At 65.1% G+C, this 455,817-nt stretch carries 418 protein-coding genes, 11 tRNA genes, 1 other RNA gene and 7 pseudogenes (2 of these 437 only partly in view); 299 read left to right on the forward strand and 138 right to left on the reverse strand.

The features are described from left to right. From folD to fixL, 3 genes are all read right to left on the reverse strand, one after another. A protein-coding gene (gene folD, locus LGM71_RS17965; RefSeq protein ID WP_124903509.1) for a bifunctional methylenetetrahydrofolate dehydrogenase/methenyltetrahydrofolate cyclohydrolase FolD crosses the window boundary here: on the reverse strand, positions 1-120 show its beginning. The gene continues 738 nt to the left of window position 1, outside the view; only the first 120 of its 858 coding nucleotides appear in the window; its start codon is at positions 118-120; its stop codon lies beyond the left edge, outside the window. Between the two features lie 243 nt (positions 121-363). After that, on the reverse strand, positions 364-1,002 hold the full coding sequence (fixJ, locus tag LGM71_RS17970; RefSeq protein WP_226115679.1) for an oxygen response regulator transcription factor FixJ: 639 nt from the start codon (positions 1,000-1,002) through the stop codon (positions 364-366). Then, on the reverse strand, positions 999-3,515 hold the full coding sequence (gene fixL / locus LGM71_RS17975; RefSeq protein WP_124903507.1) for an oxygen sensor histidine kinase FixL: 2,517 nt from the start codon (positions 3,513-3,515) through the stop codon (positions 999-1,001). The genes fixJ and fixL overlap by 4 nt, the downstream gene beginning before the upstream one ends. Positions 3,516-3,788: 273 nt before the next feature. On the opposite strand from fixL, the gene aceE reads away from it, so the two are divergent. The 3 genes from aceE (at position 3,789) to lpdA (ending at position 10,244) form a co-directional block, all read left to right on the forward strand. After that, a complete protein-coding gene (gene aceE, locus LGM71_RS17980) occupies positions 3,789-6,485 on the forward strand; it encodes a pyruvate dehydrogenase (acetyl-transferring), homodimeric type (protein WP_151051006.1) in 2,697 nt (898 codons plus the stop codon). A gap of 70 nt (positions 6,486-6,555) precedes the next feature. Further along, entirely contained in the window at positions 6,556-8,202 is a 1,647-nt protein-coding gene (gene aceF / locus LGM71_RS17985) for a dihydrolipoyllysine-residue acetyltransferase (RefSeq protein ID WP_124622312.1), read from the forward strand. A 272-nt stretch (positions 8,203-8,474) separates the two neighbouring features. After that, positions 8,475-10,244, forward strand: coding sequence for a dihydrolipoyl dehydrogenase (gene lpdA, locus LGM71_RS17990; protein ID WP_226115680.1), 1,770 nt, complete (start codon positions 8,475-8,477; stop codon positions 10,242-10,244). A gap of 206 nt (positions 10,245-10,450) precedes the next feature. On the opposite strand, the gene LGM71_RS17995 is transcribed toward lpdA, so the two are convergent. Further along, positions 10,451-11,017 (reverse strand): phasin family protein, encoded by a 567-nt coding sequence (locus tag LGM71_RS17995; RefSeq protein ID WP_226115681.1) that lies wholly within the window; start codon positions 11,015-11,017, stop codon positions 10,451-10,453. A 655-nt stretch (positions 11,018-11,672) separates the two neighbouring features. Here LGM71_RS17995 and pbpG point away from each other — a divergent pair. After that, positions 11,673-12,821: a D-alanyl-D-alanine endopeptidase gene (pbpG, locus tag LGM71_RS18000; RefSeq protein WP_226115682.1), complete on the forward strand. Its 1,149-nt coding sequence runs from the start codon at positions 11,673-11,675 to the stop codon at positions 12,819-12,821. Between the two features lie 101 nt (positions 12,822-12,922). Here the strand turns inward: pbpG and LGM71_RS18005 are convergent, their stop codons facing one another. Beyond that, positions 12,923-13,732: an IclR family transcriptional regulator gene (locus LGM71_RS18005; protein WP_059608410.1), complete on the reverse strand. Its 810-nt coding sequence runs from the start codon at positions 13,730-13,732 to the stop codon at positions 12,923-12,925. A 182-nt stretch (positions 13,733-13,914) separates the two neighbouring features. Here LGM71_RS18005 and LGM71_RS18010 point away from each other — a divergent pair, with 182 nt between their 5' ends. The 12 genes from LGM71_RS18010 (at position 13,915) to iscX (ending at position 23,056) form a co-directional block, all read left to right on the forward strand. Next, positions 13,915-14,637 carry a (Fe-S)-binding protein gene (locus tag LGM71_RS18010; RefSeq protein WP_059535864.1) on the forward strand — a complete coding sequence of 241 codons (723 nt, stop codon included), beginning with the start codon at positions 13,915-13,917 and terminating at the stop codon, positions 14,635-14,637. A 34-nt stretch (positions 14,638-14,671) separates the two neighbouring features. Continuing rightward, complete coding sequence (locus LGM71_RS18015; RefSeq protein ID WP_124622318.1) at positions 14,672-16,084, forward strand: lactate utilization protein B; 1,413 nt, start codon at positions 14,672-14,674, stop codon at positions 16,082-16,084. A gap of 127 nt (positions 16,085-16,211) precedes the next feature. Continuing rightward, a complete protein-coding gene (locus tag LGM71_RS18020) occupies positions 16,212-16,439 on the forward strand; it encodes a hypothetical protein (RefSeq protein ID WP_059608408.1) in 228 nt (75 codons plus the stop codon). A gap of 101 nt (positions 16,440-16,540) precedes the next feature. Continuing rightward, the gene (locus LGM71_RS18025) at positions 16,541-17,023 is read left to right on the forward strand and encodes a low molecular weight protein-tyrosine-phosphatase (protein WP_226115683.1); all 483 of its coding nucleotides are present in this window, start codon (positions 16,541-16,543) and stop codon (positions 17,021-17,023) included. A 117-nt stretch (positions 17,024-17,140) separates the two neighbouring features. Then, positions 17,141-17,680 (forward strand): Fe-S cluster assembly transcriptional regulator IscR, encoded by a 540-nt coding sequence (iscR, locus tag LGM71_RS18030; RefSeq protein WP_009691731.1) that lies wholly within the window; start codon positions 17,141-17,143, stop codon positions 17,678-17,680. Between the two features lie 63 nt (positions 17,681-17,743). Beyond that, the gene (locus LGM71_RS18035; protein ID WP_124622322.1) at positions 17,744-18,967 is read left to right on the forward strand and encodes an IscS subfamily cysteine desulfurase; all 1,224 of its coding nucleotides are present in this window, start codon (positions 17,744-17,746) and stop codon (positions 18,965-18,967) included. A 68-nt stretch (positions 18,968-19,035) separates the two neighbouring features. After that, positions 19,036-19,443, forward strand: coding sequence for a Fe-S cluster assembly scaffold IscU (gene iscU / locus LGM71_RS18040; RefSeq protein ID WP_009691729.1), 408 nt, complete (start codon positions 19,036-19,038; stop codon positions 19,441-19,443). A gap of 64 nt (positions 19,444-19,507) precedes the next feature. Next, positions 19,508-19,831 carry an iron-sulfur cluster assembly protein IscA gene (gene iscA / locus LGM71_RS18045; protein WP_011885413.1) on the forward strand — a complete coding sequence of 108 codons (324 nt, stop codon included), beginning with the start codon at positions 19,508-19,510 and terminating at the stop codon, positions 19,829-19,831. 94 nt (positions 19,832-19,925) lie between these two features. Continuing rightward, on the forward strand, positions 19,926-20,453 hold the full coding sequence (gene hscB, locus LGM71_RS18050; RefSeq protein ID WP_034176899.1) for a Fe-S protein assembly co-chaperone HscB: 528 nt from the start codon (positions 19,926-19,928) through the stop codon (positions 20,451-20,453). A 54-nt stretch (positions 20,454-20,507) separates the two neighbouring features. Beyond that, positions 20,508-22,376 (forward strand): Fe-S protein assembly chaperone HscA, encoded by a 1,869-nt coding sequence (gene hscA / locus LGM71_RS18055; RefSeq protein ID WP_226115684.1) that lies wholly within the window; start codon positions 20,508-20,510, stop codon positions 22,374-22,376. Positions 22,377-22,460: 84 nt separating this feature from the next. Continuing rightward, positions 22,461-22,802 (forward strand): ISC system 2Fe-2S type ferredoxin, encoded by a 342-nt coding sequence (fdx, locus tag LGM71_RS18060; RefSeq protein ID WP_226115685.1) that lies wholly within the window; start codon positions 22,461-22,463, stop codon positions 22,800-22,802. Positions 22,803-22,846: 44 nt separating this feature from the next. Next, positions 22,847-23,056 (forward strand): Fe-S cluster assembly protein IscX, encoded by a 210-nt coding sequence (gene iscX, locus LGM71_RS18065; RefSeq protein ID WP_059608404.1) that lies wholly within the window; start codon positions 22,847-22,849, stop codon positions 23,054-23,056. A 128-nt stretch (positions 23,057-23,184) separates the two neighbouring features. Here the strand turns inward: iscX and LGM71_RS18070 are convergent, their stop codons facing one another. From LGM71_RS18070 to LGM71_RS18090, 5 genes are all read right to left on the reverse strand, one after another. Next, positions 23,185-23,928 (reverse strand): glycine zipper 2TM domain-containing protein, encoded by a 744-nt coding sequence (locus LGM71_RS18070; RefSeq protein WP_124622326.1) that lies wholly within the window; start codon positions 23,926-23,928, stop codon positions 23,185-23,187. Between the two features lie 344 nt (positions 23,929-24,272). Beyond that, a complete protein-coding gene (gene lysS, locus LGM71_RS18075; RefSeq protein ID WP_124622328.1) occupies positions 24,273-25,799 on the reverse strand; it encodes a lysine--tRNA ligase in 1,527 nt (508 codons plus the stop codon). Positions 25,800-25,874: 75 nt separating this feature from the next. After that, positions 25,875-26,979, reverse strand: a protein-coding gene (prfB, locus tag LGM71_RS18080; protein ID WP_105787638.1) for a peptide chain release factor 2 whose coding sequence is annotated in 2 segments (ribosomal slippage) — positions 25,875-26,897 and positions 26,899-26,979 — 1,104 coding nt in all. Because the reading frame shifts where the segments join, the coding sequence is not laid out codon by codon here. Positions 26,980-27,142: 163 nt separating this feature from the next. Beyond that, positions 27,143-28,840 carry a single-stranded-DNA-specific exonuclease RecJ gene (gene recJ, locus LGM71_RS18085; RefSeq protein WP_059608402.1) on the reverse strand — a complete coding sequence of 566 codons (1,698 nt, stop codon included), beginning with the start codon at positions 28,838-28,840 and terminating at the stop codon, positions 27,143-27,145. A 10-nt stretch (positions 28,841-28,850) separates the two neighbouring features. Beyond that, a complete protein-coding gene (locus tag LGM71_RS18090) occupies positions 28,851-29,927 on the reverse strand; it encodes a regulator (RefSeq protein WP_174920027.1) in 1,077 nt (358 codons plus the stop codon). Positions 29,928-30,079: 152 nt separating this feature from the next. On the opposite strand from LGM71_RS18090, the gene LGM71_RS18095 reads away from it, so the two are divergent. The 9 genes from LGM71_RS18095 (at position 30,080) to ftsB (ending at position 40,997) form a co-directional block, all read left to right on the forward strand. Beyond that, a complete protein-coding gene (locus tag LGM71_RS18095) occupies positions 30,080-31,333 on the forward strand; it encodes a lipoprotein-releasing ABC transporter permease subunit (protein WP_059608400.1) in 1,254 nt (417 codons plus the stop codon). A gap of 55 nt (positions 31,334-31,388) precedes the next feature. Beyond that, the gene (gene lolD / locus LGM71_RS18100) at positions 31,389-32,084 is read left to right on the forward strand and encodes a lipoprotein-releasing ABC transporter ATP-binding protein LolD (RefSeq protein ID WP_059608399.1); all 696 of its coding nucleotides are present in this window, start codon (positions 31,389-31,391) and stop codon (positions 32,082-32,084) included. Between the two features lie 64 nt (positions 32,085-32,148). Next, positions 32,149-32,937, forward strand: coding sequence for a TatD family hydrolase (locus tag LGM71_RS18105; RefSeq protein WP_059608398.1), 789 nt, complete (start codon positions 32,149-32,151; stop codon positions 32,935-32,937). A 54-nt stretch (positions 32,938-32,991) separates the two neighbouring features. Further along, a complete protein-coding gene (locus LGM71_RS18110) occupies positions 32,992-35,484 on the forward strand; it encodes a DNA internalization-related competence protein ComEC/Rec2 (RefSeq protein WP_226115687.1) in 2,493 nt (830 codons plus the stop codon). Between the two features lie 85 nt (positions 35,485-35,569). Then, the gene (locus LGM71_RS18115) at positions 35,570-36,415 is read left to right on the forward strand and encodes an alpha/beta fold hydrolase (protein WP_124622334.1); all 846 of its coding nucleotides are present in this window, start codon (positions 35,570-35,572) and stop codon (positions 36,413-36,415) included. A 174-nt stretch (positions 36,416-36,589) separates the two neighbouring features. Beyond that, positions 36,590-38,248 carry a CTP synthase gene (locus LGM71_RS18120; protein ID WP_059464180.1) on the forward strand — a complete coding sequence of 553 codons (1,659 nt, stop codon included), beginning with the start codon at positions 36,590-36,592 and terminating at the stop codon, positions 38,246-38,248. Next, complete coding sequence (kdsA, locus tag LGM71_RS18125; protein WP_044848177.1) at positions 38,245-39,099, forward strand: 3-deoxy-8-phosphooctulonate synthase; 855 nt, start codon at positions 38,245-38,247, stop codon at positions 39,097-39,099. The genes LGM71_RS18120 and kdsA overlap by 4 nt, the downstream gene beginning before the upstream one ends. Positions 39,100-39,205: 106 nt before the next feature. After that, complete coding sequence (eno, locus tag LGM71_RS18130; protein WP_011885396.1) at positions 39,206-40,489, forward strand: phosphopyruvate hydratase; 1,284 nt, start codon at positions 39,206-39,208, stop codon at positions 40,487-40,489. 82 nt (positions 40,490-40,571) lie between these two features. Beyond that, positions 40,572-40,997, forward strand: a complete 426-nt coding sequence (gene ftsB / locus LGM71_RS18135) for a cell division protein FtsB (RefSeq protein ID WP_059608395.1) — start codon at positions 40,572-40,574, stop codon at positions 40,995-40,997. Between the two features lie 95 nt (positions 40,998-41,092). Here the strand turns inward: ftsB and LGM71_RS18140 are convergent, their stop codons facing one another. The 3 genes from LGM71_RS18140 to LGM71_RS18150 all read right to left on the reverse strand — a co-directional run bounded on the left by LGM71_RS18140 (position 41,093) and on the right by LGM71_RS18150 (position 43,092). Further along, positions 41,093-41,452 carry a hypothetical protein gene (locus tag LGM71_RS18140; RefSeq protein WP_059817823.1) on the reverse strand — a complete coding sequence of 120 codons (360 nt, stop codon included), beginning with the start codon at positions 41,450-41,452 and terminating at the stop codon, positions 41,093-41,095. A gap of 139 nt (positions 41,453-41,591) precedes the next feature. After that, positions 41,592-42,542 carry an Hsp33 family molecular chaperone HslO gene (gene hslO, locus LGM71_RS18145; protein WP_059535822.1) on the reverse strand — a complete coding sequence of 317 codons (951 nt, stop codon included), beginning with the start codon at positions 42,540-42,542 and terminating at the stop codon, positions 41,592-41,594. Between the two features lie 25 nt (positions 42,543-42,567). Further along, complete coding sequence (locus tag LGM71_RS18150) at positions 42,568-43,092, reverse strand: gamma carbonic anhydrase family protein (RefSeq protein ID WP_059608392.1); 525 nt, start codon at positions 43,090-43,092, stop codon at positions 42,568-42,570. A gap of 130 nt (positions 43,093-43,222) precedes the next feature. Here LGM71_RS18150 and LGM71_RS18155 point away from each other — a divergent pair, with 130 nt between their 5' ends. From LGM71_RS18155 to LGM71_RS18200, 10 genes are all read left to right on the forward strand, one after another. Then, positions 43,223-44,080 carry a ferritin-like domain-containing protein gene (locus LGM71_RS18155; RefSeq protein ID WP_226115689.1) on the forward strand — a complete coding sequence of 286 codons (858 nt, stop codon included), beginning with the start codon at positions 43,223-43,225 and terminating at the stop codon, positions 44,078-44,080. Between the two features lie 200 nt (positions 44,081-44,280). Next, a complete protein-coding gene (locus LGM71_RS18160) occupies positions 44,281-45,171 on the forward strand; it encodes an alpha/beta fold hydrolase (protein WP_174920030.1) in 891 nt (296 codons plus the stop codon). 80 nt (positions 45,172-45,251) lie between these two features. Further along, the gene (locus tag LGM71_RS18165; RefSeq protein ID WP_059608389.1) at positions 45,252-46,082 is read left to right on the forward strand and encodes a 3',5'-nucleoside bisphosphate phosphatase; all 831 of its coding nucleotides are present in this window, start codon (positions 45,252-45,254) and stop codon (positions 46,080-46,082) included. A 72-nt stretch (positions 46,083-46,154) separates the two neighbouring features. Then, positions 46,155-46,787 (forward strand): L-threonylcarbamoyladenylate synthase, encoded by a 633-nt coding sequence (locus LGM71_RS18170; RefSeq protein WP_059535812.1) that lies wholly within the window; start codon positions 46,155-46,157, stop codon positions 46,785-46,787. Between the two features lie 45 nt (positions 46,788-46,832). Continuing rightward, on the forward strand, positions 46,833-47,495 hold the full coding sequence (locus LGM71_RS18175; protein ID WP_059608387.1) for a site-2 protease family protein: 663 nt from the start codon (positions 46,833-46,835) through the stop codon (positions 47,493-47,495). 8 nt (positions 47,496-47,503) lie between these two features. Then, the gene (locus tag LGM71_RS18180) at positions 47,504-48,706 is read left to right on the forward strand and encodes a tryptophan--tRNA ligase (protein ID WP_044847993.1); all 1,203 of its coding nucleotides are present in this window, start codon (positions 47,504-47,506) and stop codon (positions 48,704-48,706) included. A gap of 9 nt (positions 48,707-48,715) precedes the next feature. Continuing rightward, entirely contained in the window at positions 48,716-49,318 is a 603-nt protein-coding gene (locus tag LGM71_RS18185; protein ID WP_059608386.1) for a class I SAM-dependent methyltransferase, read from the forward strand. Positions 49,319-49,365: 47 nt separating this feature from the next. Next, complete coding sequence (gene dapA, locus LGM71_RS18190) at positions 49,366-50,268, forward strand: 4-hydroxy-tetrahydrodipicolinate synthase (protein WP_226115691.1); 903 nt, start codon at positions 49,366-49,368, stop codon at positions 50,266-50,268. A 111-nt stretch (positions 50,269-50,379) separates the two neighbouring features. Beyond that, a complete protein-coding gene (bamC, locus tag LGM71_RS18195) occupies positions 50,380-51,525 on the forward strand; it encodes an outer membrane protein assembly factor BamC (protein ID WP_151051602.1) in 1,146 nt (381 codons plus the stop codon). Positions 51,526-51,529: 4 nt separating this feature from the next. Beyond that, a complete protein-coding gene (locus LGM71_RS18200; RefSeq protein WP_059608383.1) occupies positions 51,530-52,306 on the forward strand; it encodes an MBL fold metallo-hydrolase in 777 nt (258 codons plus the stop codon). Between the two features lie 319 nt (positions 52,307-52,625). Here LGM71_RS18200 and LGM71_RS33420 read toward each other — a convergent pair whose 3' ends face one another. Next, complete coding sequence (locus LGM71_RS33420; protein ID WP_011657350.1) at positions 52,626-52,871, reverse strand: hypothetical protein; 246 nt, start codon at positions 52,869-52,871, stop codon at positions 52,626-52,628. Positions 52,872-52,925: 54 nt separating this feature from the next. Beyond that, positions 52,926-54,146, reverse strand: coding sequence for a cupin domain-containing protein (locus LGM71_RS18205; RefSeq protein WP_226115693.1), 1,221 nt, complete (start codon positions 54,144-54,146; stop codon positions 52,926-52,928). A 32-nt stretch (positions 54,147-54,178) separates the two neighbouring features. On the opposite strand from LGM71_RS18205, the gene LGM71_RS18210 reads away from it, so the two are divergent. Then, complete coding sequence (locus LGM71_RS18210) at positions 54,179-54,727, forward strand: FKBP-type peptidyl-prolyl cis-trans isomerase (protein WP_124903469.1); 549 nt, start codon at positions 54,179-54,181, stop codon at positions 54,725-54,727. On the opposite strand, the gene LGM71_RS18215 is transcribed toward LGM71_RS18210, so the two are convergent. The 3 genes from LGM71_RS18215 to LGM71_RS18225 all read right to left on the reverse strand — a co-directional run bounded on the left by LGM71_RS18215 (position 54,707) and on the right by LGM71_RS18225 (position 59,770). Beyond that, positions 54,707-55,978, reverse strand: coding sequence for a hypothetical protein (locus LGM71_RS18215; protein WP_226115701.1), 1,272 nt, complete (start codon positions 55,976-55,978; stop codon positions 54,707-54,709). The genes LGM71_RS18210 and LGM71_RS18215 overlap by 21 nt on opposite strands. Then, positions 55,959-58,616, reverse strand: a complete 2,658-nt coding sequence (gene mutS, locus LGM71_RS18220) for a DNA mismatch repair protein MutS (RefSeq protein ID WP_226115711.1) — start codon at positions 58,614-58,616, stop codon at positions 55,959-55,961. Before mutS ends, LGM71_RS18215 begins: the two co-directional genes overlap by 20 nt. A 236-nt stretch (positions 58,617-58,852) precedes the next feature. After that, entirely contained in the window at positions 58,853-59,770 is a 918-nt protein-coding gene (locus tag LGM71_RS18225) for a LysR family transcriptional regulator (protein WP_212152220.1), read from the reverse strand. 141 nt (positions 59,771-59,911) lie between these two features. Between LGM71_RS18225 and LGM71_RS18230 the strand changes: the two genes are divergently transcribed. Continuing rightward, a complete protein-coding gene (locus tag LGM71_RS18230; RefSeq protein ID WP_226115713.1) occupies positions 59,912-60,676 on the forward strand; it encodes an SDR family NAD(P)-dependent oxidoreductase in 765 nt (254 codons plus the stop codon). A 613-nt stretch (positions 60,677-61,289) separates the two neighbouring features. Continuing rightward, positions 61,290-62,180 (forward strand): transporter substrate-binding domain-containing protein, encoded by an 891-nt coding sequence (locus tag LGM71_RS18235; RefSeq protein WP_226115715.1) that lies wholly within the window; start codon positions 61,290-61,292, stop codon positions 62,178-62,180. A gap of 116 nt (positions 62,181-62,296) precedes the next feature. Here LGM71_RS18235 and LGM71_RS18240 read toward each other — a convergent pair whose 3' ends face one another. The 3 genes from LGM71_RS18240 to LGM71_RS18250 all read right to left on the reverse strand — a co-directional run bounded on the left by LGM71_RS18240 (position 62,297) and on the right by LGM71_RS18250 (position 65,976). Further along, positions 62,297-63,202: a helix-turn-helix transcriptional regulator gene (locus tag LGM71_RS18240; protein ID WP_226115716.1), complete on the reverse strand. Its 906-nt coding sequence runs from the start codon at positions 63,200-63,202 to the stop codon at positions 62,297-62,299. Positions 63,203-63,439: 237 nt separating this feature from the next. Further along, positions 63,440-65,062, reverse strand: coding sequence for an NAD(P)/FAD-dependent oxidoreductase (locus LGM71_RS18245; RefSeq protein WP_151050924.1), 1,623 nt, complete (start codon positions 65,060-65,062; stop codon positions 63,440-63,442). A gap of 110 nt (positions 65,063-65,172) precedes the next feature. Beyond that, positions 65,173-65,976 (reverse strand): inositol monophosphatase family protein, encoded by an 804-nt coding sequence (locus tag LGM71_RS18250; protein WP_059607917.1) that lies wholly within the window; start codon positions 65,974-65,976, stop codon positions 65,173-65,175. 279 nt (positions 65,977-66,255) lie between these two features. Between LGM71_RS18250 and LGM71_RS18255 the strand changes: the two genes are divergently transcribed. Beyond that, positions 66,256-67,080 (forward strand): RNA methyltransferase, encoded by an 825-nt coding sequence (locus tag LGM71_RS18255; protein WP_151050922.1) that lies wholly within the window; start codon positions 66,256-66,258, stop codon positions 67,078-67,080. Between the two features lie 311 nt (positions 67,081-67,391). Continuing rightward, positions 67,392-68,165 carry a serine O-acetyltransferase gene (gene cysE, locus LGM71_RS18260; protein WP_226115718.1) on the forward strand — a complete coding sequence of 258 codons (774 nt, stop codon included), beginning with the start codon at positions 67,392-67,394 and terminating at the stop codon, positions 68,163-68,165. A gap of 39 nt (positions 68,166-68,204) precedes the next feature. On the opposite strand, the gene LGM71_RS18265 is transcribed toward cysE, so the two are convergent. The 4 genes from LGM71_RS18265 to LGM71_RS18280 form a co-directional block, all read right to left on the reverse strand. Beyond that, on the reverse strand, positions 68,205-69,005 hold the full coding sequence (locus LGM71_RS18265) for a UDP-2,3-diacylglucosamine diphosphatase (RefSeq protein WP_059607914.1): 801 nt from the start codon (positions 69,003-69,005) through the stop codon (positions 68,205-68,207). A gap of 27 nt (positions 69,006-69,032) precedes the next feature. Next, positions 69,033-69,524: a peptidylprolyl isomerase gene (locus tag LGM71_RS18270; protein WP_006483987.1), complete on the reverse strand. Its 492-nt coding sequence runs from the start codon at positions 69,522-69,524 to the stop codon at positions 69,033-69,035. Positions 69,525-69,613: 89 nt separating this feature from the next. Further along, on the reverse strand, positions 69,614-70,189 hold the full coding sequence (locus LGM71_RS18275) for a peptidylprolyl isomerase (protein ID WP_012364186.1): 576 nt from the start codon (positions 70,187-70,189) through the stop codon (positions 69,614-69,616). 39 nt (positions 70,190-70,228) lie between these two features. Further along, complete coding sequence (locus tag LGM71_RS18280; protein ID WP_170296462.1) at positions 70,229-70,951, reverse strand: tetratricopeptide repeat protein; 723 nt, start codon at positions 70,949-70,951, stop codon at positions 70,229-70,231. Positions 70,952-71,185: 234 nt separating this feature from the next. Here LGM71_RS18280 and cysS point away from each other — a divergent pair, with 234 nt between their 5' ends. The 4 genes from cysS to tilS all read left to right on the forward strand — a co-directional run bounded on the left by cysS (position 71,186) and on the right by tilS (position 76,017). Beyond that, positions 71,186-72,583 carry a cysteine--tRNA ligase gene (gene cysS / locus LGM71_RS18285; RefSeq protein WP_226115719.1) on the forward strand — a complete coding sequence of 466 codons (1,398 nt, stop codon included), beginning with the start codon at positions 71,186-71,188 and terminating at the stop codon, positions 72,581-72,583. 43 nt (positions 72,584-72,626) lie between these two features. Further along, on the forward strand, positions 72,627-73,496 hold the full coding sequence (locus tag LGM71_RS18290) for a DNA-3-methyladenine glycosylase family protein (protein WP_059607911.1): 870 nt from the start codon (positions 72,627-72,629) through the stop codon (positions 73,494-73,496). A gap of 99 nt (positions 73,497-73,595) precedes the next feature. Continuing rightward, positions 73,596-74,567, forward strand: coding sequence for an acetyl-CoA carboxylase carboxyltransferase subunit alpha (locus tag LGM71_RS18295; RefSeq protein ID WP_059607910.1), 972 nt, complete (start codon positions 73,596-73,598; stop codon positions 74,565-74,567). 43 nt (positions 74,568-74,610) lie between these two features. After that, positions 74,611-76,017 (forward strand): tRNA lysidine(34) synthetase TilS, encoded by a 1,407-nt coding sequence (gene tilS / locus LGM71_RS18300; protein WP_174920036.1) that lies wholly within the window; start codon positions 74,611-74,613, stop codon positions 76,015-76,017. A 122-nt stretch (positions 76,018-76,139) separates the two neighbouring features. Here the strand turns inward: tilS and LGM71_RS33425 are convergent. Further along, positions 76,140-76,377: pseudogene (locus tag LGM71_RS33425) on the reverse strand (hypothetical protein); the annotation flags it as partial. Between LGM71_RS33425 and LGM71_RS18305 the strand changes: the two are divergent. The 11 genes and pseudogenes from LGM71_RS18305 (at position 76,360) to LGM71_RS18355 (ending at position 88,935) form a co-directional block, all read left to right on the forward strand. Beyond that, positions 76,360-77,613, forward strand: coding sequence for an aspartate kinase (locus LGM71_RS18305; RefSeq protein ID WP_040144529.1), 1,254 nt, complete (start codon positions 76,360-76,362; stop codon positions 77,611-77,613). The pseudogene LGM71_RS33425 and the gene LGM71_RS18305 sit on opposite strands and share 18 nt — an antisense overlap. A 110-nt stretch (positions 77,614-77,723) precedes the next feature. Beyond that, positions 77,724-77,817: transfer RNA gene (locus tag LGM71_RS18310), tRNA-Ser, on the forward strand. 259 nt (positions 77,818-78,076) lie between these two features. Beyond that, positions 78,077-78,760 (forward strand): annotated as a pseudogene (istA, locus tag LGM71_RS18315) (IS21 family transposase); the annotation flags it as partial. A gap of 209 nt (positions 78,761-78,969) precedes the next feature. Then, positions 78,970-79,530, forward strand: a pseudogene (locus tag LGM71_RS18320) (ATP-binding protein); the annotation flags it as partial. A 454-nt stretch (positions 79,531-79,984) separates the two neighbouring features. Further along, complete coding sequence (locus LGM71_RS18325; RefSeq protein WP_226115720.1) at positions 79,985-82,516, forward strand: type VI secretion system Vgr family protein; 2,532 nt, start codon at positions 79,985-79,987, stop codon at positions 82,514-82,516. A gap of 5 nt (positions 82,517-82,521) precedes the next feature. Further along, the gene (locus LGM71_RS18330; RefSeq protein ID WP_226115721.1) at positions 82,522-83,496 is read left to right on the forward strand and encodes a DUF4123 domain-containing protein; all 975 of its coding nucleotides are present in this window, start codon (positions 82,522-82,524) and stop codon (positions 83,494-83,496) included. A 43-nt stretch (positions 83,497-83,539) separates the two neighbouring features. After that, a complete protein-coding gene (locus LGM71_RS18335; RefSeq protein ID WP_226115726.1) occupies positions 83,540-86,440 on the forward strand; it encodes a T6SS effector BTH_I2691 family protein in 2,901 nt (966 codons plus the stop codon). Continuing rightward, positions 86,437-87,168 carry a putative type VI secretion system effector gene (locus LGM71_RS18340; protein WP_226115728.1) on the forward strand — a complete coding sequence of 244 codons (732 nt, stop codon included), beginning with the start codon at positions 86,437-86,439 and terminating at the stop codon, positions 87,166-87,168. Before LGM71_RS18335 ends, LGM71_RS18340 begins: the two co-directional genes overlap by 4 nt. Before the next feature lie 20 nt (positions 87,169-87,188). Next, on the forward strand, positions 87,189-87,920 hold the full coding sequence (locus LGM71_RS18345) for a putative type VI secretion system effector (protein ID WP_226115730.1): 732 nt from the start codon (positions 87,189-87,191) through the stop codon (positions 87,918-87,920). Positions 87,921-87,940: 20 nt separating this feature from the next. After that, positions 87,941-88,672, forward strand: coding sequence for a putative type VI secretion system effector (locus LGM71_RS18350; RefSeq protein ID WP_226115741.1), 732 nt, complete (start codon positions 87,941-87,943; stop codon positions 88,670-88,672). Between the two features lie 11 nt (positions 88,673-88,683). Continuing rightward, complete coding sequence (locus LGM71_RS18355; RefSeq protein WP_038789787.1) at positions 88,684-88,935, forward strand: PAAR domain-containing protein; 252 nt, start codon at positions 88,684-88,686, stop codon at positions 88,933-88,935. Between the two features lie 51 nt (positions 88,936-88,986). Here the strand turns inward: LGM71_RS18355 and tssF are convergent, their stop codons facing one another. After that, positions 88,987-90,798, reverse strand: a complete 1,812-nt coding sequence (gene tssF / locus LGM71_RS18360; RefSeq protein ID WP_226115743.1) for a type VI secretion system baseplate subunit TssF — start codon at positions 90,796-90,798, stop codon at positions 88,987-88,989. Between the two features lie 1,215 nt (positions 90,799-92,013). Here tssF and LGM71_RS18365 point away from each other — a divergent pair. The 6 genes from LGM71_RS18365 to cyoD all read left to right on the forward strand — a co-directional run bounded on the left by LGM71_RS18365 (position 92,014) and on the right by cyoD (position 99,453). Further along, on the forward strand, positions 92,014-93,387 hold the full coding sequence (locus LGM71_RS18365; RefSeq protein WP_226115745.1) for a hypothetical protein: 1,374 nt from the start codon (positions 92,014-92,016) through the stop codon (positions 93,385-93,387). 449 nt (positions 93,388-93,836) lie between these two features. Beyond that, positions 93,837-95,363: an NADH-quinone oxidoreductase subunit M gene (locus LGM71_RS18370; protein ID WP_124622381.1), complete on the forward strand. Its 1,527-nt coding sequence runs from the start codon at positions 93,837-93,839 to the stop codon at positions 95,361-95,363. 251 nt (positions 95,364-95,614) lie between these two features. Next, complete coding sequence (cyoA, locus tag LGM71_RS18375) at positions 95,615-96,502, forward strand: ubiquinol oxidase subunit II (RefSeq protein WP_226115747.1); 888 nt, start codon at positions 95,615-95,617, stop codon at positions 96,500-96,502. Positions 96,503-96,505: 3 nt separating this feature from the next. Then, a complete protein-coding gene (gene cyoB, locus LGM71_RS18380; RefSeq protein ID WP_174909849.1) occupies positions 96,506-98,512 on the forward strand; it encodes a cytochrome o ubiquinol oxidase subunit I in 2,007 nt (668 codons plus the stop codon). Next, positions 98,512-99,120 (forward strand): cytochrome o ubiquinol oxidase subunit III, encoded by a 609-nt coding sequence (cyoC, locus tag LGM71_RS18385; protein WP_059599484.1) that lies wholly within the window; start codon positions 98,512-98,514, stop codon positions 99,118-99,120. Before cyoB ends, cyoC begins: the two co-directional genes overlap by 1 nt. Then, a complete protein-coding gene (cyoD, locus tag LGM71_RS18390; protein WP_006759069.1) occupies positions 99,121-99,453 on the forward strand; it encodes a cytochrome o ubiquinol oxidase subunit IV in 333 nt (110 codons plus the stop codon). It begins immediately after the preceding gene. A 104-nt stretch (positions 99,454-99,557) separates the two neighbouring features. On the opposite strand, the gene LGM71_RS18395 is transcribed toward cyoD, so the two are convergent. Next, complete coding sequence (locus LGM71_RS18395; RefSeq protein ID WP_151050168.1) at positions 99,558-99,761, reverse strand: hypothetical protein; 204 nt, start codon at positions 99,759-99,761, stop codon at positions 99,558-99,560. 250 nt (positions 99,762-100,011) lie between these two features. On the opposite strand from LGM71_RS18395, the gene LGM71_RS18400 reads away from it, so the two are divergent. From LGM71_RS18400 to LGM71_RS18425, 6 genes are all read left to right on the forward strand, one after another. Next, a complete protein-coding gene (locus LGM71_RS18400; RefSeq protein ID WP_059599493.1) occupies positions 100,012-100,374 on the forward strand; it encodes a hypothetical protein in 363 nt (120 codons plus the stop codon). A gap of 181 nt (positions 100,375-100,555) precedes the next feature. Then, entirely contained in the window at positions 100,556-102,439 is a 1,884-nt protein-coding gene (locus LGM71_RS18405; RefSeq protein WP_226115748.1) for an extracellular solute-binding protein, read from the forward strand. Positions 102,440-102,491: 52 nt separating this feature from the next. Next, on the forward strand, positions 102,492-103,535 hold the full coding sequence (locus LGM71_RS18410) for a microcin C ABC transporter permease YejB (RefSeq protein WP_059599481.1): 1,044 nt from the start codon (positions 102,492-102,494) through the stop codon (positions 103,533-103,535). A gap of 75 nt (positions 103,536-103,610) precedes the next feature. After that, entirely contained in the window at positions 103,611-104,708 is a 1,098-nt protein-coding gene (locus LGM71_RS18415) for an ABC transporter permease (protein WP_124903431.1), read from the forward strand. Further along, a complete protein-coding gene (locus LGM71_RS18420) occupies positions 104,705-106,327 on the forward strand; it encodes an ABC transporter ATP-binding protein (protein ID WP_151050171.1) in 1,623 nt (540 codons plus the stop codon). Before LGM71_RS18415 ends, LGM71_RS18420 begins: the two co-directional genes overlap by 4 nt. 128 nt (positions 106,328-106,455) lie before the next feature. Then, the gene (locus tag LGM71_RS18425; RefSeq protein WP_124622394.1) at positions 106,456-107,130 is read left to right on the forward strand and encodes a C40 family peptidase; all 675 of its coding nucleotides are present in this window, start codon (positions 106,456-106,458) and stop codon (positions 107,128-107,130) included. 146 nt (positions 107,131-107,276) lie between these two features. On the opposite strand, the gene LGM71_RS18430 is transcribed toward LGM71_RS18425, so the two are convergent. After that, positions 107,277-108,203, reverse strand: coding sequence for a patatin-like phospholipase family protein (locus LGM71_RS18430; protein WP_059679314.1), 927 nt, complete (start codon positions 108,201-108,203; stop codon positions 107,277-107,279). A gap of 280 nt (positions 108,204-108,483) precedes the next feature. Between LGM71_RS18430 and gltX the strand changes: the two genes are divergently transcribed. The 9 genes from gltX (at position 108,484) to LGM71_RS18475 (ending at position 111,841) form a co-directional block, all read left to right on the forward strand. After that, entirely contained in the window at positions 108,484-109,893 is a 1,410-nt protein-coding gene (gene gltX / locus LGM71_RS18435) for a glutamate--tRNA ligase (RefSeq protein WP_226115750.1), read from the forward strand. 127 nt (positions 109,894-110,020) lie between these two features. Beyond that, a tRNA-Ala gene (locus tag LGM71_RS18440) sits at positions 110,021-110,096 on the forward strand. Positions 110,097-110,236: 140 nt separating this feature from the next. Next, positions 110,237-110,312, forward strand: a tRNA-Glu gene (locus LGM71_RS18445). 82 nt (positions 110,313-110,394) lie between these two features. Next, a tRNA-Asp gene (locus LGM71_RS18450) sits at positions 110,395-110,471 on the forward strand. Between the two features lie 63 nt (positions 110,472-110,534). Then, positions 110,535-110,610, forward strand: a tRNA-Glu gene (locus LGM71_RS18455). An 82-nt stretch (positions 110,611-110,692) separates the two neighbouring features. After that, positions 110,693-110,769 (forward strand) — tRNA-Asp (locus LGM71_RS18460). Positions 110,770-110,834: 65 nt separating this feature from the next. Further along, a tRNA-Glu gene (locus LGM71_RS18465) sits at positions 110,835-110,910 on the forward strand. Positions 110,911-110,983: 73 nt separating this feature from the next. Further along, positions 110,984-111,060: transfer RNA gene (locus LGM71_RS18470), tRNA-Asp, on the forward strand. 316 nt (positions 111,061-111,376) lie between these two features. After that, entirely contained in the window at positions 111,377-111,841 is a 465-nt protein-coding gene (locus LGM71_RS18475; protein WP_124622689.1) for a GNAT family N-acetyltransferase, read from the forward strand. Between the two features lie 39 nt (positions 111,842-111,880). Here LGM71_RS18475 and LGM71_RS18480 read toward each other — a convergent pair whose 3' ends face one another. After that, complete coding sequence (locus LGM71_RS18480) at positions 111,881-112,759, reverse strand: AraC family transcriptional regulator (RefSeq protein WP_124622398.1); 879 nt, start codon at positions 112,757-112,759, stop codon at positions 111,881-111,883. Between the two features lie 308 nt (positions 112,760-113,067). On the opposite strand from LGM71_RS18480, the gene LGM71_RS18485 reads away from it, so the two are divergent. After that, complete coding sequence (locus LGM71_RS18485; RefSeq protein WP_059529250.1) at positions 113,068-113,481, forward strand: gamma-glutamylcyclotransferase; 414 nt, start codon at positions 113,068-113,070, stop codon at positions 113,479-113,481. 128 nt (positions 113,482-113,609) lie between these two features. Here the strand turns inward: LGM71_RS18485 and aceB are convergent, their stop codons facing one another. After that, a complete protein-coding gene (gene aceB / locus LGM71_RS18490) occupies positions 113,610-115,202 on the reverse strand; it encodes a malate synthase A (protein ID WP_124902294.1) in 1,593 nt (530 codons plus the stop codon). 67 nt (positions 115,203-115,269) lie between these two features. After that, positions 115,270-116,031, reverse strand: coding sequence for a haloacid dehalogenase type II (locus LGM71_RS18495; protein WP_151052178.1), 762 nt, complete (start codon positions 116,029-116,031; stop codon positions 115,270-115,272). Positions 116,032-116,184: 153 nt separating this feature from the next. Between LGM71_RS18495 and LGM71_RS18500 the strand changes: the two genes are divergently transcribed. Both LGM71_RS18500 and LGM71_RS18505 read left to right on the forward strand, forming a co-directional pair. After that, on the forward strand, positions 116,185-117,090 hold the full coding sequence (locus tag LGM71_RS18500) for a LysR family transcriptional regulator (RefSeq protein WP_226115753.1): 906 nt from the start codon (positions 116,185-116,187) through the stop codon (positions 117,088-117,090). Positions 117,091-117,249: 159 nt separating this feature from the next. Then, the gene (locus LGM71_RS18505; protein ID WP_057929788.1) at positions 117,250-117,684 is read left to right on the forward strand and encodes a universal stress protein; all 435 of its coding nucleotides are present in this window, start codon (positions 117,250-117,252) and stop codon (positions 117,682-117,684) included. 224 nt (positions 117,685-117,908) lie between these two features. Here LGM71_RS18505 and aceA read toward each other — a convergent pair whose 3' ends face one another. From aceA to LGM71_RS18520, 3 genes are all read right to left on the reverse strand, one after another. After that, a complete protein-coding gene (aceA, locus tag LGM71_RS18510; protein ID WP_059599902.1) occupies positions 117,909-119,216 on the reverse strand; it encodes an isocitrate lyase in 1,308 nt (435 codons plus the stop codon). 379 nt (positions 119,217-119,595) lie between these two features. Beyond that, positions 119,596-121,137, reverse strand: coding sequence for a DEAD/DEAH box helicase (locus tag LGM71_RS18515; RefSeq protein ID WP_059599903.1), 1,542 nt, complete (start codon positions 121,135-121,137; stop codon positions 119,596-119,598). A gap of 359 nt (positions 121,138-121,496) precedes the next feature. Continuing rightward, positions 121,497-121,766: an acyl-CoA-binding protein gene (locus LGM71_RS18520; protein ID WP_059529263.1), complete on the reverse strand. Its 270-nt coding sequence runs from the start codon at positions 121,764-121,766 to the stop codon at positions 121,497-121,499. Positions 121,767-121,913: 147 nt separating this feature from the next. Here LGM71_RS18520 and tsaB point away from each other — a divergent pair, with 147 nt between their 5' ends. From tsaB to LGM71_RS18540, 4 genes are read left to right on the forward strand one after another with little or no spacing between them, the layout of a single operon-like run. Then, positions 121,914-122,681, forward strand: coding sequence for a tRNA (adenosine(37)-N6)-threonylcarbamoyltransferase complex dimerization subunit type 1 TsaB (gene tsaB, locus LGM71_RS18525; protein ID WP_124622412.1), 768 nt, complete (start codon positions 121,914-121,916; stop codon positions 122,679-122,681). After that, complete coding sequence (gene rimI, locus LGM71_RS18530) at positions 122,678-123,178, forward strand: ribosomal protein S18-alanine N-acetyltransferase (protein ID WP_226115755.1); 501 nt, start codon at positions 122,678-122,680, stop codon at positions 123,176-123,178. The genes tsaB and rimI overlap by 4 nt, the downstream gene beginning before the upstream one ends. Then, positions 123,165-124,211: a uracil-DNA glycosylase gene (locus LGM71_RS18535; RefSeq protein WP_226115757.1), complete on the forward strand. Its 1,047-nt coding sequence runs from the start codon at positions 123,165-123,167 to the stop codon at positions 124,209-124,211. The genes rimI and LGM71_RS18535 overlap by 14 nt, the downstream gene beginning before the upstream one ends. Continuing rightward, on the forward strand, positions 124,208-125,167 hold the full coding sequence (locus LGM71_RS18540; RefSeq protein WP_226115759.1) for a DUF1853 family protein: 960 nt from the start codon (positions 124,208-124,210) through the stop codon (positions 125,165-125,167). The genes LGM71_RS18535 and LGM71_RS18540 overlap by 4 nt, the downstream gene beginning before the upstream one ends. Before the next feature lie 18 nt (positions 125,168-125,185). On the opposite strand, the gene thiD is transcribed toward LGM71_RS18540, so the two are convergent. Together thiD and lplT are read right to left on the reverse strand one after the other, a co-directional pair. Continuing rightward, complete coding sequence (thiD, locus tag LGM71_RS18545; protein ID WP_226115761.1) at positions 125,186-125,995, reverse strand: bifunctional hydroxymethylpyrimidine kinase/phosphomethylpyrimidine kinase; 810 nt, start codon at positions 125,993-125,995, stop codon at positions 125,186-125,188. Between the two features lie 58 nt (positions 125,996-126,053). Then, positions 126,054-127,361 (reverse strand): lysophospholipid transporter LplT, encoded by a 1,308-nt coding sequence (lplT, locus tag LGM71_RS18550; protein WP_226115763.1) that lies wholly within the window; start codon positions 127,359-127,361, stop codon positions 126,054-126,056. Positions 127,362-127,579: 218 nt separating this feature from the next. Here lplT and alr point away from each other — a divergent pair, with 218 nt between their 5' ends. From alr to LGM71_RS18565, 3 genes are all read left to right on the forward strand, one after another. Next, positions 127,580-128,650: an alanine racemase gene (gene alr, locus LGM71_RS18555; RefSeq protein ID WP_124622420.1), complete on the forward strand. Its 1,071-nt coding sequence runs from the start codon at positions 127,580-127,582 to the stop codon at positions 128,648-128,650. Positions 128,651-128,661: 11 nt separating this feature from the next. Continuing rightward, positions 128,662-130,038, forward strand: a complete 1,377-nt coding sequence (gene radA / locus LGM71_RS18560) for a DNA repair protein RadA (protein ID WP_044847946.1) — start codon at positions 128,662-128,664, stop codon at positions 130,036-130,038. A gap of 149 nt (positions 130,039-130,187) precedes the next feature. Continuing rightward, complete coding sequence (locus LGM71_RS18565; protein ID WP_059599911.1) at positions 130,188-130,454, forward strand: DUF2866 domain-containing protein; 267 nt, start codon at positions 130,188-130,190, stop codon at positions 130,452-130,454. Positions 130,455-130,645: 191 nt separating this feature from the next. On the opposite strand, the gene LGM71_RS18570 is transcribed toward LGM71_RS18565, so the two are convergent. Then, positions 130,646-132,577, reverse strand: coding sequence for an ATP-binding cassette domain-containing protein (locus LGM71_RS18570; RefSeq protein ID WP_226115771.1), 1,932 nt, complete (start codon positions 132,575-132,577; stop codon positions 130,646-130,648). A gap of 136 nt (positions 132,578-132,713) precedes the next feature. Here LGM71_RS18570 and LGM71_RS18575 point away from each other — a divergent pair, with 136 nt between their 5' ends. Continuing rightward, the gene (locus LGM71_RS18575; RefSeq protein WP_124622425.1) at positions 132,714-133,193 is read left to right on the forward strand and encodes a glutathione peroxidase; all 480 of its coding nucleotides are present in this window, start codon (positions 132,714-132,716) and stop codon (positions 133,191-133,193) included. Positions 133,194-133,313: 120 nt separating this feature from the next. Here the strand turns inward: LGM71_RS18575 and cls are convergent, their stop codons facing one another. The 6 genes from cls to dapC form a co-directional block, all read right to left on the reverse strand. Further along, complete coding sequence (cls, locus tag LGM71_RS18580; protein WP_124622427.1) at positions 133,314-134,753, reverse strand: cardiolipin synthase; 1,440 nt, start codon at positions 134,751-134,753, stop codon at positions 133,314-133,316. 113 nt (positions 134,754-134,866) lie between these two features. After that, positions 134,867-135,775, reverse strand: coding sequence for a 50S ribosomal protein L3 N(5)-glutamine methyltransferase (prmB, locus tag LGM71_RS18585; RefSeq protein ID WP_226115773.1), 909 nt, complete (start codon positions 135,773-135,775; stop codon positions 134,867-134,869). A gap of 11 nt (positions 135,776-135,786) precedes the next feature. After that, on the reverse strand, positions 135,787-136,926 hold the full coding sequence (dapE, locus tag LGM71_RS18590) for a succinyl-diaminopimelate desuccinylase (protein ID WP_226115775.1): 1,140 nt from the start codon (positions 136,924-136,926) through the stop codon (positions 135,787-135,789). 88 nt (positions 136,927-137,014) lie between these two features. After that, a complete protein-coding gene (locus LGM71_RS18595) occupies positions 137,015-137,383 on the reverse strand; it encodes an ArsC family reductase (RefSeq protein WP_044847939.1) in 369 nt (122 codons plus the stop codon). Continuing rightward, the gene (dapD, locus tag LGM71_RS18600) at positions 137,383-138,210 is read right to left on the reverse strand and encodes a 2,3,4,5-tetrahydropyridine-2,6-dicarboxylate N-succinyltransferase (RefSeq protein ID WP_006478479.1); all 828 of its coding nucleotides are present in this window, start codon (positions 138,208-138,210) and stop codon (positions 137,383-137,385) included. The genes LGM71_RS18595 and dapD overlap by 1 nt, the downstream gene beginning before the upstream one ends. A 44-nt stretch (positions 138,211-138,254) precedes the next feature. Further along, positions 138,255-139,487 (reverse strand): succinyldiaminopimelate transaminase, encoded by a 1,233-nt coding sequence (dapC, locus tag LGM71_RS18605; RefSeq protein ID WP_059681944.1) that lies wholly within the window; start codon positions 139,485-139,487, stop codon positions 138,255-138,257. A 157-nt stretch (positions 139,488-139,644) separates the two neighbouring features. Between dapC and LGM71_RS18610 the strand changes: the two genes are divergently transcribed. From LGM71_RS18610 to def, 5 genes are all read left to right on the forward strand, one after another. After that, complete coding sequence (locus LGM71_RS18610) at positions 139,645-140,586, forward strand: DMT family transporter (protein WP_174909814.1); 942 nt, start codon at positions 139,645-139,647, stop codon at positions 140,584-140,586. Between the two features lie 139 nt (positions 140,587-140,725). Further along, complete coding sequence (gene smc / locus LGM71_RS18615; protein ID WP_226115777.1) at positions 140,726-144,238, forward strand: chromosome segregation protein SMC; 3,513 nt, start codon at positions 140,726-140,728, stop codon at positions 144,236-144,238. 85 nt (positions 144,239-144,323) lie between these two features. After that, positions 144,324-145,619 carry a cell division protein ZipA C-terminal FtsZ-binding domain-containing protein gene (locus LGM71_RS18620; protein ID WP_059599920.1) on the forward strand — a complete coding sequence of 432 codons (1,296 nt, stop codon included), beginning with the start codon at positions 144,324-144,326 and terminating at the stop codon, positions 145,617-145,619. A 171-nt stretch (positions 145,620-145,790) separates the two neighbouring features. Beyond that, positions 145,791-147,866 (forward strand): NAD-dependent DNA ligase LigA, encoded by a 2,076-nt coding sequence (gene ligA / locus LGM71_RS18625; protein ID WP_226115779.1) that lies wholly within the window; start codon positions 145,791-145,793, stop codon positions 147,864-147,866. Then, on the forward strand, positions 147,863-148,396 hold the full coding sequence (gene def / locus LGM71_RS18630; RefSeq protein WP_059511077.1) for a peptide deformylase: 534 nt from the start codon (positions 147,863-147,865) through the stop codon (positions 148,394-148,396). The genes ligA and def overlap by 4 nt, the downstream gene beginning before the upstream one ends. 95 nt (positions 148,397-148,491) lie before the next feature. Here the strand turns inward: def and LGM71_RS18635 are convergent, their stop codons facing one another. From LGM71_RS18635 to map, 3 genes are read right to left on the reverse strand one after another with little or no spacing between them, the layout of a single operon-like run. Continuing rightward, the gene (locus tag LGM71_RS18635; RefSeq protein WP_226115780.1) at positions 148,492-150,507 is read right to left on the reverse strand and encodes a pseudouridine synthase; all 2,016 of its coding nucleotides are present in this window, start codon (positions 150,505-150,507) and stop codon (positions 148,492-148,494) included. Between the two features lie 16 nt (positions 150,508-150,523). After that, positions 150,524-153,100: a [protein-PII] uridylyltransferase gene (locus LGM71_RS18640; protein WP_226115782.1), complete on the reverse strand. Its 2,577-nt coding sequence runs from the start codon at positions 153,098-153,100 to the stop codon at positions 150,524-150,526. Positions 153,101-153,159: 59 nt separating this feature from the next. After that, the gene (map, locus tag LGM71_RS18645) at positions 153,160-153,975 is read right to left on the reverse strand and encodes a type I methionyl aminopeptidase (RefSeq protein ID WP_124622445.1); all 816 of its coding nucleotides are present in this window, start codon (positions 153,973-153,975) and stop codon (positions 153,160-153,162) included. A 390-nt stretch (positions 153,976-154,365) separates the two neighbouring features. On the opposite strand from map, the gene rpsB reads away from it, so the two are divergent. From rpsB to LGM71_RS18725, 16 genes are all read left to right on the forward strand, one after another. Further along, on the forward strand, positions 154,366-155,106 hold the full coding sequence (rpsB, locus tag LGM71_RS18650) for a 30S ribosomal protein S2 (RefSeq protein WP_006483818.1): 741 nt from the start codon (positions 154,366-154,368) through the stop codon (positions 155,104-155,106). A 162-nt stretch (positions 155,107-155,268) separates the two neighbouring features. Next, entirely contained in the window at positions 155,269-156,150 is an 882-nt protein-coding gene (gene tsf / locus LGM71_RS18655; protein ID WP_034188848.1) for a translation elongation factor Ts, read from the forward strand. Positions 156,151-156,305: 155 nt separating this feature from the next. Then, positions 156,306-157,019 carry a UMP kinase gene (pyrH, locus tag LGM71_RS18660; RefSeq protein WP_011885142.1) on the forward strand — a complete coding sequence of 238 codons (714 nt, stop codon included), beginning with the start codon at positions 156,306-156,308 and terminating at the stop codon, positions 157,017-157,019. Between the two features lie 102 nt (positions 157,020-157,121). Further along, complete coding sequence (frr, locus tag LGM71_RS18665) at positions 157,122-157,682, forward strand: ribosome recycling factor (protein ID WP_006752152.1); 561 nt, start codon at positions 157,122-157,124, stop codon at positions 157,680-157,682. 48 nt (positions 157,683-157,730) lie between these two features. Beyond that, positions 157,731-158,513, forward strand: coding sequence for a polyprenyl diphosphate synthase (gene uppS, locus LGM71_RS18670; RefSeq protein ID WP_006758563.1), 783 nt, complete (start codon positions 157,731-157,733; stop codon positions 158,511-158,513). Next, positions 158,507-159,328 carry a phosphatidate cytidylyltransferase gene (locus LGM71_RS18675; protein WP_226115784.1) on the forward strand — a complete coding sequence of 274 codons (822 nt, stop codon included), beginning with the start codon at positions 158,507-158,509 and terminating at the stop codon, positions 159,326-159,328. The genes uppS and LGM71_RS18675 overlap by 7 nt, the downstream gene beginning before the upstream one ends. Positions 159,329-159,343: 15 nt before the next feature. Continuing rightward, complete coding sequence (locus tag LGM71_RS18680; RefSeq protein WP_059599926.1) at positions 159,344-160,540, forward strand: 1-deoxy-D-xylulose-5-phosphate reductoisomerase; 1,197 nt, start codon at positions 159,344-159,346, stop codon at positions 160,538-160,540. Positions 160,541-160,551: 11 nt separating this feature from the next. Continuing rightward, positions 160,552-161,925, forward strand: a complete 1,374-nt coding sequence (gene rseP, locus LGM71_RS18685) for an RIP metalloprotease RseP (protein WP_226115788.1) — start codon at positions 160,552-160,554, stop codon at positions 161,923-161,925. A gap of 64 nt (positions 161,926-161,989) precedes the next feature. Further along, positions 161,990-164,296 carry an outer membrane protein assembly factor BamA gene (bamA, locus tag LGM71_RS18690; protein WP_059599928.1) on the forward strand — a complete coding sequence of 769 codons (2,307 nt, stop codon included), beginning with the start codon at positions 161,990-161,992 and terminating at the stop codon, positions 164,294-164,296. A 64-nt stretch (positions 164,297-164,360) separates the two neighbouring features. Continuing rightward, the gene (locus tag LGM71_RS18695; protein WP_174920243.1) at positions 164,361-164,858 is read left to right on the forward strand and encodes an OmpH family outer membrane protein; all 498 of its coding nucleotides are present in this window, start codon (positions 164,361-164,363) and stop codon (positions 164,856-164,858) included. Between the two features lie 16 nt (positions 164,859-164,874). Beyond that, positions 164,875-165,954 (forward strand): UDP-3-O-(3-hydroxymyristoyl)glucosamine N-acyltransferase, encoded by a 1,080-nt coding sequence (lpxD, locus tag LGM71_RS18700; protein ID WP_059679984.1) that lies wholly within the window; start codon positions 164,875-164,877, stop codon positions 165,952-165,954. A gap of 130 nt (positions 165,955-166,084) precedes the next feature. Continuing rightward, complete coding sequence (gene fabZ / locus LGM71_RS18705; RefSeq protein WP_006495559.1) at positions 166,085-166,552, forward strand: 3-hydroxyacyl-ACP dehydratase FabZ; 468 nt, start codon at positions 166,085-166,087, stop codon at positions 166,550-166,552. A 67-nt stretch (positions 166,553-166,619) separates the two neighbouring features. Further along, positions 166,620-167,408, forward strand: coding sequence for an acyl-ACP--UDP-N-acetylglucosamine O-acyltransferase (gene lpxA / locus LGM71_RS18710; protein ID WP_124622457.1), 789 nt, complete (start codon positions 166,620-166,622; stop codon positions 167,406-167,408). Positions 167,409-167,411: 3 nt separating this feature from the next. Further along, the gene (gene lpxB, locus LGM71_RS18715) at positions 167,412-168,581 is read left to right on the forward strand and encodes a lipid-A-disaccharide synthase (protein ID WP_226115789.1); all 1,170 of its coding nucleotides are present in this window, start codon (positions 167,412-167,414) and stop codon (positions 168,579-168,581) included. Continuing rightward, positions 168,578-169,222, forward strand: a complete 645-nt coding sequence (gene rnhB, locus LGM71_RS18720; RefSeq protein ID WP_059599932.1) for a ribonuclease HII — start codon at positions 168,578-168,580, stop codon at positions 169,220-169,222. The genes lpxB and rnhB overlap by 4 nt, the downstream gene beginning before the upstream one ends. Next, a complete protein-coding gene (locus LGM71_RS18725) occupies positions 169,219-170,001 on the forward strand; it encodes a TrmH family RNA methyltransferase (protein ID WP_226115790.1) in 783 nt (260 codons plus the stop codon). The genes rnhB and LGM71_RS18725 overlap by 4 nt, the downstream gene beginning before the upstream one ends. A gap of 97 nt (positions 170,002-170,098) precedes the next feature. Here LGM71_RS18725 and LGM71_RS18730 read toward each other — a convergent pair whose 3' ends face one another. Next, a complete protein-coding gene (locus tag LGM71_RS18730; protein WP_059450011.1) occupies positions 170,099-170,914 on the reverse strand; it encodes a pyruvate, water dikinase regulatory protein in 816 nt (271 codons plus the stop codon). A 376-nt stretch (positions 170,915-171,290) separates the two neighbouring features. Here LGM71_RS18730 and ppsA point away from each other — a divergent pair, with 376 nt between their 5' ends. From ppsA to LGM71_RS18745, 3 genes are all read left to right on the forward strand, one after another. Continuing rightward, positions 171,291-173,690, forward strand: coding sequence for a phosphoenolpyruvate synthase (ppsA, locus tag LGM71_RS18735; RefSeq protein ID WP_124902311.1), 2,400 nt, complete (start codon positions 171,291-171,293; stop codon positions 173,688-173,690). Positions 173,691-173,896: 206 nt separating this feature from the next. Further along, complete coding sequence (locus LGM71_RS18740) at positions 173,897-174,331, forward strand: NfeD family protein (protein WP_226115792.1); 435 nt, start codon at positions 173,897-173,899, stop codon at positions 174,329-174,331. A gap of 33 nt (positions 174,332-174,364) precedes the next feature. Further along, positions 174,365-175,300 carry an SPFH domain-containing protein gene (locus LGM71_RS18745; RefSeq protein WP_059679990.1) on the forward strand — a complete coding sequence of 312 codons (936 nt, stop codon included), beginning with the start codon at positions 174,365-174,367 and terminating at the stop codon, positions 175,298-175,300. Positions 175,301-175,536: 236 nt separating this feature from the next. Here LGM71_RS18745 and smpB read toward each other — a convergent pair whose 3' ends face one another. Continuing rightward, the gene (gene smpB / locus LGM71_RS18750) at positions 175,537-175,983 is read right to left on the reverse strand and encodes an SsrA-binding protein SmpB (RefSeq protein ID WP_059464267.1); all 447 of its coding nucleotides are present in this window, start codon (positions 175,981-175,983) and stop codon (positions 175,537-175,539) included. Positions 175,984-176,080: 97 nt separating this feature from the next. On the opposite strand from smpB, the gene LGM71_RS18755 reads away from it, so the two are divergent. Together LGM71_RS18755 and LGM71_RS18760 are read left to right on the forward strand one after the other, a co-directional pair. Further along, complete coding sequence (locus LGM71_RS18755) at positions 176,081-176,518, forward strand: type II toxin-antitoxin system RatA family toxin (RefSeq protein WP_059529356.1); 438 nt, start codon at positions 176,081-176,083, stop codon at positions 176,516-176,518. Between the two features lie 4 nt (positions 176,519-176,522). Then, complete coding sequence (locus tag LGM71_RS18760; protein WP_226115794.1) at positions 176,523-176,846, forward strand: RnfH family protein; 324 nt, start codon at positions 176,523-176,525, stop codon at positions 176,844-176,846. A 64-nt stretch (positions 176,847-176,910) separates the two neighbouring features. On the opposite strand, the gene LGM71_RS18765 is transcribed toward LGM71_RS18760, so the two are convergent. The 3 genes from LGM71_RS18765 to LGM71_RS18775 all read right to left on the reverse strand — a co-directional run bounded on the left by LGM71_RS18765 (position 176,911) and on the right by LGM71_RS18775 (position 180,010). Further along, positions 176,911-177,894: a DMT family transporter gene (locus LGM71_RS18765; protein ID WP_124622466.1), complete on the reverse strand. Its 984-nt coding sequence runs from the start codon at positions 177,892-177,894 to the stop codon at positions 176,911-176,913. Positions 177,895-178,075: 181 nt separating this feature from the next. Further along, positions 178,076-178,759 carry a glutaminyl-peptide cyclotransferase gene (locus LGM71_RS18770; RefSeq protein WP_124902314.1) on the reverse strand — a complete coding sequence of 228 codons (684 nt, stop codon included), beginning with the start codon at positions 178,757-178,759 and terminating at the stop codon, positions 178,076-178,078. Between the two features lie 30 nt (positions 178,760-178,789). Continuing rightward, on the reverse strand, positions 178,790-180,010 hold the full coding sequence (locus LGM71_RS18775) for a helix-turn-helix domain-containing protein (protein ID WP_226115796.1): 1,221 nt from the start codon (positions 180,008-180,010) through the stop codon (positions 178,790-178,792). A 113-nt stretch (positions 180,011-180,123) separates the two neighbouring features. Between LGM71_RS18775 and LGM71_RS18780 the strand changes: the two genes are divergently transcribed. The 14 genes from LGM71_RS18780 (at position 180,124) to LGM71_RS18845 (ending at position 198,718) form a co-directional block, all read left to right on the forward strand. Then, positions 180,124-180,888, forward strand: coding sequence for a DUF899 domain-containing protein (locus LGM71_RS18780; protein WP_124622471.1), 765 nt, complete (start codon positions 180,124-180,126; stop codon positions 180,886-180,888). A gap of 30 nt (positions 180,889-180,918) precedes the next feature. Beyond that, positions 180,919-181,746: a DUF2182 domain-containing protein gene (locus LGM71_RS18785; protein WP_226115798.1), complete on the forward strand. Its 828-nt coding sequence runs from the start codon at positions 180,919-180,921 to the stop codon at positions 181,744-181,746. A 276-nt stretch (positions 181,747-182,022) separates the two neighbouring features. Continuing rightward, positions 182,023-183,483 carry an IMP dehydrogenase gene (guaB, locus tag LGM71_RS18790; RefSeq protein ID WP_011885118.1) on the forward strand — a complete coding sequence of 487 codons (1,461 nt, stop codon included), beginning with the start codon at positions 182,023-182,025 and terminating at the stop codon, positions 183,481-183,483. Positions 183,484-183,489: 6 nt separating this feature from the next. Further along, positions 183,490-184,089, forward strand: a complete 600-nt coding sequence (locus LGM71_RS18795) for a hypothetical protein (protein WP_059599943.1) — start codon at positions 183,490-183,492, stop codon at positions 184,087-184,089. A 107-nt stretch (positions 184,090-184,196) separates the two neighbouring features. Next, positions 184,197-185,816, forward strand: coding sequence for a glutamine-hydrolyzing GMP synthase (guaA, locus tag LGM71_RS18800; RefSeq protein ID WP_226115800.1), 1,620 nt, complete (start codon positions 184,197-184,199; stop codon positions 185,814-185,816). A 326-nt stretch (positions 185,817-186,142) separates the two neighbouring features. Next, positions 186,143-187,405 carry a tyrosine-type recombinase/integrase gene (locus LGM71_RS18805; RefSeq protein ID WP_226115802.1) on the forward strand — a complete coding sequence of 421 codons (1,263 nt, stop codon included), beginning with the start codon at positions 186,143-186,145 and terminating at the stop codon, positions 187,403-187,405. A 201-nt stretch (positions 187,406-187,606) separates the two neighbouring features. After that, a complete protein-coding gene (locus tag LGM71_RS18810; RefSeq protein ID WP_226115804.1) occupies positions 187,607-188,647 on the forward strand; it encodes an HNH endonuclease in 1,041 nt (346 codons plus the stop codon). Between the two features lie 222 nt (positions 188,648-188,869). Beyond that, a complete protein-coding gene (locus tag LGM71_RS18815) occupies positions 188,870-189,358 on the forward strand; it encodes a very short patch repair endonuclease (RefSeq protein ID WP_226115806.1) in 489 nt (162 codons plus the stop codon). A 14-nt stretch (positions 189,359-189,372) separates the two neighbouring features. After that, entirely contained in the window at positions 189,373-190,641 is a 1,269-nt protein-coding gene (locus tag LGM71_RS18820; RefSeq protein WP_226115808.1) for a DNA cytosine methyltransferase, read from the forward strand. Between the two features lie 203 nt (positions 190,642-190,844). Continuing rightward, a complete protein-coding gene (locus LGM71_RS18825; protein ID WP_226115810.1) occupies positions 190,845-191,936 on the forward strand; it encodes a DUF262 domain-containing protein in 1,092 nt (363 codons plus the stop codon). After that, a complete protein-coding gene (locus tag LGM71_RS18830) occupies positions 191,937-192,563 on the forward strand; it encodes an MAE_28990/MAE_18760 family HEPN-like nuclease (RefSeq protein WP_226115812.1) in 627 nt (208 codons plus the stop codon). It begins immediately after the preceding gene. A gap of 110 nt (positions 192,564-192,673) precedes the next feature. Next, positions 192,674-193,861 carry an RNA polymerase sigma factor RpoD/SigA gene (locus LGM71_RS18835; protein WP_226115814.1) on the forward strand — a complete coding sequence of 396 codons (1,188 nt, stop codon included), beginning with the start codon at positions 192,674-192,676 and terminating at the stop codon, positions 193,859-193,861. A 76-nt stretch (positions 193,862-193,937) separates the two neighbouring features. Beyond that, positions 193,938-196,985 carry a helicase-related protein gene (locus LGM71_RS18840; protein WP_226115816.1) on the forward strand — a complete coding sequence of 1,016 codons (3,048 nt, stop codon included), beginning with the start codon at positions 193,938-193,940 and terminating at the stop codon, positions 196,983-196,985. Between the two features lie 17 nt (positions 196,986-197,002). Further along, complete coding sequence (locus LGM71_RS18845; RefSeq protein ID WP_175718012.1) at positions 197,003-198,718, forward strand: hypothetical protein; 1,716 nt, start codon at positions 197,003-197,005, stop codon at positions 198,716-198,718. Positions 198,719-198,724: 6 nt separating this feature from the next. On the opposite strand, the gene LGM71_RS18850 is transcribed toward LGM71_RS18845, so the two are convergent. Further along, positions 198,725-200,326 (reverse strand): nuclease-related domain-containing DEAD/DEAH box helicase, encoded by a 1,602-nt coding sequence (locus tag LGM71_RS18850; protein ID WP_226115818.1) that lies wholly within the window; start codon positions 200,324-200,326, stop codon positions 198,725-198,727. A gap of 760 nt (positions 200,327-201,086) precedes the next feature. Between LGM71_RS18850 and LGM71_RS18855 the strand changes: the two genes are divergently transcribed. The 7 genes from LGM71_RS18855 (at position 201,087) to LGM71_RS18885 (ending at position 210,507) form a co-directional block, all read left to right on the forward strand. Next, complete coding sequence (locus LGM71_RS18855) at positions 201,087-201,845, forward strand: restriction endonuclease (RefSeq protein WP_175718014.1); 759 nt, start codon at positions 201,087-201,089, stop codon at positions 201,843-201,845. Between the two features lie 110 nt (positions 201,846-201,955). After that, positions 201,956-203,344 (forward strand): hypothetical protein, encoded by a 1,389-nt coding sequence (locus tag LGM71_RS18860; RefSeq protein ID WP_226115820.1) that lies wholly within the window; start codon positions 201,956-201,958, stop codon positions 203,342-203,344. Beyond that, on the forward strand, positions 203,344-205,254 hold the full coding sequence (locus tag LGM71_RS18865) for a tyrosyl-DNA phosphodiesterase 1 (RefSeq protein ID WP_226115822.1): 1,911 nt from the start codon (positions 203,344-203,346) through the stop codon (positions 205,252-205,254). Before LGM71_RS18860 ends, LGM71_RS18865 begins: the two co-directional genes overlap by 1 nt. Then, a complete protein-coding gene (locus LGM71_RS18870) occupies positions 205,251-207,359 on the forward strand; it encodes a DEAD/DEAH box helicase family protein (protein ID WP_226115824.1) in 2,109 nt (702 codons plus the stop codon). Before LGM71_RS18865 ends, LGM71_RS18870 begins: the two co-directional genes overlap by 4 nt. Positions 207,360-208,034: 675 nt before the next feature. Next, positions 208,035-209,276, forward strand: coding sequence for a hypothetical protein (locus LGM71_RS18875; protein ID WP_226115826.1), 1,242 nt, complete (start codon positions 208,035-208,037; stop codon positions 209,274-209,276). Between the two features lie 212 nt (positions 209,277-209,488). Further along, a complete protein-coding gene (locus tag LGM71_RS18880) occupies positions 209,489-209,977 on the forward strand; it encodes a hypothetical protein (RefSeq protein ID WP_226115828.1) in 489 nt (162 codons plus the stop codon). After that, positions 209,974-210,507 (forward strand): hypothetical protein, encoded by a 534-nt coding sequence (locus LGM71_RS18885; RefSeq protein ID WP_226115830.1) that lies wholly within the window; start codon positions 209,974-209,976, stop codon positions 210,505-210,507. The genes LGM71_RS18880 and LGM71_RS18885 overlap by 4 nt, the downstream gene beginning before the upstream one ends. Before the next feature lie 656 nt (positions 210,508-211,163). On the opposite strand, the gene LGM71_RS18890 is transcribed toward LGM71_RS18885, so the two are convergent. The 6 genes and pseudogenes from LGM71_RS18890 to LGM71_RS18915 form a co-directional block, all read right to left on the reverse strand. Next, positions 211,164-211,523 (reverse strand): gamma-butyrobetaine hydroxylase-like domain-containing protein, encoded by a 360-nt coding sequence (locus LGM71_RS18890; protein WP_226115841.1) that lies wholly within the window; start codon positions 211,521-211,523, stop codon positions 211,164-211,166. Continuing rightward, positions 211,520-212,515: a HEAT repeat domain-containing protein gene (locus LGM71_RS18895; RefSeq protein ID WP_226115843.1), complete on the reverse strand. Its 996-nt coding sequence runs from the start codon at positions 212,513-212,515 to the stop codon at positions 211,520-211,522. Before LGM71_RS18895 ends, LGM71_RS18890 begins: the two co-directional genes overlap by 4 nt. Before the next feature lie 35 nt (positions 212,516-212,550). Then, positions 212,551-212,709, reverse strand: a pseudogene (locus tag LGM71_RS18900) (ABC transporter ATP-binding protein); the annotation flags it as partial. 10 nt (positions 212,710-212,719) lie between these two features. Beyond that, entirely contained in the window at positions 212,720-212,965 is a 246-nt protein-coding gene (locus LGM71_RS18905) for a ferredoxin family protein (protein ID WP_006755644.1), read from the reverse strand. A gap of 17 nt (positions 212,966-212,982) precedes the next feature. After that, positions 212,983-214,722, reverse strand: a complete 1,740-nt coding sequence (locus LGM71_RS18910; protein ID WP_226115845.1) for a fumarate reductase/succinate dehydrogenase flavoprotein subunit — start codon at positions 214,720-214,722, stop codon at positions 212,983-212,985. Further along, on the reverse strand, positions 214,719-215,489 hold the full coding sequence (locus LGM71_RS18915; protein ID WP_226115846.1) for a GntR family transcriptional regulator: 771 nt from the start codon (positions 215,487-215,489) through the stop codon (positions 214,719-214,721). Before LGM71_RS18915 ends, LGM71_RS18910 begins: the two co-directional genes overlap by 4 nt. 306 nt (positions 215,490-215,795) lie before the next feature. Between LGM71_RS18915 and LGM71_RS18920 the strand changes: the two genes are divergently transcribed. The 12 genes from LGM71_RS18920 (at position 215,796) to LGM71_RS18975 (ending at position 226,615) form a co-directional block, all read left to right on the forward strand. After that, positions 215,796-217,013, forward strand: coding sequence for an MFS transporter (locus LGM71_RS18920; RefSeq protein ID WP_226115847.1), 1,218 nt, complete (start codon positions 215,796-215,798; stop codon positions 217,011-217,013). A 286-nt stretch (positions 217,014-217,299) separates the two neighbouring features. Further along, on the forward strand, positions 217,300-217,701 hold the full coding sequence (locus LGM71_RS18925; RefSeq protein WP_044843744.1) for a DnaJ family domain-containing protein: 402 nt from the start codon (positions 217,300-217,302) through the stop codon (positions 217,699-217,701). Continuing rightward, positions 217,698-218,279 (forward strand): tRNA adenosine(34) deaminase TadA, encoded by a 582-nt coding sequence (tadA, locus tag LGM71_RS18930; protein WP_059599948.1) that lies wholly within the window; start codon positions 217,698-217,700, stop codon positions 218,277-218,279. The genes LGM71_RS18925 and tadA overlap by 4 nt, the downstream gene beginning before the upstream one ends. A gap of 112 nt (positions 218,280-218,391) precedes the next feature. Continuing rightward, a complete protein-coding gene (gene ldcA, locus LGM71_RS18935) occupies positions 218,392-219,330 on the forward strand; it encodes a muramoyltetrapeptide carboxypeptidase (RefSeq protein ID WP_174908720.1) in 939 nt (312 codons plus the stop codon). 307 nt (positions 219,331-219,637) lie between these two features. Continuing rightward, a complete protein-coding gene (locus tag LGM71_RS18940) occupies positions 219,638-220,342 on the forward strand; it encodes a GntR family transcriptional regulator (protein WP_151051674.1) in 705 nt (234 codons plus the stop codon). Positions 220,343-220,491: 149 nt separating this feature from the next. Continuing rightward, positions 220,492-221,976, forward strand: coding sequence for an NCS1 family nucleobase:cation symporter-1 (locus LGM71_RS18945; RefSeq protein ID WP_151051676.1), 1,485 nt, complete (start codon positions 220,492-220,494; stop codon positions 221,974-221,976). A 10-nt stretch (positions 221,977-221,986) separates the two neighbouring features. Continuing rightward, positions 221,987-222,823 (forward strand): aspartate/glutamate racemase family protein, encoded by an 837-nt coding sequence (locus LGM71_RS18950; protein ID WP_124622492.1) that lies wholly within the window; start codon positions 221,987-221,989, stop codon positions 222,821-222,823. A 150-nt stretch (positions 222,824-222,973) separates the two neighbouring features. Further along, entirely contained in the window at positions 222,974-223,927 is a 954-nt protein-coding gene (gene puuE, locus LGM71_RS18955) for an allantoinase PuuE (RefSeq protein ID WP_059599953.1), read from the forward strand. Continuing rightward, positions 223,924-224,445: a 2-oxo-4-hydroxy-4-carboxy-5-ureidoimidazoline decarboxylase gene (gene uraD, locus LGM71_RS18960; RefSeq protein WP_059599954.1), complete on the forward strand. Its 522-nt coding sequence runs from the start codon at positions 223,924-223,926 to the stop codon at positions 224,443-224,445. Before puuE ends, uraD begins: the two co-directional genes overlap by 4 nt. Before the next feature lie 61 nt (positions 224,446-224,506). Beyond that, positions 224,507-225,520 carry an allantoicase gene (gene alc, locus LGM71_RS18965; RefSeq protein WP_059599955.1) on the forward strand — a complete coding sequence of 338 codons (1,014 nt, stop codon included), beginning with the start codon at positions 224,507-224,509 and terminating at the stop codon, positions 225,518-225,520. Continuing rightward, positions 225,517-226,029, forward strand: a complete 513-nt coding sequence (locus tag LGM71_RS18970) for an ureidoglycolate lyase (RefSeq protein ID WP_059599956.1) — start codon at positions 225,517-225,519, stop codon at positions 226,027-226,029. The genes alc and LGM71_RS18970 overlap by 4 nt, the downstream gene beginning before the upstream one ends. A 175-nt stretch (positions 226,030-226,204) precedes the next feature. Then, a complete protein-coding gene (locus tag LGM71_RS18975; protein ID WP_226115848.1) occupies positions 226,205-226,615 on the forward strand; it encodes an ACT domain-containing protein in 411 nt (136 codons plus the stop codon). A 97-nt stretch (positions 226,616-226,712) separates the two neighbouring features. On the opposite strand, the gene LGM71_RS18980 is transcribed toward LGM71_RS18975, so the two are convergent. Beyond that, complete coding sequence (locus tag LGM71_RS18980) at positions 226,713-227,906, reverse strand: urate hydroxylase PuuD (protein WP_059599958.1); 1,194 nt, start codon at positions 227,904-227,906, stop codon at positions 226,713-226,715. Between the two features lie 67 nt (positions 227,907-227,973). Then, entirely contained in the window at positions 227,974-228,327 is a 354-nt protein-coding gene (uraH, locus tag LGM71_RS18985; RefSeq protein ID WP_011657188.1) for a hydroxyisourate hydrolase, read from the reverse strand. Positions 228,328-228,838: 511 nt separating this feature from the next. Here uraH and LGM71_RS18990 point away from each other — a divergent pair. Next, entirely contained in the window at positions 228,839-230,251 is a 1,413-nt protein-coding gene (locus tag LGM71_RS18990; protein WP_124622500.1) for an 8-oxoguanine deaminase, read from the forward strand. A gap of 118 nt (positions 230,252-230,369) precedes the next feature. Here LGM71_RS18990 and LGM71_RS18995 read toward each other — a convergent pair whose 3' ends face one another. Together LGM71_RS18995 and LGM71_RS19000 are read right to left on the reverse strand one after the other, a co-directional pair. Then, positions 230,370-231,299 carry a LysR substrate-binding domain-containing protein gene (locus tag LGM71_RS18995; RefSeq protein WP_059599960.1) on the reverse strand — a complete coding sequence of 310 codons (930 nt, stop codon included), beginning with the start codon at positions 231,297-231,299 and terminating at the stop codon, positions 230,370-230,372. Between the two features lie 221 nt (positions 231,300-231,520). Further along, positions 231,521-231,730 carry a dodecin gene (locus LGM71_RS19000; protein ID WP_006755984.1) on the reverse strand — a complete coding sequence of 70 codons (210 nt, stop codon included), beginning with the start codon at positions 231,728-231,730 and terminating at the stop codon, positions 231,521-231,523. 134 nt (positions 231,731-231,864) lie between these two features. Here LGM71_RS19000 and LGM71_RS19005 point away from each other — a divergent pair, with 134 nt between their 5' ends. After that, positions 231,865-232,758, forward strand: a complete 894-nt coding sequence (locus LGM71_RS19005; protein ID WP_059599961.1) for an NAD(P)-dependent oxidoreductase — start codon at positions 231,865-231,867, stop codon at positions 232,756-232,758. Between the two features lie 77 nt (positions 232,759-232,835). Here LGM71_RS19005 and LGM71_RS19010 read toward each other — a convergent pair whose 3' ends face one another. The 4 genes from LGM71_RS19010 to LGM71_RS19025 all read right to left on the reverse strand — a co-directional run bounded on the left by LGM71_RS19010 (position 232,836) and on the right by LGM71_RS19025 (position 236,229). After that, positions 232,836-233,282 (reverse strand): hypothetical protein, encoded by a 447-nt coding sequence (locus tag LGM71_RS19010; RefSeq protein WP_027784713.1) that lies wholly within the window; start codon positions 233,280-233,282, stop codon positions 232,836-232,838. 331 nt (positions 233,283-233,613) lie between these two features. Continuing rightward, on the reverse strand, positions 233,614-234,045 hold the full coding sequence (mscL, locus tag LGM71_RS19015; RefSeq protein WP_059599962.1) for a large conductance mechanosensitive channel protein MscL: 432 nt from the start codon (positions 234,043-234,045) through the stop codon (positions 233,614-233,616). A 249-nt stretch (positions 234,046-234,294) separates the two neighbouring features. Beyond that, complete coding sequence (locus tag LGM71_RS19020) at positions 234,295-235,470, reverse strand: tetratricopeptide repeat protein (protein ID WP_226115849.1); 1,176 nt, start codon at positions 235,468-235,470, stop codon at positions 234,295-234,297. Between the two features lie 78 nt (positions 235,471-235,548). Beyond that, positions 235,549-236,229 carry a PspA/IM30 family protein gene (locus LGM71_RS19025; RefSeq protein WP_044843730.1) on the reverse strand — a complete coding sequence of 227 codons (681 nt, stop codon included), beginning with the start codon at positions 236,227-236,229 and terminating at the stop codon, positions 235,549-235,551. Positions 236,230-236,666: 437 nt separating this feature from the next. Between LGM71_RS19025 and LGM71_RS19030 the strand changes: the two genes are divergently transcribed. Beyond that, positions 236,667-239,186, forward strand: coding sequence for a penicillin-binding protein 1A (locus tag LGM71_RS19030; RefSeq protein ID WP_226115850.1), 2,520 nt, complete (start codon positions 236,667-236,669; stop codon positions 239,184-239,186). A gap of 87 nt (positions 239,187-239,273) precedes the next feature. Here the strand turns inward: LGM71_RS19030 and LGM71_RS19035 are convergent, their stop codons facing one another. The 4 genes from LGM71_RS19035 to mfd form a co-directional block, all read right to left on the reverse strand. Beyond that, the gene (locus LGM71_RS19035; RefSeq protein ID WP_226115851.1) at positions 239,274-239,744 is read right to left on the reverse strand and encodes a DUF3574 domain-containing protein; all 471 of its coding nucleotides are present in this window, start codon (positions 239,742-239,744) and stop codon (positions 239,274-239,276) included. Positions 239,745-239,877: 133 nt separating this feature from the next. Next, on the reverse strand, positions 239,878-240,897 hold the full coding sequence (locus LGM71_RS19040) for a threonine/serine dehydratase (RefSeq protein WP_124622506.1): 1,020 nt from the start codon (positions 240,895-240,897) through the stop codon (positions 239,878-239,880). Positions 240,898-240,956: 59 nt separating this feature from the next. Then, complete coding sequence (gene argE / locus LGM71_RS19045) at positions 240,957-242,177, reverse strand: acetylornithine deacetylase (RefSeq protein WP_226115853.1); 1,221 nt, start codon at positions 242,175-242,177, stop codon at positions 240,957-240,959. 96 nt (positions 242,178-242,273) lie between these two features. Beyond that, positions 242,274-245,744, reverse strand: a complete 3,471-nt coding sequence (gene mfd / locus LGM71_RS19050; RefSeq protein WP_124622510.1) for a transcription-repair coupling factor — start codon at positions 245,742-245,744, stop codon at positions 242,274-242,276. Between the two features lie 108 nt (positions 245,745-245,852). Between mfd and ispD the strand changes: the two genes are divergently transcribed. Continuing rightward, on the forward strand, positions 245,853-246,563 hold the full coding sequence (ispD, locus tag LGM71_RS19055) for a 2-C-methyl-D-erythritol 4-phosphate cytidylyltransferase (RefSeq protein ID WP_059599969.1): 711 nt from the start codon (positions 245,853-245,855) through the stop codon (positions 246,561-246,563). A gap of 28 nt (positions 246,564-246,591) precedes the next feature. Further along, positions 246,592-247,077, forward strand: a complete 486-nt coding sequence (gene ispF / locus LGM71_RS19060) for a 2-C-methyl-D-erythritol 2,4-cyclodiphosphate synthase (RefSeq protein WP_226115856.1) — start codon at positions 246,592-246,594, stop codon at positions 247,075-247,077. Between the two features lie 143 nt (positions 247,078-247,220). On the opposite strand, the gene LGM71_RS19065 is transcribed toward ispF, so the two are convergent. The 4 genes from LGM71_RS19065 to ompR all read right to left on the reverse strand — a co-directional run bounded on the left by LGM71_RS19065 (position 247,221) and on the right by ompR (position 250,699). Beyond that, on the reverse strand, positions 247,221-247,748 hold the full coding sequence (locus LGM71_RS19065; RefSeq protein ID WP_044843722.1) for a carboxymuconolactone decarboxylase family protein: 528 nt from the start codon (positions 247,746-247,748) through the stop codon (positions 247,221-247,223). 76 nt (positions 247,749-247,824) lie between these two features. After that, entirely contained in the window at positions 247,825-248,373 is a 549-nt protein-coding gene (locus LGM71_RS19070) for a peroxiredoxin (protein ID WP_226115858.1), read from the reverse strand. Between the two features lie 189 nt (positions 248,374-248,562). Next, complete coding sequence (locus LGM71_RS19075) at positions 248,563-249,924, reverse strand: ATP-binding protein (protein ID WP_124622512.1); 1,362 nt, start codon at positions 249,922-249,924, stop codon at positions 248,563-248,565. A gap of 40 nt (positions 249,925-249,964) precedes the next feature. After that, a complete protein-coding gene (gene ompR / locus LGM71_RS19080) occupies positions 249,965-250,699 on the reverse strand; it encodes a two-component system response regulator OmpR (protein ID WP_004192636.1) in 735 nt (244 codons plus the stop codon). A gap of 258 nt (positions 250,700-250,957) precedes the next feature. Between ompR and LGM71_RS19085 the strand changes: the two genes are divergently transcribed. The 3 genes from LGM71_RS19085 (at position 250,958) to LGM71_RS19095 (ending at position 254,132) form a co-directional block, all read left to right on the forward strand. After that, positions 250,958-251,236: a hypothetical protein gene (locus tag LGM71_RS19085; RefSeq protein ID WP_059599972.1), complete on the forward strand. Its 279-nt coding sequence runs from the start codon at positions 250,958-250,960 to the stop codon at positions 251,234-251,236. Between the two features lie 120 nt (positions 251,237-251,356). Then, entirely contained in the window at positions 251,357-252,841 is a 1,485-nt protein-coding gene (locus tag LGM71_RS19090; protein WP_226115860.1) for a DUF1800 domain-containing protein, read from the forward strand. Between the two features lie 67 nt (positions 252,842-252,908). Then, positions 252,909-254,132, forward strand: a complete 1,224-nt coding sequence (locus LGM71_RS19095; protein ID WP_124622521.1) for a DUF1501 domain-containing protein — start codon at positions 252,909-252,911, stop codon at positions 254,130-254,132. Positions 254,133-254,156: 24 nt separating this feature from the next. On the opposite strand, the gene hpnD is transcribed toward LGM71_RS19095, so the two are convergent. Further along, entirely contained in the window at positions 254,157-254,990 is an 834-nt protein-coding gene (hpnD, locus tag LGM71_RS19100) for a presqualene diphosphate synthase HpnD (protein ID WP_151048941.1), read from the reverse strand. Between the two features lie 245 nt (positions 254,991-255,235). Between hpnD and LGM71_RS19105 the strand changes: the two genes are divergently transcribed. From LGM71_RS19105 to LGM71_RS19125, 5 genes are all read left to right on the forward strand, one after another. Next, positions 255,236-255,322, forward strand: a tRNA-Leu gene (locus LGM71_RS19105). Between the two features lie 172 nt (positions 255,323-255,494). Next, positions 255,495-256,673 carry a tyrosine-type recombinase/integrase gene (locus tag LGM71_RS19110; protein ID WP_226115868.1) on the forward strand — a complete coding sequence of 393 codons (1,179 nt, stop codon included), beginning with the start codon at positions 255,495-255,497 and terminating at the stop codon, positions 256,671-256,673. Between the two features lie 266 nt (positions 256,674-256,939). Then, positions 256,940-257,155 carry a hypothetical protein gene (locus tag LGM71_RS19115; RefSeq protein ID WP_226115870.1) on the forward strand — a complete coding sequence of 72 codons (216 nt, stop codon included), beginning with the start codon at positions 256,940-256,942 and terminating at the stop codon, positions 257,153-257,155. After that, complete coding sequence (locus LGM71_RS19120) at positions 257,152-257,541, forward strand: hypothetical protein (protein ID WP_226115872.1); 390 nt, start codon at positions 257,152-257,154, stop codon at positions 257,539-257,541. The genes LGM71_RS19115 and LGM71_RS19120 overlap by 4 nt, the downstream gene beginning before the upstream one ends. An 86-nt stretch (positions 257,542-257,627) precedes the next feature. Further along, on the forward strand, positions 257,628-257,873 hold the full coding sequence (locus LGM71_RS19125; protein WP_226115874.1) for a hypothetical protein: 246 nt from the start codon (positions 257,628-257,630) through the stop codon (positions 257,871-257,873). Positions 257,874-258,006: 133 nt separating this feature from the next. On the opposite strand, the gene LGM71_RS19130 is transcribed toward LGM71_RS19125, so the two are convergent. Further along, positions 258,007-258,474 carry a hypothetical protein gene (locus LGM71_RS19130; protein WP_226115876.1) on the reverse strand — a complete coding sequence of 156 codons (468 nt, stop codon included), beginning with the start codon at positions 258,472-258,474 and terminating at the stop codon, positions 258,007-258,009. A gap of 76 nt (positions 258,475-258,550) precedes the next feature. Here LGM71_RS19130 and LGM71_RS19135 point away from each other — a divergent pair, with 76 nt between their 5' ends. Then, positions 258,551-259,225 (forward strand): SOS response-associated peptidase family protein, encoded by a 675-nt coding sequence (locus LGM71_RS19135; RefSeq protein ID WP_226115878.1) that lies wholly within the window; start codon positions 258,551-258,553, stop codon positions 259,223-259,225. A 54-nt stretch (positions 259,226-259,279) separates the two neighbouring features. Then, complete coding sequence (locus tag LGM71_RS19140; RefSeq protein ID WP_226115880.1) at positions 259,280-260,020, forward strand: DUF4145 domain-containing protein; 741 nt, start codon at positions 259,280-259,282, stop codon at positions 260,018-260,020. A gap of 55 nt (positions 260,021-260,075) precedes the next feature. Here LGM71_RS19140 and LGM71_RS19145 read toward each other — a convergent pair whose 3' ends face one another. Together LGM71_RS19145 and LGM71_RS33310 are read right to left on the reverse strand one after the other, a co-directional pair. After that, positions 260,076-260,300: a hypothetical protein gene (locus LGM71_RS19145; RefSeq protein ID WP_226115882.1), complete on the reverse strand. Its 225-nt coding sequence runs from the start codon at positions 260,298-260,300 to the stop codon at positions 260,076-260,078. Further along, complete coding sequence (locus LGM71_RS33310) at positions 260,287-261,213, reverse strand: HNH endonuclease signature motif containing protein (RefSeq protein ID WP_226115884.1); 927 nt, start codon at positions 261,211-261,213, stop codon at positions 260,287-260,289. Before LGM71_RS33310 ends, LGM71_RS19145 begins: the two co-directional genes overlap by 14 nt. Before the next feature lie 386 nt (positions 261,214-261,599). Between LGM71_RS33310 and LGM71_RS19155 the strand changes: the two genes are divergently transcribed. From LGM71_RS19155 to LGM71_RS19340, 38 genes are all read left to right on the forward strand, one after another. Further along, positions 261,600-261,971: a hypothetical protein gene (locus tag LGM71_RS19155; RefSeq protein ID WP_226115885.1), complete on the forward strand. Its 372-nt coding sequence runs from the start codon at positions 261,600-261,602 to the stop codon at positions 261,969-261,971. Further along, positions 261,964-262,251: a hypothetical protein gene (locus LGM71_RS19160; protein WP_226115886.1), complete on the forward strand. Its 288-nt coding sequence runs from the start codon at positions 261,964-261,966 to the stop codon at positions 262,249-262,251. Before LGM71_RS19155 ends, LGM71_RS19160 begins: the two co-directional genes overlap by 8 nt. After that, positions 262,244-262,456 (forward strand): hypothetical protein, encoded by a 213-nt coding sequence (locus LGM71_RS19165; protein WP_226115887.1) that lies wholly within the window; start codon positions 262,244-262,246, stop codon positions 262,454-262,456. Before LGM71_RS19160 ends, LGM71_RS19165 begins: the two co-directional genes overlap by 8 nt. Next, positions 262,449-262,730, forward strand: a complete 282-nt coding sequence (locus LGM71_RS19170) for a hypothetical protein (protein WP_226115888.1) — start codon at positions 262,449-262,451, stop codon at positions 262,728-262,730. Before LGM71_RS19165 ends, LGM71_RS19170 begins: the two co-directional genes overlap by 8 nt. 92 nt (positions 262,731-262,822) lie before the next feature. After that, a complete protein-coding gene (locus LGM71_RS19175; protein ID WP_226115889.1) occupies positions 262,823-263,887 on the forward strand; it encodes a hypothetical protein in 1,065 nt (354 codons plus the stop codon). A gap of 169 nt (positions 263,888-264,056) precedes the next feature. Then, complete coding sequence (locus LGM71_RS19180) at positions 264,057-264,320, forward strand: transcriptional regulator (protein WP_226115891.1); 264 nt, start codon at positions 264,057-264,059, stop codon at positions 264,318-264,320. A 384-nt stretch (positions 264,321-264,704) separates the two neighbouring features. Continuing rightward, positions 264,705-265,028, forward strand: a complete 324-nt coding sequence (locus LGM71_RS19185; RefSeq protein ID WP_226115893.1) for a hypothetical protein — start codon at positions 264,705-264,707, stop codon at positions 265,026-265,028. Next, positions 265,025-265,849 (forward strand): helix-turn-helix domain-containing protein, encoded by an 825-nt coding sequence (locus LGM71_RS19190; RefSeq protein ID WP_226115895.1) that lies wholly within the window; start codon positions 265,025-265,027, stop codon positions 265,847-265,849. The genes LGM71_RS19185 and LGM71_RS19190 overlap by 4 nt, the downstream gene beginning before the upstream one ends. Next, positions 265,738-267,633, forward strand: coding sequence for a toprim domain-containing protein (locus tag LGM71_RS19195; RefSeq protein ID WP_226115897.1), 1,896 nt, complete (start codon positions 265,738-265,740; stop codon positions 267,631-267,633). The genes LGM71_RS19190 and LGM71_RS19195 overlap by 112 nt, the downstream gene beginning before the upstream one ends. Before the next feature lie 24 nt (positions 267,634-267,657). After that, on the forward strand, positions 267,658-267,981 hold the full coding sequence (locus tag LGM71_RS19200) for a hypothetical protein (protein WP_060010967.1): 324 nt from the start codon (positions 267,658-267,660) through the stop codon (positions 267,979-267,981). 5 nt (positions 267,982-267,986) lie between these two features. Then, on the forward strand, positions 267,987-268,340 hold the full coding sequence (locus tag LGM71_RS19205; protein WP_226115899.1) for a hypothetical protein: 354 nt from the start codon (positions 267,987-267,989) through the stop codon (positions 268,338-268,340). After that, positions 268,337-268,690 (forward strand): hypothetical protein, encoded by a 354-nt coding sequence (locus LGM71_RS19210; protein ID WP_226115901.1) that lies wholly within the window; start codon positions 268,337-268,339, stop codon positions 268,688-268,690. Before LGM71_RS19205 ends, LGM71_RS19210 begins: the two co-directional genes overlap by 4 nt. A 387-nt stretch (positions 268,691-269,077) precedes the next feature. Then, entirely contained in the window at positions 269,078-269,377 is a 300-nt protein-coding gene (locus LGM71_RS19215; RefSeq protein WP_226115910.1) for a hypothetical protein, read from the forward strand. Between the two features lie 748 nt (positions 269,378-270,125). Further along, positions 270,126-270,548: a hypothetical protein gene (locus LGM71_RS19220; RefSeq protein WP_226115912.1), complete on the forward strand. Its 423-nt coding sequence runs from the start codon at positions 270,126-270,128 to the stop codon at positions 270,546-270,548. Continuing rightward, positions 270,545-272,548: a hypothetical protein gene (locus LGM71_RS19225; protein WP_226115914.1), complete on the forward strand. Its 2,004-nt coding sequence runs from the start codon at positions 270,545-270,547 to the stop codon at positions 272,546-272,548. The genes LGM71_RS19220 and LGM71_RS19225 overlap by 4 nt, the downstream gene beginning before the upstream one ends. A 2-nt stretch (positions 272,549-272,550) precedes the next feature. After that, positions 272,551-272,712: a hypothetical protein gene (locus LGM71_RS19230; protein WP_158683424.1), complete on the forward strand. Its 162-nt coding sequence runs from the start codon at positions 272,551-272,553 to the stop codon at positions 272,710-272,712. 2 nt (positions 272,713-272,714) lie between these two features. Continuing rightward, a complete protein-coding gene (locus LGM71_RS19235) occupies positions 272,715-272,891 on the forward strand; it encodes a hypothetical protein (protein WP_226115916.1) in 177 nt (58 codons plus the stop codon). A gap of 7 nt (positions 272,892-272,898) precedes the next feature. Next, the gene (locus LGM71_RS19240) at positions 272,899-275,088 is read left to right on the forward strand and encodes a hypothetical protein (protein WP_226115917.1); all 2,190 of its coding nucleotides are present in this window, start codon (positions 272,899-272,901) and stop codon (positions 275,086-275,088) included. Then, the gene (locus LGM71_RS19245) at positions 275,085-275,429 is read left to right on the forward strand and encodes a hypothetical protein (RefSeq protein WP_226115918.1); all 345 of its coding nucleotides are present in this window, start codon (positions 275,085-275,087) and stop codon (positions 275,427-275,429) included. Before LGM71_RS19240 ends, LGM71_RS19245 begins: the two co-directional genes overlap by 4 nt. Beyond that, positions 275,422-275,670: a hypothetical protein gene (locus LGM71_RS19250; RefSeq protein WP_226115919.1), complete on the forward strand. Its 249-nt coding sequence runs from the start codon at positions 275,422-275,424 to the stop codon at positions 275,668-275,670. Before LGM71_RS19245 ends, LGM71_RS19250 begins: the two co-directional genes overlap by 8 nt. 8 nt (positions 275,671-275,678) lie before the next feature. After that, positions 275,679-276,776 (forward strand): hypothetical protein, encoded by a 1,098-nt coding sequence (locus tag LGM71_RS19255; RefSeq protein ID WP_226115920.1) that lies wholly within the window; start codon positions 275,679-275,681, stop codon positions 276,774-276,776. Continuing rightward, positions 276,777-277,022, forward strand: a complete 246-nt coding sequence (locus LGM71_RS19260) for a hypothetical protein (protein ID WP_226115922.1) — start codon at positions 276,777-276,779, stop codon at positions 277,020-277,022. Positions 277,023-277,073: 51 nt separating this feature from the next. Further along, positions 277,074-277,592 (forward strand): hypothetical protein, encoded by a 519-nt coding sequence (locus tag LGM71_RS19265; RefSeq protein ID WP_226115924.1) that lies wholly within the window; start codon positions 277,074-277,076, stop codon positions 277,590-277,592. An 8-nt stretch (positions 277,593-277,600) separates the two neighbouring features. Further along, positions 277,601-278,365, forward strand: a complete 765-nt coding sequence (locus LGM71_RS19270) for a hypothetical protein (RefSeq protein ID WP_226115926.1) — start codon at positions 277,601-277,603, stop codon at positions 278,363-278,365. Between the two features lie 16 nt (positions 278,366-278,381). Continuing rightward, positions 278,382-279,797 (forward strand): N4-gp56 family major capsid protein, encoded by a 1,416-nt coding sequence (locus LGM71_RS19275; RefSeq protein WP_226115928.1) that lies wholly within the window; start codon positions 278,382-278,384, stop codon positions 279,795-279,797. Positions 279,798-279,807: 10 nt separating this feature from the next. Further along, the gene (locus LGM71_RS19280) at positions 279,808-280,323 is read left to right on the forward strand and encodes a hypothetical protein (protein ID WP_226115930.1); all 516 of its coding nucleotides are present in this window, start codon (positions 279,808-279,810) and stop codon (positions 280,321-280,323) included. 24 nt (positions 280,324-280,347) lie between these two features. Further along, entirely contained in the window at positions 280,348-280,773 is a 426-nt protein-coding gene (locus LGM71_RS19285) for a hypothetical protein (protein WP_226115932.1), read from the forward strand. Position 280,774: 1 nt separating this feature from the next. After that, positions 280,775-281,479: a hypothetical protein gene (locus LGM71_RS19290; RefSeq protein ID WP_226115934.1), complete on the forward strand. Its 705-nt coding sequence runs from the start codon at positions 280,775-280,777 to the stop codon at positions 281,477-281,479. A gap of 4 nt (positions 281,480-281,483) precedes the next feature. Continuing rightward, positions 281,484-283,103, forward strand: coding sequence for a hypothetical protein (locus LGM71_RS19295; RefSeq protein ID WP_226115936.1), 1,620 nt, complete (start codon positions 281,484-281,486; stop codon positions 283,101-283,103). Positions 283,104-283,106: 3 nt separating this feature from the next. After that, on the forward strand, positions 283,107-283,739 hold the full coding sequence (locus tag LGM71_RS19300) for a tail fiber domain-containing protein (protein WP_226115939.1): 633 nt from the start codon (positions 283,107-283,109) through the stop codon (positions 283,737-283,739). After that, positions 283,736-284,206 carry a hypothetical protein gene (locus LGM71_RS19305; protein WP_226115946.1) on the forward strand — a complete coding sequence of 157 codons (471 nt, stop codon included), beginning with the start codon at positions 283,736-283,738 and terminating at the stop codon, positions 284,204-284,206. Before LGM71_RS19300 ends, LGM71_RS19305 begins: the two co-directional genes overlap by 4 nt. Positions 284,207-284,254: 48 nt before the next feature. Further along, complete coding sequence (locus LGM71_RS19310) at positions 284,255-284,443, forward strand: hypothetical protein (RefSeq protein ID WP_226115947.1); 189 nt, start codon at positions 284,255-284,257, stop codon at positions 284,441-284,443. Between the two features lie 9 nt (positions 284,444-284,452). Continuing rightward, positions 284,453-284,671 (forward strand): hypothetical protein, encoded by a 219-nt coding sequence (locus LGM71_RS19315; RefSeq protein WP_226115949.1) that lies wholly within the window; start codon positions 284,453-284,455, stop codon positions 284,669-284,671. After that, positions 284,668-285,150 (forward strand): glycoside hydrolase family 108 protein, encoded by a 483-nt coding sequence (locus tag LGM71_RS19320; RefSeq protein WP_226115951.1) that lies wholly within the window; start codon positions 284,668-284,670, stop codon positions 285,148-285,150. The genes LGM71_RS19315 and LGM71_RS19320 overlap by 4 nt, the downstream gene beginning before the upstream one ends. Next, positions 285,150-285,548: a 3TM-type holin gene (locus LGM71_RS19325; protein WP_226115953.1), complete on the forward strand. Its 399-nt coding sequence runs from the start codon at positions 285,150-285,152 to the stop codon at positions 285,546-285,548. The genes LGM71_RS19320 and LGM71_RS19325 overlap by 1 nt, the downstream gene beginning before the upstream one ends. Then, positions 285,545-286,108, forward strand: a complete 564-nt coding sequence (locus LGM71_RS19330; RefSeq protein WP_226115955.1) for an aspartyl/asparaginyl beta-hydroxylase domain-containing protein — start codon at positions 285,545-285,547, stop codon at positions 286,106-286,108. Before LGM71_RS19325 ends, LGM71_RS19330 begins: the two co-directional genes overlap by 4 nt. Then, positions 286,105-286,392, forward strand: a complete 288-nt coding sequence (locus tag LGM71_RS19335) for a cupin domain-containing protein (protein ID WP_226115956.1) — start codon at positions 286,105-286,107, stop codon at positions 286,390-286,392. Before LGM71_RS19330 ends, LGM71_RS19335 begins: the two co-directional genes overlap by 4 nt. A 30-nt stretch (positions 286,393-286,422) precedes the next feature. Beyond that, positions 286,423-287,430 (forward strand): hypothetical protein, encoded by a 1,008-nt coding sequence (locus LGM71_RS19340; protein ID WP_226115957.1) that lies wholly within the window; start codon positions 286,423-286,425, stop codon positions 287,428-287,430. On the opposite strand, the gene LGM71_RS19345 is transcribed toward LGM71_RS19340, so the two are convergent. Further along, positions 287,391-287,570 carry a hypothetical protein gene (locus tag LGM71_RS19345; RefSeq protein ID WP_226115958.1) on the reverse strand — a complete coding sequence of 60 codons (180 nt, stop codon included), beginning with the start codon at positions 287,568-287,570 and terminating at the stop codon, positions 287,391-287,393. The two genes, LGM71_RS19340 and LGM71_RS19345, sit on opposite strands and share 40 nt — an antisense overlap. Positions 287,571-287,843: 273 nt before the next feature. Between LGM71_RS19345 and LGM71_RS19350 the strand changes: the two genes are divergently transcribed. Genes LGM71_RS19350 through LGM71_RS19370 form a run of 5 tightly spaced genes read left to right on the forward strand, consistent with a single transcriptional unit; the run spans position 287,844 to position 292,544 of the window. Next, entirely contained in the window at positions 287,844-288,950 is a 1,107-nt protein-coding gene (locus LGM71_RS19350) for a hypothetical protein (RefSeq protein ID WP_226115959.1), read from the forward strand. Further along, positions 288,950-290,506 carry a hypothetical protein gene (locus LGM71_RS19355; RefSeq protein WP_226115960.1) on the forward strand — a complete coding sequence of 519 codons (1,557 nt, stop codon included), beginning with the start codon at positions 288,950-288,952 and terminating at the stop codon, positions 290,504-290,506. The genes LGM71_RS19350 and LGM71_RS19355 overlap by 1 nt, the downstream gene beginning before the upstream one ends. After that, on the forward strand, positions 290,503-291,846 hold the full coding sequence (locus tag LGM71_RS19360; RefSeq protein ID WP_226115961.1) for a hypothetical protein: 1,344 nt from the start codon (positions 290,503-290,505) through the stop codon (positions 291,844-291,846). The genes LGM71_RS19355 and LGM71_RS19360 overlap by 4 nt, the downstream gene beginning before the upstream one ends. A 9-nt stretch (positions 291,847-291,855) precedes the next feature. Beyond that, the gene (locus LGM71_RS19365) at positions 291,856-292,014 is read left to right on the forward strand and encodes a hypothetical protein (RefSeq protein WP_154817447.1); all 159 of its coding nucleotides are present in this window, start codon (positions 291,856-291,858) and stop codon (positions 292,012-292,014) included. An 8-nt stretch (positions 292,015-292,022) separates the two neighbouring features. Further along, positions 292,023-292,544: a hypothetical protein gene (locus tag LGM71_RS19370; protein ID WP_222153056.1), complete on the forward strand. Its 522-nt coding sequence runs from the start codon at positions 292,023-292,025 to the stop codon at positions 292,542-292,544. Here the strand turns inward: LGM71_RS19370 and LGM71_RS19375 are convergent. Then, positions 292,480-293,292, reverse strand: a complete 813-nt coding sequence (locus LGM71_RS19375) for a hypothetical protein (protein ID WP_226115962.1) — start codon at positions 293,290-293,292, stop codon at positions 292,480-292,482. The two genes, LGM71_RS19370 and LGM71_RS19375, sit on opposite strands and share 65 nt — an antisense overlap. A gap of 576 nt (positions 293,293-293,868) precedes the next feature. Between LGM71_RS19375 and LGM71_RS19380 the strand changes: the two genes are divergently transcribed. Beyond that, positions 293,869-294,159 carry a hypothetical protein gene (locus LGM71_RS19380; protein ID WP_174908890.1) on the forward strand — a complete coding sequence of 97 codons (291 nt, stop codon included), beginning with the start codon at positions 293,869-293,871 and terminating at the stop codon, positions 294,157-294,159. Positions 294,160-294,273: 114 nt separating this feature from the next. On the opposite strand, the gene LGM71_RS19385 is transcribed toward LGM71_RS19380, so the two are convergent. The 4 genes from LGM71_RS19385 to LGM71_RS19400 form a co-directional block, all read right to left on the reverse strand. Then, a complete protein-coding gene (locus LGM71_RS19385; RefSeq protein ID WP_124622527.1) occupies positions 294,274-294,504 on the reverse strand; it encodes a hypothetical protein in 231 nt (76 codons plus the stop codon). Between the two features lie 97 nt (positions 294,505-294,601). After that, positions 294,602-295,711, reverse strand: coding sequence for a class II histone deacetylase (locus tag LGM71_RS19390; RefSeq protein ID WP_226115964.1), 1,110 nt, complete (start codon positions 295,709-295,711; stop codon positions 294,602-294,604). Between the two features lie 16 nt (positions 295,712-295,727). Next, the gene (locus LGM71_RS19395) at positions 295,728-296,936 is read right to left on the reverse strand and encodes an MFS transporter (protein WP_226115966.1); all 1,209 of its coding nucleotides are present in this window, start codon (positions 296,934-296,936) and stop codon (positions 295,728-295,730) included. Positions 296,937-296,958: 22 nt separating this feature from the next. Next, entirely contained in the window at positions 296,959-298,002 is a 1,044-nt protein-coding gene (locus LGM71_RS19400) for a porin (RefSeq protein ID WP_226115968.1), read from the reverse strand. 302 nt (positions 298,003-298,304) lie between these two features. Between LGM71_RS19400 and LGM71_RS19405 the strand changes: the two genes are divergently transcribed. Beyond that, complete coding sequence (locus LGM71_RS19405) at positions 298,305-299,450, forward strand: helix-turn-helix transcriptional regulator (RefSeq protein WP_226115970.1); 1,146 nt, start codon at positions 298,305-298,307, stop codon at positions 299,448-299,450. Positions 299,451-299,551: 101 nt separating this feature from the next. Continuing rightward, positions 299,552-300,550, forward strand: a complete 999-nt coding sequence (locus LGM71_RS19410; protein ID WP_226115972.1) for a 2-dehydropantoate 2-reductase — start codon at positions 299,552-299,554, stop codon at positions 300,548-300,550. Positions 300,551-300,807: 257 nt separating this feature from the next. On the opposite strand, the gene LGM71_RS19415 is transcribed toward LGM71_RS19410, so the two are convergent. Then, the gene (locus LGM71_RS19415; protein ID WP_174908762.1) at positions 300,808-301,257 is read right to left on the reverse strand and encodes a MarR family winged helix-turn-helix transcriptional regulator; all 450 of its coding nucleotides are present in this window, start codon (positions 301,255-301,257) and stop codon (positions 300,808-300,810) included. 62 nt (positions 301,258-301,319) lie between these two features. Then, positions 301,320-302,465: a glycerate kinase gene (locus LGM71_RS19420; protein WP_226115974.1), complete on the reverse strand. Its 1,146-nt coding sequence runs from the start codon at positions 302,463-302,465 to the stop codon at positions 301,320-301,322. A 387-nt stretch (positions 302,466-302,852) separates the two neighbouring features. Here LGM71_RS19420 and tig point away from each other — a divergent pair, with 387 nt between their 5' ends. The 7 genes from tig (at position 302,853) to LGM71_RS19455 (ending at position 311,507) form a co-directional block, all read left to right on the forward strand. Further along, positions 302,853-304,199, forward strand: a complete 1,347-nt coding sequence (gene tig / locus LGM71_RS19425) for a trigger factor (RefSeq protein ID WP_124622543.1) — start codon at positions 302,853-302,855, stop codon at positions 304,197-304,199. 140 nt (positions 304,200-304,339) lie between these two features. Further along, positions 304,340-304,993, forward strand: a complete 654-nt coding sequence (gene clpP / locus LGM71_RS19430; RefSeq protein WP_006496351.1) for an ATP-dependent Clp endopeptidase proteolytic subunit ClpP — start codon at positions 304,340-304,342, stop codon at positions 304,991-304,993. A 164-nt stretch (positions 304,994-305,157) separates the two neighbouring features. Beyond that, complete coding sequence (clpX, locus tag LGM71_RS19435) at positions 305,158-306,429, forward strand: ATP-dependent Clp protease ATP-binding subunit ClpX (RefSeq protein ID WP_006754177.1); 1,272 nt, start codon at positions 305,158-305,160, stop codon at positions 306,427-306,429. Positions 306,430-306,626: 197 nt separating this feature from the next. Then, entirely contained in the window at positions 306,627-309,050 is a 2,424-nt protein-coding gene (gene lon / locus LGM71_RS19440) for an endopeptidase La (protein WP_059604136.1), read from the forward strand. Between the two features lie 209 nt (positions 309,051-309,259). Beyond that, positions 309,260-309,335 (forward strand) — tRNA-Val (locus tag LGM71_RS19445). A 23-nt stretch (positions 309,336-309,358) separates the two neighbouring features. Continuing rightward, positions 309,359-309,435: transfer RNA gene (locus tag LGM71_RS19450), tRNA-Asp, on the forward strand. A 137-nt stretch (positions 309,436-309,572) separates the two neighbouring features. Then, complete coding sequence (locus LGM71_RS19455; protein WP_226115976.1) at positions 309,573-311,507, forward strand: SurA N-terminal domain-containing protein; 1,935 nt, start codon at positions 309,573-309,575, stop codon at positions 311,505-311,507. 112 nt (positions 311,508-311,619) lie between these two features. Here the strand turns inward: LGM71_RS19455 and LGM71_RS19460 are convergent, their stop codons facing one another. Further along, positions 311,620-312,294: an arylesterase gene (locus LGM71_RS19460; protein ID WP_226115978.1), complete on the reverse strand. Its 675-nt coding sequence runs from the start codon at positions 312,292-312,294 to the stop codon at positions 311,620-311,622. Here LGM71_RS19460 and LGM71_RS19465 point away from each other — a divergent pair. Next, a complete protein-coding gene (locus LGM71_RS19465) occupies positions 312,293-312,994 on the forward strand; it encodes an ABC transporter ATP-binding protein (protein ID WP_226115980.1) in 702 nt (233 codons plus the stop codon). The two genes, LGM71_RS19460 and LGM71_RS19465, sit on opposite strands and share 2 nt — an antisense overlap. A 75-nt stretch (positions 312,995-313,069) precedes the next feature. On the opposite strand, the gene pgi is transcribed toward LGM71_RS19465, so the two are convergent. The 3 genes from pgi to LGM71_RS19480 form a co-directional block, all read right to left on the reverse strand. Next, complete coding sequence (gene pgi, locus LGM71_RS19470; protein ID WP_226115982.1) at positions 313,070-314,692, reverse strand: glucose-6-phosphate isomerase; 1,623 nt, start codon at positions 314,690-314,692, stop codon at positions 313,070-313,072. 111 nt (positions 314,693-314,803) lie between these two features. Then, the gene (locus LGM71_RS19475) at positions 314,804-316,348 is read right to left on the reverse strand and encodes an NAD(P)H-hydrate dehydratase (protein ID WP_226115984.1); all 1,545 of its coding nucleotides are present in this window, start codon (positions 316,346-316,348) and stop codon (positions 314,804-314,806) included. A gap of 51 nt (positions 316,349-316,399) precedes the next feature. Continuing rightward, entirely contained in the window at positions 316,400-317,701 is a 1,302-nt protein-coding gene (locus LGM71_RS19480; protein ID WP_226115986.1) for an FAD-dependent oxidoreductase, read from the reverse strand. Between the two features lie 330 nt (positions 317,702-318,031). Between LGM71_RS19480 and purL the strand changes: the two genes are divergently transcribed. Both purL and LGM71_RS19490 read left to right on the forward strand, forming a co-directional pair. Continuing rightward, complete coding sequence (purL, locus tag LGM71_RS19485; RefSeq protein ID WP_226115989.1) at positions 318,032-322,096, forward strand: phosphoribosylformylglycinamidine synthase; 4,065 nt, start codon at positions 318,032-318,034, stop codon at positions 322,094-322,096. Then, positions 322,096-322,638 carry a GNAT family N-acetyltransferase gene (locus LGM71_RS19490; protein ID WP_226115991.1) on the forward strand — a complete coding sequence of 181 codons (543 nt, stop codon included), beginning with the start codon at positions 322,096-322,098 and terminating at the stop codon, positions 322,636-322,638. Before purL ends, LGM71_RS19490 begins: the two co-directional genes overlap by 1 nt. 165 nt (positions 322,639-322,803) lie before the next feature. On the opposite strand, the gene LGM71_RS19495 is transcribed toward LGM71_RS19490, so the two are convergent. The 5 genes from LGM71_RS19495 to LGM71_RS19515 all read right to left on the reverse strand — a co-directional run bounded on the left by LGM71_RS19495 (position 322,804) and on the right by LGM71_RS19515 (position 326,608). Beyond that, complete coding sequence (locus tag LGM71_RS19495) at positions 322,804-323,586, reverse strand: peptidylprolyl isomerase (RefSeq protein ID WP_226115993.1); 783 nt, start codon at positions 323,584-323,586, stop codon at positions 322,804-322,806. Between the two features lie 18 nt (positions 323,587-323,604). After that, positions 323,605-323,913 (reverse strand): BolA family protein, encoded by a 309-nt coding sequence (locus tag LGM71_RS19500; protein ID WP_226115995.1) that lies wholly within the window; start codon positions 323,911-323,913, stop codon positions 323,605-323,607. A gap of 1 nt (position 323,914) precedes the next feature. Next, on the reverse strand, positions 323,915-324,445 hold the full coding sequence (locus tag LGM71_RS19505; protein ID WP_059604168.1) for a septation protein A: 531 nt from the start codon (positions 324,443-324,445) through the stop codon (positions 323,915-323,917). Positions 324,446-324,569: 124 nt separating this feature from the next. Next, complete coding sequence (gene msrB, locus LGM71_RS19510; RefSeq protein ID WP_059529717.1) at positions 324,570-325,001, reverse strand: peptide-methionine (R)-S-oxide reductase MsrB; 432 nt, start codon at positions 324,999-325,001, stop codon at positions 324,570-324,572. Positions 325,002-325,039: 38 nt separating this feature from the next. Continuing rightward, positions 325,040-326,608 (reverse strand): protein adenylyltransferase SelO, encoded by a 1,569-nt coding sequence (locus LGM71_RS19515; protein WP_226115997.1) that lies wholly within the window; start codon positions 326,606-326,608, stop codon positions 325,040-325,042. Between the two features lie 154 nt (positions 326,609-326,762). Here LGM71_RS19515 and LGM71_RS19520 point away from each other — a divergent pair, with 154 nt between their 5' ends. From LGM71_RS19520 to LGM71_RS19540, 5 genes are all read left to right on the forward strand, one after another. Continuing rightward, the gene (locus tag LGM71_RS19520; RefSeq protein WP_226115999.1) at positions 326,763-328,406 is read left to right on the forward strand and encodes a 3-(methylthio)propionyl-CoA ligase; all 1,644 of its coding nucleotides are present in this window, start codon (positions 326,763-326,765) and stop codon (positions 328,404-328,406) included. Between the two features lie 181 nt (positions 328,407-328,587). Further along, positions 328,588-330,672: a 3-hydroxyacyl-CoA dehydrogenase NAD-binding domain-containing protein gene (locus LGM71_RS19525; protein ID WP_226116001.1), complete on the forward strand. Its 2,085-nt coding sequence runs from the start codon at positions 328,588-328,590 to the stop codon at positions 330,670-330,672. A 43-nt stretch (positions 330,673-330,715) separates the two neighbouring features. Next, positions 330,716-331,348, forward strand: a complete 633-nt coding sequence (gene pncA, locus LGM71_RS19530; RefSeq protein ID WP_226116003.1) for a bifunctional nicotinamidase/pyrazinamidase — start codon at positions 330,716-330,718, stop codon at positions 331,346-331,348. Between the two features lie 49 nt (positions 331,349-331,397). Beyond that, a complete protein-coding gene (locus LGM71_RS19535; protein WP_226116005.1) occupies positions 331,398-332,576 on the forward strand; it encodes an acetyl-CoA C-acyltransferase in 1,179 nt (392 codons plus the stop codon). A gap of 297 nt (positions 332,577-332,873) precedes the next feature. After that, the gene (locus LGM71_RS19540) at positions 332,874-334,274 is read left to right on the forward strand and encodes a GGDEF domain-containing protein (protein WP_151049551.1); all 1,401 of its coding nucleotides are present in this window, start codon (positions 332,874-332,876) and stop codon (positions 334,272-334,274) included. A gap of 145 nt (positions 334,275-334,419) precedes the next feature. Here the strand turns inward: LGM71_RS19540 and LGM71_RS19545 are convergent, their stop codons facing one another. Both LGM71_RS19545 and LGM71_RS19550 read right to left on the reverse strand, forming a co-directional pair. Beyond that, a complete protein-coding gene (locus LGM71_RS19545) occupies positions 334,420-336,561 on the reverse strand; it encodes a hypothetical protein (protein WP_226116105.1) in 2,142 nt (713 codons plus the stop codon). Positions 336,562-337,178: 617 nt separating this feature from the next. Continuing rightward, positions 337,179-337,356, reverse strand: a pseudogene (locus tag LGM71_RS19550) (LysR family transcriptional regulator); the annotation flags it as partial. Between the two features lie 330 nt (positions 337,357-337,686). Here LGM71_RS19550 and LGM71_RS19555 point away from each other — a divergent pair. From LGM71_RS19555 to LGM71_RS19575, 5 genes and pseudogenes are all read left to right on the forward strand, one after another. Continuing rightward, positions 337,687-338,640 (forward strand): LysR family transcriptional regulator, encoded by a 954-nt coding sequence (locus LGM71_RS19555; protein ID WP_151049549.1) that lies wholly within the window; start codon positions 337,687-337,689, stop codon positions 338,638-338,640. Positions 338,641-338,703: 63 nt separating this feature from the next. Continuing rightward, on the forward strand, positions 338,704-340,113 hold the full coding sequence (tcuA, locus tag LGM71_RS19560; protein ID WP_226116007.1) for an FAD-dependent tricarballylate dehydrogenase TcuA: 1,410 nt from the start codon (positions 338,704-338,706) through the stop codon (positions 340,111-340,113). Beyond that, positions 340,100-341,308 (forward strand): tricarballylate utilization 4Fe-4S protein TcuB, encoded by a 1,209-nt coding sequence (gene tcuB / locus LGM71_RS19565; RefSeq protein WP_226116010.1) that lies wholly within the window; start codon positions 340,100-340,102, stop codon positions 341,306-341,308. The genes tcuA and tcuB overlap by 14 nt, the downstream gene beginning before the upstream one ends. Before the next feature lie 55 nt (positions 341,309-341,363). Beyond that, positions 341,364-342,683: an MFS transporter gene (locus LGM71_RS19570; protein ID WP_226116013.1), complete on the forward strand. Its 1,320-nt coding sequence runs from the start codon at positions 341,364-341,366 to the stop codon at positions 342,681-342,683. 390 nt (positions 342,684-343,073) lie between these two features. Continuing rightward, positions 343,074-343,412 (forward strand): annotated as a pseudogene (locus LGM71_RS19575) (DNA adenine methylase); the annotation flags it as partial. Positions 343,413-343,512: 100 nt separating this feature from the next. On the opposite strand, the gene LGM71_RS19580 reads toward LGM71_RS19575, so the two are convergent. The 5 genes from LGM71_RS19580 to LGM71_RS19600 all read right to left on the reverse strand — a co-directional run bounded on the left by LGM71_RS19580 (position 343,513) and on the right by LGM71_RS19600 (position 348,738). Continuing rightward, positions 343,513-344,016, reverse strand: coding sequence for a hypothetical protein (locus tag LGM71_RS19580; RefSeq protein WP_151049541.1), 504 nt, complete (start codon positions 344,014-344,016; stop codon positions 343,513-343,515). Next, entirely contained in the window at positions 344,013-344,720 is a 708-nt protein-coding gene (locus LGM71_RS19585; protein ID WP_226116021.1) for a hypothetical protein, read from the reverse strand. Before LGM71_RS19585 ends, LGM71_RS19580 begins: the two co-directional genes overlap by 4 nt. Beyond that, entirely contained in the window at positions 344,717-347,416 is a 2,700-nt protein-coding gene (locus tag LGM71_RS19590; protein ID WP_226116023.1) for a type VI secretion system Vgr family protein, read from the reverse strand. Before LGM71_RS19590 ends, LGM71_RS19585 begins: the two co-directional genes overlap by 4 nt. A 323-nt stretch (positions 347,417-347,739) precedes the next feature. Then, a complete protein-coding gene (locus LGM71_RS19595) occupies positions 347,740-348,099 on the reverse strand; it encodes a tyrosine-type recombinase/integrase (protein ID WP_319000391.1) in 360 nt (119 codons plus the stop codon). A gap of 57 nt (positions 348,100-348,156) precedes the next feature. Further along, positions 348,157-348,738, reverse strand: a complete 582-nt coding sequence (locus LGM71_RS19600; RefSeq protein ID WP_226116025.1) for a tyrosine-type recombinase/integrase — start codon at positions 348,736-348,738, stop codon at positions 348,157-348,159. Positions 348,739-348,823: 85 nt separating this feature from the next. On the opposite strand from LGM71_RS19600, the gene LGM71_RS19605 reads away from it, so the two are divergent. From LGM71_RS19605 to LGM71_RS19625, 5 genes and pseudogenes are all read left to right on the forward strand, one after another. Then, on the forward strand, positions 348,824-349,141 hold the full coding sequence (locus LGM71_RS19605) for a Dabb family protein (protein ID WP_059604189.1): 318 nt from the start codon (positions 348,824-348,826) through the stop codon (positions 349,139-349,141). Beyond that, positions 349,138-349,617: a PaaI family thioesterase gene (locus tag LGM71_RS19610; protein WP_226116026.1), complete on the forward strand. Its 480-nt coding sequence runs from the start codon at positions 349,138-349,140 to the stop codon at positions 349,615-349,617. The genes LGM71_RS19605 and LGM71_RS19610 overlap by 4 nt, the downstream gene beginning before the upstream one ends. Positions 349,618-349,812: 195 nt before the next feature. Then, positions 349,813-350,028 (forward strand): annotated as a pseudogene (locus tag LGM71_RS19615) (NADP-dependent oxidoreductase); the annotation flags it as partial. 61 nt (positions 350,029-350,089) lie between these two features. After that, positions 350,090-351,049, forward strand: a complete 960-nt coding sequence (locus LGM71_RS19620; RefSeq protein WP_226116035.1) for an alpha/beta hydrolase — start codon at positions 350,090-350,092, stop codon at positions 351,047-351,049. A 34-nt stretch (positions 351,050-351,083) separates the two neighbouring features. Beyond that, positions 351,084-351,524 carry a GNAT family N-acetyltransferase gene (locus tag LGM71_RS19625; protein ID WP_059604434.1) on the forward strand — a complete coding sequence of 147 codons (441 nt, stop codon included), beginning with the start codon at positions 351,084-351,086 and terminating at the stop codon, positions 351,522-351,524. A 17-nt stretch (positions 351,525-351,541) separates the two neighbouring features. Here the strand turns inward: LGM71_RS19625 and LGM71_RS19630 are convergent, their stop codons facing one another. Together LGM71_RS19630 and LGM71_RS19635 are read right to left on the reverse strand one after the other, a co-directional pair. Continuing rightward, on the reverse strand, positions 351,542-352,387 hold the full coding sequence (locus LGM71_RS19630; protein ID WP_059604199.1) for an NRDE family protein: 846 nt from the start codon (positions 352,385-352,387) through the stop codon (positions 351,542-351,544). Positions 352,388-352,463: 76 nt separating this feature from the next. Further along, on the reverse strand, positions 352,464-353,498 hold the full coding sequence (locus LGM71_RS19635) for a YgfZ/GcvT domain-containing protein (protein ID WP_124903612.1): 1,035 nt from the start codon (positions 353,496-353,498) through the stop codon (positions 352,464-352,466). A gap of 77 nt (positions 353,499-353,575) precedes the next feature. On the opposite strand from LGM71_RS19635, the gene mltG reads away from it, so the two are divergent. From mltG to LGM71_RS19680, 9 genes are all read left to right on the forward strand, one after another. Then, entirely contained in the window at positions 353,576-354,595 is a 1,020-nt protein-coding gene (gene mltG, locus LGM71_RS19640) for an endolytic transglycosylase MltG (protein ID WP_124622580.1), read from the forward strand. Then, a complete protein-coding gene (gene tmk, locus LGM71_RS19645; RefSeq protein WP_226116037.1) occupies positions 354,595-355,215 on the forward strand; it encodes a dTMP kinase in 621 nt (206 codons plus the stop codon). The genes mltG and tmk overlap by 1 nt, the downstream gene beginning before the upstream one ends. An 18-nt stretch (positions 355,216-355,233) precedes the next feature. Beyond that, positions 355,234-356,262 (forward strand): DNA polymerase III subunit delta', encoded by a 1,029-nt coding sequence (locus tag LGM71_RS19650; RefSeq protein ID WP_226116039.1) that lies wholly within the window; start codon positions 355,234-355,236, stop codon positions 356,260-356,262. A gap of 79 nt (positions 356,263-356,341) precedes the next feature. Next, positions 356,342-357,121: a TatD family hydrolase gene (locus LGM71_RS19655; protein ID WP_059538079.1), complete on the forward strand. Its 780-nt coding sequence runs from the start codon at positions 356,342-356,344 to the stop codon at positions 357,119-357,121. Positions 357,122-357,164: 43 nt separating this feature from the next. Next, positions 357,165-357,875, forward strand: a complete 711-nt coding sequence (locus tag LGM71_RS19660) for an ankyrin repeat domain-containing protein (RefSeq protein ID WP_059604214.1) — start codon at positions 357,165-357,167, stop codon at positions 357,873-357,875. A gap of 119 nt (positions 357,876-357,994) precedes the next feature. Next, complete coding sequence (locus LGM71_RS19665; protein WP_006755340.1) at positions 357,995-358,351, forward strand: Rap1a/Tai family immunity protein; 357 nt, start codon at positions 357,995-357,997, stop codon at positions 358,349-358,351. A 97-nt stretch (positions 358,352-358,448) separates the two neighbouring features. Next, on the forward strand, positions 358,449-359,621 hold the full coding sequence (locus LGM71_RS19670) for a mechanosensitive ion channel family protein (protein WP_226116041.1): 1,173 nt from the start codon (positions 358,449-358,451) through the stop codon (positions 359,619-359,621). Between the two features lie 33 nt (positions 359,622-359,654). Beyond that, positions 359,655-360,830, forward strand: coding sequence for an AAA family ATPase (locus tag LGM71_RS19675; protein ID WP_226116043.1), 1,176 nt, complete (start codon positions 359,655-359,657; stop codon positions 360,828-360,830). Positions 360,831-361,131: 301 nt separating this feature from the next. Further along, positions 361,132-362,196 carry a glycosyltransferase family 4 protein gene (locus tag LGM71_RS19680; RefSeq protein ID WP_059604220.1) on the forward strand — a complete coding sequence of 355 codons (1,065 nt, stop codon included), beginning with the start codon at positions 361,132-361,134 and terminating at the stop codon, positions 362,194-362,196. A gap of 99 nt (positions 362,197-362,295) precedes the next feature. Here LGM71_RS19680 and LGM71_RS19685 read toward each other — a convergent pair whose 3' ends face one another. The 3 genes from LGM71_RS19685 to LGM71_RS19695 all read right to left on the reverse strand — a co-directional run bounded on the left by LGM71_RS19685 (position 362,296) and on the right by LGM71_RS19695 (position 364,183). Then, complete coding sequence (locus LGM71_RS19685; protein ID WP_059680074.1) at positions 362,296-362,883, reverse strand: YSC84-related protein; 588 nt, start codon at positions 362,881-362,883, stop codon at positions 362,296-362,298. Positions 362,884-363,112: 229 nt separating this feature from the next. Further along, positions 363,113-363,574 (reverse strand): hypothetical protein, encoded by a 462-nt coding sequence (locus LGM71_RS19690; protein WP_059464355.1) that lies wholly within the window; start codon positions 363,572-363,574, stop codon positions 363,113-363,115. A gap of 318 nt (positions 363,575-363,892) precedes the next feature. Next, positions 363,893-364,183, reverse strand: a complete 291-nt coding sequence (locus LGM71_RS19695) for a PsiF family protein (RefSeq protein WP_226116045.1) — start codon at positions 364,181-364,183, stop codon at positions 363,893-363,895. 272 nt (positions 364,184-364,455) lie between these two features. Between LGM71_RS19695 and LGM71_RS19700 the strand changes: the two genes are divergently transcribed. After that, the gene (locus LGM71_RS19700) at positions 364,456-365,478 is read left to right on the forward strand and encodes an asparaginase (RefSeq protein ID WP_226116047.1); all 1,023 of its coding nucleotides are present in this window, start codon (positions 364,456-364,458) and stop codon (positions 365,476-365,478) included. An 83-nt stretch (positions 365,479-365,561) separates the two neighbouring features. On the opposite strand, the gene lysM is transcribed toward LGM71_RS19700, so the two are convergent. The 4 genes from lysM to gcl all read right to left on the reverse strand — a co-directional run bounded on the left by lysM (position 365,562) and on the right by gcl (position 370,064). Then, complete coding sequence (gene lysM, locus LGM71_RS19705; RefSeq protein WP_021162125.1) at positions 365,562-366,032, reverse strand: peptidoglycan-binding protein LysM; 471 nt, start codon at positions 366,030-366,032, stop codon at positions 365,562-365,564. Positions 366,033-366,488: 456 nt separating this feature from the next. Then, positions 366,489-367,415: a 2-hydroxy-3-oxopropionate reductase gene (locus tag LGM71_RS19710; RefSeq protein WP_319000392.1), complete on the reverse strand. Its 927-nt coding sequence runs from the start codon at positions 367,413-367,415 to the stop codon at positions 366,489-366,491. A gap of 19 nt (positions 367,416-367,434) precedes the next feature. Then, entirely contained in the window at positions 367,435-368,244 is an 810-nt protein-coding gene (hyi, locus tag LGM71_RS19715) for a hydroxypyruvate isomerase (RefSeq protein ID WP_011657073.1), read from the reverse strand. Positions 368,245-368,288: 44 nt separating this feature from the next. Continuing rightward, positions 368,289-370,064, reverse strand: coding sequence for a glyoxylate carboligase (gene gcl / locus LGM71_RS19720; protein ID WP_226116049.1), 1,776 nt, complete (start codon positions 370,062-370,064; stop codon positions 368,289-368,291). Positions 370,065-370,236: 172 nt separating this feature from the next. Between gcl and LGM71_RS19725 the strand changes: the two genes are divergently transcribed. The 10 genes from LGM71_RS19725 (at position 370,237) to LGM71_RS19770 (ending at position 377,876) form a co-directional block, all read left to right on the forward strand. Beyond that, positions 370,237-371,148, forward strand: a complete 912-nt coding sequence (locus LGM71_RS19725; protein WP_059604243.1) for a LysR family transcriptional regulator — start codon at positions 370,237-370,239, stop codon at positions 371,146-371,148. 162 nt (positions 371,149-371,310) lie between these two features. Next, positions 371,311-371,958: an RNA polymerase sigma factor gene (locus LGM71_RS19730; RefSeq protein ID WP_226116051.1), complete on the forward strand. Its 648-nt coding sequence runs from the start codon at positions 371,311-371,313 to the stop codon at positions 371,956-371,958. Next, positions 371,948-372,847: a zf-HC2 domain-containing protein gene (locus tag LGM71_RS19735; RefSeq protein ID WP_226116053.1), complete on the forward strand. Its 900-nt coding sequence runs from the start codon at positions 371,948-371,950 to the stop codon at positions 372,845-372,847. Before LGM71_RS19730 ends, LGM71_RS19735 begins: the two co-directional genes overlap by 11 nt. Positions 372,848-373,089: 242 nt before the next feature. Further along, positions 373,090-373,464 carry a 30S ribosomal protein S6 gene (gene rpsF, locus LGM71_RS19740; protein ID WP_006755436.1) on the forward strand — a complete coding sequence of 125 codons (375 nt, stop codon included), beginning with the start codon at positions 373,090-373,092 and terminating at the stop codon, positions 373,462-373,464. A gap of 40 nt (positions 373,465-373,504) precedes the next feature. After that, complete coding sequence (gene priB / locus LGM71_RS19745) at positions 373,505-373,804, forward strand: primosomal replication protein N (RefSeq protein WP_006486250.1); 300 nt, start codon at positions 373,505-373,507, stop codon at positions 373,802-373,804. A 4-nt stretch (positions 373,805-373,808) separates the two neighbouring features. Continuing rightward, positions 373,809-374,084 carry a 30S ribosomal protein S18 gene (rpsR, locus tag LGM71_RS19750; RefSeq protein ID WP_004193360.1) on the forward strand — a complete coding sequence of 92 codons (276 nt, stop codon included), beginning with the start codon at positions 373,809-373,811 and terminating at the stop codon, positions 374,082-374,084. 27 nt (positions 374,085-374,111) lie between these two features. Further along, positions 374,112-374,564, forward strand: coding sequence for a 50S ribosomal protein L9 (gene rplI / locus LGM71_RS19755; RefSeq protein ID WP_059604251.1), 453 nt, complete (start codon positions 374,112-374,114; stop codon positions 374,562-374,564). A gap of 135 nt (positions 374,565-374,699) precedes the next feature. Continuing rightward, positions 374,700-376,082 (forward strand): replicative DNA helicase, encoded by a 1,383-nt coding sequence (locus tag LGM71_RS19760; RefSeq protein WP_006486249.1) that lies wholly within the window; start codon positions 374,700-374,702, stop codon positions 376,080-376,082. Between the two features lie 146 nt (positions 376,083-376,228). After that, positions 376,229-376,855 (forward strand): DUF47 domain-containing protein, encoded by a 627-nt coding sequence (locus LGM71_RS19765; protein WP_044847234.1) that lies wholly within the window; start codon positions 376,229-376,231, stop codon positions 376,853-376,855. A gap of 10 nt (positions 376,856-376,865) precedes the next feature. Continuing rightward, positions 376,866-377,876: an inorganic phosphate transporter gene (locus LGM71_RS19770; RefSeq protein WP_059604254.1), complete on the forward strand. Its 1,011-nt coding sequence runs from the start codon at positions 376,866-376,868 to the stop codon at positions 377,874-377,876. A gap of 115 nt (positions 377,877-377,991) precedes the next feature. Here LGM71_RS19770 and LGM71_RS19775 read toward each other — a convergent pair whose 3' ends face one another. The 10 genes from LGM71_RS19775 to LGM71_RS19820 form a co-directional block, all read right to left on the reverse strand. After that, positions 377,992-379,050, reverse strand: coding sequence for a C40 family peptidase (locus tag LGM71_RS19775; RefSeq protein WP_226116055.1), 1,059 nt, complete (start codon positions 379,048-379,050; stop codon positions 377,992-377,994). Positions 379,051-379,286: 236 nt separating this feature from the next. Continuing rightward, entirely contained in the window at positions 379,287-381,095 is a 1,809-nt protein-coding gene (locus LGM71_RS19780; RefSeq protein WP_059604261.1) for a PhoH family protein, read from the reverse strand. A gap of 332 nt (positions 381,096-381,427) precedes the next feature. Continuing rightward, positions 381,428-381,889: a peroxiredoxin gene (locus tag LGM71_RS19785; RefSeq protein WP_059604264.1), complete on the reverse strand. Its 462-nt coding sequence runs from the start codon at positions 381,887-381,889 to the stop codon at positions 381,428-381,430. A 108-nt stretch (positions 381,890-381,997) separates the two neighbouring features. Then, positions 381,998-382,894 carry a polysaccharide deacetylase family protein gene (locus LGM71_RS19790; RefSeq protein ID WP_059529808.1) on the reverse strand — a complete coding sequence of 299 codons (897 nt, stop codon included), beginning with the start codon at positions 382,892-382,894 and terminating at the stop codon, positions 381,998-382,000. 12 nt (positions 382,895-382,906) lie between these two features. Then, a complete protein-coding gene (locus LGM71_RS19795) occupies positions 382,907-383,962 on the reverse strand; it encodes a bifunctional UDP-4-keto-pentose/UDP-xylose synthase (RefSeq protein ID WP_059604266.1) in 1,056 nt (351 codons plus the stop codon). Then, a complete protein-coding gene (locus LGM71_RS19800; RefSeq protein WP_226116063.1) occupies positions 383,959-384,906 on the reverse strand; it encodes a formyltransferase in 948 nt (315 codons plus the stop codon). Before LGM71_RS19800 ends, LGM71_RS19795 begins: the two co-directional genes overlap by 4 nt. Next, positions 384,903-385,925, reverse strand: a complete 1,023-nt coding sequence (locus tag LGM71_RS19805; RefSeq protein ID WP_059604272.1) for a glycosyltransferase — start codon at positions 385,923-385,925, stop codon at positions 384,903-384,905. Before LGM71_RS19805 ends, LGM71_RS19800 begins: the two co-directional genes overlap by 4 nt. Before the next feature lie 6 nt (positions 385,926-385,931). Next, positions 385,932-387,083: a DegT/DnrJ/EryC1/StrS family aminotransferase gene (locus LGM71_RS19810; RefSeq protein ID WP_226116065.1), complete on the reverse strand. Its 1,152-nt coding sequence runs from the start codon at positions 387,081-387,083 to the stop codon at positions 385,932-385,934. Between the two features lie 136 nt (positions 387,084-387,219). Next, positions 387,220-387,591 (reverse strand): EamA family transporter, encoded by a 372-nt coding sequence (locus LGM71_RS19815; RefSeq protein ID WP_014896865.1) that lies wholly within the window; start codon positions 387,589-387,591, stop codon positions 387,220-387,222. Between the two features lie 13 nt (positions 387,592-387,604). After that, positions 387,605-389,281 (reverse strand): glycosyltransferase family 39 protein, encoded by a 1,677-nt coding sequence (locus LGM71_RS19820; RefSeq protein WP_226116067.1) that lies wholly within the window; start codon positions 389,279-389,281, stop codon positions 387,605-387,607. Here LGM71_RS19820 and LGM71_RS19825 point away from each other — a divergent pair. Then, positions 389,280-389,420: a hypothetical protein gene (locus LGM71_RS19825; RefSeq protein WP_174908827.1), complete on the forward strand. Its 141-nt coding sequence runs from the start codon at positions 389,280-389,282 to the stop codon at positions 389,418-389,420. The genes LGM71_RS19820 and LGM71_RS19825 overlap by 2 nt on opposite strands. On the opposite strand, the gene LGM71_RS19830 is transcribed toward LGM71_RS19825, so the two are convergent. Then, positions 389,417-389,791: an Mth938-like domain-containing protein gene (locus LGM71_RS19830; RefSeq protein WP_059604281.1), complete on the reverse strand. Its 375-nt coding sequence runs from the start codon at positions 389,789-389,791 to the stop codon at positions 389,417-389,419. The two genes, LGM71_RS19825 and LGM71_RS19830, sit on opposite strands and share 4 nt — an antisense overlap. 316 nt (positions 389,792-390,107) lie before the next feature. Here LGM71_RS19830 and LGM71_RS19835 point away from each other — a divergent pair, with 316 nt between their 5' ends. The 6 genes from LGM71_RS19835 (at position 390,108) to LGM71_RS19860 (ending at position 396,471) form a co-directional block, all read left to right on the forward strand. Beyond that, positions 390,108-391,346, forward strand: coding sequence for a pyridoxal phosphate-dependent aminotransferase (locus LGM71_RS19835; protein WP_059604283.1), 1,239 nt, complete (start codon positions 390,108-390,110; stop codon positions 391,344-391,346). Positions 391,347-391,398: 52 nt separating this feature from the next. Further along, on the forward strand, positions 391,399-392,727 hold the full coding sequence (locus tag LGM71_RS19840; RefSeq protein WP_124622609.1) for a homoserine dehydrogenase: 1,329 nt from the start codon (positions 391,399-391,401) through the stop codon (positions 392,725-392,727). 14 nt (positions 392,728-392,741) lie between these two features. After that, the gene (gene thrC / locus LGM71_RS19845) at positions 392,742-394,193 is read left to right on the forward strand and encodes a threonine synthase (protein ID WP_174908829.1); all 1,452 of its coding nucleotides are present in this window, start codon (positions 392,742-392,744) and stop codon (positions 394,191-394,193) included. 266 nt (positions 394,194-394,459) lie between these two features. After that, positions 394,460-395,707: a gephyrin-like molybdotransferase Glp gene (gene glp / locus LGM71_RS19850; RefSeq protein ID WP_059680094.1), complete on the forward strand. Its 1,248-nt coding sequence runs from the start codon at positions 394,460-394,462 to the stop codon at positions 395,705-395,707. Positions 395,708-395,726: 19 nt separating this feature from the next. After that, on the forward strand, positions 395,727-395,984 hold the full coding sequence (gene moaD / locus LGM71_RS19855) for a molybdopterin converting factor subunit 1 (RefSeq protein ID WP_006758354.1): 258 nt from the start codon (positions 395,727-395,729) through the stop codon (positions 395,982-395,984). A gap of 10 nt (positions 395,985-395,994) precedes the next feature. Continuing rightward, on the forward strand, positions 395,995-396,471 hold the full coding sequence (locus LGM71_RS19860) for a molybdenum cofactor biosynthesis protein MoaE (RefSeq protein WP_059604296.1): 477 nt from the start codon (positions 395,995-395,997) through the stop codon (positions 396,469-396,471). Positions 396,472-396,540: 69 nt separating this feature from the next. Here the strand turns inward: LGM71_RS19860 and LGM71_RS19865 are convergent, their stop codons facing one another. Next, positions 396,541-397,101 (reverse strand): group III truncated hemoglobin, encoded by a 561-nt coding sequence (locus LGM71_RS19865; RefSeq protein ID WP_059604299.1) that lies wholly within the window; start codon positions 397,099-397,101, stop codon positions 396,541-396,543. 265 nt (positions 397,102-397,366) lie between these two features. On the opposite strand from LGM71_RS19865, the gene LGM71_RS19870 reads away from it, so the two are divergent. Both LGM71_RS19870 and clpB read left to right on the forward strand, forming a co-directional pair. After that, the gene (locus LGM71_RS19870) at positions 397,367-397,885 is read left to right on the forward strand and encodes an Rrf2 family transcriptional regulator (protein WP_226116069.1); all 519 of its coding nucleotides are present in this window, start codon (positions 397,367-397,369) and stop codon (positions 397,883-397,885) included. Positions 397,886-398,041: 156 nt separating this feature from the next. Then, entirely contained in the window at positions 398,042-400,639 is a 2,598-nt protein-coding gene (gene clpB / locus LGM71_RS19875; RefSeq protein WP_124622616.1) for an ATP-dependent chaperone ClpB, read from the forward strand. Positions 400,640-400,767: 128 nt separating this feature from the next. Here clpB and LGM71_RS19880 read toward each other — a convergent pair whose 3' ends face one another. Next, complete coding sequence (locus tag LGM71_RS19880) at positions 400,768-401,199, reverse strand: YidB family protein (RefSeq protein ID WP_059604306.1); 432 nt, start codon at positions 401,197-401,199, stop codon at positions 400,768-400,770. An 88-nt stretch (positions 401,200-401,287) separates the two neighbouring features. Continuing rightward, complete coding sequence (locus tag LGM71_RS19885) at positions 401,288-401,884, reverse strand: ComEA family DNA-binding protein (RefSeq protein ID WP_226116071.1); 597 nt, start codon at positions 401,882-401,884, stop codon at positions 401,288-401,290. A 286-nt stretch (positions 401,885-402,170) separates the two neighbouring features. Between LGM71_RS19885 and LGM71_RS19890 the strand changes: the two genes are divergently transcribed. Together LGM71_RS19890 and LGM71_RS19895 are read left to right on the forward strand one after the other, a co-directional pair. Continuing rightward, positions 402,171-402,632, forward strand: a complete 462-nt coding sequence (locus tag LGM71_RS19890; protein WP_059604310.1) for a MerR family transcriptional regulator — start codon at positions 402,171-402,173, stop codon at positions 402,630-402,632. Beyond that, positions 402,616-403,050 (forward strand): carboxymuconolactone decarboxylase family protein, encoded by a 435-nt coding sequence (locus LGM71_RS19895; RefSeq protein ID WP_124622620.1) that lies wholly within the window; start codon positions 402,616-402,618, stop codon positions 403,048-403,050. Before LGM71_RS19890 ends, LGM71_RS19895 begins: the two co-directional genes overlap by 17 nt. A 19-nt stretch (positions 403,051-403,069) precedes the next feature. On the opposite strand, the gene LGM71_RS19900 is transcribed toward LGM71_RS19895, so the two are convergent. After that, positions 403,070-404,989 carry a sigma-54-dependent Fis family transcriptional regulator gene (locus LGM71_RS19900; protein ID WP_226116073.1) on the reverse strand — a complete coding sequence of 640 codons (1,920 nt, stop codon included), beginning with the start codon at positions 404,987-404,989 and terminating at the stop codon, positions 403,070-403,072. 522 nt (positions 404,990-405,511) lie between these two features. On the opposite strand from LGM71_RS19900, the gene LGM71_RS19905 reads away from it, so the two are divergent. From LGM71_RS19905 to lipA, 5 genes are all read left to right on the forward strand, one after another. Then, positions 405,512-406,570 (forward strand): ATP-NAD kinase family protein, encoded by a 1,059-nt coding sequence (locus tag LGM71_RS19905; protein WP_226116075.1) that lies wholly within the window; start codon positions 405,512-405,514, stop codon positions 406,568-406,570. Between the two features lie 100 nt (positions 406,571-406,670). Then, on the forward strand, positions 406,671-407,654 hold the full coding sequence (locus LGM71_RS19910; RefSeq protein ID WP_059604323.1) for a thiamine pyrophosphate-dependent dehydrogenase E1 component subunit alpha: 984 nt from the start codon (positions 406,671-406,673) through the stop codon (positions 407,652-407,654). A 68-nt stretch (positions 407,655-407,722) separates the two neighbouring features. Further along, positions 407,723-408,727 (forward strand): alpha-ketoacid dehydrogenase subunit beta, encoded by a 1,005-nt coding sequence (locus LGM71_RS19915; protein WP_059680104.1) that lies wholly within the window; start codon positions 407,723-407,725, stop codon positions 408,725-408,727. 4 nt (positions 408,728-408,731) lie between these two features. Next, positions 408,732-409,847 (forward strand): acetoin dehydrogenase dihydrolipoyllysine-residue acetyltransferase subunit, encoded by a 1,116-nt coding sequence (locus tag LGM71_RS19920; RefSeq protein WP_226116077.1) that lies wholly within the window; start codon positions 408,732-408,734, stop codon positions 409,845-409,847. Between the two features lie 2 nt (positions 409,848-409,849). Next, positions 409,850-410,815, forward strand: coding sequence for a lipoyl synthase (lipA, locus tag LGM71_RS19925; protein ID WP_059604332.1), 966 nt, complete (start codon positions 409,850-409,852; stop codon positions 410,813-410,815). Between the two features lie 15 nt (positions 410,816-410,830). Here the strand turns inward: lipA and LGM71_RS19930 are convergent, their stop codons facing one another. From LGM71_RS19930 to trxA, 8 genes are all read right to left on the reverse strand, one after another. Next, positions 410,831-412,195 carry an MATE family efflux transporter gene (locus LGM71_RS19930; protein WP_226116079.1) on the reverse strand — a complete coding sequence of 455 codons (1,365 nt, stop codon included), beginning with the start codon at positions 412,193-412,195 and terminating at the stop codon, positions 410,831-410,833. Positions 412,196-412,197: 2 nt separating this feature from the next. Next, positions 412,198-413,955, reverse strand: a complete 1,758-nt coding sequence (locus LGM71_RS19935; protein WP_124903569.1) for an ArnT family glycosyltransferase — start codon at positions 413,953-413,955, stop codon at positions 412,198-412,200. A gap of 226 nt (positions 413,956-414,181) precedes the next feature. Continuing rightward, entirely contained in the window at positions 414,182-414,445 is a 264-nt protein-coding gene (locus tag LGM71_RS19940; protein WP_040144297.1) for a type B 50S ribosomal protein L31, read from the reverse strand. Positions 414,446-414,605: 160 nt separating this feature from the next. Then, positions 414,606-415,436 (reverse strand): zinc-dependent peptidase, encoded by an 831-nt coding sequence (locus tag LGM71_RS19945; RefSeq protein WP_226116081.1) that lies wholly within the window; start codon positions 415,434-415,436, stop codon positions 414,606-414,608. Positions 415,437-415,474: 38 nt separating this feature from the next. Beyond that, on the reverse strand, positions 415,475-417,031 hold the full coding sequence (locus tag LGM71_RS19950; protein WP_059604348.1) for an MFS transporter: 1,557 nt from the start codon (positions 417,029-417,031) through the stop codon (positions 415,475-415,477). After that, positions 417,028-417,528, reverse strand: coding sequence for a MerR family transcriptional regulator (locus LGM71_RS19955; RefSeq protein ID WP_226116083.1), 501 nt, complete (start codon positions 417,526-417,528; stop codon positions 417,028-417,030). The genes LGM71_RS19950 and LGM71_RS19955 overlap by 4 nt, the downstream gene beginning before the upstream one ends. Positions 417,529-417,660: 132 nt before the next feature. Then, complete coding sequence (rho, locus tag LGM71_RS19960; RefSeq protein WP_006478662.1) at positions 417,661-418,923, reverse strand: transcription termination factor Rho; 1,263 nt, start codon at positions 418,921-418,923, stop codon at positions 417,661-417,663. Between the two features lie 194 nt (positions 418,924-419,117). Further along, positions 419,118-419,444 (reverse strand): thioredoxin TrxA, encoded by a 327-nt coding sequence (gene trxA, locus LGM71_RS19965; protein ID WP_006402348.1) that lies wholly within the window; start codon positions 419,442-419,444, stop codon positions 419,118-419,120. A 413-nt stretch (positions 419,445-419,857) separates the two neighbouring features. Here trxA and ffs point away from each other — a divergent pair. The 10 genes from ffs to LGM71_RS20015 all read left to right on the forward strand — a co-directional run bounded on the left by ffs (position 419,858) and on the right by LGM71_RS20015 (position 429,416). After that, an RNA gene (gene ffs, locus LGM71_RS19970) (signal recognition particle sRNA small type) lies at positions 419,858-419,956 on the forward strand. Between the two features lie 127 nt (positions 419,957-420,083). Next, positions 420,084-422,420 (forward strand): DNA polymerase III subunit gamma/tau, encoded by a 2,337-nt coding sequence (dnaX, locus tag LGM71_RS19975; RefSeq protein WP_226116085.1) that lies wholly within the window; start codon positions 420,084-420,086, stop codon positions 422,418-422,420. Between the two features lie 94 nt (positions 422,421-422,514). Continuing rightward, positions 422,515-422,841 (forward strand): YbaB/EbfC family nucleoid-associated protein, encoded by a 327-nt coding sequence (locus tag LGM71_RS19980; RefSeq protein ID WP_006755698.1) that lies wholly within the window; start codon positions 422,515-422,517, stop codon positions 422,839-422,841. 49 nt (positions 422,842-422,890) lie between these two features. Beyond that, positions 422,891-423,487: a recombination mediator RecR gene (gene recR / locus LGM71_RS19985; protein ID WP_014896897.1), complete on the forward strand. Its 597-nt coding sequence runs from the start codon at positions 422,891-422,893 to the stop codon at positions 423,485-423,487. Between the two features lie 48 nt (positions 423,488-423,535). Beyond that, positions 423,536-424,741, forward strand: coding sequence for a CaiB/BaiF CoA transferase family protein (locus tag LGM71_RS19990; protein WP_226116087.1), 1,206 nt, complete (start codon positions 423,536-423,538; stop codon positions 424,739-424,741). A 223-nt stretch (positions 424,742-424,964) separates the two neighbouring features. After that, the gene (gene surE / locus LGM71_RS19995; RefSeq protein WP_059604358.1) at positions 424,965-425,726 is read left to right on the forward strand and encodes a 5'/3'-nucleotidase SurE; all 762 of its coding nucleotides are present in this window, start codon (positions 424,965-424,967) and stop codon (positions 425,724-425,726) included. Further along, the gene (locus LGM71_RS20000) at positions 425,723-426,652 is read left to right on the forward strand and encodes a protein-L-isoaspartate(D-aspartate) O-methyltransferase (protein WP_174908866.1); all 930 of its coding nucleotides are present in this window, start codon (positions 425,723-425,725) and stop codon (positions 426,650-426,652) included. The genes surE and LGM71_RS20000 overlap by 4 nt, the downstream gene beginning before the upstream one ends. A 5-nt stretch (positions 426,653-426,657) precedes the next feature. Continuing rightward, positions 426,658-427,539, forward strand: coding sequence for a peptidoglycan DD-metalloendopeptidase family protein (locus tag LGM71_RS20005; protein WP_174908868.1), 882 nt, complete (start codon positions 426,658-426,660; stop codon positions 427,537-427,539). Positions 427,540-427,550: 11 nt separating this feature from the next. Continuing rightward, entirely contained in the window at positions 427,551-428,636 is a 1,086-nt protein-coding gene (gene rpoS, locus LGM71_RS20010; protein WP_059604367.1) for an RNA polymerase sigma factor RpoS, read from the forward strand. A gap of 3 nt (positions 428,637-428,639) precedes the next feature. Then, positions 428,640-429,416 carry a 3'-5' exonuclease gene (locus LGM71_RS20015; RefSeq protein ID WP_059604370.1) on the forward strand — a complete coding sequence of 259 codons (777 nt, stop codon included), beginning with the start codon at positions 428,640-428,642 and terminating at the stop codon, positions 429,414-429,416. A 27-nt stretch (positions 429,417-429,443) separates the two neighbouring features. Here LGM71_RS20015 and LGM71_RS20020 read toward each other — a convergent pair whose 3' ends face one another. Then, positions 429,444-430,298 (reverse strand): endonuclease/exonuclease/phosphatase family protein, encoded by an 855-nt coding sequence (locus tag LGM71_RS20020; protein ID WP_226116091.1) that lies wholly within the window; start codon positions 430,296-430,298, stop codon positions 429,444-429,446. Positions 430,299-430,496: 198 nt separating this feature from the next. Here LGM71_RS20020 and rlmD point away from each other — a divergent pair, with 198 nt between their 5' ends. After that, positions 430,497-431,894 (forward strand): 23S rRNA (uracil(1939)-C(5))-methyltransferase RlmD, encoded by a 1,398-nt coding sequence (gene rlmD / locus LGM71_RS20025; protein WP_124622649.1) that lies wholly within the window; start codon positions 430,497-430,499, stop codon positions 431,892-431,894. Between the two features lie 66 nt (positions 431,895-431,960). Here the strand turns inward: rlmD and LGM71_RS20030 are convergent, their stop codons facing one another. Then, positions 431,961-432,659 (reverse strand): Bax inhibitor-1/YccA family protein, encoded by a 699-nt coding sequence (locus LGM71_RS20030; RefSeq protein WP_006761414.1) that lies wholly within the window; start codon positions 432,657-432,659, stop codon positions 431,961-431,963. 250 nt (positions 432,660-432,909) lie between these two features. Here LGM71_RS20030 and ndk point away from each other — a divergent pair, with 250 nt between their 5' ends. The 17 genes from ndk (at position 432,910) to LGM71_RS20115 (ending at position 451,600) form a co-directional block, all read left to right on the forward strand. Further along, positions 432,910-433,335: a nucleoside-diphosphate kinase gene (ndk, locus tag LGM71_RS20035; RefSeq protein ID WP_006478674.1), complete on the forward strand. Its 426-nt coding sequence runs from the start codon at positions 432,910-432,912 to the stop codon at positions 433,333-433,335. A gap of 55 nt (positions 433,336-433,390) precedes the next feature. After that, positions 433,391-434,530: a 23S rRNA (adenine(2503)-C(2))-methyltransferase RlmN gene (rlmN, locus tag LGM71_RS20040; protein WP_014896906.1), complete on the forward strand. Its 1,140-nt coding sequence runs from the start codon at positions 433,391-433,393 to the stop codon at positions 434,528-434,530. A 136-nt stretch (positions 434,531-434,666) separates the two neighbouring features. Next, complete coding sequence (locus LGM71_RS20045) at positions 434,667-435,692, forward strand: helix-turn-helix domain-containing protein (RefSeq protein ID WP_226116092.1); 1,026 nt, start codon at positions 434,667-434,669, stop codon at positions 435,690-435,692. Positions 435,693-435,798: 106 nt separating this feature from the next. Further along, positions 435,799-437,103, forward strand: coding sequence for a flavodoxin-dependent (E)-4-hydroxy-3-methylbut-2-enyl-diphosphate synthase (gene ispG, locus LGM71_RS20050; RefSeq protein WP_059604437.1), 1,305 nt, complete (start codon positions 435,799-435,801; stop codon positions 437,101-437,103). Positions 437,104-437,124: 21 nt separating this feature from the next. Beyond that, a complete protein-coding gene (gene hisS / locus LGM71_RS20055) occupies positions 437,125-438,465 on the forward strand; it encodes a histidine--tRNA ligase (RefSeq protein WP_044848982.1) in 1,341 nt (446 codons plus the stop codon). A gap of 55 nt (positions 438,466-438,520) precedes the next feature. After that, a complete protein-coding gene (locus tag LGM71_RS20060; RefSeq protein WP_124622651.1) occupies positions 438,521-439,150 on the forward strand; it encodes a tetratricopeptide repeat protein in 630 nt (209 codons plus the stop codon). Positions 439,151-439,190: 40 nt separating this feature from the next. Then, a complete protein-coding gene (gene bamB / locus LGM71_RS20065) occupies positions 439,191-440,336 on the forward strand; it encodes an outer membrane protein assembly factor BamB (protein WP_059604387.1) in 1,146 nt (381 codons plus the stop codon). A gap of 246 nt (positions 440,337-440,582) precedes the next feature. Beyond that, positions 440,583-441,920 carry a ribosome biogenesis GTPase Der gene (der, locus tag LGM71_RS20070; protein ID WP_014896912.1) on the forward strand — a complete coding sequence of 446 codons (1,338 nt, stop codon included), beginning with the start codon at positions 440,583-440,585 and terminating at the stop codon, positions 441,918-441,920. Positions 441,921-442,061: 141 nt separating this feature from the next. Then, positions 442,062-442,301, forward strand: coding sequence for an RNA chaperone Hfq (gene hfq, locus LGM71_RS20075; RefSeq protein ID WP_006399927.1), 240 nt, complete (start codon positions 442,062-442,064; stop codon positions 442,299-442,301). 72 nt (positions 442,302-442,373) lie between these two features. Further along, positions 442,374-443,549, forward strand: coding sequence for a GTPase HflX (hflX, locus tag LGM71_RS20080; protein ID WP_226116106.1), 1,176 nt, complete (start codon positions 442,374-442,376; stop codon positions 443,547-443,549). A 47-nt stretch (positions 443,550-443,596) separates the two neighbouring features. Beyond that, positions 443,597-444,955 carry an FtsH protease activity modulator HflK gene (gene hflK / locus LGM71_RS20085; RefSeq protein WP_226116093.1) on the forward strand — a complete coding sequence of 453 codons (1,359 nt, stop codon included), beginning with the start codon at positions 443,597-443,599 and terminating at the stop codon, positions 444,953-444,955. A 15-nt stretch (positions 444,956-444,970) separates the two neighbouring features. Next, on the forward strand, positions 444,971-445,870 hold the full coding sequence (gene hflC / locus LGM71_RS20090; protein ID WP_059604397.1) for a protease modulator HflC: 900 nt from the start codon (positions 444,971-444,973) through the stop codon (positions 445,868-445,870). A gap of 36 nt (positions 445,871-445,906) precedes the next feature. Then, positions 445,907-446,098 (forward strand): DUF2065 domain-containing protein, encoded by a 192-nt coding sequence (locus tag LGM71_RS20095; RefSeq protein WP_009687995.1) that lies wholly within the window; start codon positions 445,907-445,909, stop codon positions 446,096-446,098. A gap of 101 nt (positions 446,099-446,199) precedes the next feature. Beyond that, positions 446,200-447,348: an ATP phosphoribosyltransferase regulatory subunit gene (locus LGM71_RS20100; protein WP_059604400.1), complete on the forward strand. Its 1,149-nt coding sequence runs from the start codon at positions 446,200-446,202 to the stop codon at positions 447,346-447,348. 113 nt (positions 447,349-447,461) lie between these two features. Continuing rightward, on the forward strand, positions 447,462-448,808 hold the full coding sequence (locus tag LGM71_RS20105; protein ID WP_124903547.1) for an adenylosuccinate synthase: 1,347 nt from the start codon (positions 447,462-447,464) through the stop codon (positions 448,806-448,808). A gap of 8 nt (positions 448,809-448,816) precedes the next feature. Continuing rightward, complete coding sequence (locus LGM71_RS20110; protein WP_059604405.1) at positions 448,817-449,413, forward strand: phosphoribosyltransferase; 597 nt, start codon at positions 448,817-448,819, stop codon at positions 449,411-449,413. A 273-nt stretch (positions 449,414-449,686) separates the two neighbouring features. Beyond that, positions 449,687-451,600, forward strand: a complete 1,914-nt coding sequence (locus LGM71_RS20115; protein WP_226116094.1) for a potassium transporter Kup — start codon at positions 449,687-449,689, stop codon at positions 451,598-451,600. Between the two features lie 111 nt (positions 451,601-451,711). On the opposite strand, the gene LGM71_RS20120 is transcribed toward LGM71_RS20115, so the two are convergent. Further along, a complete protein-coding gene (locus LGM71_RS20120; protein WP_226116096.1) occupies positions 451,712-454,036 on the reverse strand; it encodes a Tex family protein in 2,325 nt (774 codons plus the stop codon). Between the two features lie 160 nt (positions 454,037-454,196). Here LGM71_RS20120 and LGM71_RS20125 point away from each other — a divergent pair, with 160 nt between their 5' ends. The 3 genes from LGM71_RS20125 to LGM71_RS20135 form a co-directional block, all read left to right on the forward strand. Then, on the forward strand, positions 454,197-454,946 hold the full coding sequence (locus tag LGM71_RS20125; RefSeq protein ID WP_124622667.1) for a hypothetical protein: 750 nt from the start codon (positions 454,197-454,199) through the stop codon (positions 454,944-454,946). 77 nt (positions 454,947-455,023) lie between these two features. Further along, positions 455,024-455,239 (forward strand): YdcH family protein, encoded by a 216-nt coding sequence (locus tag LGM71_RS20130; RefSeq protein ID WP_006755091.1) that lies wholly within the window; start codon positions 455,024-455,026, stop codon positions 455,237-455,239. Positions 455,240-455,294: 55 nt separating this feature from the next. Continuing rightward, positions 455,295-455,817 carry the beginning of an ATP-dependent DNA helicase gene (locus LGM71_RS20135; protein WP_226116098.1) on the forward strand. 1,721 nt of this gene lie beyond the right edge of the window, so 523 of the gene's 2,244 nt are visible here — the first part of the coding sequence; the start codon lies at positions 455,295-455,297; the stop codon falls past the right edge of the window.

A 455,817-nucleotide genomic window follows, 5' to 3' on the forward strand; every position in this document is an offset into this window, starting at 1 on the left:
GACGAGGATCACCGCGAGACCAGGCTGGTGGCCGCGTGCGGTCAGGGCGGCGGCGCGTTCGGCGGCCTGTGCGCGCAAGGTCTTCGAAAGGGCGTTGCCGTCGATGAGGAGGGCTGTCATGGTGGTGGTTTTGCCGGGAAGTTGGAATGCGGGCGTGCGGCGCACGAAACGCCGCAGCAAAGCACGCAATTATACCGGTCGCCTGCCGTCGTCCGACAGCGAATACAAGGAAAGCGTCATGGCGGCAGTGCCGGCGCCCCGGGAGGCGGCGCCGGGCACGTGCCGTGCGAGCGGGCCGCATCGCGCGGCGCAGTCGTGCGGTGGTGCGGCCGGCGGGGCAGGTGCCCCGCGGCCGCGCAACGTTCAGGCCTGCTTCTTCGACAGGGCGAGGCGCAGCAGGTCGGCGACCGTGTTGACGTTGAGCTTTTCCATGATGTTCGCGCGGTGAGCTTCGACCGTCTTGATGCTGATCCCGAGATCGTCGGCGATCTGCTTGTTCAGCCGGCCGGCGATGATCCGCTCGAGCATCTGCTGCTCGCGCGCGGTCAGCTTCGACAGACGCTCGCTCGCGGCGCGCTGTTCCTGGACGCTCTTGCTTTCGCTTCGGGCCTTGTCGAGCATCCGCTCGACGAGCTTGCGCAGCTCGGCCTCGTCGAACGGTTTCTCGATAAAGTCCATCGCACCCTTTTTCATCGTCGACACCGCCATCGGCACGTCGCCGTGGCCCGTGACGAAGATGATCGGCAGCGCGGCGTTGTCCGCGATCAGGCGCTCCTGCAGCTCGAGGCCGCTCATGCCCGACATCCGCACGTCGAGGATCAGGCAGGCGATCTGGCCGGCCTGCTGCGCCGGCTGATAGGCATCGAGGAATTGCTCCGCGCTCGAGAAGCATTGCACGCGATAGCCGTTCGCCTCCAGCAGCCAGCGCAGCGAGTCCCGTACGGCTTCGTCGTCGTCGACGACGAAGACAGTTTCCTGAGTGGTGGTGACAGGGCTATTCATAGTTCTCCCGTAACGGTATGTGATGCCGATGCCTCGCGCCCCCCTTGGCCGAGATCAGCGGGTTCCCCAATGGGCAGGCTGCAGTGGAACGTCGCGCCGGAAATGCGGCCATCCGGCTCGACGTTGTTGACCACCCACAGACGCCCCCGATGCGATTCGATGATCGAACGGCAGATGTTCAGCCCCATGCCCATGCCATCGGACTTGGTGCTGTAAAACGGTTCGAACAGGCGCTCGGCGGTCGCTTCGTCGACGCCCGGGCCCTGGTCGATCACGCGGATGTCGACGAAACCCGCGTCGATGTCGGCGACCACGCGGATCACGCCGTCCGCCGACGCCGGCTTCACGTCGGCCATCGCCTCGGCCGCGTTCTTCAGCAGGTTCATCAGCACCTGTTCGATCAGCACGGGGTCGACATAAATAATAGGCATTCTTGCGAGGATTTCCGTGACGATCCGGATCCTGCGCTTCCTGGCCTCGATTTCGGCCAGCCCGACGGCGTCGGCGACGATGTCCGCGACGCGCGCCGGCTGGCGCTTCGGCTCGCTGCGCTTCACGAATTCGCGGATCCGCTTGACGATCATCCCCGCGCGCAGCGCCTGCTGCGCGGTCTTTTCCAGCGCGGGCTGCAGCGTCTCGGGCGTGCCGCGGCCGCTCTTGACGAGCGCGAGCGTGCCCGAGCAGTAGTTGTTGATCGCGGCGAGCGGCTGATTCAATTCGTGAGCAATCGACGACGCCATTTCACCCATCGTCATCAATCGGCTCGTGAACTGCAGCTTCTCTTCCTGCTGGTGCGCGAGTTCCTGCGCCTTCTTGCGGGTCGTGATGTCGGTCGCGATCTGCATCTGCGCGAGGTGGCCGTCCACCCACTGGATGTACTGGCGGCGCACCTCGAACCACTTCTGGATGCTCTCGACGTACACCTCCTGCGCATCGGCGGTGCTGCTCGTCAGCGCGGCGGCCGGCAGGCCCGCGAACGCGTCGACCATGTCGATCGAGTCGGATGACGCCTGCGCGCGGTCGAAGCCGCCGCCGGACAGCTCGAGGTGGCCGTCCGGACGGATGCCGAACAGGTGGCGGTAGTAGCGGTTCGCGAACAGCAGCTCGGCTTCGTCGGCGGCGAGCACCGACACGGCGGCGTCGAGGCTTTCGAGCACCGTCGTGAAGCGCTCGTGCGCGGCCGCGAGTTCCTCGCGTGCGCGCTTCGGCTCGGTGATGTCGGTCATCGACGACATCCAGCCGGTCTGGCGGCCCGAGCTGTCGATCAGCGGCGACACGTAGAGGCGCGCATGGAACAGCGTGCCGTTCTTGCGCCGCACGCGCAACTCGAAGCCCGAGCTCGGTGCCTTGCCACGCAGGGTCATGTCGAGCTGGCGCTGCATTTCCGGGTAGGCGTCGCGCGGCCAGTACGGGAACGGCGCGACCTTGCCGACGAGGTCGGTTTCGTCCCAGCCCGTCATCCGGCAGAACGCGGGGTTCACGTGCGTGATGCGGCCGTGCATGTCGAGCACGCGCATGCCGATCAGCACCGAGTTTTCCATCGCGCGGCGGAAGAACGCTTCCGCGTACAGCGCCTGCTGCGCCTCGAAGCGCTGGCGCGTGTGCTTCCACAGACTCCAGAGGCTCCACAGCACGAAGCACGACAACCCCGCGACGAGCCACACGAGCGTATTGTTGGTCAGGTTCGTGAGCTGCGGGAATGCGTACACGCGAACGGTGAGCCCCTGGCCGGGCGGATCGAGCGGCAGGTCGTAGTGGGAATCGCGCGGCAGGCGCGGGCGCGTCGACGTGGACGACAGCTCGCGGTTGTTCGAGTCGGTGATCGAGATCTTGTACTTCGACGACAGCTCCTGCGGGATGTCGTGCTTCAGGATCCCTTCGACCGAGAACACCGCGGCGATCGAGCCGAGATATTCGCGGTCGCCGCGCATCACGGGCGTCTGCAGCGTGATGAAGCCGTTGCCGAAGTCGTCGTAGATCAGCGGCGAATAGGCCTGGCGGCGCGTGCTGCGCGCTTCGTCGTACGCGCCGCGCACGGCGTCCTGCATCTGGGCGTCGCCGGGCTTCGCGAGCCGCTGGCCGAGCAGCGGCGGGTGCACGGTCGGCCAGCGCTGCACGCCGGGCGCGGTGTACCAGTTCAGGTAGAGGATTTCCGGATGCGTCTGCATCACGTCCGCGACGGCCATCTGGAATGCATTCTGGTCGAGGCGGCCGGACGCGAGATCGCGCGACAGCGCCTGCAACTGCTCCTGCGCGCCCGTCATCGACAGACGGATCTGCTGCTGCGCCCACGCGACGTTACGGAACAGGGTGTCTTCCTGCTGCTGCTGTTCGCGGCGATTGAGGCTCCATAGAATCAGGCTCATCACCACGAGGAACACGAGGATCGACAGCAGCGGCGTCAGCAAATAGGAGTTGGACCACCACGGTCCGTGGTGCCAGCGGGACGGCTGCGACTCCGCCGGCGGGCCCGACGGTCGCGCCGAGCGTGCGAAAAGCCGATCGGTCAACATGGCAGGATTGTAGCGCAGCGCAATACATGGAAAACCCATACCGGATATGTTGAACGGAAACGGATTTGTCCTTGCGACGCGTGCCGGAGAGGCCCGAAGCGAGGGTGCAGCGCAGCAATATTCCGCATTACGAGAAAAGATCTCATAATTCGAAAATTTTGTTGCGCGTGGTCGTACACGCTCATTACAATCCGTCGGAGCTTGCCCGCAGCCGGCCGCGTCGCGGCGTCTGCACAAGAGCGATCCTCACATTCCAGGACCCAGGAGACGAGAATGTCCGCTGTACCGAACGAAGTGATGAAATATGTCGCCGCCGATCGTGACGACGACCCGCAAGAAACCGTTGAATGGCTCGAGTCGCTCGACGGCGTGATCTCCTCCGTGGGCACTGGCCGCGCGCACTACCTGATCGAAAAGCAGATCGAATTCGCCCGCATGCACGGCGAACACCTCCCGTTCTCTGCCAACACCCCGTACATCAACACGATCCCGGTCGAAGCCCAGGCGAAGATTCCTGGCGACCAGGATATCGAGCACCGCATCCGTTCGTACACGCGCTGGAATGCGCTGGCGATGGTGCTGCGCGCAGGCAAGGATACGAACGTCGGCGGCCACATCGCATCATTCGCGTCGGCCGCGACGCTCTATGACGTCGGCTACAACCACTTCTGGCACGCGGCGTCCGACCAGCACGGCGGCGATCTCGTGTTCGTTCAGGGTCACTCGTCGCCGGGCGTGTATTCGCGCGCGTTCCTGCTCGGCCGCCTGAAGGAAGAGCAGCTCGACAACTTCCGCCAGGAAGTCGACGGCAACGGCATTTCGTCGTACCCGCACCCGTGGCTGATGCCGGACTTCTGGCAGTTCCCGACCGTGTCGATGGGTCTCGGCCCGATCATGGCGATCTACCAGGCGCGCTTCATGAAGTACCTGGAATCGCGCGGCATCGCGAAGACCGCCGGCCGCAAGGTCTGGGCGTTCCTCGGCGACGGCGAGACGGACGAGCCGGAATCGCTCGGCGCGATCGGCATGGCGAGCCGCGAGAAGCTCGACAACCTCGTGTTCGTGATCAACTGCAACCTGCAGCGTCTCGATGGCCCGGTGCGCGGCAACGGCAAGATCATCCAGGAACTGGAATCGGAATTCCGCGGCGCCGGCTGGAACGTGATCAAGGTCATCTGGGGCAGCCGCTGGGATGCGCTGTTCGCACGCGACAAGACGGGCGCGCTGATGCGCCGCATGATGGAATGCGTCGACGGTGAATACCAGACGTACAAGTCGGAGTCGGGCGCGTACGTTCGCGAGCACTTCTTCAACTCGCCCGAGCTGAAGGCGCTGGTCGCCGACTGGTCGGACGACGACATCTGGGCGCTGAACCGCGGCGGCCACGATCCGCACAAGATCTACGCGGCGTTCCACGAAGCCAGCAACACGAAGGGCGCGCCGACCGTCATCCTCGCGAAGACCATCAAGGGCTACGGGATGGGCGAGTCGGGCCAGGCGATGAACATCACGCACCAGCAGAAGAAGCTGCCGGTCGAGCAACTGAAGAAGTTCCGTGACCAGTTCCGCCTGCCGATCACCGACGAGCAGATCGCCGACGTGCCGTACCTGAAGTTCGAGGAAGGCTCGAAGGAACTCGAATACATGCGCCAGAAGCGCATGGACCTCGGCGGCTACCTGCCGCACCGCCGCGAGAAGGCGACGTCGCTGCCGGTGCCGGCGCTCGACGCATTCGAGCCGCTGCTGAAGGGCACGGGCGAAGGCCGCGAGATTTCGACGACGATGGCGTTCGTGCGGATCCTGAACATCCTGCTGAAGGACAAGGCGCTGGGCAAGCGCGTCGTGCCGATCGTCCCGGACGAATCGCGTACGTTCGGCATGGAAGGCCTGTTCCGCCAGATCGGTATCTGGAACCAGGAAGGCCAGAAGTACGTGCCGGAAGATTCCGACCAGCTGATGTTCTACAAGGAATCGGAAACCGGCCAGATCCTGCAGGAAGGCATCAACGAAGCGGGCGGCATGTGCGACTGGATCGCGGCGGCGACGTCGTATTCGACGCACGGCGAGATCATGGTGCCGTTCTACATCTTCTATTCGATGTTCGGCTTCCAGCGGATCGGCGACCTGGCATGGGCGGCGGGCGACATGCGCTCGCGCGGCTTCCTGCTCGGCGGCACCGCGGGCCGCACGACGCTGAACGGCGAAGGCCTGCAGCACGAAGACGGTCACTCGCTCCTGTGGGCGGCATCGGTGCCGAACTGCGTGAGCTACGACCCGACGTTCGGCTACGAACTCGCGGTGATCATCCAGGACGGTCTGCGCCGCATGGTGCAGGACCAGGAAGACGTGTACTACTACATCACGGTGATGAACGAGAACTACGAGCACCCGGCGATTCCGCAGGGCGAGCACGTGGCGGCAGACATCATCAAGGGCATGTACGCGTTCAAGAAGGCCGACGCCGACCAGAAGGCGCCGCGCGTGCAACTGCTCGGCGCAGGCACGATCTTCAACGAAGTGATCGCTGCTGCCGACCTGCTGAAGAACGACTGGGGCGTCGCGGCCGACCTGTGGAGCGTGCCGAGCTTCACCGAACTCGCGCGTGAAGGCCACGAAGTCGAGCGCTGGAATCTGCTCCATCCGACCGAGGAACGTCGCCTGTCGCACGTGCAGAAGTGCCTGAAGGACACGCAGGGTCCGGTCATCGCATCGACCGACTACGTGCGCGCGCTGGTCGACCAGATCCGCGGCCAGGTCGATCGCCGCTTCGTCGTGCTGGGCACGGACGGTTTCGGTCGTTCGGACACCCGCGAGAAGCTGCGTCACTTCTTCGAAGTCGACCGTCACTGGGTCACCGTCGCCGCGCTGAACGCACTGGCCGACGAAGGCACGATCGAGCGCAAGGTGGTCGCGGATGCGATTGCCAAGTACAACCTCGATCCGTCGAAGCCCAACCCGATGACCGTTTAACGCACACGCGCCGTGTGATGCCGCGCGCCGCTTCCGGGAGGGGCGCGCGCGGCCATGGAGACACAAAAAGATGAGTCAAGCGATCGAAGTGAAGGTGCCGGATATCGGCGATTACAAGGACGTGCCCGTCATCGAGGTGCTCGTGAAGGTGGGCGACACGGTCGAGCCCGAGCAGTCGCTCGTCACGCTCGAATCGGACAAGGCGACGATGGACGTCCCGAGCCCGGCAGCCGGCACGGTCAAGGAAGTGAAGATCAAGGTGGGCGATTCCGTGTCGGAAGGCTCGTTGATCATCCTGCTCGAAGGCGGCGCCGCGGCGCAGGTGAACGGCGCGGCCGCGCCGGCAGCAGCTCCCGCACCGGCGGCAGCGCCGGCACCGGCTGCAGCAGCGTCGGCTGCCGCACCCGCCGCTGCGGGTGGCACGCTCGAGGTGAAGGTACCCGACATCGGCGACTACAAGGACGTCCCGGTGATCGAGATCGGCGTGAAGGTCGGCGACACGGTCGAGAAGGAGCAGTCGCTCGTCACGCTCGAATCGGACAAGGCGACGATGGACGTGCCGAGCCCGGCCGCCGGCGTCGTGAAGGAAATCAAGGTCAAGGTGGGCGATTCGGTGTCGGAAGGCACGCTGATCGTGCTGCTCGACGCCGCCGGCGCAGCGCCTGCCGCCGCGCCGCAAGCGAGCGCACCGGCACCGGCCGCTGCCGCGCCGGCTCCCGCCGCCGCACCGGCACCCGCGAAGGCTGCGCCGGCTCCGGCTGCTGCCGCGCCGGCCGCCGCACCGTCGGGCGAGTATCGCGCGAGCCACGCATCGCCGTCCGTGCGCAAGTTCGCGCGCGAACTCGGCGTCGAAGTCGCACGCGTGCAGGGTAGCGGTCCGAAGGGCCGTATCACGAAGGACGACATCACGGGCTTCGTGAAGGGCGTGATGACGGGCCAGCGCGCAGCGCCGGGCGCAGCAGCCGCGCCGGCAGGCGGCGGCGAGCTGAACCTGCTGCCGTGGCCGAAGGTCGACTTCTCGAAGTTCGGCCCGTTCGAGGCGAAGCCGCTGTCGCGCATCAAGAAGATCTCGGGCGCGAACCTGCATCGCAACTGGGTGATGATCCCGCACGTCACGAACAACGACGAAGCGGACATCACCGAGCTCGAAGCGCTGCGCGTGCAACTGAACAAGGAGCACGAGAAGGCCGGTGTGAAATTCACGATGCTCGCATTCGTGATCAAGGCGGTCGTCGCCGCGCTGAAGAAGTTCCCGACCTTCAACGCCAGCCTCGACGGCGACAACCTGGTGTTCAAGCAGTACTACCACATCGGTTTCGCCGCGGACACGCCGAACGGTCTCGTCGTGCCGGTGATCCGCGACGCGGACAAAAAGGGCCTCGTCGACATCGCGAAGGAAATGGCCGAGCTGTCGAAGGCCGCGCGCGACGGCAAGCTCAAGCCGGACCAGATGCAGGGCGGCTGCTTCTCGATCTCGTCGCTCGGCGGGATCGGCGGCACCAACTTCACGCCGATCATCAACGCGCCGGAAGTCGCGATCCTCGGGTTGTCGCGCGGCCAGATGAAGCCGGTGTGGGACGGCAAGCAGTTCGTGCCGCGTCTGACGCTGCCGCTGTCGCTGTCTTATGACCATCGTGTCATCGATGGCGCGGAAGCCGCGCGGTTCAATGCGTATCTCGGTGCGTTGCTTGCCGATTTCCGTCGCATCATTCTTTGATGAGCGGGGAGTTTGCTCGCGGGGGCGTGGTTTTTTGTCGGTTATCCATGCCTCGTCGTTGAACTGGCTTTCTTGACGGTCTGCTAGCGTCGCCCCTGCGCGGGGCGGCGGTCACTTTTCTTTGTCTTCCAAAGAAAAGTAACCAAAAGAAAGGCGCGTCCTTGGGCGGACGGCAAAGGTGGTCCTGCCCATGTGCGCGTTCTCTTGCCAGGCCGTAGTTCTTCCGCGAGCAGCTCCCTCTCTGTCTGCAGCTAATCAAGAAGGGGACAGTAATGAGTCTCATCGAAGTCAAGGTTCCGGATATCGGCGATTTCAGCGGCGTCGATGTCATCGAAGTCAACGTGAAGCCGGGCGACGTGATCGAAAAAGAGCAAACGCTCATCACGCTCGAATCGGACAAAGCCTCCATGGAAGTGCCCAGCGACGTCGCCGGCACGGTCAAGGAAGTCAAGGTCAAGGCCGGCGAGAAAGTCTCGCAAGGCACGGTCATCGCCATCGTCGAAGCAGCGGCCGGCGCCGCCGCACCCGCGAAAGCAGCCGAACCCGCGAAGGCCGCAGCACCGGCCCCGGCCGCTGCACCCGCCGCCGCTCCTGCACCCGCGCCGCAAGCCGGCAGCTACGCAGGTGCCGCCGACATCGAGTGCGACATGCTCGTGCTCGGCGCCGGCCCCGGCGGCTACTCGGCCGCGTTCCGCTCAGCCGACCTCGGCATGAAGACGGTGCTGGTCGAACGCTACTCGACGCTCGGCGGCGTGTGCCTGAACGTCGGTTGCATCCCGTCGAAGGCGCTGCTGCACACGGCACTCGTCATCGACGAAGCCGCGGCGCTGGCGTCGCACGGCATCACGTTCGGCAAGCCGGAGGTCGATCTCGACAAGCTTCGCGACTTCAAGGGCGGCGTCGTCAAGAAGCTGACGACGGGCCTCGCCGGCATGGCGAAGGCGCGCAAGGTCGAAGTCGTCACGGGCGTCGGCGCATTCGTCGATCCGTATCACATGGAAGTGCAGGGCGAAAACGGCAAGAAGGTCGTCAAGTTCAAGCAGGCGATCATCGCCGCGGGCTCGCAAGCCGTGAAGCTGCCGTTCATGCCGGAAGACCCGCGTGTCGTCGATTCGACGGGCGCGCTCGAACTGCGCCAGCTGCCCAAGCGCATGCTCGTGATCGGCGGCGGCATCATCGGCCTCGAAATGGCAACGGTGTACGCGACGCTCGGCGCCGAGATCGATGTGGTCGAAATGATGGACGGCCTGATGATGGGCGCGGACCGCGATCTCGTGAAGGTCTGGGAAAAGTACAACGCGAAGCGCTTCGGCAACGTGATGCTGAAGACCAAGACTGTCGGCGCGGAAGCGAAGGAAGACGGCATCTACGTCAAGTTCGAGGGCGAGAAGGCGCCGGCGGAAGCGCAGCGCTACGACCTCGTGCTCGTCGCGGTGGGCCGCAGCCCGAACGGCAAGAAGATCGGTGCCGACAAGGCCGGCGTCGCGGTCACCGACCGCGGCTTCATCGAAGTCGACAAGCAGATGCGCACGAACGTCCCGCACATCTTCGCGATCGGCGACGTCGTCGGTCAGCCGATGCTCGCGCACAAGGCCGTGCATGAAGGCCACGTCGCAGCGGAAGCCGCGCACGGCGAGAAGGCGTACTTCGATGCGCTGCAAATCCCGTCGGTGGCGTACACGGATCCGGAAGTGGCCTGGGCCGGCAAGACGGAAGACCAGTGCAAGGCCGAAGGCATCAAGTACGGCAAGGCCGTGTTCCCGTGGGCCGCATCGGGTCGCGCGATCGCGAACGGCCGCGACGAAGGCTTCACGAAGCTGATCTTCGACGAGGAAACCCATCGCGTGATCGGCGGCGGCATCGTCGGCCTGAACGCGGGCGACCTGATCAGCGAAGTGTGCCTCGCCGTCGAGATGGGCGCGGACGCGGAAGACATCGGCAAGACGATCCATCCGCACCCGACGCTCGGCGAATCGGTCGGCATGGCCGCCGAGCTGTACGAAGGCGTCTGCACGGACCTGCCGCCGCAACGCAAGAAGTAACGCGACCGGCATGGCCGGCCTTGTGTCGGCCTCGCGCCGGCCACGAAAAACGCCGCCGCCCGGGATATCCGGACGGCGGCGTTTTCTTTTGTCCGCAACCGACGGCAATGCACGACCGCAACGGCGACGACCGGATGCCCCGATGTTCCGACGCCGGAAACGAAAAAAGCCGCGCAGTGCGCGGCTTTTTCAGGAGCAGGGGACGCTTACGCGGCCGGCTTGCTCGAACGGCGCGATGCAGCAGCGCTCGCAGCCTTCGTCGCGACAGCGGCAGCCGCGTTGAAGTTCGTTTCGGCGATCTCGACGGCTTGCTTGGCAGCCTTCTGGACCGTTTCGTACGTCGTGTTCGCTGCGTTCAGTGCCGACTTCAGTGCGGCGACAGCCGTTTCCGAACCGGCCGGGGCGTTCTTCGCGACGTTGTCGACGAGTGCCTGGACCTTCTTGTTCTGCTCGTCGAATTGCGCTTCGGCAACCTTCGCGAACTCGGCTTGCGTCGACGAGGCGATTTCATACAGGTGACGGCCGTACGAGAGCACCTTTTCCGCGACCGGCTGCGACAGGCTCGCTTGCAGCGCGATCAGTTCCTGCGCGTCCTTCACCGACAGCAGGCGCTGCGCGTTTTCCTGGCTTTCCGCCAGCGACGACTTCACGACCTGCAGGTTGAGTTCGATCAGCTTTTCGACGCCTTCGAACGCCTTGGTCGTCAGACCGAACAGGCTTTCGAGGTTGGCTTTCTGTGCGGCGGCGATTTGCTCGGGGGTCAGCAAGGACATGTCAAGCTCCTGAAAAGCGATCGCGTCGATCGCAGGGGGTAAGGGGCACTACGCTGGGGAACCTCGGAGCCGCGTGCTTTGTGCAACGCAGCAATGAGTCGTATTTTAGGGCAGAGAAAACGCTTGTCAAGTATTTTTTGTGCGTTGCACAATCGCGACAAATTATCGATAAAACAACGAGTTATCATGACGATTCGGAATCGGTTTCAGGCGTGTTCCCACATGGTGCGCACCTGGCTGGGGAAGGCGCGGCGCACAATGATCATGCACAGGTAAACCTGACAGGCATGTGGAACGTTATGCTTCTGCTCCTGTCGAAAAGCGCGCCGTTTCAATGCGCGTGCCGTGGCGATGTGCCGCCGCCGCGGTCGACACCGGTGCCGCTGGCACACCGAGCGCCGGGTACGTACTTTCCCCGCTTTATTTCGTCGCCAAAGTGACGTTATCTCAATTAACCGCGTGGTAATCGGGAGACGGGTGCTGTCGGGCAGCGCATCTCATCAATTTTTTCGATGGGAGCGGGAGGGTTGATCGACTCGTCGTTGGTCAACTCTTACATTCCGGTTTAACGACGATCGGTAAGTGCCTAATATTGCTCTTTTTTTCAGCTTTAACTACACTTGCGGAAACTCCCGCCCGCTTTGTCCAGACCCCAATGAAAGCCGAATCGTTTTCACCGCGCAGATTGTTGCAGAGCATGACGCTCGGCACGGCTGTGTCGGTCGCCGTCGCCTTGCTGGCGACCGCTGCGTCCGTCGCACCCGCTGACGCCTTTGCCGCCACTGCGAAGACCCACCAGGCCGCCAAGAAAGCCGCTTCCACTTCCTCGGCGAAGAAGAAGACGGTGAAGGCCGCCTCCGCGAAATCCGCCAACGTCGCGGCCGATGCGCCGAAGGCCACGCGCAAGCGCGCGACGCTCGCGTCGAACGTACACGGCCACCGTGGTGCGGTGCGCAAGGTCGCGTTCCAGCCGCGTCGCCCGACGGTCGGCCAGGCATTCGGCCTGCACGACACGCCGGACGCGCTCGCGCTGCGCTCGAGCGTCGCGTACGTCGTCGACCAGAACACCGGCGAGCCGCTGTTCGACAAGAATTCGCACGCCGTCGTGCCGATCGCGTGGATCTCGAAGCTGATGACGGCGATGGTCGTGCTCGACTCGAAGTCGCCGATGACCGACCAGATCGAAGTCACCGACGAAGACCGCGACTACGAGAAAGGCACGGGCTCGCGCCTGTCGGTCGGCTCGGTCCTGTCGCGCGAGGACATGCTGCACATCGCGCTGATGGCGTCGGAAAACCGTGCCGCTGCCGCGCTGTCGCGCTACTACCCGGGCGGCCGTCCGGCGTTCATCGCCGCGATGAACGCGAAGGCGAAGTCGCTCGGCATGAACGACACGCACTTCGAGAATTCGACGGGCCTGTCGAGCTCGAACGTGTCGAGCGCGCGCGACCTCGTGAAGATGGTCAATGCGGCGTACCAGTACCCGATGATTCGCCAGTTCTCGACCGATCGCACGTACGAAGTCAATACGGGCAAGCGCAACCTGATCTACAACAGCACGAACGCGCTGATCCGCGGCAACGGCTCGTGGGACATCGGCCTGCAGAAGACGGGCTTCATCAACGAGGCCGGCGAATGTCTCGTGATGCAGGCGACTATCCACGGCCGGCCGATGGTGATGGTGTTGCTGGATTCGTTCGGCAAGTACTCGCGCTTCGCCGACGCGGCGCGCCTGCGCAACTGGCTCGACGCCGGCGGCGGCGAGCGCCTGACGGCGGCCAACACGGCGAACGGCGGTACCTGATCGCGCCAAGGCGGTTTGCCGCCGTGCCGTCGCCGCAAACAAAAAGCCCCGCAATCGCGGGGCTTTTTTTCGTCCGGCCGCCGTGCGGCGGGCGGTGCGGGTCATGCGTGCCGTTGCAGCCCTTCGGCGTCCTTCGTGGGCTCCGGCCGGTAGCCGAGCGATTCCGAAATGGTGAGGGCGGTGCGGCTCAACTGGCCGAGCCACGCGTCCTGCAGGCGATCGGCCGGTGCCGACAGCGACAGGCCCGCGACGAGCTTGCCCGAGTCGTCGTAGATGCCGGCCGCGATACAGCGCACGCCCAGCTCCAGTTCCTCGTTGTCGCGCGCGCACGATTGCTGGCGCACGAGCGTCAGTTCGCGCTCGAGCTTCGCGATGTCGGTAATGCTGTTCTGCGTATGGCCGGACAGCCCGGTGCGCGTCGCGTAGGCGCGCACGCGCGACGTTTCGTCGACCGCGAGAAACAGCTTGCCGACCGATGTCAGGTGCAGCGGCGCGCGGCCGCCGATCGCGCGGACGACCTGCATCCCCGAGCGCTCCGAATACGCGCGCTCGATATAGACGATTTCGTCGCCCTGGCGTACCGACAGGTTCACGGTCTGGCCGGTCAGGCGGTGCAGTTCGCGCATCGGCATCAGCGCGGCGTCGCGTACCGACAGGCGCGCCTTCACGAGGTTGCCGAGCTCGAGCAGCCTCATGCCGAGCCGGTAGGTGCCGGGGTCGGAGCGGTCGACCAGGCGGCAGGTCACCATGTCGTTGAGGATACGGTGCGCGGTCGACGGATGAAGTTCGGTGCGCTGCGCAAGCTCCTTCAGGCTGACGGGGTCGCTGTGCGCGGCGAGCGCGTCCAGCAGCCGCATCATACGTTCGATCACCTGGATCGACGTTTTGGAATCCGGGGTGGGTTGGCTCATGTCGGGGGGGAATCGGTTGACGCATCAAGCGGTGTTGCGTCGATTGTATCTCGTATCGTGAAAAAAGCGAACGCCGTTCGAGGAAGTCCTCGTTTCCGGCCGTGCGCGCTTGCATACGCGCCGGCGTTGGTCTCGCCGGCCAAACGGCGGATAATGAGAGCCGTTTTCTCGAAGGAGCGCATATGCGAGTCGGTTTGTTCGTGACCTGCCTGGTCGACCTGATGCGTCCGGAAATCGGTTTTTCCGCGCTGAAACTGATTCGCGAAGCCGGCTACGAGGTATTCGTGCCGCCCGCGCAAACCTGCTGTGGCCAGCCGGCCTACAACTCGGGCGATCGCGCGCTCGCACGCGATCTCGCCGAAAAGACGCTGCGCGAGTTCGAGCAGTTCGACTACGTCGTCGCGCCGTCGGGCTCGTGCGGCGGCATGATCCGCACGCACTACGGCGACCTGTTCCGCGACGACCCCGAACTGATGGGGCGCTATGCGCGATTTCAGCAGAAAGTCTATGAACTGACCGATTTCCTCGCGAACGTCGCGAAGGTGACACTCGCGCCCGGCGAATTCACGGGGCCGGTCACCTATCACGACTCGTGCTCGGGCCTGCGCGAGCTCGGCGTGAAGGCGCAGCCGCGCGCGCTGCTCGCGCAGCGCGGCGTGGCCGTCACCGAGATGAAGGATTGCGAGCACTGCTGCGGCTTCGGCGGCACGTTCGCGGTCAAGTACGGCGACATTTCGGCGGCCATCGCGGACGAGAAATGCGCGAATGTCCGCGCATCCGGCGCGGGCGCCGTCGTGCTCGGCGATCTCGGCTGCATGCTGAACATCGAAGGGCGGTTGCGCCGCACGGGCGACCGCGACACGCGCGTGCTGCACGTCGCGCAGGTGCTGGCGGGCGACGTCTGACGCCCGGTTCCGCTCACTTTTCCCCGATACCGCGATGCAAGTCCAATCGATGCATTTCAAGGCCCGTGCCGGCCAGAAGCTGGCCGACCAGCGCCTGCAGCAGAACCTGAAGAAGCTGTCGACGAAGTTCGTGTCCGCACGCGCCGACGCGATGACCGAGATCGACTTCCAGGCGACGCGCGCCGCGCTGAAGGCGCGCCGCAACCGTGCACTGGAGAATCTCGACGTGTGGCTCGAGGCGTTCGAACGCGAGGCGACGCGGCGCGGCACGACGGTGCTGTTCGCGGAAACAACCGCCGACGCCGCGCGGCTCGTCGCCGACATCGCGCGACGCCACGACGTGAAGAAGGTCATCAAGACGAAGTCGATGGTGTCCGAGGAAATGCGCCTGAACGCGGTGCTCGCCGAGATGGGTGTGCAGTCGATCGAGACGGACCTGGGCGAATACATCCTGCAGATCAACGACAACGAGCCGCCGAGCCACATCATCGCGCCCGTCGTGCACAAGGACAAGGACGAGATCGCGGACCTGTTCGCGCGCACGCACCACCGCGAGCGGCTGACCGAGATCCCCGACATGACGCGCGAGGCGCGTGAGGTGCTGCGCCCGCATTTCCTGTCGGCCGACATGGGGGTGACGGGCGGCAACTTCGTGATCGCCGAGACGGGGTCGGTCGCGGTCGTCACGAACGAAGGCAACGAAGGGATGTGCACGGTGATGCCGCGCGTGCATGTCGCGGTGACGGGCATCGAGAAGGTGCTGCCGACGCTCGAGGATCTCGCGACCGCGATGCGTCTGCTGCCGCGCTCGGCGACCGGGCAGAAGACCTCGAACTACTTCTCGCTGCTCACCGGGCCGCGCGGCCCCGGCGATGAGGACGGCCCGGAGCACAACTACGTGGTGCTCGTCGACGGCGGTCGGACGGGACTGATCGGCGGCGAATTCCAGGAGATGCTGCGTTGCATTCGCTGCGGCGCATGCATGAACCACTGCCCGGTATATCAGAAGGTCGGCGGGCACGCGTACGGATGGGTCTATCCGGGCCCGATGGGCTCGGTGCTGACACCGAGCTACGTGGGGATCGACCGAGCGCTCGACTTGCCGCAGGCCGCGACCCTGTGCGGCGAATGCGACAGCGTGTGCCCGGCCGGGATCCCGTTGTCGCACTTGCTGCGTACGCTGCGCGAGAAACAGGTCGAGCGGCATCTGCGGCCGTGGCGCGAGCGCGCCGCGCTCGCCGCGTGGGGCTTCGTCGCGCGCCGGCCGATGCTGTATGCGCTGACGACCAAGCTCGCGGTGCGCATCCTCGAGCGGCTGGGCGGCAATGGCGGCACGCTGCGGCGCCTGCCAATGATGGGCGGCTGGATGGACACGCGCGACATGCCGACGCCGACCGGGCGCACGTTCCGCGAGCTGTACGCGGCATCCCAAAGCCACCTCGGCTGACCACTGTTCATCGAGCGACAACAGTGCGTTCGCTATTCATGTATTTATCTCGATAGGTGCGGTCTATAGAATCCTGCCTGTAGTCCCCGGAATCGGGTTTCGGGGCATGAGGTCAAGGAGCCGCATCATGAGAAAGACAATATCGATGTACTGGCCGCTGGCAATCGTCGTCCCGCTCGCCGCGGTCGCTTATTTGCACGCGATGGCCGACGCACCGTCGCGTGGCCCGATCGCCGTTCATCAGGCATCGGCCGAACTCGCGCGCGCGGTGTCGTTCGGGCTGGTCGGCGACGCGGCGAAGCCGTTGCCGGCCGTATCCGGCGACGTCGCGCTCGCCGCACCCAAGGCGCTGTAAGTCACGCCGCCGTCGCTTTGCGCGGCGGCGCGATTCCGGGCGCCTTTGTATAATGGCGCGTTCTTCTTCCACGCGGTTCACCGCGGCTTTTCGAGAGTGCGATGTCCCGCGTTGCGATCTGTTTCGTCTGTCTCGGCAACATCTGCCGTTCGCCCACGGCGGAAGGCGTGATGCGCCACCAGGTCGACGCGGCCGGGCTGGCCGACCGGATCGCGATCGATTCGGCCGGGACGGGCGACTGGCACGTCGGCGAGCCGCCCGACACGCGCGCGCAGGCGGCGGCGCGCACGCGCGGCTACGACCTGTCGGCGCTGCGGGCGCGGCAAGTGAGCGCGGTGGATTTCGAGCGGTTCGATCTGCTGCTGGCGATGGACGAGGCCAATTTCGCGGAATTGCGGCGGCGCTGCCCGCCCGAGCATCGCGACAAGGTGCGCCTCCTGATGGAATTCGCGCCGGGCGCGACCGAGATCGAAGTGGCGGATCCTTATTTCGGCGGCGCGCAGGGCTTCGAACAGGTGCTCGACCAGGTCGAGCGCGCGTGCGCGGGCCTGCTCGATACCCTCCGCAGCGGCGCCTCGCACTGATCGCGGCGGGGTATTCAGCGATCTGCGAATACCCTGTCGAAGACATGGATACTTGACTAAAATCGTCAAATATTTATACTTGACCAAAACCGTCAAGATTGCAGTCCCCTAGACACCATGAGACTCACCACCAAAGGCCGTTTCGCCGTCACGGCGATGATTGACTTGGCACTGCGCCAGGAGCAGGGCCCGGTGACGCTTGCAGGCATCAGCCAGCGCCAGCGGATTTCGCTCTCGTATCTCGAACAGCTGTTCGGCAAGCTGCGCAGGCATGAAATCGTCGAATCCGTGCGCGGCCCGGGCGGCGGCTACAACCTCGCGCGCCGCGCGCAGGACGTCACCGTCGCCGACATCATCATCGCGGTCGATGAACCGCTCGACGCCACGCAGTGCGGCGGCAAAGGCACGTGCGACGGCTCGAAGCAGCCCGACGGCCATTGCATGACGCACGAGCTGTGGTCGACCCTGAACCAGAAAATGGTCGAATACCTCGATTCGGTATCGCTGCAGGATCTCGTCGATCAGCAGCGCGCACGCGAAGGCGCACCCGCGGTGCTGCGCGACCGGCGCACGCCGGAGCCCGTCGCGGCACCGGCCGAACCGGTGCGCACGATGCCGCTCGGTCCCAATTCGGTGTTCAACATCGCGAGTTCGTGAGCGCGAACGCGCCGCACACCCCATAACGCACATAGTCCCTGCACAGAATTCCCGGAGCGACAGATGACCCAAGAGACTCTCCACCTGCCCATCTACATGGATTACAGCGCGACGACGCCGGTCGACCCGCGCGTGGTCGACAAGATGGTGCCGTACCTGCGCGAGCAGTTCGGCAACCCGGCGTCGCGCAGCCACGCATACGGCTGGGACGCGGAACGCGCGGTCGAGGAAGCGCGCGAGCAGGTGGCTGCGCTCGTGAACGCGGATCCGCGCGAGATCATCTGGACGTCCGGCGCGACGGAATCGGACAACCTCGCCATCAAGGGTGCCGCGAACTTCTACAAGGGCAAGGGCAAGCACATCATCACGGTGAAGACCGAGCACAAGGCCGTGCTCGATACCTGCCGCGAGCTCGAGCGCGACGGCTTCGAAGTCACCTATCTCGACGTGAAGGAAGACGGCCTGATCGACCTCGACGTGTTCAAGGCCGCGCTGCGCCCGGACACGATCCTCGTGTCGGTCATGCACGTGAACAACGAGATCGGCGTGATCCAGGACATCGAGACGATCGGTGAAATCTGCCGCGAGAAGGGCATCGTGTTCCACGTCGACGCCGCACAGTCGACCGGCAAGGTCGAGATCGACCTCGCGAAGCTGAAGGTCGACCTGATGTCGTTCTCGGCGCACAAGACCTACGGCCCGAAGGGCATCGGCGCGCTGTACGTGCGCCGCAAGCCGCGGGTGCGCATCGAAGCGCAGATGCACGGCGGCGGCCACGAGCGCGGGATGCGTTCGGGCACGCTGGCGACGCACCAGATCGTCGGCATGGGTGAAGCGTTCCGCATCGCGCGTGAAGAAATGGCGACCGAGAACGAGCGCATCCGCATGCTGCGCGACAAGCTGCTGCGCGGCCTGTCGCAGATCGAGGAAACGTACGTGAACGGCGACATGGAGCACCGTGTTCCGCACAACCTGAACATCAGTTTCAACTTCGTCGAAGGCGAGTCACTGATCATGGCGATCAAGGACGTCGCGGTGTCGTCGGGCTCGGCGTGCACGTCGGCGTCGCTGGAGCCGTCGTACGTGCTGCGTGCACTCGGCCGCAACGACGAACTCGCGCACAGCTCGATCCGTTTCACGGTCGGCCGCTTCACGACGGAGCAGGAAGTCGACTTCGTGATCGCACTGCTGAACAGCAAGATCGCGAAGCTGCGCGAGCTGTCGCCGCTCTGGGAAATGCACCAGGAAGGCATCGATCTGTCGACGATCGAATGGGCTGCACACTGAACACCGCATTGAATACATTCGCGGGCGGATTTGCGCACGCAGACGTAACGAGTCAAGGAGTCTGAGTCATGTCATACAGCAACAAGGTTCTGGATCACTACGAAAACCCGCGTAACGTCGGTTCGTTCGCGAAAGACGACGACGCGGTCGGCACGGGCATGGTCGGCGCGCCGGCCTGCGGCGACGTGATGAAGCTGCAGATCCGCGTCGGCGCGGACGGCGTGATCGAAGACGCGAAGTTCAAGACGTACGGCTGCGGTTCGGCGATCGCGTCGAGCTCGCTCGTGACCGAATGGGTGAAGGGCAAGACCCTCGACGAGGCGCTGTCGATCAAGAACACGCAGATCGCCGAAGAGCTGGCCCTGCCGCCGGTGAAGATTCACTGCTCGATTCTCGCGGAAGACGCGATCAAGGCAGCCGTGGCCGACTACAAGAAGCGCCACGACACGAAGGAAGGCGATCAGGCAGCGGCCTGAGCGCCATCGAGCGGCTTGTGAAGGAACGCGGCGGGCCCGGGCGGCGCGCCGCGGCAAGGACATCATGGCAATTACACTGACCGAAAAAGCAGCACAGCACGTCCAGAAATACCTCGTCCGTCGCGGCAAGGGTGTGGGCCTGCGGCTTGGCGTTCGCACGACCGGGTGCTCGGGGCTCGCGTACAAGCTCGAGTATGTCGACGAGCTGGCCCCCGAGGATCAGGTGTTCGAGAGCCATGGCGTGAAGGTCGTCGTCGACCCGAAAAGCCTCGCGTACATCGACGGCACCGAGCTCGACTTTGCACGCGAAGGCCTGAACGAAGGGTTCAAGTTCAACAACCCGAACGTGAAGGACGAGTGCGGTTGCGGCGAATCGTTCCGCGTGTGACGCGGGTATCCGCGCGATGCGGGCAAGAGGCGGCACGAGCCGCCTTTTTAATGTGCGGCGTTTGCCGCGCGACGAACCGGAATTGAACGCGACGATGGTTTCGCTGAAAGACAGCCACTTCGATCTGTTTCACCTGCCGGCGCAATTCGCGCTCGACGAGGCTGCGCTCGACAGCGCGTATCGCACCGTGCAGACGCAGGTCCACCCGGACCGCTTCGCGGCGGCCGGCGACGCGCAAAAGCGCATCGCGATGCAATGGGCGACCCGTGCGAACGAAGCCTACCGCACGCTGCGCGATCCGCTGAAACGCGCGACCTATCTGCTGTCGCTGCGCGGCGTCGACATCGGTGCCGAAAACAACACCGCGATGGAGCCCGCGTTCCTGATGCAGCAGATGGAGTGGCGCGAAGGCATCGAGGATGCCGCTGCCGCCCGCAACGTCGATGCGCTCGATGCGCTGCTCGCCGAATTGCGCGACGAAAAGCGCGTGCGCCTCGAGCGCCTCGGCACGCTGCTCGACAGCGCAGCCGACCAGGCCGCCGCCGAAGCCGTGCGCCAGCTGATGTTCATCGAACGGGTCGCGTCGGAAGTGGGCGCGCAGATCGAGCGCCTCGAAACTTAACCGCGTGCCTCGCGGCACGCGCAGCAAACGGGCCGAGCGCCCGAACGAACCAAGATGGCTTTACTGCAAATTTCCGAACCGGGCATGGCGCCGGCGCCGCACCAGCGGCGACTCGCTGTCGGGATCGATCTCGGCACGACGAACTCGCTCGTCGCGGCCGTGCGCAACAGCGTGCCCGAAGTGCTGCCGGACGAGGCGGGCCGCGTGCTGCTGCCGTCGGTGGTCCGTTATCTGGAGAAGGGCGGCCGCCGCATCGGTCACGAAGCGAAGGAGCAGGCCGCGACCGATCCGCGCAACACGATCGTGTCGGTCAAGCGCTTCATGGGCCGCGGCAAGGCCGAGGTCGAAGGCGCGGCGAACGCGCCTTACGAATTCGTCGATGCACCGGGCATGGTGCAGATCCGCACGATCGACGGCGTGAAGAGCCCGGTCGAAGTGTCGGCCGAGATTCTCGCGACGCTGCGTTACCGCGCGGAAGACACGCTCGGCGACGAACTGGTCGGCGCGGTGATCACGGTGCCCGCATACTTCGATGACGCGCAGCGCCAGGCGACGAAGGACGCCGCGCGTCTCGCGGGCATCAACGTCCTGCGCCTGCTGAACGAACCGACCGCGGCCGCGATCGCCTATGGTCTCGACAACGCGGCCGAAGGCCTCTACGCGGTGTACGACCTCGGCGGCGGCACGTTCGACCTGTCGATCCTGAAGCTGACCAAGGGCGTGTTCGAAGTGCTGGCCGCGGGCGGCGATTCCGCGCTCGGCGGCGACGATTTCGACCACGCGCTGTTCGTCCACGTGCTCGCGCATGCCGGCATCGATGCGAAGGCGCTTGCGCCCGAGGACGTGCGCCTGCTGCTCGATCGCGTGCGCGTGCTGAAGGAAGCGCTGTCGTCCGCGCCGCAGGCGTCGCTAGACGTGACGCTGTCGAACGGTGCCCGGCTCGAGCAGACGATCTCGCACGACACGTTCGCCGCCCTCGTCGAGCCGCTCGTGCAGCGTACGCTGACGCCGACCCGCAAGGCATTGCGCGACGCGCAGGTAACGCCGGCCGACATCAAGGGTGTCGTGCTGGTCGGCGGCGCGACGCGCATGCCGGTGATCCGCGAGGCGGTCGCGAAGCATTTCGGCCAGCCGCCGCTCGTCAATCTCGATCCCGACCAGGTCGTCGCGCTCGGCGCGGCGATCCAGGCCGACCTGCTCGCCGGCAATCGCGGCAGCGGCGACGACTGGCTGCTGCTCGACGTGATCCCGCTGTCGCTCGGCGTCGAGACGATGGGCGGTCTCGTCGAGAAGATCATTCCGCGCAATTCGACGATTCCGATCGCGCGTGCGCAGGAATTCACGACCTTCAAGGATGGCCAGACCGCGATGGCGATCCACGTCGTGCAAGGCGAGCGCGAGCTCGTCGCCGACTGCCGGTCGCTCGCGCGCTTCGAGCTGCGCGGCATCCCGCCGATGACGGCCGGCGCGGCGCGCATCCGTGTGACCTATCAGGTCGATGCGGACGGGTTGCTGTCGGTGTTCGCGCGCGAGCAACATTCGGGCGTCGAGGCGTCGGTCGTCGTGAAGCCGTCGTACGGCCTCGCCGACGACGACATCGCGAAGATGCTCGAAGACAGCTTCAAGACCGCCGAGATCGACATGCGCGCGCGCGCGCTGCGCGAAGCGCAGGTCGAGGCCGAGCGGATGATCGAGGCGACGCAGGCGGCGCTGGCGACCGACGGCGAATTGCTCGATGACGCCGAACGCACGCAGGTCGACGCGCTCGTCGCGGCGCTGCGCACGATCGCGCAGGGCGACGACACGGACGCGATCGAAACCGCGACCAAGACGCTGGCCGACGGCACCGACGAATTCGCGGCGCGCCGGATGGACAAGAGCATCAAGCGCGCACTGTCGGGCCGACGGCTCGACGAGATCTGAACGAAATGCACGCGGGCCGGCGACGGCCCGCGCGATATTGAACCGTGCGGCGCCAGCCGCCGCACCCTGACTGACGGAACGGACATGCCTCAACTGGTGGTGCTGCCTCACGTCGAACTGTGCCCGGACGGCGCAGTAATCGACGCGACGCCCGGCAAGAGTATTTGCGACAACCTGCTCGACAACGGGATCGAGATCGAGCATGCATGCGAGAAGTCGTGCGCATGCATGACCTGCCACGTGGTGATCCGCGAGGGCTTCAACGATCTCGATCCGTCCGACGAGGACGAAGACGACCTGCTCGACAAGGCATGGGGCCTCGAGCCGACGTCGCGCCTGTCGTGCCAGGCAATCGTGAAGGAAGATTCGGACCTGGTGGTCGAGATCCCGAAGTACTCGATCAACCACGCTAAGGAAAATCACTGACGGACCGGCGGGCCGGACTCGCCGCGTACACGGGAGAGCAAGTCATGAAATGGACCGATTCGCGCGAAATTGCCATCGCGCTGGCAGACAAGCATCCGGACGTCGATCCGCAGAAGATCAATTTCGTCGACCTGCGCCAATGGGTCATCGATCTGGATGGCTTCACCGACGACCCGGCGCACTCGGGCGAGAAGATCCTCGAAGCGATCCAGGCCCACTGGATCGATGAATCCGACTTCGACGACGAAGACTGAGGTTCGCGCTGGCGCTCCGCGCCATGTGGCTCCGGCAAGGCTCCCGCAAAAAGAAAAGGCTCGTGATGCTTCACGAGCCTTTTTCATTTCCGGCACGGTGCAAGGGCTGTCCGGCGATGCGTCAGGCGTCAAGCGCCGACCAGCGTCCCGTTCTCGATCCGCACGCGCTGACCCTGGCCGAACGGCGGCGGGTTGTGGTACGTGAACGTGCGCGTCGCGCCGCTTTCCATCTGGACCTGTACCTGGTAGTCGGTTTCCGCGCGCACCTGCTTCTCGACCTGGTTGCCGGCGAGACCGCCGCCGAGCGCGCCGATGATCGTCATCGCGGTGCGGCCGTTGCCGTGACCGAACTGGTTGCCGAGCAGGCCGCCGGCCGCTGCGCCGCCGACCGCACCGATCCCCGAACTCTGACCCGGCGTACGCGTCTGCGTGATCGCGACGACCGTGCCGCAGGTCTGGCAATAGGCCGGCTGCGCGGGCGCGGACGGCTGCTGCGCGTATTGCGGCGGTTGCGGCGCCGGCGTATGGCGGCGGTGCGTGGCTGCCGGGCGCGGCGCGGGCTTCGGTTCGACCTGGGCTGCCGCTGCCTTCTCGGCAGCCGCCTTCTGCTGCGCGGCCTGTTCGGCTGCCTGCTGTTGCGCCTGCGCGGCGAGCGCGGCGCTGGCTGCAGCGGCCGTATCGACGGCCGGCTGCGACGCGATCAGCGCGGCCTGGGTCTGGCCGTTCTGCGCGTTATTGCTGTTGGCCTTCGGGAAGATGCCCGTGATCGCTGCGGTGGCCGCGAGGCTCGCGACGATCACGGCGCCTGCCGCGGTCGCGATAAGCGGGTGGAGGCGTTGCTTTTGCGGGGTGGTTTGATTCTGGTTGTCCATTTTGTTCTCCGGTGTCGACCCGGCGTCGCACATTGGCGCTGGCCGGATCCCACGCTCGGGAGCGAGCAGACTTGGCGTTCCGGCGCCGCGTTCTGGTCCCGTGGTCATGCGTGGTGACGCAACAGGAGTGTCGTCCACGGGCGAGGGTCGCACCGTATCAAGGTGTAACGAATTGCAGCGGGAAGCAGGCGGGCGTTATCGGGAAAACCCGGAGAGGGCCGTCGCGACGAGGGGATAAAACGGGGGAGGATCGAAAGCCGGCGAACGCCGGCGAGCGGGATTTACGCGTGGTTACAAAGCTGACGCGTGCGCCGCGGGGCGCGGCGCACGCGGGGGCTCGGCCGTCAGTCTTCGCGGCGCAGGTGCGGGAACAGCAGCACGTCGCGAATCGTCGGGCTGTCGGTCAGCAGCATCACGAGACGGTCGATGCCAATCCCGCAACCACCCGTCGGCGGCATTCCGTGTTCGAGCGCGCGGATGTAGTCGGCGTCGAAGAACATCGCTTCCTCGTCGCCTGCATCCTTCTGCTCGACCTGCTTCTTGAAGCGCGCGGCCTGATCTTCCGGATCGTTCAGCTCCGAGAAGCCGTTCGCGATCTCGCGGCCGGTCATGAACAGTTCGAAACGCTCGGTAATGCCCGGCACCGTATCCGATGCGCGTGCGAGCGGCGACACCTCGACCGGGTAGTCGATGATGTAGGTCGGCTCCCACAGCTGCGATTCGGCGGTTTCCTCGAACAGCGCGAGCTGCAGCGCGCCGATGCCGGCATTCAGGAAGGCCGGCTGCGACACGTCTACGCCGAGGCGCTTCAGTTCGGAGCGCAGGAACGCGTCGTCCGACAGCTGGCCGTCGGTGTACTGCGGCGCGTACTTCTGGATCGCCTGCGTGATCGTCAGGCGGTGGAACGGCTTCGCGAGGTCGAGCTCGCGCCCCTGGTACTGGATCGTCGCGGTGCCGAGCGCATCGATCGCCGCCTGGCGGATCAGCTGCTCGGTGAAGTCCATCAGCCAGCGGTAGTCGGTGTACGCGGCGTAGAACTCCATCATCGTGAATTCCGGGTTGTGGCGCGGCGACACGCCTTCATTCCGGAAGTTGCGGTTGATCTCGAACACGCGCTCGAAGCCGCCGACGATCAGGCGCTTCAGGTACAGCTCCGGCGCGATACGCAGGAACATCTGCATGTCGAGCGCGTTGTGGTGCGTGACGAACGGCTTCGCCGCGGCACCGCCCGGGATCGGGTGCAGCATCGGCGTTTCGACTTCCATGAAGTCGGCGTTGTCCATGAACTTGCGGATCGACGCAATGGTCTTGGTGCGCGCGCGGAACGTGTCGCGCGTTTCCGGCGTGACGATCAGGTCGACGTAGCGCTGGCGGTAGCGCATTTCCTGGTCGGCGAGGCCGTGGAACTTGTCCGGCAGCGGACGCAGCGCCTTCGACAGCAGGCGCAGCTCCTTGCACTGGACCGACAGCTCGCCCTTGTTGGTGCGGAACAGCACGCCGCGTGCGGCGACGATGTCGCCGAGGTCCCACTTCTTGAATGCGTCGTAGGTTTCCGTGCCGACGTCGTTCGGCGTCACGAAGAACTGGATCTGGCCCGAACCGTCCTGCACCGTCGCGAAGCTCGCCTTGCCCATCACGCGCTTGAGCATCATGCGGCCGGCGACCGACACCTCGACCGGGTTCGCCTCGAGCGCGGCCTTGTCCGAGTCGGCGAATTTCGCCTGGAGATCGGCGGCGTGATGCGTCGGTCGAAAATCGTTCGGATAGGCGACGCCTTGCTCGCGCAATGCGCGCAGCTTCTCGCGGCGCTCGGCGATGATCTGGTTTTCGTCCGCCGCGACGGCGGGCTGCGTTTGGGTCGGTTCGGTCATGATGGTCGGAATTCGGAGTGGGTGCGGCAACGCAACGGGAAGGGCGGCGCGACCGGAGAGGCCGCGCCGCGGCGCTTACACGCCCTGTTTGAGGCTCGCGCTGATGAAGTCGTCGAGATCGCCGTCGAGCACGGCTCGCGTGTTGCTCATTTCGACGTTCGTACGGAGGTCCTTCACGCGGCTCTGGTCGAGCACGTACGAGCGGATCTGGTGGCCCCAGCCCACATCGGTCTTGCTCGATTCGAGCTTGTCCTGCTCGGCCTGGCGCTTGCGCATTTCGGCTTCGTACAGGCGCGACTTCAGCATGGCCATCGCTTCGGCACGGTTGCGGTGCTGCGAGCGGTCGTTCTGGCACTGCACGACGATGCCGGTCGGCATGTGCGTGATCCGCACGGCCGAGTCGGTCTTGTTGATGTGCTGGCCGCCGGCGCCCGAGGCGCGGTACGTATCGATGCGCAGGTCGGCCGGGTTGACTTCGACTTCGATCGAGTCGTCGATTTCCGGATACACGAACACCGACGAGAACGACGTGTGGCGGCCGCCCGACGAGTCGAACGGCGACTTGCGCACGAGGCGGTGAATGCCCGTTTCGGTGCGCAGGAAGCCGTATGCGTATTCGCCCGTGACCTTGACCGTCGCGTTCTTGATGCCGGCGACGTCGCCGTCGGATTCTTCGAGCACTTCGGCCTTGAAGCCCTTGCGCTCGCAGTAGCGCAGGTACTGGCGCAGCAGCATCGAAGCCCAGTCGCACGCCTCGGTGCCGCCGGCGCCGGCCTGGATGTCGATGAAGCAGTTGTTCGGGTCGGCCGGGTTCGAGAACATCCGGCGGAATTCGATGTCGCCGACGCGCGCTTCGAGCTTCTTCGCGTCGTCTTCGGATGCGATGAGGGTGTCTTCGTCGCCTTCCTCGCGTGCCAGCTCGAACAGGTCGAGCGCATCGCGCAGGTCGCTATCGAGTGCCGTCAGCGTCGTGACGACGCCTTCGAGCAGCTTCTTCTCGCGGCCGAGTGCCTGGGCGTTCTTCGAATCGTTCCAGACGTTCGGGTCTTCGAGTTCCTTGTTGACTTCGGTCAGACGCGCAGATTTGGCGTCGTAGTCAAAGATACCCCCGAAGCTCGCCCGCGCGCGTGCGCAGGTCGAGCAGGGAGCTTTCGATCGCGTTGAGACGTTCCGCTTCCATGATCGTTCGCTATTCTTGCTTCGTAAAAAAGCGGAATTATAGCCGATCGGCGGGGTTTCCCGGTGACGCGGAACGTGCTTGCATGTGCGCCGCAGCCGCGCGTTCGGCGCGGCGCGCATGCGGCCCGCGAGTGCCGCGGGCCGGTTGGCCGGGCGGGCGGCGTTCAGCCGGCCGCATGTTCGACGATCAGCTGGACGCGCGTCACGCCGTTCCAGGTGTCGGCCACGAGGCGGTACGCGATCAGCGCGCTCGCCGGCAGCGGCTCGGTGTGATTGAACCAGATCGCGTTGAAGCGCTGGCGGCCGCGCGCCAACTGCAGCTTCAGGTGCTTTTCCTTCACGAGCGACTGCGACACGACGTCGAATTCCCCGGAGAAAAGCGGGGCCGGAAAACCCTGGCCCCAGACGGCTTCGTCGAGCAGCCCGACGAACTGCGGCGTGAAATACGCTTCCTCGAGTTCGCCGTCGGTCTCGATCACGCGCGCCAGCGCGTCGTCGGACAACCACTCGCGCGCGACGGCCTCGAACGCGGCCGCGAAGCGCGGCACGTTGCCGGTGTCGAGCGTGAGGCCGGCCGCCATCGCGTGGCCGCCGAACGCGACGATCAGGTCGGGTTCGCGCTTTGACACCAGGTCGAGTGCATCGCGCAGGTGGAAGCCGGGAATCGAGCGGCCCGAACCTTTGACCCGCGTGCCGGCTTCGTCCGCATGCGCGAACGTGAACGACGGGCGATGGAACTTCTCCTTGAGCCGCCCGGCGACGATGCCGATCACGCCCTGGTGCCATTCGGGGTTGAACAGCGTGATCGTGCATGCGTCGGCCGGATCGACGTCGGCGAGATCGGCGAGCGCCTGCTGCTGCATGCCGGCCTCGATCTCGCGGCGCTCGCGGTTCATCGTGTCGAGCTGTTGCGCGAGGTCCCATGCGCGGCCGATGTCGTCGGTGATCAGGCACTCGATGCCGAGCGACATGTCCGAGAGCCGCCCGGCGGCGTTCAGGCGCGGGCCGAGGCCGAAGCCGAGGTCGAAGCCCGATGCGGTGCGCGCCTCGCGGCCGGCCGCGCGGAACAGCGCGGCGATGCCCGGCTGCATGCGGCCGTTGCGGATGCGCTGCAGCCCCTGCGCGACGAGCACGCGGTTGTTGCCGTCGAGCCGCACCACGTCGGCGACGGTGCCGAGCGCGACGAGGTCGAGCAGTCCGTCGAGGCGGGGTTCGGCCTCCTTGCTCGCGAACGCGCCGCGGCGGCGCAGCTCGGCGCGCAGCGCGAGCAGCACGTAGAACATCACGCCGACGCCGGCGATGTGCTTGCTCGGGAACGCGCAGCCGGGCTGGTTCGGGTTGACGATCGCGCGCGCGGCGGGCAGCGCGTCGCCGGGCAGATGGTGGTCGGTGACGAGCACATCGATGCCGCGCGCGTTCGCGGCTTCGACACCCGCGACGCTCGCGATCCCGTTGTCGACGGTGATCAGCAGGTCGGGCTTGCGCGCGGCCGCCAGTTCGACGATTTCGGGCGTGAGCCCGTAGCCGTATTCGAAGCGGTTCGGCACCAGGTAGTCGATCTGCGCGCCGAACATCCGCAGGCCGCGCACCGCGACTGCGCAGGCGGTTGCGCCGTCACAGTCGTAGTCGGCGACGACCAGCAGGCGCCGCTTGTCGGCGATCGCGTCGGCGAGCAGCGCCGCGGCGTCCGCGCAGCCTTTCAGTTCGGTGGGCGGGACGAGGCGCGCGAGGGCCGTCTCGATGTCGGTCGGGGACTGCACGCCGCGCGACGCATACAGGCGCGCGAGGACGGGATGCAGGCCGTGGCGCGCGAGCGCTTCGGCGTCGGCGGGCGCGACGGGGCGGGTAACGATCCGGGTCATACAGGTCGGGTTATTCGAACAGGGATGCCAGCGCGCGGCGGCGCCAGAACTTGCGCAGGTCGCCGCGCGTCGCGTGCAGCGTCACGGAGCTGGTGTCGCCGCACAGCGTGAAATCGACGCCGGCCAGCTCGCCGTTCTGCAGCGCGGCGAGGGACGGCGCGAACCAGTCGCGCTCGAGCGCGGCGAGCGCATCGTGCCAGCGTGGCCAGTCCTGCTCGATGTACGGGGCGGACAGCGTGGGCAGCTCGACGAGCGACGCGCCGGCGGCGGCGGGCAGTGCGTCGAATGCGGCCGGCACGGCGCCGGCTTCGGTTTGCGCCGCGCGCGCGAGGCCGAGCGCCGCGGGCGACGCGGACAGCACGCGCGCGAACGGCTTGCCGACCGGCTTCAGCGTGCCTTGCGCATGGAACCAGATCGAATTGACGGCGGGCAACCCGCGCGCTTCGCGCGCTTCGTTCACCGGATGCTGGAACCATGCCATCTGCACTTCGTTCTGCAGCTTCATCCACATCCGCGAGCGTTCGCCGGTGTGCGCTTCGTGCGGCAGCCAGATCTCGATGTTGCGGCCGCTCGCGCGCAGCGGCGCTGCGCCGGCGAGGCGGGCGAACTGCTCGCTGGACAGGTACCAGCGCGCTGGCTGCGGCGCCTCCAGTCGCACGCCGAGCTCCTCGATCAGCGGGCGCGCGACTGCCAGCAAGGCGGCTGCGTCGCCGTCGTCGAGCGCGAGGCTCGCCGGGTCGACGAGCACGAGGTGATCGTGCGCGATTTCGACATGGACGGGCTCGACGCACGCCCAGGCCTGGGTACCCGGGTCGCCGCCGTCCGCCAGCAGCATGTAGGGTGCGAGCGGCGCCTCGTCGGCGGCGTTGCCCTGGGTCGCGCCGAACTGGCGGGCCAGCCAGCGCTCGTGCGGCAGCGTGCGCTGGAAGTCCTCGCCTGCCACGCGCTCGACGAGGTTGGCGCGGGCGAGCAACTTTTCGAGCGCGGGGCTGTCCAGCGTGTGCAGGGACGAGGCCGCATCGGCCGCCGACGGCAGCGCGAACGGAACGAGAAAATGGAGGCGTCGGTCGTGCATGATGGTGCGCATTGTATGGCAAACTGCGCGCGTGATCGGGCCGGCGGACGGCCCGATTGCGTCCGGCGACCGTTTTTTCGGCCGTGCCCGGGCGGCCGGCCGCCGCCGGACGGCGCTCCGGCCACGGGCCGCCATCCCCGCCGTAACCAGCAGAAAGGATTCGCTTGAAACTTCCGTACGAATGGCAGATCGGCTGGCGCTACACGCGCGCCGGCAAACGCACGACCGGCAACGGCTTCATTTCCTTCATCGCACTGGTGTCGATGCTCGGGATCGCGCTTGGCGTCGCGGCGCTGATCGTCGTGCTGTCCGTGATGAACGGCTTCCAGAAGGAAGTGCGCGACCGCATGCTGTCGGTGCTCGCGCACGTCGAGGTGTTCTCGCCGACCGGCTCGATGCCCGACTGGCAACTGACCGCGCAGGAAGCGCGGCGCAATACTTCGGTGGTCGGCGCGGCGCCGTACGTCGACGCGCAGGCGCTGCTCACGCGCCAGGACGCGGTGAGCGGCGTGATGCTGCGCGGCGTCGAGCCGTCGCTCGAACCGCAGGTGTCGGACATCGGCAAGGACATGAAGGCAGGCCAGCTCGCCGCGCTCGTGCCCGGCCAGTTCGGCATCGTGCTCGGCGACGCGCTCGCCGGCAACCTCGGCGTGACGGTCGGCGACAAGGTCACGCTCGTCGCGCCCGAAGGGACGATCACGCCGGCCGGGATGATGCCGCGACTCAAGCAGTTCACGGTGGTCGGCGTGTTCGAGTCGGGCCACTACGAATACGACAGCACGCTCGCGATGATCAACATCCGCGACGCGGAGGCACTGTTCCGGATGTCCGCGCCGACCGGCGTGCGGCTGCGGCTCACCGACATGCAGAAGGCGCCGCAGGTCGCGGTCGAGCTGTCGCATACGCTGTCGGGCAGCCTGTACATTCGCGACTGGACCCAGCAGAACAAGACATGGTTCTCGGCCGTGCAGATCGAGAAGCGAATGATGTTCATCATCCTCACGCTGATCATCGCGGTGGCCGCATTCAACCTCGTGTCGTCGCTGGTGATGACGGTGACCAACAAGCAGGCCGACATCGCGATCCTGCGCACGCTCGGCGCGCAGCCCGGCTCGATCATGAAGATCTTCGTCGTGCAGGGCGTGACGATCGGCTTCGTCGGCACCGCGTCGGGCGTCGCGCTCGGCTGCCTGATCGCGTGGAGCATTCCGTGGCTGATCCCGATGATCGAGCATCTGTTCGGCGTGCAGTTCCTGCCGCCGTCGGTGTACTTCATCAGCGAGCTGCCGTCGGAGCTCGTCGCGGGCGACGTCATCAAGATCGGCCTGATCGCGTTCGTGCTGTCGGCGGTTGCCACGCTCTATCCGAGCTGGCGCGGCGCAAAGGTGAAGCCGGCGGAGGCGCTGCGCTATGAATGATCGCGCGACCGCATTGGCGGATTCACGACAACCCATCAGACAGGATTCGGCAGGTATGCAGGAATACGTGCTTCAGGCGCGCGGGATCACAAAGGCGTTCGTGCAGGGCGGCTTCAACGTGCAGGTGCTCAACAACGCCGAATTGACGGTGCGGCGCGGCGAGAAGCTCGCGATCGTCGGCGCGTCGGGCTCCGGCAAGAGCACGCTGCTGCACGTGCTGGGCGGCCTCGACGAACCGAGCGCGGGCGAAGTGTCGCTGCTCGGCAAGCCGTTTACGCAACTCGCCGAGCGCGAACGCAACGAGCTGCGCAATCGCGCGCTCGGCTTCGTCTACCAGTTCCATCACCTGCTGCCGGAATTCACCGCGCTCGACAACGTCGCGATGCCGCTGCGCATCCGCCGGATGACGACCGAGGACGCACGCGCGCAGGCACAGGCGATGCTCGAACGCGTCGGTCTCGGCCCGCGTGCGAAGCACCGGCCGGGCGAGCTGTCGGGCGGCGAGCGGCAACGCGTGGCGATCGCGCGCGCGCTGGTGACGAAGCCCGCGTGCGTACTCGCCGACGAGCCGACCGGCAACCTCGACGGCACGACCGCCGACACGGTGTTCAACCTGATGCTCGAACTGTCCGAGACGCTCGAAACGAGCTTCGTGATCGTCACGCACGATCCCGAGCTCGCGGCGCGCTGCGACCGCATCATGCGCCTGCGCGACGGCGTGCTGCACGAGGAGCCGGCGCTGCCGGTGTGAACGAACGCCCCGCCGTGCCGCCGGGCGAGTCCCGGCACGGCGGCGAGGGCGCAGGAAAGCCGCCATGTGGATCGATACGCATTGCCATCTCGATGCTGCCGAGTTCGACACCGACCGCGACGTCGTCGTGCATGCGGCGCGCGCGGCCGGCGTGTCGCGCATCGTGATCCCAAGCGTCGGGCGCGACAATTTCACGACCGTGCGCGAACTGGCCCAGCGCACGCCGGGTGCGGTCTATGCGCTCGGCATCCATCCGATGTATACGCCGCACGCGCGCGACGAGGATCTCGACCGCCTGCGCATGGAGATCGAGGCGAGCCTCGATGATCCGCGCTTCGTCGCGATCGGCGAGATCGGTCTCGACTACTTCGTGCCGGGGCTCGACGAGGACCGCCAGCAATTCTTCTATCAGGGGCAGCTCAAGCTCGCGCGCGAATTCGACCTGCCGGTGCTGTGCCACGTGCGCAAGTCGCAGGACCGCGTGCTCGCCGGGCTGCGCCGCTTCGGCGTGCGGCGCGGCATCGCACATGCGTTCAACGGCAGTTTCCAGCAGGCCGACGCGTATCTCGCACAGGGGCTGCATCTCGGTTTCGGCGGCAACGTGACGTTCGGACGGGCGTTGCAGATCCGGCGGCTCGCCGCGCAGTTGCCGCTCGACGCGATCGTCGTCGAGACGGATGCGCCCGACATCGCGCCCGAGTGGGCGTACAAGTCCCGCAACGCGCCCGACCAGGTGCCGCGCATCGGCGGCGTGCTCGCCGAACTGCGCGGGATCGACGCGCACGCGCTGTCCCTATCCACAACGGCTAACGCGCTCGCCGCGCTGCCGCGCCTCGCACTTTCGTCCGCATAATCGTTGCTGGAGGGTGCCGCATCGACGGCGGCGCCAGGTCGACGAGGAGGTGCGATGCGCGTGTGGTGGATCGCGTTTGCGCTCGGCGTCGTCGTGCTGCAGCGGCAGGCGGCGTTGCCGGGCATGGGCGGCTGGGTAGGCGGCGCGGTCGTGCTTGCCGGTTGCGGTGCGCTGCTCGCATGGTGTGCACGGCGCCGTCGAACCCGCTCGATCGTCGCGCTCCGGTGGATGCTGTGCGCCTGCGCCGCCTGCGCGATCGGATTCGGCTATGCGGCCGCACGCGCCGAATGGCGGCTGCGTGACGGCCTGCCTGTCGAGCGGGAAGGGCGCGACATCGTCGTCACGGGCGTGATCAGCGGGTTGCCGGTGATCGACGACACCGGCGCGCGACTGCTGTTGGCCGTCGAATCGAACGATGCGGGGCTGGCCCGTTTCCCTCCGCTGATCCGGTTGTCGTGGCGCACGTACGGCGCGCCCGCCGCACGCAACGCGATGCCCGATTTGCGCGCCGCGCAGCGCTGGCGCCTCGTCGTGCGCCTGAAACGCCCGCATGCCGAGGCGAATCCCGGCGTGCGCGACAGCGAGGCGGCGTGGCTCGCCGCGGGCATTCGCGCGATCGGCTATGTGGTCGCGACCGAGCGGGCGGAACTGCTCGACGCACGTGCATCGGGGTGGCGCGCGTCGATCGATCGGCTGCGCGACGCGCTGCGCAACGGTATCGGTGACGCGCTCGGCAGCGACGCGCGCCATCGCGGCATCGTGACCGCGCTCGCGGTCGGCGATCAATCCGGCATCGGCGACGACGCGTGGCGCGTGCTGCGCAATACGGGCACGAGTCATCTGGTCGCGATTTCGGGCCTGCACGTCGGACTCGTCGGCGCGATCGCGGGCGGGATCGTATCGTGGGTCTGGCGACGTCTGCGCTGGCGTGGACATGCCGCGGCGCTCGTGATGCCGGCGCCCTATGCGGCTTCGATGGCGGCGCTGACGGCCGCCGCCGGCTATGCGGCGCTTGCCGGCTTCAACGTGCCGGCGCAGCGCGCGTGGTGGATGATCGCGGCCGGTGCGGCTGCCTGTCTTGCCGGACGCAGCGTGCCGACGTCCGCCGTGTTGTGCGCGGCGCTCGGCGGCGTGCTGCTTGTCGATCCGTGGGCGGTGGTGTCGGCCGGGTTCTGGCTGTCTTTTGGCGCGGTCGCCGTAATCCTGATGTCCGTGGCGGGCTGGGGCGCGGTGCGCGAATTCGACGGCGGTGACGACCGTGGGACGGACGGTACTGCCCCGCTCGACCGCCGCCGCAGGCTGCGCGCTTGGTGCAAGCGTGCCGGGCACCGTGTCGCACAGGCGACGCGCGTGCAGTACGCGGTGACGATCGGTCTTGCGCCGCTGACGGCCGCGTGGTTCGCTCAGATCTCGGTATCCGGCCCGTTCGGCAATGCGTTTGCGATCCCGTGGGTCAGCGCCGTCGTGACGCCGATCGTGCTCGCCGGGATCGGGTTGCCCGCGCCGCTGGACGCGTATGCGTTCCGGCTCGCGCATGCGGCGCTCGAACCGATGATGGCGCTGCTCCGGCACCTCGCCGACTGGCCGGCTGGCGTGTTCTGGCTGCGCATGCCCGACTGGTCGGTTCTGGCGCTTGCGTGCGTGGGTGTCGCATGGGTCTTGATGCCGCGCGGCTGGCCGCTGCGCTGGGCGGCGCCGATGACATGGCTGCCGCTGGTCGCGCCGGCACCCGATGCGCCGCCGCCTGGCGGCTTCCGGCTGACCGTGCTCGATGTCGGGCAGGGCGCGTCGGTGCTGGTGGAGACCGCGCGCAGGACCTTGCTGTTCGATGCGGGGCCGGGGGCGGAGTCGACCCATGCCGGTGCGCGGATCGTCGCGCCGGCATTGCGTGCCCGCGGAATCCGTACCGTCGATTCGCTCGTCCTGAGTCATGCGGACGCCGATCACGCGGGCGGCGCGGCGGCCGTCTATGCGGCCGCCGAGGTCCGCCAGCTGCTCGCCGGCATTGCGCCGCAGCACCGGCTGTGGCGTGACGCGCGGGCGGCCGGCGTGGCCGATCGGCTGCCGTGCGCGGCCGGGCAGCGGTGGACCTGGGACGGCGTCGTATTCACGATGTTGTGGCCGCCGGGTGGTGCCGGCGCTGGTTCCTCGAACGCACAATCATGCGTGCTGCGCATCGACGCGGGCGACACGTCGGCGCTGCTGACGGGCGACATCGAGGCACGCGCCGAGCGCCGGCTGGTGGACGATGCGCGCGACGCGCTGGCCGCGCAGATCCTCGTTGTGCCGCACCACGGCAGCCGCACGTCGTCGGTCGAGCCTTTCCTCGATTCGGTCGGGCCGCGCGTCGCGGTATTTCCTGTAGGCTATCGCAATCGATTCGGACATCCGCACCGGACGGTCCTTGCGCGCTACGAAATGCGCGGGATTCCGCTGCCGCGCACCGATCGCGACGGGGCCGTGAGGTTCGACGTCGCCCCGACGGGCGGCGGTTTCGCGTTTGAGCGTCATCGCGATGCGCAGCGGCGGTACTGGATGGACCGGTGAGCGGCGCGATGGCGCGGGTCAAGAATGAGGAGGCCGGAGGAAGTGCTGAAGCACTGACTCCCGCCGGCAAAGGAGACATCGGCGTTTGAAGGACATCCTCCATTTCTCGCATGCGAACGGTTTTCCGGCATCGACGTACCGGACGATCTTCGCCGAGCTGGCAGACGACTACGAGCTGCGCTACATCGAGCGCATCGGTCACGACCGCCGTTACCCGGTAACGCGCGACTGGCCGCATCTCGTCGAGCAACTGCTCGACGACATTGGCAGCCGCTACGAGCGCCCGGTCTGGCTCGTCGGCCATTCGCTCGGCGGCTACCTGTCGCTGATGGCTGCGCTGAAGAAGCCGCACTGGGTGCGCGGCGTGGTGATGATCGATTCGCCGATCATCGCGGGATGGCGCGCCGGCGCATTGCGCGCGAGCCAGTGGGCGGGGCTCGACGAGCGGCTGTCGCCGGCGGCCGCGACGCGCAATCGGCGTACGCGCTGGGTGAGCCGCGACGAAGCCTGGCGGCATTTTCACGAGAAACCCGCGTTCGCGCGCTGGGACGAGCGGATGCTGTCCGACTACATCGACTACGGCATTCCGCAGGCAGGCGCCGACGGCGAACGCGTGCTCGCGTTCGACCGGCAGGTCGAATACCTGATCTACCGGACGCTGCCGCATACGCTCGGCCCGCGGCTCGCGCACGGCGCGCCGGTGCCGCTAGGCTTTCTCGCCGGCACGCGCTCGCGCGAAGTGCGGCAGGTCGGGCTCGATGCGACGCGTCGTGCGGCGCGCGGGCGCATCGAATGGCTCGAGGGCAGCCACCTGTTCCCGATGGAGCGGCCGATCGAGACGGCCCGCGCATTGCAGCGGATGCTGAGTTCGCTGAAGATGGCGGAGGGTGGCGTGCCGCGCGACAGTGCGGCGCTCGCGAAAAGCGCCTGACGCATCGGTCCGGTGCACCGCGCCGGCGTGCGCGGTTGCACCGACCGGCCGGCCGGTTCGCCCCGGCGCGCACGGTTGGCGCGGCACAGCGCGAAAGGGCAGGATCATCGCGTCAATTGCTGAGAGAAGGGCGGGCTTTACGGTATAATCCGTTTTTCCCGCGAGCATTCAGCGATGACCAAATATGTTTTCGTCACCGGCGGCGTAGTTTCTTCCCTCGGCAAGGGTATTGCCGCCGCCTCCCTCGCCGCGATCCTCGAATCGCGCGGTCTGAAAGTCACCCTCCTCAAACTCGATCCCTACATCAACGTCGACCCCGGCACGATGAGCCCGTTCCAGCACGGCGAAGTGTTCGTGACGGAAGACGGAGCGGAGACCGACCTCGACCTCGGCCACTATGAGCGCTTCATCAGCACGAAGATGCGCAAGGCCAACAACTTCACGACCGGCCAGATCTACGAATCGGTGATCCGCAAGGAACGCCGCGGCGACTATCTCGGCAAGACCGTGCAGGTGATTCCGCACATCACGAACGAAATCCAGGCGTTCATCGAGCGCGGGGCGGCATCTGCCACCTGCGGCGAGCCGGACGTCGCGATCGTCGAGATCGGCGGCACGGTCGGCGACATCGAGTCGCTGCCGTTCCTCGAGGCCGCGCGCCAGATGAGCCTGCGCCTCGGCCGCAACAGCGCGTGCTTCGTGCACCTGACGCTCGTGCCGTACGTCGCGACGGCCGGCGAGCTGAAGACGAAGCCGACCCAGCACAGCGTGCAGAAGCTGCGCGAGATCGGCATCCTGCCGCACGTGCTGCTGTGCCGTGCGGATCGCCGCATCCCCGACGACGAATCGAAGAAGATCTCGATGTTCTCGAACGTGCCGGAAGACGCCGTGATCTCGGTGTGGGACGCCGACAGCATCTACAAGATTCCGCAGATGCTGCACGACCAGGGCCTCGACCGGATCATCTGCGAAGAGCTGAAGCTGTCGCCGAAGGACGCCGACCTGAGCATGTGGTCGGCGCTCGTCGAGAAGCTGGAAAACCCGAAGCACGAAGTCACGATCGGCATGGTCGGCAAGTATGTCGACCTGACCGAGTCGTACAAGTCGCTGATCGAGGCGCTGCGCCACGCATCGCTGCACACGTCGACCAAGGTCAACATCGAGTACATCGACTCGGAAGAGATCGAGACGAACGGTGTCGATAGCCTGAAGCATCTCGACGCCGTGCTGGTGCCGGGCGGTTTCGGCCGTCGTGGCACGGAAGGCAAGATCGCGGCGATCCGCTACGCGCGCGAGTCGAAGGTGCCGTACCTCGGCATCTGCCTCGGCATGCAGCTTGCGGTGATCGAATTCGCACGCGACGTCGTCGGCCTGAAGCAGGCGAACAGCACGGAATTCGATCCGGATACGCCGGAACGCGTGGTCGCGCTGATTACCGAGTGGTACGACCGCGAAGGCAAGGTCGAGACGCGCACCGAGGAATCCGATCTCGGCGGCACGATGCGCCTTGGCTCGCAACGTTGCCCGATCAAGCCCGGCACGATGGCCGAAGAGATCTATGGCAAGGACGTGAACGAGCGTCACCGCCACCGTTATGAAGTCAATAACCGCTTCGTGCCCCAGCTCGAAGCCGGCGGCCTTATCATCAGCGCCCGTACCCCGAGCGAGGATCTGCCGGAAATGATGGAGCTGCCGCGTTCGATGCACCCGTGGTTCGTCGGCGTCCAGTTCCACCCGGAATTCACGTCCACGCCGCGTGACGGTCATCCCCTGTTCAAGTCGTTCGTCGAAGCCGCGCTCGCCAACAAGCAAGCGCGTGGAGTGCAAGCATGAAGCTGTGCGATTTCGAGGTCGGTCTCGACCAGCCTTTCTTCCTGATCGCGGGTACCTGCGTCGTCGAATCGGAGCAAATGACGATCGACACGGCGGGCCGCCTGAAGGAGATCTGCGAGAAGCTGAACGTTCCGTTCATCTACAAGTCGTCCTACGACAAGGCGAATCGCAGCTCGGGCAAGTCGTTTCGCGGCCTCGGAATGGACGAGGGGCTGCGGATCCTCGGCGAGGTGAAGCGTCAGCTCGGCCTGCCGGTGCTGACCGACGTGCATTCGATCGAAGAGATCGAGCAGGTCGCGTCGGTCGTCGACGTGCTGCAAACGCCCGCGTTCCTGTGCCGCCAGACCGACTTCATCCACGCGTGCGCGCGCTCGGGCAAGCCCGTCAACATCAAGAAGGGTCAGTTCCTCGCGCCGCACGACATGAAGAACGTGATCGACAAGGCGCGCGACGCGGCGCGTGAAGCAGGTCTGTCGGAAGACCGCTTCATGGCGTGCGAGCGTGGCGTCTCGTTCGGCTACAACAACCTTGTGTCCGACATGCGTTCGCTCGCGATCATGCGCGAGACGAACGCGCCGGTCGTGTTCGACGCGACCCACTCGGTGCAGCTGCCGGGCGGGCAGGGCACGAGCTCGGGCGGCCAGCGCGAATTCGTGCCGGTGCTCGCCCGTGCGGCGGTCGCGACGGGCGTCGCGGGTCTCTTCATGGAGACGCACCCGAATCCGGCCGAGGCGAAGTCGGACGGCCCGAACGCGGTGCCGCTGAACCGGATGGGTGCGCTGCTGGAGACGCTCGTCACGCTCGATCAGGCGGTGAAGCGCAATCCGTTCCTGGAAAACGATTTCAATTAAAGATCGAATGAACCTTGCGACGGCTTCGCGCGTCAGTAGCGAAAGCGGTTCAGGCGCGCGCGCCGTCGCAGTTTGAAGAATCCATCGTCATTCTCAGAGGAAACCCATGAGTGCAATCGTAGATATCATCGGCCGCGAGATTCTGGATTCGCGCGGCAACCCCACCGTCGAATGCGACGTGCTGCTCGAATCGGGCACGATGGGCCGCGCGGCGGTGCCGTCGGGCGCGTCCACCGGCTCGCGTGAAGCGATCGAACTGCGCGACGGCGAAGCCGGCCGCTACAACGGCAAGGGCGTGCTGAAGGCAGTCGAGCATATCAACACCGAAATCTCCGAAGCCATCATGGGCCTCGACGCGTCGGAACAGGCGTTCCTCGACAAGACGCTGCTCGAGCTGGACGGCACCGACAACAAGTCGCGCCTCGGCGCGAACGCGATGCTGGCCGTGTCGATGGCCGTCGCGAAGGCAGCCGCTGAAGAAGCCGGCCTGCCGCTGTACCGCTACTTCGGCGGCTCGGGCGCGATGCAGCTGCCCGTCCCGATGATGAACATCGTCAACGGCGGCGCGCACGCGAACAACAGCCTCGACATCCAGGAATTCATGATCGTCCCGGTGAGCCAGCCGACGTTCCGTGAAGCCCTGCGTTGCGGCGCGGAAGTGTTCCACGCACTGAAGAAGATCCTGAGCGACCGCGGCATGAGCACGGCAGTCGGCGACGAAGGCGGCTTCGCGCCGAACTTCGGCAGCAACGACGAGTGCCTGTCGACGATCCTGCAGGCGATCGAGAAGGCAGGCTACCGTGCGGGCGAAGACGTGCTGCTCGCGCTCGACTGCGCGGCATCCGAGTTCTACCACGACGGCAAGTACCAGCTCGCGGGCGAAGGCCTGCAACTGTCGTCGGCCGAATTCACCGACTACCTCGCGACGCTCGCCGACAAGTTCCCGATCGTGTCGATCGAGGACGGCATGCACGAAGGCGACTGGGACGGCTGGAAGCTGTTGACCGAGCGCCTCGGCAAGAAGGTGCAGCTCGTCGGTGACGACCTGTTCGTCACGAACACGCGCATCCTGAAGGAAGGCATCGAGAAGGGTATCGCGAACTCGATCCTCATCAAGATCAACCAGATCGGTACGCTGACCGAAACGTTCGCGGCAATCGAAATGGCGAAGCGCGCGGGCTACACGGCCGTGATCTCGCACCGCTCGGGCGAAACGGAAGATTCGACGATCGCGGACATCGCGGTCGGCTTGAACGCCGGTCAGATCAAGACGGGTTCGCTGTCGCGCAGCGACCGCATCTCGAAGTACAACCAGCTGCTGCGCATCGAGGAAGACCTCGGCGATATCGCGAGCTACCCGGGCAAATCGGCTTTCTATAACCTGCGCTAACGCGCTACTATCGGGTTCGTCATCTCGACGCCGCTCTGTGCATGTCGCGCGGAGCGGCGCTTCTTATATCTGCGTCTTCTACATGCGGCTTGTCACTGTCGTCCTGATTGCCTTGCTGGCGCTCATTCAGTACCCCCTATGGTGGGGACACGGCGGCTGGTTGCGGGTGCATGAATTGCGCCAGCAACTCGGCGATCAACTGCAGAAGAACGCGGACGAGAAGCTGCGCAATGAACGGATCGCGGGCGAAGTGCAGGATCTGCAGGGCGGTACCGCGGCCATCGAGGAGCGCGCGCGCTACGAGATGGGCATGGTGAAGGACGGCGAAGTATTCGTGCAGTTCGTGTCGCCGAACGCGCCGGCGGCGCCGCTGAACAACACGCCTTCGAGCATGTCGACGCGCGGCACCGTTTCCGCCGCGCCCGTGCGTGTCGTGCCGAACCCGCAGTCGATCGCGAAGCCGTCGCGGCATCATGGCGGCGAGAAGGGCAAGGCCGCGCATCACTGAGCGCGGGAGTCCGAACCATTGAAAAAGCGCGGGAAATGCCGCGCTTTTTTATTTCCTGCCAGTCGTCAATCGAATTGGTCGACGCGCGTCACGCATCACCACCACCAGCCCGGGTAACCGTAGCCATATCCGATGCCGGTGCCCCACCGGTTTCCCCAGCCGCCGCCGTAATAGCCGCCGTAGACGGTCACGGGGGGCGGCGAGTAATACGCCCACGCGCGCGCGGCGGCCTCCGCCGCCATCGCGTCGTTCTGCTCGCGCAGCACTTGCCGGTCGATCTCGTCGTAGCGTTTGCGCTCCGCACTCGACAGTGCGGGCGGCTGGCCGCCCGAAGCGCCCGGTTCGGGCAGGCGGCTCAGGATCGTCGACGAAGGCGGCTGCACCGCGCAGCCGGCGAGGGCCAGTGTGCCGGCTGCGACACTGGTCAGGACGAGGGTGCGGAACGGGCGATTCATGTGTTTCTCCAGCAGCGCGCCGACAGCGGAAAGCGGTTTGTGCCGAAGGCGGACCTCCGGCGCCTGGGCCGTTGCGTGCGACGCTCGTGCGTCATTATGCACCCGCGCCGCTCATGGCCGGCACGGGCGCGCCGCTCGCTCAGTGACGCTGATCGGTCGCGGGCGTGATGCCGGTCGCGAGTTCCGGCGCGGCGAACAGCTGCGCGACGTCGACGGGATCGAACTCGTAGCGCTGGTTGCAGAACTCGCAGTGGATCTCGACGTGACCGCGCTCGACGATCACGCTGTCGACTTCGTCGCGCCCGAGCATGCGCAGCATCGCGCCGACCTTCTCGCGCGAGCACGAGCACTGGAAGCGCGTACCGGCCGGGTCGAAGTGCTGCACGTTTTCCTGCCAGAAGAGCCGACGGAACACGACTTCCGGTTCGACCTCGAGCAATTCCTTCGCGGACAGCGTGCCGCCGAGCGTGCAGACGCGCTCCCACGTGTCGGCGTCGGTCTCGGCGTTGCGCGGCACGATGCCGCCGTCGCCCGGCAGCTTCTGCAGCAGCATGCCGACCGCGCGGTCGCGATCGGCCGCGAGCCACAGCCGCGTGTCGAGCTGCTCCGAGTGATGCATGTAATGCTCGAGCACTTGCGATACCGATTCGAGCGGACCGTCGACGCCGTTCAGCGGCACGATGCCCTGGTACGGCTGCTGGCCCGGCAGCTTCTCGGCCGGGTCGAGCGTGATCACGCATCGGCCGTGGCCGCTCGCGTTGACGAGCGACGCGAAGTGCGTGTCGTCGCCGATCGTCTGCGCGACGTCGCCGGCGAACTTGGCCGTGGCGCGCATCGACAGGTCCGAGCCGCACTGGACGACCAGCATCTGGACCGGCCCGTCGCCGAAGATCTGCATGATCAGGGTGCCGTGAAATTTCAGGTTCGCGGACAGCAGCGCACACGCAGCCATCATCTCGCCGAGCACCGTGCGCACCGGGGCAGGGTAGTCACGGCGGGAAAGCACCTCTTGCCACGTGTTGCGCAGCGACACGATCTCGCCGCGCACGGGTGCCGAATTGAACATGAATTTCTGTAACTGGTCGCTCACTCTTCTTCCTTGAAATCCGCGCGAATCAGCCGATCCGCACGAGTTGCTCCTTGAAATGCGCGCGTCGTTCGACGTACGTCTTCGCATTTGCGCGCAGCCGCGCGATGTCGTCTGCCGACAGCTCGCGCACGACTTTCGCCGGGGCGCCGAGAATCAGCGAGTTGTCCGGGAACGTCTTGCCTTCTGTCACGACCGCGCCGGCACCAACCAGACAGTTGCGGCCGATGACCGCTCCATTCAAGACCACCGCCTGAATCCCGATCAGCGAACCTTCCCCGATCGTGCATCCGTGCAGCATCGCCTGGTGCCCGATCGTCACGTTTTCGGCAATCGTCAGAGGAAACCCGGGGTCCGTATGCAGGACCGCGCCTTCCTGGACGTTGCTGCCGGCACCGACCGAGATCGTCTCGTTGTCGCCGCGAATCGTCGCACCGAACCATACGCTCGCGTTTTCCTCGAGCACGACCTTGCCGATGATGGCCGCCGTATCGGCGACGAATACGCTTTCGTGGATCGTCGGGGCCGTCTCGCCCAGTTTGTAGATCGTCACGGAGTCTCCTGGTCTCTTCGATGATGGGCGCCGGTAGAATGGCGCGTCTGGCGTGCCGGGTGCATTGCGTGACGGCACAAACGTACATTGTAAACCGTCGCGTGCATGCGCACTGGCGGTGCCCGGTTTGATGAACATGGAGCCTTCTTCTTTCATGGCTGCGCCACACTGCGTGCGTCGCGCCGCGCTGGACGCCCTGCGGATGTCCGAGCCGGCCGCGAAGGCCGCTCGGGTCCGCGCGCTGCATGACGCGCTGCTGGCCCGGCAGGCCACGATCGCACCGACGCTCGATCTGGACGAACCGACCGACCTGCCCGGCCGTCCGGCGCGCCCGCCGCTCGTCGAGCCGCGCGAGCTCGAGCGCCGCAGCATGCGCTCGCCCGCGGGGCGCGCGGTGCTGCTGCACGCCCTCGCGCATATCGAATTCAACGCGATCAACCTCGCGCTCGACGCCGTGTGGCGCTTCGCCGGGATGCCCGACGCATTCTATGCGGACTGGCTGAAGGTCGCGGCCGAGGAGGCTCATCACTTCACGCTGTTGTCCAGGCGGCTCGCCGAGTTCGGGCATGCGTACGGGGATTTTCCCGCGCACAACGGGCTGTGGGAGATGTGCGAGCGGACCAAGGCCGATCCGCTCGCGCGGATGGCGCTCGTACCGCGCACGCTCGAGGCGCGCGGACTCGACGCGTCGCCGCCGATCCGGGCGCGGCTCGTGCAGGCGGGCGACGATGCGTCCGCGGCGATTCTCGACGTGATCCTGCGCGACGAGATCGGCCACGTCGCGATCGGCAATCGCTGGTTCCGGTACCTGTGCGACGAGGCCGGCCGCGATCCGGTGCCGGCCTATCGCGAGCTCGCCGAGCAGTACCATGCGCCGCGGCTGCGCGGCCCGTTCAATTTCGACGCGCGCCGCACCGCGGGATTCGAGCAGGCGGAGCTGGACGAGCTCGCCGCGCAGGACGCGGCGGACGGCAACGCGGCCGGTTAGCACGTCCGGGCGCCGCCGGCTCCCGGCGGGCGGGCGAAGGCTGTCGCTGCGTCGGCCTCGCGGATCCTTCGGCGGCCTGTCCGCGGCGTCCGACAGGCCGATTCCGCACGCCGTCGCTAGAGAGCTGCCTCGACTGCCAGGCGCCGGAATGGAGGCGTCATCGCTATAATCGAACGATCATTCTTTTTTTGGCGGCTGCAATGAGTGCCTCGAGTTCTGTTTCCGATTTCGTCACGGTGCGCGGCGTCAAGCTGCATGTGCGGCGCTGGGGCCGACCCGATGCGCCGACGCTGTTCATGCTGCATGGCTGGATGGACGTCGCGGCATCGTTCCAGTTCGTCGTCGACGCGCTCGCGGGCGACTGGCAGGTGATCGCGCCGGATGCACGCGGCTTCGGCCTGTCCGACTGGCCGGTCGCGAGACAGGGCGGCGGTCATTACTGGTTCCACGAGTACCTGGGCGACCTCGATGCGCTCGTCGATCACTATGCACCCACCGGCGAAGTCAATCTGGTCGGGCACAGCATGGGGGCGAACGTCGTGTGCCTGTACGCGGGCGCGCGCCCGGAGCGCGTGCGGCGCGTGGTCGACCTCGAAGGGTTCGGGCTCGCCCCCGCGCGGGCCGAGCAGGCGCCGCGCCGGCTGCGCGGCTGGCTCGACGAGCTGCGCGAGCCGCCGGTGTTGCGCCCGTATGCGTCGCTCGACGACGTGGCGGCCCGGCTGATCAAGACCAATCCGCGGCTCGATCCGCACCGCGCCGCGTTCCTCGCCGCGCACTGGTCGAAGCGTGGCGATGACGGCCTCTACCACCTGTTGGCGGACCCCGCGCACAAGATGGCGGGCCCGCAGCTGTACCGGCTCGACGAGGTGATGGCCGTCTGGAAGCAGGTGCGCGCGAAGGTGCTGCACGTCGAGGCCGTCAATTCGCCGACGCTCGCGTATCTCGCCGGCGACATCCCGCTGCCGGAGTTCAAGGCGCGCTTCGGCGCGTTCCCCGACTGGCGCGAAAAGCTCGTCGAGGATGCCGGCCACATGGTTCATCACGACCAGCCGGAGCAGATCGCGGCGCTGATCGAGGCGTTCTGCGCGTAGGCTGGCGGCGGCGCGGGAGGCAGGCGGGCGGCGCAATTGACGCATTGCAGTAGAATGAAGCTTCACCTGCCATATCGACAATGAACGCTGATCTCCACTGCCATTCGAATGTTTCCGACGGGTTGCTGTCGCCTGCCGACGTCGCGCGCCGCGCCCATGCCGGCGGCGTGACCCTGTGGGCGCTGACCGACCACGACGAGATCGGCGGCCAGGCGGCGGCACGCAGCGAGGCGGAGGCGCTGGGGATGCGCTACCTGAGCGGCGTCGAGATTTCGGTCACGTGGGCGTCGCGCACCGTGCACATCGTCGGGCTGAACATCGATCCGTCGAACCCGACGCTCGTCGACGGCCTCTACCGCACGCGCCACGGCCGCGCCGCGCGTGCGCGGGCGATTGCAGCGCAGCTCGAGACGCTCGGCATTCCCGGCGCGTACGAAGGCGCGCTGAAGTACGTATCGAATCCCGACCTGATCTCGCGCACCCACTTCGCGCGCTTCCTGGTCGAGAACGGCCATGCCGAATCGACCTCCGATGTGTTCGACCGCCTGCTCGGCGACGGCAAGCCCGGGTTCGTCCCGCACCGCTGGGCGACGTTGTCCGACGCCGTTGCATGGATTCGCGCGGCGGGCGGCGAGGCCGTGGTCGCGCACCCGGGCCGCTACCGCTACACGCCGGTCGAATTCGATGCGTTCTTCGGTGAATTCATCGATCTCGGCGGCCGCGCGATCGAGGTCATTACGGGCAGCCACACGCCCGACCAGTACCGCGAATACGCAGACGTGGCGCGCCGCTTCGGCTTCGAGGTGTCGCGCGGCTCGGATTTCCATGCGCCGGGCGAGGGTCGCATCGAGCTCGGCAGCCTGCCGCCTTTGCCGCCCGACCTGAAACCGCTCTGGGAGCGCTGGCTCTGACGTACCGCGGCCGCTTGCCGCTGGCGCTGCCGCCGAGGCGCGCATCCGACTTCTCCCTCTTTACGTGTCCCCATGTCCCAGTTCTTCAGGATTCATCCGGATAATCCGCAGCCGCGCCTGATCAAGCAGGCCGCGGACATCGTCAGCAAGGGCGGCGTGATCGCGATGCCGACCGATTCGAGCTACGCGCTCGCGTGCCACCTCGATGACAAGGATGCGGTCGAGCGCGTGCGCCGCATCCGCGGCCTCGACGAGAAGCAGCACCTGTCGCTGCTCGTGCGCGACCTGTCGGAACTGGCCAACTTCGCGATGGTGGACAATCGTCAGTACCGGCAGATCAAGTCGGTGACGCCGGGCCCGTACGTGTTCATCCTGCAGGCGACGAAGGAAGTGCCGCGTCGTCTGTCGCACCCGTCGCGCAAGACGATCGGGCTGCGCGTGCCCGATCACGCGATCACGCTCGCGCTGCTCGAATCGCTCGGACAGCCGCTGCTTGGCACGACGCTGATCCTGCCGCCGGACGACGAGCCGCTCAACGATCCCGACGACATCCGCGCGCGGCTCGAGAAGCAGGTCGATCTCGTGATCGACGGTGGTGCGTGTCCGCGCGAACCGTCGACGGTGATCGACCTGACGGGCGACGAGCCGCAGCTCGTGCGTGCCGGGCGCGGTGCGCTCGAACCGTTCGGGCTTTCGGCCGCGTAAGCGCCATTCATTTTTGCGCGAGTGCGCTTGTTACAATAACGCGATATGGACGCTTCCCTGATACAGACCATCGCCGTCTACGCGCTGCCCGTGATCTTCGCGATCACGTTGCACGAGGCTGCGCACGGCTATGCCGCGCGCCTGCTCGGCGACAACACCGCCTACATGATGGGGCGCGTGTCGTTCAACCCGATGCGCCACATCGATCCGCTCGGCACGATCGCGATCCCGCTCGCGATGTATTTCCTGACGGGCGGCGCGTTCCTGTTTGGCTATGCGAAGCCGGTGCCGGTATCGTTCGGCAACCTGCGCGATCCGCGTTGGGGCAGCCTGTGGGTGTCGCTGGCGGGCCCGGCCTGCAACTTCGTGCAGGCACTGATCTGGGGCGTGCTGACCATCGTGCTGCCCGCTGCCGGCATCGACGAGCCGTTCTTCACGCGGATGGCCTACGCAGGCGTCAGCGCGAACCTGGTGCTCGGCGTGCTGAACCTGTTTCCGCTGCCGCCGCTCGACGGCGGCCGCATCCTGGCGGCGCTGCTGCCGCCGAAGCAATCGATCGCGCTGTCGCGAATCGAGCCGTACGGTTTCATCATCGTCCTCGTGCTGGTCTCGACGGGCGTGCTGACGAACTTCTGGCTGCGGCCGCTCGTGAATGCCGCGGCCGGCGTGCTGAGCGCCATCCTGTCTCCCTTCGCCTCGCTTTTCTAACGACAATCATGTTCCCAGATCGTATTTTCTCCGGCATGCGACCCACCGGGTCGCTGCACCTCGGCCACTACCACGGCGTGCTGAAAAACTGGGTGAAGCTGCAGTCCGAGTACCCGTGCTTCTTCTGCGTGGTTGATTGGCATGCGCTGACGACGCACTACGAAACACCCGAGGTCATCGAGAAGAACGTGTGGGACGTGCTGATCGACTGGCTCGCGTCGGGTATCGATCCGGCGCAGGCGACGCTGTTCATCCAGAGCAAGGTGCCCGAACATGCGGAACTCGCGTTGCTGCTCGGCATGAGCACGCCGCTCGGCTGGCTCGAGCGCGTGCCGACCTACAAGGAGCAGATGGAGAAGCTGAAGGACAAGGACCTGTCGACTTACGGCTTCCTCGGCTACCCGGTGCTGATGGCGGCCGACATCCTGCTGTATCGCGGCTCGCTCGTGCCGGTCGGCGAGGACCAGGTGCCGCACGTCGAGATGACGCGCGAGATCGCACGCCGCTTCAACTACTTGTACGGCCGCGAGCCGGGCTTCGAGGAGAAGGCGCTCGAAGCCGCGAAGAAGCTCGGCGGCAAGCGCGCGAAGCTTTATCACGAGCTGCGCAACGCGTACCAGCAGGAAGGCGACGACGAGGCGCTCGAACAGGCGCGCGCGATGCTGCAGGAATCGCAGAGCCTGTCGATGAGCGACCGCGAGCGCCTGTTCGGCTATCTCGAAGGCGCGCGCAAGATCATCCTGGTCGAGCCGCAGGCGCTTTTGACCGAAGCGTCGCGGATGCCGGGCCTCGACGGCCAGAAGATGTCGAAGTCGTACGGCAATACGATCGGCCTGCGCGAGGATGCGGAGACGATCACGAAGAAGGTCCGCACGATGCCGACCGATCCGGCACGCGTGCGCCGCACCGATCCGGGCGATCCGGACAAGTGCCCGGTGTGGCAGCTGCATCAGGTCTATACGGACGAAGCGACGCACCAGTGGGTGCAGAGCGGCTGCCGCTCGGCGGGCATCGGCTGCCTCGACTGCAAGCAGCCGGTGGTCGAAGGGATCCTGCGCGAGCAGCAGCCGATGCTCGAGCGCGCACAGAAGTACATGGACGATCCGTCGCTGCTGCGCGCGATCGTCGCGGACGGCTGCGACAAGGCGCGCAAGCACGCGGTCGAGACGATGCGCGACGTGCGCGAGGCGATGGGCCTGTCGTACACCTGACCTGACGGCATGCGCGAACCTGTCATTGCCGCCGCGGGCGGCCACGTGGCCCAGACCGAACCGTCGCGCTGGGTCGCCCGCTGGTCGCGGCTCGTCCCGGCGAGCGGCACGGTGCTCGACGTCGCCGCGGGCGGTGGTCGCCATGCACGCTGGTTTGCGTCGCACGGGCATCCAGTCGTCGCGCTCGACCGCGATGCGGCCGCGCTGGCCGCTTTGCGCGCGATTCCCGGTGTCGATGTGCGCGACGCCGATCTCGAGGGCGCGCCCTGGCCGCTGCCGGCCGGTGCGTCGTTCGCGGCGGTGATCGTCACCCATTATCTGCATCGCCCGCTCTGGCCCCGACTGCTCGATGCGGTGGCGCCGGGCGGCGTGCTGATCTACGAAACCTTCGCGCAAGGAAACGAAACGGTCGGCAAGCCGTCCAATCCTGCGTTCCTGCTCGCCCCGGGCGAGTTGCTGGACGCGGTGCGTGGCCGCCTGCGGGTGGTTGCGTACGAGGACGGATTCGTCGCCGCGCCGCGCGAGGCGTTCGTGCAGCGCATCTGCGCGGTACGCGAGGGCGCGACCCCGACAGCGGGGGCGGGAATTCCACGTTACGAACTGCCCGGCTAATCCGCTACAATCTCAACGTTTACCGGTACAACAATCAATCGCGTTTCATGGCTAACGGCACCCAAGACGGCATTCACATCCGCGGCAGCATCCCCGCGATCGTCACCCCGATGCTCGAAGACGGCAGTCTTGACCTGCCGGCGTTTCGCAAACTGATCGACTGGCACATCGCGGAAGGCACCGACGCACTCGTCGTGGTCGGCACGAGCGGCGAGTCGGCAACGCTCAACGTTGAAGAGCACATCCTGATGATCCGCACGGCGGTCGAGCATGCGGCGAAGCGCATCCCGATCATCGCGGGCGCGGGCGGCAACTCGACCGCCGAAGCGATCGAACTGACGAAGCATGCGAAGGCCGTCGGCGCCGACGCGACGCTGCAGGTCGTGCCGTACTACAACAAGCCGACGCAGGAAGGGATGTACCGGCACTTCAAGATGATCGCCGAGGCGGTCGACCTGCCGGTGATTCTGTACAACGTGCCCGGCCGTACGGTCGCGGACATGGCGCACGAGACGACGCTGCGCCTCGCTCAGGTGCCGGGCATCATCGGTGTGAAGGACGCGACCGGCAACATCGATCGCGCCGCGCACCTGATCAAGGCCGCGCCGAAGCATTTCGCGATCTACAGCGGCGACGATCCGACCGCGATCGCGCTGATGCTGCTCGGCGGCCACGGCAACATCTCGGTGACGGCGAACGTCGCGCCGCGCGCGATGAGCGACCTGTGCCGCGCGGCGCTGGCCGGCGACGTCGCAACGGCGCGCGAGCTGCACATGAAGCTGCTGTCGCTGCACAAGAACCTGTTTGTCGAGGCGAACCCGATTCCGGTGAAGTGGGCACTGCAGGCGATGGGCAAGATGCAGGGCGGCATCCGCCTGCCGCTCACGCCGCTCGACGAGCGCTGTCACGACGTCGTGCGTTCGGCCCTCGTCGAGGCCGGCGTCCTCTGATGCTCAGGCGGCCGCGTCCTGCGGCCGCCGGCTCGACCCCTCATCAACCCGCACCGGCCGGCTCCGTCCGGCGCCGCTCCTGACGAGCGTTCTAGCAAGACGAAGGATTTCATGAAACGTTTCGCCTTTTCCTCTCGCGCCATCCAGGTTTCGGTGGTGGCGCTGGCGCTGGGCGCGCTCGCCGGCTGCGATACGCTGAACGATTATCTGGCTCCTGACCGGGTCAACTACAAGAACACGGGTTCGGCGCCGCCGCTCGCGGTGCCGAGCGACCTGAAGCCGGTGCCGACGACCCAGCAGTTCGTCGCGCCGCCGAGCAACGCTGGTCTCGGCACGCTGCCGCCGCGGGCGACGACGGCCGCCGGCAACGCGACCGACGGTGTCCCGAGCGCGCAGGATCCGCTCGGCATGCATATCGAGCGCGACGGCGACCGCCGCTGGCTCGTCGTGGACGGGCGCACGCCCGAGCAGCTGTGGCCGATCCTGAAGGAATTCTGGCAGGAGAACGGCTTCTCGCTGAAGACTGACGCACCGTCGACCGGCATCATGGCCACCGACTGGGCCGAGAACCGCGCGAACATTCCCGATGACTGGTTCCGCCGCACGATCGGCAAGGTCATCGACTTCGCGTACTCGTCGGGCACGCGCGACCGTTTCCGCACGCTCGTGAACCGTACGCCGGACGGCAACACCGACATCTCGATCACGCACAGCGCGATGGAAGAAATGATGGTCGGCCCGCAGGGCGGCACGTCGTCGCGCTGGGAAGAGCGTCCGCGCAATCCGGTGCTCGAGGCTGTGTTCCTGACGAAGCTGATGCAGAAGTTCGGCCTGAGCGACGCGCAGGCGAAGCAACTGCTGACCGATGCGCGTCCCGCGACGGCGCCGGCGCAGGTGAGCGATACGAGCAGCGGTGCCGCGACGCTGCAACTGGCGGAATCGTTCGACCGTGCGTGGCTGCGCGTCGGTCTCGCGCTCGACCGCACCAACTTCGCGGTCGACAATCGCGACCGCGAGAAGGGCCTGTACACGGTCCGTTACGCGAACACGATGGAAGAGCTCAAGCGCGACGGGCTGTTCGGCAAGCTGTTCTACGGCGGCCCGTCGGCGGCGAAGCCGGGCAAGGAATACCTGGTCAACGTGCGCGCGCAGGGCAGCGGCGGCACGCAGGTCGCGGTGGTCGACGCGACCGGCAAGGTCGACAACTCGTCGGACGCGCAGCGGATCATTTCGCTGCTGCACGCCCAGTTGAACTGATCGCGTGCGCTTCGCCAGCCTCGGTAGCGGCAGCGAAGGCAACGCGCTGGTCGTCGAGGTCGCGAGCGGCACGACGACCACCCGCGTGCTGCTCGACTGCGGTTTTTCAGCGAAGGAGGTCGAGCGCCGCCTCGGCCGCCTGAATCTCGGCATCGACGATCTCGATGCGATCCTCATCACCCACGAACACAGTGACCACGTCGGCAGCGCGCTGACGCTCGCGCGGCGCGGGTCGCTGCCGCTCTACATGAGCTGGGGCACGGCACGCGCGGTGGGCGCGGACGAAGCCGATGTCGATCTCCACGTGTTGTGGGGCGACGAGACAGCCGCGATTCGCGATCTGGCCGTGATGCCATATACGGTGCCCCATGACGCGCGGGAACCGCTCCAGTTCGTCTTCATGGACGGTTGCCGCCGGCTCGGCGTGCTGACCGACGTCGGGATGGCCACGCCGCATATCACGGCCGTTCTGAGCGGTTGTGACGCGCTGGTGCTCGAATCCAACCACGATACCGAGATGCTCGCCGGGAGCCGCTATCCGCAGTCGCTGAAGGCGCGGATCGGTGGCAATCACGGCCACCTGAGCAACGCCGCCGCCGCGGGCATCCTCGCATCGCTCGAACGCAGCCGCCTCCAGCACCTCGTCGCGGCGCACCTGAGCCAGCAGAACAACCGGCCCGAGCTGGCCCGCCAGGCATTGGCCGGCGTGCTGGGAACGGACGGGGAGGAAGTGGTCGTGGCCACGCAGGACGCGGGCTTCGACTGGCTGACGCTCGGCTGAGCAGGCGCAGGATCGGACGCCCGGGACGGCTCTTGGCCGGTCCTGCCGCCGGATACGATGCGCGCAACCGACAGACGTAAAAAAACCGGCCCGAAGGGCCGGTTTTTTTTCAGCTGATGCTGAGGCTTACTGGCTTGCGCCCGAAGCCGGAGCAGCCGTCGCTGCCGAAGCAGCCGACGCCACAGCAGCAGCTGCGTCGCTCGCAGCAGCCGTAGCCGACGAAGCAGCAGCAGCTGCGTCGCTCGCAGCACCAGCAACTGCCGAAGCAGCCGACGAAGCAGCAGCCGATGCGTCGCTAGCAGCCGACGAAGCAGCTTGATCAGCGCTCTTGTTGCAAGCAGCCAGTGCAACAGCAGCCAACAGGGAAGCTACGAGGAGGGATTTCTTCATGATCACGTCCTTTTATGGTTAAAGGTAAGCAACAGCGCGAAACAATACCGGTAATGTGCTCCAACACCGACCTGGGCCGCTGGTGGAGACGCACTTCTAGAGCGTGAATCTTCCCTACGGCTTGGGCGGAAATTATATGCACTTTCCTATCGACCGTCGACAAATGCGGGGTCAATACGTTGTCTTTCCCATACAGAATTTGATCTGCACGGGCATACGGGGCGGCTCACTAAATCCGGTTTCCGACCCGTATCCAGCCCGCACAATACCACTCGTGCAGCAAGGCTGTCATTGAGGGAACCCGGGATAGTGTTACAAACCGTTTCGCCTCCATGTGGCGCAGATTGGCCAGTTCGGGCAGCCATTCGCCGGCGTGCTCGAGCGGTTCTTCCTCGCCATTAATGAAGTACGAGCGCGCGTTATACATCAATGCGGCCCGTCTGTCGAGATACACGCCCCGGCGCGACGCCTGCGCGACGAACGCGGCCTCGGACAGCGGGCGCGCCGGCGGCTCGAATACGACGTTCGATTTGGGTTCGCTCAGGTAGCAACCGAGGAATTCGGCGACGTCACGCTTGCGCCAGCGGATCGCATCGACGATCTCGGCGACGCGCTCGACCATCGCCGGCGGCAGTTGCGCCGGGGTGTCGACCGCCGGCTGCTTCGGGTCGCGGTAAAGCGCGTCGCCACGCTCGTCGCGCAGGCCGCCGCGCTCCGCGAGGTAATACAGGAATTGCGCGCCCAGCTCCCCGGCGGACGGCGCCCGAAAGCCGATCGAGCAGGTCATGCATTCGCCTTCGGCCACGCCGTCGTGCGCGATGTGCGGCGGCAGGTACAGCATGTCGCCCGGCTCCAGCACCCACTCGTCGCTCGGCTCAAAATGCTCGAGGATCTTCAACGGGACGTCCGGCTGCAGCGACAGGTCCTTCTGCGCACCGATGCGCCAACGGCGCCGGCCCTCGACCTGTAGCAGGAATACGTCGTACGAGTCGAAGTGCGGGCCGACGCCGCCTCCGTCGGTCGCGTACGAAATCATCAGGTCGTCGAGGCGTGCGTCCGGGATGAAGCGGAAGCGGTCGAGCAGCGCGCGTGCCGCGTCCACGTGCAGGTCGAGCCCCTGCACGAGCAAGGACCAGGACTTTCGCGAAACGGCAGGCAGCGCGCCCGGCTCGAAGGGACCGTGGGCCAGTTGCCACTTGTTACGAAAATGGGTGATCAGTCGCGATTCGGCGTCATAGTCGGCTGCCAGCTCGAACAGTGCGTCGCGCGTCACCGGCGGCTTCACGCCGGGGATCGCCTGGCGGATCAGCAGCGGCTTCTTCTGCCAGTAGCGGCGCATGAATTGCGCCGGCGAGAGGCCGCCGAGCAGCGGTGTGGGAAGATCGGAAGGCGGCGCGCCGAGCGGGGCGGCAGCGGCGTCCCGCGGTTCGGCTTGAGACCGGTTGCGCATCGTATAATGAGACTTGTATTTGGGAGAATTGGATGAAAATCGCAAAAAACACCGTCGTGTCGGTCGCTTACAAGCTGTCGGATGCGCAAGGCAATCTGATCGAGGAAAGCGACGAGCCGATGGTTTATCTGCACGGCGGCTATGATGGCACGTTCCCCAAGATCGAGGAACAGCTCGACGGCCAGGAGCCCGGTTACCAGGCGCAGGTTCAGCTCGAGCCGCAGGACGCGTTCGGCGACTACGATCCCGAACTCGTGAAGATCGAGCCGCGCGATCGTTTTCCCGAGCCGATCGAAGTGGGCATGCAGTTCGAAGGCACGCCGGAAGACGGCGACGAGGAAGTGGATTCGCTGATCTACACGGTCACGGACATCGCCGAGGACAAGGTCGTGCTCGACGGCAACCACCCGCTTGCGGGCATGGCGCTGCGTTTCGCACTGACGGTCAAGGACGTTCGCGAAGCGACCGAAGACGAGATCGAGCATGAGCACGCGCATGGCGCGGAAGGCCTCGAAATCGTCGACGAGGACGAAGACGAGGACGAGGAAGGCGACGCACCGTCAGGGCGTACCCTGCACTGAGCTGGCAGGCAGGCTGGGCGCCGGCCCTGAAGCAGGGCGCGGCGCGGGCCACGAAGCGCCGTCCGGTGTCGTGCCGTCGCCTTGAAGCGGCGGCGCGACCGACGACGAGTCGGGCAATGCCGGCAATGCCGGGATCTCCGGCATCTGCGGCAGCGGGATGTTATCGCGCGGCACGACCGGCAGCGCGGGCGGGGTCGGCAGATTCTTCGGGACGTCCTGCACGCTCACGTTGAAGATCGTCTGCCGTGCCGGTGACACGTTGACCTTCACCCACTGATTCGCCGGATGACGCGGTCCGATCGCGACACGCGTCACATTTCCCACCAGCACGCCGTCGTCCGCATGCAGCGGGCGATCGATCAGGAAGCCGTTCGCAAGCGGCTCGCTGCTCGCGTGCACCACCAGGATCGGGCCGCGGAATACCGCCGCCGCCTTCACCAGTGTTCGTTTCAGTTCACGAAAACCGTCGCGGACGCGCGGCCGGTTGAAACGCAACCACGCAAAGCGTTCGGCACGCTCATAGCGATCGAACTGCGGATCGCCTTCGAAAATCACCACGATCGCGCGCGCTTCGTGCCGCTTCGCATATTCGGCCGCGTGGTCGATCCAGAAGCCGTTCGCGATGATGCGGTCCTCGAATTCGCCGTTCCGCCCGCCGGCCGTCAGATAGTGGTTGTTCGGTGCCGGTGCGTTCAGCGCGACGTAGACGACATCGTCATGCAGCCAGCGCGCGTTTTCGCGATAGGGCCGGAACCGGGCGACCTCACTTTCGCGCGTGATCTGCAGCGCGCCGGGGTCGGGCAGCGCCGCGTCGGCCAGCAGCGTCTGACGCAGGAAGTCCAGACGTTCGACCGGGTCGTAGTTGCCGCCGGCCGCCGTGTTGCACGTTACCCAGTCGTCGTGGCCGGGAAGGAACACGAGTGGCACGCGAGATGCGTCGAGGATCGCGCCGCGCTGCGTATACAGCGAGTCGCGGCACGCTTCCTTTGCGCCCTTGATGTTGCCCGCATAGACGACGAAGGCCAGATTGCGCTCGCGCGCGATCGATTCGAACAGCCGTTGCGCGGCTGGCTCGTCGGCCGGCGTATCGATGACGCCCGACACGACCGCGAACGAGTAGGGGGCGGCGGCACGTTTGGGCGGCGCGGCCAGCGCGCCGGCCTGCGCCAGCGCGAGCACCGCCGCGGCCAGCGCAGCGCTGGCCCGGGCCGGCCAGCCCGACGGGGTGCGCTTATGCGTGCCCGTCGGCATCGTGCGAGCGGACGAGCGTGCGCAGTTCGTACAGCAGGTCGAGCGCGTCGCGCGGCTTGAGGTCGTCGGGATCGATGTCGCGCAGCCTTTCGAGTGCCGGATGCGGGATGTTGGACGGTGGAGGCGCATCCGCGCATTCGAGTTCGTCGGTCACGGCGGGCGGCGCGCTGAACAGGTCGAGCTGCGGCGTATGCTGCGTGGCCGACTGTTGTTCGAGATACGCGAGATGCTTGCGCGCGGCGCGGATCACCGGTGCCGGCACGCCCGCGAGTTGTGCAACCTGCAGCCCGTAGCTCTGGTTCGCCGGGCCTTCGTTGACCGCGTGCAGGAACACGATGCCGTGACCGTGCTCTACGGCCGACAGGTGGACGTTGGCCGCTTGGGGGAATTCGGCGGGCAGTTGCGTCAACTCGAAGTAATGCGTCGCGAACAGCGTGTAGCAGCCGTTTTGCGCCAGCAGATGACGCGCGATGGCCCATGCGAGCGCGAGGCCGTCGAACGTCGACGTGCCGCGGCCGATTTCGTCCATCAGCACGAGGCTCTGCGGTGTCGCGTCGTTCAGGATCGCAGCCGCTTCGGTCATCTCGACCATGAAGGTCGAGCGGCCGCCGGCAAGGTCGTCGGCCGCGCCGATTCGCGTGAATATCCGGTCGATCGGGCCGAAGCAGGCCGACTTCGCCGGCACGTAGCTGCCGACGTATGCCATCAGCGCGATCAGCGCCGTCTGCCGCATGAAGGTCGACTTACCGCCCATGTTCGGGCCGGTGATCAGCAGCAGTTTGCGCTCGGCGCCAAACCGGCAGTCGTTCGCGATGAACTGCTCGACCTGCGCTTCGACGACGGGGTGACGTCCCTGTTCGATTTCGACGCCGATTTCGTCGGTGAATGCGGGTGCGACCCAGTCGAGCGTGCGGGCGCGCTCGGCGAACGCGGCGAGCACGTCGAGCTCCGCGAGCGCCGACGCGACGCGCTGACACTCGGCAATGAACGGCAGCAGTGCCTGCAGCACGCCGTCGTACAGCGCGCGCTCGCGAGCCAGCGCGCGTTCCTGCGCGGACAGCGCCTTGTCCTCGAAAGTCTTCAGTTCGGGCGTGATGTAGCGCTCGGCATTCTTCAGCGTCTGGCGGCGGCGATAGTCGTCGGGCACCTTGTCGGTCTGGCCGCGCGTGACCTCGATGTAGAAGCCGTGCACCTTGTTGTATTCGACGCGCAGGTTCGCGATGCCCGTGCGGGTACGCTCACGCGCCTCGAGATCGATCAGGAACTGCCCGCAGTTCTCGGAGATGTCGCGCAGCTCGTCGAGCTCCGCATCGTAGCCGCGCGCGATCACGCCGCCGTCGCGCACCATCGCGGCAGGCTCTGGGGCGATCGCGCTCGTCAGCAGGTCGAGACATTCGGCGGGCGGTTCGAGCGCCGCGTCGATGCGCGTGAGCGCATCCGCGTTCGCGACGATCGCGCCGATGCGTTCGCGCAGCGCGGGCAGCGCGGCGAACGTGTCGCGCAGGCTCGACAGATCGCGCGGGCGCGCGGACAGCAGCGCGAGACGTCCGGTGATCCGTTCGACGTCCGCAATCTGGCGCAGTGCGGTTCGCAGGGCGTCGAGGCTCGCGTTCACGGGCGCTTCGAGCAGTGCGCCGATCGCTTGCTGGCGTGACTGTGCGGCGACGGACGCGCGCGGCGGGTGATGCAGCCAGTGACGCAGCAGGCGGCTGCCCATCGTCGTGCAGCATGTGTCGAGCAGCGAGTACAGCGTTGGCGATTCGGTGCCGCGCAGCGTTTCGGTCAGTTCGAGGTTGCGGCGCGTTGCCGGATCGAGCCCGATGTATTCGGTTTCGTTCTCGACCTTCAGGCTGCGCACGTGACGCAGCTGCTGACCCTGCGTGGCGGCCGCGTACAGCAGCAGTGCGCCGGCAGCTCCGCATGCGCTCGTCAGCGAATGCGCGCCGAAGCCGTCGAGGCCCGCGACGTCGAGCTGGTCGCACAGGCGCTGCGTGCCCGACGCGATATCGAAATGCCATGCCGGCACGCGCTTGATCGCACCGGCGCCGGCGGGCACGGCGTCGGTCGTGCCGTCCGCCGTGAGGATCTCGGCCGGCCGGATGCGTTCGAGCGCGGCGCCGAGCTGCTCGGGTTCGATTTCGGCGAGCCGTAGCGCGCCGCTTGCGAGGTTCAGCCACGCGAGGCCGATGTTGACCGCCACGCCACGCTTGTTGTGGCCCGCGCACATCGCGAGCAGGTAGACGTCGTTCTTGTCGGACAGCAGCGCCGCGTCGGTCAGCGTGCCGGGCGTGACGACGCGCACGACCTTGCGCTCGACCGGCCCCTTCGACGTCGCAGGGTCGCCGATCTGCTCGCAGATCGCGACCGATTCGCCCATCTTCACGAGCTTCGCCAGATACTGTTCGACCGCGTGATGCGGGACGCCGGCCATCTTGATCGGCGTGCCGGCCGATGCGCCGCGCTGCGTGAGGGTTAGATCGAGCAGGCGCGCCGCTTTCTCCGCATCCTCGAAGAACAGTTCGTAGAAGTCGCCCATCCGGTAGAAGACGAGCGTGTCGGGGTGATCGGCCTTGATGCGCAGGTACTGCTGCATCATTGGAGTGACGGTTGCAGGTGCGGCCGTGGGTGGCGTGCTCATGTGATCGGGAAAAGTTGCTTTGGTTGCCCAAGTTTACCAGCGGCCCGAACCGGACACCTCGAAGTTCGCCATTCGGCCAGTTGTCGCCGATAACCTTTGACATGATGTCGTCCAGTGAGTGGGAAGGACGATACGGGGCGCGCGATATTTGCGAAATGGAATTGCTTGAGATCCATCATTGCGGCAATGCAATGATGCTCGGCCATCCAGAGTGTGGGCTCATCCTCGCCACTGCGTTACTTCGGCCATCGCCATGACGGCTCCGAGAGATGCTCCGCAAAATAGTCGGACAGCACCGCCACCTTCGCCGGACGTGCACGCGCCGATGGCGTGACGAAGTAAAGGCCGCCCTTCGTCAGCGACCAGTCGGTGAGGATCGCCTCAAGGCGGCCATCGGCCAGATATTCGCCGGCGATGAATTCGGGCAACTCGGCGATTGCGAGGCCGTCGAGCAGCGTGGGCAGCAGCGCATCGGAATTCGTCACGCGCAACGGGCCGGTCGGCTTGACCGGCTCCTCCTCGCCTGCAGCGTTCGTGAAGCGCCACAAATCGCTGCGCGCGCGATACGCGTATGAAAGGCATGGCCTGTCCGCCAGCTCGCGCGGATGCGCGGGCCGCCCTTCGCGCTTCAGGTACGCGGGCGACGCCACCACGAATTGTGTGACCGGGCACAGGCGTCGTGCCACCAGCGACGAATCAGGCAGCGCGGCAATGCGCAGTGCGGCGTCAAACCCATCGGCAACCAGATCGACTGACGCATCCGAAAGATGCAGGTCGATCGACACCTCCGGATACGCGCGAAAGAACGCGGGCAGCAGCGGCGCGACCCAGCGCAGCCCGAACGACATCGGTACAGCCAGGCGCACCAGTCCGCGCGGCTGCACCGACATTTCGCGCGCGGCGCTTTCTGCTTCTTCGGCCTGACGGTAGATCTCCCCGGCCTTATCGCAGATCGTCCGGCCGAACTCGGTGAGCGAGAGTTGGCGCGACGTGCGGTTGAAGAGCCGCGCGCCCAACCGGTCTTCGAGACGGGCGACGCCCCGCGAGACCGTCGCCACCGACACGCCCATCGCGCGCGCCGCGGCCGCGAACGATCCTTCCTCCGCGACCTTCGCGAACATAGCAAGTCCTTCGAAATCAGGCAGCTTCGCCATTTCCCCTCATCTTTTCATTTTTGCAACGTTTGATTGCAATCAATTCTATTTCGATAAGCCTTGGGCGTCGATATTCTCCTCACATCGCAGCACGAAACACCGAACGCAGTCATCCACTTACCGAACGAAAGGAGAAGCACCATGGCACGCAAGCTCGACAACAAGATTGCACTCGTTACCGGCGCAACCAGCGGCATCGGCCTCGCCACCGCACAGCGTTTCGCGGCAGAAGGCGCGCACGTCTACCTCACCGGCCGCCGTCAGGCTGAACTAGATGCCGCAGTGAAGGGCATCCGCGAAGCGGGCGGCAACGCGACGGCGGTACGTGTCGATTCCACAAAGCTGGGTGAGCTCGACGCGCTGTATGCGCAGATCAAGGAAGAACAGGAGCATCTCGACGTGCTGTTCGCCAACGCCGGCGGCGGTTCGATGCTGCCGCTTGGCAGCATCACCGAAGAACACTACGACGACACCTTCGATCGCAATGTGAAGGGCGTGCTCTTCACGGTGCAAAAAGCGTTGCCGCTGCTCGCCGAGGGGGCGTCGGTGATTCTTACCGGTTCAACGGCAGGCAGCGCGGGCACGGCTGCATTCAGCGTGTATTCGGCTTCGAAAGCCGCGGTGCGCGCCTTCGTACGCAGCTGGATTCTCGATCTGAAGGATCGCCGCGTCCGGGTTAATACAATCAGCCCGGGTGCGACGCGCACGCCCGGCTTGCTCGACCTCGCCGGTGACGATGCAGTCCAACGCCAGGGTCTTGCCGATTACCTGGCTGCCCAGATCCCGATGGGGCGCCTCGGCGAGCCCGGAGAGATCGCAAGCGCTGCGTTATTCCTTGCGTCGGACGACGCGAGCTTCGTGAACGGCATCGAGCTGTTCGTCGATGGCGGGCAGCAGCAGATCTAAGCGCCTGCTGGATGTCTGTGATCGGTGGGTAACGGTCGATCCTCGGAAGAGCCAGCGTAGGTTCGTGCGCCGAGCCTTATCAGGTAAGGCGCAGATACTGCTGCATCATTGGCGTGTGGCCTTCAAAGGCCTCGGGCGACAGCGTGGTCATAGATCCGGCATGAAGTTGTTGCTTGAGTTGCCCAAGTTTGCCAGTGGCTTTGACGAATACGGTCGAAGTTGGCCGATAGGCCAGCAGATCGCGCGATACGACTCCGTGTCCGGCAACAATTCTGGCTCGTGCGGCTTGGCCGGTCGGATGGCCCCAAGGGATAGCGCCGGTGCTTGTCTTGCCGGCATGACGCTTATCGATCAGCCAAGGCGGGCAGGCGGCCTGTCGACCAACCGGATCTCGATACGGGTTGCGGCGTCGTGCTGAGACTCCGTCCCGGCACTTGTTCCGAGGCCGCTGCGCCGTTGACCTGAGTCAATCGGGGGCGATCGACTCCGCTTAAAGTGAATTCACGTCGGAATTGATGGACGCGCGGCAAGGGATACGTCGTGCGGTCCGCTACTGACGGAGCCGGCTCGGCAAATCGAGCTTCTGCAGGGAAGACGTCGTGAAAGAGGCATCATGAGATCCCCATCCTTTGCCATGCTTGCCGCATTATTCGCGGGGTGTGCCGCGTCGATGACCGCCAATGCGCAGACGTTGGACAAAATCTCCCGGTCCAATCAAATCGTTGTTTCGTACAGGGAAGCCGCCGTGCCGTTCAGCTACCTGCTGACACCGCATAAAGCCGTCGGCTTTTCGATGGACGTAACGGAAGCAATCGTCGACGACGTTCGCAAGGTACTTCGCAGACCGGATCTGAAGGTCGCTTACGTGCCGGTCACCGGTCAAAATCGAATTCCGCTGCTCGTCAATGGCACCTACGATCTGGAGTGCGGGTCGACGACAAACACCTCGGCGCGCGGCAAGGACGTCGCGTTTTCGATCAATTACTTTTATGCCGGTACGCGGCTGATGGCAAAACGGGCGTCACGCATTGGCGACTATGCCGACCTCACGCATAAGGCCGTCGTGACAGTCAGCGGGAGTACGAACGAAAAAACGCTGCGACGCCAACTCGAAGCGCAGCACATCGATGCCGAAGTCGTGCTGACGAAGGACTACGCGGACGCACTAAAGATCGTCGCGGACGACAAAGCGGCAGCGCTCGCCCTCGATGACGTTCTGCTTTATGGGCTCAGGGCCAACGCGGACGACCCGGGTACGTGGGCCGTGACGGGAGACGCGTTGCAGGTGGAGCCATACGCATGCATGGTGCGCAAAGACGATCCGGCGTTCAAGCGACTCGTCGATGGCACGCTCACTCGGCTCATGAAGAGTGGCGAATTCACTCGCCTGTACGCAAAATGGTTTGAATCACCTATTCCGCCACATGGTGCGAATCTTGACATGCCGATGAGCGCGGCACTAAAGGGAAATCTGGTCACGCGCAGCGATCGACCTGCGCAGTGACGATCGATCGACGTGGCGCAGGTCTTGGCGTAGCTTTGTGCGCCAAGACTTGTCGGATCATGCCGGACAAGAAAGAGATGCCCGCTTGCGAAAGCGAGGCGTCGCTCATGCGGCCCTCAAACGTTGTCCGTGCGCCAACGACGCGGTGTAACGCCGGTGACGCGCGTAAATGTTCTCGTGAAGTGGCTCTGGTCGGCGAAGCCGCATGCATCCGAGATCATTTGCAGCGGCATGGACGACGTGCGCATATACATCATTGCTTGCTCGATGCGCTGATTGATCAGCCAGCGATGGGGCGGCAACCCGGTGGTCTGATGAAAGGCTTTGACGAAATGGCCGCGAGACAGGCCGCATGCTTTCGCCACATCGGCAATCGATATGTTCCCGGTTAGGTGTTCGAGAAGAAGTCCTTTCGCCATTCGCTCCTGCCACGCAGTGAGTTTGCAGGTCGACTTCCCCCGGCGCTCGCTGACGCCGCCATACAGGCGCGCGACATGCGCCTGGAAGGCGAGCGCGACATGGTCGATAAAAAGCTGAGATGCATGCTCGGGCTGCGCTAAAGCGGGGAGCAGAGCGTGGCCCAGCCGATGGATGATCGGATCCGTCGCACTCAAATGCGGCGGCAAGTAAAGCTGTGGTCGCTGCCTGCCTCCGATTTCATCGACCGTCTCCTCCAGCGTTCGGCGAGGGAGGTGAAAATGGATGCAGTCGAACGCCCCCTTCAGGTCGGAAACCCATCTGCGATCGAGATCATGAATCGTGACGGTCCCTGCGTCATAGGGGACAAAGCGGGCAACGCGTCCGTCACGCCACAATTCCTGTTCGCCGAACGCGCGCAATTGCAACACGATGAGATCGGCGTCTTCAAGTTCATATGGCGCAGTTCGGCCAATGTTTCTACGAGATGTCTTCAGTCGGCTGATGCCGACCTGGGAATGCGGCAACGTCTGCGTAATCACGCTTTGCCTGAGGTCAGCCGGCATGAAATCAGATGACGCGTTGTCTGACTGTGCAGCGGCCATGGATGCGTGGAAACGTAGAGAACCTGGGCGCCAAGTGTACCAAAGCGAAATCAGGCCCGGCGTCAGTCGTGTTCGGCATACCGGCCTCTGAATGGCCGCGGCGCATCGCAAAGGCCGGAGATCACGGTCGGAGACCGTCGGCCCGATGTGGCGATTGGAGCTCGCCCCGGGCAAGCATTGAAAATGCAGGCTTGACTCGGCGCATGGGCATACGTGCGCCGAGTCCGGCCTGCAATATCAGGACGTGTGCGCCGACATCAGATCGAGCGCCACCGCCTGCGCGACTTCGATACCGTCGATCGCTGCGGAATAGATGCCGCCCGCATACCCTGCGCCTTCGCCGGCCGGATACAGGCCTTCGACGTTCACGCTCTGGTAATCGTCCTTGCGCCGGATCCGGATCGGGGACGACGTGCGCGTCTCCACGCCGGTGAGCACCGCGTCGTGCATCGCGAAGCCGGCGATCTTCTTGTCGATCTGCGGCAGCGCTTCACGAATGGCCTCGATCACGTAGTCGGGCAGCGCGGTGCTGAGATCGGTCGGGCGCACGCCCGGTTTGTACGACGGCACCACGGAGCCGAGCGACGTCGACGGCCGGCCCGCGATGAAATCGCCGACCAGCTGGCCCGGCGCGCTGTAATCGCCGCCACCGAGCTCGAATGCGCGTTCTTCCCATTTGCGCTGGAACGCGATGCCCGCAAGCGGTCCGCCCGGATAGTCTTCCGGCGTGATGCCGACGACGATGCCCGCATTCGCATTGCGCTCGGCGCGGGAATACTGGCTCATGCCGTTGGTGACCACGCGGCCCGGCTCGGAGGTCGCCGCGACCACCGTGCCGCCGGGGCACATGCAGAAGCTGTAGACCGCACGTCCGTTGCTGCAGTGATGGACGACCTTGTAGTCGGCCGCGCCGAGTTGCTTGTGACCCGCGAACTTGCCGAAGCGGCTGCGATCGATCAGCCCCTGCGGATGTTCGATCCGGAAACCCAGCGAGAACGGCTTCGCTTCGACGTACACGCCGCGCTCGTGCAGCATCTGGAACGTGTCTCGCGCGCTGTGGCCCACGGCCAGCACCACGTGATCGCACCGGAGCGTTTCGCCGTTCGACAGCGTCAGCGAGCGCACCTTGCCCTGGTCGATTTCGATGTCCTCGACCCGGGTTTCGAAGCGCACTTCACCACCCAGTTCGTGGATGGTCGCGCGCATCTTTTCCACCATGCTGACGAGGCGGAACGTGCCGATGTGCGGCCGGCTCAGGTACAGGATGTCTTCCGGCGCGCCGGCCTTGACGAATTCGTCGAGCACCTTGCGGCCGTAGTGGTGGGGATCCTTGATCTGGCTGTAAAGCTTGCCGTCGGAAAACGTCCCGGCCCCGCCTTCGCCAAACTGCACGTTGGACTCGGGATTGAGGATGCTCTTGCGCCACAGGCCGAAGGTGTCCTTGGTGCGCTCGCGCACGGCCTTGCCGCGCTCGAGGATGATGGGGCGGAAACCCATCTGCGCGAGGATCAGGCCGGCAAACAGGCCGCACGGCCCCATGCCGATGACGACGGGGCGCAGGAAGTTGGCGTGCTCGGGCGCCTTCGTGACGAAGTGGTACGCCATGTCGGGCGTCACGCCGCAATGCGGCGTGCCGGCGAGTCGCGGAAGCACGGCCGCTTCGTCCTTGACTTCGACGTCGACGATATACGTGAGCTTGATGTCGGCGCGCTTGCGCGCATCGTGCGCACGGCGGAACACCGTGTAACGGAGGAGCCCGTCTGCCGGCACGCCAAGCTCCGCGAGGCGCGCACGGATCGCGGCCTCGAGGGCGCTCTCGGGGTGGTCGAGCGGGAGTTTAAGTTCGCTTAGCCGTAACATGAGTATTCGGATACGGTCGCCACGAAGTCGTGGCGGTGTTGAGACGGGCGGGGCGGCGTGCCGGCGGCAGCGGTGCTGCGTCAGACGCGCCGCGCGGGCGCGGCCCGGATTTACTCCGCTGCCGGATGCACGCGGCTGTAGCGGTTCAGGATCGGGATCATCTGCGCGTAGATCTTCGGGTTCGCCGCGACGATCTCATGACGATGCAGGAAATCGGCGTCGCCCGTGTAGTTGCCGACGAGGCCGCCGGCTTCGGTGATCAGCAGGCTGCCCGCCGCCATGTCCCACACGTTGATGCCTTGCTCGAAGAACGCATCGAGACGGCCGGCCGCGACGTTCGCGAGGTCGAGCGCGGCCGCGCCCGGACGGCGCAGCCCCGTGCAGGCCTGCGTCATTTCGGTGAACAGGCGCGCATATGCGTCGAGGCCGTCCTTTTCGCGGAACGGGAAGCCGGTCCCCACCAGCGCGTCCGCCAGGCGGTCGCGACGGCCGACGCGGATGCGGCGGTCGTTCAGGTACGCGCCGCGGCCGCGGGTGGCCGTGAACAGATCGTTCTTGTTCGGATCGTAGATGACGGCCTGCGTGACGACGCCCTTGTGCTCGAGCGCGATCGACACGCAGTAGTACGGGAAGCCGTGGATGAAGTTGGTCGTGCCGTCGAGCGGATCGATGATCCACTTGAATTCGGATTCGTTCTCGGATTCGCCCGATTCCTCCGCGAGGATCGCGTGGTCGGGGTAGGCGGTCTTCAGCGTCTCGATGATCGCCTCTTCGGCGGCCTTGTCCACTTCGGTGACGAAGTCATTCTGTTGCTTCTTGCGGATCTCGATCAGGTCGAGGTCGAGGGAGGCACGGTTGATGATCTGTCCGGCGCGGCGCGCAGCCTTGACAGCGATGTTGAGCATGGGATGCATGAGCCTGGATCCTGTAGCCGGCGGCACGGGCCGCCACGAAGTGGAACACACCGCCCGGAACGGCGCAAACGTGCCGGACGAGATGAGACGCGAATTGACAAAGAGCAGGGTACGACCCGTGTCGCACGGGGTGCGACACGTAAACGCATGATTTTACCCGATTTTCGAGAGTTTCAGGTGGCCGGAATGCGGGGAAACCCCACTGGCCGTCCGGACGAGTGGGTTTGCCGGGGCGATGGCGATACCATACTGCCATTCTGATGAACCGAGTCGTATGTAGTGGAAACCCCGCAGAACCCCGCCGCGCCGTCCGAATCGGGCACGGCCTCGCCCCTGCCGCCGTCCGGCGGCTTCACGTCCACCCGTTTCGTGCTCGTCGAGCCGAGCCATCCCGGCAATGTCGGGGCGGCCGCCCGCGCGCTGAAGACGATGGGTTTCTCCAGGCTCGTACTGGTTGCGCCGCGCGTGCCGCATGTGCAGAGCGACCCCGAAGCGATCGCGATGGCGAGCGGCGCGGATGACGTCCTCGCGTCCGCGCATGTCGTGCCCACGCTCGGCGACGCACTGTCCGGCGTCCACTGGTCGATCGCGCTGACTGCCCGCACGCGCGAATACGGGCCGCCGCGCCTTGCGCCGCGCGCGGCCGCCGAACAGGCGTGCACGCAGGTCGGCACCGGCGACGTCGCGTTCGTGTTCGGCAACGAGCGCACGGGTCTCGCGAACGAGCACGTCGAACAGTGCAGCGCGCTCGCGCACATCCCGGCGAATCCGGCTTACAGCTCGCTGAACCTCGCGCAGGCCGTGCAGGTGCTCGCGTATGAACTGCGCGTCGCGCTTCTGGAGCAGGGGAGCGAGCCGTCGCACCAGGCGCCGGCGGAAGCCGGCACGCTCGCGCAGAGCGATGAGATCGAGCGGATGTACGCGCACCTCGAGAACGCGCTGATCGCGCTCGATTTTCTCGATCCGCGCAATCCGAAGAAGCTGATGCCGCGGTTGCGGCGCCTGTTCGCACGCACCGGTCTCGAGCGCGAGGAAGTCAACATCCTGCGCGGCATCGCGAAGCACATCCTGCTGAAATCCGGCACGCCCGACGGCGACGCGTAAGCGGGTCGGCACGCCGGCTGCCAGGCGCTCGCGCGCCGGGCGGCTGCGTTCCCGCCGCGAACGCAGCATTGCATCGGCCGCTTGACGTCGGTGACCTGGTTCTCGCCGATCGACCGGATGGCCTCGTCGACAAGCTGCGACGGGCGTTCCGCACGAATACCCGTGCCGCCGGCGGGGTGAACGCGCGACGCCGTGCGGCCGCGCGCGAGTGGCCCTACAATCGGCGGACGTCATAAGCAAATTACCCGGTGCGATAACGGCCGGCCATTGCCGGCGGGGCACGCCGGCCTTTTCCCAGCCCAGATCAGATCATGTTCACTAGACTGCGCGAAGACGTTGCGACGATTCGCGAGCGGGATCCCGCCGCTCGCAGTGCCTGGGAAGTGCTGACCTGTTACCCGGGGCTGCACGCGCTCGTGCTGCATCGCTTCGCGCATGCATGCTGGCGCGCGAAACGCTACTGGCTTGCACGCTTCGCGTCGCAGGCCGGGCGCTTCCTGACGGGTATCGAGATTCACCCGGGCGCGACGATCGGCCGGCGCGTGTTCATCGATCACGGGATGGGTGTCGTGATCGGCGAAACCGCGATCGTCGGTGACGACTGCACGATCTATCAGGGCGTGACGCTCGGCGGCACCTCGCTCACGCGCGGCGCGAAGCGCCACCCGACGCTCGAGGCCGGCGTGATCGTCGGCGCGGGCGCGAAGGTGCTCGGCGGTTTCACGGTCGGCGCGGGCGCGAAGATCGGTTCGAACGCGGTCGTCGTGAAGCCGGTGCCGGCAGGTGGCACCGCGGTCGGCAATCCGGCGCGCATCGTGATGCCGGCGCAATCGAAGCCGCAGCCCGGGCGCGCCGCATTCTGCGCGTATGGGATCACGCCGAACGCGGACGACCCGATGTCACTCGCGATTCACGGCCTGATCGACCACGCGGCGAAGGAAAGCCGTCGCGTGGACGAGATCGTCGCGGCGCTCGAGCAACTCGGCGCGCATCTGGAAACGCTGCAGGGCGCGGACGCAGCGCGTCTCGATCTGCGCAGGCTGTCGGCGGTGCTGGAAGGCAAGGCGCTCGAGCGCCAGTCGTAACGCAGTGCATGCCGGCGGCGGCCGGCCGTGCCGATCGAGTCAGTCGAGCGGCATCGCGTGGATGCCTTCGGCGTCGACGCGCAGATAGCCGCCGCGCGGCTTGCCGTGGTCGAGATCCCAGTCCGGCAGTACCCAGCGAATCCCGCCCGGTTCGGCGTGGCTTGCGGGGCGATGCGTGTGGCCGTGAATGATTACGCTCGCGCGGCTCTTCCGGAACAGCGCGGCGATGCCTTCACGCGTGACGTCGTAGCGCGGCGAAGCGGGGCGCATCCGGCCCGCTTCGCTGTTCGAGCGCATCCGTTGCGCGAGCGCGCAACGCCAGCGGAACGGCCACGCGAGAAACAGTGCTTGCGCGATGCCATTGCGGGCAAACCGCCGAAATATCTGGTAGCCGCGATCGGCCGTGCATTGCGCGTCGCCGTGCGCGAGCACGATGCGCTGGCCGAACGATGTGATCAGCGCCGGGTCCGGCAGCAGCATCGCGCCGGCCGCCTTCATGAAGCGCCGGCCGAGCAGGAAATCGCGATTGCCGTGCATCACGTAGAGCGCGATTCCGCGTTCCGAGAACGTATGCATCAGCGCGGCCATGCGCGCCGCGAACGGATCGTGGTCGAGCACGTCGTCGCCGATCCAGTATTCGAACAGGTCGCCGAGGATGAACACCGAGTCGGCGCTGTCGGCCGTGTATTTCACGAAATGCTCGAACGCGGCGACCGTCTTCGGAATCGCCTCGCTCAAGTGCAGATCGGAGAGAAACAGGAACGGGCGTGCGGCTTGCGCGTATTCGCGCTCGCCCGGCACGCCCGCGGAGACGCTTCGCGGCGGACTCTCCTGCAACATCGAAGTGCCTCCGTAACGGACTATGCGTCAGACCACCACGGCCTTTTCGATCACGACGTCGTCGGTCGGGACGTCCTGGTGGAAGCCCGCGTTGCCCGTCTTGACGCCCTTGATCTTGTCGACCACGTCCTGGCCTTCGACGACCTTGCCGAACACCGCGTAACCCCAGCCCTGCGGCGTCGGCGACGAGTGGTTCAGGAAGTCGTTGTCGTTCACGTTGATGAAGAACTGGGCGGTCGCCGAGTGCGGATCGTTCGTGCGCGCCATCGCGATCGTGTAGTTGTCGTTCTTCAGGCCGTTGTTCGCTTCGTTGTCGATCGGCGCGTCGGTCGGCTTCTGCTTCAGGCCCGGCTCGAAGCCGCCGCCTTGAATCATGAAGCCGTTGATCACGCGGTGGAACACCGTGCCGTCATAGTGACCCTTCTTCACGTAGTTGAGGAAGTTCTCGACCGTCTTCGGTGCCTTGGCGGCGTCCAGCTCGAGCTTGATCACGCCGTGGTTCGTGTGCAGTTCAACCATGATGAATTCCCTTCGGTAAGGCGGTTTAAATGGCACGCGGCCGGTCGTGCGACGCGGCCGCGTGTGGCGCCGGACGTGCCGGCAGGTGCTTATTTCGAGACGATGCTGGCCGACTCGATCAGGACCGGCTGGGCCGGCACGTCCTGCATCGGGCCGCGCGAGGTCGTCGCCACGCCTTCGATCTTCTTCACGACGTCGAGGCCCGACACGACCTTGCCGAACACCGCATAGCCGTTGCCGTCCGGGTTCGGGTAGTCGAGGCCGCTGTTGTCGACCGTGTTGATGAAGAACTGCGCGGTGGCCGAATTCGGATCGCTGGTACGCGCCATCGCGATCGTGCCCGTCAGGTTCTTCAGACCATTGCGGCTTTCCAGTGGGATCGGCGCGCGGGTCGGCTTCTCCTCGAAGTTGGTCTTGTAGCCGCCGCCCTGGATCATGAAGCCCTTGATCACGCGATGGAAGATCGTGCCGTTGTACTGGCCGGCCTTCACGTAATCGAGGAAGTTGGCGACCGTCTTCGGCGCCTTCTCCGGATAGAGCTCGACGCGGATGTCGCCCTGCGAGGTCTTCAGCTGCACGACGGGGTGCGCGGTGGCCGATTGCGCGAACGCGGGCGCGGTCGCGAGAAGGGCGGCGCCGCCAAGCGCCAGCAACAGACGTTTCATTGCGATCCTCAGATTGGGAGGGAAGGAAGGTTGCGCCGCTTACTGCGACGGCGCGACGTACGGCGCTGTCAGCGCACCGGACGGACCATTGAACTGGAACGTCGGCGACATCGGCAGCGTAGTGGTGCTCACGTTCGCGGCGGCGCGATCGGTGTACGCGCGCGTGGCGGGCGTGACGGCGCGCGCGTTCGCTGCCGCCTTCGGTGGCGACACGATCTTCTGCAGGTCGGCGAGGCGTTGCGCAGTCGCGCCGCTCGTGCGGCCGAGCGATTGCGCGCGCTTGTACGATTCGGCCGCGAGGCGCAGATAAAGGTCGCCGAGGTTCTCGTACGCGAGCGAGTAGCTCGGGTTCGATTGCGTCGCGGTGACGAGTGCGCTGCGCGCTTCGTCGTAGCGGCCGTGCTTCGCGTAGAGCGCGGCGAGGTTGTTGTACGGTTCGGGCAGTTCGGGGTAGGCCTGCGTGATCGCGACGAACTGCTGGATCGCGTCGTCGTCGCGGTTCAGGCGGGCGAGCACGGTGCCGCGCTTGAACTGCGCCTGCACGTCGTGCGGGTTCGACGCGATGCGCGCGTCGAGCTGCGCGAGCGCCTGTTTCCACTGCTTGCCGGCGATCGACGCGTCGATTTCGGGGGTGCCGTCGGCGACCGCAGGGGCCTTCTGCGCATGCGCCGCGGGAGCCGCGAAAAGCGTCAGCGCGACGCTCATGACGGTGGTCGCGACGAGGGTCGCAGCGCTCGGCGCGCGGCCGCGATGAGGTTTCATAGGCGTAAATCGGAATGTTATACTCCGAGCCATTCTAACAAAACGTCTGCGCGTTCCGGCGAGCGGCAGACAGTCTTTCTTAGCCTCTCGTGGCCGTCACCGCTGTGCTTGCAGCCTGACCGCCCCATGTGATATCGAGGACGCGCGGCCTGGTGCCGCGGCAGATGGTCCGTCCGTTTCGCATGCTGGGCGAGCTTCGCCAGGGCGGTTTCCTTCGGCTCACGGTTCATCTCTATGGAATCACTGCGCATCTACAACACGCTCGCGCGTGACAAGCAAGTTTTCGTGCCGCGCCAGCCCGGCGAAGTGCGGATGTACGTATGCGGAATCACCGTCTACGACTATTGTCACGTGGGCCACGCGCGCATGCTGGTCGTGTTCGACCTCGTCCAGCGCTGGCTGCGTGCGATCGGCTATCGGGTCACGTACGTGCGCAACATCACCGACATCGAGGACAAGATCATCCGCCGCGCCGTCGAGAACGGCGAGACGATCAAGTCGCTGACCGACCGGTTCATCAACGCGATGCACGAGGATGAAGCCGCGCTCGGCATCCAGCGGCCCGACGTCGAGCCGCGCGCGACGCAGTTCATCCCGCAGATGCTCGGCATGATCGAGGCGCTCGAGGCGAACGGCTACGCGTACCAGGCGACCGACGGCGATGTCAATTACTCGGTGCGCAAGTTCGCTAACTACGGGAAGCTGTCGGGCAAGTCGCTCGACGACCTCCGCGCGGGCGAACGCGTCGCCGCGAACGACGCGAAGCAGGATCCGCTCGATTTCGTGCTGTGGAAGCGCGCGAAGGACGACGAGCCGGAGGGTGCGTCGTGGGCGTCGAAGTACGGGACGGGCCGCCCGGGCTGGCACATCGAGTGCTCGGCGATGGGTTGCTCGCTGCTCGGCAACCATTTCGACATCCACGGCGGCGGGCAGGATCTGCAATTCCCGCACCACGAGAACGAGATCGCGCAGAGCGAAGGCGCGACCGGCGAGACGTTCGTCAACTACTGGATGCACAACGGCTTCGTGCAGGTCGACAACGAGAAGATGTCGAAGTCGCTCGGCAACTTCTTCACGATCCGCGAAGTGCTCGAGCGCTACGACGCCGAGGTCATGCGCTTCTTCATCGTGCGCACGCACTACCGGTCGCCGCTCAACTACAGCGACGTGCATCTCGACGATGCGCGCGCGTCGCTCACGCGCCTGTATACGGCGCTGAAGGATGTCGAGCCGGACGCGCTCGCGCTCGACTGGAACGAGCCGCATGCGCAGCGTTTCGCGGCCGCGATGAACGACGACATCAACACGCCGGTCGCGGTGGCGACGCTGTTCGAGCTGGCGGGCGAAGTCAACCGCACGCGCGATGCGTCGCTCGCGCGGCAACTGAAACAGCTGGCGGGCCTGCTGGGCCTGCTTGGCCGCGAACCGCGCGCGTTCCTGCAGCAGGGCACTGGTGCCGCACAGGCAGGCGGGGTCGCAGCCGACGAAATCGAAGCGAAGATCGCCGCGCGCGTCGCGGCGAAGCAAGCGAAGGACTATGCCGAAGCGGACCGGATTCGGGCGGAACTGCTCGACGCCGGCATCGCACTTGAAGACAAACCGGGCGGATCGACCGAATGGCGTCGCGTATGAGCGCGGTGCGTTCCACTGACCGATCCGTCAGGTAGGAGGCAAGATGGCAACGGCCAGAAAAGCGCCGGTCAGGCGCGCGACTCCGCTCGCCGCGCGTCCGGCGGCCAAGCGCGCGCCAGCGGCCAAGGCGGACGCGACGCGCGCCGTGCCGAACGGCGCGCTCAACGGTCATGCGAGGCCAGCGCGCGGGAAGGGCGCGGATGCGGCGCAGCCGGAGGTCGCGATGGCGGCCGCTGACGCGGCCCGCAAGGTGCGTGCAGCCGATGCGGCAGTCGACGGCGCCGACGGTGCCGTGCGTCCCGCATACTGGGACAAGGCGTGCGCCGATCTCGTCAAGCGCGACCGCATCCTGAAGAAGCTGATCCCGAAGTTCGGCCCCGCACACCTCGTGAAGCGCGGCGACCCGTTCGTCACGCTCGCGCGTTCGGTCGTCGGCCAACAGATCTCGGTGCCGTCCGCACAGGCACTGTGGGCGCGCATCGAGGATGCGTGTCCGAAACTCGCGCCGCAGCCGGTCATCCGGCTCGGCGCGGACAAGCTGATCGCGTGCGGATTGTCGAAGCGCAAGACGGAATATATTCTCGATCTCGCGCAACACTTCGTGTCCGGCGCGCTGCACGTCGACAAATGGACGTCGATGGACGACGAGGACGTGATCGCCGAACTCACGCAGATCCGCGGCATCAGTCGCTGGACGGCCGAGATGTTCCTGATCTTCAACCTGTCGCGGCCGGACGTGCTGCCGCTCGACGATCCGGGCCTGATCCGCGCGATCAGCGTCAATTATTTCAGCGGGGAGCCCGTCACGCGCAGCGAGGCGCGTGAAGTGGCCGCCAACTGGGAGCCGTGGCGTACCGTCGCGACCTGGTACATGTGGCGCAGTCTCGACACGCCGGACGCCGGCGCCGATTGACGGCTATCGGGTTTTAAACATCAATAGTTGAGAACCGGTCTTGCACGTCGCCCGCGCGGGTAGAATACGCGCTGCTGCAAGACCCAAGGATTCGAACACATGAAGACCACGTTTCTGGATTTCGAACAGCCGATCGCCGAACTCGAGGCCAAGATCGAAGAGCTGCGATTCGTGCAGGACGACTCGGCTGTCGATATTTCGGAAGAAATCGAGCGGCTGTCGAAGAAGAGCCAGCAACTGACGAAGGACCTCTACGCGAATCTGTCCCCGTGGCAGGTCTCGCAGATCGCGCGGCATCCGCAGCGTCCGTACACGCTCGATTACGTTGCGGAACTGTTTACCGATTTTCACGAACTGCATGGCGACCGCGCATTCGCAGACGATATTTCGATCGTCGGCGGTCTCGCGCGCTTCGGCGGCCATCCGTGCATGGTGATCGGCCATCAGAAGGGCCGCGACACGAAGGAACGCGCCGCGCGCAACTTCGGGATGCCCCGTCCGGAAGGCTATCGCAAGGCCGAACGCCTGATGCGTCTTGCCGAGAAGTTCGGGCTGCCGATCTTCACGTTCGTCGACACGCCGGGCGCGTATCCGGGCATCGGCGCGGAAGAGCGCGGCCAGTCGGAGGCGATCGGTCGCAACCTGTACGTGATGGCCGAACTGAAGACGCCGATCATCACGACCGTGATCGGCGAGGGCGGTTCGGGCGGCGCGCTCGCGATCGCCGTGGCCGACACCGTGATGATGCTGCAGTTCTCGACCTACTCGGTGATCTCGCCGGAAGGCTGCGCATCGATCCTGTGGAAGAGCGCCGCGAAGGCGCCCGAGGCTGCGGAAGCGCTGGGCCTGACCGCGCATCGCCTGAAGGCGCTCGGCCTGATCGACAAGATCATCAACGAGCCGCTCGGCGGCGCGCATCGCGATCCGAAGGGCATGGCCGCGCTGCTGCGCCGTGCGCTCGCCGATTCGCTGCGCCAGTTCCAGGGCATGAGCATCGATGCGCTGCGCGAGCGCCGCTTCGAGCGCCTGATGGCCTACGGCAAGTTCAAGGAAACCACGCCCGGCGCATGACCGGCGTGTTCCCATCGCGCGCCGTCCGGCGCGCGTCCGTCTCGTGATCCCCTCGACCGAATTCTCCGCCGACCGCGTCGTTCTCGACGCGGTCGGCGTTGCGCTTGCCGATCTGCCGGCCAATGCGCGCATCGCGATCGCGTACAGCGGCGGCCTCGACTCGACCGTGCTGCTCGACGCGGCCGTGCGCGTGGCGGGCGCATCGCGCTGCGTCGCGTTGCACGTGCATCACGGCCTGAGTGCGAACGCCGACGCATGGGTCGCGCATACGCAGGAGACGGCCGAGCGACTCGGCGTCGCGTTCGAATCGGAACGTGTCGACGTGCCGCGCGACAGCGGCCTCGGTGTCGAGGCGACCGCGCGCGAGCGCCGCTACGCGGCGCTCGACGCGATGTGCGAACGTCATGGCGTGGCCGCGCTCTGGGTCGCGCAGCATGCCGACGACCAGGCGGAGACCGTGCTGCTGCAGTTGCTGCGCGGCGCGGGGATTGCGGGCCTGGCCGCGATGGCGCCGCGCTATCGCCCTGACGGTACGAGCGTCGAACGCGTGCGACCGCTGCTGCGATTGTTGCGCGCGCAACTGGAGCGCTACGCGGCGCAGCGCGAGCTGACGTGGATCGACGACGAATCGAACGGCGATACGCGCTATGCGCGCAATGCGCTGCGCCTTGACGTGCTGCCGTCGCTCGCCGTGCATTTCCCGGGCTTTCGCGATGCGCTGGGCCGTGCGGCCCAGCATGCGGCCGCCGCGCAACGGCTGCTCGACGATCTCGCCGAACTGGATTTCGCCGGCGCCGCGCGCGACGAGGGCCACGCGCTGTCGCGCGATGCGCTGGTCGCGTTTGACGACACGCGCGGCGCGAACCTGCTGCGTTTCTGGATGCGCCGGCTCGGCTTGCCCGGCGCATCGGCAGGGCGGCTCGCGAACATGATGCGGCAACTGCGCGCCGCGCACGACTCGCATGCGCTGCGGATCGATCACGCGGGGCAGTGTCTGCGACTCTATCGCGACACCGTGTACTGGGAGGCGGGCGACAGCGCCGAGCCGGCCGACGACGGTGCCGGAACGCCGCACCCCGAATCATCGCTTGCGTGGGACGGCCAGGAAGTCTGGCACGTACCGGCATGGCGCGGCACGTTCGTATTCGCGCCGGCCGAAGCCGGCAGCGACGGCGCGGTACCGGAGGCGCTGCTGCGAAGCGCCGCGCTCACCGCGCGCGCCCGCGCGGGCGGCGAGCGGCTGCGTACGTCGCCCGGCGGCCCGGGCCGCACGCTGAAGAACCTGTTCCAGGAGCGCGGTGTGCCGGCCTGGCAGCGTGACGTGCCGCTGCTGTTCGCGGGCGACCGGCTAGTCTACGTGCCGCGGCTCGGCGTGAATCACGGCGACGGGCTGTCCGGCGACGGCGGATGGCGCCGGATCGAGTGGCGTCCCGACCTGCTGATCGCGTAGCGCCTGCACGCTTCCGGCCGCGCGATCGCGCGCCGGTTTTCACCATTTGGTAAACAGCGCCGGAACGCTTGCCAAACCGGCGGGCGGCTTGTCAAGCGGGCCTCTATCGGGTACGCTCGGTCGTTTGCTCGGCTCGATTTTTGAGCGATTTGTGCAGGTTTTCCGCGTGACGTACCCGGTTTGCGCGGCCTGATCGGCCTTCCGGGCAAAATCCGTCACGCTTGCGTGTTGCGTCCCAGCCGTCCCCCTCGTCGTCCGTCCACAGCCACAAGCCGCGTGACCGAACGGCAACGCGGCCTGCCCAGCGCGCCCGTGCGGCTTCTCCTTCTGTTCAGAACGACAATGGCACTCATCGTACACAAATACGGCGGCACTTCGATGGGCTCGGTCGAGCGCATCAAGAACGTCGCGAAACGCGTCGCAAAATGGCATCAGGCCGGGCACCAGATGGTGGTCGTGCCGTCCGCGATGTCCGGCGAAACCAACCGTCTGCTCGGGCTCGCGAAAGAAATTTCGAGCCAGCCGAGCCCGCGTGAACTCGACATGATCGCGTCGACCGGCGAGCAGGTCAGCGTCGGCCTGCTGTCGATCGCGCTGCAGGAAATCGGCGTCGAGGCCGTGAGCTATGCCGGCTGGCAAGTGCCGATCAAGACCGACAGCGCGTTCACGAAGGCGCGCATCCACTCGATCGACGACGAGCGCGTGAAGGCCGATCTGAACGCCGGCAAGGTCGTGATCATCACGGGCTTCCAGGGCGTCGATCCGGATGGCCACATCACGACGCTGGGCCGCGGCGGCTCGGACACGTCGGCGGTGGCGGTCGCGGCCGCGCTGGATGCCGAAGAGTGCCTGATCTATACGGACGTCGACGGCGTCTACACGACCGACCCGCGCGTGGTCGAAGAGGCGCGACGCCTCGATCGCGTGACGTTCGAGGAAATGCTGGAAATGGCCAGCCTCGGATCGAAGGTCTTGCAGATCCGCTCGGTCGAATTCGCCGGCAAATACCAGGTGAAGACGCGCGTGCTGTCGAGCCTGACCGATCCGCTGATTGCGCTCGACGAAGAAATGCGCTCGGGCACCCTGATTACTTTTGAAGAAGACGAGACCATGGAAAAGGCAGTCATTTCCGGCATCGCGTTCCAGCGCGACGAAGCACGCATTGCGGTGATGGGCGTGCCCGACAAGCCGGGCATCGCGTATCAGATCCTCGGCCCGGTTGCCGATGCGAACGTCGACGTCGACATGATCATCCAGAACCAGAGCGTCGAAGGCAAGACGGACTTCACGTTCACGGTCGGCCGCGGCGACTACCAGAAGGCAATGGACATCCTCACCAACCAGGTGCAGGGCCATGTGAGCGCAGAGCGCGTGCAGGGCGACCCGAAGGTGTCGAAAGTGTCGGTCGTCGGCGTCGGCATGCGTTCGCACGTGGGCGTCGCGAGCAAGATGTTCCGCACGCTGTCGGAAGAGGGCATCAACATCCAGATGATCTCGACGTCCGAAATCAAGATTTCGGTGCTGATCGACGAGAAATACATGGAGCTGGCTGTTCGCGCGCTGCACAAGGCATTCGAACTTGATCAGGCCGCGTGAATTTTTTGTGATGCATTGAAGAAAATGCATCATAGAAATTGACCAACGGCTCCAAACCCTATATGATCTTGTTCTCGTCGCACTGCCTCCCTGGTGCGAGCGAAGGTTTGGGAGACGTGGCCGAGAGGTCGAAGGCACTCCCCTGCTAAGGGAGCATCTGGGCCAAAACCTGGATCGAGGGTTCGAATCCCTCCGTCTCCGCCAAAAGCGGTGACAAAGCCCCGCAAGTTCTCGGACTTGCGGGGCTTTTTCTATTGTGGCTCGCGTTCAACCTATACTCGAGAACAAAACGAGAAGGGGGCTACCGTGGCGATCAAGACGGCTCTGGTAAAGACCATCATTGCTTGTGTGTTCATGTCCGTGCAGAACTGACCCACCTGAGCCAGTAGTTTTCATCGAATTTCGCCCCACGTGATTGAATGCCCTGCTCAGTCCTTGAGCAGGGGATGCAAAGGTGATCACGGTGGACATATTGGCCAAGATCAGGCGGATGTATTTCCGCGAGAAGGTCCCGCTACGCGAGATTGCGAGGCGTACGGGCCTGTCCCGAAACACGGTGCGCAACTGGTTGCGGCAGTTCGATGCCGTCGAGCCACAGTATCCAAAGCGCGTCAGCCCGAGCGTCATCGACGAGTGGGTCGCGCTGCTGACGGGTTGGCTGCGCGCGGACAGTCATCGCCCGAAGCGGGACCGGCGCACCGCGCGGTTCATGTTCGAGGCGATCCGCGGCGAGGGTTAGGCTGGCAGCTACGGCCGCGTTAGCGCATTCGTGAGGCGCTGGCACGAGGAGCAGGCCGAAGCACCTCGCAGGAAGGCGTACGTGCCGCTCGCCTTCGAACCCGGCGAAGCCTTCCAGTTCGACTGGAGCTGCGAATATGCCGTAATCGGCGGGTTGCGGCGACGCCTGGACGTCGCCCACGTCAAGCTGAACGCCAGCCGCGCGTTCTAGCTTGTCGCCGATCTCACCCAGAGCCACGAGATGCTGTTCGACGCACACGCCCGCGCATTCGCCGCGTTCGGCGGCGTGCCCCGGCGCGGCATCTATGACAATATGAAGACCGCCGTGGACAAGGTTGGCCGCGGCAAGGAGCGCGCGGTCAACGCGCGGTTCGAAGCGATGTGCAGCCACTACCTGTTCGAGCGCGAACACCGGCTCGATGCAGTGCTGCACACCGTACAGGCTGCGCTGGATACAGGACACCCCAGCGCAGCGCGCGTCCTGAACGTGCTGAGCAGGCTGAGGGCGCCCGTCACGAATGGCAGCCTCGCCACGACGAAACTCCAGCTCAAGGAAGAGCCCGCGGCCGACGACGTGAGCCGTTGAGACGCTGCGCGCCAACCCACCGTAGGATCGTCATGCCTAACAATATCGCGGCCCAGCTCAAGGGCCTTAAACTGCACGGCACGGCGAGCACGCGGCCGGAGCTGCTCGCGCAGTCGCGCCACACGGACTTCGAGCCGGAGCATTTCATGAAGCAGCTGTTGATGGCCGAATCCGCCGAACGGCAGGTGCGCTCGATCGCCTATCAAATGACCGCTGCGCGCTTCCCGGCTCACCGTGACCTGAACGGCTTCGACTTCGCCTAGGCACACGTTGATGAAGCGGTGATGCGCGAACTCAGCGAACTGTCGTTCTGCGCGAGTGCGCACAACGTCGTGTTCATCGGGCCCGGCACCGGGAAAACCCATCTCGCTTCAGCGATCGGAATCGAGGCCGTCCAACGCCGCGGCAAGCGTGTGCGCTACTTCTCGACCATCGAGCTGACCAACGCACTGGAGCTCCAGAAGTCGACCGGAAAACAAGGCCAGATCGCCCACAAGCTGATGCACGTCGATCTGGTGATTCTCGATGAACTGGGCTATCTGCCGTTCAGCCAGACCGGTGGCGCACTGCTGGTCCATCTGCTCTCAAAGCTGTAAGAGCACACGATCTGCCAAAGCAAAGGCAACGAGGAAGAGAGCAGCGAAACCGGCTGAAAACGAAGAGTTATCCCCACCGGAACGGATGTACTCGGCTGTCTCGGGGTGGGTCAGATTTAGATGGAAAACGGTGGGTTAAGACTCGGTGGAAATCAATAATCACGGAAACTCCTGAGCGAATTGCGCCGATGCGGAAATGCATCGACGGAGCGGCCGTAGCTGGCCGGGCTCAGGAAGGTGATATGTGATTTAAAAAATCTGGCTCACGAAGCAGTCGGAAATTTTTTCCTGAAAGATTGTGAGATTCCGGCAATTTTACGCACGAACTTCAGGCTGCCAATGTATTCGAGATAGGTCGGTCTGCGAGGCGCACTATCGTCTTGTTCCGAAAGGCATTTATAATCAGCCCTCGGCAGAAACCCCACCTGAATACCAACCAAGGGAAAGCTGCATGGGCCACACCGCACTTTATAAGACGTTGCGTCTGGGCGACGCGCAATACAATCGTCTTGTCAAACTCGACACGCCGCTTGGCGTCGACTGGTTATTGCCGCTCTATGTGAAAGGAACGGCTCGACTCGGTCGCGATTATGAATTCGTGATCGATGCCGTTTCGCCACGCGGTAGCCAGATTGAACTGAGTGCGCTACTCGCCAAGCCGGTCACGCTCTGGATTCAGCAGACGGACGGCTCATACATGCCGATCCATGGCTACGTTCACCGATTCAGCAGGCTGGGCGCGGATGGGCCATTGACTTTTTACAAGCTGGCGTTCTCGTCCTGGCTCTATTTCTTGCGCCTGCGCCGCGATATGCGCGACTGGCAGGAGCAGAACGGCGAGCAGATTCTGGTGGACGTCTTCAATGAGCATCCGCAAGCACGGGGCGCGTTCCGCATCGATCTACACAAGCCGCTGCCGTCCTATTCGAATCGCGTGCAGTGGGAATACGACCTGAATTTCGTCTATCGCAGCATGGAGGAGGTAGGCGTATTTCCGTACTTCGAGCATGCCGAAAATGGCCGCTCGCACACGATGGTTTTGACGGACGACGTTTATTTCGTCCCGCAACTGAAACAGCCCGTTGTCGAGTTCGGTCCCACGGAAATCAGCGGGGAACTGGACGGGTTCGCGCAGTGGCAGGAGCAGCGTCAGATTGACAGTGCACAACTGACGTCGCGCTCGTTCGACTACAAGCGCCCCGATCTCCCTCGGCAGGTACAGGGTGTGACGGACGTGAACGGCGAGTTGCCGACCGATGGGGAAATCTACGACTACCCTGGCGCGTACATGTGGTCGGACCGTGAGCAAGGTGAGCGTCTTGCTCAGATTCGCCTTGAAGAGCGCAAATCGCGGATGAAACGTTTTCATGGAATAGGCGGCTTGCGCTGCGCGATGCCGGGGCGGCGCTTCGAACTTCGCGGTCATCCGGTGCATGATGCGGGCAGTCAACCGGATCGCGAATTTGTTCTGCTCGGGGTTGACTGGCTGATTTGCAATAACCTGCCTGGTCTGGACGAGGCGGATCAATTTCCCGACGGGCTGGCTGCGGAAGTTGCGCAAGCGAAGGCTGGCGCGACGGTCCGGCATGCAGACGGCAGCGAAGGTTTCTTTCAGGTGGCGGTCGAGGCGCAGCCGCGCAACGTCCCCTTCCGTAGCCCGTTCGAACACAAGAAGCCGGTGATGCAGTTGCAGAATGCAATCGTCGCCGGGCCAAGCGGGGAAGAGGTGTATACCGATTCACTGAACCGCGTGAAGGTGTGGTTCCATTGGAATCGCCGCAATGGCCAGGATGAACGTGCATCGTGCTGGGTGCGCCCGACGTTCCTTGATGCTGGCTCCAATCGTGGTGGGATTCAACCGCTGCGCAAGGGCGACGAAGTGGTCGTCGGTTTCATGGAAGGTGACTGTGACCGGCCCGTCATCATCGCGAGAATGTACGGGGGGGCTACACAGCCGGTATGGCACACGAACGGTCTGCTATCCGGTCAGCGCTCGCGCGAGTATGGCGGCACCGGCTACAACCAGCTCGTAATGGACGACTCGACGCAGCAGAATCGGGTTCACCTTTACTCGAGCAGCTATCAGTCCCACTTGCACTTGGGGTACCTGATCCAGCAGACCGACAATACACGCGGTGCGTTCCTTGGGAGCGGGTTCGACCTAAAATCAGACGCCTATGGCGCCATTCGGGCCGGGCAGGGCTTGTTCGTATCTACCCACCCGACAGCGACGAACCAGCCGTTGAACGTTACTGCTGCGTCCGAGCAGTTAGCCAGTGCTGAAACCGTTGTGGATTTGACGTCGCAGGCGAGCTCGGCGAACCAGGCCGAAAGTTTGCAGGAAGGGCAGGATGCGCTCAAGAAGTTCACCGACGCGACGCACTATAGCGTGAGCGGCGGCGCTGGCAGCGGCGGTCGTACGGGCGGCGGCGGCACGGGCAATGCGAATGGCTTCTCGACGCCGATCATGCTGATGGCGAGCCCTGCGGGCTTGGGGCTTTCGACTCAGGATTCAGCGCAACTGACGGCCAATCAGCAAGTCAATATCGTCAGCGGCAAGAGCACGCACGTGGCGGCCGGCAAATCGCTGATCGTAAGCGTGATGGAGAAGATTAGTCTGTTCGCGCAGAACGCCGGAATCAAGCTCTTTGCGTCCAAGGGCAAGGTCGAAATTCAGGCGCAGAGCGACGAGATGAAGCTCGCGGCGCTCAACGACGTGACGATCACGAGTTCGAACGGGAAAGTCGTTATTTCGGCGGAGAAGGAGATCTGGATCGGCGCGGGCGGATCGTACATCAAGATCACGCCTGATCTGATCGAGAACGGGACGAGCGGGCAGATTCTCGAGAAGTGTGCGAATTGGGACAAACCGGGAGCGTCGTCGATGCGTCTGCCTTCACCGATTGCGAGCGTGCCGAAGGGGTGTGCCTGGAAGACGGCTTCGGCGTCCGCAGATAGCGCTTCGAGCGTTGTACTGGAGTAGTGGATATGGAGAACTCAGACGCGCTCGGTGTGGACGAGTCCCCCGAGGTCATCGCGATAGACGCGGCCATCAGCAGCTTGCGCACATATTTCAGCAAGCGGCCGGAGATGCACTGCTATCTCGTTGTCGATCCGAGTCAGCGAGATTTCACGAATGACGACGAGGAAGCTGAGCGGTTCCGCGAATTGAAGCGTGCGATCGTGGAGGTGATGCACGACGCGTTTCCTGACAATCACCGGCCGTATCTTGTCGAGTTGGACCTTAATACTCCCGAAGGGGCTGGAGTTTTTGCGGGGAGTGTGAGGATTGCCTTCGAGGATCGTCGCCCTATGTCAATGGCCGAAGGACTGGGGCAGCGCGTCGGTGGATGGCTCGCCAGTGAGGCATCGTTGGACGAGGTCGCCGAGCATTGGGGCCGCCACGTTTTGCAGTACAACGAGGAAGGGCTGCCGTGTGTGCTGCGCTTCTATGATACGCGAGCCCTTAGTTTGATCTGGCCAGTGCTCTCCCAAGAACAACAGCAGACGCTACTGGGGCCGGTAAAGGTATGGCATGCGCTCGACGCGGGCGCTAAACCTCGCGCGTACAGTGTGTCGGCAGGGTCGCGAGCCGATCTTTCGTTGACGACTGAGCAGTGGCAGCAGATTCATCGTCACGGATTAGTCAATAGAGCGCTTGCGTTGTATGCCATGAAGGTTGATCGTCAACCGGAACCGTCCGAAATTGCTGCGGCAGTTGCTGCCGCTGAGCGTGCGGAGCGCTATGGACTGTTCGACCGGGACGATCGCGTGGCATTTGTTGAGAGTGCTCTGGCATGGCACCCGCAATTCGACCTACATCCGAAGGTGCTGCAGCTTTTGGGCGCAAGAGCGCCAGACAAGTTTTATACGGCAGCCATTAGCGTATTGACGGACGAAGATATTGTAGAAATTCGAGACGGCGCTTGGTACGAGCGATTGAGTGCTTCGTCGTCCCGTTGATTGGTGTCGGCAAAATTGCCTGAATTCGATACGAAGAGAGCGTATGGCAGCAAATAACCAGAAATGTGCCAACTGTGAGAAGACTGGGTTGCCGATCTTGCCGGTGCGGTACACAGTCTTGCCCAAAACGGTAAAGGCCAAGATGCCCGCCGGCATCGTCGGCGACCGTGTCACCAATATCAGCCTTTCCGAACATAAGTATGGTCTGCGGACCTTACGCGATGGTTGGCTCTATCTTTTCTACGAAGTAGGTGCACGTGGTCCCAATTACTGGGAAGTGTACAAGGTGACTGAAGACGGTCGGTTATGGAAGCAGTCGCGACCGCTGCCGTCGGTTCCGACGACCCATCCGAACTGTGCGCAGTGTGCCATCGCCGTACCGATGGATGTCATCGCGATCGAGCAACCCGAACTGTGTACGGGCAAGGTCTATATCGCGTTCTCGCAACTTGCATGGCATCCACGAACATTCGATAAATACGAGGTTTACGTAGACTTGCGTGAACAACGCATGCAATGGATCGAGCCGTCAAAATGGATCGCTACCGGAAAGGATGGGACAGGCCACGCGGTCGTTGCAACGGAGTCGTCAGTTAACGATGTACTCGAGTACATGCCGGGCCTGGATGCAAAGCAGTTGGGCCTGTTTGACGACAAGCAGCGCTTTACTGCAGACGATGGTAGCTATCGAGAAGATCTGCTTGCCCGTGAGGTGTTGCGTTATCCTTTGAACATTCGACAGGCATCGCCAGCATCGGCGAGCCAGTCGCTTGTGAAAATGATGGACCACGTTGGAAAAACGGATGCAGGTGGAGGCGGGGCTACTCCATCGACCTATCCCCCAATGTTGTTCGCTTTGTGGGATGCGGTCGGCAACGTTCATGAACTGAACGGCTTTCGTAACGACCCGGTGTCCTGGCTCGACCGATATGGGTCGCAGCAGGAACTCGGCATGAAAGTGATGGCCCTGAACGACATCGACACGGCCAAACGTATCGTCGATTCCCGCACGAAACAGAACCTCGCAAACCAGGAAGCCATGGCGAAAGAGGCGCATACTATGACTCCGCTCGGCTCGGCGACAGCCCGCGCCGGTTTGGCGGCGCAACGCACTAGAGCACTGGCGGGCGCGGATGCTACGCGTGCCCAAGAGGTCAATGCGTATTATGACGATCTCGACTGGATGGCTGCCAATAATATCCCGGGGAGCTATCAGACGCGTCTTATCCAGATTGGACGATTTAGTCGCGCGGGCAGCGCAAGTTCAAGCGCGCCTTACCTTGGCAAGTACCGCGATGAGATCATGAACGAAGCGCGTGAGTACGCGAAAGCGCAACCTGGGTTCCATGATCGCAATCTAGACAGAATGCAGAGGTCCGAATGGTCTCGGTACGAAGCCCGGCTTCAGCGCAAGCGGATCGAGGATTTCCGCAAGCCATACAAGAAATTGCAGGACGCGGTGTTCCAGTTGCAGGAAACGCGCAGCGACGATGTCGGAAAATGGTTGCGGGCGAAACTTCTTTCGGACACGCTTGAGGACTATTACTGCGACGACCTTAGTGACAGCTTCGAATTCGAGGTTGTTGTTGCAATGGCAATCGACGGGTTGGGGTCCACACCCAAAGGACTTACGATTCTCGATGATCTGGTGGGGCGTTGGAAGCCGACGGACAAGGAAAGCATAGTATGGCGAGCGGTCGCCATGAATCATCCCGCAGGCCGCGAGGAGCTTGAGAAATTGCTCGCGAGCGCGCTCGAGCACAAGGATAAGCCGCTAGAGGACGATGGTGTCAAATATGTCGTAACGGCGGTGAAGTACATTGGAAAACTGACTGACTACTATAAAAAATATTCAAAGTTGGCGCTCGAAACAAACCCAGCAAAGATCTCGTACTTGGGTGCAATGTACAAAGAGCAAGGGCGTGACGTTTTGCTCATGACTATTGGTGATCGGGTTTTCGAAAAACTCCGAATCAATAAATTGGGGGATTTTGTCGGGGAGAAGATTGTTCAGACGCTGTTTCTCCAGCGAGCGGGCTTACCTGTCGAGGATGCGTTGGCACTTGTCCGCAAGCAGGCCCTATATGACAAAGTGAGCCGAAGCGAAATTTTGCAGCGCTTTCGTACGGCGCGAACCGTGTTAGCGGCGTCGACGAAGGCAGGGCCGAACCCGACCACCGAGTTGTATGAGGTGTGGGAAAAATTGAAGGCCGACAAGGACGCGAACGCGATGAAGGAACTTCGTCTCGGTCGTATTGCGGTGATTGCTGCGCTATGTGAGTTGGTGAACTTCTGGCATCTGTTGTCGGAGGCCAAGGACGAAGATACCAATACCAAGTTGATCAAGTCGGGCGCATCGCTCAGTGCGTCGATCATCACAATCACGATGACTCCGTATTACGGGACGCTGAAGAAGGCTGTTCGGACGATGAGTTGGAAGATGGTGGGGGGGTTTTTGTCGGGAGCCGGCGCACTTGCTGCATCTTGGCTTGATTATAAGGCGACCACTAAGGTGTTGAAGAGTGGTCAGTACGAAGTGGCATTCCTTCTTGGCCTAAAGACATTGGTGGGGGCGGCCGCAGGTACGGCATTCGTGATCGACGCAATCAGTACCGCAGCGCCGTTGTTCAAGAAATTGGCGTCGCGCTCGGGGAATCGCGTCGTCATCATGGCGGTCGAGACTGTGGCGACGCGAGTGGCAGTAGTTGCATCGCTCAGAGTAGTCAGTATGTTGATTACGTGGGAGGCAACGATCGCGGTGCTCGCGTTACAAACTCTCGCTGATTTCGTGACCCCTGATGAGTTGGAGTCGTGGTGTTCGCGTTGCGCATTTGGCACCGGTCAAGAAAGTATTCTGCGTGTGAAAGATCACAGCGTTGGCAAATATTCGGATATGGCACAACAGGAAAAAGCCTTCGACAAAGCGATGGTGGAGATGGCATGAGCTCGGAGCGTGAATATGCGGTTGAGGTGCTGAGAGGTACGATCAGCAAGTTGAAGAGCCGACGTCGCCAGCAGGACTTCGTCTTGAGCGAAACGCAGCATGCTTATATGCAGGCAACGGCCGCAGGCGCTGCCTTGGCTGGCATGGGGGCATCGGCGATCGGGTTGATCCAATCATCTGCGGATTCTGAGGAGGAAGCAGATTGGGTGGAGTTTGAACTTGGTGGCAAGCAGATCGAAGGATGGCTGTGGAAGATGCCGATGAAAGATGGTGACGAGGTGGAGATCGTCGCTGAGTTGAGGCCACGGGATCGATACTTCGCCTACTCAATCCGAAGGGTCAATGATGATGTGGTTGCGGTGTATCCGCACGCAACGAGAGGGAGATCAGCACTTTATCGATGGCTTATGAAGATTATGCTGAGTCTCTTCGTGCCTATTTTTGGGTTGTTGTGCATTCTGTTATTCCGCGATGCCGATGGCGTTGAAAGAACGACGCTCATAATCTTCCTCGGCATAACCGGCGCCGCTGCTCTAATGATCTTCTGGATACTATTTCACCGCGCTTATCTGAAAATGAGGCACTTTGCCAAATTGGCTGAAGTAATTTTCACGTGCTATGGCTGGAGCGATGTGCGTAGGATTAATCTCGTGCGGTCGTCGAAGCAGATGAAACCGGAGAGTCGAGATTTCGAATATGGTATTCACTACTTTCGTTATCGGCCTTGAAGGGGGATGGCGGAGATTACATGAGTTCTGAGCGAGAGTATGCAGTTCAGGTGCTGCGAGGCACGATCAGCAAGCTGAAGTGCCGGCGTCGCCAGCAGGACTTCCTCTTAAGTGAAGCGCAGCATGCCTACATACAAGCGACGGCTGCTGGTGCAGCATTGGAGGGCATAGGTGCATCGGCCATCGGACTGATTCAGATGTCCGCGAACTCCGAGGAGGAGGCGGATTGGGTAGAGTTCGAACTCGACGGCAAGCAGGTCGAGGGATGGCTCTGGAAGATGCCGATGAAAGACGGTGATGTCGTCGAGATCGTTGCTGAGTTGAGGCCACGGGATCGATACTTCGCCTATTCCGTCCGAAGGGTCAATGATGATGTGGTTGCGGTGTATCCGCACGCAACGAGAGGGAGATCAGCACTTTATCGATGGCTTATGAAATTCATGTCAATAACGTGGGTGTTTTGCAGTGGCATTGTAACGGCCCTGATGTTCCGCGATCACGAAGGGATTGATTTAAGTTCGCATATTTTAGTTATGTCTGCTGCATGGACTTTTTCGTTAATTGTTTTTTGGATATTATTTCACCGTGCATATCTGAAGATGAGGCACTTTGCTAAATTGGCTGAAGTAATTTTCTCGTGCTATGGCTGGAGGGATGTACGTGAAATCAGCCTGATACATTCGTCGAAACAGATGAAGCCGGAGAATCGCGATCTCGACTACGGAATTCACTACTTTCGTTATCGGCCTTGAAGGGGAATGACGGAGATGGCATGAGTTCTGAGCGAGAGTATGCGGTTCAGGTGCTGCGAGGCACGATCAGCAAGCTGAAGTGCCGGCGCCGCCAGCAGGACTTCGTCTTAAGTGAAGCGCAGCATGCTTACATACAAGCGACGGCTGCTGGCGCAGCGTTGGCGGGCATGGGTGCATCCGCGATTGGATTGATCCAATCGTCCGCGAATTCCGAGGAGGAAGCGGACTGGGTGGAATTTGAACTCGACGGCAAACAGATCGAGGGATGGCTCTGGAAGATGCCGATGACAGATGGTGACGAGGTTGAAATTGTTGCCGAACCGAGGCCGCGTGATCGGTACTTTGCGTATTCAATCCGGAGAGTCGGGGACGATACGGTGGCGGTGTATCCGCATGCGACGAGGGGAAGGACGGCCCTTTATCGATGGCTGATGAAGATCATGCTGTGGTTTTTTGTACCGATCTATGCCCTAATGTGCTTCATGCTGTCACGTGATGCAGATGGTATCGATAGCACGACTCTCGTGATGGTCCTCGGCGGAGCAGGTGCCTTTTCTCTATTGATATTCTGGATCTTGTTTTATCGCGCTTATCTGAAGATGAAGCGCTTTGCCAAATTGGCTGAAGTCATTTTTTCGTGTTACGGCTGGAGGGATGTACGTAAAATCAGCCTGATACATTCGTCGAAAGAGATGAAACCGGAGAATCGAGATCTTGACTACGGAATTCACTACTTTCGCTACCGTCCGTAAGGTATTTGACGATGATGAATCTTATTCGCGTCGGTGATGACACTGACCACGGCGGCAAGGTGATTACTGGTTCATCGACGATGCGCTTCGATGGCCGTTTCGTTGCTCGCAAGGGGGACGAGGTAACCTGCCCCCAACACCCGGACGTCAAACCGAATTTGATCGAAGAGGGCGATGAATCGATGACCGATAACGGTGTTCCGATCGCTAGGCACGGTCACAGGGCGACCTGCGGTTGTCACCTGATATCGAGCCTCACTTGATCGGCACGAGCTACAGAGTAACTTTATCTTCGCGGTTTGGAGGCAGGAAAATCAGGCGAGTATGATTGTGCCTGGCCGCGGCGTGCAACGTCGAATTTCCGCGCCGGAGTTAGCCGACATCACGACAAGTTGGACAAAGCTTGTCACCGGCGCGTGCACCGTGAAGAAGTGATCCACTACGCTGATGAACGCGTTCAAACTGACGGCGGCAAACGCTTGTTCGTCGACCGTCAACGTCACTTCCAGACCCCGCACGAAACTCGGCATTGGTTTTCCTGGAAGCCAGAGCTGTTTGGCCCGATGGCTCAGGTTCGTCAGTCCGTCGAGGAGTTTCGCGTGTCCAGCGGACTGAGCGGTGAATTGGCGGAACAGGCGTTTCAATTCCGCAAGCCCGGTACGGGTTAATTCGATCGAGTGCGGGGCGAACTGCGTGAGGAGCCGCCAAGCCGCGTCGCTTTCGCTCGACAATCGCACGATTTCTGTTGGTGCGTCCAGCATCACGATGCGTGAAACCATCGTTCCCTGCTCGTTTACCAGATCACCATCCTCGGCGCCGGCCCGCATCGAGCGAGGGAAATTGCCATTCGAGCAGGTGACGTCTGCCGTTACCTGTTCGATTCCGGTGTCGGTTGCCGGTCGGCCGTCGAGGTCGACCAGGCTGAGCGCGGTTTCCTTTTTTCCCGATGGTGAGGCGGCGTTATGGTGCATGAGAACCCAATAGGGGCCGGCCGGTTTGCCGGAACTGCCGTGCATGAGCGACACGAACGGATGGATGATGTTCGCTCTGGAGCTGCCTGTCGTGGCACGGACCGACTCGACAGACCAAACTTCGACACCCGCAACGTCCGTATTCTGGGATTGCACGGGGTATGTGTTCGTGGTCGGACTCCGCTTGAGTGGCAGCGACGTAAGCCTGAATAGGTTGACGATCGGCGTGCAAAAGAGCTTCAGGTTGTCCGCCGACAGATTTTTTAATCGCTGTGCCGTCCACGAATCTGGATGAACGTCGCAAATGGCGAGATGCAAGGTAAGTTGCTGGCTGGAGCCCGCCCTATATGCGAGCGCGGCGAGGTCGACGTCAACGAAATCGAATTTCTTCGGAAACGCAAAATATTCGCTTAGTAGCCGCAGGGCTGGCGGCCCGTCGTCTTCGTCGAGCAGTGTCTCGGCTTCATCGTAGCCGGCGGCGGCGAGCGGTGACATTGTCAGCGTTGACCAGCGACGTTCGGCGCTTTCGACGAAGGCGGCTGCCGTGCGCATCGTCATCGTATCCATTGCCGCGCCGACGACTTCGCGATGGCCGTTGACATGGATGCGCAACGGGCCGCGAACGGCTTCGATGCGAAAGTCGGGGCGGGCAACTGCAAAGGTGATGGAGAGCAGACCGGTTGTGCCGGCGGGCAGGACGACGTCGGAGGGAACTGCAGTTGCCGGGGCGTAGCGCGCAGCCGCAATTCGCACGGGAGCTAACGTTACGTCATATACGGTTCGGAAAAGGCAGTCTTCCGTTTTGCTCGCCAGTTCAGTGCCGCGGGCAATGAGCGATGGCTCATTGAGCTTTTCGAACATGTCTGAGACATCGAACTGGGCGATTGCGCACGCAGGAACCGTTCGAAGATACTGGGGATACAGCATGCCGAGGAGGGCTTCGGCGAATTCCGGATAGTTGTCGTCGAGCCGGCTTCCTATATCCGCAGCGAGGAGAGCGAACGACTGCAGCATTCGTTCGACGTGCGGATCTTCGGAGTGGTCGCCGGAAATCCCGAGACGAACGGCAATTTTGGGATAGCGTGTCGCAAAGATCGCAACTGACCGGCGCAGTAGTGAAAGCTCTCGTTCGTAGTGCGGAAGCAGATGATCCATCGCGTGAAATAATGAACCGGCCGGACAGTAAAACGCAAAGTCTTCGTCTGGCGCAGTTGCGCTGAATGGTGTCGGGCACGCTAACGTTTGACGTTGCTATGATAACCGCTTAACGGGGAAGGCCTGCACGTCGATCGACTCGGTGGCTCGCTGGACGCCGCGATCAGCGGGATCGGAACGTTTTGTACCGCCCACAACGTATCTTTGTCGCACATGTCCGTTCAACAAGGTGAGTCGCATCCGGGTGCTGGGCCGTAGTCGCGCCTTGCGCAGCGCAGCCGGAAAGCATGAGCGGATTTGCCTGGATTTGACCTGTCGAGGACTGAAGGAAAAGAACCAATTCGCATGCGAATATGGTCACGTAACCCGTATCAGCCCGCGCAACCTGATCCGTCAGCGGGAACTCGGTTGCCGGGAATGTGCTCAGATTGCGGCTACGGCTTGCATGCACCGTCTCGCGCAGCCGGCCGATTCGATCTGCCTGAACGCAAAGTGGCGAGGCACGGCTGCGCGATACCGTTTCTGCTGTAATGGCGGACACCGGTGGTCATGCGTCGGCCAGTCTTTGTTGCGCGGGGCAGGGTGTACGGTCTGTGCTGCACTGAATGGCCAGTTGACAGGGGTACAGCTCCTGAGTGGCCTGAAGCGATTGCAAGACGCCGCTGCGCAGACGCACGGCGGGCGATGCCTAGCCGATCGCTATGACGAAGTACGCGCGCAATATACCTTTGACTGCGCCGAAGGTCATGGATGGCAGACGGCAGGTGTATTGCGGGGGAGCTGGTGTTGGCGGTGCGCAAACGCGCCTGTCGGTAACATTCTGAGACGTTCGGACGGACTGGCGATGCGCCAGGCTAAACCGGCGGCCAATGGCGGTGAATGGATGGATGGGCAGTATCTAGGAACGCACCGTTGTTGATGTCCGCGCAGAACTGACCCACTAGAGCGGCAAATTGTCATCGAAGTTTGACAGTGATTGAATTTTGATGGATGTCATTGGAGATTGATTTGGCGGTCTCCGTCTCCGCCAAAAGCGGTGACAAAGCCCCGCAAGTTCTCGGACTTGCGGGGCTTTTTCTTTTCCGCTGCGCTGACGGGCTCGCCGCTCGTCGCCTCGCTGTCGTCCGGATAGCCAATCAATGCTCGACTTGAGCGGCGCTCATGCGCTAAATAGGCGTATCGCCTCGCGCGGCTCAATCCGGAGTTCCGGCACGCATGCATTCCGTACTCACCATCCTTTCGCATCGACCCGTCGACGGGCTTGTCGACAATCACGGACGTTACGCGCGAGGCCGCGGCTACCGGCACGCGATCGTCGACGGCACGCACGTATACGGCGAGCGTCAGCAGGTGCTCCACAAGTACCACGTGATCGTCGCGCAGCTCGTCGCGATGGAGCAGGGTGCGTTGCTGCTCGTGCTCGATCCGTTCTCGGTCGTGTTCGGCCAGCATGCGTTGCCGGATGTCGCGGACGGTTATGACGCGATCGTCACGACGCAGACGTCGAAGTCGCCGTTGCCCGCCGCAAGCGGCATGATCTTTCGCAACGTGCCCGACGTGCGCGAGCGCTTGCGCAAGCTGGTGGTCGAGCTCGGCAAGTGGGCGATGCGCCTGCCCGAGCGGCAACATGCGTGCGAGGCAACGCTGCTTGCCGAGCAATTCCCGCCGCTGCCGTTTGATCAGCCGCTCGCGACCGGCTATTTCGCGTCGGCCCAGACAGTGTGGGGCGACGGGCTTGCGATCGACGGCGTCGTCGGCGCGCATCCGCTCGTGGCGCACCACGCGCCGGAATGGCAGCAGATCGATGGCGTATGGGCGCCGACGCCCGACTACGACTTTCGCTACGTGCTCGCGCTCGTCGACGATGCGGCGCGCGTTCAGCGGGGCGAGCAGCCGCGTGCAATGGATGACTGGCGCGCCGCGCAGCAACGAACGCGCGAGCCGGCGCGGCACCTGAACCCGCATGCAGACATCGCGTTCGTGAGTCTGCACACGTCGCACATCGCGGGTTACGGCGATCTCCACGAAGAGAACTTCGTTCGCTATTGCGCGCGACACGGCTATGCGTACCACGCGTATCGCGAACCGCCCGCGTTCCTGCCGGCCGGGGTCGATGCGAACTGGGCGAAGCTGCACCTGATTCGCGAACATCTGCCGGATCACGCGTTCGTGTTCTGGGTCGACGCCGACATCCTCGCGATCGACCAGCGGCAGACGGTCGACAGCGTGATCGACGGCCGCGATTTCGTGATCGGCACCGATCACACGGCCTGGGCGATCAACTCGTGCATGATCGGCGTGCGCAACGTCGCGCCGATGCGCGAACTGGTCGAGCGCATATGCGCGCGCATCGAGGATATCGGCGATCGGTCGTCGGTCTATGCGAGCGGCGGCGATCAGCAGGCGATCTATGTCGAACTGTTGGAGGCGGGCATGATCGACGCGCGCTACATCGTCGATGCGATGTCGCTCGCGTCGTCGCCGGTCTATGCGACGCGCGACAGCCGTTTCGTCCATTTCCCCGCGCAACACAACCACTATCGAGCGGTGACGATGCGCGTGTGGGACAGGCTGAGCCATCAGCGCTAACGGAATGCGCCGCGACTTCCGGTGTTCCGGATCGCGCCGATCGGACGTCATTGAAGTGAAAATGAAAGTATCTGTGTAAGGATTGAATCGGTCTCATTCATCCTTCCCCGCATTCACCGCCTGCGCCCCGAAGAATCGGTCTTCAGACAAAAATGCGGCATCGCACCGATGCACACGATCGACGCTGCGTCGCATTACAAAAAATTACTCATAAAAATCAGCGGCGTATCTGGGCATCGTGAAACGAAGCTTTGCTGCGATGCAAAAAATAATCAATCGCCTTATGCTGGTTAACCCGATTGCGCTTGAGCGGCGTCAACCTTTGCGCTGATTCCGCTTTACATTTTGCCAACAATGGCGATCCACGAAATCTATCTGTCGATTTGATTTCGTTCCCTTCGTCGCGCCTGTTCCCAATGCAGTGCGCGACCTTCTCAAGGCCTGTTGACATGCTTGATTTCCCCTTTCTGAGCCTGGCGATCTGGGTTCCGATCCTGTTCGGCGCGTGCCTGCTGCGTGCCGGTTCCGACCGTCATCTGCAGCGCACGCGACTGATCGCGCTCGTCGGCGCGTTGGCGGGGCTGGCCGCCGTCGTGCCGCTTGTCGCCGGTTTCGATTCGCAGTCTGCCGCGATGCAGTTCGCCGAAACCCGCAACTGGCTGGCGGCCTTCAACGCCGGCTGGCGCGTCGGGATCGATGGCGCATCGCTGTGGCTCGTCGTGCTGACCGCCTTCACGACGCTCGTCGTCGTGATCGCGTCGTGGGAGTCGGTGACGGTGCGCGTCGCGCAGTACTACGCGTCGTTCCTGATCCTGTCGGGGCTGATGGTCGGCGTGTTCGTCGCGCAGGACGGGCTGCTGTTCTTCATCTTCTTCGAGGCGACGCTGATTCCGCTGTACCTGCTGATCGGTACGTGGGGCAGGGAGCACCGCGTCTACGCGGCCGTGAAGTTCTTCTTCATCTCGTTCGCGGGTTCGCTGCTGCTGTTGATGGCGATGCTGTACTTGTACGCGAAGTCGCATACGTTCGACATGAACGCATGGCGCACGCTGCAGCTCGGCTTCGCACCGCAGTTGCTGGTGTTCCTCGGTTTCTTCGCCGCGTTCGCGGTCAAGGTGCCGATGTGGCCGGTGCATACGTGGCTGCGCGACGTCTACACGGACGGCCCGACGGGCGCGGCGCTGATGCTCGCGATGCTCAAGCTCGGCGGCTATGGCTTCCTGCGCTTCGCGCTGCCGATCACGCCGGACGCGAGCCACTTCTTCGCGCCGGCCGTGATCGCGCTGTCGCTGTTCGCGATCGTCTACGCGAGCCTGATCGCGCTCGCGCAGACTGATCTCGGCAAGCTTCTCGCATATTCGACGGTCGCGCACATGGGGATCGTCACGCTCGGGCTGTTTCTGTTCAACCAGATCGGCGTCGAGGGTGCGATCGTGCAGCTCGTGTCGTACGGCTTCGTCGCGGGTGCGATGCTGCTGTGCGTGAGCGTGCTGGTCGATCGCACGAACCAGCGCGAGATCGCCGCGTATGGCGGCGTGGCGGGTGTCATGCCGCGCTTCGCGACGTTCGCGCTGCTGTTCGCGATGGCCAACGTCGGCCTGCCGGGCACGTCGGGCTTCGTCGGCGAGTTCATGGTCATCATGGGCGCGATTCGCGTCAACTTCTGGATCGGCGCGATCGCGGCGCTCACGCTGATCCTCAGCGCGTCGTACACGCTGTGGATGGTCAAGCGCGTCGTGTTCGGCAAGATCGCGAGCGCGCGCATTGCGAAGCTCGCCGACCTCAGCCGCCGCGAGATCGTGATGTTCGCGTCGCTCGCGCTGATCGTGCTGATGGTCGGCGTCGATCCGAAGCCGTTCACCGACGCGATCGACCCGACCGTTGCGCGGCTGATCGACGACGCCAGCCATTCGAAGCTGCCGGCCGGGGACGGTGGCGCGCCCGCGCAGGCGTACATGGCAGCGACGCACGGCTGATGGCCTGACGGCGCGGTCGTGATGCGCACATCCATCCGGGCTGGCGCGGGCAGCGTCCGGCCGGCTCGCGCTCGCCTTCCGGCTGCGTGAAATTGCCCCGCGACAATCTGTCTCACGGCAGATTTTGCAATGATGATTTGCCGCATCCACCGGTTTTTCGTCGCACCCGCGCGACGTATGATTCGGCCACTTTCGTGGATCGAATGCGCATCGGGCATACGCAACGGATTCAATGACCCTCGGGCTGTGTGATGAAAAGAAAAGCTTCAAGAGGCTGGACGGCGCTGATATCGATCGGCGCGGCGCTGAGCCTGTCAGGCTGTAATTTAGATGTACTAAATCCGAAAGGAAGCGTCGGCGCCGCGGAAAAGTCGCTGATCGCGACGTCGACATGGGCGATGCTGATCGTCGTCGTGCCGGTGATCCTGCTCACATTGTGGTTCGCGTGGCGTTACCGCGCATCGAACCGCAACGCCGCCTACGCGCCGAACTGGTCGCACTCGACCGCGATCGAGGTCGTGATCTGGACGGTGCCGACGCTGATCATCCTGTTTCTCGGCGTGCTCACGTGGAAAACCACGCATGAACTCGATCCGTACAAGCCGCTCGAGTCGTCGGTGAAGCCGATCGACGTCGAGGTCGTCGCGCTCGACTGGAAGTGGCTGTTCATCTATCCGGAACTCGGCATCGCGTCGGTGAACCAGCTCGCGATTCCGGTCGGCACACCGGTGAATTTCCGCATCACGTCGGATTCGGTGATGAACTCGTTCTTCATTCCGCAGCTCGGTGGCCAGGTGTACGCGATGGCCGGCATGCAGACGCGTCTGCATCTGATCGCCGACGAAGCCGGTGACTACGCGGGCACGTCGGCCAACTTCAGCGGCCGCGGTTTCTCCGACATGAAGTTCCGCACGCTCGCCGAGCCGCGCGAGCAGTTCGACGCCTGGGTGCAGAAGGTGAAGGCTTCGCCCGACCGGCTCGACGCGACCGTGTACGGCACCGTCGCGCAGCCAAGCGAGAAGGCGCCCGTGCGCTACTTCTCGTCGGTCGATCCGCGGCTCTTCCACAACATCATCGCGAAATACAACGATGGCCACGTCCTCGACCTGAAGGACGCCGCCTGCGGCACGAAGGGGTAACGCATGTTCGGCAAACTCACACTATCGGCGATCCCGTTCGATCAGCCCATCATCATGGTGGCCGGCGCCTTCATGGGGCTGGTCGTGCTGGGCATTCTCGCCGCGCTGACGATCACCGGCCGCTGGAAGTGGCTGTGGACGGAGTGGCTGACGACCGTCGACCACAAGAAACTCGGCGTGATGTACATCATCGTCGCGCTGATCATGCTGCTGCGCGGCTTCGCCGACGCGATCATGATGCGCATGCAGCTGGCGCTCGCTTACAACGCGCCCGGCTACCTGCCGCCGCATCACTATGACCAGATCTTCACGGCACACGGCGTGATCATGATCTTCTTCATGGCGATGGTGTTCATGGTCGGCCTGATGAACCTGATCGTGCCGCTGCAGATCGGTGCGCGCGACGTCGCGTTTCCGTTCATCAACTCGCTGTCCTTCTGGATGACCGCGGTCAGCGCGATCCTGATCAACGTGTCGCTCGTGATCGGCGAGTTCGCGCAGACGGGCTGGCTCGCGTATCCGCCGCTGTCGGAGTTGCAGTTCAGTCCGGGGGTAGGGGTCGACTACTACCTGTGGGCGCTGCAGATCTCGGGTGTCGGCACGCTGCTGACCGGCGTGAACTTCTTCGTGACGATCATCAAGATGCGCGCGCCCGGCATGACGCTGATGAAGATGCCGGTGTTCACGTGGACGGTCCTCTGCACGAACGTGCTGATCATGGCGTCGTTCCCGATCCTGACCGCGACGCTCGCGCTGCTCGGTCTCGACCGTTACCTCGGCATGCACTTCTTCACGAACGAAGCCGGCGGCAACGCGATGCTGTACCTGAACCTGATCTGGGCGTGGGGCCATCCGGAGGTGTACATCCTGATCCTGCCGGCTTTCGGCATCTTCTCGGAAGTCATCGCGACGTTCTCGAAGAAGCCGCTGTTCGGCTACAAGACGATGGTGTACGCGACCTGCGCGATCATGGTGCTGTCGTTCCTCGTGTGGCTGCATCACTTCTTCACGATGGGCTCGGGTGCGAACGTGAATGCGTTCTTCGGCATCATGACGATGATCATCGCGATCCCGACCGGCGTGAAGGTGTTCAACTGGCTGTTTACGATGTACCGCGGCCGGATCGAATTCACGACGCCCGTGCTGTGGACGATCGGCTTCATGGTCACGTTCACGCTCGGCGGCATGACCGGTGTGATGATGGCGATTCCGGGCGCGGACTTCGTGCTGCACAACAGCCTGTTCCTGATCGCGCACTTCCACAACGTGATCATCGGCGGCGTGCTGTTCGGGTACCTCGCTGGCTTCAACTACTGGTTCCCGAAGGCGTTCGGCTTCAAGCTGAACGAGAAGCTCGGCAAGGCCGCGTTCTGGTTCTGGCAGGTCGGCTTCTACGTCGCGTTCGTGCCGCTCTACGTGCTCGGCTTCATGGGCATGACGCGGCGTCTGAACCACTACGACAACCCGGCGTGGCATCCGTGGCTGCTGGTCGCCGCGTTCGGCGCCGTGCTGATCGCGATCGGCATCGCATGCCAGCTGCTGCAACTGGTCGTCAGCATCCGCAATCGCAACCTGCCGGCTTACCGCGACACCACGGGCGATCCGTGGGGCGGCCGCACCCTGGAATGGGCGACCTCGTCGCCGCCAGCCGAATACAACTTCGCGGTGATCCCGCAAGTGCGCACGCTCGACGCGTATGCCGACATGAAGGCACGCGGCGACGGCCGGCCGAACCCGGCGACGATCCGCGACATCCACATGCCGTCGAACACGTGTGCGGGCCTCGTGGTCGCGATCTTCAGCCTGGTGCTGGGCTTCGCGCTCGTGTGGCACATCTGGTGGATGGCCATCGGCGGCCTGGTCGGCATCGTCGCGACGCTCGTGATCTACAGCTCGCGTGACAACGATGGCTACTACATCCCGGCATCGAAGGTGCGCAGGATCGAAGAGAAGCAACCTGCGGCACGCGTGGCCACGCATGTCGACGACGTGGAACTGGAGGCCAACTGATGTTGCAGAAAACCTTGAGCGCAACCCTGCTCGAGCACGACGACCATCCGCCGTCGCACTCGGTGTTCGGCTTCTGGCTGTACCTGATGACCGACTGCGTGATCTTCGCGGCGCTGTTCGCGACGTTCGCGGTGCTCGGCAACCAGTATGCGGGCGGTCCGACCGCGAAGGACCTGTTCGACATTCCGGGCGTCGCGGTCGAAACCGCCGCGCTGCTGCTGTCGAGCATCACCTACGGTTTCGCGATGCTGGCCGCGTACAAGCAGCGGCGCGGCGCGCTGCTCGCGTGGCTCGCGGTGACGTTCGTGCTCGGCGCGGCGTTCCTCGCGATGGAACTACGTGAGTTCTCGCACCTGATCGCGGACGGCGCGGGCCCGCAGCGCAGCGCGTTCCTGTCGGCGTTCTTCACGCTGGTCGGCACGCACGGGCTGCACGTGACGGCCGGTCTGCTGTGGATGATCGTGCTCGCCGGGCAGATCGTACTGCGCGGCGGCGACCTGACCGATCGCGACCTGCGGCGCCTGACGTGCCTGAGCCTCTTCTGGCACTTCCTCGACATCGTGTGGATCTGCGTGTTTTCCTTTGTCTATCTCGCGAGCGTGATCTAAATGGCTCATTCGCATTCGTCTCAACTCGAAGAAGGGCACGGCAGTGTCGGCGGCTATGTCGCTGGCTTCATCCTGTCGGTTCTGCTCACCGCCGCGTCATTCGGCCTCGTGATGGGCGGCGTGCTGTCGCCGCACGCGTCGCTGATCGCGCTGGCCGCGCTCGCGTTCGTGCAGATCGTCGTGCACCTCGTGTACTTCCTGCACATGAACGGTTCGTCCGGCCAGCGCTGGAACGTGATGGCGTTCAGCTACACCGTGCTGACGGCGGCGATCCTGATCGTCGGCACGCTGTGGGTGATGCACAACGTCAGCATGAACATGATGTCACGCTGAACGGCATCGCGGCGCAGCGGACGATCTCCATGCGCTTCATGCAAAAAAGGCGGCACGCGAGTGCCGCCTTTTTCTCATTTCGCCCGTGCAATGCACACCGGTCGTCAGTGCGTGCTCGTGCCCGCGTCAGCCGTCAGCGCAGGCGAGCAGTCCGTGCGGTACTCCGCGGCGAGCCGATGCTTCGCGCCGTCGAGGATCGCGCCGCGGACGCCCTTGGCCTGTTCGAGGTGCCAGTTTGCGTTCTCGATAGTGACGGTCGCATCGTCGACGAGAATGCCGACCGCGAGCGCGGGTCCGCCGAGCGTCAAAGCTGCGCCGCTTGACGCCGGGCGCGGGCCAGGATGAAAGATGTTCCAGGAAGGGCGGAACGGGCCCTCGGCCGGCACGGCAAGGCGGGCCGGGCAGGCGGGCGCGACGGCCGGGCGCCAATTGTTACAAGACGTTAGCGGGCGCTTCCCGTTGCGACGCTGCGCATCAGTTCTTACAAACTTGAAATATGCCGGGACGGCGCTTGTCGCTATAGTCGAATCACACATGAAACAACTCGAAGAGGAATCCATGAAGACTTTGCGTATTGCCTCGCTCTTGACCGGTATGACGGCCTTGCTCGTGTCGGGCGCAGCAATGGCGGGAGTCAATGTCGGGATCAACGTCGGCGTGCCGGCTCCGGTCTACGTCGCGCCCGCGCCCGTGTATGCGCCGCCGCCTCCGCCGGTCGTCTACCAGCCGGCGCCCGTGTATGCACCGGCGCCCGTCTACGCGCCGGCACCGGCGATCGTGATCGGCTGGCACGGCGATCGTTACTGGGACGGCCGCCGCTACTGGGGCCGCGACGAGTGGTATCGCCATCATGGCCGCGGCTGGGGCGGCGATCGCGGTCACGGTCATTGGGATAACGGCCGCCACAACGGCTGGCGTTGATCGACATGCGCGCATGAGATGAAGACCGCCCGCGAGGCGGTTTTCTTTTGCCTGCGCGTGCCGCGCGCGGCGGTCGCGATGCGTTGGCGCCACGCGCGAAAAGCCGCACGCTGGCTCGACGTCGAATTGAATGGGTAGAATCGACCCACGTTCCATCCCTCAATCGACCGACAGGGCCTCTATGACGAAGGGTTCGCCCCGGGCCGCCGCCGCGCGCACCCGCTTCGGCGCCGCGCGTGCAGTACGTGCCGCCGGCCGCACGGCGGCAGCATGGGCAATACAGGCGGTACTCGCCGCGACGGCCGCGCACGCGGCCCATGCGATCGCGCAGTACGGCGAGCCGAAATATCCGCCGGGCTTCAAGCATTTCGACTACGTGAACCCGGACGCGCCCAAGGGCGGCACGCTCGTGCTCGCGAACCCGAACCGGCTGACGTCGTTCGACAAGTTCAATCCGTTCACGATGCGCGGCAACCCTGCGCCGGGCGTCGACATGTTGTTCGAGAGCCTGGCGACCGGCAGCATGGACGAACCGTCATCCGCCTACGGGCTGCTCGCCGACGACATCGCGATCGCGCCGGACCGCCGCTCGGTCACGTTCCACCTGAATCCGCGCGCGCGCTTCTCGAACGGCGATCCGGTCACGGCCGAGGACGTCCGGTTCTCGTTCGACACGCTCAAGAGCAAGCTGGCCGCACCGCAGTTCGGCGCATATTTCGCCGAAATCGCGAAGGCCGTGGCGGTCGACCCCGCGACCGTGCGCTTCGAATTCCGCAGCGCGAACCGCGAGCTGCCGCTGATCGCCGGCGGCGTGCCGGTGTTTTCGCGCAAGTGGGGGCTGCGCGCGGACGGTTCGCGGATTCCGTTCGACCAGCTCGCGTTCGAACAGCCGATCGGCAGCGGCCCGTACCTGATCGAGCGCTACGACAACGGCCGCACCATTACGTACCGGCGCAATCCCGCGTACTGGGGCGCCGATCTGCCGGTGCGGATCGGCACCGACAACTTCGAGCGGATCGTCTACAAGCTGTACGGCGACGGCGTCGCGCGGCTCGAGGCGTTCAAGGCCGGCGAGTACGACGTGCTGGTCGAATACATCGCGCGCAACTGGACGCGACGCGACGTCGGCAAGCGCTTCGACAGCGGCGAGCTCGTCAAGCGCGAATTCCGCCAGCACAACGGCGCGGGCATGCAGGGCTTCTTCATGAACCTGCGCCGCCCGCAGTTTCGCGACGTGCGCGTGCGCCAGGCGCTCGATCTCGCGTTCGACTTCGAATGGCTGAACCGCCAGCTGTTCTATAGCGCGTACACGCGCCTCGACAGCTATTTCGCCGATACCGACCTGCAGGCGACCGGTACGCCGGGTCCGGGCGAGCTGAAACTGCTGGAGCCGTTGCGCGCGCAGCTCGACCCGGCCGTGTTCGGGCCGATGGTCACGCAACCGAACACAAACCCGCCGGGCTCGCTGCGCGCGAATCTGCTGAAGGCGCGCGCGCTGCTCGCGCAGGCCGGCTGGACCTACCACGACGGCGCGTTGCGCAACGCGCAGGGCGAGCCGTTCACGTTCGAGATTCTCGACGATTCGGGCGCGGCGATGGAAGGCGTCGTGACCGCCTACCAGCGCAATCTCGCGAAGCTCGGCATCGACGCGCGCTTTCGCACGGCCGATTACGCGCTGCTGCAGAAGCGGCTCGACGCGTTCGACTACGACATGACGACGGTCCGCCTGCCGGGCGTGCAGGTGCCGGGCGCGGAGCAGTTCTCGCGCTACGCCAGCAAGTTCGCCGACGAGCCGGGCTCCGACAATATCATCGGCCTGAAGTCGCCGGCCGTCGACACGCTGCTGCATGCGCTCGGCGCCGCGCAGACGCGCGACGACCTGCTCGACGCGACGCATGCGCTCGATCGCGTGCTGATGCATGGCTATTACGCGGTCCCGCAGTGGTACAGCACCACGCACCGGATCGCCTACAAGCGCACGCTCGGCTATCCGCAGACGCTGCCGCTGTACTATTCGGCCGAGGGCTGGGTCGTGTCGACCTGGTGGGCCAAGCCCGATCACTGAAGCCTGCCGGCCCTTCGTTCAACCCAGCCTATCGATCGCGAGTCGACGCCCTATGTGGAGCTACATCCTCAAACGCCTGCTGCTGATGATCCCGACGCTCGTCGGCGTGCTCACGCTCACGTTCGCGGTGATCCAGTTCGTGCCGGGCGGCCCGGTCGAACAGGCCGTGCAGGAACTGCGCAAGGGCGCGACGGAACAGGGCGCGGCGCCGTTCGGGATGCGTGCGCATACCGGCGTCGACGCGCAGCAGCTCGCACAGCTCAAGGCGCTGTACGGCTTCGACAAGCCGCCGCTCGAGCGTTACTGGCTGATGCTGAAGCGCTTCGCGCGCTTCGATCTCGGCGATAGCTACTTCCGCCACCAGAGCGTGTGGTCGCTGATCGTGCAGAAGCTGCCGGTGTCGATCAGCATCGGGTTGTGGACGTTCTTCGTCACCTATCTGATCTCCGTGCCGCTCGGCATCGCGAAGGCCGTGCGCAACGGTTCGCCGTTCGATGTCGCGACGAGCCTCATCGTGCTGGTCGGCTATGCGATTCCGGGCTTCGTGCTCGGCGTGCTGCTGCTCGTGTTGTTCGGTGGCGGGACGTTCTGGCAGTTGTTCCCGCTGCGCGGGCTGACATCGGACAACTTTTCCCAGCTGTCGCTCGCCGGCAAGGTGCTCGACTATCTGTGGCACATCGCGCTGCCGATCACCGCATCGGTCGTCGGCAGTTTCGCGGTCATCACGATGCTCACGAAGAACGCGTTCCTCGACGAAATCCGCAAGCAGTACGTGCTGACCGCGCGCGCGAAAGGGCTCGCCGAGCGCACCGTGCTGTGGAAGCACGTGTTCCGCAACGCGATGCTGCCGCTGATCGTCGGGTTTCCAGCCGCGTTCATCGGCGCATTCTTCACGGGCAGCCTGCTGATCGAGACGCTGTTCTCGCTCGACGGCCTCGGGCTGCTGTCGTACGAGTCGGTCGTGCGGCGCGACTATCCGGTCGTGCTCGGCACGCTGTACCTGTTCACGCTGATCGGGCTCGCGACCAAGCTGATCTCCGACCTCTGCTACGTGTGGGTCGACCCGCGCATTCAATTCGACAATCTGGAGCGCTGACATGAAACCGTCCGCCAGCACGCCGTTCGTCGGCGCGCCTGTCCGCCTGCCCGCGCTCGCCGGGCGAGGTGCGCGATGAACCGGGCCGTCGTGTCGTCCCGCATCGACGCGGCGCGCGCGCGCGTGTCACCATCGCCCGCGCGCCGCGTCTGGCAGCGCTTTCGCCAGCAGCGCCTCGGCTACTGGAGCTTCGTCATCTTTGCGGTCGCGTTCGCCGCGAGCCTCGCGGCACCGCTATGGTCGAACGACAAGCCGCTCGTCGTGCGCTACGACGGCCAGACCTATTTCCCGATGTTCCATGCGTATCCGGAGACGACCTTCGGCGGTGACTTCCCGACGCCGGCCGACTATCTCGATCCGTATGTCCGCAAGCGGCTCGAGGCGCCGGGCAACTTCGTCGTCTATCCGCCGAACCGCTATTACTACGACACGCTGAATTACTTTTCGACCGTGCCGAACCCGGCGCCGCCGTCGCGCGCGAACTGGCTCGGCACCGACGCGCAGGGGCGCGACCTGCTCGCGCGGCTCGTGTACGGGTTCCGCGTGTCGGTCGAGTTCGGGCTGATCCTGACCGCTATCGGCACGTTGCTCGGGATCGCCGCTGGCGCAGTGCAGGGCTTCTTCGGAGGACGCATCGACATCGTGGGGCAACGGCTGATCGAGATCTGGAGTTCGCTGCCCGAGCTGTACCTGCTGATCATCTTCGCATCGATCTTCGAGCCGAGCTTCCTGCTGCTGATCGTGCTGCTGTCGCTGTTCGGCTGGATCGGCCTGGCCGACTACGTGCGTGCCGAGTTCCTGCGCAACCGCACGCAGGACTACGTGCGGGCGGCCCGCGCGATGGGGCTCACGAACTGGCAGATCATCTGGCGCCACGTGCTGCCGAACAGCATGACGCCCGTGATCACGTTCCTGCCGTTCCGGATGAGCGGTGCGATCCTCGCGCTCACGAGCCTCGACTTCCTCGGGCTTGGCGTGCCACCACCGACGCCGAGCCTCGGCGAGCTGCTCGCGCAGGGCAAGGGCAATCTCGACGCGTGGTGGATCTCGCTGTCGACGTTCGGCGTGCTGGTCACGACGCTGCTGTTGCTGACCTTCATGGGCGATGCGCTGCGCAACGCGCTCGACACGCGGATCGCCGACTCGGTGCGCGCGGCAGGAGGCCAGCGATGAGCGACACGGTCGTATCGAACGCGGGCGAACCGCTGCTGTCGCTCGAGCATCTGCACGTGCGTTTCGGCGACACGGTGGCCGTCGACGACGTGACGCTCGCGATCGGCCGCGGAGAGCGCGTCGCGCTCGTCGGCGAGTCGGGGTCGGGCAAGAGCGTGACCGCGCTGTCGATCCTGCGGCTGCTGCGCGACGCCGACGTGAGCGGCACGATCCGCTTCGCCGGGCACGACCTCGCCGGCAAGAGCGAGCGCGAGATGCGCGGGCTGCGCGGCTCGGCCATCGCGATGATCTTCCAGGAGCCGATGACGGCGCTCAACCCGCTGTACACGATCGGCGCGCAAATCGGCGAGACGATCGTGCTGCACGACGGCGTGACGGCGGGGGAGGCGCGCAAGCGCGCGATCGCGCTGCTTGCGCGCACCGGCATCGCGGAGCCGGAGAAGCGCGTCGACAGTTACCCGCATCAGTTGTCGGGTGGCCAGCGGCAGCGCGCGATGATCGCGATGGCGCTCGCGTGCCGGCCGCGCCTCTTGCTCGCGGACGAGCCGACCACGGCGCTCGACGTGACGATCCGCGCGCAGATCGTCGATCTGCTGCTCGAGTTGCAGCGCGAGGAGGCGGAAAAACGCGGGATGGCGATCCTGCTGATCACGCACGACCTTAACCTCGTGCGGCACTTCGCCGAGCGGGTCGCGGTGATGGAGCGCGGCAAGCTGGTCGAAAGCGGGTCGGTCGAGCGGATCTTCGCGGAGCCGGAGCATCCGTATACCCGGCGGCTGCTGAATAGCCGGCCGCAGCGCACGGTCGCGTCGGTGCTGCCGATCGCGCCCGTCGTGCTCGAAGCGCGCCACGTCAGCGTGCAGTTCGCGCGCAAGCGGCCGGGCTTCGCGGGCTGGTTCGGCACGACGCCCGTGACGGCGGTCGCGGACGTGTCCGTGTCGGTGCGGCAGGGCGAGACGCTCGGGATCGTCGGCGAGTCCGGTTCAGGGAAGTCGACGCTCGCGATGGCGCTGCTCGGGCTGCAACGGACGGCGCACGGCGAGATCGAATTCCAGGGGCGCGCGCTGTCGACCTACCGTGGCCGCGAACAGACCGCGCTGCGCTCGAACATGCAGGTCGTCTTTCAGGATCCATTCAGCTCGCTGTCGCCGCGTCACACGATCGAGCGGATCGTAGGCGAGGGGCTCGAACTGCATCGCCCGGAGCTGACGCCGGACGCGCGCCGCGCGAAGTCGCTGGCCGTGCTGCGCGAAGTCGGCCTCGACCGCACGGTGCTGCATCGCTATCCGCACGAATTCTCGGGCGGGCAGCGCCAGCGCATCGCAATCGCGCGCGCGCTCGTGCTGGAGCCGCGCATCCTGATCCTCGACGAACCGACTTCCGCGCTCGACGTGTCGATCCAGCAGCAGGTGCTGAAACTGCTCGCGAATTTGCAACAGAAATACAACCTCGGCTATGTATTCATCAGCCACGATCTGGAGGTGATCGGCGCGATGGCGCATCGGGTCGCGGTGATGCAGGGCGGGGCGATCGTCGAGTCCGGGGACGTGGCCGATATCTTCACGAAACCGTCACATCCTTACACACAAAAGCTGTTGAAAGCGGTCTGGAAAGCGTGATAGGCGTCCAATGGTCTGACTATCTCGATTGTATTTTTTAATTTGTTTTGACAAACGATTACGCGCTGGCTAGTATCGACCGAAATTTTCCGCCAATCAGCTGATTTTTAAGCACATTCCATCGACCAATGCAGCATCGATCCCTGACCCAGGCATGCGCGCGCACCCTCGCCGGGCTGTTCATCGGCGCCCTGTTCGCAGCAGCTCCCGTCGCGTTCGCCGACGAAGTCAGCAGTTTTAACCAGAATGTCACGAATTCGACTCAAATCGGGTCGAATTCGTCCCTCCAGCAGACCAGCGCGCAGCCGTCGAGCGGCGGCGCGAAGTCGTTCCTCGCCGGCATGGCCGGCAAGGCAGGCGACGTGGTCGTCGGCGCGCTGAACATGATCGGCGTGCGCTACCGCTGGGGCGGTAACTCGCCGGATTCCGGCCTCGATTGCAGTGGCTTCGTGCGCTACGTGTTCCAGGACACGCTCGGCATGTCGCTGCCGCGTCGCGCGGAAGAGATGAGCCGCGTCGGCGAGAAGGTCAGCATGAGCAACCTGAAGCCGGGCGACCTCGTGTTCTTCAACACGATGCGCCGTACGTTCTCGCACGTCGGCATCTACATCGGCGACAACAAGTTCGTGCATTCGCCGTCGACGGGCAGCACGGTTCGCGTCGACGATCTCGACAGCGGCTACTGGGAAAAGCGTTTCACCGGTGCCCGCCGGATCGAATCGGCGTTCCCGATGAAGGCCGACGACCTGCGCCAACGCGTGCGCGCGACGATCGGCGACGACGCGGCGAACGGCAGCAACTGACGCACGCCGGCGATCGGCCGGATGAAAAAACCCTGTCACCGAAAGGCGGCAGGGTTTTTTGCTTTGGGGCGCGCGGAAGCGGCGGGTTGGGGGGGCGTCGGCGCCGGTGGCGGCCCGTTACACGTCGTGCCCCGCGATGCGTCCGCTTATGCCGCTGCTGCCCCGCGGGCTGCCGCAAGCTTGCGCTGCAACTCGGGCATGATGCGCGCGACCGCTTCTTCGCCCGCGAGGATGGCCGCGTTGCGCTGGTTGAAGTCGCTGCCACCCATCGCCGCGAGGTTCGGGCGAATCACGACGTCCGCGTATTTGTCGAGCTCGTAGGTCTTGATCGTCTGACCCATGATCGTGAAGGTCTGCAGCAGCATCTCGATCGGGTTGCTGGTCGCCGCGCCGTCCGGTCGCGACGAGATGTCGACCGCGATCACGAAGTTCGCGCCCATCTTGCGCGCGAACGACGCGGGCACCGGGCTCACGAGACCGCCGTCGACGTATTCGCGGTTGCCGATCTTCACGGGCTCGAACACCGACGGCACGCTGCACGACGCGCGCACCGCAAGCCCCGTATTGCCCTGCTGGAACAGAATCGGCTGGCCGTTCTGCAGGTCGGTCGCGACGACGCCGAGCGGCTTCGCCATCTTTTCGATCGGCCGGTTGTTGAGCGTCTTGTTCAGGAAGTTCTGCAGCGCGATGCCCTGCAGCAGCCCGCGCGAGCGGAACGGCAGCGCCCAGTCGCTGATCGCCGCCTGATCCATGTCGAGCGCGATCTTGTTGATCTGCAGCCCGCTCATCCCCGACGCGTACAGTGCCCCGACCACCGAGCCCGCGCTCGTGCCGGCGACGATCTCGACCGGGATGCCGCGCGCCTCCAGCGCTTTCAGCACGCCGATGTGCGAGAAGCCGCGGGCGGCGCCGCCGCCGAGCGCGATGCCGATCTTCACGGGCTTCTCGCGCGACTGCGCGGGATTCGCGGCGTTGTCGGGGCGGGACTTGTCGCCGAACGACGTGCAAGCGGCGAGGCTGGCGGATGCGCATGCGATCGTGAAGTGACGGCGCGACAGGCGAGGGGACGACATCGTGTGGTTCTCCGGCGGCTTGGCGGCGGGCCGGGCGGCCCGCGGCGGCGATAGGTTCCGAGCGGCCGTGCGGCAGAAACCGGGCGGCCGGCGCGGCGCCGGCTGGCGGCCGCGGCGCGCACATCATAAAGCAAGCGGCGCGCTTGGCGCGAAGACCGGCGCGAGTATAATTCCGGCTTCTTTCCCGTTCCGGGCGCGGCCGGCCCCATTGCTGTCCGGGCTGTCGCCGTCGATCCCGCGTCGAATCATTCATGCGCCCCAGGCGTTCGAGTTACCGTTTATGACCCGTCCTGTCCGTACCCGCTTCGCGCCGAGTCCCACCGGCTTCATCCACCTCGGCAACATCCGCTCCGCGCTCTATCCGTGGGCGTTCGCGCGCAAGATGAAAGGCACGTTCGTGCTGCGTATCGAGGATACCGACGTCGAGCGTTCGTCGCAGGAAGCCGTCGACGCGATCCTCGAGGGGATGCAGTGGCTCGGCCTGGATTTCGACGAAGGCCCGATCTACCAGATGCAGCGGATGGACCGCTATCGCGCGGTGCTCGCGCAGATGCTCGAGCAGGGGCTCGCGTACCCGTGCTACATGTCGGCCGAGGAACTCGACGCGCTGCGCGAACGCCAGCGCGAGGCTGGCCTCAAGCCGCGCTACGACGGCACGTGGCGTCCGGAGCCGGGCAAGGTCCTGCCCGAGCCGCCGGCCGGTGTGAAGCCCGTGCTGCGGTTCCGCAACCCGCTGACCGGCACGGTCGTGTGGGACGACGCGGTGAAGGGGCGTGTCGAGATCTCGAACGAGGAGCTCGACGACCTCGTGATCGCGCGTCCGGACGGCACGCCGATCTACAACTTCTGCGTGGTCGTGGACGACATGGACATGAACATCACGCACGTGATCCGTGGCGACGACCATGTGAACAACACGCCGCGCCAGATCAACATCCTGCGCGCGCTCGGCGGCGAGCCGCCCGTCTATGCGCACCTGCCGACCGTGCTGAACGAGCAGGGCGAGAAGATGAGCAAGCGGCATGGCGCGATGAGCGTGATGGCGTATCGCGACGCGGGCTTCCTGCCGGAGGCGGTCGTCAACTACCTCGCGCGTCTCGGCTGGTCGCACGGCGACGCCGAAATCTTCTCGCGCGAGCAGTTCGTCGAATGGTTCGACCTCGAGCATCTCGGCAAGTCGCCCGCGCAATACGATCACAGCAAGCTGAGCTGGCTGAACGCCCATTACATCAAGGAAGCGGACAACGCGCGCCTCGCCGCGCTGGCGAAACCGTTCCTCGCGGCGCTCGGCATCGACGATGCGGCGATTGCGACGGGCCCGGCGCTCGACGCGGTGGTCGGCCTGATGAAGGATCGCGCGACGACGGTCAAGGAGATCGCCGAAGGTGCCGCGATGTTCTACCGCGTGCCGGCGCCGGACGCCGACGCGCTCGCGCAGCACGTGACCGATGCGGTGCGCCCGGCGCTGGCCGATCTCGTCACTGCGCTGAAGGCAGCCGAGTGGACGAAGGAGGCGGTGTCCGCCGCGTTGAAGGCGACGCTCGGCGCGCACAAGCTGAAGATGCCGCAGCTCGCGATGCCGGTGCGCCTGCTGGTGGCGGGCACGACGCATACGCCGTCGATCGACGCGGTGCTCGTACTGTTCGGTCGGGACATCGTGGTGTCGCGCATCGAGGGTGCGCTGGCCTGAGGTTGGGGCGGGGCGAAGCCGCCCGTGCATGACATCACGGCGGCTTCGCAAAAAAATTCGCTCGAATCGCAAAAAGGGTATTTACAAGTTCAAATTCGGTCCATATAATCTCATTTCTGTTCTGCAAGGGGGTATAGCTCAGCTGGGAGAGCGCTTGCATGGCATGCAAGAGGTCAGCGGTTCGATCCCGCTTACCTCCACCATCAGAGCAGAATGGATTGATTTGCGAAGCAGTGGTGGTAGTAATAAATGCTTCACAAAATGATTTAAAGCAGTTAGAATTTCGGCCTTCGCTGTTGATGATGAGTGAATAGCGAAAGTCAGACAGATCTGAAAAGATTATGTCCCCTTCGTCTAGAGGCCTAGGACATCACCCTTTCACGGTGAGTACAGGGGTTCGAATCCCCTAGGGGACGCCAGATTCAGCGGCGTTTCGTAGTAGAAGTGTCGCGAGGCTTGCAGAACGTAACCGACGTCCTGCAGGTAACGGTGCAGAAAGTTGGAGCGGTAGTTCAGTCGGTTAGAATACCGGCCTGTCACGCCGGGGGTCGCGGGTTCGAGTCCCGTCCGCTCCGCCAGAACGAAGCCCGTTCAAGACGTTTTTGAGCGGGCTTTTGTATTAAAGGTGTAAGCAGTGCCTTGTCCCCTTCGTCTAGAGGCCTAGGACATCACCCTTTCACGGTGAGTACAGGGGTTCGAATCCCCTAGGGGACGCCAGATTCAGCGGCGTTTCGTAGTAGAAGTGTCGCAACGCTCGCAGGGCGTGAACGAGGTCCTGCGGGTGAGAGTAAAGAAAGCTGGAGCGGTAGTTCAGTTGGTTAGAATACCGGCCTGTCACGCCGGGGGTCGCGGGTTCGAGCCCCGTCCGCTCCGCCAGAACATGGCCCGTTCAAATGAACGTTTTGAACGGGCTTTTGCATTAAAGATGTAAGCAGTACGTTGTCCCCTTCGTCTAGAGGCCTAGGACATCACCCTTTCACGGTGAGTACAGGGGTTCGAATCCCCTAGGGGACGCCAGATTTCGGCGTCGTTCGAACAAACGATGCGCCGGCAGGAAGTAACCGACGCCTGCCAGGCAAGAAGCAAGACTGGAGCGGTAGTTCAGTCGGTTAGAATACCGGCCTGTCACGCCGGGGGTCGCGGGTTCGAGTCCCGTCCGCTCCGCCAGAAAATGAAAAAGCCCGCCTCGTGCGGGCTTTTTCATTTGCGTTTCCGTTCGTGCCCGCTTGCGGGCGCGTGATTGCGGAGTGGAGGAAGTCGCCTGCGCGGCTTCCGGCGGGACTCGAAGGGCTGCGCGTGCACGCGCAGCCGCGGCCTGCGGGATGTAGGCGAGTCCCGTCCGCTCCGCCGAGAAATGAAAAAGCCCGCCTCGCGCGGGCTTTTTCATTTGCATCGCCGATCCGCGCGTCGCTACGAGAAATTCGCGATTGCATCCGCCCGCGACTGCGCTATCGTGGCGGGATGCGTACTTGACCCCCGCGCGATGCTCGATCCGACCGACCTGCGATTGCTGTATCAGCTCCGGCCAGCGGAGCCTGGCGATTTTCCCTTTGCCGAGGCGCTCACGCACGGCAACATGGGCGGCTATTACAAGCGCCACGGCCTCGTCTGGCGCAGCGATCTGTTCTATGCGAGCTGGCGCGAATCCGAAAACTTCATCCTGGAAGCCGACGGTCAACGCATCGGCGTGCTGCGCGTGACCGAGGAGGGCGATTCGCTGCACATTCGCGACGTGCAGATCGCAGCCGGCCATCGCGGGCAGGGTGCAGGCACCTACATGCTCGACATGTCGCATCGTTGGGCGCGCGCCCGCGGGCTGCACGAACTGCAGTTGCGCGTGTTCGTCGACAATCCGGCCGCGAAACTCTACCAGCGCATGGGGTACCGCGTCACCGGGCCCAGGCTGGCGCAGCTCGGATCGATCCGTCATATGGTGCGCGCAGTCTGAATGCGCAACGGCACAAGGCCGGAGGCAACCTGGCGACGGTCAGCGTGCAGTGCCGATCGCGTCGTCGTCGGGGATGTCGTCGGTGGCGATGCCGTCTTCCGAGCCGCGATGCTCATAGCCGCGCAGCATGAATGCGCGCGGGCTTTCGCCGAACGCGCGCCGGAACATCGCCGAAAACGCGCTCTGACTCTGGTAGCCGAGCTCACGCGCGATATGTGACAGAGGACGCCCCTGGTTCAACAGTGGAATCGCGCGCGCGAGCAGCGCCTGCTGCCGCCACTGCGAAAAACTCACGCCCAGTTCCTGCTTGAACAGCCGCGAAATCGTGCGCGTGCTTGCGCCGACCTCACCCGCCCAGTGTTCGAGCGATTCCGCGTGCGCGGGTTGCGCGAGCACCGACTCGCACAGCAGGCGCAGCCGCTTCTCGTCGGGCATTGGCACCGCGAGCGGCAGCGGTTCGGCGCGACTCAGTTCGTCGAGCACGAGCCCGCACAGCAGCCGTTCGCGTTCGCTGCTCAGGTCGCGCGCGTCGAGTGCGACGATCAGTTCGCGCAGCAGGCCGGTCACCTCGACGACCCGGCATGCGTCGAGCCCGTCCGGCACGACCGACTCGTCGATATACAGCGTGCGCAAGTACGCTTCCTCGACGATCACGACCTCGTGCGTGACGTGCGGCGGCACCCAGATCGCTCGGGAAGGCGGCACCATCCAGGTCGTCCCGGTCGTCGCGACGCGCAGCACGCCGCGCGACGCATACGCAAGTTGCGCCCACGCGTGCGTGTGCAGCGGGATCCGGCGGCCGGCATCCACCTGCCGCGCCCTTACGCGCATCGGATGGACGCGGGTCGGCGCGAACTCGGGCGGGATGTCGATGACGTCGTAGGGATTCGATGCGTCGGCTTGGGCAGGCGGATTCATGGACGATTCGGTCGGCTCGGCGGCGATGCCGTTATTTTAGAAGGCGCCGCGCAGGCGCATGCGGCGGTTTTTCGGCCGATAATGCACCGTTCAAATGAACTTTGTATGGGGCCGCACGCGTTCCGGCCGACGCGATCCGGGTGCCGGGCCAGTGCGCCCCATCGTGCCGAAAAGAACCATCGGGCCGCCGGCGCGGTCTATCGATGCGGGCGCGTCCTCGCGCGAGCGGCGCCCCGGCGACGCCGGCGCCCGCGGCGCGGCCGCGACGGCCTGGCACGGCAACACCTGAATCGAAGAGGAGAACCACAATGCGCTACGTATTCGTCTACGGCACGTTGAGAGCGGGAGAGGCCAATGACATCGGCCATGCGGCCGCGCGGCACGGGATCGCCGCGCCGACGCTGCTCGGTGCGGCCGCGCTGCCGGGCGAACTGTACGATTTCGGCACGTATCCGGGCATGGTCGCCGGGCCGGCCGGCCAGTCGCTCGTATGGGGCGACGTCTACGAGATCGACGAACAACTGGTGCCCGTGCTCGACGAGATCGAGCGCGTCTATCCGGGCGTCGACACGCTGTTCCGGCAGGAGCCGGTGACCGTCGAGCTCGGCGGCCGTACGTATGCGTGCGTCTACTATCCGGTCGCCGCGCATGCGGCAGCCGACCGTCCGCGCATTGCGTCGGGCGACTGGGTTCAGCACCGGCGCGAGCGGGAAGCCGCCTGAGCGTCCGCGCGGCGAACGGCGGCACGGCAAAAATAAAAAGCGCCCCGCAGGGCGCTTTTTTCATGCCGCCGTGTCGCGCGACCGGCGGCGGGCAGGTCGGGGCGAGCAGGTCGACCCGGTCCGCGTCGTCAGATTTCCTCGTACAGCGGCAGCGTCAGGAATTCGGTGAAGCCTTCCGACGTCGACATCTGCTCGAAGATCGCCGCGGCACGCTCGTACGGCTGCGTGTTGCCGCCGACCGAACGCTTCACGTTCTCAAGCTCGGCCTTCGCGAATTCGCGTACGAGCTCGGCCGTGACCTTGCGGCCGTCGTCGAGCACGCCCTTCGGCGAGCGGATCCACTGCCATACCTGCGAGCGGGAGATCTCGGCGGTCGCCGCGTCTTCCATCAGATTGTGGATCGGCACGCAGCCGTTGCCGTCGAGCCAGGCGCCGAGATAATGGATGCCGACGTTGATGTTGTTGCGCAGGCCGGCTTCGGTGATCGGTGCTTCAGGCTGGAAGTCGAGCAGGTTCCTGCCTTCGATCTGGACGTCGTCACGCTGCTTCGCGATCTGGTTCGGCCGGTCGCCGAGCACCTTGACGAATTCTTCCATCGCGATCGGCACGAGGCCCGGGTGCGCGACCCAGCCGCCGTCGTAGCCGTCGGTCGCGTCGCGCTGCTTGTCCGAGCGCACGCCGCCCATCGCCTTGTCGTTCGCTTCCGGATCGTTCTTGATCGGAATCAGCGCGCTCATCCCGCCGATCGCCGGCGCGTTGCGCTTGTGACAGGTCTTCAGCAGCAGCAGCGCGTACGCCCGCATGAACGGCACCGTCATCGTGATCTTCGAGCGGTCGGCCAGGCAGAAGTCGCGGTCGTTCTTGAACTTCTTGATCGCCGAGAAGATGTAGTCCCAGCGGCCGGCGTTCAGGCCCGAGCTGTGTTCGCGCAGTTCGTACAGGATCTCGTCCATCTCGAATGCCGCGAGGATCGTTTCGATCAGCACCGTCGCGCGGATCGTGCCGCGCGGCACGCCGACTGCCTCCTGTGCGGCGACGAAGATGTCGTTCCACAGGCGCGCCTCGAGATGGCTTTCCATCTTCGGCAGGTAGAAGTACGGGCCCGAGCCGCGCGCGATCAGTTCCTTTGCGTTGTGGAACAGGAACAGCGCGAAATCGAAGATGCCGCCGGACACGCGCTGGCCGTCGACCGTCACGTGCTTCTCGTCGAGGTGCCAGCCGCGCGGACGAACGATCAGCGTCGCGACCTTGTCGTTCAGCCGGTACGACTTGCCGTTCTGCTCGAGCGAAATCGTGCGGCGCACGGCGTCCTTCAGGTTGATCTGGCCGTCGATCTGGTTCGTCCAGCTCGGCGCGTTCGAATCCTCGAAGTCCGTCATGTACGAATCGGCGCCGGAGTTCAGCGCGTTGATGATCATCTTGCGCTCGACGGGGCCGGTGATCTCGACACGGCGGCATTGCAGGTCGGCCGGCAGCGGCGCGACCTTCCAGTCGCCTTCGCGGATCGCCTTCGTATCGGCCAGGAAATCGGGGCGCTCGCCGGCATCGAGGCGCTTGGTGCGCTCGACGCGGGCTTGCAGCAGCGCCTGGCGGCGCGGCTCGAACGCGCGGTGCAGCGCCGCGACGAGTGCGAGCGCTTCAGGCGTCAGGATCGCTTCGTAACCCGGCTTGATTTCGCCGGTGATCGCCATGCCTTGCGGCAGCGTGATCGGGGTGCTCATGAGTCTCATCTCCTTGGTCGGTCAGTTGCGGTTTCGGTGAAGGGGGAAGGCGGCAGCGCCGCGAACGTCATGCGCCCGGGCCGGGGCGCGCGCGATTCGCGGGTCTGCCGGACGGAGCCGGGGTGGCGAGGAATGCGAGCAGGTCGGCCATGCCGCTGCCGGTGCCGTCGGGCGGTACGCCGAGTTCCTCGGCGGGCGCGCCCGTGCGGTTGAGCCAGAACGTCGTGTAGCCGAACCAGCCGGCCCCCGCGACGTCCCAGGCGTTCGACGACACGAACACGATGTCGCGCGGATTCGCGCCGAACGCGGCGGTGCCAAGCGCATACGCGACCGGGCTCGGCTTGTACGCGCGCACCGTGTCGGCCGACAGCACGCGATCGAACAGGCCGGTCATGCCGGCGCTCTTGATCGCGATGTCGAGCATCTCCGGGTTGCCGTTCGACAGGATCGCGAGCGGCGGGCGCGGTTCGAGCGCGCGCAGCTTGCGCAGCGCGGGCACCGTGTCGGGATAGGTGGACAGGCACGCGTATTCGTCCATCAGCCGCTTCTCGGCCGCGCTGTTCAGCGCGAGGCCGAGCACGCGCGCGGCGAACCGCAGCGCGTCGAGCGTGATGTCGCGGAACGGGCGATAGCGGGCGCCGGACGGATCGGCGAGCGTGCGCAACTGCGAGTATTCGATTTGCTTGCGTCGCCACAGCTGCGACAACCGCTCCCCGTGACCGGGAAACATCTGCTCTGCCGCGGCCACGACCGCATGCACGTCGAACAACGTACCGAATGCGTCGAAGAGGATTGCGTCGGGAGAGGAGAGTGTCGTTGTGGCCGACATAGCCTTGCGCTCCAGTTTCAGAGGTCGGGTCGATTCTATTCGTGATGGCAGACGATAAAAAAGATGCTAATCATCACTTGATCTTTTACTTTCATATACATAATCTTGACCGCTCAAGCTATTTGAAGGGCGGGAGCACCACCCTGGCGAGTCATGGACCGGTTCAAACAGATCGAAACGTTCGCCGCGGTCGCGGCGAAGGGCAGCCTGTCGGCGGCGGCGCATGCGGAAGGCGTCGCACCGGCGATCATCGGCCGCCGCCTCGACGCGCTCGAGGAGCGGCTCGGCGTCAAGCTGCTGGTGCGCACGACCCGCAAGCTCACACTGACCTTCGAGGGGTCGGCCTTCCTCGAGGATTGCCAGCGGATCATCAACGACATGCAGAACGCGGAGGCGAGCGTGTCCGCTGGCGGCGTGAAGGCGAGCGGCCACCTGCGCATTTCCGCGCCGGCCGGTTTCGGCCGGCGCCACGTCGCGCCGCTCGTGCCCGAATTCAGTGGCGCGCATCCGGACGTGTCGGTCACGCTCGACCTCTCCGACCGGATGGTCGATCTCGTCAACGAAGGGTTTGATTGCGCGGTGCGGCTCGGCGAGTTGCCCGATTCGTCGCTGGTGTCGCTGAAGCTCGGCGAGAACCGGCGCGTGTGCGTCGCGTCCCCCGCGTATCTCGCGCGACGCGGCACGCCGGCCACGCTCGCGGAACTCGCGCGCCACAACTGCCTCGCGCTGGCCGCGAACGCCAACCAGCAACGCGGCTGGGTGTTCCAGGAGGACGACAAGGTCGTGTCGATCCGCGTGAGCGGCACGATGGAATGCTCGGACGGCGCGGTGCTGCACGAGTGGTGTCTTGCCGGCCACGGCCTGGCATGGCGATCGTGGTGGGAGGTCGGCGACGACATCGCGGCCGGCCGCCTCGTCAGCGTGCTCGACGCGTTCGCGGCGCCGCCGATCGGCATCCACGCGGTGTTTCCGCAGCGCCGCCACCTGCCGCTGCGCGTGCGCCTGTTTCTCGATTACCTGAAACATACTTACGAACGGCCCGGGTATTGGGGCGAGTAGGGCGCGCCCGTCCGCGCGTTTCCGATATGAGGGCGAACCCGCTGCCGGCGCCGGTCGCCCGGTTTCGCGCACTACAATCGAAACTGGCATGCGCGACGCGCCCGGGCCGGCCCGCATGGGTTCGCGGCGCGCGCGGTGCGTCTGACGCAGGAGGGCGCGATGTTCCGGCACATCCTCGTTCCAACCGACGGTTCCGAGCTGTCGCAGAAGGCGATCGACGGCGCGATCGATCTGGCGCGTGCGGTCGGCGCGCAGGTCACGGCCTATGCGTGCCTGCCGCAGTATCCGTACTCGCCGTTTTCCGAAGTGATCATCGAACCGCCCGCAGATTTCCGGGCGCGCAGCGAGCGCGAGGCGCGCGCACACCTCGACGACGTGCAGGCGGCCGCGAAGGCAGCTGGCGTCGTCTGCGACAGCTGGACCAGCGTGCACCCCTCGCCGTACCTCGGCATCATCGAGGCGGCCGAACGCGGCGGCTGCGACGTGATCTTCATGGCGTCGCACGGACGCCGCGGGCTCGGCAGTCTGCTGATCGGCAGCGAAACGCAGCGCGTGCTGACCCATACGAAAATTCCAGTGATCGTCTATCGGTAGACGCGGCGCCGTGTATGGCCGCGCGGGCGGCGGCACGGCAGCGCCGCTGAAAAAAGGCGCGCCGGACGAAGCCGGCGCGCGTCGTTGCTGGCGGCCGCAGGCCGCGCGGCGGGTCGCACGGGTCACCGCGCGCCTGCCGTCTCCTCCCTGATTGTTGTCCCGTGCAGCCGATGCCGCGCCGTCGCGTGACGGGCGGGCAACGGCGTGACGCTTTCTTTCGCGCGTTATGCGACCTTCTTGCCGTCGAAGAACTGTTCGTCTTCGGTCGAGCCGTGCAGCGCGGTTGTCGAGGCTTCGCGCTCGACCGTCTGCGTAACGGCGTCGAAGTAGCCGGTGCCGACTTCGCGCTGGTGCTTGACGGCCGTGAAGCCCTTGTCCGCCGCCGCGAACTCGGCCTGCTGCAGTTCAACGAACGCGCTCATCTGCGTGCGGGCATAGCCGTGCGCGAGGTTGAACATCGAGTAGTTCAGCGCATGGAAGCCGGCCAGCGTGATGAACTGGAACTTGTAGCCCATCGCGCCGAGCTCCTTCTGGAACTTCGCGATCGTCGCGTCGTCGAGGTTCTTCTTCCAGTTGAACGACGGCGAACAGTTGTACGACAGCATCTTGCCCGGGAACTGCTTGTGGATCGCTTCCGCGAATTTCTTCGCGTACTCCAGATCCGGCTTGCCCGTTTCGCACCAGACGAGGTCGGCGTACGGCGCATACGCGAGGCCGCGCGAGATCGCCTGCCCGATGCCCGGCTTCGTGCGGAAGAAGCCTTCGACCGTGCGCTCGCCCGTCAGGAACGGCTTGTCGTTGTCGTCGATGTCGGACGTGATCAGGTCCGCCGCTTCCGCGTCGGTCCGCGCGACCAGCACGGTCGGCGTGCCCATCACGTCCGCCGCGAGACGCGCCGCCGTGAGCTTCGCGACCGCTTCGCGCGTCGGCACGAGCACCTTGCCGCCCATGTGGCCGCACTTTTTCACCGACGCGAGCTGGTCCTCGAAGTGGACGCCCGATGCGCCTGCCTCGATCATCGCCTTCATCAGTTCGAACGCGTTCAGCACGCCGCCGAAGCCGGCCTCCGCATCGGCAACGATCGGCGCGAAGAAGTCCACGTAGCCTTCGTCGCCCGGGTTCTTGCCTTCGGACCACTGGATCTGGTCGGCACGCGTCAGCGTGTTGTTGATGCGCTTGACGACGAGCGGCACCGAGTTCGCCGGGTACAGCGACTGATCCGGGTACATTTCGCCCGCGACGTTCGCGTCGCCGGCCACCTGCCAGCCGGACAGGTAGATTGCCTTCAGGCCGGCCTTCACCTGCTGCATCGCCTGATTGCCGGTCAGCGCACCGAGCGCGTTGACGAACGGCTCTTCGTTGATGAGGCTCCACAGCTTTTCCGCGCCGCGCTTGGCCAGCGTGTGCTCGACGGCGATCGAGCCGCGCAGGCGAACCACGTCCTCAGCCGTGTAGCTGCGCTTGATGCCCTTCCAGCGCGGATCGGTTTCCCATTGCGTTTGCAGTTCCTGTGTCTGTTGCTGTCGCGACATGATGAGCTCCTTGATGCGGTGTGTTGCCAGATCGTCGAATCGGAAGGTACTGATGCCGTTCTCGAAACGGGGGCAGGGTGCGTGCCGTTCCGGGAAGTCTTGTATAAGAGTGTAGGCAAACCGATCGGAGCGAAACAGGGGTTGGCTCAAGAAGCGCTAAACTTTTTAATTGTTATTAATCAATGATTTGCGAGTTCAATTTTGCAATGAGAAACGATTTTTCCCATCTCGCAATTGTAAGGTTGTGCTGCGCAGCATGATTTTTTACGACGCAAAAAAATTTTTCGTATCGTGAAATTTGGCGTCGGACGAAAAAAAACCGGCGCGGGTGCGCCGGTCTGCCGGATGGGCGGGGCGGCGCAGGGCCGCCCGGGCGTGCTTACGACGCCGAATTGCTGCGACGCGGGCCGCTGCTGCGCTGGCCGTCGCGACGCGGGCCGCCGTCACGGCTGCCGCCGGGCTTGCCGCTCCAGCCGCCGCCATTGCCGCCGCCGTAGCTGCGACCGTTGCCGCCATGACCGCCGCCCGGCTTGCCGCCGAAACGACGACCGCCGTTACCGCCGCCCGGACGGCCGCGGCCGCCAGTGCCGCGATCGTTGCGCAGGGGTGCCTTGCGCGGCTCGAAGCCTTCGATCACGTTGACCGGCAGCGGCGAGCGCACGAAGCGCTCGATGCGCTTGAGCGCGCCTTGTTCGGCGTGGTGCACGAGGCTCACCGCGGTGCCCGAACGGCCGGCACGGCCCGTACGGCCGATACGGTGCACGTAGTCTTCCGCGAACTTCGGCAGGTCGTAGTTGAACACGTGCGTGATACCCGGGATGTCGATGCCGCGGGCCGCGACGTCGGTCGCGACCAGCACGCGCACGCGGCGCTCGCGCAGCGCACGGATCGTGCGGTTACGCGCGCCCTGCGGCAGGTCGCCGTGCAGCGCGGCCGATTCGAAGCCAGCGTCGGCGAGACGGCCGGCGAGCTGGTCGGCGTCGATCTTGGTTGCCGTGAAGATGATCGCCTGGTCGAGCGCGTCGTCGCGCAGCAGGTGATCGAGCAGGCGATCCTTGTGGTCGCGGTCGTCGACGTAGTGCACGGTCTGCGCGATGTTCGCGCGCGACTCGAGGCGCTGCTGGATCTCGATGCGCTCGGGGTCCTTCAGCAGGCGGCTCGTCAGCGAACCGATCTTGCCGTCGAGCGTGGCCGAGAACAGCATTGTCTGGCGCGACGCGGGCGTCGCGGCGACGATCGTCTCGATGTCGTCGATGAAGCCCATGTCGAGCATGCGGTCGGCTTCGTCGAGCACGAGCATCTTCAGTTCGGACAGGTCGATGCGGCCGCGCTCGAGGTGGTCGAGCAGGCGGCCCGGCGTGGCGACCAGGATTTCGGGGTTCTTCGCGAGCAGCATCAGCTGCTGGCCGTAGGCGACGCCGCCGAGGATGCTGACCGTGCGCAGGCGCTTCAGGTGCTTGCCGTAGGTCGATGCGGCCGTGGTGACCTGCATCGCGAGTTCACGGGTCGGCGTCAGCACGAGCAGGCCCGGGCGCGCGACGGGTTGCGGGCGGCGCGCACGGCGGTCGCCCTGGTTCGGTTCGCGCGGCGCGCGCGGTTGCTGCGCCAGCGTCTTCTGGAGCTGCGCGAAGCGTTCGATCGCGGGCAGCATGAATGCGGCCGTCTTGCCCGAACCGGTCGGGCTCGACACCAGCAGGTCGCGGCCGGCGATGCCGGCCGGAATCGCGCGCTGCTGGACCGGCGTCGGCTTCACATAGCCGGCGGCCTGCAGCGCGGAGACGATCTCCGGCGACAACCCGAGCGACGCGAAGCTCGGCTCGTCCGACGCCGGTTCGACCGCGGCCGGTACGGCGGCGTCGTCGAGACCGAGCGCCTGGTCGGCGATCGCGTTGAGCGGGCTGGAGTTGATGCTCGAAGTCATAACAATCCTTGAAACACAGTGGGTGAAACGTCGGCGCCAATCGCGCATACCCAAGTCGTCGGATTCAGCGAGCAAATCGGGAAACGGGTGCAATCCGCCGAACAGTCGGCGGATGAGGCATTAGAAGCTGTTTTGGGTGCGGCGCGCTTCTGGAGCGGGGCCGCCAGCCTGATAAGTGACGACCGCGAGGGTCGAAGCAGGAGGGGACAGGTTCTAAACCGGATTGGAGCTTAACGCTACGAGGCGTCGGGCCGGAACGGCATGCGAGCCGAGCGCGGGGATGACGCAGGCCGCATTATAAAGACTTTTGCTGCGCTGCGCCACTGATTTGATTGCTTATTGCGACGGGCGTGGTTCGGTCAGGAAGCCGTGCCGTTCTTCAGCGATTCGACGAGTTCGATGTACTGCTGCTTCGCCGCATCCTGGGTCGTGCCTTTCAGCGCTTCCCACGCGTCGTACTTGTACTTGCCGACGATGTCGGTGAAGCCCGGCTTGTCGCCGTGTGCGTCGCCGTCAGTTGCCTGCTTGAAGAGCGCATACAGGCGCAGCAGGGTCAGGTTGCCCGGCCGTTCCGTCAGTTGCTTGACGTCGATCTGGGCCTGGTCGAATTGGGCGGTGAGTTCGCTCATCGGGTGTCTCCGTAAGGGTTTCAGGTCGGGCGATCTTAACAAGCGGACCGCCGCGCGGGGTCGAGCGATCCTTCCAAACCGCCGCCGGCGCCGAACGCGCGCACAGATCGGGCCCGATCACCCGTGGGAACGGGGCGCCGCATTACAATGTCGGCCATGACGCAAACAGTGCTCCTCGCCATCGATACGTCGACCGAATACTGCTCGGTCGCGCTGCTGCGCTCGGCTCCGGCCGATGACGCCGTTTCCACCCCGCAAACTTGGGTCCGCCACGAGCTGACGGGCGCCGTGTCGAGCACGCGCGTGCTGCCGGCCATCCAGGCGCTCTTCGCCGAATCGGGCCTCACGCTCGCCGATTGCGACGCGATCGCATTCGGCGCGGGCCCCGGCTCGTTTACCGGGCTGCGTACCGCGACCGGCATTACCCAAGGTCTCGCGTTCGGGTGCGGGCTGCCGGTCGTGCCGGTCAGCACGCTGCTCGCGTGCGCCGAGCATGCGCGGCTACGCGCGCCCGGCACGACGCGCGTGCTGGCCGCGCTCGATGCGCGAATGGACGAAGCATACTGGGCCGACTTCGCGTGGGACGACCAGGCGGGCGACTGGCGCACGGTGCATCCTGCGTCGCTCGATGCGCCGGGCGCCGTCGGCGTGCCCGACGCGCCGTTCACGCTCGCTGGCAATGCGGCGGCCGCATTCGGCACGCAGTTGCCGGCCGCGGCCGCCGCGGCAGTGGTCGACGGGGAAGCGTTGCCCCATGCGCTGGCGGTCGCGCATGCCGCGCTGCGGGCGTTCCGCGCCGGCCGTACGGTGCCGGCCGACCAGGCGGCACCGGAGTACGTGCGCGACAAGGTCGCGCAGACCACCGCCGAGCGCATCGCGGCCCGCGCCGCGCAGACGGGCGGAGAGAAAGGATGACGGGCGTATTGTTGAGCGACCGCTATCTGTCGCCGATGACGGATACCGATCTCGACGAAGTCGTCGCGATCGAGCAGGTCGCGTACGAATTCCCGTGGAGCCGCGGCAATTTCGAGGATTCGCTGCGCAACGGCTATTTCGGCGTGTGCCTGCGGCACGTGACGGGCGCGCTCGTCGGCTATTGCGTGCTGATGCCGGTCATCGACGAGATGCACCTGCTGAACCTGTGCGTCGCCCCGACGGCCCAGCAGTCGGGCGCAGGCCTCGCGCTGCTGCGCGAAGCCGTGCGTATCTCGCGCGCCGAACGGCTCGACGGCGTGCTGCTCGAGGTGCGGCCGTCCAATCTGCGCGCGATCCATCTGTACGAGCGCTTCGGCTTCGTGACGATCGGCCGGCGCAAGAACTACTATCCGGCGCGGCATCGCAGCCGGGAGGACGCGATCGTGATGCGTCTGACGCTGAACAAGGACGAAGGGGACGCGCATGGCGTGGGCTGAAGCAGCGCTCGAGGAAATGGGGCTCGCGCAAATTTGGGTGCGGCGCGGGCAGCGTGCGGAAAGCGATGAAGCGGGCGCAACGCCGACGGCCGAGTCCGGCGCGGCGGACGACGTCTCCGCCGTTGCGACCGCAACCGTCGCGGCAACACCCCGGCCGGTCGCGGAGCAGTCTCGCGACACGCAGCCGCCTGCGACGCGTGCACTCGCACGTGACGATACGCCGCCGGTCGGCGCAACCGCACGCGATGCGGCACCGGCGGACGAAGCCGGTTCGGCCGCACGTGTCGCGAGCGATGACGACCGCGCGTCCACCAAGCCCGCACCGGGCGCTGCCGCGGACGACATGCCGCCCGTCACCGAAGACGATTTCGCCTGGTTCGACGCGGCGCCCCCCGGCGATCCGCTGCCGCCGGACGAAGCACGTCCCGCCGCACCCCCGGTGGCGATGCTCGACTGGGATGCGCTGGCCGCACGCGTCGCCGGCTGCACGAGCTGCCGCCTGTGCGAGAAGCGCACCAATACCGTATTCGGTGTGGGCGATCGAGAAGCGGACTGGATGCTGATCGGCGAGGCGCCCGGCGAGAACGAGGACAAGCAGGGCGAGCCGTTCGTCGGCCAGGCAGGCAAGCTGCTCGACAACATGCTGCAGTCGCTCGCGCTCAAGCGCGGCGATAACGTCTACATCGCGAACGTGATCAAGTGCCGCCCGCCGGGCAACCGTAATCCGGAACCGGACGAGGTCGCGCGCTGCGAGCCGTACCTGCAGCGCCAGGTCGCGCTCGTGAAGCCGAAGCTGATCGTCGCGCTCGGCCGCTTCGCCGCGCAGACGCTGCTGAAGACGGACGCCAGCATTGCCTCGCTGCGCGGCCGCGTGCACACGTATGAAGGCGTGCCGGTGATCGTTACCTATCACCCTGCGTACCTGCTGCGCAGCCTGCAGGACAAGTCGAAGGCGTGGGCTGACCTGTGCCTGGCGCGCGATACGTTCCGGCAGGCGGAGGGTGTCGACGCGAACGGGCCGGCCGGACAATGACGCGCGGTGCGGCGTTCGCGTTCGTCGATACGCTGCACGATGCCGCGGTCCGCGATCTGGGCTGGCTCCTCGCGAGCCCGAGCCTGCTTACCGCGGCGCCCGGCGCGCCGCTCGCACATCCGTGGTCGGACTCGGTCGAGCGGGTGGCCGTCGAAGCGTGGCTCGTCGCGCTCGATGCCGCGCCGGAGCCGCTGCACCGCGTGCTCGACGGGCTACGACCCGTGCGACTCGGCCGCTATGCCGAATGCCTGCTCGAGTATTTCCTCACGCACGGGCCGTCGCTGCGGCTCGTCGCCGCCAATCTGCCGCTGCGCAGCAACGGCAAGACGCTCGGCGAAGTCGATTTTCTCGTCGATGCGCCGGGCGGGCAGCGCCTGCACTGGGAACTCGCGGTGAAGTGCTATCTATGCGCGCCGGTGGACGGCGACGCATCGCTCGCGGATTTCGTCGGGCCGAATCTCGTCGATCGCCTCGACCGCAAGCGCAGCCGGTTGCTCGAGCATCAGTTGCGGCTGAGCGATCGCCACGGGTTCGCACTGCTCGGCTACGGCGCGCCGTCCGATGCGCAGATGTTCATCAAGGGCTGGCTGTTCTATCCGCACGGCGTGCCGCTGCCGCCGGTGGCCGCGGAAATCGCGGCCGATCATCCGCGTGGGTTCTGGCTCACGCATGCGCAGTGGCCGGCCTGGGCCGCCGCGCAACCCGACGGCGCGGCGTGGAACGTGCTGCCGCGGCTGGCGTGGCTCGCGCCGCGGCGGTTGCCGCCCGACGCCGCGCCCGAACCGCTGGCGCACTCGCTCGAGCTGCCGTCCGTATTGACGGCGCGCCAGGCGCCTGCGCTGATCGGCGTGCATCGACAGGACGGCGACGGGGTATGGCGGGAGACGGCGCGCGGCTTCATCGTCCCGGACGACTGGCCGGCGCGTGCGCGGGCGTTCGCCACGCAGGACCACTGACGCTGCGTCAGCCGGCGCTTACCACCAACGATGGAAGTGATGGACGGGGCCGACGCCGTGGCCGACGTCGAGCTGGCCGCTCGCGGCAATCGCGCCGGTCAGATAGACCTTCGCTTCGCGTACCGCGCTCTCGAGATCGGGCTGTTGCGGCAGCAGCGCGGCGATCGCCGACGACAGCGTGCAGCCGGTGCCGTGCGTGTTGCTGACCGGCACGCGTGCGCCCTCGAGCCGCACTGTGCGTGTCCCTTCGACGAGCCAGTCAGGGCTCGCGGCCGCGTCAGGCAGGTGGCCGCCTTTCATCAGCACGGCGCGCGCGCCCGTCTGCAGCAAGGCCCGGCCTTGCCGGACCATATCGTTTTCGGTGGTTGCGGGCACATCGTTCAGCAGCGCGGCCGCCTCGGGCAGGTTCGGCGTCACGACCGTCGCGAGCGGCAGCAACACATCGCGCAACGCGTCGACGGCATCGGGCGCGAGCAGCGCGTGCGAGCTCTTCGAAATCATCACCGTGTCGAGCACGACGAAGCGCGGTGCGTAACGGCGCAGCGCGTCGGCGACCGCGTGCACGATCGCCGCGTTCGCGAGCATCCCGATCTTGACCGCATCGATGCGGATATCGCCGAACACCGCGTCGAGCTGCGCGGTCACGAACGCTGCGTCCGGCGTGTGCACGCCGGTCACGCCGCGCGTGTTCTGGGCGGTCAGCGCCGTGATCACGCTCGCGCCATACGCGCCGAGCGCGGAAAAGGTCTTCAGGTCGGCCTGGATGCCTGCGCCGCCGCCCGAATCGGAGCCGGCGATCGTCAGAATGTTGGGTATCGGGTGCGTCATCGGGGCAACGCGCCGGTTCGAAGACCGGCGCCGGCGGACGGAAACGGGAAGTGTAGCGTCAGTGCCGCGATTCGCCGATCAGCGCGACCGAGTCGAACTGGCGCTGGTTCGCCTGGTGGCGGCGCATCACGAGCCACATCGTCAGGCACACGAACGTGCCGAACAGCACGATCACGACGCCGACCGGCACGTCGAGCCACACGAGCACCGCATACAGGCACAGCATCACGAGCACGGACAGGTTCTCGTTGAAGTTCTGCACCGCGATCGAGTGGCCGGCCGACAGCAGCACGTGGCCGCGATGTTGCAGCAACGCGTTCATCGGAACGACGAAGTAGCCGGACAATGCACCGACCCCGATCAGGAAGATGTACGCGACGATCAGGTACACGGGCAGGCGCAGGTGGCCGAAGTGCACGGCCCAGTGCGGCGGGAACAGGTCGCGTGTGTAGAACGCCATCAACATCACCGCGATGCCCATGATGATGCCGACGGGCAGCACTGTCAGCGACTTCTTCAGCGGGATCCGCGCGGCGGCGGCGATTGCGCCGGCCGCGACGCCGACCGCGACCACGGCCTGCAGGATTGCGCCTTCCGACAGCGACATGCCGAGCGACACTTCAGCCCACTTCAGCACGATGAACTGCAGCGTCGCGCCGGCGCCCCAGAACAGCGTCGTGACCGCCAGCGAGATCTGGCCGAGCTTGTCGCGCCACAGCACCATGAAGCAGTCGGCGAAATCCGTGAGGAGCTTGACCGGGCCGCGTTCCTGCTTCGGGTAGCGGGCGCCGGTATCGGGAATGCGCAGGTTGAACAGCGCGGCGATCACGTAGATCGCCATGATGATCGCCATCGCCGCTTCGGCAGGAGTGGCGATCCAGGCTGGCGTGTGCGCGATCACGTGCGATGCGATGTGCGGGCTGATCAGCGCGCCGCCGAGCACGGTGCCGAGGATGATCGAGCTGACGGTCGTGCCTTCGATCCAGCCGTTCGCGGCGACGAGCCTGTCGGCCGGCAGCAGCTCGGTCAGAATGCCGTATTTCGCGGGCGAGTAGGCCGCGGCGCCGAATCCGACGATCCCGTACGCGATCAGCGGATGAGCGCCGAACAGCATGATCAGGCAGCCGATCACCTTGATCGAGTTGGTGATGAACATCACACGGCCCTTCGGGCGCGAGTCGGCGAACGCACCGACATACGCCGCCAGCACCACGTAGGACAACACGAAGAACAGCTTGAGCAGCGGTGTCATCCAGTTGGGGGCGTGGAGGTCTTTCAGCAGGGCGATGGCGGCGATGAGAAGCGCATTGTCGGCCAACGACGAGAAAAACTGCGCGGCCATGATGGTGTAAAAACCTTTTTTCATCTGATGCGATGCTTTCGTCGCTGCGGCAGGGCCGCGTAGGCCGCCTGGTATGCGATCGGCTTATTCCGTTCGAAATGGGTTGTGCGCACGGCTTTATAACACGAAAATACGGCAATTCGGACTAGCAAGATTCCCCGATCGTTCCGCAAATTGTCGGCTTCGGTGCTCAAAAGGCGCGGTAAGCTGATGATTCGCAAGCGTCTTTACGTAAATTTCCCATGCCGCGCCCGATCTCCGCCACCATCCATACCGCCGCTCTCGCGAGCAATCTCTCCGTCGTTCGCCGATTTGCCGGCCCGTCCAAGGTCTGGGCGGTCGTCAAGGCCAACGCGTACGGCCACGGGCTCGCGCGCGTGTTTCCCGGCCTGCGCGGCACCGACGGCTTCGGCCTGCTCGACCTCGACGAGGCCGTGAAACTGCGCGAGCTCGGCTGGGCCGGCCCGATCCTGCTGCTCGAAGGGTTCTTCCGCTCGACCGACATCGACGTGATCGATCGCTACAGCCTGACGACCACCGTCCACAACGACGAGCAGATGCGGATGCTGGAGACGGCGCGGCTGTCGAAGCCCGTCAACGTGCAGCTCAAGATGAACAGCGGGATGAACCGGCTGGGTTACACGCCGGAGAAATACCGCGCCGCGTGGGAGCGCGCCCGTGCGTGCCCCGGCATCGGCCAGATCACGTTGATGACCCATTTTTCGGACGCCGACAACGAGCGTGGCGTCGCCGAGCAGCTCGCGACGTTCGAGCGCGGCGCGGAAAACATCGCCGGTGCGCGCAGCCTCGCGAATTCGGCGGCCGTGCTGTGGCATCCGGATACGCACTTCGACTGGGTGCGGCCGGGGATCGTCCTGTATGGCGCATCGCCGTCGGGGCTGTCGGCCGACATTGCCGACGCGGGCCTGAAGCCTGCGATGACGCTCGCGTCCGAGTTGATCGCCGTGCAGACGATCGCGAAGGGGCAGGCGATCGGCTACGGTTCGACGTTCTCCGCGCAGGCGCCGATGCGCATCGGCGTCGTCGCCTGCGGCTATGCGGACGGCTATCCGCGCGTCGCGCCCGAGGGCACGCCGGTGATCGTCGACGGGATCCGCACACGCATCGTCGGCCGCGTGTCGATGGATATGATTACCGTCGACCTGACGCCATGCCCGCAGGCCGGGGTCGGGGCGCGGGTCGAGCTGTGGGGCAACGCGCTGCCGATCGACGACGTCGCGCGCCATTGCGGGACCATCGGCTATGAACTGATGTGCGCGGTCGCCGGCCGCGTGCCGGTGCGCGCGGAATAAGGGCAGCACGCGTGGCCAAACAGAAGACCGTCTACGTCTGCAGCGAGTGCGGCGGACAAACTCCGAAGTGGCAGGGGCAATGCCCGTCTTGCCAGGCCTGGAACACGCTCGTCGAATCGGTCGCCGAGTCGCCGGCAGCCCATCGCTTCCAGTCGCTCGCGAAGCGGGCGCCCGTGCAGCGGCTCGTCGACATCGAGGCGGCCGACGTGCCGCGCTTCTCCACCGGCATCGGCGAATTCGACCGCGTGCTGGGCGGCGGGCTGGTGCCGGGCGGCGTCGTGCTGATCGGCGGCGATCCGGGCATCGGCAAGTCGACGCTATTGCTGCAGTCGCTCGCGGACATCGCCAGCGAGCGTCGTGCACTCTATATCAGCGGCGAGGAATCGGCCGCGCAGATCGCGTTGCGTGCGCAACGGCTCGCGCTGCTCGACGGCGGCGCGCCGGCGGCCGAGCTGAAGCTGCTCGCCGAAATCCAGCTCGAGAAAATCCAGGCCGCGATCGACGCGGAACGGCCGGACGTAGCCGTCATCGACTCGATCCAGACCGTCTATTCCGAAGCGCTGACGTCGGCGCCCGGTTCGGTGGCCCAGGTGCGCGAGTGCGCGGCGCAGCTCACGCGCATCGCGAAGCAGTCCGGCACCGCGATCATCATGGTCGGGCACGTGACGAAGGAGGGCAACCTCGCCGGCCCGCGCGTGCTCGAGCACATCGTCGATACGGTGCTGTACTTCGAGGGCGACACCCATTCGTCGTTCCGGCTCGTGCGCGCGTTCAAGAACCGCTTCGGCGCGGTCAACGAACTCGGCGTGTTCGCGATGACCGAGCGCGGGCTGCGCGGTGTCGCGAACCCGTCCGCGCTGTTCCTGTCGCAGCACGAGCAGGTCGTGCCGGGTTCCTGCGTGCTCGTCACCCAGGAGGGCACGCGCCCGCTGCTCGTCGAAATCCAGGCGCTCGTCGATACGGCCCACGTGCCGAATCCGCGCCGGCTCGCGGTCGGCCTCGAACAGAACCGGCTCGCGATGCTGCTCGCGGTGCTGCATCGGCACGCGGGCATCGCGTGTTTCGATCAGGACGTGTTCCTGAACGCGGTGGGTGGCGTGAAGATCACCGAACCGGCCGCCGACCTCGCGGTGCTGCTTGCGATCCATTCGTCGATGCGCAACAAGGCGCTGCCGAAGGGCCTGATCGTGTTCGGCGAAGTGGGGCTGGCGGGCGAGATCCGGCCGTCTCCGCGCGGGCAGGAGCGCCTTCGCGAGGCGGCGAAGCTCGGTTTCACCGCGGCGCTGATCCCGAAGGCGAATGCGCCGAAACAGCCGATCGAAGGGCTGAACGTGATGGCCGTCGAGCGGATCGAGCAGGCCATCGACCGCGTGCGCGATCTCGAATGACCGTGCGTGGCTGGCACCCGCGCGTGCCGGCCGACCGCGATCTGTCGCGTAATTCGTTGTAAAGAATATGTAGGCTGATGTAACCCGCCGGACATCGCTTTTCCCTATCCTTTGCCGGATTGTCGAACCGCGCAATGCGAAGGGAACCTATGTTCAAACAGTATGGGGAAACGTCGGGCGGACGCAGTTACAACCTGCGGGGCTGCCGCGTGTCGGAGCCGATCGTTCAGCCGTGGGGCGGTGGATGTCGGATCGTCGAGTGGATCGACGATGAAGGGCGCCTCGCGCGCCGGGTCGTGTCCGAGGACGTAACGGAAGCGGAGGTCGCCGCGGCGATCCGCCGGCCGACTGAAGGGCGACGTCATCTGATGGACGACGACGAGCAGATGCCGCGCGATACGTTGCCGCGGCGTTGAGCGGGCGGCGGGGCCGACGGACGGCCGACGCAGCAGCGGCGAACGCGACAATGACGACAAGGCCGGGCCTGGGTGCCCGGCCTTGTCGTTTCCGGGCCCGGCGCAACCGGGCGGGTGCGTCGGGCATTGACGCTCCCGGAGATGCCGCGCGTGGCCGATGAAGCGATCGGCCGGCGGCGCCCGGGCCGTGGTCAGCCGATCTGCTCGAGCTCTTCCTGCACGGCGAGCCAGTCCGCCTCGACCGTTTCGAGCCGGGTATTGACCTCGCCGAGCTTGCGGATCGCGTCGGTCAGTTCTGTCTTGCGCGCGGCCTCGTAGCTCGCCGGATCCGCGACGAACGCGTCGAGGCGCGCCTTCTCCGCGTGCAGTGTTTCCATTTCCTTTTCGAGCTTCGTGATGCGGTTCTGCAGCGGCTTCTTCAACTGCGACAGCCGCTGGCGCTCCTCGGCCGCCAGACGTTTCTGATCCTTGCGGTTGACACCCGGGTCCGCGCCCGCGGCCGCCGTGCTGTCGGCCTTTGCGGCCGCGCGCTGCTCGGCCGCATGCTGCAGCAGCCAGTCGCGGTAATCGTCGAGATCGCCGTCGAACGGCTGGAGACGGTGCTTCGCGACAAGCATGAACTGGTCGGTGGTCGCGCGCAGCAGGTGGCGGTCGTGCGAGACGAGGATCAGCGTGCCTTCGAACTGAGCGAGCGCCATCGTCAGCGCGTGACGCGTTTCGAGGTCGAGGTGGTTGGTCGGTTCGTCGAGCAGCAGCAGGTTCGGCTTCTGCCAGATGATCAGCGCGAGCGCGAGCCGCGCTTTCTCGCCGCCCGAGAACGGGCCGACCGGGCTCGTCGCCATGTCGCCCGAGAAATTGAAGCCGCCGAGGAAATCACGCAGTTCCTGCTCTCGCGTATCGGGAGCGAGCCGTGCGAGATGCGCGAGCGGCGAATCGTCCTCGCGCAGCGTTTCGAGCTGGTGCTGCGCGAAATAGCCGATCGTCAGCCCCTTGCCGTCGCGCACGTGGCCCGACAGCGGCGCGAGTGTGCCGGCCAGCGTCTTGATCAGCGTCGACTTGCCCTGGCCGTTCGCGCCGAGCAGGCCGATGCGCTGGCCGTTCTGGATCGACAGCGCCACGCGTTCGACGATCGGGATGTCCGTGCCGTCGTCGGCATGGTAGCCGCAGCGGACATCCTCCATCACCATCATCGGATTCGGCGCGGCATCAGGCGTACGGAACTCGAAGGTGAACGGCGATGCGATGTGCGCGGGCGCGATCAGCTCCATCTTCTCGAGCGCCTTCATCCGGCTTTGCGCCTGCTTGGCCTTGGTCGCCTTGGCCTTGAAGCGGTCGACGAAGCTCTGCAGGTGCTCGATCGTCTTCTGCTGCTTTTCATATGCGCTTTGCTGCAACGCCAGTTGCTGCGCACGCAGCACCTCGAACTGCGAGTAATTGCCGCCGTAGCGCTTCACCTGGCGATTTTCCAGATGCAGCGTGACGTTGCAGATCGAGTCGAGGAATTCGCGGTCGTGCGAAATCACGACGAGCGTGCCGGCGTAGCGATGCAGCCAGTCCTCGAGCCAGACGATCGCGTCGAGGTCGAGGTGGTTGGTCGGTTCGTCGAGCAGCAGCAGGTCGGAGCGGCACATCAGCGCCTGTGCGAGGTTCAGCCGCATGCGCCAGCCGCCGGAGAAGCTGGCGACCGACTCGCGCGTCTGCGCGAGCGTGAAGCCGAGGCCGAGCAGCAGCGCTTCGGCGCGCGCCGGTGCGGTATAGCCGTCGGCGTCGGCGAAGGCCGCATGCGCATCGGCCTCGGCCGCGCCGTCATGCGCGGCCGAGGCGGCGGCGATGCGCGCTTCGATCTCGCGCAGCGCGGTGTCGCCATCGAGCGTGTAGTCGAGCGCCGAACGGTCGACGGCGGGCGTTTCCTGCGACACATGGGCGATCCGCCACGACGGCGGCATCGCGAAATCGCCGCCGTCGGAATGCAGCTCGCCGCGCAGGACCGAGAACAGCGTCGATTTGCCGGCGCCGTTCGCGCCGATCAGGCCGGCCTTTTCGCCGGGATTGAGCACGAACGAGGCCGATTCGAACAGCGGCTTGGTGCCGCGCGCAAGGCTGAACTGATTGAAACGAATCACGGCAGGAATGACTGACCAAAACCGCTATTCTAGACTGCGCGCGCGTCGCCCCGGATATCGGCCGTTCGGCAGGTGCCGCAACGGCGCGATTTGGCCTAGACTCCACATCGATCCGGTTTCGTAAAAGGAGTGCCCGATGTCCACCCTGTATTCGTTCAGCGCAGAGACGCTCGCCGGTGAACCGGCGTCGCTCGATGCGTACCGCGGCAAGGTGCTGCTGATCGTCAATACCGCAAGCGAGTGCGGTTTCACGCCGCAGTATGCGGGCCTGCAGAAGCTGTACGACCAGTACGCGGCGCGCGGTTTCTTCGTGCTCGGCTTCCCGTGCAACCAGTTCGGCAAGCAGGAGCCGGGCGACGCCACGCAGATCGGCGCATTCTGCGAGCGCAACTACGGCGTCACGTTTCCGATGTTCGCGAAGATTGACGTGAAGGGCGACCACGCGCATCCGCTGTACCGCTACCTGACCGACGAGGCGCCCGGCATCCTTGGCCTCAAGGCGATCAAGTGGAATTTCACGAAATTCCTGATCGACCGTGACGGGCGGATCGTCAAGCGCTACGCGCCGTCGACGAAGCCGGAGGAAATCGCGGCGGATATCGACAAGCTGTTGTAACGCAGTGAAGGGGCGACCGGGCTGTCCGGACCGAACGGGCAGTGGCCGTGGCGCCGAGCCGAACGCCGTGAAAGCGTGTGCCGTCATCCGGGCGGTGCACGTCCGGCGCTCGCGCGGCCGCTACAGGATCGGCGCGAACAGGCGCGCGACATGCATCGCGATGCGCCGCCACGCGGGCGAGTGCCGATACTCGTTCGCATCGACTTCGTAGGCCTGCGCGAAATCGGCGTCGAGCATCGCCTCGACCTCGTCGGCGAACGTGCGATCGACGGTCAGTACCATGATTTCGAAGTTGAGCCGGAACGAGCGGTTGTCGAGATTCGCGCTGCCGATCGCGGCGGCGACGCGGTCGATCAGCACGACCTTCTGGTGCAGGAAGCCGGGTCGGTACCGGAACACCTTGACGCCCGCGTCGACGAGATCGCGCGCATAGAGCCTCGACGCCTCGAACACGACGTAGTGGTCGCGCCGGCACGGGATCAGGATGCGCACGTCGACGCCGCGCATCACCGCGAGCTTCAGCGCGGCGATCACCGCTTCGTCGGGCACGAGATATGGCGTCGTGATCCAGACCCGTTCGCGCGCGGTGTTGATCGCCTCGACGAAGAACAGCGAGCCGGTTTCCTGTTTGTCGGCTGGCCCCATCGGCACGACGAGGCAATGCATCGCGTCGTCGGGCAGCGCCTCCGGCGGCGCTGCGAGCGGCGGCAGCGTCTGCGTGGCCCAGTGCCAGTCCTCGGCGAATACGTACTGAATGCTGGCCACCACCGGGCCGCGGATTTCGATATGGGTGTCGCGCCACGGCGACAGGCGGCGGTTCGCCCCGAGATATTCGACGCCGACGTTGAGGCCGCCGACGAATGCGCGATTGCCGTCGACGACGACGATCTTGCGATGGTTGCGAAAGTTGAGCTGGAAGCGGTTGACGAACTTGCGGTGGGTCGCGAACGGATGGACCTCGACGCCGCCGCGGCGCAACGTGTCGACGTAGCTGTGCGGCAGATCGAAGCTGCCGATGCTGTCGTACAGCAGGTAGCAGCGCACGCCGGCCGCGGCGCGGGCGAGCAGCGCGTCGCGCAGCGTCTGGCCGAGCGCGTCGTCGCGCACGATGAAGAACTGCACGACCACATAATCACGCGCGGCGTCGATCGCCGACAGGATCGCCGAGAAGGTTGCGTCGCCGTTTACGAGCGTGCGCACCGCATTGCCGCCGACGAACGGCATTCCGCCCAGCCGCGTGAGCGCGAGCACGGCAGCTCGGCCGATCGCGTCGGCGGCCAGCCCGTCGGTTGCGTCCGCATCGTGCCACGGCGTGCGCGGCGTGTGCGTGCGCAGCGCTTCCATCTCGTGGCGCCGCGCGTCGACGTAGCCGGAGAACTTGCTGCGGCCGAGGAACAGGTAGGGGATGAGCGTCAGGTACGGCATCGCGGCGAGCGACACTGCCCACGCGATCGCGCCTTGCGACGTGCGCGTGTTCAAGATCGCGTGACACGCCGCGATGATCCCGAGCACATGGATGGCCAGGATCAGGGTGCCGAGGTGTAGCCAGTCGAGGGTCATGGGCGCGTGACGGACTCCTGAAGTCGTGCGGCGCGACGGCCGCTTACGCGCATCTTACCGAACCGTGCGGGACAGCGGTGTGCCGTACCGCACGGTTCGGTCGCGGCGTGCCGTCAGGCCTTGCGCGGCAGGTCCGACGCCTGGATCAGGAACACGGCGTCGTCGCCCGCGCTGGTGGGCAGCCACGTGAGCTCGAGGCCGCCGAACGCGGCTTCGACGTGCTCGCGCTCGTTGCCGATCTCGACGACGAGCACGCCGTCGTCGTGCAGCCACTTGTGCGCTTCGGCGATGATGCGCCGCACGATGTCCATGCCATCGTCGCCGCCCGCAAGCGCCATCTCCGGCTCGTGCCGGTATTCGGGCGGCAGGGCTGCCATCGACGTTGCGTTCACGTACGGCGGATTCGTCAGGATCACGTCGTAGCGCGTGTCGGGCTCGGCGCGGAACGCGGGCAGCGGCGCGTAGAGGTCGCCGTGATGCAGCTTGATGCGATCGTCGAGGCCGTAGTCGTGCACGTTGATCCCGGCGACTTCGAGTGCCTTCTCGGACAGGTCGACCGCGTCGATCTCGGCATTCGGGAACGCGCTGGCCGCGAGGATCGCGAGGCAGCCGGAGCCGGTGCACAGCTCGAGCACCGCGCCGACCTGTTCGGGATCGGCGACGTACGGCTGCAGCCCGTCGTCGAGCAGCTCGCCGATGAACGAGCGCGGCACGATCACGCGCTCGTCGACGTAGAAGCGGTGGCCGTGCATCCACGCTTCATGCGTGAGATACGCGGCCGGCACGCGATCGGTCGCGCGTCGTTCGATCACCGCGAGCACGGCCGCGATTTCGTCGGGCAGCAGGCGAGCGTCGAAGAACGGCTCGAGCGTGTCGAGCGGCAGGTCGAGCGTGTGCAGCACGAGGTAGGCGGCTTCATCGTACGCGTTGTCCGAGCCGTGGCCGAACGCGAGCTTCGCCTTCGAGAAGCGCGTGACCGCATAGCGCAGCAGGTCGCGAACGGTTGCAAAAGGTGTCGTCATGCGAGGCTCCATCAGGCAATCAGTTGTTCGAGCACGCGGCGGTACACGTTCTTCAGCGGGTCGACGAAGCGCACGTCGATGTGTTCGTCGATCTTGTGGATGCTGCCGTTCGGCGGGCCGAACTCGATCACCTGCGGGCAGATGCGCGCGATGAAGCGCCCGTCGGACGTGCCGCCCGTCGTCGACAGTTCGGTCGTGAGGCCGGTTTCGGCGCGGATCGCGTTCTCCAGCGCGTTCGACAGGTCGCCGCGCGGCGTGAGGAACGGCAGGCCGCTCACCGACCACTTCAGCGTGTACTCGAGGCCGTGCTTGTCGAGAATCGCATGCACGCGTGCCTGCAGGCCCTCGACGGTGCTCGCCGTCGAAAAGCGGAAGTTGAACATCAGGTCCGCGTGGCCGGGAATCACGTTGGTTGCGCCGGTGCCTGCATGCAGGTTCGACACCTGCCAGGTGGTCGGCGGGAAGTATTCATTGCCTTCGTCCCACTGTTCGGCGGCGAGCTCGGCGAGCGCCGGCGCGAGCAGGTGGATCGGGTTCTTCGCGAGGTGCGGGTATGCGATGTGGCCCTGCACGCCCTTGACGATCAGTTCGCCCGACATCGAGCCGCGTCGGCCGTTCTTCACGACGTCGCCGAGTTCGGCGGTCGACGTCGGCTCGCCGACGATGCAGTAGTCGAGGCGTTCGCCGCGTGCTTCGAGCAGCTCGACGACCTTCACGGTGCCGTCGGTGGCCGGGCCTTCCTCGTCGCTCGTGATCAGGAACGCGATCGCGCCGCGATGGCCGGGGTGGGTCGCGACGAATTCCTCGGAGGCGACGACGAACGCCGCGAGCGACGTCTTCATGTCGGCCGCGCCGCGGCCGTACAGCTTGCCGTCGCGATGTGCGGGAATAAACGGCGGCGAGGTCCACTGCTCGAGCGGGCCGGTCGGCACGACGTCGGTGTGGCCCGCGAACGCGAGCAGCTTGCCGTCGCGGCCGTCGGTGCCGCGCTTGACGGCCCACAGGTTGGTCACGCCGTGCGACGCGATGGTCTCGCATTCGAAGCCGAGCGCGGCGAGGCGCTCGGTCATGATCTGCTGGCAATGCTGGTCGTCGGGCGTGACGGACGCGCGGGCGATCAGCTGTTCGGTAAGGGCTAGGGTGGCGGACATGGTTCGGACCACTTTCGATAAAAAATGCCGGCGCGGTGGCCGGCAGCGAGGGGACGTCGTGCGCGGCGCGGGCGCAGCGCGGGCGGCCCTAGGCGGCAAACAGCGCCGCGTACTGATCGGCCACGAAACCGAGCGATTTCACGCGGCCGTTGACGACGAGCACGGGGCGCTTGATGACCGACGGCTTGTGGATCATCAGCGCAACCGCGCCGGACTTCGTTTCCGCGGCAGCCTTCATCGCATCGTCCAGGCCGCGCCACGTCGTGCCGCGCTTGTTGACGAGCGCGTCGAGCGACACGTCCTTCAGCCAGTCCTCGACGAGCGGTGCGCTGACGCCGAGCTTCTTGAAGTCGTGGAACTCGAACTCGACGCCGTGATCGTCGAGCCACACGCGGGCCTTCTTCACGGTGTCGCAGTTCGGAATGCCGTAGACGACCACGGTGCGCGGCTTGGCCATCAGTCGCCTCGCAGCAGCTCGTTAAGGCCGACCTTGGCGCGAGTCTTCGCGTCGACCTTCTTCACGATCACCGCGCAGTACAGGCTGTGCGAGCCGTCCTTCGACGGCAGGTTGCCGGCGACGACGACCGAGCCGGCCGGGATGCGGCCATAGCTGACTTCACCCGTTTCGCGATCGTAGATCTTCGTGCTCTGGCCGAGGTACACGCCCATGGAGATCACGGAGTTTTCCTCGACGATCACGCCTTCGACGACTTCCGAGCGCGCGCCGATGAAGCAGTTGTCTTCGATGATGACGGGGTTCGCCTGCAGCGGCTCGAGCACGCCGCCGATGCCGACGCCGCCCGACAGGTGCACGTTCTTGCCGATCTGCGCGCACGAGCCGACCGTGGCCCACGTGTCGACCATCGTGCCTTCGTCGACGTACGCGCCGATGTTGGTGTACGACGGCATCAGCACGACGTTCTTCGCGATGAACGAGCCGCGGCGCGCGATGGCCGGCGGCACGACGCGGAAGCCGCCCGCGGCGAAGTCTTCGGCCGTGTAGTTCGCGAACTTCGACGGCACCTTGTCGTAGAACTGCGAGTAGCCGCCGGCCGGCATCGGTGCGTTGTCCTCCAGGCGGAACGACAGCAGCACGGCCTTCTTCAGCCACTGGTGCACGGTCCAGTTGCCGTCGATCTTCTCGGCGACGCGCAGCGCACCCTTGTCGAGTTGCTCGATCGCGTGTGCGACGGCCTCGCGGACGTCGGCGGGCGCGGCCTTCGGCGACAGCTCGGCGCGGTTTTCCCAGGCGGTATCGATGATTTGCTGAAGTTGTTGCGACATGTTCGTTTTCGCAGGAGATGAATGGAATTGATCGGGATGGACGATTACCGCGCGAGAGCCCGGCAGAAATCGACGATGCGTTGCGCGCCCTCGACGCATTCGGGGGTGCCCGCGACGAGCGCGATCCGGATGAAATCGCGGCCCGGGTTGGTACCGTGCGCATCGCGCGCCAGGTACGAGCCGGGCAGAACCGTCACATTATAGTCGGCGTACAGGCGGCGGGCGAACTCGGTGTCCGACAGCCCGGTGCGCGACACGTTGGCCCATAGGTAGAACGCGGCGTCGGGCAGCTTCACGTCGATCACGTCGGCCAGCATCGGCGTGACCGTGCTGAACTTCTGCAAATACAGCGCGCGGTTTTCGCGCACGTGCGCCTCGTCGTTCCACGCGGCGATGCTCGCGTGCTGCCAGACCGGCGACAGCGCGGCGCCGTGGTACGTGCGGTAGAGCAGGAATTTCTTCAGCAGCGCGGCGTCGCCGGCGACGAAGCCCGAGCGCATGCCCGGCACGTTCGAGCGCTTCGACAGGCTCGACAGCATCACGAGCCGCTCGAAGCCGCGACCGAGACGGTGCGCGGCCTCGAGGCCGCCGAGCGGCGGCGCCGCTTCGTCGAAATAGATCTCCGAATAGCACTCGTCGGACGCAATCACGAAACCGTGGCGGTCGGACAGCGCGAACAGCTCGCGCCAGTCGTCGAGCGTCAGCACGGCACCCGTCGGGTTGCCCGGCGAGCACACGTACAGCAGCTGAGTGCGCGCCCAGACTTCATCGGGCACGGCCGCGTAGTCGCACGCGAAGTTGCGCGCCGGGTCGCTGTTCGCGAAATAGGGTTCGGCACCGGCCAGCAGCGCCGCGCCTTCGTAAATTTGATAGAACGGATTCGGACAGAGTACGATCGCCTTCTCGCCGTCCGTGGTCGGGCGTGCGTCGATCACCGTTTGCGCGAGCGAGAACAACGCCTCGCGCGACCCCGACACGGGCAGCACCTGCGTGGCCGGGTCGATCGCCGGCAGCCCGTAGCGGCGTTCCAGCCAGTGTGCGATCGACGTGCGCAGCGCGTCCGAGCCCGCCGTGGCCGGATACGACGCGAGGCCGTCGAGTGAAGCAACCACGGCGTCGCGGATCAGCGCCGGAGTCGGGTGCTTGGGCTCGCCGATGCCGAAGCTGATCGGTTTCAGGCCGGCGGAGGGCGTCACGTCCTTGAACAGGGCGCGCAGCTTTTCGAAGGGATAGGGCTGGAGCGAGTCGAGTCGAGGGTTCACGGGCGAAGCGGCCATCGCGGCCGGTTGGAGCGAAAGGGGCGGCGCGGGTGCCGCACGGCAGCGAGCGGGCGCCTACGGCGCGCGGGTCGCAGCGGACGATTATAGCGTGATGCAATGCGGTCACGGCCCGCCGGAACGGCGGCCGGGCCGGTCGAATAAAGGGTATCGAACAATGAACAACGCGGTACGCGGCAGCCTGCCGACGCTGGCCATCCTGATCGGCGCGTCGGTATGGGGCCTGATCTGGTATCCGCTGCGGATCCTCGCGTCGCTCGGGCTCACCGGCACGCTGGCGAGCGCGCTGACGAGCGCCGTCGCTTTCCTGTTCGTGGTTGTCGTGCGGCACCGTACGATCGCCACGCTGCGCTGGCACTGGGTGCTGCCAGGCATCGCGATCACGGCGGGCGTGACGAACCTCGGCTTCGTGTGGGGCACGATCCACGGTGAAGTGCTGCGCGTGATGCTGCTGTTCTACCTGACGCCCGCCTGGACCGCGATCTACGCGCACTTCCTGCTGCGCGAGCGGCTGACCTGGGCCGGCGTGGGGCTCGCGGCGCTGTCGATCGGCGGCGCCATGCTGATGCTGTGGTCGCCGAACCTCGGCATGCCGCTGCCGGCCAATCCGGCCGAATGGGCGGGGCTCGCGGCCGGCCTGAGTTTCGCGATGAGCAACGTGCTCGTGATCAAGGCGAGCCGCGAGCTGCCGGACATGCGCGCCGAAATGCGCACGGCGACGCTGTTCGGCGGCGCAGCGGTGTTCGGCGCGATCGCATCGCTGTTCGAGGGGCTGCCGGCCGCGCCTGCGGGCGGCCAGCTCGGCGTCGCCGCGCTGATCGTCGCCGCGATCGGCGTGACGATGGCGGCGAACAACCTGCTCGTGCAATATGGCCTCGCGCGCGTCCCGGCGAATCGCGCGTCGATCATCATGCTGTTCGAGATCGTGATCACCGCGCTGTCCGCGTGGGTGTTCGCGAACGAACTGCCGACGGCGCGCGAGTGGGCGGGCGGTGCGTGCATCGTGCTGGCGACGCTGCTGTCGAGCCGGGTCCATCGTGCCGCGCCGGCGTCGGGCAAACCCGGCGACGGGCGGGACGGCGCACGCGCGATGGTATGATGGAAGCCGTTTGCGGGGCCCAACGCTGGATGCGCGCGGCCCCGCTTTTGAATTCCGGGGCGCATCGCGCGCACGGGCCGTCCGGCCCCGCGCGTCGCGGCCCCGTCCGTTTCACACCTTCTTCACATCCGATACCGCCGTGCGTCTGAGCTCGATCAAACTCGCTGGCTTCAAATCCTTTGTCGATCCCACGCATTTCCAGGTTCCGGGCCAGCTTGTCGGCGTGGTGGGCCCGAACGGGTGCGGCAAGTCCAACATCATCGATGCCGTGCGCTGGGTGCTCGGCGAGTCGCGCGCGTCCGAGCTGCGCGGCGAGTCGATGCAGGACGTGATCTTCAACGGCTCGACCGCACGCAAGCCCGGCAGCCGGGCCAGCGTCGAACTGATCTTCGACAACTCCGACGGCCGCGCGGCCGGGCAGTGGGGCCAGTACGGCGAGATCGCCGTGAAGCGCGTGCTGACGCGCGACGGCACGTCGAGCTACTACATCAACAACCTGCCGGCGCGCCGCCGCGACATCCAGGACATCTTCCTCGGCACGGGCCTCGGCCCACGCGCGTACGCGATCATCGGCCAGGGCATGATCGCGCGGATCATCGAGGCGAAGCCGGAAGAGTTGCGCGTGTTCCTCGAGGAAGCCGCGGGCGTGTCGAAGTACAAGGAGCGCCGCCGCGAGACCGAGAACCGCCTGCACGATACGCGCGAGAACCTGACGCGCGTCGAGGACATCGTCCGCGAGCTCGGCGCTAACCTCGAGAAACTCGAAGCGCAGGCCGTCGTCGCGACCAAATATAAGGAACTCGTCGCCGACGGCGAGGAGAAGCAGCGCCTGTTGTGGCTGCTGCGCAAGAACGAGGCCGCGAGCGAGCAGCAGAAGCAGCAGCGCGCGATCGAGCAGGCGCAGATCGACCTCGAGGCGCAGACGGCGAAGCTGCGCGAGGTCGAGTCGCAGCTCGAGACGTTGCGGGTCGCGCATTATTCGGCGAGCGACGCGATGCAGGGCGCGCAGGGCGCGCTCTACGAGGCGAACGCCGAAGTGAGCCGCCTCGAGGCCGAGATCAAGTTCATCGTCGAATCTCGCAACCGCGTGCAGGCGCAGATCGCCGCGCTGAACGCGCAGCGCGAGCAATGGCGCGCGCAGGCCGAGAAGGCGCAGGACGAGCTCGAGGAAGCCGAAGAGGCGCGGGCGATGGCCGACGAGAAGGCCGCGCTCGCTGAAGACAACGCGGCCGCGAAGCACGACGCGCTGCCGGCGCTCGAGGCGAAATGGCGCGATGCGCAGGCGCAGCTCAACGACGAGCGCGCGCGGATCGCGCAGACCGAACAGTCGCTGAAGCTCGAGGCCGCGCACCAGCGCAATGCCGACCAGCAGCTCCAGCAGCTTCAGCAGCGCCACGAGCGCCTGAAGTCCGAGGCGGGCGGGCTCGACGCGCCGGACGAAGCGCAGCTCGAGGAGTTGCGCATGCAGCTCGCCGAGCAGGAAGAGATTCTCGCGGAAGCCCAGGCACGCCTGACCGATGCGCAGGACGCGCTGCCGCGCCTCGACGGCGAACGCCGTGCCGCGCAGGAGCGCGTGCAGGCCGAAAGCGCGCAGATCCACCAGCTCGAGGCGCGGCTCGCCGCGCTCAAGCAGCTGCAGGAGAACGTGCAGACCGAAGGCAAGATCCAGCCGTGGCTCGACAAGCACGAGCTCGGCGCGCTGCCGCGTCTCTGGAAGAAGCTGCACGTCGAGGCTGGCTGGGAAGCCGCGCTCGAGGCCGTGCTGCGCGAGCGCCTGGCGGCGCTCGAAGTGTCGAATCTCGACTGGGTGAAGGCGTTCGCGACGGATGCGCCGCCCGCGAAGCTCGCGTTCTACGCGCCGCCCGCGGCAGGTGAGCCGGCGGCCGCCGCCGCCGGGCTGCGCCCGGTGCTGTCGCTCGTGCGCATCGACGATGCGGGCATCCGTGCGGTGCTGAACGACTGGCTCGGCAACGTGTACGTCGCCGACGACGTCGCGCAGGCGCTCGCGACGCGCGCGCAACTGCCGGCAGGCGGCGCGTTCGTCGTCAAGGCCGGCCACATCGTCACGCGTGTCGGTGTGCAGTTGTACGCGGCCGATTCGGAGCAGGCCGGGATGCTGGCCCGCCAGCAGGAAATCGAGAACCTGACGCGCCAGGTGCGCGCGCAGGCGCTGCTCGCCGACGAGGCCCGCACCGCCGCCGTGCGGGCGGAGGCCGCGCATACGCAGGCCACGCAGGCGCTCGGTGACGTGCGCGCGCAGGCCGAACACGCGACGCAGCGCGTGCACGCACTGCAGATGGACGTGCTGAAGCTCGCGCAGGCGCATGAGCGCTACACGCAGCGCAGCACGCAGATCCGCGAGGAGCTCGAGGAAATCGGCGCGCAGATCGACGAGCAGCGTGCGCTGCGCGCGGAATCGGAAGCGAACTTCGAGCGTTTCGACGGCGAACTCGCCGAACTGCAGGCTCGCTTCGAGGACAACCAGCTCGCATTCGAGGCGCTCGACGAATCGCTGACGCAGGCGCGCCAGGAAGCGCGCGACCTCGAGCGCGGCGCGAACGACGCACGCTTTGCCGCGCGCAACGCGGTCACGCGGATCGACGAGCTCAAGCGCAGCATCCAGGTCGCGCACGAGCAGAGCGAGCGCGTCGCCGCGTCGCTGGAAGATGCGCGCGCCGAACTCGAAACGATCAACGAGCAGACCGCGCACACGGGCCTGCAGGATGCGCTCGAAATTCGCGCGGTGAAGGAAGAGGCGTTGCAGGCCGCGCGGATCGAACTCGACGACCTGACGGCAAAGCTGCGCGCCTCGGACGAGCAGCGTCTCGTCGCCGAGCGTTCGCTGCAGCCGCTGCGGGACCGCATCACCGAGCTGCAGCTGAAGGAGCAGGCCGCGCGCCTGTCCGTCGAGCAGTTCGCCGAGCAGCTCGCGGCGGCCGAGGTCGACGAGGAAGCGCTGCGCGAGAAGCTGACGCCGGACCTGAAGCCGTCGTATCTGCAGGGCGAGGTCACGCGCCTGAACAACGCGATCAACGCGCTGGGTCCGGTCAACATGGCCGCGCTCGACGAACTGAAGGCCGCGAGCGAGCGCAAGGTGTTCCTCGATGCGCAGTCGGCCGACCTGACCGACGCGATCACGACGCTCGAGGATGCGATCCACAAGATCGACCAGGAAACCCGCACGCTGCTGCAGGGCACCTTCGACGAGGTCAACCGTCACTTCAGCGACCTGTTCCCGCGCCTGTTCGGCGGCGGCCAGGCGAAGCTGATCATGACGGGCGACGAGATCCTCGATGCGGGCGTGCAGGTGATGGCGCAGCCGCCGGGCAAGAAGAACGCGACCATTCACCTGCTGTCGGGCGGCGAAAAGGCGCTGACCGCGACCGCGCTGGTGTTCGCGATGTTCCAGCTGAACCCGGCGCCGTTCTGTCTGCTCGACGAGGTCGACGCGCCGCTCGACGACGCGAACACCGAGCGTTTCGCGAATCTGGTGCGCGCGATGTCCGACAAGACGCAGTTCCTCTTCATCTCGCACAACAAGATCGCGATGGAGATGGCGCAGCAGCTGATCGGCGTCACGATGCAGGAGCAGGGCGTGTCGCGGATCGTCGCGGTGGACATGGAAACCGCCGCGGGTTTTGCCCAGAATTGACGTTTGACGAAACCGGACCGCGTTCGCGTGGCGTATGGGCGCCCGTTCGCGAGTCCGACGAACAAGAATTGCTGATGGAGCGTGCATGGACGAGTTGACACTCGGATTGATCGGCGCGGGCGCCGTCGTGGTGGGCGGCGTCGTGGTCTACAACGCCTGGCAGAGCGCGAAGGTGCGGCGCAGGATGCCTCGCCCGATGCCGGAAGAGACGGCCGAGGCGATGAATCGCCCCGAGCGCGACGAAGAGCTGCCGTTCATCGAGCCGGTGCGCCAGCCCGTGCGCCGCGAATCCGCGGCGCCGGCACCGGCCGCCGCTGCCGCGAGCGCGTCCGGCGAAGCCGCGCGCGTCGAGCCGACCTTCGGCGGCGTGGCGCCTGCCGACACGCCGGCCGATCTGCAGGCCGAGGCCACCGGGGTCGACGCGCCGTCGGCGTCGACCGAGTCGGCCGAGCAGGCCGTCGACGAAGGTGCGGTCGCCGCCACGCAGGAAGCACCGGCCGCCGATGCGTCGAACGAACCGGCTGAACCCGTGCTGCCGGCCGCGACGACGATTTCGTCGGCGCCGCCCGCGATCGTCGACCGCCGGATCGACTGTATCGTGCCGATTCGCCTCGGCGCGCCGCTGCCGGGCGACAAGATCCTGCCGGTCGCGCAGCGGCTGCGCCGCGCGGGCAGCAAGCCCGTGCATATCGAAGGCAAGCCGGAAGGCGGCCAGTGGGAGCTGCTGCAGAACGGTGTGCGCTATGAAGAGCTGCGCGCGGCCGCGCAGCTCGCGAACCGTAGCGGCGCGCTCAACGAACTCGAATTCTCCGAATTCGTGACGGGCGTCCAGCAGTTCGCCGACGCGATCGACGGCGCACCGGAATTCCCGGACATGATGGAGACGGTCGCGATGGCGCGCGAGCTCGACGGCTTTGCCGCGCAGTGCGACGCGCAGTTGTCGATCAACGTGATGTCGGACGGCGCGCCGTGGTCGGCGAACTACGTGCAGGCCGTCGCTTCGCAGGACGGGCTGCTGCTCTCGCGTGACGGCACGCGCTTCGTGAAGCTCGACGCGAAGCAGAACCCCGTGTTCATGCTGCAGTTCGGCGACACGAACTTCCTGCGCGACGACCTGACCTACAAGGGCGGCAACATGATTACGCTGGTGCTCGACGTGCCGGTCGCCGAAGAGGACATCCTGCCGTTCCGGCTGATGTGCGACTACGCGAAGTCGCTGTCCGAGCGGATCGGTGCGCGGGTCGTCGACGATTCGCGCCGGCCGCTGCCGGAATCGACGCTGGTGGCGATCGACCAGCAACTCATGAAGCTGTACGCGAAGCTCGAGGAAGCGGGCATCCCGGCCGGTTCGCCGGTCACGCGCCGCCTCTTCAGCCAGTAACGCGTTTCACGGGCGACGGCTTGCGGTGCCGTCGCCCGTTGTCGTTGCAGCGCCGCACACACCGTCTGCGTGGACTGCAGCGGGCCTGCGCGGCACGCATCGCGTGCCCCCGCCGCGGCGTCAAACTGAGATAATCGAATATCCGATTTTTCAGAGCGAATTGCCGCCAGCATGGCCCGAACCCAAGCCGAACCGCCAGCCAGCCAGCCCGACGCGCGTGCCGCGTGGCTGCGCGATCAACTCGAGCGGGCGAATTACGCCTATTACGTGCTCGACCAGCCGGATCTGCCCGACGCGGAATACGACCGGCTCTTTGGCGAGCTGAAGCAGCTCGAAACCGAACATCCCGAACTCGTGACGCCCGATTCACCGACGCAGCGCGTCGGCGGCGAAGTGGCGAGCGGCTTCACGCCGGTCGTCCATGACGCGCCGATGCTGTCGTTGAACAACGGCTTTGCCGACGAGGACATCGTCGCGTTCGACAAGCGCGTCGCCGATGCGCTCGACAAGACGACCGATCTCGCCGGCTCGGTGACGGATCTGGTCGAATACGCATGCGAGCTGAAGTTCGACGGGCTCGCGATCTCGTTGCGCTACGAGCACGGCGTGTTCATGCAGGCATCGACGCGCGGCGACGGCACGACCGGCGAGGACGTGACGGAGAACGTCCGCACGATCCGTTCGATCCCGCTGAAGCTGAAGGGTAAGCACGTGCCGGCCGTGCTCGACGTGCGCGGCGAGGTGCTGATGTTCAAGCGCGATTTCGCACGCCTGAACGAACGCCAGCGCGCTGCCGAGCAGCGCGAATTCGCGAATCCGCGCAATGCGGCGGCCGGCAGCCTGCGCCAGCTCGATCCGAAGATCACCGCGCAGCGCCCGTTGTCGTTCTTCTCGTACGGGATCGGCGTGCTCGACGGGATGCCGATGCCGGACACGCACAGCGCGCTGCTCGACTGGTACGAAACGCTCGGCCTGCCGGTGAACCGCGAACGCGCGGTCGTGCGCGGCGCTGACGGCCTGCTCGATTTCTTCCGCAAGGTCGGCGAGAAGCGCGAGTCGCTGCCGTACGACATCGACGGCGTCGTCTACAAGGTCAACCGGCGCGACGAGCAGGACCGCCTCGGCTTCGTGTCGCGCGCGCCGCGCTTCGCGCTCGCGCACAAGTTCCCCGCGCAGGAAGCGTTGACGAAGCTCGTCGCGATCGACGTGCAGGTCGGCCGCACGGGCGCGATCACGCCGGTCGCACGGCTCGAACCGGTGTTCGTCGGCGGCGCGACGGTAACGAACGCGACGCTGCACAACGAGGACGAAGTGCGCCGCAAGGACATCCGGATCGGCGATACCGTGATCGTGCGGCGCGCGGGCGACGTGATCCCCGAAGTCGTCGGTGCGCTGCTGGACCGACGGCCAGCCGATGCGACCGAGTTCGTGATGCCGACCGAGTGCCCGGTGTGCGGCTCGAAGATCGAGCGCCTGCCCGATGAGGCGATCGCGCGCTGCACGGGCGGCCTGTTCTGTCCGGCGCAGCGCAAGCAGGCGCTGTGGCACTTCGCGCAGCGCCGCGCGCTCGACATCGACGGGCTGGGCGAGAAGATCATCGATCAGCTCGTCGAACTGAACCTCGTGCGCACGCCGGCCGACCTGTTCAATCTCGGTTTCGCGACGCTCGCGGAACTCGACCGGTTCGCCGAGAAGTCCGCACAGAATCTACTCGACTCGCTCGAAAAGGCGAAGCATACGACGCTCGCGCGCTTCATCTACGGGCTCGGGATCCGCCATGTCGGCGAATCGACCGCGAAGGACCTCGCGAAGCATTTCGGGTCGCTGACGCCGATCATGGACGCGTCGATCGAGGAACTGCTCGAAGTGAACGACGTCGGACCGATCGTGGCCGAGTCGATTCACCAGTTCTTTGCGGAAGAACACAACCGCACGGTGATCGAGCAGTTGCGTGCGCCCGGCAAGGTCACGTGGCCCGAAGGCCCGCCCGCGCCGAAGGCGCCGCAGGGCGTGCTCGCCGGCAAGACGGTCGTGCTGACGGGCACGCTGCCGACGCTCACGCGCGACGCCGCGAAGGAGATGCTCGAAGCGGCGGGCGCGAAAGTCGCGGGCTCGGTGTCGAAGAAGACGGATTACGTGGTCGCGGGCGCCGAAGCCGGCAGCAAGCTCGCGAAGGCCGAGGAACTCGGCATCCCCGTGCTGGACGAAGACGGACTGCACCAACTCCTGGAGGGCAACACGCCATGATTCGCGAGATCCTGAAGATGGGCGATCCGCGCCTGCTCGAAGTCGCCAAGCCGGTCGAGCGGTTCGATACCCCCGAACTGCACGAGATCGTCGCTGACATGTTCGAGACGATGCATCACGCGAACGGCGCAGGGCTTGCCGCGCCGCAAATCGGCGTCGGTCTGCAGATCATCATCTTCGGCTTCGGCAGCAACAACCGTTATCCGGACGCGCCGCCCGTGCCCGAGACGGTGCTGATCAACCCGAAGCTCGAGTACATGCCGCCGGACATGGAGGAGGGCTGGGAGGGCTGCCTGTCGGTGCCGGGCATGCGCGGCGTCGTCAGCCGCTATGCGAAGGTGCGCTACAGCGGCTTCGACCAGTTCGGCGCGAAGCTCGACCGTGTCGCCGAAGGCTTCCACGCGCGGGTCGTCCAGCACGAATACGATCACCTGATCGGCAAGCTGTATCCGATGCGGATCACCGACTTCACGCGCTTTGGCTTCACCGAAGTGTTGTTTCCAGGGCTTGATCCGGCCGACGACGACTGATCTTCTGCGGCCGCGCGCGCCGTCGCCGTACCGAAACGAAAAAGCCCGCTTGCGCGGGCTTTTTTCATGGCGTCGCACGCAACGCGTGCCCGCCGTCAGAACGACTCGTCAGCCGACAGGTAGCGCCATTGCCCTTGCGGCAACGCGCCGAGCATCACGCGGCCCATCCGCACGCGTTTCAGGCCGATCACTTCGAGACCGACCAGCTCGCACATGCGGCGGATCTGGCGCTTCTTGCCTTCGCGCAGCACGAAACGCAGCTGTTCGCCGTTCTGCCAGCTCACCATCGCGGGTTTCAGCGGGACGCCGTCGAGCTCGAGGCCATGACGCAGCTTCGCGAGCGATTCTGCGGGGAAGTGCTGGTCGATGTCGATCAGCCGCTCGCCGAAGCGCACGCGCACCAGGTATTCCTTGTCGATGTCCGACTGCTCGCCGATCAGTTGCTTCGCGATCCGGCCGTTCTGCGTCAGCACGAGCAGGCCGGTCGAATCGATGTCGAGCCGCCCGGCCGGTGCGAGCGCATGCAGGTGCTGCGGTGAGAAGCGCAGTTGCGAGCGGTCGCCGCTCCACTGGTTCGCGCGCGTGATCAGCACCGATGCCGGCTCGTAGCCGTCTTCCGCCTGACCCGACACATAGCCGACCGGCTTGTGCAGCAGGATCGTCACCTGCGCGGCCTGCGCGGCGCTCGCGCGCTCGTCGATCTCGATCTTCTGGTCCGGGCGGACCTTGGTGCCGAGCGTGTCGATGCGTTCGCCGTCGACGAGCACCCAGCCCTTTTCGATCCATTCGTCCGCTTCGCGGCGCGAGCACAGGCCGAGTTCGGACATGCGCTTCGACAGGCGCATCAGGCCCGTTTCGTCGCCGTGGTCGACGTCGGCGGCGCGGCGCTTGACCGGTTGTGCGGTTTTCAGTGCGGCGCCGGTCGAGCGGCGCTCGGTGTTGCTACGCTCGCCGTCGCGTGCAGGGCGCGTCGGGCGATCGGACGACGTGCGGCGCTCGCCGAAGCCGCGCTTTTCGCCTGCGCCGGCCGCCTTGTCGCGATAGGGCGCACGTGCAGCGCCTTCGGCGCCTGCGCGGCGCGGACGCGCATCGTCGTCGTTGCGACGCGTCGGGCGATCGGACGACGTGCGGCGCTCGCCGAAGCCGCGCTTTTCGCCTGCGCCGGCCGCCTTGTCGCGATAGGGCGCACGCGCGCCGCCTTCGGCGCCTGCGCGGCGCGGACGCGCCTCGTCGTCATTGCGACGCGCCGGGCGGTCGGACGACGTACGGCGTTCGCCGAAGCTGCGCTTTTCGCCTGCACCGGCTGCCTTGTCGCGATAGGGCACACGTGCGCCGCCTTCGGCGCCTGTGCGGCGCGGACGCGCATCGTCGTCATTGCGACGCGCCGGGCGGTCGGACGACGTACGGCGTTCGCCGAAGCCGCGCTTTTCGCCTGTGCCGGCTGCCTTGTCGCGATAGGGGGCACGTGCGCCGCCTTCGGCACCTGCGCGGCGCGGGCGTGCATCGTCGTCGCTGCGACGCGCCGGACGATCGGACGACGTACGGCGTTCGCCGAAGCTGCGCTTTTCGCCTGCGCCGGCTGCCTTGTCGCGGTAGGGCGCACGTGCAGCGCCTTCGGCGCCTGCGCGGCGCGGGCGTGCATCGTCGTCGCTGCGACGGGCAGGACGATCGGACGGTGCACGACGCTCGCCGAAGCTGCCCTTCGCGCCATCACCGGCTGCCTTGTCACGGTAGGGCGCACGTGCAGCGCCTTCGGCACCCGCACGGCGCGGCCGCGCATCGGGCTTGCCGTCGGCGCCACGATGCGGACGGGCGTCGCCGCGTTCGGCGCGGCCGCCAGGCTTCGCATCGCTGCGATAGCCGCGCTCGGCGCCGCCGTCACGCGGCGCGCGCTTCGCCGGAGCGCGATCCGCACCCTCCGCGCCGCGCGGCTTGAACGCGCGTTCGCCGGCGGCTGCCGGTGCGGCGGCCTTCTTCGGACGCGGCGGCTTGTCGGCCGCGGGCGGCGCGGCGGGGCGCACCGCCTTGCGGGCGACGAGGCTGCCGGAGCGGACGGGTGCGCGGGTCGGCGACGCCGGCCGCGGATTCTTGACGGTCAATTTGGTGCGCATAAACGCTGGGATTCATTCAGACTGCGATCGCGCGCAGCAATTCGGTTTCGAGCTGGATCTGCAAGCGGTTGTCGGACAGGCCGGCACCGTCGAGCAGGAAGATGTCTTCGACGCGTTCGCCGAGCGTATTGATCCGCGCCGCGTGGACGCCGACCCGATGCTCGGCCAGGACGCGCGCGATCGAATAGAGAAGGCCCGGCCGGTCGTTGGCGGACACGGACAGGATGTAGTACTGACCGCGTTCGTCGGCCCGGAGGTCGACGCGCGGCGTGATCGGAAACGTCCGGGACAGCCGCGACAGGCGACCCTTGGACGGCTCAGGCAGCGACGCGGTTTCGGCAAGGCGCGTCGCGAGTTGCTGTTCGACGAGATTCGCGATGTCGCGATAGCGCACGTCGAGTTCGGTCTGCGTGACGATGAAGTTGTCGAGCGCATAGCCGTGCCGCGTCGTGCTGACGCGCGCATCGAGCACCGACAGTCCGTTGCGGTCGAAGTACGCGCAGATGCCCGCGAACAGGTCGGGGCGGTCCTTCACGTACACGAGCACTTGCAGCGCATCGCCGATCGGCGACGGCCGCGCGCGGACGATCGCGGTTTCGGCGTTCACGTGCCGGTACAGCACGCGCGTCTGCCATGCGATGTCGGCCGCGTCGTGGCGCAGGAAAAAGCCGATGTCGAGCTGATCCCACAGCGCGCGGTGCGCGTCCTCGGGCACGGTCTCGAGGCGCAGCAGCGCGAGCGCCTGCTCCTGTCGCGACTTCAGTTCCGAATGCGCGTCGGGATTCGCGCCGCCGAGCACCGCCAGCGTGATGCGGTAGAGGTCTTCGAGGAGCTTGCCCTTCCACGTGTTCCACACCTTCGGGCTCGTGCCGCGGATATCGGCGACCGTCAGCAGGTAGAGCGCGGTGAGGTAGCGCTCGTTGCCGACGACTTCGGCGAAGCGCTTGATGACCTCGGGGTCGCTCGTGTCCTGCTTCTGCGCGACCTGGCTCATCGTCAGGTGATGCTGGACGAGCCACACGATCAGCGCCGCGTCGTCGCCGGCGATCCCGTGCTCGCGGCAGAAACGCCGCGCGTCGGCCATCCCGAGCGTCGAGTGGTCGCCGCCGCGGCCCTTCGCGATGTCGTGGAACAGCGCCGCGACATACAGCACCCACGGGCGCTCGAAATTGCCGATCAGCTGGCTGCAGAACGGGTACTCGTGCGCATGCTCGGCCACCGCGAAGCGGCGAATGTTGCGCAACACCATCAGGATGTGCTGGTCGACCGTGTACACGTGGTACAGGTCGTGCTGCATCTGGCCGACGATGCGGCGGAAATTCAGCAGATAGCGTCCGAGCACGCTCGTCTGGTTCATCAGCCGGAACGCATGCGTGATGCCTTCGGGCTGCTGCAGGATCTGCATGAACGTGCTGCGGTTCTGCGGATCGCGCCGCCACGTGTTGTTCATGATCTCGCGCGAGTTGTACAGCGCGCGCAGCGTGCGGGCGGACAGGCCCTTCACGCCGCGGGTCGCCTCGTACAGCAGGAACGCTTCGAGGATCGCGTCCGGATGGCGTTCGAACACGCCGTCGTCGACGATTTCGAGCATGCCCTGCTTCTCGACGAAGCGATCGGGCGACAGCACGCGCGTGATGCCGCTCGTCGCGGGAAACAGCTGCGCCTCGATATTCTGGATCAGGATCGTCGCCAGCTGCGTGACCGCTTTCGCGGCCCAGTAGTAACGGCGCATCAGCTGCTCGCTTGCGCGTTTGGCCTGCGTCGGCTGGTAGCCGAAGCTCTCGGCGGCCTGCGTCTGCAGGTCGAACACGAGCATGTCCTGGCGGCGGCCGGCGATCACGTGCAGCCGCGCGCGCAACGTCTTCAGGAATCCTTCGTTGCGGCGCAGCTCGCGCGCCTCGCGATCGGTGATGAGACCGCGCGTGTCGAGCTCGCGCCAGCTGCTGCCGAAGCCGGCCGCGCGCGCGATCCACAGGATCGTCTGCAGGTCGCGCAACCCGCCGGGGCTTTCCTTCACGTTCGGCTCGAGGCTGTACGGCGTGTCCTGGAACTTCGCGTGGCGCTGGCGCATCTCGAGCACCTTCGCGGTGAAGAACGCGCGCGCGTCGAGCGCCTCATGATACCGCACGGTGAAGCGCTCGAACAGCGCGGTGCTGCCGACGATGCGGCGCGCTTCCAGCAGCGAGGTCTGCACGGTGACGTCCTGCGACGCCTCCTCGATGCATTGGGCGACCGTGCGCACGCTGCTGCCGATCTCGAGGCCGAGGTCCCATGCCATCCCGATGAAGCGCTCGATGCGCGCGTCGAGCGCCGGGTCGTGCGCATCGGGCAGCAGCACGAGGATGTCGACGTCGGAGTAGGGCGCGAGCTCGCCGCGCCCGTAGCCGCCGACGGCGACGAGTGCGAGCGTCGCGGGCAGCCCGCAGTCGTCCCACACGCGCTTGAGCACATCGTCGGTGAGTTTCGACAGCGCGTGCATCAGCGACGCGACGTTCGTCGCGCTGCGAAAGCGCTCGAGCATGTCGGCCTTGGCGGCCTTGAATTCGGCGCGCCGCGACAGCGCTTCGGGCGAGGGGGCGGCGTGAGCGCTCATGGGCAGGCCGTTCAGGTCAGCAGGTCAGGGGCGGGTGGGGCAGGCTGGCGCGGCGGCGCTCAAACCGCGGCGGCTGGTTGCGCGAACACCGGGCGCGCCGGCGTGCCGGCGGACACGGTCAGCACCTCGTAGCCCGTCTCGGTGACGAGCACCGTGTGCTCCCACTGCGCGGACAGGCTGCGGTCGCGCGTCTTGACCGTCCACTGGTCGGGCATCGTGCGGATGTCGCGCTTGCCGGCGTTGATCATCGGCTCGATCGTGAAGATCATCCCGGCCTTCAGCTCGATGCCGGTGCCCGGACGGCCATAGTGTACGACCTGCGGATCCTCGTGGAACACCGTGCCGATGCCGTGGCCGCAGTATTCGCGCACGACGCTGTAGCCCTGCGCTTCCGCATGCTTCTGGATCGCATGGCCGATGTCGCCGAGGTGAGCGCCGGGCTTGACCTGGTCGATGCCGAGCCACATGCACTCATAGGTGGTCTGTACGAGGCGCTTCGCGAGGATCGAGCCCTCGCCGACGATGAACATCCGGCTGGTGTCGCCGAAGTAGCCGTTCTTGATCACGGTGATGTCGATGTTCAGCGCGTCGCCGTTCTTGATCACCTTCTCGCCCGGAATGCCGTGGCAGATCACGTCGTTGACCGAGATGCAGGTTGCCTTCGGGTACGGCGGATAGCCGGGCGGCTGATAATTCAGCGGCGCGGGGATCGTGCCCTGCTCGTTGAGCATGAATTCGTGACAAAGCCGGTCGAGTTCGGCGGTCGTGACGCCCGCGACGACGTGCGGCGTGATGAAGTCGAGCACTTCGCTCGCGAGACGGCAGGCGACGCGCATCTCGGCGATATCGTGTTCGTTTTTGAGCGTAATAGCCATCGAGGTATGCCTGGAATGCGGTGAATTGACGGATTATCGCACCTTATGGCGGGCCTCGCAGCTCCTGCTGGCGGTACCGATGCGGGTTTTCGCGGATTGTCCGGCCGGCTGCCGCGCGGCAAGCGAAAGTGCCGGGCGACTTGAGAGCCGACAAATCGGCGTGCTATACTCTCTGGCTAAGTCGACATCCAAATGCCGAACATGTCCCGTGATGGGGCAGTACCGGACGGCATGGAAATGAAAGACTTGCGGCACGGGCATTTTCGCACGTGCCGAATCGCAAGCCGGCGCAACCAGGGTGCCGACCGCGTGGAACGAGGAGTCCTTCGGGGCGCGTTCGCGCGGCGGTACGGCAGCCGGCTTAAGACCTAACCCTCGTGGAGAATTTACATGGCAGTCACGATGCGCCAAATGCTGGAAGCGGGTGTCCACTTCGGTCACCAGACCCGTTTCTGGAACCCGAAGATGGCTCCGTTCATTTTCGGTCACCGCAACAAGATTCACATCATCAACCTCGAAAAGACGCTGCCGATGTTCACGGACGCACAGAAGTACGTGCGCCAGCTGGCAGCGAACCGCGGCACGATCCTGTTCGTCGGCACGAAGCGTCAGTCGCGTGACACGATCGCCCAGGAAGCGCAGCGCGCGGGCATGCCGTACGTCAACGCACGCTGGCTCGGCGGCATGATGACCAACTTCAAGACGCTGAAGGTTTCGATCAAGCGTCTGAAGGACATGGAAGCGGCAGTCGAGGCAGGCGAGCTCGAGAAGATGAGCAAGAAGGAAGCGCTGCTGTTCGAACGCGAAATCGCCAAGCTGCAGAAGTCGATCGGTGGCGTGAAGGACATGGGCGGCATTCCGGATGCAATCTTCGTCGTCGACGTCGGCTACCACAAGATTGCCGTGACGGAAGCGAACAAGCTGGGCGTGCCGGTCATCGCCGTGGTCGATACGAACCACTCGCCGGAAGGTGTGGATTACGTGATCCCGGGTAACGACGACTCGAGCAAGGCAGTCGCGCTGTACGCTGAAGGCGTGGCCGACGCGATCCTGGAAGGCCGTGCGAACGCGGTCAACGAAGTGGTCCAGGCAGCGCGTGGCGACGACGAGTACGTCGAGGAAAACGCGTAACTGGCCCCGAGCCGGCGCAAAAAGGGGGCTCTCAACAGGCCCCCTTTTTTTAAGCTTGTGCGCCGGACCTGATCGCGCCGAATCGGCGCGGGTCCGGAAACGATTTTCGGCCGTTCGCGTCCAAGCGGGCGGCGTTGTGAATACAGACTCAAGGAGCGAATGATGGCGGCAATTACCGCAAGCATGGTGGCAGAACTGCGCGCAAAGACCGACGCACCGATGATGGAGTGCAAGAAGGCGCTGACGGAAGCCGACGGCGATCTGGCCAAGGCTGAAGAACTGCTGCGCGTGAAGCTCGGCAACAAGGCGAGCAAGGCGGCATCGCGCGTGACGGCCGAAGGCGTCGTCGCATCGTTCGTCGGCGGCAACGCGGGCGCGCTGGTCGAACTGAACTGCGAAACCGACTTCGTCGCGAAGAACGACGACTTCCTCGCATTCTCGAAGACGGTTGCAGAACTCGTCGCGACGCAAAACCCGGCCGACGTGGCAGCGCTGTCGGCACTGCCGCTCGACGGCTCGACGGTCGACGCAGTCCGTCTGGCCCTGATCGGCAAGATCGGCGAAAACGTGTCGATCCGCCGTTTCGTCCGTTTCGAAACCGCGAACAAGATCGCAACGTATCTGCACGGCGCGCGTATCGGCGTGATCGTCGAGTACACGGGTGCGGAAGAGCAGGTCGGCAAGGACGTCGCGATGCACATCGCTGCGATGAAGCCGGTCGCGCTGTCGTCGGCGGACGTGCCGGCGGAACTGATCGAGACGGAGCGCCGTGTCGCCGAGCAGAAGGCTGCCGAATCGGGCAAGCCGGCTGAAATCGTCGCGAAGATGGTCGACGGCAGCGTCCAGAAGTACCTGAAGGAAGTGTCGCTGCTGAACCAGACGTTCGTGAAGAACGACAAGCAGACGATCGAGCAGATGCTGAAGGCAGCGAATGCGGCAGTGCAGAAGTTCGCGCTGTTCGTCGTCGGCGAAGGCATCGAGAAGCGCCAGGACGACTTTGCCGCCGAAGTGGCCGCACAAGTCGCAGCAGCAAAGCAGCAGTAAGCAGTCAGGCAGTATCCGCGGCGGGCGTCCGCTCCGCCGCGGCCGGCGGCGCCGCCGGCCGGCCGGGAACCCCGTCCGACCGTCGGCGCTTGCCCGAATCAGTATTTCGCCCCTACAGTTCGTGGTTGTCATCCTCTCGTCGCTCGGAAGCCCCTATGTCCAATGCCTATAAACGCGTCCTCCTCAAACTCTCCGGCGAAGCGCTGATGGGCGATGATGCCTTCGGCATCAATCGCGCGACGATCGAGCGGATGGTGGCGGATATCGCCGAAGTCGTGGGTCTCGGCACGCAGCTCGCGGTCGTGATCGGTGGCGGTAACATTTTCCGTGGTGTCGCGGGCGGTGCGGCCGGCATGGACCGCGCGACGGCCGACTACATGGGGATGCTGGCCACGATGATGAACGCACTGGCGCTGCAGGACGCGATGCGCCACGCCGGCATCGTCGCGCGCGTGCAGTCCGCGCTGCGCATGGACCAGGTCGTCGAGCCGTACATCCGGCCCCGTGCGATCCGCCAGCTCGAGGAAGGCAAGGTCGTGATCTTCGCGGCCGGCACGGGCAACCCGTTCTTCACGACGGACACGGCCGCCGCGCTGCGCGGTTCGGAAGTGGGCGCCGAGGTCGTACTGAAGGCGACCAAGGTCGATGGCGTATATTCTGCCGATCCGAAGAAGGATCCGTCGGCCACGCGCTACACGACGATCAGCTTCGACGAGGCGATCAGCCGCAATCTGCAGGTGATGGACGCGACGGCCTTCGCGCTGTGCCGCGACCAGAAGCTGCCGATTCGCGTGTTTTCGATCAACAAGCCGGGCGCGCTCAAGCGTATCGTGCTGGGCGAGGACGAAGGTACGCTCGTCCACGTGTAAACTCCCGCGGATGCGGGCAAGCGGCGTGGGTCGTCGGCCGCGGTGCGTGGCGCGCCGGGCGGGGCCCGCGTTCTTTGAAGGTTGGAAGGTTTGGAGGTTGAAATGAGTGTCGCTGATGTCAAGAAGGGCGTAGAGCAGAAGATGCAGCGCTCGATCGAAGCGTTCAAGAACGATCTGGCGAAGATCCGTACGGGCCGTGCGCACACCGGTCTGCTCGATCACGTGCAGGTCGACTACTACGGTTCGATGGTGCCGATCTCGCAGGTTGCGAACCTGACGCTCGTCGACGCACGCACGATCGGCGTGCAGCCGTGGGAAAAGAACATGGTCGCGAAGGTCGAGAAGGCCATCCGCGAAGCCGATCTCGGCCTGAACCCGGCGACGGCCGGCGACCTGATCCGCGTGCCGATGCCCGCGCTGACGGAAGAGCGCCGCCGCGAGCTGACCAAGGTGGTCAAGAGCGAAGGCGAAACGGCCAAGGTCGCGATCCGCAACCTGCGCCGCGACGCGAACGAAGCGCTCAAGAAGCTCGTGAAGGACAAGGAAATCTCGGAAGACGACGAGCGCCGTGCGAGCGACGACGTGCAGAAGCTGACCGACAAGCACGTTGCCGAAGTCGACAAGCTCGTGCAGAGCAAGGAAGCCGAGATCATGACGGTCTGACGACCGTCCTCGCGCGCCGCCTCTTCCCGCATTACTGTCTCAACGGCCATGACCTATACCAGCTCTACTGTTCGCGTGCCTGACGTCGGCGCCGTGCCGCGTCATATCGCGATCATCATGGACGGCAACGGCCGTTGGGCGACCGAACGCCGCTTGCCGCGCGTCGCGGGGCACACCCGCGGCGTGGATGCCGTGCGGGCGGTGGTCGAAGGCTGCGCGCGCGCCGGCGTCGAATACCTGACGCTGTTCGCGTTCAGTTCGGAAAACTGGCGCCGGCCGAACGACGAAGTGTCGTTCCTGATGCGGCTGTTCATCACCGCGCTCGAACGCGAGATCGGCAAGCTGCATGCGAACGGGATCCGCCTGCGGGTGGTGGGCGATCTCGAGCGATTCGAGCCGCGCATCCGCGAACTGATCCGCCGCGCCGAAACCAAGACGGCGCGCAACACCCGTCTCACCCTGACGATCGCCGCGAACTACGGCGGCCGCTGGGACATCCTGCAGGCGACGAAGAAGCTCGTCGAGCAGGCCGTGCGCGAGGGCCGCGAGGTCGACGTGACCGAAGACGCGTTCGCGCCGCACCTGGCGATGGCCTATGCGCCGGAGCCCGATCTCTTCATCCGCACCGGCGGCGAGCAGCGTGTCAGCAATTTCCTGCTGTGGCAGCTCGCGTACGCCGAATTCTATTTCACCGACAAATACTGGCCGGACTTCGACGGCGCGGCGCTGGCCGACGCGATCGCATCGTATACCGAGCGCGAGCGCCGTTTCGGGCGCACCAGCGCGCAGCTCGAACCACAATCGCAGAACGCCGATTCCCTTTCATGCTGAAGACCCGTGTGATCACGGCGGTCGTGATGCTGGCAGTGTTGCTGCCCGTGACGCTGTTCGCGCCGCTCACCGCGTTCGGCGCGCTGATCGGCGTCGTGCTCGTGTTCGCCGCGTGGGAGTGGGCGCGCCTGCTCAAGCTCGGCGCGACCGGTTCGGTCGTCTACGCGATCGTCGCGGCGCTGGCGCTCGCGGCGACCGCGCCGCTCGGCGTCGAAGCCGCTGCGTCCCGTCCCCTTTTTATGGCAGCTGGCGTCTTCTGGCTGCTGGTCGGCCCGTTCTCGCTGCGGCGCAAGCCGGCGCTCGCGGGCGGCGTGTGGCGGCCGTTCCTGCTCGCGGCCGGGCTCGCGGTGTTCGCGGCCTGCTGGCACGCGGTCGTCGCGGCGCGTGCGCAGGGCGTTTCGTTCGTGCTGTCGCTGCTTCTGGTCGTCTGGCTGGCCGATATCGGCGCATACTTCGCGGGCAAGGCCTTCGGAAAGCGTAAACTGGCCGTTACGATCAGTCCCGGCAAGAGCTGGGAAGGCGCGATCGGCGGCTGGCTCGCCGTGATGGTCGTCGCGGGTGTCGCGATGGCCGCGCACTGGTTCGAGCCGACCCTGTTTTCCGCACTCGCCGCGCGTTACGGGATGCCCGGCGCGTTGGCCGCGCTGACGCTGCTGGTCGTCTACAGCGTGATCGGCGACCTGTTCGAGTCGCTGCTCAAGCGTCAGGCGGGCGTGAAGGATTCGAGCGGCCTGCTGCCCGGTCACGGCGGCGTGCTCGACCGCGTCGACGCGCTGCTGCCGGTGCTGCCGCTCGCAATGCTGCTGCTTGGTTAAACCACTATTTCTGTTATGCAAAAACGTCTGACACTGCTCGGTTCCACGGGCTCGATCGGAGACAGCACGCTCGACGTGGTCGCCCGCCATCCCGAGCGTTTCTCGGTCTACGCGCTGACCGCGCACCGCAACGGCGACAAGCTCGTCGAGCAGTGCCTGCGCTTCGCGCCCGAAATCGCGGTGGTCGGCGATGCGAACACGGCGGCGCACGTCGAGGCGAAACTGCGCGCGGCGGGCAGCAAGACCACGGTGCTGTACGGGCCGCAGGCGCTCGTCGACGTGTCGAAGAGCGACGGCTGCGATACGGTCGTCGCCGCGATCGTCGGCGCTGCAGGCCTTGCGCCGAGCCTCGCGGCCGCGCGCGCCGGCAAGCGCATCCTGCTCGCGAACAAGGAATCGCTCGTGATGTCGGGCGCGATCTTCATGGACGCCGTGCGCGACCATGGCGCGATCCTGCTGCCGGTCGACAGCGAACACAACGCGATCTTCCAGTGCATGCCGCGCGACGAGAACGAACACGGCGGGATCTCGAAGATCATCCTGACCGCATCGGGCGGCCCGTTCCGTACGCGCGAGCCGGCCACGCTCGTCGACGTGACGCCGGACGAAGCGTGCAAGCACCCGAACTGGGTGATGGGCCGCAAGATTTCCGTCGATTCCGCGACGATGATGAACAAGGGCCTCGAAGTGATCGAGGCGCACTGGATCTTCGGCCTGGCCGGTGACCGGATCGACGTGCTGATTCACCCGCAGAGCGTGATCCATTCGCTCGTGTCGTACCGCGACGGCTCGGTGCTCGCTCAGCTCGGCAATCCCGACATGCGCACGCCGATCGCGCACGCGCTCGCGTTCCCGGAGCGCGTCGACGCCGGTGTCGACCAGCTCGACCTCGCGCAAATCGCACAGCTGTCGTTCGAGAAGCCCGATTACACGCGCTTCCCGTGCCTCGCGCTCGCGCTGAAGGCGCTTGAGGAGGGCGGTATCGCGAGTGCCGCGTTGAACGCGGCGAACGAAATCGCGGTCGAAGCATTTCTCGAGCGCCGGATCGGCTTCATGGCGATCGCGGCGACGGTCGATGCGGTGCTCAACGCGCTGCCGAACCGTAACCCGAACGGGCTCGACGACGTCCTTGCGGCGGATGCCGAGGCACGCCGCCTCGCCGCCGAGATCATTGCGAAAGCGCCTGCGCCACGCGTGGAGCGCGCTGTCTGAATGAGGTGCTCATGAACGTGCTGGTCGAACTGATCGCGTTTGCCGTGGCGATCGGGGTGCTGGTCGTCGTGCATGAGTACGGACATTATCGCGTCGCGCGTTGGTGCGGCGTGAAGGTGCTGCGTTTCTCGATCGGCTTCGGTCAGCCCGTCGCGCGCTGGGTCAGCCGCAGGACGGGCACTGAATGGACGCTCTCCGCGTTGCCGCTTGGCGGTTACGTGAAGATGCTCGACGAGCGTGAGCCGGGGTCGAGTGTCAAGCCCGAGGAACTCGATCAGGCGTTCAACCGGCAATCGGTGTTCAAGCGCATCGCGATCGTCGCCGCCGGCCCGATCGCGAACTTCCTGTTGGCAATCGTCCTCTTTTCCGCCGTATTCGCGACTGGCGTGACCGAGCCGGCCGCGGTGCTCGCGCCGCCGGCTGCCGGCACGGTGGCGGCTCGCGCGGGCTTCGACGGCAGCGAGACGATCGTGTCGATTCGCGACGCCGACGGCGGCGAGGCCGCGCCGGTGCGCTCGTGGTCGGACCTGCGCTGGAAGCTGCTGTCCGCCGCGTTCGATCATCGCGAGGTCGTGCTCGGCGCGCGCGACGGCGGTTCGGCGACGTTCGACTTCCGGGTCGACCTGCGCAATGTTCCCGAAAGCCAGCTCGACGACGATTTCATGATGCGCCTGGGCTTCGAGACCGGCGGCGGCACGCTGTCGGTGGCGTCGGTGCAGCCCGGCAGCGCGGCCGAGCAGGCGGGCCTGAAGGCCGGCGACAAGCTGCTGGCGCTCGACGGCAATCCGATTGGCGGCGCATCGCGCTTCATCGACGCGGTGAAGCACCACGCGGGTCAGGCAGTCAACCTGCAGGTCGAGCGCGGCGGCGCGACGCAAACCGTGCAGATCGTGCCGCAGGCGCAGCGCGATGATGAAACGGGGCAGCAGATCGGCCGCATCGGCGCGTCGCTGTCGATGCACACGCCGTCGGTCGACGTGCGCTATGGGCCGATCGAGAGTCTGCGGCTCGGTGCGCACCGCACGTGGGACATTGCGATTTACTCGCTGAAGATGTTCGGACGGATGATCACGGGCGATGCGTCGCTGAAGAATCTGTCCGGCCCGGTGACGATTGCCGACTACGCCGGCAAGAGCGCGCGGCTCGGTCCGTCGGCCTTCCTGTCGTTCCTCGCCCTTGTCAGCATTAGCCTCGGGGTGCTGAACTTGCTGCCGATTCCCGTTTTGGACGGGGGGCATCTGTTATATTATCTGGTTGAAGCCGCGACCGGGAAAGCCGTCTCGGAGCGTTGGCAGCTGATTCTGCAAAGAGCCGGGTTGATCTGCATCGTCGCGTTGTCGGCGATCGCGCTGTTCAACGACCTGGCTCGGTTAATCCATTTCTGAAGCGTCAGGCGGCGGCCAGTCGGCCGCCGCCTGATTTGATGCAGCTAAATATTGGGGATGCACGTTGTTCAAACCTCATCGCTTTGTACCTAAGACAGTTGCAGCGGCCGCGCTCGCCGCGCACGGCCTCGCGGCGCATGCAGCGGCACCGTTCGTGGTGCAAGACATCAAGATCGAGGGGTTGCAGCGCGTCGAAGCGGGTTCGGTGTTTGCCTACCTGCCGATCAAGCAGGGCGATACCTTCACCGACGACAAGGCATCCGAAGCAATCCGCGCGCTGTACGCGACGGGCTTCTTCAACGACGTGCGCATCGCCACCCAGGGCAACGTCGTGATCGTGCAGGTGCAGGAGCGTCCGGCCATCGCGTCGATCGACTTCACCGGCACGAAGGAATTCGACAAGGACAACCTGACGAAGGCGCTGCGCGCGGTGGGACTGGCCGACGGCCGCTACTACGACAAGGCGCTCGTCGACAAGGCGGAGCAGGAGCTCAAGCGTCAGTACCTGACGCGCGGCTTCTACGCGGCCGAGGTCAAGACGACGATCACGCCGGTCGACGCGAACCGCGTGTCGATCCTGTTCGCGGTCGCCGAAGGCCCGAGCGCGAAGATCCGCCAGATCAACTTCATCGGCAACAAGGCGTTCAGCACCAGCACGCTGCGCGACGAAATGCAGCTGTCGACGCCGAACTGGTTCTCCTGGTACACGAAGAACGACCTGTACTCGAAGGAAAAGCTCACGGGCGACCTCGAGGCCGTGCGCTCGTACTACCTGAACCGCGGCTACCTCGAGTTCAACATCGAGTCGACCCAGGTGTCGATCTCGCCCGACAAGAAGGACATGTACCTGACGGTCACGCTGCACGAAGGCGAGCCGTACACGGTGTCGGGCATCAAGCTGTCGGGCAATCTGCTCGATCGCGAAGCCGAACTGAACAAGCTGATCAAGATCAAGCCGGGCGATCGTTTCTCGGCCGAAAAGCTGCAGCAAACGACGAAGTCGATCGTCGACAAGCTCGGTGAATACGGTTACGCATTTGCGACCGTCAACGCGCAACCGGACATCGACCAGGCGAACCACAAGGTGAACCTGAACCTCGTCGTCGATCCGAGCCGCCGCGTGTACGTGCGCCGCATCAACGTGGTCGGCAACACGCGTACGCGCGACGAAGTCGTGCGCCGCGAAATGCGCCAGCTCGAAAGCTCGTGGTTCGATTCGAACCGCCTCGCGCTGTCGAAGGATCGCGTGAACCGTCTCGGCTACTTCACCAACGTCGACGTGACGACGGTGCCCGTCGAAGGCACGAACGACCAGGTCGACGTGAACGTGAAGGTCGATGAAAAGCCGACCGGCGCGATCACGCTGGGCGCGGGCTTCTCGTCGACGGACAAGGTGGTGCTGTCGGCCGGCGTGTCGCAGGACAACGTGTTCGGCTCGGGCACGAGCCTGTCGGTGAACGTCAATACCGCGAAGAGCTACCGTACGCTGACCGTCACACAGGTCGACCCGTACTTCACGGTCGACGGCATCAAGCGGATCACGGACGTCTACTACCGCACGTACCAGCCGCTCTACTATTCGACGAGCTCGAGCTTCCGGATCATCAGCGCGGGCGGCAACCTGAAGTTCGGCATTCCGTTCTCGGAAGTCGACACCGTCTACTTCGGCGCGGGCTTCGAGCAGAACCGTCTCGACGTCGACTCGAACACGCCGCAGAGCTACCAGGATTACGTGAACGAGTTCGGCCGCGTGTCGAACACGGTGCCGCTGACGGTCGCGTGGTCGCGCGACGCGCGTGACAGCGCGCTGATCCCGAGCCGCGGCTACTTCACGCAGGCGAACGTCGAATACGGCGTGCCGGTCGGCAAGATCCAGTACTACAAGGCCGACCTGCAGGCGCAGTACTACTATTCGTTCTCGCGTGGCTTCATCCTGGGCCTGAACCTGCAAGGCGGCTACGGTAACGGTATCGGCAACCCGTACCCGATCTTCAAGAACTACTACGCGGGCGGTATCGGCTCCGTGCGTGGCTACGAGCCGAGCTCGCTGGGCCCGCGCGATACGAAGACGAACGACCCGATCGGCGGTTCGAAGATGCTGGTCGGCAACATCGAGCTGACGTTCCCGCTGCCGGGCACCGGCTACGACCGCACGCTGCGCGTGTTCACGTTCCTCGACGGCGGTAACGTCTGGGGCAACGCGCCGGGCGGCACCAGTACCGGCGCGAACGGCCTGCGTTACGGCTACGGTGTGGGTCTCGCGTGGATCTCGCCGATCGGCCCGCTGAAGCTGAGCCTCGGCTTCCCGCTGCAGAAGCATGAAGGCGACCAGTACCAGAAATTCCAGTTCCAGATCGGGACGGCGTTCTGATCGAACGCATGACAACAGCAACGAGAGGGTAATTTTGCTAACCGGTAAGTTTTCGAAACGAGTGATGTGTGCGCTGACCGTTGCGCTGGCCTTGGGCGCGGCGACGGCACATGCTCAGGACGTCGCCCGCATCGCGGCGGTCAATTCGGATCGGATCCTGCGCGAGTCGGCGCCCGCCAAGTCGGCGCAGACGAAGCTCGAAGCCGAGTTCGCGAAGCGCGACAAGGATCTGCAGGACCTCGCGGCGCGTCTGAAGTCGATGTCCGACTCGCTGGACAAGAACGGCGCGTCGCTGTCGGCGGCCGATCGCGCACAGAAGCAGCGCGATCTCGCGCAGCTCGATACCGACTTCCAGCGCAAGCAGCGCGAGTTTCGCGAAGACCTGAACCAGCGCCGCAACGAGGAACTCGCGGCGGTGCTGGAGCGTGCGAACAAGGTCATCAAGCAGATCGCCGAGCAGCAGAATTACGACCTGATCGTGCAGGAAGCCGTGTACGTCAGCCCGCGCATCGACATCACCGACAAGGTGCTCAAGGCGCTCGCGTCCGGCTCGACGAACTGAACGGAGCAGACGACGAATGGCATTGACGCTTGAGGCACTCGTAAAGCGGTTCGGCGGCGAGATCGCCGGCGACGCCCAGTGCAAGGTGGGCGGCCTCGCGCCGCTCGACCAGGCAGGCCCTCAGCAACTCGCGTTTCTCGCGAATCCGAAGTACCTGTCGCAGGTCGAGACGACCCGCGCCGGCGCGGTGCTGATCGCGCCGAAGGATCTCGAAAAGCTGGGCGCGGCCGCTGATGGCCGCAATTTCATCGTGACGCCGAATCCGTACGCGTACTTCGCGCGCGTCGCGCAGATGTTCATCGATCTCGCTACGCCGCCGCGCGCAGCCGGCGTGCATCCGAGCGCGACGATCGATCCGGCCGCGCAGGTGGCCGCGAGCGCGGTGATCGGTCCGCACGTGACGGTCGAGGCCGGCGCGGTGATCGAGGACGGCGTGCAGCTCGACGCGAACGTGTTCGTCGGCCGCGGCACCACGATCGGCGCCGGTTCGCACCTCTACCCGAACGCTTCGGTGTACCACGGCTGCAAGATCGGTCCGCGCGCGATCATTCATTCGGGTGCCGTGATCGGTTCCGACGGGTTCGGCTTCGCGCCGGATTTCGTCGGCGACGGCGATGCGCGCACCGGCAGCTGGGTCAAGATTCCGCAGGTCGGCGGCGTGTCGGTTGGCCCGGACGTCGAGATCGGTGCGAACACGACGATCGACCGCGGCGCGATGGCGGACACCGTCATCGAGGAATGCGTGAAGATCGACAACCAGGTGCAGATCGCCCACAACTGCCGGATCGGCGCCTACACGGTGATCGCCGGCAAGGCGGGCATCGCGGGCAGCACGACGATCGGCCGCCACTGCATGATCGGCGGCGCGGCCGGGATCGCCGGCCATGTGACGCTTGGCGACTATGTCATCATCACCGCAAATTCGGGCGTGTCGAAGTCGCTGCCGAAGGCAGGCATCTACACGAGCGCGTTCCCGGCCGTCGACCACGGCGAATGGAACAAGAGCGCCGCGCTCGTGCGCAACCTCGACAAGCTGCGCGACCGCATCAAGGCGCTCGAGACCGCGCTGGCCGCCCAGGGCGGCACGGACGCCTGACCGACACCATGCGAGACCACGAACCGGGCACGGCCAGCGCATTCGGCCCGGTTTGCCAGACTGGGCCGCGCGGCGGCCCGCTTCAGCCTTTGCATCACCACCGCGCAGCTTCTGCGTGAGACGAACCATCATGAGCACTGAAAAAATCAATCTCGACATCCACAAGATCCTCACGCTGCTGCCGCATCGCTACCCGATTCTGCTCGTCGATCGCGTGCTCGAACTCGAGCCGCACAAGGGAATCAAAGCGCTGAAGAACGTGTCGATCAACGAGCCGTTCTTTCAGGGGCACTTCCCGAAGCGGCCGGTGATGCCGGGTGTGCTGATCCTCGAGGCGCTCGCTCAGGCGGCCGCGCTGCTGACGTTCGCGGAAGAGCAGCCGAAGGATCCGGAAAACACGCTGTACTACTTCGTCGGCATCGACGGTGCGCGCTTCAAGCGTGTCGTCGAACCGGGCGATCAGCTGATTCTGAACGTGACGTTCGAACGCTACATCCGCGGTATCTGGAAGTTCAAGGCGGTGGCGGAAGTGGACGGCAAGGTGGCAGCTGAAGCCGAATTGATGTGCACGGTCAAGACGGCCGACGCGGCGCCCTGAGCGACGCAGCACGCATGGGTAACGTAACGCGAGCAACGCGACACATCACATCGAGAGGCAACGGCGCATGACCAGGATTCATCCTACCGCGATCGTCGAACCGGGCGCGCAGATCGACGAGTCCGTCGAGATCGGGCCGTACGCGGTCGTCGGGCCGCACGTCACGATCGGCGCGCGTACGACGATCGGGTCGCACAGCGTGATCGAAGGTCACACGACGCTCGGCGAGGACAACCGCATCGGCCATTACGCGTCGGTCGGCGGCCGTCCGCAGGACATGAAGTACAAGGACGAGCCGACGAAGCTCGTGATCGGCAACCGCAACACGATCCGCGAATTCACGACGATCCACACCGGAACCGTGCAGGACGCGGGCGTGACGACGCTCGGCGACGACAACTGGATCATGGCCTATGTGCACATCGGTCATGACTGCCGCGTCGGCAACAACGTGATCCTGTCGAGCAACGCGCAGATGGCCGGTCACGTCGAGATCGGCGACTGGGCGATCGTCGGCGGGATGTCGGGCGTGCACCAGTTCGTGCGCATCGGTGCGCACTCGATGCTGGGTGGCGCCTCGGCGCTCGTGCAGGACGTGCCGCCGTTCGTGATCGCGGCCGGCAACAAGGCCGAGCCGCACGGCATCAACGTCGAAGGCCTGCGCCGGCGCGGTTTCTCGCCCGACGCGATCTCGGCGCTGCGCAGCGCGTACCGCCTGCTGTACAAGAACGGCCTGTCGCTCGAGGAAGCGAAGGTGCAGTTGCGCGAGCTGGCGGCCGCGGGTGGCGAAGGCGACGCAGCGGTCACCGCGCTCGTCGCGTTCATCGACGCGTCCCAACGCGGCATCATCCGCTAAGCGATGTCGCTCCCGACCAATCAGCTCCGGCTCGCGATGGTGGCCGGCGAGCCGTCGGGCGATTTGCTCGCGGCGTCGCTGCTCGGCGGGCTTCAAGAGCGGCTGCCCGCGTCGACCCACTACTACGGGATCGGCGGGCAGCGGATGCTCGCGCACGGCTTCGACTCGCATTGGCAGATGGACAAGCTGACGGTGCGCGGCTACGTCGAGGCGCTGGGCCAGATTCCCGAAATCCTGCGGATTCGCGGCGAACTGAAGCGCCAGCTGCTCGCGGAGCGGCCCGACGCATTCATCGGCGTCGACGCACCCGATTTCAACTTCAACGTGGAGCAGGCCGCGCGCGACGCGGGCATCCCGTCGATCCACTTCGTGTGCCCGTCGATCTGGGCATGGCGCGGCGGGCGGATCAAGAAGATCGCGAAGTCCGTTGACCACATGCTGTGCCTGTTCCCGTTCGAGCCGGCGATCCTCGACAAGGCGGGCGTCGCATCGACGTATGTCGGCCACCCGCTGGCCGACGAGATTCCGCTCGAGCCCGACACGCACGGCGCGCGCATCGCGCTGGGCCTGCACGTGGACGGCCCCGTGATCGCGGTGCTGCCGGGCAGCCGGCGCTCGGAGATCGCGCTGATCGGCCCGACGTTCTTCGCGGCGATGGCGCTGATGCAACAGCGCGAGCCCGGTGTGCGGTTCGTGATGCCGGCTGCGACGCCCGCGCTGCGCGAACTGCTGCAGCCGCTCGTCGACGCGCATCCGCAGCTGGCGCTGACGATCACCGACGGCCGCTCGCAGGTCGCGATGACCGCGGCCGACGCGATCCTCGTGAAGAGTGGCACCGTCACGCTGGAAGCCGCGCTGCTCAAGAAGCCGATGGTGATCTCGTACAAGGTGCCCTGGCTGACCGGGCAGATCATGCGCCGGCAGGGCTATCTGCCGTACGTCGGCTTGCCGAACATCCTGGCGGGGCGCTTCGTCGTGCCCGAGCTGCTGCAGCATTTCGCGACGCCCGAGGCGCTCGCCGATGCGACGCTCACGCAGCTGCGCGACGACGCGAACCGTCGCACGCTGACCGAAGTGTTTACCGAAATGCATCTCTCGCTGCGACAGAACACGGCCGCGAAGGCGGCCGAAGCGGTCGTGCGCGTGCTCGAACAACGCAAGGGGCGCGCATGACGGCAGCTCGTGCACCACGCCGCCGCGCGTCGAGCGACGTGCAGGGCGGCTTCGACTTCAGCCGGCCCGACGAGATCGTTTGTGGCGTCGACGAAGCGGGCCGCGGCCCGCTCGCGGGGCCGGTGGTGGCCGCTGCGGTGATCCTCGATCCGGCCCAGCCGATCGACGGGCTCGACGATTCGAAGGCGCTGTCCGCGAAGAAGCGCGATGCGCTGTACGACCTGATCGTCGCGCGTTCGCGCGCGTATTGCGTCGCGTCGGCAAGCGTCGACGAAATCGATACGCTGAACATCCTGCACGCGACGATGCTCGCGATGAAGCGTGCCGTCGAGGGGCTGTCGGTCCTGCCGACGCTTGCGCAGATCGACGGCAACCGCTGCCCGACGCTGACGGTGCGTGCCGAGGCGATCGTCAGCGGCGATGCGCTCGTACCGAGCATCTCGGCCGCGTCGATCCTCGCGAAGGTCACGCGCGACCGCATGCTCGTCGACCTGCACGAACGCTTCCCGGTGTACGGTTTCAACGTGCATGCGGGCTACGGCACCGCGAAACACCTTGCCGCGCTGCGCGAGCACGGCCCGTGCGAAGCGCACCGGCGCTCGTTCGCGCCCGTGCGCGCGGCACTCGATCTGATTCGATGAAAAGCATTACTTCCCGCGACAACCCGCTGTACAAGCGCCTGAAGGCGCTCGCGGGTTCGACGCCCCATCAGCGCCGCAGCGGCCAGGCGCTGCTCGAGGGTTTCCACCTCGCCAGCGCGTATCTCGATACGGGCGCGACACCCGAGCTGTGCGTCGCGACCGAAGGCGCGCTCGCGCACGACGAAGCGCAGGCGATCATCGCGCGCGTCGACGCGCAGCGGGTCGTCACGCTGCCCGACGCCTTGTTCGGGCAACTGTCGAACGTGGTCAGCGGTGTCGGTTTCCTGTTGCTCGTCGACCGGCCCGCGCAGCCGCTGCCGGAGCGCGTCACGCACACGTCGGTCGTGCTCGATGGCGTGCAGGACGCCGGCAACGTCGGCTCGATCCTGCGTAGCGCGGCGGCCGCCGGCGTGCGGCACGTATTCTGTGCGCCGGGCACCGCCTATGCGTGGTCGTCGAAGGTGCTGCGTTCCGGCATGGGCGCGCATTTCCTGCTGTCGATCCATGAGGACGTTGACGCTGCCGTGCTCGCCGAACGCCTCGACGTGCCGGTCGCGCTGACCGATTCGCACGGCGCGCAGGCAGTCTACGACTGCGACCTGGCCGGCGCCGTTGCATGGGTGTTCGGCAACGAGGGTGCCGGCGTATCGGCATTCTGGCGCGACGCGGCCACGCATCGCGTGACGATTCCGCAGCCGGGCGGGATGGAGTCGCTGAATGTTGCCGCAGCAGCAGCGGTGTGCCTGTTCGAGCAGGTGCGGCAGCAGCGGCCTGCGTGATGCCGCATGCGGGCATTTCGCACCACAAAAAAAGGCCGCGTTCGACGCGGCCTTTTTGTTTCCGGTGGCGACCAGGTGGCCGCAAGCGCGCAGGCGCTCAGTACGACTGCCGGTCGAGGCGGATTTCCTGCAGGATCGTCGTCGCGATCTCCTCGATCGACTTGTGCGTCGACGACAGCCACTTGATCCCTTCGCGGCGCATCATCGCTTCGGCCTCGTTGATCTCGTAGCGGCAGTTCTCGGGTGCCGCGTACTTGCTCCCCGGCCGGCGCTCGTTGCGAATCTCCGACAGGCGCTGCGGGTCGATCGACAGCCCGAACAGCTTGTCGCGATGCGGCGACAGCGCCGACGGCAGCTTGCCGCGCTCGAAGTCTTCCGGAATCAGCGGATAGTTGGCTGCCTTCACGCCGTACTGCATCGCGAGATACAGGCTCGTCGGCGTCTTGCCGCTGCGCGACACGCCGACCAGGATCACGTCGGCCTCCGACAGGTTGCGGTTCGACTGGCCATCGTCGTGCGCGAGCGAGAAGTTGATCGCCTCGATCCGCGTCTTGTATTCCTCGGTATCGGCGTTCTGGTGGCCGCGGCCCATCGCGTGGCTCGACTTCAGCTCCAGTTCCTGCTCGAGCGGCTCGACGAAGCGCTGGAACATGTCCAGCACGAGCGCGTTCGAGCGCTTGACGATGTCGTTCGACTCGCTGTCGACGAGCGTCGTGAACACGATCGCACGGCGGCCGTCGTGCACCGCGGCTTCGTTGATCTTCTCGACGGTCGCAAAGGCCTTGTCGAGCGAGTCGACGAATGGCAAGCGCACGAGGCGGAATTTCTGGTCGAACTGGGAGAGGATCGAGTGCGCGAAGGTTTCGGCAGTGATCCCGGTGCCGTCGGAGACGATGAAAACGGTAGGCAGCATGAATCTGGGCGTCGAACGTGAAGGGCGGTTGCGCGGGCAGCTGGAGGTTCGCCTCCAGACGCAGTGAGAAGGTCGCGCCACATCCGGCAGCCGGCACGGTAGAATAGCGGCAACCTGTTGGATAAGCAATTGCGGGGGCAGGGTGCGAGCGGCACCTCGGGCTGGCCGTGATCGATCTGAAACTCCCGGCAAGTTCGGCGATTTGTCTGAATGTATCGCCTTTCTGCCGGGATTTTTGCAAATCGGGTCGGAAGATTTTCCGCTGCTGCGATTGTTTCTCCAACAGGTTGCGCAAGACGCGCCGCGCCATTTTGCAAGCGCCCGCGTCCGAGCCCACTTGCGCAATCGAGCATTTTTTTCACACTTAGGGGCTTGTATGACTAACGCAGCAAACGTCGCAAAGGACCAGGCGTATGTAATCCCGTTCGAGCAGTTGCGGATGACCGATGTGGAGATCGTGGGCGGCAAGAATGCGTCGCTCGGCGAGATGATCAGCCAGCTTTCCGAAGCAGGCGTTCGCGTACCCACCGGTTTCGCCACGACCGCGCTCGCATTCCGCGATTTCCTCAAGCACAACGATCTGACCGATCGCATCGCCAAGCGTCTCGAGTCGCTCGACATCGACGACGTGAAGGCGCTCGCCGAAGCCGGTGCCGAAATCCGCAAGTGGATCGTCGATGCACCGCTGCAGGCGCGTCTTGAGCAGGAAATCCGCGCACAGTTCGAAATCCTGAAGAACGGCTCGCCGGCCGAGCTGTCGTTCGCCGTGCGTTCGTCCGCGACCGCGGAAGACTTGCCCGACGCGTCGTTTGCCGGTCAGCAGGAGTCGTACCTGAACGTCGTCGGCATCGAGGACGTGCTCGATCGTATGAAGCACGTGTTCGCGTCGCTGTACAACGACCGCGCGATCTCGTACCGCGTGCACAAGGGCTTCACGCACGCCGAAGTCGCGCTGTCGGCCGGCGTGCAGCGCATGGTCCGCTCGGACGTCGGCGCGGCCGGCGTGATGTTCACGATCGACACCGAATCGGGCTTCAAGGACGCCGTGTTCATCACGTCGAGCTACGGCCTGGGCGAAACCGTCGTGCAGGGTGCCGTGAACCCGGACGAGTTCTACGTATTCAAGACGACGCTCGCACAGGACAAGTACCCGATCATCCGCCGCTCGATCGGCTCGAAGCTGATCAAGATGGAATTCACGCAGCCGGGCGAGCCGGGCCGCGTGAAGACGGTCGACGTGCCGCACGAGCAGCGCAACCGCTACTCGATCACCGACGAAGACGTGATCGAGCTGGCGAAGTACGCGGTCATCATCGAAAAGCACTACCAGCGTCCGATGGACATCGAGTGGGGCAAGGACGGCCGCGACGGCAAGATCTTCATCCTGCAGGCGCGTCCGGAAACGGTGAAGAGCCAGGCGACCGGCAAGGCCGAGCAGCGCTTCAAGCTGAAAGGCCAGTCGCAGGTGCTGGCGACGGGCCGCGCGATCGGCCAGAAGATCGGCGCAGGCCCCGTGCGCGTGATCCAGGATCCGTCGGAAATGGAACGCGTGCAGCCGGGCGACGTGCTGGTGGCGGACATGACCGACCCGAACTGGGAGCCGGTGATGAAGCGTGCGGCGGCGATCGTCACGAACCGTGGCGGCCGGACCTGCCACGCGGCGATCATCGCGCGTGAGCTCGGCGTGCCGGCAGTTGTCGGCTGCGGCGACGCGACCGACGTGCTGAAGGACGGCGCGCTCGTCACGGTGTCGTGCGCGGAAGGCGACGAAGGCAAGATCTACGACGGGCTGCTCGAGACGGAAGTCACGGAAGTGCAGCGCGGCGAACTGCCGGAAATTCCGGTCAAGATCATGATGAACGTCGGCAACCCGCAGCTCGCGTTCGACTTCTCGCAGTTGCCGAACGCCGGCGTGGGCCTCGCGCGTCTCGAGTTCATCATCAACAACAACATCGGCGTGCACCCGAAGGCGATCCTCGAGTATCCGAACATCGACCAGGATCTGAAGAAGGCCGTCGAGAGCGTCGCGCGCGGTCACGCGTCGCCGCGCCAGTTCTACGTCGACAAGCTGACGGAAGGCGTTGCGACGATCGCCGCGGCGTTCTACCCGAAGCCCGTGATCGTGCGTCTGTCCGACTTCAAGTCGAACGAGTACAAGAAGCTGATCGGCGGTTCGCGCTACGAGCCGGACGAGGAAAACCCGATGCTGGGCTTCCGCGGCGCGTCGCGCTACATCGCCGAAGACTTCGCGCAGGCCTTCGAGATGGAGTGCCGTGCACTGAAGCGCGTGCGCGACGAGATGGGCCTGACCAACGTCGAGATCATGGTGCCGTTCGTGCGGACCGTGAAGCAGGCGGCGCGCGTCGTCGGCCTGCTCGAGAAGTTCGGCCTGAAGCGCGGCGAGAACGGCCTGCGCCTCGTGATGATGTGTGAAGTCCCGACCAACGCGATCCTCGCCGAAGAGTTCCTCGAGCACTTCGACGGTTTCTCGATCGGTTCGAACGACCTCACGCAGCTCACGCTCGGCCTCGACCGCGACTCGGGCATGGAACTGCTGGCCGTCGACTTCGACGAACGCGACCCGGCCGTCAAGTTCCTGCTCAAGCGGGCGATCGATACCTGCCGCAAGATGGGCAAGTACGTCGGTATCTGCGGCCAGGGCCCGTCCGATCACCCGGACTTCGCGCAATGGCTGACCGACGAAGGCATCGTGTCGATCTCGCTGAACCCGGACACGATCATCGATACGTGGCAGGCACTCGCCAACCGGAAGTAACGGTCAATGCCTGTTCGGCGCAAGCGCGGTACCGCCGCGCTTGTGTTGAAGGCAAAATGCAAGGTTCGTGTTATAAACACCCCGGTAAGCACCGGGGTGTTTTTGTTTGTCGGTACGTAACGGGGCGACCTGGGCGTGTCGGTTGCGTCCGCTTGCGGCGGCGAAGAATATAGTGAACGTACGGGGCCGTTTTTCTGGAGACCACAATGATGTCGGGGCATCTGTTCTGGTGGGGCGCGGTGGGCGTGCTGGTCGTGGCCGAGTTGCTCACGGGCACGTTCTACCTGCTGATGATTGCGCTCGGCTTTCTCGCGGGCGGATTGCTGCAACTGGCCGGTTTCGCGCCGCACGTGCAGTTCGGCGTGGCCGGCGCGGTCGCGATCATCGCGATGATCGTGCTGCGCCGCTCGGGGCTCGGGCGCAAGCAGAAGCGCGACACGTCGACGAATCCCGACGTCAATCTCGATATCGGCTCGACCGTCACGGTCGACGCGTGGCATGACGGCCGCGCGCGCGTTCAATATCGCGGCGCCGACTGGGACGTCGAACTCGCGCACGGCGAGCGCGACGATGTGCACGTGTATCAGGTGCACGCCGTGCGCGGCAACTGTCTCGTGGTCGTAGCGAAACCCGCGGGCTGATCGTCCGCTGATACAACAAGGAGGGAATATTTCATGGATTCGCTGATCATCTGGGTCGTCCTGCTCGTCATCGCCATCGTGATCGTGTCGAAGACGGTGAAGATCGTGCCGCAGCAGCATGCGTGGGTGCTCGAACGCTTCGGGCGCTATCACGCGACGCTGTCGCCCGGTCTCAATATCGTGCTGCCGTTTGTCGACCGGATTGCCTACCGGCACGTGCTGAAGGAGATTCCGCTCGACGTGCCGAGCCAGGTTTGCATCACGCGCGACAACACGCAACTGCAGGTCGACGGCGTGCTGTACTTCCAGGTGACCGATCCGATGAAGGCCTCTTACGGATCGAGCAACTTCGTGCTCGCGATCACGCAACTCGCGCAGACGACGCTACGGTCGGTGGTCGGCAAGCTCGAACTCGACAAGACCTTCGAGGAACGCGACTTCATCAACCACAACATCGTGTCGGCGCTCGACCAGGCTGCCGCGAACTGGGGCGTGAAAGTGCTGCGTTACGAGATCAAGGACCTGACGCCGCCGAAGGAGATCCTCCACGCGATGCAGGCGCAGATCACCGCCGAGCGGGAAAAGCGCGCGCTGATCGCCGCATCGGAAGGCCGCAAGCAGGAGCAGATCAACCTCGCGTCGGGCGCACGCGAGGCGGCGATCCAAAAGTCCGAAGGCGAGCGGCAGGCCGCGATCAACCAGGCGCAGGGCGAGGCGGCCGCAATTCTCGCGGTCGCCGAGGCGAACGCGCAGGCCATCCAGAAGATCGCGAACGCGATCCAGTCGCAGGGCGGGATGGACGCCGTGAACCTGAAGGTTGCCGAGCAGTACGTCGGCGCATTCTCGAACCTCGCGAAACAGGGCAACACGCTGATCGTGCCGGCGAACCTCTCGGATCTCGGCACCGCGATCGCGTCGGCGCTGACGATCGTCAAGAATGCGGCGCCGGCCGCGGGCGGAAGGGGCTGAGCGCAGGCGCGGCTCGGTGAGCCGTCCGGCCGCTGCGTGCGGCCGACGTGCGGCCGACGTGCGGCGAATCGTCGCGCTATGGAATCGCGATCCTGCTCGCATGACGATGGGCGGCGCAGGGTTGCATCGGTGACCGTGAGCGGCTGCTCGATCGGCGCACATACGCATCACGGCTCACAAAAGCACACGGCCCGCTTCGAGCGGGCCGTGTCGTTTGCGATGGGGGACGTCGCGCGTCAGGCACCGGCGCGCATGATGCGCGCCTTTTCGCGCTCCCAGTCGCGTTTCTTCTCGGTTTCGCGCTTGTCGTGCAGCTTCTTGCCTTTCGCTAGCGCGATGTCGCATTTCACGCGACCGCCCTTGTAGTGGAAATTCAGCGGCACGAGCGTATAGCCGCGCTGCTCGACCTTGCCGATCAGTTTCTTGATTTCGTCACGGTGCAGCAGCAGCTTGCGCGTGCGGACCGGATCGGGCTTGATGTGCGTCGAGGCTTCGGGCAGCGGGCTGATGTGGGTGCCGATCAGGAAGATCTCGGCGTTCTTGACCACGACGTAGCCTTCCTTGATCTGGCCGCGCCCGGCGCGCAGCGCCTTGACTTCCCAGCCCTCAAGCACGAGCCCCGCTTCGTAGCGTTCCTCGATGTGATAATCGAAGTGCGCTTTCCTGTTGTCGATGATGCTCATGAAAGGATCGGGCCAACTCGTTTAAAATCACGATTTTAGCAAAGCGGGGCGGTAATCGCCCGGCTTGCGTTCTTACTTGAGCGATGCCGCGCGATTTATGGCAGATGTCCAGAAAACCGTATTGATCCGTCACTCGGCGGAACAGATGTTCGACCTCGTCACCGACGTGGCCGATTACCCCAATTTCCTGCCCTGGTGCGGCGGCGTCGAGATTCGCCGTCAGGACGACAGCGGGATGGAAGCGCGCATCGACATCAACTTCAAGGGCATCAAGCAGCATTTCGCGACGCGCAACACGCAGCAGCGCCCGACACGCATCGACATGGAGTTCGCGGACGGCCCGTTCCGGAAGTTCACGGGTTCGTGGCGCTTCATCCCGCTGCGCTCCGACGCATGCAAGATCGAATTTGCGCTGCACTACGAGTTCTCGAGCATCCTGCTCGAGAAGATCATCGGGCCGGTGTTCAGCCATATCGCGAACACGTTCGTCGATTCGTTCGTCAAGCGCGCCGACCAGCGCTACGGGAAGGGGTGACGCGATGCTGTCGATCGAAGTCTGTTACGCGCTGCCGGATCGCCAGACGCTGATTGCGGTGTCGCTGCCCGAAGGCGCGACCGTGCGCGCGGCGATCGACGCGAGCGGCGTGCTCGGGCTGCACCCGGAAATCAACCTCGCGCAGGCAAAAACCGGCGTGTTCGGTAAACTCGCGCCGCTCGACGCGCCGCTCGCCGATCATGACCGTGTCGAGATCTACCGCCCGTTGATCGTCGATCCGAAGCTCGCACGCCAGCGGCGCGTCGACAAGACCCGCCGCGAGGGCTCCATCGAGGGCCGCAAGTGGATGCACAAGGACGCGCGCTGACGCGTCGCGCCAGCATCGCCTCATCTCCCTCTGTCCCGATTCGTCAGACCAGGCCCGCACGTGCTCAGTGGGCCGTGATGTTCGCGTTCGCTGGCGCACGGCCGGGCGTGTCGCCGCTCCCGTGCGTGCCGCCGTGCCGGCGCACCGACCCGTAGACGCCCGCCAGCAGCAGCGCGAGCGCCGCGATCTCGAGCACGCGCGGCATCCGGTGGTCGTAGACGAATGCGTAGAGCATCGCGAATACGGTTTCGAACACGATCAGCTGGCCGGACAGCGTGAGCGGCAACCGCTTCGATGCCGCATTCCACAATCCATTGCCGAGCCACGACGCGCCGATCGCGAGCACGAGGTTCAGCAGCCAGAACAGTTGCCAGCGCGATGCCGGGACTGCCGCCTGGACCGTGCCGGCCGGCAGCGCGAGGATCGCGAGCCAGCAGAGGCCGCCGATCAGTCCCGTCACGACACCCCACAGCACCGACCACTCGTTGCCGCCGAAATGATGGTGGCGCTGCAGGTAGCGCGTGTTCGCGACCGCGTACCAGGTCCAGCTCGCGAGCGCGCCGGTTGCGCATGCGATGCCGGCGAGCTTCTGGCCGAGCGTCGTCGCATGCGCGGCTTCCGATGTGAAGAGGTCGACGTTGATGCAGACGATGCCGGCGATCACCAGCGCGAGCGGGGCGACGAGGCGCCGCAGCGGCATTGCGCCGTGGTCGCCGAGGCCGGCGAGCGTGACGGTCACGGGGAGCACGCCGACGATCAGCGAGCTGGGCGCGATGCCGATCAGGTGCACGGCGCCGGACAGCAGCATGTAGTACGCGACGTTGCCGATCAGCGCGAGCTTCGCGAGCGCGACGAGATCCTCGCGGGTCAGCCGCACGAGCAGCGAACGGGCGGCCGGCAGTGCCGCGGCCAGCGACACGAGGCCGTACATCGCGTAGCGGCCCGCGCTGAGCAGCAGCGGCGAGAAGTCGGTCATCAGCCGCGGTACGAGAAAGACCATCCCCCACAACGCGCCCGCGAGGACGCCATACACCACACCGCGCTGCATCGACTGCTCCAAACGAATGACTGACGAGCGAGCATCTTAATGATGGCGGCGCGATAGCGTCTTGTTCATTCCTGCACTCGGGAGCGGGCGCGGTTCAGGATCGGCTCGGAGAGCCATCGCGATCCGTTCCGGTGCTGACCGGGGATCGCGGCGGGCCGGGTGGCCCGTCGATGATCGGCGATCAGCGCTCGACCGGCTCGGATGCCGCCGCACTGTCGCCCTCTGCGCGTGCCCGCGCAGGGCGGCGCACGGCGCGCAGCTTGCCGCTGTTGCCGCCGCCGCAGTAGAAGAGGTCGCGGCCGTCGGATTCCAGCCCCGACACGCCGACACCGGGCGGCATGTCGACCTGTTCGAGCACCTGCCCGGTGCGCGGGTCGATCCGCCGCAGCGCGCTCTCGTCCGCTTCCCAGGTGCCGTGCCACAGCTCGCCGTCGACCCACGTCACGCCCGTGACGAAGCGGTTCGATTCGATCGTGCGCAGCACGGCGCCGGATTGCGGATCCACCTGATGAATCTTGCGTTCGCGATACTGGCCGACCCACAGCGTGCCTTCGGCCCACGCGAGCCCCGAATCCGCGCCGCCGCCGGGCGCCGGGATCGTCGCGAGCACGCGGCCCGAATCGGGATCGATCTTCTCGATGCGGTCCTCGACGATCTGGAACAGATAACGCCCGTCGAACGCGGTGCCTGCGTGCGCGGCGACGGCGAGTGCGCGCACGGTCGTGCCGCGTTCCGGGTCGAGCGCGTTCAGCTTGTCGCCGGACGCGAACCACACGCGCTGGCCGTCGAACGTGACGCCGTGCACGCCGTCGACGCCCGGAAACGGGCCGTATTCGCGGAAGATGTCTGCGGTGGAGCGTTTCATGTCTGTCACCTCGTCGTTGGTGTGCCCATCCTAGTCGCCCGGCAGCGGTGCGGGGAGTAACAAGGTCGTCGCGAATCCGGGCAGCGGCGGCGTCATCCAGCGGCGCGCGCGACCGCGGCCGAGCGCCTGTACCTTGTCCGCTTCGGCGAGCGCGTCGAGCGCGCGCTGCACGGTGCGCTGGCTCGTGCCGAGCGCGAGCGCCAGCGCGGAGCTCGACCACGCCTCGCCGTCCGCGAGCAGCGCGAGCACGGCCGCGTGGTGATCGTCGACCGGACGCGCCAGCACAACGGTCTCGCGCGGGCCGAGCGGCTCGAGCGCGAAGCCGCGTGGCGTCGCGGTGACGTTCGCAAGCGGGCGCAGCATCGCGCGCAAGCGGCCGATCTCGACGCGCAGGCGTGCGCGATGCGATTCGTCCGCGTGTCTCGCGCGAAACGCCGCGGCCACGAGCGCGTTTCTCGATACGTCGCCGGGCCACGCTTCACCCAGCGCGCGGGCGAGCACGAACAGCACCGGGCGGCGCGCGAGCGACACGGTCGTGCGTGCGTCGCGTACCGCGTGGCGGCATGCATCGACGACCAGCGCGTTCGATTCCAGCAGCGCCTCGACCTCGTCGAGCAGCACGAGCCGCGACGCACCGCGCGCAATGAGTCGCGCGGCCGGTGTATCGAGCATGCGTGCGGCCGTCTCGACTTCGGCCGTCAGCGCAGCGATGCCGGCGTCCTGTGCGGCCGCTCGGGCACGGGCTAGCGCCGTGCGCGCGAAGTGCGGGCGGATGCGGCGCATCGCGATGCCGGCCGCGATCAGTTCGTGGGCTGCGCGCGATGCGGCCGGCAGTGGTGCGGGATCGAGGTTCGCGAGCTGCCGTTCGGCATCGTCGACGTGCCCGATCAGTAGCAGCCGGCGCACGCCGAGATAGCGCGCATGCGCGGCGTTCGCGCGGTCGCCGTGTGCGTCGAGCGTCGCGCAGGCGGCTTCGAGGGCGCGCGACGGCCAGCCGAGGTCGCGAGACGCCAGCGCGATTTCGGCTTCCGCGACGACGCAGCGTGCCCGCGCGACGGCTTCCTTCGCGCCGAATGCGCGTGCCGCGCCGCGCACGAGCGCCCGCGCACGCTCGAAATCGCCGAGCTGCGCCATCGCGATTCCGCGCAACGCGAGCGCCGGTGCGTCGTCGCGCAGTGCGACGCGGTTCAGCGCGCCGAGCGGGTCGCCCGCCGCGAGCGCCTGCGCTGCGGCCGTGATCAGCGAATCCATCCGAATCCCGACACAGTTGTCACTCCCTCCGGTCCGATGCCCGGCCCTAATCTAGCACCACGCACACGGCAGATGCGCCGTGCCCGGATATCCATCGAAAGGAGGAACCCGCAATGACCAACCATCTCACCGGAACGCGCGCCGAATGGCTGACTGCGCGCCGCGCGCTGCTCGATGCGGAAAAGGCGTTGACGCGGCAGGGCGACGAACTCGCGCAGCGGCGCCAGGCACTGCCGTGGGTGCGCGTCGACAAGGCCTACCGGTTCGACACCGAGGACGGCCCGGCGACGCTCGACGACCTGTTCGGCGGCCGTTCGCAACTGCTCGTCTATCACTTCATGTTCGGCCCCGACTACAAGGCCGGCTGCCCGTCGTGCTCGGCGCTCGCCGACGGTTTCGACGGTTTTGCGGTGCACCTCGCGAACCACGACGTGACGCTCGCGGCGGTGTCGCGCGCGCCACTCGCGAAGCTGCTCGCGTATCGGCAGCGGATGGGCTGGCACTTTCCGTGGGCGTCATCGGACGGCGGCGAGTTCAATTTCGACTTCAACGTGTCGTTTACCGAAACGCAGCAACGTACCGGCGACGTCGAATACAACTATGTGCGGGCCGGTCACGCGATGGACATGGACCCGCCGCCGCCGGCCGTCGCCCAGTTCGCGGCGACCTGCGGCACCGACGTCGCCACGTACACACTCGACCGGCCGGGGATGAGCGCGTTCGTACGCGAGGATGGCGTCGTCTATCACACGTATTCGACATACGCACGCGGGCTCGACGGACTGTGGGGGATGTACCAGTGGCTCGATCGTGCGCCGCTCGGGCGCAACGAGACGGGCGTGTGGTGGCGCCGCCATGACGAATACGCGCGCGGTTGAGTGCGGGCCGGCGAGCGGCGGGAGCGGGCGATGAGCGCCGTGACGAAACCGGCTGCGACCGGCGCTGCGGGCGGCGGCTGGCGGCCATTCGGCGCCGCGTTCGTCGTGGTATTCGGCGCCGCGATCTGGGCGACGCTCGCGCAGCACGCATCGATGGACGCGATGGGCGGCATGCCGATGGCGGGCGGCTGGACGCTGTCGGCCGCATGGCTCAGGCCGTGCGGATGGCGGGCAGGGCGCGCGTTCGCTGCGTTCGCAGGCATGTGGGGCGCGATGACGACGACGATGATGCTGCCGGTACTGGCGCCGGTGCTCTGGCGATACCGGCAGAGCCTAGGCCCGTTGGGCGAGGCGCGCGCGGCATGGTTGGTCGTGGTTGCGGGCGCCGGGTATTTCTCCGTGTGGATGGCGCTCGGCGCGATGGTGTTTCCTGGCGGCACCGCATTGGCGGCGGTCGCCGCGCGGCTGCCCGTGCTCGCCGCCGCGATGCCGTTCGCGGTCGGCGCGGTCGTGCTCGGCGCGGGCGTGCTGCAGTTCTCCGGCTGGAAGGCGCGCCGGCTCGCTTGTTGCCGGCGTGCACCGGACGACGCATGTGCGCGGCGGGCGGGAGCCGCGGCCGCGGTTGCCTGGTGGTACGGCGTGCGAACCGCGCTACGGTGCGGCGCCTGCTGCGGGAACCTGATGGCCGTTGCACTGGCAGCCGGCATGATGGATCTGCGCGTGATGGCCGTCGTGACCGTGGTGATCGCCGCCGAGCGGCTGGCGCCGCATGGCGAACGCGTCGCGCGGATCGTCGGCGGCGTCGCGATCGGCGCCGGCGCGGCGATGATTGCGTGCGCCGCGGCCGGGCTGGTCTAGTGGCGTTCGTGGCCGTCTGGATGTGCCGAGCGGGGCGGGCCGAGGCCCCGCCGGCAGGCTCGGCATCGTGTTGCCACGACGTGCGATCGGCCCGATTCCGGCCGGCTGCGCGAATGGGGCGATGCGGGGGTGAAACGAAAGGCGATCGAAAACGAACCGAACGGCGATCCGAACGATTCGGCCCCCGAACGCTTGAAAACGCCTAACCCGTTGTTCGTGTTGTGAAAATTCGCAGCGCTTCGCGTATAATTCGCTTTTGCGCCCATAGGATTTGCCATGCGTCTGATCCAAAAAGCACTCACTTTCGATGATGTGCTCCTCGTTCCCGCCTTCTCCGACGTTCTCCCGCGCGACACCAGCCTGAAGACCAAGCTGACCCGCAACATCTCCCTGAACATGCCGCTCGTGTCCGCCGCGATGGACACGGTCACCGAAGGTCGCCTCGCGATCGCGATGGCGCAGCAGGGTGGTGTGGGTATCGTCCACAAGAACCTGACGCCGGCCGAGCAGGCTCGCGAGGTCGCGAAGGTCAAGCGTTTCGAATCGGGCGTCGTGCGCGACCCGATCACGGTCCCGCCGCAGATGAAGGTGCGCGACGTGATCGCGCTGTCGCGCCAGCATGGCATCTCGGGCTTCCCGGTCGTGGAAGGTCCGCAGCTCGTCGGCATCGTCACGAACCGCGACCTGCGTTTCGAATCGCGCCTCGACGAACCGGTCAAGTCGATCATGACGCCGCGCGAGCGTCTCGTCACGGTCAAGGAAGGCACGCCGCTCGCCGAAGCGAAGGCGCTGATGCACAGCCACCGCCTCGAGCGCGTGCTGGTCGTCAACGACGCGTTCGAACTGCGCGGCCTGATGACCGTCAAGGACATCACGAAGCAGACCGAACACCCGGATGCGTGCAAGGACGAACACGGCAAGCTGCGCGCTGGCGCGGCGGTCGGCGTCGGCCCGGACAACGAAGAGCGCGTCGAGCTGCTGGTGCAGGCCGGCGTCGACGTGATCGTCGTCGATACCGCGCATGGCCACAGCAAGGGCGTGCTCGAGCGCGTGCGCTGGGTCAAGCAGAACTTCCCGCACGTCGAGGTGATCGGCGGCAACATCGCGACGGCTGCCGCCGCGAAGGCGCTCGTCGAATACGGCGCGGACGCGGTCAAGGTCGGCATCGGCCCGGGCTCGATCTGCACGACGCGGATCGTTGCGGGCGTCGGCGTGCCGCAGATCAGCGCGATCGCGAACGTCGCGGAAGCGCTGAAGGGCACCGGCGTGCCGTGCATCGCCGACGGCGGCGTGCGCTTCTCGGGCGACGTGTCGAAGGCCCTCGCGGCCGGCGCGAACGCGGTGATGATGGGCAGCATGTTCGCGGGCACCGAAGAGTCGCCGGGCGACGTGTTCCTGTACCAGGGCCGCCAGTACAAGTCGTACCGCGGCATGGGTTCGGTCGGCGCGATGAAGGACGGCGCGGCAGACCGCTACTTCCAGGACAACTCGGCGAACATCGACAAGCTCGTGCCGGAAGGCATCGAAGGCCGCGTCGCGTACAAGGGTTCGGTCAACGCGATCCTGTTCCAGCTGGTCGGTGGCGTGCGCGCGAGCATGGGCTACTGCGGCTGCCGCACGATCGACGAGCTGCACGAGAAGGCCGAATTCGTCCAGATCACCGCGGCGGGCATGCGCGAGTCGCACGTGCACGACGTGCAGATCACGAAGGAAGCGCCGAACTACCACGTGGACTGATCGCCGATGAAACCGCTGCTGCGAGCCGTGCTGATCGTCGATGCCGTGCTGCTGCTGGCGTTCGGCGTGCTGTTCGTGCTGACGCCCTGGCAGGCGCTGTTCAACGCGCTGCAGCTGGCGAACATCCAGCCGGCGATGCTCGGCCAGGCGTTCGGCATCGCGCTGCTCGGCCTCGCGTGGCTCGCGTTCCATGCGGCGGTCAACGGCGACCTCACGGCGCCCGTCGCACGAGCGGTCGGCCACGTGAACTGGCTGATCGGCGTGCTGGCGGTGGTGTGGTCGTTCGGCACCGGCAACGGTCCTGCGCTCGCGGCCGCCGGCCGCGTGCTGTCGGCGATGGCCGGTGTCGCGCTGATCGTGCTCGGCGTCGGCGGCGTACGCCTCGCCTCGGCCGTGCGGCGGCGCGAGAAGGCGCAGGCGCTCGAGGCCCGGGACGTGAAGCGTCCGGTCGAACCGGCGCCGGTCTCCACACCGCAGCCGCGGGTCGAGCCGGTCGTCAGCCGTCCGGCGGCGCCTTCGGCACCGGCTGCGGCTACTTCATCGGCCGCATCCGACCGCGCGTCAGGCAGCGTCGCATTCGACGCGCGTCCGCCGTCGCAGGACTGACCGGCGATGCGTCGCGCGTGCTGCCTGCCGCCCGACGCCGCTGTCCATGCATTTGACGCAGCGCTTCATGCGCTGCTTTTCTTATTCTCTTCATCCTGTCCGCAGCCATGCACGACAAAATTCTGATTCTCGACTTCGGTTCGCAAGTCACCCAACTGATCGCGCGCCGCGTGCGCGAAGCGCACGTCTACTGCGAAATCCACCCGAACGACGTGTCCGACGACTTCGTCCGCGAGTTCGCGCCGAAGGCGGTAATCCTGTCGGGCAGCCACGCCAGCACGTACGAAGACCACCAGCTGCGCGCGCCGCAGGCCGTGTGGGATCTCGGTGTGCCGGTGCTCGGCATCTGCTATGGCATGCAGACGATGGCCGTGCAGCTCGGCGGCAAGGTCGAGTGGAGCGACCATCGCGAATTCGGCTACGCGGAAATGCGTGCGCACGGCCATACGCGCCTGCTCGACGGCATCGAGGATTTCACGACGGCCGAAGGCCACGGGATGCTGAAGGTCTGGATGAGCCACGGCGACAAGGTGGCCGAATTGCCGCCGGGCTTCGCGCTGATGGCGTCGACGCCGAGCTGCCCGATCGCCGGCATGGCCGACGAGGCGCGCGGCTACTACGCGGTGCAGTTCCACCCGGAAGTCACGCATACGGTGAAGGGCCGCCAGATCATCGAACGCTTCGTGCTGCAGATCGCCGGCGCGAAGCCCGACTGGATCATGAAGAACCACATCGAGGAAGCCGTCGCGAAGATTCGCGAGCAGGTCGGTGACGAGGAAGTGATTCTCGGCCTGTCGGGCGGGGTGGATTCGAGCGTCGCGGCCGCGCTGATCCATCGCGCGATCGGCGATCAGCTCACCTGTGTGTTCGTCGACCACGGCCTGCTGCGCCTGAATGAAGGCAAGATGGTGCTCGACATGTTCGAGGGCCGCCTGCATGCGAAGGTCTTGCACGTCGACGCGTCCGAGCAGTTCCTCGGCCATCTGGCCGGCGTGACCGATCCGGAAGCGAAGCGCAAGATCATCGGCCGCGAGTTCGTCGAAGTGTTCCAGGCGGAAGCGAAGAAGCTGTCGAAGGCGAAGTGGCTCGCACAGGGCACGATCTATCCGGACGTGGTCGAGTCGGGCGGCACGAAGACGAAGAAGGCGACGACGATCAAGAGCCACCACAACGTCGGCGGCCTGCCGGAAACGCTCGGCCTGAAGCTGCTCGAGCCGCTGCGCGACCTGTTCAAGGACGAAGTGCGCGAACTGGGCGTCGCGCTCGGCCTGCCGCCGGAGATGGTGTACCGCCATCCGTTCCCGGGCCCGGGCCTCGGCGTGCGGATTCTCGGCGAAGTGAAGCGCGAATACGCGGACTTGCTGCGTCGCGCGGATGCGATCTTCATCGAGGAACTGCGCGGCACGACCGCCACCGCGCAGGACGCGGCGGCGGGCCTGTGCGGCGAGGCCGACGTCGGCAAGACCTGGTACGACCTGACGAGCCAGGCGTTCGCGGTGTTCCTGCCGGTGAAGTCGGTCGGCGTGATGGGCGACGGTCGCACGTACGATTACGTGACGTCGCTGCGCGCGGTGCAGACCACCGACTTCATGACCGCGCACTGGGCGCACCTGCCGTACGCGCTGCTCGGCCGCGCGTCGAACCGGATCATCAACGAGGTGCGCGGGATCAACCGCGTGGTGTACGACATCTCGGGCAAGCCGCCGGCGACGATCGAGTGGGAGTAGGCGGTAAAAAATTCCTAATAAAATCAATGGCTTGAAATTGCGCACGAAACTTTTACATGTTTCGGCGTGTATTTCAAGTCTTTGAATATAAAAAGATTTTTCGGCGATTCCAAAGACAGCCAGGGATGTCTGCGTCACAAGATGACGGCAAAACAGACGGTATCCATCTCATTCATTATCCGAACTCGATAATCTACCGACAGCGCAATTCGGGCGTGACGGTAGATTTTTTTCCAAAAAGCTAGGCGTGGTGCGGGTTTGCGGGCACATCCAGGGCTCGTGGTTGATGACGGTAAAAGTTGTACCAACCACGAGAACGAGAAAAGATGCTCACTGAATTTGCACTTCGCAACCTCAAACCCCGTACAACCCTGTACAAGGTCGCCGACCGCGATGGCATGTATGTCGCAGTCTCTCCGGCGGGCACCATTTCTTTTCGATACGACTACCGCGTGAACGGGCGGCGGGAAACGCTGACAATCGGCCGCTATGGTCGAGGGGGCATCTCGCTGGCGTTGGCGCGGGAAAAACTTCTGGACGCCCGTCGTGCCGTCCGTGAGGGCAGGTCACCGGCCGTGGAGAAACAGCGGGAAAAGCAGCGGCGCGCCGTGGCGAAGACCTTGGGTGAATGGGCGGACAACTGGCTTGATGGGGCCAGAATGGCGGACACGACGCGATCTGTACGCAAGGGCATCGTTGTGCGCGATATCCTTCCGGCCTTCAACGGGAGGCTGCTCTGTGAGGTCACTGCTGATGATCTGCGTGCGCTCTGCATGCGGGTCAAGGGGCGGGGTGCGCCGGCTACCGCAGTTCAGCTTCGCGATATTGTGAAGCAGATTTTTGCCTACGCGAATCTGCACGGCGAGAAGGTCGAGAATCCGGCTGAGGAGGTCGGCGTAGCGTCGATCGCCACGTTTGTGCCGAAAGACCGGGTCCTGTCACCGCTGGAAATTCGACTCATGCATCGGCAGTTGGAGCAGGTGGCGACATACCCGACGATCCGGCTCGCCTTGCGTCTCATTTTGCTGACGATGGTCCGCAAGAGCGAATTGATCGAGGCAACGTGGGATGAGGTCGATTTCGAAGCTGCGGTGTGGACCATACCGAAGTCCCGGATGAAAGCGCGCCGAGCCCACAACGTCTATTTGTCCCGCCAGTCGATCGACATCTTGGTGGCGTTGCATACCTGTGCAGCAGGCTCCCGATATGTGCTGCCGTCCCGCTATGCCGCGGATCGATGCATGTCCAAGGCTACGTTGAATCGGGTCACGCAGCTCGTTGCCGAACGGGCGAAAACAGCCGGACTGCCCCTGGAGCCATTCACCGTCCATGATTTGAGGCGAACCGGTTCAACACTGCTTAACGAAGCCGGTTTCAACGGCGACTGGATTGAGCGGTCTCTTGCGCATGGCGGAGAAGGGCGATCTTCGCGAGCTGTGTACAACAGGGCCGAGTATGCTGTACAGCGTCGGCATATGCTCCAGGAGTGGGCGGATATGGTCGATGCGTGGGTGCAGGGAAGCGGACATCGGCCGAACCTACTGCCTTCTGATATGGCGATGCCGACGGTCGTCGCCCGCACGCTGTGAAGTTAGACGTCTTGCCGGCAACAATTTCCACTGTCCACGACACGTGTACCGACGGAAATTTTGGACAGTTCGGTAGCGGCGAAAAGTTGCTCAAGTGACGAAAAGCCGTGCGATGCGGCTTTTCTGTTCTCTTGTGATGCCAGTCCGACGGCGAGTATGAAGGCTGCGGCGATGTCAGATCATCAACGGAAAAATAACAGAATGCAAAAATCTCCTCGGGCGTGGTCTCTCCTCGCGTTGAGCGATGAAAGGCGCCAGTATGGCGGAAATACTGGCTATGGCGACCAGCTCACGAGCGTCTACCTCTACGATGCCGCAGTTCAGAATCATAAGCAGCTCGCAGAAGGGGATCTGGTACTGATCAGGGACTCAGACCATCTGGTGGGTCTCGCGCAGGTCGAAAAGATCATCTCGTCGACGGTTAACAAGGTGCGTCAACGTTGTCCGGCGTGCGGGAAAGTAACTATCAAGCTTCGCAAAACATCCACGCCACCGTGGCGATGCAGCGCCGGACATGAGTTCCAGCAACCAACTTCGGAAACTATTTCTCTGGCTGGCTATGAGGCCCGTTACGGGCAAACATTCGTTGCTACTCCGGGTGCGATTCCAGTCGAAGACATCAAGGCGGCGGCCAGGCGGCCCAGTGATCAACTGTCGATCGAGGAGATCGACATTTCAAGTCTGGAGGCACGGTTGAGCCGGATGTTTCCGCAAGCCCGTGCGCTAATTGCTCGGTTTTCGGATAGTTGCACTTTGGAACAGACGGATGCGATCGAACGGGCCGACGAAACTTCAAGGCAAGAGGCGACCGAGTTCATTGCATCGATGTGCGACAGTCGGGAGAGCATACTCCGGGCGATCAGAGTGAGGCGTGGCCAGCGTACATTTCGCGACAATCTCATCAAGCGCTATGGCGGCCGCTGTGTGGTCTCGGGCTGTCGTGTTCTCGACATCCTTGAGGCCGCTCACATCAGCCCATACCTCGGTGCCGCAGACAATCATCCGCAGAACGGATTGCTGTTGAGGGCCGATCTTCATACCCTGTTTGATTTGAACTTAATGGCGATTGAGCCTGGCAGCCTTGTTATCAAGTTTCACCCCAAGGTCTGCGCTGATGGATACGCACAGTTCGACGGCACGGCGCTTCAATTCGACGCGCGCTCGATGCCGGCGGCAGAGCCCATTGCCAGACGGTGGGGCGTATTTTTGAAAGGGCTGGAACAGACGTCGAAGTCCCAATGAAGCTACTCGAATGCACGTCCGCTCGGCGCGTGCGAGGACCGGATCGAGGTGACCTTGGTGTGCCGGCAGCTTGTTTCGCCAGGGGTACAATGTCCCCGTCCGCAAGTCCGCTCCATGGTAGCGGCAACGAGGGCGACGCGGTCAGTTGGCTACGTTTGAATTGGGCGGCCGCACAACAGACGTCAGCCAACATTTGAGCGTTTTGAACGACAGAGGCTCTGAATGACCGATATTCTTGCTCCAGAACAGCGAAGCCTGCGAATGGCGGCTGTCCGGACGGTCAGCACGGGCCCAGAGCTGATCGTCAGGCGTCTCCTGCATGGCGCAGGCTTTCGGTATCGTTTGAATGCACGAAAGCTGCCAGGCTCGCCCGACATCGTCCTGCCAAAATGGAATATTGCAGTTTTTGTCCATGGGTGCTTCTGGCACGGGCATGATTGTTCCCTTTTTAAGCTGCCTGCAACCAGAACTGATTGGTGGCGAGCAAAGATTCTGTCGAACATGGCCCGCGATCGGCGTGCAATTGACGGTCTGGTCAGAGATGGCTGGCGCGTGATGGTAGTCTGGCAGTGCACATTGAAAGGTAAGGGGCGCTTGCCGCCTGAGCGCCTGTGCGCCTTGCTGAGTGAAGGTGTGCGTGGCGGCGCCACGGTGGTGGAAATACGGGGCATCAGCAGTCGAGATCCGCATGGCGGCGTAGCAGCGATATGAAATGAAGCATCACAATGAAGAAAACAGACGGTACAACTGCGATGACATCACCGGGGCTGACTGTCGGAGGCGTTTTCTCTGGCATCGGTGGGTTCGAGCTCGGGTTTCACAAAACCGGGTTCGCGACACAGTTTCTTTGCGAGATTGATGACGATGCCAATCGCGTCCTGGAAGAGCATTTTGCCGGCGCTACGCTGTACCGGGACATAGTCCAGATGGAGCGGCTACCACGCGTGGACGTTCTTATCGGCGGTTTTCCGTGTCAAGACCTTAGCGCTGTTGGAACACGTCTTGGTCTGGCCGGTGCCCGCTCCAGTTTGGTTAACACCCTGTTCGATCTGGTAGGCAGCGCGCGCGTCAAACCGGACTGGCTTGTACTTGAGAACGTGCCCTTCATGCTGCAACTGCATGGCGGACGGGCGATCGACGCGATCGTACGGAAACTTGAGGGGTTGGGTTATCGGTGGGCTTATCGGGTGGTGAACAGCAGGGCATTCGGCTTACCTCAGCGACGTCGACGGGTGTTCATCGTAGCGACCCGAACAGATGAAAGGCCGGAGAACGTCCTGTTCGCCGATGACGCCGCGGAACCCAAAGTTCGCTCGAGCAAAAAACTGGCTCGTGGGTTTTACTGGACCGAAGGGAACACGGGGGTTGGCTGGGCTATCGACGCTATTCCGACGCTCAAGGGGGGCTCGGGTTTGTCAATTCCATCTCCACCGGCTATATGGACGCCTGCGACTGGCCGGATCCAGTTGCCCGAGATTCGGGACGCGGAACGCCTGCAGGGATTTGACGAGGACTGGACAATCCCGACCGCAATGGGAAATGAGCGGCATGGCAGGCGCCGTTGGCGGCAGGTTGGAAATGCTGTGAGTGTCCCGGCCGCGCAATGGATTGCGAAGCGCATAGCTGTCCCGGGCGAGTTCGACGAATCTATCCTTATGCCTATGGAGAAAAATGGCAAATGGCCGATGGCAGCATGCGGCAGCGAAGGGAAGCGATACGTCGCCGCGGTCAGCGAATACCCATTGCCCGCACCCGAAGTTCATTTGCACAAGTTTCTGAAGTACCGCGGTACAGCGATATCCCAGCGCGCAGCAAATGGTTTTTTCCAGAGGGTACGTCGGACCACGCTGAAGCTTGAGGACGGATTCCTGTCTGCTCTGGCGGTTGCAGCGGGTATAGATCCGTCCGAGGCTGTTCGCATCCCGAGGATTCACGACGGCGAAGATAATGCTACATCTGAAAGCGAGCTGATGGCAAAGAAGCGTGCAGCATGATGGGTAAGCGGATAACGGAAGCTATCTGAGCGAAGACGCTTCGGCAACCATCATCCTGCATTCAGTCAGCAGGTGACTTGGCAATCGGAATTGCTGCAAGGGTTCGACGGGGCGTATTGTCATGGAGATGTCCCTGTACTAGTTCGGGGACTCCGACTCATCTCAGGATCCTGTGTGAAAGAATGGTCGAAGGGGAAAGCGTGGTGACTGTGAAGAAGAATCAGAAGGAAATCACGGACGAGGATCGGTTGAAGGCGGAAGAGCAGGTCCGAGAGCTTCAAACCGTCGTCGACTACGAAACGAAGGAGTACACGGTCGAGTTGATCGTCCAGAAATATCTGGATGGGAAGGATGAGGATGCGAACGAGCTTTTCATCCCTACCTATCAACGTGACTTTGTGTGGAACCTGGCGCGGCAAAGTAAATTCATCGAATCGGTAATGCTGGGACTACCGATACCGTACGTGTTCACGGCTTCCCTGCCAGGCGAGCCCGGTTCCGATGAGGGGCGCGTCGAGATTGTTGATGGTTCACAGCGAGTCCGAACACTTGCAGCGTTCCTGTGTAACGAAGTGACCCTCGAAGGTCTTGAGAAGCTGACGCTCCTCAATGGGTTTCGCTTTGCCGACATCGAACTCTCGCGGCAGCGGAAATTCAACAGAAGACCGATACGGGTTATCGAGTTATCCGACAAGGCGACAGAGGCTGTCAGGCGCGATATCTTCGAACGAATTAACACGGGCAGCGACGAGCTTCGCGACATGGAGAAGCGGAAGGGGATATACACAGGTCCGTTCTACGAATTCATCGTCGACTGCGCTGCGCTCCCTCTGTTTAACGAACTTTGCCCGATTTCCTATCGAAAGCAGCGTCGCGAAGAGGCGGAAGAAATGGTTTTGAGATACTTCGCGTATGCAGATCGCTACTCCAAATTCAGCCATAGTGTCCGCGATTTTCTGAATACCTATCTCAAGGAGCACCGAGACAAGTTCGATAGGCAGTCGTTATCCGAACAGTTCAACTCCATGCTGAACTTCGTGAGCCAATACTTTCCCTACGGTTTTCGCAAGAGCGCGACTAATGCATCTGTGCCGAGAGTACGGTTTGAGGCAATTTCGGTCGGCGTGACGCTGGCACTCGAAGCCAAACCAGATCTAGTCGGATCGCGGGAGGTCATTGCGGGTTGGTTAGCGTCGGACGAATTTGTGAAGCATACGGTATCCGACGCAAGCAACTCTCGCCCCCGAGTGAAGGCTCGCATTGAATTCGTCCGAGACAAGCTCCTTGGTGCCTGAATGAATACCGTGCAGGCAGATTTCGAAAAGCGATGCAACGAGATTGACACTTACCTCGGCTGGCTCGTCGAAGTTGAGGTTAGTCCGAAGCAGATTCCGGCAGGTCTTCCAGCGACGATGAAGGCTGCCGCCGTTCTTCTGCTATACAACCTCATCGAATCCACGATGACAAACGCGGTGGAAGCCGTATTTGATGAGCTCGAAAGTCGAAAGGTTTCTTTCGACCGGCTTAGATCCGAATTCAAAATCGCTGTCATCCAGAACGTAAGGAATTGTGCCGCAAACAAGCTGACGGCCAGGATGGCAGTTGTTGCAACTGATATTATTAGCGCAAGCTTTGATAAGGCTAAGGTCTTCAATGGAAACGTCGACGCACGGAGAATTCGGGAAACGCTCAGCGAGCTCGGCGTAGAGAAGACGCATAACTATGAAGAAGCAAAGTTACATGAGATTATGACGGCGCGAAATAGCCTTACGCATGGCGCCGAATCATTTGCGGATTATGGAAAGGATTTGACGGCCCCACAATTGGTACGTGATTTTGAAGCGGTTAGGGCACTACTCGGTCACGTGCTCGTTGATTTTGCATCGTATATCAATGATCAACGGTATCTCGGTGTTGCTTGAATACTTTCCCGCCGGCCGGGGGGCGATTGGCAGGTGAGCGGGAAGATCAGCATCAGGACGCGTAAAGGCCGCAAACGTCGGTTACCGATAACGCGTCACCTGAATGCGTGGTGTGGAACAAGTTTCGTGTGATGGTGAACTGCCGGGGAAAAGCAGTGGAACATGCGAAGATTGAAGAGACCATCCGGGATCTGGTCGCAGACTACGACCGATGTGACGGCCTGCTGTCCAAAGCGCAGGTCGAGCGGCTCCTTGAGAAGCGGAAGCTTAGTGTCGAGGACGGAGCGGAAATCTACCGGCAACTGGATCTACTCGGTATCACTCCAGAAGACGAATCGGAGAGCCGGGACGCGATCGACGGACTTCATATTGACGGCTCGGTCGACGAAGCGCACGACGTCGTTAGTCAACGGCTCGATGTCAGACTCCGGAATATGAGCAGCAAGCTCCTGAACGCAGAGGAGGAAATCGAGCTGGGGCGCCGGATGGAGCTCGGTCGAAGGGCTCGTCAGGAACTGGACAGCGGTGTGCCACCGTCTGGAGAGCATTCGCGACTCCTGCGTCGCGCCATGCAGGCGAAGGATACAATGGTGGTGGCGAATCTTCGCCTCGTTCTGCACGTCGCGCGGCCGTACGTCGGGCTCTCGGACCTCAACCTTGAAGATCTCTTTCAAGAGGGCACGCTCGGTTTGATACGTGCCGCTGAAAAGTTCGATCACACTCTGGGTTATAAATTCTCTACCTACGCAACGTGGTGGATCAGGCAGTCAATCACCAGGGCACTCGCGGACAGAGGTGCGACAATCAGGTTGCCAGTCTATGTATATGATGAGGTGGTGAGGCTCAAGCGCGCTGACAGAATCCTCTCTCAAGCGCATCCCGAGCGCCGACCGAGCATTAAAGAGCTTGCGGACGAGCTCGCATGGGACATAGAAAAGGTCCATTTTATCCAGCAAGCGGCTGCGTTGATTCCTCTTTCTCTGGATGAGCAGCTAGGGCCGGGCGCGGATACACTAATCATCGAAACCTTGATGTCAGACTTGCCGTCTCCGGAACAGCAGCTCGGTCAAACCGAGCTTGCGGGTTGCGTTGATGCTGTATTGCGCGATTTGAAGGAGCGAGAAGGCCAGGTGTTGCGTTTGCGATTTGGTTTGAACGATCAAGGAACTGAAGCTACGTTAGAGGAAATCGGACAGATGTTCGGTCTTACTCGGGAGCGTATTCGCCAGATAGAATCTAAAGCGATCGAGAGATTGAAGCATCCGAATCGCTCGACAATATTGCGAGACTTTCTTTGAATTGGGCTGGGTTTAATCGGACTAGGCATTGGTTTAGGCGCGGATATGATCAGCAGGAATTTTTTCGAGGGCGACAATGAATAATGATTTGGCGCATGGAAAATTCATAGATTGGCTCTCTGGCCGAATGACTGTAGCTGGACGTGGCGACGAGGACGTCGAGTTGAGTGTCGAGCCATCCGGAAAATACTGGCTGGGGCGCCTCCAGTCGGCTCAGGCTGTAGCCGAAAGTGACTGGGGCGATAGGGGCGAACGGCTTGAACCATGTTCGTTTGGTCTGAAGGTCAAACCTGCGGGAAGTGGCCCGTGGCGCTTTGATATCATCGCATCTGGGGTGGCATGGCTCTGGAACAAAAGCGATAGAACGTGGCAAAAATCTGGCCTGATGACCGTCCGTTCGACAGTTGATGTTCCGCAGACGTCTGGTACCCACAGGTTTGTCGAAAACGAATTTGCCAACGCATTGGCGGGGGTGACAGGGCATCCGGGTCTTGCGGCACGAATCGACGTAGATGTAGAAATAGGACAGTCAGGCGAATACGAGCTGAGTATTTCCTTGGTCAACAGTTCTCCCAAGGAGCACACGTATTTCAAAGACACCCGACTATATCAATGTGCTCTTCGTATAGAAGGGCTGGCATTGACTCCATTTCTCCTGGAATCTTTGGAGGATTCCTTTCGATACGATCGGAGAGTCGATGCTTACGGGATCAACTGCGGCGTACAGAGTCTGGGTTCAGGATGTTTTGCCACTGAGGACGCAATCACTGTCGACAGGCTGAGACCGCAGTATTGGGGTGTCGATGACGATATGCCAGACATGCGGTTTGATGTCCTCGCAAACGATCCCGTCTTGCCCGCGCAGGCCCTTCTGGCTGCCATTCGTTCCTGGGGAGACGCCAACTGGTCGGCTAGTGCGCTCGACAGACGCGCGAGCGAGGAGGATTGGTCGCCGGAAATGCGTACACAAGCGTCCGAGGCCGCAGATCAGTTCCAGGAGGAATGTGATCGTATCGCGAGCGGCATCGACATGTTGCGTTCGGATGCCAAGTTGCTCAACGCTTTCGTCGGCATGAACCGCGCGATGTCTTATGGGGCGAACGGCAAATACGATTCGTGGCGTCCATTTCAATTCGGGTTTCTGCTTGCCAACCTGGGGTCGATAGTCGATTGCAGCAGTGAACCAGAGACGGTAGATGTGGTTTGGTTCGCCACAGGTGGGGGCAAGACGGAAACCTATCTAGGGCTGCTGGTAACAGCTGCGATCTATGATCGCCTCTGCGGCAAAATATCCGGAATCACCGCATGGAGTCGGTTTCCGCTTCGGATGCTCTCTCTCCAGCAGACGCAGCGTTTCGCGAATGCACTGGCGGCGGCTGAAACAGTTCGTCGAGAAATGGATATTCCCGGAGACCCGTTTTCTCTGGGGTTTTTTGTTGGACAGGGCGCTACGCCGAATCGTATCTCCGACAACCCGAAGCCGGATGAACCCGACCCCGACGACTTGAACATGCCCGGTCGATTCCAGGTCCTCGAATACTGCCCGTTCTGCCATCAGCGCTCGATATTGATGCGCTTCGACAGACGTATGTGGAAACTCGAGCATTACTGCAACAATGCGGATTGCAACTGGTTCGAGGAAGCGTTGCCTGTCTACATCGTGGACGAAGAGATATACCGGTTCCTGCCAACCGTGGTGGTTGGAACGCTCGACAAGGCTGCATCAATATCGTTGCAGGCGTCGATGAGAGGAATGGTGGGCGCACCGCTCGGTTTATGTTCTAAGAGCGGTCACGGGTATACCTATGCTCCCAGGAGTACTCGACCTTCGGGCTGTCTGGTGCCGAGCTGCCGGGGCACGCCACAAGCATTGCCGATGGAAGCGCACAAGTATGGTCCATCGTTCCGGTTGCAGGATGAGCTTCATCTCTTGCGCGATAGTCTCGGTGCCGTTGACTCGCACTACGAGGCACTGTACGACTCTCTTCAGAAAGAGCTGTGCGGGCGAAAGCCCAAGATTCTTGCGTCCTCGGCGACTCTAACCGGGTACGAGAAACAGGTCGATGTGCTCTATCGACGCTCGGCCCGGGTGTTTCCGGTTCCACCGCCACGCTCGGGAGGTGGATTCTGGACATCGGATTCCTCAAGGCTCATGCGGCGCTTCGTGGCGATTGCTCCGCGCGGGGTGACGCTGGAGTATACGGTTGACAGGCTCATGACCGAGCTCCAGGTCGCGGTGCGAAAGTTGATAAGCGATCCCGTTTCAACCTGCGCCGACATCGGGGTGGACCCGTCGTGCGCAGGCGATCTGGTTTCATTATTCGGGACCAATGTGGTCTATGGAAATACCCTGCGCGACCTGGAAGCCGTAACACGCTCCCTGGAGACGCAGGTGCTTGTTCCGGGTGTAATTAACACTGCTTCGCTAACGGGAAAGACGGACTTCGCAGAAGTTCGCGAGACGCTTGACCGGTTGCAAAACCCGGAGACTGAATTCAATGATCGTTTGCATATAATATCGGCCTCCTCGATGATGTCCCACGGCGTCGACGTTGACCGGCTTAACGTGATGGTAATGCTCGGTATTCCTTTGTCCGCTGCCGAGTTTATTCAGGCTACCGCGCGGGCCGGGCGTCGGTATCCTGGAATAGTGTTCGTGATACACAAGATCGGACGCGAGCGGGACGCAGGAATTTTTCGGTCGTTTCCACAATTCATCGAACAGGGTGACCGTTTTGTCGAGCCCATTCCAGTAACGAAGCGCAGCCGCCGTGTCCTTGACAGAACGATCGCCGGTCTGGAGCTAGCTCGCCTTCTGATGATTCACGAGCCGTCGTCGGACACTGCGCTGACGACTGTGCGGGCATTCAAGAACTATGTCTCGAATGGAAACTTTGATGTGCACGAAGAGCTTGAGGCTATAGTCAAAGCGCTGGAACTTCAGACGGAGCTGGATGAGCCGCTCAGGCAGGATCTGGTCCAGTGGTTCGAAGAACTGCGACGTAACATTCAAATGCCACCGAATGGTGCCCGATTTCCATCCGACTTGTCCCCGTCAGGAGCCCCCATGCTGTCGTTGCGTGATGTCGAGAAGCAGGTTCCAGTCATTGGAAGCCGAGTATAAATAGAGGAGCGGGTGACATGAAAGAATCGCGCAGCGCCTCCCAGATTTTGTTCGGATTCCTGCCCGAGCAGACGGTTGACTTGCGGGGGGGCGTTTGGAAGGTAAAGGACTGGAGACATCCAAAGGTCCGGGGAGAGATCGATTCAGGCTCCTTGAGGCGTGAGATTATCCGTCAGGCCATGCCCTGGAGTGCAGCCGACATGGACGCTGGATTTGTCGCGCACCTGCATGCCGGTGCACCGATCAGCGTATTGACCCTGGACGAGAACAATGGCGTTGAGGTAGAGCCGTTCCCTCGATCGTGGATATGCAAAGCGTGCAAGCGCGTGTACGACACTCCCGACGCTGCATGTCCCTGCGGAACAAAGGGGTACCGGGGACAACTTTTCTTCGTCGGCTATCACGACAAGTGCGGAACGATCCGTGCACCCTGGATACCGAAGTGCCCCGAGCACAAGCAAGTCAGGATCGTGTTTCCGGGTACTTCGTCGGCGACAGAAATTCGCTTCCAATGCCCTATATGCGATCGCGAGCTTCGCCGCGGCTTTGGCCATGTGCCCTGTGATTGCGGGCAGGGACAACTGACCTTTCAGCCCCATCGGGCCTCGTCCGTTTATACGCCACGCAGCGTGGTGATCGTGAACCCACCTTCTCGGGAACGCATACGCGCGATAGCCGAAGCTGGCGGGCCACCCAAGGCGCTGTCCTGGGTGGTTGACGGCATGAAAACGAAAACGGTCGAAGAAATCCCCGCAGGCCGGGAGACCTTGCGACGTCAGCTTGCATCGCAGGGCCTTCCGGCCGAGATAATTGAAAAGATGCTCGATGTGGCGGGCGGCGCGCCCGGTCTGCTACAGGAACGAGATCTGGTTCTGTCGCAGGGGCGTCGCGAAGACGCGGAAGCACAAGCTGTGACGATCGCTCTTGCGACGCTTGAGTCCCGCGTCCGTACAGAGGATCTGGTTGTCGCCACTGAGCCGTCAAGCGATCTGGGTGCCCTTTACCGCGTACGCTATGCAGAAGCGCTGCGGTCAGCGGGTGTGGCCGCCGTGGACCTAATCGAGCGATTCCCTGTTCTTACCGGGCATTATGGTTACACGAGAGGAGACCATGAACCTGGTAACGGGCGACTGGTTCCATACAAAGGGCGGCATGGGGAAGGTTACCGGGTCTATGCGGACATTGCCGAAACGGAAGCGCTGTTCGTTCGTTTGAATCCTCTGAGGGTGGCACAATGGTTGGCAGGACAAGGGTACGCGCTTCCGGTCTGGACTGATGAGCGGTCTGCACGTGAGGCGATACTTGAAGCCGCGGAAATGCCTATGCCTTCGTCAGGCAATGGGGACAATGCTTGTACGGTTGGTGGTGCGCTTCTGCGACTCGTTCACTCCTATGCACATCGCTTTCTCAGAATCGCAGCGGTTCATGCGGGGATAGACCGTAATGCGCTTTCGGAGCTGCTGGTGCCACTGCACCTAGGTTTCTTTGTCTATGCAGCTTCGAAAGGGGATTTCGTACTTGGCGGACTGCAGGCAGTCTTTGAAACAGAGCTCCATCGTCTGCTTGATGCCGTTGTATTCGACGAGCACCGCTGCGCGTTAGATCCGGGGTGTGCGGATGCAGGGGGGGCTTGCATGGCCTGCCTGCATCTTGGCGAGCCGTCGTGCAGATATTTTAACCGGCACCTCAGTCGCGCAACGCTGTTCGGTTCCAGCGGCTATCTACGAGCGTGAGAACGATCAGGAATCCCACCGAATTGAATTTCGAACTCGCTGGCTACCGACAACATACAGGCCGATCCTGGCCCTGCTAATGCCGACGTATGCAAACGTCAAGAGTTCTTCGCCTGACGGGTTGTCGGAAAGGGCGAGAACGACGACTTCACGTTCCAGGCCCTTGAAGCGATAAATCGAGTCAACCGGGATGCCGTGTCCGCCTGGCGCGGTAAAAAGGTACTCGCATACTCCAGTAGTGCGCAAGTCTGACAAGACCGCGTTCATGTCGCTCAGCACGACTAGTTGGGATGGCGAGATCTTCTCCTCTAGCAGGAGTGTTTCAACAAGTCGAACTATGGCTGTGGTGATCTTCTGTCCGCGTTCCACTTCGACGAAGTGCGGGATTGGACCATCGATCTCGTTGCCGTCAACGCGATCGCCAAAAAGGGCTGCGACCTTGAGGGCGATCCGGCGAGTGTTCCTGCAATTGACCGTCAGTTCGAATTCAACCAGTCCTTCCGGCAATACCCAGCCACGCCGGTAGAGGTTCTGATGCGAATCGGCAAAAAGGTAAAGCAAGTGGTTCTCGGCTAAAAGACTGCTTACGGAGGCAAGCCATTCTTCCGCGAAGTCCTGTGCTTCATCTACCAGTACGGCGTCGTATCGAGTGCCGTTGGTTTGCGCAGCGTCACCTAAGATACGAGGTGCTTCTGATTCGAACCAATTGTCGGCGGGGGTTAAGGGAATCTTGATCCGTGCCAATTTGGCTTCGCGAGCGGTAAGGCTGTGAAAGGTTTCTACGTCGACGTCCGAACCGGCCAGCGTCGATGCAAGGTGCTGTCGTAGCGGCGCATTGAAACACAGAAGAAGTGTTCGAAATCCGGACGATGCAAGTTGTCGAGCTTTTTCTACCGCGAGGATAGTTTTTCCCGTTCCTGCGCCACCCAGAACGGCTGCTTTCCTGACACGCTTGAGCATCTGGAACGCCCGCGTCTGTTCCGCCGTGAGGTCGATCAATGCCGGTTCGACGTCGCCTATAACATCCCGCAGGAGCCGGTGCACCGTAACGGTGGGAGCTAGATGCCTGATCAGTCGCTCGAGCTCGTTGGTCGAGATAGGGCTCTTTTTTTCCCAATGACGAAACACTCTTTCAATTGCAAGCCAAGGTTCCTGCAGATCGGCCCTGTCGATTATTAGTTCGCGGGGTGCGTTGGAGCCTAGCGGTGCATTGACTACGACGTCGGGGAAGACGACAGCGTGCACGATGGGAATGTTGCACAGTGCTGGATCTACTGCCCGGAAGTAGGCGAGCAGCGCATATTTCGAATCTTTGGCCTGATCAAAGGGATTCTTGAGGGCGTGCCGATTCCCATCGCGTGACGTAGAGAACCATGAGCCGTTGACGACTTCTATGCTTCCACCCTTAACCTCCAGTATGAGAATTCCTAACATCGGCGCGACGATAATAAAATCTGCTTCACCGTCTCCTTGCTGTTTGCCGCGACGGGCTTGCCAAGCGACTGAATGAAGTATCACCAAATCGTCTAAGGAAGAGAGTGCCTTTCGGACTTTCAGTTCCGATTTTGGGCTGTGCGGATACGGTTCTCGTGGGTAGATAGTTGCCATGATCTGTCGTTGCTTTTTGCTCGTCGCGAAACGCTCAGTAAGGCAGCTTCCACGATCGAGGCGTCAGAATGAAAATTAGCAGGTCGGCCCCTTTTCGTCTCTTCTTGGCTTCCTCCAGCGCGAACTTTGCCTGTCGGAGGTAGGCCTTGCCTGGTGCTGTCTTTCGTCGTGGCGTGTTCCTGAACGTCGCCGAGCTCAGTGGCGTTCCCGAAGACAAAGAGCGTTGGAGCTTAGCTTTTAGTCGGTCGGGGAGTGCAAATGGTTGTTGCCGGTGCGCTGACTGCGACAATTTCCGTAGATACGATCGGCATATGTTGGACGGTGTCAGAGGAGGCCTCTGCTAGGCTTGATTTGCGCTAGTATGACCGAATAACCGAGGACCAGGACCATTGATTCCCTACCATGTTTCCACACGTGGTGCGCTGACGCCGGATAGCGTTCGGGAGTTGGGGCTGTCGATGCATGACATTTGCGAGGCTGTAGGATTACCGAGAACGTGGCTGGATGCGAGCGGTGAGCTACGACGAGAAGAAGTACTTCTCATCATCAGGGAGTCGGTAGATGATCTTGATTTCAGATTTCTCGGACGACTAGCTCATGGACGGCCAAAGACTTGAGCCATGGATGCATCGCAAGGAGGCCGTGGCAAAGATATTCTGAAGAGGATGGTGACGCATCTTGAGAGCTCTGACCGGGCGTTGGGCATGGAGGAGGTTGTTGGCGAATTGCTGCTGGCAACGCGACAGGGGCATGAAGGGAAATGAGCAAGGGCAGACCGGACTGGAAAAACTACGAGCGATTGGTGGCTCAACTTGTTGCCCAGCAACTTTCTACGGAATACTGCGTTACGCCAAACGCACGAGTTTCGGGAGCTATCAGCGGGCGCAACCGCCAGATTGATGTTTTGATTGATCTACGTCGTGACACGGACAATAGCCGGCGTATCATCATCGATGCCAAAGCACGGTCACGACGAATCGACGTTACTCATGTAGAGGCGTTTCGTGGGCTAATGGAAGATGTTGGTGCGACGCATGGCTACCTTGTTTGCCCACGTGGGCACACCTCTGCAGCCGAACGAAGAGCGCAAGATGCCGTGTCGATTCGCCTGCTACCGCTTGATCGTTTGGAAGACTTCAATCCTTCGGCTTGGCCCGATTGCATGGTGGCAGGATGTCGAGGTGGGAAGGTGTTCTGGAGCGGCTACCCTTCGATAGACCTGCATGTCGTGCCTTTGTCTGCGACGTCAAAGGAAATGCGCCGCATCTCTTTCGTCCACTATGTTGGGAAGTGTGACCGCTGTCATCACTTTCATGTGCGATGCACGGCCTGTCTCGAGATGTTTTCTCCACCGTATGACTCCGACGATGATGGGCACCAATGCAGGTGTCGCAAGCCGTGGTTCTGGCTTGCATCGGTAGAGACTGACGACACCGGTCGAAAGTCAGCGGAACTGCACTTTGTCACGGCGGTGCATGGCGAGGTACGGGTCGAGACTGTCGATCGTCGTTCGATGTAACGGGACAGTCCTAACTAGTTGGTCATCGTGCAAGCCCAGGGCGGAAAAGTGGCAAGGCTGCTGCACTTGCAACGCAAACCACCGTTGGATAGGTCGCACCAAAACCGGGGATGTCGTTGGGCACAATAACAGAATGGTTCTACACCGCTCCTTTGGAGAGTTTCGCGGTGCGCCGCGGCGATCCTCTCGGGATGCGTCATGTCGCTGAAGAGATTGCCGAGTTGTTGGCGCCGGGGTTGTCGAATCGCACCATGGACGCGCGCTGGCTGTCAATCATGTGCTGGGCGCTGGAGCACGCGCACCCGGCGTGGCGCAAGTTCGGTGCTGGCGCTGACGAGGGGACGGTCGCATCGCGCGACGCGGCGAGAAGTCTTTACACGTGGATTCGCCCGCTAGAACTGCTGTGGATTGCGCGCACGTTCAAGGCGACCTCGGACCAGGCGGCCGAGCGTCGGCAACTGCCAGGCGTGCAGGCCGTCCGGCGATGGGTCGAGGGCGGCGCTACGGAGGCGCGCTTCGGCATGTTCCCCGAATCGTACGCACGCTATCGCTTTAACGGCGTGTACGGCGCGTATCGAGTGGCGTTGCGCTCGCTTCCGGGTCTTACGATCGGAGCGGATGGCTGGAGGCTCGACAGCCATGGCAAGGCGCTCGCGGAGATCGTGCATGGCAGCGTGCGGATGAAGCCGGGGCAGAGCATCAGAGGCGGGCGTCGTTCGCTGCCGGAAGAACATTGGCTCGAACGGTTTGAGTGGCATCGTGGCCGCGGTACGCCCACGTGTCTGCCGACGGTATTGACCGATCCACGGCGTCTTCCTACGGACGAATCCAGGGTGCTGGCACAGTCGCTATTTTCATCGGCGGCCGGTGACGAAAACGGCCGGCGACGCAGGAGCGTACTTGAGGCTGCTGCGGCTTCCCGGGCGACAACGCGGCCCGCGCTCTACGCTGACATCGCACGCCGCCTCGCAGGCGAACCCTCGACTGAACGCCTTCAATATTGGTCCGCATTCTCCGAGCTTGCTGACGCGGGAATTGCCGCGATGAATGCGTGCTGGAGTGTGGCTGGAAAGCGCGATGCGAGCGGCGGTGGAACGGGCACGACGACAATCGATGGCGTACTCGCTCACGGTGACGTGGTTCATGCGTTGGACGAACTCGGGCGCGCCGCAAAACGCTGGAAGAAAGAAGGGACCTCGGCGGGCTCGTTCTCCGTCGTCGATGTGCTGGCGGGCGGCATCGTCGCAGCCGGCGCCGATCGCAGGCGCAGGCTGAAGGCGCTTGAACGGCATCATGCGACGTATGGCGGCGGCCTTCGCTGGCTCATGTTCAGCGGAAACGATTTGAAGCTGCTCGCGCCGTCGCGTGGCGGCGAGGCGAGCAACTATCGCGTGAGGATCGAAGCGCTGAGCCGTCTGGGCGTCCAGTGCGGCGTCATCAGGCGCATTCCGGACGCATTGCTCGGTGCGGATGCGTTCGACCCGGAAGGAGCGATGTAATGGCGACATCCAGCACGAAGCGGAAGCTTCTGGCGCCGCAATGGAAACCGCTCGCCGGCATCGGTCGAAGCGACACTGGCCGACTGCTCGGCGCGTTGCTCACCACCTACGATCCACCGGATCCGTCCGTATTGATCGAGCATTATCTGTCGCATTGGCTCGGCCTCGAGAACAGCTACGTCAGCGAAACGGACGACCGGCTGCGCTACTTCGCCGAGCTTGAGGCGGTACTGCGAGGTATCAAAGGGCGCATTGCAATCGTGTCGTCGGGCGGCGACTCGCCTGCCTGTTCCGAAGGCTGGATCTGGAATTACATCGCGCGCTTTCAGGTTGGCGCGACTGGCGCAGCGGCCCAGCACGCGAAGCTCTGGATGTTCCACTACGAAGCGACCGAAGCGGGCGCGTCGCAGACGCTCGAAATCGTCATCTCGTCTGCGAATCTCACGCAACCTGGATTGAGTAACCAGATCCAGAGCGGATGGCGCTGCGTTGTGTCGCTGGCCTCCACCGGATCGAATGCGCGCGAGAAGGGTTGGGGTTGCCTGCCGAACTTTCTTGCTGCACTCGGCCGCGCATCGGGCGCGGATAGTGCGCGGATCGCTGAATGGCGTGAGCTGCTGCGCCGGGCGGAGTGTCCGGAGGGCGTCGAGTTTATCGCAAGTGTGGCGGGCAAGCATTCACCAGCGACGCTGCGCACGCGAGACACCGCATGGGGCATTTCGGGACTTGCGAATCTCTGGTCGCGCAAGCATCCACGACAATTGACAGTGCTTACGCCCACGTTCGGACGTTGGGAACGCGACGGTTTCGAGCAATGGTGTGAGACGGCAGCCGTAGAACCACACGATGTCGCTTCGGCATGGATCGGGTGTGAGCATCCTTGGGCCGACAACTGGCAACTGGATCAGTCCAGCGAGCGAGCGCTCACGGACGCGGGAATGCAATGGCGCGAGATCGCCGTGCCCGATGGCGTCAAGCAGAGTCCGCTAGGCGACGAACATAAACAGGAAGACCGGCGCTGGAGCCACGCGAAACTCTATGAGTTTCGCGAGGGCAATCAGCACCGCCTGCTCGTGACATCGGCTAATTTCAGCGAGTCGGCCTGGGGCCGGTGGAATCCGGACGGTAAGCTCGAGATCGGCAACTTCGAACTCGGTGTCGCGTTTCCGGTACGCGATGCCTTTGGCGGCCGGCTGGGGCAAGGCGAATTTGTGCGGCATACCTGCGAGGTCGATTACAGTCGCGACGCTGAGCCGCAGATCGGTTGGCTCGCGGCCGACTGGGACGGGAAGACGCTACAGATCGGATGCCGCGCGCGATGCCCGCTCGTGGCCAGGATTGAGGTCACGGTAGCGCGTGCAACAAGTATCGGTCGCCACAGGGTTGAGTGGTCGAGCGGCGTACCGTCCCGGGCTGCGCTTGCGTGGCCCGAGGCCAAAGGAGATATCCCGGTCGCAGTGACGGTGATCACCACAAAAGGCGAATTGAGGACAACCCCGATTCACGACACCCGCACGAGCGACGATGGCCGCCTGCTTTGTCCTGACTACGACGAAGCGAAGCTGCGTGAAGCGGCCGACCTTCTGCTTGAAGAAAAATACGGCTACGTACGCGTACCGGACGAAGGCGATCGCAAGGGCTCTGGCGACGGTAGGCGTAAAGGCGCCGCCGGCGGCGACTATGCGGTTGACGCTTACCTCGATGCTTGCCGGCGCTTTCGCTGCGTCGACAACTGGTGGAACGATCTTCAGTCCGCCGATGAGAATTTGCGCAAGCAGATCGTCAGCGACGGCAGGCAGCTCTACGAGCGCTGGCACAGAGCGGGCGAGTCAGCTCCGAACCTCGGTGAACGCGTTGCCGCGCGTATTGCGGCCGACGAACTTCAATTGAGAATCAGGCAGAACAAATGAGTCTTGATATCAATGCGCGCAGTTGGCAATTTCTCGACCGCAGGAAGGCGAAGGGCTATATCGAGTGCCACGACAGGCACCGAGCCCTGAATCCGGGATGGAAGCAACTCAAGCTGCCGACGACCAAGCGCCAGTTCACCACCGCGAAAGCAATTCTCGACCGGATGAATGGCGGTACCGAGGGCATTCTGCTTGCCGATGATGCCGGTCTTGGCAAGACGACTGTCGCTACGCTGTGCGCGCTCGTTTTCGCCGGAAACGGCAAGAGTGTGCGCATTCTCGCGCCGAACGAAGTGATGGCGCGCCGCTGGCGCCAGGAACTAGAGTTGCATATCGACGCCGTTGCCGAGCATGCTCGCGCCTTGAAACTGGATACGGCAAAAAACCGCCTGCGGAGCCACATCACGCGGCTGACCGATGGCACGATCGCTGTGTCGACGCATCACAAGGCGGAGAGGCTGGTGTGCGATCTGCTGATCGTCGATGAAGCGCATAGGGCGCGTTCGGAACATGCCAGACTCGGCCAGGCTATCGGCGATGCAAGAAACCAGATCGGCCGCCTGCTCGTCATCACCGCGACTCCCTTTAGCATCGATCCGAACGATCTGGCGACACTGCTCAAGCGAATTGGCGGCGATGCGGCGGTGAAACCGATGCGGGATTACGCCGAGCTACTCACGAAGCTGTGGCGAGGACGTCATGCGAGCACGCCGCGCGAGATGGCAGTCGAGCTTGGCGAGGCTGCACGCCTCGCGGTGAAGGAGATGAAGCCATTTGTGATCCGGCATGGAATCAAGGATCTAGCCCCCAGTGAGCGGAAAGCGTTCGGCGAGATCCCTCATGTCGACGACGCCGGGGCGACCACACCGCTCGAGGCCTCCGAAGAACTTCTGGAGGTGATGCTGCGGGCCGACCGTGCGCTCGAATTGGGGCAACGTTGCAAGGCGTGGCCGCACGTACGGCGCAATGACCCGCGCTATCACGTTTCGACGGGTAAGCTCGCCGAGGATCTTGAGGTACTGACGCGCAAGGTCGCCGGCCGCGGCGGCGATGTCGAGGCGTTCGCGGCGCACCATCATGGACGCCGCGCGCAAACGGCGCTACGAACCATCGACACGCATCCAAAGATCGCGGACACCGTACGAATGGCGAAGTCGCTCGTCGCTCAGGGCGAAAAGGTTTTGATCTTCTGCCGCCATCATCTGCCAGCAGCGGAGTTGACCGCGGCACTCGCGGATGCGATCCGTTGGCCGGAACGAGCCGCTGGTCATGCCGAGGTCCGCGAGGTCTGGCGCACGGCCTGGGATGAAGTTTTCGAGCAGGAATCGGAAGCCGTCAAAGGACGCTCAGCCGAAACTCGCCTCGACAATTTTATAGAATGGTTGTGTTCAGATGGCGTGTGCGCACAGGTCGGTCACTGGCTTGGCGAGACCGCAGCATCGGCTCTCGTTTCGAAGCGATCACTCATTACAGGACTCGCGCGCGACACGAACGCCGGATACGGGATCGCCGCGCAGGCGAAGCAGTTATACCGGCAACTCATCGACAGGGAGTCGGCCTCGACGCGTTCAATCTTGCTGCGAAGTGATCCACAGAGGCTGCCCGGTGCGACGCATGCGCGAGTGGCCGCTGTCTGCGATCCAGACGCCAGCGCGTTCGGGCAATCCCATCCGGAGGTGTTTTTTACGAATGCGCCTGACACTGTGGTGGCCGTGTTCAATAGTCCGTTCGGGCCGGACGTTCTGGTCAGTACCGACACCTTGAGCGAAGGCGTCGATTTGCACCGGTTTTGCCGCCACCTGATTCACCATGAACTGGATCCGAGCCCCGTCCGGACGGTGCAGCGAAACGGCCGCCTGCGTCGAGTCGATTCGTGGGCGTCCAAAATCGAGAAGCCGATTCGCGTTTTTTATCCGGCCTTGATGGGTACGCGAGACGAGAAAGCTGTCGCGATCATGCGACAACGGATTTCGCAGTTCGATCTGCTTATGGGGGGCATGCGCGAGGAAGTCGATGTGGAGGCCGCCAGTGACGATCTGACGGGCTTAGGGGAGATTCTCGAACACGCAGGTGAAAAGATGCGCGGGTTGAACCTGTTGCCTTAAAGAGGGTGCCGGTGCTGGGAGTGAGATATTGGCGTCGCCACGTGCTGCAGGTTGCGTCGACCGGCGGCATTCAGGACGGACAGTGCATAGACGCCAGCGAGTGCTCGACGGATTCGCACCGCGATAACAGGCGCTGAGCCACGTAGCGCTGTTTGGGTCTAAAGTCTTCGCTTTGGGGGCCGATACTCCATAGGGGAACTACAAGGGAGCCCCGGTTAATGCGACCTATGCCATTTCACAACGACAGTAGTGGCCGTGCCTGTGATCGATCGGGTGCTGCTCTGGGGCGAATAAAAGAGGGAACCCTTTACGCGCTTCTCCTAGTGTGTACCGACGAAGACCTCGAACTACTTGCGTTGAAGGGGCCATGGCTTAGCTCATTCGCATCGGGCGCCCAATACAAACGATTCCCCTCTTACTCATCAAGGTATAGCGCCGCGCCCGGCGATGAAATTTGCGCCTTCGGTGGCAATGCAGTGAAAAATCAGTTGCGCGGTGGAGGGCCAGAATACGGAGAGGTTGTGGTCGATGTGTGCAAGCGGCTTGGTGTCCCGCACAAGGGCTACTGGTCTAGCCAGGTGTCAAGCCCGGTGTACCTATTCGACACGGCTTTCGGCACGTTCAAGGGCGCTAAGATCTCATGCTGCAGCGCCTTCGGGTTGGTGGAGCAGAATTATGAAAACAATCGAAATCGAAGTGAGCACTGCGTGCGGGACGGGAGGGCTTCCTCCCCAATTGCTGGCGTTGGCGGGGAAAAAAACTACCTGGAGTGCGGACGAGCATAATGCGTTCGGTCTGATAGCCATTGTGACTGCGCCGCCCATGTACGTCGGTTTTTCGCTCGCGGACACATGGGCACATCATCGCTACTTAGCGGCAGTCGATCCGTTCGAGAAGCACTTGGCACTTCGACAGGAGTGGAAAGACCTAGACCCGCATCAGAAAACCATTCTTGCCGACGACTGGGGAATGGGATTCCCTTTGCTGTATCTGATGGAGTCGCTCGATCTTGTGCATTTCGCGCCGACTGACTACTGGGTCAAGTCGCTGGAGCTGACAACGGGAACCAAACTGGCGTTGAAAAAAGGCAAGCGGGGACCGCCAAAGCTGCCGGATTTCGTGGGGATTGACACGGCTGGGCGTTACCATGCCATCGAATGCAAAGGCACCCAGACATCGCGTTCGGCTCTCGCTTCGGCGATCGCGCACGGGGTACCGCAGGTCGAAAACCTGCGGAGCCCCGGGGCTCTGCCTCCTGCGATGCACGCATGCTTCGATAGCTGGCTGGTGGCAGGGTTGTACATTCCCATGGCGGGCAAGAAAACGCGCCCGCTCCTTCAGGTTGCGGATCCGGATTTTTCGGCCCTGTCGAGTCTGATTGAGCAGGCGGGAGGCATCGAAGCCGTTGGCAGGGCGATATCTCTTACCGCGTTGTGTCAGCAGCTTGCTGCCATCGGTCTGCGTCGACTTGCAACCGTGCTGTTTTCGGGGAAAGCACAGCGAGGGGATGTTGATCTCGTACGTGCGCAGGCGGACATCAGCGATGAGGCGCAGGGGGCAGGCTTTTACAAGACCAGTGACGCGTGGGTTGCAGATCGGAATTCACAGCTATTCAGGCCCGAAGGATTGGACGCGGCAGCGCGCATCCGGCAAGCCAAGTCGTCCTATTCGGCGCCGGTGGAGTTAGTCGAATCGTTGACGGCGACGATCACCGACAGCGGAGTTGTGGATCGTCAAGCACTCGACGAGATTCTTGCGGGGTTGCTCGATACCCAGGATCAACATCTCGAATCAAGACGTGCACCGTTTAACGAGGGAAGGAGACCGACTCCGTGGATATCTGCTGAAGAAGACGGGATGAGCCGACTGAAATCCGAGTTCGGGATTCAAATTGAAACGGTGCTTGAGGAACACTGAGACGACGGAGAAATATCCATCACGCGAATTGTGACGCGATTCAATCGTGATCGTTCGATATGATCAGGCAAACCTCGATACATAGGCCACGAAGGGGCTAGGCGCATTGATGTCAAATCTACCCAAGAGGAGGCGCGATCTTCGACAACAACCCGAAATTGTATGACCTCATCCCCCGACCCTCGCTCATTTCGGAGAATTCGCTCGGATCTGTGCTCAACATCGCTTTGAACTACGTTGTGCGGGGAGTGAGGCAGGACGACGTTTTTTACCGGATCGTCTTTAAGAAGGATTCCTCTCGAGAGTTGATGGCGATCAATAGCGGAGAGCTCAAGGGGCTGCTCACGACCGCCTGTGTTGAAAAGGGGCGGATCAGTGCTGTGGCGGGCTTGGAGCCCGTGGAAGTCGATAACGCGCATGCGTTGATGCCTGCCCTGTTGGGGCTCAGCGTTTTTGGTGCAATGCAGGCCAACCTATCCTACATCGCGAATCTTTGTGTGGACATCAGAAATCACCAAATTGCCGAGGAGCAATCGCGTTTCGAGAGAATTTCTGCTGTCATCGTCGAATGCTTCGAGGCGATTCCGGATCTGGCGCTCGATAGCGCGATGAAGCACGCCTATCTCTCGCGGATCGCAAAAAACAACGACGATTGCCTCCAGATGTTCTTTCTCCAGAAGAGAGCTTTAGGAGCTTGTTGAGATCGCAGCCCGAGCCTTTTTCAGCTAGCTACAACGGCTGGTGGTCGGACGGACCGTCTGGCCCCTGCTACTTTCCTGGCAGATTTTTTGAGTCTGATGTTCTGAAGCATCCCGTGTTCGCCGTTTTTGAGCGCCTCGCGGCGGGAAAAATCTGCGAGATCATCATTAGTGGAAATTTCTCTGAGGAGAACATTGGCCGATATAAAAAAGCCGTCGTCCGGGCCCAATCGCAACTGATGGAATTGCTTGAGCACCGACTGGATGCTTTTGAGCGATTCACGAATGACGCAGAAACGGAACTTGAGAATTCAGCTCAACTTCCGGATTACGAACGCGAAAACAGGCTGAGCCATCTCGCTAATCACAAATCCTTTGTGGCACGAATTCGGGGTCGTCTCAACCACCTCTTGGACGTTAAATGCAGTAGCTTCGATATTTTGGCCCGCCTTGCTAACCAGGACGAAATCGACGCATTTCTCATCGATGGTGCGCTGGTAAGAAGCGCTCTGGAAGACGCTGAAGAGGTTTAGTGTCAATGCCAGCACCTCGTTAGCTCTATTGTATGGTGACGTGGCCTGATCTGTTGTGAAGACGCAACATGAAGGAGGGGGCTAGAGTAATTTGGCGTTGGTTTTTGTGATCCAGCCTCTCTAGATAAGCAAAGTTCACTACTTCGACGGTATCAAGTGACGGTATCGACGTCTTGGCGGCATTTTGTCGTTCGTGATACCGTCATTCGGGGGCGCAGGAGGGCTTTGTCGGCCCAATTCGGTGCGACGCATGGGTTCATCGGTCGATGCGTGGACGCCGATAGACCGTCTTAGACGGATGGACCGAACCGGGAGAATTTCTCAGCGCGATATGGCTTGCATAATGCAAGCCGCTAGAGCAGGGCGTGCGACGGTACGCTTTACGGTATCATGTTTGCATGGATCGTCTCGACCGCCCGTCGGCGTTGGCTTCAAGGGCCCAATTGACAATCGAGTGGGAGTGATTCGGCGCCGGGGCGTGCCTCGGTAGCGGACCACGGCATCTGACGATGCGGACGCCCGGCAGGGATGACCTGCCGGGCGTTGTCGTTTGTGCGAACGGCGATCGTGACTGGATTGACGCTGGAGGAGCGTGTCTTCCTTGCCGTCTTGCCCGCCCCGTGCACCGCCGCGCGCACGGCCGGACAGCGAGCGGATCAAGGCACCCGCGGTGCGCGGTGAATGGCTGGCCGCTGTGCCGGCACATCGCGCGATGCGATGCCCACATCCGTCTCGTCTCTGCCAAGTTCCGCCAGATATGACCACGGATAGATGCCGCGCGCGTGACCATCGCCGAACAGCAGGCGGATGCCGTACCCGGCCGGTTCCACGCCGTTCAGCGTCAGATCAAGCGGCGCGTCGACTTGTCTGCCATCAAGCCGGATCTTCCGGCACGCGGCGCACGGACAATCGCCGCGCAAGCGCGCATAGCCGATAGGCTGCGTGCTGCCGTCCGGCCAACACAGCGTCAACGCACGAGTCGCATGATCGAGACGAATCTCTGTCGGCGGCGTCATCGTGCATCTCCTCCAATCTGCACGATGGCGATGCGCACGGCCTTGCGTACTTCGGGATCGCGATCCTCCAATGCATCATGCAGCGCGGGCAGCGTCGCAGGATCGCGCAGTTCGCCTAGCGCGAGCGCCGCCTCCTTGCGCAGGTTGCTGATCGCATGCGACAGCAGCGCGGCGACCGCCGGCGCCGCGGCGGCGTCGCGCAATTGCCCGAGTGCGCGCACCGCGCGCAAGCGCACCTGCCAGTAATCGTCATCGAGCGCGGCGACGAGCGGCGCGCGTGCGACCGCGACACGCAGCTTACCGAGCGTCGCGGCCGCTTCCTCGCGTACCTGCCATTCGGCGTCGCGCAGCGCCGCAAGCAACGCGGTGACGACGGTCGTGTCGTCGGACGCCGCGAATCCGACCGCGCCGACCGCGATGCGCCGCACGTCCGCATAAGTGTCGTTCGTGGCGATGCGTGCGAGCGGCGACAACGCACGCACGTCCTTGAGCCAGCCGAGCACGGCGACGGCCTCGGCGCGCACGGCCGCCGCCGGCGCGTCGAGCGCGTGCAGTGCCGGCGTGAGCGCGTCGGGGTCGCGCAGTTCGCGCAGCGCGCGCAGCGCGGCGCCGCGCACGAACGGCTCGGCGTGTTCGGCCCAGCGGCACAGCACGGCGCCGGACGCGACATCCTTCAGTTCGGACAGGCTGTGTGCCGCGGTCGCGCGCACGTCGTCGTCCGGATCGAGCAGCGCGTGGCACAGCGTGTCGACGACGACGGGCTGCTCCCAGGCGGCGAGCACCCGCGCAGCTTCGCCGCGCACGACGGCGGCCGGATCGTCGCGCAATGCCGCAACGAAGACCGGCACGAGATCGGGATCCTCGAGATCGGCGAGTTCGAGCAGCGCGATGCGGCGCACGGATGCATCGGGTGCCGCAACACGTGCGACGAGCGCGGCATGGTCGGAGGCGTGCGCGCCATGCAGCGGGAAAGCAGGGGAGGAAGCGGTCATGGGAAAAATCAGGATCATTAACGAAGCGTGTGAGGCGTGACGAGCAGCGCGGTCGCACCGATCCGCGATCCGATGTCGAGTAGCAGCGTCTGCATCATTCGGCGCGTCTGTGCGTCGAGCACGCCGAACGATTCATCCGTCAGCAGGATGCGCGGTCGGAAGACCAGCACACGTGCGGTCTCGACGCGACGGCGGCCCGTCGGGTCAGCGCAGCAGGTACGGGATGTCGACCTTGACGGCGCCGGTCGGGCAGTCGCGTTCGCATGGCATGCAGTACCAGCATTCGTCGAACTGCATGTAGGCCTTGCCTTTGGTCACGTCGATGGCGAGCAGGTCGAGCGGGCACACGTCGACGCAGACGGTGCAGCCCTTGTCGGCGATGCAGCGGTCCTCGTCGATCGTCACGGGCGCGCTGCTGCGCAGGAAGATGTCGTGCGGGGTATGGGGCACGGTAAGGCTCCTCGGAGTCAGAGGGCGGCCGCGAGGGCGGCCGGTTCGCGGATGCGCAGGTGCGCGTAGGCGCTGCGTTCGTCGTCGGCAAGCGGCACGACGTAGGGCTCGACCGGCCGTTTCTCGCTGCGCATCGTGCCGTCGGCATCTTTGCGCAACCATGTGTGGCAGAACCATTCAGCGTCGTTGCGATGCGGAAAATCGACGCGATGGTGGTATAGCCCCCAGCGGCTCTCGGTACGGAACAGCGACGCACGCGCGGCCATTTCGGCGCAGTCGCGAATCGCGCGCACTTCGGCCGCGCGCATCAGTTCGTGCGGATGGACCGCCTTGAGTTCTTCGATATCCTCAATAATGTCGTCAAAGCGTTGCAGTCCGATTTCCATCTTGCGCGTCACCTTCGGCGGTTGCAGGTAATCGTTCACCATGCGGCGCAGCTTGTATTCGACCTGCGCCGGCGCGAGGCCACGCTCGCGTGTGAGGGGCGCGAGCACGCGGGTGCGTTCGGCCGCGACCTGTTCGTCGTCCACCGGCGCGTGATCGCGGCCGGCGACGTAGTCGGCCGCGTTCTGCCCGGCGAACCAGCCGTAGGTGAACGCGCCGAGCATGTAGTTGTGCGGGACGGCCGCCATGTCGCCGGCCGCGTAGAGCCCCGGAACGGTCGTTTCCGCGCGGGCGTTCACGTATACGCCTGACGCGCTATGGCCGCTGCAGAAGCCGATTTCGGAGATGTGCATCTCGACCATCTGGCGTCGGTAGTCGGTGCCGCGCCCTGCGTGGAAGCGACCGCGGCTCGGCCGCTCGTTCGTGTGCAGGATCTGCTCGATGGTCTGGATCGTTTCTTCGGCGAGGTGGTCGAGCTTCAGGAACACCGGGCCGTTGCCGCCTTGCAGTTCCTGGTAGAACTCCCACATCATCTGGCCGCTCCAGTAGTCGCACTCGATGAAGCGTTCGCCCTTGCCGTTCGCGGTGAAGCCGCCGAGCGGGCCCGTCACGTACGCGCAGGCCGGGCCGTTGTAGTCCTTGATCAGCGGATTGATCTGGAAGCATTCGAGGTTCGCGAGCGCCGCGCCGGCGTGGTACGCCATCGCGTAGCCGTCGCCCGCGTTGGTCGGGTTTTCGTACGTGCCCATCAGGTATCCGGATGCCGGCAGCCCGAGACGGCCGGCCGCGCCGCAGCACAGGATCACGGCCTTTGCGCGGATCACGTGGAAATCGGCCGTGCGGCAGTCGAAGCCGAGCACGCCGCTCGCGCGGCCGTGCGCGTCGGTCAGCACGCGCGTCGCGACGATCCGGTTCGTGATCGCGATGCGCGCACGCTTCAGCTGCCGGTACAGTACCTTCTTGATGTCGTGACCTTCCGGCATCGGCAGCACGTACGAACCCAGGTGGTGGACCTTCTTCACCGCGTAGTCGCCGGTGCCGTCCTTTTCGAACTTCACGCCCCAGCGGTCGAGCTGCTCGATCGTCGCGAAGCTGTGCGTCGCGTATGCGTATACGGCCTGCTGGTCGACGATCCCGTCGTTGGCGATCGTGATCTCGCGTGTGTATTGCTCGGGCGTCGCGTGGCCGGGAATCACCGCGTTGTTCAGGCCGTCCATCCCCATCGAGATCGCGCCGCTGCGCTTCACGTTGGCCTTCTCCAGCAGCAGCACGCGCAGCGACGGGTCGCGCTCCTTCGCCTTGATCGCCGCCATCGGACCGGCCGTGCCGCCGCCGACCACGACGATGTCGTATTCGAGTACATGGGTGTTCATTGCGGGTTCCTTAATGGTTGGTGCGTCTTCTGCCGGTCGATGCGCAGCCGGTACTGGAACGCGTCGCCACGGAAGTACAGGTGTTCGTAGTCGATCGGCGCGCCCGATGCGTCGTGCGTCAGGCGCTCTATCCGCAGCACGGGGCTGCTTTCCTCGACGCGCAGCGCATCGACGATTTCATCGTCGGCGAGGATCGCGTCGATCGACACGTCGGCGTGGCCGAGCGGCACGCCGCAGTCGTTCTCGAGAATCAGGAAGATGTCGCGGGTTGCGAGATCGGCGCCCGCGAGCCGCTTGCCGAGCGCCGCGGGCACCCACGTCTGCTCGAGCGACACGGGCTCGCGGTTCAGCAGCCGCACGCGGCGGATCTCGACGAGCGGCGCGCCTTCCGGCACGTTCAGCTTCGCTGCGAGATGGCGGTCGGCCTTCACGGTGCGAAAGCTGCGCAACTGGTTGACGATTTCGTAGCCCATTGACGACATCGCCTCGGCGAAGCCCTGCAGCGATGTCACGTTCTGGAACGCCTTCGGCTTCGATACGAACGTGCCCTTGCCGTGCAGCCTGAACAGCAGGCCTTCCTTCTGCAGGTCGCCGAGCGCCTGGCGCACCGTGATGCGGCTCACGTCGAACATCGCGCAGAGTTCGTGCTCGGACGGCATCCTGCTGTGTGGCGCATAAGTGCCGTCGAGGATACGCGTGCGCAACGTGTCCTTGATCTGCACGTAGAGCGGGGCCGCCGACAGCGGCACGACATTGGAGCGGGTCATTGGTCAACTTGTCATGACAAGAGGAATCGAGTGTAGTGACCGCGTTCGCACGCCCAAACCAACCATTTCTGATTTCGACATTCCGATTCCGGAAAAGCGGGGCGGCTGCGCGGCCGAGGTTCGTCCGGATCTGCCCCTTGTCGACCGCTCGACACCGTCGACGATCGGGCATGAGCGCTCGCGTGTGCCACGCATGTCGATTCCCCGCTGCGTCGTTCGTCGTATCGATGTCGACCGGATTCGCGACGGCGTCCGCAGCCCGGTTCCTCGTCGAGGCCTGACCTACGGAGAGAAAGGAGGTGCCAGATGCCTGATTCCCGCTATCGCTGGGTGATCGTCGCCGCGGGCGGCCTGATGGGCTGCATCGCGATCGGCGCGATGTTTTCGCTGCCCGTGTTCCTGCGGGCCGTCGCACGCGACACCGGCTGGTCGATGACCGGCATTTCCGCCGCGATGACGCTCGGCTTCATCGCGATGGCCTTCGCGAGCATCGGCTGGGGCAGCCTGTCGGACCGGATCGGCACGCGTGCGGTGGTCGTGACGGGCGCCATTCTGCTGCCGGCGAGCCTGGCGCTTGCGAGCCGCGCGCCGTCGCTGCTTGCGTTCCAGCTCATTTTCGGGCTGGCCGTCGGCAGCGCGACGGCCGCGGTGTTCGCGCCGATGATGGCCTGCGTGACGGGCTGGTTCGACACGCATCGCAGTCTCGCGGTGTCGCTGGTGTCGGCCGGCATGGGCATGGCGCCGATGACGATGTCGCCGCTCGCGGCATGGCTCGTGTCGGGCCACGGCTGGCGCACCTCGATGTTGTTGATCGCCGCGCTCGCGGCCGCCGTGATGATTCCTGCGTCGCTGCTCGTGCGCCGCGCCCCCGCGCTCGACGGGCCGCACGCCGAGCCGGCGCCGGCCGGCGTGCCCCGATCCGCGCCGCTGTCGGTCGGCGGCGCGCTGCGCTCGCCGCAGTTTATCGTGCTGCTGCTGACCAATTTCTTCTGCTGCGCGACGCATTCCGGCCCGATCTTCCACACGGTCAGCTACGCGGTGACGTGCGGGATTCCGTTGATCGTCGCGGTGTCGATCTACAGCGTCGAGGGGCTCGCCGGCATGGGCGGGCGCATCGCGTTCGGGCTGCTGGGCGATCGCCTCGGCGCGAAGCGCATGCTCGTGGCGGGACTGCTCGCGCAGGCGCTCGGCGCGCTCGGCTACTACTTCGTGCGCACGCTCGACGGGTTCTACGCGGTCGCGACGCTGTTCGGTTTCATCTATGCGGGCGTGATGCCGCTCTATGCGGTGCTCGCGCGCGAAAATTTCCCGCTGCGGATGATGGGCACCGTGATCGGCGGCTGCGCGATGGCCGGCAGTCTCGGGATGGCGGCGGGGCCGGTCGCGGGCGGCCTGATCGTCGATGCGCTGGGCAGCTACGGTTGGCTGTACCTCGGATCGTTCGCGATCGGCATCGGCGCGTTCCTCGTCGCGATGATGTTCCGTCCGTTTTCGAAGGCGCGGTCGCAAGTGGTCGCCGCATGACCCGGCAGTCGCGAAACGGCGATTCCGGCGGGACGACGAACGCCGATCGACCCAGACGAAAATAAAAAAAACAGGGCCGGACATCGCCCACGCAAACAGAGCGAAATCGGCGCAAAATCGGCGCGGAGCCTGCTGCGGCGCAGCACAGCGGCAACTCGTGGCGATCGGCGCCCATGCGCGCCGATTCGGCCCTTAAAAAACACAATATCGAGCATGCCTTCGAAGGGCCTGTCATACGCACGTCACCCTGCTAGAATTCGGCTGCCGCATTTGTTCCGATTGACTGATGAGATTGCTTGACGCACTGGTCGAACAACGCATTGCCGCTGCTGCCGCGCGGGGCGAGTTCGACGATTTGCCGGGTACCGGCGCGCCGCAGGCGCTGGATGACGACCTGCTCGTACCCGAGGAGGTGCGGGTGGCCAACCGTATCCTGAAGAATGCGGGCTTCGTGCCGCCGGCCGTCGAGCAACTGCGCGCGCTGCGCAATCTGCAGGACGAACTGCAGGCGGTCAGCGATCGTGCCGCGCGCTGCCGGCTGCAGGCGAAGATTCTCGCCCTCGACATGGCGCTCGAATCGCTGCGCGGCGGCCCGATGGTGATGCCGCGCGATTATTGCCGGCGCATCGCGGAACGTCTGTGCGAGCGCGGGCTCGACGACGCGCCCGCCGAAGCGGGGCCGATGTGAGCGCCGACGCGCTGCACGACGCGGCAGCCGGATCGGTTGCTGCTCCCGATTCTCCCGTTCCCGAAGCCACACCCGTGTCGGCGCGCGACCTGCATTTCATGCGGCTCGCGCAGGCCGCTGCCGAAGAGGCGCGCGCGGCCGGCGAAGTGCCGGTCGGCGCGGTGCTCGTGCGCGGCGACGAGGTGATCGCACGCGGCTTCAACCACCCGATCGGCGGGCACGATCCGTCGGCCCATGCGGAAATGGCCGCGCTGCGCATGGCCGCGCAGCATCTGCAGAATTACCGGATGCCCGGCTGCGAGCTGTACGTGACGCTCGAGCCGTGCCTGATGTGCGCGGGCGCGATCATGCACGCACGCATCGCGCGAGTCGTCTACGGCGCCGCCGATCCGAAGACGGGCGCGTGCGGCAGCGTGATCGACGCGTTCGCGAATCCGCAACTCAACCACCATACCGACGTAACCGGCGGCGTGCTCGCCGACGAGTGCGGGGCCGCGCTGAAGTCGTTCTTCGCGGAGCGCCGTCGCGCGCTGCGTGAAGCACGGCTCGCACGCGACGCCGAATCCGGCGCGCCGTAACCCTTGCCGCACCCGTCGCCCGTCGCCCGGAGCGGGGCGGGCAGCACGGTTCGGTGAACCGGAGACGGTTCGGACCCTCTAAGCAGGTTTGACGACCTCGACACCTTTCGCCATGTCCCTCCAGCCCGCTGCGTCCTACACCATCCGCCTGCTGGCGCCGTCCGGCTATCCGCACGACCCCGATGCGATCAACCGCGCGCTCGAGCGCCTGAGCGGCTCGCAACATCGCATCGAGAACATCGAGGCGACGCAGCGCCGCTTCCAGCGATTCGGCGGCACCGACGGCGAGCGGGCGGGCGACCTGAACCGCCTCGCGGATCCGGAGCGCGCGCTGCCGGACATCGCGCTCGCGGTGCGCGGCGGCTACGGCGCCGCGCGCATCCTGCACGGGCTCGACTATCGCGGGCTCGAGCGCCGGCTGCGCGACCAGCCGATCGCGCTCGTCGGCCACAGCGACTTCACCGCGATCCAGCTCGCGCTGTACGCGAAGGCGCGCATCAAGTCTTTCGGCGGCCCGATGCTGTCGGCCGACTTCGGCGCGGAAACGCCGAGCGACTTCACGATGCAGCACTTCTGGCAGACGCTGACGCAGCCGAGCACGACGATCATCGCCGAGGCGCCGCAGGTGCAGACCGTGAACGTGACGGGCACGCTGTGGGGCGGCAACCTGGCGATCCTCACATCGCTCATCGGCACGCCGTACATGCCCGACATCGAGGGCGGCATCCTGTTCGTCGAGGATGTCAACGAACAGCCGTTCCGGATCGAGCGGATGATCTATCAACTGCATCTGTCGGGGCTGCTCGCGCGCCAGCAGGCGCTCGTGCTCGGCCAGTTCACCGGCGCGCGGCCGTTCGAATACGACAACGGCTACGACATGCAGGCGATGATCGACCAGGTGCGCGAGGTGGTCGGCATTCCGGTCGTCACCGGGCTGCAGTTCGGCCACGTGCCCGACCTGCTGACGCTGCCGTTCGGCGCGCAGGCGCAACTGGTCGCGAATGCGCACGGGTTCCGGCTCACGTTGTCGGACTATCCGCACCTCGGCTGACGCTGACGTGGTCGATGAAAAGGCGGGGTTCCCGCCTTTTTCTTTATGTAAATGCGCAACTAACGGTCAAAAATCCCGGCGGACTTCGACAGCGTCGTCGCCGGTTCTTGCACCAGTATTGTCAACAAAATCCCGGGAAGGGTATACGACAAGAACGGCCTCTGTCATGGCATACAGGCTTGGTGTGCATGGATTTCGCGCATCCCGCACCGATTGAGGTCGCGGTCGTGCACGCCGATTGTGCGAAACGCCGGAAAAGAATTGTTGACAATTTTTATGTCCGTCCTAGGATGAGGACCATCACACGATGCAGAACATGAACGATCCCGATACCCATCCGTCCGGCGCTGCCGGTCCCGAAGCGATCGCCGAGCGGATCCGCACGGCGATCCTCGAGCATCGGCTCGCGCCCGGCGCGAAGCTGACGGAGGCACAGCTCTGCGACGTGTTCGGCGTGAAGCGCGGAACGATCCGGCAGGCGCTCTCGCAGCTCGCGGCCGACAAGCTGGTCGATCTCGAGCCGAACCGCGGGGCGTTCGTCGCGAGTCCGACGCTGCAGGACGTGCACGAGGTGTTCGAGATGCGCAGGATCATCGAGCTGGCCGTCGTCGAGCGGCTCGCGACGGGGCCGGGAGCGAAACGGCTCAAGGGCGTCGCCGCGCTGATCGACAAGGAACGCAAGGCGTTCGAGCGGCACGACTTCGCAGCGTGGATCCGCCTGTCGGGCGAATTCCACACGGCGCTCGCGGCGCTGACGGGCAATGCGACGCTCTGCGAGTGCCTCGACGGGCTCGTCGCACGCTCGACGTTGATGTCGGCGCTGTATGAATCGCACGGGCGCAGCCCGTGCTCGTGCGACGACCATGACGAGATACTGACCGCACTGGAAGCGGGCGATTCGAAGCGGGCGGTGACGCTGATGGCGCACCACCTGCAGCATGTCGAACTGAAGATGCTGGACCGGCCCGCGCAAGGGCAGGTCGATTTGCGCGAAGTGTTCGGCGGCGCCTGAGCGGCGACGCGAACCCGGCCGCGCGCCACACGACGAGAGCAATGCAGGCCGGCGGTTCGCGCCGCCGGCCGCCAGTCCGACTCCGGGCAACGATCCGGAGCGATATCGATGACGGTGGAGCGGCTGTTCGGCCGCGTCAAGGAGAAGTCATGGCTCAGTTCAGTGTGGCGCACGACAGTGCGTATCCGGCGGAAGAAGGCGGCGAGGGCGGTGGCCCCACGTTGCCGGACGGTTACAGTCAACGTTTGTACAACGAAGATTTGGCACCCCTTAAGAATCAGACATGGGGCGCTTACAACATCTTCGCATTCTGGATGTCGGACGTGCACAGCGTCGGCGGCTACGTGTTCGCGGGCAGCCTCTTCGCGCTCGGGTTGACGAGCTGGCAGGTGCTGATCGCGCTGATCGTCGGCATCACGATCGTGAACCGGCTGTGCAACCTGATCGCGCGGCCGAGCCAGCAGATCGGCGTACCGTATCCGGTCGCGTGCCGCGCGACGTTCGGCGTGCTCGGCGCGAACGTGCCGGCCGTGATCCGCGGGCTGATCGCGATCGCGTGGTATGGGATCCAGACCTATCTCGCGTCCAGCGCGCTCGTGATCGTGGTGCTGAAGTTCTTTCCGCAATGGCTGCCGTACGCGGACGTCCATCGCTACGGCTTCCTTGGGCTGTCGGCGGTCGGCTGGGCCGGCTTCATGCTGCTTTGGGTGCTGCAGGCGCTCGTGTTCTGGAACGGGATGGAGACGATCAAGAAGTTCATCGACTTCGCGGGCCCGGCCGTCTACGTCGTGATGTTCATCCTGGCCGGCTACATGGTGTGGCGCGCGGGATGGCGCAACATCGGCATCAACCTCGGCGGCGTGAAGTATCACGGCGCGGAAGTGATCCCGGTGATGATCACGGCCGTGTCGCTCGTCGTGTCGTACTTCTCCGGGCCGATGCTCAATTTCGGCGATTTCTCGCGCTACTGCCGCTCGTTCGGCGACGTGAAGCGCGGCAACTTCTGGGGACTGCCGGTCAACTTCCTCGCGTTCTCACTCGTCACGGTGATCACCACCGCCGCGACGCTTCCGGTGTTCGGCGAACTCATCACCGATCCCGTCGAGACGGTCGGCCGCATCGACCATCCGACCGCCGTGATCCTCGGCGCGCTGACCTTCACGATCGCGACGATCGGCATCAACATCGTCGCGAACTTCGTGTCGCCCGCGTTCGACTTCTCGAACGTCGCGCCGCGGCTGATCAGCTGGCGCGCGGGCGGGATGCTCGCGGCCGTCGCGTCGATCTTCATCACGCCGTGGAACCTGTTCAACAATCCGGCCGTGATCCACTACACGCTCGACGTGCTGGGCGCGTTCATCGGTCCGCTGTACGGCGTGCTGATTGCCGACTTTTACCTCGTCAAGCGCGGCCGGCTCGTGCGCGACGACCTGTACACGATGTCGGAGCGCGGCACCTACTGGTACACGGGCGGCGTGAACCGCCGCGCGATCGCGGCGCTGCTGCCGGCCGCGGTGATCGCCGTCATCTGCGTGATGGTGCCGGGCTGGCAGGCCGCTGCGAACTTCTCGTGGTTCATCGGCGCGGGGCTCGGCTTCGTGTTCTACCGGCTGCTCGTGAGCACGAAGGCCTGAGGAGCGCACGATGAAGATCAAGCTGATCAATCCGAACACGACGCAGCGGATGACCGATGCGATGGGCCGCTGCGCGCGTGAAATCGCAGCGGCAGGCACCGAGATCGTCGCGGTGAGCCCGCCCATGGGGCCGCCGTCGATCGAAGGCTATTACGACGAGGCGCTCGCGACGCCCGGGCTTCTGGCCGAGATCGCGCAGGGCGAGCGCGATGGCTGCGACGCATACGTGATCGCGTGTTTCGGCGACCCGGGCTTGTATGCGGCGCGCGAACTCGCGCGCGGGCCGGTGATCGGGATCGCCGAGGCGGCAATGCATGCGGCGAGCGTGCTTGCGCCGGGCTTCTCGGTCGTCACGACCCTCGCGCGCACCTGCGGGATGGCGTGGCATCTCGCCGAGCGCTACGGGATGAAGCGGTTCTGCCGCAACGTGCGGGCGACCGACGTCGCGGTGCTCGAGCTCGACCGGCCCGGTTCGGCGGCGCGGCGGATCATCGTCGACGAATGCCGGCGCGCGCTCGACGAGGATGGCGCCGACGCGATCGTCCTCGGCTGCGCCGGGATGGCCGAATTCGCGCACGAGATCGAGCAGCAGATCGGCGCGCCGGTCGTGGAAGGCGTCACGGCGGCCGTCAAGTGGGCCGAGGCGCTCGTCGCGCTGCGCCTCGCGACCGCGAAGCGCGGCGACTATGCGCGGCCGCTGCCGAAGCGCTACGACGGCGAATTCGCGCGTTTCAGCCCGCCGGAGGACGCGCCCGCACCCGCGCCGGCCGCCGCCACGGCGCGAAGCGGGAGCGACGCGTCGGAACCGGTCCCGAATTTGCCGCAACCGCACATACACGCCGTCTGACATGCACTATCTGCGCCGCTGTATGGGCGCGTATGAACGTTTTCGCTACACTGGGCCGTCATCGCATCGGCCCGTGCGGCCGGCCTCCGGCACCCGCGCGGGTCGATGCGAACCCATTACTTCAGCAAGCTTTCGCGGCACTTCGAACCCATGTCACTCGATCCCAACTATCCTCGCGACCTGATCGGCTACGGCCGCCATCCCGTGCAGGCGAACTGGCCCGGGCGTGCCCGCGTCGCCGTGCAATTCGTCCTGAACTACGAGGAGGGGGGCGAGAACTGCGTGCTGCACGGCGATCCGGGTTCCGAGCAGTTCCTGTCCGAAATCGTCGGCGCGGCCGCGTATCCGGACCGCCACATGAGCATGGAATCGATCTACGAATACGGTTCGCGTGCCGGCGTGTGGCGCATCTTGCGCGAATTCGAGAAGCGCGGGCTGCCGCTGACGGTGTTCGGCGTGGGCATGGCGATCGAGCGTCATCCGGAACTCGCGCGCGCATTCGTCGAGCTGGGTCATGAAATCGCGTGCCACGGCTGGCGCTGGATCCACTACCAGAGCATGACGCCGGAACTCGAAGCCGAGCACATGCGCCTCGGGATGGAAGCGATCGAGCGCGTGACGGGCGAACGTCCGCTCGGCTGGTATACCGGCCGCGACAGCCCCAATACGCACCGTCTCGTCGCGGAATACGGCGGTTTCCTGTACGACTCCGACAACTACGGCGACGACCTGCCGTTCTGGATGGACGTCGACGTGTCGGGCGGCAGGAAGTTGCCGCAACTGATCGTGCCGTACACGCTCGACACGAACGACATGCGCTTCGCGACGCCGCAGGGCTTCAACACCGGCGACCACTTCTTCGACTACCTGCGCGACGCATTCGACGTGCTGTACGCGGAGGGCGACGAAGCGCCGAAGATGCTGTCGATCGGCATGCACTGCCGTCTGCTCGGCCGGCCGGGACGTTTCCGCGGGCTGCAGCGTTTCCTGGATCACATCGAGAAGCACGATCGCGTATGGGTGACGCGCCGTGTCGATATCGCGCGTCATTGGCGTGAACATCATCCGTATCAGCCCAATCATCGAAACGAAGGGAAAGCATGAAGGCGATGCGTTACACGTTGGAGCAACTGAACACGATGGCGCCGAGCGCATTCGTCGCGGCGCTGTCGGGGATCTTCGAACATTCGCCGTGGGTGGCCGAGGTCGCCGCGGGCGAGCGGCCGTTCGCGAGCATCGATGCGCTGCACGAGACGATGTCGAACGCGGTGGAGACGGGCGGCGAAGTGCGCCAGCTCGCGCTGATCAATGCTCACCCGGAGCTCGCCGGCAAGGCCGCCGTGCGCGGCGAGCTGACGGCCGAGTCGACGCGCGAGCAGAGCGGCGCGGGCCTCGACCAGTGCACGCAGGAAGAGTTCGACAAGCTGCTGACGCTGAACCGCACGTATCGCGAGAAGTTTGGCTTTCCGTTCATCCTCGCGGTGCGCGGCTACGACCGGCACGGCATCATCGCGAACTTCGAGTCGCGCGTGAATCATTCGCGCACCGAGGAACTGCGCGCGAGCCTCGACCAGATCTACCGGATCGCGCGCTTTCGCCTCGACGACCTGATCGACGCCTGACACCTCACGACGGCCTGCTGCGTCGCGGCGGCCGATCGCATCACTGAAACAAGGAAACATCATGGCTGTTCCGCTTCTCGATCCCGACGCCCCCGACTTCACGCGGCGCTACGTGAACCTCGCCGACCCGCGCCTCGGTGCGCAGGCGCTCGAGGCCAGCGACGACTTCTTCGCGCCCAAGGACCGGATGCTGAACCCCGAGCCGGCGGTGTTCATCCCCGGCAAGTACGACGACCACGGCAAGTGGATGGACGGCTGGGAGACGCGCCGCAAGCGCACGACGGGCTATGACTGGTGCATCGTCAAGCTCGCGCGGCCGGGCGTGATCAAGGGCTTCGACATCGACACGAGCCACTTCACCGGCAACTTCCCGCCGGCCGCGTCGATCGAGGCGGCATACGTGGCCGATGGCGCGCCGACGCATGCGACCGAATGGGTCGAGATCGTGCCGTCGACGACGCTGCAGGGCAACAGCCATCACTATGTCGAAGCGAGCGACGCACGGGCGTTCACGCACCTGCGCGTGAACATCTATCCGGACGGCGGCATCGCGCGCCTGCGCGTGTATGGCCAGCCGCAGCTCGACTGGGCCGGCGCGAGCGCGACCGAGCAGTTCGACCTCGCGGCGATGGAAAACGGCGGCTACGTGGTAGCCGCGAACAACCAGCATTTCGGCGTCGCGTCGAACCTGCTGCTGCCGGGCCGCGGCGTGAACATGGGCGATGGCTGGGAGACCCGCCGCCGCCGTGAACCGGGCAACGACTGGGCGATCATCGCGCTCGCGCAGCCGGGCGTGATCCGCAAGATCGAAGTCGATACCGCTTTCTTCAAGGGCAATTACCCGGACCGCTGCTCGATCCAGGCCGCGTACGTGTCGGGCGGCACCGACAGCTCGCTGATCACGCAGTCGATGTTCTGGCCGGTGCTGCTCGGCGAACAGAAGCTGCAGATGGACAAGCAGCATTACTTCGAGCACGAGATCGCATCGCTGGGCCCCGTGACCCACGTGCGCCTGAACATCATTCCGGACGGCGGTGTGTCGCGCCTGCGTCTGTGGGGGACGCTCGACAAATGAAGACACTCGTAATCGAACCGCTGACCAAGGACGCGTTCGCGCCGTTCGGCGACGTGATCGAAACGGAAGGCGCGAAGCAGATTCCGATCAACCTCGGCACGACGATCCGCTTTCACGATCTCGCGAAGGTCGACGTGACCGACGAAGACGGCCGCACGCTCGTCAACCTGTTCCGCGGCCAGCCCCGCACGCTGCCGTTCGAGGTGAAGATGCTCGAGCGCCATCCGCTCGGCAGCCAGGCGTTCGTGCCGCTGAACGACCAGCCGTATCTCGTCGTCGTCGCGCCGGCGGGCGATCTCGACCCGTCGAAGATCCGCGCGTTCGTCACGAGCGGGTGGCAGGGCGTGAACTATGCGAAGGGCGTGTGGCATCACCCGCTGATCGCGCTCGGCGGCGTCAGCGACTTCATCGTCGTCGATCGCGGCGGCGACGGATTGAACCTGAACGAGCAGGACCTGCCGGAATCGCTGTGGCTCACCGAGGACGCACTTGATGCGCTGACGGCCTGAGCAGCGTTTCGCCAGTACCGTTTCATCGAAGAGACCCGCGCGACCTGCGCGGGTTTTTTTATGGTCTCGGCGCACGCATCACGGCATGACGCCGCCGCTACGTCGAAGACGTCGATCGCGTGCTATCGTGCCCGCATCGCCACCGCACGACGCCCGGTTCCCGGGCCGTACCACGATGAGCCAACCTGAAAACGACCTCGCGATCCTGTTGCGCACGATGCGGCCGGAACTGCATCGCGGTGCGTTCGCCTTCGTCGCTCTGCCGGCCGATGCCGACATATCGTTATCCGAAGCGATTGCGACGTTCCGGGAAACGGAGGGCATGACGGTCGTCGTCGACGAGGCAACGGCCGCACGTCGCGGCTGGCCCGTGCTGTTCCGCGCCGCGTGGATCACGCTGACGGTGCATTCGGACCTCGCGGCGGTCGGCCTGACGGCCGCGTTCGCGAGCGCCCTCGGCGCGGCAGGCATCAGCTGCAACGTGATGGCTGCTGCGTATCACGATCACATCTTCGTTCCGTTCGACGACGGCCCGCGCGCGCTTGATGCGCTCGTCGCGCTGCAGCGCGACGCGATACGGAGCTAGCGGGGCACACGTTCCGGACGGGCAAAAAAACGGGCCCGTTTCCGGGCCCGCGAACGGAGAGGATTGCGCCGGCAACCGACGGCCGGCGCACGGCGGCTTACTTGACCGCGCCACCCTCGAACCATGCGGCGAGCTTCACGCGCTCGTCGTCGGTCATGTGCGTGACGTTGCCGATCGGCATCGCCTTCAGGCGCACGGCCTGTTCGTAGATGCGTTGCGCGTTCTTCGATACTTCGTCCGGCGTATCGAACATCACGCCGGCGGGCGCGCTGCCCATCAGCGTCGGCTTCGCCGAGTGGCACTCGACGCAGCGCTGCTGCAGGATCGGCATGATGTCGTTGATCACGATCTTCGGTGCGTTGGCCGCTTGCGCTTCCGGCGCGACCGGCTTCGGCATCGTCCACACCAGTGCGCCCGACAGCAGCGCGACGCCGCCGATCGGCAGGTACCACAGCTGCTTGCCGCGGTGACGCATCACGAAGAACTGACGGATCAGCGCGCCGGCCAGCATGATCAGCACGAGCACGACCCAGTTGAACTTGTTCGTGTACGTCATCGCATAGTGGTTCGACAGCATCGCGAACACGACCGGCAGCGTGAAATACGTGTTGTGCACCGAACGCTGCTTGCCGCGCTTGCCGTAGATCGGGTTCGGTTCTTCGCCCTTGAGCATCTTGTCGACCATCTTGCGCTGGCCCGGGATGATCACGAAGAACACGTTCGCCGACATGATCGTCGCGAGCATCGCGCCGACGATCAGGTACGCCGCACGGCCCGAGAAGATGTGGCACGCGAGGTACGCGGCGACGACGACGTAGACGCCGACGCAGATGCCCAGCACGCGATCGTTGGTGCCGAGGATTCGGCACAGCGAGTCGTAGACGATCCAGCCGGCCGCGAGGAAGCCGAGGGCGGAGGCGACGGCGACCACCGGGCCCATGTCGAGCACGCTCTTGTCGATCAGGTACGTGTTCGGTGCGAGCAGGTACAGCACGAAGAACAGCGAGAAGCCCGACAGCCAGGTCGTGTACGACGGCCACTTCGACCAGTGCAGGTCATCCGGCATTTCCGGCGGGGCGACCGTGTACTTCTGCATGTTGTAGAAACCACCACCGTGGACGTGCCACAGTTCGCCGAACACGCCGCGCTTGCGCTGGTTTGCGTCGGTCGGCGGTTTCAGGCTGTTGTCGAGCGCGACGAAATAGAAGGACTCGCCGATCCACGCAATGGCGACGATGACGTGCAGCCATCGCAGCGCGAGGTTCAGCCAGTCGGTGATGAAGCCTTCCATGAAACTCCTCCAGACTCAGATCGTTGTCTTTGATGCGGGCGCCGATGCGTCGGGCGCCGATGCGCTGTCAGCTGCCGCGATAGGTGCTGTACGACCACGGCGACACGAGCAGCGGCACGTGGTAGTGCGATGCGGTGTCGGCGATGCCGAAGCGCAGGACGACGCGGTCGACGAAGCGGGGTTCGGGCACCTTCACGCCGAGCGACGCGAAGTAGTCGCCGGCATGGAACACGAGTTCGTATTCGCCGGCGGCGAGCGCGGCGCCTTCGAGCAGGGGTTCGTCGCAGCGCCCGTCGCTATTGGTCAGAACGGTCTTGATTGCGCGGCGCGATTCGCCGTCCAGCGCGTAGAGGTCCACCTTGATGGCAGCGCCGGGGCGACCGTGTGCCGTATCGAGTACGTGGGTAGTGAGCTTTCCCATTCGCAATTGTCCTTGTGTGAATGCGAGGTTCGGCGGCGACTCGATCCATTGACTGTGCGGCGGATCGAGGCTCCACGTCACGTGGCTACATACCCGTCGGCGAGATTGAAGCGAGCGCCGTGCAGGCATTGTAAAAAGGTTCCCCGCGCAAATACGGGCGCGATATCAAAGATAATGCGCCGCGCATGAGCGGCTGTCGACGGCACGCCGGATACGGCTTCCGGCGGCCGTTTCGGGCGCTCGGCCGGGCGTTGCGCGGCGTACCATATCGAATCCGTGAAGCGCGGTATTCCGGATCGCGCATTGTGTGCGGCGCGCGCTTGGGCGATCCTCCCGCCGTGCGCGTCGGCCCGTGGCCCGCGCGCACCCCGAAGACGGCGAGCACGCCGGGTAACCGGGCCAGGGCGTTCGAACGGACGCAGGCACCGGAGCGTGCCGCGATTCAGCGTTCGAACGGCTGTGTGACCGTCCCCAGGAACCGCCCCTGGGGGCAGACCGACGCGGAGAACGCATGAACCTCGAGCAGCACGCCGGCGCACGCGCGCCGAACTCTTCCTCATCCCGCCCGAAAACCCTGCTGGTCAAGCACGCCGACGTGCTCGTGACCATGGACGACACGCGCCGCGAGCTGCGCGACGCGGGGCTCTATATCGAAGACAACCGGATCGTCGCGGTCGGCCCGAGCGCCGAGTTGCCCGATACCGCGGACGAAGTGCTCGACCTGCGCGGCCACCTCGTGATCCCGGGGCTCGTGAACACGCATCACCACATGTACCAGAGCCTTACACGCGCGGTGCCGGCCGCGCAGAACGCCGAACTGTTCGGCTGGCTGACGAACCTGTACCGGATCTGGGCGCACCTGACACCCGAGATGATCGAGGTGTCGACGCTGACCGCGATGGCCGAACTGCTGCAGTCGGGCTGCACGACGTCGAGCGACCATCTGTACATCTATCCGAACGGAAGCCGGCTCGACGACAGCATCGGCGCCGCGCAGCGAATCGGCATGCGCTTTCATGCGAGCCGCGGCGCGATGAGCGTCGGCCAGCGCGATGGCGGGCTGCCGCCCGATTCGGTCGTCGAGCGCGAGCCCGACATCCTGCGCGACGCGCAGCGCCTGATCGAGACCTATCACGACGAAGGCCGCTACGCGATGCTGCGGGTGGTGGTCGCGCCGTGCTCGCCGTTCTCGGTGAGCCGCGGCCTGATGCGCGATGCGGCCGTGCTCGCGCGCGAGTACGGCGTGTCGCTGCACACGCACCTGGCGGAGAACGTCAACGACATCGCGTACAGCCGCGAGAAGTTCGGGATGACGCCCGCCGAATATGCGGAAGATCTCGGCTGGGTCGGCCACGACGTATGGCATGCGCACTGCGTGCAGCTCGACGATGCGGGCATTGGCCTGTTTGCGCGCACCGGCACCGGCGTCGCGCACTGCCCATGTTCGAACATGCGGCTCGCGTCGGGCATCGCGCCCGTGAAGAAGATGCGTCTCGCGGGTGTGCCGGTCGGGCTCGGCGTCGACGGTTCCGCGTCGAACGACGGCGCGCAGATGGTTGCGGAAGTGCGGCAGGCGCTGCTGCTGCAGCGGGTCTGTTTCGGGCCCGACGCGATGACCGCGCGCGAGGCGCTCGAGATCGCGACGCTGGGCGGCGCGAAGGTGCTGAACCGTGACGACATCGGCGCGCTGAAGCCCGGCATGGCCGCGGACTTCGCCGCGTTCGACCTGCGTCAGCCGCTGTTCGCGGGCGCGCTGCACGATCCGGTCGCGGCGCTCGTGTTCTGCGCGCCGTCGCAGACGGCGTACACGGTGGTGAACGGGAAGGTGGTGGTGCGGGAAGGGCGGCTCGCGACGCTCGACCTGCCGCCGGTCATCGAGCGTCACAACGCGCTGGCGCAAGCACTCGTGGAGGCGTCGCGCTGACGCATCGATGTGAAGGTCGCGCTGCGATCGGGCGCGTGGCCGCGGCCGTGGCCGCCACACGCCACGATTGCACGGGGTCGCACCGCGGCGGCATGGCCGCCGCGCGCGTCGTGCGCGATTACGTCTCGATCAGCGTGCGGGTTGCTTCAGCGACGAGGCTGCGCAGCCAGCGCACTTCGTCGGAGTAGTGGCAGCGTTCGTGCCACAGCTGGTAGTACTGCATCGGCGGGAAGTCGAGCGGCGCCGGCACGACCGACAGCGGCAGGAACTTCGCGTAGTGATCGGCGAACAGGCGCGTCGTCGTGAAGATCAGGTCGGACTTCACCAGCACGTACGGCGCGAGGTTGAAGTACGGCAGCGTGACGACCACGTGACGCTTGAGCCGTTCGCGCGCGAGATGCACGTCGATCGCGCCGCGCTGGCCGACCGAGTACGGCGTCGGCGCGAGATGCGGCGCGTTCAGGTACTGGTCGAGCGTGAGCCCGCCGCGCTTCGCGAACGGATGCGTGTTGCTCATCAGGCAGACGATTTCGTCGACGAACAGGTTCGACAGGTGCAGCTGCTCGGGTGGCTCGGGCCAGTTGCCGACGACGATGTCGAGCTTGCCGTCTTCCAGCGCGAGCTCGTAGTCGAATGCGGGGCCGAGCGAGTGGAACTCGAGCGTCGCGTTCGGCGCCGCCTGGCGGAAGCGTTCGACGACGGTCGGCACGAACAGCACGTTCAGGTAGTCGGGGCAGCCGATCCGGTAGCAGCGGATCGACGTGGCCGGGTCGAAATTGTGCTGCTGGAACTTGATGCGCTCGATTTCGCGCAGTGCGTTCTGCACCGGCTCGAGCAGGCGCAATCCGTACTCGGTTGGGACCATGCCGGACTTGCCGCGCACGAGCAGCGGGTCGCCTGTGATGTCGCGCAGGCGCCGCAGTGCGGCGCTGATCGCCGGTTGCGACTGGTTCAGTTTGACGGCCGCGCGCGTGACGCTGCGCTCCATCAACAAGGTGTGCAAGACGCGCAAGAGGTACGTGTCGATCGCCTCGCGTTGCTGACTCATGATTTCTCCGGTTTATATGTCTGGGCTGATCGAGGGGTGATGTGGGTATATGGTTTTTAATATGAACGAAAACCAGCGTCAAGAGATGGATACCCGCACACGCACGCCGGCCGGGCCTCGCGAAGGGACCCGAACGGGGCGTGATGCGGGTGGGCGCGGCGCCGCGCGGATGCGCATTGCACGCATCCGGCGGCCAGTGCACCGCGCGTGACGCGCGTGCGTCAGTCGTCGATACGCATGCCGACTTTCAGCGTGACTTGCCAGTGGATGACCTGGTCGCCTTCGATGTGGCCGCGCGTTTCGGTGACCTGGAACCAGTGCAGGTTGTGCAGCGTCTTGCCGGCTTTCGAGATCGCGTTGCGGATGGCGTCGTCGCACGATTGCCGCGACGAACCGGTCAGTTCGATCAGCTTGTAGACGTGGTCGCTCATGATGCGCTCCCTGGGATGTCGGTGTGTGCGGCCGCGCAAGCGGCGGGCCCGAGGCGGCACCGCGCGTGTCCGGCTTCTTGAGTGATAGGTATGATGGGCGGCAAGTGCAACCCCAATTGGAGACGAGGAACATCGTGGAAGTCGGATTTTGCGGACCGGGATTGATGGGCGCGCCGATGATTCGGCATTTGCTGGCGGCGGGCCATCGGGTCAGCGTATGGAATCGGACGCGCGCCAAGGCCGAGGCGCTCGAAAAGGACGGTGCACAGGTGGTCGACACGCCGCGCGAACTGGCGGAGCGCGTCGACACGGTGTTCGTGTGCGTGCTCGACGGCCGTGCGGTCGGCGACGTCGCGTTCGGCGAGCACGGGCTCCTCGCCGGCGATGCGAATGCGCGCCGCCTGAAGCGCATCGTCGATCATTCGAGCATTCCGCCTGCCGCGACGCGCGACTACGCGGCGCGCGCGGCCGCGCTCGGCGTCGGCTGGATCGACGCGCCCGTATCGGGCGGCGTGCCCGGCGCGCAGGCCGGCACGCTCGCGGTGATGGCGGGCGGTGGCGCGATCGACCTCGACGCGGTGCGGCCGCTGATCGACACCTATGCGTCGCGCATCACGCACATGGGCGACGCGGGCGCGGGCCAGACCGCGAAACTCTGCAACCAGGCGATCGTCACCGCGACGGTGACCGCGATCGCGGAAGCGGTCGGCCTCGCACAGGCGAGCGGCATCGACGCCGCGCGTCTGGCCGACGCACTGGCGGGCGGGTGGGCCGATTCGGTGCTGCTGCAGACCTTCGTGCCGCGCATGACGTCAGGCGGCCATCCGCCGATCGGCGCGCTGAGCACGTTCCAGAAGGACGTCGACGCGATCGCCGACGCCGCGCGCGACACGGGCGCGGTAATGCCCGTATCGGCCACGGTGCAGCAGGTGCTCCGGCTGGGCGCCGCGCAGGGGCTTGCCGGTGCCGATTTCGCTGCGTTCATCGACATCGTCCGGCCCGGCAACGGGCGCGCGACGGCGCAGTGATCGCGCCGCGACAGTGAAGCGGGAAGCCTGAATGGCCGATGGGCCGCCCGGAGGCGGCCCATCGAGTCGGTGTCGGTTCAGCCGAGGGAGCGCGGTGTCGTGTCGCCGGCGTTCTGTCGTCCGAGGCCGCCGCGCAGGCTCGCCTTCGTGCCTGCACCAAATTCGGGCAGGATGCGCGCGCGGGCGCGGCTCGCAAACACGAGGAAGCCGAAGCCGTTCGCCTCGTACCAGTACCCGCCGTTCTCGAGGCCGTCGAGCGGTTGTTCGAGTGCGTTGGCGATCGATTCGATGCAGCGCTTGCGCAGTTCGGCGATGGCCGGATAGGGCGGCTGAGCGCCGCGCACGCTGCACAGGAGCACGTCGAGGCCGGGCAGCACATGCGCATACAGGACGGGTTCGTCCTGCGCACGGGCGCGGGCAATCTTGGTGTCGAGCTGCGCGAACGGTTTCGAGTGGCGCAATACCGCGAGGAACGACTCCTGGCCGTCCTGTTGCGCACGTCGACGTTTTTTCGGGAAGGACATAAACACTCGCCTCAAAAACAATTGCAAGAAATGCGGCACTTTCATGCGACCCACTCCCGGCTATGTACGCCGCATGTCGATCCTTTATAGCACACGAAAATGCTGCACTCGTGCGGTACGACGATCAATGTCTCCCGTCGACCCGCTTGCCACGATGATCGACACAGCCAGCGTCTTGGCGCCCGTACTGTCGTTTAGTCTCCATCATAGACCTGCTTTTCCCGCGCGTGCATTCGCGCGTCACAAAAAAGTGAGATGGGCCACGCGCGGCGCGTGCCCATGAAAAAGGCCCGCACTTGGCGGGCCCGGCGGATGCTACGTGGCGCGGTGCTCAGCGTTGCTTGAGCGAATCGCGGATCTCGCGCAGCAGCACGGTGTCTTCCGGCGTCGCGGCCGGCGCGGTTTCTTCCGGCTTGCGCAGCTTGTTGATGAATTTCACCATCAGGAAAATGATGAATGCGAGGATCACGAAATTGATCGCCACGGTGATGAACGAGCCGTAGCCGAATGCGGCGACGCCCGCCGCCTGCAGGTCCTTGAACGAATCGGGATTACCCTTGAACGACGGAGGGATGGTGCCGAGCAGAACGAACTTGTTCGAGAAATCCAGACCGCCCGTCAGCACGCCGATGACCGGCATGATGAGGTCTTTCACGACCGAGTCGACGATCTTCGAGAATGCGCCGCCGATGATCACGCCGACGGCGAGATCCATCACGTTGCCTTTGACGGCGAACTCCTTGAATTCCTTGATTATGCTCATGAGCGGCTTTCTCCTGGTTGGGCGAGGGGAGGCGTGCCGCGACGCGCAGGGCTGCGAAGCGTCTGGCGGGTCGGAGGGGATCGGAGGCACGCCGATGGCCGCATGATAGCGAACGTGCCCCATTGCCGGTAGCCCATCTTGAAATGATTAACAAATCACGGAGGGCGCCGGTGCGAGCGGAAATGAAAGGAAGCGCGGTGTAAGGGGGGCGGGCGCGGCGCGATGCGTCAACGCCCGCGTGTGGACTGCTCAGGTGTTGTCGTCGGTCCAGCCGTCGTCGTTGCTGCCGAGATCGACGCTGCCTCCGCCGTTGCCGTCGCTCCAGTTCGAGTTGTCGCCGCGGCCGAGGTCGAAGCCCGGATCGTTGTTCTCCTGGCGCCGGCGCTGGTCGTCGACGATCACGTCGCGTTCGACCACGCGTTCGCGGCCGCCGGACATCGCCTCGCCGAGCAGCACGCCCGTCAGCAGCCCGCCCATTCCACCGCCGAAGCCACCGCCTTGCTGGACCACGACGGGCGGCTGCTGTTGCGGGTACGGCTGCTGCGGGTACGGTTGCTGCTGATAGGGCTGGCCTTGCATGCCGGTCACGCGATCGGCTTCCTGCGCATACACGGAGCCGCTGCCGTTTGCGGGCGCCGCGGGTTGCGCGCTCGGATCGGGGCGGCCTTCGACGCGCGCCTTCACGCTCGCATGTCGCTGTTCGAGTTCGTCGATGCGATACGGCGGCACCGGATTCTTGCCGTTCGACAGCGCCTCGACGAGCGTGCGTGCATCGGTCTCGATGCCTTCGAGTTCGCCGGTGAGTGCGGCGGCGCCCGGCGCCGTCGACAGCTTCGCGTCGAGTTTCAGCGGACGGATGTCGTTCAGCACGTCGGTCGCGCGTTTCAACTGCGTGCGGCGTTCGTCGTCGGCGCGGCTGTTATCGGCGGAGCGTGCGCGCCGCAACGTCCAGCGCAGCACCATCGCGATGATCGCGACGATCAGCCCGAGGCCGATCCACATGCCGGTCGACGGACCGTGTTTCGCGACCGGCGCGGCGGGGGCGAGCGAAGACTGCAACGAACCGGCCTGGGTGGCCGACGGTGCGTTGTCGCTTGTGCGCGCGGCGTCCGCGCGAATGCGCGATTCGGTCTGCGCGAAACGCGCCGCATCGGTGAAGCGCAGTTGCGGATCGAGCGACTTCGCCCGCTGCAGTTGCGCGAGCGCGTCGGACGCGCGGCCTTCGCGGTCCAGCACCTGTGCGTACAGGTAGCGCGCATGCGCGTTGTTCGGATGCGCGTCGATGACTTGCGACAGCTGCGTGTCGGCCTGCTGCCAGTTGCGCTGCGCGATCGATTGCTCGACCTGCTGCAGCGACGGGACCGCAAACGCGGCGGACGACAGCAGCATCAGCGAGAGGCCGAGAGCGGCGAGAGATTTCTTCATGGTCGAACCGGGCGCAAGCGCCCGTCTCCTGACGATCGGTGCGCGCCGCAGGCCCGGCGGGCCGCGGCGCGGTTGCCGTTACTGCGCGGGCGTGTCGAGCTGCTTCTTCAGCGCGGCGAGGCGGTCCTCGACCGACGGGCCCTTGTTCAGCGCGGCGAGCTTGTCGTCGAGCGCCTTGCCGCTCGACGTGTCGGCCGAATTCAGGCGGGCGTCCGAGCGTGCGTTCTGCAGCGCGACCTTGTCCTCGAGCTTCTGGAAATCCTCGGACAGGTTCTTGCCGCCGATGCCGCCCAGCGCGCTGGCCGCGACGTCCTTCGCCTGCGCGATTTCCTGCTTGGCCTGCAGGATGTTCGAGCGTGCGTTCAGGTCGTTGCGGCGCTGACGCATGTCGGCGATCTGCCCCTTCAGCTTGTCGACCGACGGCTCGAGCGTCGTGAGTTCGGCCGCGAGCGCATCGCGCTCGGCTTCCGCGTTCGATTGCGCGGCGAGCGCCTCGCGTGCGAGTGCTTCGTCGCCGGCCTGCAGCGCGCGCTTCGCGCCGTCCTCGTACTTCTTCACCTTGTCGTCGGCCGCATCGCGCTTGCTGCGCTGGGTCGCGACTTGTGCCTCGATCTCGATCAGCGAATTCTCGGCACGGCCGATGCTGTCGTCGAGCTCCCGCACGATCTGCCGTGCGTCGCGCGACGGATCCTGTACCGAGTCGGCCGCATCGTTCAGCAGGCCTTTGATCGTGCGCGAAACAGAGTCGAAAAGCGACATGAAATCCTCCGTGGTTGAAAGGTGCCGCGTCAGCGGCAATGCCCGTCGCGAATCGGTTCCGACCCGCGTGAGCTGGCGGATATTACACCGCCGGCCCCTTAAATACGGCTTAAGTGCCGGAGTTCAAGCGCCATGCGCGTGCGGGCTTCAACCTTTCGCATCTGAAAGAAACATCGCCGCACGCACCGGGTTGCGAGTCCATGATAGGCGGAGCATCGCGCCAATACGTTCCGCAATTCACGCTTGTGCGGGAATTTTTACAAAAAATCGCGAAGCCGATCGGTCGATTTCATTAAAATGCGCTGTCACGTCGCGGGAACGGATCGCCGCGCGGCGGGGTCTGTCGACGTGACAGTTGCCACGATGCACCCACTCTGATTCATCCGCTTGCATTTTCCGCATGCGTCCGAGGGCGCCACGCCGCCCGCCATTCCGACATGCCAATTATCAAACGACCGTCTTCTCCTTCCGACCGAAACGAGCCTCACTACACGTTGCGCCGTTCGCCGTCGGGGGCCTATTACCCCGATGATGACGACCGCGGCGACGACCGTCGCGCGCAGCGCAGCGGAGGCCGGGGCGCCGATCGCCGCTCGTTCGGCTCGCGCGTCGCGCTGTGGTTCGTCGGCCTGTTCGCGACGCTCGCGATCGTCGGTGCGCTGATCGTCGGCTACGCACTCGTCGTGATGGCGCCGCAACTGCCGTCGCTCGATGCGCTGACCAACTACCAGCCGAAGGTGCCGCTGCGCGTGTTCACCGCCGATCACGTGCTGATCGGCGAGTTCGGCGAGGAGCGCCGCAGCCTCGTGCGCTTCCAGGACATTCCCGACGTGATGAAGAAGGCGGTCCTCGCGATCGAGGATTACCGCTTCTACGAACACGGCGGCGTGGACTTCCTCGGCATCCTGCGCGCGGGCGTCGCCGACCTGATGCACGGCGGCGCGCGCCAGGGCGCGAGCACGATCACGATGCAGGTCGCGCGCAACTTTTTCCTGTCGAGCGAGAAGACGTATACGCGCAAGATCTACGAGATGCTGCTCGCGTACAAGATCGAAAAGGCCCTGACGAAGGACCAGATCCTCGAGCTGTACATGAACCAGATCTACCTGGGCCAGCGCTCGTACGGTTTCGCGGCCGCCGCGCGCGTGTATTTCGGCAAGGACCTGAAGGACATCACGCTCGCGGAAGCGGCAATGCTCGCGGGGCTGCCGAAGGCGCCGTCCGCCTACAACCCGGTCGTCAATCCGAAGCGCGCGAAGGTGCGTCAGGAGTACATCCTGAAGCGCATGCTCGAGATCGGCTACATCACGCAGCCGCAGTACGACCAGGCGGTGAAGGAAGAGATCCACGTGCGCACGCCGGGCAACCAGTACGCGGTGCACGGCGAATACGTCGCCGAGATGGTGCGGCAGATGATGTATCAGCAGTACAAGGATGAAACCTATACGCGCGGGCTGACCGTCACGACGACGATCAACTCGGCCGACCAGGAAGCGGCGTACCAGGCCGTGCGTCGCGGCATTCTCGATTACGAGCGCCGCCACGGCTATCGCGGGCCGGAAGGCTCGATCAACCTGCCGGCGGCCGGCGACGATCGCGACGAGGCGATCGACGATGCGCTCGCCGATCACCCGGACAACGGCGACCTGCAGTCGGCGGTTGTGCTGGCTGCGGCGCCGAACGCGGTCGAGGTGCAGTTCGTCGGCGGCGCGACGACGACGATCGGCCCGGCCGGGCTGCGCTTCGTGTCGGCCGCGCTGAGCCCGCGCGCGAACGCGACGCTGCGGATCAAGCCGGGCTCGATCGTGCGCGTGCTGAAGGACGGCAACGCAGGCTGGCAGGTCGTGCAACTGCCGCAGGTCGAAGGCGCGCTCGTCGCGATCGCGCCGCAGGACGGTGCGATCCGCTCGCTCGTCGGCGGCTTCGACTTCAACAAGAGCAAGTTCAACCACGTGACGCAGGCGTGGCGCCAGCCGGGTTCGTCGTTCAAGCCGTTCATCTATTCGGCGTCGCTCGACAAGGGCCTCGGACCGGCGACGATCATCAACGACGCACCGTTGTACTTCCCGCCGAGCGTGCCGGGCGGCACCGCGTGGGAGCCGAAGGACGACGACCAGCCCGACGGGCCGATGTCGATGCGTACGGCCCTGCAGCGTTCGAAGAACCTCGTGTCGATCCGGATCCTCGCGTCGATCGGCACGCAGTACGCGCAGGAGTACGTGACGCAGCGCTTCGGCTTCGATCCGGCGAAGACGCCGCCGTACCTGCCGATGGCGCTGGGTGCCGGCCTCGTCACGCCGCTGCAGCTCGCGACCGGCTATGCGGTGTTCGCGAACGGCGGCTACAAGGTCGATCCGTACCTGATCGCCGAAGTCGACGACGCGCGTGGCCAGCCGTTGCAGAAGTCGCAGCCGGTGATCGCCGGCGGCACCGCGCCGCGCACGATCGAGGGCCGCAACGCATACGTGATGAACAGCCTGCTGCATACGGTCGCGACGGCCGGCACGGGCGCGGGCACCAACGCGCTCGGCCGAAGCGACCTGCAGGGCAAGACGGGTACGACGAACGACGCGAAGGACGGCTGGTTCGCCGGCTACCAGCAGTCGCTCGTCGCCGTTGCATGGATGGGCTTCGACCAGCCGAAGAGCCTCGGCAGTCGCGAATTCGGCGCGCAGCTCGCGCTGCCGATCTGGGTGAACTACATGCGCACCGCGCTGAACGGCGTACCCGAGCAGCAGATGCCGATGCCGGACGGGCTGACGTCGATCGACGGCGAGCTTTACTACGCTGATCGCACGCCGGGCAATGGCTTCGTCGCGAGCGTGGACATCAACCCGGCCGCGAACGCGATCAGCGCGAACGACGCGCTCGGCTCGGCCGGCTCGGAGGGGCTCGCACCGCCGCCCGTCACGCAGCAGGAGAAGCAGCAGATCATGGACATGTTCGAGAGCAAGTAAGCGATACGCGGATGTCTCGCATGCGACGGGCGCCTTCGGGCGCCCGTTTTTTTCGCGCATCGCCGCGCGTCGGTCGATGCGGACGAGTCAGAACGACGCGCAGGCCGGCACGCGCGTGATGCCGACCGACTCCTGCCGGAAGCGCTCGCGGTACGCTTGCCGGATCTCGGCAAGCCGCGCGTGTGTGGCGGCCGTATCGTCGGCGACGATGCGGACCACGAAACTCGCTTCGCGGATGATTTGGCCGGTGGCGCGGTCGCGCCATTGGCCGTGGGTGTCCCAGTACGTGAAGCCGTCCGGAAAGCGCGGCGTGACGACGTCGGCGAGGAAGGCAGCGCGTTCCGCATCGGTGACGGGGCCGCGTCCGGCGATAGCGCGCCCGAACAGCAGGTCGGCCTGCAGCATCTGGTGCGCGTTCGGCTGCACGCAGGCCGCGGGCGTGGCGATGACGGGCGAGGGTGGTGCCGCGCAACCAGCGAGCAGCGCGATGGCGGCGGCGCCGATCGCGTGGTGCGCGCGACGCCGCCACGTCGTGGGACGTGCGTTCGAAGACGGCATCTGCCTATTTCGCGTCCGGCATGCCTCGCGCGCGTAAAACGCTGCGCGCTCAATCACTTGCGTGCATGTCCGGCGGGTTATCAACAGGGCTGTCAACATAAACTGGGGATAACCCTCGGTGCCGTGCACGGCTTCAGTGCTGCAGTTTCGCGTGCGCGAGATGCATGCCGAGCGTCGCGGGGTCGGTGTTCGTGCCCGACAGCAGTACGCCGACCCGCTTTCCCTGCAGCGTTTCGCGCAGCGGGCCGAGCAGCGCCGCGAGCGCTGCCGCGCACGCCGGTTCGACCGCCAGCTTCAGGTGCGAGAACAGGAACAGCATCGCCGCGCGCAGCGCGTCGTCGGACACCGTGACGATCCGGTCGACGTGGCGCCTGCACAGCTGGTAGCTGTATTCCTCGGTGTGCGGTGCCATCAACGAGTCGGCGATGGTCTGCATCGCGCTCATCGTGATCGTGTGATTCGCCGCGAAGCTGCGGCTCATCGCGTCGGCGCCTTCCGGTTCGACGCCATACACGTGCACGCGCGGATTCGCGAGCCGCAGCGCGGTCGCCATGCCGGCCGCGAGCCCGCCGCCGCCGATCGGCACGATCACCGCGTCGAGATCGGGCGTCTGCGTTGCCCATTCGTAGCCGAGCGTCGCGGTGCCGAGAATCGTGTGATAGCCGTTGAACGGATGGATGAAGAAGCGGCCTTCCTCGGCCTCGATCCGCCGCACGAGGTCGAATGCCTGCGACGCGCTGCCGGCGAGCACGACTTCCGCGCGGTACTGCTTGCACTGCGCGATGCGCGCCGGGCTCGCGGTATGGAACATCACGACCTTCGCGCTGCTGCCGAGCCGCATCGCCGCGTACGCGACGGCTGCCGCATGATTGCCGGCCGACACACACGTGACGCCGGCGCTCTTGCGCGCTTCGTCGAGGGCCAGCAGGTGCGTGAACGCGCCACGCGCCTTGAAGCTGCCACTCACCTGCAGCAGCTCGAACTTGAAGTTGACGTGCGTGCCCTCGAGGGAAGGCAGGTCGGCGCGCTCGAACACGGGCGTGCGCGCGACCCACGGCGACAACGCGAAATGCTGCGCGGCGATTTCGTCGAGCGTCGGAATCGGCTCGCCGTCGATCGTCGTATGGGCAGTGCCCTGTTGTTCAGTCGACATGACGTGGCGGGTGGCGGGGTGGGCCGGCCCGCACACGCAGGCCGGCGTGGCGGGGGCAGTCAGTGTGCGTCGACCGACATGCTGCGGATGAACTTGCGCAGGAACTGCTCGCAGGCGGTGAGCTGCGCGAGTTCGACATATTCGTTCGGCTTGTGCGCCTGTTCGATGTTGCCGGGCCCGCAGACGATGCTCGGGATGCCCGCGCGTTCGAACAGGCCGGCCTCGGTGCCATATGCGACCTTGCGCTTGTCCTGGTCGGCCGTCAACGCGCGCACGAGCTGCGTGATCGCGGCCTGTTCGGTCGCATCGAGCCCGGGTGCGGCGGCGATCTTCGAGAACTCGATCGCCGCGTTCGGATGCTCGCGACGCATCTGCGGCAGCAGCGTTTCCTGCGCATACGCTTCGATGCGCGTGAAGATCTGCTCGGGATCGAGCGTCGGCAGGTTGCGGAACTCGAAGTCGAACCGGCATTCGGCCGGCACCGTGTTGATCGCGTTGCCACCCTGGATCGTGCTCGTTTGCGCGGTCGTGAACGGTACGTCGTACAGCTCGTCGAACGGGCCTTCGGCGCGGAAGCGCTCGGCGATGTCGCGGATGTGGCAGATGAGGCGCGCCGCGTACTCGATCGCGTTCAGGCCCTTCGGCGTCAGCGACGAGTGTGCCGCGTGGCCGCGTACGCAGCAGCGATATGCGTTGATGCCCTTGTGCGCGATGATCGGCCGCATGCTGGTCGGCTCGCCGACGATGCAGCCGGACGGCTTCACGCCGCGCTTGACCAGATCGGCGATCAGAAGCGGTGCGCCCGCGCAGCCGATTTCCTCGTCATAGGACAGCGCGAAATGGATCGGCTTCGCGAGCTTCGTCGCCTGCATCTCGGGCAGCAGCGCGAGCGCCGTGCCGATGAAGCCCTTCATGTCGCACGTGCCGCGGCCGTACAGGCGGCCGTCGCGCAGCTCCGGCGCGAACGGGTTGCTGTCCCACTGCTGGCCGTCGACCGGCACGACGTCGGTGTGCCCCGACAGCACGATGCCGCCGTCGGTCGAGCCGTCGTGCGCGGGCACCGTCGCGAACAGGTTGGCCCAGCCTTCGCGCGGATCGTGCGTGAGCGTCGACGCGATGCCCTTCGCGGCAAGCGCGTCGCGCACCGTTTCGATCAGGCCGAGGTTCGGCACGCGGCTCGTCGTGTCCATCGACACCAACTGCTTGATCCAGGGCAGGCTGACGAGCGAAGCGTCGCCTTGGTCGGCGGCGGACGGCGCCGTCGCGTCGAGAGTGGACATGGCAAAACTCCGTCTGATGAATGGGAAAATCATACTCAAAAACGCGTTCGCCCGCCTTCGTCGGCCGCGATGCGGTGCAGCATCGCGGCCGTGTGGTCAACGTGCCGCGCTCGCCGCGTCGGCGCGCGGCGCGAGTGCGCGCAGCGTTTCCTTGATCGTCGATACGCGGATCGCGAGATCGGGCGAGCGCGTCTCGATGCGCAGCTTGTCCTGGCCCGCGAGCTTGATGTGCCGGTGTTTCTGCACCATGTCGATGATCCGCATCGGGTCGATCGGCGGGTTCGGCTCGAACTGCAGCCCGATCGCGGCCTCACTCGCATCGATCTTGACGATGCCGAGCGGCTTCGCGGCGATCCGCAGCCGGTGCGTCTCGACGAGCGCGTGCGCTTGCGGCGGCAGCTTGCCGAAGCGGTCGATCAGCTCTTCCTGGATACCGTCGATCGCGTCGCCGTGCTCGCAGTTCGCGAGACGCTTGTACAGCGATAGCCGCTCCTGCACGTCCGCGCAGTAGTCGGCCGGCAGGATCGCGGGCGCATGCAGGTTGATTTCCGTCGTCGCGGCGAGCGGGGCGGTGAGGTCGGGCTCCTTGCCGTTCTTCAGCGCCTTCACCGCGTCGTTCAGCATGTCGGTGTAAAGCTGGAAGCCGATCTCGTGGATCTCGCCCGACTGCTTGTCGCCGAGCACCTCGCCAGTGCCGCGGATCTCGAGGTCGTGCATCGCGAGATAGAAGCCCGAACCGAGTTCCTCCATTTGCTGGATCGCCTCGAGCCGGCGCTGCGCCTGCTTGGTCAGTGACTGCGGGTCGTGGACCAGCAGGTACGCATACGCCTGGTGGTGCGAACGGCCGACGCGGCCGCGCAACTGGTGCAGCTGCGCGAGGCCGAACTTGTCCGAGCGATGCATGATGATCGTGTTCGCGCTCGGCACGTCGATGCCGGTTTCGATGATGGTCGTGCACAGCAGCACGTTCGCGCGCTGCGCGACGAAATCGCGCATCACGCGTTCGAGTTCGCGCTCGTGCATCTGGCCGTGCGCGATCACGATGCGCGCCTCGGGCACGAGTTCCTCGAGCATCGCCTTGCGGTTCTCGATCGTCTCGACCTCGTTGTGCAGGAAATACACCTGGCCGCCACGCTTCAGCTCGCGCAGCATCGCCTCGCGGATCACGCTTTCCTCCTCGCGCCGCACGAAGGTCTTGATCGCGAGCCGCTTCTGCGGCGCGGTCGCGATCACCGAGAAATCGCGCAGCCCCTCGAGCGCCATCCCGAGCGTGCGCGGGATCGGCGTCGCGGTGAGCGTCAGCACGTCGACTTCCGCGCGCAGCGCCTTCAGCGCTTCCTTCTGGCGCACGCCGAAGCGGTGTTCCTCGTCGATGATGACGAGGCCGAGGCGCTTGAACTGCACGTCCGACGACAGCAGCTTGTGCGTGCCGATGACGATGTCGACGCTGCCTTCGTTGATCTGCGCGATCGCCGTGTTCACTTCCTTCGCGGTCTTGAAGCGCGACAGCTCGACGATCCGCACCGGCCAGTCCGCGAAGCGGTCCACGAAGGTCTGCGTGTGCTGCTCGGCGAGCAGCGTGGTCGGCGACAGCAGCGCGACCTGCTTGCCGCCCATCACCGCGATGAACGCGGCGCGCAGCGCGACCTCGGTCTTGCCGAAGCCGACGTCGCCGCACACGAGGCGGTCCATCGGCTTGCCGCTCGTCATGTCGCCGATCACGGCCGCGATCGCCGCGGCCTGGTCGGGCGTCTCCTCGAAGCCGAAGCTTTCCGCGAACTTCACGTAGTCGCGCGGGTCGAGCGCGAACGCGTGGCCTTCGCGGGCCGCGCGGCGCGCATACAGGTTCAGCAGCTCGGCGGCCGTGTCGCGAATTTGCTGCGCGGCCTTGCGCTTCGCGCGCTCCCACTGGCCCGAGCCGAGCGCGTGCAGTGGCGCGCTGTCGGGATCGGCGCCGCTGTAACGCGAGATCACGTGCAGTTGCGCGACCGGCACGTAGAGCTTGCTGTCGCCCGCGTATTCGAGATGCAGGAACTCGGTCTCGCCTTCGCCGAGATCCATCGACACGAGGCCCATGTAGCGGCCGATGCCGTGCTGCGCATGCACGACCGGATCGCCGACCTTCAGCTCCGACAGGTCGCGCACCATCGCGTCGACGTTGCTCGCCTGTTCCTGGCGGCGGCGCCCGGCGCGGCGGCCGAGCGCACCGTACAACTCGGTTTCGGTGACGATCGCGTAGCCTTCGCCCGGCACCGCGAAGCCGCTCGCGAGCGGCGCGACGCCGAGCGCGAAGGGCGCGTCGCTTTCGAGCCAGCCTGCGAAGTGGTCGTTCGACGCGGGGCGCAGGTGATGCTCGGCGAGCAGTTGCAGGATCGTTTCGCGGCGGCCGGCCGATTCGACCGTCAGCAGCACGCGCTTGCCCGACGATTCGACGTACGTGCGCAGCGCGGCGAGCGGATCGTCCGCATGGCGGTCGACGGTGAGCTCGGGCAGGCCCGTCGCCCAGCCGCCGGCCGGCTGCGCGGGCAGCACGACGCGCGCGAACGGCTTCGCGAACGCGAAGAAATCCTCGTCGGACAGGAACAGGCGCTGCGGCTCGAGGATCGGCCGCTCGCGATCGTGCGCGAGGAACGCGTGACGCTGCTTCGTATCGGCCGTGAAGCGACGGATCGACGCTTCGAGGTCGCCGGTGAACACGAGGTGCGCATCCGGCGGCAGGTAGTGGAACAGCGTGGCCGTCTCGTCGAAGAAGAGGGGCAGGTAATACTCGATGCCGGCCGACGGCACGCCGTTGCCGATGTCCTTGTAGATCGGCGCGCGGCTCGGGTCGCCTTCGAAGGTTTCGCGCCAGCGGCTGCGGAAGGCCGTGCGCGCGGCTTCGTCGAACGGAAACTCGCGGCCGGGCAGGAGGCGCACGTCGCGCACCGGGTAGAGGCTGCGCTGCGTATCGGGATCGAACGCCCGGATCGAGTCGACCTGGTCGTCGAACAGGTCGATCCGGTACGGCAGCGGCGAGCCCATCGGGTACAGGTCGATCAGCGAGCCGCGCACGCAGTATTCGCCGGGTCGCACGACCTGGCTCACGTGCTCGTAGCCGGCCAGCGTGAGTTGCGCCTTCAGCTTCGCCTCGTCGAGCCGCTCGCCCTGCGCGAACGCGAACGTGTACGCGGCCATGAACGACGCGGGCGGCATCCGGTACAGCGCCGTGGTCGCGGGCACCAGCAGGATGTCGCAGCGGCCCTCGCCGAGGTCGTGCAGCGTCGCCAGGCGCTCGGAGACGAGATCCTGGTGCGGCGAGAACGTGTCGTACGGCAGCGTTTCCCAGTCCGGTAGCAGGCGCACGCGCGCATCGGGCGAGAAGTAGCGGATTTCCTGCGACAGCCGCTGCGCGTCGACCGCGTTCGCGCAGATCACCGCGAGGAGCGGGACCGCGTCGCGGTTGTCGGCGAGATAGCGGGCGATGGCGAGTGCGTCGGCGGAGCCGTGCGCGCCGTCGAAGGCGAACCGCTGGCCCGGTTTGACGCGGGCGACGGGCGAAGCGAACGGGGTGGAAGCGTTGTCTGGCATAGGGACGGCAGGGGTGGCGGGCACGGGCGCATCGCGGCGCGCCGGTCGAGACGAAAGACCTATTATAAAATCCGCTTCTCGATTTCATCTTTCCGGCGTTTCCCCTTCGTGACTCCCCGACTTTTCGCCCTGATTCCTTGCGCCGGCACGGGCAGCCGTTCCGGTTCGGCCGTGCCGAAGCAATACCGCACGCTGGCCGGCCGTGCGCTCCTGCATTACACGCTTGCCGCGTTCGACGCGTGCAGCGAATTCGCGCAGACGCTCGTCGTCCTCGCGCCCGACGACACGCACTTCGACGCGCGCCGCTTCGCGGGCCTGCGCTTCGCGGTGCGCCGCTGCGGCGGCGGCTCGCGGCAGGCGTCGGTGCTCAACGGGCTGCTCGAGCTGGCCGAATTCGGCGCGAGCGACCAGGATTGGGTGCTGGTCCACGACGCTGCGCGCCCGGGCATCACGCCGGAGCTGATCCGCACGCTGGTCGCGACGCTGAAGGACGACCCGGTCGGCGGCATCGTCGCGCTGCCGGTGGCCGATACGCTCAAGCGCGTGCCGGCTGGCGGCGACGCGATCGCGCGCACCGAATCGCGCGACGCGCTGTGGCAGGCGCAGACGCCGCAGATGTTCCGCATCGGCATGCTGCGCGACGCGATCCTGCGCGCGCAGCGCGAAGGGCACGACCTGACCGACGAGGCCAGCGCGATCGAATGGGCCGGCCATACGCCGCGCGTCGTACAGGGCAGCCTGCGCAACTTCAAGGTCACGTACCCGGAAGATTTCGCGCTTGCGGAAGCGATCCTCGCGCGCCCCGCGAACGCTTCCTGACTTTCACCTCATCTCAACCGGAATACGCATGGATTTCAGAATCGGACAAGGCTACGACGTGCACCAGCTCGTCCCTGGGCGCCCCCTCATCATCGGCGGCGTGACGATTCCTTACGAGCGCGGCCTGCTCGGTCATTCGGACGCGGACGTGCTGCTGCACGCGATCACCGACGCGCTGTTCGGTGCGGCGGCGCTGGGCGACATCGGCCGCCATTTCTCGGACACCGACGCGGCGTTCAAGGGCGCGGACAGCCGCGTGCTGTTGCGCGAGTGCGTCGCCCGCGTGAACGCGGCCGGCTTCACGATCCAGAATGTCGACAGCACGGTGATCGCGCAGGCGCCGAAGCTCGCGCCGCACATCGACGGGATGCGCGCGAACATCGCGGCCGATCTCGGGCTGCCGCTCGAGCGCGTGAACGTGAAGGCGAAGACCAACGAGAAGCTCGGCTATCTCGGCCGTGGCGAGGGCATCGAGGCGCAGGCCGCTGCACTCCTGGTGAAGCAGGGCGCGTGAGCGCCTGAAGCCGGTCCGAAGCGGCGCGCCGGTTGCGCCGCCGGAATGAAAAATGCCACGCGCTTGCGTGGCATTTTTCATTTGCGGCGCGGTGCGGCGCGCATGGCCGCTGCATTGCACCGCGTTGCCGCTTGCGCGACGGCTTATTCGCCTTCGGCGGCGATCACCTGCGCGGCGGCGTTGATCACCGACGCGATGCGGCCGACGTCGCGCAGCTGCGTCGTCGTCATCCCTTGCTCGTTCTTCAGCAGCGCATAGTGCGACTTCACGCAGAAGTGGCACTTGCCGACGATCGATGCGGCGAGCGCGTACATCTCGAACCTGCGCTTGTCGACGCCGCCGTGCGACGCATACGCGCCCATCCGCAGCTCGGCACGCTGCGTCTTCAGGTCGGCGTCGTCGGCCATCTCGACATACGGATACCAGGTGTTGTTCATCCCCATCAGCGCGGCCGCCGTCAGCACGGCGTTCGTCTCTTCGGGCGACAGCACGCCGGCTTCGCGGATCGTCTTCACGAGCACGGTGCTCTTCGCCGCGACCGCCGCCGCCAGCGCGACGCCGACTGCATCGGTGCCTTCGAGCGACGAGCGCGAGATCGTGCCGTCGAGGTTCAGGCGAATGTCCTTCGCGTAGTCGGGGATGCGTGCCTTAATCGAGTCGATGAATTCCATTGATATCTCCTATGGGTTGGCCGTTAAAAAAGCCCGCAGGCAGGACGTGCTCCGCGGGCTTCGTGCATCGATGCGCTTACAGCGTTGCGCCGCCGACTGCACGGTTGCACGGGCACAGTTCGTCCGTTTGCAGGCCGTCCAGAATGCGCAGGACTTCTTCCGGGCTACGGCCGACGTTCAGGTTGTTCACCGAAACGTGCTGGATCGTGTTGTCCGGATCGACGATGAACGTTGCGCGCAGGGCCACGCCGGCTTCCTTGTCGCGCATGCCGAGCTGGTCGATCAGCTCGCCCTTGACGTCGCCGAACGAGTAGTGGTTCAGCTTGTTCAGGTCCTTGTGCTCACGGCGCCATGCGAGCTTCACGAATTCGTTGTCCGAGCTGCCGCCGAGCAGGACGGCGTCGCGCTCTTCGAACTGCTTCGTCAGCTTCGCGAACTCGACGATTTCCGTCGGGCACACGAACGTGAAATCCTTCGGATAGAAGTAGATGATCTTCCACTTGCCCGGGAACGACGCTTCGGTGATGGTCTCGAATGCCGACTGGCCGTTTTCCTCGTGATTGTTGAAGCCCGGCTTCGCGGCTACGACGGTGAATGCTTCGAGTTTATCGCCCACGGTTTTCATGCGGATACTCCTGTATGAGTTGGGAAGAAGACTGAGTCAAGCTACCTCGGTGCTGCAACGTTGGTGTGACAGCATGAGCAGGACTATAACACTATTAACAAAGCGCTTCAATAGATTTTGACTAACGATCCCCATAGTTTTTTTCAACCGCGCCGATAGTGTGACGCGCAAGAAGCGTGCGCGAACGCGTCACGCCGTCGCACGCGTCTTGCCGGCGCCGGGGAATTCGAGGGTGACTTCGAGGCCCGCTTCGGGGCTGCGGTTGCGCAGGCGCAGCGCGCCGCGATAGCGGCCGACGAGGCGCAGCACGATCGCCATGCCGAGCCCCGTGCCGTCCGCCTTGGTGCGCGCCGTGTCGACGCGGTAGAACGGCCGCATCACGAGCGGCAGCTGGTCTTCGGGGATGCCGGGGCCCTCGTCGCTCACCGACAATTCGACACGCGCGTGCGTCACGCGCGTCTCGAGCGTGATGCGCGAGACGCCGTCGTCGCGGCTCTGGCCGTATTTGCGCGCGTTCTCGACGAGGTTGCCGATGACGCGGCGCATGTCGGTCTCGTCGGCTTCGATCACGGCGGTCGCCGCGAGCCGCGTGCGGATCTCGACGCCGTCTTCGCCCGACACGCGCGCGGCGACTTCCTGCACGATCGACGACAGGTCGACGGGCTCGGGCTTGCGCTGCGACGGGCGCGCGTAGTCGATGAAGGCCGCGATGATGCGGTCCATCTGCTCGATGTCGTCGACCATCGCGTCCTTGGTCGCCTGGTCGGACGGGCTCATCTCGGTCTCGAGGCGCAGCCGCGCGAGCGGCGTGCGCAGGTCATGCGAGATGCCCGCGAGCATCAGCGCGCGGTCGGCCTCGAGCTGTTCGAGATCGCGCACCATCTGGTTGAAGCTGCGGTTGGTCTCGGCCGCGACGCCCATCCCGCGCTCGGGCAGCGGATCGGGCGCCTGGCCGGAACCGACCTGGCGCGCGGCGAGCGCCAGCCGCGAGAACGGCCGGTTGACGAGGCTCGTGATGAACGCGGAGCCGAACAGCGACAGCGCGAGCGCGAACAGGCCCCAGCCGGCCCACTGCAGGCCCGTGACGCTGTCGAGCTGGTCGCGGTCGAGCGCGACCCAGTAGTCGTCGTCGTCGATCTTGAAACTGATCCACACGCCCGGGATGTCGTTGACCGACTGCGCGATCACGGTATCGTCGCCGAGACGGCTGCGGATGTCGTGTTCGATCAGGCGGTTCAGCGATTCGTCGGGCTGCAGCTTGAACTTGTCGGTCTTTTCGCGCGGGTACACGCGCACGCCCTCGTTGCTCTCGAGATCCTGCAGCAGCGCACGCCGCAAATCGGGATCGGAATAGAGCAGGGCGGTGCGCGTGAGCTTCACGATCGCGACGAGCTGGAGCGCGACGCGCTGCGCGCGCGGCTCCCGCTCGATGACGCGAAAGCTCTGGAACCACGCGGCGAGACTGACCGAGATCAGCAGCGCGATCAGCAGGAAGGTGCGCCAGAACAGCCCGCCGAACGCGAGCTGCAGGAGGCGCCGGTCGATACGCATGGGACGGGCCGTGGACGGGCGAAACCGGAAAGGAAAAAGATCAGGCGGCGCCGTCCGGAATGAACACGTAGCCGAGGCCCCAGACGGTCTGGATGAAGCGCGGGCTGCCCGGATCCGGTTCGATCAGCTTGCGCAGGCGCGAGATCTGCACGTCGAGGCTGCGGTCGAACACTTCGTATTCACGGCCGCGCGCGAGCTCCATCAGCTTTTCGCGCGACAGCGGCTGGCGCGGATGGCGCGCGAACACTTTCAGCACCGAGAATTCGCCGGTCGTCAGCGGAATTTCCTGGCCCGACTTCGTCAGCGTGCGCGTGGCGAGGTTCAGCGAGAACTCGCCGAACTCGAACACCTCGGTGGTTTCCGACGGCGCGCCCGGCAGTTCGGCCGGCGCCTGGCGGCGCAGCACCGCGTGAATGCGCGCGACGAGTTCGCGCGGATTGAACGGCTTCGGCAGGTAGTCGTCGGCGCCCATCTCGAGGCCGACGATGCGGTCGACGTCCTCGCCCTTCGCGGTGAGCATGATGATCGGCGTGCGGTCGTTGCTGCCGCGCAGGCGGCGGCAGATCGACAGGCCGTCCTCGCCCGGCAGCATCAGGTCGAGCACGAGCAGGTCGAAGCGTTCGCGCACCCAGAGCTTGTTCATCGCGGTCGCGTTTTCCGCGACGTACACGTTGAAACCCTGCTCGCCGAGATAGCGGCGCAGCAGATCGCGCAGGCGCGGGTCGTCGTCGACGACGAGAATCTTGGAGGGGTTTTTCGTTTCCATGAGCGGCATCTTATCGCGAATGGGAAATCACGCACGGTTGCGTATTTTCGCGCGTTACAGTCCGTTACAAAATTTACCCGTAGTGTCGCGCGGAGTAAAGGCAGGCTATAGAGATTCCTTTACTCGAAGCCGAAATTCGGTAGATACTCCCCTGCACTCCATCTTTCATCTTTGTACGCCCGAATTCCGCAGGGTTTTTCAAGTACCAGAGGTAACCGGTTGCCGCGTGACGAAGGGAACAAATCGACCAGAGAAGCGAGGACGGTCATGCGATCTGCCCGGATTGCACTGATGCTGACGATCGCACTTGCCGGTCCATATGCGTCGAACTTCGCGTATGCGCAGCGCCCCGAGCAGGGCGCCTCGTCGCGCAAGCTGCAGCGCGGCAAAGCGCCGCAGCCCGACCGTGCCGCCGACACGGCGGTCCGCTCCGCCGTGCCTCCCGATCTCGAACAGCGCCGCCGCGACGGGCACATGACGCCCGAGGAGCGCCACCTGTTGCGCCAGCACATCGAGGACGCCGTTCGCGAGCTGTACAAGCGCTGACACGCACGCGATCCTGCACGGCGCGGAAAGATTCCGTAGCAATTTTCCCGTCAACTTTCAGATGCCTGCTGCCGTTGTACCGGCATCCGCACCGCCGGTGCGTTCCGGGAGTCCACGACGATGAAAGCGAACGCTGCCGCCCCGGCATCGCCCGCGATGCAGGCGCCGCTCGACGCCGACGATGCGCTGTTCTTCCTGAGCCGCACCGGCTTTTCTCCCGCACCGGCCGAGGTCGCCCGCATCGTCGGGATGACGCGCGCGCAAGTCGTGGCCGATACGCTCGGCAACGTGCGCCGCGACCCCGTGACGACCTGGCCCGACTGGCTCGCCGAGCTGCCGCCGACCCGCGCACAGCGACAGGCGCTGACCCCCGACATGCGGCGCGACGAGCAGCGCGAACGCAATCGCCGCTACGATGCGTTGCGCGCGGCGTGGGTCAACGAGATGGTCGTGACGCCGACGCCGCTCACCGAGCGCATGACGCTGTTCTGGCACGGGCATTTCACATCCGGGCAGGACAAGGTCCCGTATCCGCAGACGATGGCCGCGCAAAATGCGCTGTTTCGCCGCGAGGCGCTCGGCAACTTCGGCACGCTCCTGCATGCGGTCGCGAAGGATCCGGCAATGCTTCAGTATCTCGACGGGGCGAGTAACCGCAAGGGCCGTCCGAACGAGAATTTCGCGCGCGAAGTGATGGAGCTGTTCACGCTCGGCGAAGGGCATTACACGCAGCACGACGTGACCGAGGCCGCGCGCGCGATGACCGGCTGGAGCGTCGATCCCGATACGCTGCGCTTCGTGGTGCGGCCCGAATGGCACGACGCCGGCGACAAGACGATACTCGGCGAGACCGGTGCGTTCGACGGCGACGGCTTTCTCGACATCCTGTTGAAGCGGCCCGACACCGCTCGCTTCATCGCCGGCAAGCTGTGGCGCGAGTTCGTGTCCGATGCGCCCGATGCCGGCGCGCTCGATGTCGTCGCCGAACGGTTTCGCGCGAGCGGCTACGACATACGCGCGGCGCTCGCAGCGCTCTGGTCGACCGACGAATTCTGGGATCCGCGCAATCGCGGCGTGCTCGTGAAGTCGCCGGCCGAGTTCGTCGTCGGATCGATGCGGTTGTTCGACGTCGCGTATGGCGATCCGCAAATGCTCGCGAACACCGTGCGCACGCTCGGGCAGAACCTGTTCTATCCGCCGAACGTGAAGGGCTGGCCGGGCGGTGCGATGTGGATCAACAGCACGACGCTGCTCGCGCGCAAGCAGTTCGTCGAGCAGTTGTTCCGCGCAACCGAGACCGTCGGCATGCGGGTGCCCGCGCGTGCGATGGCGGCACCGTCGCCGAATGCGCGTGCGCAAACGATACCGGTTGCCGACATGCGCGACGCGCCGGCGAGGCCCGCGCGCGGCGGCCTGCGATTCGACCTCGAACGCTGGCTTGCGCAGTATCGTGCGCGGCCGCAGGCGATTGCCGGATTGTCGACCGAGCTTCAACTGCAGCACGCGGTGCTGCCGCTGTCGCCGGTCGCGGCAATCGATACGGACTCGACCGGCAGCGCGTATCTCGAGGCGCTGCTGATGGATCCGGCCTACCAACTGAAATGACCGAAACGACGATGAACCGGCGCGCTGCCGCGATGGCCGCGCCGCGCGGCGAACCGAAGGATGCACGATGAACCGACGTGATTTTCTGACGCTGACGGGCGCCGCGGCCGCGGCGGGCGTGTCACTGTGGCAGTCGCCCGCGCAGGCGGCGACATCGATGGCCGCGGCGGGGCGGCAGCCGGCGGCCGGCTACGCGAACGTGCTGATCCTTGTCGAGCTGAAGGGCGGCAACGACGGCCTCAACACGGTGGTGCCGTATGCCGATCCGCTCTATTACCAGTTCCGCCGCAGCATCGGCATCGCGCGCGACCACGTGCTGCAGCTCGATGCGCATACGGGGCTGCACCCGTCGCTCGCGCCGTTGATGCCGCTGTGGCGCGACGGGCAGGTCGCTGTCGTGCAGGGCGTCGGCTACCCGCAGCCGAACCTGTCGCATTTCCGCTCGATCGAGATCTGGGATACCGCGTCGCGCTCGGACCAGTACCTGCACGAAGGCTGGCTCACGCGCACGTTCGCGCAGGCGCCGGTGCCGCCTGGCTTCGCTGCCGACGGCGTCGTGCTCGGCAGCGCGGAGATGGGGCCGCTCGCGAACGGCGCGCGCGCGATCGCGCTCGTCAATCCTGCGCAGTTCGTCCGCGCGGCGAGGTTGGCCGAACCGTCGTCGCTGCGCGAGCGGAACCCGGCGCTCGCGCACATCATCGACGTCGAGAACGATATCGTGAAGGCGGCCGACCGGCTGCGCCCGCGCGGCGGGATGCGCGAGTTCAAGACGGCTTTTCCGGCCGGCACGTTCGGTACGTCGGTGAAGACCGCGATGCAGGTGCTCGCGGCATGCGAGGCGTCGGGGCCCGGCGCGCAGGACGGCGTCGCGGTGCTGCGGCTCACGCTCAACGGTTTCGATACGCACCAGAACCAGCCGGGGCAGCAGGCAGCGCTGCTCAAGCAGTTCGCGGAAGGGATGAGCGCGATGCGCGGCGCGTTGATCGAACTCGGGCGCTGGAACCAGACGCTCGTGATGACGTATGCGGAATTCGGACGGCGCGTGCGCGAGAACCAGAGCAACGGCACCGATCACGGTACCGCTGCGCCGCATTTCGTGATGGGCGGCCGCGTGGCCGGCGGGCTGTACGGCGCGGCGCCGGCACTCGGGCATCTCGACGGCAACGGCAACCTGCCGGTCGCGGTCGATTTCCGCCAGTTGTATGCGACCGTGCTCGGGCCGTGGTGGGGGCTCGATGCAACGCACGTACTGCAGCAACGCTTCGATACGCTGCCGCTGCTGAAGGTGTGACGCTTGGGAGGGTGACGGCGCGGATCAGCGGCGGCGCGCAGCGCGCCACGCGATCCACAGCTTGCGGATCGGTGTCAGCGCGATGCGCTGGTGCAGCACCTGGTAGCCGTCGCGCTCGATTTCGTCGAGCAGTGCACCGGCCAGTGCGATCTGCGCGCGCAGCGTGCGTTGCGCGCGGCGTTCGGATGCGGGGAGCGCTGCGTCGGCGGCGGCCAGCGCTTCGCGCGCGCGGCCCGTCTGAAACTGCAGCAGCTCGGTGAAGGCCGGACTGTAGCGGCGGTTCAGCAGGTCGGCAGCGGTCACGTTGTAGCGCTGCAGTTCGTCGATTGGCAGATAGATGCGGCCGTGGCGCGCATCGTTGCCGAGTTCCTGCACGAATTGCGCGAGCATCAGCGCGCGGCCGGCATCCGCGGCCCACGGTTGCGGGGCGGCCGGATTCGCGGCGCTTGCGCGGGCGACCAGCGACGCGAAGGTGCCGCCGACCTGCGCGATGTAGCGCTCCAGGTTCGCGAAATCCAGATAGCGCGCCTGTTCGAGATCCATCCCGTAACCGTTGACGAGCGTGCGCAGCGCATCGGATTCGGCCCCGATCGCCGGGTGGTGTTGCGCGAGCGCCTTCGTGACCGGATGCGACGGTTCGCCGGCGGCGAGCGCCGCGAGTTCCTTGTGCCACCATGCGAGCTTCGTGTGTCCGACGGTCGGATCGCTGGTTTCCTTGACGGTTTCCTCGAGTTCGCGGCGCAGCGCGAACAGGGCCGTCAGGCGCGGTTCGGCGGCGAGCGGCGCCTGGCGCAGCGCGTAGTAGACGCTGGAGCCCGCGGGGGCGGCCTTTTGCTGACAGTAGTCGTCGAAGTTCACGGGTGGGATCGTGGCGGAGGCGGATTCGGGGACGCGCGCCGGCGCATGGCCGACACTCGAGCGCGGCATTCTAGCACCGCTCTTCGACGGGCGCCGGTAGGGCGAGACAATGCTGCACAGATCGGGTAGAATCTCGCGCTCGCCTGATCGGGCGTGCCGGTTTTCGTGCCGACACGAAGCCCCGGCAAGTCCCGGGCGCGTGGAGAACGCATCTTGCGTGCCATGCGCTGAGGCGGCGGATATTCGCGTGAGTGGCGAAATTGGTAGACGCACCAGGTTTAGGTCCTGACGCCCGCAAGGGTGTGCCGGTTCGAGTCCGGCCTCACGCACCACATATACTCCCAAGCATTTCCATGTTTGGCCAAAAAGCCCCGTCAGTCAAGCACTTACGGGGCTTTTTGCTACCAGCGTTGCCTATTACTTCCCATTGACACCCACGAAATCGGGGGGCATCGTTGGGGGCAGTTTTCCTGAAATGGGGCATCGAAATGCCCCCGCGCCCAAATGCCCCTTACCGATGTCGCTGTCCGTGCGGCTAAGCCTCGCGACAAGTCCTACAAGCTGGCCGACGGCCAGGGCATGTACCTCGAGGTCATGCCGAGCGGCTCCAAGTACTGGCGGTTGAAGTACCGCATCGACGGCAAGGAGAAACGGATGGCCCTCGGGGTCTATCCGGCGGTGACCTTGCTGGCCGCTCGGAAGGCCCGTGACGACATTAAAGACCAGTTACGCGGCGGCCTCGATCCTTCGCACGAAAAGAAGCGGGTGAAGGCTCAGCGCAGCTTGGGTCGTGCCAACTCCTTCGAACCGATTGCTCGTGAATGGCATGAGCAGAAGAAGGGCGCCTGGAGTGAGCGGCACGCGGACCGCATCATGAAGCTGCTCGAGCGGGAACTGTTTCCGGTGCTCGGTGCGCGACCGATCGTCGAGATCACAGCCCCCGAGTTGTTGGCGGTGATACGAAAGATTGAGTCGCGCGACGCGATCGAACTAGCGCACAAGGCGATCCAGGCAACGAGTCAGATCTTTCGGTACGCGATTGCCACCGGCCGGGCGGAGCGCGACCCGGCGCCGGATCTCCGAGGCGCGCTGAAGACCCGCACCGTCGTGCACATGAAGCGCGTCAGCGAGGCGGAACTGCCTGAGCTGATGCAGAAGATCAACGCGTATGAGGGCGACTTCCAGACTCGGCTGGCGCTGCAGTTTATGGCGCTAACGTTCGTCCGTACGAGCGAGCTCCGGTTCGCTGAGTGGACTGAGATCGACGAGAAGAAGAAGGAATGGCGCATCCCGCCCGAGAAAATGAAGATGCGCTCGCCGCACATCGTGCCGCTGTCGAAGCAGGCGCTCGAGGTGGTCGCGAAGCTCCGCGAACTGAACGGCCACAGCCAGTTCGTGTTCCCGAGCCGGTCGAGTTCCAAGAAGCCTATGAGCGAGAATACGATCCTGTACGCCCTGTACCGGATGGGCTACCACTCACGCATGACCGGGCATGGCTTCCGTGGCCTCGCGTCGACTATCTTGAATGAGCACAATTTCAACCGAGACTGGATCGAGCGTCAGCTTGCCCACAGCGAGCGCGATGAGACTCGGGCAGCGTACAACCACGCCGAGTACCTGCCGGAGCGCCGGAAGATGATGCAATGGTGGGGCGACTATCTTGGTAGCAGTTTTACAGAGTAAGAAGGGTTGTTACTTCCACGACACGTTTTTGACGGGAATCAATTCCGACGCGCCAAGACCAAGGGATTATGGCGGATCTGTAGCGCAATTCGCGCCCTTTCTGTCGATGTGGCTCGAATCTTGCGTAAGTAGTGGAGGGTGGTGTGGACACACGCAGCATTGGTGTTTGTTGGTGTGGCGAAACGCTGACAGCCAGCCTAAAGTTTTGTTTATTACCTGCCGTTCGTGATACATATGCCGAACGGCGCAGCTGAAGGAGAGACACGATGTTTGATTTTCGCATGTCGCTGAGCGAAAACTTCGCATCGTTCCGCGACGAAAAAACGGGGAAGTTCGTGTTCGTCGATTCGTTCGACAACCACGAATTTAGCGTCAGAATGGGTACGCTCCGCGATAGCCGTCTCATTGGGACAGTTGTTGCGAAGTCGACCGAAGACCTCAACAGCAAGCTGAGAGAGCTCGTCGCTAACAAGACCGAGTGACCATCATGCCGATAACAGTACAAGAAATAACGGCACTGGAGACACGGATTAACGCGACACTGGCGAAGCACAACCTCAGGTTTGTGGCGACCGGTCACTTCGCGCTATCGCGCATCAACGATCCGCGCAACGTTCCGCCCATTGCCATCGCCGAGATTGAGTCGATGCTAGCCAGATTGATCGCGCAGCATATGGCGGGGGTCATGGCCCTGAACGATCAGGATACGTTCAATCTCCGATGCGGGAACTCACATATCAACATTCCTTGCGGCTTTAATAGGGTGACCTCTGGTAATGGGGCGTACGTGTATGAGATCGCGGCCATCACGGTGATCAGGAAACAAGGGTTCCGCTCGAAAGATCCGTATGAGTTCATTGTTGTTTAGCCCCGCCTCGAGCGGGGCGTTTCACATTGGACGGTGCTGGCCGGCATAACAAGCCAGCGCTCGACCCTTTCGGCGCGGAGGCCAAGATGTCCGAGCATTCGGTGGTCGAAGACGGTGACTATTTCTGTTTTTGCGAGGCATTTGAATCGCCTCCGGGTGTATGGCGAGCTTTGGTTCGGTTCGAGCGCAAGAGCGACCATGCCGCCAAGAAGACGCAGATCGCTGGTATGACGCATACGATTCACGACACATTTGCAACTCACCATGCTGCCATGGATGCGGCAAGGGCATTTGCCCGGTACAAGGTTTCTAAAGACGAAACTGGGTTATAGGACCGCCATATTAGCGAAGGGCGCACCCGAGAGAGAAGGACACGCTCGGCATGCCACGTCAGTTCTCAGGCTCACCGTTGATCAGTCCGGCAGCTAGAAGTCTAGTGTCATTCATTGGGTCCGGGACGTAGCATTACCGCATCCCCGCACGCCTCATCTCCTCGCGCAGCAGATGTAGGAGCCGATGCAACTGCCCTTGCGCGCCGGCGAGATCGCCCTTGTTCGCGACGTTCTTGTCGGTGTAGACGTACCACTCTTCGATGCGCTCGAGCGACTTCCTGAGCGCACGGATTTCGAGAATCAACCACCGCACCTGAAGATCGGTGTACTCGCGCCATAGCGCGCGCAGTTCGGCTTCCGTCGGTGCGTCAAAATCCGGAACCGCCGGCCGCAGCTTGAACCGCGGATCCGTCAGAGGAACACGGTTGCGATCGATTCTCGTCGCCTCGATCGGCGCGCATGTGCCAAGAAACGCCGACCGCGGGTCCTTGTCGACCCACGACTCAAATTCACGTTTCGTGAGCTCGATCGGCGTCCTCAGGCGCGTCCTGTCGCCCTGAAATCCGTACTCCCAGATGTATGCCCACTGAGGCTTGATCACGATCTAGATACTGTATAAAAACACAGTATATTTCGAGATAAGCTACTGCGGTCAAGACCAAAATCGGGGGCGGGCGATGTGTACGAACTACCGGGCGCCGCATGAGGACTTCGAGATCCGCGAGCTCCGTATCGAGCCGTTCAGCGACCTGTATCGACGCTTCCCCTGGAAGCCGGAGATCTACCAAGACTATGACGCTCCGATCGTCGCTAGCATTGATGGAAAGTTCACGCCATTGATTGCCGGCTTCGGCTTCTGGCCGCGGGCGCTTCAGAAGGCCAACGTCGAGAAGGCGAAAGAGCAGGGGCGTAAGCCACCGATCATCCGCAGCACGATGAACGTGCGCGACGACAACCTCGGCAAGTCACCGCTGTACGGACCCGCGTGGCGTGCTGGGCGCCGCTGCCTGATACCGGCCGAGTGGATCTATGAGCCGTGCTATGAGACTGGCAAGAACGTATGGCACCGGATCGGACTGGCCGAGTGGCGCACGATGTGCGTCGCTGGCATTTGGCGGACGCTTCAGGGCCAGGACGGTGCCGAGCAACACACGATGTCGATGATCACGGTGAATGCGGACGACCACCCGATCATGTCGCGCATGCACAAGCCTGGCGATGAGAAGCGGTCAGTCGTGATCTTGCGGCCGGACGACTGGGAGGAATGGCTGACGACGTCGAACGTCGAGGCGGCGCGTGCGATGCTGCAGCTTTACCCAGCTGAAGATATGTCGGCTGAGCCTCAACCGTGAACGCTACAATCATCCATGATGTCGCCTGAAATGCCGGCAAGCTGAGAGGAATAAATGGAACCGCAGGAAAAGAAAGAGACTGTGAAGGGGCAGTGCCCGAATTGCGGCGGTGAGAGAAACTGCGACGTCCATGGTCGTGTGAAGAAGCGATGGGAATGGTCCGATCGAAAAGGAAATTCAGTGGATGGAGCGGTTGAGCACATACTTCTTGAATGCAAGGGCTGCGAAACGGTTTTCTGTGAAATTTCCGAATGGAATAGCGAGGATCTAGATTATTGGTGCGATGCGAATGGTGACAGTCAATATGAGCACGTCAGGCGCGTAAGCACTTATCCGAAGCCGACAAGTCGCATCAAGCCTGCATGGTTAGAAGCAGTTGCGAATAATGATCTGACGCTTTACACGATTCTTGACGAGATGTACCTTGCGTGCGACAACGGCGCGTTCATTCTTGCCGCGATAGGGCTGAGAACTGCGCTTGACAGAGCGATGGAGGTTTTAGGCATCGAGCAGGCGTTGACGTTTGCCGAGAAGTTGAAAAAATTGAAGGACGGGGGCTGGATTGGTGATACAGAACACGAGATTCTAGGGATCGTCACAGATGCGGGGAATGCGGCTGCGCACCGTGGATGGCAGCCCGACGAGCAGCAAGTCTTTCAGCTCGTTCAAGCGATGGAAGTGTTTCTTCAACGCGCGTTCATTGTCGGCAAGCAGGCTCTCAGCATCAAGGAGAAGATTCCACCAAAGCCAAAGCGTGCGGTTCGCGCCGACGTTGATAGGCCAGAGAAGGTCTAGCCTCAAACACCTTTGTGCAAGGGGCGGGACGACTTGCCCGCCCGGCCGTGCGACGTCATCCGCCAAGCCGATGAGTCGTCGATCCTGGGGCGTTGATGAATCCAGTTCCCTTGCCCCCAGCAACCTTCAGGTGTTCGACCTCGACCTTAGCGGAGTTGATAATCACCTGAGCTACCTCGGCGACGGCCTTCGCACGTTCGATCTCCATCGGCTTATCTTTGTCAGTCAATGCTTGCAGGGTATTGAACAAATATTCGCGCAAAGCTTCAATGTTGTTCATTGATCGCCTTCCTCAGCTTGTTGTACATGTTGATAACGGATCGAAGTTCTTCCGGATAGCGGATTCCTGAGGACCGATTGGCCAACTCTTTTTTTGTAATCAGTTCAAGATTCGAGATGTCGCAATTCAATGGATTTCGATCGATGAACCATATGGAATGCGTTTTGGGGTTGTAGTCTCCATGATGGGTGCGCCATGCAAGTCGATGCTTCGATACCCATCCTTCCGTGTGGTCAACTTTGATATAGACATAATCTCCCCAAATTTTCTCAGTTCCGATGGGATGCGCCGGAAGCCGACTTTCAGCACCGAGTGGGATGATTCGTTCGCCGACCTCCTTCCAAAATGCAGCGGACTTCTTCAGGCCAAGCTTACGGACCATGGCTAGTATCTGAGACGACGTCTTTCGAAGAGCTGGCGACAAGACGGCAATTGTCGAGTCCGGATATTGTTGCTTGAGAATCGCGATTTCCTCTTCCGACCATCGCACAGGCGGACCGAAGCGATGTCCCGCAGGGGGAACGTATTTGGGGGCCTTGCGAAGCCCTAGCTTGCCAGCCTTGCTTTCAATCTGTTGAGCAGTACGTCCAAGACGCTGTGCTATGGACGCATTGGGGTGGTGTGGGTACAGTTCCCGCAAAAGCTCAACATCACCTTTTCCCCATCTCTCGTAACCTCGAGCTGCCTTTTGCATTGCCGACGAGAGGCTTGAGCTTGGGGAGAATGTTTTTTTTAGCTTGCGTCTGCCGTTGGAAACCGGCTCCTTGTTGACGATGACGTGACCCCGTTCGATGTACGGCCAGATCATGCCCGTGACATCTCGACCGTCTAGCTGAAGTACTGCAACAATCTCCTCCTCGCATATGTCAGGTTGGTCTTGGATCAACTGCAGGATTGCTTTCGTGTAGCTCACGCAGGTCCTCCTAAACAGTCAGTAGGACTCCATATGATGACACTCCAAAAATACAGAAGCGCATGAACATGGTCTGGCTGTTCGGACAGCGACCTGATCAAATCTCGCTTGACGTTAGTGCGTAGTGGAACTAGAGTACATATGCGCTTGAGACAACAAGCGCCGGGTTTGGCGACCTGATCTCACAAAGGCGGACGACGACCGCCATATGGCGGTATTTTTTCGTCTGTACACTACACGTGCGCCCAGTTCAACGGGCGGGCAGTGGTGGGGATACCTTCGGGTATGCCGGGTTCCTTTGTGTCCGGTTCGCCAACCTCGCTATCTGCCTGCCCACCCTCATTTGGCGATGAGGGCGCAGGTTCTTTGCCCACAAAGGACCCGCCATGTCTGCCATCAAGTCTTCGTCTGCCTCCCCCTCCACACCTGACTACACCGATCCGACGTTTTGCGGCGTGATGATGAGTGACCATTGGGTCACCGACGACGACAGCGAATTCGCCCTGGTTCCGGCAAACCTCATCGCCGACGTGTATCGTGCGTCTGATGCAATCACGACAATCGCACGGCTGGTTCATAACAGCAGCTGCGAGCCTGCAATGTCGAATGCCGAACCACTCGGACATGCAGCCCACCTTGGCCTGCTGAACGCTGCGGAAATTGTCGGCCAGTACCTGACTGAAGTTGCCGACCGGATGCTGGAAGGCCTGAAACTTGCCAAGCACGCGAGCGAGTCCTCGGAGGTGCGCCATGACTGACATTCGTGCGCTGAAGACGCTTCCCGAGACGCTCCCCAACGTCAGTGTAATGACCAGTTTCCTTTCGGTTACGGCCGGTCTGCCGGTTCTAGATGCCCTGCAAGCTTCATCGTGCCACCTCGGCGTTGTGCTGGACGTGCTGAGCGAGACTGCCTGCAATAGCACCGAATACACGAGCCAGCTGTATGCAGTTCTCACGGCCGCAGGGATTGCCAAGGGGCTACTCGATTCTGCCGTCGCTGCTATCGAGTACGGCGGCAACGAGGCTCATCATGGCTAACGTCAAGAGCACGGCCAAGTCTGCCGGCGGCGCGCAAGTCTTCAACCTGGCCGATTTCCGAAAGAACCCAAAGGCCACTCGCAAACCATCGGCCGAGGAAACGCTGCGCGACCACTATCGCGTCTTCGGCTTGCTGGCTGATCATATTCTTTCGTGCGCTCAGTTGATTGCAACGCTCGATGAGTCGGAGGGGCGTCATGGCTAAGCGCTACTTGCCCCCTGGATACCGAATTGGCGCCGCGATGTTGGCAGCCAGGCTTCGGGAATGGAAAGCAGACCCGGAGCACAACTACCCGCATCAGACTGCGGCAAAGATTCGCGAGGCTGCTGCGGGCCTGAATGGTGCCGAGCGCGCCGGATTCGATGATGCCCTGGCGCTGCTATTCCACATGTACGCGTTCGAGGGCGGCGGGCCATGCTTCGACAGCTGGGATCCGATCAAGGAACTGGAGGATCCGGACTACTGGCTGGAGGCTTGACGTTCCGCGATGCAGCATGCCGTATGGAGCCCATGCGGCATAATCTCTAGACAGGTTGCCGTAAATTAATCACACGAAGCGGACAATTTAAGATGGCAATTCCGACTGAAGTAGAGTTTATCGACTGCCTAGGTAAAATTGACGGCTACCCGTTAAGTATTGACGACTATCCTGATGAGGAAGCATGCCGCGGATGGAAGGAGGCGACAGTCGATGGATTCTTTGCCGATAGAAATTTTTTGAATTTCAAATTAAGAAACCGAGCGGCTTGCGAGGAGTCTCTCTCTTTTGTTTTTGACGCTCTTTCAAAGAAGCGGCGCGAAATTTTCGATGGGGCGGTCATGCGTTGGTTGACTGCTTCAACGGAGTATTCCTCGGTGTATGCGAAGCTTTTCCCGAATGGATTTAAGGTTCGGTCAGAGGATGAGGTTGTCAGTATTCGCAATAATTTCATTGAATTGTCGTATGAGCGCTTATGTAAGGCGGCAAATACGAAAAGTGCGAGGGAGTTAAGGATGTCTCCAGCGGAATACTTGCATGAACGACGAAGACTTTTTCGTCATCAGAGTGAATCATTCCGTTGGATAAGAGGGTTGGTCTCGGCAATTCGAGAATATCATTTCTCGAATGTCGCTGAGTTAATGGTAGATAGGCGTCGATCATACGATGTCAGAATATTAAAGGCGATTGAAGCTGTTGAGGTGCTGCGATCGATCGCAAATGATGATGTTGCGATGAGGGTTGTAGGTGTTTTGTATGATGGTAGAAACCCGCTGAGACAATTTAAGGCCGGGGATGCGAACGAGGAAAGAATCGAGAAATTGATAGAATGTTTTCGGGATATGTCGAAAGTCGATGCTGATACGTTGTATCCAATTTCCAGACTCGATGGAACTGCGCGAGCGCGTGTTTTCGTGTATCGCATGGCAGAAGAGAATTGGAGAGAGTTTCAATCGTCGAAGCCTGGACAGATCGCAGATCTCATGTATCTGGAAGGGTTCGACGTACAACTGGATCAGCGTACTATCGAAAGACAGTGCAAAAACTTTGATTCGATGGAGCGAAAATACTGGACGCAGGTAAGGGCAACGAGGGGAGGCGCCGCGTACATGGAGCGCCTTCAGCGCTGGCGACAGTTATCTAAGAAAAATGGGTAACAACTGTCGCGACAGTTGATGCGATTTTAGGTCGATTGAGTGCCGTTACATCGCCCGCAGTGAATGACTACGATTAGCTCACCAACTCTAACCAGCGACGACTATAGTCGGTTGCGCGGAAATTTCCCGCTGCCTAGCCTGTAGTCGTCGCCAGTACAGGTGAGCGAACATGAAGAAGACAGCAGCGCCAGCCGATAAAGGCAAGCGGACCGAGCCGATCCTTCCACGGGTCGGCCTCTCCAAATGGGCTCAGATCGCGCCCTTTATTCCGATGTGCCGCGAGTCCTGGCGGAAGCTTGGGATCGCCGGCAAGGCACCCCAGCCGATCCGCATGAGCCGGACGCATTCCTGCTATAGCAACGCCGAAGTGCATCGGTGGCTGGCGGATCCGCTTGGCTATCGTGTCGCCCCTGAACTCGGTGAGGCCGCGTGATGCTGCATACGAATATCACCGACAAGTTCCCGATCGTAGCGGCGGTCTCCTGTATCAAGAAAGTCAACAACTTGGCTCCGCTGGCGACATCCCAACAAGGGCTGGAGCGGGTTTCCGCAACACAGTCCGCGCATTGTGGTGTCCCGCCTAGCGTGTGTTTGCGGCCGAAACGGGCCTTGGTTCCGGAAATGCCCGGGAAACCGAAGTAGCCTATGTACGTCGACTGGTCATCGGCGATTAGACAGGCGCCCCGTGTTTCGGGGGAAGAGGTGATCCGAACCTGTCCGGAAAACCGCTCAGCCTGACCAGCTGCTTCCCCCAAAGCGCGGGGCTTTTTATTGCCAATTAGGAATCCTTATTGGATTTTGGGCAGAGGTGGTAAGCATGAATCGTATCGAGCTTGATGTCGTGTTTGGTAATCCCCCGTGCCAGGGCCATCGATCCGTTTTGCGGCGCCGGCGGTTTGCTCGTCCGGCGCTAGTGCGGTGGTCCATCGATCAGGCTGAAGTAGCGCCGGTGACGGGTGAGGCACGTGCCGATTACGAACGCGAACTGCGTATCACCGCGCTCGGCAATCTCACTATGTCGCCGGTCGCAACGCCCCTCTGGCGGCGCGTCTGCAAGGACATGATGTACGCCGAAATTCGGGCACGCAGCGCCGATCAACGACTCGTTATGGAACTGGCGATCCAGGAGTCCATGCGATGAGCTTCCAAGCCATGACCTGGGCTGTTGAGCAGGAATTACCGGCCTTGCAGAAGCTCGTCTTGCTGATGCTGGCGAACTGCTGCAACGCGCATACCGGACGTTGCGACCCATCTCACGACACCCTCGCCAAAGAATGCGGCATGAGCCGGGATTCCGTTCGTCGAGCGATCGCCGAGATCGAGAAGAAAGGCTTGATCGAGATTCGCCGCCAGACTCAAAACGGCGTCAATCTTCCGAATCAGTACGTCCTGAGGGTGGGGGCATCCGTGGGGGGAGTAGGTGCTGATAGCACCGACGGGTATGTGCACACAGCACCTACGGTAGGTGCTGACAGCACCGGGGGTAGGTGCTCACAGCAGGGAGGGGTAGGTGCTGACAGCACCACAAAACAGGAAGTTAAACCAGGAAGTAAACCTACTCGTTCGTGCGATTCGAAATTCGATGAGGCATGGCAGCAGTATCCGAAGCGTGAAGGCTCGAATTCGAAGCAGGCAGCTCAGCGGGCATGGAACGCTCGGATCCGTGAAGGCATCGATCCGGGGCTGCTGATCGCAGCGGTGGTCGCCTACGCTGCTGCGATGAAGGCCGCAGGGAACATCGGCACGCCGTACGTCAAGCAGGCGTCGACGTTCTTCGGCCGTGATCGCCACTTCGAGGAATTCGCGAAGCTGAGCGCGAAGGGTGACTTGTTCGACGGCGATGCGGTGCCGTGGTGGAAGGCTGCCGGGTTCACGTACCAGTGGCAGGCCACGAACGCCGGCTGCACCGAGCGCTCCGCTCATCTCTGGGCCAATGGAGTTCGCCAGGAGGCTCGAGCATGAACGCGCGCGAACTGGCCGAGTTGATGGCGCAGAACGCGCAGACCATCGCCGAGCATCTGCTGCCGAATGGCCGCAAGTCGGGCAAGGAATGGAAATCCGGCAGCACGGCGGGCGAGAAGGGGCAGAGCCTGTCGGTGTGCCTCGCCGGCGCCAAGCGGGGTGTGTGGAAGGATTTCGCCAGCGGCGAGGCGGGGGACCTGCTCGATCTCTGGTGCGCGTGCCGATCGCTGTCGGTGGCCGACGCAATGCGCGAGGCGAAGCAGTTCCTCGGCGTGCGAGACGAAATGCCCAAGCGGCAGGCGCCGACGTATCAGCGTCCGGCACGGCCGAAGGCGTCGCGGCCGTCAAGCCTGCTGGACGAGTGGTTCGGTGGCCGCGGCATCACGCCCGAAACCGTGAAGGCCTTTCAGATCGCCGAGCAGACCAACGGTCCGAAGACCCACATCGTGTTTCCGTACCTCCGCGGCGGCGAGCTGATCAACGCCAAGTATCGGAACATCGCCGACAAGAAGGACATGCGGCAAGAAGCCGGCGCTGAGCCGTGCCTGTTCGGCTGGAACCTGATTGACCCAGCCGAGCGTGTCATCGCAATCGCCGAAGGCGAGATCGACGCCATGACGCTCCACCAGGTCGGGATCCCCGCGCTGTCGGTAAATGCCGGCGCCGGAAACCACCAGTGGATCGACAGCGACTGGGAGCGCCTCGAGCGATTCAGCGAGATCCTGCTCTGCTACGACAACGACGAGGCTGGCCGAAAAGGGGCGCACGAAGTCGCGAACCGGCTCGGCATCGAGCGCTGCCGTGTCGTGTTCTTCGGCGAATCGAAGGACGCTAACGAATACCTGCTCGCCGGCGCCAAGGCGGAGGATTTCCTCCGCTGCTGCGATCAGGCCCCGGGCTTCGATCCGGACGAGCTCAAATCGATCGAGCGCTTCTGGTCGAACGTCAAATCGATGTTCTATCCGGCGCACGAGGACGCGAATTTCCCGTACCTGTCGTTCTGCGGCCGCAACGAGCTCTGGTTCGAATTCCGCCCGGGCGAAGTGACTGTCTGGACGGGCATCAACGGGCATGGCAAGTCGCTGCTGCTTGGCCAGGTGCTTATCGGTCTGATGTGCCAGGGCGAGCGCGCATGCGTGTTTTCAGGCGAGATGCGGCCGGAGATGCAGGGAAAGCGGATCGCGAAGCAAATGGGCGGCCTCGATCGGCCGGCGCCGGAGTATCTCGACCACATGGGCGCATGGCTGCGCGATCGGATGTGGGTCTTCGACCTCGTCGGTGTCGCGGCAATCGAGCGGCTGGTGACAGTCTTCACCTACGGCTTCAAGCGATACGGCATCCGGCACTTCGTGATCGACAGCCTGATGATGACCGACGTCCCGGAAGACGGGCACGGCGCAATGACGGCGCAGAAGGAAGCAATGCGCCTGCTCGCCAACTTCGCGCGCCAGTACAACGTCCACGTGCACCTGGTCGCCCACCCGCGCAAGGGACAGGACGAGAAGCGCAGCCCCGGAAAGATGGACGTTGGCGGCAGCGGGAAGATCACGGACGCCGCGGACAACGTGTTTTCGGTGTGGTCGGCGCAGAAGGATCAAGACGATCAGAGCGTCGACGAACCGGACGCGTTTCTCACGTTGCTGAAGGCGCGAAACGGCGAAACGCAGCGACGATCGCTCGCGCTGTTCTTCAACCGTGAATGCATGCAGTTCGGTCCGAGCGAGAGCCGGCGGCCGTACGTGTATTTGCCGTTTAGCTGCGTTTCCGAGGATTACACCTGCTAGGCCACACCGTGAGAAAGGAGACAAATGATGGCGAAAATCGAAGTGACGAACTCAATGATCGCTGCGGCGATGGATATCGGTACGAGGACCGGTCTTTTCGCGCCGGGCCCGAAGCGTGACGACGTGATCAAGATGATCGAAGGCGTCCTCTCATTTGTGGGCGCTCACGCCGCTGATCGATTCAATTGTCGGGTTCGAACTGCGGACGGCAAGAAGGAGGTTCGAGGACGGATTGTCGGGCCGGCACCCGAGCGCCGTGGCTTCTTCCGCGTGGAAACTGAGGATGGAAAGCAACTCTTCCTCAGCGGAAACGAAATTTATCCGTACTCGACGTACAAGCCGAGGTAACACGGGTGAAGCAGATCGAGCGACAAGGATCGGCGCAGCGTTGCATCTGCGAATTGCTCGAACATCGAGTTCCGATGACGATCAACGAGATCGCCGAGGTGCGGGGCATCCATCCGCGGGCAACGGCTCGCCAGCTCGATGCATTGACCGAAGCGGGATTCGTTTCCGCGTCGGGCAGTCCCAAGCGCTACGCACGCACCGACAAGCCGATCCCGCCCGTCGTACCGCTTACGCGGAAGTCCGCCCGTATCGCGGAGAGCCGGCGGCGCGACGCGGTGCGTGTTTCGACACCGTTCCGGATCCCAGCGCCGACGGAACTCGATCGCGTCATGTTGTCCTGGGTTGGAGTAGAAGCATGATCTCGCTGCGCAACCTGGCAAATCCGGATCTCGTCGGTCACCGCATCTGTGAGCTGCTCGAACAGCAGGGGATGCTGACTCAAGCGAGTCTCGGTTTGCAGATCGGTGTGCCGCGCGGGACGATCTCGAAGTACCTGACGGCACTGACTGACGAAGGCTATACGTACATCGCTAACAGGATCGCTTACGCGAAGCCGAGTGAGTCGAAGGGGATAAGGCGAGGGGTGATCCTGCTTTACGCAAGGACGAAGAAGCCTTTGCCAATCGTTCGCGAAGACCGCGAGGAACTGACCGCAGCCGAACTGCACCAGATCATGTGCGGGATCGTTCAGCGCGGGAAACAGCTTTAACTTGGTCGCGTCTCCTTCACTACGGTGATTCGCCCGGTGCGTCCGGGCGTTTTTTTCTCGATGCGCCCTGAATCCATCATCTGCCCATCATGTAAGCGCGAGTGCCAGCTCACGATCTTACAAATGGTTCGCGATGCACGGTCGGGAAAGTGGCTTTGCTGGGTTTGCCGGAAAGCGGCTGGGTTGGTACCGGCAATTCTTCGGCGAACCGAAAGCGAGGAGCAGTAGCGCATCTGATTTGGGATCAGAGGGACGACCGCAAATAGGCAGCGCGGGATAGAAGAAACGTCCGACGGGGGCCCATTAGCCCAGGCCCGAACAACTGGTGTCGCGCCAGCTCGATAAACGTGGCTGAATGGCGGAGAAGCACCGCCAGGACCGACCAAAATGGCTGAACGCACCAAGGCGCAGCAGGTCGACCAAGCCGGATATACCCGCCGCGACCTAGCAACGCTTCAAAAAAAGCGGGTGGGAGGTTGCGCCCGTTCCATCGGTCCGGAGTTGAACATGATCGCGTACGCCATCTTGACGTCTGACGGCACACTGCTTGCTACGATCTCGACGGAGAACCCGCCGACACTCGAGCAGATGGCGGACTACTGCGCGGAAATCAACGGATTCGCCGACCGAGATGAATGGATGTACGAGGCGCGAATCGAGGAGATCGCGTACGCGCCCTTGCATTGATAGCAGATTGACTACTCTGCGCCCCGCAGAACGCTAATTCCCGCAGGCGGGACAGTTTCTGCCGGCCTCGGCAAACGTCGAATGGTCTCCCGGCCTAGTCTGGCTCATATCTTCGTCGACGTAACTGACGCTACTCCATTCGGCCGAATACGGCTGATCATTCTCGCTCTCCACAAGAGTGCCACGGTGCCCGCAAGTGCACGAGAGGTGCGTGTATGTGCGCATCGTCATGATGACCCTCCTAGTTGTTTCAGCAGTGTAGCAAGTGGCTTACTGGAACGAGCGACTTCTCGCGTGCGCGCACGTACGCGCGAGAAAAGGCTCAGGAGAGGAGAGGGAAAGGGAGGAAAGGTGGCGCAAGAGGGTGACGTGGATGCCTCAAAAAACACCCGTTTCCTGCTTCGCCTTCATCCATTCAATTTCCTTTCTGTCACATTCAAAAGCTTTCGTGTTGCGGCGCATTCGTCGTGATCGGTCTATCGCTCAATGCATGAAACTGCGTAACTCATTGATTATATTGAGTTGGTGCGGTGCATCTTCATTTGACATAATGGCGGCTATCAGTCGGAACGGGGCATTATCACGTCCCAATGAGATCGATTCTTATCTAAGTCTTACGAGAATATAACTCTGGGACCACCCGGGCCCCCCACGGACGGGGGTGACGAAATTTCGCAGACCTCCTCCCCAATCCGCACGCGGGAAAAACATTGATGATCGCCTCTGACAACGGATTCGGAGGTGAGAGATGAGCAACGGCTACGTCAAGTCGGTCAGCACTGATCCGATCGCGATCAATTTCCCATTCGGGGCGACATTGGGTCGCGCGTCGGGGCATACACGCGTCGCGGTGTATGGATTCAACGGTGCCCCCGCGGCTGGTGCAGATGTTTGGGTGGGTCAAGGGGCATACCCGTTCCAGACGTCGGCTCAAGCGCTGGAGATCATCTCGTCGTCCGCGAACGATGCCGCGGCCGGCACCGGTGCCCGGACGGTGATGGTGCAGGGGCTGGACGCGAACTTCAACCCGATCCAACGCCAAGTTGCGACCGGCACGATGATCGCATCGCAAACAGCGCTCACCACGCGCATCACCGGCATCACCAGCACGCCACCCTCCGCGTACGCCGGCTTCGAAGGCATCCTCGTGGCGAACCAGTACCTGCAATGAGCCTGACCAATGGCGCGTTGCTGAAGGCGATCTCGGATGATCGGGCGCTTGGCTCGGCAATGCTGTTCCCCCATCGGCACCCGCAGGCGTCTCCTGCGTTTCACGTCGAGGTCATGGACCTCTGGCGATGTGCCGACGAATGGGTGCTGATTGAGGCGTTTCGGGAGGGTGCCAAGTCGACGCTCTCGGAAGAGCATTTGCTGATCGAGGCTTGTTTCGGCAACTTCGGGTACTGCCTGATCATCGGTGAGACGTACACGAAGGCTTGCCAGCGTCTCGAGGCGATCAAGTTCGAGGCTGTCCGGAACATGAAGCTCCAGGGCCTCTTTGGTCGTCTCAAGGAGTCGGGGCGCGTCTGGAATGAGCACCAGATGGAGCTTTCGAACGGCGTGCTTCTTGAGGCGCACGGCTGGGAGGAAGAATTCCGCGGCTTCAAATGGCGCGACATCCGTCCGGACCGCGCGTATCTCGACGACATCGAGAACAAGGAACGGGTCAAGGACAAGGCGGCCGTAGACGCGTCGATGCGCAAGCTCTACCTCGAACTGATTCCGGCGATGGACAAGGTCAAGGGCAAGATCCGGGTCACAGGTACACCTCTGGCCGAGGATTGCATGATCACCCGGCTGCGTGACAACCCGGACTGGACCAGCCGCCGCTACCCGATCTGCAAGGGCGACATCGACGACCCCGCCGCGGAAGCGATGTGGCCGGAGCGCTATCCGATGGACTGGATCCGCAGGAAGCGCGACGAGATGGAGCGGGCGGGGCAACTGCGCGGCTTCATGCAGGAATACATGCTCATGGCGATCGGCAGTCAGGACAAGCCGTTCGAGAGCGACCATATCCGCGAGTGCCCAGTGGACCCGGCGCCGTGGTTGCCTAAGGTGGTGATCACCGACCCGGCACGGACGACGGACGTGAAGAAGAGCGACCGCACCGGGCGCGTGGTGGTCAGCCGCTTCGGCACGAAGATCTACGTACATGCGAGCTCGGGCGAGTTCTGGAAACCCGACGAGGTGATCGACGATGCATTCACGTCGTCGGCGCGGTACGGCGACGCGGTGGTCGCGATCGAGAAGAACTCGCTCGACGAATGGCTGTTGCAGCCGATGCGGGCGGAGATGCTTCGCCGCGGCGTGACGCTGGCACTACGTCCGCTCACCGCGCCGCAGGATCGCGACAAGGTGCAGTTCATCATGGGCATGCAGCCGTTCTTCGAGGCTGGCGACATCGTGCTGGTCGGAGGACAAGGTGCACATCCGAAGCTTGTCGCCGAGATCCTGAACTTCCCCAGCGGCAAGCGCGACATCCTGAACGCGCTCGCGTACTTCCAGCGCGTTTTCTCTGGCTCGCCGGTGTACGACGACTTCGGGCAGTGGAACCTCGTCGCCGAGTACGAGCCGAGTCAGCAGCATCCGCTCGCACTGGCATTCAACTCCAACGGTACAGAGACGACTGCCGCACTCATCTGCATCGAGGGACAGCGTGTTGTGGTCGTCGCGGACTGGATTTCGCCGGTACCGCCGAAGGAGGCGGTGCCCGACATCTCGCAGCTCGTGCGCGCCGCGTTCCCGCGCGCGCGTATGACGGCATGGCTGCCGGCCGACGTGCTCGACCAGGCAGATCGCATGCCGATCGTTCCGGCGCTTCGCGCAGCGAATCTTTACCCGATGCGGGGCTCGTACGCGAACGTATCGCGCGGCGCTCTCTCTCCGCTCATTCGCACCGAGGCCAAGGCTAGGCGTCTGTTTCAGGTCGATCAACAAGGCGCGAAGCACACTCTCAATGCGCTGGCCGGCGGCTACAACTACCCGGTCGATCGCGCGGGAAACCGGAATACGCTCCCGGAGACCGGTCCACACCGTACCCTCATCGAGGGACTCGAGGCGGCCGTGTACGTGATCTGCTCGCAGCAAGCGGACGTCCTGCCGGAAGGCGTGAACATGGGCGTGAACCCGCAAGGTGTGAGCTACCTGACCACTTTGCCGCGGAGATGAACATGGCAGTCGATCGCAAAATCACGCCCAAGGCGCCGTCGCAGCGCCCGTCGGACTTCTACAAGGGCAAGCAGCAGGGCGGCGCATACGGCAAGGCCGAGAAGGTCGGCGAGCGCATGTCGGGCGGCCCGATGCGCGAAAAGCTTCACAAGCCGGGTCTGTGATCGTGAAGAAGCGCCGCGAATTCCAAGGCACGCGCTCCGAGTCGCGCCCGGTCGGCGACTTCTTCGCCGAAAAGACCGCGAAGAAACCGAACCCGGACGATCGTCCGAAGCGAACGCCGCGTGACCGCGGCACCGGCACCTCGCTTCGCAAGAAGCTCGAGGGCAAGGTGATCGGTTGATCCCTCCATGGCACGCCCGAAGAAGCCGAAAAAGCAGGACGACAAGCCCGCGGTCGAAACATTGGACGCGCGGGCCCTCGACGCTGAGAAGACGGGCGAAGAAATCGAGAACTGGGCCGACAAGCCCGATTCCGACGCCTACACCGAAGCGGCGAAGCTGTACCCCAAGATCGCGAAGTGCTACGAGAACAAGCAGGAGCAGATGGACCGGTGCGCGGAGTACTGGTCCATCTACAACGCTCAGCCGGACGAGAATCAGCAGTACTCCGGCAACTCGCAGTGCTACATACCCGCGGTGCGAAACGCGGTCAATGCGCGCGTGAAGCGCACGATCGCACAGCTCTTTCCCGTGAACCACAAGCACGTCGGCGCGACCGGCCCGGACGGGAACATTCCGTTCGCGCAGATCAGCCTGCTCGAGCATTACATTCGCTCGGCAGCGATCAAGGACGTCGTGCGCGCGGACCTGATCGCCGGCGACGTGACCGGGCAGTGGAATCTCTACATCGATTGGACGCGCACGCAGCGCCGGATCACGGAGCTGATCAAGAAGCCGCCGATCCTCGAGGACCATGAGCTCGGCGGAGAAGTCGAAGACCTGGCTGCGGATGAGAACGAGTGGGACTGGGAAAAGGAAGAAAAGGAACTCACGACCGAAGGGCCGGACGTGGTGCAGTTTGCCACCGAGGACTTGGCCGTCTATCCCCCGACTTGCAACGACATCGAGAAGGCCACTGCGACCGCGATTCGGCTGCGCCTGACGATCGACGCCGTGGAACGGTTCGTTGATGAAGGTATCTTCGTTGGTGTCGAGGCGAAGGAACTGATCGACAACCTCGCGAAACCTGACGGTAGCCGAGAAAAGTACGTGCCACCGAAGAAGCGCACCGGCGACGCCGGCATTCGTACGGAAGGCACGTTCAAGTACGCGCTCATCTACGAAGTACACACGAACCTGGACCTCGGCAAAGGCAAAGAGCCGTGCTTCGTGTACTTCGCCGGCCAGGACATAATCCTCGGGATCATCCGGAATCCGTTCTGGTCGGGAAAGAGGCCGATAATCTCGGCGCCGATCGAGCGCATCACCGGCTCATTCTTCGGGATCTCGAAAATCGAGCCGGTCAAGTTCCTACAGTGGAACCTGAACGACTACTGGAACATGGGTCAAGACTCGGCGCAGTACAGCCTGCTGCCGATCACCATGGTCGACCCGCTTTCGAACCCGAACTACCAGTCGATGGTCGTCGGACTCGCGGCGGTTTGGCTGACGGATCCGAACAAGACCAAGTTCGCCAACTTCCCTGCCATCTACAAAGACGCGATGATGCTTTGTGCCGGCATCAAGCAGGAAATCAACGAGTCGATGGACGTCAACGACGCCATGCTCGGAAAGATGCCCGCCGGCCGGAAGAACCAGGCACAGATGGCCGCCATGGCTCAGTCGCAGGAATCGAACATCATCGACAACGCGAAGCGGTATGAGGAAGTGATCCTCAATCCGCTGCTCGAATGGATGTTCGAGCTTGATCGTCAGTTCCGCACCGAGGAGCTTACGGTCGAGGTGCTCGGCGAGATCGGCGCGCGGGCGAATTTGCAGGCGATCCCTCCGCAAGCATTCGGTGAGCGCTATTTCTTCCGATGGTGTGGTACGTCTTACCAACAGAATCTGCAGCGCATGCAGCAGATGATCGCGTGGATGAACGTCCTGCGAGGTATCCCTCCGCAGCAGCTCGATGGTCGGCGCCTGAACATCGGCCCGATCCTCGAGTACGGCACCGAGCAGATCTTCGGGCCCGAAGTCGCGCCGCGCATTCTCATTGATGAGAGGAACCTGTTCCACCTCGATCCTCAGGACGAGAACCTGATGATGCACAACGGTCTGCCGGCCGAGATCCACCAGGCCGACGACGACCGCGCACACATCGCTTCTCACTTGCAGGCTGCGCAGCTCACGGGTGATCCGGCAGGCTTGTTCCGCGCTCATGTGCAGCAGCACCAGCAAGCCATGCAAGCCAAGCTCCAGGCGCAACAGGCCCCGAAGCCGCCGCAAGGGCAGCCGGGTGTACCTGGCGGCGCAGGACCCGGCGTCGCGGGCACGCCTCGCCCCGGTGCGATGCCCGGTCAGCCGAGACCGCAGGGTCCTGCCGGAATGATCCATCCCGACCAGATCGCCTCACCGTTGGCGGGGCCGCGATGAAACGCTTCGTGGCCCGGTGCACGCCGTGGGGGACCATCCAGACCGGCATCTTCTTCCGGTCGCTGTCCGCGATCGAGAAGGACGCAGTTATCGCGCATGAGCGCGCGCACCTGATCCGGCGCGATCCGCTGCGCCGTCTCTGGTGGATGCTGACGCTGCAGCTGATCTTCCGCCCGGAATGGGTCTTTGCGCGCGTGCGCGAGCAGGAGCTGGCGGCGGATCAGTATGTGAAGGAGCTCGGGCTGGCCGCGGGCCTGCGCATGTTCCTGCGCCGGCACCCACACCCTGGCAGCGCGCTGCATCCGAGCTCACAGGAAAGGCTGGAGGCGCTCCATGTCTGACGCATTTTTCATCACGCCCTACCAGGTCAAGGCGGAAGGCAAGGACGTGCCGCCTAACGAGATTCAGATGGCGATCAATTCGCTCGCGAACCAAATGACGGTCGCACTGAATGTGCTCGGCAACGGCGCGAGTCCGGCGTTCGCCGCGGCAATGCTAGCCTGGTTCAACAGCCTGCCGACAACGCTTCCGGCAACGTCCGGCGTGCTCTGGAACAACGGCGGCACGCTCGCCCAATCGTGAGGTATTCCATGAAGAAGCTGTTCGCAGGACTGCTCGCGCTGGTCTGCTCGGCCGCGCTCGCGCAGAGCTACCCCTCACCGACTTATAACAACCTGACGGTGCAGGGTATCGCGACGTTGACTGCCCACCCGCTTGCAGTGTCATCCGGGGGCACTAATTCCGCGACGGCGAGCGGCACGGCGCTCGACAACATCACCGGATTTTCGAGCACCGGGTTCCTGACGCGCACCGGCGCCGGCGCGTACTCATTCCAGAGCCTGACAAACGGCATTGTGCTTTCGAACATCGCACAGATCGCCGCGAATACGCTGCTCGGCAACGCGACCGGATCGACCGCGAACGTTACCGCCGTTACAGTGACTGGATGCAACGGCGCAGCGCAGGCACTGCAGTGGACGAACGGCTCCGGGTTCGGATGCAATTCGTCCATCGCTACCTCGGGCGCGAATGCCAATATCACCAGCTTGTCCGGCCTCACGACTGCGCTCTCTGTTGCGCAGGGGGGTACCGGCCGGCAGACGCTTACCGCGCACGGGGTCCTTGTCGGCGAGGGAACGAGTGCGATCAACCAGTTGGCCGTCGGTGCGACCGGGCAGGTGCTTGTAGGATCTACCGGCGCCGATCCAGCGTTTGGGTCGACCGTCGGCGCGTTGACCTTCACGGCCGCAATTACCCCTTCCAGTACCGCTGGCATCGTCGGCACTACGACGAATGACAACGCGAACACGGGCAGCATCGGTGAATATGTCATCGCATCGACCACGGGTACTTCGCTCACGTCCGGAGCAAATGCGAATGTGACCAGCGTAAGCCTTACGGCAGGTGACTGGGACGTAACCGGAGTCGTCATCTACAACCCGTCTGGGTCTACAACCGTCTCGAACCTTGTTGAAGGTATCAATACCACTTCTGCGACGTTCGGCTCTCCCGGTACCTTCGCCAGCGCGGCTCTGTCCTTCACGACGGGTGCTGTTCAGCGCCGCATTGCCCCGGTCATGAGAATAAGCATCGCGACAACTACAACCGTCTATCTCATCGCGCAGGCTACGTTCGGCGCCAGCACGATGACTGCGGATGGATATCTTCGCGCGCGGAGGATTCGCTAAATGAGCACGTTCAATTCAGCGACCGCCACGGTCATCAAAGCGACAGCCAATGGCGCAACTACGGCTGGCCCGATTTCGATCCCTGGACTTCAGATTGGTGACTGCCTTGTGTCCGTGTCCCCCTTTGGGTTCCCGCCTGGGTTCGCGTTCGAATCAGCCGTATCCGTCGCGGATCAGCTTCAACAAGAGCAGAACCTGGATTGGAGTGGCGAGACGTTCACGTTCTACTTGCTGAGGGGCGTATGAAAAAACGGGAAACCGCTATACAAATTGCGCAACCCTGATCAGGAGATCATCGTGCGCAAAAACATTCTGGCCCATCTCGTCGGCCTCGTCTTCCCGGCAGTCGGTGCCGGCAATCCGCCGAACATCCCGGACAACGGCGCGATGCCAGATCAGATCGGCCTGGCTAACGCAGTTCTCGGAATGAACCCGTTCCAGGAAACCGGATACAACGCCGCAACGAACACATCAGGCTTCACGATCGCCGCCGCTCAAATCGCAGGAGCCGCTCAGAACTTCCTGAACCTCACAGGCACACTCGGCGCCGGTGCGAACGCGCAGCTGCCGACCGTAGCCGCGCTTCTCGCGCAGTTGCCGACGGTGGTGCAGAACGCGCCGATCGGCCTGAGCTTCCAGGTGCGCATCATCAACAGTTCCAGCGGCGCGTTTGCCTGGACGGTGACCACGAATACCGGCTGGACGCTCGGCGGCACCATGACGATCGCACAGAACACCTGGCGCGATTTCATCGTCACCATCACCAGCGCGACGACCGCAACGCTCCAGGCGGTCGGTACGGGCACGCAATCGTAAGGGCGGCCATGAACAAGCTTCTGCAGCGACTTCTCGGTTTCCTGTTTCCCGGCGTCGACGACGCTGATTCTCCGGATCTTGGCGGCGACGCTGGGGGCGACGGCGCTGGTGCTGATGGTGCTAGCGGCGCTGATGGTAGTGCTGGCGATCCTGCTGTTGATATCCCGGAAGACGATCTCGAATTCGATTTCGTCGAGCCGGCAGCGCCTTCGCGACGCACAACATCCGAGGCCGATCGACTGGCCGCGCTCGAAGCAGAAGTAGAGCGTCGCGGGCGTATGGCCGATGCGTCGCGAACGGCTGCGCCGACGGCGCCCGTGATGGACCGCGATTTCGAAGCTGAAGAGGCGCGCCTTCGCGATCCGAACACGACGGAAATCGAGCGCTGGCAGATCCAGTCGAACCGCACGTTGCGCCAGAGCCAACAGGCTGCGCAAGCCGCGTTGTTCCAGGCGCAGGATCTGCGCGATCAGACGCTGTTCGAGGCGAAGATCGCCAGCGATCCGCACCGCGCGCGCTATCGCGATCGCGTCGAAGCCGCGGTGCAGGAAGAGCGCCGCGCGGGCCGTAATGCCTCGCGCGAGTCGGTCTACTACTACATGCTCGGCAAGGACATCGCGGACGGCAAGTTGAAGCCGAAGGCAAAAGCGAAAGCTCCCGCTGCGGACGTTCCGCGCGGCAAGACGCCGGGCGTGCGCTCGACCGTACCGCCGTCGCGCGGGCAAACCGAACACCAGAAGCGCGCTGCGCGTCTGGCCGACGTGAACATCTGACCAGCACGAGGACACCATGCTGACGAAAATTCTGGCCCTCCTGACGGGCCTCATGTTCCCCGGGGTGACGAACCAGTCGTCGAGTTTCACGGCTGACGTCGAAGCGTATATCCAGGAAGAAGTCGAGCCGCTCGCGCGTCGCCAGCTGGTCGCATATCAGTTCGGCAAGCCGCTGAAGCTCGACACGAACCGCGGTACGACGTACACCGCGTCGCGCTACCAGCGCTTGCCGCTGCCGTACGCGCCGCTGCAGGAAGGTGTCGCGCCCCCGGGCGAAGCGATGACGCTGCAGCAGGTCAGCGCCACCGCGCAGCAGTGGGGCGACCGCGTGATCATCACCGATGTGGCGAACCTCACGATCAAGCACCCGCTGTTCCAGCAAGCCTGCGAACTGGTGTCGCTGCAGATGCCGGAAACTCTCGAGCGAAATACGCTGAACACGCTGCTGTCCGCACCGCAGGTGAACTACGCCGGCGGTGCCGCCAACCGCGCTGCCCTAACGGCATCCAACGTGATGTCGCCGCACGAGTCGAACCGGCTATTTGCGTCGATGGCCGCCTACGGCGTGCCGCGCTTCAATGGAGACGAGCGCGAAGACATGATGATTGAGGCGGGCGCGTATCGTGATCCGTCGACGACGCCGCGCGTCAAGCAGCACTATGTCGCGCTGATCAGCCCGTTCTCGGCGCAGGACATGCGCGAGAACTCGTCGGTCCAGCAAGCCTGGGCTTACAGCGATGTCAACCGGCTCTACAACAACGAGCTCGGCGACTTCGGCGGTATCCGCTTCTGCGAAACGAACATGATGCCGTACTGGACGGGCGCAGCCGCGATCAACGGCTCCGCGTCGACGTCCGGCGGTCAGCTGGCCACCGGAACGTATTACATTCAGGTCACCGCTGCACCCGCGCTGACGTCCGTCGAGCAGACCATCTACCAGGTTTCCTCGTCGATCAGCGTGACGGGCCCGACCGGCTCGATCTCGGTCACGCTGCCGTCGTTCCCGAACTACGTGTTCAACGTGTACATCGGGACGACCGCGAACCCGGCCAACCTCGCGACGGCGATCGGCAATGGCGTGCCGGTAACCGGCGTGCTCGCCGGCCAGGCGACGCAGCTGCAGCCGAACCAGACGATCACGCTGACCGGCATCGGCGTCACGCAGACGCCTCCGGCCGCGCCGGCGACCGGCGTATCGGTGTTCCCGGTGATCTTCATCGGCAACCACAGCTACGGCCAGGTGCTGCTCGAGAATCCCGAGTTCCACTATCTGACCGGCGCCGACAAGTCGGATCCGCTCAACCAGACCCGGGTCGTGTCGTGGAAGGTGTTCTACGGCTCGATCCTGCTCAATACGGCCTTCCTGGCTCGCGTGGAATGCGGCTCCGCATTCGCGCCGGGTTACCAGGGCGGTACCGTGACTACCCCGTAAGGAGTAACTGATGGCCGCACGTAACTCGCAGGAGCCGGGGAAACCGGCTCCGGGGTCGGCTGATGCCGACGAATTGCTCGGCGGTGCCTCATCCGACGAGGAAAGCCGCGACGCACTGCTCGAGCGCATCAAGGCGCTCGAAGCCGAAAACGCCAAGCTGGGCGCCGCGAAAGACATCGCAGAGGAAGAATCTGCGCGCTTGTCCGCGCAGGCGCAATCGGCGCTGCTGACGTCGGGCGTTGTCGAGCGCTATGCAGGCAAGGCCGAGGACGGCAAGACGGATCTCTGGTGGTACCGCATCGATCTCGCGCCGTGCGGCGGCGAGCACCTGAAGATCAACGGCACGCCGTATCTGCACGGTCATACGTACAAGTTCGACACGGACACCCTGCGCTCGATCAAGGAAATGGTCGCGCGTACCTGGGTGCACGAGAACGACATCAACGGACACGCGTTCAACCCGTACCGGCAAGCTCAGAACAAGGTGCTCGGAGGCGGCCCCGTGCCGGCCTGGGCGCGCTCGTAATACCCAAACCCCGAAAGGAAGACCATGTCGCAAGCCTCCAAGGAAGTTACGGCTGCAACGGTGATCGGCAACTTCTCGATCACCCTCCCGGCGCCGAACCAGGCGCAACTCTCGGCCAGCGGTTATCTGGTCGAGGGTGAGGACAAGGCGTCGCTCGACGCCCGGATGGATACCGTGCGCGAGGCGCTCCAGCGTCAGCAGCGCATGCTCGAGATCCCGGTCCTCGAAGCCCACATCGAGCAGTACGAAAAGGCGCGCGATGACATCGAGCGAGCGTACGCCGATCTGCTCGAGCGTCAAAAGGCGAAGACCGCCGGCAAGGCTGGCGCGAAGGCGCTGTCGAGCCAGGATCAAGCGAACCTGAAGAACGCGCCGCAGCAGTTGAAGGGCATCGAGGCCGAGCTCGAGAAGGCGCGCAAGAAGATCGCAGCCGCGCGCGAAGGGGCGTGAAATGGCCTACCTCCAGGCCCAGCAGATCGTGCAGCGCGCCTGCGCGATCGCGAAGGTACCCGGGTGGCTGTCGCAGGGCGGCGTCTACCTGAATTCGGTCCTGGAGGACCTCTGGTTGCATCGTGACCTGAAGATCAACCGGGTCACCGAATTCGTTACCGTGCAGGCGAACAATTATGGACCGTTCACGTTGCCGTTGAATTACCTGCGGACGTACGACCTTTTCTTCCAGCAGAACAACCTGCCGTATTTCCTGCACCCTATTTCGCCGGAAGAGTGGGACCAGGAATTCAAGGATCCCTCGATCGCAAACTACCCGTACGAGTTCATGACGCTGCTATACGACGAAACTACAGCGCAGACGAACCAATCGGCGGGGCAGCTCTTCATCTACCCGCAATCGTCCGGTCAGATCGTTCTGACGCACCGGTACATGGTGAAGCAGCCGGACATCACCACGCCCGAATCGTCGACCACCATCCCGTGGTTTCCGGATAGCCTGTACCTGATCAAGCGCACGGCCGCTGAGTTGATGGTCGAAACTGACGACGTTCGACACGACACCTTGATCAAGGAATGCGAGGCGATGCTCTTCACGCATCTCATCATGGAGGGCGACGAGCAGCAGGTCGTCAAGTCGGTACGCCTCGATCCGCGTCGCTTCCACACGAATCGCACGCTGAAACCGACGAAGATCACGGACTAGTGCCATGGCGATCCGCAATGCGAAGCCGGTCCGCTTCACGCCGAAGGGCCTCTGCGACGCGTTCGACGCCACGGATGCATTCGCCGGCGCGTGCCAGCTACTGAGCAATCTCGTATTTGATCAGGGAAATCCGGAGATCATAGTCGCGCGCCCGGGTGTGGGTGCTGCCGCGACGACGTTCAGCGGCTTCACGACCCCGACGTTTGTCTCGGTTTACACGGTCATTGGAACCGTGGCGTACGGCATGGTGTCGACCGCGCGCAATCCAGGATTCGACGAACCGTTTGCATTCAACTTGCTGACCAGTTCGTTCACCACCATCAGCGGGGTGACATCGGGAAACGTGCCAGCGTCACCTGCCACCAGCGGCGCATGGACCCCACCGACGATGGCCGTTGTCGGCACGAAAATCATCATCACGCACCCAGGCTTCAGTGGTGCTGGGGCAAACTTTTTCGGCGTTATCGACATCTCGAACCCGGCAGCACCGGCGTGGTCGTCATCGAACCTCGCGACAAACCCGCTGACGGGCGTACCGACCTCGGTCGCGAACTTCAATAACCGCGCGTATTTCTCGGTCGGCAATACGCTGCAATTCAGTGACGCTCTGAATCCACTGACGCGCACCAACGCGTCGCAGGCCGTGACAATCGGAGATACGACCTCTATCACGGCGCAGTCGGGTCTGCCAGTGCAGACGACGTCGGCGGGCGTGATTGGTGCTCTCATCGTGTTCAAGACGAGTCAAGTCTGGCAAATCACGGGTGATCCGACCACAAGCAACCTCGCCCTGAACTACGTTTCTCTGACGACCGGTTGCATCGCGCCGCGCAGTGTGGTGCAGGGGCCGTTTGGTATCTTCTTCGCCGGCGTCGACGCACCGTACATCCTGAATTTTCTCGGTACGCTGGTTCCACTGTCGAGCCGACCCGGTACCGACTTCCCCGCTGATCTGCAGGTGCCGTTCCAGAACACCACGCAGCCGTCGCGTATAAGCGCGTCATTCGCAGGAAACGTATATCGCGTGTGCGTTCCGACGTTGATCCAGGGACAGCAGCAGACAAACGACTACTGGTACGACATCCGGCGCAAACGCTGGACCGGGCCGCACTCGTTCACCTATGACTGTGCCTCACTGTATGGGGAATCGTTTGTACTCTCAGGCGCCTCGCATGGCGCCGCGCTTTTCGTCAGCTCGACGATCCCCACGTCGAATACCAGCTATCTCGATGCCGGCGCAGCGTTCATGTGCCATCTACGCTCATCGAACTTCCCGAAGACGGGTCACATGCAGCAGGTTCAGGTAGTCGAGTCGACGATCGAGTTGGCTGCTACGGGCGCGTCGGTGGTTTTCAACCTGACCGCGCTAGACGATCAGCAGAACTCGCTGGCATCCACTTTCGTGATGACGCCAACAAGCGGGGCGATCTGGAACGCGTTCAACTGGGGTGCGGCCAACTGGTCGTCGAACGCCAGCATCCCGCACGTATACAGCATTCCGTGGCCGATTGCGCTGGTCTTTCAGAAGATGTCGCTCGATGTGACGGTGACGCCGGTCAATGAAGTGATGATCGGCACATTTTTCGCCCGCTATCAGGATACGGGCTACACGAACCAGGGGTAAATCATGCCGGGAATCATCGGATCGCTACCCGCCACCCTGCAGAACGGCACGACAGCAGACGCCTCGCAGGTAATGGCGGACCTGAACTTCATCGTCAACCAGGTCAATGCGAACGCACAGCCAGCCGGCTCGTATGCAGTGACAGGGTCGGCGGCGAGCTTCGCTTCCGTGACGGTGACCGGCGCCGCGGGCCTGACGATGGGCCTCCTGGTTAGCCCGAACGTTGCACCGATCAAGTTCGGGGATGGCTCCGGATGGACGCTGCGATTCCAAACTTCCAACGGTTCCACCACGTTCGCGACGTTGACCGACACCGGGGCATTCACGACGTCCGGTGTTATCAGCGGATCGAACATTACGGGCACTTCTGACGAGCGCCTCAAGAAGGACTGGAAGGAATTTCCACCTGACTTTCTTGAGCGCGTTGCATCTGTTCTGCACGGTACGTACACGCGCAAGGACACTGGTGAGCGACGCGTAGGAGCCGGCGCGCAGTCGCTGCAGAAGGTGCTGCCCGAGGCCGTATTCGGCGATGAACGTCTATCCGTCTCGGAGGGCAGCGCTGCCCTGGCGATTGTGATCGAACTGACCATCGAAGTGCTTCGTCTACGCGCATTGCTGGAGCCCGTCAAATGACACTACCAGCCAGCTTCCCTCTATCCATGTCCCAGATCGCGACCGAGCTTGGGCTATCGCTGCCACTGTCGATCAACCACCCATGGGTGATCGCATTGGCGGGCAAGAGTGCGCTCCCGGTCAGCTTCAGTGATTTGCTGGGTAAGTCAGGTCGCTGGGACGGCGCCGCAACGGCTGTCTCCTTGCCCGGCGGTGTGTCGATCCAAAGTATTAACGCCGCATTTTTCGGTGGGGTGATCAGCTACGCGATTTTCGTCACATTCGGAAATGCGAATCAATTCGAAATAGGCTTTTCGTCTCCGCCGAACTACTCAGGGAACCTAAAGATTTTCAACAACACGGATTCAACGACAAGCGCGGTTCTCACCAAAACAAATTCCACGACCTGGGATTCTGCGACCGGGCTGTCGAACAACGTCATCGTGTTGGGTGTCAACAAGAGCTACACGATACTGCCGTCGACCTGATCAAGACGGGAAACAAAACTACCATCTGCACCAACCATCGGGGAAAACATGGGAAACCGGACACTCACCGAAGACGACGTCAAGGCGATCGCCGAACAGATCGAAAGCGGCATCACCCAGCGTTTTCAACTTAACGTCGGCCGGGGAATCCTCGGATTGGCGTGGCGCGTTTTCATGTACGCCTTGGTCGCCATTGCCGCCTACGGGGCCGGCGGCGGCCTGAAGAAGTTCTTCTAGGAGATGGACATGCTCGAATCGATCAAATCCGCCATCGAGGCACGTTTCCAGGCGCTGGCGAACGACGGCCGCGCCTTCGTCGACAAGGTCGAGGAAATCGTGGGACTCGGCAATGCAGCGAAGGAGCTCGCAGATCTCGAAGCCAGCGTGACGACCATCGTCAGCGGCGACAACCTGACCGTCGAGCAGAAGGTCGAGCAGATCCTGCACGCGGTGGGCAAGCTGTGAGCAGCTTCGACGATGCCTTCGAAGCCCTGATGGGCAACGAGGGCAGTTACTCGAACAACCCCGCCGATCCGGGCGGCGAGACGAGGTGGGGCGTGACGGCTCGCGTCGCGCGCGCGAACGGGTATGGCGGCGACATGCGCTCGATGCCGCAGGCTACCGCCAAGCTGATCGCAAAGCGCGTTTACTGGGACCCGTACTACTGCGACCAGTTCGACCCGCGCGTGGCGTTCCAGGTGTTCGACGCGGCGTACAACGGGGGCTTGCCCGTGACCTGGTTGCAGGAAGCTGCAGGCCTGAAGCCCGACGGCCGAATCGGCCCGGTGACGATCGCCGCGGTGAACGCGGCTGATCCGGTGCGGATTGTCGCGCGGTTCCTGGCATACCGGCTGAAATACCTAGCCGACCTGCACAACTGGCCGGCATTCAGTCACGGGTGGGCGAACCGCATCGCCAACAACCTTTTGAAGGGAGCCGCGTGATGGGATTCCTCGATCCGATTTCCGCAGTCTCCGACGTCGTCGGAAAGATTATCGACCGCGTCTGGCCCGACCCGGCTCAGGCGGCCGCAGCGAAGCTGCAGCTGCTCCAGCTTCAACAGACGGGCGAGCTCGCACAGATCACCGGCCAGATGCAAATCAACCAGGCCGAGGCACAAAGCACGGATCCGCTGCAGCACTGGCGCGGCGGGATGGGCTGGGTGTGCGTCGCCGGGTACGCGTGGAACTTCGTCCTGCGACCGGCGATGAGCGACATTTCCGCGCTGCTTGGGCATCACATCGTCCTGACGGAAATGGACCTCACGCAGCTCGCGACGATCACGATCGGCATGCTCGGCCTTGGCGGCATGCACGTCTATCAGCAGGTCAAAGGTAAATGAACAACCTCGTCCGTATCGCTGCCGGTATCGATACAGCACCTCTGCTGCTCGCCATCGCGCGCCAGCCGGGACTTTGGAATCGCCATACCGCACGCACGACGGCGGAGGGTAGTCCACACGTCGACGTTTCGGATATCTGGCTGCGCTACAACGACGAGAAGCCGTACAAGGCGGCCGGCGACTATACCGGGTTCAACGACGCGCACGACGCGGTGTTCTATCCGGAGTGGTATGCATTGCCGCAGGTTCGACCGATCGTGTTCGGTTTGATGGCGCGCGTCGAAGGCACGCGTCTGGGTGGCGTCCTGATCACGAAGGTTCCGCCCGGAAAGCGAATCCTGCCGCATGCCGACGATACCTGGCACGTTCGGCACTACAACACGAAGCTGTATGTGCCCCTGCAGACGAATCCGAAGTGCTGGAACCGGGTCGAAGATGAACGCGTCGTGATGGCACCGGGTGACGTCTGGTACTTCGACAACATGAAGGAGCATGAGGTGGTCAATGAAGGCGATGACGATCGGATCACGCTGATCGTCTCGATCAGGTGCGAGAAATGACCATCAAACACCACTTCGCGGCCGGCGGCGTGTACGCCCGCGAACAGACGCTGCTCGCGGGCGAGGAAGTGCAGAAGCACGTTCACGACTACGACCACTTGAGCTATCTCGCTGGCGGCACGGCGTTGCTCGACGTCGACGGTGAACTACAGGTGCTGCACGGGCCGTGCATGCTTGAAGTGAAGGCGGGGCGCGCGCATCGCATTACCGCGCTGACGGATTTGACGTGGCTCTGCATTCACGCGGAGAGCGTGGCGGATCCCGAAACACTGATGAAGGGGTGAACCATGCCATTTGGAGCGGTTGCGGGAGGTTTGGCTGCCGGTATCGGCGGCTCGCTCGTCTCGGGCATGCTGTCCCCGGGTACGTCGGGCGGCGGTTCGTCGTATTACACGCCCACGGGCTTGCCGACCGCTGACACGACCTGGCAAAACCTGCTTTCGAGCATCAACAACGCGTACGGAACGAATAACCCCACGCCGTACGCTTTTCAGTCCCTCGAAAGCGGTCTGAATGCGAACAATTACTTCGGGCCTGCATACCAGGCAGCCGCCGGCAACGCCGGGGGCGATTACAGCAATCTCGCGTACTACACGAATCAGCGAGCGAACCAGAACTTCGATACGCAGAACGCACTGCTCGGCGCCGGCCGGCAAGTCTTCGGCATGGGCCTCGATCCGCAAAGCGCACTGTACGCTCGTACTCAGCAGCAGGTACAGGATCAGGTCAACGCGAACAACTCGATGTACGGGCTGGGCTCGTCGGCTGCCGGCGCAGGAGTCGCCAATCAGGCCATGGCGAACTTCAACATCGACTGGCAGAACAACCAGCTGCAGCGTGCGTTGCAAGGGCTCCAGGGCTATGCAGGCGCTGCGAACACGGCCGGACGATTCGGCGAGCTGGGCACGTCGCAGGCCGCGTCGGTGCCGGGATACGATCTGGCGGCCGGATCGGTCCCGTACCAGACCGCACAGAGCATCGCTAGCACGCCGGGGAGCCTCGCGAATACGTACGGGTCCTTCCTGAACTCAAACGTGTACGGGCCGGCCGAAGGGATCATGGGCACGATCATTCCGTACATGAACTACGGTCAGGGCGCGCAACAGGTACCGTTCCAAGCGCAGTCACAAGGCGCAGGCGCCGCGGGCAGCCTTGTATCGCAGGGCATTTCGGGATTGCTCGGCAATCAGCAGGTGCAGAACGGCATTTCCAACTTCTTCAATCCGGCATCGGGCTCGTTCAGCGGTGGCGACTTTAGCGGCGCGTTCAGTTCCAGCCCGTATTACTCGGGCGGCGGGAACTCGTACGGCTTCACGATGTGAGGTGAGAAATGGCCGGGCTCGCGGGACTCCCGTACTTTCTGCAGTATCAGCAGCAGGCGCAAGAGCAGGCGCTGCAGCGTCAGTACGCCCAGATCCAGCTCGCGCAGTTCCAACAGGCACAGCAGGATCGTCAGCGGCAACAGGCAGCGCTCACGGCGGCAGGCAATGCGCTACCGCAGCTGCTCGCGGGGCAACAGCCCGCGCAGATGCCCGGTCAAATGCCCCCTCCGCCTCAAGCGCCGAATCCGGGCCAGCCGTCCATGCCGGCGCAGCCGTCGACAGCGGGGCAGATGCCTCCGCTTCCTCCTGGGGCACCCCCGGGCATGAGCGGAGGCACCGGTGCGCCCGGGAAACCCCCTCTGCCACCGTTCCAGCCGATGCCGACGGCGGGCAGTCCAGCTCAGGCATCGCCGATGCAGATCCCGGCGCCTCCCGCAGCGCCCACCGCGCCCACCGCGCCGCAGCAACAGCCTGGCGGCCCGCTCACGCTCGACAGCGCGATTAAGGTCCTGAAGGATCAGGGCCTGGCCGGCGCGGACTTGATGATGGGCTTGCAGCAGCTGACACCGATCCTCGACTCGCAGGCGAAGGCCCAGGCGGCGCAGATCCAGATGCGGTTCGAACAGGAAATGAAGCTGCAGGCCGTGCAGGATCGGCACGCCTCTCTCGAGGAGCGGATTCGTGAAGCTAACCAAAGATCAGAAGATCGCGCGCTGGATCGTGCGGACCGCGCGCAGGCGCGCGCTGAGTCGAATGCTCTGCGTGCTGAATCAATTGCGCTCCGCAAACAGACCATCGCGTTAGCCAACGGAGACGACGCTAAGTTCTCGCCCGAAGACTTGAAGTTTCTGGCGGAGCAGGCGCGCGCGGGCGACACGTCGGTCTACCAGAACCTCGGTCGTGGAGCGCAGGGCGCGAAGAACATCATCGCGCTGCGCCGTGAAGTGATGCGCCAGGAGCGCGAATCGGGCGGTACCGGTGCCGACATCGCTGCCGCGAATGCTGGGTTCCAGGGCGAGAAGGCAGCAGCCCGTACCGGCGCTACGCGCGCGGCCAACATCGGTATGGCCGTTGCCGAAGCACGTAAGACCTTCCCGCTCGTTCGGCAGGCTTCGGCCGCGTTGCCGCGCACGGAGTTCCCCGGCGTGAACAAGGCGCTGCAGGCAGCTCAAACCGGCTCGGGCGATCCGCGCGTAGTGGCATTAGGTACGGCGCTTAACACATCAATCAACGCCTATGCGCGCGCGATCAGCCCGACCGGTACGCCGACGGTCGCGGATAAGGAGCACGCGCGCGAGCTCCTCTCGACGGCGAGTACGGATGAGCAGCTAAACGCCGTGCTAGCCGTCATGGAAAAGGAAATGGCAGCGGCGCGGCAAGCGCCCACCGAGGTGCAGGCGCAGCAGAAGGCCCGCATTTCCGGTCGAGGTGAAGGCGCACCGGCCGTCGGCACGGTTGAAGGCGGATACCGGTTCAAGGGCGGAGATCCGTCGAAGCAAAGCAACTGGGAGAAGATGTAATGTCCGGACCCTGGGAAAAATACGCTCAGGACACTGCAGCGTCCGCTACGGGACCGTGGGGCAAATACGCCGGAGCAGGCGGTGCGCCGGCGGGCCCTGTCGCGCCGCTTGATCGTCTGCCACCTGATAGCCCGCCGGCTAGCACGATGCCGCAGCATGCCGATACCATCGCGGAGCGCCTGCTCGGATTGGGCAAGAGTGCAGTCGGGCTCGGTGAAGCCGGCTTGTCGGCTGCAACCGGCGTGTTGGCCGCGCCCGTGGGCGCCGCATACGGCGTCGGCAAGACGCTCACGAGCGGCAAGTATGGCACGCAGCAGGGCATCGAGGAAGGTGAGAAAGCGGGCGCCGCGCTGGCTAACAAGCTTACGTACCAGCCGCGCACCGAGGCAGGCCGCAGTGACATCGAAGCGCTCGGTAAATCCGGGCTGATGCACGCATTGCAAGGCATGCCGGTCGAGTCCCCGATGATCGCGCGGATTCCTGAAGTGCCGCGTGGTGTGCTGGCCACCGGTGAAGGTGCGGCCGGCGCCATGCGCGCCGGCGCGAACGCCGCGGGCCGCGGCACCGTGCGCGCAGCTGCACGAGCTCTGCCGGAGGTTGATCCGGAGACGCTTCGGCTCGCGCGCGAGGCACATGAGATGGGCTTCCGCTTCCGTCCGGACCAGATGTACGAGAACAAATTCGGGCGTATTGCCGGGCAGCTGTCGTCGGACGTGCCGTTCTCCGGCGAGACGTCGGCCGCGAACCAGCGTGTGTTCAACCAGCGCTTGATCCAGGCGATCGGCGGCGAAGGCGACAAGCTGACGCGCCAGGTGTACGCCAACGCGATGAAGAAGTCGGGGACCGAGATCGACGCGATCACGGTTGCGCACAGCATCCCGGTCGACAACGCATTCCTGAATCGCCTGCAGCGTGCGAAGGGCAACCAGCTGCCGGAGGTGCAGGGCGTCGTGCAGGGATATATCGACGACCTGGAGGCGCTGGCCGGTCCCCGCCAGAAGCTCGCCGGAGGTGGTGCGACGTCGGCGGCTCGGCAGCTCGACGGGGCGAAGCTCCGGCCGTTCTTGACGAAGCTGAAGTCGACGATCCGCAGCACGTCGAACGGCGACCTGCGGCATGCGTTGAGCGACCTCCAGGGCGAAATCGAGGACGCATTCCTGCCGCAATTGTCGGCCGATGAAGCCACGCGCTATGCGGCCGCGCGACGGCAATATGCAATGGGGAAGACGATCGAGCCGCTCGTGGCGAAGTCTCCCGGCGGAAATATCAGCCCAAAGGCGCTGATGGGCGCGGTCACGTCGAACGCATACGGAAAACGTGCGATGGCGATGGGCCAAGGCGGTGAACTCGGCAAGCTTGCGGATATCGGTTCGCTGTTCCTGCGTGAGCCGGGCACGTCGAACACCGCGGAGCGCGGCATCGTAGCCGGCCTGATGGCAGGCGGGGCGGGGCTTGCTCCCTTCGCCGCCGTTCCGCCGTGGCTGGCGGCGAATGCCTATAACCGCTTCGGGCCCGCCGTTACCGAGCAACTCCTTCAGCGACCGCCCGCCCCATGAGAATTCTCGCGATCGACGTCGGTTCGAACTGCCTCGACTGGTTGATGCGCTGCCAGGAGTGGGGACACCAGGTTCTCTGGTACGACAAGCCGCGTCCGGATGGCACCGACCGCCACGCCGGCGAAGGAATCGTGCCGAAGGTCCGCGACTATGACGAACTACGCCGGAAGTGGCTCGGCTGGGCGGACCTGATCTATACGCCGGACAACGTCAGCTACCTCGAGATGCTCGAGCCGTACCGCCGGATCGGGTACCCGATCTATGGCTGCAACCTGGCGGCCGTCGAATGGGAACTAGATCGCGAGGTCGGGCAGAAGGTGATGGAAGAGTGTGGGATGCGCATCATTCCCGGTAAGACGTTCCACGATTATGAGTCCGCGATCGCCTACGTGAAGAAGCAGGGCAAGGCGTTCGTGTCGAAGCCGTCGGGCGACGGCGAGCGTGCGATGTCCTATGTCGCCGACAGTGCGGCCGACATGGTGTACATGCTCGGCCGGTGGAACAAGATCGACAAGTACCGGGCGGCGGCGCGCAAGGATGGGTTCATCCTGCAGGAGAAGATCAGCGGCATCGAGATGGCCGTGGGCGGATTCTTCGGCCCGGATGGCTGGTCGCGCGGTTGGGTGGAGAACTGGGAAAACAAGAAGCTGATGAACGGCGACTTGGGTGTGAATACCGGCGAGATGGGCACCACGGTGCGTGTCGTCCGGCAGTCGAAGCTCGCCGATGAGGTACTGAAGCCCGCCACCGAGCACCTGAAGCGGATCGGGTACGTCGGGTACGTCGACGTCAATTGCATGATCCCGACCGACGGGAAGGGCCCGTATCCGCTCGAATGGACGATGCGCGACGGCTGGCCGATCCGTCACAACCTGACCGCGCTGATCGAGGGCGACCCGGCTCAGTGGATGGCCGACAAAATCCACGGCCGCGACACGCTGAAGATCCGCATGGACGAGGTGTGCATCTCGGTTCTGATGGCGCTGCCCGACTTCCCGTATTCGAAGATCACGAACAAGGAACTGTGCGGGATCCCGATCTACGGCGCCGAGGACATGGAGCACCTGCACTTCTCCGAAGTGATGATGGGCGTGGCGCCGCGCGAGGTGAACGGCAAGGTAGTAGAGCTGCCGGGTCCGGTAACAGCCGGCGACTACGTGCTGATTGCGACGGGAACGGGTGAGACGATCACGGGCGCTCGCCGGTCGGCCTACAGCGCCATCAAGAAGGTGAAGATCCCGAACAGCCCGTTCTACCGCACTGACATCGGTGTGGGCCGTCTGAAGAAGCAACTGCCCGAGCTGCAGCAGATGGGATACGCGAAAGGACTCTCGTACTAGGAGGACATCATGCCGATGAAGTCGAAAGCGCAAAACCGCGCGATGCACGCCGCGGCCGAGGGCCGGTCGAAGATCGGTATCCCGAAGAAGGTTGGTAAGGAATACACAAGTGCGCAGCACGGCAAGTCCACGAAGGGCCTGCCGGAACGCAAGCGAGGCAAGAAGTGAGGCGATCGATGCGCGCCGGTCTGATCTCCGAGGAATCGATCAAGACCGCCCTGACTGAAGCAAAGGGGGACATCTTCCTGGCTGCCTCGACGCTCGACTGCACCGCCCACGAGTTGGACGGATACATCCGGGCATCGGCCGAGCTTCAGGGATTCGCCGCGGCAATCGAGAAGGTCAAGGTGGATCCGTCGTACTCACGCATGAGCAGCGAGCAGTTTGATTCGCGAGTAGCTGATCTCACACGCGCATACAAAGTTGTTGGCCTTGAGGAACTTCACGGTCTTGCGACGATGAATCACAAGGACAGCGCGGCGATGGCGAAGGTCAAGCTGCAAGCTGCGATCGCACTGCGTGGCGGCGAACAGCGCGCCGTTGGCGATCGAGAGATCGAACATGCTCTGTCCGAGCTAAACCAGCTATATCACGCCAACGCCCCACGCATCAAAGAGATCCGCCAAACGGTCGTCAAGCTTGAAGATGGCCGGGAAGCGACTCAACGAGTGATCGAACTTCAGCAAGATCAGCAATAGCCTGTTTGCGCTTGCGCTCGAGGAGGTCCCAATCGGGCTCGTCGCTCCGGTAGACCTGCCACTTTGTCAACGAGATGTGTCCGAGGCGCGCCATCTCCTTGATGGCGGCCTTATGACCTTCCTCGCGGATTACCTTCTTGAGCTCCATGCGGCCGCATCCGATCCAGTGCCACGCGGGCAACAGACCGGACGCTTCAGGTGCCAACCGGGGACGAATTTCCCATTCCTCCACGGGCTTCAGACTCTTGCGCATGTATGTGACCCGTTGACGAGGGATGCGGCTCTTGGACTCCAGCTGTTCGTCGGTCAACCTCTGTCCTCGACAGGCAGTCCAAATTGCTCGCAGGTCTTCGACGCGCGGCGTTCGGAGGTCGATGCATTCCTCGTGTACGCGCCAGGTGTGCGGGACCGGGATCACGGTGTACTCGGACGTATTCGCGTAAGAGCGTGTCAACCTTCCCATGGTCATCGGGCATTCCACGAAGACGAGCACGTCCGCCGGGCCGGCACGATCCGAATACGTGTAGCGATCGAGCAACACGCCACCGTCGGCCTGCCATCTCGCCAGTTGCCCGACGCTCGCACGATCCCACCACGCCCACACGTAGACCGGGAGATCGGCGATCGATGCGCTCTTAAAGAATGCCGGCTTGATCGTGGTGTATCCGCGGTTCACGAGCACGTGAGTGAAATCAGCGAATGCCTTGCGGATCGAGCCGGCAGTATCGGAAGTCGAATAGAGCTTCACCGCGTAGTCACTTCCGGAGGCCGCCTTGAGCCTGCGAAGCTGGGCAGGGTGCCTCCGGTGCCTCGCACGCCCGGAGTACCGGGCCAACCTGGCCGCCGGCCGTCGCGTTGCGTGCTACCAGAGGACCGGGGTCGTCACCTCCGCCGCATGCGGCACATGCGAGCAGTACAGCGACGGCCAACGAAAAACGAAATGCCCCAACGAAGTTCTTTGTCATGACGATCTCCTTGCGCGATGATGGAATCCGCCGATTTGTTGTGTCGCAACAACGAAAAACCGGCAGGAATTGCACAAGGGGGCATATGCGGGGGCATCCGAAAAATACGAACTCGTGAGATGCCTTTAGTAGAAAGGCAGAGCGCCTTTAATGTGGTTCTGGCCTCACGCACCACGAAGTCGAACGTGCCCCGCTAAGGGCCGTTCCGAGAAAGCGCTGCCGGTCGGCTGACCGGCAGCGCTTTTTTGTTGGTGCGGCGCTGCATGGAGCGCACACGCTTTCGCAGGCACGGAAATCCGGCTGCGCATATTATGAGCAACGCCATTCATTCACGTGGGTTGTCCAACCGGGGACCATCGATGCCCAACACCGCACGCATGCTGATTTCCGTTCTTCCCCTGACGCTGGCAATACCGGCGTTTGCTGCCACGCCTGCCGACAACGTCGCATGGAGCGCACGGCCCGTGCAGGCGATCGCGCCGTCCCCGGAGTGCATGGCCTACTCGGGGCGGCCCATCTCGAGCGGTGAGCCGACGACGACGGAAGCCGTCCTGAAATCGGTCGGCACGGTGCTGGTGGGTTCCGCGCTGAGCGCCATCCACGGCTATCAGGGGCCGATCGCGAATCCGTGCGCACACGCGGGCCTGTGAACGGTTCCAGGCCGAACGGAGAGGCTTGCTGCCCGTCGCAGATACCTGCCTGCATCTGATAAAAGAAAGCGCCGCGCGTCCACCGACCGCGGCGCTTTGTCGTTTCGAGCGTGCCTAGTCCCAGAAACTCCGCACCGCGACCGCCACGATCACCGGCACCGAGAACACCAGCGGAATCGCGAAATACTGCGCTTCGCGATCGACGATCCAGCTATAGATCAACCACGCCGCGCCGATCGCGAACGTGATGAGGCCGACCAGCACGGCGGCGATATTCAGTGCGAGCTTCGACGGCTGGCGGCGCGGTTTGTCGTTGGTGTCGGGATCGCGCGAAGACGAATTCATCTGAAGAGGGGGCCGGACCTGGCAGGTGTAAAGACACAGGAAACCCTATCCGTACCGATCGCGCAAGGGCCGGCCCCGCATCGTTGGTGAGCGCGCGTTACAAGCCGAACGACACGGCAAGTTCGTCGAGCAGTTCGCGCTGGAACATGACGAACCGCTCGCCCGGCTGCTGCGCGATCGCGAGATCGAGCATCGGATCGGCGACATCGGTGCGGATGCCGGCCAGCTCCTCGACGATCGCGAGTCCGCAGAACGGCACGTACGCCTCCGAATAGCCGCCCTCGTGGACGATCACGAGCCGTCCGCCGCAGTGGCGCTGCGCCGCCTCCTTCACCGAGCGCGTCAAGTACCGGTAACTTTCTGTATGCAATTGCATGCGCGCGAGCGGATCGACCGCGTTCGCGTCGAGGCCGCTCGCGACGACGATCAGATCCGGCCGGAACCGCTCCAGCGCCGGCAGCACGATCCGCTCGAACGCATGGCGATACGCGTCGTCGCCGCTACCCGCGAGCAACGGCACGTTCAGGTTCGCGCCGACGCCCGCGCCTGCGCCGCGCTCGTCGCCGCCGCTGTAGCCGGGCGGAAAGCAGCGGTCCTGATGCAGGGAGATCGTCAGCGTGTCCGGATCGTCGTAGTAGATCGACTGCGTGCCGTTGCCGTGATGCACGTCCCAGTCGATCACCGCGACGCGGTCGATGCCATGCTTCGCGCGTGCGGCCTCGATCGCGATCGGGATGTTCGCGAGCAGGCAGAAGCCCATCGGGCGGTCGCGCAGGCAGTGATGGCCGGGCGGCCGCGACAGCGAGAACGCGTTGGCCGCCCGCTCGGCGACGACGGTGTCGACCGCCGCGATCGCGAGACCCGCCGACAGTGCGGCGATCTCGTAGCTACCCTTGCCGAACGGCGCGAGATCGCCGAGGTCGCCGCCGTTCGCATCGCTGAGCGCGCGGAACGCGTCGAGATAGCTTGCCGGATGGATGCGCATCAGATCGCCGGTGGTGGCCGGCGCGGCACCGCGCATGTCGAGGTGGTCGGCCAGGCCCGAAGCCTGCACGAGCGACAGGAGGCGTCGCTTCGAATCGGGCGACTCCGCGTAGCCGGCGCTCGACGGCGGCTGGACCCAGCCGCCGACCGGGAAGAACAGCGCGTGCGTGCCGCCGGTGTGCCAGAAGGTGCGTTCGTCGGTGAAGAAGGCAGTGCGATTCATGGATGGTTTTGACCTGTCACGGTTGGGAGGAAGCGGAAGTCCGCGCGCGCCGATCGATATGGCGCAGCGCGGCAAACGACGCGATCGCGACGGCCGTCGCGGCCGCGAACAGCACGTGCATCGTGCCGCCCGCGTCGAGCAAAAGGCCGGCGAGGAGCGGGCCGGCCGCGAGGCCCGCGCCGATCACGAAATTGAGCGTCGCGACGAGCCGCCCGGACGTATCGATCTGCGCGACAGTCGCGAGAATGAACGGCAGTACGAATGTCCACGCAAACTTGAACGCGAAGATCGCGGCGCTGTAGCCGCCCACGTGCGGCAGCGCGGCGAGTGCGATGAGCGACGCCGCGAGCAGCGCGTAACCGGCGGCGAGCATCGTGCGCCGCGCAAGCCGGCCGCCCGCGCACGATGCGAGCGCCGCGCCGGCAATCCCCATCACGCTCGCGATCGCGAGCACGTTGCCGATCGACCGCGGGTCGAGTCCGGCCTCCGCCGCCGCGCGGCTCGCGAACGTCCACACGCTGCCGATCGCGAGATAGAAGCTCAGTACCGCACCGATCGCGAGCACGACGAAGCGCCGTGACGCATCCGTCGACGCGCCGCGCGCGGCCCGGCCCGACGCGGTCCGCGCACCGAGCGTCGCCGGAAAGCCGCGCGACAGCGGTGCGGCAAGCAGCGCGAGCGCGGCCAGCGCGACGTACAGCGCGCGCAGCCCGAACGCGGCGAACACGTGCGGCAGCACGAACAGGCCGATCGCGCCGGCGATCAACTGGCCGACGACCCACAGCCCGTACACGCGATCGCTGTTCTCGCTCGTGGCCGCGCTGGTCATGCAGAGCACCATCAGCGAGCCGCCGCCGAGCGCGGTGACGGCTCGCAGCGCGAGCAGCGCGACGAAGCCGGGCATCCACAACGCGGTCAGGAGATTGCCCGCGCCGAACAGCGCGATCGCGCACGCAGCGACGCGGCGCGCATCGACGCGGCCGAGCCACAGGTACGACGGCAGGGTCGCGAGGCTGAACGTGCCGAGTTCGACGAAGAAGTAGGTGCCGATCTGCGACGCGGACAGCCCGAGCTGCGCCGCGAGCTGACCGGCGACGGCCGGCGCGACGAGCAGCAGCAGCGGCGTGATGGCCGCGAACACGACGAGTGCGACGAGCGTCGAGCGCGCGAAAGGGGACGCGCGGCCGTCGGACGGCAGCGCGGCATCGGAGCAAAGTGTTTTCATGGCGGGATCTCGCTGGACGGAATCAGAACAGGTGATACATGCCGACCATCGCGCCGAACTGCGATGCGCCGGCGAGCGGTGTCGGGTCGTATTCGTAGACGGTCTGCGAACTCTGGCCGCTGTTGCGCGCATAACCGAGGTTCACGTAGGCGACGGTGCGTTTCGACAGCGCGTAGGTGGTGCTCGCGATGAACAGCGTCGGGTGGCCGATCGCCGGCGTGTGCGAATCGGTGTGATAGACGCCCGCGTTCAGCCCAATTCCACCCGACGTCAGATAACGGGCGCCGCCCCAGACGATCGTGCGCGCCGCATCGAGGTCGCCGGTCAGGCGTTCGATGCCCGCGTAGAGCGTGAGCGGCAGCGTCGCGAACGCGTAACGCGCGGCGAGCGTGCCGAGTTCGCGGCGGCGCGCGGAGGCGTCGTCCGCGGCCGACGCGTCGCCGTGCGCCTGATGCAGCACCGCGCTGATCGACAGCCCGTTGCTGGCGTACTGACCGCCGAGCTCGAGCACGCGTCCTGCGCGCGTATTGCCCGCGACGCCGGCGGTGGCGACGAGGGCCTCGACATCGAAGCCGGTGAACGTCGGAGACTGGTACTTGATCGAGTGGTCGATGAAGTTCGCCGTCATCGGCACGAGCACGCCCTGGCCGCTGTACGACGCGTACCACAGCGGGTCGTAGAACAGCGTCTTGTCGAACAGCACGCTGAACTGCCGGCCGAGCGTCACGGTGCCGACGGGCCCCGCGATGCCGACGTACGCGCCGCGGAAGAACGCGTAGCCCGGCACGGTCGAGGTGCCGTCGTTGATGTTGAGGCCCTGTTCGAGCTTGAACAGGGCGCGCCAGCCGCCGCCGAGATCCTCGGTGCCCTTCAGCCCGACCTGCGACGGCAGGATGCCGTAGTTCTGCAACTGCACGGCCGCGTGCCGTCCGTCGGCATGCGTCAGGTACTGCACGCCGGCGTCGAGCGCGCCATACAGCGTGAGGGTCGATTGCGCGTGCGCGGCAAGGCTGCACGCGGCGAGCGCCGCGGCGGTCGCCGTGCGGATGAAGCGGGATGTCATCACGTGGGGTTCTCCATACCTTCCTGCATCGTTTGTTGTTGGCGTTGTCGCGACGCAGTGTCGGCAGCGGGAAAGCCGCTGAACAGTCGTGCAGATGAACGGTGAGGAAAACCCGCGGTGCACGGGGTGGACGTGCCGCGACACCGCGACGCGGCGTGCTGCGCAGCAGCAACGGGCGGCGCACCGTTCAAATGGATGGGATTGCGGCGTGTTCCGGCGGCGGAGCCCGCCAAAAATGCCGGTCGCTATAATCGGCCGGTCTGCGTTGCGTGCATCAGCGGCCCGATCGGGCAGGGGAGCGGAAGGTGAGGATCACCACGGATATCGGACAGGATCCCGATGCGCTGCGCGACGTGCCGGCCGCGATCGTGCTCGACGAATTCGCATGGCCGCCGCTGCCGTCCCGCCGCGCCGATTTCGACGGCGTGACGCGCGGCGACGCGGCGCGACGCGAACTCGGCCTGATGCTGCTCGACCTGTATGCGGTCGCCGCGCAGTCGAGCATCGGCGAATTCGAGTGCCGCTTCTTTTCGCTGCTGCAGGGGCTCATCCCGTTCGACGCCGCGTGGACCGGCGTCGCGACGCACACGCCGACCGGCCCCGTGATGCACAACAGTTTCCTGTACCGTCTTCCGCACGCGTTCTTCAGCGACTGGAAACGCGTGCGCGACTGCGATCCGCTCGCGCAACGCACGCTGCTCGGCGCGCACGGTCGCGCGGTGCGGTTGTCGGTCGTCGAGCCCGGATTCGACGCGCGGTTTCGCGACTGGTGCGTGAAGTACGGGCTGGCGCAACTGATGTGCGTGTGTACGCTCGATCGCCGCTTCGGGCTGACGACGTTCATGTCGATCTATCGCCAGGGCCTGAATCGTCCGTTCAGCGACGACGAAGCGAGTCGCTTCGAGGAAGTGATTCCGCATCTGGCGGCCGCGCTGACGATCAATCGCGCGGCGCAGCTCACGCGCGAGCGTGCCGATGCGGTGGCGCCGGCGGCGCGCGCGCTGTGCGACAACTTCGGCGTGCTGCATCACGCTGATCACGGCTTCGACGACGTGCTGCGGACTGAATGGCCGGCGTGGACGGGCCCGCGCGTGCCGGAGCCGCTGGTCGCGCATGTGCGCCGCCAATCGGGCCAGCCGTACATCGGCGACGCGCTGCGCATCCAGTGCGTGCCCATCGCGGGACTGTTCCAGATCGAGGCGCGGCCGCGCTCGCTGCTCGACAGGCTGAGCCCGCGCGAGCTCGCGGCGATTCGCTATTACGGTGCCGGCCGTTCGCACAAGGAGGTCGCGCAGCAGATGGCGATTTCGCCGACGACGGTGCGTCACTATCTGCGCTGCGCGTACCGCAAGCTCGGCATGCACGACAAGAGCCAGATCGCCGGCGTGCTCGGCGCGACCGGCGGCACGACCGACGACGAGCCCGTGGAGGCGGTCATCGCACCGCGCTGAACCGCTCATGCGAACACGGCCGCGCGGATGCTTGCGTAAATGGTTGTATCCGCAACCATTGGGCGCTATGCTCGTCCGCTCCGGGTAGACGGATTTTCATCATGAACGACACGAATTCAGGGTCGGTGCGCGCTGCGGTGGTCGGGGTCGGCGCGATCGGCGGGTTGCTCGCGGCAGCACTGTCGCGGGCCGGCATGACGGTGAGCGCATTCGCGCGCGGCGCGACGCTCGATGCACTGAACGCGCACGGCGTGCGCGTGATCGACGAGGCGGGGACCGAGTCGTCGGTCACGGTGCGCGCGAGCGACGACGCGTCCGCGCTCGGCGTGCAGGACTACGTGGTGATCGCGCTGAAAGCGCAGGCGTTGCCGGCGCTGGCCGCGCGCGTTGCGCCGCTGGTTGGGCCCGGCACGGTGATTGTCGCCGCGATGAACGGGTTGCCGTGGTGGTTCACGCACGGGTTAGCGGGCCCGCTCGACGGCGTGCCGCTCGATGCGGTCGACCCGGCGGGGGCGGTCTCGGCAGCGCTGCCGCCCGCGCAGGCGATCGGCTGCGTCGTGCATCTGTCGTCCAGCACCGACGCGCCGGGTATCGTGCGCCGCGGCCGCGGCAACCGTCTGATCGTCGGCTCGCCCGATCCGCGGCTCGATGCGGCGACCGCGCGATTCGCGGCGGCGCTCGCCGCGGGCGGTTTCGACGTCGAGTCGACCCCGGCGATCTGCACCGAGATCTGGGCAAAACTGTGGGGCAACATGAACATGAACCCGTTGAGCGCGCTGACGGGTTCGACCGCCTCGCAACTGCTCGACGATCCGTTCACGCAGGAACTCGCGTTGCGGATGATGGAGGAGGCGGCCGCGATCGGCGCGAAACTTGGTCTCGATACGGGAATGAGCGGGCCGGAGCGGATTGCCGTGACGCGCAAGCTCGGCGCGTTCAAGACGTCGATGCTGCAGGATTTCGAGGCCGGGCGGGCACTGGAGATCGGACCGATCCTCGGCGTGTTTCCGGAACTGGGACGCAAGCTCGACGTGCCGACGCCGTATTGCGACGCGGTGCTGGGATTGCTGCGTCAGCGGGCGGCGAACAGCGGGCTATAGCGGAGGGGAATCGCGGCGCCGATGCCCGGCACGCGGAGAGGGGGCGAAGCGCCGGGTAGGCGCCCGTTAGCCACGGCTGGGGAAGCCGGGCACGCCGCCCGTGCGCTTGCGCGACTGGAAGGCCCGCAGGATTCATCTGAAATAACGCGGCGGGCGCTGGGGTCTGCTTGAGGCGCATGCGGGGCCGCTGAGGCGATTCCGGTGCATGCCGCACCTTCGCCACGCGGGTGCGGCACCGATTGCCCCCGTATTGCGACTCAGTCGTCGCGTTCGACCGCGTTCGCGACGACCTTGTCGAGCAGTCGCTCGAACGTCTGGCGCTCGCTATCGGACAGGCACGCGAGCAGGCCGTCATTCCACTTGCGCACGATCGGCATGATCTTGCGATGCAGCGCACGGCCGTCGGCGGTCAGCGCGATCAGCACGATCCGGCCGTCTTCCTCGCTCGCACTGCGCTGGAGCAGCCCTTGGCGCAGCAGCGCTTCCGCCGCGCGGCTCGCCTGGCTTTTGTCGAGATTGGTATGTCGGGCGAGATCCATGATCGAAAACGGACCGAAGGCGCCGACGGCGGCGATCACCCGCGCCTCGGGAAGCGAGATGTCCAGCTTGTGCCGGTACACCTCGGCGATCCCGCGGTCGGATCGCTTCGTGAGCGCATGGAGGCGATAGGTCAGAAACTGATCGAGCCCGGCTTGGCGGCCTTTCATGTCGAATCCTGAAGAAAAAGGGCGGGCCCGATTGTTCCTGTATCGCGCGCTCGGGTCAACGGTCAGTGTGCGCCGTACTTCAGCCGTGTCAACTGTTCGGCTTCGTTCGCGAGCAGGTTCGCCGCGTCGCGGATCGCGACGTCGAGCGTGATCGGGCCGGGCGCGGGCGAGAAGCAGCCGGAAAAGTGCTCGGACAGGCGCGGCACCGCGGCCGGGTCGACCGCGCCCGACAGGAGCGACGCGGGCACGCCCGCGGCCCGCGCATGACGGCAGGCGATGAACGGTGCCTTGCCGTGCAGCGTCTGCACGTCGGAGCGGCCTTCGCCGGTAATCAGCCAGTCGGCGCCGGCGAGCGCGGCGTCGAGCCCGATTTGCCGCGCAACGACTTCCGCGCCGGCTTCGAACCGTGCGCCCAGCATGTGCAGCGCGAATCCGAGGCCGCCCGCGGCGCCGGCGCCTGGCAGGTCGCGGGCGCGCCGGTCGAGCGCGGTCTCGAGCAGGTCGGCGAAATGGCCGAGCGCGGTGTCGAGGGTCGCAACCTGCTCGGACGTCACGCCCTTTTGCGGACCGAACACCGCGGTCGCGCCGTGCGCGCCCGTCAGCGGGTTGTCGACGTCGGACATGCCGATGAATTCCGCTTCCTTCAGGCGCGGATCGAGCCCCGACGCGTCGATCCGCGCGATATCGGCGAGCCGCGCCGGGACCGGTTCGACCGGCTGGCCCGCCGCATCGAAGCATTGCAGGCCGAGGCCCGCGAGCAATCCCGCGCCCGCGTCGTTGGTGCTGCTGCCGCCGAGCGCGACGAAGAAGCGGCGCACGCCCTCGTCGAGCAGCATGCGGATCGCTTCGCCCATGCCGCGCGTGCTGCGCGCGTCAACGGGCACGCTCATGCCGATCGCGTCGGTGATCCCGACGACCTCGGCCGTCTCGACGATCGCGGTGTGCGCGTCGATCACGCCGACGGCCGCGTCGCGTGCCGCGAGCGACGCGCCGGCCACCCGCAGCGCGCGCCGCGTGCCGCCGCCCGCCAGCATCGCGTCGAGCGTGCCTTCGCCGCCGTCGGCCATCGGGCAGCAGCGCACGATCGCGTCGGGACGGGCACGGCGGATGCCGGTGGCGATCGCGTCCGCGACCTGCTCGGCGGAAAGCGAGCCTTTGAACGAATCGGGCGCGATGACGACGACAGGCGCGGACGGGTGTTGCGGCATGGTGTCTCCGGAAGGCGTGTTTGATGTGAAGAATGGCGGCCGCGACCGCGGCGCATGCTCAATCGGAGCTTACAGGATGGCGGCCCGGCGGTGGATACGCCGTTCGGCATAGCGGCGATCCGCGCGCATTGCCGTCGACGGAAGCGGACGGCGCGACCGCTCGGCATCGTTGTCGTGCCGTTCTGGCGGTACGAGGAAAATTGTTTGCTAGAATAGTCGATTCTTCCGGCCAAAGCCGTGCTCCGAGCCGCTTGCGCTAGCCATCCGGCGCGTGCAGGGATGGCGTGGCGCTCCGGCGCGGCGTGTGCATGCGATGCACCTCACGCTGCAGGCAGGTACGGCAAGGAAAACCCGATTCGCTCGAATAATTTTAGGACGATTGAAGCCATGGCTAACGTTGTTGAGAACCTCGGCAAGCTTGAACGCCGCGTGACGATTTCCCTGCCGAAGGACACCGTGCAGAAGGAAATCGACGCCCGTATCCAGAAACTCGCGAAGAATGTTCGCATGCCGGGTTTCCGCCCGGGCAAGGTGCCGCTCAAGATGGTCGCACAGCAGTACTCGGGCCAGGTCGAGGCGGAAGTGCTGAGCGACAAGATCGGCCAGGAATTCTTCACGATCAGCCGTGCGGAAAACCTGCGCGTGGCCGGCCAGCCGAGCTTCGAGCCGAAGCAGGAGCAGGCTGAGGATGCATACGCGTTCGACGCGACGTTCGAGGTTTACCCGGAAGTGAAGATCGGCGATCTGGCGACGGCTGAAGTCGAACGCTCGACGACGTCGATCGGCGACGCTGAAATCGACCGCACGCTGGATATCCTGCGCAAGCAGCGCGTGCACTTCCACGCTCGCGGCGAAGCCGGCGAGCACGGTGACGGCGGTGCGGACACCGCAGCGAAGAACGGCGACCGCGTGACGGTCGACTTCGTCGGCAAGATCGACGACGTCGCGTTCCAGGGCGGCACGGCCGAAGACTTCCCGTTCGTGCTCGGCGAAGGCCGCATGCTGCCGGAATTCGAAACGGCGGCGCTGGGCCTGAAGGTCGGCGAACAGCGTACGTTCGATCTGAAGTTCCCGGACGACTACCACGGCAAGGACGTGGCGGGCAAGACGGCGCAATTCACGGTCACGATGAAGAAGATCGAGTGGCCGCACATGCCGGAAATCGACGGCGAATTCGCGAAGTCGCTCGGCATCGAAGACGGCGACCTGACGAAGATGCGCGCCGAAATCAAGGAAAACCTCGAACGCGAAGCGAAGCGTCGCACGCAAGCCATCGTCAAGAACCAGGTGATGGACGCGCTGCTGAAGATTTCCGAACTCGACGTGCCGAAGGCGCTGATCGAGCAGGACCAGCAACGCCTCGTCGAAATGGCTCGCCAGGATCTGGCGCAGCGCGGCGTGCCGAACGCGAAGGACGCACCGATCCCGGCCGAGATGTTCGCCGAGCAGGCAGAGCGTCGCGTGAAGCTGGGCCTCGTGCTGGCCGAGCTCGTGAAGTCGAACGGCCTCGAAGCGAAGCCGGAGCAGATCCGCGCGGAAGTCGACGAGTTCGCGAAGAGCTACGAAGACCCGAAGGAAGTGGTCCGCTGGTATTATTCGAACCAGCAGCGCCTCGCCGAGATGGAAGCGTTCGTCGTTGAAAGCAACGTCGTCGACTTCGTGCTGGGCAAGGCAAAGGTGACGGACAAGGAAGTGAGCTTCGAGGCACTCGCGAGCGCATCGGCGCAAGCGTAAGTGTCGCTCTAGCGGCGTGCCGGCTGTCGGAGCGACGGCCCGCACGCCGTTTCTACGTCAAGCGCACGGTTGCCATTAATATGGCGATTGAGCGGGCGGCTTCCCTCCGTTCAATTTTCCATTCGAACAAGGCTTATTGAATGATCACTCGCGCTGAATTGCTGGACATGCTTGCGTCGAACGCGCCGCAGGGTTTCGAGGCGCAAGCGCTGGGGCTGGTGCCGATCGTCGTCGAAACGAGCGGCCGCGGCGAGCGTTCGTACGATATCTATTCGCGTCTCCTGAAGGAGCGCCTGGTGTTCATGGTCGGCGAAGTGAACGACCAGACCGCCAACCTCGTGGTCGCGCAATTGCTGTTCCTCGAGAGCGAGAATCCCGACAAGGACATCAGCCTCTACATCAACAGCCCGGGCGGCTCGGTATCGGCCGGCATGGCGATCTACGACACGATGCAGTTCATCAAGCCGGACGTGTCGACCCTCTGCATGGGCCTCGCGGCCAGCATGGGCGCGTTCCTGCTCGCGTCGGGCGCGAAGGGCAAGCGTTTCGCGCTGCCGAACTCGCGCGTGATGATTCACCAGCCGCTCGGCGGCGCGCGCGGCCAGGCGTCCGACATCGAGATCCAGGCACGCGAAATCCTCTACCTGAAGGAGCGGCTGAATAACCTGCTCGCGCAGCATACGGGCCAGGACGTCGAGCGCATCGCCCGCGACACCGACCGTGATAACTTCATGTCGAGCGAAGATGCAAAGGCGTACGGGCTGATCGATCAGGTGCTGCTGAAGCGCCCGTGAGCTTAAGTAGGGTGCCGCCCCGATTCGGTCGGTGCCCCCGCAATGTCCCGAGTGCCCTGAGCATCTGCGGCAAGCGCATCCAGCCGGCTCCGGTCGCGCCCTAGGCGCGGCGTCCGGAGCATTCGGCGTATCATGTCATTTACCTGTCCGGAGGCTCTACATTCATGGCGGACAAAAAAGGTTCGAACAGCGAGAAGCTGTTGTATTGTTCGTTTTGCGGCAAGAGCCAGCATGAGGTGAAGAAACTCATCGCGGGCCCGTCGGTATTCATCTGCGATGAATGCATCGACCTCTGCAACGAGATCATTCGCGACGAGGCGGCTGCCGCCGGCGTCGAGGCCAGCCTGTCCCGGTCGGATCTGCCGAGCCCGCAGGAAATTCGCGACATCCTCGATCAGTACGTGATCGGCCAGGAGCGCGCGAAGAAGATCCTCGCGGTGGCCGTCTACAACCACTACAAGCGTCTGAAGCACCTCGACAAGAAGGACGATGTCGAGCTGTCGAAGAGCAACATCCTGCTGATCGGCCCGACGGGCTCCGGCAAGACGCTGCTCGCGCAGACGCTCGCGCGGTTGCTGAACGTGCCGTTCGTGATCGCTGATGCGACGACGCTGACCGAAGCCGGCTACGTCGGCGAGGACGTCGAGAACATCATCCAGAAGCTGTTGCAGAACTGCAACTACGAGGTCGACAAGGCCCAGCGCGGGATCGTCTACATCGACGAAATCGACAAGATCAGCCGCAAGTCGGACAACCCGTCGATCACGCGCGACGTGTCGGGCGAGGGCGTCCAGCAGGCACTGCTGAAGCTCGTCGAGGGCACGATGGCGTCGGTGCCGCCGCAGGGCGGCCGCAAGCACCCGAACCAGGATTTCATCCAGGTCGACACGACCAACATCCTGTTCATCTGCGGCGGCGCGTTCGACGGGCTCGAGAAGGTGATCACCGATCGCACCGAAAAGACGGGCATCGGCTTCGGCGCGACGGTCAAGAGCAAGCAGGAACGCGACGCGGGCGAAGTGCTGCGCGAAACGGAACCGGAAGACCTGATCAAATTCGGTCTGATCCCCGAACTGATCGGCCGTCTGCCGGTGGTCGCGACGCTCGGCAAGCTCGACGAAGCCGCGCTGATGAAGATCCTCGTCGAGCCGAAGAATGCGCTCGTCAAGCAGTATCACAAGCTGTTCGCGATGGAGCGCGTCGAGCTGGAAATCCGGCCGGGCGCGCTGCAGGCAGTCGCACGCAAGGCGATCCGCCGCAAGACCGGCGCGCGCGGTTTGCGTTCGATCATCGAACAGGCATTGCTCGACGTGATGTATGAACTGCCGGCGATGAAAGGGGTCAGCAAGGTCATCATCGACGAGAACGTCATCGATGGCGACGGCAAGCCCCTGCTGATCTATGAGGACACGCCGAAGGTGGCGGGTTCGAACTGACCGGCTTGCCGACGATGTTCTGCGAAAAAGGCCGTTCATGAGACCGTGGGCGGCTTTTTTTCGTTTATCTTGTGGGTAACTCTGACTCGACACGCGGTGGTTACTTTCTTACCGAATATTTCCCGCACTTGAAGGCTTGCAATTCGTTGTGGCGGCCTCAATTACCGAACAATTGATTCCACTCATGGGGAAATGAAATGTCAGGCACCCAACTTCTCCCGCCGGAACGCATTACGCTCCCGCTGCTGCCGCTGCGGGATGTCGTCGTTTTCCCGCACATGGTGATTCCGCTCTTCGTGGGCCGGCCGAAATCGATCAAGGCCCTCGAAGCAGCGATGGAAGGCGGCAAGCACATCATGCTCGTCGCCCAGAAGACCGCGGCCAAGGACGAACCGACCGAAAAGGACATGTACGAGGTCGGTTGTATCGCCAACATCCTGCAGATGCTGAAGCTGCCGGACGGCACCGTGAAGGTGCTCGTCGAGGGCCTGCAGCGTGCGAAGGCGTTGTCGATCGAAGAGCAGGAGACGCAGTTCTCCTGTGAAGTCATGCCGCTCGAGCCCGATCACGCCGACAGCGCGGAAACGGAAGCGCTGCGCCGCGCGATCGTGTCGCAGTTCGACCAGTACGTGAAGCTGAACAAGAAGATCCCGCCGGAAATTCTCACGTCGCTGTCGGGTATCGATGAAGCAGGTCGCCTCGCGGACATGATCGCCGAGCGTCTGCCGCTGAAGCTCGACCAGAAGCAGCACATCCTCGAGATGTTCCCGGTCATCGAGCGCCTCGAGCACCTGCTCGCGCAGCTCGAAGCCGAGATCGACATCCTGCAGGTCGAAAAGCGCATCCGCGGGCGCGTGAAGCGCCAGATGGAAAAGAGCCAGCGCGAGTACTACCTGAACGAACAGGTCAAGGCGATCCAGAAGGAACTGGGCGAAGGCGAAGAGGGTGCGGACCTCGAGGAACTCGAGAAGCGCATCAACGCCGCGCGCATGCCGAAGGAAGCGAAGAAGAAGGCCGATGCCGAGCTCAAGAAGCTGAAGCTGATGTCGCCGATGTCGGCGGAAGCGACCGTCGTGCGCAACTACATCGACACGCTGATCGGTCTGCCGTGGCGCAAGAAGAGCAAGGTCAACAACGACCTGTCGAACGCCGAACAGGTGCTCGACGAGGATCACTTCGGCCTCGAGAAGGTGAAGGAACGCATCCTCGAGTATCTCGCGGTGCAGCAGCGCGTCGACAAGGTGAAGGCACCGATCCTGTGCCTCGTCGGGCCTCCGGGCGTCGGCAAGACCTCGCTCGGCCAGTCGATCGCTCGCGCGACGAACCGCAAGTTCGTCCGGATGGCGCTCGGCGGCGTGCGTGACGAAGCCGAGATTCGCGGCCACCGCCGCACGTACATCGGCTCGATGCCGGGCAAGATCCTGCAGAGCCTGGCGAAAGTCGGCGTGCGCAATCCGCTCTTCCTGCTCGACGAAGTCGACAAGATGGGCATGGATTTCCGCGGCGATCCGTCGTCGGCGCTGCTCGAAGTGCTCGATCCGGAACAGAACCACACGTTCGCCGATCACTACATCGAAGTCGACTTCGACCTGTCGGACGTGATGTTCGTCGCGACGTCGAACTCGCTGAACATCCCGCCGCCGCTGCTCGACCGGATGGAAGTGATTCGTCTGTCGGGTTACACGGAAGACGAGAAGGTCAGCATCGCGCAGCGCTACCTGCTGCCGAAGCAGAAGAAGAACAACGGCCTGAAGGAAGGCGAGATCGAAGTCGCCGAGCAGGCGATCCGCGACATCATCCGCTACTACACGCGCGAAGCCGGTGTGCGTTCGCTCGAGCGGGAAGTGTCGAAGATCTGCCGCAAGGTCGTGAAGATGCTGTTGCTGAAGAAGGCATCGGGCGCGATCAAGGTCGATGGCGAGAACCTCGATACGTTCCTCGGCGTGCGCAAGTACGACTTCGGCCTCGCGGCGAAGGAGAACCAGGTCGGTCAGGTGACGGGCCTCGCGTGGACGGAAGTTGGCGGCGACCTGCTGACGATCGAAGCCGCGGTGATGCCGGGCAAGGGCAACGTGATCCGCACGGGTTCGCTCGGCGACGTGATGAAGGAGTCGGTCGAGGCTGCACGTTCGGTCGTGCGCTCGCGTTCGCGCCGTCTGGGTATCAAGGACGAAGCGTTCGAGAAGCAGGACATCCACATCCACGTGCCGGAAGGCGCGACGCCGAAGGACGGTCCGTCCGCCGGCGGTGCGATGACGACCGCGCTGGTGTCGGTGCTGACGGGGATCCCCGTGCGTGCCGATGTCGCGATGACGGGCGAGATCACGCTGCGTGGCGAAGTGCTGCCGATCGGCGGGCTGAAGGAAAAGCTGCTGGCTGCGCATCGCGGCGGCATCAAGCTCGTGCTGATCCCGGAAGAGAACGTGAAGGATCTCGCGGACATTCCGGACAACGTGAAGAACGCGATCGAGATCGTGCCGGTCCGCTGGATCGACAAGGTGCTCGAACTCGCGCTCGAGCGTACGCCGACCCCGCTGCCGCCGGAAGAAGAGGCGAAGGCTGCGGCACCGGTCGGCGAGGCGGCGACGGATGCCGGCTCGACGGAAGTCGTCAAGCACTGAAAACCTGAGCGCCGTCCCTGACGGTTGTTCACGAAACCCGCGGCGTGTCCGCGGGTTTTTTTATGTGCGTCGGCATCGTGTGTGTTGAGCAGGGGGCGTTAAAATTTTTTGCGCACGGGCTTGGCAAAATGATCGGGGATGAATTAAACTTGCGGGCTCGCTGGTTGTTGATGCCGAAACGCAGATCGCAGCCAGAACGAATCGGAAACGGGTGCTTAGCTCAGCTGGTAGAGCGGCGCCCTTACAAGGCGTAGGTCGGGGGTTCGAACCCCTCAGCACCCACCAGTTTCCTGATTCAGCCAGACCAAGGAGCGGTAGTTCAGTCGGTTAGAATACCGGCCTGTCACGCCGGGGGTCGCGGGTTCGAGTCCCGTCCGCTCCGCCAGAAAATGAAAAAGCCCGCCTCGTGCGGGCTTTTTCATTTGCGTCGTCGGTTGCGCCCGTTCGTTGCGCACCTGCTTTTTTCCCGTGCCACCGCGTATGTTGTAATATCGGACGTTTTGTCCAATTTTCCCGTCACGCATGCTCGATTTCTTCCGTAATCACCAGCGCCTGATGATGGCGCTCCTGCTCCTGATCGTGTTGCCGGGGCTGGGTTTCGTCGGGATCCAAGGTTTCCGCGGCTTCTTCGACGACAGCGCGAACGTCGCGGCGGTCAACGGGCACAAGATCACGCGGGTCGAATTCGACGGCGCGTTCCGCCAGCAGATCGACCAGGCGCGCCAAGCGCTCGGCGGGCAGTTCGACATCAAGGCGTTCGACACGCCCGAACATCGCAAGCAAGTGCTCGACGGCCTGATCCAGCAACGCGTGCTGGCCGACGAGACGCAGCGCCTGCACCTGACCGCATCCGACAACGCCGTGCGCGACGCACTGATGAGCGACCCGATGATCGCGTCGCTGAAGAAACCCGACGGTACGATCGACGTCCAGCGCTACGCGCAACTGTTGTCGTTCCAGGGGATGACGCCCGAGCAGTATCAGGAACGCGTGCGTTACAGCCTCGCGCTGCAGCAGATTCCGGCGAGCATCGTGGCGAGCGCATTCACGCCGAAGGGGCCGGCGCAACGGCTGTCGGAACTGGCGGCGCAGCAGCGCGAAGTGCAGGCGCTCGTGCTGAAGACGAGCGACTACGCGGCGAAGGTGCAGCCGACCGACGCGCAGCTCACGGCGTACTACGACGCGCACAAGCAAGGCTTCGCGACGCCGGAAACCGCGACGATCCAGTATCTCGTCTATTCGCCGGCAGCGGCCGCCGCGAGCGCGCAGCCGACCGATGCCGACATCAAGAAGTTCTACGACGACAACCCGACGCACTTCCGCTCGGAAGCGCAGGTGCGCGTGAGCCACATCTTCATCGCCGCGGCGAGCGACGCAAGCGCGGCCGACAAGGCGGCCGCGAAGGCGAAGGCCGAGCAGCTGCTGGCCGACGTGAAGGCGCATCCGGACCAGTTCGCGCAGATCGCGCAGAAGAGCTCGCAGGACGCGCCGTCGGCGGCGAAGGGCGGCGATCTGGGCTTCATCACGCGAGGCTCGACGGCGGGCGGCAAGGCGTTCGACGATGCCGCGTTCGCGCTCAAGCAGGGCGACGTGAGCGGTATCGTGCAATCGGACCTCGGTTTTCACATCCTGAAGGCGACGGAAGTGAAGCCGTCGGTGGTCAAGCCGTTCGCGGACGTGAAGGACCAGATCGCAGTCGACCTGAAGCAGCAATACGCGGCGAAGGCGTTCTCGGACAACGCGGAAGGCTTCACGTCGACCGTCTATGAAAAGGCGAAGACGCTGCAGCCGGCCGCCGACAAGTACAAGCTGACGATCCAGACGGCCACCGTCATGCCGACGCCGAATCCGCAACTGCCGGCGACGAGCCCGCTGAACAACCCGAAGTTCCTTGCCGCTGTGTTCGCGAACGACTCGGTGAAGAACCAGAACAACACGCAGGCGATCGATGTGGGCAACAACACGCTGATCTCGGCGCGCGTGACCGACTACAAGCCGGCTGCCGTGCCGGCGCTCGACGCGATCAAGGATGCGGTGCGTCAGAAGGTCATCGCCGAGCAGGCCGCGGAACTTGCGAAGAAGGACGGCGCGGCGAAGCTGGCCGAACTGCAGAAGTCGAAGTCGGCCGATGGCTTCACGGCCGCGCAGAAGGTGTCGCGCACGCAGTCGCAGGGCCTGACGCCGGCGGCGCTGAGCGCCGTCTACAAGATCGATGCGAAGACGCTGCCGGCATACGTCGGCGTCGATCTTGGCGCGGACGGCTACGCGATCTATCGCGTGAATGCGGTGATCCCGGGCACGGCCGTCGATCCGCAGCAACTCGCGGCCGCGCAGCAGCAGATGGCGCAGGTCGAAGCGCAAAGCGAAGGCGAGGCGTATCTCGCCGCACTGCGCGACCGCTCGAAGGTAAAGCTCTACGGCACCACGCAGAGCCAGTCGCAGGACGGCGGCAGCTAAGCCGCGATCAAGCGACAACCGAGCGAAGCGCCGTTCACGGTTTCGCGTGCAGCAACAAAAAGCCCCGTTCGAAACGGGGCTTTTTGCTTTCCGGCGGTGGCGCGCCGCGAGGTCAGCCGCGCGGCTTGCCGAGCAGCGGCTTCAGCGCCGGCCAGACGTTGTCGAGCAGGATGCCCTGTGCCTGTTGCGCGGGATGCATCTGGTCCGACTGGAACATCTCCGGCTTGTTCTCGATGCCGGCCAGCAGGAACGGCACGAGCGGTACGCCGAACTCCTTCGACAGGCGCGTGTAGACCGCATGGAATTTCTGCGTGTAGTCGGGCCCGTAGTTGGGCGGCACGTACATGCCGACCAGCACGACCTTCGCGCGCGCTTGCCGCGCATCGGTGATGATGTCGCGCAGGTTCTGTTCGGTCGTCGCGAGCGGCACGCCGCGCAGCGCGTCGTTCGAGCCGAGCTCGACGACGACGATCGACGGCTTCAGCCGTTGCAGCACCGCAGGTAGTCGCGCACGGCCACCGCTCGTGGTGTCGCCGCTGACGCTTGCGTTCGCGACGCTATAATCGATCCGCTCGGTTGCGAGCCGTTGCCGCAGCAACGCAACCCAGCCGGTGTTGCGCGGCAACCCGTATTCGGCCGACAGGCTGTCGCCGAGCACGACGAGCGCGGGCTGGCCCGATGTCGGGGCCGCCGTCGCCGCAGCGCGTGCGGGCACGTTTGCTGCGAGCAGGGTACCCAGCAGCGCGGCGAGCGCCGCGCGTCTTTTCCAGCGGAATGTCGTGTCCATGTTCAAGATTACCGATCCGATCATCGAAGTCCATGACGTGTGCAAGCGGGTCGCCGACGCAACGGGCGAGCTGACGATCCTCGACGGCATCACGTTCGCCGTGCGGCCAGGCAGCAGCCTCGCGATCGTCGGCGCATCTGGGTCGGGCAAGTCGACGCTGCTCGGCCTGCTTGCGGGGTTGGACAGCGCGACGAGCGGCACGGTTCGCCTGCTCGGTCGCGCGCTCGACCAGCTCGACGAGGACGAGCGCGCCGCGCTGCGCAACGGCGCGGTCGGGTTCGTGTTCCAGTCGTTTCAGTTGATGCCGCACCTGACGGCACTCGAGAACGTGATGCTTCCGCTCGAACTGCAGGGCGGCATCAACGCGCGCGACGCGGCCGATCGGGCGCGCGCGTTGCTCGTGCAGGTCGGTCTCGGCGAGCGCACCGCGCATTATCCGAAGCTGCTGTCGGGTGGCGAGCAACAACGCGTCGCGCTTGCGCGCGCGTTCGTCACGCATCCCGCAATCCTGTTCGCCGACGAACCGACCGGCAGTCTCGATGCAGCCACGGGCCACGCCGTCATCGACCTGATGTTCGAACTGAACCGCACGCACGGCGCGACGCTCGTGCTCGTCACGCACGATACCGAGCTCGCGCGGCGCTGCGCGACGACGGTCACAATCGACGCCGGCCGCATCGTCGCGCCGCACGCGGCATAGCGCGAGACCGAATCGCTTGTTGGCCGCACCGGCTGGATCGCCCGGTGCGGCCGGCATGCGTTCGACGTTGTCGCGTCAGCGCTTGAGTGCCGCACGCGCGCGCTCGATCAGCGCGGTCGTCGACGAATCGTGCTTCGCGGGATCGACCGATTCGGCCGACAGGTCGGCTTCGACGACCTTGCCGAGAATCTTGCCGAGCTCGACGCCCCACTGGTCGAACGGATTGATGTCCCACACCGTTGCCTGCACCAGCACCTTGTGCTCGTAGAGCGCGATCAGCGCGCCGAGCGTGCGCGGCGTCAGCGCATCCACCAGCAGCGTCGTCGTCGGGCGGTTGCCGGGGAACGTCAGGTGCGGCGCGAGCGCTTCCTTGCCGGGGCCGGCGACCTCGCGCGCTTCGTCGAGCGTGCGACCGAGCATCAGCGCTTCACTCTGCGCGAAGCAGTTCGCGAGCAGCTTCGGGTGATGGCTCGCGAGCGGATGCTCGGGCGTCAGCACGGCGATGAAGTCGATCGGCACGATCGTCGGGCCCTGGTGCAGCATCTGGAAAAACGCGTGCTGGCCGTTGGTGCCCGGCTCGCCCCACGTGACGGCCGACGTCGGGTAGTCGACGAACGTGCCGTCCAGGCGCGCGGACTTGCCGTTGCTTTCCATTTCGAGCTGCTGCAGGTACGACGGCAGGTAGTGCAGCGCTTCCGAATACGGCGCGACGAGATAGCTCTGCGAGCCGAAGAAGTTGCGGTACCAGATGCCGATCAGGCCGAGCAACACCGGCAGGTTGCGCTCGAGCGGCGCTTCGCGGAAATGGCGGTCCATGTCGTTCGCGCCGGCGAGCAGTTCGTCGAACTGCTCGGGCCCGATCGCGATCATGATCGACAGGCCGACCGCCGACCACAGCGAATAGCGGCCGCCGACCCAGTCCCACATTTCGAACACGTTGTCGGCGGAGATGCCGAACTTCACGACTTCGGCCGGGTTCGCCGACACGCCGACGAAGTGCTTTGCGAGCGCGTCTTCCGGGCAGCCGCGCGCGACGAACCAGTCGCGCAGCGAGCGTGCGTTCGTCATCGTCTCGAGTGTCGTGAAGGTCTTCGACACGATGATCGCGAGCGTTTCCTCAGGATCGACCTGTTCGAGCACGCGCGCGAGATCGGCGCCGTCGACGTTCGACACGAAGTGGGTCGAAATGTCGGGCGTCGCGACATGGTGCAGCGCGTGCGTGACCATCTTCGGTCCGAGATCCGAGCCGCCGATGCCGATGTTGATCACGTGGCGGATGCGCTTGCCGGTATAGCCGGTCCATGCGCCGCTGCGCACGGCGCGTGCGAAGGTCGCCATCTTCGCGCGCTCGGCGCTGACCTGTGCATGGAACGGCGCGTGCGGGTCGGTCGCGCGCAATGCCGTGTGCAGCGCGGCGCGGCCTTCGGTCGGGTTGACGATCTCGCCGGCGAACATCGCGTCGCGGCGCGCCTCGACGCCCGCTTCGCGGGCCAGCTGCACGAGCAGGCGCAACGTGTCGTCGTTGATGCGGTTCTTCGAGAAGTCGGCCGCAAGGCCGCCGCCGGGGATCGTGAAGCGTTCGGCACGGGTCGGCGCGCGGTCGTTTTCCGGCGCGAACCAGTCGCGCAGCCGCGCGTGGCGGATCTGTTCGAAGTGGGATTGAAGGGCAGTCCAGGCGGGGAGCGAATTCAGCGTCATGGCGGTTCGAGTGAAGCGTGAATCGGGAGGAATGCCGCGCCGGCGCATCGGGATCGGAACGCCGGCGGACGAGCGGGCCCGCCGTGCGGCGGGGCACCCAGTATAGCGGCGTTATATGTCGGCGCGTGCCGACGGGTAAAAAAGGCGATTGATCAGCGTACGCACCATCGGCGCGAGTTCGCCCGCGGTGAGGCCGGCCGGACCCGTGCCGTTCGCGGTCAGCGTGTCGGCCGCGAGGCCATGCAGGTATACGCCCGCAAGCGCGGCTTCGTACGGCGCGACGCGCTGCGCGAGCAACGCGCCGATCAGGCCGCCGAGCACGTCGCCGGTGCCGCCGGTGGCGAGCGCTGCATTGCCGGTCGGATTGATCGTCAGGCGGCCGTCGGGCGCCGCAATCACCGTGCCCGAACCCTTCAGCACGACGATGCTCGTGTAGCGCGCGGCCAGCGCCTGGGCCGCGGCCAACCGGTCGTGCTGCACCGTCGCGGTGTCGCTGCCGAGCAGCCGCGCTGCCTCGAGCGGATGCGGTGTCAGCACGCACGCGTTGCCCCGGGTGCCGCGGGCAACAACGGCGGCCGCGAGGTCGGCGTGCGTCGCGATGAGGTTCAGCGCGTCGGCGTCGAGCAGCGTCGCGGCGTCGTGCGCGAGTACGTCGCGCACGAGGGTGGCCGCGGCCTCGCGCGCGCCGAGGCCACAGCCTGCAGCGATCGCGGACATCGCATCGAGGTCGAGGTTGTCCGCGGGATGCAGCATCAGTTCGGGAAACGGCGGGTCGTACGGCGGTGCACCGGCGCCGAGAAAGCCCACATGCACCTTGCCGGCGCCCGCGAACAGCGCGGCACGCGCGGCGAGGATCGGCGCGCCGCACATGCCGGTGTCGCCGCCGAGCACCGCCAGGCTGCCGAACGTGCCCTTGTGCGAAGCGAACGCGCGGGCGGGCAGCGCGGCGGCGAACCGTGCCGGTGCGTTCAGCACGACGGCTGGCGCGGCGGGCGGTGCGACGTCGAGCGACGCGATGTCGATCTCGCCGGCGAGGTCGCGGCCGTCGCCGGTATAGAGGCCGGGCTTCGCGCCGATGAAGGTGAGCGTGTGCGTCGCGGTGACGGCGACGCCGGCGCCGACGATCCGGCCCGTGTCGCTGTCGAGCCCGCTCGGTACGTCGAGCGCGAGCACGCGGCCGCCGCTTCGGGCATGTGTGGCGATACGCGTGGCCTGGGCAGCGAACGGTCCGTCGAGTGCGCGAGCGAGGCCGATGCCGAACAAGCCGTCGACGACCCACGCGTAGTCGTCGAGCGAGGCGGGCGGCTCGGCCGACAGCGGCACGCCGGCCGCACGCGCGAGGCCGAGCGCCCATTGCGCATCGTCCGGCTTGACCGGCACGGGCATCCAGGCCTGCGTCGCGACGCCGAGCTGCTGCAACTGCGCGGCGGCCACCAGCGCGTCGCCGCCGTTGTTGCCGGGGCCGACCGCGAACCAGACCGGGCGGTCGTCGCCGGCCACCCGTTCGGACAGCCAGCGCGCGGCGGCGGCGCCCGCGCGGCCCATCAGCGTGTGCGGCGGCAGTTCGGCGGTCGCGGCGGCCTCGGCCGCGCGCAGGTCGGCGACGCGCAGCAGCGCGAGCGGGGCGGGGTCGGGAAGCGGGCGGGGATTCGTCATCGCGGGGTCATGGCGGCAGGAGGACGCCGCCCCGGGACGGGCCCGAGGCGGTCAGGTCGCGAAGCGCGTGGCGCTCAGCGCGGCGAGCGTGTCGGCGGGCCACTGCTGCGTGTCGCCGCTCAGACAGTCGGTCACCACTTTAGCAGACCCGCACGCGAGGCCCCAACCGGCCGGGCCGTGCCCGAAATTGACGAATACGCGCGGATGCGGGGTCGGACCGACGACTGGCAGGCCGTCCGGCGACAGCAGTTGCGTGCCCTGCCACGACAGGGCGGCGGAAATCTTCGCGGCGCCCGGCACCCAGTCGTGGACGGCCTGGCCGAGCAGCGCGAGCGCGGCCTCGGACAGCGGCTCGGGGAGCGGCTTCGCGGTGTCGGCGAGGCTCTGCAGCACGGCGCCGCCGCCGATGCGCAGCCGCTGGTGGGTGCGCGTGATGGAGATCCGCTTGATCGAATCGACGACGCTCAGGTGCGGCGCATGTTCTTCGTACGCGACGGGGGCGGTCAGCGTATGCGCGCGCACCGGATGCAGCGGCAGCCGCCAGCCGAGCCGCTCCAGCAGCGGCAGGCTGCCGGCGCCCGCGGCGACCACGATCGCGTCGGCCGACATCACGTCGACCTCGTGCGCCTTCGTCGCGCGCCGGCCGCCGGCCGGCGCGAGCTCGACCGCGGCCCGGCCGGAGTCGACGCGGATCGCGGCGACGTCCGCGCCGAAGCGGAACTGCACGCCGTGCTCGTCGAGCGTCTGCTTGACCAGTTTTGCGAACAGCGGGCAGTTTCCGGTGCGTTCGGTCTCGAGCAGCACGCCGCCGGCAAAGCCGGGCTCGGCCGGCACCGAAGGCTCGAGCGCCGCGCATTCGTCGGCCGTGAGCACCCGGTACGGCTGGTCGAGCGCACGCAACAGGTCGAGTGCCGGTTGCAGCGCTTCCCAGTCGCGCGGGTCGCGCACGACGTGCAGGATCCCGGGTTTCTGCTCGAATTCGAGCTGGAAGCGCGCCTCGATGTCGGCGAGCGACTCGCGCGACGCGTCGATCAGCGGGCGCAGCCGCGCATACTGCGCGGCGAATGCGTCGGGCTCGCGCAGCGCGGCGAGTTGCTTGACGAAGCGGCGCACGCCGCCGTTGAAGCCCGGCTTGTAGACGATGCCGGTGTCGCGCGGCTGGCGCTGGCGCATGAAGGTCGGGCCGAACCAGACGTCGAGCGGGCTCGGCAGCAGCGTGCCGCCGTCGCCGTAGGTCGCGCCCTGCGCGACGGTCGCGTGGCGTTCGACCATGCATACGCGATGGCCGGTCGCGCGCAGCTGGTAGGCGGTGGCGACGCCGCTGATTCCGCCGCCGATGACAATGACATCCATGAATTGCTTCGATGACGGGCGGCGTGCATGCCGCCCGGTGAGGATTTGCTGACGGGCTCCCGGCCCGGTGAACCAGGAATGATAGCGCCAAAATCGCGCGAACCGGGCTCGCGCGACCTCGTCCGATTCCGCCGCCGGGTGGTTGCCGGCTACCGCGGCCGCGCGCGCCGGCCTGGCGGGCCGTTGCGTGCGGCGGATGCCGGCGCACCGTCGCGGTGCGTGACGGGTCCCGATCAGCCGGTCTGGGATGGCCGACTTCCGGGTATAATTACGGCCTTCCTTTCGCCCCACGTCGCCACCTTGCGCGACTCATCGACGTCAGTCCAGCCCATGGCTCACTTCTCGTGTTTTCCCGGCGCTTCGGCCCTCTCCGATTTCCGTCAAACCCGTCTGCTCGACACGCTCAGGCAAATCGACGCCAACATTGTCGCGGTGCGCGGCCAGTTCCTGCACTTCGTCAATGCGGCCGAGCCGCTGTCGGCCGACGACAGCGCACGCATCGACGCGCTGATGCACTACGGCGCGCCGTTCGAGCCGGCGGCCGAGAAGGGCACGGCCGAGACCTTCGTCGTGCTGCCGCGCTTCGGCACGGTTTCGCCGTGGGCGAGCAAGGCGACCGACATCGCGCAGCACTGCGGCCTCACGCAAGTGCGCCGCATCGAGCGGGGCGTCGAATTCACGGTCACGCTGAAGTCGGGCCTGCTCGGCGGCAAGAAGGCGCTGTCCGACGACGCGCGCGCAGCCGTCGCGGCCGCGCTGCATGACCGGATGACCGAAAGCGTGGTCGCCACGCGCGACGACGCGAAGCACCTGTTCGACGAACTGCCGGCCAAGCCGCTCGAGATCGTCGACGTGCTGGGCGTCGGCCGTGGCGCGCTTGAGCGCGCGAACGTCGAGCTGGGCCTCGCGCTCGCCGACGACGAGATCGACTACCTGGTCGACGCGTTCCGCAAGCTCGAACGAAACCCGACCGACGTCGAACTGATGATGTTCGCGCAGGCGAACAGCGAGCATTGCCGCCACAAGATCTTCAACGCGCAGTGGACGATCGACGGTGAAGCACAGGACATGTCGCTGTTCGCGATGATCCGCAACACGGAGAAGCTGAGCCCGCAAGGCACGATCGTCGCGTATTCGGACAACTCGTCGATCATGGTCGGCGCCGAAGCCGAGCGCTGGTTCCCGCGCAACGCGGGCGCGGCCGGCGAGCCGGGCGAACGCTACGGTCGTCACACCGAGCTCACCCACACGCTGATGAAGGTCGAGACGCACAATCACCCGACGGCGATCTCGCCGTTCCCGGGCGCGGCGACCGGCGCGGGCGGCGAAATCCGCGACGAAGGCGCGACGGGCCGCGGTGCGCGTCCGAAGGCCGGCCTCACGGGCTTCACCGTGTCGAACCTCGATCTGCCGGACGCACGCCAGTCGTGGGAAAACGCACGCGACGCGGCCCAGCCGGTCGGCGAGCGCAACCCGAACGATGCGCACGGCCCGTACGGCCGCCCGGACCGCATCGCGTCGCCGCTGCAGATCATGATCGACGGCCCGCTCGGCGGCGCCGCGTTCAACAACGAATTCGGCCGTCCGAACCTCGGCGGCTACTTCCGCGTGTACGAGCAGAACGTCGGCGGCCAGGTGCGCGGCTATCACAAGCCGATCATGATCGCGGGCGGCCTCGGCAACATCGCGGATCAACACACGCACAAGCACGACGTGCCGGCAGGCTCGCTGCTGATCCAGATCGGCGGCCCGGGCATGCGGATCGGCATGGGCGGCGGCGCGGCGAGCTCGATGGCGACCGGCGCGAACACGGCCGAACTCGACTTCGACTCGGTGCAGCGCGGCAACCCGGAAATCGAGCGGCGCGCGCAGGAAGTGATCAACGGCTGCTGGCAGCTCGGCGCGGAAAACCCGATCCTGAGCATCCACGACGTCGGCGCGGGCGGCCTGTCGAACGCATTCCCCGAAATCGTCGACGGCGCGGGCAAGGGCGCGCGCTTCGAACTGCGCAAGGTCGCGCTCGAGGAATCGGGCCTGTCGCCGCGTGAAATCTGGTCGAACGAAGCGCAGGAGCGCTACGTGCTCGCCATCGCGCCGGCCGACCTGCCGCGCTTCGAGGCGATCTGCGCACGCGAGCGCTGCCCGTTCGCGGTGGTCGGCGTCGCGACCGACGAACGCCAGCTGAAGCTCGTCGACGACGAAGCGACGGGCGTCGAGGAATTCCCGGTCGACATGCCGATGGAAGTGCTGCTCGGCAAGCCGCCGCGCATGCATCGCGACGTCACGCGTGTGACGACGGAGCGCGCGCCGGTCGACGTGACGGGCATCGCGCTGTCGGAAGTCGCCGTCGACGTGCTGAAGCACCCGACGGTCGGCAGCAAGTCGTTCCTGATCACGATCGGCGACCGTTCGGTCGGCGGCACGTCGGTGCGCGACCAGATGGTCGGCCCGTGGCAGGTGCCGGTGGCCGACTGCGCGGTGACCGCGCTCGACTACGCGGGCTTCAAGGGCGAGGCGATGACGATGGCCGAGCGCACGCCGCTCGCGGTGATCGACGCGCCGGCATCGGGCCGCATGGCCGTCGGCGAGGCGATCACGAACATCGCGAGCGCACCGATCGCGTCGCTCGACAAGCTGAAGCTGTCGGCGAACTGGATGGCCGCGTGCGGCACGGCCGGCGAGGATGCCGCGCTGTTCGACACGGTCAAGGCGATCGGCATGGAGCTGTGCCCGGCGCTCGGGATCGGCATCCCGGTCGGCAAGGATTCGCTGTCGATGAAAACCAAGTGGGACGAGCAGGGCGTCGCGAAGGAAGTGGTGTCGCCGGTGTCGCTGATCATCTCCGCGTTCGCACCGGTCGAGGATGTGCGCCGCCATCTGACGCCGCAACTGCGCCGCGTCGCCGACGCGGGCGACAGCGTGCTGATCGCGATCGATCTTGGCCGCGGCAAGAACCGGATGGGTGGCAGCATCTTCGCGCAGGTCACGCAGCAGGTCGGCGACACGACGCCGGACGTCGACGATCCGGAAGACCTCAAGCGCTTCTTCAACGCGATCCAGTCGCTCAATGCACAAGACAAGCTGCTCGCGTATCACGACCGCTCGGACGGCGGCCTGTGGGCGACGGTGTGCGAAATGGCGTTCGCGGGCCACGCGGGCGTGTCGCTGAACGTCGATATGCTGACGCTCGACCCGAATCACGAATCGGACTACGGCGACGCGAAGGACTGGGCGAAGCAGACGAGCGGCCGTCGCGAGGATCGCACGCTGCGCGCGCTGTTCTCGGAGGAACTCGGCGCCGTCGTGCAGGTGCGCGCGGCCGATCGCGACGCGGTGCTCGGCGCGCTGCGCGAGTTCGGCCTGTCGGCCTGCTCGCACGTGATCGGCACGGTCAACGATCGCGACGTGATCGAGGTGTACCGCGACGCGAAGAAGGTGTTCGACGCGCCGCGCGCTGAACTCCATCGAGCATGGAGCGAAGTGAGCTGGCGCATCGCGCGCCTGCGCGACAACCCCGCCTGCGCGGACGCGGAATACGACGCGCTGCTCGACGCGGCCGACCCGGGCATCTCGCCGGTGCTGAGCTTCGATCCGGCCGACGACATCGCCGCACCGTTCATCGCGACGGGCGCGCGCCCGCGTGTCGCGATCCTGCGCGAGCAGGGCGTGAACTCGCATCTGGAAACGGCATATGCGTTCGACCGCGCGGGCTTCGACGCGCACGACGTGCACATGAGCGACCTGCTGGCCGGCCGCGCGACGCTCGCCGATTTCGCGGGCGCGGTGGCATGCGGCGGCTTCTCGTACGGCGACGTGCTGGGTGCGGGCGAGGGCTGGGCGAAGACGATCCGCTTCAACGCGCAGCTCGCCGACATGTTCTCGGCCTTCTTCGCGCGTCCCGACACGTTCGCGCTCGGCATCTGCAACGGTTGCCAGATGCTGTCGAGCCTTGCGTCGATGATTCCGGGCGCGGAGGCATGGCCGAAGTTCACGCGCAACAAGTCCGAGCAGTTCGAGGCGCGCTTCTCGTTCGTGGAAGTGGAGAAGTCGCCGTCGATCTTCTTCGCGGGGATGGAAGGCTCGCGGATTCCGGTGGCGGTCGCGCACGGCGAAGGCTATGCGGACTTCTCGCAGCAGGGCGACATCGATCGCGTCGCGGTCGCGATGCGCTACGTCGACCACCGTGGCGAGGCGACCGAACGTTATCCGTTCAACCCGAACGGCTCGCCGGCCGGCATCACGTCGGTCACGACGGCCGACGGCCGCTTCTCGGTGCTGATGCCGCACATGGAGCGCGTGCACCGCACGGTCACGATGAGCTGGCATCCGGAAGGCTGGGGTGAAGCGAGCCCCTGGATGCGCGTGTTCCGTAACGCACGCCGCTGGATCGGCTGATGTTCGATCCGCACGCACCGGTCGAGATCGTCACGCTGCGCGACGAACGCGCGAGCGATGTCGATGCGATCGGTCGCGTGATCATGGCCGCGTTCGCGGACGAGCCGCAGCAGGGTCGATTCGAACGGCAGATCGTCGATGCGCTGCGCGCGGAGGGTGTGCTCAGCGTGTCGCTCGTTGCGGAGCGCGACGAGCGCGTGATCGGTCACGTCGCGTTTTCGCCGGTGTCGATCGGTGGCGAGCCGGCTGGCAGCCAGCAGTGGTACGGGCTCGCGCCGCTCGCGGTGCTGCCCGAATGCCAGCGGCAGAGCATCGGCGCGGGGCTCGTGCGCACGGGGCTCGACGCGTTGCGCCGGCTCGGTGCGCGCGGCTGCGTCGTGCTCGGCGATCCCGCGTATTACGCGCGTTTCGACTTTGTGCGGTCCGGCGATCTGGTGTTCCCGGATGCGCCGCCCGAGTATTTTCTCGCGCTGTCGTTCGACGAAGCCGCGCCGCGGCCGTCGGGCGAGGTCCGCTACCACGATGTGTTCTATCCGGCATAGCGGTTCACCGCGCTGCCCGTCCGCGATTCCGCAGTCCTGAAAAGCCGCCGTGAAGCGGCTTTTTCCTTGCGCGGTCGCCGCGTGGGCCGGCCCACCACAAGCATGCGTGAAAAAGAAAAAGGCCGCTCCGGGGAGCGGCCTTTGCGTGGGCGATCGTCGCCGACGTTACTGGATCTTCGCCTGCTGGCGCAGGCCTTCCTCGAACGCCTGCAGCTTCTGCTGCACGAGCTGCTGCGCGATCTGCGCCTTCACCTGGTCGAACGGCGGCGGGGCGATGTCGCGTACGTCGTCGACACGGATGATGTGCCAGCCGAACTGCGTCTTCACCGGCGCGTCGGTCATCTGGCCTTTCTGGAGCTTCTGCGCGGCGGCCGCGAATTCCGGCACGTACGCCTTCGGATCGGACCAGTCGAGGTCGCCGCCATTCTTGCCCGAGCCCGGGTCCTTCGAGTACTGCTTGGCCAGATCCTCGAACTTCGCGCCGGCCTTGATCTTCGCGATCAGGTCCTTCGCCTGTTGCTCGCTGTCGACGAGGATGTGGTGCAGGTGATACTCGCGGTTGCCGCCGGCGCCCTTCACGAGATCGTCATAGCGCGCCTTCACTTCCGCGTCGCTCGGCTGGTTCTTCTTCAGGAAGCTCTCGATCATCGAGCGCAGCACCACCGTCTGCTGCGCGACGGCGACCTGCGCCTTCACGTCCGGACGGTTCGGGATGCCTTCGCGGATCGCTTCCTGCATCAGGATTTCGCGGTTCACGAGTTCCTGGCGCACGGCTTGCTGCAGCTGCGGGCTGTCGGTCTGGCCTTGCTGGACGAGTTGCGCGACCATCGCGTCGGCGCGCGACTTCGGAATCGGCGTGCCGTTGACGACGGCGATGTTCTGGGCGAATGCCGGTGCCGCTGCAAATGCAGCCGCCGCGACCCACAGGCGGGGGGATTTCAGGATCATCGGGAATTCCTGTTGAGACTAGATTGAAGATTCGTTGAATTCTTCGGGCGTATAAGCCACGATCGCGAGCGCATGAATGCCGCGCTGCATCGCATCAGCGAGCGCATCATACACCAGCCGGTGCCGCGCGACGCGCGGCTTGCCCGCGAAGGCGGCCGACACGATCGTCACGGTGTAATGGCCGCCGGCGGCCGCGCCGGCGTGGCCCGCATGCTGCGCGCTGTCGTCGCGCACCGCGAGCGACAGCGGCGCGAGCGATGCGGTCAGGCGCGCTTCGATCAGCGCGATGCGTTCGCCGGGCGATGCTTGGAGAAAGGCGTCGTTCATGTCACTCGTCCTTCATGTACTTCGTGAGCCACAGGCTCTGCAGGATGATGAACACGACCATCGCGCCCGTCGTGCCGAACAGCTTGAAGTTCACCCACTGCGATTCGGTGTAGTTGTGCACCACGTACAGGTTCGCGACGCCGAGCACCGCGAAGAACAGCGCCCACGCGACGTTCAGCTTGTCCCACACGGGGTGCGGCAGCGTGAGCTGCTTGCCCATCATCTTCTCGATCAGGTTGTTGCCGAACGCATAGCGTGCGGCGAGCAGCCCGATCGCAAACAGCCAGTACAGCACAGTCGGTTTCCATTGGATGAATTTCTCGTCATGCAGGACGAGGGTGGCGCCACCGAAGACGACGATCACGCCGAGACTGACCCACAGCATCGTGTCGACCTTCCGGTGCCGGAAGGCGACCCACGCGACCTGGGCCAGTGTCGCGACGATCGCGACGGCGGTGGCGGTGAAGATGCCCCAGACCTTGAAGGCGGCGAAAAACAGGATGATCGGAAACAGATCGAACAGGAATTTCATGGCGCTCGCAGCTGCGTGAAAGGCCGCATCGCGCGGCCTTTCACCGTTGTGGGGACCCGCCAGGCGCCACCGTCCGGGATCGGGGCAGCCGGGAAGGCTGTCCGACCGATTCGTCCGGTGCCGCTCATTCGTTTTCGGGTCGGGACTCGAAGTTTAACGCAGCCGAATTGATGCAGTACCGCAAACCGGTCTTGTCGCGCGGGCCGTCCTCGAACACGTGGCCGAGATGCGCGCCGCAATGGTTGCAGCGGACCTCGACGCGCACCATGCCGTGCGAGCGGTCGATCTTCTCGTCGATCACCTCGCCGTTGAGCGGCTTGAAGTAGCTGGGCCAGCCGCAGCCCGAATGGAATTTGGCGCCGGATTCGAACAGCGGCGTGCTGCAGACGACGCATTTGTAGATGCCGGCGTCCTCGGTGTCGGTGTATTCGCCGGTGAAGGCCCGCTCGGTCGCCGCATGCTGCGTGACCTCGTACTGCATCGGCGTGAGCCGACGGCGCAGTTCGGCGTCGTCCTTCTGGTACGGGAAGGTCTTGTCGTCGGAATCGTGTGACATGTGGGTGTTCTCCTGATCGGTCGGTCGGGTCGTGCGGGTCACGACGAGCAGCTCACTTCGAGCGACCCGGCCCAGTCTGGCGGCAATGCCGCATACGCTTCGTGTTCCGGTTGTTCGTCGTATGGCCGGCGCAGCACCTGCGCGAGTCGCTCGACTTCGGAAAAATCCTTTTCCTTCGCGCGCCGGATCGCGACTTCGGCCAAATGGTTGCGCAGCACGTATTTCGGATTCACGCGATTCATCGCGGCCGCGCGGGCCGCGTCGTCGCGCGTTTCCTCGGACAGCCGGGCGCGATAGAGGTTCGCCCAAGCGTCGAATGCGTCGCGATCGATGAACAGGTCGCGCACCGGCGCGTCGCGGCTCGCGTCGTGTTTCGACAGCTGCGCGAGCCGGCGGAACGTCAGCGTGAAGTCCGCATGGCTTGCGTGCATCGTTTCGAGCAGCTTGTTCGCGAGCTCGGCGTCGTTCTCGCGCTCGAGTTCGAGGCCGAGCTTCGCGCGCATCGCGCGTTCGAGCGCGGGGCCGAAGCGTTCGGGAAATCTTGCGAGCACGGCCTGCGCGTCGTCGACCGCGCGCTCGGCGCGCGCATCGTCGTCGGCGATCCCGTGCTGCAGCCCGATCAGCGGCAGCAGCGCCTGCGCGAGGCAGTAGCAGTTCCAGTGCGCGATGCGCGGCTGCATCCGGTACGCGTAGCGGCCGCTCGTGTCGGAGTGATTGCAGATGTGGTTCGCGTCGAACGCGTCGACGAAGCCGAATGGGCCGTAGTCGATCGTCATGCCGAGGATCGACATGTTGTCGGTGTTCATCACGCCGTGGCAGAAGCCGACCGCTTGCCACTGCGCGACGAGGTCGGCCGTGCGCAGCGTCGCGGCTTCGAGCAGCGCGAGGTACGGATCGTCGGCGTCGCGGCATGCCGGATAGAAGCGATCGATCACGTGATCGGCGAGCTGGCGCAGCAGGTCCGGACGATCGTTCGAGAAGAAATGCTCGAAGTGGCCGAAGCGCACGAAGCTCTCCGATACGCGCGTGACGACCGCTGACGTCTCGATCTCCTCGCGCACCACCGGCTGGTCGGAGCCGATCACCGTGAGCGCGCGGGTGGTCGGGATGCCGAGGTGATGCATGGCTTCCGAACACAGGAATTCGCGGATCGACGAGCGCAGCACCGCGCGGCCGTCGCCCATCCGCGAATACGGTGTGCGGCCGCCGCCCTTGATCTGCAGTTCGTAGCGCTGGCCGTTCGTGTCGGGGAGTTCGCCGATCGTCAGCGCGCGGCCGTCGCCGAGCTGGCCGGCCCACACGCCGAACTGGTGGCCGGAATACACCGACGCGTACGGCATCGCGCTCGCGGGCCAGTCGCGCGTCGGGTTGCCGGCGAAGAGCTCGGCGAACCCGGGCTGCTGGCCAATCGACACCGGCAGGCCGAGCAGGTGCGCGACTTCGTCGGAAAAGCCGACGACGTACGGCGCGGGCAGCGGTGCGGCCGGCAGCCGCGTATGAAACGCATCGCCGAGCGTGACGAACGCGCCGGCGGCCGGCGCACCGAGCGTCGCGGCGAGGTCGGGAAGAGTGTCAGCCGTATCGGCTGCGCTTCGGGAAAACGACATGTTGAGCGCCTCTGGGTAAGCCGATATTGTAAGGCGGCGCCGCGCCGCCCGCATGGCGGCCCGCGCGCCTTGCGCCAGGCCTGTCCGGGGCCGCAAGCTGGCGCACCGCTTCGAGGCTGGTCACCGATTCGCGTCCTTCCGGGAGAACAAGACGATGGGTAAGCCGTTGCTGGGCCAGATGATGGACATGCCGTTGCTGGTGTCGTCGCTGATCGCGCACGCCGCGCGTTACGCGGGCGACACGGAGATCGTGTCGAGGCGGGTGGAAGGCGACCTGCATCGCTACACGTACCGCGACTGCGAGCAGCGCGCGAAGCGGCTCGCGCAGGCGCTCGCGCGGCTCGGCGTCGAATCGGGCGACCGCGTCGGCACGCTGGCCTGGAACGGCTACCGGCATCTGGAGGCGTACTACGGGATCGGCGGGATGGGCGCCGTGTGCCACACGATCAACCCGCGCCTCTTTCCCGAGCAGATCGCCTACATCGTCAATCACGCGGAAGACCGCTACGTCTGCTTCGACATCAATTTCGCGCCGCTGGTCGACGCGATCGCGCCGCAGTGTCCGCACGTGAAAGGCTGGATCGCGATGACCGACGCTGCGCACCTGCCGTCCGGCGCGACGCCGTTCCTGTGCTACGAAACGCTCGTCGACGCCGAGGACGGCCGCTACGACTGGCCGCGTCTCGACGAGCTGCAGGCGTCCGGGCTGTGCTACACGTCGGGCACGACCGGCAACCCGAAGGGCGTGCTGTATTCGCATCGCTCGACTGTGCTGCACGCGTACGGCGCAGCGCTGCCCGACGCGATGAACCTGTCGGCGCTCGACGCCGTGCTGCCCGTCGTGCCGATGTTTCACGTGAACGCGTGGGGGCTGCCGTATGCGGTGCCGCTCACGGGCGGCAAGCTCGTGCTGCCCGGCAAGGATCTCGACGGCAGGTCGCTGTACGAACTGATGGAGGCCGAACGCGTGACGTTTTCCGCGGGCGTGCCGACCGTGTGGCTCGGGCTGCTGAACTACATGCGCGAGGCCGGCGTGCGTTTCTCGACGCTGAACCGCACGGTGATCGGCGGCTCCGCGTGCCCGCCCGCGATGCTGCGCACGTTCGAGGACGAATACGGCGTGCGCGTGATCCACGCGTGGGGGATGACTGAGCTGTCGCCGCTCGGCACGCTCGCGACGCTGAACTGGGCGCAGTCGCAGCGGCCGCTCGACGCGCAGCGCCGGTTGCTGGAGAAGCAGGGGCGCGTGATCTGCGGTGTCGACATGCGGATCGTCGGCGACGACGGCAACGAGTTGCCGTGGGACGGCGTCGCGTTCGGCGAACTGCAGGTGCGCGGGCCCTGGGTGATCGATCGCTACTTCAGGAGCGATACGTCGCCGCTGTCGGGCGGCTGGTTCCCGACCGGCGACGTCGCGACGATCGACCCCGACGGCTTCCTGCAGATCACCGACCGCAGCAAGGACGTGATCAAGTCCGGCGGCGAGTGGATCAGCTCGATCGACATCGAGAACGTCGCGATCGCGCACCCGGGCGTGGCCGAAGCCGCGTGCATCGCGTGCGCGCACCCGAAATGGACCGAGCGTCCACTGCTGGTCGTGGTACCGCGCGAAGGGGCGAACCTGACGCGTGACGCGCTGCTCGCGTTTTACGAGGGCAAGGTCGCGAAGTGGTGGGTGCCCGACGACGTCGTGTTCGTCGAATCGCTGCCGCACACCGCGACCGGCAAGCTGCAGAAGCTGAAGCTGCGCGAGACGTTCCGCGACTACGTGCTGCCGACGGCGGTCGGCGAGCCGTAAGCCACTGCCGGCGACGGCCCGCCGCGCGGTCTCCCGATCCGGCCCCGGATCGGGAAAAATTCAAATTGAACGACCGTGCTTTTTCGTTGTATGCTGCCTCCGTTCGATCCGGACATGCGGCCGTTCGACCGCGCACAATGAAGCGCAGCCACCCCGGCGCGCGATGCATGGAGGCAGGCAGATGGCAGTGGATTACTCGACTCGCGACGGCGTGGCCGTCATCACGCTCAACAATCCGCCCGTCAACGGGCTCGGCCTGTCGACACGCCAGGGCGTCATGGACGCGCTGGATCGCGCCGCGCAGGATCCGTCGGTCACGGCGATCGTGCTGACCGGCGCGGGCCGCGCGTTCTCGGGCGGCGCCGACATCACCGAATTCAATACCCCGAAGGCCCTGCAGGAGCCGACGCTGCACACCGTGATCCGCGCGGTGGAGGCAAGCGCGAAACCGGTCGTCGCCGCGCTGCACAGCGTCGTGATGGGCGGCGGCCTGGAGCTTGCGCTCGGCGCGCACTATCGGGTCGCGGCGCCCGGCGCGCAGGTCGCGCTGCCCGAAGTGAAGCTCGGCCTGCTGCCGGGCGCGGGCGGCACGCAACGCCTGCCGCGTGCGGTGGGCCTCGAAACCGCGCTGAACATGATCGTGTCGGGCGCGCCGGTACCGTCGGAGCAGCTTGCGGAGAGCGGGCTGTTCGACGAGATGGCCGACGGCGACCTGCTCGACGCGGCCGTCGCGTTCGCGCGCAAGGTCGGCGCGCGGCAGGGGCCGCATCCGCGCGTGCGCGATCGCAAGATCGTCCACGAGAACGCGGCGGGCCTCCTCCAGTTCGCGCGCAATTCCGCGCGGGCCGCCGCGCCGAATTTCCCCGCGCCGCACAAGTGCATCGACGCGATCGAGGCCGGCGTGCTGAACGGCTTCGACAAGGGCAGCATCGCCGAGCGCGAGGGTTTCGTCGCGCTGATGATGACGCCGGAAAGCCGCGCGCTGCGCCATGCGTTCTTCGGCGAGCGCGCGGCGAGCAAGATTCCCGACGTGCCGGCCGATACGCCGCTGCGCGAGATCCGCCGCGTCGGCGTGATCGGCGCGGGCACGATGGGCGGCGGGATCGCGATGAACTTCGTCAACGCGGGCCTGCCCGTCACGCTGCTCGAGACGAAACAGGAAGCGCTCGAGCGCGGCGTCGCGACGATCCGCAAGAACTACGATGCGCAGGTGAAGAAGGGCAAGCTCACGCAGCAGAAGCTCGACGCACGCATGGCGCTGATCACGCCGACGCTGTCGTACGACGACCTGAAGGATGCGGACCTGATCGTCGAGGCCGTGTTCGAGGAACTCGGCGTGAAGGAGCAGGTGTTCAGGAAGCTCGACGAAGTCGCGAAACCGGGTGCGATCCTCGCGTCGAACACGTCGACGCTCGACGTCGACAAGATCGCCGCGTTCACGAAGCGGCCGCAGGACGTGGTCGGCATGCACTTCTTCAGCCCGGCGAACGTGATGAAGCTGCTCGAGGTCGTGCGCGGCGCGCAGACAGCGAAGGACGTGCTCGCCACCGTGATGGCGGTCGCGAAGAAGATCCGCAAGACGGCGGTCGTGTCGGGCGTGTGCGACGGCTTCATCGGCAACCGGATGATCGAGCAGTACATCCGCCAGGCACTCTTCATGCTCGAGGAAGGCGCGCTGCCCGCACAGGTCGATCGCGCGATCGAGAAGTTCGGTTTCGCGATGGGCCCGTTCCGGATGAGCGACCTCGCCGGCAACGACATCGGCTGGGCGATCCGCAAGCGCCGCTATGTCGAGCAGCCCGATCTGCATTACTCGAAGATCGCCGACCGCCTGTGCGAACAGGGCCGCTTCGGCCAGAAGACCGGCGGCGGCTGGTACGACTACGTGCCGGGCGAGCGCAAGGCGAAGCCTTCGGCGCTCGTCGACGAGATGGTCGTCGCGTATTCGAAGGAGCGCGGTGTGGAGCGGCGCAAGATCGGTGACGACGAGATCGTCGAGCGGCTCGTGTTCGCGCTCGTCAACGAAGGCGCGAAGATTCTCGAGGAGAAGATCGCGTCGAAGGCGTCCGACATCGACATGGTCTACCTGACCGGCTATGGCTTCCCGCTGTGGCGTGGCGGCCCGATGCTGTATGCGGACATGGTCGGCCTCTACAACGTCGAGCGCGCGATCCGCCGCTATGCGGCCGCGCCGAACGGCGACGCGTGGCAGCTCGCGCCGTCGATCGTCGAACTGGCAAAGGCCGGACGCGGGTTCAACGGCTGACGCCGTGCGTGACGGCGCGACCCGTCTTGCAAGGAGAAACGCAATGAAACGCACTGACGACGTGTTGCTCGTGATCGACGTGCAGTACGACTTCATGCCGGGTGGCGCACTCGCGGTGCCGGACGGCGACGCGGTCGTGCCGGTGATCAACGCGCTCGCGCAACGCTTCGACCAGGTCGTGCTGACGCAGGACTGGCACCCGCGCGAACACGTGTCGTTCGCGGCGAATCACCCGGGGCGCGAGCCGTTCTCGACGCTCGCGCTGCCGTACGGAGAGCAGGTGATGTGGCCCGTGCATTGCGTGCAGGACACGGAAGGCGCGGCGCTGCATCGCGACCTCGACATCCCGCATGCGAGGCTCGTGATCCGCAAGGGCGGCGACGCGCAGGTCAACAGCTACTCCGCATTCGTCGAAGCCGACCGCACGACGCGCACGGGGCTCGCCGGCTATCTGCGCGAGCTCGGCGCGAAACGCGTGTGGTGTTGCGGACTCGCGACCGACTATTGCGTCGCGTGGTCCGCGCTCGATGCGCGCGCGGCCGGCTTCGAGGCCGCCGTGATCAACGATGCGTGCCGTGCGATCGACCTGAACGGGTCGCTCGCGCACGCATGGCAACAGATGCAGGCGGCGGGCGTCGCACACGTGACGTCCGCGGGCGCGCGCCCGACGGCGTAGCGCATTCCCATCCGATTCAGGACATGAAGCAGGACCGAAGGAGACTCGCATGACCGAAGCCGTAATCGTATCGACCGCACGCACGCCGCTCGCGAAATCGTGGCGTGGCGCATTCAACATGACGCACGGCGCGACGCTCGGCGGCCACGTGGTCGCGGCCGCGCTCGAACGCGCGAAGCTCGACCCCGCGCGCATCGAGGACGTGATCATGGGCTGCGCGAACCCCGAAGGCGCGACCGGCGCGAACATCGCGCGGCAGATCGCGCTGCGCGCCGGGCTGCCGGTGAGCGTGCCGGGGATGACGGTGAACCGTTTCTGCTCGTCAGGGCTGCAGACCATCGCGCTCGCCGCGCAACGGATCATCGCCGGCGAGGGCGACGTGTATGTCGCGGGCGGCGTCGAATCGATCTCCTGCGTGCAGAACGAGATGAACCGGCACATGATCCAGGACGGCTGGCTCGTCGAGCACAAGCCCGAGATCTACTGGAACATGCTTCAGACGGCGGAAAACGTCGCGAAGCGCTACGGGATCGCGAAGGAGCGGCAGGACGAGTACGGTGTGCGGTCGCAACTGCGTGCCGCGGCCGCGCAGGAAGCCGGGCGCTTCAACGACGAGATCGTGCCGATCACCGTACGCGCGGGCATTGCCGACAAGGCGACGGGCCGGCTGTTCACGCAGGACGTTACCGTGTCGGCCGACGAAGGCATCCGGCCCGACACGACGCTCGAAGGCGTGTCGAAGATCCGTTCTGCCGTGCCGGGTGGTGTGATCACGGCGGGCAACGCGAGCCAGTTCTCGGACGGCGCGTCGGCGTGCGTGGTGATGAACGCGGATGTCGCACAGCGCGAAGGGCTGCAGCCGCTCGGCGTGTTTCGCGGTTTCGCGGTCGCCGGTTGCGAGCCGGACGAAATGGGCATCGGCCCGGTGTTCGCGGTGCCGAAGCTGCTGAAGCAGGCGGGGCTGAAGGTCGACGACATCGGCCTGTGGGAACTGAACGAAGCGTTCGCGGTGCAGGTGCTGTACTGCCGCGATACGCTCGGGATTCCTGACGACCGCCTGAACGTGAACGGCGGCGCGATCGCGGTCGGCCATCCGTACGGCGTGTCGGGGGCGCGCCTGACGGGCCATGCGCTGATCGAAGGCAAGCGGCGCGGCGTGAAATACGTCGTCGTCACGATGTGCATCGGCGGCGGGCAGGGCGCCGCCGGCCTGTTCGAAATCATCTGATTTTTTGCTTGTCGGCCGACGGCCGCCGCCTGCGTTGACGCAAACCGCGGCCGTCGCATGCGATTCGAAAGGATCGGGAAGCAAACGGTGCCGGTTCGATGCTGCCGTTTCCCCTTACTTGTCAAACGAATTGCCGCACCTATACTTGCTCTGACATTTGCCTTTCGGCGGGATGGGGCAACGCGTGCATCGCACCGACGCACGTGATGCGTTTCCGGTAGCCGGCGCAGTCGATGCATCGCGCGTGTCCGGCACCGTGAACGTTCGAACCACGCAGCAGACCGAACGGGGACCGAATTGAGCACGACCTATGCAGCCGGGGAACCGCCGCGCGTCGTCAGCGCGGCCGCGAGGCTCTATGCGAAATGCCTGCTGGTCGGCTTCGCATTGCTGCCAGCCTATCTGATCGCCTATCTGTGGTTCTTCAGCGACCCGCACGTCGTGTTCGAGAGCCATGCCTTCCATGAAATCGCAATCGCGGCCGCGACCCTCGAGGGTGCATTCGTCACCTACGTGACGTGGGTATGCTACCGGTCGTCCGGAGAGCCGCTCCTGCGCTGGCTGACACTCGGCTTTCTGGGCTTCGCGATGATCTACGCGTTGCACGGCCTGTTCACCGGGATGGCGCATCACAACATCTGGCTGTTCCTGCTGTACGGGCCCGCATCGCGCCTCGTGATGTCGATCCTGCTGCTGACGGGCCTGCTGTCGTATTCGCAGCCGCCCGATCGGGTCGAGAAGCGGGCGCGCGCGCGAACGTGGCTGCCGTGGATCGTGCTGTTCCTGGTCATCAACGTGGCGGTTGCATACATCGCGTATTCGCCGGTCGCGGGCGCGCTGGGCACGCGACTGTCGATGGAAGGCGGCGCGCTGGTGTTTTCGCTGCTCAACGTCGGCGTGCTGCTCGCGCGGCGCATCCGTTCGCCGCTGATGGTGATCTACGGGATGTCGATCATGGCGTTCGCGCTGTCGTCGCTCGCGTTCATCCTCGGCAAGCCCTGGAACCACATGTGGTGGCTCGCGCATGCGATCTTCGCGGGCGGGTTCTTCCTGCTCAGCTACGGCGTCGTGCAGGCGCTGCAGACGACGCGCTCGTTCTCGGCGATCTACAGCCAGGAAGACCTGATGAGCCGGCTGTCGGAATCGATGGCGCGCACCGAGAGTGCGCTGCAGGAGTTGCGGCGCACGAACCAGAAGCTCGAATACATGGCCGCGACCGATCCGATGACGGGCGCGTCGAACCGCCGTCAGTTCATCGCGCAGGTCGAGCGCGAGATCGTGCGCGCGGAGCGCGACGGCACGCCGTTTTGCCTGCTCGCGCTCGATCTCGACAACTTCAAGAACATCAACGACGCGTACGGGCACCAGATCGGCGACGAGGTGCTGCGCGGCGTCGTGCGCCAGTCTCTCGAGGCGATTCGTCCGGCCGGTGCGCTCGCGCGGGTCGGCGGCGAGGAGTTCATGGCGCTGTTGCCCGAGATGCCGCTCGAAGGCGCGCGCATGACGGCCGAGCGCGTGCGTTCGTCGATCGCGAGTTCACCGTTCGGGCTGGATTTCAAGCGCGTGCAGGTGACGGTCAGCGTCGGCGTCGCGCAGTACGGCGTCGACGGGAGCACGGTCGATGCGTTGCTGCGGGCGGTCGATGAACGGCTGTACCAGGCGAAGCGCGACGGGCGCAATCGCGTGGTCGCGCACTGACGAGCGGCGGCCGCGCATTCGGCGACGTGGCGCGCGCGGCCGCAACGCAATGGCGCGACGCGAGGCAGGTCCGTTTCGCATGCACCCTGAATGAAGCCCCACACGCGCACGAGCATGTGGGGCTTTCGTTTCAATGACGCATCGGCTATCGCGACGCGATGGCCGCCGCACGCTCCGGCTGCGCGTCCTGCATCCGCTGCGACGCCTGCCACCAGTACTTGCCCGCGCGCAGTTGCGGATCGCGGATCGCGAGATACGTCGTGCTCCACAGCTGCGCCGCGTTGGCTTCGGTCGCATCCGCGCTGCGGGTGCCGAATGCATCGGTCTGGTACCGACCGTTCACGTACGACCAGGTCCACATTTCCGACGTGCGCATGTCGCGTCCGTTCGAGATCACCTGCCAGATCGTCTGCCGGGCCTGCGTCAGCAGCGTGCGCGTCGCGTCCGACAGATCCTGGCGCGCGAGCTGGCGGTCGAGCCCGGCGACCCACATCGCCTGTTGCCACGACCAGATCACCGTGCCGTGATACGCCGAACTCGTGAATTTGGGCCATAGCGCCTGGTTCGCATACGCGGGGTTCGCGATCAGCATCCCGACATCGGTGACGAGCCCGGTCGGGAACGGCCGCGTGACGTCGGTGACGATCCGCTGAAGCTGGTCGTCCGCCGGCGTGCCGAACAGCAGCGCGAAGCCGCCGTCGGAATTCATCACCGGGATCGGCGTGCCTTGCTGGTCGAGCGACAGCGCGTAGAAAGTCAGCGGCGCGCCCGGCGCGGTACCGGCCGGCACACCGGCGGACGACGCATAGGCCGATACTTCGGTCGCCGCCTGCGCGGCCGGCACGCTCACCTGGAACAGCGGCGGCGCCTGCTGCTCCCAGGTAGCCGCTTCGGTCGCCGTGTTCGCGAGCGTCGCACGTTGCCCGGCGTCCAGGTAAGGATCGAGCAGGCCGCGCGCGAGGAACGCATTCGCCGCGCGCAGCGCGGCCGGCACGAGCACCGCATTCACGTCGTACGGATAGACGCCGCCGCCGAGCCCGTCGGTGCTGTCGCGCCAGTTGCCGACGATCTCGCCAGGCCGCAGGCGGATCAGGTTCGCGACCGACGGCTGCTGTGCGAACGGCTGCGCGGTCGCCGCGACGTGCAGCAGGTTGACGACGAGCCGGCTGCCGTTCGTCTGACCGTCGCTGCCGCGTTGCGCGAGATAGGCGGCCGCGCGCGCCTGGCCGCGCGTGTCGTCGATCAGCCAGGCCGCCGCGATCGGCGCGAGCAGGTAGTCGCTGTCGATCATCTTGTAATCGTAGGTCGGCGTTGCATCGTTCGGCCGGCCGTGCTTCGCGTTGTCGACCAGCGCGAATTCGCCGATGCCTTCCTCGTGCGCGACCTTGCCGTCGTCCGACAGGCGACTCAGCACCGACGTCAGCCCGGCCTCGATCGCCGCAGGCTCGAGCACCGGCATCAGCATGCGCACCGAGATCAGCGTGTCGCGGCCGAAGTAGGTGTCGTATTGCCACGAGCCGGCCAGCAACTTGTCGTGGAAGCTCAGGAATTCGAGCACGTTCTGGCTGACCGGGTCGGGATTCGCGGACGGCGCGAGCAGATCTGCACGCAGGATCGGCGACAACGGCGTCTCGCCCGACAGCGCATCGACGTGCAGTTTCAGCGTACGAGCGCCGGCCGCCGCGCGCAGCACGAGCTTGCCGCCCGCGGCTGTCGCGATGCTGCCGCCGTCGCGCAGCGTGATGCGCAGCATCTGGCCGGGCGCGCCGTCGATCCGGTCGCGCTGCCATTGCGTGACGCTCCTCTGGATCGTCGGGGCGGTGACGATCTCCGGCGGTATCGTCGCGCCGCCGTTGAAGTCGCGCAGGAAGCGCACGTTGCCGAGCAGCCCCTGGCGGATCGTCAGCGTGTCGGTGTCGACCGATACGTCGGCGCCGATGCCGTACAGCGGGCGATCGTGCGTGTCGGGTGCCGACAGCGCGGACGGCGGCGTGTCGAGGCTCCAGCTCACCGGCTGGGCAGTGTCGTCGAACCACAGCCCGGTGCCGCTGTTGCCGGCCGGAAACACCACGAGCAGACGCGGTTTCGTCGACGAGCGCACCAGCAGGTGCGCGGCGACTTTGTCCTGCCGGTAGAACGCATTGATCTGCTCGCCGGTGTCCATGCGGAACGACAGTGCGGCGCTGTTGGACGACGTACCGCTGGACTGGACGTCGTCGTCGTTGCAGGCGGCGAGCAGGCCGGCGCAGACGAATCCTAGACACAGCGATTTCGTGAAGCGGTGCATGTTCATGACGACCCTCCTGATGCATGTGATTTTTATCGGAATGCTTGAATGAGCGAGCGGCTTGATCCGCTTTGTGCTGCGTCTCGGGTATTCTGAAAATGCCCGGGATTAATCGTGGTGTGATGCTCGGGGGGGCGAATTGAACGGCTTTAATCGAATGGACGATCAATGCCGAAAAGTGAAGGCAAAAAGACGCGCCGCCCGTTCTGATGCGGGTGTAGTCACTGGAGCACGCCTTCGCGCAGGCGAAGGGCGACGTTCGTGCGGTACTGAAAAAATCAGACGAAAGATGTTGTATGGGATTCTAAAATTCGACGAAAGTCAAAGTCAATGAAGTTTGGTGGTTTTTCGGATATTTAATTGCCGGTTAAATCGTAATTGTTACTCGGTGAATCAGTAAAAAATGCAGTTATGAAAATATGAATGACTAATCCTGATAACTATCGATCAAATGGTTGGCAATGGCGCTTGAATCCGGCGATCCGGCGATCCGGTGATTGATGCCGGATTGGAATTGAGCGATCGGGAGCGGCCGAGCAATACGCGTTCCCGACGCTGCTCAGCCAGTTGGGCTGTTCTAGCGGTTGTCGCTGGCGCGGTCGACCGCGCCAGCTTCGTCAGTTATCCGCGTATTGCGGCAGCAGATCTTGATCGACGGCCCATGATCTCGATCCTGTTTGCTGCTTCGATGTGCTCGTGATTGCCGACAGAGAACGGCGCGTCCGTAACGCTGACGATGACCGTGCCGGTTTGTTTTCCATCTGTGGGCACCGGGATGAGGGCGCGAGCCTCTACGCGAGCGAGCAGCGGGGCCATTTTGCGGTAGGTCATGGTCCACATGACACTGGCACGTGTGATGTGTTCAAGAATCAGATCCCGAGGGCCATCTACCTGAATGAGGTCATACACGACGCGGACTACGCGGGCGACCGTGGCATCCATTGCGCAGCCAAGGCGTAACTCGCGCATAAGCTTTCCGAGCCGACAAATCATCTCGCAGCAGCGGAGAGTCCGTTTTCACGCCGGTCGCAGACGCTATAGAGGACGCGTCGCGGCGCCTATGCCGAGGATGGTCCGACGACGTTCTGTCAAAATACCCGCTTAATCCTCCTGACCGATCGCGGAATGGAACTCAGACAACTACGCTATTTTCTCAGCGTCGTGGAACACGGAAGCATGGGCAAGGCAGCGCTGGAACTCGGCGTGGTGACCTCGGCATTGAGTCAGCAGATCAGCCGTCTCGAAGGTGAACTGTCCACGCGTCTGCTGCAACGCACCTCGGGCGGCGTCGTTCCAACCGACGCAGGTTTGGCGTTCTGGCGTCAGGCGCAACTCGCGCTGCGTCATATCGACGATGCAGCGCTCGCTGCACGCTCAGCCCGTCTGTCGGGCCATGTCAGCGTCGGCATGGCGCCGAGCACGGCGAGCGTGCTAGGCGTCGCATTCATGCAGGCCATGCGCTCGCGCTATCCCGATGTGCGGCTGCACATGGTCGAAAGTCTCTCCGGCTATCTTGCATCCATGCTGAGCGCGCGTCAGATCGATCTCGCCGTGCTGTTCCGCGAGGAGTCCGCGCAACGCTGGAGCGTGCTGCCGCTGCTGGACGAGCGGCTGTTCCTGATCGGCGCGGGCGATCTCGATGGCATGCCGACGAGCGCATCCGTCCGGCTGAAAAATCTCGGCAGGCTTCCGCTCGTTCTTCCCAGCGGCACGCATGGGCTGCGTTCGCTGCTGTTATCAGCATTCAGGCGCGCCGAATACGAGCCGAACATCGTCGCCGAAGTCGACGGCCTTGCACTCCTGATGGACTTCGTCCGCACCGGCATCGGCGCGACCATACAGCCTGGCGCGGCGCTCGCAAGGCCCGAGAACGTGATACTGACGAGCGTGCCCGTCGCGGATAAATACGCCACACGGCCCAACATGCTCGCCAGCATCTCCGACGACGAACTGTCTCCCGCCGGTCTCGCTGCGCGCGTGGTGCTCGCCGATGTCGCCCGTCAACTGGTACAGGAGGGGCGCTGGCCCGGTGCGCGGCTGCGGGAGCCTCGGCCTTCACAAAAAGTGAAGACCCCTTGACGGCCGGCTGGTAGCGACGCGGGCACGAGACCTTTACGATTTGTCCAAAAGGAGACAAGTCTGATGGTCGATGTGCTCGTAATCGGAGGAGGCAATGCCGCGCTGTGCGCCGCATTGATGGCGCGCGAAGCGGGCGCCTCGGTCCTGCTTCTCGAATCCGCGCCGCGCGAATGGCGCGGCGGCAACTCGCAACACACGCGCAATCTGCGCTGCATGCACGATGCGCCGCAGGACGTTCTCGTCGATGCCTATCCGGAAGAGGAATTTTGGCAGGACCTGTTGAAAGTCACCGGCGGCATCACGAATGAGCATCTCGCGCGGCTGACGATCCGCGCGTCGTCGTCGTGTCGGCCGTGGATGCAGAAGCACGGCGTACGCTTCCAGCCGCCGCTGTCGGGCGCGCTGCACGTGGCACGCACCAACGCGTTCTTCATGGGTGGCGGCAAGGCGCTCGTCAACGCGTATTACCGCAGCGCCGAAGCGCTCGGCGTCGATATCCGCTATGAAACACCCGTCGATTCGCTTGAACTTGACGGCAGCCTCTTCATCGCGGCGCGCAGCGGCAGCCAGCGCTTCGAGGCGCGCGCCTGCGTACTGGCGGCAGGCGGCTTTGAATCAAATCGCGAATGGCTGCGCGAAGCGTGGGGGCAAAACGAGCGCGGCGAATGGCCCGCCGACAACTTCCTGATTCGCGGCACGCGCTTCAACAAGGGCGTGCTCATCAAGCATATGACCGACGCCGGTGCGGACATGATCGGCGACCCGTCGCAGTCACACTGCGTCGCCATCGATGCACGCGCGCCGCTGTATGACGGCGGCATCTGTACGCGCATCGACTGCGTGTCGCTGGGCGTCGTGGTGAATCGTGACGCCGAGCGCTTTTACGACGAAGGCGAGGATTTCTGGCCGAAGCGCTATGCAATCTGGGGACGGCTCGTTGCGCATCAACCGGGGCAGATCGGCTATTCGATCATCGACTCGGAAGCAATCGGCCGCTTCATGCCGCCGGTGTTTCCGGGCGAAAAGGCCGATACGCTGCCGGAACTCGCGCGCAAGCTCGGGCTGCCGGAAGCGCGCTTCATGGAAACGCTCACGCGCTATAACGACTCATGCCGCGACGGCACCTTCGACCACACCGCGCTCGACGACTGCCACACCGAAGGTCTCGCGCCGCCCAAGACGCATTGGGCGCGCCGCATCGAGACGCCGCCGTTTTACGGTTATGCGTTGCGGCCAGGCATCACGTTCACGTATCTCGGACTAAAGACCAATGACCGCGCGCAGGTTCACTTCGGCGGCAAAGCCAGTGAGAACCTGTTCGTGGCCGGCGAAATGATGGCCGGCAACGTGCTCGGTAAGGGCTATACAGCGGGCGTCGGCATGTCGATCGGCACGGCCTTCGGGCGCATCGCCGGGACGCAGGCCGCGCGCGCCGCACTCAAAACGACGGAGGCAACCAGTGCAGCAGTCTGACCCGCTCGCGCCCGAACGCATGCGCACGGCGTTATCGGTCGATACGAAAAAAACTTCGCACGGCAGCACGGCGCGCGTGATCCCCATCGTGCCGATGAGCGCCGGCGAAACCGAAGTGGCACGGCAGATGCAGATCTGCAACGCCTGCCGCTACTGCGAAGGCTTCTGCGCCGTGTTCCCGGCCATGACGCGCCGCCTGGAATTCGGCAAGTCGGACGTCAACTATCTGGCGAATCTCTGCCACAACTGCGGCGCGTGCTATCACGCGTGCCAATACGCGCCGCCGCACGAATTCGGCGTGAACGTGCCGAAAGCGATGGCCGAAGTCCGGCTCGAAACCTACACCGAATACGCGTTTCCTGCGTCGTTCGGCGCGCTGTACAAACGCAACGGCCTGACTTTGTCGGTTGCACTGGCGGCCGGACTCGCGCTGTTTCTGCTGCTCGGTATGGCATTACACGGCGGCTTGTCGGGCGATGTCGCGCCAGCGAACTTCTACGCGATCTTTCCGCACAACCTGCTCGCGGCGATGTTTGGCATCGTTTTCCTGTTCGCCATGCTCGCGCTCGGCGTGGGCGTCACGCGCTTCTGGCGCGACGTGTCGGCAGGAACGGCGAGCGCGCCAGCCATCGCGGAAGCGGCCAAGAACGCGCTGACGCTCAAGTACCTGGACGGCGGCCACGGCGACGGCTGCAACGAAGAGAGCGATGCCTTCACACTGGCGCGGCGCCGTTTCCATCACCTGACGTTCTACGGCTTCATGCTGTGCTTTGCAGCAACCGCAGTTGCGACGCTCTATCACTATGCATTCGGTCTGGAAGCGCCGTATCCGTTTCTGAGCGTGCCGGTGCTGCTGGGAACCGCGGGCGGCATTGGACTGATTGCGGGGGCGGCGGGACTGCTGTGGCTGAACCTGAAACGCGTTCCGGAGCGGGGCGATGCCCGTCAGCGTCCGATGGACCGCGGCTTCATCGCGCTCCTGCTTCTGACGAGCGCATCCGGTCTCGCGCTGCTCGCGCTCCGCACGACCTCGGCGATGCCGTCGCTGCTCGCGATTCATCTCGGCATCGTGATGGCGCTGTTCGCCACGCTGCCTTACGGCAAGTTCGCGCACGGCATCTTCCGCTCGGCGGCGTTGCTCAAATCGTCGATAGAGAAGCGGCAACGCAACACGCTGAGCGTCAGTTCGGATTAGCAGTCACTAGGGCGCCTTGGGCGCCCATCACCATAGATAAGAAGCAGGAGACGCAATGAACCGCACAGAATCGATCGCCGCTACGTCCGGCGTTTCGCCCATGACGAGGGCCGCCGCCGTGTTGCGCGTGACCAGCGGGAATTTCATCGAACAGTTCGATTTCTTTCTGTTCGGCTTCTACGCGACATCGATCTCGAAGATCTTTTTCCCGTCCACCAGCGAGTTCGCCTCGCTGATGCTCGCCTTCGCGGTGTTCGGCGCGGGCTTTCTGATGCGTCCGCTCGGTGCGATCTTTCTCGGCGCGTATATCGACAAGGTCGGACGGCGCACCGGGCTGATCGTTACGCTGTCGATCATGGCGAGCGGCACCATTCTGATTGCCTGCGTGCCTGGGTACGCGACGATCGGCCTGCTCGCGCCGGCGCTCGTGCTGCTCGGGCGTCTGTTGCAGGGCTTCTCGGCGGGTGCTGAACTGGGCGGCGTGTCTGTCTATCTCGCGGAAATGGCGACGCCCGATAACAAGGGCTTTTACACGAGTTGGCAGTCGGCGAGCCAGCAGGTCGCCATCGTCGTGGCGGCGGCCATCGGTTACGGGCTGAACCAGTGGCTGTCCGCGCAGCAGATCGGTGCATGGGGCTGGCGCGTGCCGTTTTTCATCGGCTGCGCGATCGTGCCGTTCCTGTTCATGCTGCGCCGTTCGCTGCAGGAGACCGCAGCGTTCGAAGCGCGGCGGCATCATCCGCAGGCGCGCGAGATTTTTGCGATACTGCTCGGCAACTGGCGCACCGTCATCGGCGGCATGCTGCTGACGGCGATGACCACCACCACCTTCTATCTCATCACCGTCTATACGCCGACCTTCGGGAAGTCGGTGCTGAAGCTGTCCACCTCCGACAGCCTGATGGTCACGCTGCTTGTGGCTGCATCGAATTTCGTCTGGCTACCGATCGGCGGCACGATTTCCGACCGCATCGGCCGCAAGCCGCTGCTGCTCGCCATTTCCATGCTGGCGATCTTCACGTCTTATCCGGCGCTGTCCTGGCTCGCCGATGCACCGAGCTTCGCGCGCATGCTGATCGTTCTGCTGTGGTTCTCGTTCTTCTTCGGCATGTATAACGGCGCGATGGTCGCCGCGCTCACCGAAGTGATGCCGGTCGAAGTGCGCGTCGCGGGCTTCTCGCTGGCGTTCAGTCTCGCGACGGCGCTGTTCGGCGGCTTTACGCCGGCGGTATCGACGTATCTGATTCAGGTCCTGCATGACAAGGCCGCACCAGGCTACTGGCTGAGCTTCGCCGCGCTCTGCAGCTTGTGCGCGACACTCAGGCTGTACCGTCGCCGCGCGGGCAGTAACGCGTCGGCGGCATCGTCGGCCTGATAGCGATTGCATCGGCCCGTTTACGTAACCCCGGCTTTGCACCGGGCTTTCGCTTTTTCAGCGGCGACAAGAAGGGTCGATGCGGTCCAATCCAGGCATTTGCTTCTACTTGAGCCAGCTTGATTACGGCGAGCGGATCTCGCGCATTCTTCTTGGCGCTCGGCAATTCGATTCGATCCGACTCGCTGAATAGACCGCTTTCGTAGAGCGTGCTGATCGGCCACGTGCGTGCGACACGCGGCACGTCTACTGGAACATTCGCTTTACGGATGTCCCGCCGGCCGAGAACCCGATTTTCCGCTTCGAGGTCACGAACCAGTGGCTGACCGAAGTGGCTCGATAACCAGATCTAAGGGGGCAGCGATGATTCCGGAAACTCTGTACAACCGCAACACGTTCGTGGAGCGGCTGGATTGGGCTGCGTGTATCGATCGATACGATCGGCCGCATATGCTCTTCTACCTGGACCCTCCGTACTACGATACGGAGGGGTACGGCGTGGCATTCCCGTTCGGCGAGTACGAGAAGATGGCGCAGCGCCTACGGTCGATCAAGGGGCGTGCGATCGTGAGCCTCAACGACCATTCTGATATTCGGCGTGCGTTCGACGGGTTTCACATCGAGACCGTGCCGATTCAATTTACGGTCGGTGGCGGCAAGGGTGTCGAGCGCAACGACCTGATCATCTTCAGTTGGGATGATGCTGCGCAGCCTGTTGGATTGTTCTAACCGATGATGCCGGGGCGTGCTACCGCGCCGGCATCGCACTCACGGATAAGCAAAAGCGGGTAGGAGGCAGGCGCTCAAGCAGATGATCATGTCCGGAAGGCTACTTAACGTCGCGGACAACAAAATACAATTTTTTTGTTTTTGAATTCAAGAGATACCCGCCGTGTACACTTTGAAACGAGCCGCTCTGCCCAAGCCCTTCAAAATTGAAGCTAACGCAGACGTACCGTTGACGACCGTCTTTTGCAATGCTCCATTGTGCCAACGTTGGGTTAAATGAAGTGGGTTTAATTTCGCCGTTATTTCCAACGGATATAGATCTGGAGAGTCGGTAAATATTTCCGGAATAAATCAACGCCTGATCGGATTTTCCATCGGCGTATCCAATATCGGTACCTTTGTATTTGAATAGGTAGCTTGCGTTGAATCCGTCGGCGTAATCATCCTCTTGTAAAACCTCATCCACATTGATGTTTTGGATGGTAACTGAGGGCACAACTGATTGCGCTAGAAGACAACTTTTAACCAAGCTTTCGCTTGGAGGAGCAGCCCATCCAATACTGGTGACGATCATGATCGATACAGCGAAAATACTCTTCTTCATCGATATTCGCTCCCGCGAGTAACGTCTAGGTACTGCTGATTGTATTTCCAAAAAATTGTGCCGCCGACGCCTGCGGTTGAGTCGTAAACGTGATCGTAGCGTCCCGTTTCCACTTTTTCAGTTTCGACCTTTTTAGTTTTTTTATTCTTCTTCTTTGTGATTTTATATAAAATCACGAGTTTGGTGGAGTCTTTGATGTCATATATGTTGTGGCTCGGATCGGTGATTTTAATTCCATGTCTCACCTTAAAATGTCGATCGTAATTTGTTTTGATGTCGGCGCCATCCCAAAAATAAGCGCCATTTGATTTATCTGGGCCGCCCGCAAGTGCGTTGCGGGCGGCGTTGATTGCGGCCTGCATGGCGGGATTCTTCCCAATTTGATCGTCCGTTGCCTTCATCATGTTGTTGTAGCGAGCATTGCCATCGCCAACGACGAATGAGAAGGTTGGGTCATTTTTTGTAAACGTGGCCATGTCGGAATAGCCGCGGGCATCGCGTTGTCGAACAAGCACGCTTGCGATAGCCATCATTTCATCGGAATTGTTCTGCAGTGATGCTTCTCCGTAAGCCATCGCTGCGAGTTGCTTCGTCTGGGCATCGATAGGCTGCGCTGCCGCTGGGGCACTGGCGGGCGCTGCGGGACTGGCAGGTGCCGCAGGACTGGTAGGAGGCTGTGTACTCGAGGGGTTGGAACTGCTCATGCGCTTTTCCTTGCTGAATCTCCTGCAATCCACGTGACTAGTTTCAGAGAGGATTGCCCTGAAACGCTCACCGTTTCGCCGGAGGAATATTGCCCTTTTTTCGTATGGAGGTCGTCATCGCTGAACAAGTCGTAGTGATATCCTTCGACCGGAGTGGTTCCGTTCTCCAATAGTACGAATCTCTGCTCGACAATCTCCTCATCGGTAGAAATTGGAGAGAAAATTGGCAATGCATAGCTCATGTTCGCGGGGCCACTAAACGAGTGCTGACTGCCCTTAATATCGACTTTACCCGGTGCGTGAATTTCGATATTGCCATCCTTGATTCGGATATATGCTCCACCGGATGTCAGCAGAATTTCCTCTTTCGCTGCTCCCTCAATCGTTGCCGTCGCCGACAGCACCTTCACCGTCTTCTGCGCGATCAACTCGATGTTGTCATCCTGCGCGTTCACCTCCACCTTTCCCTTCGCCGCAAACAGCTTCATCCCGGCGTTCTGCACAAACAGGCTGATTTTCTCCGCGACGCTCGCAACTAGCGACTTCCCGCTGACAATGAACATGCTCTGCCCATTGACGATATTGGTATGCTGATCGCTCGACACATGCACCGATTGCTGAGTCGACAATGCAATACCGGACGGGCTCGCAATCAGCATGAGGGGCTCTCGGAACCCGTTCGCACTGCCGGTGCCGCCACCGGCTGTCCTGCCTCCCGCATGCGAGCCTTGTATACGGTCTTGCGTCGCATCAGTAAATTTCTTCAGCGCATCGTGCCCCTCTGCCAGACTTTCTGCCTGATGCGTCTGGCTTGCCTGCGACATCGCTTCGATCGTGCTTTTTGCGTCCACGAGTTGCTGTTGCGCCTCGCGGACGTCAAGCTGCAGGCTGTTTGCATGCTTCTGATGCGTCGTAATGTACAGCCCCTGTGCGGCACGCACGGCACCATAGGCATCCGTCTTCAGATCAAATCCTGAGCCGAGATACGAGCCGCGCGTGTTGCCGCTCTGGTCAATCAGGTACCCGAGGTGGAGTTGACTATTGGCTGTGCTGCTGAACAGTCTCGCGCGGTTCTGGCCCGTTGCGTCGTCCAGAACCATTTCGTTGTAGCCCGCCCCCGAATACTCCTTCGACCGGTAGCCTGACAAAATGCCGTTGCTATGCCACTGAGGCTGGACATTTCCGTTGTAGACGCGATGTAGGGCTATAGGCCGGTCGCAATCTCCGCCTATGTAGCCGATCAGGACTTCTTCCCCGACTCTCGGAACGTGAACGCTGCCGTAGCCGCCCCCCGTATCCGACTGCACAACCCTCACCCAGCACGAGGCATTCGCATTTCCCGAATTCTGTCGGTCCCAAACGAACATGACCTTTACGCGGTTCAGTGTGTCCGTGTACACCTCTTCGCCCGGCGGCCCGACGACGATGGCCGTCTCCAACTCCATCGCTGGCTTCTTGTGCTCGAACGGACTCCTATACGGAACCGTCACGCGCTGTGCCTCCACTTCGACCAGATAAAAACCGGCCGAGCCGTCTTCGTGAGTGACGACTTCTCCAGCTTGTTCGAACTTCGCCTGCGCTAGTTCGCTCTGCAAGCTATAAGGAAAGCTCGCTTCGTGATTCGATAGCGGCAGGTTGTTCTCAATGTACCGACGTACTTTGATCGCAGCGAATTCTCGCTGCCCGGCTTGATCACGATCGTGCTCAGGATTGCCAGTCAGCACGAACCGACGACCGGTATCGATAGCCCGAACGCCTCCCATACCAAGGAATCGCTTCGCTCTCGACTCCCATTCCTCTAGGTGAATCCTCGAAAGATGCTCACCGCGATCCTGGTTCAAATATGTGTAGGCGCCGGTATATTCATAGAATTCAGTCTGCTCCGGCAAGTTTCCTTGACCGGCCATTGTCGGCAACGTCGTACCTTTGGGATTGACCAGAGACGACGGTGCCTTATAGTCAAACGTGCGTGTCGTGTACACGGTACTCTGCAATGTCCGCGACCCAGCCCACTGCGTAAACGCGTCGGTTTCGCTACTTGTGCCGGACCTGGAGAATCCGACCGACTTGGGCGACATCTCATCAAGCGAGTAAATGTCGTCGGTTACGACAAACCTATGCGACTTTCCATCCTTGTCATGACGCCAGAAACCGAATAGGCCTTCTTCCTCCATCAATCGATGGACAAAATTCCAATCAGTCTCGCTCTGACGGCAGTACGAGCGCGGGGGGAGCGGCTTCAGCAACGCGAATTCGAATTGGCCTCGAGCTTGTGGATGCCCATTGAATACGTCCGTGATGACGGCGTCGATGCTCACATCCTGCCAGTACCGCATATTGTTGCGGAATTTGAGGAAATGCATCCATGAAGCGAAAGCTAATTGGTAACTTGAAAGGCTGCCGTCAGTTCCGAGCCTACGAGCTGTATGAATGTATCCGTTGATCGGCAGATAAGACTTGTTCGCTTGCTGAATCCAAAGTGTTATCGGCTGGGCGATCAGCGTTTTGAGCTCGATGTCGCTCGCCGTGGATACCACGTCGATCGTGACACTGAAGTCACGACCAAGCTCGGAATAGGTCGTGGCCCGACGTGGCACGAGCGCGTTATCCGGCAACGACGGGATATCCGCCTTGAGCAGGCGGTCTTGCTGGATCAGGCCGCCACGAATCGCCTGAGCCAATTGGGTCATATTCATGCGTTATCCATCTTCTTGTATTTTGCAGACCAGCGATGGGCCGCGCTCTCACGGGGACGGCTCCCCGGCTATGTCGCTGCAATTTTAGCAGCGTCGCCCGGTCATGAAAGAAGAGGCGGTGGGATGTCGCGCGCAATAATCGCGAGTTTGCGACCACCCGAAAACTAGCCAAGCCCGTGACACTCCTTTGGTCGGAGCACGTTGAGCCGCCGCTTTCGGGAATGGCGACGTTATCCAGCAGATCAGAAATTGTCATCCCCAAAAAGACCGGTGTAGGTCTCTACGTACGGTGCCTTGCCAGCTAAGGCGCAGATACAGCTGCATCATCGATCATTGACGAAGGTGGCGTCAGTACCGTGGCCGTTGCACGCCTCCTCCTCGATGTCATCGAGCCAGTTTGCCCAAGCCTGCATCATGTCCGGACGCTCTTGCAAGTACTTCGCGTGGTTATACGTCGAGCGAGTCTTGTCCTTATGCGACAGCTGCATTTCAACGACTTCATCTTTCCAGCCCATCTCGTGGAGGTTCGTCGACGCGGTTGCTCGGAAGTCATGGCCCGTTATCGGCTCGGGGATATTCGGCATCGTGGAGTCGAGCGCCCGATTGATTGTTGCTCGACTCATGTGGGGTCGGTGGCTTGAGAACTGCTCCGCGCAACACCGAAGCTGGATCGGTATCGGCACGAAGAGTGATCACCGCGTACGGGAACACGTTGGATACGTACTGACGTAGTTTGACCGCTACGGAAGGGGGGGGCCGCGTTCTTCGACGCGGCGCATCAAGGCGAGCACATCGTGAGCGGTAATAGAGCGCATTGGGCGGTTCCCGATGTAAGGGTATGCGTCTGCTCCGAGCATGCGCAAAATCTCGCCAAAGTGCCGCTCGGTCCACGTCTTGCGCTTCTTCTCCAGCCACTCGTCGCTCACAACGCGGAAAGTTGCCTTGCCTTCGTTGATGCGCGCGGACAGCACTTCCTGCCGCGCGTGAGGCGGATGCAGCCCCTTCGTGACGAGTTCACGGGCATCGTCGCGTGCCGTGCGCGCGTCTTGGAGGCTGATGGTGGGATATTCGCCGATCGCGAAAAGATTCTCTTTCCCAGCAATTCGGTACTTGTATCGCCAGAGCTTGGAGCCGGACGGCTCCACCAACAGATACAGTCCATTGCCGTCGGTAAGTTTGGTAGGCTTGTTGCCTGCTTTCGCTTGTCGGATTTTGACGTCGCTAAGTAGGGTGAAAAAGGGGGTATCGACTCTGGATTGTCGAAATGATACCCCCTTTTGTACCCCGTTTTTTCTCGGCTGGGGACGATTTCCGGCGAACATAAGCGAACCGTGGAAGGGCGTAAAGTGCCCAACTGGTAAGGGTTATAGGCGAATCGCCGAACCAACACGAACAGGAGCAACGGAAGTGATCAGACATATCGTGATGTGGAAGCTGAAAGAATCGGCGGAAGGCGGCACGCGTGCGCAGAACGCGCTGAAGCTGAAGGAAAAGCTCGAAGGCTGCCGCGACCTCGTGCCGGGCATCCTGCAACTCGACGTCGGCATTGCGACGCCGGGCCTCGAAGCCACGTCGGACGTCGTGCTCGTGTCCGATTTCACGGACAAGGCCGCGCTTGATGCCTACCAGGTGCATCCGGTCCACCAGGAAGTGAAGAAATTCGTCGTTGCGGTGGCGGAATCGCGCCAGTGTGTCGACTACCTGTCCGAAAGCGCAGCGCGATGAGCGACGCGGCATCCCCGACGGATGGTCCGTCGATCGAAAGCCCGTTCGTCGATCTGCTCGGCGTGCGGCTCGTGTCTGCGAAGGATGGTGCGAGCGAGATCGTGCTGCCGCTCGACGATCGGCACATGAACACGTGGAGCATCGCGCACGGCGGCGTGACGATGACGCTATCGGACATCGCGCTCGCGATGGCAGCCCGGAGCCTGACCGACGACGGCGTCGGCGTCGTCACGGTCGAGATGAAGGTGAATTTCATGCAGCCCGGGCGCGGCGAGTTGCGCGCATATGGCCGCGTGATGCATCGTTCGACGACGATGGCGTACTGCGAAGGTGAGGTGCGCGACAGCGACGGCAACTTCGTCGCGAAGGCGCTCGGCACGTTCAAGTATATGCGGCGGCTCGCGGTGGGTCGCGACATCAAGCGGCAACGCACGCGTACGGCGCCGGACGCCCAACCCGGCCCGAGCGACGCGTAAGCGCCGGGACGCGCGGCCCTGCCTGGTCACAGGTGGGGCCGTTTTGTTTTGCGGCACGGATTCACAACGGGACGGCGTGACGCTGCGAACGAATCCAGGGAGACAGCCATGAACACGATCAGCCGCTAGATCCTGCTCGTGTCGCGCCCGCAAGGCGCCGCGAGCGCCGACAACTTCCGGCTCGTCGAAACGCCGCCCGTGCCGCTCGCGAATCCGGGCCTGATCCTGCGCTCGCGGCTGACGATGCAGAGTTTCATCGAATTCGAACACCCCGACGCATGGCCGCCCGCGCTGGCCGAGCTCGGCGAACTCGTCGCGACGATCGCATACGGACTCGAGCGGGCGCCGGACGCGTTCCCCGGGCTCCTGAGGGGCCGCAATTTCGGTAAGCAGCTCATGCAACTCGTCTGATCCGCGCGTGGCATCATGTAACGCTTGTCCGTTCACGGCGCCGCACGCGCCGTCCTCACCGATGCCGCTGAATCCGAAGATCGCCCAGATACTCGACATGGTCGAGCGCGCAAAACGCCCGTCCTATCACCATCAGACGCCACAGCAGGCGCGCGCCGCGTACGAGAAGAGTGCGCCGATCCTCGATGTCGCGCCCGCGCCGATGCATTCGGTCGAGGCCTGCGTCGTGCCGACGCGCGATGGCCGCACGATCGGCGCGCGGCTCTTTCTGCCGGTCGAGCCGAGCCTCGCCGAACCGCTGCCGGCGCTCGTCTATTACCACGGTGGCGGCTTCACGGTCGGCAGCGTCGATACGCACGACGCGCTGTGTCGCATGTTCGCGCGTGACGCGCAGTGCGCGGTGCTGTCGGTCGACTACCGGCTCGCGCCCGAACACCGGTTCCCGACCGCCGTGAACGACGCCGACGACGCATTGCGCTGGCTGCATCGCGAGGCTGCCGCATTCGGCATCGATGCGACACGGCTCGCGGTTGGTGGCGACAGCGCGGGCGGTACGCTCGCGACCGTCTGCGCGGTGCTCGCGCGCGACGCGGGCATCGATCTTGCGCTGCAGTTGCTGATCTATCCGGGCGTGACGGGCTACCAGGACACCGAATCGCACGGACGGCTCGCGAACGGCTACCTGCTGACGCAGGACACGATCCAGTGGTTCTTCACGCAATACGTGCGGGATCGATCCGACCGCGACGACTGGCGCTTTGCGCCGCTCGACGGCACGCGCGGCGCGCCGTCGTTCGCCGGTGTGGCCCCGGCCTGGATCGCGACGGCCGAATACGATCCGCTGAGCGACGAGGGCGCCGCGTACGCGGACAAGCTGCGCGCGGCTGGCAACAGGGTTACGCTGGTCTGCTATCCGGGGATGATCCACGAGTTCTTCAAGATGGGCGGCTACGTGCCGGAGGTGCGGGCCGCGCATGCCGACGCGGTGGCGGCGCTCAAGGCCGCATTCGACGACGTTTGATGGCGGCGGCGCCCGGCGCCGCGCGGAGGAAGCGATGACCGACGGCTGGGTGGAAACGGGCGACTGGGCCGTGCTGGGCGGCGATGCCGCACGTATTCGCGATGCGGTGTTCGTGCGCGAGCAGCGGATTCCGCCGGAATGGGAACTCGACGACGAGGATCCGCTGTCGTTGCACGCGGTTGCCTACCGTGTCGATGCGGCGACCGGCGCGCGCCGCGCGGTCGCGACGGGACGGCTGCTGCGCACCGCCACGATCGGCCGCGTCGCGGTGTTGGCCGACGCGCGCGGGCAGGGCGCGGGATCGGCCGTGCTGCATGCGCTGCTGGACGCGGCGCGGCATCGCGGCGAGCCGATCGTGCGGCTCTACGCGCAGGATGCCGCGGTGTCGTTCTACGTGCGGCACGGCTTCGCGGCAATCGGCGAACCGTTCGTCGAAATCGGCGTGCCGCACGTCGAGATGGCGCGCACGCCCTAGTGCCGCGCGCGGCAGGCTCAGCGCGGTTGCGTCGCGTCGATGTCGAACGTGAATGCGCGCTCGAAACTGCCCGGCCGAACGGTGCGGTGCGAGCCGTCGTCGTCGCAGCGTTCCTTGATGTCGACCGTCAGCCGCACGCCTTCCTTCATCGTCACGCGCAGCGCGGTCGTGCCGCGCGTGCCGTATTCGGGCGTCTCGATGAACGCGGCCGATAGCGCCCGCTCGCGCTCGATCGGAATGCCGGTGTGCGGCAGTGCGTCGTCGTCCGCGACGTGCGGATCGCGCATCAGCTCGATCAACTCGTCGAGCGACGGGGTCGGATTGTCGGTCAGCAGCGTGCCGAGTTCCGCGCGCTTGCGCACGACTTTCGGCCAGGGCGTATCGAGCCGGGCGTTCGACAGCGCGTGCACGCCGGCGCCGATCGCGACCGGCGACGCAACGCCGGTTTCGCCTTCGGCCGCACGATTGCAGAACCACGCGAGTTCGCGCCGCTTCCAGTCGCCGACCAGCAGGTTGAAGCCGTTGTACACGGCCGCGTGCTCGGCCAGCTCGCCGAGGTAGTCGAGCGGCGCGACGGACGGGCCGCGGAGGAAATCGGACACGAGCTTGCCGCGGGTCGGCGCGCCCGCGCGAATGTCGAACGGCGCGCGGTAATTCGTCAGCGCCGCGAACCGGCCGTCGCGCGACACGCCGAGCCACGTGCCACCCGCTTCCAGATCGCGGCCGGCGAGCAAGCCCGGCACGTCCTCCCACCACGAAAGCGGCGCACTGGTACGGCGAAAGAATTCGTCGCGGTTGGCGGTCAGGGTAAAGACGGGACCGGCGGCGGCATCAGGCTGCCAGTCGAAGGCAATCAGACACATCGGGCGAATCTCTCGCAGGAAACTTCGGGCGCCGGCCGCGATCTGCGAGCCGGCGTGCGAACGGGTTGTCAGTGCGTCACGCTTCCGTCGGCCACGCGTACGGCAGCGCGTCGAACGCGAGCGCCGGGCCGTCGGCCGAACCAAGGTGTACCGTGCCGTTGTCGAGCGCGGCCAGCTTGATCTCGACGAGCGCGTCGACGCCGCCCGCGGGCGCGGCCGCCGCGTTGACGATCATCCCGCACGGCTGGCCCGGGTCGTCGCTGTGGAACAGCTCGACGCCGGCATGCACGGTGTCGGTCTCGCCGGCGACGTGCGCGAGCGCGGTACGGCGCTTGATCGTGCCGCGGTACTGGCTGCGCGCGACGATTTCCTGGCCCGGGTAGCACCCCTTGCGGAAGTTAACGGCGCCGATCACGTCGAAGTTGACCATCTGCGGCACGAACTGTTCGACGGCCGGCTGCGTAATGCGCGGCTCGCCCGCGCGCACGTCGAGCCAGTCCCAGACGGCCGGCGACACGACCGGCAGCGTGCCGGCGAGCGCGGCGAGACGCGCGTCGACTTCCGCGCGGGGCCCGATCCACAGGTAGCGCTTGCGGCCGGCCGCGTCCGGCACGCGGATCAGCGCGCCGGCCGCGCCGTCGACCTTCACGTGCACGCCGTCGGGCAGCGCGTCGAAGATGCCCGACAGCACGTCGCGCACGTCGCCCGCGAAGCCGACGACCGCGAGCGCGTCGCTCGCGTCCGTCAGTTTCGCCTTTGCACGCAGCACGAACATCGACAGCCGTTTCTGCACGGCGGCCTGGACGTCCTTCGAGACAAGCAGGCGCACGCCGTGACCGGCGCGCCACGCGAGGAACGACGCGAGCAGGCGGCCCTTCGGCGAGCAATAGCCGGACAGGCGCGCGCTCGCGGCATCGAGATGCTCGATGTCGTTGGTGAGCTGGCTGTGCAGGAACGTCGCGGCGTCGTCGCCGGCCACGTCGATCACGCCGAACTGCGCAAGCGGCATGCAGGCGCCCGGCGCGTCGAAATCGGCGGCTGACGGGCGGGGGAAAACGGGGAGCGAGACGGATGCGGGCTGTGCAGCCGGTGAAGCGAACGGTGTGCTCATGGAATGAGGGAACAGTCAACCCTGACTTTGACGAAGGCGAGCAAGTATTATATGGGTCTTACCTGAGTCTCGTTTCCATGTCCCTACTGAAGAAATGCGCCGCGACTGTCGTGGCGCTGGCCGTCGTTGTGGCCGCTGCCGGCGCGGGCGGCGGATATTACTGGGCGACCCGGCCGCTGCTGCTGGGTGCCGCGTCGCTCGATGTCACGATCAAGCCGCGCAGCAGCGTCAAGAGCGTCGCGCTGCAGCTCAGGCGCGGCGGCGTGCCGGTCGAGCCGCTCGGCTTCGTCGCGATGACGCGCCTGCTCGGGCTGTCGAGCCGGCTCAAGTCCGGCAACTACGAATTCAAGACCGGCATCACGCCGTACGACGTGCTGCAGAAGATCGCGCGGGGCGACGTGAACGAGTACGTCGCGACGGTGATCGAAGGCTGGACCTTCAAGCGGATGCGCGCGGAACTCGACGGCAATCCCGATCTCGCGCACGCGACGGCCGGCATGAGCGACGCCGAACTGCTGCGCGCGATCGGTGCGCCGGACAACGCGATTCAGCGCGGCAGCGGCGAGGGGCTGTTCTTCCCGGACACCTACCTGTTCGACAAGGGCACGAGCGATCTGAACATCTACCGGCGTGCGTACCATCTGATGCAGACGCGTCTCGACGAAGCATGGGCCGCGCGCGTGCCGGGACTGCCGTACAAGACGCCTTACGAAGCGCTGACGATCGCGTCGATCGTCGAAAAGGAAACCGGCCACGCGGCCGATCGCGCGTTCGTCGCCGCCGTGTTCGCGAACCGGCTGCGGATCGGGATGCCGCTGCAGACCGATCCGTCGGTGATCTACGGCCTGGGAGACGCGTACGACGGCCGCCTGCGCAAGCGCGACCTGCAGGCCGACACTCCTTACAATACCTACACGCGCCGCGGGCTGCCCCCGACGCCGATCGCCCTGCCGGGCGTCGCCGCACTGCAGGCGGCGATCAATCCGGCCCAGACGAGCGCGCTCTATTTCGTCGCGAAGGGCGACGGCACGAGCGTGTTCTCGGACACGCTCGGCGACCACAACAAGGCCGTGGACAAGTACATACGAGGTCAATAATGGCGAGCGGTAAATTCATCACGTTCGAAGGCATCGACGGGGCGGGGAAGACCACCCACCTGCAATGGTTCTGTGAACGCCTTCAGGCCAGGGTGGCCGCGAGCGGCCGGCAGGTCGTCGTCACCCGCGAGCCGGGTGGCACGCAGCTCGGCGAGAAACTGCGCGAGATCCTGCTGAATCAGCCGATGGATCTCGAGACCGAAGCGCTGCTGATGTTCGCCGCGCGCCGCGAGCACCTCGCGCTCGTGATCGAGCCTGCGCTCGCGCGCGGCGACTGGGTCGTGTCGGATCGCTTCACCGACGCCACGTTCGCGTACCAGGGCGGCGGCCGCGGGCTGCCGCGCGACAAGCTCGAGACGCTCGAGCGCTGGGTGCAGGGCGGCTTCCAGCCCGACCTGACGGTGCTGTTCGACGTCGCACCGCAGGTGGCGAGCGAGCGCCGCGGCGCCGCGCGCATGCCCGACAAGTTCGAAAGCGAGTCGGACGCATTCTTCTCGCGCACTCGCGCCGAATACCTGCGGCGCGCGGAAGAGGCGCCGCACCGCTTCGCGATCGTCGACGCGACGCAGACGATTCCCGACATCCGCCAGCAGCTCGAACGCGTGCTCGCCGCGCTGTAACACGAAGGAACGCACCACATGATCTATCCGTGGCAGACCGACGACTGGAACCGCCTGCAGCAACTGCGTGCGCAGTGGCCGCATGCGCTGCTGCTGCACGGCCAGGCCGGGATCGGCAAGCTGCAGTTCGCGCAGCATCTCGCGCAGGGCTTCCTGTGCGAGGCGCCACAGCCGAACGGCGAGCCGTGCGGCACTTGTGCGGCCTGCACGTGGTTCGTGCAGGGCAACCATCCGGACTACCGGATCGTGCTGCCCGAGGCGCTCGCGGGCGAGGCGCCGGGCGCCACCGACGACGCCAAGTCGGCCGACGCGGACGAGGGCGGCAAGAAGACGCGCGCGCCGAGCAAGGAAATCAAGATCGAGCAGGTGCGTGCGTTGCTCGACTTCTGCGGGGTCGGTTCGCACCGCGGCGGCGCGCGCGTCGTCGTGCTGTACCCGGCCGAGGCGCTGAACGTCGCCGCGTCGAACGCGCTGCTGAAGACGCTGGAGGAGCCGCCGTCCGGCGTCGTGTTCCTGCTGGTGTCGGCCCGCATCGACCGGCTGCTGCCGACCATCATCAGCCGCTGCCGGCAGTGGCCGATGACCGTGCCGGCGCCCGACGCGGCCACGGCATGGCTCGCGGCGCAGGGTATCGACGATGCGCGCGCGCTGCTCGCCGAAGCCGGCGGCGCGCCGCTCGCCGCGCTGGCGCTCGCGAGCGACGAGAACCGCCCGCTGCGCGATTTCACGCTCGGCCAGCTCGCGGCCGGCGCCGCGTGCGATCCGTTCGCGTGCGGCGAGACGCTGCAGAAGCTGCCGGTGCCGCTGGTGCTCGGCTGGCTGCAGCGCTGGCTGTACGATCTGCTCGCGCAGCGGATGGCGGGCGCGCCGCGCTACTTCCCGATGCAGGCGGCCGCGCTCGCGCGGTGCGCGGAGGCGGTCGACGCGAATGCGTTCGCGCGCTTCATGAAGGCCGTGACGCGCCAGCGGACGGTCGAGAACCATCCGCTCAATGCCCGGCTCGTATTCGAGGAACTGTTTCTCGGTTATCGGGAAATTTTCGCTTGAGCGAGTATTGTTTCCTTCGGGTGAGTAAACGATTGCCGGCGAGTGCATGAGCGCCCGCCAACCGTATTCAGGAACCACGATGTTCGTCGATTCTCACTGCCACATCAATTTCAAGGGTCTCGCCGACCGCCTGCCTGCCGTGCTGGAGAACATGCGCGAGCACGACGTCACGCACGCGCTGTGCGTGTCGGTCGACTTCGAGACGCTGCCCGACGTGCTCGCGATCGCGCAGGCGCACGACAACGTGTACGCGTCGGTCGGCGTGCACCCCGATCACGAGGACGCACGGGAGCCGACGCTCGCGGAACTGATCGAGCTGGCCGCGCATCCGAAGGTCGTCGCGATCGGCGAGACGGGCCTCGACTACTATCGCCTCGAAGGCCGCTCGATCGCCGACATGGAGTGGCAGCGCGAACGCTTTCGCACGCACATCCGCGCGGCGACCGCGACGATGAAGCCGCTGATCATCCATACGCGCTCGTCGTCGGAAGACACGCTGCGAATCATGGCCGAGGAGCGCGCGGACGTGCCGGGCGGCGTGATGCACTGCTTCACCGAGCCGTGGCCCGTTGCCGAGCAGGCGCTCGCGCAGAACTTCCATATCTCGCTGTCGGGGATCGTCACGTTCAAGAACGCGACCGACGTGCAGGACGTCGCGCGGCGCGTGCCGCTCGACCGGCTGCTGATCGAAACCGACTCGCCCTACCTCGCGCCGGTGCCATATCGCGGCAAGCCGAATGAACCTGCGTACGTCAGCCATGTCGGACGCTTTATCGCATCCGAGCGCGGGATCGCCGTCGAGGCGCTCGCCGATGCGACGACACAGAACTTTTTCCGGCTGTTCAAGATCGCCCGCTAACGGCGCGCGGCCAGCCGACAACCCAGGGAAGGAGCCCACAACAATGACGAAGCCGACCACATACCTGCCCAAGCGCGCACTCATCGCCGCCGCGCTCGTCGCGAGCGGCCTCTTTGCCGCCGCCGGCGCGCATGCCGAGTCGCTCGACGCGATCGTCAAGGCGGTCAAGTTCGACGATATCGCCGACATCGGCAAGCAGCTCAAGAGCGGCAAGCTCGATCCGAACACGCTCGCGCCGAACGGCGACCCGATCCTCGTGATCGCCGCGCGCGAGAAGTCCGACAAGGTTGCCGCCGCGATCGCCACGACGCCGAACGTCGACCTCGAGAAGGAAGACAAGGCCGGCGAGAACGCGCTGATGCTCGCGTCGCTGAACGGCGACGTCGGGCTCGTCAAGCTGCTGATCGACAAGGGCGCGGAAGTCAGCAAGAAGGGCTGGGCGCCGCTGCACTACGCGGCGACCAACGGCCAGGACGAGGTCGTCAAGATCCTGCTCGACCACGACGCGTATATCGACACCGCATCGCCGAACGGCACGACGCCGCTGATGATGGCCGCGCGCGGCAACCACGCGACGACCGTCAACCTGCTGCTCGACCAGGGTGCCGATCCGCAGGTGAAGAACCAGCTCGGCATCACCGCGCTCGAGTTCGCGAAGCACTACAAGGCACCGGACGCAATCGACATCCTGAGCAAGCGGACGGTGCGCGTCGGTGCGTCGGCGCCGGCAGATGCCCAAAAGAGTGCAAAATGACGGTTTCGGCGCGGTGGCGCAGCGCCCGGCCGTCCGGAACCCGGCCGGCCGCGGGCGTCCGGCTGCCGTGCCGGTCAGCGCAGCAAGCGGCCCGGGGCCGCATTGACATAAGGAACACCATGTTGCGGGCTATGTTTTGTGCCGCGGCGTTCGCCGTGCCGTTGTCGGCGGCGGCTTTCACGGGCGCGGATCTCGACCGGCTGTGCGCGAAGACGGACGTCAAGTCGCGGGCGTCGTGCGCCGCCTACATCGAAGGCGCCGCCGATGGCGTCTACAACACGATCGACGCGATCGGCGGTACCACGGGGCCGCGCGTCGGGCAGTATTTCTGCCTGCCGCCCGACATCCGGGCGCAGCAGATGACCGACGCGGTGCGCAAGTACATCGCGGAGAACCCGAAGCTGGCCGACTACAACGCGAGCACCGCGGTGTCGCTCGGTCTCGGCAAGGCGTTCCCCTGCAGGGGCGGCAGCTGATCTGACGCCGGGGCCGGGCGCGCGCGTTGCCCGGACGTCGCCGACGCATCCAGGACGAGGCCGCCGCGCCTCATAACCGAAGCATTCCCGGGCGCCGATGATTTCAATCGAGGAATTGCAGCGCATCGCCGATGCGCCGTTGCATGCGTGGCTCGGCACGCTGGGCGTGTCGGTCATCGTCGTGCTCGTCGTCGTGATCGTGCACCGAGTCGGCGCACGCATCGTCAAGCGCATCGCGCAGCCGTATCCGTTGATGAGCGTGATCCTGCGTTACATCGACAAACCTTCGCTCGTCACGCTCGCGCTGCTCGCGCTCGAGTTCCTGTGGATCCAGGCGGACGACGGCATGTCGTTCGTGGGCGGGATGCGCACCGCGGCCGCGGTCGGCTCCATCGTGTCGCTGACCTGGCTGCTGGTGCGGCTCGTGGCCGGCGTCGGCGACGCGATCATCCAGGCCCATCCGATGGATGCGGCCGACAATCTCCACGCACGGCGCGTCCACACGCAGGCCAAGGTGCTCGTGCGGACCGTCATGGTGCTGATCGTGATCATCGGCACCGGTGCCGCGTTGATGACGTTCCCCAACGTGCGCCAGGTCGGCGCGAGCCTGCTGGCGTCGGCCGGCGTCGCGGGGCTGGTTGCCGGCATCGCCGCGCGGCCGGTGCTCGGCAACCTGATCGCCGGGCTGCAGATCGCGCTCACGCAGCCGATCCGGCTCGACGACGTCGTCGTGATCCAGGGCGAGTGGGGCCGCATCGAGGAAATCACCGGCTCGTTCGTGTCGGTGCGGCTGTGGGATCAGCGCCGGCTCGTCGTTCCGCTGCAATGGATCATCGAAAACCCGTTCACGAACTGGACGCGCAGCAGCTCGGAGATCATCGGCACGGTGTACCTGTCGGTCGACTACCGCACGCCGCTCGCGCCGCTGCGCGAGGAACTCGCGCGGCTCGTCCATGCGGCGCCCGAGTGGGACGGCCGCGTGCAGGTGCTGCAGGTGACCGACGCGACCGAACGCACGATGCAGTTGCGCGCGCTCGTCAGCGCGGCCGACTCGTCGGCGTGCTGGGATCTGCGCTGCCGCGTGCGCGAGGGCTTGATCGCCTACCTGCAGGCGCGTTTTCCGCAATGCCTGCCGCGCAGCCGGATGGAACTGTATCCGCACGATTCGGCGCTGGACGAGCCGAGCCCCGAACGACCGCATGCGCGGCCGCCCGCCGCCAGCACGGCAGCCAACACCGCGGCCGATCCGAAGGCCACCGAAGGCCGCTGAACGCGTGCCGGTACCCGCCGCCATTTTCTTTCCATGACCGCGCTGAACACGCTCGCCATCGCCAACTACCGCTCGCTGCGCGAGCTGATCGTGCCGCTCGCGGCGCTCACCGTCGTCACGGGGCCGAACGGCAGCGGCAAGTCGAGCGTTTACCGCGCGCTGCGGCTGCTCGCCGATACGGCGCAGGGGCGCGTGATTCCGTCGCTCGCGCGCGAAGGCGGGCTGCCCTCGACGCTGTGGGCCGGCCCCGAGCGCTTTTCGCGCGCGATGCTGAGCGGCGAGACGCCGGTGACCGGTACGGTGCGCAATGGACCGGTGAGCCTCAAGCTCGGTTTCGCGAGCGACGATTTCGGTTATGCGATCGATCTCGGCCTGCCGGTCCCGAGCCGTTCGCAGTTCGCGCTCGATCCCGTCGTGAAGCGCGAATGCATCTGGGGTGGCGCGCTGTTGCGCCCGTCGACGCTGCTGGTCGACCGGCAGGGCGCGCAGATTCGCGCGCGCACCGGGTCGGGCGACTGGCACACGGTGCCGCAGCCGGTCGCGAGCTTCGACAGCATGATGACCGAGTTCGCCGATCCGGTCGGCGCGCCAGAGATGATCGCGGTGCGCGAGCGGATCCGATCGTGGCGCTTCTACGACCATTTCCGCACTGATGCGCAGGCGCCGGCCCGGCAGTCGCACATCGGCACCCACACACCGGTGCTCGCGGACGACGGCGCCGACCTGGCCGCCGCGCTGCAGACGATTCGCGAAATCGGAGATGCCGCCGCGCTCGACGCGGCGATCGATGACGCGTTCCCCGGCGCATCGATCGACATCGACAATCCGGGCGGCCGCGGCCGCTTCGACGTACTGATGCGCCAGCCGGGGCTGCTGCGGCCGTTGTCGGCCGCCGAGCTGTCGGACGGCACGCTGCGCTATCTGCTGCTCGCGGCCGCGTTGCTGACGCCGCGGCCGCCCGCGCTGATGGTGCTGAACGAGCCGGAAACGAGCCTGCATCCCGATCTGCTGCCGGCGCTCGGCCGCCTGATCGCACAGGCCGCGCAGCGTTCGCAGGTGCTGGTCGTGTCGCACGCGGCGCGGCTCATCGCGACGCTCGAACGCGAGGCCGGCTGCGAGTCGCTGGTGCTCGACAAGCAGCTCGGCGCGACCGTGCTCGTCGACGCGGATACGCGCGACCTGCCGCCGTGGAAGTGGCCGACGCGCTGACGGGCGGGGTGGTGCGCGCGTGGCCCGTCAGTGGTGGGCCGTCGGTCGCTCGCCCTCGGATGCCCGCCCTCGGATGCCCGTCGCGCCGGTCCGGCCGCCTCGAAGCTGGTACGGGCGGCCCGCAGGCGAATGTATCCTGTCTGTAACAACGCCCATAAAATGAAAGTCCGGTGCTTCCGGGCACCGGGATCGCGAATAATAATGAGATATTTGGCCGGCGCGATGCCGGCCGCATGCCGCACGGAGCGCGGCGTGCACCAGCCCCCGTGGCGGCTGACCGAGGACACAGGAGACGTGGACCATGAGAATTGCCCAGATCGCCCCGCTGACCGAATCCGTGCCGCCGAAGCTGTACGGCGGCACGGAGCGCGTCGTGTCCTACATTACCGAGGCGCTCGTCGACCTCGGCCATGACGTGACGCTGTTCGCCAGCGGCGATTCGACGACCCGGGCCAGGCTCGAACCGGTGTGGCCACGCGCGTTGCGGCTCGACTCGTCGATCCGCGATCGCGTCGCCCCGCACATGCTGCTGATGGAGACGGTCGCGCGCCGCGCGAAGGATTTCGACGTGCTCCATTTTCACATGGACTACTACTCGTTTTCGGTTTTCAACCGGCAGGACACGCCGTACGTGACGACGCTGCACGGCCGGCTGGATCTGCCCGAGCAGCAACCGGTGTTCGACACGTTCAACACCGCGCCGGTGATCTCGATCTCGAATTCGCAGCGCCAGCCGCTGCCGCAGGCGAAATGGCTGACGACCGTGTACCACGGCCTGCCCGACGCACTGTACCTGCCGCAGCCCGTCGAGCCGCGCTATCTCGCGTTCCTCGGCCGTATCTCGCCGGAGAAGCGGGTCGACACGGCAATCCGCATCGCACGCCAGTGCGGGCTGCCGATCCGGATCGCGGCGAAGATCGACGCGGCGGACCAGGAATACTTCGAACGCGAGATCAAGCCGCTGTTCGCTCTCCCGCACGTCGAATACATCGGCGAGATCGCCGACCACCAGAAGGCCGAATTCCTGTCGGGCGCGCATGCGCTGCTGTTTCCGATCGATTGGCCGGAACCGTTCGGGCTGGTGATGATCGAGGCGATGTCGTGCGGCACGCCGGTGATCGCGTTCAATCGCGGCGCGGTGCCGGAGGTGCTGGACGAAGGTGTGTCGGGCTTCATCGTCGAGGACGAGATCAGCGCGGTGGCCGCGGTGAACCGGCTGCACCTGCTGCCGCGCGCACGCGTGCGGCAGCGCTTCGAGGAGCGCTTCACGGCGCGGCGGATGGCGCAGCAATACGTCGACGTGTACCAGTCGCTGATTCGCGCGCAGAAGCGTTCGCGCTTCAAGGTGATCGATTCGACGACCTGACGCGCCACGCGCGCGGATAAAAAAACGGCGATGCCCGCAAGGACATCGCCGTTTGCACGTTGCCTGCGCGCGGTGCGCACGGGCGAGGACGCCTCGGCGTCAGATCTTCAGCTTCGTGACCTTCGTGCCGTTGATCGACACGTCGCCCATCAGGCCGGCATTGGTCAGCACGACGACCTGGACCGGCGCGGTGGCCGTGGTCGTGTCGACCGCGCCGTTCGCGCCCATCTTCACGAGCGCGACCGATGCACCGGCGCCGGCTGCCCAGCCGTCCGAGCCGCGGAATTCGTCGAGCGCTTCCTGCGTCATGAACAGGAACACGATCGCCTTCGACTGCGCGCCGGCCTGCAGGCCGACCGACAGCGACGACGTGTTGTAGTAGCCGACCGTGCTGCCACCGACGCGCAGTGCGCCGTTGCCCGACTGGCCGCCGACGATGAAGCCTGCCTGGATCACGTCCGGGAACACGAGCACGCCGCGCGACTTCGCGACGAGTTCGCGCGAACCCTTGACCGTGGAATACATGCGCGACAGCGTTGCGTCGACGCTCGAATCGATCGCCTGACGCTTCGACGCGTTGGTCGCGGCATTGTCGGGCTTGTCGGGGGTGGTGGTGCAACCGGTGAGCGCAAGGCTACCGACGACAAGCGCAGCGGCGGCTTTCAGCACAAGATTCCGTTTTTGCATCGTTCTTCTCCATCGGATGACGTTCGGAGTGAGTCTCGCTCAAGGAGCGGATCACGTCGGCAGTTATATCACAGCGGATTACAATCCCTTTTCGTTCGCGCGTGAAAAAGCGTCAAATCGTTTTGGGGTGTCGCGGCGCGCCAACGGACGGTCCGGCGCGCGTACGGCGATACGTCGCGCGGCCGGCCGGGGGCGGCAGGAAAGGGGAAAGTGAAGCGGTTGCTGCGCGTCAGTGCGGCGTGACGGGTGGTGCCGGCGGGGCAGGCGGTTTGATCGGCGGGCGGCGCAGCGCGCGGCGGATCAGCGCGATCACGACCCCGCACGCGAACAGGAACGCGGCCGGCACGACCCAATAGCCGACGAATGCATGCCACAGATAACCGGCGAGCGTATTGCGGCGCACCACGTATTCGTCCCGGGCTGCCTGCTGACGTGCCGCGTTGGCGGCCAGCACGTCGGCCGGGCAGCCGGCGGCGCGCGCCGCGTCAGGATCGCCGTGGCACTTCGCGGCGGCGCCTGCCGCCTGCTGCGCATCGGTGAGCTGCCAGGTGGTCAGCGCGAGCTGCAGGTCGGCCTTGTTGTACGCCATTTCCTCGCGGATCTCGCGCACGGCGACGATCGCGACGGGCACGGCCCAGAACACGATCACGATCAGCCAGCGGCGGAACCAGCGGTGTTGTCTCCATGCCATCCATGCCTCCGTTTGACGCGGTGTGCGCGTCCGTCTCGAGGGCGGCCCGATGGCGCTTCTTGTACTTGGATGGGCCGCGTTGCAGCCATCATAGAAGAAATCGCGGCGAATTGCCGCACCATGTGGCGGCATTCGTACGGCGCGCGGAGGGAAGCGGGGTGGGAGGGTGGTGGAGCATGTCGCAACGGCACGATGCCGTTGGCCGGACAGCGCGGCGACGCATCCGGCGTCATCGCGCGCGTCGATGCGCATGCAACGAAAACAAAAATGCCGCGCCCGCCGAAGCGGTGCGCGGCATTCGCGCGGGAGCGCCGGAACTCAGGCGGCCGGCTGGCTGCTCAGGCAACTCTTCATGAACGCCTTGCGGTCGTCGCCCTTCTTGTCGGCGGCCTGGGTGTTGCAGGCCTTCATCTTTTCCTGCTGCGACATCTTCTTCGCGGGCTTGGCCGACAGGCAGTCCTTCATGAACGCCTTGCGGTCGTCGCCCGTCTTGCCGGCGGCCTGGGTGTTACAGGCCTTCATCTTGTCCTGCTGGCTGTTCGCCGCGAAGGCGGGGGAAGCCAGCATGCCGCCGAGAAGGACTGCGGCTACGAGCGATTGGATTTTCATTTCGACACTCCCATGGGGTGAATTGCGTTTTATATCGACGCCGTCACGAAGCCCGGCGCAACGGGAACAGGGTCACATCGCGCCGCGCGCTCCGATTATGGCAAATCAATGTGAAAACACCAAAACGGCATACCTATAACGCGGCGGGCAACGCGGCCGTTGACGGCGTGCGCACGCCGGCGATCGGGACAAACCATGATGCGACGCGTTCGGCTCCGGGCGCGCGCACGGGACCTACCGGATGCCGGCCGCGAGCGATTACAATCGCGGCCATGAATATTTCGAACACCGCAACTCCTTCGTCCGCGCCGGCGCTGCCGCGCATCGCCGTACTCGCCACCGGCGGCACGATCGCCGGCGCCGCGCCGGACGCCGCCAGCACGGCCGGCTATCAGGCCGGCGCGCTCGGCGTCAATTTCCTGCTCGACGCGGTGCCGGCGCTCGGGTCGGTCGCGCGCATCGATGCCGAGCAGGTCGCCAGCATCGACAGCAAGGATCTCGCGCTGCCGCTCTGGAATACGCTCGCCGCGCGCATCGACGCGCTGATGGCCGATCCGGCGATCGACGGCATCGTGATCACCCACGGTACCGACACGCTCGAGGAAACCGCGTACGCGCTGCATCTGGTCGTGACCGGCGACAAGCCGGTCGTGCTGACGGCCGCGATGCGGCCGGCCACCGCGCTGTCGTCCGACGGGCCGCTGAACCTGCTGAACGCGGTGACGGTCGCCGCTCACCCGGCCGCGCGCGGGCAGGGCGTGCTCGTTGCGTTCAACAACCGGATCCACGGCGCGCGCGACGTGGTGAAGACGAGCACGTACGCGGTCGACGCATTCCAGTCGCCGGAACTGGGCGCGCTCGGCTGGGTGCAGGACGGCCGCGTCGAATTCGCGCGCCGCGTGACGCGCTCGCGCGATGCGCACCTGGCGATTGCTGGCACGTGGCCGCCGGTCGAAGTCGTCGCGAGCTATGCGGGCGTGACGCGCACGGCCGTCGACGCGCTCGTGGCGGCCGGCGTGCGCGGCCTCGTCGTGGCGGGCACCGGCAACGGGTCGATCCACGCGACGCTGCAGGCGGCGCTCGCCGATGCGGTGAAAGCGGGTGTCGCCGTGGTGCGTGCGTCGCGCGTCGGCTCGGGGCACGTGATGCGCAACGGCGCCGCGAACGACGACGTGCTCGGTTTCGTGAGCGCCGGGTCGCTGAGCCCGTTCAAGGCACGCGTGCTGCTGATGCTTGCGCTCGCGAACGGCATGCACGGACGCGACGCGCTGCAACGCGCATTCGACACGCTGTAACCGCTGTCCGCCGATCGGGCGGCGCGCATGAAGAAAAGGCAGGCCATCGGCCTGCCTTTTTTGCGTCAGTACTGCGCGAATGCTCAGGACTGCGGCGGAATCACGAGCTTCTGACCCGGATAGATGCGGTCCGGGCTCGACAGCATCGGCTTGTTCGCCTCGAAGATCGCCGGGTACTTGTTCGCGTCGCCGTACACTTCCTTGGCGATCGCCGACAGCGTGTCGCCCGGCTTCACATCGTGGTACTGAACTTCCGGATCGTCCGGCTGCAGATCGTCGTCGTTGACGCCCGCGACGCCTTGCACGTTGCCGGCCGCGACCTTGACCTTCGCCTTCGTGTCGAGGTCGGCGACGCTGCCCGACAGCGTGACGGTGCGCGATGCGCCGTCGAACGCCACGGTCAGGTTCGACGTGTCGAGACCTTGCGTGTTGATGTAGTTCTTGATCGCATCGGCCGCGGTCTGGTTCGCGGCATTCGGATCTTCCGCTGCTTGCGCATCGGCGTGACCCAGCAGTTTTTCACCCGCCTCTTTGATAAACGAAAGAAGACCCATCGTTGCACTCCCTAGGTGGTTGAAAAGAAAACGCGCCGTGAAGTGGCGAAAAAAACACCGCGCTGGGCGCGATCACGGGAGTGAGCGCAAGCGCGGCGGATTTCTCGAAAGGCGTGGCGAAAGTGTAGGCGTTCATCGCGACGATTGCATGAAAAATCGCACGCCCGAACGTAAAGAAATGTAATACGCGAAATCCGACAGGCGGACACCCGACGACGACGTCTGACCGACCAAGGCTTCCCCGGCGTCGCCGGGTGCCGCTGCGGACCCCACCACGCCGCTCTCAGCCCAGAGCGGCGTTTTTCGCCCCGCCGCGCACGCATTTCAGCAATACGCGGCGGGGCGCCCCATCGTGATGCACGCACAGGCATGCATCGATGCGACCGGCCGTGGCCGGATCGCGTGTGTGCGTCGCGCGTTCGCCGTTGCAGCGAAACGCGCGTCGTTGCGTCGGCGTTACGCGGCCGGCGTCTGGCCGATCTCGAAGTTCGACATGATCTCGAGCGCACGCACGAGTGCCGAGTGATCCCACGCCTTGCCGCCATGCGATGCGCACACGCTGAACAGCTGCTGCGCGCTCGCCGTGTGCGGCAGTGCGAGGCCGAGCTTGCGTGCACCGTCGAGCGCGAGGTTCAGGTCCTTCTGATGCAGCTCGATGCGGAAGCCCGGATCGAACGTGCGCTTCGTCATGCGCGCGCCGTGCACTTCGAGGATGCGCGACGCGGCGAAGCCGCCCATCAGCGCCTGGCGCACGCGCTCCGGATCGGCGCCCGAGCGTGCGGCAAACAGCAGCGCTTCGCCGACCGCTTCGATGTTCAGCGCGACGATGATCTGGTTTGCCACCTTGCAGGTCTGGCCCGCGCCGTTGTCGCCGACGAGCGTGATGTTCTTGCCCATCTTCTCGAACAGCGGCTTCGCGCGCTCGAAGGCCTTCTCCGGGCCACCGACCATGATCGTCAGCGTCGCTTCGCGGGCGCCGACTTCGCCGCCGGATACCGGCGCGTCGAGGTAGTCGCAGCCGAGCGCGTTGATCTGTTTCGCGAATTCCTGCGTGTCGAGCGGCGAGATCGAGCTCATGTCGATCACGAGCTTGCCGGCCGAGAGGCCCTTCGCGACGCCGTCGTCGGCGAACAGCACGTTACGCACGTCGGGCGTGTCCGGCACCATCGAGATGATGATGTCGGCGTTCTGCGCGACTTCGGTCGAGTTTGCGACGACCTTCGCGCTGGCGCGCAGGTCGTCGGGAATCGGGAACGCACCGTTCACGACGAGCTGATGATCGCCCTTGAGCAGGTTGCGCGCCATGTGCGCGCCCATGATGCCGAGGCCGATGAAACCGATGGTTGCCATGTGAAAGTCTCCTTTAGGGGCGTATGTGGGAATGCCGCGGGAAGGGCGGGTCTCAGGCTGCGCGACGCGCCGAGCCCGGTGCGCAGCCGGCGACACTTTGCAGCCAGCCGAGGCCTTCCGTCGTGGTGGTGCGGGGCTTGTATTCGCAGCCGACGTAGCCGGCGTAGCCGAGCCGGTCAAGCAGCGCGAACAGGAACGCGTAATTGATCTCGCCCGTACCCGGCTCGTTGCGGCCCGGGTTGTCCGCGAGCTGGACGTGGCCGATCGATGCGAGGTTGCGTTCGATCGTCGCGGCCAGTTCGCCTTCCATGCGTTGCATGTGATAGATGTCGTACTGCAGGAACAGGTTGTCCGAGCCGACCGCGCGGATCACGTCGAGCCCTTCGGACGAGCGGTTCAGCGCGAAGCCCGGGATATCGAAGCTGTTGCACGGCTCGACGAGCAGGCGGATGCCTTCGCGCTTGAGCGCGTCGGCGGCGAAGCGCAGGTTGTCGACGATCGTGACGAACGTCTTGTCGCGCGCCGTGCTTGCCGACGGGATACCGACGAGGCAGTTCAGCTGCGGCACCTTCAGCGCCTTCGCGTACTCGATCGCACGTCCGACCCCTTCCTGGAACTCGCCGACGCGATCGGGCAGGCACGCGATGCCGCGCTCGCCCTGATCCCAGTTGCCCGCGGGCAGGTTGTGCAGCACGAGGCGCAGGCGATGCGTCTCGAGCCGCTCGGCGAGTTCCTCTTTCGCGTACGGATACGGGAACAGGAACTCGACGGCGTCGAAGCCCGCGTCGGCGGCCGCCTTGAAGCGGTCGAGGAACGGCACTTCGTTGAACAGCATGGTCAGGTTTGCAGCAAACTTCGGCATGAGCTAAGCCTCTTCGGTCGGTCAGTCAAAAAATGTCGTGCGGGTCAGTCGAGCATCGAGATCGCGGTCGGCGCGTGTTCGGCCTTCTCGGCGAGTTCCTCGAACTCGTTGATCGCGTCGATTTCGGTGCCCATCGAGATGTTCGTCACGCGCTCGAGGATCACTTCGACGACGACCGGCACACTGAATTCTTCCGCGAGCGTTTGCGCCTGACGCAGCGCCGGCTCGATCTCTTCCGGCTTGAACACGCGCAGCGCCTTGCAGCCGAGGCCTTCGGCGACCGCCACGTGGTCGACGCCGTAGCCGTTCAGCTCCGGTGCGTTGACGTTGTCGAACGCGAGCTGCACGCAGTAGTCCATGTCGAACGCACGCTGCGCCTGGCGGATCAGGCCGAGGTACGAGTTGTTCACGACGACGTGCACGTACGGCAGCTTGAATTGCGCGCCGGCGGCCAGCTCCTCGATCATGAACTGGAAGTCGTAGTCGCCGGACAGTGCGACGATCGGACGGCGCGGGTCGGCCGCACGCACGCCGAGCGCGGCGGGGATCGTCCAGCCGAGCGGGCCGGCCTGGCCGCAGTTGATCCAGTTGCGCGCCTTGAACACATGCAGGAACTGCGCGGCGGCGATCTGCGACAGGCCGATCGTGCTGACGTAGCACGTGTCGCGGCCGAACACCTTGTTCATCTCTTCGTACACGCGTTGCGGCTTGACCGGCACGTTGTCGAAGTGGGTCTTGCGCTGCAGCGTGCGCTTGCGTTCCTGGCACTCGGACACCCATGCGCTGCGATCCTTCAGCTTGCCGGCGGCCTTCCATTCCTGCGCGACGGCGACGAACAGTTCCAGCGCGGCCTTCGCGTCCGACACGATGCCGAGATCCGGGCCGAACACGCGGCCGATCTGGGTCGGCTCGATGTCGACGTGCACGAACTTGCGGCCCTTCGTGTAGACCTCGACGCTGCCCGTGTGGCGGTTCGCCCAGCGGTTGCCGATGCCGAGCACGAAGTCGGACGCGAGCATCGTCGCGTTGCCGTAGCGGTGCGACGTCTGCAGGCCGACCATGCCGGCCATCAGCGGGTGGTCGTCGGCAATCGCGCCCCACGACATCAGCGTCGGGATCACGGGCACGCCGATCGTTTCGGCGAACTGGACGAGCAGGTCTTCGGCCGCCGCGTTGAGCACGCCGCCGCCCGACACGATCAGCGGCTTGTCCGCGTCGTTGAGCATCGCGAGCGCCTTCTCGATCTGCGCGCGGGTCGCCGCGGGCTTGTAGACCGGCAGCGGCTCGTACGTGTCGATGTCGAATTCGATCTCGGCGAGCTGCACGTCGATCGGCAGGTCGACCAGCACCGGGCCCGGGCGGCCCGAGCGCATCAGATGGAACGCCTGCTGGAACACGCGCGGCACCAGCGCCGGCTCGCGCACGGTGACGGCCCACTTGGTGACGGGCTTCGCGATCGACTCGATGTCGACGGCCTGGAAGTCTTCCTTGTACAGGCGCGCACGCGGTGCCTGGCCCGTGATCGCGAGGATCGGAATCGAGTCGGCCGACGCGGAGTACAGGCCGGTGATCATGTCGGTGCCGGCGGGGCCCGACGTGCCGATGCACACGCCGATGTTGCCCGGCGCGGCGCGCGTGAAGCCTTCGGCCATGTGCGACGCACCTTCGACGTGGCGGGCCAGCACATGGCTGATGCCGCCCGACTTGCGCATCGCGGAATAGAACGGGTTGATTGCTGCGCCCGGCACGCCGAACGTGGTCTGGATGCCTTCCTTCTCGAGCACGAGTACGGCTGCGTCGACGGCTCTCATCTTGGCCATGAATGTCTCCTTGAATGTGCGGATCTTGCGAATCGGTCTGTTGGGAACACTTTAGGGATGCAAGAAAGGTTTGATAAGATCAGCCGAAGTCGTTTATTTCGAAACTAAAAGTATGGAATGACGGCCGGACGGGGTTTCCCCGCCGGTGTCGGAGCCGGGATGGAGACGGGAGATGGATCGTTTCAAGCAGATCGAGACGTTCGTGCGAGTCGCGGACGCGGGCAGCCTCGCGGCGGCCGCGCTCGAGGAGGGCGTGTCGCCGGTGGTGCTGGGGCGGCGCATCGACGCGCTGGAGAAGCGCCTCGGCGTGAAGCTGATGTACCGCTCGACGCGGCGGCTGGTGGTCAGCGAGGAGGGCGCCGCATTCCTCGAGCGCTGCCGCGGGCTGTTGTCCGAATGGGACCAGGCCGAGAACGAACTGGCCGCCGGCCGCCGCGCGGTCAGCGGGCACCTGATCGTGTCCGCGCCAGCCGCGTTCGGCCGCAAGCACGTGGCGCCGCACGCGCCCGGTTTCCTCGCCGACAAGCCGGAAATGCAGCTGTCGTTCAACCTGACCGATCGTGTCGTCGATCTCGTGCGCGAAGGCTACGACCTGTCGATCCGGATCGGCGGCTCGGTCGACCCGAACTTCGTCGCGGTAAAGCTCGCGTCGAACCGGCGCGTCGTGTGCGGCACGCCTGACTATTTCCGCCGCCACGGCCGGCCGAAGTCGCTCGACGACCTGCTCAGGCACAACTGTCTCGCGTTCAACCTGCAGGGGGGGCAGAACCGCGGCTGGTATTTCCAGCGCCACGGCAAGATCGTGACGATGCGGGTGGCCGGCAATCTCGACTGCAACGACGGCGAGCTGCTGCATCGCTGGGTAGCGGAAAGCCTCGGGCTCGGCTGGCGCTCGACCTGGGAAATCGCCGCACAGCTCGAGACGGGCGAACTCGAGACGGTGCTCGACGAATATGCGCTGCCCGACTACGACATCCTCGCGGTCTATCCGCAGCAGCGCTACGTGCCCGCGCGCGTGCGCTACTTCATCGACTACCTGCGCGAAGCGTATGCGCGCCCCGGCTACTGGAGCAGCACGCCGTAACGGGCGCGGCGGGCTCCGGCATTTTTTTGCGCATCATCGGCTTCATGCGGGAATAAACTCGACGCAGCGGCGGTAAGGTCATCGAGTGCGCACGCTGCCGGTCTGTCCGGGCACCGGGCGCGGAACGGGCGCGGCTTCGGCCGCCGGGACCAGGGAGGCCATGTGGGGCAAGCCGGACAGGCGGTCGACGAACGGACGGAGGACGACGCGGCCGCGCGTGGCGAGCGGTTTCGCGCGCTCGTGTTGCCGCATCTCGACGCCGCGTACAACCTCGCGCGCTGGCTGAGCGGCAATGCGGGCGACGCGGACGACGTCGTCCAGGACGCGTGCATGCGCGCGCTGCGCTTCGTCGACTCGTGTCGTGGCGACAACGCGCGACCTTGGCTGCTGACGATCGTGCGCCACACCTGGTACACCGAGTGGCGCCGCCGCACCCACGCGCACGAGGTTGCATTGCCCGACACGCTCGACGACACGGAGGTGCCCGACGACTGGCAGCCGGCGACCGAGGATCCGCTCGCGCAGTTGCTGCGCGGCGAAAACGTGCGGCTGGTGAACGCGGCGCTCGCGAAGCTGCCGCCCGAATATCGCGAGGTGCTGGTACTGCGCGAGATGGAGGATTTGAGTTACCGCGAGATCGCGGCGATCGCCGACGTGCCCGTCGGCACCGTGATGTCGCGGCTTGCACGCGGCCGGCGCAGGCTCGCCGCGCTGCTGGGCGACACGGCGGCGCCGGCGTCGACGTCCAAACCCGCGCCGGGACGTGCGTCGGCAAGCGGAACCGCATCGGAGGCGATCGATGGACTGTAACGAAGCGCGAGCGTTGCTGGACGCGGACGTCGACCGCGAGCTGTCGGCGCCCGATGCATTGCGCATCCAGCGGCATGTCGAAGGGTGCGACGCGTGCCGCCGCGAACGCGAACGAATCGTCGCGCTGGGGCGGATCGTGCGGCAGGCCGACTATCATCGCGCGCCGGATGCGCTGCGGGCGAGCATCCTCGCGGGACTGCCGGCGGCGGGCGGCGCGGGGGCGGGCAGGCAAGCCCGCGCGGAACCGGAGCCTGACGCAGCGGCGCGGCCGCGACCTCGACCGAACGGTCGCCGCTGGTTCTCATGGCCGACCGGGCGCGGCGAGCCGGCTCGCCCGGTGCCTGCCGGGCCGGGGCCGCGTGTCCCGGCGCTGCCCGGGCTTGGGTGGGGCGTGGCGCTGGTGATCGCGCTGGCCGCGGCCGCCGGAATGGTGGTGTCCGCGCGCCACGCCGAAACCGGCCAGACGGTCGACGAACTGGTCGCGAGCCACGTGCGGGCCGGCCTGTCGGCGCGCGACATCGACGTGATCTCGACCGACCGGCATACGGTCAAGCCGTGGTTCAACGGCCGACTCGACTATGCACCGCCGGTCGAGGACCTGTCGGCGAGCGGTTTCCCGCTGGCCGGCGGCCGGCTCGACTACGTCGGGCGGCGCCGCGTCGCAGTGCTCGTCTACCGGTACCGGCAGCACGTGATCGACGTGTACGTATGGCCGGCCGGCGTTGGGCGGCAGGGTGCGCCGTACGCGACCGTGTCGCAGGGTTACGCGCTCGACCGCTGGGATGCGGCCGGGATGACGTGGTGGGCCGTGACGGACGCCGAGCCGTCGGCGCTGGCCGCGTTCAGGACGGCGCTCGACGCACGGCTGGGCGGGGCGCGCAGCGAGTGACGGCAGGTCGCGCCACCGGCCCGTCTTCCTGCGCGCGACGCTCCGTCCCCGATTCCTGAGCTGACGCGCCGACAGCCTTTTGAATTGTCGGCGCCGTTCAAGTCTTTGAAAACATGGCCGAATCCGGTCGGAAATCGTCGATCGGTGTTGCATGCTCCCTGTATCCGGGTTAGAATCTTCGGCTTCTCACTTGCCACACCGGTTCAGACGCCCGGGTGGCTTCAATCCACAAGGAGTGTGTAATGCGTCATTACGAAATCGTATTCATCGTGCACCCCGATCAGAGCGAGCAAGTGCCCGCGATGATCGAGCGTTACAAGACCACGATCACGACGCACGGCGGCCAGATCCACCGTGTCGAAGACTGGGGCCGTCGCCAGCTGGCCTACATGATCGAGAAACTCGCGAAGGCTCACTACGTCTGCATGAACATCGAGTGCGACCAGACGACGCTCGACGAACTCGAACACGCGTTCAAGTTCAACGACGCCGTGCTGCGTCACCTCATCGTCAAGATGAAGAAGGCCGAGACCGGCCCGTCGCCGATGATGAAGGAAGTTCAGCGCGAAGAAGCCAAGAAGGCGGCTGCAGCTCAGCCGACCGAAGCGCAGGCTTAAGTTCGTCACTCATTAAGCCATCAAGGAGCGCGTCACTCACGTGAACAGGTTGCAATTGACGGCGAGCGTCGTCGAACGCGCACCGGTGCGATATACGCCGGCAGGTGTTCCGATCGCAAGCGCCACGTTGCATCACCGCACGGAAGTCGTTGAAGCAGGCATTCCCCGTCAGGTCGAAATGACGATCGAGGCGGTGGCGGCCGGTGAGGCGAGCGGCAAGCTGGAAAGCCGTGAAATGGGCGTCGAGACGCTGTTCACGGGCTTCCTGGCAAAGAAAAGCCGCAACGCGAGAACCTTGGTGTTTCACATCACTGCATTGCAGGACATAGGAAAGGACTGAAATCATGGCCCGCCCGACTGGTAAGAAATTCGACAAGCGTCGTCAGCAACAAAACCCGCTCTTCAAGCGCAAGAAGTTCTGCCGTTTCACGGCTGCCGGCGTCGAGCAGATCGACTACAAGGACACGGAAACGCTGAAGGACTTCATCGGCGAAAACGGCAAGATCACGCCGGCTCGTCTGACGGGTACGAAGGCGCACTATCAGCGTCAGCTGGACACGGCAATCAAGCGTGCGCGTTTCCTCGCGCTGCTGCCGTACACCGATCAGCACAAGGCGTAATCAGGCGACGCAATAAGGAGAATTCGAATGCAAATCATTCTGTTGGAAAAAGTCGCCAATCTGGGCAACCTCGGCGATATCGTCAAGGTCAAGGACGGTTACGCTCGCAACTTCCTGATCCCGAACCGCAAGGCTCGCCGTGCAACGAAGGAAGCGATCGCCGAATTCGAAGTTCGCCGCGCTGAACTCGAAAAGATCGCCGCTGAAAAGCTGGCGGCATCGCAGGCAGTCGGCGAGAAGCTGAACGGCCAGTCGTTCGAAATCACGCAGAAGTCGGGCGTTGACGGCCGTCTGTTCGGCTCGGTCACGAACGGCGACGTCGCGGAACTGCTGAAGAAGGCAGGTTTCGAAGTCGAGAAGCTGCAAGTTCGCATGCCGGAAGGCCCGCTGAAGATGATCGGCGAGCACGTCGTTCAGATCGCGCTGCACACGGACGTCATCGTCGACGTCACGATCAACGTGATCGGCGACCACGCGTAAGCGTACGCAGGCTTTCCGGGCGGCTTCCGTCGACCGGACAAGGGCAGGCGCCCGGGCAACCGGGGCCTGCCTTTTTTATTGCCCGATCGCCGGAGCGGTAGCGCTGCCGCGATCAATTCGCGATAATCCCAACCCATGAACGCGCCGCAAGATCCTCAAATCGAATCGCTGAAAGTCCCGCCACATTCGGTCGAAGCCGAGCAGTCGGTGCTTGGCGGCCTGTTGCTCGACAACGCGGCATGGGACCGGATTGCCGACTTCCTGTCGCAGGGCGACTTCTATCGCTACGACCATCGGATCATCTACGAGCACATCGGCCGGCTGATCGCGTCGACGCGCCCGGCCGACGTCGTGACCGTGTACGAAGCGCTGACCACGTCCGGCAAGGCCGACGACGTCGGCGGCCTCGCCTACCTGAACGCACTCGCGCAGAATACGCCGAGCGCCGCGAACATCCGCCGCTACGCGGAAATCGTGCGTGACCGCGCGGTGCTGCGCCGGCTCGTGTCGGTCGCCGACGAAATCTCGGCCGACGCGTTCAATCCGCAGGGCAAGGAAGTTCGCCAGCTGCTCGACGAGGCCGAGTCGAAGGTGTTCTCGATCGCCGAAGAAGGCGCGCGCGGCAACCAGGGCTTCCTCGAGATCGGTCCGCTGCTCACGCAGGTCGTCGAGCGCATCGACACGCTGTATCACACCGCGAACCCGAGCGACGTCACGGGCACGCCGACGGGCTTCGTCGACCTCGACCGGATGACGTCCGGGATGCATGGTGGCGAACTGATCATCGTCGCGGGGCGGCCGTCGATGGGTAAGACCGCATTTTCGATGAACATCGGCGAATACGTTGCGGTTGAGTACGGGCTGCCGGTGGCGGTGTTTTCGATGGAAATGCCGGGCACCCAGCTCGTGATGCGTATGCTCGGCTCGATCGGCCGCCTCGACCAGCACCGGATGCGTACCGGCCGGCTGACGGACGAGGACTGGCCGAAGCTGACGCATGCGGTGCAGAAGATGAGCGAGGCGCAGCTCTTCATCGACGAGACAGGCGGCCTGAACCCGATGGAATTGCGCTCGCGCGCGCGGCGTCTGGCCCGCCAGTGCGGCAAGCTCGGCCTGATCATCGTCGACTACCTGCAGCTGATGTCGGGCTCGTCGCAGGGCGAGAACCGCGCGACCGAAATCTCGGAAATCTCGCGATCGCTGAAGAGTCTGGCCAAGGAACTGGACGTGCCGGTGATCGCGCTGTCGCAGCTGAACCGCGGGCTGGAGCAGCGTCCGAACAAGCGTCCGGTGATGTCCGATTTGCGTGAATCGGGCGCAATCGAACAGGACGCGGACGTGATCCTGTTCATCTATCGTGACGAGGTCTACAACCCGGACAGCCCGGACAAGGGCACGGCCGAAATCATCATCGGCAAGCAGCGTAACGGTCCGATCGGGCCCGTTCGGCTCACGTTCCTGGGTCAATACACGAAGTTCGACAACTTTGCGGGGGCCCAGACCTTCTACGGCGAATAACACTTCTTCGCCAGATGTAAACCGTTATTTCACCAAGCGTTGTATCCAATCCCGGCGCGCGCAGATGCGCGCGTCGCGTCGCAACCGAAAACGGTACAATATCGCCCGTTTTCGTGACAGTCGTTTGACAATCTCTCAGGAATCCCATGTTCGGTCGATTCATGCCCACCGAGGGCAAGTTCTTTGAACTCTTCAACGCGCACGCGAAGCACATCGTTTCCGGTGGCCGCGAGCTCGAACTGCTGATCGACAATCTCGCCGACGCCGAGATTCACAAGCAAAACGTGCAGACCGCCGAGAAGGCCGCTGACAAGCTGACGCATGAAGCGATCGATCTGCTGCACAAGACCTTCATCACGCCGCTCGATCGCGACGAGATCCACAAGCTGATCACGACGATGGACGACATCCTCGACCTGATGGAAGACGTCGCGACGGCCGTATCGCTGTACGACGTGCAGTCCGTCACGTCCGAGGCGAGCCAGCTCGCGCACATCGTCACGCAATCGGCCCAGCACGTGCAGCAGGCCGTCGGATTGCTGTCGGACATGAAGCAGTCGGCGCAGATCCTCAAGCAGTGCGAGGAGATCGACCGCTGGGAGTCGGAAGCCGATCGCGTGCTGCGCGCGGCGATGTCGAAGCTGTTCCGCGAGGAAGACGACGTGAAGACGCTCATCAAGCTGAAGGCGATCTACGAGTTGCTCGAGGAGATCACCGACAAGTGCGAGGACGTCGCGAACATCATCGAAGGCATCGTGTTGGAAAACGCCTGAGCGGACCACGATGCATTCGATACAACTCGCCCTATGGATGGTCGCGACGCTCGTACTCGTCGCGCTCGTATTCGACTTCATGAACGGCTTCCACGACGCGGCGAACTCGATCGCCACCGTCGTGTCGACCGGGGTGCTGAAACCCCAGCAAGCCGTGGTGTTCGCAGCCGCGTTCAACGTCATCGCGTATTTCATCTTCCACCTGAAAGTTGCGCAGACGGTCGGTAAAGGCACGATCGACCCCGAGATCGTCGACCACTATGTCGTGTTCGGTGCGCTGGTCGGTGCGATCGGCTGGAACGTGATCACGTGGTATTACGGGATTCCGTCGAGCTCGTCGCACGCGCTGATCGGCGGCCTCGTCGGCTCGGCGCTCGCGAAGTCGGGCTGGAGCTCGCTGAACATCGACGGCCTGATGAAGACCGTCGCGTTCATCTTCATCTCGCCGCTGCTCGGCTTCATCCTCGGTTCGCTGTTCATGCTCGGCGTGTCGTGGCTGTATTTCCGTACCGCACCCAGCAAGGTCGACCGGCGCTTCCGCCGGCTCCAGCTGCTGTCGGCCGGTCTGTACAGCCTGGGCCACGGCGGCAACGACGCGCAGAAGACGATCGGCATCATCTGGATGCTGCTGATCGCGTCGGGCTATGCATCGGCGACCTCCGATGCACCGCCCGCGTGGGTGATCGGCGCGTGCTACCTGTCGATGGGCCTCGGCACGCTGTTCGGCGGCTGGCGAATCGTCCGCACGATGGGCCAGAAGATCACGAAGCTCAAGCCGGTCGGCGGTTTCTGTGCCGAAAGCGGCGGGGCGATCACGCTGTTCATCGCGTCGTTCCTCGGCATTCCGGTGTCGACCACGCACACGATCACCGGTGCGATTGTCGGCGTCGGCGCGACGCAGAAGCTGTCGGCCGTGCGTTGGGGCGTTGCCGGCAACATCGTGTGGGCCTGGGTGCTGACGATTCCGGCGTCTGCGCTGATCGCCGCGGGCGGATGGTGGATCGGGCATCAGATCTTCTGATTCCGACGCTGCCGGACGACGCGACATGCGCCGCAAACCGAAAGGTTGCGGCGCATTTTCTTTGGTGGTCGGGAAAGGGGCGGGACTGGCGGGGTTGCCGCCGGGATGGGGCCGGTCAGTAACTGCCGTTCGCGAAGCGGGCGATCGGATCGTCCGCGGTGCCGGTGCGCGGGCCGCGCGGCGCGGATTGCGTCGACGCACGCAGCACCTGCACGGGCTCGATGTCGCGCGGCGACGGCGCGGCGGCCGCAGGCGGGGGCTCCGTATCGAACGCGGCAGCCTGGGCGGCCGTCAGTGCCGTCGTCGGAATCTGTGTGCCGGTCTCCGTCGGGACTGCGTTCGCCGTCATCGCGGTCATGTCGCCATTCGCGGATGCCGCCTGCTGCTGGGCTGCCGGCATGCGCGGCGGCGGCGGTTCGTAAGGATCGACGGACGGGGCGGCTGCCGGGGCGACCGCTGCGGTCGATACGACCGGTGCCGCCAGCATGACCGGAGCCGGCGACGGTGTTGCGCCGGCTTGTGACGAAGCGTAGGTCGGCTGCCGCGGCGCGGCGGCTGCGACGACCGGGGCCGGTGCGGCCGTCGGCGCATCGCGCCGTGCCTCGTAGGTCGGCGCATCGAACGGTGCTGGCGTACCGCGCGGCGGCGCGACACGGCGAATGCCGTCGAAGCGCTTGGCCCAGTACGGGTTCGTCAGGTAGTCGAGCCGTACGGTGCCGCCGGTCGACGGTGCGTTGACAAAGCGCAGCTTGCCGACGTAGATGCCGACGTGCGAATGCGGGCGTCCGGTCGTATTGAAGAAGATCAGGTCGCCCGGCGCGACCTGTTCGGGGTCGATCGACACGCCGCGGCTGCTCATGTCGGCGGTCGTGCGCGGCAGGTTCACGTCGGCCGCGCGGCCGATCACGTAGCGCACGAGCCCGCTGCAGTCGAAGCCGCTCGTCGGCGTGTTGCCGCCCCAGCGGTACGGCACGCCGACGAGGCTCATCGCCTGGATCGAGATCTCTTCCTGGCCGACGCTGTGATCGACGAATTTCGGGAAATTGGCAGGCGCCGGGAACGCGCGCGGCGTCGTGATCTTCATGCCCGAGGTGCGCGAAGCCGACTGCTGCGGCACGCTGGAGCAGGCCGCGAGCAGTGAAGCGACGGCGACGGGAACCCAGATTCGAAGCATGACATGGCGGACGAGCGCAGGGCGCTCGCCAATCGTATGACAACAGACAGACCCGATGGTAGACGTTCCGGCGGGGCTTAGGCAACCATTCCTGAGAATTTACTTGAAGTTTCGCGCGTAAGTGAGGCCGTTGCGTAACGAATCATGACCGACGTTTCCGACCCCAAAAATAAAAACGGCGCTCCGGAAACGGAGCGCCGCATGGCGTCGACGGCCGGCGGGCAGCCGGTCGCGCGTTACAGGATGTCCGACGCGTAGTCGGCGAGCCGCGAGCGTTCGCCGCGCGCGAGCGTCACGTGGCCGCTGTGCCCCCAACCCTTGAAGCGGTCGACGACGTAGGTCAGGCCCGAACTGCCTTCGGTCAGGTAAGGCGTGTCGATCTGTGCGATGTTGCCGAGGCACACGATCTTCGTGCCGGGGCCCGCGCGCGTGACGAGCGTCTTCATCTGCTTCGGCGTGAGGTTCTGCGCTTCGTCGATGATCAGGTACTTGTCGACGAACGTGCGGCCGCGCATGAAGTTCATGCTCTTCACCTTCAGGCGCGAACGGATCAGTTCCTGCGTCGCCGCACGGCCCCATTCGCCGGCTGCGTCGTCGGTCTTCTGCAGCACTTCGAGGTTGTCGTCGAATGCGCCCATCCACGGCTGCATCTTCTCTTCCTCGGTGCCGGGCAGGAAACCGATGTCCTCGCCGACGGGCACGGTCGCGCGCGTCACGATGATCTCGTTGTAGCGCTTGTCGTCGAGCACCTGCGCGAGGCCGGCCGCGAGCGCGACGAGCGTCTTGCCGGTGCCGGCCTGGCCGAGCAGCGTGACGAAGTCGATCTCGGGGTTCATCAGCAGGTTCAGCGCGAAGTTCTGCTCGCGATTGCGCGCGGTGATGCCCCACACGTTGTTCTTGTGGTGGCTGTAGTCGCGCAGCGTCTGCAGCAGCGCCGTCTTCCCGTTCAGCTCACGGACGATCGCATGGAACGTCGGTTCGCCGTTCTGCGGTTCGAGATAGACGAACTCGTTGACGAGCATCGACGCGACGAGCGGGCCCGTCACGCGGTAGTACGTGGTGCCCGTCTTCGTGTCCTGCCAGCTCTCCATGCCCTTCGCATGCCTGGTCCAGAAATCCTGCGGCAGCTCACGCACGCCGTTGTACAGGAGATCCGAGTCCTCGAGCACCTGGTCGTTGAAGTAGTCTTCCGCAGGCAGGCCGAGCGCATGCGCCTTGATCCGCATGTTGATGTCTTTCGACACCAGCACGACCTGGCGGTCCGGCCGGTCGCGCTGCAGCGCGCGCACGACGCCGAGGATCTGGTTGTCGGCCTTGCCTGCCGGCAGGCCTTCGACGGGCGGAATGTTGGTGAGCGTCGTCTGGAAGTACAGGCGGCCGAGCGCCTCGCGGCTGCCGAGGCGCGACAGCGGAATGCCGTTCGTGATCGGGCCCGCGTCGGCGACCAGTGCGTCGAGCGTGCGGCTCACCTGGCGTGCGTTGCGCGCGACCTCCGACATCCCCTTCTTGTGGTTGTCGAGTTCCTCGAGCGTCATCATCGGCAGATAGACGTCGTGTTCCTCGAAGCGGAAGAGGCTGCTCGGATCGTGCATCAGCACGTTGGTGTCGAGCACGAACAGCTTCTGCAGTTCGGCTTCGGCGGCCTTGCGGTTGCGCGACTTCGTCGCCGCGCCGGCATCGCGTGCGGGCGCCGCGGCCGGTTTCGCGGCGGCGGGTTTGTCGTGGCGTGCCTCGACCGGCGCGGCGGGTGCTGCTTCGACCGGCGCCTGGATCGGCTGCAGCAGCGCCGCGGTCTGTTTGGTCCTGCGGCCGCGTGCAGGTGTGCTCGCGGATTCTTGCGCCGACGACGCGACGGCGCGCAGCGGCGCGGCCGTGTTCGCGGCTTCGGTCATCGGTTGGGCCACGCTGGCCGGGCCATAGTCACCGGCAGTGGATGCGTCCCCTTCGGCGGATTTCTTCGCGGCTTTCGCGGGTCGCGCTTTCGCCTTGTATTCGTCGGGCGGCAGCAGGCTGCCGAGCTTGCTGGGGGGGGTAGGCAAAGGCATGGTGTCCCTCGGGAGGAATCGTGTCGCATGAAGTGCGCCGCTGATCGCATCCTGCGTGACGTACACGCATGCAGTTTGCGCGCGGTGGCGCACAGGAATTTCGTCTAGCCGGTTCGCCTAAGTGTCGATCAGCTCCTTGACGGGGTGAGGGCCGGACCGAGGGCCGGCGCGCAGTCCATAAAAAAAGCCGCTGCCCCGTCGACAGGGACATGCGGCTCGGCTGATACCGTCGTAATGCGCGTCAGGTGCCGGGAAGCATCGCATCGGGCACCGGTGCAGCTACGAGAAATATGGGGCGAACTGGCATTCATTGCGGCCCAATATAACGCGGCTCAAAGCGCTTGTACAGCCCTTAGCACGTCGTCCACGTGACCGGGCACCTTGATGCCGCGCCATGCCTGGCGAAGCACGCCGTCGGCGTCGATCAGGAACGTCGAACGCTCGATTCCGCGCACTTCCTTGCCATACATTTTCTTCATCTTGATGACATCGAACAGCGTGCACAGCGCTTCGTCGGCATCGGAGATCAACGGGAACGGCAGTTCGAGCTTTGCCTTGAAGTTGTCATGAGAGCGCAGGCTGTCGCGCGACACGCCGATGACTTCGGCGCCCGCCTTCTTGAACTTCGGATAGAGATCGCGGAACTGCAGGCCTTCGGTCGTGCAGCCCGGCGTGTTGTCTTTCGGATAGAAATACAGGACGAGCTTCTTGCCCTTCAGGTCGGACAGCGAAATGTCGCCGCCCGTAGCCGGTGCGGTGAAATCGGGAACTTGGCGGTCAACTTCGACGGACACGTGTTTCTCCTGTTGTTATGGAAAGGCGCCGCTCGGGCGGCGCGGTACGGCGGGACGTCGCGGCGGCACGCCGCGAGGGCAGGGCCGGCGGCGCCGGCGCGCGCGAACTCAGTCGGGCTGGACGATCAGTTCGCCGGAGCGGCCGGGAATCTCGCCCCACGTGACAGGGTACGATGGCAGCGAGTCGCGGTCCAGCGTCGCGTGGTAGTCGCCCATCGTCGCAAACGTATGGCCCTGTGCGCGCCACCCCGCGAGCAACTGCTCGAACACCGGCGCGAGCTTCTGGCCTTCCAGTTCCGCATGCAGCGTGAACACCTGGTCGTGCGGATTGGTCTCCGTGAACTTCAGGATATGCGCGGCGACGTTGTGCGTGTCGATGCCGTCGATGCCGAGCACTTCGTCGAGCGTCGGCAGCGTGGTCGGCATCTGCACGTGCGACAGCGTGCGGCCGCCGACGACGGGAAGGTACGGCGAATGGCCGCGACCGTCCGATGCGTAGCGCATCCCCCATGCGTCGATCTGCTCGAACGCCGCGTCGTTCATCTGCCAGCCGGCCGCGCCGTGCGTGACGGGCGGCGCGCCGAAGACGTCGACGAAGCGCGCGTGGCTCTTCTGCATTTCACGCGCGGTCCAGTCGCGATCGCGCACGCGCACGTTATCTTGCCAGTACACGTGATCCCACGTGTGGATCCCGCATTCGAAGCCGGCCTCGTGGATCGCGCGCATGTCCGCGATCGCGCGACGGCCGATGTCGGGGCCCGGCAGCAGCACGCCGTACATCAGCTGCTTCACGCCGTAATGCTCGACCACCGACGTGCGCGACACCTTCTTCAGGAAGCCGGGGCGGAACACGCGCCGCAGCGCCCAGCCCGTGTGATCGGGCCCGAGGCTGAAGAGGAAGGTCGCGCGCGCACTGAAGCGGTCGAAGATGCGCGCGAGGTTCGGCACGCCTTCGCGCGTGCCGCGCAGCGTGTCGACGTCGATCTTGAGGACGATACGAGCCAAGCGAGCGTCCCGTCAGTTCTGCTGCTCGACCAGCGCGCGCGCGTCGGCGACATGGCCGCGATACGCTTCGAAGATCTTGCGCAGCGCATCGTCGAACGTCGATTGCGGCGCCCATGCGAGCTCCTGCATCGTGTTGTCGATCTTCGGCACGCGGTTCTGCACGTCCTGGTAGCCGTTGCCGTAATAGGCGCCCGACGTCGTTTCGACGAGCTGCACCTGCTTCGCGGAGCCGGCATATTCCGGGTATTCGGCGGCCAGTTCGAGCATCTTGTGCGCGAGCTCGCGAACCGAGAAGTTGTTCTCCGGATTGCCGATGTTGTAGATCTTGCCCGACGCGATGCCGTTCTTGTTCTCGATGATCTTCATCAGCGCGCTGATGCCGTCGTCGATATCGGTGAACGCGCGCTTCTGCGAGCCGCCGTCCACGAGGCTGATGTTCTCGCCGCGCACGATGTGGCCGAGGAACTGCGTGACGACGCGCGAGCTGCCTTCCTTCGGCGTGTAGATCGAGTCGAGGCCCGGGCCGATCCAGTTGAACGGACGGAACAGCGTGAAGTTCAGGCCTTCCATTCCATAGCCCCAGATCACGCGGTCCATCAGCTGCTTCGAGCAGGCGTAGATCCAGCGCGGCTTGTTGATCGGGCCGTAGGTGAGCGCCGATGCATCCGGGTCGAACTGCTCGTCCGAGCACATGCCGTAGACCTCGGAGGTCGACGGGAACACGAGGTGCTTGCCGTACTTGACGGCCGAACGCACGATCGGCAGGTTCGCCTCGAAGTCGAGCTCGAACACGCGCAGCGGCTGCTGGACGTAGGTCGCGGGCGTCGCGATCGCCACGAGCGGCAGGATCACGTCGCACTTCTTCACGTGATACTCGACCCACTCCTTGTTGATCGTGATGTCGCCTTCGAAGAAGTGCATCCGCTCGTGGTTGACGAGGTCGCCCAGCCGATCGGTCTGCATGTCCATGCCGAACACTTCCCAATCGGTGGTTTCAAGAATGCGCTTCGACAGGTGATGGCCGATGAAGCCGTTCACACCCAGGATCAGGACTTTTTTTGCTTTCATGAATGACGGGAAGAATGAATGAACTGCGCGAATTCCGCGGGCGTCACGACGGTTTCGCTGCCGTCGCGCTGCTGCCACAGCTCGAGAATGGATAGGGCGCGGCTGTCGCCGCAGACGCCGAATAGCGCATTATCGCTTACGTGCAGGCCGGGCGGCAAATCCGCCGCGGCCGCGGCGACCGCGCTGCCGGGCGCCGCGAGGCGCGCGCGGGCGATCACGAACCGCGTGCCGCCGACGTCGGTGAACGCGCCCGGATACGGGGGCGCGACCGCGCGAACCAGGTTGTAGACCTGCGCGGCCGGCTTCGACCAGTCGACGCGGCCGTCCTCCGGCTTGCGTCCGCCGAAGTAGCTGCCGTTCGCGAGATCGTTCGGCAGATGTGGCGCATCGCCCGCGAGCAGCGCGGGCAGCACGCGCCAGAGCGTCTGCTCGGCGGCCACCGTCACCTTGTCGAACACCTGCGTGGCCGTGTCGTCCGGCAGGATCGGCACCGCCGTCTGGCCGATGATCGCGCCGGCGTCGGGCTTCGCGGCCATCTCGTGCAGCGTCGCACCGGTTTCCGTTTCACCGTTCAGCACGGCCCAGTTCGTCGGTACCCGACCCCGGTATTTCGGCAGCAGCGAACCGTGCATGTTGTACGCGCCGCGTGGCGCGATCGCGAGCAGATCCACCGGCAGCATGTGGCGGTAGTAGAACGAGAAGATGAAGTCCGGCTGCGCGTCGGCTATCGCGCGGCGCAATGCCGGATCGGCGGGGTCGGCCGGCGTGACGACCGGGATCCCGTGCTCGGCGGCGACGGATGCGACGCTGCCGAACCAGATGTTCTCGTTCGGGTTGTCCTCGTGCGTGACGACGAGCGCGACGTCGACGCCGCGCGCGAGCAGCACCTGCAGGCACCGCACGCCGACGTTGTGATAGGCGAAGACGACGGCGCGCGGCTTCATTGCGACACCCCCGTGCGGTTCGTGCCGACCGGCACCGCCGGCATGCCGTCATGCTGTTCGAGCACGGCCTGGATCAGGTAGCGTGGCCGTGCACGCACTTGCTGGTAGATGCGGCCGACGTATTCGCCGAGCAGGCCGAGCGCGAAGATGATCACGCCGAGCAGGAAGAACGTGATCGCGAACAGCGTGAACACGCCTTGCACTTCCGCGCCGACGATGAAACGGCGCACGAGCAGCAGCACGAACAGCGCGGCGGAGCCGAGCGACAGGATCACGCCGATGAACGACAGCCACTGCAGCGGCACGACCGAGAAGCCCGTCACGAGGTCGAAGTTCAGCCGGATCAGGCTGTACAGCGAGTATTTCGACTCGCCCGCGAAGCGTTCTTCGTGCGCGACCTCGATTTCGGTCGGGTTCTGCGCGAAGGTATAGGCCAGCGCGGGGATGAACGTGTTGACTTCGCCGCACACGTTGATCGTGTCGATGATGCGGCGGCTGTACGCGCGCAGCATGCAGCCCTGGTCGGTCATCTTGATCCGCGTGATGCGCTCGCGCAGCCGGTTCATCATCTGCGATGCCTTGCGTCGCCACAGGCTGTCCTGACGCTGCTTGCGGATCGAGCCGACGTAGTCGTAGCCCTCGTGCATCTTTGCGATGAGCTTGCCGATTTCCTCTGGCGGGTTCTGCAGGTCGGCGTCGAGCGTGATGACGATATCGCCGCGCGACTGCGCGAAGCCGGCGAGGATCGCCATGTGCTGGCCGTAGTTGCCGTTGAGCAGCACGACGCGCGTCGTGTCGGGGCGCACGTGGAACTGGTCCGCCAGCATCGCGGCCGAGCGGTCGCGGCTGCCGTCGTTGATCAGGATCACTTCGTACGACGTGCCGAGTGCGTCGAGTGCCGGGTACAGGCGCGCGAACAGCGCGGCCAGGCCGTCTTCCTCGTTGTACACGGGGATGATGACCGATACCTCCGGGTTCGCGGCGCCCGGATGCCCGGCGCGTGCTTCAAGGTGATTCATGTACGCTTATTTTCCGTATTGTTCGCAAATCTGGTTGACGGCGTCGGCCACGCGACGCACGTCGTCTTCCGTCATCTGCGTGAAGAGCGGCAGCGTGACGGTCGATGCGCCGTATCGTTCGGCGTGGGGGAACATGCCCTCCTTGAAGCCGCGTGCACGATACAGCGTGAAAAGATGGATGGCCGGGTAGTGAACGCCGGTGCCGATCCCGCGTTCCTTCATCTGCGCCATGAAATCGGCGCGCGAGATCGACAGCCGGTCGAGCGGCAGCGTGACCTGGAACATGTGCCAGTTGCTGTTCTCGAAATCGGCGACGGGCAGGCCGAGCCCGAGTTTCACGGCCGGGCCGCCGTCGAGCGCGGCGAAGTACGCGCGCACGAGAGCGCGGCGCTGCGCGGTGAAGCGCTCGAGGTGCGGCAGCTGGCCGAGGCCGACGCGCGCGGCGACGTCGGTCAGGTTGTACTTGCCGCCGAGCACGTCGCAGTCCATCCCGTCGAAGCCGGTGCGCGTGATGCCCTGCAGCCGGTACTTCTGCGCGAGCGTCGCCTCGTCCTCGTTGTTCAGCACGAGCGCACCGCCTTCGATCGTCGTCAGGTTCTTGTTCGCGTGGAAGCTGAACGACACGATGTCGCCGATCGCGCCGATGCGCTTGCCTTTCCAGGTCGAGCCGAGCGCCTGCGCGGCGTCCTCGATCACGCGCAGGTTGTGCGCGCGCGCGATTGCGTACAGGCGGTCCATGTCGACCGGCAGGCCGGCCAGGTAGACCGGGATGATCGCCTTCGTGCGCGGCGTGATCGCCTGCTCGAGCTTGTCGAGGTCGATGTTGCGCGTGACGGGGTCGATGTCGGCGAATACGGGCGTCGCGCCCGTCTCGAGGATCACGTTGCTGGTCGACACCCACGACGCCGGCGTCGTGATCACCTCGTCGCCGAGGCCGACGCCCGCGATGCGCAGGCCGATCTCGAGCGTGCAGGTGCCCGAATTGAACGCGCGGACCGGACGGCCACCGCAGTACTCGGACAGCGCTGCCTCGAATTTCTGGCTTTGCGGGCCGGTGGTGATCCAGCCCGAGCGCAGCACTTCGACGACGCCCTGGATGGTTTCCTCGTCGATCTCGGGGCGGGTGAACGGCAGGAACGGAGCGGTAGTCTGGCTCATGAACGCTTGTGGCCTGTAATGGCTGGTAATAAAGGGGTCGGGCGATCCGGCCCGAAACCGGCATTAAACACCGGTTGCCGGATTCGTACCGTGATTTTTTGTAGGCGGACGCTTAATGCCGTCGGGCCGGGCGCGCTCAACTGCGCGCGAGCACGAGCACGCCGATCAGGATGATGCCGATGCCGACGAGCCGCTGGACCGACAGCACCTCGCCGAACAGGTACCAGGCGGCAAATGCGTTGACCACGTAGCCGAGCGACAACATCGGGTACGCGATCGATACGTCGACTCGCGACAGCCCGAGAATCCAGACGACCACGCTCAGCACGTAGCAGCCGAGGCCGCCGATGATCGGCAGCTGGGTCGCGATCTTCAGGCCGACCGGGATGATGTTCGCACGGCTGAATTCGAAGTGTCCAACGGCGTTGACACCGGCTTTCAGCAGGAGTTGCGCACAGGCGTTGAGCATCACGCCGGTGATGATGCAGACGAACGAAACGGGATTCATGCGGCGGGCGTCCTTACGATTGCGGTTTCTCGACGATCACGCGGCGGTTGTCGCGCGCGATCACGCGCATCGCCACGCCTTGCTTGACCAGCGTGTCGTACTGGCCGGGCGGCATGATCGCGAGCGCATGGGTGTCCTGCTTCCAGCGTTCGATCCATTGGTCGACGGTCGGGATCCATTTGTTCGGCTCGACCGAGATCCCGAATGCGAGTTCGTCCTGGCGCTGGACCATGATCGTCGTGTGGCCCATATAGAACGGGAACGTGTGATCGAGCATCTCGATCGAATAGAACGGTGTGTCGGGCGGCAGCTTCGCCAGTTCGGCGCGCACGGCGGGCGCGAGCAGCGCGCCCGAGCTGTAGCGGCCGAATTCATCGTGACCGGTGCCGCCGATCGTGCCGAACGCGAGCCACGCGGCGCCGAACGCGGTGATCGCGGCCGCGACACCCACGCGACGGTTCAGCCATGCGGCCGCGAGCGTCAGCGCACCCGCGACCGCGAGGCCCGCGTACAGCCATAGCTGGAACGCGCGGTACAGCGCGTTCGGCGTGCGGGCGTCGCCCTGATACGCGAGGAAGATGATCCCGAACGCCGCGACGACTAAGAATACGAGGTAGCCGAGCAGGTGACGGCGGAACCGGTCGGCGCTCATCAGCGGCAGGTACGCGCCGATCATCAGCGCGAGCGCTGGCGCGACCGGCAGCACGTAAGAGATCAGCTTCGAATGCGATGCGCTGAAGAACAGGAAGATGAACGCGCTCCAGATCAGCAGCACGAGCATCGGAGAGAAACCGTTCGGCTGGCGCGGCATGCGCAGTGCATGGCGGATGCTCTGCCATGCGACGGACAGCCACGGCAGGAAGCCGACCAGCAGCACCGGCACGAAATAGTAGAGCGGGCCCGGGCGGTTCTGTTCCGGGGTCAGATACCGGCGGAACTGCTGGACGATGAAGAAGAAGTTGAAGAACTCGGGGTTGCGCTGCTGGACGAGCACGAACCACGGCGTGACGATCGCGAAGAAGATCACGAGGCCGCTGACCAGGTACAGCCGCTTCCACAGCGCCCAGTCGCGGGCGATCAGCGTATAGAGCACCAGCACGGCGCCGGGCAGGATCAGGCCGACGAGGCCCTTGGACAGCACGGCGAACGCCATCGCGCCCCAGCACGCCCACATCCAGCCGCGCGCCGCGCCCGCCCGCAGCCCGGGCCGCTGCGCGAGCAGCAGCGAGCAGAGCGACAGCGTCATCCAGAACGCGAGCCCCATGTCGAGCGCGTTGAAGTGGCCCATCAGGTTCCAGTACGGCGAGCACGCGAGCACGACGGCCGCGAGGAAGCCGGACAGCGGGTTGAACAGGCGCGCGCCCGTGAAGCCGACCAGCAGCACGCCGGCGAAGCTGGCGAGGCCCGTGTAGAGGCGCGCCTGCCATTCGCCAATGCCGAACCACGCGAACGTCAGCGCGTTCAGCCAGGTCTGCAGCGGCGGCTTCTCGAAGTACTTGTAGCCGTTGTAGCGCGGTGTGATCCAGTCGCCGGTGACGAACATTTCCCGCGCCATTTCGGCGTAGCGGCCTTCGTCGCTCGGGATCAGGTGGCGCAGCCCGAGCGGCGCGAACCAGACGATCGCGAGTGCGACGAGCAGGAGGACGAGCGTGATGCGATTGAGCGGTAGCCTCGGCGGCGTATCGTTCATGGATTTTCAGCCTGTTGGTTGTTGTAAGAGCCGCCGGCGGGTTGCGCCGGGGGCGGCCGGCGTGCCGGTCATCGACCCGGAGGACGATCCGGGGATCGACCCGGTGTGCCGGCCCGAGTTTTACCGCAACGGTGATTAACGTTCAATTAAGAGCGCGGCGGCGACCTTGCGGCCCTCGGCCATCAGGATGTTGTAGGTACGGCAGGCAGCCTGGAAATCCATCGTCTCGACGCCGATGCGCTTGGCCGTGAGCATGGCCACGAGGCGCGGGTGTGGGAAGCGCAGCCGCGCGCCGCTGCCGAAGATCACGAGTTCGGGTGCCGGGTCGAGCAGCATCGCGAAATGCTCGGGCGCGAGCGCGTCGAACGACGACACGGGCCAGTCCCGCACCGGTGCGCCGGGCAGCACGATGACGCTTCCTTCGTGGCGTTGGAGGTTGACGTCGACATAATCGGGGCCGTAGCCGGTGACGGTGTTGAGCGCGCCGCTCGCGTCCTGGTGCAGTTTCAAATCGGTATTCCGCGGTTCCGTGGAGGGATTGTCTGGCAAGGGCCGCACGGGCCCGGGCGGCCGGTTTCGCGACCGCCGCGCGCGGGACGCCTGACGGCGCGGGCCCGGAGCGGCCATGGTGCATTGCGAAAGTCGGCCAAAATCCGCTAAATTATAACTTTTTGGTTGCCCCCGGGCGCCAGTTGCATCGTGCGTCGCCACAAGCCGCGTCCGACCGCCCGCATTTTCCCCAGTCTAGACAGCGCGCACAGACCGGCCGCTCTCCAGTTTTGATCCCGTCCCCCGGCCGCAAGGCCAACCCAGGAACCGTGTCGTCGTGAAACCGATTCAGAAGTCGAACAAGCTGCTCAACGTCTGCTACGACATCCGTGGCCCGGTGCTCGAGCACGCGAAGCGCCTCGAGGAAGAAGGCCACCGCATCATCAAGCTGAACATTGGCAACCTCGCGCCGTTCGGTTTCGACGCGCCGGACGAAATCATCCAGGACATGATCCGCAACCTGCCGGCGTCGTCCGGCTATTCGGATTCGAAGGGCGTGTTCTCGGCCCGCAAGGCCGTGATGCACTACACGCAGCAAAAGGGCGTCGTCGGCGTCGGCCTCGACGACATCTACATCGGCAACGGCGCGTCCGAGCTGATCGTGATGGCGACCCAGGCGCTCCTGAACGACGGCGACGAAGTGCTGCTGCCGGCGCCCGACTACCCGCTGTGGACGGCCGCCGTGAGCCTGTCGGGCGGCACGCCCGTGCATTACGTGTGCGACGAGCAGAACGCGTGGATGCCCGACCTCGACGACATCCGCCGCAAGATCACGCCGAACACCAAGGCGATCGTCGTGATCAACCCGAACAACCCGACCGGCGCGCTTTATTCCGACGAATTGCTGCGCGATCTGCTCGAGATCGCGCGCCAGCACGGGCTGATCGTGTTTGCCGACGAGGTCTACGACAAGATCGTCTACGACGGGCTCGAGCACACGGCGCTGGGCTCGCTGTCGGAAGACGTGATCACCGTCACGTTCAACAGCCTGTCGAAGAGCTATCGCTCATGCGGCTACCGCGCGGGCTGGATGGCCGTGTCGGGCCTCGGCGGCGACAACCGCCGGCGCGCGAAGGATTACCTCGAGGGGCTCGGGATCCTGTCGTCGATGCGCCTGTGCGCCAACGTGCCCGGCCAGTTCGCGATCCAGACCGCGCTCGGCGGCTACCAGAGCATCAACGAGCTGATCGTGCCGAGCGGGCGCCTGTACAAGCAGCGCGAACTGGCGTATGACATGCTCACGTCGATTCCCGGCGTGACCTGCGTGAAGCCGCAGGCCGCGCTGTACATGTTCCCGCGCCTCGATCCGAAGCTCTATCCGATCCAGAACGACCAGCAGTTCATCCTCGACCTGTTGCTCGAGGAACGCGTGCTGCTCGTGCAGGGCACGGGCTTCAACTGGGCGGCGCCGGATCACTTCCGCGTGGTCTTCCTGCCGAACCTCGACGACCTGACCGATTCGATCAACCGGATCGCGCGCTTCCTCGACGGCTACCGCAAGCGCCATTCGGTCTGAGCGGACATCGTCCCCGGCATTCATTCACTCTTACTCATCGATCACACGCAGCATGGAACCGATCAAAGTTGGCCTGTTGGGCTTCGGCACCGTCGGCAGCGGCACCTTCACGGTGCTGCACCGCAACCAGGAAGAAATCAAGCGACGCGCGGGGCGCGGCATCGAGGTCGCGCGCATCGCGGTGCGCAACCCGGCCAAGGCGCAGGCCGCGCTCGGCGGTAACGCTGGCGCCGCGCAGATCACCGACGATTTCAACGCGGTCGTCGACGATCCGTCGATTTCGATCATCGCCGAGATGATCGGCGGCACGGGCATCGCGCGCGAGCTCGTGCTGCGCGCGATCGCGAACGGCAAGCACGTCGTGACGGCGAACAAGGCGCTGCTCGCGGTGCACGGCACCGAGATCTTCGAGGCCGCGCGCGAAAAGGGCGTGATGGTCGCGTTCGAGGCGGCCGTCGCCGGCGGCATCCCGATCATCAAGGCGCTGCGCGAAGGCCTGACCGCGAACCGCATCCAGTACATCGCGGGCATCATCAACGGCACGACGAACTACATCCTGTCGGAAATGCGCGACCGCGGCCTCGACTTCGCGACCGCGCTGAAGGCCGCACAGGAACTCGGCTACGCGGAAGCCGATCCGACCTTCGACATCGAAGGCGTCGACGCCGCGCACAAGGCGACGATCATGAGCGCGATCGCGTTCGGCGTGCCGGTCCAGTTCGACCGCGCGTACGTCGAAGGGATCAGCAAGCTCGACGCGACCGACATCCGCTACGCGGAAGAGCTCGGCTACCGGATCAAGCTGCTCGGCATCACGCGCCGCGCCGAAAACGGCATCGAGCTGCGCGTGCATCCGACGCTGATTCCCGAGAAGCGCCTGCTCGCGAACGTCGAGGGCGCGATGAACGCGGTCGTTGTGCACGGCGACGCGGTCGGCACGACGCTGTACTACGGCAAGGGCGCGGGCGCTGAGCCGACCGCTTCGGCGGTCGTCGCGGATCTCGTCGACGTCACGCGCCTGCACACGGCCGACCCCGAGCATCGCGTGCCGCACCTCGCGTTCCAGCCGGACAGCCTGTCGAACACGCCGATCCTGCCGATCGAGGAAGTCACGAGCGGCTACTACCTGCGCCTGCGGGTGGCCGACCAGACGGGCGTGCTCGCCAACATCACGCGCATCCTCGCCGAATCGGGCATCTCGATCGACGCGCTGCTGCAGAAGGAATCGGAGCAGGTCGACGACGCGAAGGGCGAAACCGACATCATCCTGATCACGCACGAGACGCAGGAGAAGCACGTGAACGCGGCGATCGCGCAGATCGAAGGCCTCGCGACGGTGGTCTCGAAGGTGACGAAGCTGCGCATGGAAGCGCTGAACTGAGGACCAGGAACGACATGAACTACATCTCCACGCGCGGCGCCGGCATCGGCGAGCGCCACACGTTCTCCGACATCCTGCTCGGCGGTCTCGCGAAGGACGGCGGGCTGTACCTGCCGGCCGAGTACCCGAAGGTGTCGGCCGACGAACTGGCGCGCTGGCGCACGCTGCCGTACGCGGATCTCGCGTTCGAGATCCTGTCGAAGTTCTGCGACGACGTGCCGGCCGACGACCTGCGCGCGATCACGCGCCGCACGTATACGGCCGCCGTATACAGCAACACGCGCCACGGCGAGAACGCGTCCGACATCACGCCGCTGAAGACGCTCGGCACCGAGAACGGCGCGCCGATCTCGCTGCTCGAACTGTCGAACGGCCCGACGCTCGCGTTCAAGGACATGGCGATGCAGCTGCTCGGCAACCTGTTCGAGTACACGCTCGCGAAGCACGGCGAAGCGCTGAACATCCTCGGCGCGACGTCGGGCGACACGGGCAGCGCGGCCGAATACGCGATGCGCGGCAAGGCCGGCGTGCGCGTGTTCATGCTGTCGCCGCACAAGAAGATGAGTGCGTTCCAGACCGCCCAGATGTTCAGTCTGCAGGATCCGAACATCTTCAACCTCGCGGTCGAAGGCGTGTTCGACGATTGCCAGGACATCGTGAAGGCCGTGTCGAACGATCACGCGTTCAAGGCGCGGCACAAGATCGGCACGGTCAATTCGATCAACTGGGCGCGCGTCGTCGCGCAGGTCGTGTACTACTTCAAGGGCTATTTCGCGGCGACGACGTCCAACGACGAGCGCGTGTCGTTCACGGTGCCGTCGGGCAACTTCGGCAACGTCTGCGCGGGTCACATCGCGCGGATGATGGGCCTGCCGATCGCCAAGCTCGTGGTCGCGACCAACGAGAACGACGTGCTCGACGAGTTCTTCCGCACTGGCGCATATCGCGTGCGCAGCGCGGAAAACACGTATCACACGAGCAGCCCGAGCATGGATATCTCGAAGGCGTCGAACTTCGAACGCTTCGTGTTCGACCTGCTCGGCCGCGATCCGGCACGCGTGATGCAGTTGTTCCGCGACGTCGAGGAGAAGGGCGGTTTCGATCTCGCGGCGAGCGGCGATTTCGCGCGCGTGGCCGAGTTCGGCTTCGTGTCGGGTCGCAGCAGCCACGCGGACCGCATCGCGACGATCCGTGACGTGTTCTCGCGCTACGACACGATGATCGATACGCACACGGCCGACGGCGTGAAGGTCGCGCGCGAGCACCTCGACGCGGGCGTGCCGATGGTCGTGCTCGAGACGGCCCAGCCGATCAAGTTCGGCGAGACGATCCGCGAAGCGCTCGATCGCGAGGCCGAGCGGCCGGCGGCATTCGACGGGCTCGAGGCGCTGCCGCAGCGTTTCGAGGTCGTGAAGGCCGATGCGCAGCAGGTGAAGGACTTCATTGCCGCGCATACGGGCGCGTAACGTAGCACCGGGGTAGCCTCGGGCCGCGGGGTCGCAAGCCCGGCGGCGCAGGACGGCCGGAATGCCGATTCGTCACACGGATCGGGGTTCCGGCCGTTTCGCTTGGTGGCGGCCGCGCGCAGGGGCGTTGTCAGATGGCGCGCGAATCAAGTGCCAGTGCCGCGCGTTCGCGCCGATCACGGTTGTCGCATGTCCGGCATATCGCACGTGGGCGCGATGGCGTCGCTACAATGACGTATTGATCCCAACGATCCCCGATTCCATCGATGTCGAACCCGAATCCCGCGGCGCCGCGCGCGCCGATGCTGTCGACCGCCGAAGCGCTCGCCGCGCTGCTCGAAGCCGCGAAGCCGCTGCCCGGCGCTGAAACCGTCGCCACGCTCGACGGGCTCGGCCGCGTGCTGGCGGCCGACGTGAGCTCGCCGCTCGACGTGCCGCCGATGCATACGAGCGCGATGGACGGCTATGCGGTGCGCGTCGCCGACCTGCTGCACGGCGAGCGGCGCTTGCCGGTGTCGCAGCGGATTCCGGCGGGCCATCCGGCCGCGCCGCTCGCGGCGGGCACGGCCGCACGAATCTTCACCGGCGCGACGGTGCCGCCCGGCGCCGATGCCGTCGTGATGCAGGAGCAGGCGTCGGCCGACGGCGATGCGGTCGAAATCCTCCACACGCCGAAGGCCGGTGAATGGATCACCGCGCAGGGCGCGGACATCCGCCAGGGTTCGGTGATCCTGCCGGCCGGTACGCGGCTTACGCCACAGGCGCTCGGGCTGGCCGCGTCGGTCGGCTGCGCGCAGCTGTCGGTCGCGCGGCGGATTCGCGTCGCGGTGTTCTTCACCGGCGACGAACTGACGATGCCGGGCGAGCCGCTGAAGCCCGGCGCGATCTACAATTCGAACCGCTTCACGCTACGCGGACTGCTTGAGCGGCTCGGCTGCCACGTGACCGACTACGGGATCGTGCCCGACTCGCTCGCCGCGACGCGCGACACGCTGCGTGAGGCCGCGCGCGATCACGACGTGATCCTGACGAGCGGCGGCGTATCGGTCGGCGACGAGGATCACGTGAAGCCGGCCGTCGAAGCCGAAGGTCGGCTCGCGCTGTGGCAGATCGCGATGAAGCCGGGCAAGCCGCTCGCGTTCGGCGCGGTGCGCCGCGGCGACGCGCATCCCGACGCGCACTTCATCGGGCTGCCGGGCAATCCCGTGTCGAGCTTCGTCACGTTCCTGCTGTTCGTGCGGCCGTTCCTGCTGCGCCTGTCCGGCGTGCGCGACGTCGCGCCGCGCGCGCTGTCGCTGCGCGCGGACTTCTCGCAAAGCAAGGGCGACCGGCGCAACGAATTCCTGCGCGCGCGCGTCAACGCGGCCGGCGGCCTCGACCTGTTCCCGAACCAGAGCTCGGCGGTGCTGACGTCGACAGTCTGGGGCGACGGCCTGATCGACAATCCGCCGCAGCACGCGATCAGCGCAGGCGAGACCGTGCGTTTCATTCCGTTTTCCGAACTGCTGTCGTAACGCGACGGCATCCTGACCCATGAAGATTCAATTGAAATTCTTTGCAAGCGTGCGCGAGGCACTGGGCGTGTCCGACGAGCAGGCCGACGTGCCGGACGGCGTGACGACCGTCGGCGACGTGCGCGCATGGCTGCGCCTGCGCGGCGGCGCGTGGGCCGAGACGCTCGCCGAAGGGCGCGCGTTGCGCATGGCATGCAATCACGAGATGACCGACCCCGATACGCGGCTCACCGACGGTTGCGAGGTCGCGTTTTTTCCGCCCGTGACGGGCGGTTGAGAGGCGGGCGATGGCTACGGTACGAGTGCAGGCCAACGATTTCGACCTGAACGCCGAAGTGGCGGCGCTACGCGCGCGCAACCCGAAGATCGGCGCGGTCGCCTGCTTCGTTGGCACCGTGCGCGACCTGAACGAAGGCGATTCGGTCGCGGCGATGGAGCTCGAGCATTATCCGGGGATGACCGAGAAGGCGCTCGAGAAGATCGCCGCCGAGGCTGGCCGGCGCTGGCCCGGGATCGACGTCGCGATCGTGCATCGCGTCGGCCGGCTGCTGCCGCTCGACCAGATCGTGATGGTCGCGACGGTCGCATCGCATCGCGGCGATGCGTTCGCGTCGTGCGAGTTCGTGATGGACTACCTGAAGACCGAGGCGCCGTTCTGGAAGAAGGAAACGACGCCCGACGGCGAGCGCTGGGTCGATGCTCGCAGCACCGACGATGCGGCGCTCGCGCGCTGGGGCGTCGAATCGGGCAACACGCCGCGTTGAGCGCGGCGTACGTGTCGTGCGGCGATGTGCCGCAGGCACTCGAGCGCTCCGGCGCTGCGAATCGAGGTGTCAGGCGTCCGGATCCGTGCCGCGCCCGATGATCTTCGTCGGAAACGGCTCGCCGCGGGCGCGTGACGGCAGCGCATGCGGATCGTCGCCCGTGTCGCGGCGGCGTGGCGCGATCGCGTCGAGCAGCGCCTGCTGCTCGGGTGGAATCTGATAATCCCAGCCGAAGCGGCTCAACTGCAGGCTCTGCGCGATGCGCAGCGCGGGCTCCATGAAGCGGATGGCCGCGGGCGGCGTGTAGCGCCCCTCGACGGTCTTCAGGAACAGCGACAGCCAGCGGCTGAAATGCGCGGGCTCGATCCCGTCGAGTGGCTGGTGCGCCTGCTGCACGTTGCCGCGATAGCCCTTGGTGCCGAGCACGAGGCTCGACCAGAAGCTCACCATCTTCGGCAGATGGTCGTCCCAGCGACCGTCCAGCTTCGCGTCAAACACGGGGCCGAGCAGCGGATCGGCGCGCACGCGGTCGTAGAACGCATACACGAGGTCGCGAATATTGTCTTCTGTTGGCTCGGCGTCGCGAGGGCGGGCCGGGGCGGTATCGGGCGAGGCGGGCAGGGCGGTCATGGAAAAAAGGGCCGGGAAAATCAGGGCGTCGGTGTCGTGCCCGCGGAACGGCAGCGTGGGCAACGCGCAGGACGCCGACAGAATTTTGACGCAAAATAGCGTCCATCAATGCCCGAAAAATGCGTAGATTTCATGAATATTATTGCGCGCAGGCCGTCCCGGCAACCCGGCGCCGTCAAGCGGCCTCGAGAACCGTCCCGGCGCGCGTTCCGATTGATCCGTCCCGCTTGATCGGGGCGCGATCGATCATTTTCCGTATTCGCTCATGAGACTCACTGACTACACCGACTATTCGCTGCGCGTCATGCTGTACCTCGCCGTGCGCGGCGAGGGGCTCGCGACGATCCAGGAGATCTCGGACGCCTACGGCATCTCGAAGAACCATCTGATGAAGGTCGTGCAGCAGCTCGGCGAGCTCGGCTGGGTCGATACCGTGCGCGGCCGCAACGGCGGGCTGCGGCTGTTCCCCGAATCGCTGAAGCTGACGGTCGGCCAGGTGGTGCGGGCGACCGAGAACGATTTCGCGCTGGTCGGCTGCTTTGCGGCCGACGGCGACGCGTCGCGCGACTGCGTGATCGAGCCGCATTGCCGCCTGAAGGGCGTGCTGGCGGCCGCGCGCGACGCATTCTTCGCCGAACTCGACCGTCACACGCTCGGCGAGCTGACCGTGCCCGCGTCGCCGCTCGTCGCGCTGCTGGGCATTCGTCCGATCGCGCTGGTGCGTGCCGAGGCGTCCGGGGATGACGCAGCGGCGTCCGCCGAATCGTCGTCGAAGGTCGGCTGACACGCCGGTACCACCGCCACCATCCGGGCGGCGGCCCGCCCGCAGGCCGCCGCATCGCCGCCCGGCTATTTTTGCGCTGAATCAACCCGAATTTCGCTTGAAACCCGTATAACCATCCTCATCTTGGTGTTAATCGAAAATTGGAGGTCTCGCCAAATGAGAATCGACAAGCTCACCACCAAGTTCCAGGAAGCACTCGCGGACGCGCAAAGCCTCGCGGCAGGCCGCGACAATCAATACATCGAACCCGTTCACGTGCTGGCGGCGCTGGTCGCTCAGCAGGACGGCTCCGCTCGCTCGCTGATGTCGCGCGCGGGCGTGCACGTGCAGGCGCTGCAAGGCGCGCTGAACGAAGCCATCTCGCGCCTGCCGCAAGTAACGGGCACGGGCGGCGACATCCAGATCGGCCGTGAGTTGGCCGGGCTGCTGAACCAGGCCGACAGGGAGGCGCAGAAACTCAACGACACGTTCATCGCGAGCGAGATGTTCCTGCTCGCCGTGTCCGACGACAAGGGCGAAGCCGGCAAGCTCGCGCGCCAGCACGGCCTCACGCGCAAGGCGCTCGAAGCCGCGATCGCCGCGGTGCGCGGCGGCTCGCAGGTGCACAGCCAGGACGCCGAAAGCCAGCGCGAGGCGCTGAAGAAATACACGGTCGACCTGACCGAGCGCGCCCGCGCGGGCAAGCTCGATCCGGTGATCGGCCGCGACGATGAAATCCGCCGTTCGATCCAGATCCTGCAGCGCCGGACCAAGAACAACCCGGTGCTGATCGGCGAGCCGGGTGTCGGCAAGACGGCGATCGTCGAAGGGCTCGCGCAGCGCATCGTCAACGGCGAAGTGCCCGAGACGCTGAAGGGCAAGCGCGTGCTGTCGCTCGACATGGCCGCGCTGCTCGCCGGCGCGAAGTATCGCGGCGAGTTCGAGGAGCGCCTGAAGGCCGTGCTCAACGACATCGCCAAGGACGAAGGCCGGACGATCGTGTTCATCGACGAGATCCATACGATGGTCGGTGCCGGCAAGGCCGAAGGTGCGATGGACGCAGGCAACATGCTGAAGCCGGCGCTGTCGCGCGGCGAGCTGCACTGCATCGGCGCGACGACGCTCGACGAATACCGCAAGTACATCGAGAAGGACGCCGCGCTCGAACGTCGCTTCCAGAAGGTGCTCGTCGACGAGCCGAGCGTCGAGGCGACGATCGCGATCCTGCGCGGGCTGCAGGAGAAGTACGAACTGCACCACGGTGTCGACATCACCGACCCGGCGATCGTCGCCGCGGCCGAGCTGTCGCACCGCTACATCACCGACCGCTTCCTGCCGGACAAGGCGATCGACCTGATCGACGAGGCTGCGTCGAAGATCAAGATGGAAATCGATTCGAAGCCCGAAGAGATGGACAAGCTCGATCGTCGTCTGATCCAGCTGAAGATCGAGCGCGAGGCCGTGAAGAAGGAGCAGGACGAGGCGTCGCAGAAGCGCCTGCAGCTGATCGAGGAAGAGATCGAACGCCTCGGCCGCGAATATGCGGACCTGGAAGAGATCTGGACCGCCGAGAAGGCCGCGGTGCAGGGCAGCGCGCAGCTCAAGGAAGAGATCGAGAAGGTGCGGGCGGACATCGCGCGCCTGCAGCGTGAAGGCAAGCTCGAGAAGGTCGCCGAGCTGCAGTACGGCAAGCTGCCGCAACTCGAGTCGCAACTGAAGCAGGTCACGCAGGCCGAAGAGCAGGAGCAGCACAACCCGACGCGTCCGCGTCTGCTGCGCACGCAGGTCGGCGCGGAAGAAATCGCGGAAGTCGTGTCGCGTGCAACCGGGATTCCCGTGTCGCGGATGATGCAGGGCGAACGCGAGAAGCTGCTGCACATCGAGGAAAAACTGCACGAGCGCGTGGTCGGCCAGGACGAGGCGATCAGCGCGGTGGCGGACGCGATCCGTCGTTCGCGCGCGGGTCTCGCCGATCCGAACCGCCCGTACGGCTCGTTCCTGTTCCTCGGCCCGACGGGGGTCGGCAAGACCGAGCTGTGCAAGGCGCTGGCGTCGTTCCTGTTCGATTCGGAAGAGCACCTGATCCGCATCGACATGAGCGAGTTCATGGAGAAGCACAGCGTCGCGCGGCTGATCGGCGCGCCGCCGGGCTATGTCGGCTACGAGGAAGGCGGCTACCTGACGGAAGCCGTGCGCCGCAAGCCGTACAGCGTGATCCTGCTCGACGAGATCGAGAAGGCCCACCCGGACGTGTTCAACGTGCTGCTGCAGGTGCTCGACGACGGCCGCATGACCGACGGGCAGGGGCGCACGGTCGACTTCAAGAACACGGTGATCGTGATGACGTCGAACCTCGGCTCGCAGGTGATCCAGGCCATGACGGGTTCGCCGCAGGAAGAGATCAAGGACGCCGTGTGGCTCGAAGTGAAGCAGCACTTCCGCCCCGAGTTCCTGAACCGGATCGACGACGTCGTCGTGTTCCACGCGCTCGATCGCAGCAACATCGAATCGATCGCGAAGATCCAGCTCGCACGCCTGCACGACCGGCTCGCGAAGCTCGACATGGCGCTCGACGTGTCGCCCACCGCGCTCGAACAGATCGCGAAGGTCGGCTACGATCCGCTGTTCGGCGCGCGGCCGCTGAAGCGCGCGATCCAGCAGGAGATCGAGAACCCGGTCGCGAAGCTGATCCTCGCGGGCCGCTTTGGTCCGAAGGACGTGATCCCGGTCGACGTCAGCGACGGCACGTTCGTGTTCGACCGCGTCGTGCACTGATCGTCGGTGATCGGCCGCACGCCCGGTTCGCGCCGGGCGCGCAAAAACAAACACCCCGCTCAGGCGGGGTGTTTGCATATGGGGCGGCCGAAACCGCCGTCGGGGCGGTCAGCCGGCGCGCTGCGGGCTCAGGCCTGCTTGCTGCCGCCGAACATGCCGGCGAGCTGCGTGAGCGTGCCGAGCACGTTCGACGTATCGACCTGGCCGCCGGCCGGCACTTCGCCGTTCGGCGTCGCGCCGTTGACGACGTGCGGCAGCACTTGCGCGAGGATCGACGATGCCTGAGACGGATCGATGCCGACCTTGCTCGCCAGCGAGCCGACGACGTCGGAACCGAGCACGTTCTGCAGCGTGTCGGCCGAGATCGGCTGGTTTTCGCCGTTACCGACCCACGAGCCGATGATGTCGCCGGCGCCGCCGGCCTTGAACTTCTCGATCAGCCCGTTCAGGCCGCCCGGCTGGTTGTTGATGAATTCGAGCGCCGTCGTGATGAGTGCGCTTTGCGAGTTGCCGCCGGCCTGGCCGCCGATCAGACCGCCAACGATGTCTAGGAGACCCATGGTTCTTCACCTTTACTGAAAAGGGCGCCGCAACGACGGCGCCCGTTGATCGAATGCCGCGCGCACGCGATCGCGCGCGTGGCGCATATCAGGCGCCCGACGCCGCGGCGGCGGAGGCTGCCTTGTCCTTCTTGCTCTTCTTCTTCGAGCCCTTCGTCGCCTTCGTGGACGACGCTGCGGCCGGCGCGCTCGCTCCCGCATCGGCGGATGCCGCTGCGGCCGCGGCTGCCTTTTCCTTCTTCGACATGCGCTTGCTCTTGGCCGACTTGGTCGCTGCTTCGGGGGCGCTCGCGGCCGGGGCCGTCGCCGTCGTGCCGGCCGTTGCGGTCGTCGACGTCGATGTCGACGTCGTGGCCGACGTGGTCGCCGACGTCGTCGCGGCCGGCTTCGACAACTTCACGCCCTTCGGCGGCGTCGACGAGCCGCCGATCGTCAGGCCGTTTTCCTCGAGATGCCCGACCGACTTCGTGCCGAGACCCTTCACGCGGTTCGCGAGGTCGTCCGCGTCCTTGAACGGGCCGTTCTTGGTGCGTTCGTCGATGATCGCCTTCGACTTCACGGGCCCGAGGCCCTTCACCGATTCGAGCGCGGCCTCGTCGGCCGTGTTGACTTCAACGGCCGCGGCGATGCCGGCGGCGAGCGACAGCGACAGCGCGACGAACAGCATCAGCAGCTTTTTCAGCATGGCAAAGGCTCCCTGGTTCTGACGGATGAATGGCTGTTGCAACGGACGGCGGGGCGAGACCTGGCCGGGCGTCGCCGTTAAGCATAGGACAAATGCGTGCCCTTTTTAAGACAGGCTGTCCGAATCTTGCTGAAGGCTTGCGTCGCTGTAAAGACAGAAAGCCGAGTCGGGCGGCGGTTTTGACCATTCTTTACGGTGTTCGCGGCGGTGATTTCGAATTGTCGTGGCTGGCCATTCGACAACGCTTGACTTAGAGTGAACTCTAACTCCTAACCTTGATCCTGCCATGTCGAAAACCGTATCCAGACCTTCCGCCGCCGGTCCGCTGACGATCGGGCAAGTCGCCGAACTGACCGGCGTGTCGACGCATACGCTGCGGTATTACGAGCAGGCCGGCCTGCTGCGCGCGATTTCACGCACGGCGGCGGGGCACCGGCTCTATGCGCCGGCCGACCTTGACTGGCTTGCCTTCGTGATGCGCCTGAAGGCGACCGGCATGCCGATTGCGCAGATGCAGCAGTTCGCGGCGCTGCGTGCGCAAGGCGAGTCGACGTTCGGTGCGCGGCGCAGCTTGCTGGCCGCGCATCGCGACGCGGTGCGCGCGCATATCGCGGAACTGCAGGCGAGCCTCGACGCGATCGGCGACAAGATCGCGTACTACGAGGCCAAGGAGCGCGAGACGGAACGACGGGCGAATGCTACTCATTCACTCTTGGAACAGGACGGACACCATGGATCGACTCGTTGAAGATCGCTACACGCGCGGTTGGAACAAGCTGAAGGAAATCGACGGCGAAGTGGGCGAACGCGTGATCGCGGCGCTTGCGCCGATCGCGCCGGACTTCGGGCGGCTGCTCGTCGAGTTCGGCTTCGGCGACATCTACAGCCGGCCGCAGCTCGACCTGAGGGCGCGCGAGATCGCGACGATCGCCGCGCTGGCCGCGCTCGGCAACGCGCAGCCGCAACTGAAGGTGCATGTCGAGGCGGCACTGAACGTGGGCTGCACGCGCGACGAGATCGTCGAGGTGTTCATGCAGATGGCCGTCTACGCAGGTTTCCCGGCCGCGCTGAACGCGCTGTTCGCCGCGCACGAGGTGTTCGCGCGGCGCGACGAAGCGGCGGGTGAGGCCGGGAAAGCAGGCGAAGTGGCCGCGCAGGCCGCGTGATGGCGGTCGCGCCGGCTCGTCACGCGCGGTGCGGCGCGACGATCCGGTGTTTCGCGATCCGCCGGTAAAGCGTCGCGCGCGAGATGCCGAGCGCCTGCGCGGCTGCGTCGGGCCGCCAGCGATGCGCGGTGAGCGCCGCGACGATGCGGCCGCGTTCGTCGTCCGGCAGCGCGCCGCCGGACGGGCCGGCGCCGAGCTGCGCGGCGAGATCGGCCGGCAGGTCGCGCCGCGTCACGCGGGCGGCATCGCACACCGCGCACGCATAGCGCAGCACGTTGCGCAGTTGCCGCACGTTGCCCGGCCACGGATACGCGGCGAGTTGCTCGGCGAGCGACGTGTCGAGCGTGAGCACGTGGCCGGTCGCCTGCGCTTCCTCGGCGAATACCGCGGCGATCACGTCGCGCACGTCCGCGCGCTCGCGCAGCGGCGGCAGTTCGAACGTCGCACCGCTCAGCCGGTAATACAGATCCTCGCGGAACGTGCCGTCGGCCACCATGCGCGCGAGATCGCGGTGCGTCGCGCAGATCACGTCGAGATCGACGCGCACGGGCGTATCGCTACCGAGCGGCACGACCTCGCCGTCGGCGAGCACGCGCAGCAGGCGCGTCTGCAGCGTGAGCGGCATGTCGCCGATTTCGTCGAGGAACAGCGTGCCGCCGTCGGCGAGCGCGATCTTGCCGCGCGCACCGTGCTTGCGCGCACCGGTGAACGCACCCGCCGCATAGCCGAACAGCTCGCTTTCGATCAGCGCCTCGGGCAGCGCGCCGCAGTTGACCGCGACGAACGGCCGTGCGCGTCGCGCACCGGCGTCGTGGATCGCGCGGGCGAATACTTCCTTGCCTGCGCCGGTTTCGCCGAGTACGAGAATCGGCAGCCGCTTGCTCGCGACACGCAGCGCGAGTTCGGCCTGCTGCGCGACGCGCGCGTCGCTGCTGTGCAGGAACGGCGTCAGGGCGCCGACGTGGCGCTGCGCGGTGCCGGGGCGGCGCGATGCCGTGCCGGTTTCGCGGCCGGCGCGCCGTAGCGGCGCGCGCAGCCGCGCATAGAGCGGGGCACCCGTCGCGCGCAGCCGCAGCGCGACGATCGTGTCGAGCCGCGCGGCGTCGCGCAGCGGCATCTCGGTTGCGTCGAAGATCTCGTCGATATGGCGCGGTTCGCGCAGCGCCGGCAGCGAGTCGCGCGCCTGCCGGTTCGCGGCGACGATGTTGCCGCACTCGTCGAACGCGATCAGCCATTCGGGCTGCGCCTCGACGTAGTGACGATTCGGATGCCCGAACAATATCCAGTGTTGCGCGGTGCTGTGCACGAAATAGCCGTCCTCGATCAGCGCCGCGCTCTGCCGCACGAGCTGGTACACGAGACGCTGGCTGTCGCGGCCGTCCGGCGACTGGACGGCCGACGCGTCGAGCACGCCGATCAGTTCGCCGCCCGGCGCGAAGATCGGGGCCGCGCTGCAGGTGAGGGTGGTGAACGCCGCGCGGAAGTGGTCGGTCTTGTGCACGGTGATCGGCGCGAGATCGGTCAGCACGCTCGCGACCCCGCAGGTGCCTTCCTCGCTTTCCGACCAGCACGAACCGATGTGCAGCCCCGCATGACGGAAGTCGTTGCGGCGTTCGCGGTCGATCCGGTAATCGATCGTCACGCCGTGCGCGTCGGTCAGCATCACGCAGTAATCGGCGACGCGAATCATGTCGTGCAGGCGCGTCAGGCACTGGCCCGACGCGCGCAGGAAGGCTTCCTCCTTGTCGCGCACCTCGCGCAGCTCGGCCGCGGTCAGCACGCGCGGGCCGATCGACGACGCTGGGTCGAGCGCGTAGCGCTCGAGCGAGCGCTGCCACGACGACACGAGACGCGCGGAATCGGCAGGCGCGGGCAGGCGTCCGGCGAGCGCGCCGAGCACACGGTCGGCGTGCTGGGCCTGGGGGACGACGTAGGGCATGATCGGCTCCGGTTCCGTACGACGGGGAATTCGATGTTCTTGTAGCACATCCGTCGGCGCGGATCACATTGCATCGCAGCACGCGCGCGGCGTGAGACGTTCGTCTCAGCGGCATCTCAGCCGGACTCGCGCGATTGAGACGCGCGGGCATGCCGCGCGCGATGGTGGCCCACGTCATGGTGTCGCGCGCCGCGCCGCGATACGCGTGGCTTGCCGGCCGACGCGCAATCCGGATGAAGGTGCCGAAACCGGTGCGCCGTGACATCGACGGCGTGAGACGCACGGGCGGTTTCGCGGAGCGTCGGGCTGTCAAGGCGGCAGATGTCGCTGATCGGCATGCCCGCAGAGCCAGTCCGCACACGGGTTCCGTGGTCGTCGCACACACGGTGGCACGCCGCTTGCAGATGTCATGGGCAAGCCCGGCGCGGTCGCGTCGGGTGCGATGATCCGCTGCCCTCGATGACGGCGGACGACACATGCAGGGCCGGCGCGAGCGCCGGTCCATTGGATGGAGACAAGCCCGTGACGACGCCCGTGACCGTCGGCGTGATCGCGAACCCCGCATCGGGGCGCGACATTCGCCGCCTGACGACGCATGCATCCGTGTTCCCGACGGCGGAAAAGGCCAACATGGTCGTGCGCCTGCTCGCCGGCCTCGGCGCGATGGGCGTCGAGCGCGTGCTGACCTTGCGCGACAAGACGGGCATCGCGACGCTGCTGATGCGTGCGCTCGATACGCATCGCGCGGTCGCGCCGCACGAACGCTGGCCCGACGTCGAATTCGTTGACCTGCCGATCTCCGATACCGTCGCCGACACGCACGCCGGCGCCGCATACATGCACCGGATGGCAGTCGCGCTGATCGTCGTGCTCGGCGGCGACGGCACCCATCGCGCGGTCGCCGCGCATTGCGGCGCGACGCCGCTCGTCGCGCTGTCCACCGGCACCAACAACGCGTTTCCCGAACATCGCGAGGCGACCGTCGCGGGCGTCGCGGCCGGACTCGTCGCGACCGGCGCCGTGCCGGCCGAGGTCGCGTTCGCGCGCAACAAGCGGCTCGTCGTGCGCTGCGGGGCGGGCCCGAACGCGGGGCGCGAGGAGATCGCGCTCGTCGACGTGTGCGCGGCCCGCCAGCGCTTCATCGGCGCGCGCGCGATCTCGGGGCCTGACGACATCGACACGCTCTATCTGACTTTCGCGGAGCCGGACGGCATCGGCCTGTCCGCGCTCGGCGGCGCGTGGGCACCGCTCGAGCGCAGCGCGCCGCACGGGCTCGCGATGCGTTTCGCCGCCGATGGCAAGACCGCCGGCACGCCGCTCGTCGCGCCGATCGCACCCGGCCGCGTCGATCGCGTCGTGATGCGCAGCTGCGAGCGGCTCGAGCCGGGCGCGTGGCAGACGATCCCGTTCGAGCACGGCACGCTCGCGTTCGATGGCGAGCGCGAGATCGAGGTCACGCGCGGCGACCGCTACGAGATCGCGCTCGACTGGCGCGGGCCGCTGACGGTCGATGTCGGCCGCACGCTGCGTTACGCGTCGTCGCGGCAGTTGTTGCGCGATGCCGGCGCGTGGCGCGGCTGACGCCGGCTTCACGTTTCACCGACGGCCGGGCCGTCGTGCAATCCGTCGCCGGGGCGTTGCCGCGGCGGCATTCGCAGTCAGACCTATCAAGGAGACACACATGACCGTTTCGACACAGCTCAGCAGGGACACGCTGCTGGATGCGTATCGGCTGATGCGCACGATCCGCGAATTCGAGGAGCGCCTGCACGTCGAGTTCGCGACCGGCGAAATCCCCGGCTTCGTTCACCTGTACGCGGGCGAGGAGGCCTCCGCGGTCGGCACCATGCTGCACCTCGGCCTCGAGGACTATGTCGCCACCACGCACCGCGGGCACGGCCACTGCATCGCGAAAGGCGTCGACGTGCACGGGATGATGGCCGAGATCTACGGAAAGAAGACGGGCGTTTGCCACGGCAAGGGCGGTTCGATGCACATCGCCGACCTGTCGATGGGAATGCTCGGCGCGAACGGGATCGTCGGCGCGGGCGGCCCGCTCGTGTGCGGCGCGGCGCTCGCGGCCAAGCACAAGAAGACGGGCGGCGTCGGGGTGTGCTTCTTCGGCGACGGTGCGTCGAATCAGGGCGTGATCTTCGAATCGATGAACCTCGCGTCGGTGTGGCGGCTGCCGGCGATCTTCGTGGCCGAAAACAACGGTTATGCGGAAGCGACGTCGTCGAGCTGGTCGGTCGCGACCGACAACATCGCCGACCGCGCGAACGGCTTCGGGATGCCGGGCGTGATCGTCGACGGCTTCGACTTCTTCGCGGTGCACGAAGCGCTCGGCGAAGCTGTCGCGCGCGCACGCAACGGTGGCGGCCCGACGCTCGTCGAAGTGAAGTTCACGCGCTATTTCGGTCACTTCGAAGGCGACGCGCAGACCTATCGCGCGCCGGGCGAAGTACAGAAGCTGCGCGACGAGAAGGACTGCCTGAAACATTTCGAGACGCGCGTCGTGCGTGCCGAGGTGCTGACGACCGACGAACTGCGCGCGGTCGATGCGCAGGTGAAGGCGCTGATCGACGACGCGGTTGCGCAGGCGAAGGCCGCGCCGCTGCCCGACGCGGCCGACTTGCTGACCGACGTGTACGTGTCGTACCCGTGAACGCGATGTGACACAGCGGCCACCGGCCTGCAGCCGGCACGGCGAACCCAATATTCCAGGAGACGGACATGGCAAGGAAGATCACTTATTCGCAGGCGATCAACGAGGCGCTCGCGCAGGAAATGGCGCGCGACGACAGCGTGATCGTGATGGGCGAGGACAACGCGGGCGGCGCGGGCGCGCCGGGCGAGGACGACGCATGGGGCGGCGTGCTCGGCGTGACGAAGGGGCTGTTCCACAAGTTTCCGGGCCGCGTGCTCGATACGCCGCTTTCGGAAGGCGGCTACATCGGCGCGGCGGTCGGCGCGGCCGCGTGCGGGATGCGGCCCGTCGCGGAACTGATGTTCATCGATTTCATGGGCGTGTGCTTCGACCAGATATTCAATCAGGCCGCGAAATTCCGTTACATGTTCGGCGGCAAGGCCGTGACGCCGGTCGTGATCCGCGCGATGTACGGCGCCGGCCTGCGCGCGGCCGCGCAGCATTCGCAGATGCTCACGTCGCTGTTTACGCACATCCCGGGGCTGAAGGTCGTGTGCCCGTCGACGCCTTACGACGCGAAGGGGCTGCTGATCCAGTCGATCCGCGACAACGATCCCGTGATCTTCCTCGAGCACAAGCTTCTCTACACGCGCGAAGGCGATGTGCCTGAGGAATCCTATGCGATTCCGTTCGGCGAGGCGAACATCGTGCGCGACGGCGATGACGCGACGATCGTCACCTATGGCCGCATGGTGCACCTCGCGACCGACGCGGCCGCGAAGCTCGCGAAGGACGGCATCCAGGTCGACGTGATCGACCTGCGCACGACGTCGCCGCTCGACGAGGAAACGATCCTCGAAAGCGCGGAGCGCACCGGGCGCGTGGTGGTGGTCGATGAGGCGAACCCGCGCTGCTCGATCGCAACCGACATCGCCGCGCTCGTCGCGCGGCGCGCGTTCCGATCGCTCAAGGCACCGATCGAGCTCGTGACCGCACCGCACACGCCCACGCCGTTCGCCGGCGTGCTGGAAGACCTTTACATCCCATCCGCCGACGCGATCGCGCAGGCGGTACTGAAGACGAGGAGCTGACACGATGTCGATTCACATGATCACGATGCCCAAGTGGGGGCTGTCGATGGAGCAGGGGCAGGTCAACGGCTGGCTCAAAGCGATCGGCGAACGCGTGACGAAGGGCGACGAAGTGCTCGACGTCGAGACCGACAAGATCTCGTCGGGCGTCGAGTGCGCGTTCGACGGCACGCTGCGCCGACAGGTCGCGCAGGAGGGCGAGACGCTGCCGGTCGGTGCGCTGCTCGGCGTGGTGGCCGCGGCCGAGGCAAGCGATGCCGACATCGACGCGGCGATCGCCGAATTCCAGCGCGATTTCGTGCCGGCCGCGGCCGCCGACGACGCGGCGGGCCCGCAACCCGAGAAGGCGCAGATCGGCGGACGCACGGTCCGGTTCCTGAAACTCGGCGACGGTTCGGGTACGCCTGCGGTGCTGATCCACGGCTTCGGCGGCGACCTGAACAACTGGCTGTTCAACCACGCGGAGCTGGCCGCGCATCGGCCCGTGTGGGCGCTCGACCTGCCCGGGCACGGCGAGTCGGGCAAGGCGGTCGACACGGGCAGTCTCGACGAACTGGCCGACGCGGTGCTCGCGCTGCTCGACGCGCAGCACATCGATCGTGCGCATTTGATCGGGCATTCGATGGGCGGCGCGGTCGCGATGGCCGCGGCCGAACGCGCGCCGCAACGCGTCGCGTCGCTGACGCTGATCGCGAGCGCGGGGCTCGGCACCGATATCAACCGCGCCTATATCGACGGCTTCGTCGCCGGCAACAGCCGCAACACACTGAAACCGCACCTCGGCGCATTGTTCGCCGACGACGCGCTCGTGACGCGACAACTGGTCGAGGATCTCGTCAAGTACAAGCGGCTCGAAGGTGTGCAGGCCGCGCTGGAGAAGATCGCGAACGCCGCGTTCGACGGCGCGTCCCAGCGGCGCGTGTTCCGCGACCGCGTCGGGGCGCTCGCGCCGCGCACGCTCGTGATCTGGGGCGAGCGCGACGAGGTGATTCCGGCGCAGCATGCGCAGGGCTTGCCGGACGGCGTGCGGGTCGAGGTGATCGCCGGCAGCGGCCACATGGTGCAGATGGAGGCGGCTGCCGACGTGAACCGCTTGATCGTCGCGTTTCTCGGAGACTGACGATGGCCGCCGCGCTCGAACGACCCAGCCTCACCGCGCTCGGCCAGCCGGGCGCGAGGAGCCGCGACAAGCTCGCGCGCATTCCGGTGCGCGTCGAGCCCGCGGCCGGCGCGGCGCTGCCTAAGCCGCCGTGGCTGCGGGCGCGGCCGATGATGAGCGGGGCGGTCGCCGACATGGCGGCCGTGCTGCGCGATCATCGGCTGCATTCCGTCTGCGAGGAGGCGATGTGCCCGAACATCGGCGAATGCTTCGCGCAGCGCACCGCGACTTTCATGATCATGGGCGGACTGTGCACGCGGCGCTGCCCGTTCTGCGACGTCGCGCACGGCCGCCCCGATCCGCTCGATCCCGACGAGCCCGCGCGGCTCGCCGACGCTGTCGCGGCACTCGAACTACGCTACGTCGTGATCACGTCGGTCGATCGCGACGACCTGCGCGATGGCGGCGCTGCGCATTTTGCGGCCTGCATCGCGGCGGTGCGCGCGAGCGTGCCGGGCATCGGCGTCGAGGTGCTGACGCCCGATTTCCGTGGCCGCGTCGCGCGGGCGCTCGATGCGTTGTCGTCAGCGTGGCCGGACGTGTTCAATCACAATATCGAGACGGTGCCGTCGCTGTATCGGGCGGCGCGGCCGGGCGCCGACTATCGCGGTTCGCTCGAACTGCTCGCGCAGGCGAAGGCCGCGCGGCCGACGCTCGTGACGAAATCGGGCTTGATGCTCGGGCTCGGCGAGCGCGACGACGAGGTGCGGGACACGCTGCGCGACCTGCGCGCGCACGAGGTCGACGTGCTGACGCTCGGCCAGTATCTCGCGCCGTCCGCGCACCATCTGCCGGTGCGCCGCTACGTGAGCCCCGATGCGTTCGCCGCGTGGCGAGACGAGGGGTTGGCGCTCGGGTTCAGGGAAGTCGTTGCCGGTCCGCTCGTGCGGTCCTCGTACCACGCGGCCGACGTGCTGGAGGGCGCGTAGGCCGCGCGCCATGCGTCATGAGCCGTATGCGCTGACGGCCGGTTGCGTGCGGCTGACGTGGCGCAGGTAGAGCGCGAGGCCTGCGCCCGCGAGCATCAGGCTGATCGTGTTCGCGAACCAGAAGCCGCGCGCGCCGGTCAGCCAGGCGGGCGCGATGCCGCCGACGTCGAAACCGAGCACGTAGCCGCCGCCGAGCCCGACGCCCCATAGCGCGACCGCATAGATCACGGTCGGCACGACCGCGACCTTGTACGCGCGCAGCACGAATGCGGACGTGATCTGCAGCGCGTCGAAGAAGTGGTAGCAGGTGACGATCGCGACGAGCGGCAGCGCGGCGGCGGCCACGGCCGGGTTCGGTGTGTAGCCGCCGACGATCAGCGGACGCAGCGTGAACACGAGCCCGCCGTACGCCGCCGCGATCCCGCACGCGAGCATCACGCTGTGCCGGCCGAGCAGGCGTGCCTCGTCCGGGCGGCCGGCGCCGAGTGCGCGTGCCACCAGCGTCGACGCCGCGACGCCGATCGACAGCGGCGTCATGTACAGCACCGCGCCGATGTTGCCGGCGATCTGGTGGCCGGCGAGCGTCGTCGTGCCGAATTGCGCGATGAAGAGTGCCATGCACGTGTACGACGTGACCTCGATCAGGTATGACAGGCCCATCGGCACGCCGAGCTTCAGGATCGCCTTCTGGCGTGCCCAGACGGGCCAGCAAAAGCGCGAGAAGATCGAAAGCGGCGAGAACACGTCGAGCTTCGCGAGCAGCGTGAAGCCGATCAGGGCGAGCGCCCAGTTGATCAGCGTGCTGGCGAGCCCGCAGCCGGGCCCGCCGAGGGCCGGCACGCCGAAGCCGCCGAAGATGAACCACACGTTGAGGGGAAACTTGAGCAGCAGCGCGCCAACCTGCAGGATCATCGCGAGGCGCGGCTTGCCGGCCGCGTTGGCCAGCGCGTTGTAGATCCGGAACACGAGGCTCGCCGGCAGGCCGTACGACAGGATTCGAAGGTAATCGACCGTGCGATCATGCAGCGCGGGCGGTGCGTGCGCGATGTGCAGCAGCGGTTCGGGAAAGTGCAGCAGCAGGAAGCCGGGCACCGCGAGCATCAGCGCGAGCCACAGCGCCTGACGGACTTCCTCGCCGATTTCCGCGTAGCGCCGCGCACCGTAAAGTTGCCCGGTGATGGGCTGCAGCGCGGACAGGATGCCCGTCATCCCGATGTAGACCGACACGTAGATCGACGAACCGAGCCCGAGTGCGGCCAGGTCGATGGCCGAATACCGGCCGACCATCGCCGTGTCGATCACGCCGAACGCGATGATCGCGAGCTGGCCGACGAGCACCGGCCACGCGAGACCGACGATCCGGCGGATGTCGGCGAACATCGTCAATCGACCGTCCGGTGGCGCGGGCCGCGGCGCTTGACGGGCGCCGTTGGCCGCTCGATGCGCTCGTACAGGCGGAAGCGTTCGTCGCGGTCGGCGACGCGACGGCCTTCCCACACGAGACGCCACACGTATTGCGACATCGCGCTCGGCTCGCCGAAGTCCGCGCGGTCCTGGCGCAGGATCACGTCGCAGTCGCCCGAGAATTCGAAGTGCATGTCGCCGAAGTACGCGAAGGTCGCGATCTGCGCATCGCCGAGCCGCACGGGCGCGATGCACTCATAGTCTTTCGGCAGATGCGACGCGATCTGTTGCGCGACATCGCTGTAAGTCCGGCCGTAGTTGACGATCGGCAGCCACAGCGTCATCAGCAGCACCCACATCAGCGTGGTGCCCGCGCCCGACAGCACGACGCTGCGCCACAGCACCTTCGGCTGGCGCGAGATGCGCCAGCGCGCGAGCAGGCACCAGCACACGGTGACGATCACCGCGCAGATGAACGAGAGGATCTTGAAGTGCGGTTCGTAGCCCGGCACCAGGCGCGCGAGGTTGCGCGCGAGCGGGTGCGGGAAGCCGGTGAGCGACGCAAGCCATACGAGCCACACGAAGGTGCCGAGGATCGTGAAGCTCAGCACCGCGAACCAGTCGAACGCGTTGATCGCGCCGCGCTTGAGCGTCGGCAGCGCGAAGGTAGCGAGCACCGCGAGCGGCGGCAGCAGCAGCATGTACATGCGGTTCGACTGCTGGCTCTGCAGGATCACGAGCGCGACGAGCGGTACCACGACCGACAGCGGAATCGCGATGTGCGCGCGGCGGCGCATGCCGGCCCAGCTCCACCACGCCCAGATCGCGAGCGGCCACGCGGGCCACGTGAAGAGCGGCAGGTTTTTCGCCGCGTAGGCGAGCACCGCGGTTGGCGGGCCCGAGAAGCGCATCAGGCTGCCGTGGATCCACTGGTTGAAGAACCACGCGGCGTCGTCGGGTGCCGCGTGGAACGCGGCGAGCGGCCACAGCGCGAAGATCGCGGCCGCAAGCGGCAGGCCGATCAGCGGCAGGCGCAGGTTGCGCATCTCCGGCGTGACGAGCCACAGTGCGGCCGTGCCGGCGAGCAGCGCGACGACGAGCACCGGGTTGCCGGACAGCGCGACGAGGCCGATCGCGACGCCCCACCACAGCGCACCCTGCATCGGCTTGTCGATGCCGCGCACGATGCCGTACACGAACATCGCGATCCACGCGAACTGCGCGAGCTGCGGCGTCGTTTCGTGGCCGCGCTCCGCGAGCCCGAAGCACGCGACGAGGACCAGCAGCGCGCCGTCGGCGAGCGTGCGGCCGTAGTCCCGCGGCTCCGGCTCGCCGCCGAATGCGTACTTGAACGGCTGGACCTCGGCGCGCCGGCCGAGCAGGTAGGCGGCGTACCAGACGAACGCGCACGCGAGGCAGAACAGCACGCCCGTGTCGACGCGCGACGCGTTGCTCGCGTCGACCCACGGTGCCAGCGCGCGGATCGACAGCGCGCCGAGCCAGTAGCCGAGCGGCCCGTCGGTCGTGATGAACTTGCCGACGAGATTCGGCAGCAGCCAGTCGTGCCAGCCGCCGGTGGCCATCGTCCACATCACGCCGAAGCCTGCCGCGTCCTCGTTCTTCCACGGGTCGCGGCCGAACAGGCCGAACGCCGCGTAGACGAGGCAGAGCGTAAGCAGCAGCCAGCGCGGCAGCGCGCGCGTGGCGGAGGCGGTGAGACGAACGACTGGCTTCATGCAGATGAGTGATTTGTTATGAGCAGGCGGCCGGCGCGGTCATGCGCCGACGGCGCCGGATTCGGGCATCCGGCATTGTAGACGCGCCGGCCGTTGCGCGTCGGACGATTGCCCCTGCACCGGCCGCCGTGCGGTGTTTTCCCGGCGAGCGGAGACAAAAAAGGGCAGCCTGGGCTGCCCTTTCGTGCGGTACCGGTGCGTTGCAACCACCGGATCGGTGCGAAGCTTACTTCGCGACCTTGCCGCTGGCGCGTGCGCCGAACTTGTTCTTGAACTTCTCGACACGGCCTGCCGTGTCCATGATCTTTTGCTGACCCGTGTAGAACGAGTGCGATTCCGACGACACTTCGATCTTGGCGAGCGGGTAGGTCTTGCCTTCGTGTTCGATGGTTTCACGCGTCTGGATCGTCGAGCGCGTGATGAACTTGAAGCCGTTCGACATGTCTTGGAAGACGACTTCGCGGTAGTCCGGGTGAATGCCAGGTTTCATGATGTTCCTTGGTGAGAGCGGTAGCCAACCCGCCGCTTGCCGTGCCGGACCGCACGCATTCGCACGATTCAGCCGACGTCAAGCCCGGCGCGAGCCACTTGCCTAAGGTCGAAAAACGGCGATTATGCCAGAAAATCAGACGGTTGACGAATAATTTTCATCACGCGTCGAGGGCGCCCGTCCGGGCCGGATCCTGCCGATAGTAGCGGGCGAGCAGCCGGTAGAGCTCCGGAAATTCGGACTCGAACGCACGCGGTCGCACGAACAGCGCCTCGCTGCACACCGCGAAGAACTCCGACGGGTGATCGGCCGCATAGGGGTCGATCAGCGAGTCGCGCTCGAAGCGCGCCCACGCGCGATCCGGCACCGCATCGACGCGCGCGCAGAACTGGTCGTATGCATGCTCGAACACGTCGGCCCACGCCTGCGCGTCGAGGTGCGGCGCGTGCCAGCGGCGAAAAAGGGGCGGATACCCGTCGGCCTCGCCATTGACCATGTCGATCTTGTGCGCGAACTCGTGGATCACGACGTTGTATGCGTCGCGGCCGTCCGTCATCTGCGCGTCTTCCCACGACAGGATCACCGGGCCGCCTTCCCACGCTTCGCCGCTCGCATCCTGCTCGACTTCATGGACGACACCGTCCTCGTCCTGCACGGTCTTGCGGATGACGAATTCACCCGGATACACGACGACGCCGACCCAGCCGTCGTACAGCGACAAATCGAGGTTCAGCACGGGCAGGCACGCCTGCGCGGCGATCGCGACAATCATCTCGTCGGTCAGCGCGAGTCCGTGCGCGGTCGAGAACGATTTCTTCGCGATGAACAGGCTCGTCAGCTCGCGCAGCCGACCCAGATCGCCGGGCGACAGCGCGTCGAGGAATGGCAGGCGCGCGACGGTGTTCCGCCACAGCTCGTCGGGAATCGGATGGCTGCGCAGCGCGCGGTCGCGGCGGCGGTCGTCGAGCCAGCGGGTCAGTTTCGAGAGCATGGAAGCAGCGCGGGAGAATCCAAAGCCTGTCTTTTAACTCAATCGATCTCTTTTTGCCATGCCGCGAAGAGACCGCCGACGAGCGCGACGCCCGCGAGGAAATAGAAACCGTCGAGCGACGCGAGGAACGACGCCTGTTGCGCGACCATCCGCGCGATCGATGCGATCGCGAGGGCGTGCGCCTCGTTCAGCGCATGGCCGGCAGCCGCGTAGCTGCGCGTGAGCGCGTCGACGGTTTGCTGGAACAGCGGATCGAACACGTTCGCGCGCTCCACGAGCCGCGTCTGATGTACGGCCAGCCGGTGCTGCTCGACGATGATCACCGACGACGTCGCGAACGAGATCGTCAGTTGCCGCACGATGTTCTTCAGCCGGTAGCCGTGCGTGTATTCGTCGATCGCGAAGATGCGGAACGTCAGGTTCGCGACCGGCAGCACGATGAATAGCAGCAACAGCCCGCGCAGCAGCAGCGGGACGATCAGCGCGGCCTCGCCGACCTGGGGCGTCATCCGCGTCATCCACAGCGCTGCGACGATTGCGATCGCGAACCCCGGCACGACGAACCATTTCTTGTGCGTGACGCGCTTCGCGTGGCGCAGGTAGACGAACAGCGCGGTGGCCGAGATCAGCGACATCGTGCCGACCAGGCGCCCGGCGTTCTCGACCGGATAGCCGAGCCCGCCTTCGAGCAGGCGGGAGGTCAGGTAGCTGAAGCCCGTCGACTCGTAGTAATAGAACATATACAGCAGCAACCCGACCTGGAACGTGCGCTCGCGAAACGCATGCAGTCGCACGAGCGGCGTCGGATGGTTCCACTGGTGATAGGCGAACCACGCGAGCGCGCCAAGTCCCCCGATCGTCAGCAGGATCAGCATCGGCGAGCCGCTGTAGAGCTGGTAGTGCACCTGCTGCAGCACGATCTGCAGCGCGCCTTGCGCGAGCGCGAATACGATGTACGGCCAGAAATGCCCGGAGCCGCGCTCGTCGTCGGGCGTTCTGCCCGAATCGGGCAGCGTGAGGAGCGCGAGAATCGCGAACGCGATGCTGGCGGGCGCCGTGCACGCGAACAGCGCGCGCCACGTCAAATGCGCGACGAGCAGCCCTCCGACGATCGGCGCAAGCGCGCTGCCGAGCAGGATCATGATCAGGAACGCGCGCGTGGCGGGCGGCCGCTCCTGCGGCTTGAAGCTGATCTGGATCAGGATCCGGCATGCACCCATCATGGGGCCGATGAAGTAACCCTGGAAGCCGCGCGCGAACGCGAGCTCGAGCGACGTGTCGGCGAGTGCGGCCGCGATCGCGCCGAACGAGAACATCAACATGCAGCCGGCGACGTAGCGGCGATGGCCGAGCCGATCGACCCACCATTGTTGCTGCAGGATGCCGAGCACGGCCGTGACCGCATACGCGCTCGACGACCACACGAGCTCGTCGGGCGACGCGTTGATGCCGCCCGCGATGTAGCTCGCGAAGAACGAGAAGGCCGCGTTGTCGAAGTAGTCGATGCCGGTCACGAGCGCGAGCGCCCACGGGAACAGGTCCGCGCGCAGGTTCGCACGGCTCCACAGCGGCGGGCGACCCGGCGCGACGTTCATTCCCGATCCTTGCGCGAGCGCCGCGTGCCGGCTTCGGCTTGCCGCTGCGCGATCAGCGTGTCGGGGTTTTCGCCGGCGAGGCGCCGTTCGATATAGTCGATGTCGTGCTGCAGTTCCTTGCGCAGCGCGACGGCTTCCTTCAGCTCGCGCTGGACGGCCGCAATCCGCTGGTCGAGCGTGTCGATTTGCTCGGCGAGCCCCGAGCGGATGTCGCGCAACGACGCGTCCGAATAGCGGCGCCGGCCGTCGCCCGTTTCTTCCAGCGGGCGCTTGAGCATCTCGGTGATGCCGTGTAGCGAAAAGCCGAGCGCGCGCAGCCGCAGGATGCGGGCGAAGCGTTCGAGATCGGCTTCGTCGTAGAGGCGATAGCGGCCGCCGCTGCGTGACGGCGTGACGAGCCCGCGCTCTTCGTAATACTTCAGTGTGCGCGGCGTGACGCCGAGCCGCGACGCGGCGTCGCTCACGGTCAGCAGCGAGGGGGAGGCGTCGTTCGGCATTGGATTGGCGCGGCTTCGGTTGGGGCGATGGCGCGATTATAGATCAACCTGTACGTTCACGTTCAGGTTGACGTGAAAAAACGGCTGCCGGGCGAAATGCGCGGGCAGCCGTTCGTTGCGGTGCGGGGGCGATCAGCCGCCGCGGCGCATCAGGTCGAAGAACTCGGAGTTGCTCTTCGTCTGGCGGATCTTGTCGAGCAGGAATTCCATCGCCTCGACTTCGTCCATGTCGTGGATGAACTTGCGCAGCACCCAGATCTTTTGAAGGATCTCGGGCTTGATCAGCATTTCTTCGCGGCGCGTGCCCGACTTGTTCAGGTTGATCGACGGATAGACGCGCTTTTCCGCGAGACGGCGCTCGAGGTGCACTTCCATGTTGCCGGTGCCCTTGAACTCTTCGTAGATCACGTCGTCCATGCGGCTGCCGGTTTCGATCAGCGCGGTGCCGATGATGGTCAGCGAGCCGCCTTCCTCGATGTTGCGAGCCGCGCCGAAGAAGCGCTTCGGGCGCTGCAGCGCGTTCGCGTCGACACCGCCCGTCAGCACCTTGCCCGACGCCGGGATCACGGTGTTGTACGCACGTGCGAGACGCGTGATCGAGTCGAGCAGGATCACGACGTCGTGCTTCATTTCGACGAGGCGCTTGGCCTTCTCGATCACCATTTCGGCGACCTGCACGTGACGCGTGGCCGGTTCGTCGAACGTCGAAGCGATCACTTCGCCGGCGACCGAGCGCTGCATTTCGGTCACTTCTTCAGGGCGCTCGTCGATCAGCAGCACGAACAGGATGACGTCGGGATGGTTCTGCTTGATCGCATGTGCGATGTGCTGGAGCATCACGGTCTTGCCCGACTTCGGCGACGCGACGAGCAGGCCGCGCTGGCCCTTGCCGATCGGCGCGATCATGTCGATGATGCGGCCCGTGACGTTCTCTTCGCCGCGCATTTCGCGTTCGAGCGACAGCGGCTTGTTCGGGTGCAGCGGCGTGAGGTTCTCGAACATGATCTTGTGTTTCGAGGCCTCGGGCGGCTGCCCGTTGACTTTGTCGACCTTCACCAGCGCGAAGTAGCGCTCGCCGTCCTTCGGCGTGCGGACTTCACCTTCGATGGTGTCGCCGGTGTGCAGGTTGAAGCGGCGGATCTGCGACGGGCTGATATAGATGTCGTCGGTGCTCGCGAGGTACGACATTTCCGGCGAGCGCAGGAAGCCGAAACCGTCCGGCAGCACTTCGAGCGTGCCGTCGCCGAAGATCGTCTCTCCCGTCTTGGCGCGCTTTTTGAGAATGGCGAACATCAACTCCTGCTTGCGCAGGCGGTTCGCGTTTTCGATCTCCAGGCCATTGGCCATTTCGATCAGTTCGGACACGTGCAGAGACTTGAGCTCGGATAAATGCATACGGAGAACCCGCCAGGGAGGAGAAGCGACGAAAAGAAATAAGGGAGGAGGGTGAGCGGAAGCGCTCTGAGACTTAATGCGTCTTGTAGACGTTTTTTGATTCTAGCATACGCCGATTCGCGCCTGAGCGGCCGATCGGCGGCTTGACGGCGGACGTGTTGTCGGTTGACAACACGTCCGCGGAACAGCCGGTATTACAGGTGGCTGTCCAGGAATGCGGTGAGCTGCGACTTCGACAGCGCGCCGACCTTCTGCGCGGCGGCCGCGCCGTTCTTGAACAGGATCAGCGTCGGGATGCCGCGCACGCCGAACTTCGCAGGCGTTGCCTGGTTGTCGTCGACGTTGATCTTCGCGATCTGCAGCTTGTCGCCGTAATCCTTCGCGACTTCGTCGAGGATCGGGGCGATCATCTTGCACGGGCCGCACCATTCGGCCCAGAAGTCGACGAGCACGGGCTTGTCGGATTTGACGACGTCCTGTTCGAACGATGCGTCGCTGATGTGTTTGATCTGTTCGCTCATTGGGTCAATACCTCTTACGGTTCGGGGACTGCCTGCTCGGCGCGTTGCGGCGCTCCGGCGGCCTTGTCGGCTGCCGGCCGCTGCCGCAGGTCACTCCCTCTCCGGAAGGAAGGGCGTAAGCGCTGCTTGGCGCGGCTCGCGGGTCGTTCGGGCGTCATATTAGCCTAAATTGCTATCTGCTGCGGGCGGCGATAGTAGCCGCTACGCGAGTAGGGGTACGACGCGCCGTTTGACCGTTGTGTCCCGAACTTGGAGGCCGGCGCGCAAAATACAAGAGTCACGAAGCGTCACGATATATGACCGCGGGTTCGCGCCGGATTGGAGAGCCCGCACGCGCGTCGGTTTGCTCGATCTTTGGCCTTGTTGCGAACAAACGGTCGCATTCGGCCGGAAGCGGTGATAGAATATGCCGTGACGGGCCTCCTCGCATGGTGGGGCGGTGAACCTGGTCAGGTCGGGAACGAAGCAGCCACAATCGTTTTCCGCCAGTGCCGAGGGTCGGGCTCGTCACCTTTCCTCTCGCCCCGTTCGCCGGGCGTTTTTTATTTCTGCGTCATTCTCCGTTCTACCTGCGCATTGCCCGTCTTCCGCACCGTTTCACGTGTCGGCGCGACGCAGCGTTACTGATACAATTTCCCGATGACCTATCAAGTTCTCGCACGCAAGTGGCGTCCGAAGGATTTCGCTTCGCTCGTCGGCCAGGAGCACGTCGTCAGGGCGCTCACGCACGCGCTCGACGGCGGGCGTCTCCATCACGCCTATCTGTTTACCGGAACCCGCGGCGTCGGCAAGACGACGCTGTCGCGGATCTTCGCGAAGGCACTCAACTGCGAAACCGGCGTCACGTCGCAGCCGTGCGGTGTGTGCCGCGCGTGCCGCGAGATCGACGAAGGCCGCTTCGTCGATTACGTCGAAATGGACGCGGCGAGCAACCGCGGCGTCGACGAAATGGCCGCGCTGCTCGAGCGCGCGGTGTACGCGCCCGTCGATGCGCGCTTCAAGGTCTACATGATCGACGAAGTGCACATGCTGACGAATCACGCGTTCAACGCGATGCTGAAGACGCTCGAGGAGCCGCCGCCGCACGTCAAGTTCATCCTCGCGACGACCGATCCGCAGAAGATTCCCGTCACGGTGCTGTCGCGCTGCCTGCAGTTCAACCTGAAGCAGATGCCGGCCGGGCACATCGTGTCGCATCTCGAACGGATCCTCGGCGAAGAGCGGATCTCGTTCGAGCAGCAGGCGCTGCGCCTGCTCGCGCGCGCCGCGCAGGGCAGCATGCGCGATGCGCTGTCGCTGACCGACCAGGCGATCGCGTATTCGGCGAACGAAGTGACCGAATCGGCTGTGTCGGGCATGCTCGGCGCGCTCGATCAGACCTACATGGTGCGCCTGCTCGATGCGCTCGCGGTCGGCAACGGCCCGGAGATTCTCGCGATCGCCGACGAGATGTCGCTGCGCAGCCTGTCTTTTTCCACCGCGCTGCAGGACCTTGCGAGCCTGCTGCACCGGATCGCGTGGGCGCAGTTCGCGCCGGGCTCGGTTCTCGACGAATGGCCGGAAGCGGCCGACCTGCGCCGCTTCGCGGAGACGCTGAGCCCCGAGCAGGTTCAACTGTTCTATCAGATCGCGACGGTCGGACGCGCGGAGCTCGGCCTTGCGCCGGACGAATACGCCGGCTTCACAATGACGCTGCTGCGGATGCTCGCGTTCGAGCCGGCCGTCGGCGCCGGCAGTGCGCCGGGCGGTCAGCCGGCCGTGCCGCGTGCCGTACCCGCGGCTGCGCCGCGTGTGGCAGCCGCCGCGTCGGCGGCGCCCAAGCCGTCTTCGGAACAGGCAACCGCCGCGGGCGTAGCACGCCCGCAAGCGGCCGCTCCGGTCGCGCCCGCTGCGCGTCCGTCGCCGGCCCGGTCTGACGAAGCGGTGACTTCGCCCGCCGTGAAGCCTGTTTCGACGCCGGCAGCGGCTGCAGCCGCAGCGCCGCAGCCGGAAGCAAACCCGGCACCGCAGGCAGCACCGGCGAGCGATGCGTTGCCCGCTGTCCGCAACGAACCCGAATTGCCTGCTGCCGCCACGCGCAACGACGAACCAGCGCCGGCTGCCGAACAGGCGCCGCGTGCCGCGCCGGCCGAGCCCGTCGCGCGCCCGGCGGCCCGCGGCGGTGCGGCTGCCGCACTCGACGTGCTACGCAATGCCGGCATGCGCGTGTCGTCCGACCGTTCGCGGGCGGGCGGCGCGTCGAAACCGGCGGCGGCCCAGCCGGCCCCGGAGAAACCGGCGGCATCGCGACCTGCCGTGCAGGTGCCGACGCCGCGCGCGGCGGCACGCGCGCCGCAGCCAGCCGACACGCGCCAGGCTCCGCCGCCGTGGGAAGACATTCCGCCGGACGAATACGTGCCGCTCAGCGCCGACGAGATGTTCGGCGGTGCGGCGGACGACGGCTTCGTGCCTGTGTTCGACAGCGGCCCCGATGACGTGCGCATTGCGCCGAAGGCGGCGGAGGCGCGTCCGTCCGCACCGGTCGACACGCGCCCGCTGCCGCCCGCGATCGCGCTCGACCCGGTCGGCTTCGATGGCGAATGGCCGGCGCTGGCCGCACGGTTGCCGCTGAAGGGCGTCGCGTATCAGCTCGCGTTCAACAGCGAGCTGACGGCCGTCGACGCGACGACGTTGAAACTGTCCGTGCCGGTGCCGCAGTACGCGGACGCCGCCCAGGTCGCGAAACTGAAGGCCGCCCTGGCCGACGCGCTCGGCAAGCCCGTCGAGGTCGAGGTCGAGGTCGGGCCCGCGCGGCGCACCGCGGCGGCGCTGGATGCGGCCGCGCGTGCGGCACGCCAGCGCGAGGCCGAGCAGGACATCCATGGCGATCCGTTCGTCCAGCAACTCGTGCGTGACTTCGGGGCGCGTATCGTCGAAGGCTCGGTGCGGCCGCTCGCCGATTTGGCGCCGGACGGCACATCCCCGACGCTGCATTGAACGAATCGCACCGCGACAGGCACAATCACGCCCGCACATATTGACCGGCGCGCGCCGCGTGCCGGTTTTCACACGATCAAGAAGGAGTATTCCCATGTTGAAAGGCAACCTCGCCGGACTGATGAAGCAAGCGCAGCAAATGCAGGAAAACATGAAGAAGATGCAGGAGCAGCTTGCGCAGATCGAAGTCGAAGGGCAGTCGGGTGCCGGGCTCGTCAAGGTGACGATGACCTGCCGCAACGAAGTGCGTCGCGTGGCGATCGACCCGAGCCTCCTCGCGGACGACAAGGACATGCTCGAGGATCTGGTCGCGGCAGCGTTCAACGATGCCGTGCGCAAGGCCGAGGCGACGTCGCAGGAAAAGATGAGCGGCATGACGTCCGGCCTGCCGCTGCCCCCGGGCTTCAAGCTGCCGTTCTGAGCGCAGCGTCCGTTTAGTCCGATCAGCTCGTTCTGCTTTCAGCCGCCGTATGAAACAGCCGTCCGCCCTGTCCGCCCTCGTCGAAGCGTTGCGCGTATTGCCCGGCGTCGGGCCGAAATCCGCGCAGCGCATGGCGTACCACCTGATGCAGCACGATCGGGAGGGCGCGGAGCGGCTCGGCCGGTCGCTGCTGTTCGCGACCGAGCACCTGCAGCACTGCGAGAAGTGCAATACGTTCACGGAAGCGCAGATCTGCGAGGTGTGCAGCGACGAGGAGCGTGATCCGACGTTGCTGTGCGTCGTCGAGACACCGGCCGACCAGATCATGCTCGAGCAGACGATGACGTATCGCGGGCTGTATTTCGTGCTGATGGGGCGGCTGAGCCCGCTCGACGGAATCGGCCCGAAGGAAATCCATTTCGACCGCCTCGTGCGGCGCGCGTCCGACGGGATCGTCAAGGAGGTCGTGCTTGCGACCAACTTCACGAACGAGGGCGAGGCCACCGCGCACTACCTCGGCCAGACGCTGAAGGCGCGCGGGCTCGCGGTCACGCGCCTCGCGCGTGGCGTGCCGGTGGGCGGCGAGCTCGAATACGTCGACGCGGGCACGATCGCCCGCGCGATGCTCGACCGCCGCACGATGTAAGCCGGGCGCCGCCGGCCGGCGGCGCCGTTCCTCATGTCAGGGAGACACATGAGCGCCAGTCAGGGCCCCCTCGCGGGCGTCAAAGTGCTCGAATTCGGGACGCTGATCGCGGGGCCGTTCGCGTCGCGCCTCTTCGGCGAATTCGGCGCGGAAGTGATCAAGATCGAGGATCCGAACGGCGGCGACCCGCTGCGCAAGTGGCGCAAGCTGCATCCGGAGCAGGGCGGTACGTCGCTGTGGTGGTCGGTCCAGGCCCGCAACAAGAAATCGGTCACCCTCAACCTGAAATCCGATGCCGGCAAGACGATCGCGCGGCAGCTCGCGCGCGAGGCCGACATCGTGATCGAAAACTTCCGCCCGGGCCTGCTCGAGAAGCTCGGGCTCGGCTACGACGTGCTGTCGGCCGACAACCCCGGTCTCGTGATGGTGCGCCTGTCCGGCTACGGGCAGACGGGCCCGTACCGCGACCGGCCGGGCTTCGGCGCGATCGCTGAATCGATGGGCGGGTTGCGCCACATCACCGGCTATCCGGACCTGCCGCCGCCGCGCATCGGCATCTCGATCGGCGACTCGATCGCCGCGCTGCATGGCGTGATCGGCGGGCTGATGGCACTTCACCACCGCAAGGTGAACGGCGGCGCGGGGCAGGTGGTCGACGTCGCGCTGTATGAAGCGGTGTTCAACATGATGGAAAGCGTGGTGCCCGAGTACGGCGTGTACGGGATGGTGCGCGAGCGCACCGGCGCGTCGCTGCCGGGCATCGTGCCGTCGAACACCTACGCGTGCCGCGACGGCAGCATTGTGATCGGCGGCAACAGCGACCCGATCTTCAAGCGGCTGATGAAGGCGATCGAACGCGACGATCTCGCCGACGATCCGGCGCTTGCACGGAACGACGGCCGCGTGCCGCGCACGCAGGAGATCGACGAGGCGATCGCCGCGTGGCTCGCGCCGCGCACGATCGACGAGGCGCTTGCCGTGCTCAACGCGGCCGACGTGCCCGCCGGGCGCATCTACAGCGCCGCCGACATGTTCACCGATCCGCAGTTCGTCGCGCGGCAGATGATCCAGCGCTTCAAACTGGCCGACGGCACCGACATTCCGCTGCCGAACATCACGCCGAAGTTGTCCGACACGCCGGGCGAAACGCGCTGGCTCGGGCCCGAACTCGGCGAGCATACGGACGAGGTGCTGCGCCGCCTCGGCTACGACGCACAGGCGATCGCCGCGCTGCGCGAGGCCGGCGCGATCTGAGTGCCCCGAGGCCGGGCGCTTCGCGTCGGGCTTCCGCGAGGGCGGCCTCTCCCGAGGGGCACGCTTTGGGGCGGGAAACGCCGGGCGGCACAACGTTGTCTCGCGCCCGCGGAACGCCGCCGTGCAATGCGGCGGCGCACCGCGCACGCGTCGTGCATGCAGGCCCGTCCGCAGCCGCCTGACTGTCGCTCTCGCGCCATCTTTCCTCGGTTACAATCGCCGGATGCGAATCCTACTCAGCAACGACGACGGCTATCTCGCCCCCGGTCTCGCCGCGCTCAGCGACGCGCTGCAGCCGCTGGCCGACCTCACGGTGATCGCGCCCGAGCAGAACTGCAGCGGCGCATCGAATTCCCTCACGCTGTCGCGGCCGCTGTCGGTGCAGCGCGCGACGAATACGGGTTTCTTCTACGTGAATGGCACGCCGACCGATTCGGTGCACGTCGCGTTGACGGGGATGGCCGACGCGAGGCCCGACCTCGTCGTGTCCGGGATCAACAACGGCCAGAACATGGGCGAAGACACGCTCTATTCAGGGACCGTTGCGGCCGCCACCGAAGGCATCATGTTCGGCGTGCCGGCCATCGCGTTTTCGCTGGCCGAGAAGGGCTGGGCGCATCTGACGGACGCGGCGCGCGTCGCCGCGGAAATCGTCGAACACTATCTCGCGCATCCGCTGCCCGGTCAGCCGCTGCTGAACGTCAATATCCCGAATCTGCCGTATGGGGAACTGAAAGGCTGGCAGGTCACGCGCCTCGGCAAGCGTCACCCGTCCCAGCCGGTGATTCGCCAGACCGACCCGCGCGGCGAGCCGGTCTACTGGATCGGTGCCGCGGGTGCTGCGCTGGACGCGAGCGAAGGCACCGATTTCCACGCCGTCGCAAACGGTTTCGTATCGATCACCCCGCTGCAGCTCGATCTCACGCATACGCAAATGCTGCCCGCAACGCGCGAATGGGTGCGCGCAGGAGGGCGGGCTTCATGAGCGGCGAGCGCGCGAAGCGGTTTCCGCTCGCGCTCGAAGATCTCAAGCGAGCGCCACGCAAATCGGAAGGCCGGGCCGGCGAACGCCATGCGGCGGGCGCGGTGCCGAAGGCCGTCGACAAGTCCGCCGCCGTGCTGAAGCCGGTGGCGGTGAAGACGGGCGTCGCCCGCCCGGTGCCCGGCACGACCGCCGCGAAGCCGGCGACCGCGCCGAAACCGACCGCGCTGAAGCCGGCGATGCCCAAGCCGGCTGCGCCGAGCGTCGCGCCGGCCGGTGCGTTCGCGCTGACGTCGGAACGTGTGCGCGAGCGCATGGTCGAACGCCTGCGCGCGAACGGCGTGACCGACGCGCGCGTGCTGGATGCGATGGCCGCGGTGCCGCGTCACATGTTCGTGGATCCGGGGCTCGCGACGCAGGCCTATGAGGATGCCGCGCTGCCGATCGGTCATCAGCAAACGATTTCAAAGCCGTCGGTCGTCGCGCGCATGATCGAGCTCGCGATGGCCGGCCGCACGCTCGAGCGCGTGCTCGAGATCGGCACCGGTTGCGGCTACCAGGCCGCGGTGCTGAGTCACGTGGCACGCGACGTGTATTCGATTGAACGCATCAAGCCGCTCTACGAGCGCGCAAAGCTGAACCTGCGGCCGCTGCGCGTGCCGAACATCCGTCTGCATTACGGCGACGGGCGTGTCGGTCTGCCGTCCGCGGGCCCGTTCGACGCGATCGTGATCGCTGCGGCGGGGCTCGACGTGCCACAGGCGCTGCTCGAGCAACTCGCGATCGGCGGGCGGCTCGTCGCGCCGGTCGGCGCGCAGAGCGGGCAGCCTCAGGTGCTCACGCTTGTCGAGCGCGTCGCGCACGCGCAATGGCGGGAGTCGCGGCTTGATCGCGTTTTCTTTGTCCCTTTAAAATCCGGAGTGATTTGAAACCGATGAGTATGTTGCGCGCGATGCAAAACAACCGAACCAGGGAACCGCTCACGTTCGCCCAGCGCGCGATCTGTGTGGCTGCGTTCTCCACGCTACTGGCCGCCTGTGCGACGCGGCTCGACAACGCGCCCGTCGTCGACCGCTCCGGAACGCTCGGCACGACCGCCGCCGCCCAGCCGGCGGTGCCGCTCGGCCCGCCGCCGCCCGGCTTCTACCGTGTGAAACCGGGCGATACGCTGTACCGGATCGCGCTCGAAAACGGACAGAACTATCGCGACATCGCCGCGTGGAACAACCTGGCGAACCCGAACCAGATCGAAGTCGACCAACTGCTGCGCGTCGCGCCGCCGGGCGGTGCCGCGGTTGCAGGCTCGCCGGCTGCCGCGCCGATCGCAGGCGCCGCCGTCGCGACCGCACCGCTCAGCAGCGGTCCCGCGACGCCGGCCGCAGGCTCGTCGTCCGCGGTCACGCCGCCGGCTGCCGCCGCATCGAGCGATACGGCCGCGGCGCCGAGCGGCCCCGTGACGTTCGCATGGCCCGTGCGCGGCCCGGTGCTGAACGGTTTCGACGACGCGAAGAACAAGGGCGTCAATATCGGCGGCACGTCCGGCGAGGCCGTGAAGGCGGCGGCCGACGGCCGCGTCGTCTACTCGGGCAACGGCCTGCGTGGCTACGGCAATCTCATTATCATCAAACACGATGCAACTTACCTCACGGCGTATGCACACAATCGCGCTTTGATGGTAAAAGAGGGGGACGCGGTAACGAAGGGGCAAAAGATCGCCGAGATGGGTAACAGCGATGCCGACCGCGTGATGCTGCATTTCGAGGTTCGCCGGCAGGGTAAACCTGTCGATCCGCTGAAGTATTTGCCGCCTCAATAACCGAGACGACCATGCCGAAATCGAAGCGCCACGAGCCGCAAGCCGAATCTGAGAAGATCAGTCGTGCCACGCAAGCATCGGTGGAGCGAGCTGGCGCTTCGACGGACGACGAAGACGACGTCGCGGAAAACGAACGTGATCTCGAGGCACGCGACGCCGAGGCGGACGGCGACGACGAGCGCGAAGGCCGTGCGGAAGCCGCGCCCGACGTCGACGATTTCCGCGCATTGCTGCAGGCCGAACTCACGGCCGACACGATCCAGCATTACCTGAATCGCATCAGCGTGAAGCCACTCCTGACCGTCGAGGAGGAGCAGCGCTATTCGCGTCTCGCGAAGGCCGGCGAATTTGAGGCGCGGCAGGTGATGATCGAGCGCAACCTGCGTCTCGTCGTCAGCATCGCGAAGGGTTACCTGAACCGCGGCGTGCCGTTGCTCGACCTGATCGAGGAAGGCAACCTCGGCCTGATGCACGCGATCGAGAAATTCGACCCGACGCGCGGCTTTCGTTTCTCGACCTACGCGACGTGGTGGATCCGCCAGAGCATCGAACGGGCGATCATGAACCAGGCGCGCACCGTGCGCCTGCCCGTGCACGTGATCCGCGAACTGAACCAGGTGCTGCGCGCGAAGCGCCACCTCGAAAAAAATTCGATGTCGACGGGCGAGGCGGCCGAGCGCCGCGAAGCCAGCATCGACGACATCGCCTATCTCACCGGCAAGACCGCCGAGGAAGTCACCGACATCCTCGCGCTCAACGAGCACACCGCGTCGCTCGACGCGCCGCTCGATCTCGATCCCGCGAGCAGCCTGCTCGACCTGCTGCCCGACGACCAGAGCCAGTCGCCCGACGCCGAGGTGCAGCACCGCGAACTCGAGACGCTCACGCGCGCGTGGCTGTCGCGGTTGTCCGACAAGCATCGGCACGTGATCGAGCGCCGCTTCGGCCTGAACCACATCGAACCGGCCACGCTCGAGGAGCTGGCCGACGAGATGGGGCTCACGCGCGAGCGGGTGCGGCAGATCCAGCAGGAAGCGCTGGTGCGCCTCAAGCGGTTCTTTGCCTCCAACGGCGTGCGCAAGGACGCCGTTCTGTAACTGATGACTCCGATTCTCGTTTTTGACATCGAGACCATTCCCGATGTCGACGGCATTCGCCGTCTGGAAGACCTGCCCGCGACGCTCGACGATGCCGCGGTGGCCGAACATGCGTTCGCCGCGCGCCGCGAAAAGACCGGCAGCGATTTCCTGCCGCATCACCTGCAGCGCATCGCGGCGATTTCCTGCGTGTTCCGCGACAACAATGGTTTTCGCGTGCGCTCGCTGGGCACGCCCCAGGACAACGAGGCGACGCTCGTCCAGTCGTTCTATCGCGTGATCGAGAAATACACGCCGCAGCTCGTGTCGTGGAACGGCGGCGGCTTCGATCTGCCGGTGCTCCATTACCGTGCGCTCGTGCACGGGATCCCCGCGACGCGCTACTGGGATCTGGGCGAGGACGACCGCGAATTCAAGTGGAACAACTACATCTCGCGCTATCACTCGCGACACACCGATCTGATGGACGTGCTCGCGATGTATCAGGCGCGCGCGAATGCGCCGCTCGACGCGCTCGCGAAGCTGTGCGGGTTTCCGGGCAAGCTCGGGATGGACGGCAGCCAGGTGTGGCCCGCGTTCCAGGACGGCCGGATCGAGGAAATCCGCAACTATTGCGAAACCGACGTCGTCAATACTTACCTGCTGTATTGCCGGTTCCAGCTGATGCGCGGCGGCCTGACGCCGAGCGAATATGCTGACGAGATCCTGCTCGTGAAGAACGCGCTGGCACAGGAGCCCGCGTCACATTGGGCCGAATACCTGGCCGGTTTCGACGCGTAACGCGGGAGGCTCGCGCCGCGGCAGCGATCAATCGAGTTCGAGCACGATCGGCTGGTGATCCGACGCGCGCACGTCGCCGTCGATCTCGCAGCGCGTGACGCGTGGCAGCAGCGTATCGGTCACGAACACGAAATCGCATGCGAGCGGCCCTTCCGACCATTGCGCCGTGTCGTAGACGCCGGCAGTCGGTGGCGGCGTGCAGCCCGGGTGGCGGGCAATCCACGCATCGACGAACGGCGGCGCGTCGGCGATCGGCGCCAGCATGCGCCGGTACGCATCGCTGCCGAACGCGCTGTTGAAATCGCCGCAGACGATCGCGTCGCGCGGCTGGTCGGTCGCGCTGAACGGCCCCGTCGCATTTTCCGCCGGCGCGGGCCGGTCCGCGTGGGCGCAGGCCTCTCGGTGCTGATCGCGCAACGCATCGACCTGCGCGAGTCGCTGGCGCGCCGAATAGTATTCGAGGTGCGTCGTGACGACCCGCAGCGGACCCGACGGCGTCACCAGCTCGACGTCGAGCGCGACACGCGGCATCGACGGCGCGCCCGCGTCGGCCGGCCAAGGCAGCAGGTGGCGCAGCACGCGCCGGACGGGCAGCCGGGTCGCGATCGCATTGCCGAACTGGCGACGCGGCGCGCCGGGTTCCAGCGCCGGCAGGTCGGCGCCGATCGCGTCGACGATCGCATAGCCGGGCAGCAACGCCGCCAGTTCGGCGAACTGGTCCGGGCCCGGCCGGCCGGGCAGTGCGCCGAAGCCGCGCGTCACTTCTTGCAGGCACAACACGTCGAAGTCGCCAAGCCGGCGGGCGGCGGCGATGGTGCGGGGAAGGTCGACGACGCCGTCCGCGTCCCGACCCCATTGAACGTTCCAGTCGATCAGTCGCATGGTCGAGTCTCCTGCGAGCAGAACTTATGCCGTCCGTGGCCTGGCGAGACGCCGCGCATGCGGGCCGACGGCAGACCGTGCCTGCATGACGCGGTGCGGTAGGCGCATCCATATCGACGCTTGCGCCACGAAAGCGGGCGATGCGGGCTTTCGTCGTCTACAATCTCGCCTTCTTCAACGTTTTGTCAGGAAAAGCTGGTGTCCGAAGCCGTCCCCACTTCTGCGCGCAAATCGAAAAATGCGCCCGTCGCGCCCGGGCCTGCCCCGGTTCTCGAGATCGAATCGCTCGACATGGAAGCGCGCGGTGTCGGCCGCACGACGACCGAGGACGGCTCGCCGGGCAAGGTCATCTTCGTCGAGGGCGCGCTGCCCGGGGAGCGCGTGACCTATTCGAGCTATCGTCGCAAGCCGAGCTACGAGCAGGCGACCGTCGTCGATATTCTGCGCCCAAGCGTGCTGCGCACGCAGCCGAAGTGCAAATTCTTCGGCACCTGCGGCGGCTGCTCGATGCAGCACCTCGACATGCGTGCGCAGGTGGCGATCAAGCAGCGCGTGCTCGAGGACAACCTGTGGCACCTGTCGAAGCTGCGCGCCGAGACGATGTTCGCGCCGATCCACGGCCCGTCGTGGGGTTACCGCTACCGTGCGCGCCTGACCGTGCGCAACGTCGCGAAGAAGGGCGGCGTGCTCGTCGGATTCCATGAAAAGAAGAGCAGCTATGTCGCCGACATGACGAGCTGCGAAGTGCTGCCGCCGCACGTGTCGGCGATGCTCGTACCGCTGCGTCGGCTGGTGGAGGGGCTCTCGATCCGTGACCGGATGCCGCAGATCGAGCTCGCGGTCGGTTCGCAAGTCACGGCGCTGGTGCTGCGCGTGCTGGAGCCGATCAATGCGGATGACGAAGCGCTGCTGCGCGCGTTCGCGGACGAGCACAAGGTGCAATTCTGGCTTCAGCCGAAGGGCCCGGACACGGTCACGCCGTTCTATCCGCTGGACGTGCCGCTCGACTACACGCTGCCGGAGTTCGGCATCCGCATGCCGTTCAAGCCGACCGACTTCACGCAGGTCAACCATCAGATCAACCGCGTGCTGGTGGGCCGCGCGCTGCGCCTGCTCGCGCCGTCGCGCGACGATCGCGTGCTCGACCTGTTCTGCGGGATCGGCAACTTCACGCTGCCGCTCGCGCGGCTGTCCCGCGAGGTGATGGGCATCGAAGGCAGCGAGACGCTGACGACGCGCGCGCTGGCGAATGCGCGCGAGAACGGTGTCGACGGCCACACGACGTTCGCGTGCCGGAACCTGTTCGAGGTGACGGGCGACGACCTTCGTGCGCTCGGCGCGTTCGACAAGTTCCTGATCGACCCGCCGCGCGAAGGCGCGCTCGCGGTGTCGAAGGCGCTGGCCGAAATCGCGCAAAGCGGCGACGGCCCGCTGCCGAAGCGCATCGTCTACGTGTCGTGCAACCCGTCGACGCTCGCGCGCGATGCGGGCCTGCTCGTGCACGAGGCCGGCTATCGGCTGAAGGGTGCCGGAGTCGTTAACATGTTCCCGAATACGTCGCACGTCGAATCGATCGCGCTGTTCGAGCGCGACTGAGCGGACGGGCGGTGGACGTAAAAAAACCGGCCCACGAGGCCGGTTTTTTTCGGTGTCTAGCGACCGTCAGTTGCGGTTGCCGCCGAAGATGCCGAGCAGCGCGAGCAGGTTCGTGAACACGTTGTACAGATCGAGGTAGATCGCAAGCGTCGCCGAGATGTAGTTCGTCTCGCCGCCGTTCACGACGCGCTGGACGTCGAACAGCATGTAGGCCGAGAAGATCGCGATCGCGAGCACCGACACGGTGAGCATCAGCGCCGGCAGTTGCAGGAAGATGTTCGCGACCGAGGCAAGCAGGATCACGATCACGCCCATGAACAGCCACTTGCCGAGCCCCGAGAAGTCGCGCTTGCTGACCGTGGCGATCGTCGCCATCGCGGCGAAGATGATGCCGGTGCCCCCGAACGCGAGCATGATCAGCGACGGGCCGTTCGAGAAGCCGAGGATGAAGCTCAGCAGGCGCGACAGCATCAGGCCCATGAAGAACGTGAAGCCGAGCAGCACGAACACGCCGGCCGCGCTATTTTTCGTCCGCTCGATCGCGAACATGAAGCCGAACGCGATCGCGAAGAACGCCAGCAGGCTCATCATCGGGCTGGTGGCCGCGAACAGCGAGAAGCCCGTCGCGACGCCGACCCATGCCCCCAGCACCGTCGGCACCATCGACAGCGCGAGCAGCCAGTACGTGTTCCGCAGCACGCGATTGCGAACCTCCGCGGTGCTGACGGAGCCGCCGCGGCCGAAATTGTACGGATAGTCGTTCATGGTTTCTCCTAACATTGAACGCGTGGGCGTCCCGGGCCGGTTCGGCGCACGCGGTGTGCGGTGCAGCAAACCGGAGCAGCTATGGCTAAGATACGTTCCGCACCGCTTGGTTTCAATGGCAGGGCGGCGCAAAAACATATGGATTCTGAACCTTTCACTCGTGTAAGGGTTCAATCGCAATGATACACGGGATCGTGCTACAATAGCGGATTCATTTGAACCTGTAACTTCTTAATTTCTTGGAGTTTTTATGGCAATCGAGCGCACCCTGTCGATCATCAAGCCGGATGCGGTGGCAAAGAACGTGATCGGCCAGATCTACAGCCGTTTCGAAGGCGCCGGCCTGAAGATCGTCGCATCGCGCATGGCACACCTGTCGCGTGCTGACGCAGAGAAGTTCTACGCAGTTCACGCAGCACGTCCGTTCTTCAAGGACCTCGTCGATTTCATGATCTCGGGCCCGGTGATGATCCAGGTTCTGGAAGGTGAAGGCGCGATCCTGAAGAACCGCGACCTGATGGGCGCGACGGATCCGAAGAAGGCGGAAAAGGGCACGATCCGCGCAGACTTCGCCGACAGCATCGACGCGAACGCCGTGCACGGCTCGGACGCAGCGGAAACGGCTGCGGTCGAAATCGCGTTCTTCTTCCCGGAAATGAACGTTTACTCGCGCTAAGCCCTGGCTGACAGCAAGTAGGCAGGATTCAGCGCACGCGGCAAGGCAGCACATCATGACGAGCGAAACTTCCGTCAATCTTCTCGACTTCGATGCCGAGGGTCTTGTCGCGTACTGCGGCAGCCTCGGCGAGAAGCCGTTCCGCGCCAAGCAGTTGCAGCGCTGGATCCATCAGTACAACGCTGGCGATTTCGACGGCATGACCGACCTCGCGAAGTCCCTGAGAGAAAAGCTCAAGGGCCGCGCGTCGATCGTGATGCCCGATATCGTCAGCGATCACGTTTCCACCGACGGCACGCGCAAGTGGCTGATCGACGTCGGAAACGGCAATGCGGTCGAAACCGTTTTCATCCCGGAAGAGACGCGCGGCACGTTGTGCGTGTCGTCGCAAGCCGGGTGTGCGGTCAACTGCCGCTTCTGCTCGACGGGCAAGCAGGGCTTCTCCCGCAACCTGTCGACAGCCGAAATCATCGGCCAGCTCCGGATGGCCGAATTTGCACTGCGTGCGTCGCTCGGTCGCGCGCCCGGTCCGAATGGCAAGGCCGAACGGGTCGTCACCAACGTGGTGATGATGGGCATGGGCGAGCCGCTGCTGAATTACAGCGCGGTCGTGCCCGCGATGCGGCTCATGCTCGACGACAACGCCTACGGCCTGTCGCGCCGCCGCGTCACATTGTCGACGTCCGGCGTGGTGCCGATGATGGACCGCCTCGGCGCCGAACTGCCGGTCGCGCTCGCCGTTTCGCTCCACGCACCGAACGACGCGCTGCGCGACGAACTGGTGCCGCTCAACAAGAAGCATCCGCTTCGCGAACTGATGGCCGCGTGCCAGCGTTATCTGAAAGTTGCGCCGCGCGACTTCATTACTTTCGAATACTGCATGCTCGACGGCGTCAACGACACCGAAGCGCATGCGCGCGAACTGCTGGCCGTCACGCGCGACGTGCCCTGCAAGTTCAATCTGATCCCGTTCAATCCGTTTCCGGAATCGGGCCTCATCCGCTCGAAGCCGGAGCAGATCAAACGTTTCGCACAGGTCCTCATCGACGCGGGTGTCGTCACGACCGTGCGCAAGACGCGCGGCGACGACATTGACGCCGCGTGCGGCCAGCTGGCCGGCGCCGTGAAGGACCGCACGCGCCTGGCGGAGCGAACGGGCGCAGCAGCAAAAATCATCGAAGTTCGGGCGGTTTGACGGGGATGCCCGAACCTTTTGGCGGTACAACACGCGAATAGCGATCGGACGCGGCGCCTCGACGCCGCGCATGATATGGACGGTTGCGGGAGCCGGCGGCGCCCGCCAGTGAAGAAGAATCGACGCGAGGACAAGGATGAGTGAGCCGCAGCCGACAAACGGCGCAGAGATGAATGCCGCGAAGCCGGCGCAGGCAGGGCTTGAAACGCTGGCGGCCGTCGGCAGCCGGCTGGCGGAGCTCCGGGAAGCGAAGGGCTGGACGGTCGACGACGTGTCGGCGCGGCTCAAGGTCGCCCCGCAGAAACTGCGTGCGCTTGAGGCAGGCGACATCAGCCATTTGCCCGGCGTGACATTCGCGCTCGGCGTCGTGCGCAGCTACGCGAAAATGCTCGGTGTCGATCCCGAGCCGTTTGCACAGGCATTGCGCCGCGAGCGCGGCGTGCCCGAAGTCGATCTGTCGATGCCCGCGTCGTCGGGGACGGATCTGCCGCGCGGCCGCGTATCGATTCCGCTCGGCGGCTCGTCGCGCCATCATCCGTGGCTGTGGGGGACGGCGATCGTTGTCGTCGCGGTGATCGCGGTACTCATGTGGCACACTGGCGGCGATACGTCGAGCTGGCTCGCGCGCTTCAAGAGTGGCGGCGACGCCGAACATGCGTCGGCGGCGAGCGCGTCGGCGGCGTCTTCCGCCGAAGAGGCGGTCGCCGGCGGTGCGTCGACGGCAGTCGGCAACGATGTCCCGGCGCAGGTTGCAGCATCCGCCGCGGCACCGCAGGCTGTTGCGTCGGCTGCTCCGGTTGCTTCGGCTCCGGCCCCGACGGCCGTCGTGCCTGCGTCGCAACCGATCATCGCGTCGGCAGCGGCGAGCAGCGCGGCCGTGTCGGCGCAGCCCGCGAGCGTCGTGGTGGCGGCAGGCCAGTCGATGGTCGAACTGAAGGTCAAGCAGGATTGCTGGTTCAGCGTGCGCGACAAGAACGGCAAGGAGCTGTTCTCGGCGCTTGTGCGGGCCGGCGAGACGAAGCAGGTCGCCGGCGACGGGCCGTTCAAGGTCACGATCGGCAACAAGGCAGGTCTTGATACGGTCGCGTTCGACGGAAAACCCGTCGATCCGGCGAAATATTCGGCAGCGCGGGGTAACGTGGCGCGGTTCACGCTGCCCTGACGTCAAGCGCCGTGACGCAGGCCTGTCCTGGACAGGCCGCGAGGGCACGGCGCTTTTTCAATTCATGCGCCGCCTCGCGGCGCATTCCGCGTAAATGGATCTATCGATGCAATCCGAAGCTCAATCCCCACGCAGCAGTCAGATTTGTTCAACCGAGCCGGTGTTCGGCGGGCATCAGCCGCGTCGCGTGTCGCATGCGGTGGATGTTCGTTGGGGCGGGCAGCTCGTGACGATCGGCGGCGATGCGCCGGTGCGCGTGCAGTCGATGACGAATACCGACACGGCCGACGCGATCGGCACGGCGATCCAGATCAAGGAACTCGCGAATGCGGGCTCGGAACTGGTGCGCATCACGGTCAATACGCCGGAGGCCGCGGCCGCCGTGCCGGCGATCCGCGAGCAGCTCGACCGGATGGGTGTGACCGTCCCGCTCGTCGGAGATTTCCACTACAACGGCCACCTGCTGCTGCGCGACTATCCGGGCTGCGCGGAGTCGTTGTCGAAGTACCGGATCAACCCGGGTAACGTCGGCCAGGGTGCGAAGCGCGACACGCAGTTCGCGCAGATGATCGAAGCCGCGGCGAAGTATGACAAGCCGGTGCGGATCGGCGTGAACTGGGGCAGTCTCGACCAGGACCTGCTCGCGCGCATGATGGACGAGAACGGTGCGCGTGCGCAGCCGTGGGATGCGCAGAGCGTGATGTACGAAGCGCTGATCCAGTCGGCGATCGGCTCGGCCGAGCGCGCGGTCGAACTGGGTCTCGGCCGTGACCGCATCGTGCTGTCGTGCAAGGTCAGCGGCGTGCAGGACCTGATCGCCGTGTACCGCGAGCTCGGCCGCCGCTGCGGGTTCGCGCTGCACCTCGGTCTGACCGAGGCGGGCATGGGCTCGAAGGGCATCGTCGCTTCGACGGCCGCGCTCGGCGTGCTGCTGCAGGAAGGGATCGGCGACACGATCCGCATTTCGCTGACGCCGGAGCCGGGCGCGTCGCGCACGGGCGAAGTGATCGTCGGCCAGGAAATCCTGCAGACGATGGGCCTGCGCTCGTTCGCGCCGATGGTGATCGCGTGCCCGGGCTGCGGCCGCACGACGAGCACGCTGTTCCAGGAACTCGCGATGCAGATCCAGACCTATCTGCGTGAGCAGATGCCGGTCTGGCGCAAGGAATATCCGGGCGTCGAGAAGATGAACGTCGCGGTGATGGGCTGCATCGTCAACGGCCCGGGCGAGTCGAAGCACGCGAACATCGGCATCAGCCTGCCGGGTTCGGGCGAAAACCCGGCCGCACCCGTCTTCATCGATGGCGAGAAGGTCAGGACGCTGCGCGGTGAGCGGATCGCCGAGGAATTCCAGCAGATCGTCAGCGACTACGTCGCACGCAATTACGGCCGCACCGAGGCCCTGAACTAAATTCGTCCACACACACGAACGATGACTGAACAGAAACGCAAGATCGAGAAGCTCACCGGCGTCAAGGGCATGAACGACATCCTCCCGCAGGATGCCGGCCTCTGGGAGTTCTTCGAAGCTACCGTGAAATCGCTGCTGCGCGCGTACGGCTACCAGAACATCCGCACGCCGATCGTCGAACATACGCAGCTCTTCACGCGCGGCATCGGCGAAGTCACGGACATCGTCGAGAAGGAGATGTACAGCTTCACCGACGCGCTGAACGGCGAGAACCTGACGATGCGCCCGGAGAACACCGCGGCCGTCGTGCGCGCGTCGATCGAGCACAACATGCTGTACGACGGTCCGAAGCGCCTGTGGTACATCGGCCCGATGTTTCGTCACGAGCGTCCGCAGCGCGGCCGCTATCGTCAGTTCCACCAGGTCGGCGTCGAGGCACTCGGCTTCGCTGGCCCGGACGCGGATGCCGAAATCATCATGATGTGTCAGCGCCTGTGGGACGACCTCGGCCTGACCGGCATCAAGCTCGAGATCAACTCGCTCGGTCTCGCCGAAGAGCGTGCCGCGCACCGCGTCGAACTGATCAAATATCTCGAGCAGTTCGCCGATGTCCTGGACGAGGACGCAAAGCGTCGCCTGTATACGAACCCGCTGCGCGTGCTCGACACGAAGAACCCCGCGCTGCAGGAAATCGCGCAGAACGCGCCGAAGCTGATCGACTTCCTCGGTGACGAGTCGCGTGCCCATTTCGAAGGGCTGCAGCGCCTGCTGCTCGCGAACAACATCCCGTTCAAGATCAACCCGCGTCTCGTGCGCGGCCTCGACTACTACAACCTGACCGTGTTCGAGTGGGTGACCGACAAGCTCGGCGCGCAGGGCACGGTCGCGGCCGGCGGCCGCTACGATCCGCTGATCGAGCAACTCGGCGGCAAGCCGACCGCCGCATGCGGCTGGGCGATGGGCATCGAGCGCATTCTCGAGCTGCTGAAGGAAGAGGATCTCGCGCCCGAGCAGGAAGGTGTCGACGTGTACGTGGTGCACCAGGGCGAGACGGCGCGCGAACAGGCGTTCATCGCGGCCGAGCGTCTGCGCGATACGGGCCTCGACGTGATTTTCCACTGCAGCGCTGACGGCGGCCCGGCAAGCTTCAAGTCGCAGATGAAGCGGGCCGATGCGAGCGGTGCCGCGTTCGCGGTGATCTTCGGCGAAGAAGAGGTCGCGAACGGCACGGTCGGCGTGAAAGCGTTGCGCGGTGCCGGCGAGGATGGGGAAAAGAACGTTCAGCAGACCGTACCGGTCGAAAGCTTGACCGAATTCCTAATCAATGCGATGGTTGCATCCGCCGAAGACGGCGACGACTGATCGCGCTGGCATTCGCTCGACAAGAAAAGCCTGAAAAGGAAGGAATCGCTCGCCGATGAGTTATCACGACGAACAAGAATCGATTGAAAGTCTCAAGGCGTGGTGGGCCCGCTGGGGCAACCTCACCACGTGGATCGTGCTCGCGGCGCTGGTCGTCGCGGCCGGTTTCAACGGCTGGAATTACTGGCAGCGCCGTCAGGCCGCCGAGGCTTCCGGGTTGTACGAGCAGGTGCAGAAGGCTGCCGCCGGGAATGACAAGGCGACGATGGCCCGCGCGGCGGCCGACATGGAAGACAAGTTCGGCAGCACGCCGTATGCGCAGATGAGCGCACTGTTGGCAGCGAAGACGCTGTACGCAGCCGGCGATGCCGCCGGCGCGAAGGCGCAGCTGCAATGGGCCGTCGATCACGCCAAGGACGACGAGTACAAGCAGATCGCGAAGCTGCGTCTCGCATCGCTGCTGCTCGACGAGAAGGCGTACGATGCGGGCCTCGCGCTGCTTTCCGGCACGCCGGTCGATGCATTCAAGGGTCTCGTGGCCGATCGCCGCGGCGATCTGCTTGCGGCCCAAGGCAAGACCGCCGATGCGCGCGCCGCATACAAGCTTGCGCTCGACGGCCTGTCGCAGGACGACCAGTCCGCGCGTCAGCTCGTGCAGTTCAAGCTCGACGCGCTCGGCGGCTGATCCCGGCCCTCTCAACCTCTTAACTCTGCTTCGCTAACCGATGAATTTGCTGAAACGTTACGCTGTGCCCGTAGCCTGCGCGGCGGCTGTCCTGGCATTGGCGGCCTGCTCGTCGTCGAAGGACGCGCGCCGCGTGCCGACGCCGCTCACCGAGTTCAAGCCCGTCATGGACGTGCAACAGGTCTGGAAGGCGAGCGTCGGCAAGGGCGGGCGCTACCTGTTCTCGCCGGTGGCCGTTGGCGACGCCGTCTACGCGGCGGGCGAGAACGGTTCGGTCGAGAAGATCGACGCGAAGACGGGCCAGACGCTGTGGCGCGCGAAGGTTGGCTCGGATCTGTCGGCCGGGGTCGGCAGCGACGGCAACCTGACCGCAGTCGGTGCGTTGAAGGGCGGCGTGTTCGTACTGGGCCCCGACGGCAAGCAACTGTGGAAGACGAGCGTGCAGGGCGAGATCTTCTCGCCGCCGCTGGTCGGCAACGGTCTCGTGATCGTGCGCACGATCGACGGCCAGGTGATCGCGTTCAACGCGCAGACGGGCGAGCAGAAGTGGAACTACCGCAACCGCGCGGTGCCGCTGAACCTGCGCGTGTCGGCCGGCATGACGTTCGCGGGCGATGCGGCCGTGCTGGCGGGCTTCCCCGGCGGCGGTCTTGTCGCGATCAACCTGCAGACGGGCGAGCCGTTCTGGCAGACGCCCGTGTCGTTCCCGAAGGGCGTGACCGAAGTGGAGCGTATCAACGACGTCAGCGGTCCGCCGACGCTCGTGGGTGCTCAAGCGTGCGCGGTCACGTTCCAGGGCCAGCTCGGCTGCTTCGACGCGAACTCGGGCCGTCCGCTGTGGGAAAAGGCGTTCTCGAGCCGCAGCGGTCTCGCGCAGGACGATTCGGTCGTCGCCGGCGGGGACGACTGGTCGGTCGTGACGGCCTACGACGCGGCGAGCGGCAATCAGCTCTGGCGTAACGACAAGCTGAAGAGCCGCGACGTCGGCGTGCCATACCTGCTCGGCCATGCGGTCGTGATGGGCGACTACAAGGGCTTCGTGCACTTCCTGTCGCGCGAGGACGGCAGCTTCATCGCCCGGATGAAAACCGACGGCAGCGCGATTACCGCGGCGCCGGTCCTGGCCGGCAATACGCTCGTCGTGCAGACGAAGGATGGCGGCCTGTACGGGTTCCGTCCGCGCTGACGCGCACGCAACGAGCGCAATCGCGGCGCGGCGGGCTCGTCCCGCGCGCGCGATTGCGCGACATGAAGGCGGCCGGTGTCCCCGGCCGCTCGGTATTTGAAAGGCAGTTCGAAACGAAAGACGACGGCGCGCAACGCGCGCCCGGCGCGCGCATCCGGCGCGGCGCGAATTCGTGATATTTTCATTCAGCGCAGCCGCCCGCAGCAGCGGGCCTCCCGCTGCTGCGCATCACCGTAGAAAACACAGATGAAACCGGTCATTGCCCTCGTTGGGCGCCCCAATGTGGGGAAATCCACGCTGTTCAACCGGCTCACGCGCTCGCGCGATGCGCTGGTTGCCGACTTGCCCGGCCTGACGCGCGATCGCCATTACGGCGAAGGGCGCGTCGGCGAGCGGCCGTATCTGGTCGTCGATACCGGCGGCTTCGAGCCCGTCGCGAAGGACGGCATCCTGCACGAGATGGCACGCCAGACGCGGCAGGCCGTCGAGGAAGCCGACGTCGTCGTGTTCATCGTCGACGGCCGTAACGGCCTCGCGCCGCAGGACAAGTCGATCGCCGACTACCTGCGCAAGACCGGCCGGCCGATCTTCCTGGTCGTCAACAAGGCCGAGGGGATGAAGTACACGGCGGTTGCGACGGACTTCTACGAGCTCGGGCTCGGCGATCCGCGCGCGATCTCGGCCGCGCACGGCGATGGCGTGACCGACATGATCAACGAAGCGCTGGAAGTCGCATACGCGGGCCAGCCCGAGGAGGCGGACGAGGACGATCCGTCGCGCGGCATCAAGATCGCGATCGTCGGCCGGCCGAACGTCGGCAAGTCGACGCTCGTGAACGCGCTGATCGGCGAGGACCGCGTGATCGCGTTCGACATGCCGGGCACGACGCGCGATTCGATCTACGTCGACTTCGAGCGCAACGGCAAGAAATATACGCTGATCGACACCGCCGGCCTGCGACGTCGCGGCAAGGTGTTCGAGGCGATCGAGAAATTCTCGGTCGTGAAGACGCTGCAGTCGATCTCCGACGCGAACGTCGTCATTCTTCTGCTGGATGCGCAGCAGGACATTTCCGACCAGGACGCGCACATCGCCGGCTTCGTCGTCGAACAGGGCCGCGCGCTCGTGATCGGCGTGAACAAGTGGGACGGCCTCGACGACCATGCACGCGATCGTGCGAAAGCGGATTTGACCCGCAAGCTGAAATTCCTCGACTTCGCGAAATCGCACTACATTTCGGCCGCGAAGAAGACGGGCATCGGCGCGCTGATGCGCTCGGTCGACGACGCGTACGCGGCGGCGATGGCGAAACTGCCGACGCCGAAGCTCACGCGCGCGCTGATCGAGGCGGTCGAGTTCCAGCAGCCGCGTCGTCGCGGTCCGGTGCGTCCGAAGCTGCGCTACGCGCACCAGGGCGGCCAGAATCCGCCGCTGATCGTCATCCACGGCAACGCGCTCGATGCGGTCACGGAAACCTACAAGCGTTACCTCGAAAACCGATTCCGCGAAACTTTCTCACTGACCGGGACTCCATTGCGCATAGAGTTCCGTTCGTCGAACAACCCGTACGCGGACAAGGGCTGAAGCAGGTCCTGCAAGGGGTAGGCCGCATGGCCTACGCCCGGGCGGGGCATGCAAAATCGGCTATAGTGTAGCGATTGGCGCCGGATCTCTTTTTCTTCGTCGCCAATCCAGATCAACCTGCAAAAAAAGATGGAGTACGCCATGAGCAACAAAGGGCAATTGTTACAAGACCCGTTTTTGAACGCACTGCGCAAAGAGCACGTTCCCGTTTCGATCTATCTCGTCAACGGCATCAAGCTGCAAGGGAACATTGAATCGTTCGACCAGTACGTCGTGTTGCTCCGTAATACGGTGACCCAGATGGTCTACAAGCACGCCATCTCGACGGTCGTGCCGGCGCGCCCGGTGAATTTCCACCCGGACGCGGAAGCCTCGTCCTAACCCATCGCAGCGGCCGGCGTCCGGTCGCCGCGAGCGACCGATGCCAGCCGCCTTATCTTGACACCCGATAATTTGATCAACGCAGCGCTCGTCGGCATCGACTTCGGCAAGACCGATTTCGAAGCCAGTCTCGAAGAACTCAGTCTTCTCGCCTCCAGTGCGGGGGCCCGTCCCGCCGTCACCCTCACGGGTCGTCGCGCCAGTCCCGATGCCAAGATGTTCATCGGCAGCGGCAAAGCCGAAGAATTGCGGCTTGTCTGCGAAGCGCACAACGTCGAAATCGTCATCTTCAACCACGCACTGGCACCGGCCCAGCAACGCAATCTGGAGCAGGCGCTTAACAGGCGGGTGGTCGATCGCACGAGCCTCATTCTCGATATCTTCGCGCAGCGTGCCCGCAGCCACGAAGGCAAGCTGCAGGTCGAGCTCGCGCAGTTGCAATACCTGTCGACCCGCCTGATTCGCGCGTGGACCCACCTGGAGCGGCAAAAGGGCGGTATCGGCCTGCGCGGCCCCGGTGAAACCCAGCTCGAAACCGACCGCCGGCTGATCGGCGAGCGCATCAAGATGCTGAAGTCGCGGCTCGACCGGCTGCGCCGGCAGCACAGCACGCAGCGTCGCCAGCGCGCGCGCAGCGGCACGATGTCGGTGTCGCTCGTCGGCTATACGAACGCGGGCAAGTCGACGCTGTTCAATGCGCTGACGAAAGCGCAGGCCTATGCGGCCGACCAGCTGTTCGCCACGCTCGATACGACGTCGCGGCGCGTGTACCTCGGCGACGAGGCAGGCCAGATCGTAGTGTCCGATACGGTGGGGTTCATTCGCGAACTGCCTCACCAGCTGGTTGCCGCATTTCGCGCGACCCTTGAGGAAACGATCCACGCGGATCTGCTGCTGCACGTCGTCGACGCGTCGAGCGCGGTGCGGCTCGAACAGATCGAGCAGGTGAACGGCGTGCTGCACGAGATCGGTGCGGACACGATCCGGCAGGTGCTGGTGTTCAACAAGATCGACGCCGTGCCCGAGCTGGCGGCCCGCGGCGACGCGGTCGAGCGGGACGAGTATGGTAATATTTCGCGCGTCTTTTTGAGCGCACGCACCGGTCAGGGTCTTGATGCGTTGCGTGCCGCCATCGCCGAGATCGCCTCCGCGGAACACCTTTCCGGCGCGACGTTACCCAACGGCGCGCTCGACGGCGCACCCGTTGAACCGCACGAAGACCACACGATTTCCGAACACGGGCGCTAACCGGTCCCGGCCGGTTCGCTGGCGTCTAATCTGGTGAACAAACTCTGGTGAACGAATACAACGAGCGGAGTACCTGGCGGCGGATGCGCGCCTTGCTGTCAATCAACGATCCCCGCTGGGGACGCGGCGAAGGCAAGGGCAACGACGGATCCCGTCCGCGTGCGAACGAATCGAAGCGTCCGCCCGGTGGCGACGGTGACGGTCCGCCCGATCTCGACGAGATGTGGCGCAACTTCAACCGGCGTCTGAGCGGCCTGTTCGGCGGCAAGGGCGGCAACGGCTTCCGGCCCGACAATGGCCGGGCCGCGCGCGTCGGCGTTGGCATCGTGATCGGCGTGCTGGTCGCGGTCTACGCAGGCAGCGGGCTGTTCGTCGTGCAGGAGGGCCAGACGGGCGTCGTGCTGCAGTTCGGCAAGCTGTCCGGCACGGTTGGCCAGGGCGTGCACTGGCGCGCACCGTATCCGTTCGCGTCGCACGAGATCGTCGACACATCGCAGGTCCGTTCGATCGAGATCGGCCGCAACAACGTCGTGCGTCTCGCGAACGTGAAGGAAGCGGCGATGCTGACGCGCGACGCCGACATCGTCGACGTGCGTTTCATCGTCCAGTACCGCATTCGTTCGGCAACCGACTACCTGTTTCGCAGCGTCGACCCGGAGCGCAGTGTGTCGCAGGCCGCCCAGGCCGCGGTGCGTGCGATCGTCGGCACGCGCAGCGCGGCCGACATGCTGAACCAGGATCGCGACGCGCTGCGCGAGCAATTGTCCGCCGCGATCCAGCGCGATCTCGATCGCTACCAGTCGGGCCTCGAGATCACGGCCGTCACGATGCAGAACGTCGCGGCACCCGAGCAGACACAGGCCGCATACGCCGAAGTCGCGAAGGCGCGCGAAGATCGCGAGGCCGCGAAGCGTGCGGCGCAGGCCTATGCGAACGACCTGCTGCCGAAGGCGCAGGGCGATGCCGCGAAACTCGCCGATGAAGCGAAGGCGTATGCCGATCGCGTGGTGACGCAAGCAGAAGGCGACGCCGACCGGTTCAAGCAGGTCTATGCACAGTATTCGAAAGCGCCCGCGGTGATCCGTGAGCGGATGTACCTCGAGACGATGCAGGAAATCTATTCGAACGCGACGAAAGTGTTCGTCGGCAACAAGGGTGGCAACAGCGTCGTGTATCTGCCGCTCGACAAGCTCGTCGAGCAGGGGCGACAAAACGTCGCGAATGCCACGAATGCCGCGACGCCGGCCGGTGCATCCGAGCCCGCCGCGGCGTCGGCCCCGGCTGCCGCTGCATCGAGCGCACCCGCGAGCGCGGCTTCGTCCGCGGCGGCGCCCGCACCGGGCAGCGACGTGCTGCGGTCGCGCGAAGCGTTCCGCAGCCGCTCGCGTGAAGACGATACGAAGTAACGGAGAGCGCAGAACATGAACCGAATCATTGCGCTCGTCGTCGCAATCGTGATCGCCGCCTTCGCGGCGTCGTCGACCGTCCTGACCGTCGACCCGCGCCACACTGCCGTGTTGTCGGGCCGCGACGGCGCGCAACCCGAACTCGCGGGTCCCGGCATTCATTTCAAGTTGCCGCCGCCGCTGCAGACGGCGACGCTGATCGACACGCGCCTGCAATCGCTCGAGTCGTCGGATCCGTTGCAACTGGCGACCGAAGACAAGCACGATCTGCTTGTCGCGTATGCGGTCAAGTACCGGATCAGCGATCCGATGAAGTATTTCACGGCGACGGGCGGCGACCCGGCGGCTGCCACCGAGCGTCTGGCCGGCGCGCTGAAGAGCGCACTCGGCGACGCGTTCGGCAAGCGCGCGCTCGACGACGCGCTCGGCGGCCAGCGCGACATTGCCAATGCGGTGCGCGAGGCGGTTCGCGCGAAGGCATCGGGCTTGGGCGTCGACGTGGTCGACGTGCAGTTGACGCGTGTCGACTTGCCGGCTGCGCAGACGGATGCCGTCTATCAGCGGATGATTGCCGCGCTGCGCGACCAGGCCGCACAGGTGCGTGCGGGTAGCGCCGCCGATGTCGAGCAGATCAAGGCCGACGCGGAACGCGAACAGCAGGCGGTGCTCGCGAATGCGTACAAGTCCGCGCAGATGGTCAAGGGCGAGGGCGACGCGAAGGCCGCGTCGATCGCCGCCGAAGCGTTTGGCCGTGATCCGCAGTTCTATCAGTTTTATGCGAGCCTGCAGGCTTACCGGAATACCTTCAAGCGCAACGACATCATCGTCGTCGACCCCGACAGCGAGTTTTTCCGCTTCATGCGCAGCTCGACGGGCGGTGCCGCACCGGCGGCACCCGCTCCCCGCAAACACTGACCTTGGGGCGCCGCATCGAGCGGCGCCGTCGCTCGCATGGATCTGGCTGGCTCGTTGTTGCTCGCGGTAGCACTGATGCTGATTATCGAGGGGGCGTTCCCCTTCGTGTTTCCCGTCGCCTGGCGCGACACGTTTCGTAGAATAGCGGAGCGGCCGCCGCATCATATCCGGATCGGCGGGCTCATCGTGATGGCGCTCGGGCTCGTCCTGTTGCTGCTCGCCACCTGATCCGGACGGCGCACCCGCCGTTCGTTCCGCCCGATTTCCGATTTCCGATTCATCTCGCGGCGCGCGTGTCGCGCCCTGTTTCCTGTCGTAGGACCGTACCGATGTCGACCTGGTTACTTCCCGAGAATATCGCCGACGTACTGCCGTCGGAAGCGCGCAAGATCGAGGAGCTGCGCCGCAGGCTGCTCGATCGCTTCCGTTCGTACGGCTACGAAATGGTGATGCCGCCGCTGCTCGAATATCTCGAGTCGCTGCTGACGAGCGGCGGCGCCGACCTGCGCCTGCGCACCTTCAAGCTGGTCGATCAGCTGTCGGGCCGCACGCTCGGCCTGCGCGCGGACATCACGCCGCAGGTCGCGCGCATCGATGCGCACCTGCTGAACCGCCAGGGCGTGACGCGCCTCTGCTATGCGGGCCACGTGATGCATACGCGTCCGCGCGGCCTGCATGCGACGCGTGAACAGATCCAGATCGGCGCCGAAATCTACGGTCATGCCGGGCTGGAAGCCGATCTGGAGATCCAGCAGCTGATGCTCGACGCACTGCACCTCGCGGGGCTGTCGCGGATCCGTCTGGATCTGTGTCACGCGGGCGTGCTCGCGGCGCTGCTCGCACGCGACGCGCAGGCCGCCGAGCGCGGCGAGGCGCTGCACGACGCGCTGTCGGGCAAGGACGTGCCGCTGCTGAACGAACTCACCGACGATCTCGGCGCCGATACGCGCGCGGCGCTGCGGGCGCTGCCGCATCTGTACGGCGACGCGAGCGTGCTCGACGAGGCACGTGCACGCCTGCCGGTGCTGCCCGAGATCACGCGCGCACTCGACGATCTCGCGCAGCTCGCGGCGCAGGCGAAGGGCGTCGAGGTGGCGATCGATCTCGCCGACCTGCGTGGCTACGCGTACCACAGCGGCGCGATGTTTACGGCGTACATCGACGGCGTGCCGAACGCGATCGCGCGCGGCGGCCGTTACGACCACGTGGGCCAGGCCTACGGTCGCGCCCGCCCGGCGACGGGCTTCTCGCTCGACCTGCGCGAGCTCGCGCGGATTTCGCCGATCGAGGCGCGCGGCACCGCAATTCTCGCGCCGTGGGCACAGGACGACGCGCTGAGCGCGGCCGTTGCGGCGCTGCGCGATGCGGGCGAGGTCGTGATCCAGGCGTTGCCGGGGCACGACCACGTGCTCGACGAGTTCGCGTGCGACCGTTCGCTCGTCGAGCGTAACGGCGCATGGGTGGTCGAACCCCGTTAAACAGGCGTTCGCGGGCCGTCGTTCGGCGTGCATATCGTTGAAGCGAAACGGAAAAATTCGGAATCGCCCGCGAACATAGGTAGAATACGTTTTTAACCAGCTAACGAATCAACATGTCTGCCAGCGCAGTGAACGTGACTCCCGGGCGCAATGTCGTCGTCGTGGGAACGCAATGGGGTGATGAAGGCAAGGGCAAGATCGTCGACTGGCTGACGGACCACGCTCAGGGCGTCGTGCGTTTCCAGGGCGGTCACAACGCCGGCCACACCCTCATCATCGGCGGCAAGAAAACCATCTTGCGCCTCATTCCGTCGGGCATCATGCGTGAAGGCGTCGCCTGCTACATCGGCAATGGCGTTGTCCTGTCCCCCGAGGCACTGTTCAAGGAAATCGGCGAGCTGGAAGAGGCCGGCGTGAACGTGCGCGATCGCCTGTTCATCTCCGAAGCCACGACGCTGATCCTGCCGTACCACATTGCGATCGACCAGGCGCGCGAGGCGCGTAAGGGTGCGGGCAAGATCGGTACGACCGGCCGCGGTATCGGCCCCGCGTACGAAGACAAGGTCGGCCGCCGCGCGCTGCGCGTGCAGGACCTGTTCGACGCAAAGACCTTCGCCGACCGCCTGCGCGAGAACCTCGATTTCCACAACTTCGTGCTGACCCAGTACCTGGGTGGCGCGGCCGTCGATTTCCAGGCCACGCTCGACACGATGCTCGGCTACGCCGATCGCCTGAAGCCGATGGTGGCCGACGTGTCGCGCCGCCTGTACGACGCGAACAACGCCGGTCAGAACCTGTTGTTCGAAGGCGCGCAAGGCACGCTGCTCGACATCGACCACGGCACCTATCCGTTCGTCACGTCGAGCAACTGCGTCGCGGGTGCGGCATCGGCCGGCGCTGGCGTCGGTCCGCAGAAGCTGAACTACATCCTCGGCATCACGAAGGCGTACTGCACGCGCGTCGGCTCGGGCCCGTTCCCGAGCGAGCTGTACGACGCGGACAACCCGCAGCGCCAGGACCAGGTCGGCGTTACGCTGGCGAACGTCGGCAAGGAATTCGGCTCGGTCACCGGCCGTCCGCGCCGCACCGGCTGGCTCGACGCGGCGGCGCTGCGCCGCTCGATCCAGATCAACGGCGTGTCGGGTCTGTGCATGACGAAGCTCGACGTGCTCGACGGCCTCGATGAAGTCAAGCTGTGCGTCGGCTACAAGATCGACGGCAAGGACGTGGACATCCTGCCGCGCGGTGCGGCCGATGTCGCGCGTTGCGAGCCCGTGTACGAAACGTTTGCCGGCTGGAAAGAAAGCACCGTCGGCATCAAGGCGTGGGACGCGCTGCCGGCGAATGCTCAGGCATACCTGGCCCGTGTCCAGGAAGTGGCCGGCGTGCCGGTCGACATGGTTTCGACGGGGCCGGATCGCGACGAGACGATCCTGCTTCGCCACCCGTTCAAGGTGTAATTCTCAGCATGACGCAGCAAATCACGATGACGGCGGCAGACTTGATGACCGATCCGCGCAACGACGACAAGAACCTGTGGGTGGGCTGGGACGAATACCATCGTCTGATCGAGCTGCTTGCGCTCCAGGTGCATGCATCGGGCTGGAAGTTCGATCAGATCCTGTGCCTCGCGCGCGGCGGTCTGCGCGTCGGCGACCAACTGTCGCGCATCTATGACGTCCCGCTCGCGATCCTCGCGACGAGTTCGTACCGCGAAGCGGCCGGCACCGAGCAGGGCGAGCTCGACATCGCGCAGTACATCACGATGACGCGTGGCAACCTCGAGGGCAACGTGCTGCTGGTCGACGATCTCGTCGATTCGGGCGTCACGCTCGCGCGCGTGCAGGAGCACCTGAAGGAGCGCTATCCGGCCGTCAAGGCCGTGCGCTCGGCGGTGCTCTGGTACAAGGGTTGCTCGAAGATCAAGCCTGACTATCACACGCAGTATCTGCCGACGAATCCGTGGATTCATCAGCCGTTCGAAGAGTGGGACACGGTTCGTCCGCATAATCTCGAGGCGTGGATCAAGCGCGGTCGTGCGCAGCGCGACGGCTCGGGCGCGTAAGTGTCCGGCTGATCGAAGGAAAGCCTTGTACGGCGCCGCTTGCGGCGCCGTTTTTCATTGCGGCGCCGGGCTGGTGGGTACCACAATCGGTCTTGACGGTAGGCAGACGGCGCGGCCCCGGCTATGATGGCAGCCCTGCCACAGCTCGCGCAGGATTGCATGCGCAGCGTGGATCACGTGGCTTCAGGGCAACAGGGCAGGACGGTTTTTCAGGGGGGCGCGAGTAGAATAGCGCTCGTTTTGTCCGAACCGGACCCGATTATTAAGCTTCATATGAACGACACGATCCAGGCGACCGACGCAGCCCATGCGCATTCGACGCACCAACACTCGATGCGGGCGCTTGCGATAGCGGCCATCGGCGTCGTGTTCGGCGACATCGGCACGAGCCCGCTGTATTCGCTGAAGGAGGCGTTCAGCCCCGCACACGGCATTCCGCTCACCGAAGGCTCGATTCTCGGGGTGATCTCGCTGCTGTTCTGGGCGATCATCCTGGTGGTCGGCATCAAGTATCTACTGTTCGTGATGCGGGCCGACAACAACGGCGAGGGCGGCGTGCTCGCGCTGATGGCGCTGTCGCTGCGGCCGCTCGACTCGAAAACCCGCGTCGCGGGCGCGCTGATGGCGCTCGGTATCTTCGGCGCGTGCATGTTCTACGGCGATGCGGTGATCACGCCGGCGATTTCCGTGATGTCGGCCGTCGAAGGTCTGGAGATCGCGACGCCGCACCTGTCCCATCTCGTGATGCCGATCACGATCGTGATCCTGATCGCGCTGTTCTGGATCCAGCGTCACGGTACCGCGATGGTCGGCAAGCTGTTCGGGCCGATCATGGTGCTGTGGTTCATCGCGATCGCGGCGCTCGGTGTGTATCACATCGCGCGCGTGCCGGGCATCATCGCGGCGATCAACCCGTATTACGCGGCGTCGTTCATGTCGGAGCATGTGCTGCAGGCTTATGTCGTGCTCGGTTCGGTCGTGCTGGTGCTGACCGGTGCGGAAGCGCTCTACGCGGACATGGGCCACTTCGGCGCGAAGCCGATTCGCCTCGCCGCATACGGGCTCGTGATGCCGTCGCTCGTGCTGAACTACTTCGGCCAGGGCGCGCTGCTGATCCAGAACCCGAAGGCGATCGAGAACCCGTTCTTCCTGCTGGCGCCGGAGTGGGCGCTGCTGCCGCTCGTCGTGCTGTCGACGGTTGCGACCGTGATCGCTTCGCAGGCCGTGATCTCGGGCGCGTATTCGTTGACGTCGCAGGCGATCCAGCTCGGCTACGTGCCGCGCATGAAGGTGCTGCATACGTCCGAGCTGGCGATCGGCCAGATCTACGTGCCGGTCGTGAACTGGCTGCTGCTGTTCGTGATCCTCTGCATCGTGGTCGGCTTCAAGAGCTCTGACAACCTCGCCGCCGCGTACGGTATCGCGGTGACGGCGACGATGGTGATCACGACCGTGCTCGCGGCTGTCGTGATGGTGAAGGTATGGAACTGGAACCGGCTGCTCGTCGGCGCGATCATCGCGGTGTTCCTCGCGGTCGACCTCGGCTTTTTTGGCGCGAACCTGCTCAAGGTCGCGCAGGGCGGCTGGCTGCCGCTCGGCATCGGCGCGCTGCTGTTCTTCCTGCTGATGACCTGGTACAAGGGCCGCCACATCGTCAAGGAGCGTACGGCTGCCGACGGTATCCCGCTCGAGCCGTTCCTGCAGGGGCTGCTCGCGCACCCGCCGCACCGTGTGTCGGGTACGGCGATCTACCTGACCGGTAACGACAAGCTCGTGCCCGTCAGCCTGTTGCACAACCTGAAGCACAACAAGGTGCTGCACGAGCGGACCATTTTCCTGACGTTCGTCACGCGCGACATCCCGTACGTGCGCGACGACAAGCGCCTGAGTTCACGTGACGCGGGCGGCGGTCTGTACATCGTCAAGGCCGAATACGGCTTCAACGAGACGCCGGACGTGAAGGCCGTGCTCGAGGAATTCGGCCGCACGCACGACATGACGTTCGAACTGATGGACACGTCGTTCTTCCTCGCGCGCGAAACGGTCGTGCCGACGCATCTGCCCGGCATGTCGATCTGGCGCGAACGCGTGTTCGCATGGATGCATCAGAACGCGGCGAAGCCGACCGACTTCTTCTCGATCCCGGCGAACCGCGTCGTCGAGCTCGGCACCAAGATCGAAATCTGATCGGCGCACGGGCCGCATATGCGGCCTATGTCGATCCGGCAACGTTTGCCGAAGCCATGAAAAAGCCCGCCTTCCGGCGGGCTTTTTTGCGCGTCGACAGCCTTCGCGTGTTCAGCGCTTCAGCTTCGCGAACGCCGCGGCCATCGCGCCGGCCGGTTCAGGCTCGCGCGAACGCTGCGGGCGCGCCGCGCCGCGGCCGGCATTGCCGCGATCCTGGCCGCCGCGCGGCGCCATGCCGGGCGCGGCCGCTTCGTCGTCGAGGCGCATCGTCAGCGAAATGCGCTGACGCTTTACGTCGACGTCGAGCACCTTGACCTTGACGACCTGGCCGGCCTTCACGACTTCGTGCGGATCCTTGATGAACTTCGTCGACATCGCGGACACGTGGACGAGGCCGTCCTGGTGCACGCCAACATCCACGAATGCGCCGAACGCCGCGACGTTCGTCACGACACCTTCAAGCAGCATGCCCGGCATCAGGTCAGACACCTTTTCGACGCCGTCACGGAACGTTGCGGTCTTGAATTCGGGGCGCGGGTCACGACCCGGTTTTTCGAGTTCGGACAGGATGTCGCGCACGGTCGGCAGGCCGAAACGTTCGTCAACGAATTCGGTCGGCGACAGGCCGGACAGCGCATCACGGCTGCCGAGCACGTCGTCGATCCGCTTGTTGATCCTCGCGAGGATCCGTTCGACGACCGGATAAGCCTCCGGGTGGACCGACGAGCGGTCGAGCGGATTCTCGCCGCCGTTGATGCGCAGGAAGCCGGCTGCCTGTTCGAAGGTCTTGTCGCCGAGGCGCGGCACCTTGCGCAGGTGATCGCGCGACGGGAACGGCCCGTTCGCATCGCGGTAGTCGACGATGTTGCGCGCGAGCGTGGCGTTCAGGCCCGAGACGCGTGCGAGCAGCGCGACCGACGCGGTGTTCGCGTCGACGCCGACCGCGTTCACGCAATCCTCGACCACCGCGTCGAGCGAGCGGGCGAGTTCGCGCTGGTTCACATCGTGCTGGTACTGGCCGACGCCGATCGCCTTCGGCTCGATCTTCACGAGCTCCGCGAGCGGGTCCTGCAGGCGGCGGGCGATCGACACGGCGCCGCGCAGCGACACGTCGAGTTCCGGGAATTCCTTTGCGGCCAGTTCGGACGCCGAGTAGACCGACGCGCCGGCTTCCGACACGACGATCTTCTGCAGCCGCAGTTCGGGGTGCTTCGCGATCAGCTCGCTCGCGAGCTTGTCGGTTTCACGGGACGCGGTGCCGTTGCCGATGCTGATCAGCTCGGCCTGCGTCTGCGCGGCGATGCGCGCGAGCTTCGCGAGCGAGCCGTCCCAGTCGCGCCGCGGCTCGTGCGGGTAGATCGTATCGGTCGCGAGCAGCTTGCCGGTGCGGTCGACCACGGCGACCTTCACGCCCGTACGCAGGCCGGGGTCGAGACCGATCACGGCCTTCGGGCCGGCCGGCGCGGCCAGCAGCAGGTCCTTCAGGTTGCGGGCGAACACGCGGATTGCTTCGGCTTCCGCCGTTTCGCGCAGTTGCGTGAGCAGTTCGTTCTCGATGTGCGGCTGCACCTTCACGCGCCAGCACCAGCGGCACACGTCGGACAGCCACTTGTCCGCCGGGCGGCTCTGGTTCGCGATCCCGAAATGGCGCGCGATCATCGCTTCGCCGGGATGCGGGATCTGCGCGTCGAGTTCCTCGCCGAGCCCGAGCTTGACGGTCAGCACGCCGGCATTGCGGCCGCGGAACAGTGCCAGCGCGCGATGCGACGGCACGGTGCGGATCGTTTCCGCGTAGTCGTAGTAGTCGCGGAACTTCTCGCCTTCCTCGTTTTCCTTGCCTTCGACGACCGCGGAGGACACGACGCCCTGGCTGTGCAGGTAGTCGCGCAGCTTGCCGAGCAGTTCGGCTGTTTCGCCGAATTGCTCGGACAGGATGTCGCGGGCGCCGTCGAGGGCGGCCTTCACGTCGGCGACGCCCTTGTCGGCATCGACGTACGCGGCGGCTTCCGTCTGCGGGTCGAGCAGCGGATTCGCGAGCAGCGCCTGCGCGAGCGGCTCGAGGCCGGCTTCGCGCGCGATCTGCGCACGCGTGCGGCGCTTCGGCTTGTACGGCAGATAAAGGTCTTCGAGCACCTGCTTGCTGTCGGCCGCGTCGATCGCGGCGCGCAGTTCGTCGGTCAGCTTGCCCTGTTCGTCGATGCTCGACAGGATCGCCGCGCGGCGATCCTCGAGCTCGCGCAGATACAGGAGGCGTTCCTCGAGCTGGCGCAGCTGCGTGTCGTCCAGGTTGCCGGTCACTTCCTTGCGGTACCGGGCAATGAACGGAACGGTCGAGCCTTCGTCGAGGAGTTGCACTGCCGCCGCGACCTGGCGCGGCTGGACGGACAGTTCGGTGGCGATGCGCTGTACGATCTTGAGTGCTACGGTTTCCGTCATGTCGTGGATGATCTGCCTGCTGAAATCGCGGCGCGGGCCGGCAGGCCGCGCGCCGCGGGCTGCAAGACGGGCCCGCCGGACCAGATGCCGCGGGTGAGTGAAGCGGGGCATTTTGCCATAAATGGCGGAGCGTCCAGCCGGGGGTGATAGAATTTGACACATGTCCCGCAGCTTTCCTACGACGTTGCCAACTTCCCGCATTTCTCTCGTCGCGCTCGGCGCAGCGCTCGCCGCGGCTTTGTCCGCCGGGTCTACCGTCGCGTACGCACAGGCATCGGGCGCCACCGCGCCGGACGCCGCAGTGGCCGCGCCCGTCGCCCCCTCCACCACGCAGGATTTTGACGCCCGTCAAAAAGTGCTCAATCAACGTTCCGCGGAAAACGATTATCGTTATGCCGTGGCGGAGCACGATTGTTACAGCAAGTTCTTCGTCAATCACTGTCTCGGCAATGCGCGCGACCGGATGCGCGAGGAGCGGGCGAGCATCCGTCAGGAGCAGCTCGCGCTCGACGACGAACAGCGCGCGGTGCGGGCGCAGCAGCGCGACCAGCAGCAGGCGTTGAAGCAGGCGCAGAATGCGGCGGAAGCGCCGCAGCGCGCGGCGAACGATGCGGCGAACGCGGCTGCGTTCCGCGACAAGCAGGAGCAGAATGCGCTGAAGCAGGCGCAGCGCGGCGCCGAAGGCCCGCAGCGCGCCGCGAACAAGCAGGCATACGACCAGAAGCAGGCAGACTTCCAGCGCAAGCTCGACCAGGCGCGCCAGCAGGGCGCGCAGAAGGCGCAGGAGCGGGCGGACAACGCCGCGCGCTACGAGCAGAAGCAGAAGGAAGCCGCCCAGCACAAGGCCGATGTCGAGCGGCGTCAGCAGGAAGCGGCCGACAAGGCCAAGCAGCAACAGCAGGGGCAGTAACGTGTTGGATTGATCCGGAGTCAGTCTCGTGCGTGCCGGCACGCCAGTCGGCGCGCTGCTTCGATGAGGAGGCGCATATGCAAAACCGTCCCACGGAACAGCAGCAGGAATTGCACAACCGTTTGGCTGCATTGCAGGAGCAGCACCAGCAGCTCGCTCGGGAGATCGAGCTGAAGGAAGGACACTCCGACATCGATGACATCACGCTGCACCGGCTGAAGAAGGAAAAGCTGGCGGCCAAGGACAAAATCATTTTGCTGCAATCGCAGCTGGAACCGGATAAGCGCGCCTGAGCGCGGCCTGGCAAGCGCCGGCGCCGCTCGGGCGCTGGACACAGGAACGCTTGCCTTGAATTCACCGCTTGATGCCAAACCCGATTCCCGGCGTGACGCGTCGTCCGCCGGGCGCGTTCGTGCGCCCGAAGGCACCTTCGAGCTGAGCCGCAAGCGCGTCGACGAACTCGACACGATCTTCGGCGACGGCGGATTGCTCGCGCGCGCGCTCGACGGCTATCACCCGCGTCAGTCGCAGATCGAGATGGCGCGCGCGGTCGCGTCCGCGATGGAGGCGTCCGCGCGCCGGATGCCCGAGCCGGAGATCTTCGAGACCCGCAAGCGGCCGGCGCGCCGCCTCGGCGAAGGCGACAAGGCGGCCGAATCTGCCGCGGAGGGTGTTGCGCCCGAAGCCGACGGCGACGCTGGCGACAATACGCTGATCGTCGAGGCCGGCACCGGCACCGGCAAGACCTATGCGTACCTGGTGCCCGCGATGCTGTGGGGCGGCAAGGTGATCGTATCGACCGGCACGAAGCACCTGCAGGACCAGCTGTTCCAGCGCGACATCCCGACCGTGCGCAACGCACTCGCGGTGC

The sequence above is a fragment of the Burkholderia sp. AU33545 genome, from assembly GCF_020419685.1.
In the GTDB taxonomy this organism is placed as follows: domain Bacteria; phylum Pseudomonadota; class Gammaproteobacteria; order Burkholderiales; family Burkholderiaceae; genus Burkholderia; species Burkholderia diffusa.

What these genes read in the sequence shown, in the direction of transcription:
- LGM71_RS18230 (WP_226115713.1), top strand. Translation starts at nt 59,912, where the DNA reads ATGGCACGCAAGCTCGACAACAAGATTGCACTCGTTACCGGCGCAACC.
- alr (WP_124622420.1), top strand. Translation starts at nt 127,580, where the DNA reads ATGCCGCGCCCGATCTCCGCCACCATCCATACCGCCGCTCTCGCGAGC.
- LGM71_RS18245 (WP_151050924.1), bottom strand. Translation starts at nt 65,062, where the DNA reads ATGTTACGGCTAAGCGAACTTAAACTCCCGCTCGACCACCCCGAGAGC.
- LGM71_RS19690 (WP_059464355.1), bottom strand. Translation starts at nt 363,574, where the DNA reads ATGGCATGGAGACAACACCGCTGGTTCCGCCGCTGGCTGATCGTGATC.
- lolD (WP_059608399.1), top strand. Translation starts at nt 31,389, where the DNA reads ATGCAGGAATACGTGCTTCAGGCGCGCGGGATCACAAAGGCGTTCGTG.
- LGM71_RS19590 (WP_226116023.1), bottom strand. Translation starts at nt 347,416, where the DNA reads ATGAATATGACCCAATTGGCTCAGGCGATTCGTGGCGGCCTGATCCAG.
- LGM71_RS19360 (WP_226115961.1), top strand. Translation starts at nt 290,503, where the DNA reads ATGAGAATTCTCGCGATCGACGTCGGTTCGAACTGCCTCGACTGGTTG.
- LGM71_RS19035 (WP_226115851.1), bottom strand. Translation starts at nt 239,744, where the DNA reads ATGCCGTCTTCGAACGCACGTCCCACGACGTGGCGGCGTCGCGCGCAC.
- LGM71_RS19900 (WP_226116073.1), bottom strand. Translation starts at nt 404,989, where the DNA reads ATGCCCTACGTCGTCCCCCAGGCCCAGCACGCCGACCGTGTGCTCGGC.
- recJ (WP_059608402.1), bottom strand. Translation starts at nt 28,840, where the DNA reads ATGACCCGGATCGTTACCCGCCCCGTCGCGCCCGCCGACGCCGAAGCG.
- LGM71_RS19170 (WP_226115888.1), top strand. Translation starts at nt 262,449, where the DNA reads ATGGCTAAGCGCTACTTGCCCCCTGGATACCGAATTGGCGCCGCGATG.
- LGM71_RS19325 (WP_226115953.1), top strand. Translation starts at nt 285,150, where the DNA reads ATGGGATTCCTCGATCCGATTTCCGCAGTCTCCGACGTCGTCGGAAAG.
- iscA (WP_011885413.1), top strand. Translation starts at nt 19,508, where the DNA reads ATGGCAATTACACTGACCGAAAAAGCAGCACAGCACGTCCAGAAATAC.
- LGM71_RS19635 (WP_124903612.1), bottom strand. Translation starts at nt 353,498, where the DNA reads ATGAGCACACCGTTCGCTTCACCGGCTGCACAGCCCGCATCCGTCTCG.
- LGM71_RS18640 (WP_226115782.1), bottom strand. Translation starts at nt 153,100, where the DNA reads ATGAGCGCTCACGCCGCCCCCTCGCCCGAAGCGCTGTCGCGGCGCGCC.
- LGM71_RS18595 (WP_044847939.1), bottom strand. Translation starts at nt 137,383, where the DNA reads ATGGCCAAGCCGCGCACCGTGGTCGTCTACGGCATTCCGAACTGCGAC.
- LGM71_RS19950 (WP_059604348.1), bottom strand. Translation starts at nt 417,031, where the DNA reads ATGAACGTCGCGCCGGGTCGCCCGCCGCTGTGGAGCCGTGCGAACCTG.
- thiD (WP_226115761.1), bottom strand. Translation starts at nt 125,995, where the DNA reads ATGACGCACCCGATACCCAACATTCTGACGATCGCCGGCTCCGATTCG.
- lpxD (WP_059679984.1), top strand. Translation starts at nt 164,875, where the DNA reads ATGGCATTGACGCTTGAGGCACTCGTAAAGCGGTTCGGCGGCGAGATC.
- LGM71_RS19520 (WP_226115999.1), top strand. Translation starts at nt 326,763, where the DNA reads ATGGGTAAGCCGTTGCTGGGCCAGATGATGGACATGCCGTTGCTGGTG.
- cyoA (WP_226115747.1), top strand. Translation starts at nt 95,615, where the DNA reads ATGAAAAGAAAAGCTTCAAGAGGCTGGACGGCGCTGATATCGATCGGC.
- msrB (WP_059529717.1), bottom strand. Translation starts at nt 325,001, where the DNA reads ATGTCACACGATTCCGACGACAAGACCTTCCCGTACCAGAAGGACGAC.
- pyrH (WP_011885142.1), top strand. Translation starts at nt 156,306, where the DNA reads ATGTCCAATGCCTATAAACGCGTCCTCCTCAAACTCTCCGGCGAAGCG.
- LGM71_RS18275 (WP_012364186.1), bottom strand. Translation starts at nt 70,189, where the DNA reads ATGAAACGTCTGTTGCTGGCGCTTGGCGGCGCCGCCCTTCTCGCGACC.
- LGM71_RS19185 (WP_226115893.1), top strand. Translation starts at nt 264,705, where the DNA reads ATGAATCGTATCGAGCTTGATGTCGTGTTTGGTAATCCCCCGTGCCAG.
- LGM71_RS20120 (WP_226116096.1), bottom strand. Translation starts at nt 454,036, where the DNA reads ATGACGGAAACCGTAGCACTCAAGATCGTACAGCGCATCGCCACCGAA.
- LGM71_RS18020 (WP_059608408.1), top strand. Translation starts at nt 16,212, where the DNA reads ATGAGAAAGACAATATCGATGTACTGGCCGCTGGCAATCGTCGTCCCG.
- LGM71_RS18995 (WP_059599960.1), bottom strand. Translation starts at nt 231,299, where the DNA reads ATGAGTCAGCAACGCGAGGCGATCGACACGTACCTCTTGCGCGTCTTG.
- LGM71_RS18725 (WP_226115790.1), top strand. Translation starts at nt 169,219, where the DNA reads ATGAAAAGCATTACTTCCCGCGACAACCCGCTGTACAAGCGCCTGAAG.
- ispF (WP_226115856.1), top strand. Translation starts at nt 246,592, where the DNA reads ATGGATTTCAGAATCGGACAAGGCTACGACGTGCACCAGCTCGTCCCT.
- rlmN (WP_014896906.1), top strand. Translation starts at nt 433,391, where the DNA reads ATGACGAGCGAAACTTCCGTCAATCTTCTCGACTTCGATGCCGAGGGT.
- LGM71_RS18865 (WP_226115822.1), top strand. Translation starts at nt 203,344, where the DNA reads ATGGCGACATCCAGCACGAAGCGGAAGCTTCTGGCGCCGCAATGGAAA.
- guaA (WP_226115800.1), top strand. Translation starts at nt 184,197, where the DNA reads ATGCACGACAAAATTCTGATTCTCGACTTCGGTTCGCAAGTCACCCAA.
- lpdA (WP_226115680.1), top strand. Translation starts at nt 8,475, where the DNA reads ATGAGTCTCATCGAAGTCAAGGTTCCGGATATCGGCGATTTCAGCGGC.
- LGM71_RS18090 (WP_174920027.1), bottom strand. Translation starts at nt 29,927, where the DNA reads ATGCGCACCATCATGCACGACCGACGCCTCCATTTTCTCGTTCCGTTC.
- dapD (WP_006478479.1), bottom strand. Translation starts at nt 138,210, where the DNA reads ATGTCGCAACAACTTCAGCAAATCATCGATACCGCCTGGGAAAACCGC.
- LGM71_RS19135 (WP_226115878.1), top strand. Translation starts at nt 258,551, where the DNA reads ATGTGTACGAACTACCGGGCGCCGCATGAGGACTTCGAGATCCGCGAG.
- cysE (WP_226115718.1), top strand. Translation starts at nt 67,392, where the DNA reads ATGTTCACTAGACTGCGCGAAGACGTTGCGACGATTCGCGAGCGGGAT.
- LGM71_RS18950 (WP_124622492.1), top strand. Translation starts at nt 221,987, where the DNA reads ATGAAGATCAAGCTGATCAATCCGAACACGACGCAGCGGATGACCGAT.
- LGM71_RS18785 (WP_226115798.1), top strand. Translation starts at nt 180,919, where the DNA reads ATGAGCGCCGTGACGAAACCGGCTGCGACCGGCGCTGCGGGCGGCGGC.
- LGM71_RS18335 (WP_226115726.1), top strand. Translation starts at nt 83,540, where the DNA reads ATGGCAGCAAATAACCAGAAATGTGCCAACTGTGAGAAGACTGGGTTG.
- LGM71_RS18535 (WP_226115757.1), top strand. Translation starts at nt 123,165, where the DNA reads ATGGCGTGGGCTGAAGCAGCGCTCGAGGAAATGGGGCTCGCGCAAATT.
- gltX (WP_226115750.1), top strand. Translation starts at nt 108,484, where the DNA reads ATGACCCGTCCTGTCCGTACCCGCTTCGCGCCGAGTCCCACCGGCTTC.
- LGM71_RS18325 (WP_226115720.1), top strand. Translation starts at nt 79,985, where the DNA reads ATGGGCCACACCGCACTTTATAAGACGTTGCGTCTGGGCGACGCGCAA.
- hscB (WP_034176899.1), top strand. Translation starts at nt 19,926, where the DNA reads ATGGTTTCGCTGAAAGACAGCCACTTCGATCTGTTTCACCTGCCGGCG.
- LGM71_RS19070 (WP_226115858.1), bottom strand. Translation starts at nt 248,373, where the DNA reads ATGAAAACCGTGGGCGATAAACTCGAAGCATTCACCGTCGTAGCCGCG.
- LGM71_RS19140 (WP_226115880.1), top strand. Translation starts at nt 259,280, where the DNA reads ATGGAACCGCAGGAAAAGAAAGAGACTGTGAAGGGGCAGTGCCCGAAT.
- moaD (WP_006758354.1), top strand. Translation starts at nt 395,727, where the DNA reads ATGAAGATTCAATTGAAATTCTTTGCAAGCGTGCGCGAGGCACTGGGC.
- rho (WP_006478662.1), bottom strand. Translation starts at nt 418,923, where the DNA reads ATGCATTTATCCGAGCTCAAGTCTCTGCACGTGTCCGAACTGATCGAA.
- LGM71_RS19630 (WP_059604199.1), bottom strand. Translation starts at nt 352,387, where the DNA reads ATGTGTCTGATTGCCTTCGACTGGCAGCCTGATGCCGCCGCCGGTCCC.
- LGM71_RS19580 (WP_151049541.1), bottom strand. Translation starts at nt 344,016, where the DNA reads ATGAAGAAGAGTATTTTCGCTGTATCGATCATGATCGTCACCAGTATT.
- LGM71_RS19910 (WP_059604323.1), top strand. Translation starts at nt 406,671, where the DNA reads ATGACCGTTTCGACACAGCTCAGCAGGGACACGCTGCTGGATGCGTAT.
- LGM71_RS19945 (WP_226116081.1), bottom strand. Translation starts at nt 415,436, where the DNA reads ATGCTCTCGAAACTGACCCGCTGGCTCGACGACCGCCGCCGCGACCGC.
- LGM71_RS19665 (WP_006755340.1), top strand. Translation starts at nt 357,995, where the DNA reads ATGTTGCGGGCTATGTTTTGTGCCGCGGCGTTCGCCGTGCCGTTGTCG.
- LGM71_RS19650 (WP_226116039.1), top strand. Translation starts at nt 355,234, where the DNA reads ATGATCTATCCGTGGCAGACCGACGACTGGAACCGCCTGCAGCAACTG.
- LGM71_RS19330 (WP_226115955.1), top strand. Translation starts at nt 285,545, where the DNA reads ATGAACAACCTCGTCCGTATCGCTGCCGGTATCGATACAGCACCTCTG.
- LGM71_RS18475 (WP_124622689.1), top strand. Translation starts at nt 111,377, where the DNA reads ATGCTCGATCCGACCGACCTGCGATTGCTGTATCAGCTCCGGCCAGCG.
- LGM71_RS18500 (WP_226115753.1), top strand. Translation starts at nt 116,185, where the DNA reads ATGGACCGGTTCAAACAGATCGAAACGTTCGCCGCGGTCGCGGCGAAG.
- rpsB (WP_006483818.1), top strand. Translation starts at nt 154,366, where the DNA reads ATGGCAGTCACGATGCGCCAAATGCTGGAAGCGGGTGTCCACTTCGGT.
- surE (WP_059604358.1), top strand. Translation starts at nt 424,965, where the DNA reads ATGCGAATCCTACTCAGCAACGACGACGGCTATCTCGCCCCCGGTCTC.
- LGM71_RS19285 (WP_226115932.1), top strand. Translation starts at nt 280,348, where the DNA reads ATGTCGCAAGCCTCCAAGGAAGTTACGGCTGCAACGGTGATCGGCAAC.
- LGM71_RS19890 (WP_059604310.1), top strand. Translation starts at nt 402,171, where the DNA reads ATGTCGAAAACCGTATCCAGACCTTCCGCCGCCGGTCCGCTGACGATC.
- clpP (WP_006496351.1), top strand. Translation starts at nt 304,340, where the DNA reads ATGATCACTCGCGCTGAATTGCTGGACATGCTTGCGTCGAACGCGCCG.
- mutS (WP_226115711.1), bottom strand. Translation starts at nt 58,616, where the DNA reads ATGAGCACGCCACCCACGGCCGCACCTGCAACCGTCACTCCAATGATG.
- rnhB (WP_059599932.1), top strand. Translation starts at nt 168,578, where the DNA reads ATGACGGCAGCTCGTGCACCACGCCGCCGCGCGTCGAGCGACGTGCAG.
- thrC (WP_174908829.1), top strand. Translation starts at nt 392,742, where the DNA reads ATGAACTACATCTCCACGCGCGGCGCCGGCATCGGCGAGCGCCACACG.
- LGM71_RS19365 (WP_154817447.1), top strand. Translation starts at nt 291,856, where the DNA reads ATGCCGATGAAGTCGAAAGCGCAAAACCGCGCGATGCACGCCGCGGCC.
- lipA (WP_059604332.1), top strand. Translation starts at nt 409,850, where the DNA reads ATGGCCGCCGCGCTCGAACGACCCAGCCTCACCGCGCTCGGCCAGCCG.
- LGM71_RS19075 (WP_124622512.1), bottom strand. Translation starts at nt 249,924, where the DNA reads ATGCGTATCGACCGGCGCCTCCTGCAGCTCGCGTTCGGCGGGCTGTTC.
- LGM71_RS19660 (WP_059604214.1), top strand. Translation starts at nt 357,165, where the DNA reads ATGACGAAGCCGACCACATACCTGCCCAAGCGCGCACTCATCGCCGCC.
- LGM71_RS18925 (WP_044843744.1), top strand. Translation starts at nt 217,300, where the DNA reads ATGAGATTGCTTGACGCACTGGTCGAACAACGCATTGCCGCTGCTGCC.
- LGM71_RS20060 (WP_124622651.1), top strand. Translation starts at nt 438,521, where the DNA reads ATGAGTTATCACGACGAACAAGAATCGATTGAAAGTCTCAAGGCGTGG.
- LGM71_RS18855 (WP_175718014.1), top strand. Translation starts at nt 201,087, where the DNA reads ATGAGCAAGGGCAGACCGGACTGGAAAAACTACGAGCGATTGGTGGCT.
- LGM71_RS19010 (WP_027784713.1), bottom strand. Translation starts at nt 233,282, where the DNA reads ATGTCCTTCCCGAAAAAACGTCGACGTGCGCAACAGGACGGCCAGGAG.
- LGM71_RS17995 (WP_226115681.1), bottom strand. Translation starts at nt 11,017, where the DNA reads ATGTCCTTGCTGACCCCCGAGCAAATCGCCGCCGCACAGAAAGCCAAC.
- LGM71_RS19735 (WP_226116053.1), top strand. Translation starts at nt 371,948, where the DNA reads ATGGACTGTAACGAAGCGCGAGCGTTGCTGGACGCGGACGTCGACCGC.
- kdsA (WP_044848177.1), top strand. Translation starts at nt 38,245, where the DNA reads ATGAAGCTGTGCGATTTCGAGGTCGGTCTCGACCAGCCTTTCTTCCTG.
- LGM71_RS19810 (WP_226116065.1), bottom strand. Translation starts at nt 387,083, where the DNA reads ATGAGCCAGACTACCGCTCCGTTCCTGCCGTTCACCCGCCCCGAGATC.
- LGM71_RS19780 (WP_059604261.1), bottom strand. Translation starts at nt 381,095, where the DNA reads ATGCCTTTGCCTACCCCCCCCAGCAAGCTCGGCAGCCTGCTGCCGCCC.
- LGM71_RS19805 (WP_059604272.1), bottom strand. Translation starts at nt 385,925, where the DNA reads ATGAATCACCTTGAAGCACGCGCCGGGCATCCGGGCGCCGCGAACCCG.
- LGM71_RS19220 (WP_226115912.1), top strand. Translation starts at nt 270,126, where the DNA reads ATGAGCAACGGCTACGTCAAGTCGGTCAGCACTGATCCGATCGCGATC.
- LGM71_RS19770 (WP_059604254.1), top strand. Translation starts at nt 376,866, where the DNA reads ATGCATTCGATACAACTCGCCCTATGGATGGTCGCGACGCTCGTACTC.
- LGM71_RS19865 (WP_059604299.1), bottom strand. Translation starts at nt 397,101, where the DNA reads ATGACCGCCCTGCCCGCCTCGCCCGATACCGCCCCGGCCCGCCCTCGC.
- LGM71_RS20100 (WP_059604400.1), top strand. Translation starts at nt 446,200, where the DNA reads ATGTCGACCTGGTTACTTCCCGAGAATATCGCCGACGTACTGCCGTCG.
- LGM71_RS19355 (WP_226115960.1), top strand. Translation starts at nt 288,950, where the DNA reads ATGTCCGGACCCTGGGAAAAATACGCTCAGGACACTGCAGCGTCCGCT.
- LGM71_RS18910 (WP_226115845.1), bottom strand. Translation starts at nt 214,722, where the DNA reads ATGAACACCCATGTACTCGAATACGACATCGTCGTGGTCGGCGGCGGC.
- LGM71_RS18620 (WP_059599920.1), top strand. Translation starts at nt 144,324, where the DNA reads ATGGACGAGTTGACACTCGGATTGATCGGCGCGGGCGCCGTCGTGGTG.
- LGM71_RS18480 (WP_124622398.1), bottom strand. Translation starts at nt 112,759, where the DNA reads ATGAATCCGCCTGCCCAAGCCGACGCATCGAATCCCTACGACGTCATC.
- LGM71_RS19295 (WP_226115936.1), top strand. Translation starts at nt 281,484, where the DNA reads ATGGCGATCCGCAATGCGAAGCCGGTCCGCTTCACGCCGAAGGGCCTC.
- LGM71_RS20020 (WP_226116091.1), bottom strand. Translation starts at nt 430,298, where the DNA reads ATGCGACTGATCGACTGGAACGTTCAATGGGGTCGGGACGCGGACGGC.
- LGM71_RS18180 (WP_044847993.1), top strand. Translation starts at nt 47,504, where the DNA reads ATGTTCCCAGATCGTATTTTCTCCGGCATGCGACCCACCGGGTCGCTG.
- LGM71_RS20005 (WP_174908868.1), top strand. Translation starts at nt 426,658, where the DNA reads ATGAGTATGTTGCGCGCGATGCAAAACAACCGAACCAGGGAACCGCTC.
- LGM71_RS18940 (WP_151051674.1), top strand. Translation starts at nt 219,638, where the DNA reads ATGCAGAACATGAACGATCCCGATACCCATCCGTCCGGCGCTGCCGGT.
- fixL (WP_124903507.1), bottom strand. Translation starts at nt 3,515, where the DNA reads ATGTTGACCGATCGGCTTTTCGCACGCTCGGCGCGACCGTCGGGCCCG.
- fixJ (WP_226115679.1), bottom strand. Translation starts at nt 1,002, where the DNA reads ATGAATAGCCCTGTCACCACCACTCAGGAAACTGTCTTCGTCGTCGAC.
- ligA (WP_226115779.1), top strand. Translation starts at nt 145,791, where the DNA reads ATGGCCCGAACCCAAGCCGAACCGCCAGCCAGCCAGCCCGACGCGCGT.
- gcl (WP_226116049.1), bottom strand. Translation starts at nt 370,064, where the DNA reads ATGGCCAAGATGAGAGCCGTCGACGCAGCCGTACTCGTGCTCGAGAAG.
- LGM71_RS18005 (WP_059608410.1), bottom strand. Translation starts at nt 13,732, where the DNA reads ATGAGCCAACCCACCCCGGATTCCAAAACGTCGATCCAGGTGATCGAA.
- LGM71_RS18915 (WP_226115846.1), bottom strand. Translation starts at nt 215,489, where the DNA reads ATGACCCGCTCCAATGTCGTGCCGCTGTCGGCGGCCCCGCTCTACGTG.
- LGM71_RS20015 (WP_059604370.1), top strand. Translation starts at nt 428,640, where the DNA reads ATGACTCCGATTCTCGTTTTTGACATCGAGACCATTCCCGATGTCGAC.
- LGM71_RS19610 (WP_226116026.1), top strand. Translation starts at nt 349,138, where the DNA reads ATGAGCGACGCGGCATCCCCGACGGATGGTCCGTCGATCGAAAGCCCG.
- LGM71_RS19920 (WP_226116077.1), top strand. Translation starts at nt 408,732, where the DNA reads ATGTCGATTCACATGATCACGATGCCCAAGTGGGGGCTGTCGATGGAG.
- LGM71_RS18170 (WP_059535812.1), top strand. Translation starts at nt 46,155, where the DNA reads ATGTCCCAGTTCTTCAGGATTCATCCGGATAATCCGCAGCCGCGCCTG.
- LGM71_RS18290 (WP_059607911.1), top strand. Translation starts at nt 72,627, where the DNA reads ATGGCAACGGCCAGAAAAGCGCCGGTCAGGCGCGCGACTCCGCTCGCC.
- LGM71_RS18185 (WP_059608386.1), top strand. Translation starts at nt 48,716, where the DNA reads ATGCGCGAACCTGTCATTGCCGCCGCGGGCGGCCACGTGGCCCAGACC.
- LGM71_RS19930 (WP_226116079.1), bottom strand. Translation starts at nt 412,195, where the DNA reads ATGTTCGCCGACATCCGCCGGATCGTCGGTCTCGCGTGGCCGGTGCTC.
- LGM71_RS19030 (WP_226115850.1), top strand. Translation starts at nt 236,667, where the DNA reads ATGCCAATTATCAAACGACCGTCTTCTCCTTCCGACCGAAACGAGCCT.
- LGM71_RS19275 (WP_226115928.1), top strand. Translation starts at nt 278,382, where the DNA reads ATGCTGACGAAAATTCTGGCCCTCCTGACGGGCCTCATGTTCCCCGGG.
- LGM71_RS19980 (WP_006755698.1), top strand. Translation starts at nt 422,515, where the DNA reads ATGTTGAAAGGCAACCTCGCCGGACTGATGAAGCAAGCGCAGCAAATG.
- LGM71_RS18250 (WP_059607917.1), bottom strand. Translation starts at nt 65,976, where the DNA reads ATGCATCCCATGCTCAACATCGCTGTCAAGGCTGCGCGCCGCGCCGGA.
- LGM71_RS18770 (WP_124902314.1), bottom strand. Translation starts at nt 178,759, where the DNA reads ATGAAACGCTCCACCGCAGACATCTTCCGCGAATACGGCCCGTTTCCG.
- tmk (WP_226116037.1), top strand. Translation starts at nt 354,595, where the DNA reads ATGGCGAGCGGTAAATTCATCACGTTCGAAGGCATCGACGGGGCGGGG.
- guaB (WP_011885118.1), top strand. Translation starts at nt 182,023, where the DNA reads ATGCGTCTGATCCAAAAAGCACTCACTTTCGATGATGTGCTCCTCGTT.
- LGM71_RS19500 (WP_226115995.1), bottom strand. Translation starts at nt 323,913, where the DNA reads ATGAACGACGCCTTTCTCCAAGCATCGCCCGGCGAACGCATCGCGCTG.
- LGM71_RS18870 (WP_226115824.1), top strand. Translation starts at nt 205,251, where the DNA reads ATGAGTCTTGATATCAATGCGCGCAGTTGGCAATTTCTCGACCGCAGG.
- LGM71_RS18035 (WP_124622322.1), top strand. Translation starts at nt 17,744, where the DNA reads ATGACCCAAGAGACTCTCCACCTGCCCATCTACATGGATTACAGCGCG.
- LGM71_RS18225 (WP_212152220.1), bottom strand. Translation starts at nt 59,770, where the DNA reads ATGGCGAAGCTGCCTGATTTCGAAGGACTTGCTATGTTCGCGAAGGTC.
- LGM71_RS18805 (WP_226115802.1), top strand. Translation starts at nt 186,143, where the DNA reads ATGCTCACTGAATTTGCACTTCGCAACCTCAAACCCCGTACAACCCTG.
- LGM71_RS18405 (WP_226115748.1), top strand. Translation starts at nt 100,556, where the DNA reads ATGACGAAGGGTTCGCCCCGGGCCGCCGCCGCGCGCACCCGCTTCGGC.
- lplT (WP_226115763.1), bottom strand. Translation starts at nt 127,361, where the DNA reads ATGAAAAAAGGTTTTTACACCATCATGGCCGCGCAGTTTTTCTCGTCG.
- LGM71_RS18265 (WP_059607914.1), bottom strand. Translation starts at nt 69,005, where the DNA reads ATGTTGCAGGAGAGTCCGCCGCGAAGCGTCTCCGCGGGCGTGCCGGGC.
- rpsR (WP_004193360.1), top strand. Translation starts at nt 373,809, where the DNA reads ATGGCCCGCCCGACTGGTAAGAAATTCGACAAGCGTCGTCAGCAACAA.
- LGM71_RS19110 (WP_226115868.1), top strand. Translation starts at nt 255,495, where the DNA reads ATGCCCCTTACCGATGTCGCTGTCCGTGCGGCTAAGCCTCGCGACAAG.
- LGM71_RS19125 (WP_226115874.1), top strand. Translation starts at nt 257,628, where the DNA reads ATGTCCGAGCATTCGGTGGTCGAAGACGGTGACTATTTCTGTTTTTGC.
- LGM71_RS18305 (WP_040144529.1), top strand. Translation starts at nt 76,360, where the DNA reads ATGGCACTCATCGTACACAAATACGGCGGCACTTCGATGGGCTCGGTC.
- LGM71_RS18520 (WP_059529263.1), bottom strand. Translation starts at nt 121,766, where the DNA reads ATGAGCGAACTCACCGCCCAATTCGACCAGGCCCAGATCGACGTCAAG.
- lpxA (WP_124622457.1), top strand. Translation starts at nt 166,620, where the DNA reads ATGACCAGGATTCATCCTACCGCGATCGTCGAACCGGGCGCGCAGATC.
- LGM71_RS18970 (WP_059599956.1), top strand. Translation starts at nt 225,517, where the DNA reads ATGAAGACACTCGTAATCGAACCGCTGACCAAGGACGCGTTCGCGCCG.
- LGM71_RS18485 (WP_059529250.1), top strand. Translation starts at nt 113,068, where the DNA reads ATGCGCTACGTATTCGTCTACGGCACGTTGAGAGCGGGAGAGGCCAAT.
- LGM71_RS18830 (WP_226115812.1), top strand. Translation starts at nt 191,937, where the DNA reads ATGAATACCGTGCAGGCAGATTTCGAAAAGCGATGCAACGAGATTGAC.
- LGM71_RS18540 (WP_226115759.1), top strand. Translation starts at nt 124,208, where the DNA reads ATGACGCGCGGTGCGGCGTTCGCGTTCGTCGATACGCTGCACGATGCC.
- lpxB (WP_226115789.1), top strand. Translation starts at nt 167,412, where the DNA reads ATGTCGCTCCCGACCAATCAGCTCCGGCTCGCGATGGTGGCCGGCGAG.
- LGM71_RS18240 (WP_226115716.1), bottom strand. Translation starts at nt 63,202, where the DNA reads ATGGCCGCTGCACAGTCAGACAACGCGTCATCTGATTTCATGCCGGCT.
- LGM71_RS18330 (WP_226115721.1), top strand. Translation starts at nt 82,522, where the DNA reads ATGGAGAACTCAGACGCGCTCGGTGTGGACGAGTCCCCCGAGGTCATC.
- tcuA (WP_226116007.1), top strand. Translation starts at nt 338,704, where the DNA reads ATGGTCGATGTGCTCGTAATCGGAGGAGGCAATGCCGCGCTGTGCGCC.
- LGM71_RS19305 (WP_226115946.1), top strand. Translation starts at nt 283,736, where the DNA reads ATGACACTACCAGCCAGCTTCCCTCTATCCATGTCCCAGATCGCGACC.
- LGM71_RS18780 (WP_124622471.1), top strand. Translation starts at nt 180,124, where the DNA reads ATGACCAACCATCTCACCGGAACGCGCGCCGAATGGCTGACTGCGCGC.
- map (WP_124622445.1), bottom strand. Translation starts at nt 153,975, where the DNA reads ATGGCTATTACGCTCAAAAACGAACACGATATCGCCGAGATGCGCGTC.
- LGM71_RS18070 (WP_124622326.1), bottom strand. Translation starts at nt 23,928, where the DNA reads ATGGACAACCAGAATCAAACCACCCCGCAAAAGCAACGCCTCCACCCG.
- LGM71_RS19675 (WP_226116043.1), top strand. Translation starts at nt 359,655, where the DNA reads ATGACCGCGCTGAACACGCTCGCCATCGCCAACTACCGCTCGCTGCGC.
- LGM71_RS18845 (WP_175718012.1), top strand. Translation starts at nt 197,003, where the DNA reads ATGAAAGAATCGCGCAGCGCCTCCCAGATTTTGTTCGGATTCCTGCCC.
- LGM71_RS19165 (WP_226115887.1), top strand. Translation starts at nt 262,244, where the DNA reads ATGGCTAACGTCAAGAGCACGGCCAAGTCTGCCGGCGGCGCGCAAGTC.
- mscL (WP_059599962.1), bottom strand. Translation starts at nt 234,045, where the DNA reads ATGAGCATAATCAAGGAATTCAAGGAGTTCGCCGTCAAAGGCAACGTG.
- LGM71_RS19225 (WP_226115914.1), top strand. Translation starts at nt 270,545, where the DNA reads ATGAGCCTGACCAATGGCGCGTTGCTGAAGGCGATCTCGGATGATCGG.
- LGM71_RS20030 (WP_006761414.1), bottom strand. Translation starts at nt 432,659, where the DNA reads ATGAACGACTATCCGTACAATTTCGGCCGCGGCGGCTCCGTCAGCACC.
- hscA (WP_226115684.1), top strand. Translation starts at nt 20,508, where the DNA reads ATGGCTTTACTGCAAATTTCCGAACCGGGCATGGCGCCGGCGCCGCAC.
- LGM71_RS19190 (WP_226115895.1), top strand. Translation starts at nt 265,025, where the DNA reads ATGAGCTTCCAAGCCATGACCTGGGCTGTTGAGCAGGAATTACCGGCC.
- LGM71_RS18515 (WP_059599903.1), bottom strand. Translation starts at nt 121,137, where the DNA reads ATGACTTCGAGCATCAACTCCAGCCCGCTCAACGCGATCGCCGACCAG.
- dnaX (WP_226116085.1), top strand. Translation starts at nt 420,084, where the DNA reads ATGACCTATCAAGTTCTCGCACGCAAGTGGCGTCCGAAGGATTTCGCT.
- LGM71_RS19685 (WP_059680074.1), bottom strand. Translation starts at nt 362,883, where the DNA reads ATGCAAAAACGGAATCTTGTGCTGAAAGCCGCCGCTGCGCTTGTCGTC.
- LGM71_RS19245 (WP_226115918.1), top strand. Translation starts at nt 275,085, where the DNA reads ATGAAACGCTTCGTGGCCCGGTGCACGCCGTGGGGGACCATCCAGACC.
- LGM71_RS19180 (WP_226115891.1), top strand. Translation starts at nt 264,057, where the DNA reads ATGAAGAAGACAGCAGCGCCAGCCGATAAAGGCAAGCGGACCGAGCCG.
- LGM71_RS19290 (WP_226115934.1), top strand. Translation starts at nt 280,775, where the DNA reads ATGGCCTACCTCCAGGCCCAGCAGATCGTGCAGCGCGCCTGCGCGATC.
- LGM71_RS19310 (WP_226115947.1), top strand. Translation starts at nt 284,255, where the DNA reads ATGGGAAACCGGACACTCACCGAAGACGACGTCAAGGCGATCGCCGAA.
- LGM71_RS19955 (WP_226116083.1), bottom strand. Translation starts at nt 417,528, where the DNA reads ATGCCGAACGACGCCTCCCCCTCGCTGCTGACCGTGAGCGACGCCGCG.
- iscU (WP_009691729.1), top strand. Translation starts at nt 19,036, where the DNA reads ATGTCATACAGCAACAAGGTTCTGGATCACTACGAAAACCCGCGTAAC.
- LGM71_RS18430 (WP_059679314.1), bottom strand. Translation starts at nt 108,203, where the DNA reads ATGTCGTCCCCTCGCCTGTCGCGCCGTCACTTCACGATCGCATGCGCA.
- hyi (WP_011657073.1), bottom strand. Translation starts at nt 368,244, where the DNA reads ATGCCGAAGTTTGCTGCAAACCTGACCATGCTGTTCAACGAAGTGCCG.
- LGM71_RS18775 (WP_226115796.1), bottom strand. Translation starts at nt 180,010, where the DNA reads ATGGATTCGCTGATCACGGCCGCAGCGCAGGCGCTCGCGGCGGGCGAC.
- LGM71_RS19895 (WP_124622620.1), top strand. Translation starts at nt 402,616, where the DNA reads ATGGATCGACTCGTTGAAGATCGCTACACGCGCGGTTGGAACAAGCTG.
- LGM71_RS19460 (WP_226115978.1), bottom strand. Translation starts at nt 312,294, where the DNA reads ATGGACACGACATTCCGCTGGAAAAGACGCGCGGCGCTCGCCGCGCTG.
- LGM71_RS19600 (WP_226116025.1), bottom strand. Translation starts at nt 348,738, where the DNA reads ATGTTCGCCGGAAATCGTCCCCAGCCGAGAAAAAACGGGGTACAAAAG.
- LGM71_RS18140 (WP_059817823.1), bottom strand. Translation starts at nt 41,452, where the DNA reads ATGAATCGCCCGTTCCGCACCCTCGTCCTGACCAGTGTCGCAGCCGGC.
- LGM71_RS18160 (WP_174920030.1), top strand. Translation starts at nt 44,281, where the DNA reads ATGAGTGCCTCGAGTTCTGTTTCCGATTTCGTCACGGTGCGCGGCGTC.
- pbpG (WP_226115682.1), top strand. Translation starts at nt 11,673, where the DNA reads ATGAAAGCCGAATCGTTTTCACCGCGCAGATTGTTGCAGAGCATGACG.
- LGM71_RS19655 (WP_059538079.1), top strand. Translation starts at nt 356,342, where the DNA reads ATGTTCGTCGATTCTCACTGCCACATCAATTTCAAGGGTCTCGCCGAC.
- cls (WP_124622427.1), bottom strand. Translation starts at nt 134,753, where the DNA reads ATGACCCTCGACTGGCTACACCTCGGCACCCTGATCCTGGCCATCCAT.
- LGM71_RS18860 (WP_226115820.1), top strand. Translation starts at nt 201,956, where the DNA reads ATGTCGTTGGGCACAATAACAGAATGGTTCTACACCGCTCCTTTGGAG.
- LGM71_RS19915 (WP_059680104.1), top strand. Translation starts at nt 407,723, where the DNA reads ATGGCAAGGAAGATCACTTATTCGCAGGCGATCAACGAGGCGCTCGCG.
- LGM71_RS18820 (WP_226115808.1), top strand. Translation starts at nt 189,373, where the DNA reads ATGAAGAAAACAGACGGTACAACTGCGATGACATCACCGGGGCTGACT.
- lysM (WP_021162125.1), bottom strand. Translation starts at nt 366,032, where the DNA reads ATGGGTCTTCTTTCGTTTATCAAAGAGGCGGGTGAAAAACTGCTGGGT.
- LGM71_RS19085 (WP_059599972.1), top strand. Translation starts at nt 250,958, where the DNA reads ATGCGATCTGCCCGGATTGCACTGATGCTGACGATCGCACTTGCCGGT.
- clpB (WP_124622616.1), top strand. Translation starts at nt 398,042, where the DNA reads ATGAGAATCGACAAGCTCACCACCAAGTTCCAGGAAGCACTCGCGGAC.
- LGM71_RS20000 (WP_174908866.1), top strand. Translation starts at nt 425,723, where the DNA reads ATGAGCGGCGAGCGCGCGAAGCGGTTTCCGCTCGCGCTCGAAGATCTC.
- hfq (WP_006399927.1), top strand. Translation starts at nt 442,062, where the DNA reads ATGAGCAACAAAGGGCAATTGTTACAAGACCCGTTTTTGAACGCACTG.
- ppsA (WP_124902311.1), top strand. Translation starts at nt 171,291, where the DNA reads ATGACTAACGCAGCAAACGTCGCAAAGGACCAGGCGTATGTAATCCCG.
- LGM71_RS19800 (WP_226116063.1), bottom strand. Translation starts at nt 384,906, where the DNA reads ATGAAGCCGCGCGCCGTCGTCTTCGCCTATCACAACGTCGGCGTGCGG.
- LGM71_RS18410 (WP_059599481.1), top strand. Translation starts at nt 102,492, where the DNA reads ATGTGGAGCTACATCCTCAAACGCCTGCTGCTGATGATCCCGACGCTC.
- LGM71_RS18765 (WP_124622466.1), bottom strand. Translation starts at nt 177,894, where the DNA reads ATGCAGCGCGGTGTGGTGTATGGCGTCCTCGCGGGCGCGTTGTGGGGG.
- LGM71_RS19380 (WP_174908890.1), top strand. Translation starts at nt 293,869, where the DNA reads ATGCCCAACACCGCACGCATGCTGATTTCCGTTCTTCCCCTGACGCTG.
- ndk (WP_006478674.1), top strand. Translation starts at nt 432,910, where the DNA reads ATGGCAATCGAGCGCACCCTGTCGATCATCAAGCCGGATGCGGTGGCA.
- LGM71_RS19795 (WP_059604266.1), bottom strand. Translation starts at nt 383,962, where the DNA reads ATGAAAGCAAAAAAAGTCCTGATCCTGGGTGTGAACGGCTTCATCGGC.
- LGM71_RS19760 (WP_006486249.1), top strand. Translation starts at nt 374,700, where the DNA reads ATGAACGCGCCGCAAGATCCTCAAATCGAATCGCTGAAAGTCCCGCCA.
- LGM71_RS19935 (WP_124903569.1), bottom strand. Translation starts at nt 413,955, where the DNA reads ATGAAGCCAGTCGTTCGTCTCACCGCCTCCGCCACGCGCGCGCTGCCG.
- LGM71_RS18980 (WP_059599958.1), bottom strand. Translation starts at nt 227,906, where the DNA reads ATGGAAGGCTTCATCACCGACTGGCTGAACCTCGCGCTGCGATGGCTG.
- LGM71_RS18565 (WP_059599911.1), top strand. Translation starts at nt 130,188, where the DNA reads ATGTTCAAACAGTATGGGGAAACGTCGGGCGGACGCAGTTACAACCTG.
- LGM71_RS19695 (WP_226116045.1), bottom strand. Translation starts at nt 364,183, where the DNA reads ATGAAAATCCAATCGCTCGTAGCCGCAGTCCTTCTCGGCGGCATGCTG.
- LGM71_RS18755 (WP_059529356.1), top strand. Translation starts at nt 176,081, where the DNA reads ATGGCAGATGTCCAGAAAACCGTATTGATCCGTCACTCGGCGGAACAG.
- LGM71_RS18270 (WP_006483987.1), bottom strand. Translation starts at nt 69,524, where the DNA reads ATGGTTGAACTGCACACGAACCACGGCGTGATCAAGCTCGAGCTGGAC.
- LGM71_RS19535 (WP_226116005.1), top strand. Translation starts at nt 331,398, where the DNA reads ATGACCGAAGCCGTAATCGTATCGACCGCACGCACGCCGCTCGCGAAA.
- puuE (WP_059599953.1), top strand. Translation starts at nt 222,974, where the DNA reads ATGTCACTCGATCCCAACTATCCTCGCGACCTGATCGGCTACGGCCGC.
- mltG (WP_124622580.1), top strand. Translation starts at nt 353,576, where the DNA reads ATGTCCCTACTGAAGAAATGCGCCGCGACTGTCGTGGCGCTGGCCGTC.
- LGM71_RS19410 (WP_226115972.1), top strand. Translation starts at nt 299,552, where the DNA reads ATGAACGACACGAATTCAGGGTCGGTGCGCGCTGCGGTGGTCGGGGTC.
- LGM71_RS19000 (WP_006755984.1), bottom strand. Translation starts at nt 231,730, where the DNA reads ATGAGCGACCACGTCTACAAGCTGATCGAACTGACCGGTTCGTCGCGG.
- LGM71_RS18280 (WP_170296462.1), bottom strand. Translation starts at nt 70,951, where the DNA reads ATGAAACCTCATCGCGGCCGCGCGCCGAGCGCTGCGACCCTCGTCGCG.
- LGM71_RS18175 (WP_059608387.1), top strand. Translation starts at nt 46,833, where the DNA reads ATGGACGCTTCCCTGATACAGACCATCGCCGTCTACGCGCTGCCCGTG.
- LGM71_RS18850 (WP_226115818.1), bottom strand. Translation starts at nt 200,326, where the DNA reads ATGGCAACTATCTACCCACGAGAACCGTATCCGCACAGCCCAAAATCG.
- LGM71_RS19465 (WP_226115980.1), top strand. Translation starts at nt 312,293, where the DNA reads ATGTTCAAGATTACCGATCCGATCATCGAAGTCCATGACGTGTGCAAG.
- frr (WP_006752152.1), top strand. Translation starts at nt 157,122, where the DNA reads ATGAGTGTCGCTGATGTCAAGAAGGGCGTAGAGCAGAAGATGCAGCGC.
- LGM71_RS19860 (WP_059604296.1), top strand. Translation starts at nt 395,995, where the DNA reads ATGGCTACGGTACGAGTGCAGGCCAACGATTTCGACCTGAACGCCGAA.
- LGM71_RS19315 (WP_226115949.1), top strand. Translation starts at nt 284,453, where the DNA reads ATGCTCGAATCGATCAAATCCGCCATCGAGGCACGTTTCCAGGCGCTG.
- LGM71_RS19680 (WP_059604220.1), top strand. Translation starts at nt 361,132, where the DNA reads ATGAGAATTGCCCAGATCGCCCCGCTGACCGAATCCGTGCCGCCGAAG.
- LGM71_RS18610 (WP_174909814.1), top strand. Translation starts at nt 139,645, where the DNA reads ATGAACAACGCGGTACGCGGCAGCCTGCCGACGCTGGCCATCCTGATC.
- LGM71_RS18415 (WP_124903431.1), top strand. Translation starts at nt 103,611, where the DNA reads ATGAACCGGGCCGTCGTGTCGTCCCGCATCGACGCGGCGCGCGCGCGC.
- LGM71_RS18155 (WP_226115689.1), top strand. Translation starts at nt 43,223, where the DNA reads ATGAACATGGAGCCTTCTTCTTTCATGGCTGCGCCACACTGCGTGCGT.
- LGM71_RS19300 (WP_226115939.1), top strand. Translation starts at nt 283,107, where the DNA reads ATGCCGGGAATCATCGGATCGCTACCCGCCACCCTGCAGAACGGCACG.
- hisS (WP_044848982.1), top strand. Translation starts at nt 437,125, where the DNA reads ATGACTGAACAGAAACGCAAGATCGAGAAGCTCACCGGCGTCAAGGGC.
- uppS (WP_006758563.1), top strand. Translation starts at nt 157,731, where the DNA reads ATGACCTATACCAGCTCTACTGTTCGCGTGCCTGACGTCGGCGCCGTG.
- aceA (WP_059599902.1), bottom strand. Translation starts at nt 119,216, where the DNA reads ATGTCGCGACAGCAACAGACACAGGAACTGCAAACGCAATGGGAAACC.
- LGM71_RS19880 (WP_059604306.1), bottom strand. Translation starts at nt 401,199, where the DNA reads ATGGGTCTCCTAGACATCGTTGGCGGTCTGATCGGCGGCCAGGCCGGC.
- LGM71_RS18400 (WP_059599493.1), top strand. Translation starts at nt 100,012, where the DNA reads ATGAAGACTTTGCGTATTGCCTCGCTCTTGACCGGTATGACGGCCTTG.
- fabZ (WP_006495559.1), top strand. Translation starts at nt 166,085, where the DNA reads ATGAGCACTGAAAAAATCAATCTCGACATCCACAAGATCCTCACGCTG.
- ldcA (WP_174908720.1), top strand. Translation starts at nt 218,392, where the DNA reads ATGTCCCTCCAGCCCGCTGCGTCCTACACCATCCGCCTGCTGGCGCCG.
- LGM71_RS19040 (WP_124622506.1), bottom strand. Translation starts at nt 240,897, where the DNA reads ATGTCGACTGAACAACAGGGCACTGCCCATACGACGATCGACGGCGAG.
- LGM71_RS19940 (WP_040144297.1), bottom strand. Translation starts at nt 414,445, where the DNA reads ATGAAACCTGGCATTCACCCGGACTACCGCGAAGTCGTCTTCCAAGAC.
- uraD (WP_059599954.1), top strand. Translation starts at nt 223,924, where the DNA reads ATGAAGGCGATGCGTTACACGTTGGAGCAACTGAACACGATGGCGCCG.
- prmB (WP_226115773.1), bottom strand. Translation starts at nt 135,775, where the DNA reads ATGACGACACCTTTTGCAACCGTTCGCGACCTGCTGCGCTATGCGGTC.
- LGM71_RS18875 (WP_226115826.1), top strand. Translation starts at nt 208,035, where the DNA reads ATGAAAACAATCGAAATCGAAGTGAGCACTGCGTGCGGGACGGGAGGG.
- LGM71_RS20130 (WP_006755091.1), top strand. Translation starts at nt 455,024, where the DNA reads ATGCAAAACCGTCCCACGGAACAGCAGCAGGAATTGCACAACCGTTTG.
- LGM71_RS18895 (WP_226115843.1), bottom strand. Translation starts at nt 212,515, where the DNA reads ATGACCGCTTCCTCCCCTGCTTTCCCGCTGCATGGCGCGCACGCCTCC.
- cyoC (WP_059599484.1), top strand. Translation starts at nt 98,512, where the DNA reads ATGTTGCAGAAAACCTTGAGCGCAACCCTGCTCGAGCACGACGACCAT.
- fdx (WP_226115685.1), top strand. Translation starts at nt 22,461, where the DNA reads ATGCCTCAACTGGTGGTGCTGCCTCACGTCGAACTGTGCCCGGACGGC.
- LGM71_RS18695 (WP_174920243.1), top strand. Translation starts at nt 164,361, where the DNA reads ATGTGTGCGCTGACCGTTGCGCTGGCCTTGGGCGCGGCGACGGCACAT.
- LGM71_RS18890 (WP_226115841.1), bottom strand. Translation starts at nt 211,523, where the DNA reads ATGACGCCGCCGACAGAGATTCGTCTCGATCATGCGACTCGTGCGTTG.
- LGM71_RS19175 (WP_226115889.1), top strand. Translation starts at nt 262,823, where the DNA reads ATGGCAATTCCGACTGAAGTAGAGTTTATCGACTGCCTAGGTAAAATT.
- LGM71_RS18920 (WP_226115847.1), top strand. Translation starts at nt 215,796, where the DNA reads ATGCCTGATTCCCGCTATCGCTGGGTGATCGTCGCCGCGGGCGGCCTG.
- LGM71_RS19255 (WP_226115920.1), top strand. Translation starts at nt 275,679, where the DNA reads ATGAAGAAGCTGTTCGCAGGACTGCTCGCGCTGGTCTGCTCGGCCGCG.
- LGM71_RS18345 (WP_226115730.1), top strand. Translation starts at nt 87,189, where the DNA reads ATGAGTTCTGAGCGAGAGTATGCAGTTCAGGTGCTGCGAGGCACGATC.
- LGM71_RS19210 (WP_226115901.1), top strand. Translation starts at nt 268,337, where the DNA reads ATGATCTCGCTGCGCAACCTGGCAAATCCGGATCTCGTCGGTCACCGC.
- LGM71_RS18760 (WP_226115794.1), top strand. Translation starts at nt 176,523, where the DNA reads ATGCTGTCGATCGAAGTCTGTTACGCGCTGCCGGATCGCCAGACGCTG.
- LGM71_RS18840 (WP_226115816.1), top strand. Translation starts at nt 193,938, where the DNA reads ATGAATAATGATTTGGCGCATGGAAAATTCATAGATTGGCTCTCTGGC.
- dapC (WP_059681944.1), bottom strand. Translation starts at nt 139,487, where the DNA reads ATGGCCGCTTCGCCCGTGAACCCTCGACTCGACTCGCTCCAGCCCTAT.
- LGM71_RS18025 (WP_226115683.1), top strand. Translation starts at nt 16,541, where the DNA reads ATGTCCCGCGTTGCGATCTGTTTCGTCTGTCTCGGCAACATCTGCCGT.
- aceB (WP_124902294.1), bottom strand. Translation starts at nt 115,202, where the DNA reads ATGAGCACCCCGATCACGCTGCCGCAAGGCATGGCGATCACCGGCGAA.
- clpX (WP_006754177.1), top strand. Translation starts at nt 305,158, where the DNA reads ATGGCGGACAAAAAAGGTTCGAACAGCGAGAAGCTGTTGTATTGTTCG.
- LGM71_RS18210 (WP_124903469.1), top strand. Translation starts at nt 54,179, where the DNA reads ATGAAAATCGCAAAAAACACCGTCGTGTCGGTCGCTTACAAGCTGTCG.
- LGM71_RS19620 (WP_226116035.1), top strand. Translation starts at nt 350,090, where the DNA reads ATGCCGCTGAATCCGAAGATCGCCCAGATACTCGACATGGTCGAGCGC.
- LGM71_RS19370 (WP_222153056.1), top strand. Translation starts at nt 292,023, where the DNA reads ATGCGCGCCGGTCTGATCTCCGAGGAATCGATCAAGACCGCCCTGACT.
- ftsB (WP_059608395.1), top strand. Translation starts at nt 40,572, where the DNA reads ATGCGGCTTGTCACTGTCGTCCTGATTGCCTTGCTGGCGCTCATTCAG.
- aceF (WP_124622312.1), top strand. Translation starts at nt 6,556, where the DNA reads ATGAGTCAAGCGATCGAAGTGAAGGTGCCGGATATCGGCGATTACAAG.
- LGM71_RS18420 (WP_151050171.1), top strand. Translation starts at nt 104,705, where the DNA reads ATGAGCGACACGGTCGTATCGAACGCGGGCGAACCGCTGCTGTCGCTC.
- LGM71_RS18015 (WP_124622318.1), top strand. Translation starts at nt 14,672, where the DNA reads ATGCAAGTCCAATCGATGCATTTCAAGGCCCGTGCCGGCCAGAAGCTG.
- tsaB (WP_124622412.1), top strand. Translation starts at nt 121,914, where the DNA reads ATGTCGGCCATGACGCAAACAGTGCTCCTCGCCATCGATACGTCGACC.
- LGM71_RS19555 (WP_151049549.1), top strand. Translation starts at nt 337,687, where the DNA reads ATGGAACTCAGACAACTACGCTATTTTCTCAGCGTCGTGGAACACGGA.
- LGM71_RS18010 (WP_059535864.1), top strand. Translation starts at nt 13,915, where the DNA reads ATGCGAGTCGGTTTGTTCGTGACCTGCCTGGTCGACCTGATGCGTCCG.
- ispG (WP_059604437.1), top strand. Translation starts at nt 435,799, where the DNA reads ATGCAATCCGAAGCTCAATCCCCACGCAGCAGTCAGATTTGTTCAACC.
- LGM71_RS18945 (WP_151051676.1), top strand. Translation starts at nt 220,492, where the DNA reads ATGGCTCAGTTCAGTGTGGCGCACGACAGTGCGTATCCGGCGGAAGAA.
- alc (WP_059599955.1), top strand. Translation starts at nt 224,507, where the DNA reads ATGGCTGTTCCGCTTCTCGATCCCGACGCCCCCGACTTCACGCGGCGC.
- LGM71_RS18425 (WP_124622394.1), top strand. Translation starts at nt 106,456, where the DNA reads ATGCAGCATCGATCCCTGACCCAGGCATGCGCGCGCACCCTCGCCGGG.
- LGM71_RS18370 (WP_124622381.1), top strand. Translation starts at nt 93,837, where the DNA reads ATGCTTGATTTCCCCTTTCTGAGCCTGGCGATCTGGGTTCCGATCCTG.
- LGM71_RS18815 (WP_226115806.1), top strand. Translation starts at nt 188,870, where the DNA reads ATGACCGATATTCTTGCTCCAGAACAGCGAAGCCTGCGAATGGCGGCT.
- der (WP_014896912.1), top strand. Translation starts at nt 440,583, where the DNA reads ATGAAACCGGTCATTGCCCTCGTTGGGCGCCCCAATGTGGGGAAATCC.
- uraH (WP_011657188.1), bottom strand. Translation starts at nt 228,327, where the DNA reads ATGGGAAAGCTCACTACCCACGTACTCGATACGGCACACGGTCGCCCC.
- LGM71_RS19240 (WP_226115917.1), top strand. Translation starts at nt 272,899, where the DNA reads ATGGCACGCCCGAAGAAGCCGAAAAAGCAGGACGACAAGCCCGCGGTC.
- LGM71_RS18635 (WP_226115780.1), bottom strand. Translation starts at nt 150,507, where the DNA reads ATGCGCACCAAATTGACCGTCAAGAATCCGCGGCCGGCGTCGCCGACC.
- LGM71_RS19420 (WP_226115974.1), bottom strand. Translation starts at nt 302,465, where the DNA reads ATGCCGCAACACCCGTCCGCGCCTGTCGTCGTCATCGCGCCCGATTCG.
- cyoD (WP_006759069.1), top strand. Translation starts at nt 99,121, where the DNA reads ATGGCTCATTCGCATTCGTCTCAACTCGAAGAAGGGCACGGCAGTGTC.
- LGM71_RS18810 (WP_226115804.1), top strand. Translation starts at nt 187,607, where the DNA reads ATGCAAAAATCTCCTCGGGCGTGGTCTCTCCTCGCGTTGAGCGATGAA.
- LGM71_RS19385 (WP_124622527.1), bottom strand. Translation starts at nt 294,504, where the DNA reads ATGAATTCGTCTTCGCGCGATCCCGACACCAACGACAAACCGCGCCGC.
- LGM71_RS20115 (WP_226116094.1), top strand. Translation starts at nt 449,687, where the DNA reads ATGAACGACACGATCCAGGCGACCGACGCAGCCCATGCGCATTCGACG.
- LGM71_RS19475 (WP_226115984.1), bottom strand. Translation starts at nt 316,348, where the DNA reads ATGACGAATCCCCGCCCGCTTCCCGACCCCGCCCCGCTCGCGCTGCTG.
- iscR (WP_009691731.1), top strand. Translation starts at nt 17,141, where the DNA reads ATGAGACTCACCACCAAAGGCCGTTTCGCCGTCACGGCGATGATTGAC.
- LGM71_RS19515 (WP_226115997.1), bottom strand. Translation starts at nt 326,608, where the DNA reads ATGTCGTTTTCCCGAAGCGCAGCCGATACGGCTGACACTCTTCCCGAC.
- lon (WP_059604136.1), top strand. Translation starts at nt 306,627, where the DNA reads ATGTCAGGCACCCAACTTCTCCCGCCGGAACGCATTACGCTCCCGCTG.
- LGM71_RS18235 (WP_226115715.1), top strand. Translation starts at nt 61,290, where the DNA reads ATGAGATCCCCATCCTTTGCCATGCTTGCCGCATTATTCGCGGGGTGT.
- rplI (WP_059604251.1), top strand. Translation starts at nt 374,112, where the DNA reads ATGCAAATCATTCTGTTGGAAAAAGTCGCCAATCTGGGCAACCTCGGC.
- lysS (WP_124622328.1), bottom strand. Translation starts at nt 25,799, where the DNA reads ATGACCGAACCGACCCAAACGCAGCCCGCCGTCGCGGCGGACGAAAAC.
- LGM71_RS19260 (WP_226115922.1), top strand. Translation starts at nt 276,777, where the DNA reads ATGAGCACGTTCAATTCAGCGACCGCCACGGTCATCAAAGCGACAGCC.
- LGM71_RS19625 (WP_059604434.1), top strand. Translation starts at nt 351,084, where the DNA reads ATGACCGACGGCTGGGTGGAAACGGGCGACTGGGCCGTGCTGGGCGGC.
- LGM71_RS19585 (WP_226116021.1), bottom strand. Translation starts at nt 344,720, where the DNA reads ATGAGCAGTTCCAACCCCTCGAGTACACAGCCTCCTACCAGTCCTGCG.
- LGM71_RS19765 (WP_044847234.1), top strand. Translation starts at nt 376,229, where the DNA reads ATGTTCGGTCGATTCATGCCCACCGAGGGCAAGTTCTTTGAACTCTTC.
- LGM71_RS19160 (WP_226115886.1), top strand. Translation starts at nt 261,964, where the DNA reads ATGACTGACATTCGTGCGCTGAAGACGCTTCCCGAGACGCTCCCCAAC.
- rpsF (WP_006755436.1), top strand. Translation starts at nt 373,090, where the DNA reads ATGCGTCATTACGAAATCGTATTCATCGTGCACCCCGATCAGAGCGAG.
- LGM71_RS18165 (WP_059608389.1), top strand. Translation starts at nt 45,252, where the DNA reads ATGAACGCTGATCTCCACTGCCATTCGAATGTTTCCGACGGGTTGCTG.
- cyoB (WP_174909849.1), top strand. Translation starts at nt 96,506, where the DNA reads ATGTTCGGCAAACTCACACTATCGGCGATCCCGTTCGATCAGCCCATC.
- dapE (WP_226115775.1), bottom strand. Translation starts at nt 136,926, where the DNA reads ATGTCCGCCACCCTAGCCCTTACCGAACAGCTGATCGCCCGCGCGTCC.
- LGM71_RS19480 (WP_226115986.1), bottom strand. Translation starts at nt 317,701, where the DNA reads ATGGATGTCATTGTCATCGGCGGCGGAATCAGCGGCGTCGCCACCGCC.
- LGM71_RS20045 (WP_226116092.1), top strand. Translation starts at nt 434,667, where the DNA reads ATGAGTGAGCCGCAGCCGACAAACGGCGCAGAGATGAATGCCGCGAAG.
- argE (WP_226115853.1), bottom strand. Translation starts at nt 242,177, where the DNA reads ATGTCCACTCTCGACGCGACGGCGCCGTCCGCCGCCGACCAAGGCGAC.
- LGM71_RS19095 (WP_124622521.1), top strand. Translation starts at nt 252,909, where the DNA reads ATGAACCGACGTGATTTTCTGACGCTGACGGGCGCCGCGGCCGCGGCG.
- LGM71_RS18295 (WP_059607910.1), top strand. Translation starts at nt 73,596, where the DNA reads ATGAAGACCACGTTTCTGGATTTCGAACAGCCGATCGCCGAACTCGAG.
- LGM71_RS18205 (WP_226115693.1), bottom strand. Translation starts at nt 54,146, where the DNA reads ATGCGCAACCGGTCTCAAGCCGAACCGCGGGACGCCGCTGCCGCCCCG.
- mfd (WP_124622510.1), bottom strand. Translation starts at nt 245,744, where the DNA reads ATGCCAGACAACGCTTCCACCCCGTTCGCTTCGCCCGTCGCCCGCGTC.
- LGM71_RS19825 (WP_174908827.1), top strand. Translation starts at nt 389,280, where the DNA reads ATGGATTTTCAGCCTGTTGGTTGTTGTAAGAGCCGCCGGCGGGTTGCG.
- LGM71_RS18105 (WP_059608398.1), top strand. Translation starts at nt 32,149, where the DNA reads ATGTGGATCGATACGCATTGCCATCTCGATGCTGCCGAGTTCGACACC.
- LGM71_RS19870 (WP_226116069.1), top strand. Translation starts at nt 397,367, where the DNA reads ATGAGACTCACTGACTACACCGACTATTCGCTGCGCGTCATGCTGTAC.
- tsf (WP_034188848.1), top strand. Translation starts at nt 155,269, where the DNA reads ATGGCGGCAATTACCGCAAGCATGGTGGCAGAACTGCGCGCAAAGACC.
- LGM71_RS19155 (WP_226115885.1), top strand. Translation starts at nt 261,600, where the DNA reads ATGTCTGCCATCAAGTCTTCGTCTGCCTCCCCCTCCACACCTGACTAC.
- LGM71_RS19700 (WP_226116047.1), top strand. Translation starts at nt 364,456, where the DNA reads ATGAATATTTCGAACACCGCAACTCCTTCGTCCGCGCCGGCGCTGCCG.
- LGM71_RS19455 (WP_226115976.1), top strand. Translation starts at nt 309,573, where the DNA reads ATGCTCGATTTCTTCCGTAATCACCAGCGCCTGATGATGGCGCTCCTG.
- LGM71_RS19335 (WP_226115956.1), top strand. Translation starts at nt 286,105, where the DNA reads ATGACCATCAAACACCACTTCGCGGCCGGCGGCGTGTACGCCCGCGAA.
- LGM71_RS19090 (WP_226115860.1), top strand. Translation starts at nt 251,357, where the DNA reads ATGAAAGCGAACGCTGCCGCCCCGGCATCGCCCGCGATGCAGGCGCCG.
- LGM71_RS19725 (WP_059604243.1), top strand. Translation starts at nt 370,237, where the DNA reads ATGGATCGTTTCAAGCAGATCGAGACGTTCGTGCGAGTCGCGGACGCG.
- LGM71_RS19415 (WP_174908762.1), bottom strand. Translation starts at nt 301,257, where the DNA reads ATGAAAGGCCGCCAAGCCGGGCTCGATCAGTTTCTGACCTATCGCCTC.
- LGM71_RS18340 (WP_226115728.1), top strand. Translation starts at nt 86,437, where the DNA reads ATGAGCTCGGAGCGTGAATATGCGGTTGAGGTGCTGAGAGGTACGATC.
- tig (WP_124622543.1), top strand. Translation starts at nt 302,853, where the DNA reads ATGGCTAACGTTGTTGAGAACCTCGGCAAGCTTGAACGCCGCGTGACG.
- LGM71_RS19115 (WP_226115870.1), top strand. Translation starts at nt 256,940, where the DNA reads ATGTTTGATTTTCGCATGTCGCTGAGCGAAAACTTCGCATCGTTCCGC.
- LGM71_RS19490 (WP_226115991.1), top strand. Translation starts at nt 322,096, where the DNA reads ATGTTCGATCCGCACGCACCGGTCGAGATCGTCACGCTGCGCGACGAA.
- LGM71_RS19230 (WP_158683424.1), top strand. Translation starts at nt 272,551, where the DNA reads ATGGCAGTCGATCGCAAAATCACGCCCAAGGCGCCGTCGCAGCGCCCG.
- LGM71_RS19525 (WP_226116001.1), top strand. Translation starts at nt 328,588, where the DNA reads ATGGCAGTGGATTACTCGACTCGCGACGGCGTGGCCGTCATCACGCTC.
- LGM71_RS18350 (WP_226115741.1), top strand. Translation starts at nt 87,941, where the DNA reads ATGAGTTCTGAGCGAGAGTATGCGGTTCAGGTGCTGCGAGGCACGATC.
- LGM71_RS18990 (WP_124622500.1), top strand. Translation starts at nt 228,839, where the DNA reads ATGAACCTCGAGCAGCACGCCGGCGCACGCGCGCCGAACTCTTCCTCA.
- pncA (WP_226116003.1), top strand. Translation starts at nt 330,716, where the DNA reads ATGAAACGCACTGACGACGTGTTGCTCGTGATCGACGTGCAGTACGAC.
- LGM71_RS18495 (WP_151052178.1), bottom strand. Translation starts at nt 116,031, where the DNA reads ATGTCGGCCACAACGACACTCTCCTCTCCCGACGCAATCCTCTTCGAC.
- LGM71_RS19840 (WP_124622609.1), top strand. Translation starts at nt 391,399, where the DNA reads ATGGAACCGATCAAAGTTGGCCTGTTGGGCTTCGGCACCGTCGGCAGC.
- bamC (WP_151051602.1), top strand. Translation starts at nt 50,380, where the DNA reads ATGAAACGTTTCGCCTTTTCCTCTCGCGCCATCCAGGTTTCGGTGGTG.
- bamB (WP_059604387.1), top strand. Translation starts at nt 439,191, where the DNA reads ATGAATTTGCTGAAACGTTACGCTGTGCCCGTAGCCTGCGCGGCGGCT.
- LGM71_RS19065 (WP_044843722.1), bottom strand. Translation starts at nt 247,748, where the DNA reads ATGGAATTCATCGACTCGATTAAGGCACGCATCCCCGACTACGCGAAG.
- LGM71_RS19570 (WP_226116013.1), top strand. Translation starts at nt 341,364, where the DNA reads ATGAACCGCACAGAATCGATCGCCGCTACGTCCGGCGTTTCGCCCATG.
- LGM71_RS19025 (WP_044843730.1), bottom strand. Translation starts at nt 236,229, where the DNA reads ATGTCGCTTTTCGACTCTGTTTCGCGCACGATCAAAGGCCTGCTGAAC.
- recR (WP_014896897.1), top strand. Translation starts at nt 422,891, where the DNA reads ATGAAACAGCCGTCCGCCCTGTCCGCCCTCGTCGAAGCGTTGCGCGTA.
- LGM71_RS20110 (WP_059604405.1), top strand. Translation starts at nt 448,817, where the DNA reads ATGACGCAGCAAATCACGATGACGGCGGCAGACTTGATGACCGATCCG.
- glp (WP_059680094.1), top strand. Translation starts at nt 394,460, where the DNA reads ATGTCGAACCCGAATCCCGCGGCGCCGCGCGCGCCGATGCTGTCGACC.
- LGM71_RS18355 (WP_038789787.1), top strand. Translation starts at nt 88,684, where the DNA reads ATGATGAATCTTATTCGCGTCGGTGATGACACTGACCACGGCGGCAAG.
- LGM71_RS19495 (WP_226115993.1), bottom strand. Translation starts at nt 323,586, where the DNA reads ATGATCCTGAAATCCCCCCGCCTGTGGGTCGCGGCGGCTGCATTTGCA.
- rpoS (WP_059604367.1), top strand. Translation starts at nt 427,551, where the DNA reads ATGCCGAAATCGAAGCGCCACGAGCCGCAAGCCGAATCTGAGAAGATC.
- LGM71_RS20095 (WP_009687995.1), top strand. Translation starts at nt 445,907, where the DNA reads ATGGATCTGGCTGGCTCGTTGTTGCTCGCGGTAGCACTGATGCTGATT.
- LGM71_RS19815 (WP_014896865.1), bottom strand. Translation starts at nt 387,591, where the DNA reads ATGAATCCCGTTTCGTTCGTCTGCATCATCACCGGCGTGATGCTCAAC.
- dapA (WP_226115691.1), top strand. Translation starts at nt 49,366, where the DNA reads ATGGCTAACGGCACCCAAGACGGCATTCACATCCGCGGCAGCATCCCC.
- iscX (WP_059608404.1), top strand. Translation starts at nt 22,847, where the DNA reads ATGAAATGGACCGATTCGCGCGAAATTGCCATCGCGCTGGCAGACAAG.
- LGM71_RS19670 (WP_226116041.1), top strand. Translation starts at nt 358,449, where the DNA reads ATGATTTCAATCGAGGAATTGCAGCGCATCGCCGATGCGCCGTTGCAT.
- LGM71_RS19215 (WP_226115910.1), top strand. Translation starts at nt 269,078, where the DNA reads ATGGCTGAACGCACCAAGGCGCAGCAGGTCGACCAAGCCGGATATACC.
- LGM71_RS18740 (WP_226115792.1), top strand. Translation starts at nt 173,897, where the DNA reads ATGATGTCGGGGCATCTGTTCTGGTGGGGCGCGGTGGGCGTGCTGGTC.
- LGM71_RS19820 (WP_226116067.1), bottom strand. Translation starts at nt 389,281, where the DNA reads ATGAACGATACGCCGCCGAGGCTACCGCTCAATCGCATCACGCTCGTC.
- eno (WP_011885396.1), top strand. Translation starts at nt 39,206, where the DNA reads ATGAGTGCAATCGTAGATATCATCGGCCGCGAGATTCTGGATTCGCGC.
- LGM71_RS19505 (WP_059604168.1), bottom strand. Translation starts at nt 324,445, where the DNA reads ATGAAATTCCTGTTCGATCTGTTTCCGATCATCCTGTTTTTCGCCGCC.
- LGM71_RS19270 (WP_226115926.1), top strand. Translation starts at nt 277,601, where the DNA reads ATGAACAAGCTTCTGCAGCGACTTCTCGGTTTCCTGTTTCCCGGCGTC.
- LGM71_RS18675 (WP_226115784.1), top strand. Translation starts at nt 158,507, where the DNA reads ATGCTGAAGACCCGTGTGATCACGGCGGTCGTGATGCTGGCAGTGTTG.
- LGM71_RS19145 (WP_226115882.1), bottom strand. Translation starts at nt 260,300, where the DNA reads ATGAACAACATTGAAGCTTTGCGCGAATATTTGTTCAATACCCTGCAA.
- aceE (WP_151051006.1), top strand. Translation starts at nt 3,789, where the DNA reads ATGTCCGCTGTACCGAACGAAGTGATGAAATATGTCGCCGCCGATCGT.
- LGM71_RS18975 (WP_226115848.1), top strand. Translation starts at nt 226,205, where the DNA reads ATGAGCCAACCTGAAAACGACCTCGCGATCCTGTTGCGCACGATGCGG.
- LGM71_RS19775 (WP_226116055.1), bottom strand. Translation starts at nt 379,050, where the DNA reads ATGCTTCGAATCTGGGTTCCCGTCGCCGTCGCTTCACTGCTCGCGGCC.
- LGM71_RS19390 (WP_226115964.1), bottom strand. Translation starts at nt 295,711, where the DNA reads ATGAATCGCACTGCCTTCTTCACCGACGAACGCACCTTCTGGCACACC.
- LGM71_RS19350 (WP_226115959.1), top strand. Translation starts at nt 287,844, where the DNA reads ATGCAGATCCCGGCGCCTCCCGCAGCGCCCACCGCGCCCACCGCGCCG.
- LGM71_RS18730 (WP_059450011.1), bottom strand. Translation starts at nt 170,914, where the DNA reads ATGCTGCCTACCGTTTTCATCGTCTCCGACGGCACCGGGATCACTGCC.
- hflC (WP_059604397.1), top strand. Translation starts at nt 444,971, where the DNA reads ATGAACCGAATCATTGCGCTCGTCGTCGCAATCGTGATCGCCGCCTTC.
- LGM71_RS20105 (WP_124903547.1), top strand. Translation starts at nt 447,462, where the DNA reads ATGTCTGCCAGCGCAGTGAACGTGACTCCCGGGCGCAATGTCGTCGTC.
- LGM71_RS18505 (WP_057929788.1), top strand. Translation starts at nt 117,250, where the DNA reads ATGTTCCGGCACATCCTCGTTCCAACCGACGGTTCCGAGCTGTCGCAG.
- LGM71_RS18365 (WP_226115745.1), top strand. Translation starts at nt 92,014, where the DNA reads ATGCATTCCGTACTCACCATCCTTTCGCATCGACCCGTCGACGGGCTT.
- trxA (WP_006402348.1), bottom strand. Translation starts at nt 419,444, where the DNA reads ATGAGCGAACAGATCAAACACATCAGCGACGCATCGTTCGAACAGGAC.
- LGM71_RS18110 (WP_226115687.1), top strand. Translation starts at nt 32,992, where the DNA reads ATGCGCGTGTGGTGGATCGCGTTTGCGCTCGGCGTCGTCGTGCTGCAG.
- def (WP_059511077.1), top strand. Translation starts at nt 147,863, where the DNA reads ATGATTCGCGAGATCCTGAAGATGGGCGATCCGCGCCTGCTCGAAGTC.
- LGM71_RS19395 (WP_226115966.1), bottom strand. Translation starts at nt 296,936, where the DNA reads ATGAAAACACTTTGCTCCGATGCCGCGCTGCCGTCCGACGGCCGCGCG.
- LGM71_RS19250 (WP_226115919.1), top strand. Translation starts at nt 275,422, where the DNA reads ATGTCTGACGCATTTTTCATCACGCCCTACCAGGTCAAGGCGGAAGGC.
- LGM71_RS19990 (WP_226116087.1), top strand. Translation starts at nt 423,536, where the DNA reads ATGAGCGCCAGTCAGGGCCCCCTCGCGGGCGTCAAAGTGCTCGAATTC.
- LGM71_RS18575 (WP_124622425.1), top strand. Translation starts at nt 132,714, where the DNA reads ATGTCCACCCTGTATTCGTTCAGCGCAGAGACGCTCGCCGGTGAACCG.
- LGM71_RS18745 (WP_059679990.1), top strand. Translation starts at nt 174,365, where the DNA reads ATGGATTCGCTGATCATCTGGGTCGTCCTGCTCGTCATCGCCATCGTG.
- purL (WP_226115989.1), top strand. Translation starts at nt 318,032, where the DNA reads ATGGCTCACTTCTCGTGTTTTCCCGGCGCTTCGGCCCTCTCCGATTTC.
- LGM71_RS19885 (WP_226116071.1), bottom strand. Translation starts at nt 401,884, where the DNA reads ATGCTGAAAAAGCTGCTGATGCTGTTCGTCGCGCTGTCGCTGTCGCTC.
- rseP (WP_226115788.1), top strand. Translation starts at nt 160,552, where the DNA reads ATGAACGTGCTGGTCGAACTGATCGCGTTTGCCGTGGCGATCGGGGTG.
- pgi (WP_226115982.1), bottom strand. Translation starts at nt 314,692, where the DNA reads ATGACGCTGAATTCGCTCCCCGCCTGGACTGCCCTTCAATCCCACTTC.
- rimI (WP_226115755.1), top strand. Translation starts at nt 122,678, where the DNA reads ATGACGGGCGTATTGTTGAGCGACCGCTATCTGTCGCCGATGACGGAT.
- LGM71_RS19280 (WP_226115930.1), top strand. Translation starts at nt 279,808, where the DNA reads ATGGCCGCACGTAACTCGCAGGAGCCGGGGAAACCGGCTCCGGGGTCG.
- ompR (WP_004192636.1), bottom strand. Translation starts at nt 250,699, where the DNA reads ATGCCGCTCATGGAAACGAAAAACCCCTCCAAGATTCTCGTCGTCGAC.
- smpB (WP_059464267.1), bottom strand. Translation starts at nt 175,983, where the DNA reads ATGAGCATCATCGACAACAGGAAAGCGCACTTCGATTATCACATCGAG.
- LGM71_RS18215 (WP_226115701.1), bottom strand. Translation starts at nt 55,978, where the DNA reads ATGCCGACGGGCACGCATAAGCGCACCCCGTCGGGCTGGCCGGCCCGG.
- LGM71_RS20125 (WP_124622667.1), top strand. Translation starts at nt 454,197, where the DNA reads ATGTCCCGCAGCTTTCCTACGACGTTGCCAACTTCCCGCATTTCTCTC.
- LGM71_RS19020 (WP_226115849.1), bottom strand. Translation starts at nt 235,470, where the DNA reads ATGAAGAAATCTCTCGCCGCTCTCGGCCTCTCGCTGATGCTGCTGTCG.
- LGM71_RS19545 (WP_226116105.1), bottom strand. Translation starts at nt 336,561, where the DNA reads ATGCACCGCTTCACGAAATCGCTGTGTCTAGGATTCGTCTGCGCCGGC.
- tssF (WP_226115743.1), bottom strand. Translation starts at nt 90,798, where the DNA reads ATGGATCATCTGCTTCCGCACTACGAACGAGAGCTTTCACTACTGCGC.
- LGM71_RS19200 (WP_060010967.1), top strand. Translation starts at nt 267,658, where the DNA reads ATGATGGCGAAAATCGAAGTGACGAACTCAATGATCGCTGCGGCGATG.
- cysS (WP_226115719.1), top strand. Translation starts at nt 71,186, where the DNA reads ATGGAATCACTGCGCATCTACAACACGCTCGCGCGTGACAAGCAAGTT.
- LGM71_RS18120 (WP_059464180.1), top strand. Translation starts at nt 36,590, where the DNA reads ATGACCAAATATGTTTTCGTCACCGGCGGCGTAGTTTCTTCCCTCGGC.
- LGM71_RS18680 (WP_059599926.1), top strand. Translation starts at nt 159,344, where the DNA reads ATGCAAAAACGTCTGACACTGCTCGGTTCCACGGGCTCGATCGGAGAC.
- LGM71_RS18795 (WP_059599943.1), top strand. Translation starts at nt 183,490, where the DNA reads ATGAAACCGCTGCTGCGAGCCGTGCTGATCGTCGATGCCGTGCTGCTG.